Annotated in this window: 418 protein-coding genes, 11 tRNA genes, 6 rRNA genes, 2 pseudogenes and 1 riboswitch (2 of these 438 cut by a window edge); of the genes and pseudogenes, 214 read left to right on the top strand and 223 right to left on the bottom strand. The window is 54.8% G+C overall.

Annotation, left to right across the window (positions count from 1 at the left end; genetic code table 11):
* From argF to ridA, 7 genes are all read left to right on the top strand, one after another.
* Positions 1–799 carry the 3' portion of an ornithine carbamoyltransferase gene (gene argF, locus HV340_RS02460; protein WP_047356909.1) on the top strand. Its footprint begins 206 nt before the window's first position, so the window shows 799 of its 1,005 coding nt (coding positions 207–1,005); its start codon lies beyond the left edge, outside the window; the stop codon is at positions 797–799.
* A 46-nt stretch (positions 800–845) separates the two neighbouring features.
* Positions 846–2,249, top strand: coding sequence for a YfcC family protein (locus HV340_RS02455; RefSeq protein WP_181216279.1), 1,404 nt, complete (start codon positions 846–848; stop codon positions 2,247–2,249).
* Between the two features lie 80 nt (positions 2,250–2,329).
* On the top strand, positions 2,330–2,809 hold the full coding sequence (locus HV340_RS02450) for an ArgR family transcriptional regulator (protein WP_025205741.1): 480 nt from the start codon (positions 2,330–2,332) through the stop codon (positions 2,807–2,809).
* 100 nt (positions 2,810–2,909) lie between these two features.
* A complete protein-coding gene (locus HV340_RS02445) occupies positions 2,910–3,014 on the top strand; it encodes a pyrBI operon leader peptide (protein WP_168769597.1) in 105 nt (34 codons plus the stop codon).
* A 34-nt stretch (positions 3,015–3,048) separates the two neighbouring features.
* On the top strand, positions 3,049–3,981 hold the full coding sequence (pyrB, locus tag HV340_RS02440; RefSeq protein ID WP_014168402.1) for an aspartate carbamoyltransferase: 933 nt from the start codon (positions 3,049–3,051) through the stop codon (positions 3,979–3,981).
* 12 nt (positions 3,982–3,993) lie between these two features.
* Positions 3,994–4,455, top strand: a complete 462-nt coding sequence (pyrI, locus tag HV340_RS02435) for an aspartate carbamoyltransferase regulatory subunit (protein WP_025205744.1) — start codon at positions 3,994–3,996, stop codon at positions 4,453–4,455.
* A gap of 74 nt (positions 4,456–4,529) precedes the next feature.
* Positions 4,530–4,916 (top strand): 2-iminobutanoate/2-iminopropanoate deaminase, encoded by a 387-nt coding sequence (ridA, locus tag HV340_RS02430; RefSeq protein ID WP_014168399.1) that lies wholly within the window; start codon positions 4,530–4,532, stop codon positions 4,914–4,916.
* A gap of 66 nt (positions 4,917–4,982) precedes the next feature.
* Here the strand turns inward: ridA and HV340_RS02425 are convergent, their stop codons facing one another.
* Together HV340_RS02425 and mgtA are read right to left on the bottom strand one after the other, a co-directional pair.
* Positions 4,983–7,367 carry a family 20 glycosylhydrolase gene (locus HV340_RS02425; protein WP_181216278.1) on the bottom strand — a complete coding sequence of 795 codons (2,385 nt, stop codon included), beginning with the start codon at positions 7,365–7,367 and terminating at the stop codon, positions 4,983–4,985.
* Between the two features lie 152 nt (positions 7,368–7,519).
* On the bottom strand, positions 7,520–10,228 hold the full coding sequence (gene mgtA / locus HV340_RS02420; protein WP_020885394.1) for a magnesium-translocating P-type ATPase: 2,709 nt from the start codon (positions 10,226–10,228) through the stop codon (positions 7,520–7,522).
* Positions 10,229–10,620: 392 nt separating this feature from the next.
* Here mgtA and treR point away from each other — a divergent pair, with 392 nt between their 5' ends.
* The 4 genes from treR (at position 10,621) to HV340_RS02400 (ending at position 15,703) form a co-directional block, all read left to right on the top strand.
* Positions 10,621–11,568: a trehalose operon repressor TreR gene (gene treR / locus HV340_RS02415; RefSeq protein WP_014168396.1), complete on the top strand. Its 948-nt coding sequence runs from the start codon at positions 10,621–10,623 to the stop codon at positions 11,566–11,568.
* Between the two features lie 128 nt (positions 11,569–11,696).
* The gene (gene treB / locus HV340_RS02410; protein ID WP_025205752.1) at positions 11,697–13,115 is read left to right on the top strand and encodes a PTS trehalose transporter subunit IIBC; all 1,419 of its coding nucleotides are present in this window, start codon (positions 11,697–11,699) and stop codon (positions 13,113–13,115) included.
* A 51-nt stretch (positions 13,116–13,166) separates the two neighbouring features.
* On the top strand, positions 13,167–14,822 hold the full coding sequence (gene treC / locus HV340_RS02405; protein WP_032679523.1) for an alpha,alpha-phosphotrehalase: 1,656 nt from the start codon (positions 13,167–13,169) through the stop codon (positions 14,820–14,822).
* 134 nt (positions 14,823–14,956) lie between these two features.
* Entirely contained in the window at positions 14,957–15,703 is a 747-nt protein-coding gene (locus HV340_RS02400; RefSeq protein ID WP_032679522.1) for an oligogalacturonate-specific porin KdgM family protein, read from the top strand.
* Between the two features lie 8 nt (positions 15,704–15,711).
* Here HV340_RS02400 and HV340_RS02395 read toward each other — a convergent pair whose 3' ends face one another.
* A complete protein-coding gene (locus HV340_RS02395; protein ID WP_181216277.1) occupies positions 15,712–16,371 on the bottom strand; it encodes a MurR/RpiR family transcriptional regulator in 660 nt (219 codons plus the stop codon).
* 179 nt (positions 16,372–16,550) lie between these two features.
* Here HV340_RS02395 and HV340_RS02390 point away from each other — a divergent pair, with 179 nt between their 5' ends.
* The 5 genes from HV340_RS02390 (at position 16,551) to nrdG (ending at position 24,239) form a co-directional block, all read left to right on the top strand.
* Positions 16,551–17,948 (top strand): fructose-specific PTS transporter subunit EIIC, encoded by a 1,398-nt coding sequence (locus HV340_RS02390; protein ID WP_071993116.1) that lies wholly within the window; start codon positions 16,551–16,553, stop codon positions 17,946–17,948.
* A gap of 10 nt (positions 17,949–17,958) precedes the next feature.
* A complete protein-coding gene (locus HV340_RS02385; RefSeq protein ID WP_181216276.1) occupies positions 17,959–20,556 on the top strand; it encodes a glycoside hydrolase family 38 C-terminal domain-containing protein in 2,598 nt (865 codons plus the stop codon).
* A gap of 1 nt (position 20,557) precedes the next feature.
* Positions 20,558–21,130, top strand: a complete 573-nt coding sequence (locus tag HV340_RS02380; RefSeq protein ID WP_032681842.1) for a PTS sugar transporter subunit IIA — start codon at positions 20,558–20,560, stop codon at positions 21,128–21,130.
* 367 nt (positions 21,131–21,497) lie between these two features.
* Complete coding sequence (gene nrdD, locus HV340_RS02375; RefSeq protein ID WP_181216275.1) at positions 21,498–23,636, top strand: anaerobic ribonucleoside-triphosphate reductase; 2,139 nt, start codon at positions 21,498–21,500, stop codon at positions 23,634–23,636.
* 138 nt (positions 23,637–23,774) lie between these two features.
* Positions 23,775–24,239 (top strand): anaerobic ribonucleoside-triphosphate reductase-activating protein, encoded by a 465-nt coding sequence (gene nrdG, locus HV340_RS02370; RefSeq protein WP_025205767.1) that lies wholly within the window; start codon positions 23,775–23,777, stop codon positions 24,237–24,239.
* 3 nt (positions 24,240–24,242) lie between these two features.
* Here nrdG and HV340_RS02365 read toward each other — a convergent pair whose 3' ends face one another.
* From HV340_RS02365 to pmbA, 14 genes are all read right to left on the bottom strand, one after another.
* Positions 24,243–24,527 (bottom strand): type II toxin-antitoxin system RelE/ParE family toxin, encoded by a 285-nt coding sequence (locus tag HV340_RS02365; protein ID WP_047355610.1) that lies wholly within the window; start codon positions 24,525–24,527, stop codon positions 24,243–24,245.
* Positions 24,517–24,759 carry a type II toxin-antitoxin system RelB/DinJ family antitoxin gene (locus tag HV340_RS02360; RefSeq protein ID WP_020885404.1) on the bottom strand — a complete coding sequence of 81 codons (243 nt, stop codon included), beginning with the start codon at positions 24,757–24,759 and terminating at the stop codon, positions 24,517–24,519. The genes HV340_RS02365 and HV340_RS02360 overlap by 11 nt, the downstream gene beginning before the upstream one ends.
* Positions 24,760–24,836: 77 nt before the next feature.
* Positions 24,837–26,747 (bottom strand): PRD domain-containing protein, encoded by a 1,911-nt coding sequence (locus HV340_RS02355; protein ID WP_014168384.1) that lies wholly within the window; start codon positions 26,745–26,747, stop codon positions 24,837–24,839.
* Between the two features lie 19 nt (positions 26,748–26,766).
* Entirely contained in the window at positions 26,767–27,903 is a 1,137-nt protein-coding gene (locus HV340_RS02350; RefSeq protein WP_181216274.1) for a lactonase family protein, read from the bottom strand.
* A gap of 118 nt (positions 27,904–28,021) precedes the next feature.
* Positions 28,022–28,762 (bottom strand): KDGP aldolase family protein, encoded by a 741-nt coding sequence (locus tag HV340_RS02345; RefSeq protein WP_014168382.1) that lies wholly within the window; start codon positions 28,760–28,762, stop codon positions 28,022–28,024.
* On the bottom strand, positions 28,759–29,877 hold the full coding sequence (locus HV340_RS02340; protein WP_181216273.1) for a DgaE family pyridoxal phosphate-dependent ammonia lyase: 1,119 nt from the start codon (positions 29,875–29,877) through the stop codon (positions 28,759–28,761). The genes HV340_RS02345 and HV340_RS02340 overlap by 4 nt, the downstream gene beginning before the upstream one ends.
* A complete protein-coding gene (locus HV340_RS02335; protein WP_032679511.1) occupies positions 29,861–30,994 on the bottom strand; it encodes an amidohydrolase/deacetylase family metallohydrolase in 1,134 nt (377 codons plus the stop codon). The genes HV340_RS02340 and HV340_RS02335 overlap by 17 nt, the downstream gene beginning before the upstream one ends.
* A 42-nt stretch (positions 30,995–31,036) precedes the next feature.
* Positions 31,037–31,678: a DUF4310 family protein gene (locus tag HV340_RS02330; protein WP_014882285.1), complete on the bottom strand. Its 642-nt coding sequence runs from the start codon at positions 31,676–31,678 to the stop codon at positions 31,037–31,039.
* A 13-nt stretch (positions 31,679–31,691) separates the two neighbouring features.
* Positions 31,692–32,468, bottom strand: coding sequence for a DUF4311 domain-containing protein (locus tag HV340_RS02325; RefSeq protein ID WP_014168378.1), 777 nt, complete (start codon positions 32,466–32,468; stop codon positions 31,692–31,694).
* 22 nt (positions 32,469–32,490) lie between these two features.
* On the bottom strand, positions 32,491–32,790 hold the full coding sequence (locus HV340_RS02320) for a DUF4312 family protein (RefSeq protein ID WP_006810338.1): 300 nt from the start codon (positions 32,788–32,790) through the stop codon (positions 32,491–32,493).
* Positions 32,791–32,792: 2 nt separating this feature from the next.
* Positions 32,793–33,155: an SFCGS family glycine-rich protein gene (locus HV340_RS02315; protein WP_003830384.1), complete on the bottom strand. Its 363-nt coding sequence runs from the start codon at positions 33,153–33,155 to the stop codon at positions 32,793–32,795.
* Between the two features lie 10 nt (positions 33,156–33,165).
* A complete protein-coding gene (locus HV340_RS02310) occupies positions 33,166–33,504 on the bottom strand; it encodes a glycine dehydrogenase (protein ID WP_014168376.1) in 339 nt (112 codons plus the stop codon).
* A gap of 318 nt (positions 33,505–33,822) precedes the next feature.
* Positions 33,823–34,209 (bottom strand): cytochrome b562, encoded by a 387-nt coding sequence (gene cybC / locus HV340_RS02305; RefSeq protein ID WP_014168375.1) that lies wholly within the window; start codon positions 34,207–34,209, stop codon positions 33,823–33,825.
* 41 nt (positions 34,210–34,250) lie between these two features.
* Positions 34,251–35,603 (bottom strand): metalloprotease PmbA, encoded by a 1,353-nt coding sequence (gene pmbA, locus HV340_RS02300; RefSeq protein ID WP_020882904.1) that lies wholly within the window; start codon positions 35,601–35,603, stop codon positions 34,251–34,253.
* 95 nt (positions 35,604–35,698) lie between these two features.
* On the opposite strand from pmbA, the gene yjgA reads away from it, so the two are divergent.
* A complete protein-coding gene (gene yjgA / locus HV340_RS02295; protein WP_014168373.1) occupies positions 35,699–36,250 on the top strand; it encodes a ribosome biogenesis factor YjgA in 552 nt (183 codons plus the stop codon).
* Between the two features lie 92 nt (positions 36,251–36,342).
* Here yjgA and mpl read toward each other — a convergent pair whose 3' ends face one another.
* Positions 36,343–37,719 (bottom strand): UDP-N-acetylmuramate:L-alanyl-gamma-D-glutamyl-meso-diaminopimelate ligase, encoded by a 1,377-nt coding sequence (mpl, locus tag HV340_RS02290; RefSeq protein ID WP_181216272.1) that lies wholly within the window; start codon positions 37,717–37,719, stop codon positions 36,343–36,345.
* A 197-nt stretch (positions 37,720–37,916) separates the two neighbouring features.
* Here mpl and fbp point away from each other — a divergent pair, with 197 nt between their 5' ends.
* Entirely contained in the window at positions 37,917–38,915 is a 999-nt protein-coding gene (gene fbp, locus HV340_RS02285; RefSeq protein ID WP_020882906.1) for a class 1 fructose-bisphosphatase, read from the top strand.
* Positions 38,916–39,063: 148 nt separating this feature from the next.
* Positions 39,064–39,420 (top strand): LysR family transcriptional regulator, encoded by a 357-nt coding sequence (locus tag HV340_RS02280; protein ID WP_025205788.1) that lies wholly within the window; start codon positions 39,064–39,066, stop codon positions 39,418–39,420.
* Here the strand turns inward: HV340_RS02280 and HV340_RS02275 are convergent.
* The 5 genes from HV340_RS02275 to ytfQ all read right to left on the bottom strand — a co-directional run bounded on the left by HV340_RS02275 (position 39,392) and on the right by ytfQ (position 45,664).
* Entirely contained in the window at positions 39,392–40,963 is a 1,572-nt protein-coding gene (locus tag HV340_RS02275; protein WP_025205790.1) for a methyl-accepting chemotaxis protein, read from the bottom strand. The genes HV340_RS02280 and HV340_RS02275 overlap by 29 nt on opposite strands.
* A gap of 93 nt (positions 40,964–41,056) precedes the next feature.
* On the bottom strand, positions 41,057–42,058 hold the full coding sequence (gene yjfF, locus HV340_RS02270; protein WP_020882909.1) for a galactofuranose ABC transporter, permease protein YjfF: 1,002 nt from the start codon (positions 42,056–42,058) through the stop codon (positions 41,057–41,059).
* Positions 42,045–43,070, bottom strand: coding sequence for a galactofuranose ABC transporter, ATP-binding protein YtfT (gene ytfT / locus HV340_RS02265; protein WP_025205793.1), 1,026 nt, complete (start codon positions 43,068–43,070; stop codon positions 42,045–42,047). Before ytfT ends, yjfF begins: the two co-directional genes overlap by 14 nt.
* A 10-nt stretch (positions 43,071–43,080) precedes the next feature.
* A complete protein-coding gene (ytfR, locus tag HV340_RS02260) occupies positions 43,081–44,583 on the bottom strand; it encodes a galactofuranose ABC transporter, ATP-binding protein YtfR (protein ID WP_020882911.1) in 1,503 nt (500 codons plus the stop codon).
* Positions 44,584–44,707: 124 nt separating this feature from the next.
* Positions 44,708–45,664: a galactofuranose ABC transporter substrate-binding protein YtfQ gene (ytfQ, locus tag HV340_RS02255; protein ID WP_020882912.1), complete on the bottom strand. Its 957-nt coding sequence runs from the start codon at positions 45,662–45,664 to the stop codon at positions 44,708–44,710.
* 309 nt (positions 45,665–45,973) lie between these two features.
* Between ytfQ and ppa the strand changes: the two genes are divergently transcribed.
* Positions 45,974–46,504 carry an inorganic diphosphatase gene (gene ppa, locus HV340_RS02250; RefSeq protein ID WP_020882913.1) on the top strand — a complete coding sequence of 177 codons (531 nt, stop codon included), beginning with the start codon at positions 45,974–45,976 and terminating at the stop codon, positions 46,502–46,504.
* Positions 46,505–47,005: 501 nt separating this feature from the next.
* Positions 47,006–47,299 carry a hypothetical protein gene (locus HV340_RS02245; protein WP_181216271.1) on the top strand — a complete coding sequence of 98 codons (294 nt, stop codon included), beginning with the start codon at positions 47,006–47,008 and terminating at the stop codon, positions 47,297–47,299.
* A 42-nt stretch (positions 47,300–47,341) separates the two neighbouring features.
* On the opposite strand, the gene HV340_RS02240 is transcribed toward HV340_RS02245, so the two are convergent.
* The 3 genes from HV340_RS02240 to tamA are packed head-to-tail and all read right to left on the bottom strand — an operon-like array spanning position 47,342 to position 53,195.
* Positions 47,342–47,686, bottom strand: coding sequence for a gamma-glutamylcyclotransferase (locus tag HV340_RS02240; RefSeq protein ID WP_014168360.1), 345 nt, complete (start codon positions 47,684–47,686; stop codon positions 47,342–47,344).
* A gap of 2 nt (positions 47,687–47,688) precedes the next feature.
* A complete protein-coding gene (gene tamB, locus HV340_RS02235) occupies positions 47,689–51,465 on the bottom strand; it encodes an autotransporter assembly complex protein TamB (protein WP_047355604.1) in 3,777 nt (1,258 codons plus the stop codon).
* The gene (gene tamA / locus HV340_RS02230; protein ID WP_181216270.1) at positions 51,462–53,195 is read right to left on the bottom strand and encodes an autotransporter assembly complex protein TamA; all 1,734 of its coding nucleotides are present in this window, start codon (positions 53,193–53,195) and stop codon (positions 51,462–51,464) included. Before tamA ends, tamB begins: the two co-directional genes overlap by 4 nt.
* A 225-nt stretch (positions 53,196–53,420) precedes the next feature.
* Here tamA and msrA point away from each other — a divergent pair, with 225 nt between their 5' ends.
* Complete coding sequence (gene msrA / locus HV340_RS02225; protein WP_050737587.1) at positions 53,421–54,062, top strand: peptide-methionine (S)-S-oxide reductase MsrA; 642 nt, start codon at positions 53,421–53,423, stop codon at positions 54,060–54,062.
* On the opposite strand, the gene HV340_RS02220 is transcribed toward msrA, so the two are convergent.
* Positions 54,063–55,121 (bottom strand): LacI family DNA-binding transcriptional regulator, encoded by a 1,059-nt coding sequence (locus HV340_RS02220; protein WP_014168356.1) that lies wholly within the window; start codon positions 55,119–55,121, stop codon positions 54,063–54,065.
* Positions 55,122–55,314: 193 nt separating this feature from the next.
* Between HV340_RS02220 and HV340_RS02215 the strand changes: the two genes are divergently transcribed.
* From HV340_RS02215 to HV340_RS02190, 6 genes are all read left to right on the top strand, one after another.
* On the top strand, positions 55,315–56,466 hold the full coding sequence (locus HV340_RS02215; RefSeq protein ID WP_181216269.1) for a Gfo/Idh/MocA family oxidoreductase: 1,152 nt from the start codon (positions 55,315–55,317) through the stop codon (positions 56,464–56,466).
* 16 nt (positions 56,467–56,482) lie between these two features.
* Entirely contained in the window at positions 56,483–57,661 is a 1,179-nt protein-coding gene (locus HV340_RS02210; protein ID WP_181216268.1) for a Gfo/Idh/MocA family oxidoreductase, read from the top strand.
* Between the two features lie 2 nt (positions 57,662–57,663).
* Positions 57,664–58,731 carry a Gfo/Idh/MocA family oxidoreductase gene (locus HV340_RS02205; RefSeq protein WP_032679504.1) on the top strand — a complete coding sequence of 356 codons (1,068 nt, stop codon included), beginning with the start codon at positions 57,664–57,666 and terminating at the stop codon, positions 58,729–58,731.
* A gap of 12 nt (positions 58,732–58,743) precedes the next feature.
* Entirely contained in the window at positions 58,744–59,778 is a 1,035-nt protein-coding gene (locus tag HV340_RS02200) for a Gfo/Idh/MocA family oxidoreductase (RefSeq protein WP_181216267.1), read from the top strand.
* 67 nt (positions 59,779–59,845) lie between these two features.
* Complete coding sequence (locus HV340_RS02195; RefSeq protein WP_181216266.1) at positions 59,846–61,393, top strand: MFS transporter; 1,548 nt, start codon at positions 59,846–59,848, stop codon at positions 61,391–61,393.
* Positions 61,394–61,586: 193 nt separating this feature from the next.
* Positions 61,587–62,924 (top strand): hemolysin family protein, encoded by a 1,338-nt coding sequence (locus tag HV340_RS02190; RefSeq protein WP_014168349.1) that lies wholly within the window; start codon positions 61,587–61,589, stop codon positions 62,922–62,924.
* Positions 62,925–63,002: 78 nt separating this feature from the next.
* Here HV340_RS02190 and HV340_RS02185 read toward each other — a convergent pair whose 3' ends face one another.
* Positions 63,003–63,209, bottom strand: coding sequence for a DUF1107 domain-containing protein (locus HV340_RS02185; protein ID WP_003856054.1), 207 nt, complete (start codon positions 63,207–63,209; stop codon positions 63,003–63,005).
* 324 nt (positions 63,210–63,533) lie between these two features.
* Here HV340_RS02185 and HV340_RS02180 point away from each other — a divergent pair, with 324 nt between their 5' ends.
* On the top strand, positions 63,534–64,091 hold the full coding sequence (locus HV340_RS02180) for a YtfJ family protein (protein WP_014168347.1): 558 nt from the start codon (positions 63,534–63,536) through the stop codon (positions 64,089–64,091).
* Here the strand turns inward: HV340_RS02180 and cysQ are convergent.
* Positions 64,085–64,825, bottom strand: a complete 741-nt coding sequence (gene cysQ / locus HV340_RS02175; protein WP_014168346.1) for a 3'(2'),5'-bisphosphate nucleotidase CysQ — start codon at positions 64,823–64,825, stop codon at positions 64,085–64,087. The genes HV340_RS02180 and cysQ overlap by 7 nt on opposite strands.
* A gap of 190 nt (positions 64,826–65,015) precedes the next feature.
* On the opposite strand from cysQ, the gene HV340_RS02170 reads away from it, so the two are divergent.
* On the top strand, positions 65,016–66,959 hold the full coding sequence (locus tag HV340_RS02170) for a bifunctional 2',3'-cyclic-nucleotide 2'-phosphodiesterase/3'-nucleotidase (protein WP_181216265.1): 1,944 nt from the start codon (positions 65,016–65,018) through the stop codon (positions 66,957–66,959).
* Between the two features lie 44 nt (positions 66,960–67,003).
* Here the strand turns inward: HV340_RS02170 and HV340_RS02165 are convergent, their stop codons facing one another.
* Positions 67,004–67,390: a helix-turn-helix domain-containing protein gene (locus tag HV340_RS02165; protein ID WP_014168344.1), complete on the bottom strand. Its 387-nt coding sequence runs from the start codon at positions 67,388–67,390 to the stop codon at positions 67,004–67,006.
* A gap of 84 nt (positions 67,391–67,474) precedes the next feature.
* Here HV340_RS02165 and HV340_RS02160 point away from each other — a divergent pair, with 84 nt between their 5' ends.
* From HV340_RS02160 to HV340_RS02150, 3 genes are all read left to right on the top strand, one after another.
* Positions 67,475–68,323, top strand: coding sequence for an SDR family oxidoreductase (locus HV340_RS02160; protein ID WP_181216264.1), 849 nt, complete (start codon positions 67,475–67,477; stop codon positions 68,321–68,323).
* A gap of 81 nt (positions 68,324–68,404) precedes the next feature.
* Positions 68,405–69,229 (top strand): AraC family transcriptional regulator, encoded by an 825-nt coding sequence (locus HV340_RS02155; protein ID WP_025205813.1) that lies wholly within the window; start codon positions 68,405–68,407, stop codon positions 69,227–69,229.
* Between the two features lie 75 nt (positions 69,230–69,304).
* Positions 69,305–70,270: a DMT family transporter gene (locus tag HV340_RS02150; RefSeq protein ID WP_063925735.1), complete on the top strand. Its 966-nt coding sequence runs from the start codon at positions 69,305–69,307 to the stop codon at positions 70,268–70,270.
* On the opposite strand, the gene HV340_RS02145 is transcribed toward HV340_RS02150, so the two are convergent.
* A complete protein-coding gene (locus HV340_RS02145; RefSeq protein ID WP_025205815.1) occupies positions 70,267–71,916 on the bottom strand; it encodes a methyl-accepting chemotaxis protein in 1,650 nt (549 codons plus the stop codon). The genes HV340_RS02150 and HV340_RS02145 overlap by 4 nt on opposite strands.
* Positions 71,917–72,160: 244 nt before the next feature.
* On the opposite strand from HV340_RS02145, the gene ytfE reads away from it, so the two are divergent.
* Positions 72,161–72,823, top strand: coding sequence for an iron-sulfur cluster repair protein YtfE (gene ytfE, locus HV340_RS02140; RefSeq protein WP_014168339.1), 663 nt, complete (start codon positions 72,161–72,163; stop codon positions 72,821–72,823).
* A 65-nt stretch (positions 72,824–72,888) separates the two neighbouring features.
* Here ytfE and cycA read toward each other — a convergent pair whose 3' ends face one another.
* Positions 72,889–74,298 carry a D-serine/D-alanine/glycine transporter gene (gene cycA / locus HV340_RS02135; protein ID WP_014168338.1) on the bottom strand — a complete coding sequence of 470 codons (1,410 nt, stop codon included), beginning with the start codon at positions 74,296–74,298 and terminating at the stop codon, positions 72,889–72,891.
* 313 nt (positions 74,299–74,611) lie between these two features.
* On the bottom strand, positions 74,612–75,232 hold the full coding sequence (gene fklB / locus HV340_RS02130) for an FKBP-type peptidyl-prolyl cis-trans isomerase (RefSeq protein WP_025205816.1): 621 nt from the start codon (positions 75,230–75,232) through the stop codon (positions 74,612–74,614).
* Between the two features lie 233 nt (positions 75,233–75,465).
* Between fklB and HV340_RS02125 the strand changes: the two genes are divergently transcribed.
* Positions 75,466–76,113: an OapA family protein gene (locus tag HV340_RS02125; protein WP_063925736.1), complete on the top strand. Its 648-nt coding sequence runs from the start codon at positions 75,466–75,468 to the stop codon at positions 76,111–76,113.
* Positions 76,114–76,158: 45 nt separating this feature from the next.
* On the opposite strand, the gene HV340_RS02120 is transcribed toward HV340_RS02125, so the two are convergent.
* The 5 genes from HV340_RS02120 to rpsF form a co-directional block, all read right to left on the bottom strand.
* Positions 76,159–77,088: a DMT family transporter gene (locus tag HV340_RS02120; RefSeq protein ID WP_025205818.1), complete on the bottom strand. Its 930-nt coding sequence runs from the start codon at positions 77,086–77,088 to the stop codon at positions 76,159–76,161.
* Between the two features lie 150 nt (positions 77,089–77,238).
* A complete protein-coding gene (rplI, locus tag HV340_RS02115; protein WP_014168334.1) occupies positions 77,239–77,688 on the bottom strand; it encodes a 50S ribosomal protein L9 in 450 nt (149 codons plus the stop codon).
* A 41-nt stretch (positions 77,689–77,729) separates the two neighbouring features.
* Positions 77,730–77,957 (bottom strand): 30S ribosomal protein S18, encoded by a 228-nt coding sequence (gene rpsR, locus HV340_RS02110; RefSeq protein WP_000135199.1) that lies wholly within the window; start codon positions 77,955–77,957, stop codon positions 77,730–77,732.
* Positions 77,958–77,961: 4 nt separating this feature from the next.
* A complete protein-coding gene (gene priB, locus HV340_RS02105; RefSeq protein WP_014068638.1) occupies positions 77,962–78,276 on the bottom strand; it encodes a primosomal replication protein N in 315 nt (104 codons plus the stop codon).
* Between the two features lie 6 nt (positions 78,277–78,282).
* Positions 78,283–78,678: a 30S ribosomal protein S6 gene (rpsF, locus tag HV340_RS02100; RefSeq protein WP_014068637.1), complete on the bottom strand. Its 396-nt coding sequence runs from the start codon at positions 78,676–78,678 to the stop codon at positions 78,283–78,285.
* Positions 78,679–79,019: 341 nt separating this feature from the next.
* Between rpsF and yjfY the strand changes: the two genes are divergently transcribed.
* A complete protein-coding gene (gene yjfY, locus HV340_RS02095) occupies positions 79,020–79,295 on the top strand; it encodes a DUF1471 family protein YjfY (RefSeq protein WP_025206244.1) in 276 nt (91 codons plus the stop codon).
* Between the two features lie 141 nt (positions 79,296–79,436).
* Here yjfY and HV340_RS02090 read toward each other — a convergent pair whose 3' ends face one another.
* The 6 genes from HV340_RS02090 to ulaA are packed head-to-tail and all read right to left on the bottom strand — an operon-like array spanning position 79,437 to position 83,845.
* Entirely contained in the window at positions 79,437–80,123 is a 687-nt protein-coding gene (locus tag HV340_RS02090; protein WP_059306495.1) for an L-ribulose-5-phosphate 4-epimerase, read from the bottom strand.
* Positions 80,116–80,976 (bottom strand): L-ribulose-5-phosphate 3-epimerase, encoded by an 861-nt coding sequence (locus tag HV340_RS02085; protein WP_032681871.1) that lies wholly within the window; start codon positions 80,974–80,976, stop codon positions 80,116–80,118. The genes HV340_RS02090 and HV340_RS02085 overlap by 8 nt, the downstream gene beginning before the upstream one ends.
* A 9-nt stretch (positions 80,977–80,985) precedes the next feature.
* Entirely contained in the window at positions 80,986–81,636 is a 651-nt protein-coding gene (gene ulaD, locus HV340_RS02080) for a 3-keto-L-gulonate-6-phosphate decarboxylase UlaD (protein ID WP_008502901.1), read from the bottom strand.
* Between the two features lie 13 nt (positions 81,637–81,649).
* Positions 81,650–82,117, bottom strand: a complete 468-nt coding sequence (gene ulaC, locus HV340_RS02075) for a PTS ascorbate transporter subunit IIA (RefSeq protein WP_032681872.1) — start codon at positions 82,115–82,117, stop codon at positions 81,650–81,652.
* Positions 82,118–82,126: 9 nt separating this feature from the next.
* Positions 82,127–82,432 carry a PTS ascorbate transporter subunit IIB gene (gene ulaB / locus HV340_RS02070; protein WP_014168329.1) on the bottom strand — a complete coding sequence of 102 codons (306 nt, stop codon included), beginning with the start codon at positions 82,430–82,432 and terminating at the stop codon, positions 82,127–82,129.
* Between the two features lie 12 nt (positions 82,433–82,444).
* On the bottom strand, positions 82,445–83,845 hold the full coding sequence (gene ulaA, locus HV340_RS02065; protein ID WP_025206247.1) for a PTS ascorbate transporter subunit IIC: 1,401 nt from the start codon (positions 83,843–83,845) through the stop codon (positions 82,445–82,447).
* Positions 83,846–84,203: 358 nt separating this feature from the next.
* Here ulaA and ulaG point away from each other — a divergent pair, with 358 nt between their 5' ends.
* Positions 84,204–85,268 carry an L-ascorbate 6-phosphate lactonase gene (gene ulaG, locus HV340_RS02060; protein WP_059306494.1) on the top strand — a complete coding sequence of 355 codons (1,065 nt, stop codon included), beginning with the start codon at positions 84,204–84,206 and terminating at the stop codon, positions 85,266–85,268.
* 111 nt (positions 85,269–85,379) lie between these two features.
* Positions 85,380–86,135: an HTH-type transcriptional regulator UlaR gene (gene ulaR, locus HV340_RS02055; RefSeq protein ID WP_014168326.1), complete on the top strand. Its 756-nt coding sequence runs from the start codon at positions 85,380–85,382 to the stop codon at positions 86,133–86,135.
* Here the strand turns inward: ulaR and yjfP are convergent.
* Complete coding sequence (gene yjfP, locus HV340_RS02050; RefSeq protein WP_025206248.1) at positions 86,132–86,854, bottom strand: esterase; 723 nt, start codon at positions 86,852–86,854, stop codon at positions 86,132–86,134. The two genes, ulaR and yjfP, sit on opposite strands and share 4 nt — an antisense overlap.
* 137 nt (positions 86,855–86,991) lie before the next feature.
* Here yjfP and bsmA point away from each other — a divergent pair, with 137 nt between their 5' ends.
* The 3 genes from bsmA (at position 86,992) to HV340_RS02035 (ending at position 89,848) form a co-directional block, all read left to right on the top strand.
* Positions 86,992–87,321, top strand: a complete 330-nt coding sequence (gene bsmA / locus HV340_RS02045) for a biofilm peroxide resistance protein BsmA (RefSeq protein ID WP_025206249.1) — start codon at positions 86,992–86,994, stop codon at positions 87,319–87,321.
* 148 nt (positions 87,322–87,469) lie between these two features.
* Positions 87,470–87,745: a DUF1471 family protease activator YjfN gene (yjfN, locus tag HV340_RS02040; protein WP_025206250.1), complete on the top strand. Its 276-nt coding sequence runs from the start codon at positions 87,470–87,472 to the stop codon at positions 87,743–87,745.
* A gap of 171 nt (positions 87,746–87,916) precedes the next feature.
* Positions 87,917–89,848: a methyl-accepting chemotaxis protein gene (locus HV340_RS02035; protein ID WP_032681873.1), complete on the top strand. Its 1,932-nt coding sequence runs from the start codon at positions 87,917–87,919 to the stop codon at positions 89,846–89,848.
* Here HV340_RS02035 and HV340_RS02030 read toward each other — a convergent pair.
* Positions 89,845–91,467 carry an isovaleryl-CoA dehydrogenase gene (locus HV340_RS02030; RefSeq protein WP_059306493.1) on the bottom strand — a complete coding sequence of 541 codons (1,623 nt, stop codon included), beginning with the start codon at positions 91,465–91,467 and terminating at the stop codon, positions 89,845–89,847. The genes HV340_RS02035 and HV340_RS02030 overlap by 4 nt on opposite strands.
* A 194-nt stretch (positions 91,468–91,661) precedes the next feature.
* On the opposite strand from HV340_RS02030, the gene HV340_RS02025 reads away from it, so the two are divergent.
* On the top strand, positions 91,662–92,936 hold the full coding sequence (locus HV340_RS02025) for an MFS transporter (protein WP_059306492.1): 1,275 nt from the start codon (positions 91,662–91,664) through the stop codon (positions 92,934–92,936).
* Between the two features lie 67 nt (positions 92,937–93,003).
* Here the strand turns inward: HV340_RS02025 and rlmB are convergent, their stop codons facing one another.
* The 14 genes from rlmB to nnr all read right to left on the bottom strand — a co-directional run bounded on the left by rlmB (position 93,004) and on the right by nnr (position 108,784).
* Entirely contained in the window at positions 93,004–93,738 is a 735-nt protein-coding gene (gene rlmB / locus HV340_RS02020; RefSeq protein WP_014168319.1) for a 23S rRNA (guanosine(2251)-2'-O)-methyltransferase RlmB, read from the bottom strand.
* Positions 93,739–93,807: 69 nt separating this feature from the next.
* Positions 93,808–96,249 (bottom strand): ribonuclease R, encoded by a 2,442-nt coding sequence (rnr, locus tag HV340_RS02015; RefSeq protein WP_025206255.1) that lies wholly within the window; start codon positions 96,247–96,249, stop codon positions 93,808–93,810.
* A gap of 38 nt (positions 96,250–96,287) precedes the next feature.
* Positions 96,288–96,713, bottom strand: a complete 426-nt coding sequence (gene nsrR, locus HV340_RS02010; protein WP_014168317.1) for a nitric oxide-sensing transcriptional repressor NsrR — start codon at positions 96,711–96,713, stop codon at positions 96,288–96,290.
* Between the two features lie 192 nt (positions 96,714–96,905).
* Positions 96,906–98,204: an adenylosuccinate synthase gene (locus HV340_RS02005; protein WP_025206256.1), complete on the bottom strand. Its 1,299-nt coding sequence runs from the start codon at positions 98,202–98,204 to the stop codon at positions 96,906–96,908.
* Between the two features lie 104 nt (positions 98,205–98,308).
* On the bottom strand, positions 98,309–98,506 hold the full coding sequence (locus tag HV340_RS02000; RefSeq protein WP_014168315.1) for a DUF2065 domain-containing protein: 198 nt from the start codon (positions 98,504–98,506) through the stop codon (positions 98,309–98,311).
* A gap of 71 nt (positions 98,507–98,577) precedes the next feature.
* Positions 98,578–99,582 (bottom strand): protease modulator HflC, encoded by a 1,005-nt coding sequence (gene hflC, locus HV340_RS01995; RefSeq protein ID WP_014168314.1) that lies wholly within the window; start codon positions 99,580–99,582, stop codon positions 98,578–98,580.
* Between the two features lie 2 nt (positions 99,583–99,584).
* Entirely contained in the window at positions 99,585–100,847 is a 1,263-nt protein-coding gene (hflK, locus tag HV340_RS01990; RefSeq protein ID WP_014168313.1) for an FtsH protease activity modulator HflK, read from the bottom strand.
* A 56-nt stretch (positions 100,848–100,903) separates the two neighbouring features.
* Complete coding sequence (gene hflX, locus HV340_RS01985) at positions 100,904–102,184, bottom strand: ribosome rescue GTPase HflX (RefSeq protein ID WP_020882944.1); 1,281 nt, start codon at positions 102,182–102,184, stop codon at positions 100,904–100,906.
* A gap of 74 nt (positions 102,185–102,258) precedes the next feature.
* The gene (hfq, locus tag HV340_RS01980) at positions 102,259–102,570 is read right to left on the bottom strand and encodes an RNA chaperone Hfq (protein ID WP_014168311.1); all 312 of its coding nucleotides are present in this window, start codon (positions 102,568–102,570) and stop codon (positions 102,259–102,261) included.
* Positions 102,571–102,655: 85 nt separating this feature from the next.
* Entirely contained in the window at positions 102,656–103,606 is a 951-nt protein-coding gene (miaA, locus tag HV340_RS01975; protein WP_014168310.1) for a tRNA (adenosine(37)-N6)-dimethylallyltransferase MiaA, read from the bottom strand.
* Positions 103,599–105,443, bottom strand: coding sequence for a DNA mismatch repair endonuclease MutL (mutL, locus tag HV340_RS01970; protein WP_059306491.1), 1,845 nt, complete (start codon positions 105,441–105,443; stop codon positions 103,599–103,601). The genes miaA and mutL overlap by 8 nt, the downstream gene beginning before the upstream one ends.
* A gap of 9 nt (positions 105,444–105,452) precedes the next feature.
* Positions 105,453–106,790: an N-acetylmuramoyl-L-alanine amidase AmiB gene (gene amiB, locus HV340_RS01965; RefSeq protein ID WP_014168308.1), complete on the bottom strand. Its 1,338-nt coding sequence runs from the start codon at positions 106,788–106,790 to the stop codon at positions 105,453–105,455.
* A 16-nt stretch (positions 106,791–106,806) separates the two neighbouring features.
* The gene (gene tsaE / locus HV340_RS01960) at positions 106,807–107,268 is read right to left on the bottom strand and encodes a tRNA (adenosine(37)-N6)-threonylcarbamoyltransferase complex ATPase subunit type 1 TsaE (protein WP_020882947.1); all 462 of its coding nucleotides are present in this window, start codon (positions 107,266–107,268) and stop codon (positions 106,807–106,809) included.
* A complete protein-coding gene (nnr, locus tag HV340_RS01955) occupies positions 107,261–108,784 on the bottom strand; it encodes a bifunctional ADP-dependent NAD(P)H-hydrate dehydratase/NAD(P)H-hydrate epimerase (RefSeq protein WP_047355588.1) in 1,524 nt (507 codons plus the stop codon). The genes tsaE and nnr overlap by 8 nt, the downstream gene beginning before the upstream one ends.
* Here nnr and queG point away from each other — a divergent pair.
* Positions 108,783–109,922, top strand: a complete 1,140-nt coding sequence (queG, locus tag HV340_RS01950) for a tRNA epoxyqueuosine(34) reductase QueG (protein ID WP_181216263.1) — start codon at positions 108,783–108,785, stop codon at positions 109,920–109,922. The genes nnr and queG overlap by 2 nt on opposite strands.
* A 269-nt stretch (positions 109,923–110,191) precedes the next feature.
* Here queG and HV340_RS01945 read toward each other — a convergent pair.
* From HV340_RS01945 to orn, 4 genes are all read right to left on the bottom strand, one after another.
* Positions 110,192–110,267, bottom strand: a tRNA-Gly gene (locus HV340_RS01945).
* Between the two features lie 36 nt (positions 110,268–110,303).
* A tRNA-Gly gene (locus tag HV340_RS01940) sits at positions 110,304–110,379 on the bottom strand.
* 36 nt (positions 110,380–110,415) lie between these two features.
* Positions 110,416–110,491, bottom strand: a tRNA-Gly gene (locus HV340_RS01935).
* A 215-nt stretch (positions 110,492–110,706) separates the two neighbouring features.
* Positions 110,707–111,252, bottom strand: coding sequence for an oligoribonuclease (gene orn, locus HV340_RS01930; RefSeq protein ID WP_013095280.1), 546 nt, complete (start codon positions 111,250–111,252; stop codon positions 110,707–110,709).
* 107 nt (positions 111,253–111,359) lie between these two features.
* Between orn and rsgA the strand changes: the two genes are divergently transcribed.
* From rsgA to mscM, 3 genes are all read left to right on the top strand, one after another.
* On the top strand, positions 111,360–112,412 hold the full coding sequence (gene rsgA / locus HV340_RS01925) for a small ribosomal subunit biogenesis GTPase RsgA (protein ID WP_020882951.1): 1,053 nt from the start codon (positions 111,360–111,362) through the stop codon (positions 112,410–112,412).
* A 97-nt stretch (positions 112,413–112,509) separates the two neighbouring features.
* Positions 112,510–113,478, top strand: a complete 969-nt coding sequence (gene asd / locus HV340_RS01920) for an archaetidylserine decarboxylase (protein ID WP_020882952.1) — start codon at positions 112,510–112,512, stop codon at positions 113,476–113,478.
* A gap of 19 nt (positions 113,479–113,497) precedes the next feature.
* Complete coding sequence (mscM, locus tag HV340_RS01915; protein ID WP_025206261.1) at positions 113,498–116,821, top strand: miniconductance mechanosensitive channel MscM; 3,324 nt, start codon at positions 113,498–113,500, stop codon at positions 116,819–116,821.
* Positions 116,822–116,860: 39 nt separating this feature from the next.
* Here mscM and yjeM read toward each other — a convergent pair whose 3' ends face one another.
* Both yjeM and epmA read right to left on the bottom strand, forming a co-directional pair.
* The gene (gene yjeM, locus HV340_RS01910; protein WP_063925742.1) at positions 116,861–118,360 is read right to left on the bottom strand and encodes a glutamate/gamma-aminobutyrate family transporter YjeM; all 1,500 of its coding nucleotides are present in this window, start codon (positions 118,358–118,360) and stop codon (positions 116,861–116,863) included.
* A 200-nt stretch (positions 118,361–118,560) separates the two neighbouring features.
* Positions 118,561–119,538: an elongation factor P--(R)-beta-lysine ligase gene (epmA, locus tag HV340_RS01905; protein WP_020882955.1), complete on the bottom strand. Its 978-nt coding sequence runs from the start codon at positions 119,536–119,538 to the stop codon at positions 118,561–118,563.
* A 310-nt stretch (positions 119,539–119,848) separates the two neighbouring features.
* On the opposite strand from epmA, the gene frdA reads away from it, so the two are divergent.
* The 4 genes from frdA to frdD are packed head-to-tail and all read left to right on the top strand — an operon-like array spanning position 119,849 to position 123,142.
* Positions 119,849–121,639: a fumarate reductase (quinol) flavoprotein subunit gene (frdA, locus tag HV340_RS01900; protein ID WP_063925743.1), complete on the top strand. Its 1,791-nt coding sequence runs from the start codon at positions 119,849–119,851 to the stop codon at positions 121,637–121,639.
* Positions 121,632–122,366 carry a fumarate reductase iron-sulfur protein gene (gene frdB / locus HV340_RS01895; RefSeq protein WP_020882957.1) on the top strand — a complete coding sequence of 245 codons (735 nt, stop codon included), beginning with the start codon at positions 121,632–121,634 and terminating at the stop codon, positions 122,364–122,366. Before frdA ends, frdB begins: the two co-directional genes overlap by 8 nt.
* Positions 122,367–122,376: 10 nt before the next feature.
* A complete protein-coding gene (gene frdC / locus HV340_RS01890; protein WP_014168296.1) occupies positions 122,377–122,772 on the top strand; it encodes a fumarate reductase subunit FrdC in 396 nt (131 codons plus the stop codon).
* A 10-nt stretch (positions 122,773–122,782) separates the two neighbouring features.
* Complete coding sequence (gene frdD, locus HV340_RS01885; protein WP_020882959.1) at positions 122,783–123,142, top strand: fumarate reductase subunit FrdD; 360 nt, start codon at positions 122,783–122,785, stop codon at positions 123,140–123,142.
* Positions 123,143–123,171: 29 nt separating this feature from the next.
* Here the strand turns inward: frdD and ampR are convergent, their stop codons facing one another.
* Positions 123,172–124,047: a LysR family transcriptional regulator AmpR gene (gene ampR, locus HV340_RS01880; protein ID WP_020882960.1), complete on the bottom strand. Its 876-nt coding sequence runs from the start codon at positions 124,045–124,047 to the stop codon at positions 123,172–123,174.
* Positions 124,048–124,179: 132 nt separating this feature from the next.
* Between ampR and HV340_RS01875 the strand changes: the two genes are divergently transcribed.
* Both HV340_RS01875 and HV340_RS01870 read left to right on the top strand, forming a co-directional pair.
* A complete protein-coding gene (locus HV340_RS01875) occupies positions 124,180–125,325 on the top strand; it encodes a cephalosporin-hydrolyzing class C beta-lactamase ACT-131 (protein WP_059306485.1) in 1,146 nt (381 codons plus the stop codon).
* Positions 125,326–125,423: 98 nt separating this feature from the next.
* Positions 125,424–125,954, top strand: coding sequence for a lipocalin family protein (locus HV340_RS01870; protein ID WP_014168292.1), 531 nt, complete (start codon positions 125,424–125,426; stop codon positions 125,952–125,954).
* On the opposite strand, the gene sugE is transcribed toward HV340_RS01870, so the two are convergent.
* Positions 125,951–126,268 carry a quaternary ammonium compound efflux SMR transporter SugE gene (gene sugE / locus HV340_RS01865; protein ID WP_032681885.1) on the bottom strand — a complete coding sequence of 106 codons (318 nt, stop codon included), beginning with the start codon at positions 126,266–126,268 and terminating at the stop codon, positions 125,951–125,953. The genes HV340_RS01870 and sugE overlap by 4 nt on opposite strands.
* A gap of 262 nt (positions 126,269–126,530) precedes the next feature.
* Here sugE and HV340_RS01860 point away from each other — a divergent pair, with 262 nt between their 5' ends.
* On the top strand, positions 126,531–127,130 hold the full coding sequence (locus HV340_RS01860; RefSeq protein WP_047743133.1) for a LuxR C-terminal-related transcriptional regulator: 600 nt from the start codon (positions 126,531–126,533) through the stop codon (positions 127,128–127,130).
* Positions 127,131–127,168: 38 nt separating this feature from the next.
* Here the strand turns inward: HV340_RS01860 and ecnB are convergent, their stop codons facing one another.
* The 3 genes from ecnB to efp form a co-directional block, all read right to left on the bottom strand.
* Positions 127,169–127,315, bottom strand: a complete 147-nt coding sequence (gene ecnB / locus HV340_RS01855; protein ID WP_014168289.1) for a lipoprotein toxin entericidin B — start codon at positions 127,313–127,315, stop codon at positions 127,169–127,171.
* A gap of 108 nt (positions 127,316–127,423) precedes the next feature.
* Positions 127,424–127,555 carry an entericidin A/B family lipoprotein gene (locus tag HV340_RS01850; RefSeq protein ID WP_025206267.1) on the bottom strand — a complete coding sequence of 44 codons (132 nt, stop codon included), beginning with the start codon at positions 127,553–127,555 and terminating at the stop codon, positions 127,424–127,426.
* A 58-nt stretch (positions 127,556–127,613) separates the two neighbouring features.
* The gene (gene efp / locus HV340_RS01845) at positions 127,614–128,180 is read right to left on the bottom strand and encodes an elongation factor P (RefSeq protein ID WP_014882207.1); all 567 of its coding nucleotides are present in this window, start codon (positions 128,178–128,180) and stop codon (positions 127,614–127,616) included.
* Positions 128,181–128,220: 40 nt separating this feature from the next.
* Between efp and epmB the strand changes: the two genes are divergently transcribed.
* Positions 128,221–129,249: an EF-P beta-lysylation protein EpmB gene (epmB, locus tag HV340_RS01840; protein ID WP_063925744.1), complete on the top strand. Its 1,029-nt coding sequence runs from the start codon at positions 128,221–128,223 to the stop codon at positions 129,247–129,249.
* 63 nt (positions 129,250–129,312) lie between these two features.
* On the opposite strand, the gene HV340_RS01835 is transcribed toward epmB, so the two are convergent.
* The 3 genes from HV340_RS01835 to HV340_RS01825 all read right to left on the bottom strand — a co-directional run bounded on the left by HV340_RS01835 (position 129,313) and on the right by HV340_RS01825 (position 131,773).
* On the bottom strand, positions 129,313–129,666 hold the full coding sequence (locus HV340_RS01835; protein WP_020882965.1) for a DUF4156 domain-containing protein: 354 nt from the start codon (positions 129,664–129,666) through the stop codon (positions 129,313–129,315).
* A 137-nt stretch (positions 129,667–129,803) separates the two neighbouring features.
* Positions 129,804–131,447, bottom strand: coding sequence for a chaperonin GroEL (groL, locus tag HV340_RS01830; protein ID WP_014168284.1), 1,644 nt, complete (start codon positions 131,445–131,447; stop codon positions 129,804–129,806).
* Between the two features lie 32 nt (positions 131,448–131,479).
* On the bottom strand, positions 131,480–131,773 hold the full coding sequence (locus HV340_RS01825) for a co-chaperone GroES (protein WP_003855929.1): 294 nt from the start codon (positions 131,771–131,773) through the stop codon (positions 131,480–131,482).
* 178 nt (positions 131,774–131,951) lie between these two features.
* On the opposite strand from HV340_RS01825, the gene yjeH reads away from it, so the two are divergent.
* Positions 131,952–133,190, top strand: coding sequence for an L-methionine/branched-chain amino acid transporter (gene yjeH / locus HV340_RS01820; protein WP_063925745.1), 1,239 nt, complete (start codon positions 131,952–131,954; stop codon positions 133,188–133,190).
* Between the two features lie 42 nt (positions 133,191–133,232).
* On the opposite strand, the gene HV340_RS01815 is transcribed toward yjeH, so the two are convergent.
* The gene (locus tag HV340_RS01815) at positions 133,233–133,697 is read right to left on the bottom strand and encodes an FxsA family protein (RefSeq protein WP_020882967.1); all 465 of its coding nucleotides are present in this window, start codon (positions 133,695–133,697) and stop codon (positions 133,233–133,235) included.
* Between the two features lie 335 nt (positions 133,698–134,032).
* Here HV340_RS01815 and aspA point away from each other — a divergent pair, with 335 nt between their 5' ends.
* From aspA to HV340_RS01785, 6 genes are all read left to right on the top strand, one after another.
* Complete coding sequence (gene aspA, locus HV340_RS01810) at positions 134,033–135,469, top strand: aspartate ammonia-lyase (RefSeq protein ID WP_020882968.1); 1,437 nt, start codon at positions 134,033–134,035, stop codon at positions 135,467–135,469.
* A 116-nt stretch (positions 135,470–135,585) separates the two neighbouring features.
* Entirely contained in the window at positions 135,586–136,887 is a 1,302-nt protein-coding gene (locus tag HV340_RS01805) for an anaerobic C4-dicarboxylate transporter (RefSeq protein WP_006178930.1), read from the top strand.
* A gap of 113 nt (positions 136,888–137,000) precedes the next feature.
* Positions 137,001–137,324: a divalent cation tolerance protein CutA gene (gene cutA, locus HV340_RS01800; protein ID WP_014168278.1), complete on the top strand. Its 324-nt coding sequence runs from the start codon at positions 137,001–137,003 to the stop codon at positions 137,322–137,324.
* Entirely contained in the window at positions 137,300–139,003 is a 1,704-nt protein-coding gene (locus HV340_RS01795) for a protein-disulfide reductase DsbD (protein WP_063925746.1), read from the top strand. The genes cutA and HV340_RS01795 overlap by 25 nt, the downstream gene beginning before the upstream one ends.
* Positions 139,004–139,052: 49 nt before the next feature.
* Positions 139,053–139,628 carry a transcriptional regulator gene (locus tag HV340_RS01790; RefSeq protein ID WP_020882970.1) on the top strand — a complete coding sequence of 192 codons (576 nt, stop codon included), beginning with the start codon at positions 139,053–139,055 and terminating at the stop codon, positions 139,626–139,628.
* Between the two features lie 126 nt (positions 139,629–139,754).
* Positions 139,755–139,830: transfer RNA gene (locus HV340_RS01785), tRNA-Phe, on the top strand.
* A gap of 315 nt (positions 139,831–140,145) precedes the next feature.
* Here HV340_RS01785 and rrf (HV340_RS01780) read toward each other — a convergent pair.
* From rrf (HV340_RS01780) to HV340_RS01765, 4 genes are all read right to left on the bottom strand, one after another.
* Positions 140,146–140,261: ribosomal RNA gene (gene rrf / locus HV340_RS01780) — 5S ribosomal RNA — on the bottom strand.
* Positions 140,262–140,324: 63 nt separating this feature from the next.
* Positions 140,325–143,231 (bottom strand): 23S ribosomal RNA (locus HV340_RS01775).
* A 192-nt stretch (positions 143,232–143,423) separates the two neighbouring features.
* Positions 143,424–143,499, bottom strand: a tRNA-Glu gene (locus tag HV340_RS01770).
* 85 nt (positions 143,500–143,584) lie between these two features.
* Positions 143,585–145,124: ribosomal RNA gene (locus HV340_RS01765) — 16S ribosomal RNA — on the bottom strand.
* Together the 16S, 23S and 5S rRNA genes with 1 tRNA gene alongside form the textbook arrangement of a ribosomal RNA operon.
* 493 nt (positions 145,125–145,617) lie before the next feature.
* Between HV340_RS01765 and HV340_RS01760 the strand changes: the two genes are divergently transcribed.
* On the top strand, positions 145,618–146,571 hold the full coding sequence (locus HV340_RS01760; protein WP_047355931.1) for a nickel/cobalt transporter: 954 nt from the start codon (positions 145,618–145,620) through the stop codon (positions 146,569–146,571).
* Positions 146,572–146,604: 33 nt separating this feature from the next.
* Here HV340_RS01760 and proP read toward each other — a convergent pair whose 3' ends face one another.
* Entirely contained in the window at positions 146,605–148,107 is a 1,503-nt protein-coding gene (proP, locus tag HV340_RS01755) for a glycine betaine/L-proline transporter ProP (protein ID WP_020882807.1), read from the bottom strand.
* 650 nt (positions 148,108–148,757) lie between these two features.
* Here proP and kdgT point away from each other — a divergent pair.
* Complete coding sequence (gene kdgT, locus HV340_RS01750; protein ID WP_181216262.1) at positions 148,758–149,750, top strand: 2-keto-3-deoxygluconate transporter; 993 nt, start codon at positions 148,758–148,760, stop codon at positions 149,748–149,750.
* 31 nt (positions 149,751–149,781) lie between these two features.
* Here kdgT and HV340_RS01745 read toward each other — a convergent pair whose 3' ends face one another.
* Together HV340_RS01745 and crfC are read right to left on the bottom strand one after the other, a co-directional pair.
* Positions 149,782–150,660, bottom strand: coding sequence for a diguanylate cyclase regulator RdcB family protein (locus tag HV340_RS01745; protein WP_181216261.1), 879 nt, complete (start codon positions 150,658–150,660; stop codon positions 149,782–149,784).
* A complete protein-coding gene (gene crfC / locus HV340_RS01740) occupies positions 150,657–153,011 on the bottom strand; it encodes a clamp-binding protein CrfC (RefSeq protein ID WP_047355930.1) in 2,355 nt (784 codons plus the stop codon). The genes HV340_RS01745 and crfC overlap by 4 nt, the downstream gene beginning before the upstream one ends.
* A 597-nt stretch (positions 153,012–153,608) precedes the next feature.
* On the opposite strand from crfC, the gene HV340_RS01735 reads away from it, so the two are divergent.
* The 16 genes from HV340_RS01735 to phnP all read left to right on the top strand — a co-directional run bounded on the left by HV340_RS01735 (position 153,609) and on the right by phnP (position 165,260).
* On the top strand, positions 153,609–153,944 hold the full coding sequence (locus HV340_RS01735) for a zinc ribbon domain-containing protein YjdM (RefSeq protein ID WP_020882810.1): 336 nt from the start codon (positions 153,609–153,611) through the stop codon (positions 153,942–153,944).
* Positions 153,945–154,024: 80 nt separating this feature from the next.
* Positions 154,025–154,462, top strand: coding sequence for a VOC family metalloprotein YjdN (yjdN, locus tag HV340_RS01730; RefSeq protein WP_014168269.1), 438 nt, complete (start codon positions 154,025–154,027; stop codon positions 154,460–154,462).
* Between the two features lie 136 nt (positions 154,463–154,598).
* Positions 154,599–155,387, top strand: coding sequence for a phosphonate ABC transporter ATP-binding protein (gene phnC / locus HV340_RS01725; protein ID WP_014168268.1), 789 nt, complete (start codon positions 154,599–154,601; stop codon positions 155,385–155,387).
* A gap of 24 nt (positions 155,388–155,411) precedes the next feature.
* Positions 155,412–156,428: a phosphonate ABC transporter substrate-binding protein gene (gene phnD, locus HV340_RS01720; RefSeq protein WP_014168267.1), complete on the top strand. Its 1,017-nt coding sequence runs from the start codon at positions 155,412–155,414 to the stop codon at positions 156,426–156,428.
* Positions 156,429–156,480: 52 nt separating this feature from the next.
* Positions 156,481–157,260 carry a phosphonate ABC transporter, permease protein PhnE gene (gene phnE / locus HV340_RS01715; RefSeq protein ID WP_025206369.1) on the top strand — a complete coding sequence of 260 codons (780 nt, stop codon included), beginning with the start codon at positions 156,481–156,483 and terminating at the stop codon, positions 157,258–157,260.
* Positions 157,261–157,280: 20 nt separating this feature from the next.
* The gene (phnF, locus tag HV340_RS01710) at positions 157,281–158,006 is read left to right on the top strand and encodes a phosphonate metabolism transcriptional regulator PhnF (protein ID WP_032679404.1); all 726 of its coding nucleotides are present in this window, start codon (positions 157,281–157,283) and stop codon (positions 158,004–158,006) included.
* The gene (phnG, locus tag HV340_RS01705; protein WP_163326999.1) at positions 158,007–158,459 is read left to right on the top strand and encodes a phosphonate C-P lyase system protein PhnG; all 453 of its coding nucleotides are present in this window, start codon (positions 158,007–158,009) and stop codon (positions 158,457–158,459) included.
* Complete coding sequence (gene phnH, locus HV340_RS01700) at positions 158,456–159,040, top strand: phosphonate C-P lyase system protein PhnH (RefSeq protein ID WP_014168263.1); 585 nt, start codon at positions 158,456–158,458, stop codon at positions 159,038–159,040. Before phnG ends, phnH begins: the two co-directional genes overlap by 4 nt.
* Positions 159,040–160,104 (top strand): carbon-phosphorus lyase complex subunit PhnI, encoded by a 1,065-nt coding sequence (locus HV340_RS01695; RefSeq protein ID WP_032679402.1) that lies wholly within the window; start codon positions 159,040–159,042, stop codon positions 160,102–160,104. The genes phnH and HV340_RS01695 overlap by 1 nt, the downstream gene beginning before the upstream one ends.
* Positions 160,097–160,942 carry an alpha-D-ribose 1-methylphosphonate 5-phosphate C-P-lyase PhnJ gene (phnJ, locus tag HV340_RS01690; protein WP_014168261.1) on the top strand — a complete coding sequence of 282 codons (846 nt, stop codon included), beginning with the start codon at positions 160,097–160,099 and terminating at the stop codon, positions 160,940–160,942. The genes HV340_RS01695 and phnJ overlap by 8 nt, the downstream gene beginning before the upstream one ends.
* Positions 160,939–161,694 carry a phosphonate C-P lyase system protein PhnK gene (gene phnK, locus HV340_RS01685; protein WP_014168260.1) on the top strand — a complete coding sequence of 252 codons (756 nt, stop codon included), beginning with the start codon at positions 160,939–160,941 and terminating at the stop codon, positions 161,692–161,694. The genes phnJ and phnK overlap by 4 nt, the downstream gene beginning before the upstream one ends.
* A 9-nt stretch (positions 161,695–161,703) precedes the next feature.
* Positions 161,704–162,384, top strand: coding sequence for a phosphonate C-P lyase system protein PhnL (phnL, locus tag HV340_RS01680; RefSeq protein WP_020882817.1), 681 nt, complete (start codon positions 161,704–161,706; stop codon positions 162,382–162,384).
* Positions 162,381–163,517 (top strand): alpha-D-ribose 1-methylphosphonate 5-triphosphate diphosphatase, encoded by a 1,137-nt coding sequence (gene phnM, locus HV340_RS01675; protein WP_078774716.1) that lies wholly within the window; start codon positions 162,381–162,383, stop codon positions 163,515–163,517. The genes phnL and phnM overlap by 4 nt, the downstream gene beginning before the upstream one ends.
* Positions 163,514–164,065: a ribose 1,5-bisphosphokinase gene (gene phnN / locus HV340_RS01670; protein ID WP_086533145.1), complete on the top strand. Its 552-nt coding sequence runs from the start codon at positions 163,514–163,516 to the stop codon at positions 164,063–164,065. The genes phnM and phnN overlap by 4 nt, the downstream gene beginning before the upstream one ends.
* Complete coding sequence (gene phnO, locus HV340_RS01665; RefSeq protein ID WP_014168256.1) at positions 164,058–164,492, top strand: aminoalkylphosphonate N-acetyltransferase; 435 nt, start codon at positions 164,058–164,060, stop codon at positions 164,490–164,492. The genes phnN and phnO overlap by 8 nt, the downstream gene beginning before the upstream one ends.
* A 9-nt stretch (positions 164,493–164,501) precedes the next feature.
* Positions 164,502–165,260 carry a phosphonate metabolism protein PhnP gene (gene phnP / locus HV340_RS01660; RefSeq protein WP_181216260.1) on the top strand — a complete coding sequence of 253 codons (759 nt, stop codon included), beginning with the start codon at positions 164,502–164,504 and terminating at the stop codon, positions 165,258–165,260.
* 54 nt (positions 165,261–165,314) lie between these two features.
* Here phnP and yjdP read toward each other — a convergent pair whose 3' ends face one another.
* Together yjdP and rpiB are read right to left on the bottom strand one after the other, a co-directional pair.
* A complete protein-coding gene (gene yjdP / locus HV340_RS01655) occupies positions 165,315–165,638 on the bottom strand; it encodes a DDRRRQL repeat protein YjdP (RefSeq protein WP_014168254.1) in 324 nt (107 codons plus the stop codon).
* A gap of 69 nt (positions 165,639–165,707) precedes the next feature.
* Positions 165,708–166,157 carry a bifunctional allose-6-phosphate isomerase/ribose-5-phosphate isomerase RpiB gene (gene rpiB / locus HV340_RS01650; RefSeq protein WP_032681899.1) on the bottom strand — a complete coding sequence of 150 codons (450 nt, stop codon included), beginning with the start codon at positions 166,155–166,157 and terminating at the stop codon, positions 165,708–165,710.
* A gap of 351 nt (positions 166,158–166,508) precedes the next feature.
* Here rpiB and alsR point away from each other — a divergent pair, with 351 nt between their 5' ends.
* The 6 genes and pseudogenes from alsR (at position 166,509) to alsK (ending at position 172,601) form a co-directional block, all read left to right on the top strand.
* On the top strand, positions 166,509–167,399 hold the full coding sequence (gene alsR / locus HV340_RS01645) for a D-allose utilization transcriptional regulator AlsR (RefSeq protein WP_014168252.1): 891 nt from the start codon (positions 166,509–166,511) through the stop codon (positions 167,397–167,399).
* 65 nt (positions 167,400–167,464) lie between these two features.
* The gene (alsB, locus tag HV340_RS01640) at positions 167,465–168,400 is read left to right on the top strand and encodes a D-allose transporter substrate-binding protein (protein ID WP_025206373.1); all 936 of its coding nucleotides are present in this window, start codon (positions 167,465–167,467) and stop codon (positions 168,398–168,400) included.
* A gap of 76 nt (positions 168,401–168,476) precedes the next feature.
* A complete protein-coding gene (gene alsA, locus HV340_RS01635; protein WP_014168250.1) occupies positions 168,477–170,009 on the top strand; it encodes a D-allose ABC transporter ATP-binding protein AlsA in 1,533 nt (510 codons plus the stop codon).
* A complete protein-coding gene (alsC, locus tag HV340_RS01630; RefSeq protein ID WP_014168249.1) occupies positions 169,988–170,968 on the top strand; it encodes a D-allose ABC transporter permease in 981 nt (326 codons plus the stop codon). Before alsA ends, alsC begins: the two co-directional genes overlap by 22 nt.
* 10 nt (positions 170,969–170,978) lie before the next feature.
* Positions 170,979–171,674 carry a D-allulose 6-phosphate 3-epimerase gene (gene alsE / locus HV340_RS01625; protein WP_181216259.1) on the top strand — a complete coding sequence of 232 codons (696 nt, stop codon included), beginning with the start codon at positions 170,979–170,981 and terminating at the stop codon, positions 171,672–171,674.
* A pseudogene (gene alsK, locus HV340_RS01620) lies at positions 171,658–172,601 on the top strand (allose kinase). Before alsE ends, alsK begins: the two are co-directional and overlap by 17 nt.
* Here alsK and HV340_RS01615 read toward each other — a convergent pair.
* Positions 172,546–174,834, bottom strand: coding sequence for an ATP-binding protein (locus HV340_RS01615; RefSeq protein ID WP_044857667.1), 2,289 nt, complete (start codon positions 174,832–174,834; stop codon positions 172,546–172,548). The pseudogene alsK and the gene HV340_RS01615 overlap by 56 nt on opposite strands.
* Before the next feature lie 181 nt (positions 174,835–175,015).
* On the opposite strand from HV340_RS01615, the gene HV340_RS01610 reads away from it, so the two are divergent.
* From HV340_RS01610 to HV340_RS01585, 6 genes are all read left to right on the top strand, one after another.
* Complete coding sequence (locus HV340_RS01610) at positions 175,016–176,536, top strand: sugar ABC transporter ATP-binding protein (protein ID WP_032681903.1); 1,521 nt, start codon at positions 175,016–175,018, stop codon at positions 176,534–176,536.
* Positions 176,533–177,528, top strand: coding sequence for a ribose ABC transporter permease (locus HV340_RS01605; protein WP_014168244.1), 996 nt, complete (start codon positions 176,533–176,535; stop codon positions 177,526–177,528). Before HV340_RS01610 ends, HV340_RS01605 begins: the two co-directional genes overlap by 4 nt.
* Before the next feature lie 30 nt (positions 177,529–177,558).
* Positions 177,559–178,500: an ABC transporter substrate-binding protein gene (locus tag HV340_RS01600; RefSeq protein WP_014168243.1), complete on the top strand. Its 942-nt coding sequence runs from the start codon at positions 177,559–177,561 to the stop codon at positions 178,498–178,500.
* Positions 178,501–178,586: 86 nt separating this feature from the next.
* A complete protein-coding gene (locus tag HV340_RS01595) occupies positions 178,587–179,273 on the top strand; it encodes a D-lyxose/D-mannose family sugar isomerase (RefSeq protein WP_014168242.1) in 687 nt (228 codons plus the stop codon).
* Positions 179,274–179,283: 10 nt separating this feature from the next.
* Positions 179,284–180,144: a ketose 1,6-bisphosphate aldolase gene (locus HV340_RS01590; protein WP_025206378.1), complete on the top strand. Its 861-nt coding sequence runs from the start codon at positions 179,284–179,286 to the stop codon at positions 180,142–180,144.
* On the top strand, positions 180,141–181,148 hold the full coding sequence (locus HV340_RS01585) for a carbohydrate kinase family protein (protein ID WP_086462941.1): 1,008 nt from the start codon (positions 180,141–180,143) through the stop codon (positions 181,146–181,148). The genes HV340_RS01590 and HV340_RS01585 overlap by 4 nt, the downstream gene beginning before the upstream one ends.
* Here the strand turns inward: HV340_RS01585 and HV340_RS01580 are convergent.
* The gene (locus HV340_RS01580; protein WP_014168239.1) at positions 181,145–181,876 is read right to left on the bottom strand and encodes a response regulator transcription factor; all 732 of its coding nucleotides are present in this window, start codon (positions 181,874–181,876) and stop codon (positions 181,145–181,147) included. The genes HV340_RS01585 and HV340_RS01580 overlap by 4 nt on opposite strands.
* Positions 181,877–182,131: 255 nt before the next feature.
* Between HV340_RS01580 and fdhF the strand changes: the two genes are divergently transcribed.
* Positions 182,132–184,279: a formate dehydrogenase subunit alpha gene (gene fdhF, locus HV340_RS01575; RefSeq protein ID WP_078774721.1), complete on the top strand. Its 2,148-nt coding sequence runs from the start codon at positions 182,132–182,134 to the stop codon at positions 184,277–184,279.
* Between the two features lie 322 nt (positions 184,280–184,601).
* A complete protein-coding gene (locus HV340_RS01570; protein ID WP_014168236.1) occupies positions 184,602–185,276 on the top strand; it encodes a tetratricopeptide repeat protein in 675 nt (224 codons plus the stop codon).
* A 73-nt stretch (positions 185,277–185,349) separates the two neighbouring features.
* On the opposite strand, the gene gltP is transcribed toward HV340_RS01570, so the two are convergent.
* Positions 185,350–186,663 carry a glutamate/aspartate:proton symporter GltP gene (gene gltP, locus HV340_RS01565; RefSeq protein ID WP_025206382.1) on the bottom strand — a complete coding sequence of 438 codons (1,314 nt, stop codon included), beginning with the start codon at positions 186,661–186,663 and terminating at the stop codon, positions 185,350–185,352.
* 423 nt (positions 186,664–187,086) lie between these two features.
* Here gltP and acs point away from each other — a divergent pair, with 423 nt between their 5' ends.
* The 3 genes from acs to actP all read left to right on the top strand — a co-directional run bounded on the left by acs (position 187,087) and on the right by actP (position 191,078).
* On the top strand, positions 187,087–189,045 hold the full coding sequence (acs, locus tag HV340_RS01560; RefSeq protein WP_020882831.1) for an acetate--CoA ligase: 1,959 nt from the start codon (positions 187,087–187,089) through the stop codon (positions 189,043–189,045).
* Between the two features lie 72 nt (positions 189,046–189,117).
* Positions 189,118–189,432: a DUF485 domain-containing protein gene (locus tag HV340_RS01555; RefSeq protein WP_014168233.1), complete on the top strand. Its 315-nt coding sequence runs from the start codon at positions 189,118–189,120 to the stop codon at positions 189,430–189,432.
* Positions 189,429–191,078, top strand: a complete 1,650-nt coding sequence (actP, locus tag HV340_RS01550; RefSeq protein ID WP_014168232.1) for a cation/acetate symporter ActP — start codon at positions 189,429–189,431, stop codon at positions 191,076–191,078. Before HV340_RS01555 ends, actP begins: the two co-directional genes overlap by 4 nt.
* A 32-nt stretch (positions 191,079–191,110) precedes the next feature.
* Here actP and HV340_RS01545 read toward each other — a convergent pair whose 3' ends face one another.
* Positions 191,111–191,800, bottom strand: coding sequence for an LrgB family protein (locus HV340_RS01545; protein WP_023310063.1), 690 nt, complete (start codon positions 191,798–191,800; stop codon positions 191,111–191,113).
* Positions 191,793–192,203, bottom strand: coding sequence for a CidA/LrgA family protein (locus HV340_RS01540; RefSeq protein ID WP_032679393.1), 411 nt, complete (start codon positions 192,201–192,203; stop codon positions 191,793–191,795). Before HV340_RS01540 ends, HV340_RS01545 begins: the two co-directional genes overlap by 8 nt.
* 102 nt (positions 192,204–192,305) lie before the next feature.
* Here HV340_RS01540 and HV340_RS01535 point away from each other — a divergent pair, with 102 nt between their 5' ends.
* Positions 192,306–193,187 carry a LysR family transcriptional regulator gene (locus HV340_RS01535; RefSeq protein ID WP_025206385.1) on the top strand — a complete coding sequence of 294 codons (882 nt, stop codon included), beginning with the start codon at positions 192,306–192,308 and terminating at the stop codon, positions 193,185–193,187.
* A 48-nt stretch (positions 193,188–193,235) separates the two neighbouring features.
* On the opposite strand, the gene HV340_RS01530 is transcribed toward HV340_RS01535, so the two are convergent.
* From HV340_RS01530 to soxR, 4 genes are all read right to left on the bottom strand, one after another.
* Complete coding sequence (locus tag HV340_RS01530) at positions 193,236–194,882, bottom strand: Na+/H+ antiporter (RefSeq protein WP_014168228.1); 1,647 nt, start codon at positions 194,880–194,882, stop codon at positions 193,236–193,238.
* Positions 194,883–195,034: 152 nt separating this feature from the next.
* A complete protein-coding gene (gene ghxP, locus HV340_RS01525) occupies positions 195,035–196,384 on the bottom strand; it encodes a guanine/hypoxanthine transporter GhxP (RefSeq protein WP_020882835.1) in 1,350 nt (449 codons plus the stop codon).
* Positions 196,385–196,680: 296 nt separating this feature from the next.
* Entirely contained in the window at positions 196,681–197,352 is a 672-nt protein-coding gene (locus HV340_RS01520) for a glutathione S-transferase (RefSeq protein ID WP_020882836.1), read from the bottom strand.
* Between the two features lie 302 nt (positions 197,353–197,654).
* Entirely contained in the window at positions 197,655–198,113 is a 459-nt protein-coding gene (soxR, locus tag HV340_RS01515) for a redox-sensitive transcriptional activator SoxR (protein WP_014168225.1), read from the bottom strand.
* A gap of 98 nt (positions 198,114–198,211) precedes the next feature.
* On the opposite strand from soxR, the gene soxS reads away from it, so the two are divergent.
* The gene (gene soxS, locus HV340_RS01510; RefSeq protein WP_013095071.1) at positions 198,212–198,538 is read left to right on the top strand and encodes a superoxide response transcriptional regulator SoxS; all 327 of its coding nucleotides are present in this window, start codon (positions 198,212–198,214) and stop codon (positions 198,536–198,538) included.
* Positions 198,539–198,544: 6 nt separating this feature from the next.
* Here soxS and HV340_RS01505 read toward each other — a convergent pair whose 3' ends face one another.
* Both HV340_RS01505 and HV340_RS01500 read right to left on the bottom strand, forming a co-directional pair.
* Positions 198,545–200,110, bottom strand: a complete 1,566-nt coding sequence (locus tag HV340_RS01505; protein WP_063925905.1) for an EAL domain-containing protein — start codon at positions 200,108–200,110, stop codon at positions 198,545–198,547.
* A gap of 339 nt (positions 200,111–200,449) precedes the next feature.
* Positions 200,450–201,850, bottom strand: coding sequence for a sensor domain-containing diguanylate cyclase (locus HV340_RS01500; RefSeq protein WP_032681915.1), 1,401 nt, complete (start codon positions 201,848–201,850; stop codon positions 200,450–200,452).
* 489 nt (positions 201,851–202,339) lie between these two features.
* Between HV340_RS01500 and HV340_RS01495 the strand changes: the two genes are divergently transcribed.
* Positions 202,340–202,621: a YjcB family protein gene (locus HV340_RS01495; protein ID WP_020882839.1), complete on the top strand. Its 282-nt coding sequence runs from the start codon at positions 202,340–202,342 to the stop codon at positions 202,619–202,621.
* Between the two features lie 63 nt (positions 202,622–202,684).
* Here HV340_RS01495 and ssb1 read toward each other — a convergent pair whose 3' ends face one another.
* Entirely contained in the window at positions 202,685–203,212 is a 528-nt protein-coding gene (ssb1, locus tag HV340_RS01490) for a single-stranded DNA-binding protein SSB1 (protein WP_020882840.1), read from the bottom strand.
* 251 nt (positions 203,213–203,463) lie between these two features.
* Here ssb1 and uvrA point away from each other — a divergent pair, with 251 nt between their 5' ends.
* Positions 203,464–206,286, top strand: coding sequence for an excinuclease ABC subunit UvrA (gene uvrA / locus HV340_RS01485; protein WP_014168220.1), 2,823 nt, complete (start codon positions 203,464–203,466; stop codon positions 206,284–206,286).
* A gap of 3 nt (positions 206,287–206,289) precedes the next feature.
* Here the strand turns inward: uvrA and HV340_RS01480 are convergent, their stop codons facing one another.
* The 8 genes from HV340_RS01480 to dnaB all read right to left on the bottom strand — a co-directional run bounded on the left by HV340_RS01480 (position 206,290) and on the right by dnaB (position 213,507).
* Positions 206,290–206,643, bottom strand: a complete 354-nt coding sequence (locus tag HV340_RS01480; protein WP_014168219.1) for an MmcQ/YjbR family DNA-binding protein — start codon at positions 206,641–206,643, stop codon at positions 206,290–206,292.
* Between the two features lie 2 nt (positions 206,644–206,645).
* Positions 206,646–207,062 (bottom strand): secondary thiamine-phosphate synthase enzyme YjbQ, encoded by a 417-nt coding sequence (locus HV340_RS01475; RefSeq protein ID WP_014168218.1) that lies wholly within the window; start codon positions 207,060–207,062, stop codon positions 206,646–206,648.
* A gap of 113 nt (positions 207,063–207,175) precedes the next feature.
* Positions 207,176–207,889 carry an acid phosphatase AphA gene (gene aphA / locus HV340_RS01470; protein ID WP_014168217.1) on the bottom strand — a complete coding sequence of 238 codons (714 nt, stop codon included), beginning with the start codon at positions 207,887–207,889 and terminating at the stop codon, positions 207,176–207,178.
* Positions 207,890–208,142: 253 nt separating this feature from the next.
* The gene (tyrB, locus tag HV340_RS01465) at positions 208,143–209,336 is read right to left on the bottom strand and encodes an aromatic amino acid transaminase (RefSeq protein WP_138613135.1); all 1,194 of its coding nucleotides are present in this window, start codon (positions 209,334–209,336) and stop codon (positions 208,143–208,145) included.
* 75 nt (positions 209,337–209,411) lie between these two features.
* On the bottom strand, positions 209,412–210,422 hold the full coding sequence (locus tag HV340_RS01460) for an AAA family ATPase (RefSeq protein WP_079231501.1): 1,011 nt from the start codon (positions 210,420–210,422) through the stop codon (positions 209,412–209,414).
* Entirely contained in the window at positions 210,419–210,976 is a 558-nt protein-coding gene (gene pnuC, locus HV340_RS01455) for a nicotinamide riboside transporter PnuC (protein WP_025206391.1), read from the bottom strand. Before pnuC ends, HV340_RS01460 begins: the two co-directional genes overlap by 4 nt.
* Before the next feature lie 22 nt (positions 210,977–210,998).
* Positions 210,999–212,078, bottom strand: coding sequence for an alanine racemase (gene alr, locus HV340_RS01450; protein ID WP_014168212.1), 1,080 nt, complete (start codon positions 212,076–212,078; stop codon positions 210,999–211,001).
* Between the two features lie 16 nt (positions 212,079–212,094).
* A complete protein-coding gene (dnaB, locus tag HV340_RS01445) occupies positions 212,095–213,507 on the bottom strand; it encodes a replicative DNA helicase (protein WP_008503375.1) in 1,413 nt (470 codons plus the stop codon).
* A gap of 66 nt (positions 213,508–213,573) precedes the next feature.
* Between dnaB and HV340_RS01440 the strand changes: the two genes are divergently transcribed.
* The gene (locus HV340_RS01440; protein WP_181216258.1) at positions 213,574–214,557 is read left to right on the top strand and encodes a quinone oxidoreductase; all 984 of its coding nucleotides are present in this window, start codon (positions 213,574–213,576) and stop codon (positions 214,555–214,557) included.
* A 185-nt stretch (positions 214,558–214,742) separates the two neighbouring features.
* Here HV340_RS01440 and pspG read toward each other — a convergent pair whose 3' ends face one another.
* The 4 genes from pspG to HV340_RS01420 all read right to left on the bottom strand — a co-directional run bounded on the left by pspG (position 214,743) and on the right by HV340_RS01420 (position 218,169).
* Positions 214,743–214,985, bottom strand: a complete 243-nt coding sequence (gene pspG, locus HV340_RS01435; RefSeq protein WP_020882842.1) for an envelope stress response protein PspG — start codon at positions 214,983–214,985, stop codon at positions 214,743–214,745.
* A 136-nt stretch (positions 214,986–215,121) separates the two neighbouring features.
* Positions 215,122–216,117, bottom strand: a complete 996-nt coding sequence (gene dusA / locus HV340_RS01430; protein ID WP_181216257.1) for a tRNA dihydrouridine(20/20a) synthase DusA — start codon at positions 216,115–216,117, stop codon at positions 215,122–215,124.
* An 82-nt stretch (positions 216,118–216,199) separates the two neighbouring features.
* On the bottom strand, positions 216,200–217,510 hold the full coding sequence (gene traF, locus HV340_RS01425; RefSeq protein ID WP_014168208.1) for a conjugal transfer protein TraF: 1,311 nt from the start codon (positions 217,508–217,510) through the stop codon (positions 216,200–216,202).
* Between the two features lie 170 nt (positions 217,511–217,680).
* Positions 217,681–218,169, bottom strand: a complete 489-nt coding sequence (locus tag HV340_RS01420; protein ID WP_149377033.1) for a cupin domain-containing protein — start codon at positions 218,167–218,169, stop codon at positions 217,681–217,683.
* 115 nt (positions 218,170–218,284) lie between these two features.
* Between HV340_RS01420 and zur the strand changes: the two genes are divergently transcribed.
* Entirely contained in the window at positions 218,285–218,797 is a 513-nt protein-coding gene (gene zur, locus HV340_RS01415; RefSeq protein WP_014168206.1) for a zinc uptake transcriptional repressor Zur, read from the top strand.
* A gap of 48 nt (positions 218,798–218,845) precedes the next feature.
* Here the strand turns inward: zur and HV340_RS01410 are convergent, their stop codons facing one another.
* The 4 genes from HV340_RS01410 to HV340_RS01395 form a co-directional block, all read right to left on the bottom strand.
* Positions 218,846–219,055 carry a CsbD family protein gene (locus tag HV340_RS01410; protein WP_014168205.1) on the bottom strand — a complete coding sequence of 70 codons (210 nt, stop codon included), beginning with the start codon at positions 219,053–219,055 and terminating at the stop codon, positions 218,846–218,848.
* Positions 219,056–219,174: 119 nt separating this feature from the next.
* Complete coding sequence (dinF, locus tag HV340_RS01405) at positions 219,175–220,512, bottom strand: MATE family efflux transporter DinF (protein ID WP_063925901.1); 1,338 nt, start codon at positions 220,510–220,512, stop codon at positions 219,175–219,177.
* A 63-nt stretch (positions 220,513–220,575) separates the two neighbouring features.
* Complete coding sequence (gene lexA, locus HV340_RS01400) at positions 220,576–221,184, bottom strand: transcriptional repressor LexA (protein WP_014168203.1); 609 nt, start codon at positions 221,182–221,184, stop codon at positions 220,576–220,578.
* A 108-nt stretch (positions 221,185–221,292) separates the two neighbouring features.
* Positions 221,293–221,661, bottom strand: a complete 369-nt coding sequence (locus tag HV340_RS01395) for a diacylglycerol kinase (RefSeq protein WP_014168202.1) — start codon at positions 221,659–221,661, stop codon at positions 221,293–221,295.
* A 154-nt stretch (positions 221,662–221,815) separates the two neighbouring features.
* Here HV340_RS01395 and plsB point away from each other — a divergent pair, with 154 nt between their 5' ends.
* Positions 221,816–224,236: a glycerol-3-phosphate 1-O-acyltransferase PlsB gene (plsB, locus tag HV340_RS01390; RefSeq protein WP_020882845.1), complete on the top strand. Its 2,421-nt coding sequence runs from the start codon at positions 221,816–221,818 to the stop codon at positions 224,234–224,236.
* Positions 224,237–224,300: 64 nt separating this feature from the next.
* Here the strand turns inward: plsB and ubiA are convergent, their stop codons facing one another.
* From ubiA to malK, 5 genes are all read right to left on the bottom strand, one after another.
* Complete coding sequence (gene ubiA / locus HV340_RS01385) at positions 224,301–225,170, bottom strand: 4-hydroxybenzoate octaprenyltransferase (protein WP_025206398.1); 870 nt, start codon at positions 225,168–225,170, stop codon at positions 224,301–224,303.
* Between the two features lie 12 nt (positions 225,171–225,182).
* A complete protein-coding gene (gene ubiC, locus HV340_RS01380) occupies positions 225,183–225,680 on the bottom strand; it encodes a chorismate lyase (RefSeq protein ID WP_014168199.1) in 498 nt (165 codons plus the stop codon).
* A 180-nt stretch (positions 225,681–225,860) separates the two neighbouring features.
* Positions 225,861–226,808, bottom strand: a complete 948-nt coding sequence (gene malM, locus HV340_RS01375) for a maltose operon protein MalM (RefSeq protein ID WP_181216256.1) — start codon at positions 226,806–226,808, stop codon at positions 225,861–225,863.
* Positions 226,809–226,922: 114 nt separating this feature from the next.
* Positions 226,923–228,233 (bottom strand): maltoporin, encoded by a 1,311-nt coding sequence (locus tag HV340_RS01370; RefSeq protein WP_020882848.1) that lies wholly within the window; start codon positions 228,231–228,233, stop codon positions 226,923–226,925.
* Between the two features lie 42 nt (positions 228,234–228,275).
* On the bottom strand, positions 228,276–229,385 hold the full coding sequence (malK, locus tag HV340_RS01365) for a maltose/maltodextrin ABC transporter ATP-binding protein MalK (protein WP_014168196.1): 1,110 nt from the start codon (positions 229,383–229,385) through the stop codon (positions 228,276–228,278).
* Between the two features lie 372 nt (positions 229,386–229,757).
* Here malK and malE point away from each other — a divergent pair, with 372 nt between their 5' ends.
* The 3 genes from malE to malG all read left to right on the top strand — a co-directional run bounded on the left by malE (position 229,758) and on the right by malG (position 233,464).
* Positions 229,758–230,948 carry a maltose/maltodextrin ABC transporter substrate-binding protein MalE gene (gene malE, locus HV340_RS01360; protein ID WP_020882849.1) on the top strand — a complete coding sequence of 397 codons (1,191 nt, stop codon included), beginning with the start codon at positions 229,758–229,760 and terminating at the stop codon, positions 230,946–230,948.
* 66 nt (positions 230,949–231,014) lie between these two features.
* Complete coding sequence (gene malF / locus HV340_RS01355; RefSeq protein WP_181216255.1) at positions 231,015–232,559, top strand: maltose ABC transporter permease MalF; 1,545 nt, start codon at positions 231,015–231,017, stop codon at positions 232,557–232,559.
* Between the two features lie 14 nt (positions 232,560–232,573).
* Positions 232,574–233,464, top strand: a complete 891-nt coding sequence (malG, locus tag HV340_RS01350) for a maltose ABC transporter permease MalG (protein ID WP_014168193.1) — start codon at positions 232,574–232,576, stop codon at positions 233,462–233,464.
* Positions 233,465–233,560: 96 nt separating this feature from the next.
* Here malG and psiE read toward each other — a convergent pair whose 3' ends face one another.
* Complete coding sequence (gene psiE, locus HV340_RS01345) at positions 233,561–233,971, bottom strand: phosphate-starvation-inducible protein PsiE (RefSeq protein ID WP_020882851.1); 411 nt, start codon at positions 233,969–233,971, stop codon at positions 233,561–233,563.
* A 129-nt stretch (positions 233,972–234,100) separates the two neighbouring features.
* Between psiE and HV340_RS01340 the strand changes: the two genes are divergently transcribed.
* The gene (locus tag HV340_RS01340) at positions 234,101–234,616 is read left to right on the top strand and encodes a GNAT family N-acetyltransferase (protein ID WP_059306185.1); all 516 of its coding nucleotides are present in this window, start codon (positions 234,101–234,103) and stop codon (positions 234,614–234,616) included.
* Positions 234,617–234,624: 8 nt separating this feature from the next.
* Positions 234,625–235,080: an acyltransferase gene (locus tag HV340_RS01335; protein WP_020882853.1), complete on the top strand. Its 456-nt coding sequence runs from the start codon at positions 234,625–234,627 to the stop codon at positions 235,078–235,080.
* Positions 235,081–235,118: 38 nt separating this feature from the next.
* Here the strand turns inward: HV340_RS01335 and HV340_RS01330 are convergent, their stop codons facing one another.
* The 5 genes from HV340_RS01330 to pgi form a co-directional block, all read right to left on the bottom strand.
* Complete coding sequence (locus HV340_RS01330) at positions 235,119–237,215, bottom strand: YjbH domain-containing protein (protein WP_014168189.1); 2,097 nt, start codon at positions 237,213–237,215, stop codon at positions 235,119–235,121.
* Positions 237,215–237,952 carry a capsule biosynthesis GfcC D2 domain-containing protein gene (locus HV340_RS01325; protein WP_032679376.1) on the bottom strand — a complete coding sequence of 246 codons (738 nt, stop codon included), beginning with the start codon at positions 237,950–237,952 and terminating at the stop codon, positions 237,215–237,217. Before HV340_RS01325 ends, HV340_RS01330 begins: the two co-directional genes overlap by 1 nt.
* Positions 237,949–238,587, bottom strand: a complete 639-nt coding sequence (locus HV340_RS01320) for a YjbF family lipoprotein (RefSeq protein ID WP_020882855.1) — start codon at positions 238,585–238,587, stop codon at positions 237,949–237,951. The genes HV340_RS01325 and HV340_RS01320 overlap by 4 nt, the downstream gene beginning before the upstream one ends.
* 118 nt (positions 238,588–238,705) lie before the next feature.
* Positions 238,706–238,948, bottom strand: a complete 243-nt coding sequence (gene yjbE / locus HV340_RS01315; RefSeq protein ID WP_014168186.1) for an exopolysaccharide production protein YjbE — start codon at positions 238,946–238,948, stop codon at positions 238,706–238,708.
* Positions 238,949–239,315: 367 nt separating this feature from the next.
* Positions 239,316–240,965, bottom strand: a complete 1,650-nt coding sequence (gene pgi, locus HV340_RS01310) for a glucose-6-phosphate isomerase (protein ID WP_025206404.1) — start codon at positions 240,963–240,965, stop codon at positions 239,316–239,318.
* A gap of 375 nt (positions 240,966–241,340) precedes the next feature.
* Between pgi and lysC the strand changes: the two genes are divergently transcribed.
* The 3 genes from lysC (at position 241,341) to HV340_RS01295 (ending at position 244,050) form a co-directional block, all read left to right on the top strand.
* Positions 241,341–242,690 carry a lysine-sensitive aspartokinase 3 gene (gene lysC, locus HV340_RS01305; RefSeq protein WP_014168184.1) on the top strand — a complete coding sequence of 450 codons (1,350 nt, stop codon included), beginning with the start codon at positions 241,341–241,343 and terminating at the stop codon, positions 242,688–242,690.
* 92 nt (positions 242,691–242,782) lie between these two features.
* The gene (panS, locus tag HV340_RS01300) at positions 242,783–243,727 is read left to right on the top strand and encodes a ketopantoate/pantoate/pantothenate transporter PanS (RefSeq protein WP_059305647.1); all 945 of its coding nucleotides are present in this window, start codon (positions 242,783–242,785) and stop codon (positions 243,725–243,727) included.
* A 50-nt stretch (positions 243,728–243,777) separates the two neighbouring features.
* Positions 243,778–244,050 (top strand): DUF3811 domain-containing protein, encoded by a 273-nt coding sequence (locus HV340_RS01295; RefSeq protein WP_014168182.1) that lies wholly within the window; start codon positions 243,778–243,780, stop codon positions 244,048–244,050.
* Here the strand turns inward: HV340_RS01295 and rluF are convergent, their stop codons facing one another.
* The 3 genes from rluF to metH all read right to left on the bottom strand — a co-directional run bounded on the left by rluF (position 244,051) and on the right by metH (position 250,484).
* The gene (gene rluF, locus HV340_RS01290) at positions 244,051–244,920 is read right to left on the bottom strand and encodes a 23S rRNA pseudouridine(2604) synthase RluF (protein ID WP_025206405.1); all 870 of its coding nucleotides are present in this window, start codon (positions 244,918–244,920) and stop codon (positions 244,051–244,053) included.
* A gap of 134 nt (positions 244,921–245,054) precedes the next feature.
* Entirely contained in the window at positions 245,055–246,686 is a 1,632-nt protein-coding gene (locus HV340_RS01285) for a Na/Pi cotransporter family protein (RefSeq protein WP_020882860.1), read from the bottom strand.
* A gap of 114 nt (positions 246,687–246,800) precedes the next feature.
* Positions 246,801–250,484 (bottom strand): methionine synthase, encoded by a 3,684-nt coding sequence (gene metH / locus HV340_RS01280; RefSeq protein ID WP_032681927.1) that lies wholly within the window; start codon positions 250,482–250,484, stop codon positions 246,801–246,803.
* 194 nt (positions 250,485–250,678) lie between these two features.
* Between metH and iclR the strand changes: the two genes are divergently transcribed.
* On the top strand, positions 250,679–251,506 hold the full coding sequence (gene iclR / locus HV340_RS01275) for a glyoxylate bypass operon transcriptional repressor IclR (protein ID WP_020882862.1): 828 nt from the start codon (positions 250,679–250,681) through the stop codon (positions 251,504–251,506).
* Positions 251,507–251,549: 43 nt separating this feature from the next.
* Here iclR and aceK read toward each other — a convergent pair whose 3' ends face one another.
* From aceK to HV340_RS01240, 7 genes are all read right to left on the bottom strand, one after another.
* Positions 251,550–253,277, bottom strand: coding sequence for a bifunctional isocitrate dehydrogenase kinase/phosphatase (aceK, locus tag HV340_RS01270; RefSeq protein ID WP_020882863.1), 1,728 nt, complete (start codon positions 253,275–253,277; stop codon positions 251,550–251,552).
* Positions 253,278–253,365: 88 nt separating this feature from the next.
* Entirely contained in the window at positions 253,366–254,670 is a 1,305-nt protein-coding gene (aceA, locus tag HV340_RS01265) for an isocitrate lyase (RefSeq protein WP_040018675.1), read from the bottom strand.
* Positions 254,671–254,701: 31 nt separating this feature from the next.
* Positions 254,702–256,303: a malate synthase A gene (aceB, locus tag HV340_RS01260; RefSeq protein WP_059305707.1), complete on the bottom strand. Its 1,602-nt coding sequence runs from the start codon at positions 256,301–256,303 to the stop codon at positions 254,702–254,704.
* A gap of 269 nt (positions 256,304–256,572) precedes the next feature.
* Entirely contained in the window at positions 256,573–257,502 is a 930-nt protein-coding gene (gene metA, locus HV340_RS01255; protein WP_014168174.1) for a homoserine O-succinyltransferase, read from the bottom strand.
* Between the two features lie 178 nt (positions 257,503–257,680).
* Positions 257,681–257,796: ribosomal RNA gene (gene rrf, locus HV340_RS01250) — 5S ribosomal RNA — on the bottom strand.
* A gap of 63 nt (positions 257,797–257,859) precedes the next feature.
* Positions 257,860–260,766 (bottom strand): 23S ribosomal RNA (locus tag HV340_RS01245).
* A 208-nt stretch (positions 260,767–260,974) separates the two neighbouring features.
* Positions 260,975–262,514: ribosomal RNA gene (locus tag HV340_RS01240) — 16S ribosomal RNA — on the bottom strand.
* Between the two features lie 563 nt (positions 262,515–263,077).
* On the opposite strand from HV340_RS01240, the gene purH reads away from it, so the two are divergent.
* Both purH and purD read left to right on the top strand, forming a co-directional pair.
* Positions 263,078–264,667, top strand: a complete 1,590-nt coding sequence (gene purH / locus HV340_RS01235) for a bifunctional phosphoribosylaminoimidazolecarboxamide formyltransferase/IMP cyclohydrolase (protein ID WP_032679371.1) — start codon at positions 263,078–263,080, stop codon at positions 264,665–264,667.
* A gap of 15 nt (positions 264,668–264,682) precedes the next feature.
* A complete protein-coding gene (gene purD / locus HV340_RS01230; RefSeq protein WP_032679369.1) occupies positions 264,683–265,975 on the top strand; it encodes a phosphoribosylamine--glycine ligase in 1,293 nt (430 codons plus the stop codon).
* A 43-nt stretch (positions 265,976–266,018) separates the two neighbouring features.
* On the opposite strand, the gene HV340_RS01225 is transcribed toward purD, so the two are convergent.
* The 6 genes from HV340_RS01225 to nudC all read right to left on the bottom strand — a co-directional run bounded on the left by HV340_RS01225 (position 266,019) and on the right by nudC (position 270,371).
* On the bottom strand, positions 266,019–266,711 hold the full coding sequence (locus tag HV340_RS01225) for a DUF1481 domain-containing protein (protein WP_020882988.1): 693 nt from the start codon (positions 266,709–266,711) through the stop codon (positions 266,019–266,021).
* An 11-nt stretch (positions 266,712–266,722) separates the two neighbouring features.
* Positions 266,723–266,995, bottom strand: coding sequence for a nucleoid-associated protein HU-alpha (gene hupA, locus HV340_RS01220; RefSeq protein WP_002445246.1), 273 nt, complete (start codon positions 266,993–266,995; stop codon positions 266,723–266,725).
* Positions 266,996–267,181: 186 nt separating this feature from the next.
* The gene (locus HV340_RS01215; RefSeq protein ID WP_014168169.1) at positions 267,182–267,772 is read right to left on the bottom strand and encodes a YjaG family protein; all 591 of its coding nucleotides are present in this window, start codon (positions 267,770–267,772) and stop codon (positions 267,182–267,184) included.
* 44 nt (positions 267,773–267,816) lie between these two features.
* Complete coding sequence (gene nfi / locus HV340_RS01210; protein ID WP_049022677.1) at positions 267,817–268,485, bottom strand: deoxyribonuclease V; 669 nt, start codon at positions 268,483–268,485, stop codon at positions 267,817–267,819.
* 9 nt (positions 268,486–268,494) lie between these two features.
* On the bottom strand, positions 268,495–269,559 hold the full coding sequence (gene hemE, locus HV340_RS01205) for a uroporphyrinogen decarboxylase (RefSeq protein ID WP_049022678.1): 1,065 nt from the start codon (positions 269,557–269,559) through the stop codon (positions 268,495–268,497).
* Between the two features lie 38 nt (positions 269,560–269,597).
* Complete coding sequence (nudC, locus tag HV340_RS01200; RefSeq protein WP_014168166.1) at positions 269,598–270,371, bottom strand: NAD(+) diphosphatase; 774 nt, start codon at positions 270,369–270,371, stop codon at positions 269,598–269,600.
* Between the two features lie 95 nt (positions 270,372–270,466).
* On the opposite strand from nudC, the gene HV340_RS01195 reads away from it, so the two are divergent.
* The 10 genes from HV340_RS01195 to HV340_RS01150 all read left to right on the top strand — a co-directional run bounded on the left by HV340_RS01195 (position 270,467) and on the right by HV340_RS01150 (position 279,293).
* Entirely contained in the window at positions 270,467–270,964 is a 498-nt protein-coding gene (locus HV340_RS01195; RefSeq protein ID WP_014168165.1) for an Rsd/AlgQ family anti-sigma factor, read from the top strand.
* Between the two features lie 98 nt (positions 270,965–271,062).
* Positions 271,063–271,172, top strand: a riboswitch (TPP riboswitch).
* A gap of 78 nt (positions 271,173–271,250) precedes the next feature.
* Entirely contained in the window at positions 271,251–273,146 is a 1,896-nt protein-coding gene (thiC, locus tag HV340_RS01190; protein WP_059306457.1) for a phosphomethylpyrimidine synthase ThiC, read from the top strand.
* Entirely contained in the window at positions 273,146–273,781 is a 636-nt protein-coding gene (gene thiE, locus HV340_RS01185) for a thiamine phosphate synthase (RefSeq protein ID WP_032679970.1), read from the top strand. The genes thiC and thiE overlap by 1 nt, the downstream gene beginning before the upstream one ends.
* On the top strand, positions 273,774–274,529 hold the full coding sequence (thiF, locus tag HV340_RS01180; protein WP_059306458.1) for a thiazole biosynthesis adenylyltransferase ThiF: 756 nt from the start codon (positions 273,774–273,776) through the stop codon (positions 274,527–274,529). Before thiE ends, thiF begins: the two co-directional genes overlap by 8 nt.
* Positions 274,513–274,713 (top strand): sulfur carrier protein ThiS, encoded by a 201-nt coding sequence (gene thiS / locus HV340_RS01175; protein ID WP_014168161.1) that lies wholly within the window; start codon positions 274,513–274,515, stop codon positions 274,711–274,713. The genes thiF and thiS overlap by 17 nt, the downstream gene beginning before the upstream one ends.
* 1 nt (position 274,714) lies before the next feature.
* Positions 274,715–275,485 (top strand): thiazole synthase, encoded by a 771-nt coding sequence (gene thiG, locus HV340_RS01170; protein WP_059306459.1) that lies wholly within the window; start codon positions 274,715–274,717, stop codon positions 275,483–275,485.
* The gene (gene thiH / locus HV340_RS01165) at positions 275,482–276,615 is read left to right on the top strand and encodes a 2-iminoacetate synthase ThiH (protein ID WP_059306460.1); all 1,134 of its coding nucleotides are present in this window, start codon (positions 275,482–275,484) and stop codon (positions 276,613–276,615) included. The genes thiG and thiH overlap by 4 nt, the downstream gene beginning before the upstream one ends.
* 329 nt (positions 276,616–276,944) lie before the next feature.
* Positions 276,945–278,486, top strand: coding sequence for a sensor domain-containing diguanylate cyclase (locus tag HV340_RS01160; protein ID WP_044866216.1), 1,542 nt, complete (start codon positions 276,945–276,947; stop codon positions 278,484–278,486).
* 180 nt (positions 278,487–278,666) lie between these two features.
* A complete protein-coding gene (locus HV340_RS01155) occupies positions 278,667–278,972 on the top strand; it encodes a PTS sugar transporter subunit IIB (RefSeq protein WP_014068453.1) in 306 nt (101 codons plus the stop codon).
* Between the two features lie 3 nt (positions 278,973–278,975).
* Entirely contained in the window at positions 278,976–279,293 is a 318-nt protein-coding gene (locus HV340_RS01150; RefSeq protein WP_014168157.1) for a PTS lactose/cellobiose transporter subunit IIA, read from the top strand.
* A gap of 60 nt (positions 279,294–279,353) precedes the next feature.
* Here the strand turns inward: HV340_RS01150 and rpoC are convergent, their stop codons facing one another.
* The 13 genes from rpoC to HV340_RS01085 all read right to left on the bottom strand — a co-directional run bounded on the left by rpoC (position 279,354) and on the right by HV340_RS01085 (position 293,419).
* Positions 279,354–283,577: a DNA-directed RNA polymerase subunit beta' gene (gene rpoC, locus HV340_RS01145; RefSeq protein WP_014168156.1), complete on the bottom strand. Its 4,224-nt coding sequence runs from the start codon at positions 283,575–283,577 to the stop codon at positions 279,354–279,356.
* 76 nt (positions 283,578–283,653) lie between these two features.
* Positions 283,654–287,682 (bottom strand): DNA-directed RNA polymerase subunit beta, encoded by a 4,029-nt coding sequence (rpoB, locus tag HV340_RS01140; RefSeq protein ID WP_020882980.1) that lies wholly within the window; start codon positions 287,680–287,682, stop codon positions 283,654–283,656.
* 319 nt (positions 287,683–288,001) lie between these two features.
* Positions 288,002–288,367, bottom strand: coding sequence for a 50S ribosomal protein L7/L12 (gene rplL, locus HV340_RS01135; RefSeq protein ID WP_014168154.1), 366 nt, complete (start codon positions 288,365–288,367; stop codon positions 288,002–288,004).
* A gap of 66 nt (positions 288,368–288,433) precedes the next feature.
* Entirely contained in the window at positions 288,434–288,931 is a 498-nt protein-coding gene (rplJ, locus tag HV340_RS01130) for a 50S ribosomal protein L10 (RefSeq protein WP_004097644.1), read from the bottom strand.
* A gap of 291 nt (positions 288,932–289,222) precedes the next feature.
* Positions 289,223–289,927 (bottom strand): 50S ribosomal protein L1, encoded by a 705-nt coding sequence (gene rplA / locus HV340_RS01125; RefSeq protein WP_006810530.1) that lies wholly within the window; start codon positions 289,925–289,927, stop codon positions 289,223–289,225.
* 3 nt (positions 289,928–289,930) lie between these two features.
* The gene (gene rplK, locus HV340_RS01120) at positions 289,931–290,359 is read right to left on the bottom strand and encodes a 50S ribosomal protein L11 (protein ID WP_008808007.1); all 429 of its coding nucleotides are present in this window, start codon (positions 290,357–290,359) and stop codon (positions 289,931–289,933) included.
* Positions 290,360–290,514: 155 nt separating this feature from the next.
* Positions 290,515–291,060, bottom strand: a complete 546-nt coding sequence (nusG, locus tag HV340_RS01115) for a transcription termination/antitermination protein NusG (RefSeq protein WP_003862341.1) — start codon at positions 291,058–291,060, stop codon at positions 290,515–290,517.
* Position 291,061: 1 nt separating this feature from the next.
* Entirely contained in the window at positions 291,062–291,445 is a 384-nt protein-coding gene (gene secE, locus HV340_RS01110; protein ID WP_003862342.1) for a preprotein translocase subunit SecE, read from the bottom strand.
* 229 nt (positions 291,446–291,674) lie between these two features.
* Positions 291,675–292,859: an elongation factor Tu gene (gene tuf, locus HV340_RS01105; RefSeq protein ID WP_014830236.1), complete on the bottom strand. Its 1,185-nt coding sequence runs from the start codon at positions 292,857–292,859 to the stop codon at positions 291,675–291,677.
* 118 nt (positions 292,860–292,977) lie between these two features.
* Positions 292,978–293,053, bottom strand: a tRNA-Thr gene (locus HV340_RS01100).
* Between the two features lie 6 nt (positions 293,054–293,059).
* A tRNA-Gly gene (locus HV340_RS01095) sits at positions 293,060–293,134 on the bottom strand.
* 116 nt (positions 293,135–293,250) lie between these two features.
* Positions 293,251–293,335: transfer RNA gene (locus HV340_RS01090), tRNA-Tyr, on the bottom strand.
* An 8-nt stretch (positions 293,336–293,343) separates the two neighbouring features.
* Positions 293,344–293,419 (bottom strand) — tRNA-Thr (locus HV340_RS01085).
* Between the two features lie 315 nt (positions 293,420–293,734).
* On the opposite strand from HV340_RS01085, the gene coaA reads away from it, so the two are divergent.
* Entirely contained in the window at positions 293,735–294,685 is a 951-nt protein-coding gene (coaA, locus tag HV340_RS01080; RefSeq protein WP_025206418.1) for a type I pantothenate kinase, read from the top strand.
* Positions 294,686–294,735: 50 nt separating this feature from the next.
* Here the strand turns inward: coaA and dppF are convergent, their stop codons facing one another.
* The 9 genes from dppF to HV340_RS01035 form a co-directional block, all read right to left on the bottom strand.
* Complete coding sequence (gene dppF / locus HV340_RS01075; protein WP_020882631.1) at positions 294,736–295,749, bottom strand: dipeptide ABC transporter ATP-binding subunit DppF; 1,014 nt, start codon at positions 295,747–295,749, stop codon at positions 294,736–294,738.
* Positions 295,746–296,729, bottom strand: coding sequence for a dipeptide ABC transporter ATP-binding protein (gene dppD, locus HV340_RS01070; protein WP_014168148.1), 984 nt, complete (start codon positions 296,727–296,729; stop codon positions 295,746–295,748). Before dppD ends, dppF begins: the two co-directional genes overlap by 4 nt.
* A 10-nt stretch (positions 296,730–296,739) precedes the next feature.
* Positions 296,740–297,642, bottom strand: coding sequence for a dipeptide ABC transporter permease DppC (dppC, locus tag HV340_RS01065; protein ID WP_040018429.1), 903 nt, complete (start codon positions 297,640–297,642; stop codon positions 296,740–296,742).
* Between the two features lie 9 nt (positions 297,643–297,651).
* Entirely contained in the window at positions 297,652–298,671 is a 1,020-nt protein-coding gene (dppB, locus tag HV340_RS01060) for a dipeptide ABC transporter permease DppB (protein WP_020882632.1), read from the bottom strand.
* 161 nt (positions 298,672–298,832) lie between these two features.
* Positions 298,833–300,440 carry a dipeptide ABC transporter periplasmic-binding protein DppA gene (dppA, locus tag HV340_RS01055; RefSeq protein ID WP_014168145.1) on the bottom strand — a complete coding sequence of 536 codons (1,608 nt, stop codon included), beginning with the start codon at positions 300,438–300,440 and terminating at the stop codon, positions 298,833–298,835.
* 620 nt (positions 300,441–301,060) lie between these two features.
* A tRNA-Pro gene (locus HV340_RS01050) sits at positions 301,061–301,137 on the bottom strand.
* Positions 301,138–301,228: 91 nt separating this feature from the next.
* Positions 301,229–302,920 (bottom strand): kdo(2)-lipid A phosphoethanolamine 7''-transferase, encoded by a 1,692-nt coding sequence (gene eptB, locus HV340_RS01045; protein WP_063925752.1) that lies wholly within the window; start codon positions 302,918–302,920, stop codon positions 301,229–301,231.
* Positions 302,921–303,181: 261 nt separating this feature from the next.
* Positions 303,182–304,384 (bottom strand): MFS transporter, encoded by a 1,203-nt coding sequence (locus HV340_RS01040; protein WP_025206420.1) that lies wholly within the window; start codon positions 304,382–304,384, stop codon positions 303,182–303,184.
* 238 nt (positions 304,385–304,622) lie between these two features.
* Positions 304,623–305,321 carry an autotransporter domain-containing protein gene (locus HV340_RS01035; protein ID WP_063925753.1) on the bottom strand — a complete coding sequence of 233 codons (699 nt, stop codon included), beginning with the start codon at positions 305,319–305,321 and terminating at the stop codon, positions 304,623–304,625.
* 162 nt (positions 305,322–305,483) lie between these two features.
* Here HV340_RS01035 and tag point away from each other — a divergent pair, with 162 nt between their 5' ends.
* On the top strand, positions 305,484–306,065 hold the full coding sequence (gene tag, locus HV340_RS01030; RefSeq protein WP_014168140.1) for a DNA-3-methyladenine glycosylase I: 582 nt from the start codon (positions 305,484–305,486) through the stop codon (positions 306,063–306,065).
* Entirely contained in the window at positions 306,043–306,483 is a 441-nt protein-coding gene (locus tag HV340_RS01025) for an N-acetyltransferase (RefSeq protein WP_032679358.1), read from the top strand. The genes tag and HV340_RS01025 overlap by 23 nt, the downstream gene beginning before the upstream one ends.
* On the opposite strand, the gene HV340_RS01020 is transcribed toward HV340_RS01025, so the two are convergent.
* Complete coding sequence (locus tag HV340_RS01020) at positions 306,452–308,731, bottom strand: molybdopterin guanine dinucleotide-containing S/N-oxide reductase (protein ID WP_047742831.1); 2,280 nt, start codon at positions 308,729–308,731, stop codon at positions 306,452–306,454. The genes HV340_RS01025 and HV340_RS01020 overlap by 32 nt on opposite strands.
* 212 nt (positions 308,732–308,943) lie before the next feature.
* Here HV340_RS01020 and HV340_RS01015 point away from each other — a divergent pair, with 212 nt between their 5' ends.
* The 6 genes from HV340_RS01015 to ghrB all read left to right on the top strand — a co-directional run bounded on the left by HV340_RS01015 (position 308,944) and on the right by ghrB (position 314,932).
* Entirely contained in the window at positions 308,944–309,606 is a 663-nt protein-coding gene (locus tag HV340_RS01015) for an OmpA family lipoprotein (RefSeq protein WP_014168137.1), read from the top strand.
* Between the two features lie 124 nt (positions 309,607–309,730).
* Positions 309,731–310,747, top strand: coding sequence for a LacI family DNA-binding transcriptional regulator (locus HV340_RS01010; RefSeq protein WP_032679356.1), 1,017 nt, complete (start codon positions 309,731–309,733; stop codon positions 310,745–310,747).
* 103 nt (positions 310,748–310,850) lie between these two features.
* Positions 310,851–311,600 (top strand): xylose isomerase, encoded by a 750-nt coding sequence (locus HV340_RS01005; RefSeq protein ID WP_032679355.1) that lies wholly within the window; start codon positions 310,851–310,853, stop codon positions 311,598–311,600.
* Positions 311,601–311,603: 3 nt separating this feature from the next.
* On the top strand, positions 311,604–312,542 hold the full coding sequence (locus HV340_RS01000; RefSeq protein WP_181216254.1) for a sugar kinase: 939 nt from the start codon (positions 311,604–311,606) through the stop codon (positions 312,540–312,542).
* Between the two features lie 108 nt (positions 312,543–312,650).
* Positions 312,651–313,931: an MFS transporter gene (locus HV340_RS00995; RefSeq protein ID WP_020882640.1), complete on the top strand. Its 1,281-nt coding sequence runs from the start codon at positions 312,651–312,653 to the stop codon at positions 313,929–313,931.
* A gap of 26 nt (positions 313,932–313,957) precedes the next feature.
* Entirely contained in the window at positions 313,958–314,932 is a 975-nt protein-coding gene (gene ghrB / locus HV340_RS00990; protein ID WP_014168132.1) for a glyoxylate/hydroxypyruvate reductase GhrB, read from the top strand.
* Between the two features lie 58 nt (positions 314,933–314,990).
* On the opposite strand, the gene cspA is transcribed toward ghrB, so the two are convergent.
* Together cspA and HV340_RS00980 are read right to left on the bottom strand one after the other, a co-directional pair.
* Positions 314,991–315,203: an RNA chaperone/antiterminator CspA gene (gene cspA / locus HV340_RS00985; protein WP_014168131.1), complete on the bottom strand. Its 213-nt coding sequence runs from the start codon at positions 315,201–315,203 to the stop codon at positions 314,991–314,993.
* Positions 315,204–315,448: 245 nt separating this feature from the next.
* Positions 315,449–316,159: a DUF3053 domain-containing protein gene (locus tag HV340_RS00980; protein ID WP_020882641.1), complete on the bottom strand. Its 711-nt coding sequence runs from the start codon at positions 316,157–316,159 to the stop codon at positions 315,449–315,451.
* Positions 316,160–316,490: 331 nt separating this feature from the next.
* On the opposite strand from HV340_RS00980, the gene HV340_RS00975 reads away from it, so the two are divergent.
* Complete coding sequence (locus HV340_RS00975; RefSeq protein ID WP_014168128.1) at positions 316,491–316,778, top strand: HTH-type transcriptional regulator; 288 nt, start codon at positions 316,491–316,493, stop codon at positions 316,776–316,778.
* 46 nt (positions 316,779–316,824) lie between these two features.
* On the opposite strand, the gene HV340_RS00970 is transcribed toward HV340_RS00975, so the two are convergent.
* The 4 genes from HV340_RS00970 to HV340_RS00955 form a co-directional block, all read right to left on the bottom strand.
* Entirely contained in the window at positions 316,825–318,444 is a 1,620-nt protein-coding gene (locus tag HV340_RS00970; protein ID WP_181216253.1) for an ABC-F family ATP-binding cassette domain-containing protein, read from the bottom strand.
* Between the two features lie 273 nt (positions 318,445–318,717).
* Positions 318,718–320,787 carry a glycine--tRNA ligase subunit beta gene (glyS, locus tag HV340_RS00965; protein WP_014168126.1) on the bottom strand — a complete coding sequence of 690 codons (2,070 nt, stop codon included), beginning with the start codon at positions 320,785–320,787 and terminating at the stop codon, positions 318,718–318,720.
* Between the two features lie 9 nt (positions 320,788–320,796).
* Positions 320,797–321,708: a glycine--tRNA ligase subunit alpha gene (gene glyQ, locus HV340_RS00960; RefSeq protein WP_014168125.1), complete on the bottom strand. Its 912-nt coding sequence runs from the start codon at positions 321,706–321,708 to the stop codon at positions 320,797–320,799.
* A gap of 161 nt (positions 321,709–321,869) precedes the next feature.
* The gene (locus tag HV340_RS00955) at positions 321,870–322,175 is read right to left on the bottom strand and encodes a YsaB family lipoprotein (protein ID WP_014168124.1); all 306 of its coding nucleotides are present in this window, start codon (positions 322,173–322,175) and stop codon (positions 321,870–321,872) included.
* A gap of 184 nt (positions 322,176–322,359) precedes the next feature.
* Here HV340_RS00955 and HV340_RS00950 point away from each other — a divergent pair, with 184 nt between their 5' ends.
* Positions 322,360–323,355, top strand: coding sequence for an acyltransferase (locus tag HV340_RS00950; RefSeq protein WP_181216252.1), 996 nt, complete (start codon positions 322,360–322,362; stop codon positions 323,353–323,355).
* Here HV340_RS00950 and HV340_RS00945 read toward each other — a convergent pair.
* The 4 genes from HV340_RS00945 to xylA form a co-directional block, all read right to left on the bottom strand.
* Entirely contained in the window at positions 323,348–324,268 is a 921-nt protein-coding gene (locus HV340_RS00945) for a helix-turn-helix domain-containing protein (protein ID WP_014168122.1), read from the bottom strand. The genes HV340_RS00950 and HV340_RS00945 overlap by 8 nt on opposite strands.
* On the bottom strand, positions 324,268–324,807 hold the full coding sequence (locus HV340_RS00940) for an isochorismatase family protein (RefSeq protein WP_020882645.1): 540 nt from the start codon (positions 324,805–324,807) through the stop codon (positions 324,268–324,270). Before HV340_RS00940 ends, HV340_RS00945 begins: the two co-directional genes overlap by 1 nt.
* A 103-nt stretch (positions 324,808–324,910) precedes the next feature.
* Positions 324,911–326,365 (bottom strand): xylulokinase, encoded by a 1,455-nt coding sequence (gene xylB / locus HV340_RS00935; protein WP_181216251.1) that lies wholly within the window; start codon positions 326,363–326,365, stop codon positions 324,911–324,913.
* A gap of 71 nt (positions 326,366–326,436) precedes the next feature.
* Positions 326,437–327,759 (bottom strand): xylose isomerase, encoded by a 1,323-nt coding sequence (xylA, locus tag HV340_RS00930; protein WP_086462926.1) that lies wholly within the window; start codon positions 327,757–327,759, stop codon positions 326,437–326,439.
* Positions 327,760–328,130: 371 nt separating this feature from the next.
* On the opposite strand from xylA, the gene xylF reads away from it, so the two are divergent.
* From xylF to xylR, 4 genes are all read left to right on the top strand, one after another.
* A complete protein-coding gene (gene xylF / locus HV340_RS00925; RefSeq protein ID WP_020882647.1) occupies positions 328,131–329,123 on the top strand; it encodes a D-xylose ABC transporter substrate-binding protein in 993 nt (330 codons plus the stop codon).
* Positions 329,124–329,194: 71 nt separating this feature from the next.
* Complete coding sequence (locus HV340_RS00920) at positions 329,195–330,736, top strand: xylose ABC transporter ATP-binding protein (RefSeq protein ID WP_181216250.1); 1,542 nt, start codon at positions 329,195–329,197, stop codon at positions 330,734–330,736.
* Positions 330,714–331,895 carry a xylose ABC transporter permease XylH gene (gene xylH / locus HV340_RS00915; protein ID WP_181216249.1) on the top strand — a complete coding sequence of 394 codons (1,182 nt, stop codon included), beginning with the start codon at positions 330,714–330,716 and terminating at the stop codon, positions 331,893–331,895. The genes HV340_RS00920 and xylH overlap by 23 nt, the downstream gene beginning before the upstream one ends.
* Before the next feature lie 33 nt (positions 331,896–331,928).
* Positions 331,929–333,107, top strand: a complete 1,179-nt coding sequence (gene xylR / locus HV340_RS00910; RefSeq protein ID WP_020882649.1) for a D-xylose utilization transcriptional activator XylR — start codon at positions 331,929–331,931, stop codon at positions 333,105–333,107.
* A 47-nt stretch (positions 333,108–333,154) separates the two neighbouring features.
* Here xylR and HV340_RS00905 read toward each other — a convergent pair whose 3' ends face one another.
* The gene (locus tag HV340_RS00905) at positions 333,155–333,979 is read right to left on the bottom strand and encodes a protein bax (protein ID WP_020882650.1); all 825 of its coding nucleotides are present in this window, start codon (positions 333,977–333,979) and stop codon (positions 333,155–333,157) included.
* A gap of 314 nt (positions 333,980–334,293) precedes the next feature.
* Between HV340_RS00905 and HV340_RS00900 the strand changes: the two genes are divergently transcribed.
* Both HV340_RS00900 and avtA read left to right on the top strand, forming a co-directional pair.
* Positions 334,294–336,324 carry an alpha-amylase gene (locus tag HV340_RS00900; RefSeq protein WP_063925758.1) on the top strand — a complete coding sequence of 677 codons (2,031 nt, stop codon included), beginning with the start codon at positions 334,294–334,296 and terminating at the stop codon, positions 336,322–336,324.
* A gap of 180 nt (positions 336,325–336,504) precedes the next feature.
* Positions 336,505–337,761 (top strand): valine--pyruvate transaminase, encoded by a 1,257-nt coding sequence (avtA, locus tag HV340_RS00895; protein WP_063925759.1) that lies wholly within the window; start codon positions 336,505–336,507, stop codon positions 337,759–337,761.
* Between the two features lie 4 nt (positions 337,762–337,765).
* Here avtA and HV340_RS00890 read toward each other — a convergent pair whose 3' ends face one another.
* Together HV340_RS00890 and yiaJ are read right to left on the bottom strand one after the other, a co-directional pair.
* On the bottom strand, positions 337,766–338,221 hold the full coding sequence (locus HV340_RS00890; RefSeq protein WP_032679348.1) for a 4Fe-4S binding protein: 456 nt from the start codon (positions 338,219–338,221) through the stop codon (positions 337,766–337,768).
* Between the two features lie 3 nt (positions 338,222–338,224).
* The gene (gene yiaJ, locus HV340_RS00885) at positions 338,225–339,043 is read right to left on the bottom strand and encodes an IclR family transcriptional regulator YiaJ (RefSeq protein ID WP_020882654.1); all 819 of its coding nucleotides are present in this window, start codon (positions 339,041–339,043) and stop codon (positions 338,225–338,227) included.
* Between the two features lie 224 nt (positions 339,044–339,267).
* On the opposite strand from yiaJ, the gene yiaK reads away from it, so the two are divergent.
* Genes yiaK through araD form a run of 8 tightly spaced genes read left to right on the top strand, consistent with a single transcriptional unit; the run spans position 339,268 to position 346,817 of the window.
* Positions 339,268–340,266 (top strand): 3-dehydro-L-gulonate 2-dehydrogenase, encoded by a 999-nt coding sequence (gene yiaK / locus HV340_RS00880; RefSeq protein WP_014168108.1) that lies wholly within the window; start codon positions 339,268–339,270, stop codon positions 340,264–340,266.
* Positions 340,267–340,276: 10 nt separating this feature from the next.
* A complete protein-coding gene (locus HV340_RS00875) occupies positions 340,277–340,744 on the top strand; it encodes a YhcH/YjgK/YiaL family protein (RefSeq protein WP_063925760.1) in 468 nt (155 codons plus the stop codon).
* A 27-nt stretch (positions 340,745–340,771) separates the two neighbouring features.
* Positions 340,772–341,698 carry a DUF4862 family protein gene (locus tag HV340_RS00870; protein ID WP_086533111.1) on the top strand — a complete coding sequence of 309 codons (927 nt, stop codon included), beginning with the start codon at positions 340,772–340,774 and terminating at the stop codon, positions 341,696–341,698.
* Positions 341,699–341,741: 43 nt separating this feature from the next.
* On the top strand, positions 341,742–343,061 hold the full coding sequence (locus tag HV340_RS00865) for an MFS transporter (protein WP_047742797.1): 1,320 nt from the start codon (positions 341,742–341,744) through the stop codon (positions 343,059–343,061).
* 48 nt (positions 343,062–343,109) lie between these two features.
* Positions 343,110–344,615, top strand: coding sequence for an FGGY-family carbohydrate kinase (locus HV340_RS00860; RefSeq protein WP_181216248.1), 1,506 nt, complete (start codon positions 343,110–343,112; stop codon positions 344,613–344,615).
* On the top strand, positions 344,612–345,286 hold the full coding sequence (ulaD, locus tag HV340_RS00855) for a 3-keto-L-gulonate-6-phosphate decarboxylase UlaD (RefSeq protein ID WP_181216247.1): 675 nt from the start codon (positions 344,612–344,614) through the stop codon (positions 345,284–345,286). The genes HV340_RS00860 and ulaD (HV340_RS00855) overlap by 4 nt, the downstream gene beginning before the upstream one ends.
* A complete protein-coding gene (locus HV340_RS00850) occupies positions 345,268–346,128 on the top strand; it encodes an L-ribulose-5-phosphate 3-epimerase (RefSeq protein ID WP_181216246.1) in 861 nt (286 codons plus the stop codon). Before ulaD (HV340_RS00855) ends, HV340_RS00850 begins: the two co-directional genes overlap by 19 nt.
* Complete coding sequence (araD, locus tag HV340_RS00845) at positions 346,122–346,817, top strand: L-ribulose-5-phosphate 4-epimerase (RefSeq protein WP_014168101.1); 696 nt, start codon at positions 346,122–346,124, stop codon at positions 346,815–346,817. The genes HV340_RS00850 and araD overlap by 7 nt, the downstream gene beginning before the upstream one ends.
* Here the strand turns inward: araD and HV340_RS00840 are convergent, their stop codons facing one another.
* A complete protein-coding gene (locus HV340_RS00840) occupies positions 346,818–347,636 on the bottom strand; it encodes a helix-turn-helix domain-containing protein (protein ID WP_025206441.1) in 819 nt (272 codons plus the stop codon). It abuts the gene before it with no gap.
* Between the two features lie 224 nt (positions 347,637–347,860).
* Between HV340_RS00840 and HV340_RS00835 the strand changes: the two genes are divergently transcribed.
* Together HV340_RS00835 and HV340_RS00830 are read left to right on the top strand one after the other, a co-directional pair.
* On the top strand, positions 347,861–349,261 hold the full coding sequence (locus HV340_RS00835) for an MFS transporter (protein WP_020882660.1): 1,401 nt from the start codon (positions 347,861–347,863) through the stop codon (positions 349,259–349,261).
* A 10-nt stretch (positions 349,262–349,271) separates the two neighbouring features.
* Entirely contained in the window at positions 349,272–351,227 is a 1,956-nt protein-coding gene (locus tag HV340_RS00830; RefSeq protein WP_181216245.1) for a glycoside hydrolase family 127 protein, read from the top strand.
* A 95-nt stretch (positions 351,228–351,322) separates the two neighbouring features.
* Here HV340_RS00830 and HV340_RS00825 read toward each other — a convergent pair whose 3' ends face one another.
* Positions 351,323–352,063: a MipA/OmpV family protein gene (locus HV340_RS00825; protein ID WP_014168097.1), complete on the bottom strand. Its 741-nt coding sequence runs from the start codon at positions 352,061–352,063 to the stop codon at positions 351,323–351,325.
* A gap of 117 nt (positions 352,064–352,180) precedes the next feature.
* On the opposite strand from HV340_RS00825, the gene HV340_RS00820 reads away from it, so the two are divergent.
* Complete coding sequence (locus tag HV340_RS00820) at positions 352,181–353,146, top strand: LysR family transcriptional regulator (protein ID WP_059305611.1); 966 nt, start codon at positions 352,181–352,183, stop codon at positions 353,144–353,146.
* Here HV340_RS00820 and HV340_RS00815 read toward each other — a convergent pair.
* The 6 genes from HV340_RS00815 to HV340_RS00790 form a co-directional block, all read right to left on the bottom strand.
* Positions 353,143–354,681, bottom strand: coding sequence for an aldehyde dehydrogenase family protein (locus HV340_RS00815; protein ID WP_059305610.1), 1,539 nt, complete (start codon positions 354,679–354,681; stop codon positions 353,143–353,145). The genes HV340_RS00820 and HV340_RS00815 overlap by 4 nt on opposite strands.
* An 86-nt stretch (positions 354,682–354,767) precedes the next feature.
* On the bottom strand, positions 354,768–356,615 hold the full coding sequence (selB, locus tag HV340_RS00810; RefSeq protein ID WP_134179785.1) for a selenocysteine-specific translation elongation factor: 1,848 nt from the start codon (positions 356,613–356,615) through the stop codon (positions 354,768–354,770).
* The gene (selA, locus tag HV340_RS00805; protein WP_063925766.1) at positions 356,612–357,997 is read right to left on the bottom strand and encodes an L-seryl-tRNA(Sec) selenium transferase; all 1,386 of its coding nucleotides are present in this window, start codon (positions 357,995–357,997) and stop codon (positions 356,612–356,614) included. Before selA ends, selB begins: the two co-directional genes overlap by 4 nt.
* A gap of 103 nt (positions 357,998–358,100) precedes the next feature.
* Positions 358,101–358,709 (bottom strand): glutathione S-transferase, encoded by a 609-nt coding sequence (locus HV340_RS00800; RefSeq protein ID WP_014168092.1) that lies wholly within the window; start codon positions 358,707–358,709, stop codon positions 358,101–358,103.
* A gap of 89 nt (positions 358,710–358,798) precedes the next feature.
* Positions 358,799–359,935 carry an HlyD family secretion protein gene (locus HV340_RS00795; protein WP_014168091.1) on the bottom strand — a complete coding sequence of 379 codons (1,137 nt, stop codon included), beginning with the start codon at positions 359,933–359,935 and terminating at the stop codon, positions 358,799–358,801.
* 2 nt (positions 359,936–359,937) lie between these two features.
* Positions 359,938–360,294: a DUF3302 domain-containing protein gene (locus HV340_RS00790; RefSeq protein WP_014168090.1), complete on the bottom strand. Its 357-nt coding sequence runs from the start codon at positions 360,292–360,294 to the stop codon at positions 359,938–359,940.
* Between the two features lie 655 nt (positions 360,295–360,949).
* Between HV340_RS00790 and HV340_RS00785 the strand changes: the two genes are divergently transcribed.
* From HV340_RS00785 to trmL, 9 genes are all read left to right on the top strand, one after another.
* Complete coding sequence (locus HV340_RS00785; protein ID WP_014168089.1) at positions 360,950–362,857, top strand: PTS mannitol transporter subunit IICBA; 1,908 nt, start codon at positions 360,950–360,952, stop codon at positions 362,855–362,857.
* 99 nt (positions 362,858–362,956) lie between these two features.
* The gene (gene mtlD, locus HV340_RS00780) at positions 362,957–364,105 is read left to right on the top strand and encodes a mannitol-1-phosphate 5-dehydrogenase (RefSeq protein ID WP_025206445.1); all 1,149 of its coding nucleotides are present in this window, start codon (positions 362,957–362,959) and stop codon (positions 364,103–364,105) included.
* A complete protein-coding gene (gene mtlR / locus HV340_RS00775; RefSeq protein ID WP_025206446.1) occupies positions 364,105–364,692 on the top strand; it encodes a mannitol operon repressor MtlR in 588 nt (195 codons plus the stop codon). The genes mtlD and mtlR overlap by 1 nt, the downstream gene beginning before the upstream one ends.
* A gap of 58 nt (positions 364,693–364,750) precedes the next feature.
* Positions 364,751–365,113 carry a YibL family ribosome-associated protein gene (locus HV340_RS00770; RefSeq protein WP_014168086.1) on the top strand — a complete coding sequence of 121 codons (363 nt, stop codon included), beginning with the start codon at positions 364,751–364,753 and terminating at the stop codon, positions 365,111–365,113.
* Positions 365,114–365,398: 285 nt separating this feature from the next.
* Positions 365,399–367,054, top strand: a complete 1,656-nt coding sequence (lldP, locus tag HV340_RS00765) for an L-lactate permease (RefSeq protein WP_032680001.1) — start codon at positions 365,399–365,401, stop codon at positions 367,052–367,054.
* The gene (gene lldR / locus HV340_RS00760; protein WP_014168084.1) at positions 367,051–367,824 is read left to right on the top strand and encodes a transcriptional regulator LldR; all 774 of its coding nucleotides are present in this window, start codon (positions 367,051–367,053) and stop codon (positions 367,822–367,824) included. The genes lldP and lldR overlap by 4 nt, the downstream gene beginning before the upstream one ends.
* A complete protein-coding gene (lldD, locus tag HV340_RS00755; protein ID WP_025206447.1) occupies positions 367,821–369,008 on the top strand; it encodes an FMN-dependent L-lactate dehydrogenase LldD in 1,188 nt (395 codons plus the stop codon). Before lldR ends, lldD begins: the two co-directional genes overlap by 4 nt.
* A 182-nt stretch (positions 369,009–369,190) precedes the next feature.
* Complete coding sequence (locus HV340_RS00750; RefSeq protein WP_025206448.1) at positions 369,191–370,531, top strand: aromatic acid/H+ symport family MFS transporter; 1,341 nt, start codon at positions 369,191–369,193, stop codon at positions 370,529–370,531.
* A gap of 45 nt (positions 370,532–370,576) precedes the next feature.
* A complete protein-coding gene (trmL, locus tag HV340_RS00745; RefSeq protein WP_014168081.1) occupies positions 370,577–371,050 on the top strand; it encodes a tRNA (uridine(34)/cytosine(34)/5-carboxymethylaminomethyluridine(34)-2'-O)-methyltransferase TrmL in 474 nt (157 codons plus the stop codon).
* On the opposite strand, the gene cysE is transcribed toward trmL, so the two are convergent.
* The 5 genes from cysE to HV340_RS00720 form a co-directional block, all read right to left on the bottom strand.
* Complete coding sequence (gene cysE / locus HV340_RS00740) at positions 371,047–371,868, bottom strand: serine O-acetyltransferase (protein ID WP_008502718.1); 822 nt, start codon at positions 371,866–371,868, stop codon at positions 371,047–371,049. The genes trmL and cysE overlap by 4 nt on opposite strands.
* Before the next feature lie 78 nt (positions 371,869–371,946).
* Entirely contained in the window at positions 371,947–372,966 is a 1,020-nt protein-coding gene (gene gpsA / locus HV340_RS00735) for an NAD(P)H-dependent glycerol-3-phosphate dehydrogenase (protein WP_014168080.1), read from the bottom strand.
* On the bottom strand, positions 372,966–373,433 hold the full coding sequence (gene secB, locus HV340_RS00730; RefSeq protein WP_014168079.1) for a protein-export chaperone SecB: 468 nt from the start codon (positions 373,431–373,433) through the stop codon (positions 372,966–372,968). Before secB ends, gpsA begins: the two co-directional genes overlap by 1 nt.
* 32 nt (positions 373,434–373,465) lie before the next feature.
* The gene (gene grxC, locus HV340_RS00725; protein WP_014168078.1) at positions 373,466–373,717 is read right to left on the bottom strand and encodes a glutaredoxin 3; all 252 of its coding nucleotides are present in this window, start codon (positions 373,715–373,717) and stop codon (positions 373,466–373,468) included.
* Positions 373,718–373,728: 11 nt separating this feature from the next.
* Positions 373,729–374,160 (bottom strand): rhodanese-like domain-containing protein, encoded by a 432-nt coding sequence (locus tag HV340_RS00720; protein WP_014168077.1) that lies wholly within the window; start codon positions 374,158–374,160, stop codon positions 373,729–373,731.
* Positions 374,161–374,405: 245 nt separating this feature from the next.
* Here HV340_RS00720 and gpmM point away from each other — a divergent pair, with 245 nt between their 5' ends.
* Genes gpmM through HV340_RS00705 form a run of 3 tightly spaced genes read left to right on the top strand, consistent with a single transcriptional unit; the run spans position 374,406 to position 378,179 of the window.
* The gene (gene gpmM, locus HV340_RS00715; RefSeq protein ID WP_059305572.1) at positions 374,406–375,950 is read left to right on the top strand and encodes a 2,3-bisphosphoglycerate-independent phosphoglycerate mutase; all 1,545 of its coding nucleotides are present in this window, start codon (positions 374,406–374,408) and stop codon (positions 375,948–375,950) included.
* Positions 375,951–375,983: 33 nt separating this feature from the next.
* Positions 375,984–377,243, top strand: coding sequence for a murein hydrolase activator EnvC (gene envC / locus HV340_RS00710; protein WP_025206449.1), 1,260 nt, complete (start codon positions 375,984–375,986; stop codon positions 377,241–377,243).
* Between the two features lie 3 nt (positions 377,244–377,246).
* Positions 377,247–378,179: a divergent polysaccharide deacetylase family protein gene (locus HV340_RS00705; RefSeq protein ID WP_044866024.1), complete on the top strand. Its 933-nt coding sequence runs from the start codon at positions 377,247–377,249 to the stop codon at positions 378,177–378,179.
* Between the two features lie 69 nt (positions 378,180–378,248).
* Here the strand turns inward: HV340_RS00705 and HV340_RS00700 are convergent, their stop codons facing one another.
* On the bottom strand, positions 378,249–379,007 hold the full coding sequence (locus HV340_RS00700; RefSeq protein WP_044866025.1) for a glycosyltransferase family 2 protein: 759 nt from the start codon (positions 379,005–379,007) through the stop codon (positions 378,249–378,251).
* Between the two features lie 324 nt (positions 379,008–379,331).
* Between HV340_RS00700 and HV340_RS00695 the strand changes: the two genes are divergently transcribed.
* Positions 379,332–380,465 carry a glycosyltransferase family 9 protein gene (locus tag HV340_RS00695; protein WP_223398579.1) on the top strand — a complete coding sequence of 378 codons (1,134 nt, stop codon included), beginning with the start codon at positions 379,332–379,334 and terminating at the stop codon, positions 380,463–380,465.
* A 39-nt stretch (positions 380,466–380,504) separates the two neighbouring features.
* On the opposite strand, the gene tdh is transcribed toward HV340_RS00695, so the two are convergent.
* Both tdh and kbl read right to left on the bottom strand, forming a co-directional pair.
* Positions 380,505–381,530, bottom strand: a complete 1,026-nt coding sequence (gene tdh, locus HV340_RS00690) for an L-threonine 3-dehydrogenase (protein WP_020882675.1) — start codon at positions 381,528–381,530, stop codon at positions 380,505–380,507.
* 9 nt (positions 381,531–381,539) lie between these two features.
* Positions 381,540–382,736: a glycine C-acetyltransferase gene (kbl, locus tag HV340_RS00685; protein WP_063925767.1), complete on the bottom strand. Its 1,197-nt coding sequence runs from the start codon at positions 382,734–382,736 to the stop codon at positions 381,540–381,542.
* Positions 382,737–382,951: 215 nt separating this feature from the next.
* Here kbl and rfaD point away from each other — a divergent pair, with 215 nt between their 5' ends.
* Genes rfaD through HV340_RS00655 form a run of 6 tightly spaced genes read left to right on the top strand, consistent with a single transcriptional unit; the run spans position 382,952 to position 389,146 of the window.
* Positions 382,952–383,884 carry an ADP-glyceromanno-heptose 6-epimerase gene (gene rfaD / locus HV340_RS00680; RefSeq protein ID WP_008502707.1) on the top strand — a complete coding sequence of 311 codons (933 nt, stop codon included), beginning with the start codon at positions 382,952–382,954 and terminating at the stop codon, positions 383,882–383,884.
* 2 nt (positions 383,885–383,886) lie between these two features.
* Positions 383,887–384,933, top strand: coding sequence for an ADP-heptose--LPS heptosyltransferase RfaF (gene rfaF / locus HV340_RS00675; protein WP_020882677.1), 1,047 nt, complete (start codon positions 383,887–383,889; stop codon positions 384,931–384,933).
* Positions 384,934–384,936: 3 nt separating this feature from the next.
* A complete protein-coding gene (gene rfaC, locus HV340_RS00670; protein WP_059305852.1) occupies positions 384,937–385,920 on the top strand; it encodes a lipopolysaccharide heptosyltransferase RfaC in 984 nt (327 codons plus the stop codon).
* 3 nt (positions 385,921–385,923) lie between these two features.
* Positions 385,924–387,033: a glycosyltransferase family 9 protein gene (locus HV340_RS00665; RefSeq protein WP_063925768.1), complete on the top strand. Its 1,110-nt coding sequence runs from the start codon at positions 385,924–385,926 to the stop codon at positions 387,031–387,033.
* Positions 387,034–387,038: 5 nt separating this feature from the next.
* A complete protein-coding gene (locus HV340_RS00660; RefSeq protein WP_059305850.1) occupies positions 387,039–387,947 on the top strand; it encodes a glycosyltransferase family 2 protein in 909 nt (302 codons plus the stop codon).
* Positions 387,935–389,146 carry an O-antigen ligase family protein gene (locus HV340_RS00655; RefSeq protein WP_059305849.1) on the top strand — a complete coding sequence of 404 codons (1,212 nt, stop codon included), beginning with the start codon at positions 387,935–387,937 and terminating at the stop codon, positions 389,144–389,146. Before HV340_RS00660 ends, HV340_RS00655 begins: the two co-directional genes overlap by 13 nt.
* Before the next feature lie 27 nt (positions 389,147–389,173).
* Here the strand turns inward: HV340_RS00655 and HV340_RS00650 are convergent, their stop codons facing one another.
* A complete protein-coding gene (locus tag HV340_RS00650) occupies positions 389,174–390,127 on the bottom strand; it encodes a polysaccharide deacetylase family protein (protein WP_059305848.1) in 954 nt (317 codons plus the stop codon).
* 150 nt (positions 390,128–390,277) lie between these two features.
* Between HV340_RS00650 and rfaQ the strand changes: the two genes are divergently transcribed.
* From rfaQ to coaD, 7 genes are all read left to right on the top strand, one after another.
* Positions 390,278–391,345 (top strand): putative lipopolysaccharide heptosyltransferase III, encoded by a 1,068-nt coding sequence (gene rfaQ, locus HV340_RS00645; RefSeq protein WP_181216244.1) that lies wholly within the window; start codon positions 390,278–390,280, stop codon positions 391,343–391,345.
* The gene (locus tag HV340_RS00640; RefSeq protein WP_059305847.1) at positions 391,345–392,472 is read left to right on the top strand and encodes a glycosyltransferase family 4 protein; all 1,128 of its coding nucleotides are present in this window, start codon (positions 391,345–391,347) and stop codon (positions 392,470–392,472) included. Before rfaQ ends, HV340_RS00640 begins: the two co-directional genes overlap by 1 nt.
* A 2-nt stretch (positions 392,473–392,474) precedes the next feature.
* The gene (locus HV340_RS00635; protein ID WP_032679322.1) at positions 392,475–393,572 is read left to right on the top strand and encodes a glycosyltransferase; all 1,098 of its coding nucleotides are present in this window, start codon (positions 392,475–392,477) and stop codon (positions 393,570–393,572) included.
* A 14-nt stretch (positions 393,573–393,586) separates the two neighbouring features.
* Positions 393,587–394,576, top strand: coding sequence for a glycosyltransferase (locus HV340_RS00630; protein ID WP_020882686.1), 990 nt, complete (start codon positions 393,587–393,589; stop codon positions 394,574–394,576).
* 65 nt (positions 394,577–394,641) lie between these two features.
* Complete coding sequence (waaA, locus tag HV340_RS00625) at positions 394,642–395,916, top strand: lipid IV(A) 3-deoxy-D-manno-octulosonic acid transferase (protein WP_014168058.1); 1,275 nt, start codon at positions 394,642–394,644, stop codon at positions 395,914–395,916.
* Entirely contained in the window at positions 395,916–396,686 is a 771-nt protein-coding gene (locus tag HV340_RS00620; protein ID WP_059305846.1) for a glycosyltransferase family 2 protein, read from the top strand. The genes waaA and HV340_RS00620 overlap by 1 nt, the downstream gene beginning before the upstream one ends.
* Before the next feature lie 3 nt (positions 396,687–396,689).
* Entirely contained in the window at positions 396,690–397,169 is a 480-nt protein-coding gene (gene coaD, locus HV340_RS00615; RefSeq protein WP_014168056.1) for a pantetheine-phosphate adenylyltransferase, read from the top strand.
* Between the two features lie 2 nt (positions 397,170–397,171).
* On the opposite strand, the gene mutM is transcribed toward coaD, so the two are convergent.
* The 4 genes from mutM to radC (HV340_RS00595) all read right to left on the bottom strand — a co-directional run bounded on the left by mutM (position 397,172) and on the right by radC (HV340_RS00595) (position 399,365).
* The gene (gene mutM, locus HV340_RS00610; protein ID WP_032679319.1) at positions 397,172–397,981 is read right to left on the bottom strand and encodes a bifunctional DNA-formamidopyrimidine glycosylase/DNA-(apurinic or apyrimidinic site) lyase; all 810 of its coding nucleotides are present in this window, start codon (positions 397,979–397,981) and stop codon (positions 397,172–397,174) included.
* A gap of 74 nt (positions 397,982–398,055) precedes the next feature.
* A complete protein-coding gene (gene rpmG / locus HV340_RS00605; RefSeq protein WP_003024094.1) occupies positions 398,056–398,223 on the bottom strand; it encodes a 50S ribosomal protein L33 in 168 nt (55 codons plus the stop codon).
* Positions 398,224–398,245: 22 nt separating this feature from the next.
* Positions 398,246–398,482 carry a 50S ribosomal protein L28 gene (rpmB, locus tag HV340_RS00600; protein ID WP_002436699.1) on the bottom strand — a complete coding sequence of 79 codons (237 nt, stop codon included), beginning with the start codon at positions 398,480–398,482 and terminating at the stop codon, positions 398,246–398,248.
* Positions 398,483–398,699: 217 nt separating this feature from the next.
* Entirely contained in the window at positions 398,700–399,365 is a 666-nt protein-coding gene (radC, locus tag HV340_RS00595) for a DNA repair protein RadC (protein ID WP_020882690.1), read from the bottom strand.
* 172 nt (positions 399,366–399,537) lie between these two features.
* Between radC (HV340_RS00595) and coaBC the strand changes: the two genes are divergently transcribed.
* From coaBC to slmA, 3 genes are all read left to right on the top strand, one after another.
* Entirely contained in the window at positions 399,538–400,749 is a 1,212-nt protein-coding gene (gene coaBC, locus HV340_RS00590) for a bifunctional phosphopantothenoylcysteine decarboxylase/phosphopantothenate--cysteine ligase CoaBC (protein WP_086462925.1), read from the top strand.
* Positions 400,727–401,185, top strand: a complete 459-nt coding sequence (dut, locus tag HV340_RS00585; protein ID WP_014168052.1) for a dUTP diphosphatase — start codon at positions 400,727–400,729, stop codon at positions 401,183–401,185. Before coaBC ends, dut begins: the two co-directional genes overlap by 23 nt.
* A gap of 120 nt (positions 401,186–401,305) precedes the next feature.
* Entirely contained in the window at positions 401,306–401,902 is a 597-nt protein-coding gene (slmA, locus tag HV340_RS00580; RefSeq protein ID WP_020882692.1) for a nucleoid occlusion factor SlmA, read from the top strand.
* Positions 401,903–401,941: 39 nt separating this feature from the next.
* Here the strand turns inward: slmA and pyrE are convergent, their stop codons facing one another.
* Both pyrE and rph read right to left on the bottom strand, forming a co-directional pair.
* Positions 401,942–402,583 (bottom strand): orotate phosphoribosyltransferase, encoded by a 642-nt coding sequence (gene pyrE, locus HV340_RS00575; protein ID WP_014168048.1) that lies wholly within the window; start codon positions 402,581–402,583, stop codon positions 401,942–401,944.
* 68 nt (positions 402,584–402,651) lie between these two features.
* Positions 402,652–403,368, bottom strand: coding sequence for a ribonuclease PH (rph, locus tag HV340_RS00570; protein ID WP_013094888.1), 717 nt, complete (start codon positions 403,366–403,368; stop codon positions 402,652–402,654).
* Positions 403,369–403,493: 125 nt separating this feature from the next.
* On the opposite strand from rph, the gene HV340_RS00565 reads away from it, so the two are divergent.
* Both HV340_RS00565 and HV340_RS00560 read left to right on the top strand, forming a co-directional pair.
* Positions 403,494–404,357, top strand: a complete 864-nt coding sequence (locus HV340_RS00565; RefSeq protein ID WP_020882693.1) for a YicC/YloC family endoribonuclease — start codon at positions 403,494–403,496, stop codon at positions 404,355–404,357.
* A 251-nt stretch (positions 404,358–404,608) separates the two neighbouring features.
* Positions 404,609–405,226, top strand: a complete 618-nt coding sequence (locus HV340_RS00560; RefSeq protein ID WP_020882694.1) for a trimeric intracellular cation channel family protein — start codon at positions 404,609–404,611, stop codon at positions 405,224–405,226.
* 68 nt (positions 405,227–405,294) lie between these two features.
* Here the strand turns inward: HV340_RS00560 and ligB are convergent.
* Positions 405,295–406,965: pseudogene (gene ligB, locus HV340_RS00555) on the bottom strand (NAD-dependent DNA ligase LigB).
* Between the two features lie 251 nt (positions 406,966–407,216).
* Here ligB and gmk point away from each other — a divergent pair.
* Genes gmk through recG form a run of 5 tightly spaced genes read left to right on the top strand, consistent with a single transcriptional unit; the run spans position 407,217 to position 413,083 of the window.
* Complete coding sequence (gmk, locus tag HV340_RS00550; protein ID WP_014168044.1) at positions 407,217–407,840, top strand: guanylate kinase; 624 nt, start codon at positions 407,217–407,219, stop codon at positions 407,838–407,840.
* A 54-nt stretch (positions 407,841–407,894) separates the two neighbouring features.
* Positions 407,895–408,170 carry a DNA-directed RNA polymerase subunit omega gene (rpoZ, locus tag HV340_RS00545; RefSeq protein WP_000135058.1) on the top strand — a complete coding sequence of 92 codons (276 nt, stop codon included), beginning with the start codon at positions 407,895–407,897 and terminating at the stop codon, positions 408,168–408,170.
* 19 nt (positions 408,171–408,189) lie between these two features.
* Entirely contained in the window at positions 408,190–410,304 is a 2,115-nt protein-coding gene (gene spoT / locus HV340_RS00540) for a bifunctional GTP diphosphokinase/guanosine-3',5'-bis pyrophosphate 3'-pyrophosphohydrolase (protein WP_014168043.1), read from the top strand.
* Positions 410,305–410,308: 4 nt separating this feature from the next.
* On the top strand, positions 410,309–410,998 hold the full coding sequence (gene trmH, locus HV340_RS00535) for a tRNA (guanosine(18)-2'-O)-methyltransferase TrmH (protein WP_063925782.1): 690 nt from the start codon (positions 410,309–410,311) through the stop codon (positions 410,996–410,998).
* Between the two features lie 3 nt (positions 410,999–411,001).
* Positions 411,002–413,083: an ATP-dependent DNA helicase RecG gene (gene recG, locus HV340_RS00530; RefSeq protein ID WP_020882696.1), complete on the top strand. Its 2,082-nt coding sequence runs from the start codon at positions 411,002–411,004 to the stop codon at positions 413,081–413,083.
* A 2-nt stretch (positions 413,084–413,085) separates the two neighbouring features.
* Here the strand turns inward: recG and gltS are convergent, their stop codons facing one another.
* Positions 413,086–414,288, bottom strand: a complete 1,203-nt coding sequence (gene gltS, locus HV340_RS00525; protein WP_014168040.1) for a sodium/glutamate symporter — start codon at positions 414,286–414,288, stop codon at positions 413,086–413,088.
* A gap of 225 nt (positions 414,289–414,513) precedes the next feature.
* Between gltS and HV340_RS00520 the strand changes: the two genes are divergently transcribed.
* Positions 414,514–415,905 (top strand): NCS2 family protein, encoded by a 1,392-nt coding sequence (locus HV340_RS00520; RefSeq protein ID WP_059305843.1) that lies wholly within the window; start codon positions 414,514–414,516, stop codon positions 415,903–415,905.
* A gap of 119 nt (positions 415,906–416,024) precedes the next feature.
* Positions 416,025–417,728, top strand: coding sequence for an AsmA family protein (locus HV340_RS00515; RefSeq protein ID WP_181216243.1), 1,704 nt, complete (start codon positions 416,025–416,027; stop codon positions 417,726–417,728).
* A gap of 52 nt (positions 417,729–417,780) precedes the next feature.
* Here HV340_RS00515 and yicI read toward each other — a convergent pair whose 3' ends face one another.
* Positions 417,781–420,099: an alpha-xylosidase gene (gene yicI / locus HV340_RS00510; protein WP_059305841.1), complete on the bottom strand. Its 2,319-nt coding sequence runs from the start codon at positions 420,097–420,099 to the stop codon at positions 417,781–417,783.
* A gap of 12 nt (positions 420,100–420,111) precedes the next feature.
* Positions 420,112–421,503 carry a glycoside-pentoside-hexuronide family transporter gene (locus HV340_RS00505; RefSeq protein ID WP_020882700.1) on the bottom strand — a complete coding sequence of 464 codons (1,392 nt, stop codon included), beginning with the start codon at positions 421,501–421,503 and terminating at the stop codon, positions 420,112–420,114.
* A gap of 287 nt (positions 421,504–421,790) precedes the next feature.
* On the opposite strand from HV340_RS00505, the gene HV340_RS00500 reads away from it, so the two are divergent.
* Both HV340_RS00500 and HV340_RS00495 read left to right on the top strand, forming a co-directional pair.
* Positions 421,791–421,885, top strand: a tRNA-Sec gene (locus tag HV340_RS00500).
* A 162-nt stretch (positions 421,886–422,047) separates the two neighbouring features.
* Positions 422,048–423,253, top strand: coding sequence for an integrase arm-type DNA-binding domain-containing protein (locus HV340_RS00495; RefSeq protein WP_023336541.1), 1,206 nt, complete (start codon positions 422,048–422,050; stop codon positions 423,251–423,253).
* A gap of 37 nt (positions 423,254–423,290) precedes the next feature.
* On the opposite strand, the gene HV340_RS00490 is transcribed toward HV340_RS00495, so the two are convergent.
* From HV340_RS00490 to HV340_RS00470, 5 genes are all read right to left on the bottom strand, one after another.
* Positions 423,291–424,379, bottom strand: a complete 1,089-nt coding sequence (locus HV340_RS00490; RefSeq protein WP_023336540.1) for an XRE family transcriptional regulator — start codon at positions 424,377–424,379, stop codon at positions 423,291–423,293.
* On the bottom strand, positions 424,363–424,992 hold the full coding sequence (locus HV340_RS00485; protein ID WP_023336539.1) for a hypothetical protein: 630 nt from the start codon (positions 424,990–424,992) through the stop codon (positions 424,363–424,365). Before HV340_RS00485 ends, HV340_RS00490 begins: the two co-directional genes overlap by 17 nt.
* 460 nt (positions 424,993–425,452) lie before the next feature.
* The gene (locus HV340_RS00480) at positions 425,453–426,586 is read right to left on the bottom strand and encodes a nickel/cobalt efflux protein RcnA (protein ID WP_023336538.1); all 1,134 of its coding nucleotides are present in this window, start codon (positions 426,584–426,586) and stop codon (positions 425,453–425,455) included.
* Positions 426,587–426,598: 12 nt separating this feature from the next.
* Positions 426,599–426,868 (bottom strand): metal-sensing transcriptional repressor, encoded by a 270-nt coding sequence (locus HV340_RS00475; RefSeq protein WP_023336537.1) that lies wholly within the window; start codon positions 426,866–426,868, stop codon positions 426,599–426,601.
* A gap of 101 nt (positions 426,869–426,969) precedes the next feature.
* On the bottom strand, positions 426,970–428,268 hold the full coding sequence (locus HV340_RS00470; RefSeq protein ID WP_023336536.1) for an MFS transporter: 1,299 nt from the start codon (positions 428,266–428,268) through the stop codon (positions 426,970–426,972).
* Positions 428,269–428,449: 181 nt separating this feature from the next.
* On the opposite strand from HV340_RS00470, the gene HV340_RS00465 reads away from it, so the two are divergent.
* Both HV340_RS00465 and chrA read left to right on the top strand, forming a co-directional pair.
* The gene (locus HV340_RS00465; RefSeq protein ID WP_174334997.1) at positions 428,450–429,427 is read left to right on the top strand and encodes a chromate resistance protein ChrB domain-containing protein; all 978 of its coding nucleotides are present in this window, start codon (positions 428,450–428,452) and stop codon (positions 429,425–429,427) included.
* On the top strand, positions 429,381–430,760 hold the full coding sequence (gene chrA, locus HV340_RS00460) for a chromate efflux transporter (RefSeq protein ID WP_023336534.1): 1,380 nt from the start codon (positions 429,381–429,383) through the stop codon (positions 430,758–430,760). Before HV340_RS00465 ends, chrA begins: the two co-directional genes overlap by 47 nt.
* Before the next feature lie 30 nt (positions 430,761–430,790).
* Here chrA and HV340_RS00455 read toward each other — a convergent pair whose 3' ends face one another.
* From HV340_RS00455 to HV340_RS00430, 6 genes are all read right to left on the bottom strand, one after another.
* Positions 430,791–431,480 (bottom strand): hypothetical protein, encoded by a 690-nt coding sequence (locus HV340_RS00455; RefSeq protein WP_023336533.1) that lies wholly within the window; start codon positions 431,478–431,480, stop codon positions 430,791–430,793.
* 13 nt (positions 431,481–431,493) lie between these two features.
* Positions 431,494–432,231: a HupE/UreJ family protein gene (locus tag HV340_RS00450; RefSeq protein ID WP_038859448.1), complete on the bottom strand. Its 738-nt coding sequence runs from the start codon at positions 432,229–432,231 to the stop codon at positions 431,494–431,496.
* A gap of 43 nt (positions 432,232–432,274) precedes the next feature.
* Positions 432,275–432,640, bottom strand: a complete 366-nt coding sequence (locus tag HV340_RS00445) for a hypothetical protein (protein WP_074398708.1) — start codon at positions 432,638–432,640, stop codon at positions 432,275–432,277.
* 278 nt (positions 432,641–432,918) lie between these two features.
* Positions 432,919–433,152, bottom strand: a complete 234-nt coding sequence (locus HV340_RS00440) for a hypothetical protein (RefSeq protein WP_023336531.1) — start codon at positions 433,150–433,152, stop codon at positions 432,919–432,921.
* Between the two features lie 83 nt (positions 433,153–433,235).
* On the bottom strand, positions 433,236–434,261 hold the full coding sequence (locus tag HV340_RS00435; protein WP_070558810.1) for an inovirus-type Gp2 protein: 1,026 nt from the start codon (positions 434,259–434,261) through the stop codon (positions 433,236–433,238).
* A gap of 274 nt (positions 434,262–434,535) precedes the next feature.
* Positions 434,536–434,739: an AlpA family phage regulatory protein gene (locus HV340_RS00430; protein ID WP_023336529.1), complete on the bottom strand. Its 204-nt coding sequence runs from the start codon at positions 434,737–434,739 to the stop codon at positions 434,536–434,538.
* Positions 434,740–435,124: 385 nt separating this feature from the next.
* Between HV340_RS00430 and HV340_RS00425 the strand changes: the two genes are divergently transcribed.
* The 9 genes from HV340_RS00425 to HV340_RS00385 all read left to right on the top strand — a co-directional run bounded on the left by HV340_RS00425 (position 435,125) and on the right by HV340_RS00385 (position 441,090).
* Positions 435,125–436,426 carry a hypothetical protein gene (locus HV340_RS00425; protein WP_038859443.1) on the top strand — a complete coding sequence of 434 codons (1,302 nt, stop codon included), beginning with the start codon at positions 435,125–435,127 and terminating at the stop codon, positions 436,424–436,426.
* 308 nt (positions 436,427–436,734) lie between these two features.
* Complete coding sequence (locus HV340_RS00420) at positions 436,735–437,169, top strand: hypothetical protein (protein ID WP_023336527.1); 435 nt, start codon at positions 436,735–436,737, stop codon at positions 437,167–437,169.
* Positions 437,123–437,992, top strand: a complete 870-nt coding sequence (locus HV340_RS00415) for a hypothetical protein (RefSeq protein WP_225385418.1) — start codon at positions 437,123–437,125, stop codon at positions 437,990–437,992. Before HV340_RS00420 ends, HV340_RS00415 begins: the two co-directional genes overlap by 47 nt.
* Before the next feature lie 244 nt (positions 437,993–438,236).
* Positions 438,237–438,677, top strand: coding sequence for a hypothetical protein (locus tag HV340_RS00410; RefSeq protein ID WP_032645121.1), 441 nt, complete (start codon positions 438,237–438,239; stop codon positions 438,675–438,677).
* A 71-nt stretch (positions 438,678–438,748) separates the two neighbouring features.
* The gene (locus HV340_RS00405) at positions 438,749–439,570 is read left to right on the top strand and encodes a DUF932 domain-containing protein (protein WP_181216242.1); all 822 of its coding nucleotides are present in this window, start codon (positions 438,749–438,751) and stop codon (positions 439,568–439,570) included.
* A 68-nt stretch (positions 439,571–439,638) separates the two neighbouring features.
* The gene (gene radC, locus HV340_RS00400) at positions 439,639–440,109 is read left to right on the top strand and encodes a DNA repair protein RadC (protein WP_023336522.1); all 471 of its coding nucleotides are present in this window, start codon (positions 439,639–439,641) and stop codon (positions 440,107–440,109) included.
* Positions 440,110–440,117: 8 nt separating this feature from the next.
* Complete coding sequence (locus tag HV340_RS00395) at positions 440,118–440,339, top strand: DUF987 domain-containing protein (RefSeq protein WP_023336521.1); 222 nt, start codon at positions 440,118–440,120, stop codon at positions 440,337–440,339.
* A gap of 31 nt (positions 440,340–440,370) precedes the next feature.
* Positions 440,371–440,736: a type IV toxin-antitoxin system YeeU family antitoxin gene (locus HV340_RS00390; RefSeq protein ID WP_023336520.1), complete on the top strand. Its 366-nt coding sequence runs from the start codon at positions 440,371–440,373 to the stop codon at positions 440,734–440,736.
* A gap of 33 nt (positions 440,737–440,769) precedes the next feature.
* Positions 440,770–441,090, top strand: a complete 321-nt coding sequence (locus HV340_RS00385; protein WP_023336519.1) for a TA system toxin CbtA family protein — start codon at positions 440,770–440,772, stop codon at positions 441,088–441,090.
* Positions 441,091–441,502: 412 nt separating this feature from the next.
* On the opposite strand, the gene HV340_RS24385 is transcribed toward HV340_RS00385, so the two are convergent.
* Together HV340_RS24385 and HV340_RS00380 are read right to left on the bottom strand one after the other, a co-directional pair.
* Positions 441,503–441,640 (bottom strand): toxin-antitoxin system HicB family antitoxin, encoded by a 138-nt coding sequence (locus HV340_RS24385; RefSeq protein ID WP_126547736.1) that lies wholly within the window; start codon positions 441,638–441,640, stop codon positions 441,503–441,505.
* Between the two features lie 35 nt (positions 441,641–441,675).
* Positions 441,676–442,113: a GNAT family N-acetyltransferase gene (locus HV340_RS00380; protein ID WP_059305840.1), complete on the bottom strand. Its 438-nt coding sequence runs from the start codon at positions 442,111–442,113 to the stop codon at positions 441,676–441,678.
* A 62-nt stretch (positions 442,114–442,175) separates the two neighbouring features.
* Here HV340_RS00380 and HV340_RS00375 point away from each other — a divergent pair, with 62 nt between their 5' ends.
* Complete coding sequence (locus HV340_RS00375; RefSeq protein WP_153852750.1) at positions 442,176–442,331, top strand: hypothetical protein; 156 nt, start codon at positions 442,176–442,178, stop codon at positions 442,329–442,331.
* Between the two features lie 85 nt (positions 442,332–442,416).
* Here the strand turns inward: HV340_RS00375 and HV340_RS00370 are convergent, their stop codons facing one another.
* Both HV340_RS00370 and HV340_RS00365 read right to left on the bottom strand, forming a co-directional pair.
* On the bottom strand, positions 442,417–443,454 hold the full coding sequence (locus HV340_RS00370; RefSeq protein WP_059305839.1) for a class I SAM-dependent methyltransferase: 1,038 nt from the start codon (positions 443,452–443,454) through the stop codon (positions 442,417–442,419).
* Between the two features lie 77 nt (positions 443,455–443,531).
* Positions 443,532–444,056 (bottom strand): lipocalin family protein, encoded by a 525-nt coding sequence (locus HV340_RS00365; RefSeq protein ID WP_020882704.1) that lies wholly within the window; start codon positions 444,054–444,056, stop codon positions 443,532–443,534.
* A 117-nt stretch (positions 444,057–444,173) separates the two neighbouring features.
* Between HV340_RS00365 and HV340_RS00360 the strand changes: the two genes are divergently transcribed.
* The 4 genes from HV340_RS00360 (at position 444,174) to HV340_RS00345 (ending at position 447,708) form a co-directional block, all read left to right on the top strand.
* Positions 444,174–444,899: a MerR family transcriptional regulator gene (locus tag HV340_RS00360; RefSeq protein WP_014168030.1), complete on the top strand. Its 726-nt coding sequence runs from the start codon at positions 444,174–444,176 to the stop codon at positions 444,897–444,899.
* 99 nt (positions 444,900–444,998) lie between these two features.
* On the top strand, positions 444,999–445,409 hold the full coding sequence (uraH, locus tag HV340_RS00355; protein ID WP_014168029.1) for a hydroxyisourate hydrolase: 411 nt from the start codon (positions 444,999–445,001) through the stop codon (positions 445,407–445,409).
* 102 nt (positions 445,410–445,511) lie between these two features.
* Positions 445,512–446,471, top strand: coding sequence for a DUF523 and DUF1722 domain-containing protein (locus HV340_RS00350; RefSeq protein ID WP_059305838.1), 960 nt, complete (start codon positions 445,512–445,514; stop codon positions 446,469–446,471).
* Positions 446,472–446,619: 148 nt separating this feature from the next.
* Positions 446,620–447,708: an AAA family ATPase gene (locus tag HV340_RS00345; RefSeq protein ID WP_059305837.1), complete on the top strand. Its 1,089-nt coding sequence runs from the start codon at positions 446,620–446,622 to the stop codon at positions 447,706–447,708.
* A 106-nt stretch (positions 447,709–447,814) separates the two neighbouring features.
* Here the strand turns inward: HV340_RS00345 and HV340_RS00340 are convergent, their stop codons facing one another.
* The 3 genes from HV340_RS00340 to HV340_RS00330 form a co-directional block, all read right to left on the bottom strand.
* Entirely contained in the window at positions 447,815–448,768 is a 954-nt protein-coding gene (locus HV340_RS00340; protein ID WP_059305836.1) for a helix-turn-helix domain-containing protein, read from the bottom strand.
* A gap of 26 nt (positions 448,769–448,794) precedes the next feature.
* Complete coding sequence (locus tag HV340_RS00335; RefSeq protein ID WP_032679308.1) at positions 448,795–449,574, bottom strand: MBL fold metallo-hydrolase; 780 nt, start codon at positions 449,572–449,574, stop codon at positions 448,795–448,797.
* A gap of 94 nt (positions 449,575–449,668) precedes the next feature.
* Positions 449,669–450,556 (bottom strand): LysR family transcriptional regulator, encoded by an 888-nt coding sequence (locus tag HV340_RS00330; protein WP_020882709.1) that lies wholly within the window; start codon positions 450,554–450,556, stop codon positions 449,669–449,671.
* A gap of 198 nt (positions 450,557–450,754) precedes the next feature.
* On the opposite strand from HV340_RS00330, the gene HV340_RS00325 reads away from it, so the two are divergent.
* Positions 450,755–451,951: an MFS transporter gene (locus HV340_RS00325; RefSeq protein ID WP_059305835.1), complete on the top strand. Its 1,197-nt coding sequence runs from the start codon at positions 450,755–450,757 to the stop codon at positions 451,949–451,951.
* Between the two features lie 2 nt (positions 451,952–451,953).
* The gene (locus HV340_RS00320) at positions 451,954–452,982 is read left to right on the top strand and encodes an alpha/beta hydrolase (protein WP_032679306.1); all 1,029 of its coding nucleotides are present in this window, start codon (positions 451,954–451,956) and stop codon (positions 452,980–452,982) included.
* Positions 452,983–453,025: 43 nt separating this feature from the next.
* On the opposite strand, the gene nlpA is transcribed toward HV340_RS00320, so the two are convergent.
* Both nlpA and HV340_RS00310 read right to left on the bottom strand, forming a co-directional pair.
* Positions 453,026–453,826 (bottom strand): lipoprotein NlpA, encoded by an 801-nt coding sequence (nlpA, locus tag HV340_RS00315; protein ID WP_020882712.1) that lies wholly within the window; start codon positions 453,824–453,826, stop codon positions 453,026–453,028.
* 108 nt (positions 453,827–453,934) lie between these two features.
* Positions 453,935–455,452: an MDR family MFS transporter gene (locus HV340_RS00310; protein ID WP_059305834.1), complete on the bottom strand. Its 1,518-nt coding sequence runs from the start codon at positions 455,450–455,452 to the stop codon at positions 453,935–453,937.
* Positions 455,453–455,530: 78 nt separating this feature from the next.
* Here HV340_RS00310 and HV340_RS00305 point away from each other — a divergent pair, with 78 nt between their 5' ends.
* Positions 455,531–456,178 carry a TetR/AcrR family transcriptional regulator gene (locus tag HV340_RS00305; RefSeq protein ID WP_059305833.1) on the top strand — a complete coding sequence of 216 codons (648 nt, stop codon included), beginning with the start codon at positions 455,531–455,533 and terminating at the stop codon, positions 456,176–456,178.
* Here HV340_RS00305 and HV340_RS00300 read toward each other — a convergent pair.
* A complete protein-coding gene (locus tag HV340_RS00300; protein WP_059305832.1) occupies positions 456,175–456,594 on the bottom strand; it encodes a GNAT family N-acetyltransferase in 420 nt (139 codons plus the stop codon). The two genes, HV340_RS00305 and HV340_RS00300, sit on opposite strands and share 4 nt — an antisense overlap.
* Positions 456,595–456,780: 186 nt before the next feature.
* Here HV340_RS00300 and HV340_RS00295 point away from each other — a divergent pair, with 186 nt between their 5' ends.
* From HV340_RS00295 to HV340_RS00285, 3 genes are all read left to right on the top strand, one after another.
* Positions 456,781–457,350: a TetR/AcrR family transcriptional regulator gene (locus HV340_RS00295; protein WP_014168015.1), complete on the top strand. Its 570-nt coding sequence runs from the start codon at positions 456,781–456,783 to the stop codon at positions 457,348–457,350.
* Positions 457,351–457,496: 146 nt separating this feature from the next.
* Positions 457,497–458,618 (top strand): efflux RND transporter periplasmic adaptor subunit, encoded by a 1,122-nt coding sequence (locus HV340_RS00290; protein ID WP_059305831.1) that lies wholly within the window; start codon positions 457,497–457,499, stop codon positions 458,616–458,618.
* Positions 458,618–461,373: the 5' portion of an efflux RND transporter permease subunit gene (locus HV340_RS00285; protein ID WP_047954863.1), read on the top strand. Its footprint extends 355 nt past the window's final position; only the first 2,756 of its 3,111 coding nucleotides appear in the window; the start codon lies at positions 458,618–458,620; its stop codon lies off the right edge, out of view. Before HV340_RS00290 ends, HV340_RS00285 begins: the two co-directional genes overlap by 1 nt.

The following is a 461,373-nucleotide window of genomic DNA, read 5'->3' as shown; positions in this document are numbered from 1 at the left end:
CGACCAGGGCGCACAGGTGACCTACCTCGGCCCAAGCGGCTCGCAGATTGGCCACAAGGAGTCGATGAAAGACACCGCCCGCGTGCTGGGGCGGATGTACGACGGCATCGAGTATCGCGGCTACGGCCAGGCCATCGTGGAAGAGCTGGGCCAGTACGCGGGCGTGCCGGTGTGGAACGGCCTGACCGACGAGTTTCACCCTACGCAGATCCTCGCCGACCTGATGACTATGCTGGAGCATGCTCCGGGCAAAACCCTGCCGGACCTGAGCTTTGCCTACCTTGGCGACGCGCGGAACAACATGGGCAACTCCCTGATGGTCGGTGCCGCCAAAATGGGGATGGATATCCGCCTCGTCGCACCGAAATCGTTCTGGCCGGAAGCCGGGCTGGTTGAGCAGTGCCGCGCCATCGCCAAAGAGACCGGCGCACGCATCACGCTCACCGACGACGTGGAAGAAGGCGTACACGGTGCCGATTTCCTCTACACCGACGTGTGGGTCTCGATGGGCGAGCCGAAAGAGGCATGGGCCGAGCGCGTCAGCCTGATGAAGCCTTACCAGATTAATGCCCAGGTGATGAAAGCCACCGGCAACCCGAACGTCAAGTTCATGCACTGCCTGCCGGCGTTCCACAACGAACACACCAAAGTCGGCCGTGAAATCGAGATGGCCTACGGCCTGAAAGGGCTGGAGGTGACGGAAGAGGTCTTCGAATCACCGAACTCAATCGTCTTTGACGAAGCAGAGAACCGCATGCACACCATTAAAGCGGTCATGGTGGCGACACTCGGCGACTAATCACCGCCCGGCGCGCCACGGGGTGCGCCGGGTACAGGAGAACATCATGGGCAAGTTCAAGTTTCCCTCCGCTTACACCATTCTCTTTTTTCTGATTGCCGTTGTAGCGGCACTGAGCTGGGTCGTACCTGCCGGTCAGTATCAGATGGCAATGAATGAAACCCTCGGTAAAGAAGTGCCGATTGCCGGAACGTACGCGCACGTGGCGGCGCATCCGCAGGGGCTGGTTTCCGTACTGATGGCCCCCATTGCCGGGCTGTACGATCCCATTTCCGGCCAGGCCGGAGCGATCGACGTCGCGCTGTTTATCCTGATCATCGGGGGATTTCTCGGGATCGTCACCAAAACCGGGGCGATCGACGCCGGGATCGAACGCGTAACCACCCGCCTTCGCGGACGTGAAGAGTGGATGATCCCGATCCTGATGGCGCTGTTCGCGGCTGGCGGCACCATTTACGGCATGGCCGAAGAGTCCCTGCCCTTTTATACCCTGCTGGTCCCGGTGATGCTGGCCGCCCGTTTCGATCCGGTTGTCGCCGCATCCACCGTGCTGCTCGGGGCGGGGATCGGCACGCTCGGCTCCACCATCAATCCGTTTGCCACGGTGATCGCCGCTAACGCCGCCGGGATCCCGTTCACCAACGGTATCGCCCTGCGCGTGGCGCTGCTGGTGATCGGCTGGATCATTTGCGTGGCATGGGTGATGCGCTATGCCCGTAAAGTGCGGCTGGATCCGTCATGCTCCATCGTCGCAGACAAGCAGGAAGAGAACCTCGCCCACTTCCTCGGCAATAAAGGCGAGCAGTCGCTGGAATTTACCCCGGTGCGCAAAATCATTCTGCTGATCTTCGCCCTCGCCTTCGCGGTGATGATCTACGGCGTAGCGGTGCTGGGCTGGTGGATGGCGGAGATCTCGGCGGTATTTTTGGCCAGCGCCATTATCGTCGGGCTGATTGCCCGCATGAGCGAAGAGGAGCTGACCTCGACGTTTATCAACGGCGCGCGAGATTTGCTGGGCGTCGCGCTGATTATCGGCATTGCGCGCGGTATCGTAGTCATTATGGATAAGGGCATGATTACCCACACCATTTTGCACAGCGCGGAAGGGCTGGTCAGCGGGTTGTCCACGGTGGCGTTTATCAACGTGATGTACTGGCTTGAGGTCGTGCTGTCGTTTCTTGTGCCTTCTTCGTCCGGCCTGGCCGTTCTGACGATGCCGATCATGGCACCCCTTGCTGATTTCGCTAACGTCAACCGCGACCTGGTGGTTACGGCTTACCAGTCGGCCTCCGGCATCGTTAACCTGGTCACGCCGACCTCAGCGGTTGTGATGGGCGGTCTGGCGATTGCCCGTGTGCCTTACGTGCGTTACCTGAAATGGGTTGCGCCGCTGCTGGCGATCCTGACGGTGGTGATTATGGTGGCGTTAAGCCTGGGTGCCTTGTTGTAATTTGCCGGCTGGCACTGCGCCTGTCCGGCCTACGGACCGGTGCGGTGTCACCGGTTATGTCGGGAACTGATATGGGAAATATGATGGATTACGAAGACTGCTCTCCCAGAGAACAACTGCAGCTAACGGTGTGCCAGCAGCTGATCGCCGAAAAGAGTTATCTCTCCCAGGAAGAAATCCGCCGCGATTTGCAGGAGAGAGGGTTTGACAGCATCAGCCAGTCGACCGTTTCGCGTCTGCTGAAATTGCTCGGTGTCATAAAAATTCGAAATGCCAAAGGGCTAAAGATTTATTCGTTGAATCCTCAGTTGCGCCCTGCCCCCGATGCCGCGCGTACCGTTTCCGAAATGGTGGTGAGCGTGGAGCATAATAGCGAATTTATCCTTGTTCATACCGTGGCCGGATATGGCCGTGCGGTGGCGCGAATTCTGGATTATCACCAGTTACCGGAAATTTTAGGTGTGGTTGCCGGAAGCAGTATCGTCTGGGTCGCTCCCCGGGTGGTGAAGCGTACTGCGCTGGTGCATAAACAAATTAATTATTTACTCAGAACGAATTAATATTCATAAAGAACCGTTTGCATTGAGTAAAGTGTGCATTAAACCCCTTGATCCGAAAATCGAGCTGCGTATAATGCCCGACAATTTGCCGGGAGGAAGCATGGTCAAGCGTGTACGACATAATGTCTTACCGCGTCTGAAATCAGACGCTGGCCTGCCGTTTTTCTTCCCGTTGCACAATCTATTCCCAGAGCCCCTCATTTGAGGGGCTTTTTTTTGCCCGGCGTCAGGAGATAAACATGAATCCGCTTTATCAAAAACACATCATTTCCATAAACGACCTCAGCCGCGAAGAGCTGGAACTGGTTCTGGAAACCGCGGCAAAACTGAAGGCAAATCCGCAACCGGAACTGCTGAAGCACAAGGTGATTGCGAGCTGCTTCTTCGAAGCGTCGACCCGCACCCGCCTCTCCTTCGAAACCTCCATGCACCGCCTCGGCGCGAGCGTGGTGGGGTTTTCAGACAGCAGCAACACCTCGCTGGGTAAAAAAGGCGAAACGCTGGCGGATACCATTTCAGTTATCAGTACTTACGTTGATGCGATTGTGATGCGCCACCCGCAGGAAGGCGCGGCGCGTCTGGCGACCGAATTTTCCGGCGGTATTCCGGTGCTGAACGCCGGAGACGGGGCCAACCAGCATCCGACACAGACCCTGCTGGATCTGTTCACCATTCAGGAAACGCAGGGCCGTCTGGAAAACCTGAACATCGCCATGGTGGGTGACCTGAAATATGGACGCACCGTTCACTCGCTGACCCAGGCGCTGGCGAAATTTAACGGCAACCACTTCTTCTTCATCGCGCCGGACGCGCTGGCGATGCCGCAGTACATCCTCGACATGCTGGACGAAAAAGGGATCCCGTGGAGTCTGCATGCCAGCATCGAAGAGGTGATGGGCAACGTTGATATTCTGTATATGACCCGCGTGCAAAAAGAGCGTCTGGATCCGTCTGAATACGCCAACGTGAAGGCACAGTTTGTGCTGCGCGCCAGCGATCTCGACGGCGCACGCGAGAATATGAAGGTGCTGCACCCGCTGCCGCGTATCGATGAGATCACCACCGACGTGGATAAAACGCCGCACGCCTGGTACTTCCAGCAGGCCGGAAACGGCATCTTCGCCCGCCAGGCGTTACTGGCACTGGTTCTGAATCGCGAATTGGCTCTGTAAGGGGAAATGACAATGACACACGATAACAAACTCCAGGTTGAAGCCATCAAACGTGGCACCGTGATTGACCACATCCCTGCCCAGATCGGCTTTAAGCTGCTGACGCTGTTCAAGCTGACCGAAACCGACCAGCGCATCACCATCGGCCTGAACCTGCCGTCGGGTGAAATGGGCCGCAAAGACCTGATTAAGATTGAAAACACTTTCCTGACCGACGAGCAGGTTAACCAGCTCTCTCTGTACGCGCCGGATGCCACCGTGAACCGCATCGACGAGTACGAAGTGGTCGGTAAATCCCGTCCTAATCTGCCGGATCGCATTGAAAATGTGCTGGTCTGCCCGAACAGCAACTGCATCAGTCATGCTGAGCCGGTTTCGTCCAGTTTTGCAGTGAAAAAACGTGCCGATGACATCGCACTCAAATGCAAATACTGCGAAAAAGAGTTTTCTCATTATGTGGTGCTGGCCAACTAATTGAGGTTGGTAAAGGATCCCGGCCTCCCTATAATGGCCGGGAACATTTAATCAGCTGTTATTCTGGAGAAATCATGACCAAAGTACTCGCGACGGAAAATGCACCAGCGGCTATCGGCCCATACGTTCAGGGCGTTGATCTGGGTAGCATGATTATTACCTCTGGCCAGATCCCGGTGAACCCAAAAACGGGTGAAGTGCCAGAAGACGTGGCGGCGCAGGCGCGCCAGTCGCTGGAAAACGTACAGGCTATCGTGGAGTCTGCGGGTCTGAAAGTGGGCGACATCGTGAAAACCACCGTGTTCGTGAAAGATCTGAACGATTTCGCGACCGTTAACGCCACGTACGAAGCGTTCTTCACTGAGCACAACGCCACTTTCCCTGCACGCTCCTGTGTGGAAGTTGCGCGTCTGCCTAAAGACGTGAAAATTGAAATCGAAGCGATCGCCGTACGTCGCTAAGTTTCAGTCAGGGGGCAGCCGGGGCTGCCTTTGCGCCCGGCAGGCAACGCGCTACCGGGCGTTTTGCTACTGATTCCGCGTCGCCCGTAGCAGCGTTTCCAGCGGATACACCGCCGCAATCACCACTTCATCCTGTATTTTCGCCGCGTTATCCAGCTCGCCCTGAATAGAGGCAATCTCGTTGTCATCCAGCGTCCCCTGGCGCGCCACCAGATCCGTCAGCCGCAGGCCAATCGAGGCCAGCTTATCCACCTCCTGAATAACCGGTTTAATCGCCTTCAGTGCGTAGCTGTTTTCACTTAATGCCAGCGCATCGCTGGTGTTGCTTTGCCAGCGGTTGAAGACGTGGCGCAGCGCGTCGGCGCTTTCCGTGTCTTCCGCGTCGCTGACCAGGCGGTCAGCCCATTTGTTCATCTGGCGCACCGTGGCACTTTCGGCGTTGAGCGCATCAGCAAACCGGTTAAGCGGTTCGAACTGATGGTAATTTCCGGCCTGGAACTTAAGGTGCTGACGGGTGTAATACTGCGCCGGCTCGATTGCCTGCGCGAGGATTTGCAGCGGAAGGGTATCGGCGTTATTCGCCAGACGCGTGAACTGCACCTGCTGCTGAGTATGCTGCTGCAGCCCGACCGAGACCGTCGACCAGCTGTCCATCGCCTGCAGGCGGGTGTACATGTTGTCGACATCGGTAACGTCCTGCGCGGACCATAACCGCTCCGCCACCGCAAAGGTGCGCGGCCACAGGCGGATATCCAGCACCGGTGCGACCACGTTTTCCGCCCACAGCGCGGCTTCCCCGCCGAGCAGGTTGACCTGATGAGCGGCGTCCGGTACCACCGTCGGGATGCCTTTGGGGATATCGTCCAGGCGCTTGCCGCTAATGGGATAGCGGGCATTGCCCACCAGGAAATAGCCGCTCAGCTTATCGTTGTCCACCGACACCACCGGGCGCGTTTCGCCCATCCAGGTATCGAGGGTAAACGTCACCTGATTGTCGTCGCGCCACGCAATATCCTGTACCGCACGACGGGATTTCCCGGCGAAATCAATAAATCCACGCCAGCCGGAATCCCCTTTCACCAGGGTGAAACTCCCCTCCACCGGCTTGCCTTTCAGACGCGGCATGGTGAATGACCAGCTTTGAGCGCTGTCGGTGTCGCCAATCACATCCTCGCCGTTTAACCCCTGCGGCACAATTTCATTGCGGTAGTGATAGGCGGTGGACTGGGGCTGATCGAGGTAAAAGCCGGTCGAGAGAATGCCTTTATAGCCATTCTGCGCCACCTGCCCCAGCGCGTCCTGGCCCTGCCAGGACTGGATCAAGATGCTTTTTGGCAGATCAGGATGAGCAATTTCATCCCAGCCCACCATCTGCCGGTGGTGTTTTTCGAGGATATTTTCCAGCTTGCGGTTGAAATAGGCCTGCAGGGCGTGGCTGTCTGCCAGTGTGTTGTCGCGCATAAACTGCTGAATGGCGGCGTTCGCTTTCCACTGGGTGTCATCCACCTCATCGCCGCCGATATGCAGATACGGATCGGGGAAGATCGCCGCCAGTTCACTGACTATCGCCTCCGCAAACTGATAGGTCGCCGCTTTTGTCGGATCCAGGACCGGTTTCAGCACGCCCCAGTGGCGTTCCATCACATACGGTCCCGGGGCGCTCATCAGTTCCGGGTAGGCCACGGCAATCGCCGAGGCGTGGCCCGGCATGTCGATCTCCGGCACCACGCGGATGCCGCGTTCGGTGGCATAGCGCACAACGTCGCGCATCTGTTCCGGCGTGTAAAACAGCCCGTCGCTGGCGAGCTGCGTGAGCTTTGGATAGCGTGTCGAGCTGAAGCGCCAGCCCTGATCGTCGGTCAAATGCCAGTGCAGCACGTTGAGTTTTGCCGCCGCCATGCCGTCAATCTGCCGTTTGATATCCGGCAGCGGGATAAAGTGTCGTGCCGAGTCAAGCAGCAGCCCACGCCACGGGAAACGGGGGGAATCCTCAATAATGACCCACGGCAGAGAGGTGTTTTCCGCCCCGTTTTGTATCAGCTGGAGCAGGGTTTCCATGGCGCGCAGCGCGCCAAAACGGGTGTTGGCGGTGATATCCACGCCACTGGCATCGACCATGAGCGTATAGCGCTCATCGCTGTCCGGCAGCGGCTGCGGCTTCACTTTTTTGGTAATGGCAATGCGGATGGTGGGCTTGTCCGGTTTAACGGCCTGCGGCTGTAGCGTCCAGCCGGTTTGCAGGGCGATGCGCTGGCGCAGACGGTTGACCGCGTCGCCGAGGTCATCTCCGGTAACGCTGACGGAAAGGGTGTTGTTGAGTACCAGTGCGCCCTGCGTCGCGGGACGTTCAACCTTCGCAGGCCAGGGCATCAGGGGAAGGTCGCCTGCCGGAGCGGCAAACGCTGACGCGCCGAGCATCAGCCCGGCGGTTAAGAGACTGTACCGTAACATGAATGTTCCTTATCTGACGGGCCAAATAAAGGCAAAACATTCAGTTAACATGCGCTCATTTTGTCGTCAAGCGAATGCGCTGACGGAGATCACAGGTTGTTGAATTTGGGAGGAAACGTACCCCCTCTCCCGTGCCGGGAGAGGGGGGGAAATCACTGCCACCCATACCGACGGCTATAGAAGCCTTTGACCATCTGCGTCAGCACCATGTAGCCCGCGAGGATCGCCACCAGCCACGGGAAGTAGCTCAGCGGCAGCGCCTGCAGCTGGAGGTAGCTGGCCAGCGGCGAGAACGGCAGTGCAATGCCGAGCGCCATCACGATACCGGTCATGACAATCAGCGGCCACGCGGCCCGGCTCTGGATGAACGGGATGCGACGCGTACGGATCATATGCACAATCAGCGTTTGCGACAGCAGCCCTACCACGAACCAGCCGGACTGGAACAGCGTCTGGTGTTCCGGCGTGTTGGCATGGAACACAAACCACATCAGGCAGAAGGTCAGAATGTCGAAGATGGAGCTGATCGGGCCAAAGAACAGCATAAAGCGCCCCAGGTCGGACGGATTCCAGCGCTGCGGCTTCTGGATCTGCTCGTCGTCCACGTTATCAAACGGGATGGCGACCTGAGAGACATCGTACATCAGGTTCTGGATCAGCAGGTGCAGCGGCAGCATCGGCAGGAACGGCAGAAACGCACTCGCCACCAGCACGCTGAAAACGTTACCGAAGTTGGAACTGGCGGTCATCTTGATGTACTTCAGCATGTTGGCGAAGGTACGACGTCCCTCGATAACGCCCTCCTCCAGCACCATCAGGCTCTTTTCCAGCAGAATGATATCCGCCGCTTCACGGGCAATGTCCACCGCACCGTCTACGGAGATACCAATATCCGCCGCACGCAGGGCGGGCGCATCGTTAATGCCGTCGCCCATAAAGCCCACCACATGCCCTTCGCGGCGCAGCAGGGTGACAATGCGCTCCTTGTGCATGGGTGTCAGCCGGGCGAACAGCGTGGTGCGCTGCGCAAGCGTAGCCAGCGCATCATCGGAGAGGGGCTCAATATCACTTCCCACAACGACGTCACCCGCATCCAGCCCCACTTCATGACACACTTTGGCGGCCACCAGCTCGCTGTCGCCGGTAAGGATTTTCACGGTGATGCCGCTGGCCTTTAACGCTTTCAGCGCAGGCGCGGTGGTCTCTTTCGGCGGATCGAGGAATGCGATATAACCCTCGAGGATCAGATCGGATTCGTCGATACGCTGATAGTCGCCTTCGCGTGCAGGCAGGAATTTGCTCGCCACCGCCACCACGCGCAGCCCCTGACGGTTCAGGTTATCGGTGACGCGCTTGATACGGCGCAGCATGGTTTCATCCAGCGGCACAATGTCGCCGTTATAGCGCACCTGGGTTGAGACATTGAGGATCTCCTGCAATGCGCCTTTGCAGATCAGCTGATGCACGTCCGGATGCTCGCTCACCACCACCGACATGCGGCGGCGCTCGAAGTCGAACGGGATCTCATCCACTTTCTGCCAGCGCCCGGAAAGCGTGCGGGCAGATTCTTCATCCACGCCTTCGAGCACGGCGACGTCGAGCAGGTTTTTCAGCCCGGTCTGGTAGTGGCTGTTCAGCCAGGCACTGTGCAGCACGCGATCGCTGGTTTTGCCGGCGATATCGGTGTGGTTCTCCAGCACAATTTTGTCCTGGGTCAGCGTGCCGGTTTTATCGGTGCAGAGAATGTCCATCGCACCAAAGTTTTGAATGGCATCCAGGTGTTTGACGATCACTTTCTGTTTTGACAGTTTGACCGCCCCGCGCGCCAGCGTGGAGGTGACAATCATCGGCAGCATTTCAGGCGTTAACCCCACGGCGACGGAGAGTGCAAACAGCGCCGCTTCCCACCAGTCGCCCTTGGTATAGCCGTTGATCAGCAGCACAATCGGCGTCATCACCATCATAAAGCGGATCAGCAGCATGCTGACGCGGCCAATCCCCTTCTGGAAGGCATTCGGTTCGCTCTCCTGCTCGCTCACGCGCCCGGCCAGCTGTCCAAACCAGGTGTTGCCGCCGGTAGCGATGACCATTGCCTGCGCCGTGCCGCTGACCACCGTAGTGCCCATAAAGCAGAGGGTGTCACACTCGAGCGGGTTCATCTGCTGCGGGTCGCGGGTGCGCGCCACTTTTTCCACCGGCAGAGATTCGCCGGTCAGCGAGGCCTGCGCCACGAACAGATCCCGCGCCTGAAGAATACGTAAATCCGCGGGGATCATGTCGCCGGCCGCCAGCTTCACCAGATCGCCCGGCACCAGCTGGTCGATGGGCAGCTCAACCCAGGCGTTCTCCCCGAGATCGTTAATGACGCGCGAGACGGTTGCGGTGTTGCTTACCATCGCTTTCAGGGCGTCTGCCGCGCGGGTAGAGCGGGCCTCCTGAATAAAGTTCAGCAGCGTGGAGATCCCCACCATCAGGGCGATAACCCCGGCGGCAAACAGATCTTCAGTGGCATAGGAGATAATGCCAAGCACGGTCAGCAGCAGGTTGAACGGGTTACGGTAGCAGGTCCACAGATGCACCCACCACGGCGCCGGTTTTTGCGCCGGAATTTGGTTATCGCCATGCACGGCACGGATTTTTTCCACTTCCGCCGCGTTCAGCCCCTCCGGATGCCCGCCAAAGGCACGCCAGACTTCGTTTTCATCCATCGCCGCCACGTTCAGGCAGCGTTGGCTCAGGGAAGCAGGGATCGCTGCAGAGGCCATATTTTTGGCATTTGGCAGCGGGTCGCGCTGAACAAGACGATGTGGCAGGTGGCGGCTCAGCATCGCCTGCAGCTGCCGGGTGATATTTTTAAACATAGTCATTCCCCCGCGCCCGCAAACGCGGACACAGTATTTCCTGCAGGCGTGGCAAGGCCGTACCTGACAGGCACTTAATATTTTAAGCAGGAACGTGCAGGACGTTGCTGCCTCACATACCGGTGAGACAGCACAAAGGCTGGCTTACCGGAAAGAAAGAACGCTCCCGTTCAGGAGAAGCGTGGGATCGGGATCCATGTCACCTCCGGTAAGTAAAAAAGTAAGGTGCCGCCGCGCAGTATAAGGATTTAACCGTACCGTTTGCGGCGATTCGGGCGGTATTATACTCCCCCGCAAATAAACCGAACGTAAACCAGACTTTGCCCATAGCGAAAACACGCTATAGCATTAGGCTCTACTGACCACGTTGTCATTGTTACAGGGAATACAGCATGCAGAACCGCCTTACGATAAAAGACATCGCGCGTTTAAGCGGCGTGGGGAAATCCACCGTATCGCGCGTGCTCAACAATGAGAGCGGTGTCAGCGAACGCACCCGCGAGCGCGTCGAGGCGGTAATGAATCAGCACGGTTTTTCCCCTTCCCGCTCTGCGCGCGCCATGCGCGGGCAAAGTGACAAAGTGGTTGCCATTATCGTCTCGCGTCTGGATTCCCTGTCCGAAAACCTCGCCGTTCAGACCATGCTGCCCGCCTTTTATGAGCAGGGCTACGACCCAATCATGATGGAGAGCCAGTTCTCCACGCAGCTGGTTGAAGAGCATCTGGGTATGCTCCAGCGGCGCAACATTGACGGCGTGGTGCTGTTCGGTTTTACCGGCATCAAAGAGGAGATGCTGAAGCCCTGGCAGGCGTCGATGGTGATGCTGGCGCGCGATGCCCACGGTTTTGCCTCCGTCTGTTACGACGATGAGGGGGCGATTATTACCCTGATGCAGCGTCTGTACGATAAAGGCCATCGCCATATCAGCTACCTCGGCGTACCGCATGCGGACGTTACCACCGGCAAGCGGCGTCACGAGGCCTACCTGACCTTCTGTAAACAGCACAACCTTTCCGCCGTCGCGTCTCTGCCGGGGCTGGGAATGAAACAGGGCTACGAGCAGGTCGCCAGCGTGCTGACCCCGCAGACCACGGCGCTGGTGTGCGCCACCGATACCCTGGCGCTGGGCGCGAGTAAATATCTTCAGGAGCAACGCATAGAAGGGCTGCAGATCGCGAGCGTAGGCAGTACGCCGCTGATGAAGTTTCTGCACCCGGAGATTATCACCGTCGATCCAGGCTACGCCGAGTCAGGCAGGCAGGCCGCTGCACAGCTGATCGAGCAAATTAACGGACGTGCTGAGCCGCGTCAGATCGTGATTCCCGCCCACCTTTCATAACCCTCGTTTATCAGTTTATTGTGATCTTCGCCCGATTTCGGGAACGTTCCCATTTTCGCCGTCACGCTGAAGGAGTAGGCTTGTGCTCAGGTCATTACCCCCCTCACCATCGGTCATGAGGTTTCATGATGAGTAAAGTCAAACAAGAAGATATCGACCAGTTGATTGTCCTGGTAGGCGGCCGTGAAAACATCGCGACCGTCAGCCATTGCATTACCCGCCTGCGCTTCGTGCTGAACGATCCGGCCAAAGCCGATCCGAAAGCCATTGAAGCGCTTTCCATGGTCAAAGGCTGCTTTACCAACGCCGGTCAGTTCCAGGTCGTCATCGGTACCGAAGTGGGCGATTACTATCAGGCTCTGCTGGCGACAACCGGGCACAGTTCAGCCGATAAAGAGCAAGCCAAGAAAGCTGCACGCCAGAATATGAAATGGCACGAGCAGTTAATTTCCCACTTCGCGGAGATTTTCTTCCCGCTGCTCCCGGCGCTGATCAGCGGCGGTCTGATTCTGGGCTTCCGCAACGTTATCGGTGATGTGCCGATGAGCGACGGCAAAACCCTGGCGCAGATGTACCCGGCGCTGAAAACCGTTTACGACTTCCTGTGGCTGATTGGCGAAGCGATCTTCTTCTATCTGCCGGTCGGGATTTGCTGGTCAGCGGTGCGCAAAATGGGCGGCACGCCGATTCTGGGTATCGTGCTGGGCGTCACGCTGGTCTCTCCACAGTTAATGAACGCTTACTTGCTTGGTCAGCAGGTGCCTGAGGTGTGGAACTTCGGTCTGTTCACCATCGCGAAAGTGGGCTATCAGGCACAGGTGATCCCAGCCTTGCTGGCCGGTCTGACGCTGGGCTTTATTGAAACGCGCCTGAAACGCATCGTACCGGATTACCTCTATCTGGTGGTGGTGCCGGTCTGCTCCCTTATTCTGGCCGTCTTCCTCGCCCATGCGTTTATCGGTCCGTTTGGCCGCATGATTGGCGACGGCGTTGCCTTCGCGGTACGTCACCTGATGACCGGCAGCTTCGCGCCGATTGGTGCCATGCTGTTTGGCTTCCTGTACGCCCCGCTGGTGATCACCGGCGTGCACCAGACCACGCTGGCAATTGATATGCAGATGATTCAGAGCCTGGGCGGTACGCCGGTCTGGCCTATCATCGCGCTGTCTAACATTGCGCAGGCCTCGGCGGTCACAGGCATTATCCTGGTCAGCCGCAAGCATAACGAGCGTGAGATTTCTGTTCCGGCGGCCATCTCCGCCTACCTCGGCGTCACCGAACCGGCGATGTACGGTATCAACCTGAAATACCGCTTCCCGATGCTGTGCGCGATGATCGGCTCCGGTCTGGCAGGCCTGGTATGCGGTCTGTACGGTGTGATGGCGAACGGGATCGGTGTCGGCGGTCTGCCTGGTATTCTCTCCATCCAGCCCGCTTTCTGGCAGGTGTTTTCCCTGGCGATGGTCATCGCGATTGTCGTTCCAATGGCTCTCACCACCGTGGTTTACCAGCGTAAGTACCGTCAGGGCGCGCTGCAGATTGTTTAACTTCATCTTTCGGGGCGCAGTTGCGCCCCTTCGCATTTGCAGGAACGCATTATGAATACCCTTCCTCACTGGTGGCAGAACGGCGTTATCTACCAGATCTATCCAAAGAGTTTTCAGGACACGACGGGCAGCGGTACCGGCGATTTACGCGGCGTCACGCAGCGGCTGGACTACCTGCAAACCCTCGGCATCGACGCCATCTGGCTGACGCCGTTTTATATTTCCCCGCAGGTAGATAACGGGTACGACGTGGCGAATTACACCGCCATCGACCCGGCCTACGGCACGCTGGATGATTTTGACGAGCTGGTCGCGCAGGCCCATCAACGCGGCATTCGTATCGTGCTGGATATGGTGTTCAATCACACCTCAACGCAGCACGCCTGGTTCCGGGAATCGCTGAATAAAGAGAGCCCGTATCGCCAGTTCTACATCTGGCGCGACGGTACGCCGGAACAACTGCCCAATAACTGGCGCTCCAAATTTGGCGGCAACGCCTGGCGCTGGCACGCCGAGAGCGAGCAGTACTATCTGCACCTGTTCGCCCCCGAGCAGGCGGACCTCAACTGGGAAAACCCGCAGGTGCGCGCCGAGCTGAAAAAGGTATGCGAGTTCTGGGCCGACCGTGGCGTGGACGGTTTACGCCTCGATGTGATTAACCTGATTTCCAAAGACCAGGATTTCCCGGATGACGCCGTGGGCGATGGCCGTCGCTTCTATACCGACGGACCGCGCATTCATGAGTATCTTCAGGAGATGAGCCGCGACGTCTTTACCCCGCGAAACCTGATGACGGTAGGCGAGATGTCGTCGACCTCGCTGGAAAACTGTCAGCAATACGCCTCTCTCGATGGGCGCGAGCTGTCGATGACCTTCAACTTCCACCACCTGAAAGTGGATTACCCCGGCGGCGAAAAGTGGACCCTGGCCAGGCCGGACTTCGTGGCGCTGAAAACCCTCTTCCGCCACTGGCAGCAGGGCATGCACAACAAGGCCTGGAACGCGCTGTTCTGGTGTAACCACGATCAGCCGCGCATTGTGTCGCGCTTTGGCGATGAAGGGGAGTACCGTCCCCACGCCGCGAAAATGCTCGGCATGGTGCTGCATGGAATGCAGGGCACCCCGTATATTTACCAGGGCGAAGAGCTGGGTATGACCAACCCGCACTTTAGCCGTATTACCGATTACCGTGACGTTGAAAGCCTTAATATGTTCGCTGAACTGCGGGCCAACGGTCGCGCCCCTGAAGAATTGCTGGCTATTCTGGCGAGTAAATCCCGCGATAATGGCCGCACGCCAATGCAGTGGGATGCCACACACAGTGCGGGCTTTACCGAGGGTGAGCCGTGGATTGGCGTTTGCGACAACTACGAGACGGTCAATGCCCGTGCGGCGCTGGACGATACTGATTCGGTGTTTTACACCTACCAGACGCTGATTCGCCTGCGCAAAACCCTGCCGGTGCTGACGTGGGGAGATTATGAAGATCTGCTGCCTGACCACCCTTCCCTGTGGTGCTATCGCCGGCGGTCGCAGGGCCAGACGCTGATGGTGGTGGCAAACCTGAGCCGTGAGCGCCAGCAATGGGTTCCCGCGTCAGTACAGGGAGCCTGGCGGGTCGCACTGAGCAACTATGCGGATGCTCCCCCTCAGCCCGACAACCTGCTGTTGCGCCCGTTTGAAGCCATCTGGTGGATACAGGAATAACCCTCAAGAGATACAGCCTGCTGTATCTCTTTTTTTATGTTTAGCGATACGCTAAATGTACGACGATAACTTTTACTTCACGGTGTGCCAAAATAAGAATAGCCCTGCCATTTAAATAACCTCGGCAGGACATTATGAAAAAGACAATTATTAAAGCAACATGTATTAGCGCATTATTATTAAGTACCCAGGGATGGTGCGGAAATACCTCCGTCGATCTTCGCTTTGGTCATAATACGCGCTCAGACGTAAATGATTCACGTATTAAAGTGATGCATCAGGCTGATAACGGTTTTTACTTCTCCGTCGAAGCGGCGCAAAACCATAACGATACGTTCTTTGGTGATACCGACCGATATAATCCGGACGAAAAAGGGTTAACGGAGGCAGCACAGGAAATCGAAACGCGCTGGCGTTTTGATCTGGGAAATGGGTTCGCCATCGCGCCAGGGATGGTGACCGTCTTTACCGCCAGCAATACGCATTACCGCCCCTTCATCCAGGGCTGGAAAACGTTCGATAACGGCCTGAACCTGTCTGCCCGCTACCGCTATAACACCGTTAACGATGCGCACAGCGACAAACGCCTGGACGGCAGCGGCTACACCCGCCGCGAGTCACACCAGTTCGACCTGTGGTTCGCGTACAACATCGGGAAATTCGGCATGTCCTATAACCCGCGCTTCCGCTGGCAGGATAATGTCGATCAGGGAACCGGGGATGATACCTACTGGGAGCACACCGTAGCGTTCAACTACAAGCTCGACGACGGCTGGACGCCTTACGTCGAACTGGTGTCGCTGGATAAAACCTACCTCACTCAGGATGGCAATCATGAAAATGATTACGCCATTCGTCTGGGTATCGTGAAACAGCTCTGACGGCCTGCCTACTCCGTATCGTGCTGCAGAAGCCTGCAGCCGATACGATCGACGGCGCTTAACAGGTCCAGCTGTCCCTCTCGCTGATATAAAGAGACGGCATTTATATCAATCGACAACGGCCAGCACAGCGTAGAAAGCCCGGCCAGCGTCGAACCCTGACGGGTAATCGCAATAATCTTTAGCCCCTTACGCAGCGCGTTACGCGCCATTTCTATCAGCGACTGCGTCTCCCCGGATTTACTGATCAACACCAGCGTGCCCTTCGATACCCGGGTCAACTGGTGCATATCATTCAGAATCAGGTGTGGCAGGCTCGCCAGTGACAAAAAACGCGACAGGTAGTTGAGGCTGGTGAGAGATGCCCCGCGTGCATATAAATAGATATGGCTGGAATGGGTCAGTAACCGGGACACGTCCACCACGATATCGTCTGCCTGTGGCTCCATCGCAGGCTCGGCAGGGACAGACGTAAAATGGTCGCGTAAAAACCGATAGCGAAGCTCGGTATAACTTTTATAGCCCATTTTCTTACAGACGCGATTCACCGAGGTGGTTGTCGTAAAAGTATCACGCGCAATCTCTTTTGCCGATATATCAGAAATATTGCGTGCGTGGTGCTGAATGTATTCAAATATCAACCGTTCACTTCCCTGAAATGAATTCATTTATTACGTCCTGTTAAAACCTAACAGGATATTAGCAGAATAGCGAAATAGTCTCTGGAAGGCGCTTCACATATTGCAACATAGCGTATGACGATACGTAATTAGTATTAGCAAACCTTAAACACTGTTTTAAGTTCTCTTTATACTTTCGCTATTTTCACACCCAGGGAATTATTACAATGATGAATCAAAAAATTATCGCTGTAACGGCTTGTCCTACAGGGATCGCGCACACGTTTATGGCGGCAAGTAAAATTATTGCATGGGCAAAAGAGCATAATATTGAGGTCAAGGTCGAAACGCAGGGCAGCGACGGCGTAAAAAACAGATTAACGAAACAGGATATTGCCTCCGCCACGGCCATTATTCTTGCAACCGACGTTCCCATTCAGGACGCAGAACGTTTTGAACACGTTCCTCACCTTCAGACCCGCACGCAGGAGCTGATTAAAAATACCGACCGCTACCTGCGTCAGGCGCTGGCCATGCAGAAAAACGTCACCACTGTGGCGGACGAAGACGCCATTCAGCGTTCGGCTTACCAGATTTTTATCGGCCATATCATGGCGGCCATCAGCTATATGTTACCGGTCGTGGTGATGGGCGGCCTGATGATGGCGACGGCCAAAATTACCGGGCAGTTTATTAACATTGAGCATTCGCCGTTCAGCGTGCTGGATAAAATGGGCTTTATGACCATCAAGTTCATGTACCCGGTCTTTGCGATGTATCTGGCCTTTTCCATTGCCGGTAAACCGGCGCTGATCCCCGGACTGATCGGCGGCATCATGTCAGATGAGGTCTACAAACGCTTTTTTGATATTGAAGGCTTTATGCCCTCCGGCTTTTTCGGCGCAATTGGCATCGGCTTTTTTGTCGGCTATCTGGTGCGCTGGCTGAATGATGCCATTCACGTCCGACAGCAGCTTACCACCCTAAAAACCATGCTGGTCGTTCCGCTGATCACCGGTATTACGCTGGTGATGGTAATGGAATATCTGATCAACCCGATTTTTGGTTCGCTTAACCAGTTGATGGTGGTCTTTTTTACCTCGGCGGGTGATACCGGACGCGGCTTCTATTCGGCCATGATCGCCGCGGGTACCGCGTTCGATCTCGGCGGCCCGGTTAACAAGGCGGCAGGATCGGTCGCGCTCGGCCTGAACGGCATGAGCGAGACATTTGATTTAACCGCCCGCGAGCTCTCCATCGTGATTCCTTCTATTGGGGTAGGCCTCGCCGCGTTCCTCAATGGGCGTTTTGGCCTGCCGGATGTGTTCAGCCGTGAAGAGAAAACCGTTGGCAGCACTTCGTTATTGCTGGGCTTTATCGGTATTTCAGAAGGCGCTATCCCGTTCATTCTGAAAAACCCACGCCTGATCCCCGTGTTCATGACAGGAGCCGTCGCAGGTGCGCTGGTGGCGATTGCCCTCGGCGTGAAGCAGACGTTGCCCCTGCCGGCTATCTGGGGCTGGCCGCTGGCGACCAATGTGGTCGGGTACCTGGCAAGCGTCTTTATTGGCGCACTGATTTGCGCCCTGGGCGTGCTTTATCTCAGCCCAAAGAACGCCAGATAAGGAGAGCGCAATGAGCCAGATCCACGTTATAGCCCATACCCACTGGGATCAGGAGTGGTATTTCACCCGCCAGGACAGCATGGTGCTGGCGTCATACAACTTTGCGGAGGTCATCGAGACGCTGGAGCAGGATCCGGCCTGGCAGTGCTATCACCTTGACGGGCAGATGGCGGTGGTGGATGACTTTCTCGCCATCAATCCCGATTACCGGCCCCGGCTGGAAAAACTGGTCAGGGAGAAAAGCGTGTTTGTCGGGCCGTGGTTCACCCAGACGGATACCTACAACGTTCACGGCGAATCGATTATCCGCAACCTCAAGTACGGTATCTTCGCCGCTCGGGCGCTGGGGCATGCCATGCAGGTCGGTTATCTGCCGGATACCTTTGGGCATAACGCGCAGATGCCCACGATTTTGCAGGGCTGCAATATCGATAATATCGTTTTCTGGCGCGGTGTCGACCACGACACTCAGGCCAAAAACAGCCAGTTTCTCTGGCGCGCGCCGTCAGGTGCAACCATCATCGCCTGTGCAATGGCGCTGGGGTATGGTGCGGCCAAGAATATGCGCGCGGAGGCCAGCCATCTGCACGGCAAGATCTACCCGATGGTGGATCTGCTGCGTTCACGGTCGCAGATTGACGACCTCCTCCTTCCTTGCGGCGGCGATCAGGTCAGCATCGACCCGGCGCTGCCGCATATCCTGCAGGCTGCCAGCACGCACTCTCCCACGAAGGACCGTTACGTTCTCAGCTCGCTGGAGCAGTACGTCGATCTGCTGCGCACAAAACGGGAACAGCTGGCGTTATGGGAAGGTGAGCTGAAATCGCCGCGCTACACCCGCATTCACAAAACGATCGGGTCTGTGCGTTACGATATCAAAAAGAAAAATGCCGACATCGAGCAGTTCATCCTGCGACAGCTGGAGCCCACCATCGCCATGGCGCGTCATCAGGGCATTCCGGTCACGCTCCCGATTGTGGACACCCTCTGGAAGAAGCTTCTGCGAAGCCATGCCCACGACTCCATGGGCGGCTGCAACAGCGATGCCACTAACCGCGACATTCTTCATCGGCTCGAGCAGACAGAGCAGCTTTGTCACAGCCTGTGGAATCTGGTGGTGAAGTCACTGGCCGCCGCATGCTGTCAGGAGGGTGACCTGCTCATTTTCAACCCGCTGGCCACCCCGACCCGCTGCGTGATCCACACCACCCTGTACAGTCGGGCCGACAATATCACCCTGACGTATCAGGGCCAGCCGCTGCCCTTCGACGTTCTGGAACGCGAGACGTTACCCGGAGGAACGGCCATCTCCCTCACCTGTGAGGGCGAACGCGAAACGCACCTTCCGCCTTATTTCCGCTGGCATGTTGTTCTGCAGACGCCTCTCCTGCCGCCGGTGGGCTATATCACCGTCAACCTAAAAGACACGCCGGCTCCATTTGCCAGGACCTGCGCCGCGAAAGGAGAGGCGATAGAGAATACGGTTTATCGACTGACGCTGGAGGCCGGTACGCTGGTGCTTGAAGACAAGCGCAACGCCAGGCGCATCACGTCGTTATTCAGTCTTGAAGACTGCGCGGATGCCGGAGACAGCTATGATTTCTCGCCGCTCGCGGGCGATGAACCGACGCGCTGCGCGCATTTCACGCTGATCGACTGCAGCAAAACCCCTCTTTGCCAAACGATGGTGCTTGAGGCGGTCATGTCGCTGCCACCGGATCTCGCTGGACGCCGGGAAAATACCCGCACCCCGTTATCGATGCGCATAGTGTGCGAATTACGTCACGACGATCCGAACCTGCATGTTGATAGCTCGCTGGTAAACAGCCACTGCGATCACCGGCTGCGTTTACTGATCAACAGCGATATTTGCACCCGTCACTCCCTCGCCTCGCAGCCGTTCTCGATAATCGAGCGTAAAACGGGGTACGACGATACTCACTGGCAGGAGCGCTATCGCGAGAAGCCCGTGGATATTGAAACCAGCGAGGGCATTATCGCTATCGCGCAAGCGGGCAAAGCGCTGGTCGTGAATAGCCGCGGCATGAAAGAGTTTCAGGTTATTGGACGCGATCCGGCAGTCATTGCCCTGACCTTATTCAAATCAACCGGCGTACTGGGGCGCAGCGATCTTGACTGGCGACCCGGCCGGGCGTCTGGCATTAACAATACGGTGGTCGATACGCCCGATGCGCAGCTGCTCAAACCGCTGCACTTTTCCTTCACCGTGGCGCTGGCCGATAACGCAGACCATCTGACGCTGCGCCAGCTGGAGAATCAGGCGACGGGTCACCCCTTCACCTATCAACGGCAAACGCTGCATACCCTCGATAACCGGCTTGAGCGTTTTTCGCTGCGCCTGCCCGAACGCACGCTGCCGGCAGAATTTTCGTTATTCGCCTTACCGGAACCGCTCGTTCTTTCTGCCCTGCCTCATGCGCAACGATCGCCTGGCACGATCGCCCGCGTGTTCAACGCCGGGACGCAGCCTGTCCCTGTTCCGGCTGGCCTGGCAGAGCGTCCCCAGCTCAATTATCTGGAAGAACACGTGCCATCGGTGACGACGATCCCCCCTTCTGCGACCTGTGATTTTTTGATTGAGGCTTAACATGAACTTGCTTGAACTCACGCACCCCGAACTGGTGTTTATTAACCCACCCTGCCGCACGCCTGAAGCGCTGATCCGCTGGCTCTCCGAACCGCTTGTCGGGCGAAACGTCATCACCGATAAAGACGCCTTTATCCAGAGCGTCTTACACCGCGAAAGTGAAGGTCCCACCGCGCTGGGCGAAGCGCTGGCCGTTCCGCACGGTAAATCAGACGCGGTGCAGCAGGCGGCGTTTTGCCTGGCGCTTTTTGATGAGCCGGTTATCTGGCCGGGGCTGGAAGGCGATGAAGCGGTCAGGATGGTTTTTCTGCTCGCCATCCCACACGCCGAGGCCGGCAGTACGCATATGCAGCTGCTGACGACGCTGACCAGTTCGCTGGCGGAAGAGCGGGTTCGTAACGCGCTTCTGGCGGCGCGCACCGGCGAAGAAGCGCTGTCCGCGTTGCGCAGAGAAATGCCACAAAACGCGGACGCCGAACCCGGGCGCTCACTTGTTATCCCGCTGATACTGGGGGGTATTGCGGCGGCAGCCTTTCTCCAGGCCGGACTGAACTGGGCATGCGGGGTGAGTTAACCGACTGGCGCTCGGCACATGCTGCTGAGCGCTTGTTTTTGTTGAATAATTAATCAGAATTTTCCCTCTCGTCTTTACAAACGCTGGAGTGCCCGTCGTTTGTACTCTCGTCTTTTTACTTTGTTCTGAATCAAATAAATCGCAAACATGTTTGATGCAAATCACTATATGTAGCACTTAAAATGCACGCCGACCCAACATATTGTATTTATCGTCTACTATTCCAACAACAAGACGGCGACTCAGCTCTCCGGAATTGTGGATAACACGCGTTGGGAACGTGGGAAGTCTCTGGCCTGGCTGACAATACGCCCGGTGAACACTTCTCCACCTCTGTGGATAACCTGTTTTTAAAAATGGAGTGATCATGACACCGCATGTGATGAAACGTGATGGCTGTAAAGTGCCATTTAAATCAGAGCGCATCCAGGAAGCCATTCTGCGTGCAGCTAAAGCAGCGGGTGTCGATGACGCAGATTACTGCGCCACCGTCGCAGAAGTCGTTAGCAGCCAGATGAACGAACGCAGCCAGGTCGATATCAATGAGATCCAGACCGCGGTTGAAAACCAACTGATGGCGGGCCCCTACAAGCAGTTAGCCCGCGCCTATATCGAATACCGCCACGATCGGGACGTACAGCGCGAGAAACGCGGTCGTCTTAATCAGGAGATTCGTGGCCTGGTGGAGCAGACCAACTCCGCCCTGCTGAATGAAAATGCCAACAAAGACAGCAAAGTGATCCCCACCCAGCGCGACCTGCTGGCCGGTATTGTTGCCAAACACTATGCCCGTCAGCACCTGCTGCCGCGCGACGTGGTCTCGGCGCATGAGCGCGGTGAGATCCACTACCACGATCTCGATTATTCGCCCTTCTTCCCGATGTTCAACTGCATGCTCATCGACCTGAAAGGCATGCTGACCCATGGTTTTAAAATGGGTAATGCCGAGATTGAGCCGCCAAAATCCATCTCCACGGCCACTGCGGTCACGGCGCAGATTATCGCTCAGGTCGCCAGCCATATTTACGGCGGCACCACCATTAACCGCATTGATGAAGTACTGGCACCGTTTGTCACGGCAAGCTTCAACAAACACCGGAAAACCGCTGAAGAGTGGCAAATCCCGGACGCCGATGGCTACGCGCACGCCCGTACCGAAAAAGAGTGCTACGACGCGTTCCAGTCGCTGGAATACGAGGTGAACACCCTGCATACCGCCAACGGTCAGACGCCGTTTGTGACCTTCGGTTTTGGTCTGGGTACCAGTTGGGAATCACGCCTGATTCAGCAATCTATCCTGCGCAACCGTATCTCCGGGCTTGGTAAAAACCGTAAGACAGCTGTGTTCCCGAAACTGGTGTTCGCTATCCGCGACGGCCTGAACCACAAGTTTGGCGATCCTAACTACGACATCAAACAGCTGGCGCTGGAGTGTGCGAGCAAGCGCATGTACCCGGACATCCTGAACTACGACCAGGTGGTCAAAGTGACCGGCTCGTTTAAAACGCCGATGGGCTGCCGCAGCTTCCTCGGCGTGTATGAAGACGAAAACGGCGAACAGGTTCACGACGGCCGTAACAACCTCGGTGTGATCAGCCTCAACCTGCCGCGTATCGCTCTCGAAGCCAAAGGCGACGAAGCGGCCTTCTGGGCGCTACTGGACGAACGTCTGCAGCTCGCACGAAAGGCCCTCATGACCCGTATCGCGCGTCTGGAAGGGGTGAAAGCCCGCGTTGCGCCCATCCTGTATATGGAAGGGGCCTGCGGCGTGCGCCTGAAGGCGGACGATGACGTGTCGGAGATCTTCAAAAATGGTCGCGCGTCGATTTCTCTGGGCTACATCGGTATTCACGAAACGATTAACGCGCTGTTCGGCAACCAGCACATGTATGACAGCGACGCCCTGCGTGAAAAAGGTGTTGCCATTGTTCAGCGCCTGCGCGATGCGGTTGACCAGTGGAAAGACGAAACCGGCTACGGCTTCAGCCTGTACAGCACCCCGAGTGAAAACCTGTGTGACCGTTTCTGCCGCCTGGATACCGCTGAATTTGGCATTGTCGAAGGGGTAACCGACAAAGGGTACTACACCAACAGCTTCCACCTCGACGTGGAGAAGAAGGTGAACCCTTACGACAAGATCGACTTTGAAGCCGCGTATCCGCCCGTCGCGAACGGTGGCTTCATCTGCTACGGCGAGTATCCGAACATTCAGCACAACCTGAAGGCGCTGGAAGATGTCTGGGATTACAGCTATCAGCACGTGCCGTATTACGGGACCAACACCCCGATTGACGAGTGCTACGAGTGTGGCTTTACCGGTGAGTTTGAGTGCACCAGCAAAGGGTTCACCTGCCCGAAATGCGGTAACCACGATGCGGCTCGCGTCTCGGTGACCCGCCGCGTGTGTGGCTATCTCGGAAGTCCCGATGCGCGTCCGTTTAATGCCGGTAAGCAGGAAGAGGTTAAGCGACGCGTGAAGCATTTGGGGAATGGGCAGATCGGTTAAGGCGTCGGGGGTTTCCCCTCACCCTACCCCTCTCCCTCAGGGAGAGGGAACCGAACGCGCACCTACGTTTCCCCCCTCTCCCGGTGGGAGAGGGCTGGGGTGAGGGCACCCGCGCACACACACTCTGGACATCTTCTTATGCGATATCATCAATACTACCCCGTCGACATCGTCAATGGTCCCGGTACACGTTGCACCCTGTTTGTCTCAGGCTGCGTCCATGAATGCCCCGGCTGTTACAACAAAAGCACCTGGCGCCTGAATTCAGGCCTACCGTTCACCGCAGAAATGGAACAGCGGATCATCCACGATCTCAACGACACGCGCATTCATCGCCAGGGGATTTCACTCTCCGGTGGCGACCCGCTTCACCCGCAAAACGTGCCGGACATTCTGAAGCTGATAAAACGCATTCGCCGCGAATGTGCAGGCAAGGATATCTGGGTCTGGACGGGTTATAAGCTTGAAGAACTGAATGCTGAACAGAGGGAAGTGGTGGATTTGATTAACGTGCTGGTTGACGGCAAGTTTGTGCAGGATTTAAAAGACCCTGCGCTGATCTGGCGCGGCAGCAGCAACCAGGTTGTGCATCATTTGCGTTGATCGCTAAAGCCGTTTGTTTGCGTCATGATAAGCGGCTGATTTCTCTCTCTTACCGATAGCAATAACACATACCGTCACAACGTTGTCCTGAACCTGATAGACCAAACGATAACCCTGGGATCTGAGTTTTATCTTGTCGCAATCAGGCAGGCCATGCAGGCGAGCCGATTCAACCCAGGGGTTCACCAACACGTTCGCAAGCTTCTTCTTAAACTGATTTTTTACGGTATCACCCAGCCTGGTCCACTCCTTGAACGCCCTCGGATCAAATACGAGTTCATAAGTCATCCAGCCTAACCTTAATTCCTTTTTGCGGATTAGCCAGCCGCTCCCGGACTGTCTGTATGAGTTCATCTTCACTGTCGCTAACAGTGACCGTTTTCACCGGCATACGCCCCGTCTCCGCAACGTACTGAAACAGTAACCGAACGGCTTCCGTTGGCGTGATATTGAGTTTTTCAAGCACGGCATAAGCCTCGTTTTTGAGTTTGTCATCCAGACGGACGTTCAGCGTGGCCATTATGCCTCCAGTGAAATCGAATGTGTAATGCATTTTAGCATTACATTTGCATTACATCGAATTCTGGATAACGTCTCTCAAAACCGGCTCACACTCTCCATCGCCACCGCTTTAAACCCGGCGAAATCATTGCAACTGCACAGCCGTGACATGGCGCGCTCACGCAGGAAAGTCACGAAAATATCGTAAATCGCCATCGCCTCTTCGTACTCGCGCTTGCTGATGGCGAGCAGGAAAATCACGTGGGCGGTTTCATCCCCCCAGGCAATACCCTGCGGTGCCAGCACGGTGTAAACCACCGTTTTTTGTGCCAGTAGCCCAAGTGAGTGCGGCAGCGCAATGCCGTCGCCCAGCATGGTGCTGACGATGGCCTCTCGCTCCACGACCGAATCCAGAAACTCCGCGCCAACAAACCCCTCTTCTTCGAGCTGCTCGCACAGCTCCCGGAACAGCGTTTGCTGGTCAATCGGCCTGTCGATAATGCGGAAATGGGCGGCATCGAAGTATTTATCCAGCATCCACGGGCGGGTTCGGTCCACCAGCACCAGCTTACCTATCTGCTCAAGCTGGTAGTCCGTCGGGAACGGGGCGATCATCACCACCGGTTTAGACTTTTCGCTCACGCGGGCGGTCGAGATAACAAAGTCTTCGCCGATCGGTTCCGCCAGCTCATACTCGCGCAGCGTGAGCGTGCGGGTCACCTCAATTTGCGGATATTTGCGCTGCAGCACCGCTTCAATCATCCGGACCATCGCATTCCCGGCATCGCAAACTAACAGCACGCGCGGCTGACGCTGGTAGCCGATGTTGTAGTGGCGCTCCAGCCCGACACCGATATGCAGCACCAGGAAACCGATCTCGTTTTCGCTGATCACATACGGCGTGTATTTCCCCCAGCTCGACACTGCCGCGAGGGTCATATCCCACGCCATCGGGTAGTGCTGCTTGATGTTATCCAGAAGCGGATTCGGGATCATGATTTGATAGCGCACGCGGGTGATCATGGTTTTGATGTGGGTGAGCAGATCCGCATGCAGTTGCTCGTCGCTGAGCAGGTTGTAGTTATAGTGGGTATTGATGTAGCGCAGGATGTAATTGACCAGCGCTTCGTCGTCATCGGCATTGATGGCACTGGGGGCAATCTCCTGGATCTGACGTGCCGCGATGTGAACGCAGAGCCAGCTCTCTTCTGAAGGCGAAAGCGCTTTATCCGCCAGCTGTTGAATGGTCACAGCGATGTCTTTCGCCGCCTCACGGACATTCTCGGCCACATCTTCTGCGTGAAATTCCGGCAGCGGATAGCCCTCGCTGATACGACGCACCGACACCGCACAGTACAGGCGCAGGAACAGCTCGCCCTCGTCAGTCAGACGAATGTGATGTCGCGTCAGCGCATCGTGCAGCACGGGAACCATCTGCTCCGCCACCCCCGCATTGAGCGCAACGTCGGTCACCAGCGGGTTCAGGCTATCCTGCTGTGCCAGCTCCCAGAGCAGATCGGTGAGACAGGCGCGGGTCGCCATCTCGCTGCCAAACAGCTTCATGCCGTGGCGCGGTCGAGTTTCCAGCGTCAGGTTGTAACGGTGGAACCACTCGCGCACTTCCACCATGTCACTTTGCAGCGTCGCACGGCTGACAAACCACTCATCTGCCAGATCCTCCAGCTTGAGCGAAAACGCGGAGGTAAGAAAACGGACCACCAGATAGTGCACGCGCTCCGGCCCGGTGCGGGGAATGCGCAGCGCGCGCGGGTGTGAGGACTGAAGCTGCTGATAGCGTTCTGCATCGTCAATTTTGAGCTGATAGCCATTGCCGCGGCTGAGAATAAACTGCGCACCGTGGCTCGCCAGCAGCGCGTTCAGGGCGGTGATATCAGCGCGGACGGTTCGCGTGGAGACCGACAGCCGCTGCGCCAGTTCGTCCTGCGGCAGCGTCTCGTTTTGCAACAGATCGAAAAGTTGCGCTAAACGTTGGTTCGGAAATCGCACGGGGTTGTCCTCTTACGGCTTAGGGTGAAATGACCATCTGGGATGGACTGCCGACCGGGGTATAGTCCGGCTCGGCGCTGAGCTTGCCGTCCTGCGCCACGCGAAAACGGGTAATGTTGTCGCTGCGCTGATTCATGACGTACAGCCAGCGCCCCTGTTTGTCGAGCGTCAGGGTGCGCGGGTAATCACCACGCGTCCACACATCGTCCTGATGCGTCAGCGTGCCATCCGCTGTTACGGTAAAGTGCCCGATGCTGTTATGCAAACGGTTAGCCACATACAGCTGCTTGCCATCGGCACTGAGCGCCAGCCCGGCGGCAAAGCTGGTGCCTTTATAGCCGTGTGGCAGGGCGGAGAGGGTTTTCCCCTCCTGCAGCCTGCCCCGGGCATCCAGCGTATAGTGCGTGAGCGTGGATGCCTCTTCGTTAATCAGCCATAACGCATCGCCTTTCGGCGTAAAGACGAAATGCCGCGGACCGGCCCCTTTCGAGGAGGCACTGATAAACGGCGGATCGTTCGGGGTCAGCTTGCCTGTTTGATCGTCAAAACGGTACTGGTAGATACGATCCAGCCCCAGATCGGTAGAAAAAACGTATTTCCCGCGCGGATCGGCGGCGATCATGTGCGCATGGGGGCCATTGTGATCGCTAATGGCAAAACTGCCTTCCACCGCCGCCGCCGGTTTCGCCGCGCCCGGCTCTCCCCGATCCTGATGCGTGTCCGTCGCCTCCCCCAGACTGCCGTCTGCATTAACGGGCAGAACAGCAATCGAGCCGCTGACGTAGTTCGCCACCAGCAGGTGTTGACCCTTTGGCGTCAGGGAGAGATAGACCGGCCCCGCCCCGCCGGACGCCACCTGATTAAGCTCGCTCAGTTCACCGTTATCGCTCACACGCAGCGCCTGCACCACGCCCTGCTCCACTTCGCTCGCCAGATAGAGCGTCTTACCATCCTGCGAGACGGTGAGCTGCGCGGCGTTTGGCAGCGTGCTGACCAGCGTTTTATTCGACAGCGCACCGGTTTGCGGGTCGAGGGTAAAGCGGTACAGCCCCTCGCCGTTGGGGTTGTACGTCCCGACCCAGGCGTACTGCGTCTGGGCGATGGCGGTGGTAGCGAGTAACGAGAGTGAAGCGACGAGCAGATTGCGGGTGTGCATGGTGGCTCCTTTGGTTTTGTGCGGTTTGTGCCCCTCACCCTAACCCTCTCCCCAAAGGGGAGAGGGGACGATTACACCCTCTCCCCTTTGGGGAGAGGGCCGGGGTGAGGGGTAAAGACTACTTAGCCAGCTTCTTCGTCATCTCCAGCAGCGTACGCACATCTTCCGGACGCGTGTCGCCGCTGGCTTTGTCGATAATCGAGCTGTAGATATGCGGAATGATTTTACTCACGCCCGCATCAAGGGCGATCTGCAGGATCGCTTCATAGTTCTCCAGATCGATCCCACCGGTCGGCTCCAGCCAGAAATCGTGACGGGCGCAGGCTTCCGCCACTGCCTGGTATTCGTCCCGACACGCCAGGCCTCCCATCGGGAAGTATTTGATGGAACTGCCGCCAAAATCTTTCAGCAGGGCAATCGCGGTTTCAACCGGCACAATGCCGTCCGGCGCCGTGCTGCTCAGCGGACCGGTGGAGATTTTCACCTTGCCAACGGTGCCGGTCGGAGAGACCAGGCCGTTGACCACGGATTCACTCTGCCCCAGCAGCGCACGGCTGGTTGCCACACCGGTGAACACCTGGTTAACGTGCTGCGGCTGCACCTGACGGGCGATCTCACTGACCATCGCGGACTGGTTCGGATCCCCCGCGCCGAGGCCCACAGAGAGCGCATTATCGATAAGCTGAGCGTAGTCGCGCATATCGGCAACCGCACTGGCGACATCCGGGTAATTTTTGGAGAGCACGCCCACCAGCACGTGGCCTTCCGCCGCCTCGTAAATGGCGCTGGCGTTGGCTTTCGATCCTGCCAGCACGTTCAGGCAGACGCGGTCACGGTAAAAGTTGGGGGTCAGTTTCATGCCTTTTTCTCCTGTCCTAACACTTCACTCATGCGGCGATAAACAATGTTCAGCTGATCGGCATTCACGCTGCGCACGTCCGCTTCGATAATCCCTTCGTTGGCCTTGTAGCCACGGAAGTAAATGGCGTACTCACCTTGCTTCAGCGCGGTCACCAGGTCGCCGGTGCCAACACCGGTGGTGGCTTCATCAAACTTAATTTCGGTACGGGCAATATCGCGACCGGCGCTATCCCAGACCACGCGTGCCGTCACGCCGTTAAGGGTATTAAGCGCGTCAATAAAGGGCGTCATCTTCGCCACCATCTCTTCGCCGCTCTCTTTGGTCGCCGTCAGGTAGTGTTCGATGGCACAGGTGAGGCCGAGGATCCCCTCTTTACCCACTTTCATTGCGCGGCCAATCCCCGCCGTCTGGCGTTTCACCCACTCAACATACTGCGTTTTGCCGATCACCAGCCCGCTGGTTGGCCCTTCAATCGCTTTCGCACCGCTGTAGATAACCAGATCGGCACCGGAGCGGTAGTAAACGTGAAGATCTTCTTCCGCGGCCGCATCCACGATCAGCGGCAGATCGTGCTTACGCGCCACCACCGCCGCCTGCTCTACGCTGAGCATGCTTTTCTGCACGCAGTGGTGAGACTTGATGTAAAGGATGGCCGCGGTACGCGGCGTGATGGCCGCCGCCAGCTGATCGGCGGAGCATTCGTTCGCGTAGCCCGCTTCCACCAGCTTGCCGCCGCCCAGCGCCACCATGGTGCCTACCGGTGCGCCAAAGTTAACGTTATGGCCTTTCGGCAGCACGATTTCGTTGCTCTCAATCGGGGTGACGTGCAGGTTCTCCAGCAGCCAGTCGCTGTCTTTGACCAGCACCGCCGCCACGGACTGGGCGATGCCTGCTGACGCGCAGGAGACCACCGTCGCCCCTTCCACATCCAGCAGCTTCGCGATGTATTCACCGGTTTTGTTGACCAGATCTTTCATCTCGAAATAGTGATTCATGCCATCCATCGCCGCCTGCACCACGTCCGGCCGCGGCGTGGAGACACCCAGCGCCGTCATACGGCCTGAGGTGTTGATGACTTGCTTTAAGTGATACTTCTCATAAATCGAAGGCATGTTCCGTGCTCCCTTGTTCGGTCATGTAGCCCTTGCCTGCGCGGATGGCGGCAAGCGGCACCAGAATGTGTTCAGCCTGCAGGCTGTCATTTTCAGCATCCACCAGTAGCGTTGGCTGGCGTTTTATCGTGAACAGCGTCAGGTCGGCATCAAGACCTGGCTGAATACGGCCTTTGTGCGTCAGACGCAGCCCGTCGGCGGCGTTCGCGGTGACGCACTCAATCACCTGCGGCAGCGACATGCCGATGGCGAGAAACTTCGACATCACGCTTGCCAGCGACCCTACCGGGCCGTTAATGCGGTTGCGGCAGTAAATATCCGAGCTGATGGTGTGTGGCAGAATGCCCATCGCAATGGCGCGTCTCGCCACCTCAAAGCTAAAGCTCGCCGTACCGTGTCCGACGTCCAGGCGTACACCGCGTTTCAGGGCGGAGGTGATGGACGCACGCAGTTCACCGGATGGCGTCAGAATGCGGTTCGGCTTGCCGTTGTAGCAGTGGGTGATGATGTCGCCTGAGCTGAGCAGGTCGGCAATTTCATCGAGGTTGGGCGGGTTGTTGCCGATGTGCACCATCAGCGGCAGGTCGCCGTTCTCTGCCTGGATGGCTTTCGCGCGCTCAAGCGGCGTTATGCCGTTTTCGCCGACCACGCTGCTGCTCATGCGCGCTTTCAGGCCAACGATAAAATCCGGGTAGCGCGTAACGGCCTGCTTCACGGCCTTCGCATCAATATTGGCCATATTGGCCAGTTCGTTCTGGGCAATCAGCCCCACGCGGGAGATGTTCAGTAAGGCATAAACGTCGGTTGAGGCTTTACGGGTGATTTCATAAAAATCGTCCACGTCATCCGCGCCGGTACTGCCGGCATCCACCACCGAGGTCACGCCGGTGGCGATGCCCACGCTGTCCGGTTCGTCGTGATAAATAGGGGAGTTCGGGTAGCAGTGAACGTGGGAGTCAATCCAGCCTGCGCTGACGAACACTTCACCGTTCAACTCAACCGTTTTGCGGGCGGGCGCGGTAATGTCGCCCAGCGCCGCGATTTTTCCGTCCTGAATGGCGATATCAGTCAGGGTATCGTCGGTGAGGCGCGCACGGCGCAGGAGTAAATCAAACATGAGGATCTCCTGATAAGGCGGGCGCCGGGGCGCCCGCGGGCATTAAAGGGCGACCGGGAACAGCCAGCCCAGAATCATTGCACCGAGAATGGCGCCACCGGTAATCGGCTTCTGCCAGATATAGAACAACAGCGCACCCACCAGAGAGCCGACGCCAATAGGAATGGAGGCGGTCATGGCGCTGAGGATAATCAACGGCCCGAGGAAACGACCGGAGGCGTTACCGGCACCCATCATCACGTCCGCCCCGTAGGTGGAGTTGCTCTGATTGATGGTGAACTTACGCGCCAGGATGATGACGTAGCCAATTGCCAGGCCAATCACCAGGCCGGTGATCAGCGCGGCGATAAAGTTGGTCACCGGGAACATGATGCCCGCGCCCAGCAGCAGCGCCGGAACCCCGAGGCCCACCCCGGTCTGGATCGCCCCGCCGATATCAAGGATACCGACCAGCGACCCTTCGATAATACGGGCGAACAGGAAGCTCGCACCGAACGCCGCCACCGCGCCGTAAACGCCGGTATCCATCCCCGCTTTCAGCATCGCCACGAAGGCCACTTCGTTGAACGCGCCGATGCCGTAGAGGTAGTACATATGCGTCCCGGCGAAAACACCGGAAGAGAGCAGGCCAACGAAGATCGGGAACGACCAGTCGGCATACCAAAAACCTTTATTCTGTTCCATGTCGAGGCTCCTGTTATTTACCGCTGAGCGCGTTGTGGATCATGTCGAGCCAGTTCGGCACGGTCAGATGGAAGGATTCGATCATCTTCATGTCGAAGCCACGGAAGAAACCGCTCAGCACGAACAGCGCCACGATGGCCGCCATCATCACTTTGGTGACGTGGTTCCATCCGCTCTCTTCAACGCCCTTACCAATCAGGATACCCAGCACCAGACCCGGTACGGCGTTACCCATGATCAGCTGCGCCGCGCCGCCAAAAATGGTGGCCCAGAAGCCCGATTTTTTACCCGCATCGATGGCGGCCAGCCAGAAGATCACCGGCATCACGGTGTTGACCAGCAGGTTTGCTGCAGGTACCAGCACCTTCACGGCGGTCACCTGAAGCGCAGCCGGAACAGAAGAGGCGGTGAGGTTAAGGAAGGTGACGACAATCATGCCGATCACGCCGCAGGCAATCGCCATTTTGCGCGGATCGTGCAGCGTTTCGCCGACGTTACGGTTTTTAATCATCAGTGCTGCAGCACCCCAGTTCGGGATGATGCGGTGGTCAACGTCCTGTGTGAATGCCCCTGCGGCCACGGAAGAGGCCCAGGCGTTAAAGAAGAAGCCTAACCCGAAGGAGAAGTGAGAAGCCGGATCCCCTTCACAGGAGTTCAGTTCCCCCAACGTACGAAACGCGCCCATACCCTGAGTGGTAGGCGCATGAAACATGCGTGCAGCCCCGGCCCCCACACCGACGCCAACCAGGCCGCCAATGATGAGCGATTTTATTAATATAATTAAGAACATCAGTCTGCCCTTTTATGAATAATCAGCGTTGCGTGACGAAATCCACCTGGTCGAGATTGATGGCAGTCACGTTGACGGTCACATCCAGCTCCACGCTGTAGGTGCGTCTTTCCCGGCGCAAAAAGAAGAACAGAAAAGCTTCTTTACGCACCGCTTCTTGCGCCTGAACGACCTGCACATCCTGTGGCTCAATACGCAGTAAGATATGCGGTGAGGCTTTCATCACCGCGGCCTGAACGTGGTTGAGCGCATCAGCAAAGGCGCGCGCTTTAGCGTCGCCTTTGCCCTTCACTCTCACCGTGGTTGTGAACTGTTCTTTCATGCTTATGCGCCGTGTTTCTTCTGCCACGCCTGAACCAGACGCTCGCCCAGCTCTTCTTTATCCATAAAGCCAAAGCCCAGCACATTGCAGCCTTCATTGATGGCGGTGACGCCTTCATCCACTGAACGCATGCCGTATTTGGCTTTGTAGCCATATTTGGTTTGTGCGGTGATGGCACCCGCGCCGCCGCTGCCGCAGAAAGAGATGCCGAAGGTGGCATTTTCCGCTTTCATCACGTCACCGAGCTTCATGTCTGCCGCCACACCCGGCACGACAACCGCGCGTCCACCGGCTTTTTCAACGCCTGCCGCCACTTTCTGACCTTTACCCAGGCGATCGCCAATCACGACTGTAATCTGTTCCATGTGTTGCTCCTTAAAGGTTGTCTTTCGCGACTTCGAAGTGAACGGAGAGCAGCCAGGCCTCTTCATCAGGAAGGTTGCCAAACTGCGCGACCACTTCACGGGCAAGCCGCATTGAATCGGGAGAAATTTCGTCGAACAGCTCGGCTTCAACCTCCGGCAGCGGCTCGCCGGTCACGGACCGGTGCGCCATCGCGCGAACGTGGGAGGTGAGCATCTGTTCCTGTACTGCGTTGGGGATGATGTTGTGCCGGGCCAGCAGGGCATACACCTGCGCCAGCATAGTGTTAGCGAGCTGCTCTGTTTGCACCGCCTGATCTCCAACGTCGTTCATTACCGCTCCGTTAATCACTCGTCTTACCCCGTTAATGGCTCTGGAATAAAACTAACGTTGGGGGGGAATTGTTTGTAGCGAGTTGTTTTCCACTTCGAAGTGGAAAGGCGAGCACCGGCAGTGATCTGTGCCACATAAATATGCTGAATATAGATAAATCACTGTATTTACGTGATGAATATCACGCTATCTGACGGCAATTAAGGGGGCGTGGGAGCGAAAAAGATTATGGGCAGACGTGCAAATATGTGAGGTGGATAAGGTTTTCTTATGCCCGGAAAGCAAACATGCGGGGGCGATTAACCGCCCCCGCACGGGGAAAGCGCGTACCGAGAATTAACGATACTTTTTGTGATAGGTATTACGCGTAGTCACAAACTGGTCAGCTGCCGCCTGGGCTTCCTTCACTTTGCCTTCGTTGGCAAGCTTCAGTGCACCGTCAATCTGACCGACCAGCACGTCAAAGCCGTGGCGGTAGTCTTTCATCTCAGCGCTGTCTGCCGCTTTATTTTCCAGCTTTGGCGGCGTGGATTTCTGCGCGTCCAGTGCCGCTTCACGCATTTTGGTCAATGCGCCTTTCATTTCCGCCGCATTGTCCGTTTTCTGCACCACCTTCAGGTTTTCACTGAGGATGCCCATGTCGTCTTCAAGATCGGCAGCAAACGCAGAAGAACCAAGAACCAGCGTTGACGCTGCGACGATCGCTAACAGGTGTTTACGCATTGCTCACTTCCTTTTTTATTATTAAAACGCCTTTACGGGTATTACTGCCCGGCGATTTTCATCTCCGGTAAGAGGACTGAACCACACTGTATATTGCTACGTGTTTCAATATCGTTACCGACAGTAACAATATTGCGCCACATGTCTTTCAGGTTGCCGGCGATGGTAATTTCGCTAACCGGATACTGAATTTCACCGTTCTCAACCCAGAAGCCCGCCGCGCCGCGCGAATAATCGCCGGTAATGCCGCTTACGCCCTGGCCCATTAACTCGGTGACGACCAGACCGGTACCCATCTCTTTAAGCATCTGCTCAAAGCTCAGGCCCTGACCCGCGATTCGCCAGTTGTGAATGCCGCCCGCGTGACCGGTGCTTTTCAGCCCCAGCTTGCGCGCGGAGTAGTTGGTCAGCAGCCACTGCGTCAGAATGCCGTCTTTGATGATATCGCGGCGCTCGGTGCGCACACCTTCACTGTCGAACGGCGTCGAGGCCAGCCCTTTCAGCAGGTGCGGATGCTCTTCAATGGTCAGCCATTCCGGCAGGATCTGCTTGCCCAGCGAGTCGAGCAGGAACGTCGATTTACGGTAAACGGAGCCCCCGGCAATCGCCCCCACCAGGTGGCCAAACAGGCCGGTCGCCACTTCATTGGCAAAAATGACCGGGGCTTTCATGGTGGAGAGTTTACGTGGCGACAGACGGGACAGTGTGCGCTGCGCGCATTCTGCGCCAACCCACTCAGGTGACTGCAAATCGCCCAGCGCGCGACCGATGGTGTAGGCGTAATCACGCTCCATATCCCCGTTCTCTTCAGCGATAACGCAGCTGGAGAGCGAATGGCGCGTTGAGCAGTAGCCCTGCAGCATCCCGTGGCTGTTACCAAACACTTTGATACCGTAGTGGCTGTTAAAACTTCCGCCTTCGGTATTGGTGATGCGTTTATCGGCCTTCAGAGACGCCTGCTCGGCACGGGCAGCCAGTTCGATCGCTTCGTCCGGCGTCACTTCCGCCGGGTGGAAAAGATCGAGATCCGGGGCATCGAATGCCAGCAGCTCTTTGTCGGCAACGCCGGCGTAAGGATCGGGCGAGGTGTAACGCGCAATATCCAGCGCAGCCTGCACCGTACGGGCAATGGCATCCGGGCTGAGATCGGTCGATGACGCGCTGCCTTTGCGATTCTGGTGATAAACCGTGATCCCCAGGGCGCCATCGCTGTTGAATTCTACATTTTCCACTTCGCCGTAGCGGGTGCTGACGCTGATGCCGGTGGTTTTGCTTACCGCCACTTCGGCGCCATCTGATTTACCTGAAGCGAGCGTCAGCGCGGTGGAGACAGCTTCTTCCAGAATCTTACGCTGCGCTTCAACTTGTGAGGTTACTTTCATCGCAAATGCCATACTGTAAGAGAGAGTTAATTGAAGTCTAACAGAGAACCGTTTTTCAGTGCGCGTCTTAACTGGTAACATTAGCCTCTTTTTTTAAGGAGCCTGACATGACTAAGCAGCCCGAAGACTGGCTCGACGACGTTCCCGGTGATGACATCGAAGACGAAGATGATGAGATCATCTGGGTCAGTAAAAGTGAAATTAAACGTGACGCCGAAGAGTTAAAACAGCTTGGCGCGGAAATGGTAGAACTGGGTAAAAACGCGCTGGATAAACTCCCGCTCGACCAGGATCTGCGCGATGCCATTGAACTGGCACAGAAAATCAAGAAAGAAGGCCGTCGCCGTCAGCTTCAGCTTATCGGTAAAATGCTGCGTCAGCGTGACGTTGAACCGATCCGCCAGGCGCTGGACAAACTGAAAAACCGCCACAACCAGCAGGTTGCGCTGTTCCATAAGCTTGAGCAGATCCGCGATCGTCTGATTGAACAAGGTGATGATGCGGTACCGGAAGTACTGAACCTGTGGCCGGATGCCGATCGCCAGCAGCTGCGTTCGTTGATCCGCAATGCCCAGAAAGAGAAAGAGGCGAACAAGCCGCCGAAGTCTGCACGCCTGATTTTCCAGTATCTGCGTGAGCTGTCTGAAAACGAAGAGTAAGCACAGCATCGTTGAGTGTCCTCAACCCCGCCCCTCTCCCTGTGGGCGAGGGAGAAAAAGCCCGGTAAGCGTGAGCGCTACCGGGCTTTTTTTTACTCTACGACCGCCTGCGCTTTCTTCGCCAGACCGTCCAGCAGCTTCTGATGGATCCCACCAAAACCGCCGTTGCTCATCACCAGAATGTGATCGCCAGGCTGTGCGGCTTTCACCACCATATCCGCCAGCGCATCCACATCCGCACTCCAGTGCGCAGGCTGAATGCAGGCATCGGCCACTTCGGCCACCTGCCACGGAATATGCTGCGGCTGCAGCAGGAAGACTTCATCGGCACGCCCTAAGGATGGCGCAAGATCGTCTTTGCAGATGCCCATTTTCATGGTGTTCGAACGCGGTTCCAGCACGGCCAGAATGCGGGCGGTCCCGCCGACTTTGCCGCGTAAAGCTGCAAGCGTCGCCAGAATGGCGGTCGGGTGATGCGCAAAATCGTCATACACCGTGACGCCGTGGGCTTCACCGCGCAGCTCCAGACGACGACGGGCGTTAATGAACGAGCCTAACGCATCCGCCGCATCCGCAGGCTGAACGCCCACATGACGTGCCGCGGCAATCGCCATCAGGCCGTTGTGCATGTTGTGCTCGCCCACCAGGCCCCACTTCACCTCACCCACTTTCTCACCGTCGAGCAGCACTTCCCACTCGGAGGCATCCGCGTTAAGTTTTTTCGCCTGCCAGTGTCCCTGCTCGCCCACCAGCTCCTGCTCGCTCCAGCATCCCATCGCCAGGGTTTGCTTCAGGTTGATGTCGTTTTCCGGCAGGATGATGCGGCCCTGACCCGGAACGATGCGCACCAGATGGTGGAACTGTTTCTGAATCGCTTTCAGGTCGTCAAAAATATCGGCGTGATCGAACTCAAGGTTGTTGAGGATCAGCGTCCGCGGGCAGTAGTGCACGAACTTGGAGCGCTTGTCGAAGAACGCGCAGTCATACTCGTCGGCTTCGATCACGAAGAACGGGCTGTCACCCAGACGCGCAGAAACATCGAAATTACCCGGTACACCCCCGATTACAAAACCTGGCTTATAACCACAGGCTTCGAGGATCCAGGTCGCCATTCCGGCGGTCGTGGTTTTGCCATGCGTTCCGGCTACGGCAACGACCCAACGGTCGCGCAGCACGAAATCATGCAGCCACTGCGGGCCAGACATGAACGGAATGTTGCGTTCCAGAACCGCCTCAACGCACGGATTACCGCGGGTCATGGCGTTGCCAATGATCACCAGATCCGGCTCAGGATCCAGCTGGCTGGCATCGTATCCCTGAATCAGAGAGATGCCCTGTTTCTCCAGAAGCGTGCTCATCGGCGGATACACATTGGCGTCCGAACCTGTCACTTCATGGCCCGGAGAGCGCGCCAGCATTGCCAGTCCACCCATGAAAGTGCCACAAATCCCCAATATATGAATGCGCATACGTCACTATCCTTCTTCAATGTGGCGCACATTTTACTCACATGTCAGCGACAGCGAAACGCATTTCAGGTAAATCCGTATATTGCTGGCGCGATTCACCTCTGCGCTAATATTTGAATGTTTGTTAAGATTGTTGGGCTTTAGTCGTTTTAGTGAACATACAATCGCTCTACTCACAAAGATGCAGGGAAAGTGTTATGAAAACGTTAGGTGAATTTATTGTCGAAAAGCAGCACGAGTTTTCTCATGCTACGGGTGAACTCACTGCTTTGCTGTCGGCAATAAAGCTGGGCGCTAAGATCATCCACCGTGATATCAACAAGGCCGGTCTGGTCGATATCCTGGGTGCCAGCGGTGCCGAGAACGTTCAGGGCGAGGTTCAACAGAAACTCGATCTGTTCGCAAATGAAAAACTGAAAGCTGCACTGCGCGCGCGCGACATCGTGGCGGGTATCGCCTCCGAAGAAGAAGATGAAATTGTCGTTTTCGAAGGGTGTGAACACGCTAAATACGTTGTGCTGATGGATCCGCTGGACGGTTCCTCTAACATCGACGTTAACGTTTCTGTCGGTACCATTTTCTCCATCTACCGCCGCGTCACGCCTGTTGGCACGCCGGTGACAGAGGAAGATTTCCTGCAGCCGGGCAGTAACCAGGTGGCGGCCGGTTACGTCGTTTATGGCTCCTCCACCATGCTGGTGTACACCACGGGCTGCGGCGTTCACGCCTTTACTTACGATCCCTCGCTGGGCGTTTTCTGCCTGAGCCAGGAACGTATGCGCTTCCCGGAGAAGGGCAACACCTACTCCATCAACGAAGGCAACTACATCCGATTCCCGAACGGCGTGAAGAAATACATCAAGTTCTGCCAGGAAGAAGATAAAGCCACTCAGCGCCCGTACACGTCCCGCTATATCGGCTCGCTGGTTGCTGACTTCCACCGCAACCTGCTGAAAGGCGGTATCTACCTCTACCCAAGCACGGCAAGCCACCCTGACGGCAAGCTGCGTCTGCTGTATGAATGCAACCCAATGGCGTTCCTGGCCGAACAGGCTGGCGGCAAGGCGAGCGACGGTAAAGAGCGTATTCTGGACATCGTGCCGGAAAGCCTGCACCAGCGTCGTTCGTTCTTTGTCGGCAACACCCATATGGTTGATGACGTTGAACGTTTTATCCGTGAGTATCCGGACGCATAACCCATAACACGGGGAGCCCTTCAGGCTCCCCGCTTCATTTATATATTTTACCGTATAAGTGTTTATAAAAAACACGCTTTAATATTCGGTTTTGCTCCTGCATTATTTCCATAACAGTTTGACAAATATTTCCTGGAGCCTAATCGTCATGAAAAATTATTCCCGTGCTAATACCGGCATTGATTTAAATCTTATCCCTGTTTTTATTGAAGTGGTCCGCTGCGGCAGTATGGCAAAAGCCTCTGTACGTCTGGAGATGTCGCGCCCCGCGGTGAGTCTGGCATTAAAACGCTTTAATCAGCTGTTTGACGAGCCGCTATTTTTCCGCAAAGGGTTATATCTTGAGCCGACTGAAAATGCATTAGCATTAACCCAGTCTCTGGAAATATTAATGGGCGACATTCACGATAATATTGGCGCATTAAATTCAGCGACACATAAAACCCCGACACAGAATGCGCCGGGGCGGGAAAATATTATGCCGCTGTCTGAGCCGTCAGTTTAAATGATGCCATGGCGTCCATCAGCTGACGCGATTGCTCTTCCAGCGAGCGCGTCGCGGCAGAAGATTGCTGGACCAGCGCCGCATTCTGCTGCGCGGTTTCGTCCATCTGATTCACGGCAATATTCACCTGCTCAATGCCGCGACTCTGCTCCTGGGACGCGGTCGCAATCTCGCGCATCAGTTTGGTCATGCGCAGTACTTCTGTTGCGATCTCATCCATCGTTTCGCCAGCCTGCTGCGCCAGCTCGCTGCCTTCGTTTACATGGGTCTGAGAATCACTGATAAGCGAACGGATCTCTTTTGCTGCGTCAGCGCTGCGGCTGGCGAGGTTTCGCACTTCACCGGCGACAACGGCAAACCCGCGCCCCTGCTCACCCGCGCGCGCCGCTTCCACCGAGGCGTTCAGCGCCAGAATATTGGTCTGGAAGGCAATGCCGTCAATGACGCTCAGAATATCGGCGATGCGTGCCGAACTGCCGGCGATATCACGCATTTTTTCAATGACGTAGCAGACCATTTCGCTGCCGTGATCGGCGGTGTCAGACACGGATTTCGCCAGCTGGTGCGCCTGCTCGGCGTTGTCTGCATTGAGTTTCACCGTGGCGGTGATCTCTTCCATGCTGGCGGCCGTCTGCTCAAGCGATGTCGCGGTGGATTCCGTGCGCTGGGCAAGATCCATGTTCCCCGCCGTCAGCTCGCGGCTGCCGGTATCAATTTGCGAGCTGGCATCACGTACCCGTAAAACCGAGTTCATCAGAGACTGCCGCATCCCCTCAATGGCCGCGTTCAGGCGGTTAAACTCCTGGCTCGCCGGGTCATTCAACGTATGGGTTAAATCGCCCGCCGCCACGTTCTCCAGCTGAGCAATGGAGGCCGAAAGCGGTTTGAGCAGCATGTGACGCAGTACCAGCCACGCCAGCACAATAATGCCAGCCGTCAGCAGCGCGGCCACCACGATCAGGATCAGTACCCGGTTTTTGCTCGACTGCACGGCCTTCACTTCCGCTTTCCCGCGCGCTTCGCTCCATTTCTGAAAGACCTGCATATCATTATCAAACTGCGCCGCCACCGGGATCAGCGTGTTCTCCAGCAGATCGTAATAGCTGTCTGCGCTCTGATCGTTCAGGGCTTTCAGCATCGGGTCGATCCCCTGCTGGTTATAGGTCGCCAGGCTCGCGGCCACCTTATCCAGCAGTTTTTGTCCCTGCTCATCCGCCACCCCGCCGTCGATCACGCCTTTCAGCGTTTTACGGGCCTGGGCAATCTCCTGATTGATGTTTTTCACCGATTTGGCCGCGTCATCCAGCATGCCGATTTCCATCATCCGGACCGCCTGACCTGCTTCATTACGCGCGCGCAGGATCAGGGTATAGCCAGAATTAAGCTGCACCATCTGCTCACCCTGAAGGTGGTTGATGCGCTGGAGTGAAGAAGAACTCTGTGTGAGGGCATAAATGCCAATGCCGCTGACAATCAGCAGCAGAAGGGTCATAACGGCCAGTAAAGAGAGCAAGCCGGTACGAATCGATAGCGTTTTAAGCATGATATTATTTCCGGTAGCGAGATATTTCTGGGCATAAAAAAAGAGTATCGGCCGCTACCGGAAAATGTTTAGACTTTAAGCAAATTCAGCGTGTTATGGCTCTGTTACTGAAGTGTTTACACGGGTAACAGGCGAGCTTTGTCGGTTCTCCCAGAGCACCGTCAGGCCGCGCTGCAGAGCGATAAAAATAAACAACAGAATGCCAATGGCGATCTTGGTCCACCATGAACTGAGCGTGCCGTCAAAGTTGATATAGGTCTGGATCAGTCCCTGGATCGCCACGCCGAACAGCGTCCCCAGCACCGTGCCAACGCCGCCGCTGAGCAACGTGCCGCCAATCACCACCGAGGCGATGGCATCAAGCTCCACCCCGACGCCTGCCAGGGCATAACCCGCCTGGGTATAAATCGAGAAGACGATCCCCGCCAGCGTCGCCAGTCCGGTCGAGAGCATATAGATGCGGATTGTGGTGCTGCGGGTGGAGATCCCCATCAGGTTTGCCGAGGTGGCGCTGCCGCCAATGGCATAGACCTGATTACCAAACCGGGTACGGTGGGCAAGGAAGATCCCCACCACCACCACGCCCAGCATCAGCAACCCCATCGCGCTCAGACGACCGCCACCGGGGATTTTCCACGCCAGGCTGGAGAGCGTGTCGTAGACAGGATGGTTAATCGGAATCGATTCTTCCGAGACCAGGTAGCTCACGCCGCGCAGGAAGAACATGCCGGCAAGGGTGATAATAAAAGCCGGAATTTTCAGCGCGTCGATCAAAAGCCCCATAAAGGCGCCAAACGCGCAGCCCATCACCAGCACCAGCGGGAAGGCCAGCAGCGGTGAGATCCCCCAGAAACCGATCGCTTTTGCGAGGAATACGCCCGTGAAAGCGATCACCGACCCAACCGAGAGATCGATCCCACCGGAGAGGATCACAAAGGTCATTCCAACGGCGATAATGCCTAAAAAGGCGTTATCTGTCAGAATGTTGCAAATCACCCGGGTAGAGGCAAAGCCCGGGAATTGCGTCAGGCAGTAGAGATAACCCAGCACAAACACGCCCAGGGTGATCATTAACGGTAAATTACGTTTTATCATGGCCACGGATCCCTTTAATGATGCTGACAAAGCGCGGCGACTGGACGATCAGCACGCAGAGCACTACCACCGCTTTCACCACCTGGTTGAGTTCCGGCTGAAAACCGGAGAGCAGGATCCCGGTATTCATACCCTGAATAATCAGCGCACCAATCACCGAGAGCAGCAGATTAAACCGCCCGCCCATCAGCGATCCGCCACCGATAACCACCGCCAGGATCGCATCCAGCTCCAGCCATAACCCGGCGTTGTTGGCATCCGCACCACGGATGTCCGCCGCGACGATCACCCCGGCAATGGCGGCGCAAATGCCGCTCAGCACGTAGGTCAGCATGACCATCAGCCGTGTATTAACCCCGGCGTTTCGCGCCGCACGGATGTTAATTCCGACCGCTTCAATGAACATGCCCAGCGCCGTTTTACGGGTAAAGAGCCAGAACACGACTAATGTGACCAGCGCAATAACGATCGGCGTCGGGAAGAAGAACAGTTTACCGCTGCCAAGCCATGCCAGCCCGGGGGAGTTGAAGGTCACAATCTGACCCGAGGTGATAAGCTGTGCCACACCGCGTCCGGCCACCATCAGGATGAGAGTGGCAACAAACGGCTGAATTTTCAGGACCGCCACCAGAATGCCGTTCCACAGTCCGGCCAGCACCCCAGTACCTAATGCAGCCAGCAGCACCACCGGCAGGCTGTGCCCGGCGACGGTCATGGACGCTGCCGTGGCGCCGGCGATGGCCATCACCGCACCGACGGAGAGGTCAATCCCGCCGGTGGCGATCACCAGCGTCATACCAATGGCCAGAAGCGCCACCGGGGCGGCACGGTTTAAAATGTCTATCGGACTGCCAAACAGCCGGCCATCCTGCACGATAATCTGAAAGAAATGCGGGGCGACCAGGCTATCGATCAGCAACACCAGCAGCAACGCGATAATTTGCGGCGTGCCGGTAGGCCAGGTGAAGCGGCGCCTGGTTGCACCGGTTTGCGGAAGCGAACGGGGCATCACGATTAACTCCTTACGCCGCGATGGCATTCATGATTGCCGGAACGGACAGTTTATCCAGCGGGATCTCTGCCACCTGCTTACGATCGCGCATGATGATGACGCGATCGGCATACCCCACCAGCTCTTCCAGCTCGGATGAGATAACCAGCAGCGCCAGACCGTCTGCACACAGCGTTTCGATAAGCCGGATAATTTCGGCATGCGCCCCGACGTCGATACCGCGCGTCGGTTCATCGAGGATCAGGAACTGGGGTTTAGTCAGCAGCCAGCGTGACAGCAATACCTTCTGCTGGTTGCCACCGGAGAGAAATTCAATGGGCTGTTCAGCGCTCGGCGTACGAATACCGAGCTGACGGATAAATCGCTCGGCAATGGCGTTTTGTTCTTTCCGCGGGATGGGGCGTAGCCATCCGCGCTGCGCCTGCAGAGCCAGAATGATATTTTCCCGCACCGAGGCGGCGGCAATTATGCCATCGGTTTTCCTGTCTTCCGGGCAGAAGCCCACGCCCAGGCAGGAGGCCTGATGCGGCGATCGCAGGGTCTGCGGTTTACCTTTGATCAGCGCGCTGCCGCTGTCCGCAGGTTTGATCCCGAAGATCACCTCAGCGGTTTCGGTGCGCCCGGAACCCAGCAGGCCCGCCAGCCCGACAATTTCACCGGGCCGCACGTCCAGATTAAAGGGTGAGATCACCCCTTTTTTGCCAAAATCGCTGAAGGCTGCGACCGGTTTATCGCTGAGCAGCGTGCGGCCTGCGCGCTGAAGCGCGTTGGTTTCCAGCTCGCGGCCCAGCATCATTTTGACCAGTTCTATCTGCGGCAGCTCGCGGGTTTCGCGGCAGCCGACAAAGCTGCCGTTGCGCAGCACCGTGATGCGATCGCTGACCTCATACACCTGATCGAGGAAGTGGGTGACGAAGATCAGGCTTACCCCCTGATCGCGCAGCTGGCGCATCAGGGTAAAGAGCATTTCGACTTCCTGGGTATCAAGGCTCGCGGTAGGCTCATCAAGGATCAGCACTTTCGCGGAGAGATCGATCGCCCGGCAAATCGCGACAATTTGCTGCATCGCGACGGAAAAACGGTTCAGCGGTTCGCGAACGTCCAGGGAGAAGCCATAGGATTCCATCAGCCTGGTGGCCCGTGCTTCCATCTCTTTGCGTCGCAGCAGGCCGAAGCGTCTTGGCTCACGGCCGATAAACAGGTTATCCGCCACCGACATATTCGGCAGCAGGTTCACTTCCTGGTAAACCGTCCCAATCCCCAGCTGTTGTGCATGGGCGGTGTTTTTTGGCGAAATGGCATTGCCTTCTAGCCAGATTGTGCCGCGATCGGCGTGGTAAACGCCGGTAAGTGCCTTAATCAGCGTCGATTTTCCCGCACCGTTCTCTCCCAGCAGCGCCATAATCTCACCGCGTCGCAGGCTAAAATCAACGTTATCCAGCGCTTTCACACCGGGGAAAAACTTGCTTAAGCCCTCTGTGCGGAGGATTTCCTGGTGTTGTGTGTCGGTCATGTTTCCCCCTCACCCTCGCCCTCTCCCGGTTGGGGAGAGGGAAATTTTCATGCCAGTCTACCCGCCCTTGTACACCCTCTCCCCTCAGGGGAGAGGAGTGGGGTAAGGGGCGAGGGAAAAGGCCTTAGTAGCCCATATTTTTCTTCTTCTCTAACTCTTCTTTCGCGGTGTCAGGCAGGTAGAGCGTCGATTTGGTGATCGTCACTTTTTCAGGCAGGGTGCCGTCTTTCTTGAATTTCTCCAGCGCATCGAATGCCGGGCCAGCCATGTTTGGCGTCAGCTCCACGCTGGCGTTCGCTTCGCCGTCCATCATCGCTTTATAGATATCCGGCACGCCATCGATAGAGCCAGTGAGGATATCTTTGCCCGGCTTCAGCCCCGCTTCTTTGATGGCCTGGATAGCCCCGATCACCATGTCATCGTTGTGGGCGTAAACCATGCAAATGTTCTTGCCGTTGTTTTCAGCCTTGATAAAGCTCTCCATGACCTCTTTACCTTTACTGCGGGTAAAGTCGCCGGACTGAGAACGGATAATCTTAATGTTTGGCGCTTTGGCGATGGCCTCCGCGAAGCCTTTCTTACGATCGATGGCCACGCTCGCCCCGACGGTACCCTGCAACTCAACGACGTTACACGGCTTGCCATCCACCTGTTTCACCAGCCAGTCACCAATTAATTGGCCCTCGAGAACGTTGTTGGCGGTGACGGTGGTCATATAGAGAGATTTGTCTTTTACATCAATGGAACGATCGAGCAAAACAACCGGGATCTCAGCGTCTTTCGCTTCCTTCAGGACCGGCTCCCAGCCTGTGGCCACGACCGGCGCAATAAAGATGGCATCAACGCCCTGGGCGATAAATGACCGCACGGCTTTGATCTGGTTTTCCTGTTTTTGCTGCGCATCGGCGATTTTCAGGGTGATACCGCGTTTCTGGGCCTCGCTTTTCGCAACGTTGGTTTCTGCCGCTCGCCAGCCGGATTCAGAGCCGACCTGGGAAAAACCTACGGTTAAAGGGGCGGCCATCGCCATAGACGACATGGCTGCCGAAACTGCTGTGACAAGAAGTAAGCGCTTCCACATATGAACGTCCTCGTAGGGGTGTTTATTGTTGGTTAAAAGATGTTCTGCGAAATGACTATAGCCAATGAAATATGTAACGAATTGCGTTACATCACACTTCAGAAAAGTGAATAAAACGTTAATCACAAGTTTGTAATCGCTTTCATTTCACCATTAAAAAAGCGGCTGAGTTTATGGATTTTCCTGTCATGGAATCGGTCTGAAAAGTGGGGAGAACGTGGAGAGAAGACGAAAACAGGCGGAGACATTCAGCGCCAGTTGGCTATAATACCTGCCACTTGTTTACCATCCATTTTAAAGGACACAGACATGAGCTTACTCAACGTCCCTGCGGGTAAAGAACTGCCAGAAGACATCTACGTAGTTATCGAAATCCCGGCTAACGCAGATCCTATCAAATACGAAGTGGACAAAGAGAGCGGTGCGCTGTTTGTAGACCGTTTCATGTCTACCGCCATGTTCTACCCATGCAACTACGGTTACATCAACCACACCCTGTCTCTGGACGGTGACCCGGTTGACGTACTGGTCCCAACGCCATACCCGCTGCAGCCAGGCGCAGTCATTCGCTGCCGTCCTGTTGGCGTGCTGAAAATGACCGACGAATCTGGTGAAGATGCGAAACTGGTTGCTGTTCCGCACACCAAACTGAGCAAAGAGTACGATCACATCAAAGATGTGAACGACCTGCCAGAACTGCTGAAAGCGCAGATCACTCACTTCTTCGAGCACTACAAAGACCTCGAAAAAGGCAAGTGGGTTAAAGTTGACGGCTGGGAAAACGCAGAAGCAGCGAAAGCGGAAATCATCTCCTCTTTCGAACGCGCTGCGAAGAAGTAATTCTTACCGCTGAATAATAAGGCCCCGCGAGTCGGGGCTTTTTTGTGCCTTGCGTCTGACGCGACACTGGCACGCTAAATACGGTATAGCGGGTAACATTTCAAGGAACCAGCAGAATATATGAGCTTGTGACCCCAGGTTTTGTCCCCGGCAGAGCCGACCTGTTTGAAGAGCTTGCAGGGTATTATGAGAGTGATGGCCTGATATTTACCGAGATAGGTCTTTGATATCATCTAACGCTATTAATAGCCTGCTTTTGCCCTACTCGCTGCGTTAAAACAATTACGCCCGTTTCGTGTCTGCTTCAGGGCTTTATGAAGACAGGTGTGTCTACACTTTTTGTTGCAATGCACAGCGGGTAGAGTAAACGGCATACCCTGAGCTCATGTGCTACTAACATCACCCATAGCTATTTTTTAATCGAGTTGCTGGCCAGCACACTCCTGACCGTCGCGATTGTGGGCGTTTTACATGCTACGTTTCTTTCTTCACAGCATAAAGATGAGCTACATAAAGGCGTTTGACTGTTACGGCAAAGACAGCAAATGGCAGTATCTCTGCATCATGACATTCCAGCTCGCCTGGTTTTTGTTTTATTTATGGATCCCCTACCGTAGCGATTATGCCATTTTGCTGTTTTTACTGTTTTTTATTCCTGTCATTTCAAGCAATACGCGGTGCATCAACTACTACGGCTTTTCACGCGCCCTGTGCCTGATATGGCTGGTTGCTCCGTACATCATGCTTTTTGTTCCGCTGTTTTTGACCCGACGCCGAAGCACAGAAGAGAGCTAAGCCCATAAAAAACAACGCCACCTGACGGTGGCGTTGTTTTTTTCAGTACTGGTCTCTGTCTAACCAGTTACCGCTTACAATCCGCTTTAACCCCTCGACCGGACGCTGGTAGACGTACATCCACGCACTTCCATACGGCGTCTGGATCAACTGGCGAGCGTATTCACCGCCCCTGGTGCGCAAGGCATCAAGTTCGGCAAGTGTAGCATTATCAATACGATAAACTTCACCCTGTACTGTTCCTTCCCCAGGAACCGCGCCTGGATAGTGGCCCAGGCTATACAACTGGTAGTTCTCGATATTGTAATTCCCCAGCAGCAGGGCATTGGTCATCCAGTGACTGTTGCCTTGCTTGGTTCGTAAACTGCCGTAGACAAATATTCGCATTGCTAAAACTCAAACTGATAGAGCAGATCAAGTGCCTGGTCTACGCCGGACACTGCTTCCAGATATAGCTTAGGCATAAGGCGATAGCGTAACGTGAGTGTTGCCAGTGAGTCAAAGATCCCCACGCCATATTTTACCTGCAGACCCGGCAGTACATAGCCACTGACCACCACTTGCGAGGAGTCACCCACGCCCTGGGTGTCCAGTGCCAGATTGCTTACGCCGAACGTCTCGCCGATTTTACCCACAACCTGCCCACTTTGTGCAACCCCCAGACCCACTAACATCGAGGTCATCGCTGCACTGTCGCTCTGGCCGCTCTCCAGTCCTTGCCCACGCAGCAGGTAAGACAGGGCTTCCTGTTGCGACATTGCCGGGTCGGAGAAGATCTCCGCCTTCGGCTCATCAGCAGAGCCGGTAACGCGAACACCCGCAATAACGTCGTTTTCGGTGGCTTCCGGGTTACGAATCGCTTCGATATTGAGCAGTGGCTGATCCGGTGGGCCGGAGAACAGCAGCTCACCTTTACGCACAATCAGATCCTGACCATAGGCATGGAAGCGCCCTTCAGGAATATTGATCTGGCCGTTCAGACCCAGACCCTGCTTGTCCTGCGCGACTTTCAGATCCCCCGTCAGTCTCGCCTTCAGCCCAAACGCATCCAGACGCACGTTATTGCCGACGTGAACGGTGAGGTTACTGTTGATCGGAATACCGGCGCTCTTCTGCTCAACGGGTTTGAGATTTTCATTGAGCATGACTTCGTCACTGGAGACGCCCACCGCGCTCTCAGGCACCTCGTGCACCACGATGCGTGCCCACGGTACGTCCACGTTGCCGTCCAGCGTGAAGAGGCTTGGGGTGGCTTCAAAGACAATATCCGGGGATACGTCCAGACGTACCATCGGCGGTACGGTGATCCGCACCTTGCTGCCTTTGGCCGCAACACGGGCCCGCCAGTTATCAAGCTGGCTCCAGTCGGCGTCGCCGCTGAGGTTGATTTGCCCCTGCTGGGTACGCACCACCCCGGCGAGGGTCGAGCTCATGCCGTTGAAGTTCATCGCAATCTGGCTTGGCTGCATATCAAACGGCATAAAGTTGCCGTCGATATCCACGCCGTTAAGCTGCATCTGGCCAAACAGCTGCGGGCTTTGCGCATTGCCCGCCAGGCGCAGGTTCGCGCTGAGCATCCCCTCCGCTTTTTCTCCGCGTGAGAAAATCGGGTTGGCCATCGCCAGGTTGAAGTTGCGGATATTAACGTTACCGGCGAGATTACGGCGTCCTTGCGGATCGGTAATCTGCACCTGCCCGTCAAACTGACCGTTGTTGGTCAGACGGATAAGCCACCCCAGCTCCGCGCGGTTGTTATGCAGATCGGCACTCAGGTTGAGGGTATCAAACGCCACCGGCAGCGGTGCGTCGTTCACCTCCTGTATCACCTTCACGTTACGACCAGAGAGCGTCACGCTACCCTGCGGCAGCCCCTCTTTGGTTGTGTCCCACGCGACATCGGCTTTCCCGCTAAAGACGCCGCTGGCCTGAGTCGTCTCCGGCATAAACGGTTTTAGCATCGCCAGGTCGAAGCGATTAAGGTTGATCTGCGCACGCCCTTCCGCCCCCGCATCAATGGTCTGCGGCACGCACAGTTCCGCATTCGGGTTGGTCCAGCAGTGCGGTCCGATACTGATCTTTTGTTCGGCGTTGCGGTAGTCCAGCGCGATAGAGCGGGACAGCGCCAGCGGCCCTACCGGGGTGTTGAAGCGGGTATTGTCCAGCGTCCCTTTCCAGCGCGCCTGTTTGCGATCAAAGCTTCCGGTCAGATGAAGCTGACCGGATACCGGCTCGCCCTGCACCTTAAGCTGGAGATCGTGCTGTTTTTCGTTACCTTTGGCATCCAGAGTGACCAGATTAATGTTCACGTCGGGCTGAGAAATGCGCTCCACGCGCAGGTTCAGATTACCGCCAATCTGATCGGTGGATTTCACATCCCCTTCGACGCGAACCCGCGCAACGGTCAGCGCCTGCCAGCGCAGGTTGCTGGCGGTGATATCGGCCAGCAGCTGCGGAGCCTCTACCGTGCCGCGCACCTTCACTAACCCTTTCGCCGTGCCGCCCAGCCCTGGCAGGGCGTTATCCAGATTTGGTGCATCAATGGTGGCATCCAGATTAAGATCTTTCACCCCCAGCTCGCCTTTGATATCCGCCGTGTTACGGCCCAGCGCCACGTGCAGACCCGGGATCACCCACTGCAGATAGCTGTTGCCCTTCAGCGAGCCTTCAACGTTGACCTTATTCTGCTTCACGTTACCGGTAAGCTTGATTTCCGGCACGTCCATCTGCCACGTACCGCCATACAGGCTGCCGCGGGTTTTGATCAGGCCGTCCAGTTTTGATGGCCAGTCCGGCACCTCTTTGGCCGTGTTGATCCCCGTCAGCTTCAGCTCGCCACGCCAGCTGATCGCCTGCTGCCAGTCGAGCAGCGCGGTGAGTTCCGTTTTGCCTTCCAGCGCCGCGACGGTCAGTTTGTCGAGATTCACCTGCTGCTCGTTGCCTTTAGCATCCAGCGTAATCGTCGCAGGCGGAACACCTTGCCCCTTCACCGCCGTGCGGAATGACAGGGTGTAATCCGTCATTTTGCCGCTCAGCTTCAGCTTCAGGTCATCGGCCTGGAACTGTTTTTCGCCGGTGAACGGCCAGTAGAGCTGCTTACTGACAACCTCAAGGTTGAGCGGCAGCCCCGCTTCCGCCAGCTGCGTTTGCGCGCGCAGATCCATATCCACCGGGCCGGAGAGGTTAACGCCGACATCCAGTTTATCGCGCAGCGCCCCGCCCACTTTGACCTTCACTTTTTCGCCTTTCAGCGGGTCGATGTTGAGCGAACTGTTCAGGGTGATATCCACCGGCCAGTTGTCGCGCAGCAGGGCATTCCCTGACGCGTTAACCGAGCCCTGGTTGGTGTCGATATCCAGCGCGTCGAGCTTCATGTTGCCGTCGATGCTGCTGACTTTAAGCAGCATGTTGAAGACCGTCAGATCGGTATCGCCAGTGAGACGCAGCTGCTCGCCTTTGAACGCTTCGATATTCAGGTTCAGCGGCAAATGAACGTCCGTCATCTCCGGCAGCACAGGTTTAGAGAAGAGATCTTTCAGCGTTTCGCCCAGCGGTTTCTCTTCCGGCTGCGGGTTCTGGATCTTCGGCTCGACAATTTCTTCCTGCGCCACGTCCGCCACTTTCGGCAGCGCAATCAGCAGCCCCTGAAGGGAGGTTGGCGTCAGGGTGAGGTTTTTCTCCTGCCAGCGCAGGCCGGAGGTGAAATCCATGACGGAGACGGTGGTGTCGTCGATTTTAACATTGACGTTATCCAGCGCTACCCGATAGAGGGCAATCGGATACGGTGTGGAGAGATTCAGCGGGCCGCTATCCTCTTCCTCAACGGGGGCCGATTTCGGCATTTTCTTCGAATCTATCGCCACGTTCACGTCTTTCAGCGACAGATCGTTAACGCACAGCTTGCTGTCCCGCAGGCAGCCCAGCTTCACCGCGAGGTGAAATTCCCCCGCGTTTACCGCCACGCCAGGCTGCTCATAGCGGATGTTTTTCAGACGCAGATCGCGCCAGCCGCCTGTCACCTGGCCAATTTCCAGCCCGGGAACCCAGCGGTTAGCCGCGTTAAACAGCAGATGCAGGCCAGACGTCGTTCCGACCAGAAACGCCACCGTACCGAGCAGCAGTACGATAAAAATCAGCACCCCGAGGCTTATCTTCTTCCATAAACTCATAATTCAGGCCCCAGACCGATGTAAAACTGTAAACCGTGTTCTTCTTTATCACCCACCGGCACGGCGAAATCGAGCTTGATTGGCCCGACGGGAGACTGCCAGCGTACGCCCACGCCCGCGCCGGTTTTAAAGTCGCTGCGGCGGATATCGCTTACCGCTTCACCGCCGTCGACAAACATCGCGCCCCACCATTTTCCGCTGACGTTGTACTGGTACTCCAGCGAGCCAGTAGCCAGCTTGGAGGCACCAATCAGCTTGCCGTCATCATCTTTCGGCGCGATGGATTTGTATTTGTAACCGCGAATACTGCGGTCGCCACCGGCGAAGAAGCGCAGATCCGGCGGAACTTTGTCGAAGTCGCCGGTTTCAATCCAGCCGAGGTTGCCGCGCATCACGAAGCGGTGTTTGTCATACAGCGTGCGGATCCAGACGTTTTGCGCCTGAATTACCGAGAAATCCACATCGGAGCCCCACATGGTGTTGGAGTAATCGATGGAATAACGCTGGGAATCGCCCCAGGTTGGCATCAGGCCGCCGCGCGAGCGGGTACGGCTGATCATCACCCCCGGGTAGAGCAGCATGGTGGTGTTGGTGACGTTGGCCTGGGTAAAGTGGTCCAGACTCCAGCGCAGGTTAATGGCGCGCTGCCAGCCGCTGGGGAGGTCCCAGTATCGCGATACCGCAAGCGTGGTGGAATCTGCCTCGGTATCGTTCAGGTCGGTACGCTTAAAACCGCCCTGAACAAGGTAATACTGTTCAAGCGGGTTTTTCAGCAGCGGCATTTTGTAGCTGAAATCGAGCTGCTGTTCCGGCGCTGAGATACTGGCGCTGGTGGTCAGGCTGTGGCCGTATGAGTTCATCCACGGCTTTTTCCACGTGGCTTTCACGCGCGGACCGACGTCGGTCGAATAACCAACACCGGTCTCAATGGTGTTCTCGGTGCGCGGCGAAACAACGCCATGCAGCGGCAACACCTTGGTTTTGCGCGATTTATCAAACTCCGGCGCGACAACCACCGAGTTAAACCACCCGGTGGCGGAGAGGCGGCGGTTCAGCTCCGCCAGATCACGCGACTGGTAGTAATCGCCTTTTTTGAAAGGCACGAGGTTTTGCAGATACTCTTCACGAATTTGTGAGCCTTCGAAGGTCACATCGCCGAAACGATAACGTTCGCCGCTGTCATAATCGATATCCCAGAAGGCCTGGTGCCTGTCGAGCGCAATGCCCAGCTGGCTTTTGTCGAACTGGCTGTCAAAGTAACCCTTACGCAGGGAGACGCTCGTCAGCTCTTTTTTGAAATGGTCGTAGTCACCGTGGTTCAGCACGGTACCGTTTTTCGGCCGCGTGCTGAGCAGATCCAGGTAATCCCGGTCCGTACGCGCGCCGCCGCGCAGAATGACGTTAGTGCCGCCGATCAACACCGGCTCACCCGGTGAAACGCGGGCAATAAGCACCTGTCGCCCCTTCTTTGGCGGCGGACGGAGATCGAAATCAATGGTGGGTTCGTAATAACCCAGCGCTTTCAGCCCTTCGCGGATCGCATCATCCACGCGCGCGCGAAAACGCCGGTCCGGCGTCACTTCGTCGCTCTCGATGGTCGACAGCTGCGCACGCACGTTTTTTTCCAGCGCCCCGGATAACCCCTCAACCTGCAAACGGACATTCGCCGCGCTGGCAACCCCGCTTGTCAGCAATAAACTGACCAAACATAACTGGCGGATTTTTGTCACGTTTTCTCCTGAATATCCCTTTTTCCACCCTGGAAGCAAATGAAGTGCCGCTCCGCGGCAAAATACGGCCTGTTAGCCAAAAACCCACATCACGGGTTGAAAACGGGTGTAACACCCAAATATTTCTTATGATTAAATCTAGACTCATTCAGCGCATTTATTGTGTTCAATTAAACGCTTCGTGACAACCTTAACCGAAACATCGCAGCCCGGGAGGCCCCCATCGTGAGTTTATTCGACAAAAAGCATCTTGTTTCACAAGCTGATGCATTACCGGGACGCAACACCCCTATGCCTGTGGCGACCTTACACGCCGTGAATGGCCATTCAATGACAAACGTTCCTGATGGAATGGAAATCGCCCTGTTCGCCATGGGCTGCTTCTGGGGCGTAGAACGTCTCTTCTGGCAACTCCCCGGCGTTTACAGCACCGCGGCGGGCTACACGGGGGGGTATACGCCAAACCCAACCTACCGCGAAGTGTGCTCTGGCGAGACCGGTCATGCCGAAGCCGTACGCGTGGTGTATGATCCTGCCGTCATTAGCTATGAGCAACTTCTGCAGGTGTTCTGGGAAAACCACGACCCGGCCCAGGGCATGCGTCAGGGTAACGACCACGGCACCCAGTACCGCTCGGCTATCTACCCTCTCACTCCTGAGCAGGAGACGGCCGCCCGCGCAAGTCTGGCGCGCTTCCAGAAAGCGATGCACGATGCCGGTGACAACCGCGAGGTCACCACGGAAATCGCCTCCGCCAAACCGTTCTACTATGCGGAAGACGACCACCAGCAGTACCTGCATAAAAACCCGTACGGCTACTGCGGTATCGGGGGTATCGGCGTCTGCCTGCCGCCACAGCTGGCCTGATTACTGGTCTAGCGCCACGCGAGCCGCGTGGCGCGTGGCATTACTGACCGACCCATAATTCATGACTTTTCCCTGCAACAGCAGGTTAAAAACCGGTGCCTGCGGCCTGTTAAGGCGGGTCTGCAGCAGGTGCACGGCCTCAATCCCCAGTTCGCGGCAGGGCACCGTGACCCCCGTGACCGGTTTTTCCAGCCGGTGCGCTAAATTCCAGGCAAAATCGGTGGTAATCAGAGAGATGTCTTCCGGAACGCGCAGCCCGTGGCGGGTTAATGCCCTCACCACACCTTCGGTCATGCTGGTGCTGTTTGGGAAAATCACCTCTGGCCACTGCGCTCTGTCATGACTCAGCAGCCACTCATCCAGCGCCCGCTCGGCTTCGTCTGCGGTAAACCACTCCGTCACGAGTAAATCACGCTGCGGCTCAAAGGCGACGTGAAAATGGCGATACGCCTCTTTAATGCCATCCAGACGAGCGTAAAGCGTATCTCGCCGAAGGCAGGTCAGCGTCAGGACCCGCCGATGCCCCTGTTCAAAGAGATACTGCATGGCGGTGAAGCCAATCGCCCGGTGATCGGGTGATACCGAATCCAGTACCCGCTCCCGGTCCACGGAATTAATTAAGACGCAGGGTTTATTGAGCGTGCTGGCCAGTTTAAATATGGTGGCATCATCAGTACCAATAATAATTATCGCGTTGATGTTCTTCTGGCTGGCCTTTTCCATAAATAATTTTACATCGGCGTGCTGTTCTTCTAATCCGCAACAGCTGACCCACACATTGTGTGGCGAGCAGGCCTCAGCAATCCCTTTGGTCACCTCAAGATAAAAAATATCGCCGCGCCCCTGAAAGGTTCTTTCCGGAGCAAAAACGGCAATACCGTTAATCAACAGCCGTCCACTGGCCATGGACTCCAGCACGCCCAGCTCTCGTGCGGTGCGAACGATCGCATCCCGGGCTTTATCGCTGGTATATGACTTGCCGCTTAATACCCTCGACACCGTGCTAACGGAATATCCCGTGAGGGCCGCGATCTCCTCCATTTTTAACCTGCCCGGCATAGTGTGACCTCGCTCTCAATCAGTTTTTGCAAATATTTGCAGAAACAGCCTTTTGATTTTAAAACCAAATTTCAGAAAGCCTGGAGATTACTTATTCACCTTGCGAGTATTCTCACAAAAACACATTGTCGCTACGCCTCGCCTTTCCTATTTTCCGGTCATCACTTCTTTTCAACTGAAATTAAGGTGTGACATGGAGAAGGTACGTTTTGGCATTATTGGTATAGGTAATATCGGTACGGTCCACGCACGTTATTTACTCGCGGGTACGGTCAATGACGCCTGCCTGACGGCGGTTTGTGACAATGCACCGGAAAAACACCCGGCCATTCGCCAGCTGGTGGGGGCCATTCCCCTGTTCAGTGATGCCCAGGAGATGATCCAGAGCGGGCTTATCGACGCGGTGATTGTCGCCACGCCCCATTACGAACATCCGCGCCTGTCGATGCTGGCGATGCGTAACGGCATTCATACCCTGTGTGAAAAACCGGCAGGCGTTTATACGGCGCAGGTGCAGGAGATGAACGCCTGCGCGCGCGAGTGCGACGTGGTGTTTGGCATCATGTACAACCAGCGACCAAACCCGCTCTACCGGAAGGTTAAAGATCTTATCGACAGCGGCGAGCTGGGCGAGATCCGCCGCTCTAACTGGATAATCACCAACTGGTACCGCTCGCAGAGCTACTACAACTCCGGCGGCTGGCGCGCGACCTGGAAAGGAGAAGGCGGCGGCGTGTTGCTCAACCAGGATCCGCATCAGCTCGATCTCTGGCAGTGGCTGGTGGGCATGCCGGTCCGCCTGCGCGCGTTTTGCCAGTTCGGCAAACATCGTGACATTGAAGTGGAAGACGAGGTCACCGCCTATGCCGAGTATGCCAATGGGGCTACCGGTGTATTTATCACTACCGTGGCAGAAACGCCGGGGACAAATCGCCTGGAGATCGTCGGGGATCGCGGCAAAGTGGTCGTCGAAGAGGGGCGGCTTCGCTACTGGCGGCTACGTGAGTCCGAAACCGACTTTAACGCCCGCTGGCAAAACGGTTTTGGGGAGCCTGAATGCTGGGAGGTCGGCATTGCTGTCGCCGCCGAATGCAGCGAACATCATGTCATTACCGCAAACTTCTGCGCCGCCATCCTGCGCGGTGAACCGCTGATTGCGCCGGGCCTGGACGGAATCCACGGCCTGACGCTCTCCAATGCCATGCATCTTTCCACCTGGACTGACGACTGGGTCGAACTGCCGATCAACGAGAAACACTACTTGCGCCTGCTCCAGCAACGCATCAGCACCTCAGTTGCTAAAGAGGCCATAAACGTGACGCTTGATGCCTCAGGCACCTGGTAACTCCGGAGACGACACGATGCTAAATATCGCCATTGTAGGTACAGGCAATATCTCACATAACCATATTCAGGGTTATTTGCAGTTTGGTCAGCGCTGCCGGATTGTCGCGCTGGTGGATATCTACCCGGAAAAAGCGCACGAGAAAAAAACGCGCTACGGCCTGACGCAGGCCCGCGTGTATGAAAGCCATCAGCAGATGCTGGCATCCGAACCAGACGTCGATATCGTCGATGTCTGCACCCCGCCGTATGTCCACGCACAGATCAGCATTGATGCACTGGAGGCCGGGTGCCATGTGCTGTGTGAAAAGCCGATGGCCGCCTCGCTTGAGGAGTGCGACGCGATGATTGCGGCTCAGCAGGCCAGCGGCAAAACGCTCTCCATCATTGCGCAAAATCGCTTTACCGATGCCTTCTGGCGCTTAAAAGCAGCACTGGATTCCGGCCTCGCGGGCAAAATCTGCCATGCGCAGGTGGATTCGTTCTGGTGGCGCGGCCACTGCTATTACGATCTGTGGTGGCGTGGCACCTGGGAAAAAGAGGGGGGCGGCTGCACGCTCAATCACGCGGTTCACCATATCGACGCTATTCAGTGGATGCTCGGGTTTCCATCCGAGGTGGTGGCGATGATGACCAACGTGGCGCATGACAATGCCGAAGTGGAAGACCTCAGCGCCGCAATATTCAAATATCCCAATGGCGCACTCACGCAGCTTACCGCCTCGGTGGTGCATCACGGCGAAGATCAGAAGATCGTCATCCAGGGCGAGCGCGCACGCATCTCTGCCCCCTGGCAAGCCTGTGCCAGCGTGAGTGCCGATAACGGTTTTCCTCAGGAAACTCACGACCAGCAGCGGGAAGCACAGCTCAACGCTGTTTTTGCGCAGACACCGGCACTCGCGTGGACGCTGCATACCGGGCAGATTAACGACCTGCTGCTGAGTATTGAACGCGGCACGGCCCCGCTGGTGGATGGATTACAGGGAAAACGCTCGCTGGAGTTGATTACCGCAATTTATAAATCTGCCATCACCCGCACCGTGGTCTCGCTCCCCATTCCACGTGACGATCCGTTTTACCGTACCGGCGGGATTAACACCCTCGCCCCCCGTTTTCATGAGAAATCCGCAAGCGTGGCCAACTTCAGCGAAGTGGGCGCTATCCCCCTGGGTAAAGATCTGGATCGAGGAATCTGAAGATGAATAAACATGACGGAATGAACTACGCGCCAGTCGGCAAACCTCAGCCCGTTGTCCGGGAAGGTGAATTTGTCTTTGCCGCTGCCGCGCTCGACCACGGGCATATTTATGGAATGTGTAACGGGCTGATTGAAGCCGGCGCCACGCTGAAATGGGTTTACGATCCCGATCCGTCCAGAGTGGATAAATTTATCCAGCAGTATCCGCAGGCCAGAGTGGCAGATTCGCTGGAGGCGATCCTCGCCGATAACGAGGTGCGTCTGGTGGCAGGCGCCGCCATCCCCTCTGAACGCTGTGCGCTGGGGCTGAAATCGATGGCGGCGGGGAAGGATTACTTTACCGACAAAGCGCCGCTCACCACCCTTGAACAGCTGGCAGATGCCAAAGCGATGGTTGAAAAAACCGGTAAGAAATATGCGGTTTACTACAGCGAACGTCTGCATGTTGAGAGTGCTGTCTTTGCCGGTCAACTGGTAAAGCAAGGTGCCATCGGCGACGTGGTACAAACGCTGGGGACAGGCCCACACCGTGAAGGCGAAGGAAGGCCGGACTGGTTTTACGATCGGCGATACTTCGGCGGCATCCTGTGTGACATCGGCAGCCATCAGATTGAGCAGTTCCTTTTTTACACCGGCAACCGCGATGCCACCGTGATAGCAAGCCAGGTCCGGAACGTTAAACACCCGCAGTACCCCGCCTTTGAAGATTTTGGCGATGCAATGCTCAAAGGCGAAAACGGCGCCAGCGGCTACTTCCGCTGCGACTGGTTTACCCCGGACGGGCTGTCCACATGGGGTGACGGGCGACTGACGCTGCTCGGCACCGAGGGCTACATCGAAATCCGCAAATACGTCGATTTAACCCGCGGCGAGCAGGATGTGGTTTATCTCGTCAATAAAGAGGGGGAGTTCCGTTATCCGGTAGCAGGCCAGGTCGGATTCCCGTTCTTTGGCGAACTGATCCTCGACTGTCTCCATCGGACTGAAAATGCCATGACGCAGGCGCACGCTTTCAAGGCTGCGGAGCTGTGCGTGAAGGCTCAAATGCTCGCCAACGCGGCGGGTTAAGGGGAGCCGGAGATGACTATCCTGAATACCGCTATCATTGGCGGCGGGGCGATTCATGGCTGCCATGTCAATGCCCTGCGCCAGATACCCAACGTCGCGCTGCGTGCGCTGGTCGACATCGACAGCGTTAAAGGACTGGCGCTGGCGAAAGACTATCAATGCCGTTTTTATCAGGATTACCGGGAAATGCTGCTGGATGATGCCATCGACGTGGTACACATCTGTACGCCCCATTTCGAGCATAAAGAGATGATTCTGGCGGCACTGGCCGCCGGGAAGCATGTTTTCTGCGAAAAGCCGGTGGGCATGAACACCCGTGAACTCATTGATATCACCCGTGCCGCCGATCGGGCTCAGAGCCTGCTCGGCGTGTGCTATCAGAACCGGCTCAACCCCACCAGCCAGCGTATTCGGCAGGAGTTAGGCCATGGACAGCTGGGGAAAATGCTCAGCATCAGGGCAGTACTCACATGGTCACGCGCGGGCGCTTACTACACGCAAAGCCCCTGGCGCGGTCGGCTGGCAACAGAAGGCGGGAGTCTGCTGATCAACCAGGCAATCCATACGCTCGACCTGATGCAGTGGTTCGGTGAAGGCGTGACGCGAGTGAAAGGCGTGGTGGATAGCGGTGAGCTGGCAGACGTGACCGAAGGCGAAGACAACGCAATGGCCACGCTACACTTCGCCAACGGCGCCCGCGGCCTGTTTTATGCCAGCAATTGCCACACCACGGACGCCCCTCTCCTGCTGGAGATCCACTGTGAACGCGGCTCGCTGCTGCTGAATGACAACACTCTCTGGCGCGTCACGCCGGGTGAGCGATTAAAACTGGCAAGCGATGATTCCCCCGACGGCGCGGTAAAAAGCTACTGGGGGCTGGGTCATCAGCAGGCGATCCGCCGGTTTTATACTGCCGTTCATCATCCGGACAACAGAGACTATATCGATATCCGTACCGCCGGCAAATCACTCACCCTTGTGGAGGCTATTTATCGGTCATCTCAAACAAGACAATGGATAAATATCAACAACCAGAACGTAATTTGAATTCCAGACGTTAATAAAAATACGCCCCGTAAAACGGGTTAATCATTACCCTACACTGGATATTATTATGGTCAAACCAACTGAACGTAGAGTTGGTTATGGCGTGGCGCTTGGCTACGGCATAACCGATCTGTTTGGCGGAGGCGCTTTCGCCATTATCGGCACCTGGCTGTTATTTTTTTACACGACCTATTGCGGGCTGTCTGTTATTGAAGCGGGCTCTATATTTGCTATCGCCCGCGTCATTGATGCACTGTTAAGCCCGATCATGGGTTATATCACTGATAATTTTGCGGGTACCTGGCTCGGCCGTAAATTTGGCCGTCGCCGTTTCTTTTTATTACTGAGTTCCCCGTTAATGTTTTTGTATGCCCTGTTGTGGCTGACGGATATGGGGTACTGGTATTACCTGGGAACCTATCTCTCGATTGAACTGCTGTCGGCGATGGTGCTGGTGCCATGGGAGACGCTGGCCGCAGAAATGACGAACCGCTATGAAGAGCGCAGCCGACTTTCAGGGGTGCGCATGATCTGCTCTCAGCTTGGGGGGTTCCTTGCCGTTTCCGTCCCCGGCGTCATTATGCAGTTCACCGGGAAAGACAATCCGTTTACCTATACGCTCACCGGCCTGATATTTTCCTGCGTTTTTTGCCTTGCGGTGTTTATTACGTGGTACACCACATGGGAAGCGAAAGATGTGCATCAGGAGTCCGATTTTAAGATAGATAACCAGCGCAGCAGCGGGGTAGCCAATCATCTGAAATATCTGGTACTGGACCTCTTTTCGTCCTTTCGCATCCGCGCATTCCGCCTGCATATCATTATTTATATCTTCTCGTTTACTGCGATGGACGTCTTCGGCTCGGTCTTTACCTATTATGTCGTTTATTGTCTGAGCCAGGATGCGGCGGCCGTGTCGGGCTGGCTGAGCATTGCCGCCTTTGCCTCGGTACCAGGCACGTACGGATTTATGCTGCTTTTGAACCGGCTGAATATCACGCCGTCCGCTGCGCTGCGCCTCTCTTATGGCTGTATCTTCGCCGTGCTGGTATTCCTGTTTACGGTCTACCTCACCAAAACGCAGGTGCCAACGCTGCTGTTCTCGGGGGTCTTTATCCTGCTCGGTGCCGCCCGCTCTGGTCTTTATTACATCCCGTGGAATATCTACAGTTTCATCCCTGATATCGATGAGATTGTAACGCAGCAGCGCCGCGAAGGGATTTTTGCCGGCGTGATGGTATTGACCCGCAAAAGCACCGTGGCGATTGCCATCATGATCATCGGCCTGGTGCTGCAGGAGTCAGGGTTTGTGAAGGGCAGCGGCGCACAGCCTGAAAGCGCGCTGGTGGCCATTATCGGCCTGCTGATTTTCGCGACGGCGGCCCTTCTGGCCGTGAGCTTCTTCACGACCTATAAATTTAAACTGACCCGCGAGACGCACAAGCTGCTGCTGAAGGAGATTGCGCGCCGCAAGCTGGGCGGAGATTATCGCGACTGCGACGCCAACACCCGTGTGGTGATCAAACAGCTCACCGGCTATGAGTATGACCAGGTGTGGGGAGGGGATGCCACGCGCCGGGCGGCAGGAAACGCCAGTTTATCCGCAGTAAAATAGCCGTACGTACCGGACAGCGCTTCGCTGTCCGGCCGATTTTATGCCAAAATGTGACCTCTGGCAGATTTACACGCCTTTACGCTATACTACCCGCTGAAATAATCAGCTCAACGCTACGAGCTGACGTTCTATGTGTCTTCACACAAATGTAATTAACTTCCCTTCCGAGGATCTGGCTGAAGCCGGATAAACTATGTTAAACAGTATTTTAGTGATACTTTGTCTCATTGCCGTCAGTGCATTTTTCTCGATATCCGAGATCTCGCTGGCCGCCTCCCGTAAAATCAAACTGAAACTGCTTGCTGACGAAGGCAACGTTAACGCATCACGCATACTCAAAATGCAGGAAAACCCGGGAATGTTTTTCACCGTGGTGCAGATTGGCCTGAACGCGGTCGCCATCCTGGGCGGTATCGTGGGGGATGCAGCATTTTCACCGGTGTTTCATGGCCTCTTCGCACGCTACTTTTCACCTGAACTCTCCGAGCAACTGAGTTTTATTCTCTCCTTCTCGCTGGTGACTGGCCTGTTCATCCTCTTCGCTGATCTGACCCCGAAACGCATCGGTATGATTGCGCCAGAAGCTGTGGCTTTGCGCATCATCAACCCGATGCGCTTCTGCCTGTTCCTGTTCCGTCCGCTGGTGTGGTTCTTCAACGGCCTGGCCAACAGCATTTTCCGCCTGTTTAAAATTCCGATGGTGCGAAAAGACGATATCACCTCTGATGATATCTATGCGGTCTTCGAAGCGGGTGCCCTGGCGGGCGTGCTGCGCAAGCAGGAGCACGAGTTGATTGAGAACGTGTTTGAGCTGGAATCCCGTACCGTACCGTCATCCATGACCGGACGCGAAAACGTGATTTGGTTCGACCTGCACGAAGACGAGCAGAGCCTGAAGCAAAAGGTGGCCGAGCACCCGCACTCCAAGTTCTTGGTCTGTAATGAAGATATCGACCACATCATCGGTTATGTGGACTCGAAAGACCTGCTGAACCGCGTGCTGGCCAACCAGAGCCTGGCGCTCAACAGCGGCGTTCAGATCCGCAATACCCTGATTGTTCCGGATACCCTCACCCTCTCTGAAGCGCTGGAAAGTTTCAAAACGGCCGGTGAAGATTTTGCCGTTATCATGAACGAATACGCGCTGGTGGTGGGCATCATCACCCTCAACGATGTGATGACCACGCTGATGGGCGACCTGGTTGGCCAGGGTCTGGAAGAGCAGATTGTTCAGCGTGACGAGAACTCATGGCTTATCGACGGCGGTACGCCGATTGACGATGTCATGCGCGTGCTGGATATCGACGAGTTCCCGCAGTCAGGTAATTACGAGACCATTGGCGGCTTTATGATGTTTATGCTGCGAAAAATCCCGAAACGTACCGACTCGGTGAAGTTCTCTGGCTACAAGTTTGAAGTGGTGGATATTGATAACTACCGCATCGACCAGCTGCTGGTGACGCGTATCGATAATAAACCGACCGTGCTGGTGCCGCGGATGCCTGACGCAGAAGAGAAAGTGTCGGCGTAAGGCCCATAAACATCAACGGCTCCCATCGGGAGCCGTTTTTTTATCAACTGCGTTTTTTACTACTGCATAGCACGTTGGTTAAGCCATCTCAGTTTGCAGACGCATAACCTGACGGTTGACTTCAGACATCACAGACAGGTGCTGCTTGTCCTTCACTTTTGGGATAAGGATCTTGCCCTTATCAAACTCAAAAGCGCCAACATCCTTGATATACAACCGTCCACGGAACAGGATCTTCACGTACTTCGCCACCTGAAGCGGGTTGTAGCGTTGGAAAATTTTCATTCTTGTATCTCCTGCGAATCATACGCTCTTGCGGTGCCACAATCGGCCCGACTGTCCTGAGCGCAAATTTTGTTGCCCAAAGACTATAGACCAGAACTACGGTGTTACCCAGTATGCATAAGTTTATTTACCGTTTGATTACAATTATTCAGAATAATCTTTGCAAAGCTTCACTCAGGGCAGTATAAGCCGTCGTTTTTTCATGGATATGTGCGTTCACCCGCAAACTGGCATCGGGATTGCGGGAAAACCACATTGATCGCACTTATGATTAAAAGCGTATGACCAAGTGGTCGGATCACCTGCAAACAATAAGGAAACACCATGACCCTACGTACTATCCTTGCAGCAGCCTGCCTGCTTCTGCCCCTGTGGGCTAGCGCTCACGCGATTGAAAAAGGACAACGAGTACCACCAGTCGGCATTGCTGACCGGGGAGAATTGATTCTCGACAATGATAAGTTTAGCTACAAAGCGTGGAATAGCGCGCAGCTCGCAGGCAAAGTGAGAGTTGTACAACATATTGCCGGTCGTACATCCGCAAAAGAGAAAAATGCCAACCTGGTGGAAGCGATCAAGGCCGCAAAATTCCCACACGACCGCTACCAGACCACCACGATTGTTAATACTGACGATGCCATTCCTGGCTCCGGAATGTTTGTGCGTTCAAGCCTTGAGAGCAATAAAAAACTCTATCCGTGGTCGCAGTTTATTGTCGACAGCAACGGCGTGACGCGTAAGGCGTGGCAACTGGAGGAAGAGAGCTCTGCAATCATCGTGCTGGATAAAGACGGCCGCGTGCAGTGGGTGAAAGACGGGGCATTAACCCAGGAAGAGGTGCAGCAGGTTGTCGCCCTGCTGCACAAACTGCTGGCTCAATAAATAGAGACGCGGAAGCCGGGGTTAAGGAAGGATTCGCGCGGGGTGTAGTCCAGCGGCTTACCCTGCCAGTCATGAACATGTGCCCCGGCGGCCGTGGCGACCGCATGCCCTGCCGCGGTATCCCAGACGTTCGTTGGCCCAAAGCGAGGGTAGAGCTGGGCATGACCTTCCGCCACCAGACAGAATTTCAGTGATGAACCAATCGAGGTCGTCTGGTGTTCACCCAGCTGTTGCAGATATTCCTGCAGTTCGCTGTCGCTGTGTGACCGGCTGATCACCACCAGCGGTGGACGCGCATCGCGCACCTGAATCTGCTTACGCACGCCGCACTCTTCCTTCCACGCCTTACCGTCTGCAGCGCTGTACATGACCTTCATCACCGGCGCGTATACCACCCCAAGCACCGCTTTGCCTTTTTCAATCAGCGCGATGTTGACGGTGAACTCACCGTTACGCTTGATAAACTCTTTGGTGCCGTCGAGGGGGTCCACCAGCCAGTAACGCTGCCAGTGCTGACGCTCGTCCCAGCTCTGCGGCGCTTCTTCTGACAGGACCGGGATATCCGGCGTTAAGGCCTGCAGTCCTTGCAGGATCACCTTGTGAGCCGCGATATCTGCCGCGGTGACCGGAGAGTCATCTGCCTTGCTGACGACCTCCATCGGTTTTGCACCGTCATACACCTGCATGATGGCATCTCCCGCATCCCGTGCGAGCTGACAAATCTTATCTAACATTCTCCACCTCTTTGTTAACGCAGTGGGGTTAACTCTTTGTTTTAGTTATATCGTAATGGGAACAATTCCGCTATCTGTGAAGCAATTCTGGTTTCATGGCGCTTTTTTCTGTCAGGATTCACATTTCTGTAAGCAACACGCTATAGATACATACTCTTTTGTGGCCTGGATCGAAAAAAGGACTCCTCTGATGATTAAGTTTAGCGCAACGCTCCTGGCGACGCTGATTGCAGTGAGCGTACAGGCGGCGACGGTAGACCTGCGAATTCTGGAAACTACCGACCTGCACAGCAACATGATGGACTTCGATTACTACAAAGATACCCCGACGGAAAAATTCGGACTGGTACGCACGGCAAGTTTGATCGCTGCCGCCCGCAATGAAGTTAAAAACAGCGTGCTGGTCGACAACGGCGATCTCATTCAGGGTAGCCCGCTCGGGGACTACATGGCGGCGAAGGGGCTGAAGAAAGGCGAGATCCATCCCGTTTATAAGGCGATGAATACGCTGGATTATGCCGTCGGCAACCTGGGCAACCACGAATTTAACTACGGCCTGAAGTACCTGCACGATGCGCTGGCTGGCGCGAAATTCCCGTACGTTAACGCCAATATCATCGACGTTAAGACGCAGAAGCCGCTCTTTACCCCCTATCTGATTAAAGAGACCGAGGTTGTCGATCAGGACGGTAAAAAACAGACGCTTAAAATCGGCTATATCGGCTTTGTGCCGCCGCAAATCATGACCTGGGATAAAGCCAACCTCGACGGTAAAGTGACCGTTAACGATATTACCGAAACTGCGCGCAAATACGTGCCGGAAATGCGCGAAAAAGGCGCAGATCTGGTGGTGGTGGTTGCGCACTCGGGACTCTCCGCCGATCCGTATCAGGCCATGGCGGAAAACTCCGTTTATTATCTGAGTGAAGTCCCGGGCGTCGATGCGATTCTGTTCGGCCACGCCCACGCGGTCTTCCCGGGTAAGGACTTTGCCAACATTAAGAGTGCAGACATCGAGAAAGGGACGCTCAATGGCGTGCCGTCGGTGATGCCGGGTATGTGGGGCGACCACCTTGGTGTGGTGGATCTGGTCCTCAATAACGACGGCGGCAACTGGAAGGTCACTCAGTCAAAAGCAGAGGCGCGCCCGATTTACGACGCTGCGGCTAAAAAATCACTCGCCGCCGAAGATAAAAAACTGGTCGACGTGCTGAAGCATGACCACGACGCCACCCGCGACTTCGTCAGCAAGCCGATCGGTAAATCCGCCGATAACATGTACAGCTACCTGGCGCTGGTGCAGGATGACCCGACTGTCCAGGTGGTTAACATGGCACAAAAAGCCTATGTCGAACACGTTATTCAGGGCGACCCGGACCTGGCAAAACTGCCGGTGCTGTCGGCCGCGGCACCGTTCAAAGTGGGCGGGCGTAAGAATGACCCGGCAAGCTACGTTGAAGTCGAAAAGGGCCAGCTGACCTTCCGTAACGCCGCCGATCTCTACCTCTATCCGAACACCCTGGTGGTGGTCAAAGCGACGGGCAAAGAGGTGAAAGCGTGGCTGGAGTGCTCCGCCGGGCAGTTTAACCAGATTGATCCGCACAGCAGCAAGCCGCAGTCGCTGATTAACTGGGACGGGTTCCGGACCTATAACTTTGACGTGATTGACGGCGTGGAGTATCAGATTGATGTTACCCAGCCTGCAAAATATGACGGCGAATGCCAGGTCATTAACCCGCAGGCCGAGCGCATCAAAAACCTGACCTTTAAGGGCAAAGCCATCGACCCGAATGCCACCTTCCTGGTGGTAACCAATAACTACCGCGCCTACGGCGGCAAGTTTGCCGGCACGGGAGATAGCCATATTGCCTTTGCCTCACCGGACGAGAATCGCTCAGTGCTGGCGGCGTGGATCAGCGCGGAGTCCAAAAAAGCGGGGGGCATTCATCCGGCAGTGGACAACAACTGGCGCCTGGCCCCCATTCACAGCGACACGCCGCTAGACATCCGTTTTGAAACTTCACCGTCCGATAAAGCGGCGGCGTTTATTAACGATAAAGCCCACTATCCGATGAAGAAAGTTGCAACGGATGATATTGGCTTCGCCATTTATCAGGTGGATTTAAGCAAGTAACGCGGTGTGTGCCGGGTAGCGGCTTCGCCTTACCCGGCCTGCCTTTACGCCGCGCGTTCTTCCCGGTTCGCCATCACCTGCGGCGTATGCACTTCTATCCAGTCCGCCAGCGCGGCCACTTTCTCACTCACCTCTGTCCCTAACGGCGTCAGGCTATACTCAACGTGCGGTGGTACAACCGGATACGAGACGCGATTAACAAACCCGTCCTGTTCCAGCGCCTGTAGCGACTGGGCCAGCATCTTTTCGCTGACGCCTCCCATTTTTCGGCGCAGGTCGCTGAAACGGTGGGTTCCCTGCCGCAGGGCCACCAGAATCAGCACGCCCCAGCGGCTGGTGACATGTTTGAGAACCTCTCTGGAAGGACACTGTTCCGCGAAGAGGTTGCCATCGCGCATTTGTTCGCTAAGTGTCGGTATCGTTGTTTTCATACTTACCTTTATGTACGTACTTACTAAAAGTTAGCTATGGTGCTAGTGTGCCACAACACCAGACAAACACGAAGAGGATTCATCATGATCGCAATTACCGGCGCAACCGGCCAGCTTGGCCAGCTCGTTATCGAACAGCTGTTAAACACCGTACCGGCAAACCAGATTGTGGCGATTGTCCGCAATCCGGCAAAAGCTGAAGCCCTGAGCCAGCAGGGAATTACCGTTCGTCAGGGGGATTACGCTGACGAAAGCACAATGACCTCCGCGCTTAAGGGCATAGATAAGCTGCTGCTGATCTCCTCCAGCGAAGTGGGTCAGCGCGCCACCCAACATCAGAACGTCATTAATGCTGCCAAAGCCGCTGGCGTGAAATTCATCGCCTATACCAGCCTGCTGCATGCGGATAAATCGCCGCTGGGTCTGCACGTTGAACACGTCGCGACGGAGAAGGCGCTGGCAGAGTCCGGCATCCCTTACGCCCTGCTGCGTAACGGCTGGTACACCGAAAACTATCTGGCGAGCGCACCGCCCGCGCTGGAGCACGGCGTATTTATTGGCGCGGCCGGTGAAGGCAAAATCGCCTCGGCCACCCGTGCGGATTACGCGGCTGCCGCGGCAAAAGTCATCTCCGGGGACGGCCATGCAGGCAACGTATACGAGCTGGCCGGCGACCACGCCTGGACGCTGAGCGAACTGGCGGCCGAACTCAGCAAACAGAGCGGCAAAAACGTGGCGAATCAGAACATGAGCGAAGCGGATTTTGCCGCTGCGCTGAAGGGCGTTGGCCTGCCTGCCGGGCTGGCAGATATGCTGGCGGACTCCGATGTGGGCGCGTCTAAAGGCGGTCTGTTTGACGACAGCCATACGCTGAGCAAACTGATCGGGCGTCCAACCACACCGCTTTCAGAGAGCATTAAAGCCATCCTGTAAATGTTGCAAAATGGTTATTTTTTGTAGCATCCCCTCGGGTCATCTCTGATAATGGAGAGATGATCCATGAGGAGGTTCACCGTGCAGGGCGTACCGGAACAGTTCATTGATGAGAGAGACAGCGCGCGCTTTCGCCATCTGGCGCATTTGCCGGGCCTGGAGCTTTATCACGCGCATATTTCTGACTACGCCTTTGAGCCTCATACGCATGAAGCCTTCGGCATCGGCACCATTGAAACCGGTGCCGAACGCTTTCGCTATCGCGGTACTCAGCATCTCGCGGCGGAAAAATCCGTCGTGACCATGAACCCGGACGAGATCCACACCGGGGAATCGGCGACGGATGGCGGCTGGCGCTACCGGATGGTTTACATTGAACCCGATCTGCTGGAAGAGGTGACCGGCCTTCGCCACTGGTGGTTTAGCGACGTAACCCGCCATGACCCGCTGCGCTCACAGCAAATCGGCAGGCTTATCTATGGCCTGTGGCATACGGACGACCCGCTGGCGCAAAAAGGCTTGCTGCTGGATCTGATCGAGACCTTCCAGCCGTTAGCCCGCCACGCACCGGTTACCCGGGAAGGTGCACACCGGTTCGAACGGGTTCGCGAGTATATGCACGACAACTACATGCACGCCCTGACGCTGGACGAGCTGGCCAACGTGGTCTCACTGAGCCCCTACCATTTTCAGCGCCAGTTCAAGGCGCATTTCCATGTCACTCCGCATCAGATGCTGATGGCTATCCGCCTGTGGCGCGCCAAAGCGTTTCTCACGCACGGCATGCCCGCCGCCGAAGTCGCCGCCGCGACCGGGCTGACCGATCAGTCCCATTTGACTCGCGCCTTTACCCGCCGCTATGGCATTACCCCCGTGCGCTACCAGAAGCAGGTCGTTAAGCGCTGATGCGCAACCTCATACAATACGCGCGCCCTTCCCCCTCCTACACTGAACGCAGAATAAACCGATGTGGATGGAAAAATGATTAGTGGTGTGTTGTATGCCCTGCTTGCGGGTCTGATGTGGGGACTGATTTTTGTCGGCCCGCTGATCGTGCCGGAGTACCCGGCAATACTGCAGTCGACCGGACGTTATCTGGCACTGGGGCTGATTGCTCTCCCGCTGGCGTGGCTCGGTCGTGCACGTTTGCGTCAGCTCGGCTGGCAGGACTGGTTCACCGCGCTGGCGCTGACCATGATGGGCAACCTTATCTATTATGTTTGCCTGGCGAGCGCCATTCAGCGAACCGGGGCACCGGTATCTACCATGATTATCGGCACGCTGCCCGTGGTGATCCCGGTCTTCGCTAACCTGCTTTACAGCCACCGCGACGGGAAACTGGCGTGGTCAAAAATGGTACCAGCCTTGGTGTGTACCGCCGTGGGGCTGGTCTGCGTCAACATTGCCGAGCTGCAGCATGGGCTGGAGGACTTCTCGCTGTTGCGTTACGGTTCTGGCATCCTGCTGGCATTCGTTTCCGTGGTGTGCTGGGCGTGGTATGCCCTGCGTAACGCGCGCTGGCTGCGGGAAAACCCGGATAAACACCCGATGATGTGGGCGACGGCTCAGGCGTTGGTCACGCTCCCGGTTTCGCTTATGGGCTATGTGGGAGCCTGTCTCTGGTTAGGCCACCAGCAACCGGATTTCGCTCAACCGTTCGGACCGAGACCGTGGGGCTTTGTCGGGCTGATGCTGGCGATTGCGGTGCTCTGCTCGTGGGTGGGCGCGCTGTGCTGGAATATCGCCAGCCAGAAGCTGCCGACGGTAATTTTAGGGCCGTTGATTGTGTTCGAAACGCTGGCCGGGCTGCTTTACACCTTCCTGATGCGCCAGAGCGTACCGCCGCTGTTAACCGCCTGCGGGATTATATTGCTGGTCGTTGGGGTCGTGATGGCGGTGAGAGCAAAGCCGGAAAAACCGATGGTCGTTCCGGCTTCAGAGAGTTAAAACGTTTCCCAGTTCGCTTCAGACGTCGCCGCGACAGGTTTAGCCGCTGGAGTGTAGCTTTTCACCGGCGCGGCGTTGACCACCTGATTGCGGGTAATTTTAAACACCGCTACCGCTTCGTTCAGGCGTGCCGCCTGATCTTCCAGCGCGGCCGCCGCTGCCGCAGACTCCTCTACCAGCGAGGCGTTCTGCTGGGTCACGCGATCCATCTCGGCCACCGCCTGACCTACCTGATCGATACCGCGGCTCTGCTCGTCAGAGGCAGAGGCAATCTCGCCCATGATGTCGGTCACGCGGGTGACCGCATTCACGATCTCTGCCATCGTCGCCCCGGCTTCGTTTACCAGCTGTGAGCCGGCATTCACGCGCTCGCCGGAATCGTCGATCAGCGCTTTAATCTCTTTTGCCGCCTGAGCGCTACGCTGGGCAAGGGTACGCACCTCACCTGCGACCACCGCAAAGCCACGGCCCTGCTCGCCTGCACGCGCGGCTTCCACCGCCGCGTTCAGCGCCAGGATGTTGGTCTGGAAGGCAATGCCGTCGATTACGTTGGTAATTTGCGCAATTTTGCTGGAACTGGTCGCAATGTCGTCCATGGTGCGCACCACACCCTCCACCACGTTACCGCCCTTCTTCGCGGTTGAGGAGGCATCAAGCGCCAGACGGGAAGCCTGACGTGCGTTATCGGCGTTTTGTTTTACCGTGGCGGTCAGTTGTTCCATGCTGGCAGCCGTCTCTTCCAGAGAGGCAGCCTGCTGCTCGGTACGGGAAGAGAGGTCGTTGCTGCCCGCAGAGATTTCCCCTGCACCGGTGTAAATGGTGTCTGCGCCTTCACGCACCACGCCCACCGTGTTTGCCAGCGAAGTTTGCATCTCCTGAACGTTGCGCGCCAGGATAGCCATTTCATTCTTACCCTCTGCCTGAATCGGCTGGGTCAAATCCCCTGCGGCAATGGCGCGGATATGGCCGATCACATCCTGCAGCGGCAGCAGCAGAACGCGGCGCATTGCAATCCAGCTGGAGACGATCACGGCAATCACCAGCAGCATGACCGCAGAGAGGATCCACAGGATACGTTTATAATCGTTTTCGTTGTCTTTAATCCCTCTGTCCGTGAGGACGGCCTGCGCTTCACGCCATTCACGGTACACGTTCTGCATCGCGGTCTGTTTCTGCTCCGCATTCTGCTTGAACATATCTTCCAGATTGCCCTGGCCCAGCAGGACGTTCATTTGCGTCAGCGTGGCGGAGTAAATACGGTACTGCTCTTCCAGACGGTTAGCCAGATTCTCGTCCAGACCTGGAGTATTAGGCAAAGCGTAGTATTTATCGTAATGGGACTGCGCATCCGCAAGCAGGTTCTTCGCCGTGTTCACCAGTTCATTCAACTGGCCGCCGTTAATCTGAGACGCCATGCTGCTTTGCAGACGCAGCATGCCGCGGTTCAGGGTCACGCGGGCCTGGTTGAGGCTGATCCATGCATCGGTAAACTCGGCGACATTCTGGCTTGAGAGCTGCGAGACGGTGAAGTTATCTTTGTCGTTATTCAGCGCGTTGATAAAAATGCCGGCGGAAATGACTTGCATGATGCCGAGCACAAGCAGCACCGAAATAAGAAGGGTAATGACTTTTATACGTTTAAACATGCGTTGCCTTTTTTATATGCAGGTTTGTCTGACGTGGATATATCGGCAGGCACGGCGAGTTGTTTACTGTTTCCCCACGTTAAAAAACTTTCTAAAGTAATTTCCTGCATTCATTCAGCAAGTTAAAAGTCATTATTTTTTGTGATCTGGTTCTCACTTTTCCCCTTCCCTCTAAAGGGTTATAGCATCGCCTTAAAGATGCATTTAAAATGCACTTTATATTATTGATGACGAGGTAACTGCTATGGCCTTCCGCGACCAACCCCTTGGCGAGCTGGCGCTCTCCATCCCGCGCGCGTCCGCGCTGTTTCGTAAATACGATATGGATTACTGCTGTGGCGGTAAGCAAACCCTGGCACGTGCCGCCTCGCGTAAAGAGCTGGATGTGGGGCTCATTGAAGCGGAGCTGGCGCAACTGGCTGAGCAGCCTATTGAGAAAGACTGGCGCACTGCAGCCCTTGCCGACATCATCGACCATATCATCGTGCGTTTTCACGACCGTCACCGTGAACAGCTGCCTGAACTGATCCTGCAGGCGACAAAAGTGGAGCGCGTTCACGCCGACAAACCTTCCGTACCGCGCGGTCTGGCGAAATACCTGACCCTGCTTCACGAAGAGCTTTCCAGCCACATGATGAAAGAGGAGCAAATCCTCTTCCCGATGATCAAACAGGGTATGGGCAGCCAGGCGATGGGGCCCATCAGCGTCATGGAAAGCGAACATGATGATGCAGGCGAACTGCTGGAAGTGATTAAACACACTACCCATAACGTTACACCGCCACCAGAGGCGTGCACCACGTGGAAAGCGATGTACAACGGCATTAACGAGATGATCGACGACCTGATGGAGCACATCAGTCTTGAGAATAACGTCCTGTTCCCGCGTGCCCTCGCAGGTGAATAAAAAAAGGCGCCCGAGAGCGCCTTCCTGAGGTTATCATTCGGCCACAGCATCTGTGGCCTTTTTTATTAACGCATGCCTGCCATACGTTTCTTACCGATAAATAACCATCCCAGCCCCAGCGCGATGAACCACAGCGGCGTGACGATTAACGCCTGACGGGTATCGTCTTCCAGCGTCAGCAGAACCAGCACGAAGACGAAGAACGCCATGCACACCCAGCACATCAGCTTGCCCAGCGGCATTTTGTAGATTGATTTTTCATGCAGGTGCGGACGCTGTTTGCGGTACACCAGGTAAGAACACAGGATGATGGTCCAGACGAACATGAACAGGATCGCAGAGACCGTGGTGATCATGGTAAACGCACCGATCACACTCGGGTTCACGTAGAGCATCACCACACCGCCCAGCAGGCAGATACAGGAGAAGGTCAGCCCTTTCGCCGGCACCGCACGCTTAGACAGTTTGGCAAACGCGCGTGGCGCAACCCCTTCCTGTGCCAGACCAAACAGCATACGGCTGGTAGAGAACACCCCACTGTTGGCCGAAGAGGCCGCGGAGGTCAGCACCACGAAGTTAATCAGGCTTGCGGCCGCAGGCAGTCCAACCAGTACAAACAACTCAACGAACGGGCTCTTGGTCGGTACAACGGAGCTCCACGGTGTCACGGACATGATGATAATCAGCGCGAACACGTAGAACATAATGATACGAATCGGGATGGAGTTAATCGCGCGCGGCAGGGATTTCTCCGGATCTTTAGTTTCCGCCGCCGTGGTACCGACCAGCTCAATCCCCACAAAGGCAAACACCGCAATCTGGAAACCGGCAAAGAAGCCGCTGATGCCTTTCGGGAACCAGCCGCCGTCATTCCACAGATGCGCGAACGAAGCCTGAACGCCGGTTGGAGACTGGAAGTGCGTCAGTACCATCACCAGGCCGACAACAATCAGGGCGATAATCGCCACGATTTTGATCATCGCAAACCAGAACTCCATCTCACCGAACATTTTAACGGTGGCGAGGTTAAGGCTCAGCAGCAGAACAATCACCGCCAGCGAGGCCACCCAGTCCGATAACCCCGGGAACCAGAACTGCGCGTAGGCCGTGATGGCGACCACATCCGCCATGCCGGTCACCACCCAGCAGAACCAGTAGGTCCAGCCGGTGAAGTAGCCCGCCCAGGGGCCAAGCAGGTCGGAAGCGAAATCGCTAAAGGACTTGTATTCGAGGTTCGAGAGCAGCAATTCACCCATTGCACGCATCACGAAGAAGAGCATAAAACCGATGATCATATAAACGAAAATGATCGACGGCCCGGCAAGACTGATGGTTTTACCTGACCCCATAAACAGCCCGGTACCGATGGCACCCCCGATGGCAATGAGCTGAATATGACGGTTTGTGAGATTGCGCCGTAGCGACTGTTCAGACGACGCCTCTTCGTCGGCGACGACTTTAACCTGATCTACCATGTGATATTTTCCTGTTTATGCCTGTCTGTGTTGTTAAGGCTCTTCTGGCCTTTAAATACGTCAAAAAAATAACGGTCCCCATGAAAGGACTCATCGATATTAGGTAAGAATCGGCGGGATGAATACTATGATTTGGATATTATGTTAATAATATGTTTAAAGTGAGTGTCATATCACTCATACAACGCGAAACAGCTCACAAAAATACACGCAACAGTTTCGTTTGCAAGATAAAATGTTGATTCCGTCGTAACTATAGGTTTTATCACTATATTCCTCTCCCCCGAAGGAGAGAGGAAATAAGAAAAGCTGATTACAGAATTTCCAGCAGCTCGACTTCAAACACCAGGGTGCTGAATGGCGGGATGGACGCACCAGCGCCACGCTCGCCGTACGCCAGGTTGTGCGGGATAGTCAGTTCCCATTTGGAACCCACTGGCATCAGGGTCAGCGCTTCGATCCAGCCCGCGATAACGCCGTTAACCGGGAATTCAGCCGGTTCGCCACGTGCTACAGAGCTGTCGAACACCGTACCGTCGATCAGTTTACCGGTGTAGTGCACGCGAACGTGGTCAGTACGCGCCGGGATTGCACCGTCGCCCTGGTTGATCACGCGGAACTGCAGACCAGACTCGGTGCTGTTCACGCCTTCACGCTCACGGTTCTCTTCCAGATATTTCACGCCTTCTGCAGCCATCTCTTCGAAACGCGCGCGACGCACGGCGTCAGCACGTTCGTGGATTTCACGCAGCGCACGGTGCACAACATCAACCGGAACTGCCGGGTTGTTGCCTTCCAGCGCATCAGCGATACCCGCCACCAGCGCTTCGGGTAACAGACCTTCCAGGCCGGATTCGCTCAGCTGCTGTCCTACCTGCAAGCCGATACCGTAACTTGCCTGCGCTTCGATAGTGTCAAAAGTCGGGGTGGTCATGGGTTTTCCTTCCATCACATTTAAAGTAGCGGGCAGCATATCAGCCATGCCCTTATGGGTAAAACTTTGTCTGAAGTTAAGGTGACAAACCGCGACGAAACAGAAACAATAGAGAGAACCAGGATTAATCCCGAACGAATGTCACGGATGTCGGGTTTGCTACGCCGTTCAGGCAGTTAGCAAACTATACTTCGGAGCACAGGATAAAAAAGACGCGGAGCAGGAGGAGAGCCATGCCCGGGCGATTTGAACTGAAACCTACCCTGGCGAAAATCTGGCAGGCGCCGGACAATTTTCGCATCATGGACCCGCTGCCGCCTCTGCATCGCAGAGGGATCATCATTGGCGCGCTGATGGTGATCGTGGGTTTCCTGCTTCCTTCCGGTGGCGATGACGCCGACACCGCGACGGTGACCCGCAATGCCCAGCTGGATATTCAGTCGCAAACGCGACCGCAGCCGGACACACAGCCTGTGCAGACGCAACTGGTCACCCCGTCGAACGATCCGGGACAGGTTGCGCCTGTTGAACCGGAACCCATTCAGGATGAACAGCCACAGGAACAGGCAGCGGCCCCGACAGCAGAGCCACAGGCTCAGCAGCCAACCGGCATTGAGCAGCAGTGGCGTTCCTATCGCGTAGAGCCGGGTAAAACCCTTGCGCAGCTGTTCCGCGACCACAATCTGCCGCCAACCGATGTGTATGCCATGGCGCAGGTGGAAGGCGCGGGCAAGCCGCTCAGTAATTTGCAGAACGGCCAGCTGGTGCAGATACGTCAGAATGCCAGCGGCGTCGTCACCGGGCTCACGATTGATACGGGAAATGGCCAGCAGGTGCTGTTTACCCGCCAGCCTGACGGCAGTTTTATCAGAGCACGTTAATGTTCCGGCCGGGTAAGGCGAGTCAGCCTCCCGGCAATGCCCTTCTTAGTGACTCCGCTTATTGACCCACCAGATTCCCGAGCAGACCAGCACCAGCGCAATCGCATATTTGATGTCCAGAATGTTTTCACCGAGGAAAATGGCGGACAGCACCGTCCCGGCAACGGGGATCACAAAGTTGAACGGGGCAATCATACTTACGCGGTTCACTTTCAACAGCGCGCTCCAGAGGGCGAACGCTACCGAAGAGAGTAACGTCAGATACCCCAGCACCGCGACGGCCGTCATGCTATGCACTTCCAGCGTCCCTCCCGTGAGATAGCCACCCGCCACCAGCGCCGCGCCGCCGATAGCCAGCTGCCAGCCGGTCATCACCGTCGGGTCGACGGTCTGGGAGATGCGTTTTCCGTAAAGCGTGGCGGCAGAAAGGATAAAGGCTGCCAGCACCACAAACCCGTCCCCCTTCCAGACGAAGCTGAATTCGCTTAACCCGCCGTGGAAGTTAACCAGCATCACTCCGGCAAAGCCCAGAATACAGCCAAGCGTTTTGTTATAGCTGAGCTTGTCGTTGTGGTAGATGAAGTGCGCCAGCAGCACGCTGAAGAAAGTGCCGGTGGCGTTCATGATTGAGCCGTTCACGCCTGTCGTGTAGGCCAATCCGATATAAAAGAAGGTGTACTGAATGCTCGTCTGCGTCAGTCCCAGGACGGTCAATTGGCCAAACTGCCCGGGCGTGAACCTGCCGATGGGCTTGCGCTGTGCTAATGCAAAGAGAAGCAGCAGCACACCCGCAAACAGAAAACGGTAACCGGCGAACACGACCTTTGAGGGAATATCATCGGTGGCAATCTGGAAGAGTTCATAGCCGCTTTTTATGGCCGGGTAAGAGCTACCCCAAAGCAGACAGCAGAGCGTGGCGCAGGCATAGGCCACCTTTCGACGGGCAAATACGGGCGTGGGCAGAGCGGTTTCCATGTCGAATCTCATAAATAAAATTGCGTTTCATTTTATTATCAGAGAATGCGCCAGGAATAGCGACCCTACAAGCACTAAAGCGCGAGTCTGGTCCCTTAAAAAAGCAAAACGCCGGCACAAGGCCGGCGCTTCGACGTGAGCAGAGTAAAATTACTCAGCTACAACGTTAACAACCAGTTTAGCGAACACTTCGCTGTGAACCTGGAAGTCCACTTCGTGCTCACCAGTGGTACGCAGAACACCGTTCGGCAGACGAACTTCGCTCTTAGCCACTTTAACGCCAGCTGCAGTTACTGCATCAGCGATATCGCGGGTACCGATGGAACCGAACAGTTTACCTTCGTCGCCAGCTTTGGAAACGATGGTAACAGTGCCCAGTGCGTTGATTGACTCAGCGCGAGCATTAGCAGCCGCCAGAACGTCAGCCAATTTGGCTTCCAGTTCAGCGCGACGTGCTTCGAAAAACTCTACGTTTTTCTTGGTAGCTGGAACAGCTTTACCCTGTGGAACCAGGAAGTTACGAGCGTAGCCCGCTTTAACGTTTACCTGATCACCCAGGCTGCCCAGGTTTGCTACTTTATCAAGCAGAATAACTTGCATTACCTTATCCTCTTAAAGTCGTATTAATGGACCGTGCCCGATTACTGATGACGATCAGTGTACGGCAGCAGGGACAGGTAGCGAGCGCGTTTGATAGCGCGAGCCAGCTGACGCTGGTATTTTGCACGAGTACCGGTGATACGGCTTGGGACAATCTTACCGCTTTCGGTGATGTAGTTTTTCAGCGTTGCGATATCTTTATAGTCGATCTCTTGAACGCCTTCCGCGGTGAAACGGCAGAACTTGCGACGACGGAAATAACGTGCCATATGGCTAGTCTCCAGAATCTATCAAATCAATCTGCTCGGCATGCAGAACCATTTTGCTCAGGCCGTTCTTTGCCTTGTGGCAAGAAATGAACCCCTGAACGATTACTGCGCTACCGACCGTTATACTGTGAGTAATGGCCTGGTTTTCGTGTCCGCTAATAATAACGGGCATTTGGCACCACGCCTGCCGGTGAAAGCCGGCTTCCTCTTGCACAGAACGATGCTCAAGCACGAACTGGCAATGCGGAATTCCTGATGGACTGACCTTACGAAGGGGGGTCCTGCACACGGTACCGGACAACACCAGACGGTTGGTCATCAGAAATTACTCTTCAGAATCCCCAGCATCAGAATCATCTGCGGTTTCGTTTGCGAAATCATCGCGACGCTCACGGCGCTCGTCTTTCGCTTTAACCATCGGAGATGCTTCGGTCACTGCGTTTTTGGTACGCATAACCATGCTGCGGATAACGGCATCGTTGAAGCGGAAGGTAGTTTCCAGCTCATCGATCACTTCCTGCGGCGCTTCAACGTTCATCAGAACGTAGTGTGCTTTGTGCAGTTTGTTGATCGGGTAAGCCAGCTGACGGCGGCCCCAGTCTTCCAGACGGTGGATCGTACCTTCTGCACCAGTGATGGCAGCAGAGTAGCGCTCGATCATGCCCGGAACCTGTTCGCTCTGGTCAGGATGGACCATAAAAACGATTTCGTAATGACGCATCGAATTGCTCCTTACGGATTATTCAGCCTCCTGTCTGGGTCAGCCGAGGCCCGGGGAGGCAAGGAACGTGTTAAAGGTCGGCTGAAAAATTGACGCGTCATAATACTTGCGCGCCCCTGGAAACTCAAGCTGATTGCACAAATAATTCGCACAAAGCGTAAAGCTGGTCTAAGTGGGTGATTTAAAATTAATCACATCAGGAAGCGTTGTTTTTTTGAACAACAGCATCAGAAATGGTCACGCATCCCCGCCGGATAAGTGATTACACTTTAATCAGAGACCTTATTTATAAAAGGAGAGCAACACCCCCTTTCACAGCACGCAGTCGTGGAGCGCATATCATGAAAAAAATCGCATTTGCCGTAATGGCTGCACTTTTGCTCAGTGCAAACGCGATGGCAGCCATCAAGATAGACGGCCGGCAGGCCCAAAACATGGATGATGTGCAGAGCTTAGGCGTAATCTACATCAATCATAATTTCGCCACTGAAAGTGAAGCAGATCAGGCACTCAATCAAGAGACCGATGCTCAGGGTGCACAATATTATCACGTCATACTGATGCGTGAGCCCGGCAGCAACGGCAATATGCACGCCAGTGCAGATATCTACCGATAACGCTTTAACGCTAGCACCAGGAAAGCCAACAAAGAGAACATAGCCATAGTTTAACTTGCCCCCTGCCCGGGGGCTTTTTTTTGCTAATGGCTCTGAAATACCACCGGTTACAACTGTTTTTCGGTATTCCAGAGCACTTATTCACTTCTGCCCGTAATAGGCGTTGGGCCCATGTTTACGCATGAAATGTTTATTCATAAGGTAATCATCAATGCCCTGAAGCTGCGGATTGATGCCGCGGGCGATCCACGCCATTCGCGCCACTTCCTCCATCACCACCGCGTTATGCACGGCATCGTGAGCGTCTTTTCCCCACGAGAATGGACCGTGCTGATACACCACAATACCCGGCGTATGCAGCGGCTCACGCTCAGCCAGCGTGTCGATAATGACGCGACCGGTGTTGAGTTCATACTCCCCTTCCACTTCGGCCTGCATTAATGCCCGCGTGCAGGGAATATCGCCAAAGAAGTAGTCTGCATGCGTGGTGCCAAGAGCCGGAATGGGCAGCCCTGCCTGCGCCCAGGCCGTGGCATGAGTCGAGTGTGTATGCACAACGCCGCCCAGGGAGGGATAACGCTGATACAGTGCCAGATGGGTGGCGGTATCAGAAGAAGGACGCCACTTTCCGTCAACCACGTTGCCATGGAGATCCACAACCACCATGTCGTCGGCGGTCATGGACTCATAGGGCACACCGCTGGGCTTAATCACGACCCGCCCCTGCTCACGGTCGATGGCGCTGACGTTACCCCAGGTAAACGTCACCAGACCGTAGCGAGGTAGATCCATATTGGCCTCAAAGACCTGCTGCTTAAGCTTATGCATGCTCAGCCTCCATCAACCCAGCCCGCGCCATACGTTCACGGACCCAGTCCCGCGCCTTCGCCACTTCGGCTGCCGGGTCGTCCGACGTTTCACTCCACATCTCAATCAGGTAAGGCCCGCAATACCCTGTCTGTTTGAGCGTCTGGAAGCACCGTTCGAAATCCACCACCCCGGTGCCGAACGGAACATTTTTGAATACACCAGGCCGGGTATCTTTGACATGAACCGCCACGATATGACCAATACCCGCCTGCAGTTCCATCTGCACGTCGTTATCCCAGGCTGACAGATTGCCGATATCAGGGTAGAGCTGGAACCACGGATTATTCAGGTAGTGCGCGTAACCCAGCGCCTTGCTGATGGAGTTCATTAACGGATAATCCATGATCTCCATCGCCAGCGTCACCTGAGCACGGCTGGCCATGTCGACGCTCTCTTTCAGGCCGTCACGAAAACGACGGCGCGTTTCATTATTGGCGTCCTGATAGTAAACGTCATACCCCGCCAGCTGGATCACACGGATGCCGACATCCTGGGCAAAGCGAATGGCTTTACGCATGATCTCCAGCCCCTGAGCACGCACAGCATCATCTTCACTGCCAAGCGGAAAACGACGATGGGCGCTGAGGCACAGGGAAGGCACACGTACCCCCGTTTCAGCAATGGCGCTAACCAGTGCCAGACGCTGTTCGCGGCTCCAGTCCAGGCGAGACAGGCGTTCGCCCGTCTCATCCACTGACATTTCAACAAAATCGAAGCCGAGTTGTTTCGCCAGTTGCAGCCGCTCCAGCCAGCACTCCCCCGCAGGGAGTGCCTTTTCATAGATGCCGAGCGGGACTTGTTTAGACAACATACCCGCTCCTTAGCCCCAAAGCTGAGCGATTGAGCGTTTGAACTGACGCGCGGCTTCTACCGGAGAGGCGGCATCACGGATGCTACGGCCTGCGATAAAGACATGAATTGGGATACCTTTGAACAGCGGCAGATCTTCCAGCGCCAGGCCTCCGGTCACGGTCACTTTGAAGCCCATATCGGCCAGACGCTTAATCGCGCTGATATCCGCTTCCCCCCACGCTACCCCAGCGGCCTGCGCATCACGGCTGCGGTGATAAACCACCTGTTGAATGCCCGCGTCACGCCACTCCTGCGCCTGCTCCCAGGTCCAGAACCCGGTCAGCTCAATCTGCACATCACCGTTGAACTCTTTTGCCACATCCAGCGCACCTTTAGCCGTGTTGATATCCGCACAGCAAATAACGGTGACCCAGTCGGCATTGGCTTCAAAACACATACGGGAAAGAATTTTGCCCGCATCGGCAATCTTGGCATCCGCCAGCACGATTTTATGCGGATACAGCGCCTTCAGGTCGCGGACGGCGCGAACGCCTTCGCCCACGCATAGAATGGTACCGACTTCAATGATGTCCACTTCTTCCGCAATCAGGCGGGTGGTTTCGTAAGCGTGAGACAGCGTCTGGTTATCCAGCGCGACCTGCAACATTGGTAATGACATTTTCAATTCCCTCTTAAACTGCCGCCGCAGTGGCGTTATCAATTAAATCCAGCACGTCCTGCTCGGTGCGGCAGGCGCGTAAACGGTCGAAGTTGGCCTCATCATCAAACAGATTCACGATCTGCATAATGCCCACCTCCTGGTGGGTGTTGGCATCAACAGCAGCCATGGTGATGAGGATGTCGACCGGGTCGTTATCTTCGTGGTTGAAAGCCAGTGGTGTTTTCAGCGTAACCAGCGCAAAGCCGGTTTTTTTAACGCCCTCTTCCGGGCGGCCATGCGGCATCGCCAGCCCTGGTGCAATCACGAAGTAAGGGCCGTGCTCTGCAACACTATCCAGAATGGCCTGGTAATAACGCGGCTCGACAACATCTGCTTTTACCAGCAGATCTACGCTAAGTTTCACCGCTTCCTGCCAGGTGCTGGCGTCGGCCTGTAAAAGGATGGAGCTATTCTCTGCCAGCGAATCACGTAGTTTCATGTTGCGTCCTTACTTCACATCTTGTGGGAAATGCGCGTTGATCACTTCCAGCAGCTTTGGCCCAAAGTCGGCTGGCGACAGCATGTTGCGCACGCCTACCACATATTTGTTGCCTGTCACGGTGATCTCACCGGCGATGTGGGTAGAGGCGATGATGATGTCCGCGCCGTTCAGTTCACTTTTGTATTCGCCCACTGCGCAGCTGTTCACCGTGTGGTCGATGTTTGACTGGGTTAAAAACTGGTCCACTTTCATCTTCATGATCATGGAACTCCCTTGCCCATTGCCACACACAGCCAGGATACGTACGGTCATAATCGAAACTCCTTAATGAGCAGAAACTTCTGCTGTTTGTTTTTCTGCATCTTCTTCAGCCCGCAGAGAGCGACCAGCGAAGAACATATAAGCCAGAGCAATGAGGATGATGACGGCCATAAAGATCAGACCAACGGAGGCGAAGCCCTGCATCATCGGTGGTGCCAGAATTGACCAGTCGGCCATGCCCATCCAGGCGCTCATACCGGTGAGCTTGACCGCCCACACACACCCGAAGATTTCCACCATCCCCATCACCAGGCAGATCTTGAGCGCCGCGCGCCAGCCACCAAAGTGGTTCGCAAAGACGCCAATGGTGGCGTTGGAGAAGAACATCGGGATAAAGCCAGGAATGATCAGAATGGAAGAGCCGCAGCCCACCAGGATACCCACCGCAATCAGCTGGCCGATGGTGCCCCACATAAAGCCCCAGACCACCGCGTTTGGCGCGAAGCTGTAGATAGCCGCGCAGTCAATCGCCAGTACCGCACCTGGAATCAGACGCTGAGAGATACCGTTGAAGGCTTCGGACAGCTCGGCAACGAACATACGCACGCCCTGGGTGATAATGAAAATCGCCACCGCGAAGGAGAAACCGGTCTGCAGGATATAGACAGTCCAGTGGGTTTTACCCGCCATCGCCTGTACGACGTCAATGCCAAAGGAGAGCAGAATGGCACCGAAGAAGAGGGTCATCACAATCGCCGTAGAAACGATATTGTCGTGGAAAATATTCAGCCAGCCCGGCAGTTTAAGATCTTCGACGCTCTCTTCTTTTTTGCCCAGATACGGCGCGACTTTATAGGCAATCCAGGAGGCAAACTGCTGCTGGTGGCCGATGGAGAAGCCGCAACCGTCGGTGACGTCCTGCGTGGGCTTGTACATCATATTGGAGGTGATACCCCAGTAGAGCGAGACCAGCACCGCGGTGCAGATAATGGTCGTCCACATTGGGTAGCCAAAGATAAAGAAGGAAACCGCAATCAGCCCTGCCTGCTGGAACATGATATGGCCAGTCAGCATGATGGTGCGAATACCGGTAATGCGGCGCAACAGAACGTAAATGATGTTCAGCGCCAGCGCGAGCAGAACCGCATACCCTACCCAACTGTAGGCATCGCCCATGCGATCGATGGTGGCCATCATCGAGGCGTAGGTGTCAGAGATGGCGCCGTTGATGCCATAGACTTCCGACATTTTGGCCACTACCGGCTTGAAGGTGCCGGTCAAAATGCCTGAACCCGCCTGCAACAGCATGAAACCGATGATGGTTTTAATGGTGCCTTTAATAATAACGCTGACGCTTTTACGCAGCAGGATATAGCCAAGGCACGTCACGATGCCCAACAACAGCGGGGCATTAGTCATTACCTGATTAAAGAACACGGTAAAGACGTTGTAGAGGATCTCCATAACTCTCTCCAGAAATGAGAACACGAGGGGCAATCCCTGTGCGGTTGGTGACAACACTCTATTAATCACAAATAATCATCACAAGATTAAATCTGATTATTTGTGACGCATCATGCAAATTATTTCCCTGGTGTTAGTAATGATTTTCACTTCGGCATGCCACATAGAATTATTTCCATATAATTCATGCAATTAATGATTAATACGGTAAAAGATAACAAGAAGCGAGAAGAGCGTCCGTGACGTCATGCAGATAAAATTACACATTTTGATCGTTGCAATACGCGTGAAATGGTGCCAGAATTAATCACAACAAATCACCAGTTGATTACTTTTGATTAAACCAGGAGTCAAAACGATGAGTAAAGTTAACACCATTACCCGTGAATCATGGATTCTGAGCACTTTCCCGGAATGGGGTAGCTGGCTGAATGAAGAGATTGAGCAGGAACAGGTTGCTCCTGGTACCTTTGCAATGTGGTGGCTGGGGTGTACGGGGATCTGGCTGAAATCAGAAGGTGGCGCGAATATTTGTGTCGATTTCTGGTGCGGCACCGGCAAACAGAGTCACGGTAACCCGCTGATGAAAAAAGGCCATCAGATGCAACGCATGGCGGGCGTGGAAAAACTTCAGCCAAACCTGCGTACCACACCGGTTGTTCTTGATCCGTTCGCCATTCGCCAGATCGATGCCGTTCTCTCTACGCACGATCATAACGATCATATTGATGTCAACGTGGCGGCAGCGGTCATGCAAAACTGTGCCGATGACGTACCGTTCATCGGGCCGCAAACCTGCGTGGATTTATGGATCGGCTGGGGCGTACCGAAAGAGCGCTGCATCGTCATGAAACCGGGCGATGTGGTCAAAATTAAAGACGTTGAGATCCACGCGCTGGATGCCTTTGACCGCACTGCACTGATTACCCTTCCGGCCGATCAGAAAGCCGCAGGCGTACTGCCAGACGGTATGGACGAACGTGCGGTGAACTACCTGTTTAAAACGCCCGGCGGTTCCCTGTACCACAGCGGTGACTCTCACTACTCAAACTACTATGCAAAGCACGGCAATGAGCATCAGATTGATGTGGCGCTCGGCTCATACGGGGAGAACCCACGCGGCATTACAGACAAAATGACCAGCGCCGATATGCTGCGCATGGCGGAAGCGCTGAACACCAAAGTAGTGATCCCTTTCCACCACGATATCTGGTCGAACTTCCAGGCCGACCCGCAGGAGATACGCGTACTGTGGGAAATGAAAAAAGACCGCCTGAAGTATGGCTTTAAGCCGTTCATCTGGCAGGTAGGAGGCAAGTTCACCTGGCCGCTGGACAAAGACAATCTCGAGTATCACTACCCACGTGGCTTTGATGATTGCTTTACTCTTGAGCCAGACCTGCCGTTCAAGTCATTCCTCTGATTATTAAGGCCCATCGCCAGACCCGAGTGTCTGGCGGTTTCATATTTCTTTTAGTAATTTCACGCTATTTCAAATATCATCTTTTAAAATCAATTCTTATCGGAATAGCTCATGACGGAAGCGCAACGGCATCAAATATTACTGGAACTCCTGGCGCAAACAGGGTTTGTCACCGTTGAGAAAGTGATCGAACGTTTAGGGATTTCTCCGGCAACAGCGCGGCGGGATATTAATAAGCTGGATGAAAGCGGTAAGCTGAAAAAAGTCCGCAATGGTGCGGAAGCGATTAGCCAGCAGCGTCCACGCTGGACGCCGATGAACATTCATCAGGCGCAAAATCATGATGAAAAAGTCCGTATTGCCAGAGCGGCATCGCAGCTGGTGAACCCCGGCGAGAGCGTGGTGATCAACTGCGGCTCCACGGCGTTTCTGTTAGGTCGGGAGATGTGCGGAAAGCCGGTACAAATCATCACGAACTATTTGCCGCTCGCCAACTATCTTATCGATCAGGAGCATGAGAGCGTGGTGATCATGGGCGGCCAGTATAACAAGAGCCAGTCCATCACACTCAGCCCGCAGGACAGCGAAAACAGTCTTTATGCCGGACACTGGATGTTTACCAGTGGCAAAGGCCTGACCGCGGATGGCCTCTACAAAACCGATATGTTAACCGCCATGGCAGAACAAAACATGCTTAACGTGGTGGGCAAGCTCGTTGTGCTGGTCGACAGCAGTAAAGTGGGCGAACGCGCAGGAATGCTGTTCAGCCGTGCTGAACAGATAGACATGGTGATCACCGGCAAAGGTGCCAACCCTGAGATCCTCCAGAAACTGAAAGATCAGGGTGTCAACGTCCTGTGCGTTTAAAGGTGCTGGCGGAAGAAGTCCACCGTAGCGTCCAGCGCCGTTGGCGTAATGCGGTGGCGAACGCCCGCTTCCCACAGGCAGGTCAGGTTGCCATCCAGCCCCTCGTGCTGCAGCGCCTGCTGAAGCCGGAACGTTTCTCCGGGTGGGACCACATCGTCCGCATCACCATGCCACAACAGCAAAGGACGATCGGCCAGACGCGGTAACGCCCGGGTAACCTCCCACTCTGCAAGCGCCGCCTCAACCTCTGTGAGTGCCTGAGGTGGAAAAAGCGTCTTCGCCAGTGAGGTGAAGTAGCCTGAGCCCATCAGACAAGCCACTGACTTCACTTCTGGATGGTGCGTCATGATCCCCAGCGCCGCCATCCCGCCCATCGATGCCCCAGCCACGGCCAGCCGATTATCAGCCACCAGCCCTGCCTGGTAAAGCGCATCGCGCAGCCCGGCAAACTCGGTCAGGCTACCGTGCAAAATGTGCCAGAACTGCCCAAGTCGCGCCTGTTCGTTGCCGGTAAAACGTGCTCCGTGATCGGGTGCATCCGGCATGACCACACGAAAACCGGCCTGCGCGAGTGCCACCGCAAAATAGCTGTAGACCAGCTTCGATGAGGTAAATCCATGATAAAACACTATAACAGGCAGTGGTTCCTCACGTTTTCCGGCGGGTGTTGCGTGTAATATTTCACGATCACCCAGATGGCGTATTTCAATTTCAATCATTGTCGACCCTGTAATGATGAATGATTCATAATGTTGAGAACTGGGTTACGATTTCACGCTATTTTCATTCGAAAATTACGCCCCAGCTAACACTTCGGGAACATTCCCCCAAAACTAAATTCACAGACAACTACACTATGGCTATCAGGAAACGAGATATGGTTATGCGCAGGTTTGCTGCTTTATTGCTGATGTTACTGCTCAGTGGCTGTAGCGCGCTGCAGGGAACGCCACAACCCGCTCCCCCGGTGGCCGATCACCCGCAGGAAATCCGTCGTAATCAGACGGAAGGATTACAGCGTATGGGTACCGTCTCTGCGCTGGTTCGCGGCTCCCCGGATGACGCGGAAGAAGCAATAAAGGCACAAGCCGTCGCCGCCAAAGCAGATTATTACGTCATCATTATGATCGACGAAACCATCATTACGGGACAGTGGTACTCACAGGCCATTCTGTATCGTCAATGATCGTCTTCATTTGAACGACATTTACACTGCTTTGCGTCCATAGACACTTTCCTGTCCACAATAAACTCCATGCCCGCAACAATGGAAGTGAGTTTATTCGCGAAGGATTGCCCGGCGGATACCGGAGACATGTGAAATGGAGCTGACGATGAAACGAACTCTTGCTTTGACCACACTGTTGCTCTCAGCAGGTCTTGTGAGCACAACCGCGCAGTCAGCTGAATTTGCCAGTGCTGATTGTGTGACTGGCCTGAATGAAATTGGCCAGATCTCCGTGAATAATATTTCGGGGAGCCCGCAGGACGTTGAACGTGTCGTTGCATTAAAGGCCGATGAGCAGGGTGCTTCATGGTATCGCATTATCCAGATGCAGGAAGATCAGTACATCGATCACTGGCGGGTACAGGCCATTCTCTACGCGTAATCCCCCTCCGATAAAAGCCACTTACTTTTAGTGGCTTTTCGTTTTTGCAAATTTTTTATCTTTTAGCAAACCAATTAAAAACAATTAAATAACATTTTGTTACACTAAAACAGTAAACGTTATCTCTGCTCTGCCGTTGAAAAGCCATACCTTTTCAATGATGAGCAATTTATGATCAACTTTTTCCGTCGTGCAGGTCTGGGTGCAAAGCTGTCGCTGCTTACCGGTGCCAGTGTCGCCATCCTGTTTCTGTTTTTCACTTTTCTGCTCAGCCAAAAAGCCAGCCAGCAGCTTGAAGCCCTCGCGATAGAAGACCTGCATAATCAGTCCACCGGCATGGTCGATATGGTGCAGATGTTTAACACCAGCCTGAGTGAAGAGGTCGAGAGTTATACCCGGCTGTTTACCACCTTTTTGCCCCAGCCACTGAGCGTTGATAACACTCAAACCCAGACGATTAACGGGATTAACGTTCCGCTCCTGAAAGGAGGGGAAACCGGGCTACATGAAAACAATTCCCTTTCAGACGATTTTCTGAGCCGGACAGGGGCAATCTCGACCCTGTTTGTGCGTAGCGGTAACGACTTTGTGCGCGTCGCCACATCGCTGCGTAAAGAGAACGGCGGGCGGGCAATGGGCACCGTTCTGGATACCACCAGCCCGGCCTTTGCCGCCGTCACCCGGGGCGAGGTTTATCGCGGTCTGGCGCTGCTGTTCGGCAAGCGCTACATCACCCAATACCAGCCGGTTAAAAACGCGGACGGCCAGGTCATTGCAATCATCTTTGTCGGTGTGGACATCACTCACTCCTGGAAAGTCATGCGCGAGAAAATCCTCAACCGTCGACTGGGCGAGAGCGGTCACTTCTATGTTCTGGATCGCAGCCACGGCAAAACGCGCGGGCAGTATCTGTTCCACACCAGCGCGGAAGGAAAAGTACCGGAGTGGGATAGCGCTATCCAGCAACAGCTGTTGAGTGATAAATCCGGCACGCTGGAGCGCGTCAGTGCCGATGGCCGCACGCTGACCATGGCGTATACGCCGCTGCCAGGCTGGAACTGGGCCATTGTCGGCGAAGTGGATAAATCGGTACTGCTCTCAAGCGTGACCGCCATGCGCGACCGCTTCCTGCTGGCAGGGGTGGTGCTGTCAGTACTCTTCGCGGGTCTGTTTGTGGTCATTATACGACGCATACTGACGCACCCATTGCGCAATGTGATCCACCTGGCCCGACAGTATGCCGCAGGCGATCTGCGCTCCAGCCTGCCCGTGACCCGCCAGGATGAGGTCGGTCAGCTCATCGATGCCATTAACGGTATCGGAGGGGGACTGCAGAAAATTGTTCTTCAGGTGCGCGAGGCCGCAGCGGAGATCCATATGGGCACCAACGCGCTGGCATCCGATAGCGAAGAAATCTCCGGGCAGATTAACAAGCAGGCCAGCAGTGTAGAAGAGACGTCTGCCAGCATGGAGCAACTGGCCGCGACCGTGCAGCAAAATGCCGCCAACATGGAACAAACGCAGCAGCTGGTAGGCGAAACGTCGCGCGCGGTACACCAGGGCGGTGAGACGGTCACCCACGCTGTCGCTACCATGGATGATATTCGCGAAGCATCAAAGCGAATCGAAGACATCACGCGCGTGATTGAATCCATCGCTTTTCAGACCAACATTCTGGCGCTTAACGCAGCGGTTGAAGCAGCCCGCGCAGGCGAGCACGGAAAAGGTTTTGCGGTGGTGGCGCAGGAAGTACGCGCGCTGGCAGGACGCAGTGCCAACGCGGTGAAGGAAATTGAACAGCTCATCGGTGATACGCTCAGAAAAGTCAGCGAAGGCCATGCGCTGTCTGAACAAACGCGTCTGGCGATGGATTCCATCATCGTGCACATCGATAACATCAACAAGCTGGTCACGGAGATTAACCATGCGTCCCGCGAGCAATCCGCGGGAATAGGCCAGGTTAATCTGGCCATGACCCACATTGGCGAAGCGTCGCACATCAACGCCGACCGCGTCTTACGCAGCGAACAAACCGCACACACGCTGCGTGAGAAAGGCTCACACCTCACCCAACTGGTGAGCCTGTTCCAGCTAAAGAGTTAGCCAACCCTGCCCGTGGCACGCAACAGCAGGTCAATTTGCACCTGCTCGCTCATCAGCGTACCGCCGCGGGTATCAAGCATCATGCGGCACCACGCCTGCGCCACGGGTGGCGATGCGTACCGCAGCATCTGACTTCCGGCCCCCAGCAGGAAAAGCTGTTGCGTAATCTCCCGCCCCTGCGCCTCATGCGGTTTTCGCAGTTTTTGCTGAAGCTGACGCCAGCTGCGATCGAAGTGCCTGTCCTGCCCTTTTACCTGGGCAAAATCATCCACCAGCAGGTCGAGGATGCCGGATTGCTTCGTCAGAACACGCAGAACGTCCAGGCACATAATATTGCCGGACCCTTCCCAGATGCTGTTCACGGGCATCTCACGGTACAAACGGGGAAGCTCACTCTCCTCGCAGTAGCCTGTGCCGCCGAGCACTTCCATGGCTTCCGCCACAAACGGGATACCCGCTTTGCAGACGCTGTATTTCGCCGCGGGGGTGAAAAGCCGCGCCCAGGCGGCCTCCTGAGGATCGGCACGCTTGTCCCACGCCCGGGCCAGACGAAACAACAGTGCCGTCTGGCCCTCCAGCATCAGCGCCATGCGGCTCAGCACATCGCGCATGAGCGGCTGGTCGATAAGGTTTTTACCAAACGTCTGGCGTTGATGCGCATGGTAAAGCGCCACGGATAAAGCCCGACGCATCAGCCCATGGCTGCCCAGCGCACAGTCAAACCGCGTCAGCCCGCCCATTCGGAGGATCTGGCGTACCCCTTCTCCTTCCTCCCCCAGCAGCCAGCCGGACGCATCCAGGAACTCCGCTTCGCTGCTGGCGTTAGAGCGGTTGCCGAGCTTCTCTTTTAGCCGCTCCAGACGTACGGCATTGCGTTGCCCGTCAGGCAAAAAGCGTGGAACAAAAAAGCAGGACAGCCCCCCTTTCGCCTGGGCCAGCACCAGATGCGCATCGCTTTGCGGCACAGAGAAAAACCATTTATGCCCGATAAGCCGGTAGCTGCCGTCACTGCACTTTTCCGCTTTGGTGGTATTGCTGAGTACGTCCGAGCCGCCCTGTTTTTCTGTCATCCCCATGCCAATCAGCAGGCCACGCTTTTGCGCCCCCGGCGCAAGATGAGGATCGTAACGATCGCTCATTAACGGCGTGATCCAGTCACGGAACGGCTCGGGCAGCGCCTGTTGCAGCAGCGGTGTAGCAGCAAAGGTCATGGTGACAGGGCAAAGCGTGCCCGCTTCTACCTGAGCGTGCAGGACAAAACGTGCAGCTCTGGCGACAAACGCGCCTTTGCGCGCCTCCTCTTCCCACGCCAGGTTATGGACACGGTTGGCGCAAAGTCCCTGCATTAAGAGGTGCCATGCGGGATGAAAGCGAACGTCATCCAGTCGCTCCCCGGTGGCGTCATAGCGTAATAACTCCGGCGGATTAACGTTCGCCAGCCTGCCCAGTTCCAGCGATTCCGCGGTTCCTAACTGCTGGCCGATGCTGGCAAGAAGCTCGATATCCCACTCGGCGCCTTCGCGAACAACCGCGTCACGCAGAGCGCAATCAGAGAGGAAAAGGTTGCTGTTTGAGAGCGGTGCAGGTTGATTAAAAACGGTATGGGTCTGCCAGTGCATGCTGTCTCCCTCCTTCAGTGGCAATGAAGATAAGTATGGACAGGCCACGTGCACGCTGCATGGGAGTGAGGTCACACGATGACGATCCCGCTGATATCATTCGTGAAATAGCTCACAGAACATAAGAATAAACTATTTCGCGCATTCACTTTTGTTGAATAATTTATTCTTACCCCCTTTCAGTGAGGAACGTTATGCAACCGGACGCGCACAAGCGTGCATTAATTGCAGGCTCCATTGGTAACTTTATCGAGTGGTATGAGTTTGCGGTCTATGGTTTTCTGGCGACCGTAATTGCGAAGAACTTCTTCCAGCTTGAGGGGGACGCGGGGCTGACCAGCCTGATCCTCACCTACGCTTCTTTTGCCATCGCCTTCTTCTTCCGCCCACTGGGCGCGGTGGTGTTTGGCAGAATAGGTGACCGGATAGGCCGAAAACCGACGCTGATTATTGTACTGGTGCTGATGACGCTGGCTACAGCCGCAATCGGTATTGTGCCGGTCTATGCCAGCATAGGTATTGCCGCCCCGCTGATTATCACGCTGCTGCGCATCCTGCAGGGATTGTTCGCCGGTGGTGAGTATGGTGGCGCCGTCTCGCTGATGACCGAGTTTGCCCCACGCGGCAAGCGGGGCCTCTACGGTGCATGGCAGTCATTTACCGTCGCGCTGGGCCTGTTAGCAGGCGCTGGCATTGTCGCATTGCTCTCCGCCCTTCTGACACCGGAAGCCCTGCATGACTGGGGCTGGCGCATCCCGTTCTTCCTGGCATTACCGATGGGCGTGGTGGCGCTGTGGCTGCGGGTGAGTATGGAAGAGACGCCAAGCTTTGTGCAGCAGCAGGAAAAGCCGGTTGCCACTCAGGCTGATACCGTCACCACGCTCAACGCCATTGTGATGGGCATCGGTCGGGTGATGGTCTGGTCAGCGGCGGGTTATACCTATCTGGTGATTATGCCCACCTATCTGCAGTCGGCGCTGCATACCGGGTTTAACCAGGCGCTGTTGATTGCGGTGATTTCGAATATCGGTTTTGCGCTGACGATTATTCCGTCCGGGATCCTGAGCGACAAAATCGGACGCCGCACGGTGATGATCGTCGCCACCACGTTGCTGCTGCTCCTTGCCCTGCCGCTGCTGAAGGTTTTACAGGCGGAGTCCAGCACGCTGGCCATCAAAGCGCTGGTGGTGCTGATTGCGGGTGGTCTGGTGGGGATGCTGGCAGGGCCCGGGCCGGCGATGCTCTCAGAGATGTTCCCGACGCGCGTACGGTATACCGGGCTTGGGCTGGCTTATTCCCTGTCGAACGCCCTTTTCTCGGGCTGCGCGGGGCTGATTATTACCGGGCTGATTAAAGAGACGGGCAACCTGGATATTCCAGCTTATTACGTCATGGCGACGGCGGTAGTGAGTATCTTCGCGCTGATGACGCTCAGGAAGGATGACCATTTGCGGTCACTGGAGGAGTGAGTTTTTCACCGTCTGGTGACCCTCCCACAGAAAATACGAAAGGCCGTCCTCAGGACGGCCTTGCTGTTTATTCCCCGCGCTGACGTACCGCTTCAAACAGGCAGATACCTGTTGCCACGGAGACGTTCAGAGACGACACGCTGCCCGCCATTGGAATGCTGATCAGCTCATCGCAATGCTCACGGGTCAGACGGCGCATACCTTCGCCCTCGGCACCCATCACCAGGGCCAGACGGCCGGTCATCTTGCTCTGATACAGAGTATGATCCGCTTCACCCGCGGTACCGACGATCCAGATATTCTCTTCCTGCAGCATACGCATGGTGCGCGCCAGATTGGTGACGCGGATCAGCGGTACGTTTTCCGCTGCGCCACAGGCCACTTTCTTCGCCGTCGCGTTAAGCTGTGCAGAGCGATCCCTCGGCACGATAACGGCATGAACACCTGCCGCATCTGCGCTTCGCAGACATGCGCCAAGGTTGTGCGGGTCGGTCACGCCGTCAAGGATCAGGAAGAATGGATTTTCCAGCCCGGCGATAAGATCCGGCAGATCGTTTTCCTGATACTGACGACCTGGCTTAACGCGGGCAATAATGCCCTGGTGAACGGCACCTTCACTTTTCTCATCCAGGAACTGGCGGTTCGCCAGCTGGATCACAACACCTTGTGCTTCCAGGGCGTGGATCAGCGGCATCAGACGTTTGTCTTCACGCCCTTTCAGAATAAACACTTCCTGAAAACGCTCCGGTGCGCGCTCCAGCAGGGCCTGCACCGCGTGGATGCCGTAAATCATTTCACTCATTGATGGTTCTCGTTCTGTCTTTTCTTTTCCCTCTCTCCGCAGGAGAGAGGGTCAGGTTAAGGGGGAGAATTACTCCGCCTGCTGTTTCTTCGCTGCGCGCTTTGCCCTGGTGGCAGCCGCGATTTTCTGCGTTTTGGTGGACGGCTTTTTCGCCTTCCGGGCCTCTTTCTTTGCGGCCTTCGGCTTCTGTTTCTTCTCACCGCGGAACGCGCTGTCTGGCTCGAAGTTTACCTTCTTACCCGCCTGACGACGTTTGCCACCGGTGTTGCCGTTGCCCCCTTTTTTCGTCTTTTCACGCGCCGTTTTACCTACATTACGCGGGGCACGCTCGCTGGAGATCAGGCTAAAGTCGATTTTACGGTCGTCCATATTAACGGCTTCGACCTTCACTTCCACGCGATCGCCAAGACGATAGGTCTGGCCGCCAGATTCACCAATCAGGCGCTGCCCGACCTGGTCGAAACGGTAATAGTCGTTATCCAGGCTGGAGACATGCACCAGACCGTCGATAAACAGTTCATCCAGACGGACGAAGAAACCAAAGCCGGTGACGCTGGCAATCACGCCTTTAAAGACGTTACCCACCTGGTCCAGCATAAAGTCACACTTCAGCCAGTCTGCCACGTCGCGCGTCGCTTCATCTGCACGACGTTCGGCCATGGAACAGTGCTGACCGAGTTGCAGCATCTCTTCCATTGAATAATGGTAGCCACCGGTTTCGGTCGTATTACCTTTATGACCCTGCTCCTGCGCCAGCAAATACTTGATCGCGCGGTGCAGGGAAAGGTCCGGATAACGACGGATCGGCGAGGTAAAGTGGGCATAAGACTGCAGCGCCAGGCCGAAGTGACCGCGGTTTTCCGGATCGTAAATCGCCTGCTTCATGGAACGCAGCAGCATGGTCTGCAGCATTTCCGCATCCGGGCGATCGCCAATCGACTCCAGCAATTCAGCGTAATCACGCGGCTCTGGCTTGTTACCGCCAGGCAGTTCCAGACCCAGTTCAGCCAGCACGGAGCGGAACGCAGTGATGGCTTCGGTCGACGGTTTATCGTGAATACGGAACAGCGCAGGTTCTTTGGCTTTCTCAACGAAACGTGCCGCCGAGATGTTTGCCAGAATCATACACTCTTCAATCAGCTTATGGGCATCGTTACGCTGGGTCTGCTCAATACGTTCAATGCGGCGTTCAGCGTTAAAGATGAACTTCGCCTCTTCGCTCTCAAACGAGATCCCGCCGCGCTCTTCACGCGCCTGATCCAGCGTTTTGTAGAGGTTATGCAGCTCTTCGATGTGTTTCACCAGCGGCGCATACTGCTCACGCAGATCCTGATCGCCCTGCAGCATATGCCAGACCTTGGTGTAGGTCAGGCGCGCATGGGAGCTCATTACCGCTTCGTAGAATTTGTAACCCGTTAAGCGCCCTTTGGTGGAGATGGTCATCTCGCAGACCATACACAGGCGGTCAACCTGCGGGTTCAGGGAGCACAGGCCGTTAGACAAGACTTCCGGCAGCATCGGAATTACCTGCGACGGGAAGTAGACCGACGTTCCGCGGCTGCGCGCTTCGTTATCCAGCGGAGTATGCGGGCGAACGTAATAGCTTACGTCAGCGATGGCAACCCACAGACGCCAGCCGCCGCCGCGTTTTTTCTCGCAATAAACGGCATCATCGAAGTCGCGGGCATCTTCACCATCAATAGTCACCAGCGGCAGATCGCGCAGATCCACTCGGCCCACTTTGGACTCTTCCGGCACGTCTTCTTTCAAGCCGACAACCTGCTCTTCAACCGCTTTCGGCCAGACGTAAGGAATTTCATGAGTACGCAGCGCCATATCAACGGCCATGCCGGTGCCCATGTTATCGCCTAACACTTCGACGATTTTCCCGACCGCCTTGGTGCGGCGGGTAGGACGCTGGGTGAGTTCAACCACCACCACAAAGCCCATACGGGCGCCCATCACCTCTTCAGGCGGGATCAGGATATCGAAGCTCAGGCGGCTGTCGTCCGGCACCACAAAGCCCACGCCAGCGTCGGTAAAGTAGCGGCCAACAATCTGGCTGGTTTTAGGGACCAGGACACGCACCACGCGCGCTTCGCGGCGACCTTTACGGTCCGCGCCCAGCGGCTGCGCCAGGATCTGGTCACCGTGAATGCACATCTTCATCTGCTCAGAGGAAAGATAAAGATCGTCTTTACGGCCTTCTACGCGCAGGAAGCCATAGCCATCACGGTGGCCGATGACGGTGCCTTTCAGCAGGTCAAGACGTTCGGGAAGCGCATAGCACTGACGGCGGGTAAAGACCAGTTGCCCGTCGCGCTCCATCGCGCGCAGGCGGCGGCGAAGGGCTTCAATTTGCTCTTCACCTTCAATGTTTAATTCAACGGCAAGTTCTTCACGATTGGCGGGTTTTTCGCGTTTTGTTAAGTGTTCAATGATGAACTCGCGGCTGGGGATAGGATTCGCGTATTTTTCGGCTTCGCGTTCCTGGAAAGGATCATGTGACATATCGGTTCCTCCGTTGTCAGCTCCGGTGGAAATTTTCTTCATTCCACCAGCAATAATTTATAAAGTGGTTGATTCTCTTCAACCAAATCGGCCAGCGTGTAGTTATCCAGTTCCTTGAGAAAACTTTGCACGGCCAGAGAAAGTGCCTGTTTAAGGCGACAAGCGGGCGTAATGTGGCAGAACGCGCTGCTGCAGTTCACCAGAGACAACGGCTCCAGTTCACGTACCACATCCCCAACACGAATACTCTGCGCCGGTTTACCGAGACGGATCCCACCATTCTTCCCGCGGACGGCAGCAACGTATCCGGCACGACTAAGTTGATTGATTATTTTGACCATATGATTACGGGACACACCGTATACCTCTGTAACCTCAGAGATACTGGTCATTTTCCCATCGGGTAACGACGCCATGTAAATCAGCGCGCGTAAGCCGTAATCGGTGAAACTTGTTAACTGCACATCAACCTCAGGAAAAAGGGAAAACGCGGATAAACCGCACAGATATTCATTAATGATGATAAACCAGCCAGATAGTAAGCGGCTAATTTATTTGACAGACGGGGCGAAAAAGCGGAGATCGAGGAGCGTTCGCCGGATGGCGCGACGCGTATCCAGCCTGCGGGTTGTCCCGCAGGCCAGCAGTCACGAAGATTATGCGTCGAACGGGTCGCGCAGGATCATCGTTTCAGTACGATCAGGGCCGGTAGAGATAATGTCGATCGGCACTTCGGTCAGTTCTTCAATACGCTTGATGTAATTCAGTGCTGCCTGCGGCAGACCGCTACGCTCTTTCACACCGAACGTCGTTTCAGACCAGCCTGGCATGGTTTCGTAGATTGGCTCGATGCCTTTCCAGTCATCCGCAGCCAGCGGAGTGGTGGTCACTTCGCGACCATCAGGCATACGGTAGCCTACGCAGAGTTTCACCTCTTTCAGACCGTCCAGCACGTCCAGTTTGGTCAGGCAGAAGCCAGACAGGGAGTTAATCTGTACTGCGCGACGCACGGCTACCACGTCCAGCCAGCCGGTACGACGACGACGACCGGTGGTCGCGCCAAACTCGTTACCCTGCTTGCACAGGAACTCGCCGGTTTCATCAAACAGCTCAGTCGGGAATGGACCCGCACCCACGCGAGTGGAGTAAGCTTTGATGATGCCCAGAACGTAATCCACATAACGTGGACCCAGACCAGAACCGGTCGCAACGCCACCTGCGGTGGTGTTAGAGGAGGTAACGTACGGATAGGTACCGTGGTCGATGTCCAGCAGTGTACCCTGCGCACCTTCGAACATGACGAAATCGCCACGCTTGCGCGCCTGGTCCAGCAGATCGGACACATCAACAACCATACCGGTCAGAATGTCAGCAATCGCCATGACGTCATCCAGCACTTTCTGGTAGTCAACAGCGTCAGCTTTATAGAAGTTCACCAGCTGGAAGTTGTGATATTCCATCACTTCTTTCAGTTTTTCAGCGAACGTCTCTTTATCAAACAGATCGCCCACGCGCAGACCGCGACGAGCAACTTTGTCTTCATAAGCCGGGCCGATACCACGACCGGTCGTGCCGATCGCTTTCGCGCCACGCGCTTTTTCACGCGCTACGTCCAGCGCCACGTGATAATCAAGGATCAGCGGGCAGGCTTCGGAGAGCAGCAGACGCTCGCGAACGGGGATACCACGGTCTTCCAGACCTTTCATCTCTTTCATCAGAGCAGCCGGAGACAGCACAACGCCGTTACCGATGATGCTGGTGACGTTTTCGCGAAGAATGCCTGATGGAATAAGATGGAGGACGGTTTTTTCACCGTTGATTACGAGAGTATGGCCTGCGTTGTGACCGCCCTGGTAGCGTACAACATATTTAGCCCGTTCAGTCAGAAGATCAACAATCTTCCCTTTACCTTCGTCACCCCATTGGGTGCCCAGTACGACGACGTTGTTACCCATTTTTTTCAAAATCACCGTTTGCTTAAAAATGGATTCTACCATCGCTTTTTCAGATATACAGCACTTTTTGACCTCAAAATACGCCAAACCAGATTACTTTTTGATCAGCCAATCGTTTTCCTCAACATGTAGTAGATAACGATGCCGGCAACCACAAGTCCGCCCCCAAATCGACGCAAAATATTATCCGGCAACTGGCTCAGAGAGGCTATCATCCGACGCCATGCACGCGGATAAAGCATCGGTCCAAGGCCTTCCAGCACCAGAACCAGGGCCAGCGCAAGCCAAATCGTTGAATTCATTTTTCATCCTTATAAAAGAAAACCACCGCTCCGTTGAGAGCGGTGGTTTGAATACTCAAACTGGCCTGAGTTTATCGCGTTGCGTTAGCCGGCGTCTTCATGTAACGGAAGAAATCGCTGTCCGGGCTGAGCACCATCACATCCTGGTTGCTCTGGAAGCTGTTCTCGTAAGCTCGCAGGCTACGGATAAAGGCGTAGAAGTCGGGATCCTGGCTGAAGGCATCGGCAAACAGTTTTGCCGCTTCGGCATCCCCTTCACCGCGCAGAATACGGCCCTGACGCTCAGATTCTGCCAGCGTCTTGGTCACTTCGTAATCCGCTGCCGCACGCAGTTTCTCCGCCTCTTCCTGACCTTGTGAACGATGACGACGGGCTACCGCTTCACGCTCGGCGCGCATACGGTTGTAAATCGCCTCGGACACTTCCGCTGGGAGGTTGATCTGCTTGATACGGACATCGACCACTTCGATACCCAGAGCAGCCATACTGTTCGGGTTGATCACCGGCACTTTGCCGTTGGTTTCAGCCTGAACGCGTTCTGCCGCTTTGGCAATGGCATCATCCGCTGCCGGGGTGGTGACTTCGTCTTCGGTTCCTGCAGAACCGGAGTTCAACGCATCACGCACTTCCAGCGTCAGACGACCACGGGAGTCGGTGACGATGTCTTTCACATCCAGACGACCAATCTCAGAGCGCAGACGGTCAGAGAACTTACGTTTCAACAGCACTTCCGCCTGAGAAACGTCGCCACCGCCCGTTGCCAGGTAGTAGCGGCTGAAATCACTGATACGCCATTTGATGTAGGAATCAACGATCAGGTCTTTCTTCTCTTTGGTCACGAAACGGTCGGCCTGGTTATCCATGGTCTGGATACGGGCGTCGAGCGTTTTCACCGATTCAATCAGTGGCATTTTAAAGTGCAGGCCCGGCTCAAACACCAGCGGCTTGTTCTCGCTGTCGCGCAGAACTTTACCAAAACGCAGGGTAATTCCACGCTCGCCCTCTTTCACCACAAAGATAGAGGTATAAAGCACGACCAATACGATGATGATGATCGCAATAACTGACTTACGCATCCTTATTCCCCCTGACGCTGGTAGTCGTTACGCTGCGCGTTAGCACGGCGTTGGTCCATAATGTCACCATCGTTCGAAGAAGGCGTGGTTGTGGCGCTTGAGCTACCGGATGCCGCAGGTGGCAGACGCAGCAGGTTGTTGGCACCACTGGTATCCGCCTTTGCCGCCGGCGCCGAACCGCCTTTCAGCATCTGATCCAACGGCAGTACCATCAGGTTTCCACCTTTGCTGTCGTTAACCAGTACCTTACGCGTATGGCTCAGCACTTTTTCCATGGTCTCAATATAAAGACGTTCACGGGTAATCTCCGGAGCCGCTTTATATTCTGGCAAAATCTTCGCGAAACGCGCCACTTCACCCTGAGCTTCCAGGACGGTCTGAGTTTTATACGCACGCGCTTCTTCAAGAATACGCTGCGCCTGACCGTTAGCACGCGGCTGAACTTCGTTGGTGTACGCTTCCGCTTCACGGATGTACTGTTGTTCGTTTTCACGGGCGGCAATCGCGTCATCAAACGCGGCCTTCACCTCTTCCGGTGGACGAGCAGCCTGGAAGTTGACGTCCAGCAGGGTGATACCCATGTTGTACGGGCGAATGGTCTCTTCCAGCTCACGCTGGGTATCGCTACGAATAACGGTACGACCTTCGGTCAGAATGCGGTCCATGGTGTATTTACCGATCACACCGCGCAGCGCACTGTCTGTGGCCTGGCGCAGACTGTCATCCGCACTGGTCACGCTAAACAGGTAGTGCTGCGGATCGGTGACGCGGTACTGGACGTTCATCTCAACGCGCACAACGTTCTCGTCGGAGGTCAGCATCACGCCGGACGCCGCCAGTTCACGGACAGACTCCACGTTCACCGCGGTCACGTCGTCAATGAAAGTCGGTTTCCAGTTCAGACCTGGCTCAACCAGATGGCTGAACTTCCCGAAACGGGTGACCACACCGCGTTCCGCTTCTTTAATGGTGTAGAACCCGCTGGCAGCCCAGATGATCACCACGGCAGCGGCAACAATGCCCACCACGCGGCCCCCTAACTGCGGGCGCGGTCCCTGAGTGGAACCTCCACCAGAGCCAGAACCTTTACCTCCGCCAAGGCCACCAAGCTTCTTGCTTAGCTTGCGGAAGATATCATCCAGATCCGGCGGCCCCTGCTCGCGACCACCTTTGTTGCCATTTCCCCCAGAGTTGCCGCCTTGATTATTGCTGCTTCCCCACGGGTCGCGGTCTTGTCCGTTATTACCGGGCTGATTCCACGCCATGTATATGCTCCATATTTGTTATGCAAGGGCGAATTATTCAGGCATCCCCTTTCTGATCAGACGATATAGTCGACCAGCGCAGGTTCTTGTTTACAGAGGCGACGCCAGTCAACGATCGGCAAACGCACCTGCATCCCCACGCTGCCGTCATCCTCCATCCACTCTTTTTCTATCGCCTGAAGCTGATAAAACCGGCTGCGCAGCCTGCCTTCCTGTGGCGGCAATCGCAGCGTGTGCTGGGCTACCTCACCGGAAAGACGTTCTGTCAAAGCCTGGAAAAGCAGTGGCACACCAATACCGGTCTGAGCGGAAAGCCAGACCCGAATCGGTTTGTTCTCTTCATCTCGGTCGATACGCGGCTCAAAATCCTCCAGCATATCGATCTTATTCATCACCAACAGCGTTGGGATGTCGTCGGCGTCGATCTCGTCGAGCACCACGTTTACCGCGTCGATGTTCTCCTGCAAGCGAACGTCTGCAGCATCAATGACGTGCAGCAGCAGGGTCGCCTGACGCGTCTCCTGCAGGGTGGCTTTAAACGCAGCCACCAGGTCATGCGGCAGGTGACGGATAAACCCTACGGTATCCGCCAGCACCGTTTCACCGACGTCGGCGACGTCAATACGACGCAATGTGGGGTCCAGGGTCGCAAACAGCTGGTCTGCGGCATAAACCTGGGCCTCAGTAATCTGGTTAAACAGGGTGGATTTACCGGCGTTGGTATACCCCACCAGCGACACCGTCGGGATGTCAGCTTTCGATCGCGCCCGACGTCCTTGCTCACGCTGTTTTTCAACGCGTTCCAGACGTGAAAGGATCTGGGTAATACGGCCACGCAACAGACGGCGGTCGGTTTCAAGCTGGGTCTCACCCGGACCGCGCAAACCAATCCCGCCCTTTTGTCTTTCAAGGTGGGTCCAGCCACGCACAAGCCGCGTTGCCAGATGGCGCAACTGCGCCAGCTCAACCTGCAGCTTACCTTCGTGAGTACGCGCACGTTGAGCGAAAATATCTAAAATCAAACCCGTGCGATCGATAACACGGCATTCGCAAAGACGTTCCAGGTTACGTTCCTGAGCCGGAGACAGCGCATGATCAAACAACACGACTGACGCGCCGGTTGCTTTTACGGCATCCGCAATTTCAACTGCTTTACCTTCACCAACAAAATACTTTGGGTGCGGCGCTTTACGGCTACCGGTAATCACCTGCATTGCTTCGACACCGGCGGAAGAGACCAGAGATTCAAACTCCTGGAGGTCTTCCATATCTTTGTCTTGCGTAAAATAGATGTGTACCAGCACCGCCTGCTCACCGGCATCATAACGGTCAAACAAGCGTAAATTCCTCAAAAAAGATCAGCGGGGAACGCAGGATCCCTGGCTCCCCGTGTGGATAACAGCCCGAAACCTTATTCGGTATCTTCGCTGTCCTGCGCAGGAGAAGAAGAACCCTGCGCGCTGCTGCCATGATGGTAGTTACTACCCGTGCCGCCGCCAGTGTTATTGCTGTGATGGGATACCGGACGAGACGGAACAACTGTAGAAATAGCGTGCTTATAGACCATCTGACTGACCGTGTTTTTCAACAGGATCACGAACTGATCGAAAGATTCAATCTGACCTTGCAGCTTAATACCATTCACCAAATAAATAGAAACTGGAACACGTTCCCGACGCAATGCGTTCAGGAACGGATCTTGTAAAGATTGCCCCTTAGCCATTCTATCTTTTCCTTATATGCTTGTTTTGTACTTAGAACCTTGCGATTCTGAAAAATTGCGCACGATACGACTCAATTGTACACATTCAGTGAGCGATATCACCAACAACCTCAATCACTTCGTTTAACGCCTGTTGCGGTTTTTCACTGTCTAACCAGTGAACACCGTCCCAACCGCGCAACCAGGTGATCTGGCGCTTCGCTAACTGTCTCGTGGCGCAAACACCTCGATAAACCATTTCATCATATGAAATCTCGCCTTCAAGATATGACCACATCTGGCGGTATCCCACACAACGAACGGAAGGCATATCCGTATGCAAATCTCCACGGGCAAATAGCGCCCGCACTTCTGCTTCAAAATCTGAAGCTAACATCTGATGAAAACGCTGCTCAATTCGTTGATGGAGCAGTTCACGGCTCGCCGGGGCGATGGCGAACTGATGCACCTGATACGGCAGAGCGTCTCCTGACGTTTGCGTCAGTTCCGTTAAAGTTTTACCCGAAATGAAAAAAACTTCCAGTGCCCGGGAAAGCCTTTGCGGATCATTTGGATGGATCCGTGCTGCGGCAACCGGGTCAATCTCGGCCAGTTGCTTATGCAAAACGTCCCATCCCTGCTCTGCCGCCTGCTGCTCAATTTTTGCTCTTACTTCCGGATCCGCTGATGGCAGAGGTGAAAGCCCCTCCAGCAACGCCTTGAAATAAAGCATGGTTCCGCCAACCAACAGCGGTATACGTCCCGCCGCCGTTATCTCGGCCATCTCGGCTAACGCATCGCGGCGGAAATCCGCTGCGGAGTATGCCTGAGCCGGGTCGAGAATATCCAGCAAACGATGCGGTGCCGCACGCAGTTCGTCTGCGTCAGGCTTCGCCGTGCCGATGTCCATCCCTCGGTAGATAAGGGCAGAATCGACACTAATCAACTCTACAGGCAAAACTTTACGCAACTCAATGGCCAGTGCCGTTTTGCCGGAGGCCGTGGGACCCATTAAAAAAATCGCCTTTGGCAGGCTCGCCTTGCTTACGTCAATCATGTTTCAGGGCATTCATCGCCGTTTGTAAATCAACAGGTTGTAATAACCCACCTGGCGGTGTCTTCACCAGATGCGGACAAAGGCGTTCAACCTCCGCCAGCACGCTAATGGCCTGCGCCATACTCCACGGCGCATGTTCGCTTGCCAGATGGCGGGCGATCCACTGCGCGGTGTTGGCGGCATCAAACGACGTTTGCTGCGCCAGGTAGCCTATCAGTTCAGGAATCAAGTTTTGTAAATTTTGTTGGCGTAAGGGTAAAGGCACTGCGCGAATGGTCACATGTTGTGGTTCGAGCACCATTTCAATACCCATCTGCGCCAACAGGGCCTCTGCGCGACGCAGTACCCCTGTTTCTTCAGGGGATATTTTTAGCCGAACGGGGATCAGCAACGGTTGTGCACAGGCCGCGTTTTCACCCGGAGTAAGCTGCACTTGTTTAAGCCAGCGTTCCGCCACCGGCAATGCCAGAAGCATCAAGTGGCCTTCGCGCTCCAGCAACGCCATATCCGGGGCGATAATCGTCAGAACCCGGCCAAAACTCTGGCTGTGGCCGTCCAGCGAAGGCGCTGGCACCGCGACAGGCGCTTTGCGCTCCACCGCGGGGGTTTCCAGCAATTTGCGGTACAACGCTCCCTGCTGTTTTTGATAGCCAGGTTGGGCGTTTGGATAGTTCGTTCCCGTTGGGCGCGGTGTGCTACCCGCAGCAGAGAAACGCGGGGCATCCGGCTCACGCGCCACGGCAGGTTCAGCAAAATGGTTCCGGCCCGCTGCAACACGGTTTTCCGGAAACGCGCGCGGGGCGGGTTCTTCTTTTTCCAGCGGCAGCGTCGGTTCAGCCTGCTGTTGCAATACGCTCAGCACGCCCTGATAGATAAAATCATGCACCAGACGTGACTGGTGGAACCGCACTTCATGCTTGGCAGGATGGACGTTAACGTCCACCTGGTGAGGATCGATTTCTAGATAGAGCACAAACGCGGGTTGCTGATCTGCGCCCAGTTTATCTTCACAGGCCTGACGAATGGCGTGGTTAATGAGGCGGTCACGCATCATGCGGCCGTTCACGTAGCAATACTGGATCTCAGCGAAGGCCGCGCTGCTCGCGTTGGGGTCAGCCACCCAGCCGCGCATGGCCAGATCGCCATGCTGCCACTCAATGGCCAGCGCGTGCTCGAGGAACGGTACGCCGCAGATAGCGCCCAAGCGGCGCTCTTTCTGCCCACCTTCCACCACGGCGCGGTACTGGCGCATGACTTTGCCGTTATGGCTAAGGTTAATGGTCACGTCAAACCGCGCCAGGGCAATGCGACGAATGATCTCATCGATATGCCCAAACTCGGTTTTTTCGGTACGCATAAACTTGCGTCGGGCGGGGGTGTTATAAAACAGATCCAGCACTTCCAGCGTAGTACCGACCGGGTGCGCCGCTGGTTTAATCGTCACGTCCATATCACGCCCTTCGGCGTACGCCTGCCAGGCTTCCTGCTGTTCAGCGGTACGGGAGGTGAGCGTGAGACGGGAAACGGAGCTGATACTGGCCAGCGCTTCCCCGCGAAAACCGAGGCTGATGATCGCTTCCAGGTCATCAAGAGAGGCAATTTTACTGGTGGCATGGCGCGCCAGCGCTAACGCCAGCTCGTCTTTTTTAATTCCACAGCCGTTGTCACGAATGCGAATCAGCTTTGCGCCGCCGCGTTCGATATCAATATCAATGCGGGTGGCCCCCGCATCAAGGCTGTTTTCTACCAGCTCCTTCACCACCGATGCAGGGCGCTCCACCACCTCACCGGCGGCGATTTGGTTCGCGAGCTGCGGCGGTAGAACCTGAATCGGCATGAATTCTCCTTAGTTGGTCGCGGTCATCTCACCTGGCTGCGCTGCGCTGGCCGTCTGGGCGGCACCGCCCTGTGGCGCGGACTGCAGCGGATGCGCATCAAAGTATTTACGCAGACCGTTATAGATCGCTTCGGCAATTTGCTGCTGATAGCTGTCGCTGCCCAGCAGTCGTTCTTCAGCGTTATTACTGATAAAGCCTGTTTCCACCAGAATCGATGGAATATCCGGCGATCGCAGAACGCCCAGGCTCGCATGCTCCGGACGGCGCTTGTGCAATGACCCGATGCCCTGCAGCTGGTTCAATACATTTGTGGCGACATCATACCCGACGCGCTGGGAATGACCGAATTGTAAATCCAGCACCGCCTGGCTGAGATAGGGATCGGCCTGGCTGTTTGCCAGCACATCACCCGCGCCACCTAACAGTTCGGACTGTTTCTCGTGCTCTTCAAGCCAGTTTGCCATTTCACTGTTCGCCCGACGGTTTGACAGCACCCACACTGAGGCTCCCGTGGCGTTACGGTTCGGCGCGGCATCCGCATGAATGGACACCAGGAAATTGGCATTTTGCTTACGTGCCACATCCGAGCGGCCCATCACCGAGATAAAGTAATCGCCGTCGCGCGTCAGCACGCCTTTAAACATAGGATCGTCGTTTAGCAGCGTCCGCAGCTTACGGGCAACCGCGATGGTGACATTTTTCTCCCGCGTACCGCCCGGGCCAATTGCGCCGGGATCCTGACCGCCGTGCCCCGCATCAATGGCGATAATCACTTTATCACCGCTGACCGCGCGACGTGCACTGGCCGCCGGCCGCGTCACGGTATTGCTGCTGGTAACGCTGGTAATGCGGTCGCTGTCCGTTTTAAACGGATTACGTGCCGGTTCAGATGGGCGCGGGGTATAAACCGGCTCTTCCACGCGTTTCGCCACCACCGGTGGAGGCGGAGGCGGCGGAGGGGCGTCAGCGTTGATGGTAAAGACCACCGTATAATTCGCACCGTTTTGCTGCTTAACCGCTCTGGTTTTACCCTTTTCGGTTAGGTCGACCACCAGACGCAATGACTGGCTATCTTTTGGCGAGCCGGAACGAATGCTTTTAACCAGATTATTGCCGCTGAACTGGAGCGGTAACCCCTGGATAACCCCGGTTTGTTTGATATCCAGCGCCACGCTGTGGCTGTCTGGCTGTGAAAAAGCATATTCCGGATCGCCCATAAAGCTGAACGTGATCCTGGCCTGGCTTTCGCCGTTCGACACCTGAATATCCGACAGGCTTGCCGCCCCGGCCTGCGCGCACAGCAGCACCGTGGCAGCCAATAACCAACCTTTAACGCGACTAATCATCCCGTCATCCCTACGCTTAACCGGCCAGACGCGCCAGTAAGGAACTACCTGATGAGGAAACAGCACTGATGCGTGCCTCACGCCCTTGTGCCTGGTAATCTAAGTGAATTTCGACATCCGGGTCAGGCAACACACCCGCACCTTGTTGCGGCCACTCCACCAGGCAGATGGCATCATTGGCAAAATAATCACGGATCCCCATAAATTCCAGCTCCTCGGGATCCGCAAGGCGGTATAAATCAAAGTGGTACACCATGAGGTTTTCAAGGGTGTACGGTTCTACCAGCGTGTAGGTTGGGCTTTTCACATTGCCTTTATGGCCTAACGCCTGCAGAAAACCCCGGCTGAAGGTGGTTTTACCCGCACCTAAATCACCATACAGATAAATGACGGTTGCCCCCTGACAGGCCTGTGCCACGCGTTTGCCAAGATCTAAAGTGGCTTGTTCATCAGGTAAAGAAATCGCTCGATTAGTCATTTTCTACGTCAATCACATCCGGGTTAACAACACGCCGTAGCGTGCAAAAAAGATCGGTGGCCAGCATTCCGCGTGTGCCGTAACGTGCCGCCAGCTTATCCGCCGCGACACCATGGGCCACGCAGCCAGCGCAGGCTGCATCATAAAGGGGAAGTTTCTGTCCAAGCAATGCGCCAATGATGCCTGAAAGCACATCGCCCATTCCGCCGCTCGCCATACCCGCATTTCCGGCATCGACAATGCCCATCGCCTCGTCGCTGGCGACAACGGTTCCTGCCCCTTTCAGAACGGCAACACCTCCGTAACGTTTTACCAGACGCCGGGCAGAAAGTAAGCGATCGCTTTCAATTTCTGCCACGCTGCAGTTAAGCAGGCGCGCGGCTTCGCCGGGGTGCGGCGTCAGAATGCGATTGTGACGCTTATCAGGATTGATTGCCAGAAGGTTCAGCGCGTCGGCATCCCACAGCATCGGTTTACGAAAATTCTCGACCTTCTGCAGGGCCTGTTTCCCCCAGGCCTGCTGCCCAAGCCCCGGGCCAATGACCACGACATCCGCCCATTCGAGACTCTCTTCAAGCGACTGCGGCGTCAATTCATGCACCATCAGCTCCGGGCGGGCCGTAATAATTGGCGCACTATTTTCGATGCGCGTCAGTACCCGCACTAAGCCGGCACCGCAACGCAATGCCGCTTCCCCCGTCATGCGGATAGCCCCCGCCGTGCCGTGGTCACCTCCAATGATCACCAGCCTGCCGTGATCGCCTTTATGGGACGTCGGGCGGCGCGGCGGTAGCCACTGTGCCAGCAGCGAAGCATCAACGCGCGAAACGTGAGTTTCCTGCCCGGCAAGCCAGCTCTCCAGCCCCAGTGCGTTATGGTGCAACGTTCCCGTGACATCCCGTGCTTTACCGGTAAGCAGCCCCGGTTTCAGGGCGATAAAGGCAACGGTGTGCGCGGCCTGAATCACCGCGCCAGGCGTCGTGCCGGTTTGCGCCATCAGTCCAGAAGGTATATCCAGGGCCACCACCGGCGCGCTGTGGGCATTGGCACGTGCAATCAGGGTGGCAACCGGGTCGCGCGGCGCACTGCGAAGCCCGGTGCCCAGCAGGCCATCAATAATCACATCAATCTCTTCCGGCCAGACGATATCGGTGGCATGAATAACACCGCCCGCGTTCAGCCAGGCTTCCCGCGCCGCACTGGCCTCTTCTGGCAGCGGTTTATCGCTCTCCAGCGCCAGCAACGTCACGTGGATCCCGGCGGCAACCGCCAGGCGGGCAACGACATAACCGTCACCGCCGTTATTGCCGTGTCCGCATAAAATCAGCCAGTGCGACGATTCAGGGTAAGCCGTGCGGGCAACGTTAAACGCCGCTTCACCCGCGCGTTGCATCAGTTCATACAGGGTAATGCCGAGGCTATCTGCGGCCTCTTTTTCGGCGTGCCGGAGGTCATCCGCATGCCAGATGGAATGTGGTATACTTTCGGGGTTTTTCTTCACAGTATGGTCCGTCATGTCACAGCCCCTCGATCTCAATGAATTAGCGCAAAAAATTAAACAGTGGGGTGCTGAGCTTGGCTTCCAGAAGGTGGGTATCACCGATACCGACCTTTCCGCCAGCGAGCCGAAACTGCAGGCATGGCTGGATAAACAATACCATGGCGAAATGGAGTGGATGGCGCGTCATGGCATGATGCGTGCCCGCCCACACGAGCTGTTACCCGGTACATTACGCGTCATCAGCGTACGCATGAACTACCTGCCCGCCAACGCGGCGTTTGCTCGCACGTTAAAAAATCCCGCTCTCGGTTACGTCAGCCGGTACGCCCTGGGTCGTGATTACCATAAGCTTCTGCGTAACCGTTTAAAAAAACTTGGGGAAACTATTCAGCAGCACTGTGTGTCGCTGAATTTTAGACCGTTTGTAGACTCTGCGCCTGTTCTTGAACGCCCGATAGCAGAAAAAGCCGGGCTTGGCTGGACAGGTAAGCACTCACTTATCCTTAGCCGCGACGCCGGATCGTTCTTTTTCCTCGGTGAACTGCTCATAGATTTGCCGCTGCCGGTAGATGGTCCGGTAGAGGAAGGTTGCGGGCGCTGCGTGGCCTGCATGACCATCTGCCCGACGGGTGCCATCGTTGAGCCTTATACGGTGGATGCGCGCCGCTGCATCTCCTATCTCACCATTGAACTCGAAGGGGCGATACCGGAAGAATTCCGTCCGCTTATCGGGAACCGTATCTACGGCTGCGATGACTGCCAGCTGATCTGCCCCTGGAATCGTTACTCGCAGCTTACGGATGAAGACGATTTCAGTCCTCGTAAAGCGCTTCATGCGCCTCAGCTTATCGAGCTCTTCGCCTGGAGTGAGGCCTGGTTCCTGAAAGTCACCGAAGGATCCGCCATTCGGCGTATTGGGCATCTGCGCTGGCTACGAAATGTCGCCGTTGCGCTGGGCAATGCGCCCTGGGATGAAGCCAATATTCAGGCGCTCGAAAGTCGCAGAGGTGAGCACCCACTTCTTGATGAACACATAGAATGGGCGATTGCGCAGCAAATCGAGAAGCGCAATACCTGCGTTGTCGAGGTGCAGCTGCCGAAGAAACAACGGCTGGTGAGAGTGATTGAAAAAGGGCTTGTACGGGATGCTTGATATATTCACAGCCTGTGAATAAAAATAAAAACTCAAGCGCCATCGGGGCTGGCAATGAGGTCAAGTGATCTAAATAACATTTTGAAATGAAATTTACTTCATTAAATTCAGTATGTTATGAAGATATTATTCACCCTGCTAATTTTCTTCTGGTCTGTAACTGAGTAGGGCTTCTGTGGATAACTCTGTTCACAAGAGTATTTCAGATGCAATAGAAAATGTCCCCAACGAAGCATTCCGCTGTGGATAATCTGGAGATGATAAGAATTTGGAGCGGGAAACGAGACTCGAACTCGCGACCCCGACCTTGGCAAGGTCGTGCTCTACCAACTGAGCTATTCCCGCTTGGGTGGTCCGTGCTGTGGAAGCACTTTCAAATTTTGGAGCGGGAAACGAGACTCGAACTCGCGACCCCGACCTTGGCAAGGTCGTGCTCTACCAACTGAGCTATTCCCGCTTGGGTGGTCTGTGCTTTAGAAGCACCTTCAAATTTTGGAGCGGGAAACGAGACTCGAACTCGCGACCCCGACCTTGGCAAGGTCGTGCTCTACCAACTGAGCTATTCCCGCAAATTTGCACTGCTTTTGTTGCTGTCGTAACGTGTATTTCTCTGTCGTTACGGGAGGCGCATTATACGAGAAATCCGTTTAGCTGCAACCCCCCTAAAAGCGTTTTTTGTGAAATTCAGTTCAAGTGATGGAATATTCATCGCTTTGCACGTTTTTACACCATTCATGGGTTCTGTAGGCCGGGTAACGCGCAACGCCCCCGGCAACCGCCTGAATTACAGCTTAATAAAGTTCTCGCGATAATACGCCAGTTCGGCCACGGACTCACGGATATCGTCCATGGCCTGATGCGTTCCCTGCTTTTTAAAGCCATCCAGGATTTCCGGTTTCCAGCGACGCGCCAGCTCTTTCAGGGTGCTCACATCCAGATAGCGGTAATGGAAGTAAGATTCCAGCTCCGGCATGTACTTAAACAGAAAACGGCGATCCTGACCGATGCTGTTACCACAGATAGGTGATTTGCCCGCCGGAACCCACTGTTTCAGAAACTCAAGCGTTGCCAGCTCTGCCTCGCGATCGCCCATGGTGCTGGCCTTAACGCGCTCCACCAGCCCGCTCCCCGTATGGGTGCGCACGTTCCACTCATCCATTAACGCAAGCTGGTCGTCGGACTGATGAACCGCAATAGTCGGCCCTTCCGCCAGAATATTCAGGTTGGCATCGGTCACCAGGGTTGCAATCTCAATAATGCGATCGCGCTCGGGATCCAGCCCGGTCATTTCAAGATCGATCCAAATCAGGTTGTTTTCATCCGCGCTCATGTTATTTTCCACCCTTCTCGCATAACCGGCTGTAGCAGGTTAACTAGTATTAATTAGAGTGTATCATAGAGGTTTTGCCCCTTACGGGCGACCAGGAGCCAGCGCGATTGAGTAAAAATAAACTCTCCAAAGGGCAGCAGCGCCGTGTGAATGCCAATCACCAGCGCCGTCTTAAAACCACTTCGGAGAAGGTCGATTACGACGACAACCTGTTTGGCGAACCGATGGAAGGCATCGTCATCAGCCGTTTCGGTATGCACGCCGACGTGGAATCCGCCAACGGTGAGATTCACCGCTGCAACATCCGCCGGACGATTCGTTCTCTGGTAACCGGCGATCGCGTGGTCTGGCGCCCGGGTAAAGAAGCGGCGGAAGGCGTCACGGTAAAAGGCATCGTTGAGGCGGTCCACGCGCGTACGTCGGTACTGACCCGTCCCGATTTCTACGACGGGGTTAAACCTATCGCAGCCAACATTAACCAGATCGTTATCGTCTCGGCGATTTTGCCCGAACTTTCGCTCAATATTATCGACCGATACCTTGTCGCCTGTGAAACGCTGCAGGTTGAACCGATCATCGTACTCAACAAAATCGATCTGCTCGATGAAGACGGTATGAACTTCGTCAACGAGCAGATGGATATCTACCGTAACATCGGGTATCGCGTTCTGATGGTTTCCAGCTATACCAAAGATGGTCTGAAACCGCTTGAAGAGGCGCTTACCGATCGCATCAGCATCTTTGCGGGACAGTCCGGTGTGGGCAAATCGAGCCTGCTGAACAACCTTCTCGGCCTCCAGCAAGAGATCGTGACCAACGATGTGTCTGATGTTTCTGGCCTGGGCCAGCACACTACCACCGCGTCACGCCTGTATCACTTCCCGCACGGCGGTGATGTCATTGACTCCCCGGGCGTGCGTGAATTCGGTTTGTGGCACCTTGAGCCGGAACAAATCTTCAACGGATTTGTCGAATTCCATGATTATTTAGGTGCTTGCAAATACCGCGACTGTAAACATGACAATGACCCGGGCTGCGCTATCCGTGAAGCGGTCGAGAAAGGCGAAATAGCAGAGACCCGCTTTGAAAACTACCACCGCATTCTCGAGAGCATGGATCAGGTAAAAACGCGTAAAAACTTTTCTGATTCTGATAACTGACAACTAAGCTAAGCATCGCTAAAATCGTCCCCTTTTTTCAGGTTCCGGCGCTTTGCGGCCGGATCAGGAACGACAAAACAATGGCCTGGAGGCTACCTTGTTAAACTCATTTAAACTTTCGCTTCAATACATTCTGCCGAAACTGTGGCTCACTCGCCTGGCGGGCTGGGGCGCGAGCAAACGAGCGGGCTGGCTGACCAAACTGGTCATCGACCTTTTCGTAAAATATTACAAGGTCGACATGAAAGAGGCGCAGAAGCCGGATACCGCCAGCTACCGCACCTTCAACGAGTTTTTCGTCCGCCCACTGCGCGACGACGTGCGCCCGCTGAATACGGACCCTAACGTGCTGGTGATGCCTGCAGATGGCGTGATTAGCCAACTGGGTCACATCGAAGACGACAAAATCCTGCAGGCGAAAGGCCATAACTACAGCCTGGAAGCGTTGCTGGCAGGTAACTACCTGATGGCGGATCTGTTCCGTAACGGGACCTTCGCGACCACCTATCTCTCACCGCGCGACTATCACCGCGTGCACATGCCGTGCAACGGCATCCTGCGTGAAATGATCTACGTTCCGGGCGATCTGTTCTCCGTGAACCACCTCACGGCGCAGAACGTACCTAACCTGTTCGCCCGTAACGAACGCGTCATTTGCCTGTTTGATACTGAATTCGGCCCTATGGCGCAGATTCTCGTGGGCGCGACCATTGTCGGCAGCATTGAAACCGTCTGGGCTGGCACCATCACCCCACCACGTGAAGGCGTGATCAAGCGCTGGACCTGGCCTGCCGGTGAAGAAGAAGGCTCTGTCGCCCTGCTGAAAGGTCAGGAGATGGGTCGCTTCAAGCTGGGATCAACCGTTATCAACCTGTTTGCACCGGGTAAAGTTAAGCTGGCCGAACAGCTTGAAAGCCTGTCGGTCACCAAACTGGGTCAGCCGCTGGCCGTCTCTACCGAAACCTTCGTAACGCCGGTGGCAGAACCTGCACCGTTGTCCCAAGAAGAGATCGACGCCGAGCACGACGCCAGCCCGCTGGTTGACGACAAAAAAGACGAAGGCTAATAACAGAAGGATCGCTGACGTGCGCCCGATTATCGTTCTACTGATGGCCTGGTGCCTCAGCATGGGGGCGTACGCAGCGACAGCCCCCGACGCAAAACAGATAACCCAGGAACTGGAGCAGGCAAAAGCGGCAAAACCCGCTCAGCCAGAGACCGTTGAGTCGCTCCAGTCCGCCCTGAACGCGCTTGCGGAGCGAAAAGGCTCCCTTGAGCGCGCGCAGCAATATCAGCAGGTTATCGACAACTTCCCCAAACTCTCGCAAACGCTGCGCTCGCAGCTCAGTAATCTGCGTGATGAACCGCGCGATATACCGGCGGACATGTCTTCTGATGCGCTGAATCAGGAGATCCTCCAGGTCAGCAGCCAGCTTCTGGAAAAGAGCCGTCTGGCTCAGCAGGAGCAGGAGCGGGCGCGTGAAATTGCCGACTCGCTCAGCCAGCTTCCCCAGCAGCAAACCGATGCCCGCCGCCAGCTTAATGAAGTTGAGCGTCGCGTTGGCACGCAAAGCGGCAACACGCCGCAAGCGCAGGCGCAGAATCTGGGGCTGCAGGCCGAATCTGCTCGCCTCAAAGCCCTTGTCGATGAACTGGAGCTGGCGCAGCTGTCCGCCAATAACCGCCAGGAGCTGTCGCGGATGCGCTCTGAGCTGGCGCAGAAGCAGAGCGAACAGTTGGATGCATATCTGCAGGCCCTGCGTAATCAGCTTAACAGCCAGCGGCAGCGCGAAGCCGAGCGTGCGCTTGAAAGCACCGAACTGCTGGCGGAAAACAGCGCGAACCTGCCCAGCGGCATCGTTGAGCAGTTTAAGGTCAACCGCGAGCTCTCTGCGGCGCTGAACCAACAGGCGCAGCGTATGGATCTGGTAGCCTCGCAACAGCGCCAGGCTACCAATCAAACCCTACAGGTCCGCCAGGCGCTTAACACGTTGCGTGAGCAGTCCCAGTGGCTAGGGTCATCAAACCTGCTGGGTGAAGCGTTACGCGCGCAGGTCTCACGCCTGCCGGAAATGCCCAAACCGCAGCAGCTGGATACCGAAATGGCTCAGTTGCGCGTGCAGCGACTGCACTTTGAGGATCTGCTCAACAAACAGCCGCAAATCCGCCAGATCCGTCAGGCTGACGGACAGCCGCTGACCAGCGAGCAGAACCGCATTCTGGAAGCCCAGTTGCGTACCCAGCGTGAACTGCTGAACTCTCTGCTCCAGGGCGGGGATACGCTGATTCTGGAACTGACCAAGCTGAAGGTCTCTAATAGCCAACTGGAAGATGCGCTGAAAGAGGTGAATGAGGCAACGCACCGTTATCTCTTCTGGACCTCCGACGTACGGCCGATGACCTTCTCGTGGCCGATTGAGATTGTTCAGGACCTGCGCCGCCTTATTTCGCTGGATACCTTCAGCCAGCTGGGCCAGGCCAGCGTGATGATGCTCACCAGTAAAGAGACCATTTTCCCGCTGCTGGCCGCGCTGATTCTGGTGGGCTTCAGCATTTACTCGCGCCGGTATTTCACCCGATTCCTGGAGCGCTCCAGCGCCCGGGTGGGGAAAGTTACGCAGGATCACTTCTGGCTGACGTTACGTACCGTCTTCTGGTCGATTCTCGTCGCCTCACCGCTACCGGTGCTGTGGATGACGCTTGGATATGGCCTGCGGGAAGCCTGGCCCTACCCGCTCGCGGTGGCCATTGGCGATGGCGTCACTGCCACGGTGCCACTGTTGTGGGTGGTAATGATTTGCGCCACGTTCGCGCGGCCCAACGGTTTGTTCATCGCTCACTTCGGCTGGCCGCGTAATCGCGTTGCACGCGCCATGCGTTACTACCTGATGAGCATCGGACTGATTGTGCCGCTGATTATGGCGCTGATCATGTTCGATAAACTCAACGACCGGGAATTCTCAGGGTCGCTGGGCCGCCTCTGCTTTATGCTGATATGCGGGGCGCTGGCAATTGTCACGCTCAGCCTGAAACGCGCCGGTATCCCGCTCTATCTGGATAAATCCGGTAACGGCGACAACATGTTCAACCGGCTGCTCTGGAACCTGCTGCTGAGCGCACCGCTGATTGCCATGCTGGCAGCGACGGTGGGTTACCTGGCGACCGCCAAGGCGCTGCTGGCGAGGCTTGAAACCTCGGTGGCGATTTGGTTCCTGCTTCTGGTGGTGTATCACGTGATACGCCGCTGGATGCTGATCCAGCGCCGCCGCCTGGCGTTCGACCGTGCCAAGCACCGGCGGGCAGAGATCCTCGCCCAGCGTGCGCGTGGCGAGGAAGAGCCAAACCATGTCAACAGCACAGAAGGCACGACGGAAGCTGACGAAGTCGAGCTGGATCTGGATGCCATCAGTACTCAATCCCTGCGACTGGTACGCTCCATCCTGATGCTGATTGCCCTGCTGTCGGTGATCTTCCTGTGGTCGGAAATTCACTCCGCATTTGGCTTCCTGGAAAACATCTCCCTGTGGGACGTAACGTCCACGGTACAAGGTGTGGAGAGCCTGGAGCCGATTACCTTAGGCGCGGTGTTGATTGCCATTCTGGTGTTGATCATCACCACCCAGCTGGTGCGTAACTTCCCGGCGCTGCTGGAGCTGGCCCTGCTGCAGCATCTCGATTTAACCCCAGGGACGGGATACGCAATTACCACCATCACCAAATATCTGATCATGCTGTTTGGCGGGCTGGTCGGCTTCTCAATGATTGGTATTGAATGGTCGAAACTGCAGTGGCTGGTGGCGGCACTTGGTGTGGGGTTAGGGTTTGGCTTACAGGAGATCTTCGCTAACTTTATCTCTGGCCTGATTATTCTGTTCGAAAAACCGATTCGTATTGGCGATACGGTAACGATCCGCGATTTGACCGGCAGCATCACCAGGATCAACACGCGCGCCACCACGATCAGCGACTGGGACCGTAAAGAGATCATCGTGCCGAACAAGGCGTTTATTACCGAGCAGTTTATCAACTGGTCGCTGTCAGACTCCGTCACGCGTGTGGTGCTGACGGTACCTGCGCCGTCGGATGCCAACAGCGAAGAGGTCACTCAGATCCTCTACACCGCCGCGGAGCGCTGTTCATTCGTGATCGATAACCCGGCGCCGGAAGTGTTCCTGGTGGATTTACAACAGGGGATCCAGATTTTCGAACTGCGTATTTACGCCGCCGAAATGGGACACCGTATGCCACTGCGTCATGAGATCCACCAGCTGATTCTGGCAGGGTTCCGTGAGCACGGCATTGATATGCCGTTCCCACCGTTCCAGATGCGTCTGGAAAGCCTGGACGGGCGCAAAACGGGAAGAACGTTAACGTCAGCGGCGCGCACACGCCCGGCAGGAAGTCTGTAACCCTTCTCCCCTCCCTTCCGGGAGGGGAATGTTTGACCGCTACGCCACTTCCGTCAGCAACGCCACAGAACGTCGGCGGTAATTCTCATAAATCCCCATCGCCAGAAGTGAGAAGAAGACTGGGCCGCCCACCATCCACAGTGCGCTACTCCAGTCACTCGCCTCAATCACCGGCTGAATAACGGTAAAGATGTTGGCGAATGCCACTACCAGCACCACCACCGTGGTTGCCAGCAGCGTGGCGGCGCGCGTTTTGAAAATCACAAACGGACGCTCAAGATCCTGCTTCGCCTTAAAGAACGGGAAGGCCAGGCTCAGAAAGAGATAAGGCAGCGTCATCGACACGTTCGCCATCAGGGTCAGCTTGTTATAAAACGCTGACGCGGTATCCCCACCAAACGACACCAGCAAAATGAACACGCTGACTAGCAGGCACTGCATCCACATGGCGTTGGCGGGCATACCTGCGGTATTCAGTTGCGTCATGCGTGCAGGCCACAGCGCTTTTGGCGTGCCCTGAATTATCGCTTTCAACGGAGAGTAAATCAGCGTGAAAAACGCGCCGGTATAGGCAAGGAACATGGACAAGCCGGTGATGCGTGCAAACCAGACGCCCATCGTTGCCGCCGCTTCCGGTGTCAGATTCATCGCTTGTCCCAGCGTCATCCCCAGGCTTTTCATCAGCACATAGGTAATGTTGCCCAGGTTAGTGGTGTTGTTGCTGAGTACCTGCTGCCAGTTGGTGCTGACGCCCCAGAGGAAAATTGCCAGTGAATAACCAATGGAGATAACTATCGCGGCAAAAATAATGCCTTTCGCAAAGTTCTTTTCCGGGTTCTCGGTCTTGTCGACCAGGCCGCCCACCGCCTCAATACCGCCGTACGCAAAAATGGCAAACACCACAAAGGAGAGCATAGCGAGCCCGGACTGATAGCTCGGGTTGGGCGAGGAAACGAAGTTCACCTCCTGAGCGAAATGCCCGCCGTTCAGGCACAGAATGGCAATGCTGACCACCAGCAGCACCAGGTTCAGGCACATCACTGAGATCCCGCCCACGGCGGTAATGCGGGCAATTTTGTTGATGCCCTTAGACGCCATCAGCGTTACAACCACCATCCAGCAAACGGCCAGAATCCCGACCACCTGCGTGGAGCTCAGACCGGCCAAAGACCAGACCTGAGTGTGATCGCTGCCGAAAACAAACGTCGAAAACGGTACCCAGACCTTGGCCGCCGTACTGACCATCCAGACCACATACGAGGAGAACCACATAAACGTGCCGATAAACGCGTAGCGCGGGCCGATGCTGTTGTTCATCCAGGAATAGATCCCGCCCTCTTCTTTGCGGTAGGCCGCCCCCATTTCCGCCATCATCAGCGCAAACGGTATGAAGAAAAACAAAGCCGAGACGATATAGAACGGCGTTGCGCTGTAGCCCATCAGATAGAAAGCCGACGGGCTGTTGGCAAAGCCAAAGACGGAGGTAAAAATCATCAGGATGAGCCCGGTGAGGGTCATCTTTTTAAGTGACTGGGACATAGCGCCATCCAAAGGAAGTTAAACTGCGCGGATGGTAGCAGAAGACCAGACTAATATTGTGGCTATTAGGGGCAAATTAAGAAAAAGACCTGCGTACAGAGAATGTGGCAGTTTTTAATGTTGTCGTGCGGAAATGGAAAGGTTAATTGACATCAGAGGTGAGCCGGGTAAGCGACAGCGCTACCCGGCAATACGGTGCGTTATGCGCGATCGACTGTAAACGCGATCACTTCGCCCAGCTGTTCTGCACCCAGCGCCAGCATCACCAGACGATCAACGCCCAGCGCCACGCCGGAGCAGTCCGGCAGACCCGCTTTCAATGCTTCCAGCAGATGGGTATCAATAGGCTGCTGCGGCAGACCACGTGCCGCGCGCTTGCGGTTATCCTGCTCAAAACGCTGCTGCTGTTCGCGTGCGTCGGTCAGTTCGTGGAAGCCGTTCGCCAGCTCGATACCTTTGTAATAGACCTCAAAACGCTCCGCCACGCGGTGATCTTCGGTGCTGATCTGCGCCAGCGAAGCCTGGCTTGCCGGGAAGTGATATACAAACGTCGGCCGGTCTTTGCCAATTTGCGGCTCAACGCCAAAGGTGAAGAGCAGTTGCAGCAGCGTGTCGCGGTCTTCTTCGGTATCTGCCACGTTGCTCAGATCCAGTTTTGCCGCCACTTCGCGCAGCTGCGCTTTATCCGCAGAGAGCGGATCAATTTCCAGGTAACGCTGGAAAACCTGCTGATAAGAGAGCGTTTCCGCTTCTGAGCACTCCAGCACCTGCTGCAGCAGATCGTCCACCTCGTTCATCAGGCGGTACATATCATAATGCGGACGGTACCACTCCAGCATGGTGAATTCCGGATTGTGGTGACGCCCCATCTCTTCATTACGGAAACTGCGGCACAGCTGATAGACCGGGCCACACCCTGCCGCCAGCAGGCGTTTCATGTGGTATTCCGGGCTGGTCATCAGATACAAATTCATGCCCTGTGAGTGGCCAGGACCAACAAAACGGGTTTCAAACGGGACCAGATGAATATCCGTTACCGTTGCCTGACTCATGCACGGGGTTTCCACCTCAAGGACGCCGCGGTCGGCAAAGAAGCGGCGGATCTCCGCCATAATTGCAGCGCGTTTTAGCAGGTTGGGGATGGATGCGCTCGGCTGCCAGGTGGCCGTTTCGCTCATGAGTTTTTCTCCGATTTCAGACAAGGGCACGAAGTCTACTCGTTACCAGGGACGGAGACAAATTTTGCGCAGTAAAAAAGCGCATTTCATTTAGGTGAACAATTGCGCGACGAAATTCATTACTCACCGCGATAAATCGCCGCACAGAACAGCAAAAAAATCGAACACGTCAAATTTCCCTGACATCCACGCGGTTATACTGCTTTACCCATAAAGGAGCAGTGGAAACGCTTTCGCAATCGTCCTTTTGGACGGGTGAACTACCTTTAGTTTATCGCGTTGCGAAATAACAAAAATCTGGAGGAATGTCGTGCAAACTTTTCAAGCCGATCTTGCCGTTATAGGCGCTGGCGGGGCTGGATTACGTGCTGCGATTGCTGCAGCACAAGCTAATCCCAACGCTAAAATCGCATTGATTTCAAAAGTCTATCCGATGCGCAGCCATACGGTTGCCGCAGAAGGAGGATCCGCCGCCGTTGCGCAGGATCATGACAGCTTCGAATACCATTTCCACGACACGGTTGCAGGGGGCGACTGGCTTTGCGAGCAGGATGTCGTTGACTACTTTGTACACCATTGTCCTACGGAGATGACCCAGCTTGAACAGTGGGGATGTCCGTGGAGCCGTCGTCCGGACGGCAGCGTCAACGTTCGCCGCTTCGGCGGGATGAAGATCGAACGCACCTGGTTCGCCGCCGATAAAACCGGCTTCCACATGTTGCACACCCTGTTCCAGACCTCCCTTCAGTTCCCACAGATTCAGCGCTTTGACGAACATTTCGTCCTCGACATTCTGGTTGATGACGGTCAGGCGCGCGGTCTGGTGGCGATGAACATGATGGAAGGCACCCTCGTCCAGATCCGCGCCAACGCGGTGGTCATGGCTACCGGCGGTGCGGGGCGTGTTTACCGCTACAACACCAACGGCGGTATCGTCACCGGTGACGGCATGGGCATGGCGCTCAGCCACGGCGTGCCGCTGCGGGATATGGAGTTCGTGCAGTATCACCCTACTGGGCTGCCCGGCTCCGGCATTCTGATGACGGAAGGCTGCCGTGGTGAAGGCGGTATCCTGGTCAATAAAAATGGCTACCGCTATCTGCAGGATTACGGCATGGGCCCGGAAACCCCGCTCGGCGAGCCGAAAAACAAATACATGGAACTGGGCCCGCGCGACAAAGTATCTCAGGCCTTCTGGCACGAGTGGCGCAAAGGCAACACCATCGCCACGCCACGCGGCGATGTGGTCTACCTCGACCTGCGTCATCTTGGCGAGAAGAAACTGCTGGAACGTCTGCCGTTCATTTGCGAACTGGCAAAAGCCTACGTTGGCGTCGATCCGGTGAAAGAGCCGATTCCGGTACGTCCAACGGCCCACTACACCATGGGCGGTATCGAAACCGATCAGCAGTGCGAAACCCGCATTAAAGGGCTGTTTGCCGTGGGCGAGTGCTCCTCTGTCGGCCTGCACGGTGCTAACCGTCTGGGGTCAAACTCACTGGCGGAGCTGGTGGTCTTTGGCCGCATGGCGGGCGAACGCGCGATGGAGCGTGCTGCCACCGCCGGCGAGGCGAACAGCGCGGCGCTGGATGCCCAGGTCGTTGACGTCGAAAAACGGCTGAAGAGCCTGGTGAACCAGGAAGGAAATGAAAACTGGTCGAAAATCCGCGACGAGATGGGCCTGTCGATGGAAGAAGGCTGCGGTATCTACCGTACCCCTGAACTGATGCAAAAAACCGTGGATAAGCTGGCAGAGCTGCAGGAGCGCTTCAAGCGCGTGCGCATTACCGATACCTCCAGCGTGTTCAACACAGACCTGCTCTATACCATCGAGTTGGGTCACGGCCTGAACGTGGCGGAATGTATGGCGCACTCTGCGCTGGCACGTAAAGAGTCACGCGGCGCGCATCAGCGTCTTGATGAAGGCTGTACCGAACGTGATGACGTCAATTTCCTGAAACACACTCTCGCCTGGCGCGATGCGGATGGCACCACCCGTCTGGACTACAGCGACGTGAAAATCACGACGTTGCCACCGGCTAAACGCGTGTATGGCGCAGAAGCAGAAGCCGCCGAGAAGAAGGAGAAGGCGAATGGCTGAGATGCAGAAACTGAAAATTGAAGTGGTGCGCTACAATCCGGAAGTGGACACCGCACCGCACAGCGCATTCTATGAAGTCCCTTATGACGAGCAAACCTCTCTGCTGGATGCGCTCGGCTATATCAAAGATAACCTTGCGCCGGACCTGAGCTACCGCTGGTCGTGCCGTATGGCAATCTGCGGCTCCTGCGGCATGATGGTCAACAAGGTGCCAAAACTGGCCTGTAAAACTTTCCTGCGTGAATACACCAAAGGCATCAAAGTAGAAGCGCTGGGTAACTTCCCGATTGAACGCGATCTGGTGGTCGATATGACCCACTTTATCGAAAGTCTGGAAGCGATTAAGCCGTACATCATCGGCAATCCACGTACGCCGGATCAGGGGACGAACACCCAGACGCCAGCTCAGATGGCGAAATACCATCAGTTCTCCGGCTGCATCAACTGTGGTCTGTGCTACGCCGCGTGTCCACAGTTTGGCCTGAATCCAGAGTTTATTGGCCCGGCGGCCATTACCCTGGCGCACCGCTATAACGAGGACAGCCGCGACCACGGTAAAAAAGAACGTATGGCGCAGCTTAACAGCCAGAACGGCGTCTGGAGCTGTACTTTTGTGGGCTACTGCTCCGAAGTCTGTCCGAAGCACGTCGACCCGGCCGCCGCTATTCAGCAGGGTAAAGTGGAAAGCTCGAAAGACTTTCTTATCGCCACCCTGAAACCACGCTAAGGAGTGCATAATGACGACTAAACGCAAAGCCTACGTGCGGCCAATGCCGTCCACCTGGTGGAAGAAACTGCCGTTTTATCGCTTCTATATGCTGCGTGAAGGCACCGCGGTGCCGGCGGTCTGGTTCAGCCTGGAGCTGATGTACGGTGTTTATGCCCTCAAACATGGCCCTGAAACCTGGGCCAGCTTTGTCGGCTTCCTGCAAAACCCCATCATCGTGATCCTGAACCTGATTGTGCTCGCGGCAGCGCTGCTTCATACCAAAACCTGGTTTGAACTGGCGCCAAAAGCGGCGAACATCATCATTAAAGACGAGAAAATGGGGCCAGAGCCTGTCATTAAAGGGCTATGGGGAGTGACGATCCTCGTCACTGTGGTCATTCTGTTTGTCGCACTGTTCTGGTAAGGAGACTACTGTGATTAATCCAAATCCAAAACGTTCTGACGAGCCGGTCTTCTGGGGACTGTTTGGCGCAGGGGGGATGTGGAGCGCCATCATCGCGCCGGTCATCATCCTGCTGGTCGGTATTATGCTGCCACTGGGGCTGTTTCCGGGCGATGCGCTGGGTTACGAGCGAGTACTGGCCTTTGCCAGCAGCTTTATTGGCCGTGTGTTCATCTTCCTGATGATCGTCCTGCCGCTGTGGTGTGGCCTGCACCGTATTCACCATGCGATGCATGACCTGAAAATCCATGTCCCGAGCGGGAAATGGGTGTTCTACGGTCTGGCAACCATCCTGACGGTGGTTACGCTGATTGCCGTGGTTACTATCTGATACATCAGGCCCGCCTCCCGGCGGGCCTGTCATTTCTGCATTTTCCCCACCAGCCACTGTGCAAACTCACGCATTGCAGGGGTTTCTGTCCGTGACTGCAATCGGGTTAACCAGTAACTGCCCAGCTCAATCTGTGTCGCAAACGGCTGAATGATACGTTCGCTGTTCAGCAGATGAGTGAACATACCCACAGGTGCGATAGCAATTCCCACGCCGGCCTGCGCGGCTTCCAGCATGGTAACGGATGAATCAAACACCATCACCCGATGCGTTGGTGACGGCGGGAGTTCGCCCGCGGCCTGCATCCACGCCGACCATTCATCGCGTCGGTAGGAGCGCAGCAGCGTAAACTTCAGCATGTCCGCCGGTGCTTGTAGCCCGACGGCAATTTCAGGCGTGCACAGCGGAGCCAGCGGCGCAGAACACAGAAATGTCGCTTCAGTGCCATGCCACGCCCCTCCACCGTAGCGGATCGTGTAATCCAGCCCTTCGGCGGCCGGATCGACGCGGTTATTATGGGTCGAAAGATGCAGATCGATATGCGGATAGCGGCGACGGAAATCATCCAGCTGCGCGAATAACACCCCGGTCGCAAAAGTCCCCACCACGCCAATTTTAAGCTTCTCCAGCGCGCGATGACTGGCAAAGCGATCCAGCATGCCGGCGATACGATCAAACGAATCGTTCAGCACCGGCAGCAGATTCTCGCCCTCTGTCGTCAGCATCAATCCGCGCGAAACCCGGACAAACAGCTGACAGTTCAGATGTTGTTCCAGCGTCTTAACGTGCTGACTGATGGCTGAATGGGTGACATTCAGCTCAATGGCAGCATTAGTAAAACTGAGGTGCCTTGCGGCGGCTTCGAAGGCACGAAGCGAATTAAGCGGTAAATAGCTGCGTGTCATCGACCCATCCGTTAGAAAAATTAACAGCTAATGCTAAATTTAACCGTTTGTCAGCCACAGTCAAATCCAACAGACTGGGTATGTCTGACGGGCCCGGACACTCCCTTGACTCGCTATTACGGAAGATAACTGATGATGAAAAAATCCCTGTGCTGCGCCCTGCTGCTCAGCACCTCCTGCGCTGCATTAGCCGCACCTCTGTCAGAAACACAGCTGGCGAAGGTCGTGGAACGTACCGTTACGCCCCTGATGAAAGCGCAGTCTATTCCGGGTATGGCGGTCGCCGTGATCTATCAGGGCCAGCCGCACTACTTCACCTTCGGCAAGGCCGATGTCGCCGCGAACACACCCGTCACTGCACAAACGCTGTTTGAGCTGGGCTCAATCAGCAAAACCTTCACCGGCGTTCTGGGTGGCGATGCTATTGCTCGCGGTGAAATTTCGCTGGGCGATCCGGTGACCAAATACTGGCCTGAGCTGACCGGCAAACAGTGGCAGGGCGTTCGCATGCTGGACCTGGCAACCTATACTGCCGGTGGCCTGCCGTTACAGGTGCCCGATGAGGTTACCGATAATGCCTCGCTGCTGCGTTTTTACCAGTCCTGGCAACCACAGTGGGCGCCAGGCACCACGCGTCTTTATGCAAATGCCAGCATCGGTCTGTTTGGGGCTCTGGCGGTGAAACCTTCTGGCATGCGCTTTGAGCAGGCGATGACGGAGCGGGTCCTGAAGCCGCTTAACCTGAACCATACGTGGATTAACGTTCCGAAGTCAGAAGAACCGCATTACGCCTGGGGTTATCGTGACGGTAAAGCGGTTCACGTTTCGCCCGGCATGCTCGACGCCGAAGCGTATGGCGTGAAAACCAACGTGAAGGATATGGCGAGCTGGGTGGTGGCTAACATGGCCCCCGATGGCGTACAGGATGCCTCACTGAAGCAGGGCATGGTGCTTGCACAGTCTCGCTACTGGCGCACAGGCTCGATGTACCAGGGCCTGGGCTGGGAGATGCTCAACTGGCCGGTAGAAGCCAAAACCGTGGTGGAGGGCAGCGACAACAAAGTAGCGCTTGCACCGTTGCCCGTGGCAGAAGTGAACCCTCCTGCTCCACCGGTAAAAGCGTCATGGGTACATAAAACAGGCTCGACGGGCGGATTTGGCAGCTACGTGGCATTTATCCCTGAGAAGGAACTCGGCATTGTTATGCTGGCGAACAAGAGCTACCCGAACCCGGCGCGCGTGGAAGCGGCATACCGTATTCTGAGCGCTCTACAGTAAAATCTTGCCGGGTGATGCTGATGCCCACCCGGCCTGCAAAATTCCCGCATTTTCCTTGCTGTCATCTACACTTAACAAAAAACAGTAAGGAAACTCCTATGCGCATTTTGCCTGTTATCGCCGCAGTGACAGCCGCGTTTTTAGTGGTTGCCTGCAGCTCCCCGACTCCCCCTCCCGGCGTTACCGTTGTCAGCAATTTCGACGCACAACGTTTTCTTGGAACATGGTATGAAATCGCGCGCCTTGACCACCGTTTTGAACGGGGTTTAGAGAAGGTCACGGCAAATTACAGCCCGATGGATGACGGCGGTATTCAGGTTATCAACCGGGGTTATAATCCGGACCGGGAAATGTGGCAGCAGTCGATTGGACAAGCGTACTTTACCGGCGACCCGCGACGGGCCGCGCTCAAAGTCTCCTTCTTCGGCCCGTTCTATGGCGGATATAACGTGATCGCGCTCGACAGAGAGTACCGTCACGCGCTGGTCTGCGGGCCGGATCGCAACTATCTGTGGATCCTCTCTCGCACCCCAACCCTTTCACCTGAGATGAAACAGCAGATGCTGGACGTCGCGACCCGGCAAGGGTTTGATGTGTCGAAACTCATCTGGGTAGAACAACCCCATTAATGGGTGCTGAGCTTCAACCCAATAATACCGGCCACAATCAGGGCGAGGCTGGCGATACGCGCCAGACTCGCTGACTCACCCAACAGCAGGATCCCCGTGATGGCCGCCCCCACGGCGCCAATTCCCGTCCAGACGGCATACGCTGTCCCCACCGGTAAAGAACGCATCGCCCACGAGAGCAAAACGATACTCACAATCATCGCGGTAAGGGTAATGACGCTGGGTGTCAGGCGGGTAAAACCGTGGGTGTACTTCAGACCTATCGCCCATACCACTTCGAGCAGGCCAGCAATAACAAGAATGATCCAGGACATTTCAGGCTCCTTAACTTAAATGCAAGTTGGGGCCGTCCCCGATGAAGGAAGCGCTTACGGGTCGTCCCGCAAGGCAAAGATTACGCCTCATATTTTGGTTAGCGTGCGATTTTTTTTCAATCCTTTTGTGCTGAACATGTTAAGGCAAGAAATAGCCGCAGTATGCCGCGCAGTTCAGGCATTTATCACTCATCCGACTTCTCTATGATGATGTGCTTTCTGATGGCAGGAAGCCAAACCACTAGCCGACTGCGAATATAATATGTTCAAAATTCTTTTGATTGACCGTTGTCACTTCACCCGCACCGGGTTTGAAGCATGGCTCAATCATTCCGGTTTATTTCCGGAAAACGTCGTTGTGACCGGCCTGAATAATCTTTTCCTCGCCAGAGAGCACATTCTGCAATGGAAACCGACGCTGGTTATTGCTGACCTGCATGGGTTCAGACAGGATGTCCATCCCTTTCAGTCCCTCTCATCTTTGCTGAACGCCAGCGAAAGAGTGCCCTTTATTTTGCTGCAATCGGGTGAGGATAGTGAAATGACCACCTGGCTGAAGCAATTCCCGGTCTGGTCATCGCTGTTGAAAAATGCCCGTCTTGAACAACTGGGGACAGTTATCCACGACGCACTCATTTCGCACGCGAACAGTGAAAAGCCAAAGGTAACCGCGCCTTTGCTGACGCGCCAGGAGGAGAAAGTGCTGACGTTGTGGATGGAGGGTGCCAGCAATCAGAAAATTGCGGCTCACCTGAGTATTAACGGTAAAACGGTCTATACCTATAAACGGAATATCCGCATGAAATTGCATATGGATACGCGTTATTCACCGTTTTTATCCCTGCAGGAATCAGAAAGCTGACGGTACGAAACCCGTCTGGTTCCGTACCGTTTATTCAATTACTGCTGTGCTTTACTTGCCGCACCAGAGATTGCGCTACCACCTTCAGAAATATCCTGACCAACGCCACGCGTGGTATTACAGGCTGTTAATACTGAAGAAAGTACCAGGACTGAAAAGATCGCTGCAATTGTCTTCTTAACCATAATATCGTCCTTTTATAGCCAAAGTTGTTTTGTGTATAGCAATTTAAGAATAGACAATATCCCGTCGTTTGACGGAAAAGGACGCATTTTTAGGAAAATTAGACGGGGTTAGCTGGCCGCGTGAGAAATGATATGGCCGAGATCCTGGATATCTTCCCCCATTCCACGCGTGGTGTTACAGCCGGAAAGCAACGCGCTGGACAGCGCTAACAGAAGCAGAATTTTAACGGTACGGTTCATCATCCCTGCCTGCAAAAAACAGGCGCAGCGGGCGCTGCGCCTTCAGTCTTGACGTAAATTACTTCACGCGAGATACGTATTCGCCGGAGCGGGTATCTACTTTGATCACTTCACCAGTCTGTACGAACAGTGGAACTTTAACCACTGCACCGGTGGACAGGGTAGCTGGCTTGCCGCCAGTACCTGCGGTATCACCTTTCAGACCTGGGTCGGTTTCAACGATTTCCAGCTCTACGAAGTTTGGTGGGGTAACAGCGATAGGCTGGCCGTTCCACAGGGTCACGATGCACTCAGCCTGGTCCAGCAGCCATTTTTCGCTATCGCCAATCGCTTTAGCATCCGCAGACAGCTGCTCGAACGTTTCGTTGTTCATGAAGTGCCAGAACTCACCGTCGTTGTACAGGTAAGTCAGGTTCATATCGACAACATCAGCGCCTTCAGCGGAGTCAGTAGACTTGAAGGTTTTCTCAACACGGGTACCGGTCAGCAGGCGACGCAGCTTAACGCGCGCGAATGCCTGGCCTTTACCTGGTTTAACGAATTCGCTGGCTTCAACCGCGTACGGTTCGCCGTCCATCATGATTTTAAGACCAGCACGAAAATCGTTGCTATAGTACGTTGCCATAAGGCCCTCTAAATTTGTTAACTGGTAGCTAAGCCACAAAATGGCGCATATTGTAACCCTAAACACCCCGTCCAGAGAAGATTGGTTATCGCAACTTGCCGATGTAATCACCAGTCCTGATGAATTGCTGCGTCTGTTAGACCTCGATCAGCACCCAGAGTTGCTTGCAGGCCGCGAGGCTAAGCGACTTTTTGCCCTGCGGGTTCCCCGCGCGTTTGTTGCCCGTATGGAGAAAGGAAACCCTGACGATCCATTATTAAAACAAACGCTTACTGCGCAGGAAGAGTTTATATCAGCGCCAGGATACAGCACCGATCCTCTGGAAGAGCAGAACAGTGTGGTACCGGGTTTACTGCACAAATATCTCAACCGTGCTCTTCTGCTGGTGAAAGGCGGCTGCGCGGTAAACTGCCGTTATTGTTTCCGTCGCCACTTCCCGTATGCCGAAAATCAGGGCAATAAACGCAACTGGCAGGTCGCCCTGGACTATATCGCCGCCCATCCGGAACTGGATGAGATCATTTTTTCGGGTGGCGATCCGCTGATGGCAAAAGATCATGAACTGGACTGGCTGTTGACCCAGCTTGAAGCCATTCCACACATCAAGCGTTTGCGCATCCACAGCCGTTTACCGATTGTTATTCCGGCACGCATCACGGACGGTCTGGTCGCTCGCCTTGAGCAGTCTCGTTTACAGGTTCTGCTGGTGAACCATATCAACCATGCGAATGAAATCGATGAGGCATTCCGTGCGGCGATGGCGCGTCTGCGTAAAGCGGGTGTGACGCTGTTGAACCAGAGCGTGTTGCTGCGCGGTGTGAATGATAATGCCCGGGTTCTGGCGAAGCTCAGTAATGCGTTATTCGATGCGGGCGTGATGCCCTACTACCTGCACGTACTGGATCGTGTGCAAGGCGCGGCGCATTTCATGGTCACGGATGAAGAGGCCCGGCAGATTATGCGCGAACTGTTAACGCTGGTTTCAGGCTATATGGTGCCGAAGCTGGCGCGAGAGATTGGCGGTGAGCCGAGTAAGACGCCGCTGGATTTGCAACTGCGGCAACAATAACGGCAGGTGGCGCTACGCTTATCCGCCCGGTGGGGTTGGGCGCAGCGCCATCAGCAATGTAGATCAGTTAGGGCACTTATAGACCTGGCCATTCATCTGGCTGGCCGTTGGCACGAAGCTGGACAACATCCCTTGCGACGGGCTGCTCACACCGTAAATCACGTTGCCACCCATCTCTGCAGCCTGGTTACGCAGCGCGTTAGCGGCACCGCGCATAGATCCACCTTCTTCACCGTGCTGACCCGACATCCAGTTGCTTTGCTCACCGGTTGCCGTGCCTAAAAACTGGCACTCGTTACCCGGCTTATCTTCAACAAAGCGAACGCCCTGACCTGCAGCAGACAGCTCATTGCTGGAGCTACAACCCGCCAGCAGCAATGCTGCTCCTACGATCCCTGCACAGACTTTTACGCGCATGTTATTCCTCGTTTTCAATAAGCTGGACAGCAGATGTTGTCCGTGTGTAAACCTTATACTAAAAAGATGACCAAAAGAAAAACCCCCGAGCATTTCTGCCCGGGGGTTTTTCTCATTCTAAGCGGTAAAGCGCACGATTACATCATGCCGCCCATACCACCCATGCCGCCCATACCCGCAGCACCTAAGTCAGGTGCGTCGCCTTTAGGCATGTCGGTCACCATGCACTCGGTAGTGATCATCAGACCCGCTACGGAGGCCGCGTACTGCAGTGCAGAACGGGTCACTTTGGTTGGATCCAGGATACCGAAGTCGATCATGTTGCCGTATTCTTCAGTTGCAGCGTTGTAACCGTAGTTACCTTCGCCCGCTTTCACCATGTTCGCAACCACGGATGGCTCTTCACCGGCGTTGGAAACGATCTGACGCAGTGGAGCTTCCATTGCGCGCAGCGCAACTTTGATACCCACGTTCTGATCTTCGTTCTGAGCAGTCAGGCCAGCCAGTTTAGCGGCAACACGCACCAGCGCGACACCACCACCAGCTACCACGCCTTCTTCTACTGCTGCACGGGTCGCGTGCAGAGCATCGTCAACGCGTGCTTTCTTCTCTTTCATTTCAACTTCAGTTGCCGCGCCCACTTTGATTACTGCCACGCCGCCTGCCAGTTTCGCTACGCGCTCCTGCAGTTTTTCACGGTCGTAATCAGAGGTTGCTTCTTCAATCTGCTTACGGATCTGAGCAACACGGCCCTGAATAGCCGCTTCTTCACCCACGCCATCGATGATGGTGGTGGTGTCTTTGTTGATCACAACGCGTTTAGCCTGGCCCAGGTCTTCCAGGGTCGCTTTTTCCAGCTCCATACCGATCTCTTCAGAGATTACGGTACCGCCAGTCAGGGTAGCGATATCCTGCAGCATCGCTTTACGGCGGTCGCCGAAGCCAGGTGCTTTAACCGCAGCCACTTTCACGATGCCACGCATGGTGTTAACCACCAGGGTCGCCAGTGCTTCACCTTCAACGTCTTCAGCAATGATAACCAGCGGCTTGCCTGCTTTCGCAACGGCTTCCAGCACTGGCAGCATTTCACGGATGTTGGAGATTTTCTTGTCAGCCAGCAGGATGAATGGGCTTTCCAGCTCAACAGCGCCCGTTTCTGGCTTGTTGATGAAGTATGGGGACAGGTAACCGCGGTCGAACTGCATACCTTCAACCACGTCCAGTTCGTCTTCCAGACCGGTACCGTCTTCAACGGTGATCACGCCTTCTTTACCGACTTTGTCCATCGCTTCCGCGATCAGTTTACCTACGGTTTCGTCGGAGTTAGCGGAGATAGTACCAACCTGAGCAATCGCTTTAGAGTCGGAGCATGGAACGGACAGCGCTTTCAGCTCTTCAACCGCCGCAGTAACCGCTTTGTCGATACCGCGCTTCAGATCCATTGGGTTCATACCCGCAGCAACGGCTTTCAGACCTTCGGTGATGATAGCCTGTGCCAGTACGGTTGCGGTGGTGGTACCGTCGCCTGCAGCGTCGTTCGCTTTAGAGGCAACTTCTTTCACCATCTGCGCGCCCATGTTTTCGAACTTGTCTTCCAGCTCGATTTCACGTGCTACAGAAACACCGTCTTTAGTGATGGTTGGCGCGCCGAAGGATTTATCCAGCACTACGTTACGGCCTTTCGGGCCCAGGGTCACTTTAACTGCATCTGCCAGTACGTTTACGCCGCGGAGCATTTTTACACGAGCGTCGTTACCGAATTTTACGTCTTTAGCTGCCATGTTCTTATTTCCTCAAATTCTCGTGCGTAAAATTACGCTTCAACAATTGCCAGAATGTCGCTTTCGGACATGATCAACACTTCTTCATTGTCGATCTTCTCGGATTTCACGCCGTAGCCATCGTTGAAAATTACGATGTCACCAACTTTAACGTCCAGTGGCTGCACAGTTCCGTTTTCCAGAATGCGGCCCTTACCGACAGCGATGATTTCGCCACGCGTTGATTTTGCTGCTGCAGAACCAGTCAGAACGATGCCGCCAGCAGACTTGGTTTCAACTTCTTTACGTTTGACGATCACACGATCATGTAACGGACGAATACTCATTGATAGCTCTCCTTTGAGAAAGTCATTATCAGTTATGGATGACGCCGGTCCGCACGCGGTTTTCCGACTAGTGCCCTGAGAGATGGGGATAGCTTTTTCCCCCTTCAAGGGGCAGACGAAAAAAAATTTGCGAAAGTGTTACCATCGCCTCTCTTTTGATCGTGGCAGGGCGATGTCAATGAGTGGACTAAAACAGGAGTTGGGACTGGCGCAGGGCGTGGGTCTGCTGTCGACCTCCTTGTTAGGTACGGGTGTGTTTGCGGTACCCGCGCTGGCAGCTCTGGTGGCCGGCAATAATAGCCTGTGGGCGTGGCCGGTGCTGATTGTGCTGGTGTTTCCGGTCGCGGTCGTGTTTGCCATCCTCGGACGGCATTTCCCCAGCTCGGGCGGCGTAGCGCACTTTGTCGGTATGGCGTTTGGTCCGCGACTGGAGCGGGTCACCGGCTGGCTGTTTCTTTCTGTTATTCCCGTCGGTCTACCGGCAGCGTTGCATATCGCGACCGGTTTTGGCCAGGCGCTGTTTGGCTGGCATAACGAGCAACTGCTGCTGGCCGAGCTGGGTACGCTGGCCATCGTCTGGTGGGTCGGCTCACGGGGTGCCAGCTCGAGTGCCAACCTGCAAACCGTCGTTGCAATACTGATTGTGGCCCTCATTGTCGCCATCTGGTGGAAAGGGGATATTACGCTGAAGGAGATCCCCTTCCCCGCGGTAAGTGAGGTCAACCATTCGCAGCTGTTCGCTGCGCTGTCGGTGATGTTCTGGTGTTTTGTCGGGCTGGAGGCGTTCGCCCATCTGGCCTCTGAGTTTAAACAACCGGAACGGGATTTCCCGCGCGCCCTGATGATTGGCCTGCTGTTAGCAGGTACCGTTTACTGGGCCTGTACCGTGCTGGTACTGCATTTCAACGCGTTCGCCGCGGATAAAGCGGCCGCTGCCTCGCTGCCGGGCATTGTGGTGCAACTGTTTGGTCTGAAAGCGCTGTGGGTCGCCTGTGTTATTGGCTATCTGGCCTGTTTTGCCAGCCTCAATATCTACATCCAGAGCTTTGCGCGTCTGGTATGGTCGCAGGCGCTTGATAGACCAGAGAGCCGCCTTGCGCGCCTGTCTAAACGTCAGCTGCCGTTGAATGCGCTTAATACCGTGCTGGGCTGCTGCGTCTTGAGTTCGCTATGTATTTACGGGCTGAATATCAATCTTGATGCCCTGATCGTGTACGCCAACGGGATTTTCATCATGATCTACCTGCTGTGCATGCTGGCGGGTTGTCGTCTGCTGAAAGGTCGCTATAAAGCGCTGGCAGTGGTTGGTGGCGTGCTTTGCCTGCTGTTGATGGCGATGGTGGGGTGGAAAAGCCTGTATGCGATTAGCATGCTGGCGGGGCTGTGGCTGTTTTTACCGAAACGCGGCACCCTGTAAAACAAAGCCCGGTAGCGATTCGCTTACCGGGCCTGGCCTCTTTTACCGATCGTCTTTATGGTCTAAACGGTCGCGCTGTTCATCTTTACGCTGATACTCCCCTTCGAAAGTATCACCCGGTCCTGTGCTGAATCCACCACCCGGCATACGGCTAAAACGCAGATGCGGCAGTAGCTTCATGGTCAGGTGTTTTTGCACCGGTGGCAGAAGCAGCAGCAGGCCGAGGAAGTCAGTGAAGAACCCCGGCAGGATCAGCAGCAGGCCAGCAATAATCAGCGAGACGCTTTTGATCATCTCTGCGGCCGGGCTTTCGCCTGCGGCCATCTTCTGCTGCATTATCAGGAAATTTTTGAAACCCTGATTACGCACCAGCGACATGCCGATCACCGAAGTGAAAATCACCAGAATCAGCGTTAACAAGACACCCAGTACATGGGCGACCTGGATAAAAATTGAAATCTCGATGTAAACATAGAGAAAGAAAGCAATAAATGGTACCCAGCGCACTGGCATCTCCTGTGTGGCAGGTGCCCTCAGGCCCCTGTCTGAATGTGTTCGCGAAACGCGTCTGTAAGAAATGGTGACGGTTAGCCAAAATTCAATCGGTTTGCACGGATATTTTTTCTGGAAATTTTAAAGCGGTGACTCATTTCACAGATTAATAATTATCATGGAATCGGGTCGATAATAAGTGATCCAGATTACGGCAATTCGCTATCATCAGCATATGATCTCGAACATCTGGCTGATTGAGGGAATAATCGTCGGTCAGAAAATATTCAAAACCACATAAATACTGTGTGTTTAGTACAATCCATCGGCAGCTTGAAAAGAAGGTTCACATGTTAAACAACATTCGTATCGAAGAAGACTTGTTGGGTACCAGGGAAGTTCCAGCGGATGCCTACTATGGTGTTCACACTCTGAGAGCGATTGAAAACTTCTACATCAGCAACAACAAAATCAGCGACATCCCTGAATTTGTACGTGGCATGGTGATGGTGAAAAAAGCCGCAGCACTGGCCAATAAAGAGCTGCAAACCATTCCAAAAAGCGCGGCAAATGCGATTATCGCTGCCTGCGATGAAGTGCTGAACAACGGCAAATGCATGGATCAGTTCCCGGTCGATGTCTATCAGGGCGGCGCGGGCACCTCCGTCAACATGAACACCAACGAAGTACTGGCAAACATCGGCCTGGAGCTGATGGGTCATCAGAAAGGTGAATACCAGTATCTGAATCCGAACGACCACGTTAATAAATGTCAGTCCACTAACGACGCCTACCCAACCGGCTTCCGTATCGCGGTGTATGCCTCCGTGGTGAAACTGGTGGACGCCATTAATCAGCTGGGTGATGGCTTCCAGCGCAAAGCCGTTGAGTTCCAGGACATCCTGAAAATGGGTCGTACCCAGTTGCAGGACGCGGTTCCGATGACCCTCGGTCAGGAATTCCACGCGTTTAACGTGCTGCTTAACGAAGAAACTAAAAACCTGCTGCGCACCTCCGAGCTGCTGCTGGAAGTGAACCTGGGCGCAACCGCCATCGGCACGCGTCTGAATACGCCGGACGGTTACCAGCAGCTGGCGGTACAGAAGCTGGCTGAAGTCTCTAACCTGCCGGTTGTGCCTGCAGAAGATCTGATTGAAGCCACCTCCGACTGCGGCGCGTACGTTATGGTTCACAGCGCCCTGAAACGTCTGGCGGTGAAACTCTCCAAAATCTGTAATGACCTGCGCCTGCTCTCTTCCGGCCCACGCGCTGGCCTGAATGAAATCAACCTGCCAGAGCTGCAGGCCGGTTCGTCCATCATGCCGGCGAAAGTGAACCCGGTAGTGCCAGAAGTGGTGAACCAGGTCTGCTTTAAAGTCATCGGTAACGATACAACCGTGACCATGGCCTCTGAAGCCGGTCAGCTGCAGCTGAACGTCATGGAGCCGGTCATCGGCCAGGCAATGTTTGAATCCATCCACATTCTGACCAACGCCTGCTACAACCTGCTGGAGAAATGCGTTAACGGCATCACCGCAAACAAAGAAGTTTGTGAAGGGTATGTCTACAACTCCATCGGCATCGTCACCTACCTCAACCCGTTCATCGGCCACCATAACGGCGACATCGTCGGTAAGATTTGCGCCGAAACAGGTAAGAGCGTGCGTGAAGTCGTTCTGGAGCGTGGACTGTTGACCGAAGCCGAGCTGGACGATATCTTCTCGGCCCAGAACCTGATGCACCCGGCATACAAAGCGAAACGATATACCGATGAAAGCGAACAGTAGCAGTTCAGGCTAGGCTTCCTTAAGGCACGTCACTTGTGACGTGCCTTTTTTCTTTATAGGCGTTACCAAAATACAACAATTCAATATCAACTTGTTAATAAGCAAGGCAGGTCCTTATGTTTGGAGCAGAACTCGTCATCGTCCTGTTGGCGATTTATTTGGGAGCAAGACTCGGGGGTATCGGCATTGGTTTTGCCGGCGGTCTCGGGGTGCTCGTACTTACCCTTATCTTTCAGATTAAACCCGGCGCAATCCCTTTTGACGTTATCGAAATCATCATGGCGGTTATTGCCGCTATCGCAGCCATGCAGGTGGCAGGCGGTATGGACTACCTGGTGAGCCTGGCGGAGCGTATGTTACGCCGCCATCCAAAATACATTACCTTCCTTGCCCCGCTGGTGACGTGGTTTATGACCATTCTCGCCGGTACTGGCCACACCGCCTTCTCCACGCTGCCGGTCATTACCGAAGTGGCGAAAGAGCAGGGCATCCGTCCGTCTCGTCCACTCTCGATTGCCGTGGTCGCGTCCCAGATTGCGATTACCGCATCACCTATCTCCGCTGCGGTGGTCTTCTTCGCCGGTATCCTTGAGCCTATGGGCGTGAGTTACCTGACGCTGCTGGCCATCTGTATTCCGGTGACGCTGATTGCAGTGATGATCACCGCCGTGCTGTGTAACTTCCTCGGCGCCGAACTGAAAGACGATCCGGTTTATCAGGAGCGTCTGGCAAAAGGTGAAGTGAAACTGCGTGGTAGCCAGGTCTTCGAACTGAAGCCGCATGCAAAACGCTCCGTCTTGCTGTTCCTGATCGGTATCGTTGCGGTCATGTTCTACGCAACCGCCATCAGTGACACCGTGGGTCTGATCCAGAACCCGGTCCTGCCGCGTAACGAAGCGATTGTGGTATTTATGCTGACTATCGCTACGCTGATCAGCATCACCTGTAAAATCGACACCAGCGAAGTGCTCAACGCCAGCACCTTTAAATCCGGTATGAGCGCCTGTGTGTGTGTACTGGGTGTGGCCTGGCTTGGTGATACCTTCGTGAAAGCTCACATCAGCGATATCCAGACCGTTGCGGGCGACCTGCTGCACAACTATCCGTGGCTCCTGGCTGTGGTGTTGTTCTTTGCCGCAACCCTGCTTTACTCTCAGGCGGCCACCACCAAAGCCCTGATGCCTGCGGCGCTGATGCTGGGTGTTACCCCGCTGACGGCTATTGCCTCGTTTGCTGCCGTTTCTGCACTGTTCGTTTTACCCACCTACCCAACCCTGCTGGCGGCGGTTGAGATGGATGACACTGGCTCGACTCGCATCGGTAAGTACGTGTTTAACCATGCGTTCCTGATCCCGGGCGTGGTGGCTATCTCGCTGTGCGTGATCCTCGGCTTTATCATTGGCGGCATCGTGCTGTAAACAATGATGGGTTGTAAAAATAGTTAAAAACGGGCCGCTCTGCGGCCCGTTTCATTAATGACCAATAGCCTTGCGTGATATAGTGAAGACTTTCGTGATGAGGAGGTCGACTTGTGAACACGCCTGATGCTGTTGTTGTCCTTTGTACCGCCCCTGATGAAGCCTCTGCCCAGGATCTCGCCGCCAAAGTGCTGGCCGAAAAACTGGCAGCCTGCGTGACGCTCCTTCCTGGCGCCACCTCCCTTTACTACTGGGAAGGTAAACTGGAGCAGGAGTACGAAGTCCAGATGTTGCTCAAAACCAATCTGGCGAACCAGCAGGCACTCCTGGACTGCCTCAAATCTCATCATCCTTATCAAACCCCCGAACTGCTGGTATTGCCAGTGGTCCACGGCGACAACGATTATCTCTCATGGCTCAACGCTTCCTTACGCTGATCCTGCTGCTGTGCAGCACATCAGTTTTTGCCGGGTTATTTGACGCTCCCGGCCGTTCGAACGTTATTTCTGCCGACCAGGCATTTGTTTTCGATTTTCAACAAGACCAGCATGACCTGAATCTTACCTGGCAGATAAAAGAGGGGTATTACCTCTATCGCAAGCAGGTCAGCATCACGCCTGCTCAGGCAAAGGTAGGCCCACTTCAGATGCCTGCGGGCGAGTGGCATGAAGACGAGTTTTTCGGTAAAAGTGAAATCTATCGCCAGCGGTTAAGCGTGCCCGTGGCGGTCAATCAGGTCGATAAAGGCGCCACCGTGACCGTCACGTATCAGGGCTGTGCCGACGCGGGCTTCTGCTATCCGCCGGAAACCAAAGTCATTCCGCTGAGCGAAGTTAAAGCGGCCGACAGTATGCCTGCGCCTCCCGCAGATGAGAGCGCCGGAATGAAGGACGACGGTCACACAGCGCTGCCCTTCTCCGCCTTGTGGGCTTTACTGATTGGTATCGGCATCGCCTTCACGCCGTGCGTGCTGCCCATGTATCCGCTTATCTCCGGGATTGTCCTCGGCGGCAAGCAACGTCTTTCAACCGCACGCGCCCTGCTGCTGGCCTTTATCTACGTGCAGGGTATGGCGTTAACCTACACCGCACTTGGCCTCGTGGTTGCTGCTGCCGGACTGCAGTTCCAGGCTGCACTTCAGCACCCTTATGTGCTGGCTGGCCTGTCGATCGTATTTATTGTGCTGGCGCTGTCGATGTTTGGTTTGTTCAGCTTACAGCTGCCGTCCGCGTTGCAGACTCGCTTAACGCTGATGAGTAACCGTCAGCAGGGTGGTTCCCCGGGCGGCGTGTTCGTGATGGGTGCCATCGCCGGGTTGATTTGCTCACCGTGCACTACCGCGCCACTGAGCGCGATACTGCTGTATATTGCCCAGAGCGGTAACCTGTGGCTCGGCGGTGGTACGTTGTATCTCTACGCGCTGGGAATGGGTCTGCCATTGATTCTGGTAACGGTATTTGGCAACCGTCTGCTGCCCAAGAGCGGCCCGTGGATGGAGACGGTGAAAACCGCGTTTGGTTTTGTCATTCTGGCGCTGCCGGTGTTCTTGCTCGAGCGTATTATCGGCGACGTCTGGGGGATGCGCCTGTGGGCAATGCTCGGCGTTGCCTTCTTCTGTTGGGCGTTTATCACAAGCCTGGCAGCGAAAAAGCCGTGGATGCGTCTGGTGCAAATCCTCCTGCTCGCCGCCGCGCTGGTGAGCGTACGGCCACTGCAGGACTGGGCATTTGGCACACCCGCGGGACAAACGCAGGCGCATTTGAACTTCATCCAGATAAAGAACGTGGATGAACTCAACAGCGCGCTGGCACAGGCGAAAGGCAAACCGGTCATGCTGGATCTGTATGCTGACTGGTGTGTCGCCTGTAAAGAATTCGAAAAGTACACGTTTAGCGATCCGCAGGTGCAAAGTGCACTGAAAGAGACGGTTCTGCTCCAGGCGAACGTCACCGCCAACAGTACAGCGGATAAGGCACTGCTGAAGCAACTTAACGTGCTGGGTCTGCCAACCATTCTGTTCTTCAATGAACAGGGCCAGGAGCAGCCCGCACAGCGTGTAACCGGGTTTATGGACGCGACGGCATTCAGCGCGCATTTGCGCAATCGCCAACCGTAAACAACACTTGAAACGGGACAAACCGTTGGGAATAACGGAGGAGATAACCGTGCAACGCGAAGACGTACTGGGACAAGCCCTGCAATTACTTGAGATTCAAGGGATCGCCAGCACCACGCTTGAGATGGTAGCCGACCGTATTGATTATCCTCTGGATGAACTCATGCGCTTCTGGCCGGATAAAGAGGCGCTGCTTTACGATGCCCTGCGTTATCTCAGCCAGCAGGTTGATGTCTGGCGCAGGCAGCTGATGTTAAATGAAGAACTGACTGCGGAGCAAAAGTTGCTGGCGCGTTATACCGCCCTGAGCGAATGCGTAAGCAACAACCGTTATCCGGGTTGCCTGTTTATTGCCGCCTGCACCTTCTACCCTGACCCCGGTCATCCTATCCATCAACTGGCGGATCAGCAAAAGCGGGCGGCGCATGATTTCACGCATGAACTGCTGACCACGCTCGAAGTGGATGACCCAGCGATGGTCGCTAAGCAGATGGAGCTGGTACTGGAAGGTTGCCTGAGCCGCATGCTGGTAAACCGTAGCCAGGCCGATGTGGATACAGCACACCGTCTGGCCGAAGATATCCTGCGTTTTGCGCAGTGTCGTATGGGTGGTGCGCTGACGTAATCTGTCTGAAGAATTTGACCTGTTCGGCGCGTAAACCGTCAGATTGACGCAAAGTTAAGCAGTTGAACGGCTTTTCCCGAAATAGTGTTGACGATCAGGCGCGATTGCGGTTTAATGCGCTCCGTTGCCCGGATAGCTCAGTCGGTAGAGCAGGGGATTGAAAATCCCCGTGTCCTTGGTTCGATTCCGAGTCCGGGCACCACTATTTAAAGAACCCAGCCTATGGCTGGGTTTTTGCTTTTCTGCGTCTGATAAACTCTCCTGTAACCACTCTCTGGTCACATCCTCGTAAACCTGTTCCTGCAGTATTTCATGGCGCTTAAAGTGGTCCTGTGCACGCTAAATTCCGTACTGATCTGAAGTGTTTGGGGGATCCTGAAGGGAGATGATGAGGTTTGGGGTTACCATATCGTGGCTTCGCCTTGTCTGGCGGCACTCTTTGGGGTATTCAGATGTGTATTTCGCGCCCCAAAGCAAAAAACCCCGCACCATACGGTGCGGGGTTCTTTTAATTGATGCCTGGCAGTTCCCTACTCTCGCATGGGGAGACCCCACACTACCATCGGCGCTACGGCGTTTCACTTCTGAGTTCGGCATGGGGTCAGGTGGGACCACCGCGCTAAAGCCGCCAGGCAAATTCTGTTATCTGTATCAGCTGAAAATCGTCTCTCACCGCCAAAACATCTTCGGCGTTGTAAGGTTAAGCCTCACGGTTCATTAGTATCGGTTAGCTCAACGCATCGCTGCGCTTACACACCCGACCTATCAACGTCGTAGTCTTCAACGTTCCTTCAGGAGACTTAAAGTCTCAGGGAGAACTCATCTCGGGGCAAGTTTCGTGCTTAGATGCTTTCAGCACTTATCTCTTCCGCATTTAGCTACCGGGCAGTGCCATTGGCATGACAACCCGAACACCAGTGATGCGTCCACTCCGGTCCTCTCGTACTAGGAGCAGCCCCCCTCAATTCTCCAGCGCCCACGGCAGATAGGGACCGAACTGTCTCACGACGTTCTAAACCCAGCTCGCGTACCACTTTAAATGGCGAACAGCCATACCCTTGGGACCTACTTCAGCCCCAGGATGTGATGAGCCGACATCGAGGTGCCAAACACCGCCGTCGATATGAACTCTTGGGCGGTATCAGCCTGTTATCCCCGGAGTACCTTTTATCCGTTGAGCGATGGCCCTTCCATTCAGAACCACCGGATCACTATGACCTGCTTTCGCACCTGCTCGAGCCGTCACTCTCGCAGTCAAGCTAGCTTATGCCATTGCACTAACCTCCTGATGTCCGACCAGGATTAGCTAACCTTCGTGCTCCTCCGTTACTCTTTGGGAGGAGACCGCCCCAGTCAAACTACCCACCAGACACTGTCCGCAACCCGGATTACGGGTCTACGTTAGAACACCAGCCATTAAAGGGTGGTATTTCAAGGTTGGCTCCACGCAGACTGGCGTCCACGCTTCAAAGCCTCCCACCTATCCTACACATCAAGGACCAGTGTTCAGTGTCAAGCTATAGTAAAGGTTCACGGGGTCTTTCCGTCTTGCCGCGGGTACACTGCATCTTCACAGCGAGTTCAATTTCACTGAGTCTCGGGTGGAGACAGCCTGGCCATCATTACGCCATTCGTGCAGGTCGGAACTTACCCGACAAGGAATTTCGCTACCTTAGGACCGTTATAGTTACGGCCGCCGTTTACCGGGGCTTCGATCAAGAGCTTCGCGTTACCGCTAACCCCATCAATTAACCTTCCGGCACCGGGCAGGCGTCACACCGTATACGTCCACTTTCGTGTTTGCACAGTGCTGTGTTTTTAATAAACAGTTGCAGCCAGCTGGTATCTTCGACTGATTTCAGCTCCACCCGCAGGGGCTTCACCTACATATCAGCGTGCCTTCTCCCGAAGTTACGGCACCATTTTGCCTAGTTCCTTCACCCGAGTTCTCTCAAGCGCCTTGGTATTCTCTACCTGACCACCTGTGTCGGTTTGGGGTACGATTTCGTGTTACCTGATGCTTAGAGGCTTTTCCTGGAAGCAGGGCATTTGTTACTTCAGCACCGTAGTGCCTCGTCATCACACCTCAGCGTTAATAAACGACCGGATTTACCTAATCGTTCCGCCTACATGCTTAAACCGGGACAACCGTCGCCCGGCTAACATAGCCTTCTCCGTCCCCCCTTCGCAGTAACACCAAGTACAGGAATATTAACCTGTTTCCCATCGACTACGCCTTTCGGCCTCGCCTTAGGGGTCGACTCACCCTGCCCCGATTAACGTTGGACAGGAACCCTTGGTCTTCCGGCGAGCGGGCTTTTCACCCGCTTTATCGTTACTTATGTCAGCATTCGCACTTCTGATACCTCCAGCACCCCTCACAGGACACCTTCAACGGCTTACAGAACGCTCCCCTACCCAACAACGCATAAGCGTCGCTGCCGCAGCTTCGGTGCATGGTTTAGCCCCGTTACATCTTCCGCGCAGGCCGACTCGACCAGTGAGCTATTACGCTTTCTTTAAATGATGGCTGCTTCTAAGCCAACATCCTGGCTGTCTGTGCCTTCCCACATCGTTTCCCACTTAACCATGACTTTGGGACCTTAGCTGGCGGTCTGGGTTGTTTCCCTCTTCACGACGGACGTTAGCACCCGCCGTGTGTCTCCCGTGATAACATTCTTCGGTATTCGTAGTTTGCATCGGGTTGGTAAGCCGGGATGGCCCCCTAGCCGAAACAGTGCTCTACCCCCGAAGATGAGTTCACGAGGCGCTACCTAAATAGCTTTCGGGGAGAACCAGCTATCTCCCGGTTTGATTGGCCTTTCACCCCCAGCCACAAGTCATCCGCTAATTTTTCAACATTAGTCGGTTCGGTCCTCCAGTTAGTGTTACCCAACCTTCAACCTGCCCATGGCTAGATCACCGGGTTTCGGGTCTATACCCTGCAACTTAACGCCCAGTTAAGACTCGGTTTCCCTTCGGCTCCCCTATACGGTTAACCTTGCTACAGAATATAAGTCGCTGACCCATTATACAAAAGGTACGCAGTCACCCCATAAAAGAGGCTCCCACTGCTTGTACGTACACGGTTTCAGGTTCTTTTTCACTCCCCTCGCCGGGGTTCTTTTCGCCTTTCCCTCACGGTACTGGTTCACTATCGGTCAGTCAGGAGTATTTAGCCTTGGAGGATGGTCCCCCCATATTCAGACAGGATACCACGTGTCCCGCCCTACTCTTCGAGTTCACAACCTGTGTGCTTTCGTGTACGGGACTGTCACCCTGTACCGTGCGACTTTCCAGACGCTTCCACTAACACACAAGCTGATTCAGACTCTGGGCTGCTCCCCGTTCGCTCGCCGCTACTGGGGGAATCTCGGTTGATTTCTTTTCCTCGGGGTACTTAGATGTTTCAGTTCCCCCGGTTCGCCTCGTTAACCTATGTATTCAGTTAACGATAGTGTGTCGGAACACACTGGGTTTCCCCATTCGGACATCGCCGGGTCAAAGGTTCATATCACCTCGCCGGCGCTTTTCGCAGATTAGCACGTCCTTCATCGCCTCTGACTGCCAGGGCATCCACCGTGTACGCTTAGTCGCTTAACCTCACAACCCGAAGATGTTTCTTTCGATTCATCACCGGCTTGCGAAAATTTGAGAGACTCGAACACACATTAACTGTGTGTCGTTTCAATTTTCAGCTTGATCCAGATTTTTAAAGAGCAAATATCTCAAACGTCACCCGAAGATGAGTTTTGAGATATGTCGGCAGGTGACTTTCACTCACGAACCAGCAAGTGGCGTCCCCTAGGGGATTCGAACCCCTGTTACCGCCGTGAAAGGGCGGTGTCCTGGGCCTCTAGACGAAGGGGACACTGAAGTCTCAATCGCAAGACGCCTTGCTATTTACTTTTCATCAGACAATCTGTGTGAGCACTACAAAGGCAGGTTCTTTAAGGTAAGGAGGTGATCCAACCGCAGGTTCCCCTACGGTTACCTTGTTACGACTTCACCCCAGTCATGAATCACAAAGTGGTAAGCGCCCTCCCGAAGGTTAAGCTACCTACTTCTTTTGCAACCCACTCCCATGGTGTGACGGGCGGTGTGTACAAGGCCCGGGAACGTATTCACCGTAGCATTCTGATCTACGATTACTAGCGATTCCGACTTCATGGAGTCGAGTTGCAGACTCCAATCCGGACTACGACGCACTTTATGAGGTCCGCTTGCTCTCGCGAGTTCGCTTCTCTTTGTATGCGCCATTGTAGCACGTGTGTAGCCCTACTCGTAAGGGCCATGATGACTTGACGTCATCCCCACCTTCCTCCAGTTTATCACTGGCAGTCTCCTTTGAGTTCCCGGCCGGACCGCTGGCAACAAAGGATAAGGGTTGCGCTCGTTGCGGGACTTAACCCAACATTTCACAACACGAGCTGACGACAGCCATGCAGCACCTGTCTCAGAGTTCCCGAAGGCACCAATCCATCTCTGGAAAGTTCTCTGGATGTCAAGAGTAGGTAAGGTTCTTCGCGTTGCATCGAATTAAACCACATGCTCCACCGCTTGTGCGGGCCCCCGTCAATTCATTTGAGTTTTAACCTTGCGGCCGTACTCCCCAGGCGGTCGACTTAACGCGTTAGCTCCGGAAGCCACGCCTCAAGGGCACAACCTCCAAGTCGACATCGTTTACGGCGTGGACTACCAGGGTATCTAATCCTGTTTGCTCCCCACGCTTTCGCACCTGAGCGTCAGTCTTTGTCCAGGGGGCCGCCTTCGCCACCGGTATTCCTCCAGATCTCTACGCATTTCACCGCTACACCTGGAATTCTACCCCCCTCTACAAGACTCTAGCCTGCCAGTTTCGAATGCAGTTCCCAGGTTGAGCCCGGGGATTTCACATCCGACTTGACAGACCGCCTGCGTGCGCTTTACGCCCAGTAATTCCGATTAACGCTTGCACCCTCCGTATTACCGCGGCTGCTGGCACGGAGTTAGCCGGTGCTTCTTCTGCGGGTAACGTCAATTGCTGCGGTTATTAACCGCAACACCTTCCTCCCCGCTGAAAGTACTTTACAACCCGAAGGCCTTCTTCATACACGCGGCATGGCTGCATCAGGCTTGCGCCCATTGTGCAATATTCCCCACTGCTGCCTCCCGTAGGAGTCTGGACCGTGTCTCAGTTCCAGTGTGGCTGGTCATCCTCTCAGACCAGCTAGGGATCGTCGCCTAGGTGAGCCGTTACCCCACCTACTAGCTAATCCCATCTGGGCACATCTGATGGCAAGAGGCCCGAAGGTCCCCCTCTTTGGTCTTGCGACGTTATGCGGTATTAGCTACCGTTTCCAGTAGTTATCCCCCTCCATCAGGCAGTTTCCCAGACATTACTCACCCGTCCGCCACTCGTCACCCGAGAGCAAGCTCTCTGTGCTACCGTTCGACTTGCATGTGTTAGGCCTGCCGCCAGCGTTCAATCTGAGCCATGATCAAACTCTTCAATTTAAGTTTGATGCTCGTGAATTAAACTTCGTAATGAATTACGTATGTTCACTCAGAGACTTGGTATTCATTTTTTGTCCGAAGACATTAAGAATCCATGTCACTTTGAGTGCCCACACAGATTGTCTGATAAATTGTTAAAGAGCAGTTGCGACGCGGCTTACAGCTCACCGTCGCGAGGTGGCGTATATTACGCTTTCCTCTTTCAGAGTCAACCCTGAAATTCAGGATTTTTTCTCTTCAACCGACCGGGTTATCTGTGAAGTGATTCACATCCGCCGTGTCGATGGAGGCGCATTATAGGGAGTTCTCAGCAGGCCGCAACCTAAAAGTTGCAAAAAGATGACTGACTGCTGTATTCCCCAGCAAAACCCCGCTTTATACCCTTTTACGCACAGACTTATCCACAATTGAGGCGGGATCTCTGTGCGATCCTACGGATTAACAGGCAAGATCAACTATACTAGCGACAAATATTCCCCCACCAGGCCACCCCATGACCACACAACAACTGACGCGTGACTGGCGCCTTCCTACAGCAGGCATCATGTTGCTGGCGATCCTCTTAGCCGGGTTTACCCTGCATACGCACTGGAACACCTTTCTTCAGTGGTGCCTTGCCACGCAAATTACCCTGCACCGTTATCTGGTGATGTACCTGCTCCAGCTTAACAACCACCAGTACAGCGGCGGGTTATGGCTATTAACCGGCGCCTTCTTCTATGGCGTGTTGCACGCCATCGGGCCGGGGCATGGGAAATTCATTGTGACGACCTACCTCACGACAAATAAAGAAAGCGAACGGGCCGCCCGGGTCGTTCCTTTTCTTGGCAGCCTGATGCAGGGCGTCAGCGCCATTCTCTTTGTCTTTATTCTGGCGGTAGGGTTTAACCTCGCATCGGGGGATATCAGTACCAGCCGCTGGTACGTCGAGAAGATCAGCGCGGTGCTCATCGGTGCATTTGGTGTATTTGTCATTTACCAGGCGCTGAAAAGCCTGCGACCTCGCCGGATGGTTATCTCAGCCATCACGCCCCTTCATCAACATAATGAACACTGTGGTTGTGGTCATCACGGTGTAGGTGCAGATCTGGCGCAAGGCGACTGGAAAACCCGGTTGGGCGTCATACTGGCGATTGGTGCGCGCCCGTGCAGCGGGGCGATCATGATCCTGATGTTTTCAAATGCGCTGGGTATTGTTACCTGGGGGATGGCCGCGGTCATGACCATGTCGCTGGGAACGGCGTTGTCGATTATGGGCCTGTCCCTGGCGGTACGTTATGCCCGAGAGCGGACGGTGGCCTGGTTTGGCGGCGGGGCTTCACTCAGCTGGCTGGTTCCGGTCTTTAAAATAGCCGGCGGGATAGTCCTGATCCTGTTCGCAACCGTGCTGTTCCTGACGGTACTCCCCATCAGCGCCAATGGCGATTACATCGCCGCAGGCTGCTAATAAAAGAAAACCCGCCAGCGGCGGGTTTTTTTATTACTCGTTGATTCGTGGATGCTGGTCCACCAGGCGGGAGCGTTTTTGCTGCAGCTCTTCAATCTCTGCATCAATGTCTTCAATCTTCTGCTCTACATTATCGTAGTGTTCGCGCAGGATCTCTTTCGCTTCCTGGATATCAGACGCCGCAGGCGTGGCCCCTTTAAGAGGACGATTCGCCGTCTCCTTCATGGTAATACCGGTAATCAAACCAATCACCGCGATAACCATCAGGTAATAAGCCGGCATCATCAGGTTCTGCGTACTTTCCACCAGCGAGGCGGCAAGCGTCGGGGTCAGACCGGCAATCAGCACCGAGATGTTAAAGGCAGCCGCCAGCGCACTGTACCGAATGTGTGTCGGGAACATCGCAGGCAGCGTCGACGCCATCACCCCGATAAAGCAGTTAAGGATCACCGCCAGCATCAGCAGACCGGCAAAAATCAGACCCAGCACATTACTGTTAATCAGAATAAAGGCCGGGATTGCCAGGGCAAACAGCGCGACACTCCCCAGAATAATGAACGGTCGACGGCCAAAGCGGTCACTCAACAGCCCCATAATCGGCTGCACAAACAGCATACCCACCATGATGGCGATAATAATCAGCACACCGTGGTCTTCTGAATAGTGCAGGTTATGCGACAGATAGCTCGGCATGTAGGTCAACAGCATGTAGTAGGTCACGTTCGTGGAGATGACCAGACCAATACAGGTCAGCAGACTGCGCCAGTGCTTCGTCGCAATCTCTTTAAAGGAGACTTTCGGGCCATCCTGCAGCCCTTCTCGGTCGCCCTGCTCCAGCTTCTCAACGTGCTGCTGGAACGCCGGCGTTTCTTCAAGAGCATGACGCAGGTAAAGACCGATAATCCCTAACGGCAGCGCCAGGAAGAACGGAATACGCCAGCCCCAGGAGAGGAAGTTCTCTTCACCGACGACGGTAGAAATCAGCACCACTACGCCCGCACCCAGGACAAACCCGGCAATCGAGCCGAAGTCCAGCCAGCTTCCCATAAAGCCGCGCTTACGGTCCGGGGAATACTCTGCGACAAAGATAGAGGCACCCGTATACTCACCGCCTACGGAGAAGCCCTGGGCCATCTTACAAAGCAGCAGCAGAATCGGAGCCCAAATGCCGATGCTGGCATAGGACGGTATCAGGCCGATACAGAACGTACTGATCGACATAATGACAATGGTGATAGCAAGGATCTTCTGGCGACCATATTTATCGCCAAGCATACCGAAGAACAGACCACCCAGCGGGCGAATCAGGAAGGGGACGGAGAACGTACCCAGCGCGGCAATCATCTGCAGACTGGGGTCGGCGCCGGGGAAGAACACTTTACCTAACGCATAGGCCACAAAGCCGTAAACACCAAAATCGAACCATTCCATCGCATTACCCAGCGAGGCGGCGGTGATCGCTTTGCGCAGTTTGGCATCATCAATAATGGTGACGTCGCGAAGCGTGATGGGTTTGATTTTTTTCCTTCTGAGCATAGCTATCCTCGTAGACTCGGCCCTGTCCGTTTCACAGTCCCGTATGCGATCTGTGAACCATGGGATCCGCTCCATGCGAATCGCCTTATTCAAGCGTAGCAGGTTTACTTACATTGACGTTTTACGTCGATACAACCGAACCTGTTGACGCCTGCCTGGGCAGTTAATGACCTTTTTACCCTACCAGCGTTTATATTTGTGATCAACTTCACACATATATTTATGTTACGTCAGCTGGCTGCAGTTTTTGTCAATTAGCGCAAATCTGCACGTTCTCAATCGCCATAAAAACACATCCTCACACACGTCATTATTTCCCGGACAAGGGAAAATGAAACCCCATTACTTCACATCAGATTTACATAAATTCTAACCCTCCGACGCGCGTTTAAAACGTTTACGTCAATATGTGATGTAGATAACTAAAACACTGTTTTATTTTCATTGAATCATCATTCCAATGATCGCATGATAATTCCGAATACCACGTTCCCGGTGCTGTGGCACCGCGTTTACCAGGATCGCTTTTTTAGTTTTATTGCATGGGTAATGACACCATCGAACCCAAATACATTCAATTCATTGAATTTATTGATTTATTTTTTAGTTTTTTGCCGCCCGCCATGCGGGATACGATTTGAGGGTTATCTATGAAGATTAAAGCCACGATTGAACGCATACCGGGCGGTATGATGCTGGTTCCGCTTGTACTGGGCGCTATCCTGAATACCCTGGCTCCTGAAACCGGCGCTTATTTTGGCGGGTTCACAAAAGGGATGATTACGGGCACCGTTCCCATTCTGGCCGTCTGGTTCTTTTGTATCGGCGCCTCAATTAATTTACGGGCAACAGGCACCGTATTACGGAAATCCGGCACGCTGGTGATTACGAAAATTGCCGTGGCCTGGGTAGTGGCAATGATCTGTGCGATGTTCATTCCGGAGAATGGAATTCAGACCGGATTCTTCGCCGGATTATCGGTTCTGGCAATTGTCTCTGCGATGGATATGACCAACGGCGGTTTGTATGCCAGCCTGATGAACCAGTACGGCACCAAAGAAGAGTCAGGTGCATTTGTCCTGATGTCTCTGGAGTCCGGCCCGCTGATGACCATGCTGATTCTGGGCTCTGCTGGCCTGGCGTCCTTTGAACCCCACCACTTTATTGGCGCGATCCTGCCCTTCCTGATCGGTTTTGCTCTGGGTAACCTGGATCACGATCTGCGTGATTTCTTCAGCAAAGCCACGCCGGTGCTGATCCCGTTCTTCGGTTTTGCGCTGGGTAACACCATCAACCTGAATGTCATCCTCGATACGGGTCTGCTGGGTATCGTGCTGGGCGTGGCGGTTATCATCATCACCGGTATTCCGCTGATTATTGCCGACCGGATCATTGGGGGAGGAAACGGAACGGCGGGGATCGCCGCCTCTTCAGCCGCAGGTGCAGCCGTGGCCAACCCGGTAATCATTGCGCAGATTAACCCGGCTTTTGAACCGGTGGCCGCGTCCGCGACGGCACTGGTTGCAGCCAGCGTGATTGTAACTGCGATTCTGGTTCCCATCATCACCGCTCTGTACGCAAAACGCGTCGGACATGTTGCTGAGGTTCAGACAGAGCCTAATCCTGTTGAAACACACCATTAACCGGTGCCCCCCTCCCGGTGAGAGGGGGATTTCAGCCACCAAAAATCTCTTCCACCATCCCATCCACAAGCCGTTTTGCCGAGCACAGCCTCGGCATACCCAGCGCGACAGTGTGCCAGCTTTGCGTCACCGACCAGCTCACCGGATGGTTATCCGCCTGACACCAGTCGCCCAGCCAGCCGAGCATGTCTTTATGATCTATCAGTCCCGGCGATGCGGGCGTTGTCAGCCACTGATGGTAGAAATGGCGGGTGGAAGGAGAAGCGTTGATGCCCTGCGCAAGATAGTTTGCCGCCATACTGCGTAAGTTATCCTTGAGCATCGCCGCCATGTCTTCATTCGCCAGGCGACAGGCATCACCAAATGCACCCCAGCGCAGCTCTTCCAGGACGACATAGCAACGCCCGGCCAGCGACCAGCCATCGTAGTGACCGGCTCGCCAGCGGGTAAAAATTTGTTCGCTGTGCTCACCCGCCTGCACCGTCAGCCCTCGCTGGGAGAGCGCCTTCTCTTTATAGGCGGCTCGTTGCGTAAAATGAGCGGAAAGCTCAGCGTACTGCTGAATCAGGCCGGGCGATTGCTGGGCCCGCGGGTTAGTCTGCTGACGCAGCGCAATCAATTTGTCTGCCATCAGCGTCAGCGCAAGGTGCCCGGGGTCAAGCATACCGGCCAGCTTTTCCGCCAGCCCCAGGCGCAGCGCCGCATTTTCATTAAGCATACCCGCCATCGCCCAGGGCCGTAGCCGGGTATGCGTCATGATCTCCTGGGTCAAACGCTCACGAAACTGCAGCTGTTGTGGTCCCGGGTGGGGATGACGCGCCGCGTCTACCCCCTGAACCAGATCGACCATAAATTTTGGATGAATACACTCCAGCGTTCGCCCGGGGCCGTCCAGTAGTTGTGTTGTCATGGTTGTTCTGCCGCGAATAGGGTTTGAATATCATCGCGTAACAGTCGGGTATCTTCCTGTATCCACGTCGCAGTCGTGATACTTTGCTTTAACAGCTGGCTGAGCGCTCGGGTCGAATGCTCATTTTGCTGACGTACTGCGAGGCTATCACGCAAACTTTCCTGTAACCCGGTCAGGCATAACGAAAATTCCGCAAAGAACGTTGCCATCCCCGCCGTAACAGAGACATCGACCTGGGCGGTCAAAGCTTTACGGATTTGTTCACAGAACTGATCGATATGCTGCTTGAATTTTTCATGCAGCTGTTCAATATCAATGACATAGCGTGTGCGTGCAACAACATAATCTTCCCAGCCCCAGCCCGGGTTATTCAGCCAGCGAGAGACGGTTTCACGCATGCTCGCCGCGCCCGCTGGCTGGCCTGCCGGGCGGTGATCCTGCGCAATCGCATCGTTAAACAGCGCCCGGGTGTTGAAGTTAAGTTGATGCGCCTGAAACGCCGGGAAGCTTATCCGCGCGCGAAAACCCGCATGGCTGAGTTGTTCTTTAATACGCGTTTCGATTGGCCGCATGGCTTCATTCAGCGAGCGCGCCAGCGTCGACTCCAGTTGATCGAAGCGTAACGCCAGCTCCCGACCGATCTTCGTCTGCGCATCCAGCATGATCAGCTCGCAGGAGGAGCGGATTTTACTCAGCGCAATTTGCGCCTGCCCTTCATCATCCAGTACCAGCTGTTTCAGCGCCTGCGGCTCGTCACGGCGAAGATCCCGCGGTTCGATGCCAGCCAGGTCGAGAACAGAGCGGGCGCTAAACACATGGCTAATTGCCTGCTGGAGTGAAGTATTCTGCGACATCATAAAGTCAGCGGTGGCGTTAAGCGCCTGCTCCACTTCATGCTTCACTTCGTCGCTCACCACGCGCTGACGCGTATGCAGCAGCGCCATGTCCTCTTCCAGGCGCGCGATATTCAATTCCAGCGCCTCAAAAGCGACCGTCAGCCCCTGGTAGCGGAAGTCCAGGTACTCCCGGGCATTTTGGGCGTAGTTAAGCAGCTTATGCGACGCCGAACGCAGAGCGAAGAGCGATGCATTGGCATAGGCGGCATAAATAAGCTTGCGGATCGGCTGTTCAAATAACGAATCTTCCCACAGCAAATCGGCAGCATGACGAATATGGTCGATGTCGTCCAAATCCTCCGTACGCCAGCGGCGTCCCAGCGCGGCTTCGGCAAAATCCTGAACCCAGCGCTGCTCCTTGTGATCCGGTAGCTGACCGTGGGTAGTCATCTCATAACGGGCGCGGTTCGCCAGATACGCCCACATCGACGAAACGGGATAAATTTGCCCCGGCGAAATATTCCCTTTCATTAAGGTGCCGGAGATCATCGCTTTAACCTGTTCTTCATCGTCGCTGTTACGATCTTTCTGATCGAATTTATTGACCAGCGCATACAGCGGCACCGATTTACCGGCGACTGAAATGGCCTGCCGGACCTCGTGATCGGAAATCGATTTGAGCTGGGTGTAATCCATCACCGCCAGCACCGCCGACGCGCGGGATAACTGCTCGCTCAGCATTTTTTGCAGATGCGGTTGCCCGGCCTCATTCGGCCCGGGGGTATCAAGCAGCGTCAGTTGCCCAAGGTGGGCATCCAGACCCGCGAGATGCACGAACTCCACTTCGATCACCGGAATGTGTTCGATGGCCGCATATTCAGAGAACGGAAACTCGACGCCTAACGCCTGTGAGAGCCTCACCAGGTCGTTAAGGCTTTTCAGACAATGAAATATCGGCTGCGCACCCAGGTGATGCTTCTCGAAAGCCTCACCTTTTTCAATTCTTTCCAGCAGCGTAATCATGTCCTTATCAATTTCCAGACGTTGCGCCAGCTTCCCGCGATCGTAATCGCAGAGCTTTTTCTGTAACAGGAGGATTAATTCATCGATAGGAGAGACGTGAGCAAAATGGAGCACCGGCTCTTTCTGACCCGGCGTATGACGGATCAATGTCGGAAGCGCCGTCATCGGGCGGTTGCGGTTCGGTAACACTTCGGTTCCGACAATGGCATTAATGGTGGTCGATTTCCCCGCTTTCATGGTGCCCACAATTGCCAGCACCATTTCCAGACGGGTTATTTTCCGTAATTCATTATTCAGCATAGCCTGCTGGGCTTCGACACCCCGCGCACTAAAATGCAAAGGTAAGACGTTGTTCTTTTCACCCGTAATGGCTGCGGCGGTGCTTTCCAGCTTCGCCGTCGGCATTGATTTCAACGTATCAAGATTTTGCAGGGCGAGCTGTAACAAACGCTCTGCTTCCTGGCTTAATTCAAAAATGGTCTGTGTGTGCATGATAAAAGCCTTTCCTTAACGCAAATTTATTACTTTTATTAAGCCACTGGTTTTAATTATGTTGTTCAGGCTTATATGATCACGTGTGGAAAACATGTTCACCGAAATATAACTGATTGAAGATAATCAGAAATAAATCGCTATCCTTGCATGGCGTGTAAAGCTTCCCCTCTGGCATGACAGCCAAAAGATAAAAGCCTGGCCCATTTTTAAGAAACTTCAGGATATATCATCATTATTTACCCACCTAAAAAGAGAGGTAATGCGTCACCGCCATAAGATATGAATGACGGGGAAGTCAGGAGATAAATAACAATGTGTCGCTTCACCTTATCCGAAATGGAGGTGCGTAGCAATTTGCTGCAATAAAATATTCGATATATTTACTGCCATTTCTTTCCACCGTGTTAATGCCGTCAGCATCGCTTAACTGACTGACAGGAAATGTCACTGGCGACACGCTTTTTGCTTTTTTTTTTAAATAGAATATCACCGACAACGGTGTGGATTTGCGTTATACTTGCCCCCTTTTTCGGCACCCAGCCGTCATTTTGCTGGCACTTTCCAGCGTGTTACGCACTTTTTGAGGATAACCTTATGCAACTCCCACACTGCCCGAAATGCAATTCTGAATACACCTATGAAGATAATGGCATGTTCATCTGCCCGGAATGCGCTCACGAATGGAATGACGCCGAGCCGTCGCACGATACTGATACGCTTGTTGTAAAAGATGCGAACGGTAATCTGCTGGCTGATGGCGACAGCGTCACCGTGATTAAAGATTTGAAGGTTAAAGGCAGCTCTTCCATGCTGAAGATCGGCACTAAAGTGAAGAATATCCGTCTGGTAGAAGGCGACCATAATATTGACTGCAAAATTGACGGCTTTGGCCCGATGAAACTGAAATCAGAGTTTGTGAAAAAGAACTGATTTACCCGCCCGGTGGCGCTTCGCTTACCGGGCTGGCGAGAACTACACTTAACGGGCTCTTCTTACGTGAGGTATAGATTATGCCGTTAAGTCCCTACATCTCTTTCGCCGGTAACTGTGCCGAGGCCTCCGCCTTTTATCAGCACGCCGTCGGCGCAGAGCTCCTCTATAAAATCACCTTCGGTGAAATGCCAAAAGGCGACAGCAGCGAAGAAGGCTGTCCGTCTGGCATGCAGTTTCCGGATTCGGCGATCGCCCACTCGAATGTTCGCATTGCGGGCAGCGATATCATGATGAGTGATGGGCAGCCGCCCGGCAGCAAAGCGCAGTATGCCGGGTTCACGCTGGTGCTGGACACCCAGGACGTGGCGGAAGGCAAACGCTGGTTCGACAATCTGGCCGCGGAAGGCCATATCGAAATGGCCTGGCAGGAGACCTTCTGGGCGCACGGTTTCGGTAAAGTCACCGACAAATACGGCGTGCCGTGGATGATTAACGTCGTTAAGCAACAGCAGTGATCTTCTGGCGGTGGGCAGTCTGCCCCCGCCTGTCATCAAACTCCCCTCAACTCTTCAAACTCCCGCAACCGAGACTTAACCCAAATGTCATATTGATGCGCCAGCATGAGGCCACATTTATTGTGAGGCCCAGCATATGCAAACTGTTATCCGCGTCGAGAAACTGAGCAAGACCTTTCATCACAACAAGGCCCTGCATGCCGTTGATCTGACCGTCCAGCAGGGCGAAATGGTGGCGCTCCTGGGGCCATCCGGCTCTGGTAAATCCACCCTTATGCGTCATTTAAGCGGCCTTATCACCTGTGATAAGACCTCAGAAAGCCACGTCGAGCTGCTGGGCAACACCGTGCAGCGTGCAGGACGCCTGGCGCGGGATATCCGCAAAAGCCGCGCCCAGACGGGCTATATCTTCCAGCAGTTCAACCTGGTCAATCGCCTGACGGTACTGGAGAACGTGCTGATTGGCGCGCTCGGCAGCACCCCGTTCTGGCGTACCTGTCTGCGCTGGTTCTCCCCCTCTCAAAAGCAGGAAGCGTTGCAGGCGCTGACCCGCGTCGGAATGGCGCATTTCGCCCACCAGCGCGTCTCCACACTTTCCGGTGGACAGCAGCAGCGCGTGGCGATCGCCCGTGCCCTGATGCAAAAAGCGCAAATCATTCTTGCCGATGAACCCATCGCCTCGCTGGACCCGGAATCGGCTCGCATCGTGATGGAAACCCTGCGCGACATCAACCTCAACGACGGCATCACCGTAGTGGTGACGCTGCACCAGGTGGACTACGCCCTGCGCTATTGCGAGCGCATCGTCGCGTTGCGTCAGGGGCATGTGTTCTTTGATGGCCCAAGCCATCAGTTTGATAACGACCGTTTCGACCATCTCTACCGCAGCATTAACCGCGTCGAAGAGAACGCGCAGGCTGCTTAATTAAAACCGATCCGAGGAAAGTACATGAGCTACAAAGCCGTTGCCGCGCTGGCGTTTACCAGCATGTTCAGCATAAGCACTCTGTTAAGCCCTGCGTACGCCCAGGAGCAGGAAAAAGCGCTGAACTTTGGCATTATTTCGACGGAATCACAGCAGAACCTGAAACCTCAGTGGGAACCGTTCCTGAAAGATATGGAAACCAAACTGGGGATCAAAGTGAACGCCTTCTTCGCCCCGGACTATGCGGGCATCATCCAGGGGATGCGCTTTAACAAAGTCGACATCGCCTGGTACGGTAACCTCTCCGCCATGGAAGCGGTGGATCGCGCGAACGGCCAGGTCTTTGCCCAGACCGTTGCCGCGGATGGCTCTCCGGGTTACTGGAGCGTGCTGATCGTCAATAAAGACAGCCCCATCAACAACCTGAACGACATGCTCGCCAAACGTAAAGAGCTGACGTTTGGTAACGGCGATCCCAACTCCACCTCTGGTTTCCTTGTGCCGGGCTATTACGTCTTTGCTAAAAACAACGCCTCTGCCAGCGAGTTTAAGCGCACCGTGAACGCCAGCCATGAAACCAACGCGCTGGCCGTGGCCAATAAGCAGGTGGATGTCGCCACGAATAACACCGAGAACCTCGACAAGCTGAAAACCTCGGCACCGGACAAGCTGAAAGCGCTGAAGGTTATCTGGAAATCCCCTCTGATCCCGGGCGACCCCATCGTCTGGCGCAAAAACCTGTCTGAGACCACCAAAGACAAGGTGTACGACTTCTTTATGAATTACGGCAAAACGCCGGAAGAAAAAACGGTTCTGGAACGCCTGGGCTGGGCACCTTTCCGCCCGTCAAGCGACCTGCAACTGGTCCCGATTCGCCAGCTGGCGCTGTTTAAAGAGATGCAGGGCGTGAAGGACAACAAGGGCCTGAAGGAGGAGGAGAAGAGCAGCAAAGTGGCTGCGATTCAGGCTCAGCTCGAAGACCTTGACCGCCTGACCGCGGCGCTCGGCGCCATGAGCAGCGTGAATAAAGCGGTGCAATAACGCTTACCGCCCTCTCCCGGTGGGAGAGGGCATTCAGACCAAAGGGGCACACATGCAGACCATCACTCTCCCACCGCCGAAACGCAGCTGGTTCTCGCTTTTTAGCTGGGCCATTTTGCTTGCGGTGCTCGTTATCTCCTGGCAGGGCGCAGAAATGGATCCGCTGCTGCTGTTTAAAGATGCCGGCAATATGGCCACTTTTGCCGCCGACTTCTTCCCGCCTGATTTCAGCCAGTGGCAGGATTACCTCAGCGAAATGGCGGTCACTCTGCAAATTGCCGTCTGGGGCACCGCCCTGGCCGTCATCCTTTCTGTTCCGTTCGGCCTGATGAGCGCCGAGAACATCGTACCGTGGTGGATTTACCAACCGATGCGTCGCCTGATGGACGCCTGCCGCGCCATCAACGAAATGGTCTTTGCCATGCTGTTCGTGGTGGCCGTCGGCCTGGGTCCGTTCGCCGGGGTGATGGCGCTGTTTATTCATACCACCGGCGTGCTCTCCAAGCTGCTCTCCGAAGCGGTGGAAGCTATCGAGCCGGGCCCGGTCGAAGGGATCCGCGCAACGGGCGCCAACAAAATTGAAGAGATTCTCTTCGGCGTACTGCCCCAGGTAATGCCGCTGCTGATCTCCTACTCCCTGTACCGTTTCGAATCCAACGTTCGTTCCGCCACCGTCGTCGGCATGGTGGGCGCAGGCGGTATTGGCGTCACGCTGTGGGAAGCGATTCGCGGGTTCCAGTTCCAGCAAACCTGCGCCCTGATGGTGCTCATTATCATCACCGTCAGCCTGCTGGATTTTATGTCTCAACGTTTGCGTAAGCACTTCATCTGAGAAGCGAGGCTTTGATTTGTATGCACTTATCCAGACATCCGACCAGTTACCCCACCCGCTGGCAAGAGATAGCGGCAAAACTCGAGGTGGAACTTCGCACCCACTACCGCTGCGGAGACTACCTGCCTGCCGAGCAGCAGCTTGCCGACCGCTATGAAGTGAACCGACACACGCTGCGCCGCGCCATTGATCAGCTGGTCGAGCGCGGCTGGGTGCAGCGCCGTCAGGGTGTCGGCGTGCTGGTGTTGATGCGTCCGTTTGACTATCCGCTCAATGCGCAGGCGCGTTTTAGCCAGAACCTGCTGGATCAGGGCAGCCACCCGACCAGCGAAAAACTGCTGTCGGTGCTGCGCCCGGCCTCAAGCCACGTCGCGGACGCGCTGGGCATTCAGGAGGGCGACAATGTCATCCACCTGCGTACCCTGCGTCGGGTCAACGGCGTGGCGGTGTGCCAGATAGACCACTACTTCGCCGACCTGGCGCTGTGGCCGGTGCTGCAAAATTTCTCCAGCGGCTCGCTGCATGATTTTCTTCAGGATGCCACGGGCATCGCGCTTAAACGTACCCAGACGCGCATCAGCGCCCGCCGCGCGCAGGCCAAAGAGAGCAACGTGCTGGAGATCCCCAACATGGCTCCGCTGCTCTGCGTTCGCACCCTCAACCACCGTGACGGCGAAATAGACGCGACGGAATACTCCGTCAGCCTGACCCGCGCCGACATGATCGAATTCACCATGGAGCACTGAATGCATTTCGATACCTCCACCCGCCAGCGCTGGATGGGCGTCCTGGCGCACAGCCAGCCCGCAGCGCTTTCGGACCGCATGCAGGCGCTGAATCTGACGCCGGAATATGACCTCATCCGCGCGCCGGAAATCGGTCTGGTGCAGATCCAGGCGCGTATGGGCGGTACCGGTGAGCGCTTCTTCGCCGGCGATGCCACCCTCACCCGCGCAGTGATCCGCCTGAACAGCGGCTCGCTGGGCTACAGCTACGTGCTCGGGCGCGACAAACCACACGCCGAACGCTGCGCGGTGATTGACGCCCTGTTACAGGAACAACCTCATTTCCAGACCCTGATGGAAACCCTTATTGCCCCGCTGGAAGCCGACCGTGCTGCACTGATTGCCGCCCGCCAGGCCCAGATAAACACCAGCCGGGTCGACTTCTTTACGCTCGTTCGCGGAGATAACGCATGACGCTTCAACCCGCTTTTACCCTGGCCGTCCAGGATGCCCAACAAAGTTTTCGTCGCCTGCTGAAAGCCATGAGCGAGCCGGGCGTCATCGTCTCGCTGCATCAGCTCTCTCAGGGCTGGCTGCCGCTGAATCTGGCGACCACCAGCGTACTGCTGACGCTCGCCGACAACGACACCCCGGTGTGGCTCTCTGGCGCGTTATCGAATGATATCGCCAGCCAGAACCTGCGCTTTCACACCAACGCCCCGCTGGTTGAACAACCCCGGCAGGCGGTGTTTGCCGTGGCCGACGAGCAAATCAGCCACGAGCAGCTTAATGCCCTGAGCGAAGGAAGCGCGGTGGCACCGGAGACCAGCGCCACGCTGATTTTGCAGGTATCAAGCCTGAGCGGTGGCCGCATGCTGCGCCTCACGGGGGCGGGTATTGCCGAAGAGCGCATGGTCGCGCCACAGCTGCCGGAGTGCATCATTCATGAACTGACCGAACGCCCGCACCCGTTCCCGCTCGGTATTGACCTGATCCTCACCTGCGGAGAACGCCTGCTGGCCATCCCTCGTACCACTCATGTGGAGGTGTGCTGATGTACGTTGCCGTCAAAGGGGGCGAGAAGGCTATCGCCGCCGCCCATGCCTTGCAGGCGCACAGACGACGGGGTGATGACGCGCTTCCCGAGCTCAGCGTCACCCAGATTGAGCAGCAGCTCAATCTGGCCGTCGACCGGGTAATGACTGAAGGCGGCGTCGCTGATCGCGAACTGGCGGCGCTGGCGCTGAAACAGGCCAGCGGCGACAACGTCGAAGCCATCTTCCTGCTGCGTGCTTATCGCACCACACTGGCGAAACTGGCGGTGAGCGAACCGATCAATACGGCAGAAATGCGTCTGGAACGTCGTATTTCGGCGGTCTATAAAGACATCCCCGGTGGCCAGCTGCTTGGGCCCACCTATGACTACACCCACCGTCTGCTGGATTTCACCCTGCTGGCGAACGGCGAAACGCCCCAGTTGAGCACCTCGGATGCAGAGCAGGTTCCCTCCCCGCACGTTTTTAGCCTGCTGGCGAAACAGGGTCTGGCGAAGGCCGAAGACGATACTGGCGCGCAACCTGACGACATCACCCGCACGCCGCCGGTTTACCCCTGTTCACGCTCGTCGCGCCTGCAGCAGCTGATGCGCGGCGATGAGGGGTATTTACTGGCGCTGGCCTACTCCACCCAGCGTGGCTACGGCCGCAACCATCCGTTCGCGGCGGAAATTCGTAGCGGCTACCTTAACGTCGAGATCGTGCCCGAAGAGCTGGGTTTTGCAGTGAACGTCGGTGAACTGCTCATGACCGAATGCGAAATGGTGAATGGATTTGTCGCCCCCGAGAACGAGGCCCCGCATTTTACCCGCGGTTACGGGCTGGTGTTCGGCATGAGTGAGCGCAAGGCGATGGCGATGGCGCTGGTCGACCGTGCCCTGCAGGCACCGGACTACGGCGAAGCGGTCTCCGGCCCGGCGCAGGACGAGGAGTTCGTGCTGGCCCATGCGGATAACGTCGAGGCCGCGGGCTTCGTTTCCCACCTCAAGCTGCCGCACTACGTCGATTTCCAGGCCGAACTGGAACTGCTGAAACGCCTGCAACGGGAGCGCGCACATGACTAACTTAAGCGGCTACAACTTTGCTTATCTGGATGAACAAACCAAACGCATGATCCGACGCGCCATTTTGAAAGCGGTGGCTATCCCCGGTTATCAGGTGCCGTTCGGCGGCCGCGAAATGCCCATGCCTTACGGCTGGGGTACCGGCGGCATTCAGCTGACCGCCAGCGTCATCGGCGAGTCGGACGTGCTGAAGGTCATCGACCAGGGGGCTGATGACACCACCAACGCCGTGTCGATTCGCCAGTTCTTTCAACGCGTGACGGGCGTCAATACCACCGAAAAAACCGAAGATGCGACGCTGATCCAGACCCGTCACCGCATTCCGGAAACGCCGCTGACGGAAGATCAGATTTTGATTTTTCAGGTGCCTATTCCGGAGCCCCTGCGCTTTATCGAGCCGCGTGAAACGGAAACCCGCACCATGCACGCCCTGGAAGAGTACGGCGTCATGCAGGTAAAGTTGTATGAGGATATCGCCCGCTTCGGCCATATCGCCACAACCTACGCCTATCCGGTCAAGGTCAATGGACGCTACGTGATGGACCCGTCCCCCATCCCCAAATTCGACAACCCGAAGATGGACATGATGCCTGCCCTGCAGCTGTTTGGTGCCGGGCGTGAAAAACGCATCTACGCCGTACCGCCTTACACCCGCGTGGAGAGTCTCGATTTCGACGACCACCCGTTTACGGTGCAGGAGTGGGACGAGCCGTGCGCCATTTGCGGCTCAAAACACAGCTATCTGGACGAAGTGGTGCTGGATGACACGGGCAAACGGATGTTTGTCTGCTCCGACACCGACTTCTGCCGCCAACAGAGCGAGGCGAAAAGCCAATGAAACCGCTGCTTTCGGTTAACAACCTGACCCACCTTTACGCGCCGGGCAAAGGCTTCAGCGGCGTCTCGTTTGAGCTGTGGCCGGGCGAGGTGCTGGGCATTGTCGGCGAGTCCGGCTCGGGCAAAACCACCCTGCTGAAATCTATCTCTGCACGACTGACGCCGCAAAAGGGCGACATTTTATATGAGGGCCGGTCGCTGTACGGCATGAGCGAGGCCGAACGCCGTCGCCTGCTGCGCACCGAATGGGGCGTGGTGCATCAACATCCCATGGACGGCCTGCGCCGGCAGGTCTCGGCCGGAGGCAATATCGGTGAAAGGCTGATGGCCACCGGCGCACGCCATTACGGCAACATCCGCGCCACGGCACAGCAATGGCTGAGCGATGTGGAGATCCCCACCTCGCGCATTGATGACCTGCCCACCACCTTCTCCGGCGGTATGCAGCAGCGCCTGCAGATTGCCCGCAATCTCGTCACTCACCCTAAGCTGGTGTTTATGGATGAACCCACCGGTGGGCTGGACGTCTCCGTTCAGGCGCGTCTGCTCGACCTGCTGCGCGGCCTGGTGGTGGAACTGAACCTGGCCGTGGTGATTGTCACCCATGATTTAGGCGTTGCCCGCCTGCTGGCGGACCGTCTTCTGGTGATGAAGCAGGGTCAGGTGGTGGAAAGTGGGCTGACCGACCGCGTACTCGACGATCCCCACCATCCGTACACCCAGCTGCTGGTGTCATCGGTATTGCAGAATTAAGAGGCCCCCATGATCCGCGTAGAAAATGTCAGTAAGACCTTTGTGCTCCACCAGCAAAACGGCGTGCGCCTGCCGGTCCTGCACAGCGCCTCTCTGGAGGTTAGCAAGGGTGAATGCGTGGTGTTGCACGGCCATTCCGGCAGCGGCAAATCGACGCTGCTGCGCTCCCTGTACGCCAACTATCTGCCGGACGAAGGCCACATCTATATTCGTCATGGCAATGAATGGGTCGATCTGGTGCAGGCGCCGGCGCGTAAGGTGCTGGACGTGCGCCGCTCGACGATCGGCTGGGTCAGCCAGTTTTTGCGGGTGATCCCACGGATCTCCGCCCTGGACGTGGTCATGCAGCCGTTGCTGGACCTGGGCGTTCCGCGCGAAACCTGCGCCGCGAAAGCCGCCGGCCTGCTCACGCGCCTGAACGTGCCGGAACACCTCTGGCACCTTGCCCCGTCGACCTTTTCCGGTGGCGAGCAGCAGCGGGTGAATATCGCCCGCGGGTTTATCGTCGACTACCCGATTTTACTGCTTGATGAACCCACTGCCTCGCTCGACAGCAAGAACAGCGCGGCGGTGGTTGAACTGATCGAACAGGCCAAAGCACGCGGCGCGGCGATCGTGGGGATCTTCCACGACGACACCGTTCGCTCCCGCGTCGCAGACAGGCTGCATCCGATGGGGACGCTCGCATGATCGTGAATAACGTAAAGCTGGTGCTGGAAAATGAAGTCGTTGATGGCTCGATTGAGATCCAGGCCGGAGAGATCCGCGCCTTTGCGGAAACCCAGAGCCGCGCCCCGGAAGCGATGGACGGTGAAGGAGGCTGGCTGCTGCCGGGCCTTATCGAACTGCACACCGATAATCTGGATAAATTCTTTACCCCGCGTCCGAAAGTCGACTGGCCAGCTCATTCCGCAATGAGCAGCCATGACGCGCTGATGGTCGCCAGCGGCATCACTACCGTGCTGGACGCCGTAGCGATTGGCGACGTGCGCGACGGCGGCGACCGTCTGGAAAACCTTGAGAAGATGATCAACGCCGTAGAAGAGACGCAAAAACGCGGCCTTAACCGCGCCGAGCATCGTTTGCACCTGCGGTGTGAACTCCCGCATCACACTACTCTGCCGCTGTTTGAAAAGCTGGTGGACCGCGAACCGGTCTCACTGGTCTCGTTGATGGACCACTCGCCGGGGCAGCGTCAGTTCGCCAGAATAGAGAAATACCGCGAGTACTATCAGGGAAAATACGCGCTGACCAATGAAGAAATGGTGCGTTATGAAGAGGAACAGCGACAGCTTGCGGCCCAGTGGTCTCAACCAAACCGGCTCTCCATTGCCGCCATGTGTCGGGATCGCAACATTGCCTTAGCCAGCCATGATGATGCGACGCATGAACATGTGCGCGAATCACACCAGCTTGGCAGCGTAATCGCTGAATTTCCCACCACGTTTGAGGCAGCAGAAGCCTCCCGCACTCACGGCATGAACGTCCTGATGGGGGCGCCGAATATCGTGCGCGGCGGCTCACACTCCGGCAACGTGGCGGCAAGCGCGCTCGCGTCGCTAGGTCTGCTGGATATCCTCTCGTCCGACTACTACCCCGCCAGCCTGCTGGACGCCGCCTTCCGGGTCGCGGCTGACGAAAACAATCGCTTTACGCTGCCGCAGGCGATTCGTCTGGTAACGAAAAACCCGGCAACGGCACTTAATCTTCACGATCGTGGAGAGATAGCTGAAGGTAAACGGGCGGATCTGGTGCTGGTTCACCGTAAGGGCGAGCACATCCATATCGACCACGTCTGGCGTCAGGGAAAACGGGTGTTCTGATGGGAAAACTAATCTGGCTAATGGGGCCGTCAGGCTCCGGTAAGGACAGCCTGCTGTCCGCGTTACGGCAGCGGGAACATCCCCAGCTTCTGGTTGCGCACCGCTATATCACCCGTGCAGCGAATGCCGGGAGTGAGAACCATATCGCCCTGAGCGAGCCGGAATTTTTCACGCGCGCCGGGCAAAATCTGCTGGCGCTCAGCTGGCACGCCAACGGTTATTACTACGGGATAGGCATCGAGACAGACCTGTGGCTGCACGCCGGGTTCGACGTGCTGGTCAACGGCTCACGCGCGCACCTTCAACAAGCGCGCGCCCGCTATGAAGCAGCGCTGTTGCCGGTCTGTCTGCAGGTCTCGCCTGATGTGCTGCGCAGCCGGTTGCAGAGCCGGGGTCGCGAAAACGCCAAAGAGATCGAGCAGCGGCTTGAACGTGCGGCGCGCTATACCCCATCGAACTGTCATATCCTCAATAACGACGGAAGCTTGCTACAGTCAGTCGATAACTTTTTAACGCTTATCCGTCAGAAGGAGAAACAGCATGCCTGACTGCCAGCTTCGCCCCGCCACTGCCGACGATGCGCAGATTGTTTACGCGCTGATTTGCGAACTCAAGCAGAGTGAGTTTGATCATCAGGCGTTCCACGCCGGGTATCTTGCCAATCTGCAGGACCACAATATGCGTTACCAGCTGGCTGAATTAAACGGCCAGGTGGTGGGCATGATTGGCCTGCATATGCAGTTTCACCTGCACCACGCCAGATGGATTGGCGAGATCCAGGAGCTGGTGGTCATGCCGCAGGCGCGCGGTCTCAGGGTGGGCAGCCAGCTGTTGGCCTGGGCGGAGAACGTGGCGCGGCAGGCGGGCGCTGAACTGACAGAACTATCCACCAGCGTGAAGCGCCTGGACGCTCACCGTTTTTATGCGCGTGAAGGGTATACGCAGAGCCATTTTCGTTTCACCAAACTGTTGTAGAGGCGCACGATGAGTCTGACGATTACGTTAACGGGAACCGGTAGCGCTCAGCTGGTGCCGGCGTTTGGCTGCGACTGCGCGGCGTGTCGCCGGGCGCGTCTGCAGGATAACCATCGCCGTCGCCCCTGTAGCGCGGTAGTCAAATTCAACGATGCGGTAACGCTGCTGGACGCCGGTATCCCGCACCTGATGGACGACTGGCCGGCAGGCAGCTTTCAGCAGTTTTTACTGACCCATTACCATATGGATCACGTCCAGGGGCTGTTCCCCCTGCGCTGGGGCGTCGGTGCCCCTGTTCCGGTGTACGGCCCACCAGACGAGGCGGGGTGTGACGACCTGTTTAAACACCCGGGGATTCTGGATTTCAGCCATACGGTAGAGCCGTTTGTGGTGTTTGAACTGCAGGGCCTGCGGGTCACGCCGCTGCCGCTGAATCACTCGAAAATCACCTTTGGCTACCTGCTGGAGTCCGCCCACAGCCGTGTGGCCTGGCTCTCCGACACCGCCGGATTACCTGATAAAACGGTAAAATTCCTGCTCAATAACCGGCCGCAGGCGATGATCATCGACTGCAGCCACGAACCGCGTGACGAAACGCCGCGCAACCATTGCGATCTGAATACGGTTATTGCCTTAAATGAGATCATCGGCTGTCCGCAGGTGATCCTGACCCATATCAGTCATCAGTTCGACGTATGGATGATGGATAACCCGCTACCCGACGGGTTCGAGGCGGGATATGACGGAATGACGTTGTTGCTGGATTAGGTCACTCCCTCTCTGGATGAGAGGGCGAGGCGTATGGATGCTAAACCGCGCGTATCAGCGATCGTAATCGTCTTCTAACCGGCGTTCATCTTCTTCTAACTGACGTCTGTCATCATCCAACTGGCGTTGACGCTCATCCAGACGGCGACGGCGATCCTCCAGTTGCCTGCGGCGATCGTCATACTGACGGCTGTCGGTCTGGCGGCTGCGATCGTAGCGATCGTCGTCATCATCGCTACTGCGACTGCTGCTGGGGTTATAGGCATCGTTGATCGCCTGCTGAATATTGCCAATGGCTTCATCAATAACATCGGCGTGAGCCAGTTGGCTGGTAAGTGACAGCAGACCAAATAACAGAGCGGTAGAGTAACGTTTCATAAGACCAGACTCGCAGGTGGACTGGCCTTACGGTAATGAACAACAGCTGGCTGGGGTAGCGGAGGAATCTCATTTCTGCGCCTGTTCAATCACCCCTATCGCTTCCACTCTCACCTGATGTCTCCCGCCCTCAAATTCTGCATTGAGCCAGGCATCGACAATCATTTTTGCCAGCTCAAGGCCAACAACACGTGAGCCAAATGCCAGGATATTGGTGTTGTTATGCTGCCTTGAAAGCTGCGCAGAATAAGGCTCACTACATACCACTGCACGAATGCCGGGGTATTTGTTGGCCGTAATAGAGATCCCAACGCCGGTACCACAAATTAAGATGCCGCCATCAACCTCACCGTCGAGCAGGGACGTCGCAACAGCGCTGGCATAATGCGGGTAATCGGTGCGTTCGGGCGACCAGGTGCCCTTATCCACCACCTCTACGCCACGCCCACGCAGATGGGCCAGTATGTCCTCTTTCAGTATGAAGCCAACGTGATCGCAACCAAACGCAATCCTTTTCATGATTTTCCTCTCAGTGAGTAAACTTTACGAACGCGATGTATTTTGTGATTTAAGACCGGTTAGTTGTGCAATAAAACCACAAAAACATCGCGTTCTGAGCGTGTTCTACACCCCTGAGGATCGCATTTCAACCCTGACCTGATGGTTAAGTTTGCTTGTAAGTCTTAGGCCATTAAATGCAGAAGAAATTAAATGATTGATTTATAACGAATGAAGCAACAACACACAGCCCAAAACTTCACAAGCAATAAAACTTTATGAATTTATAAATATTGTGAAGTTGGCAGCATATTTCCCGGGAAGGTTGTGATGATATAGTGTCGTCTTCATTTTTAAGGACAACAGAGAGCGATGAGTCAGTCAGAATTTGAAAAAGAGCTGCCTAATGGCATCGGTCTGGCACCTTACCTGCGTATGAAACAGGAAGGGATGACCGACAACGAGAGCCGTATCGTCGACTGGCTGCTTCAGCCAGGTAACCTGAGCGGTGCGCCGGCAATTAAAGATGTTGCCGAAACACTGCTGGTCTCGGAAGCGATGATCGTCAAAGTAGCCAAGCTGCTCGGGTTTAGCGGTTTTCGTACTCTGCGCGCAGCGCTTGTGGACTACTTCTCTCAATCCGAGCAGGTGCTCCCCGCTGAACTCGCCTTTGATGAAGCACCACAGGATGTGGTTAATAAAGTGTTCAACATTACGCTTCGCACCATTATGGAAGGCCAGTCGATTGTTAATGTGGATGAAATTCATCGCGCAGCACGTTTCTTCGCTCAGGCTAACCAGCGCGATCTGTACGGCGTCGGTGGCTCTAACGCCATTTGTGCCGACATCCAGCACAAGTTTTTACGTATCGGCGTGCGCTGCCAGTCTTATCAGGACGCCCATATCATGATGATGTCAGCATCGCTGCTGAAAGAGGGAGACGTAGTGCTGGTGGTAACACACTCAGGACGCACCAGCGATGTGAAAGCCGCAGTAGAGTTAGCGAAAAAGAACGGTGCGAAGATTATCTGCATTACCCATAGCTATCATTCGCCCATTGCCAAACTCGCTGATTATATTATTTGTTCGCCAGCACCAGAGACCCCTTTATTAGGGCGTAACGCCTCCGCGCGTATATTACAACTCACACTATTAGATGCTTTATTTGTATCCGTTGCACAACAGAATATTCAACAGGCCACACTCAACATGCAAAAAACCGGTGCTATTGTGGATTTCTTCTCCCCTGGCGCCCTGAAGTAACGATAAAAGGTTGATCCCGTATTAGCGGGATCAACAAAAATATACCCTACATTGAGAACACTGCTATGAATAAATATCTGAAATATTTCAGCGGCGCCGCTATGGGCTTAATGTTATCTACCAGCGCATTTGCTGCCGCAGAATATGCGGTAGTATTAAAAACATTGAACAATCCATTCTGGGTGGATATGAAGAAAGGGATCGAAGATGAAGCAAAAACCCTGGGGGTAAGTGTTGATATTTTTGCTTCGCCGTCAGAGGGTGATTTTCAGTCTCAACTGCAGCTTTTTGAAGACTTGAGTAATAAGAAATACAAAGGCATTGCCTTTGCCCCACTCTCCTCGGTCAACCTGGTGATGCCCGTCTCACGCGCCTGGCAAAAAGGCATTTATCTGGTCAATCTCGATGAAAAAATCGATATGGATAACCTGAAAAAAGCCGGCGGTAACGTTGAAGGTTTTGTCACGACGGATAACGTAGCCGTCGGGGCAAAAGGCGCAGGCTTTATCATTGATAAACTCGGTGTGCAGGGCGGTGAAGTCGCGATTATTGAAGGGAAAGCCGGAAATGCATCGGGAGAGGCACGCCGCAATGGCGCGACAGAAACCTTCAAAAAAGCAAGTCAAATCAAGCTCGTTGCCAGCCAACCTGCCGACTGGGATCGCATTAAAGCCCTGGATGTCGCCACCAACGTTTTGCAACGAAATCCAAATTTGAAAGCCTTCTACTGTGCAAACGATACCATGGCAATGGGCGTGGCACAGGCGGTGGCAAACGCCGGTAAAACAGGAAAAGTACTGGTCGTTGGCACGGATGGCATTCCTGAAGCACGTAAGATGGTCGATGCCGGACAAATGACCGCCACCGTCGCGCAGAACCCAGCGGATATTGGTGCCACGGGCCTGAAGTTGATGGTGGATGCGGCGAAAACCGGCAACGTGATCCCCCTAGAAAAAACGCCTGAATTCAAACTGGTTGATTCGGTTCTGGTGACGAAATAACTGATATCCGGTGCGGTCAGAAGCCCACACCCCAGCTCTCTCCCACAGGATGAGAGGGAAAACATAAGGAGTAAACATGGTCACGCCATATATCTCAATGGCGGGGATCGGCAAATCCTTTGGTCCGGTTCACGCATTAACGTCGGTTGATTTAACTATTTATCCCCACGAGATTCATGCGTTATTAGGGGAGAATGGCGCCGGTAAATCAACCTTAATGAAAGTATTGTCGGGAATACATGAACCGACCAAAGGAACTATTACTATCAACGAGGTAAATTACGACAAGCTCGATCATAAACTGGCAGCACAGTTGGGCATTGGCATAATTTACCAGGAACTTAGCGTTATCGATGAATTAACTGTTCTGGAGAATTTATATATTGGCCGTCATCTGACGAAAAAAGTCTGTGGCGTCAATATCATCGACTGGAAAGAGATGCGTATTCGCGGCGCAATGATGCTTTTACGCGTGGGATTGAAAGTCGATTTAGATGAAAAGGTGGCGAATTTATCCATCAGCCACAAGCAAATGCTGGAAATTGCAAAAACATTAATGCTCAACGCTAAAGCGATCATTATGGATGAGCCCACATCGTCTTTAACCAATAAAGAGGTGGATTATCTTTTCCTGATCATGAATCAATTACGTAAAGAGGGCACAGCAATTGTGTATATCTCGCATAAGCTCGCAGAAATCCGCCGCATTTGCGACCGCTTTACCGTGATGAAAGATGGAAGCAGCGTCTGCACGGGCATGGTGAGTGATGTCACAAACGACGATATTGTGCGCCTGATGGTGGGCCGCGAGTTGCAAAACCGCTTTAACGCGATGAAAGAAAGTACCGGCAACCTCGAACGCGATACCGTGTTCGAAGTGAAAAACGTCACCAGCCGGGACAAGAAAAAAGTACGTGATATCTCGTTCAGCGTGAACCGCGGTGAAATCTTTGGCTTTGCAGGGCTCGTCGGCTCAGGCCGCACCGAGCTGATGGACTGCCTCTTCGGGGTGGATAAACGCGCTAGCGGTGAAATCCGTCTCAACGGTAAAACCATCTCCCCACACTCGCCGTTAGATGCGTTGAAAAAAGGGATGGCCTACATCACTGAAAGCCGTCGGGAAAACGGCTTCTTCCCCAACTTCTCTATTGCTCAGAACATGGCGGTCAGCCAAAGCCTGAAAAATGGCGGCTACAAAGGCGCCATGGGCCTGTTTCGCGAACATGAAGAGCGCAAAACTGCTGAAACGCAGCGCCAGCTGCTGGCGTTAAAGTGCCATAGCGTGGAGCAAAACATCACTGAGCTCTCCGGCGGAAACCAGCAGAAGGTGCTGATTTCCAAATGGCTGTGCTGCAACCCGGACGTCATCATTTTTGATGAACCTACCCGCGGCATCGACGTCGGCGCAAAGGCCGAAATCTACAAGGTGATGCGCCAGTTGGCTGACGAGGGCAAGGTCATCCTGATGGTGTCATCCGAGCTACCCGAAATTATTGCCGTCTGCGACCGCATCGCCGTGTTCTGCGAAGGGCGACTGACGCAAATCCTGACCAATCGCGACGACATGGGCGAAGAGGAGATTATGGCATGGGCATTACCACAAGAGTGAAACGCGATATGGACGAAAAAAAACCGTTTAATTTCGCGCTGTTCTGGGACAAGTACGGCACCTTTTTCATCCTCGCGATCATCGTTGCCATCTTTGGCACGCTGTCGTCGGAATACTTCCTGACCACCAATAACATCACTCAAATTTTTGTCCAGAGTTCGGTGACGGTCCTGATCGGGATGGGCGAGTTCTTTGCCATTCTGGTGGCAGGTATCGATCTGTCCGTCGGGGCGATTCTGGCGCTGTCCGGGATGGTGACCGCCAAGCTCATGCTGGCCGGCGTCGACCCGTTCCTGGCAGCGCTCATTGGCGGCGTGCTGGTTGGCGGTGCGTTAGGCGCGATCAACGGCTGTCTGGTCAACTGGACCGGGCTGCATCCGTTCATTATCACCCTGGGCACTAACGCCATTTTTCGCGGCATTACGCTGGTGATTTCGGATGCCAACTCGGTATACGGCTTCTCGTTCGACTTTGTAAACTTTTTTGCCGCCAATCTCTTAGGTATTCCCGTGCCGGTGATCTTCTCGCTGGTAGTGGCGGTTATCCTCTGGTTCCTCACCACCCGTATGCGGCTGGGACGCAACATCTACGCGCTGGGCGGTAACAAGAACTCGGCGTTCTACTCCGGTATTGACGTGAAGTTTCATATCCTGGTGGTTTTCATTATCTCCGGTGTGTGTGCAGGGCTGGCAGGCGTGGTGTCAACGGCACGACTGGGGGCAGCAGAGCCGCTGGCTGGGATGGGCTTTGAAACCTACGCCATTGCCAGCGCCATTATCGGCGGAACCAGCTTCTTTGGCGGTAAAGGGCGCATCTTCTCTGTCGTGATTGGGGGGCTCATCATCGGCACCATCAATAACGGACTCAATATTTTACAAGTACAAACCTACTACCAGCTGGTGGTGATGGGCGGGTTGATTATCGCCGCTGTCGCCCTCGATAGATTGATCAGTAAGTAAGGAATTGACGATGAAAATTTCCCCCTCCCTGATGTGTATGGACCTGCTGAAATTCAAAGAGCAGATCGAATTCATAGACCAGCACGCGGACTACTTCCATATCGACATCATGGACGGTCACTTTGTGCCCAATTTGACGCTGTCACCGTTCTTTGTCAGCCAGGTGAAGAAGCTCGCCACCAAACCGCTGGACTGCCATCTGATGGTGACGCGCCCCCAGGACTACATTAGTCAACTGGCACAGGCCGGAGCGGATTTCATCACCCTGCATCCGGAAACGATTAACGGTCAGGCCTTCCGTCTGATTGACGAAATTCGCCGTCATGGCATGAGAGTCGGTCTGATCCTCAACCCTGAAACGCCCGTTGAAACGATGAAATATTACATTCACAAGGCGGACAAAATTACGGTCATGACCGTCGATCCTGGCTTTGCCGGGCAGCCTTTCATTCCGGAAATGCTGGAAAAAATTGCCGAGCTGAAAGCCTGGCGCGAACGTGAAGGGCTGCGCTATGAGATTGAGATCGATGGCTCCTGCAATCAGTCCACCTACAAAAAACTGATGGCCGCCGGGGCTGATGTCTTTATCGTCGGGACGTCAGGGCTGTTCAACCACGCAGAGAATATCGACGACGCATGGCAACTGATGGCCGGACAGATTCTGTCGGCAAAGAACGAGGCCCTTCCTCATGCAAAAACAGCCTGATGTCGTCGCCGGAGTGGATATGGGCGCTACCCATATCCGTTTTTGCCTGCTTACAGCCGAGGGGGCCGTGCTGCACTGTGAAAAACACCGTACGGCAGACATTATCCGTTCAGGCGTCATGTGCGGCGTCGCAGAAATGATCGTTGCAAGGCTTCGCCCTATCAGGTTCGCTGTCGGGGTCTGGTGATGGGTTTTCCTGCGCTGGTCGGCAAAGACAAACGCACCATAATCTCAACACCAAACCTGCCATTACAGGCAACAGACCGACAGGACCTGGCGGGCAAACTGGCGGACGCGCTGGGATGCCCAGTCGAATTCTACCGTGACGTTAACCTCCAGCTCTCTTTTGATGTTATGCAGCACAACTTGCAGCAACAGCAGGTTCTGGCAGCCTATCTCGGTACCGGCATGGGGTTCGCCATCTGGCTGAACGGCGCGCCCTGGACAGGTGCACACGGGGTCGCGGGCGAGCTTGGACATATTCCGCAGGGCGATATGTCACGCCATTGCGGTTGTGGTAACACAGGATGTCTGGAAACCGTCTGTTCCGGTATTGCCCTGAAACAGTGGTATGAACAACAGCCCCGTGATTACGCGATTGGCGAGATTTTTACCTCAGCGTGTCATGACCCCTTTGTCATACAGCTCTTAAATCATGCAGCCCGAGCCATTGCCACCAGCGTAAATCTCTTCGACCCGGATGCGGTGATCCTCGGCGGCGGCGTGATGGATATGGTCGATTTTCCACGCGACGCGCTGATTGCCAGAATTAAACAGCATCTGCGCCGTCCGCTGCCGTATGAGGCAGTCCGTTTCATTACAGCATCATCGTCATCCTTTAACGGTGCTCAGGGGGCGGCGACCCTGGCTCTCAGCCAGTTCCTGTCATCACCTTGCGCAACGCCTGCGCCAGCTGTACACGGGTAAAAGGCTTACGCAGTAACGCCACGTCCGGCAGTTGCGGGTTATGCGTCGGACGCAGATCCTGGCCGCTGATCAGCAACACCGGAAGCTGCGGATAATGGCTGCGCACATGGTTGATCACCTCGGCGCCGCTGAGGTTGCCGGGCAGCATTAAATCGCTAATAAACATGCCAATATCCGGTGACGCGTCCAGCATCTTCAGGGCCTGTTCGCCGTTGTCCGCTTCAATCGTCAGATAGCCCAGCTGATGCAGCTGCTCGCACAGGGTCTGGCGGACATCGGCTTCATCTTCCAGCACCAGTACCAGGCGTTCATTTTCAACGGCAGCCGCGGCGGCCTGGGTCTCATCAGCAGAACGAACAGGCAGCGTCGAGCGTGGCAGATGCAGCCGCACGGTGGTCCCCTGCCCCGGCGCGCTTTCAATCTCCACGCGCCCACCGGACTGGCGCACAAAACCGTAGACCATCGACAGGCCTAATCCGCTACCGCTCCCGGTTTGCTTGGTCGTGAAGAACGGTTCGAAGACCCGGGATTTGACCTCCTGCGACATTCCACTTCCCCGGTCAATAACCTCCAGCGCCACCATATCCTGCCTGCGTCCGTCACTGCGGGTCACGCGCTGATTCCACGTGCGGATCTTAATAACCCCCGTCTGTCCCTCCATCGCATCGCGGGCGTTCATCACCAGGTTAATAATGGCGTTTTCCAGCTGGCTGACGTCTATCCACGCCGGCCACGCCGGTGATTGCGCTTCAATTTCCAGCGTCAGGGTGGCCGGCAGCGAGTGGTACATCAACTCCCGCAGGTTCTCGAGCAGCGGTTTCATCTCTACCGCGTGCGGGGTCAGGGATTGCTTGCGGGAAAACGCCAGCAGGCGCTGGGTCAGCACCGCACCACGCTCGGCGGCCTTGAGTGCCCGGGTGATACGCGGGGCGTCATGTGAGTCAGGATCGGTGAGTTCCAGACTGCCAATGATCACCGCCAGCAGGTTGTTAAAGTCATGCGCCAGACCGCCCGTCAGCTGCCCGACGGCCTTCATCTTCTGGCTGTGCACCAACGCCTCTTCCAGCCCCTGACGCTCGATGCGGTCGATCTCCATCTGCGTGGTTTTTTCTTTCAGCAGGCGGGTGGTGTGGACAAGCGAGGCGGTGTTGCGGGCAAAAACGTTAAACGCTCGCGCCAGCTCACCCAGTTCATCACGGCGCTGCAGTCCGGGGACGGAAACATCCTGCTCGCCGTGGGCAAGGCGCGACATCGCCCGGGAGATGGCCGTCAGGTTGGAGGCCAGATTACGGTAGATATACCAACAGGCGCACCCGGTGATGATCAGCGCCAGCACGGCGAACACGCTGATAAATACACTGATGGAGCGCAGCTCCTGGTGACTCTGGGCAGTGCGCAGCCGGGAGGCCTGCGCCACCTGTTCAACGTACTGATTGATGTCGCTGTTTAATATCGCCACCAGCGCCTTGATGTGGAACATATACCAGCTGATCGCCAGATCGCTCTCCTCCAGCTGCGTCGAGAGCGGAACAAGCTTGTGAAGCTCGGCATTAAAATCGGGCAGGATAGCGTTCACCACGGGCTGCGTCACGCTCCGGGGCAGCGTTGCGGTCACGGCATCCAGCTGCTGAACCGTGGCGCGCGGCGAGGGCGTTTCAATAGCGGCGATGATTAGCCTGTCCATTTCCATAAGCTGTTGCGCATCCGGGACGTTGCTGGCGTAACGGCGGTTGATGTCCTGCAGATGGCGCAAATAGCTCTGGCTTTGATAGAGCGCGCTGAGAAGCGCATTACGCTCCAGATGACGCCGCTGCCCGCGCTCCAGCATGCCCGTCACGCTCTGCTGTAACTCATTACTTCTCTGAATAATTCGCGCCACCAGCGCGGGCTCCTGTTGCGCCAGTGGCGCATCGGCAAGCTGTTCCAGCGAGTGACGCAGCGCCATCTGCGTCTGCTTCAGGCGCTCGGCTTCGCCCTTGTATTCCAGCGCGCCTACAACTTGCGAGAGCCGCACCGCCGCCGTTGCCACATTGGCGGTATCGCGGGCGAGGTTCATGCTGCCGGTCATGTCATCCAGCGTCTGCTGCTGCACCTGTTCCTGGATCTGGCTGGCATGACGAAAGCCGAGCACCGCCACGCCGCTGACCATCAGCGTCACCGCCACCACCAGCAGATTAAAAATCAGCAGGCGACCACGGGCGCTGGCAAAGAAGGGCGGACGGTGTGATGGCATACGGTAAGCTCCGGTGCAATGTGATGCCCTCACCCTGGCCCTCTCCTGCTGAGAGGGAAAAAGCGGGGAATTGTGATGTAAGTTAACTATTCATAACTATGACAAATATGAACGGCTTCTGACATTTTGCATTTACCAACCTGTGATGAAGTGCGGATATCGACATTCAAGGAGATCCGCCATGAGCAGAACCCCGGTACTGGAGATGCGCAACATTGCCAAAACATTTGGCCATTTCCACGCGCTCAAGGGTGTGGATTTGACGGTGTACCCCGGTGAGATCCACGCGCTGATGGGGGAAAACGGCGCAGGAAAGAGTACCCTGATGAAGATCCTCGCGGGGGCCTATACCGCCACCAGCGGCGAGATCCTGATTGACGGACAGCCGTTTCACATCAAAGGGCCAAAGGATGCGCTGGCCGCGGGTATCACCCTCATTTATCAGGAGATGCAGCTTGCCCCCAATCTGACCGTCGCTGAAAACATTTTCCTGGGCAGCGAGCTGTCGCGCGCGGGGCTGGTACAGCGCAAAGAGATGGCCGCACAGGCGCAGGCGGTGATTGACCGTCTGGGCGCGCACTTCAAGGCGACCGACCTGGTAATGAGGCTGACCATCGCCGAGCAGCAGCAGGTTGAAATTGCCCGCGCGCTACACCGCAACAGCCGCATTCTGGTGATGGATGAACCCACCGCCGCCCTCTCCTCACGTGAAACCCATCGCCTGTTCGAGCTGATACTGCGCCTGCGAGAGGAAGGAATGGCGATTATCTATATCAGCCACCGCATGGCGGAAGTGTATGAACTCTCCGATCGCGTCAGCGTTCTGCGTGACGGGCAGTACGTCGGTAGCCTGACGCGCGACAAACTGAACGCCTCTGAGCTGGTGAAGATGATGGTCGGCCGTCCGCTAAGCGATCTGTTTAACAAAGAGCGCGATATCCCGCTCGGCAGCTCGCGTCTTAACGTGCATCACCTTACCGACGGCAAGAAAGTGCTCCCCTGCAGTCTGCAGGTGCGTTCCGGAGAAATTGTCGGGCTGGCAGGTCTGGTGGGCGCCGGACGTTCCGAACTGGCGCAGCTGATCTTCGGCGCGCGCAAAGCCACGGGCGGCATGATTGAGGTCGACGGCGAACCGGTGGTGATCCACTCCCCGCGTGCCGCCATCGACAACGGGATCGGTTTTCTCACCGAGAACCGCAAAGAACAAGGGCTGTTCCTCGAGCTGGCCGCACAGGAGAACATCACCATGGCGACGCTGGAGCGCGACGCCACCTTCGGCATGCTGAACCGCAAAAAAGCGCAGACCATTTCTGACGATGCGATCGCCCTGCTTAACATCCGCGTGCCGCATTCACAGGTCCGCGCGGGTGGCCTGTCCGGGGGCAACCAGCAAAAGCTGCTTATCTCCCGCTGGGTGGCCATCGGCCCACGCATTCTGATTCTGGATGAACCGACGCGCGGCGTCGACGTCGGGGCGAAAAGTGAAATCTACCGCATCATGAACCAGATGGCGCGCAAGGGCGTGGCGATCCTGATGATCTCCAGCGAGCTGCCGGAAATCGTCGGCATGAGCGACCGCGTCTATGTCATGCGTGAAGGCAGCATTGCAGGTGAACTTCACGGAGCAGAAATTTCACAGGAAAACATCATGACGCTGGCGACCGGCGTGAACGACTCTCATCATCAGGCGGTGCAACTATGACAAATTCAACCCATCCGCAGCAGGTGGCGAAGTCCGCCTCTGCCAAAAAAATGCTGATGAGCGATCTGATGCAGACGGTCGGCATTTTGCCCATCTTGATCCTGATTGTGGCGGTATTTGGTTTTATCGCGCCTAACTTCTTTACCGAAAGTAATCTGCTCAATATCACCCGCCAGGCGTCGATCAACATCGTACTGGCCGCAGGGATGACCTTCATCATTCTGACCGGCGGGATCGACCTCTCCGTCGGCTCCATTCTGGGCACCACGGCCGTGGCGGCGATGGTGGTGTCGTTAATACCTGAGTTCGCCATGCTTTCTATTCCGGCAGCGCTCATGCTCGGCCTGGTGCTGGGTTTGTTCAACGGCGCGCTGGTGGCTTTTGCCGGGCTGCCGCCGTTTATCGTGACGCTCGGTACCTATACGGCACTGCGCGGTGCGGCTTACCTGCTGGCGGACGGTACGACCGTCATTAACTCCAACATTAACTTTGAGTGGATCGGCAATAACTACCTCGGCCCCATTCCGTGGCTGGTGGTGATCGCGCTGGCGGTCATTGTGCTGTGCTGGTTTATTCTGCGCCGCACCACGCTTGGCGTTCACATTTATGCGGTTGGCGGCAACATGCAGGCGGCGCGTCTGACAGGCATTAAGGTCTGGCTGGTGCTGTTGTTTGTGTACGGCATGAGCGGACTGCTCTCGGGCCTGGGCGGCGTGATGAGTGCCTCGCGTCTCTACAGCGCCAACGGCAACCTGGGCATGGGCTACGAGCTGGATGCGATTGCGGCGGTGATCCTCGGCGGCACCAGCTTTGTCGGCGGGATCGGCACGATCACCGGCACGCTGGTGGGGGCGCTGATCATCGCCACGCTTAACAACGGCATGACGCTGATGGGCGTCTCCTACTTCTGGCAACTGGTGATCAAAGGGGCGGTGATCATCATAGCGGTGCTGATCGACAAATACCGTACCCGACACCATCAAAGTGCATAACAACAATACCCTACAAGCGAGGAAGAGAAGATGCGTTTGAAACCGTTAGTGACCGCGCTCTGTGCTGGCGCGCTGCTTGCCGCAACGCCGTTTGCGCAGGCGAAAGATCTGAAGTCCATCGGCGTGACGGTGGGCGACCTGGCCAACCCATTCTTCGTGCAGATCACCAAAGGTGCCGAGCTGGAAGCGCGCAAACTGGCGGGGGATAACGTCAAAGTGACGCTGGTCTCCAGCGGTTACGATCTCGGCCAGCAGGTGGCGCAGATCGACAACTTTATTGCGGCCAAAGTGGACATGATCATCCTTAACGCCGCGGATTCCAAAGGGATCGGCCCGGCGGTTAAACGCGCGAAAGAGGCCGGGATCGTGGTTGTCGCGGTTGACGTCGCGGCGGAAGGGGCGGATGCCACCATCACCTCCGATAACACCCAGGCGGGGGAAATGGCCTGTAAATACATTACTGACCGCCTGAAAGGCAAAGGCAACGTGGTCATCATCAACGGGCCGCCAGTGTCCGCGGTGCAAAACCGCGTCGAAGGCTGCCAGACCGAGTTCAAAAAACATCCGGATATCAAGGTGCTCTCTGATAACCAGAACGCCAAAGGTAGCCGTGAAGGCGGTCTGGAAGTGATGACCTCACTGCTGGCGGCCAATCCGAAGATCGACGGCGTGTTCGCGATTAACGATCCGACGGCGATCGGTGCCGATCTGGCGGCAAAACAGGCCCAACGCAATGAATTCTTTATCGTTGGCGTAGACGGTAGTCCGGACGGCGAGGAAGCGCTTAAGCGTGAAAACTCCCTGTTTGTCGCGACGCCGGCTCAGGATCCGCAGGTAATGGCGGCAAAAGCGGTTGAGATCGGCTATGACATTCTGCAGGGCAAACCTGCGCCTAAAGAGCCTGTGCTGATCCCGGTGACGATGATCGATAAAAAGAACGTCGGATCCTATAAGGGGTGGACAGTGAAGTGATGTAGTGCGGTTTGATGCCCTCACCCTGATCTTCTCTTCGCGCGAGAGAGTTGGGGTGAGGCCTGACATAGCGTCCAGGGGGCCCCATGAAACGCTCCGAAATCAATGAAATCCTTGGCCACACGCGGCAGTTCTTCTCCATGCACGACGTGCATCTCCCTCCCTTTGCCAGTTTTCCGCCGACGAAATGGCAGCAGCTTGATCCGGCCGCCTGGCAGGAAGTGTTTGATCTCAGGCTTGGCTGGGACGTAACGGCATTCGGCGGCGACCATTTTGCCGCACAGGGGCTAACGCTCTTTACCCTGCGCAATGGCTCACCGAACGGCGTGCCCTATGAAAAGTGCTATGCCGAAAAAATCATGCACGTCCGGGATGGTCAGGTGACGCCCATGCATTTTCACTGGCGTAAACGGGAAGACATCATCAACCGTGGCGGCGGAAACCTGATCGTCGAGTTATGGAATGCCGGCGCACATCAAGAACCTGAAAATACCGACGTGACCGTTACCCTCGACGGCTGTCTGCAGACCCACGCGCCCGGCAGTCAGTTACGCCTGCAACCCGGGGACAGCATCTGCCTCACCCCCGGCCTGTACCACAGTTTCTGGGGCGAACGCGGTTTTGGCGACGTACTGGTGGGGGAAGTGTCATCGGTGAATGACGATGAACACGATAACCATTTTTTACAGCCCATTGCCCGCTATAACAATATCGAAGAAGACGAACCGGCGGTGCTGGTGTTGTGCAACGAGTACAACCTGTTTCGGAAATAAGGAGTAAATGATGCCATTGATTTCTCTTGCCGACGGTCTTGAGCACGCCAGGAAACACCGCTACGCGCTCGGCGCGTTTAACGTTCTCGACTCCCATTTTTTGCGCGCGCTGTTTGCTGCCGCGAAACAGGAACGCTCGCCGTTTATCATTAATATTGCGGAAGTCCACTTTAAGTATGTCTCCCTGGAGTCGCTGGTCGAAGCGGTCAGGTTTGAAGCCGCCCGTCATGATATTCCGGTGGTGCTCAACCTCGATCACGGCCTGCATTTCGAGGCGGTGGTACGTGCGCTGCGCGTAGGCTTCAGCTCCGTGATGTTTGATGGCTCCACCCTGAGCTATGAAGAAAACATTCGTCAGACGCGGGAGGTGGTGAAGATGTGCCACGCGGTTGGCGTATCGGTAGAAGCGGAGCTGGGTGCGGTAGGCGGTGACGAAGGTGGCGCGTTGTATGGCCATGCGGATGAAGCGTTGTTTACGGACCCGCTGCGGGCGCGCGAGTTTGTCGATGCCACCGGCATTGATGCGCTAGCGGTCGCCATTGGCAACGCGCACGGTAAATACAAAGGCGAGCCAAAACTCGATTTCCCTCGTCTGGACGCCATTCGCCAGCAGACCGGCCTGCCGTTGGTCTTACACGGCGGCTCCGGCATCAGCGATGCCGATTTTCGTCGCGCCATCGAACTGGGGATCCATAAAATCAACTTTTATACTGGCATGTCACAGGCCGCGCTCTCCGCCGTTGAGCAACGGATGGCAAAACGTCAGCCTCTGTACGATGAATTTGCAGAACTGCTGCTGGGTATAGAAGAGGCGATTACCGATACGGTCGCCGCGCAAATGCGCATCTTTGGCAGCGCGGGGCAGGCATAATGGAACGTAAAGGGATTATCGCAGCCGGCAATATGCTGGTGGATCACGTCCACCAGATTGTGCAATGGCCGGAGCGCGGCTGGCTGGCGGAAATTACCCACAGCGAACGTTCAACCGGCGGCGCGCCGCTGAACGTCCTGCTGACGCTGGCCAAAATGCACGTTGGCCTGCCGCTGCAGGCCGTCGGCCTGATTGGCGAAGATAGCGACGGCGATTACATCCTGGCGATGCTCGACCAGTATCACGTCAACCGCCAGCGGGTGCAGCGCACGACCTTTGCGCCAACCTCTATGTCGCAGGTTATGACCGACCCAAGCGGGCAGCGCACTTTTTTCCACTCCCCGGGCGCCAACCGTCTTCTGGATCTGCCCGCCTTCGACCGCCTCGACGGCGCGATGAAGATTTTCCATCTCGGCTACCTGTTACTGCTCGACAGCCTGGATATGCCCGATGACGAGTACGGCACCCGCAGCGCACGGCTGCTGGCCCAGATGCGCGATCAGGGGTATGAAACCTCGCTCGATCTGGTCTCGCGAAAGGGTGACCCGCGCTATCAGCCGCTGGTCCTCCCTGCCCTGCGCCATCTTGATTATCTGGTCATCAACGAACTGGAAGCCGGCGAGTTTAGCGGGCTGGAAATGCGCGACGAGAACGATGCCCCGCACATTGCCCATATCGCGGAAGCCGCCTCACAGCTTCTGGCGGCTGGCGTGCGTCAGCGGGTGGTGATCCACTGTCCGGAAGGGGCGTGGGGGTTAACACCGGACGATGAAGGGCGCTGGATCCCCTCCTGGTTGCTGGAGCGGGAAGAGATTATCGGCAGCGTCGGGGCGGGTGATGCCTTCTGCGCAGGCTTCTTATACGGCTGCCATGAAGCGTTGCCGCTGGTCGAGAGTATTTATCTGGCCCATGCCTGCGCGCGGGCAAGCCTGCTGGCTGCGAACGCCATTGATGGGGCAAAAACGCTGGCCGAGTTGCAGCTGTTTATCAAAGAGAATATTTAAGCCGCTTTCTCGCTGTGAGACACATCGGCAGCAAAGACGTAGCCCAGCCCCCGGACGGTTTTAATGAGTGCGGGCTGATGCGGGTTGGCTTCTATTTTACGGCGCAGGCGCATGATCAACACATCGATTGTGCGGTCGAACACCTCGGCACTTTCGCTGTGCGTCAGCTCGAGCAGTTGTTCCCGGCTGAGCACCCGCCGGGCGTTCTGGGTGAGCGCCAGCAGCAGACCATATTCTCCCTGGGTCAACGGTACGGGGTTACGCTGCGGATCGCTGAGTTCACAGCGGGAGGTATCCAGCGTCCAGCCATTGAACGTCACGCCCGCCACGCGTGGCACCGGGGTGTCTGCGGCCAGCGCCCCGGTACGGCGAAGCACGGCTTTAACCCGGGCAACCACCACGCGCGGGTTAAACGGTTTGCCAATATAATCGTCGGCCCCCATCTCCAGCCCCACCACCACGTCTGACTCACTGCCCAGCCCGGTCAGCATCACCACCGGCAGCTCCGGACGTTGCTTTTGCAGGTGCAGTAATACCTGCAGGCCGTTGATATCCGGCAGCATCATATCCAGCAGGACAAGGGCGATGTGTGGCTCATGCTGAACCAGACTCAGCGCGTCCTGGCCGTTATGGCAGACAAGCACGCTAAAGACGTGCTCACTCAGCACATCCTGCAGCAGCTCGCAGACTGCGGTATCGTCATCAACCACCAGAATCGCCGGTTTCATCGCATGCTTCCATCAGGGGATTATGTTAAGTCTGAACTATTCTGCCGTCGGCTCCAGCCAATTTGACTTTTACATGACGGAATTACAACCCATGTCACATCCACTGCCCATTCGACACGTCAATTTTGACGATTGGCTGTTTTTCGTCAGGGTTTTGCCCCTCTGTTGGCCGTAAAGTCTGCTGATACCCACAATAAAAACATGGCATAGAAGCTGCATAGTGGGGCGTAAGCATTGATTAACTGGAGCAGACTGATGAAAAAAGTCGTCACGGTTTGCCCTTATTGTGCCTCGGGTTGCAAGATCAACCTGGTGGTCGATAACGGCAAAATCGTCCGGGCGGAGGCCGCCCAGGGGAAAACCAACCAGGGCACGCTGTGCCTGAAAGGCTACTACGGCTGGGATTTTATTAACGATACCCAAATCCTTACCCCACGCCTGAAAACCCCTATGATTCGCCGCGAGCGCGGTGGCAAGCTGGAAGCCGTCTCCTGGAGCGAGGCGCTGGATTATGTCGCCACGCGCCTGAGCGCCATCAAAGCCAAGTATGGCCCGGATGCGATCCAGACTACCGGCTCTTCACGCGGTACCGGTAATGAAACCAACTATGTAATGCAAAAATTCGCGCGCGCCGTTATTGGTACCAATAACGTCGACTGCTGCGCTCGCGTCTGACACGGCCCATCGGTTGCAGGTCTGCACCAGTCGGTCGGTAACGGCGCTATGAGTAACGCGATCAACGAGATAGATAACACCGATCTCGTGTTTATTTTTGGCTATAACCCGGCGGATTCTCACCCTATCGTCGCGAACCACGTGATTCGCGCCAAACAGAATGGGGCGAAAATCATCGTCTGCGATCCGCGCAAAATTGAAACGGCACGTATTGCGGATATGCACATTGCACTGAAAAACGGCTCGAATATCGCGCTGTTGAATGCGATGGGCCACGTCATTATCGAGGAGAATCTGTACGACCAGGCGTTCGTCGCGACCCGTACGGAAGGGTTTGACGAGTATCGGAAAATTGTCGAAGGCTACACGCCGGAGTCCGTCGAAGCGATAACCGGCGTAAGCGCGCAAGAGATCCGCCAGGCAGCGCGGATGTACGCCGGGGCGAAAACCGCGGCCATTTTGTGGGGCATGGGCGTAACCCAGTTCTATCAGGGCGTGGAAACCGTACGCTCCCTGACAAGCCTCGCGATGCTGACCGGAAATCTGGGCAAACCGCATGTGGGCGTGAACCCGGTACGTGGTCAGAATAACGTGCAGGGTGCGTGTGACATGGGCGCACTGCCGGATACCTATCCGGGCTATCAGTACGTTAAGTTCCCGGAAAATCGTGAGAAATTCGCGAAGGCCTGGGGCGTGGAGAGCCTGCCGGAACATACCGGGTATCGCATCAGCGAGCTGCCGCACCGTGCGGCGCACGGTGAAGTGCGTGCCGCCTACATTATGGGTGAAGATCCGCTGCAGACCGACGCCGAGCTGTCAGCGGTGCGTAAAGGCTTTGAGGATCTCGAACTGGTGATTGTCCAGGACATCTTTATGACCAAAACCGCGGCGGCGGCGGATGTGATTTTACCGTCAACGTCATGGGGCGAGCATGAAGGTGTTTACACGGCGGCAGACCGCGGCTTCCAGCGCTTCTTCAAAGCGGTGGAGCCGAAGTGGGATCTGAAAACCGACTGGCAGATCATCAGCGAAATCGCTACCCGCATGGGTTATCCGATGCACTACAACAACACCCAGGAAATCTGGGACGAGTTGCGCAAACTGTGTCCGGACTTCACCGGTGCCACCTATGAGAAAATGGGTGAGCTGGGGTATATTCAGTGGCCGTGCCGCGATGAGTCAGAGGCCGATCAGGGCACGTCGTATCTCTTTAAAGAGAAGTTCGACACCCCGAACGGACTGGCGCAGTTCTTCACCTGCGACTGGGTCGCGCCAATCGATAAACTCACCGATGAGTATCCGATGGTGCTCTCTACCGTGCGTGAAGTGGGCCACTACTCCTGTCGTTCGATGACCGGTAACTGCGCTGCGCTGGCGGCACTGGCGGATGAACCGGGCTATGCGCAGATCAACACCGCTGACGCAGAGCGTCTGGGTATTGAAGATGAAGCCCTGATCTGGGTGCACTCGCGTAAAGGACGCATCATTACCCGTGCGCAGGTCAGCGACCGACCTAACAAAGGGGCGGTCTATATGACCTACCAGTGGTGGATTGGTGCCTGCAACGAACTGGTGACGGAGAACTTAAGCCCGATAACCAAAACGCCGGAGTATAAGTACTGCGCCGTACGCGTGGAGCCGATTGCTGACCAGCACGCCGCGGAACAGTATGTGATTGACGAATATAGCAAGCTGAAAGCCAGACTGCGTGAAAGCGCGTTGGGTTAATGGTTAATTAATCGATGAATAAAAGGGGGTGACTTATTCACCCCTTTTTTATTTCTTAATAAGCTATTTATATTATCAATATATATTGTGCACGCTGCCCCGCAGCAATAATGTCATTAGCACCGAAATAAATACCCGGCTTTGTATTTTAATTCAGTGAGAGAATCTCCCCTGCGAGCGTCTAATGCCCTCTTTCACAAGCATTATTGTGAGACGAAACGCGGCGGACACCGGGAAATGTTCATTCACCTTTACCGCGCCCGTTTTTTTCTTCTGCGACGACGATTATACTGCGCGGCGTGTACCCAGATGATAAGAATCCATGAAATCAATTTTTCTGATGTTGTTATTTTTTACGTCACTCGTCCACGCGGATGAGATTGGCAGCCAGTACAAGCAACAGGCGGAAGCGGGTGACGCCCGCGCCCAGTATTACCTTGCCGATACCTACTTCAGTTCCGGCGACAGCAAGCAGGCCGCGCAGTGGGCAGAGAAAGCAGCAAAAGGGGGCGATGTCGACGCCATGGCGTTGTTATCGCAAATCCAGTTTACACAGGGCGATTACGCGCAGGCCAAAGCGCTGGCGCAGCAGGCCACTATCGCCGGCAGTAAACGTGGCGCAATTATGCTGGCACGCGTGCTGGTCAACACCCAGGCAGGGAAAACCGACTACCCACAGGCCATCGCACTGCTGCAAACGGCAACCGAAGATATCGACAACGACTCCGCGGTGGATGCGCAAATGCTGCTGGGGATGATTTATGCCAACGGCGTTGAGGTGGCGCAGGACGACGTCAAAGCCGCGTCGTGGTTCAAACGCAGCTCCTCCCTTTCGCGTACGGGTTACGCGGAGTACTGGGCCGGAATGCTGTTCCAGCAGGGCGAGAAAGGCTTTATAACGCCGAATAAGCAGAAAGCGCTCTACTGGCTGAACCTGAGCTGTACCGAAGGGTTTGATACGGGATGTGAAGAATTTGACGCGTTGAGTGGGGAGTAAAGTCTCTTACACGGCCCTCTCTTTTGGCAGAGAGGGAATGCGAAAAGGCCGGGTTAACCCCGGCCTTTTTATTTTACTGGTCTGCGGTCTTATCAAAACGACCCAGCACTTCGCGTTCATACGCCAGCGCTTTTTTACGGTCGAATTTGTGCTCCCACTTAGCGATAACCAGCACCGCCAGGGCGTTACCCACCACGTTCAGCGCCGTACGCGCCATGTCGAGGATACGGTCGACACCGGCGATAAACGCCAGACCTTCCAGCGGGATCCCTACGCTGCCCAGGGTTGCCAGCAGGACGACAAAGGAGACGCCAGGTACGCCTGCGATGCCTTTTGAGGTCACCATCAGGGTCAGCACCAGCACGATCTCCTGCCACAGAGACAGGTCAATGCCGTACAGCTGAGCAATAAAGATAGCCGCAATACTCTGGTACAGCGTTGAGCCGTCCAGGTTAAAGGAGTAGCCGGTTGGCACCACAAAGCTGGTAATCGACGCCGGCGCGCCGTAGGCCTCCATCTTCTCGATAATACGCGGCAGTACGCTTTCAGAGCTTGCCGTGGAGTACGCGAGAATCAACTCATCTTTGAGAATACGGATCAGGATCCAGATGCTCAGCCCACACAGGCGCGCCACAATTCCCAGCACCACCAGCGCGAAGAACAGGATGGCGAAGTGAACCAGAATCACCAGCTTCGCCAGCGGCCACAGGGAGGCGAAACCGAAGTTCGCCACGGTTACCGCGATAAGCGCAAACACCCCAACCGGCGCGTAGCGCATCACCATGTGAGTCACTTTGAACATGGTTTCAGAAATTGAGCGGAACACGGTGACCAGCGGTTCACGGTGCGTGGCAGGCAGGGAGGAGAGGCCCAGACCAAACAACACCGAGAAGAAGATGATCGGCAGCATCTCGCCCTTCGCCATGGAAGCCACGATGTTGGTCGGCACCAGCGAAAGGATGGTTCCCATCAGGCCATGCGCGTGGCTCTGTACTTCAGCGGTAGTGCTTTGATATTTCGAAATATCCACCGTCGCCAGCTGCGACATATCGATCCCGGCCCCTGGCTGGAACACGTTCGCCAGTGTGATGCCCAGAATGATGGCAATCGTCGTGATCACTTCGAAATAAAGAATTGTCTTCGCGCCGATACGGCCTAACTGTTTTGCATCCCCCACACCGGCAATGCCGACGACCAGCGTTGAGATAACAATCGGTACGACAATCATCTTGATCAGATGAATAAAGATATCCCCTGCCGGCGAGAGCAGGTTCGCAATCAGCCACTCGCGGCTGTCGCTGTGATAATGCAGGTAGCTACCCAGCAGGATACCCAGCACAAGGGCTAGCAAGATTTGCCAGGCCAGGCTGACTTTAACGTTTTTCATAGAAACTGACTTCCTCAATGAAGCGCCCTATTCACATAAACTGCATGAATATGGATACATACTGAAAGGGTATGAATTGTGTTGCGTTGGTTTATGGGATTTTTTAACGCGGCGTATGAGTATCATTTGCGCGGCATGTTGCGCAAGCCTTAAAGAACGGCACATTTCGCTGCAAAAAGCGGTCATGACGTGAGTTTGTCACAATTCCAATCAATAACTTTTTGTTATAAAAAGGCTTTTTTAATGGAAATTGTGAATAATCGGCACGGTGAATTATTTTCCTTCAAAGTTTCATTCGCTCATTTTTCATACTCTTCAAACAATGCGTGATCTGTAGCCCAAATAATAAACAAAGCTTGTAAAGCCCCTACTATTAACGTTTTTGCGACATATTATTAACATCTTACAAGGAGAAAAAAAGCCATGAGCCAAGTACATAAACACGACATTCCCGCAAACATTGCGGACCGTTGCCTGATAAACCCGGAGCAGTACCACGAGAAGTATCAGCAATCCGTCTCCAGCCCGGACGTCTTCTGGGGTGAGCAGGGCCATATTCTTGACTGGATTAAACCTTATCAGAAGGTGAAGAACACCTCCTTTGCGCCCGGCAACGTCTCCATTAAATGGTACGAAGACGGCACGCTGAACCTGGCAGCAAACTGTCTTGACCGCCACCTTGCCGAACGCGGTAATGAAACGGCCATTATCTGGGAGGGTGACGATGCCTCTCAAAGCAAACACATTACTTATAAAGAACTGCACCGCGACGTGTGCCGCTTTGCCAACGTTCTGCTGGAAAGGGGCATTAAAAAAGGCGACGTGGTGGCTATCTATATGCCAATGGTGCCTGAAGCGGCGGTAGCCATGCTGGCCTGCGCGCGCATCGGTGCGATTCACTCGGTGATTTTTGGCGGCTTCTCACCGGAAGCGGTAGCCGGACGTATTGTCGATTCCAGCTCGAAACTGGTGATCACGGCCGATGAAGGCGTGCGCGCTGGCCGTGGCATTCCCCTGAAGAAAAACGTCGATGAAGCGCTGAAAAATCCGAACGTGAAAACCGTCAGCAACGTCATCGTCCTCAAGCGTACCGGCGGCAAGATCGACTGGAACGAAGGACGCGACCTGTGGTGGAGCGATCTGATTGAAAAAGCCAGCGATCAGCATCAGCCGGAAGAGATGAACGCGGAAGACCCGCTGTTTATTCTTTACACCTCCGGCTCAACCGGCAAACCGAAAGGCGTGTTGCACACCACCGGCGGCTATCTGGTCTATGCCGCTACCACCTTCAAGTACGTATTCGACTACCATCCGGGCGACATTTACTGGTGTACTGCCGACGTAGGCTGGGTCACCGGTCACAGCTACCTGCTTTACGGCCCGCTGGCCTGTGGTGCCACTACGCTGATGTTTGAAGGCGTACCGAACTGGCCAACGCCGGCGCGCATGTGTCAGGTGGTCGACAAACACAAGGTCAATATTCTCTATACCGCCCCAACGGCGATCCGCGCATTAATGGCGGAAGGCGATAAGGCCATTGAAGGCACTGACCGCTCTTCGCTGCGCATCCTCGGTTCCGTTGGCGAGCCCATCAACCCGGAAGCCTGGGAGTGGTACTGGAAGAAAATCGGCAACGAAAAATGCCCGGTGATGGACACCTGGTGGCAGACCGAAACCGGTGGCTTTATGATCACCCCTATGCCGGGTGCGACGCAGTTAAAAGCCGGTTCAGCAACTCAACCGTTCTTCGGCGTACAACCTGCGCTGGTGGATAACGAAGGCAATCCGCTGGACGGAGCCACCGAAGGCAATCTGGTGATCACCGATTCCTGGCCGGGCCAGGCGCGTACCCTGTTCGGCGACCACGAGCGCTTTGAGCAGACCTACTTCTCGACCTTTAAAAACATGTACTTTAGCGGTGACGGTGCCCGGCGTGACGAGGACGGTTATTACTGGATAACCGGGCGCGTGGACGACGTGCTGAACGTCTCCGGCCACCGTCTGGGTACCGCGGAGATTGAATCCGCGCTGGTATCTCATCCGAAGATCGCCGAAGCCGCCGTCGTCGGGATCCCACACAACATTAAAGGCCAGGCGATTTACGCCTACGTCACGCTGAATCATGGCGAAGAGCCGTCACCAGAGCTGTATGCCGAGGTGCGCAACTGGGTACGTAAAGAGATTGGCCCGCTTGCCACGCCGGACGTGCTGCACTGGACCGACTCTCTGCCGAAAACCCGCTCAGGCAAAATTATGCGCCGCATATTGCGCAAAATCGCAGCCGGTGACACCAGCAACCTCGGTGATACCTCAACGCTTGCCGATCCTGGCGTGGTGGAAAAACTGCTCGAAGAGAAGCAGTCCATCGCAATGCCATCGTAACGCGATCTCCCCTCTCCCCCCCGGGAGAGGGAATAAAAAAACCTCCCCTATAAATACTTCTGGAGACCTCTGATGAATAACGATATTTGTCAGCAGATAGAGAATAGTGCGCACTACAGGGAGCTCGTGGATAAACGGCAACGGTTTGCCTTCTTACTTTCCATCATCATGCTGATTATTTACGTCGGCTTTATTCTGCTGATTGCCTTTGCCCCACACTGGCTCGGTACGCCGCTGCACGCGGGCACCAGCGTCACGCGCGGAATTCCGATTGGGATTGGCGTGATAATCATTTCGTTTGTGCTGACCGGCGTGTACGTCTGGCGCGCCAATGGCGAATTCGATCGTCTTAACAGAGCAGTCCTGGCAGAGGTAAAAGCATCATGAAGAGAGTCCTGACGGCGCTTGCCGCCACACTTCCCTTTGCCGCCAACGCCGCTGATGCCATCACCGGCGAGGTGCAGCGCCAGCCAACCAACTGGCAGGCGATTATCATGTTCCTGATTTTCGTGCTGCTGACGCTGTACATCACGTACTGGGCCTCGAAACGCGTGCGCTCCCGTAATGATTACTACACCGCAGGCGGCAACATTACCGGTTTTCAGAACGGACTGGCAATTGCAGGCGACTTTATGTCCGCCGCCTCCTTCCTCGGTATCTCCGCGCTGGTGTACACCTCCGGCTACGATGGTCTGATTTACTCCCTCGGCTTCCTCGTGGGCTGGCCAATTATTTTGTTCCTGATCGCAGAACGCTTGCGCAACCTGGGCCGCTATACCTTCGCAGACGTGGCCTCCTACCGGCTGAAGCAGGGGCCGATTCGTACCCTCTCCGCCTGCGGCTCGCTGGTGGTGGTCGCGCTGTATCTGATTGCGCAGATGGTCGGCGCGGGTAAATTGATCGAACTGTTGTTCGGCCTGAACTACCACATCGCGGTGGTGCTGGTGGGTGTGCTGATGGTGATGTACGTCCTGTTCGGCGGCATGCTGGCCACGACCTGGGTGCAAATCATCAAAGCGGTCCTGCTGCTGTTCGGCGCCAGCTTTATGGCCTTTATGGTCATGAAGCACGTCGGGTTCAGCTTCAATAATCTGTTCACTGAAGCGATGGCGGTACATCCGAAAGGGGAAGCGATCATGAGCCCTGGCGGGCTGGTGAAAGACCCTATTTCTGCGCTTTCGCTCGGTCTGGGCCTGATGTTTGGTACGGCCGGCTTGCCACACATCCTGATGCGTTTCTTCACCGTGAGCGATGCGCGTGAAGCGCGCAAAAGCGTCTTCTACGCCACGGGCTTTATGGGTTACTTCTACATCCTGACCTTTATCATTGGTTTTGGCGCCATCATGCTGGTGGGGGCGAATCCGGCGTTTAAAGACGCGGCGGGCGGGCTGATTGGCGGTAACAACATGGCGGCAGTGCATCTGGCCGACGCGGTAGGCGGTAACCTGTTCCTTGGCTTTATCTCGGCCGTGGCCTTCGCCACCATCCTCGCGGTGGTTGCCGGGCTGACGCTGGCGGGCGCGTCTGCGGTATCGCACGACCTCTATGCCAACGTTATCCGCAAAGGGGCAAGCGAACGTGATGAGCTGAAAGTCTCGAAAATCACCGTGCTGGTGCTGGGCGTGGTCGCTATTCTGCTGGGGATCTTGTTCGAGAAGCAGAACATCGCCTTTATGGTGGGGCTGGCCTTCTCCATTGCGGCAAGCTGTAACTTCCCTATCATCCTGCTCTCCATGTACTGGTCAAAACTGACCACCCGTGGGGCGATGATTGGCGGCTGGCTGGGGCTTTTGACGGCCGTGATTCTGATGGTCCTTGGCCCGACGATTTGGGTACAGATCCTCGGTCACGAAAGCGCTATCTTCCCGTATGAATACCCGGCGCTGTTCTCCATTGCCGTGGCGTTTATTGGTATCTGGGTCTTCTCCGCGACCGATAACTCGCCGGAAGGTAACCTGGAGCGTGAGAAATTCCGCGCCCAGTTTATCCGCTCACAAACGGGTCTGGGCGTCGAGCAAGGCCGCGCGCACTAACCTCGTCTCCCCGGCCTTACTGGCCGGGGAAATCAGAACATCACCCACGCCACCAGCGGTGCAATCAATACCATCACCACGCCCGAGAGCATCATCACCAGGCTTGCCACCACCCCTTCCTGCTGCCCGAGTTCATACGAACGTGCCGTTCCCGCACCGTGCGATGCCGCGCCAAATCCCGCCCCTTTCGCCATTCCTTCACGGATCGACAGCCGCAAAAAAAGCATGTCGCCAACCGCCATCCCGAAGACACCCGTCACGACCACAAATAACGCGACCAGATCCGGCTGTCCACCGAGCGGCTTGGCCGCGGCCAGCGCAAACGGGGTGGTGACCGAACGGACGGCCAGACTGCGCTGAATTTCATCGGGCAGCGTAAACAGCCGGGCCAGCCAGACGGAACTGCAGACCGCCACCACCGTGGCCGTGATCACGCCAGCGCTGAGCGACATCCAGTGGCGTTTGATGATCGCCAGGTTGTCATACACCGGTACCGCAAAGGCAATGGTCGCAGGCCCCAGTAGCCACAGCAGCCAGTGGGATTCCCCAATGTAGTTCTGCCAGGAGATATGCCCGAAGACCAGCATCAGGACCAGCAGGATCGGCGTAAAGACCAGCGGCATCAGCGGCAGCGCGTGAAAACGGCGATACAGCCGTTTATTGGCAAAGTAGATCGCCAGGGTGGCAATCAGGCACAACACGCTTATCTGGAAGTTAGTCATGCTTTTGCCTGCTGATTTCAAACCGATACACTTTATCAACCACCCAGGCGGTGGCCCCCAGCACCATCAGCGTGCTCAGCGCAATGACCGCGAAAATGCGCCAGCCATCTACCCTCAGCAGTTGCGCATAGTTCACCACCGCGACCACGGCAGGCACAAAGAACAGCAGCATCTCCGCCAGCAGCCAGCGCGCGCCGGCGCGTACCCAGTTGAGGGGGATAACGCGGCAGAGGATAAGCGTCAGCATCAGCACCATTCCGACCAGGTTGGCAGGCAGCGGCAGATGCAACCAGTTGACAAGATATTCCGCGAAAACAAACAGTCCCGCATAAAGCAGTACCTGAACCGGTACCTGAAGTCGTTGCACAACGGCAGGCGTAACACGGCTTAACGCCACGGCCATGGGGGTTTTCCTCAAAAATGAGACGAGGCGCCAGTATAGTGAGCGCACGTAATGGACTGAAATGAATTAAAATCATCAAAGGTATAGTTCCGAGGAATAATCATGGACATAAGAACGCTGCGCTATTTTGTCGAAGTGGTTCGTCAGCAAAGTTTTACCCGCGCAGCGGAGAAGTTGTTTGTCACCCAACCCACCATCAGCAAGATGCTGAAAAACCTCGAAGATGAACTGAACTGCACCCTGCTTATCCGCGACGGACGCAAGCTGCTGCTGACCGATACCGGGCGGGTCGTCTTTGAACGCGGGCTGGCGATCCTGGCGGAGTTCCGCCAGCTGGAAGCGGAGCTTGGCGATATCAATCACCTGACAAAAGGGCTGCTGCGCCTCGGCATCCCGCCGATGGTTGGGATGATGATGGCCGGCCCCATCAGCCTGTTTCGCCAGCGTTATCCCGGCGTTGAGCTGAAAATTTCCGAGTTTGGCGGCTTAACGGTTCAACAGGCGGTCACCAACGGCGAGCTGGATGTCGCCATGACCGCCCTCCCCGTGGAGGAAGAGAGCGGTCTGGCGACGCTGCCGCTCTTTAGCCACCCGCTGTGCGTGCTGGTACCCCGCTCTGGTGACTGGCTGAAGGTCGACACGGTGAAACCCGAACGGCTCGGAGAACACCCGCTGCTGATTTACAACGAAGATTTCGCCCTCAGCCGCCAGCTGATGGCGCTGTTTAATCAACACAACGTGAAGCCGCGCATTGCGGTGCGCAGCGGGCAGTGGGATTTCCTGGCCGCGATGGTGCAGGCTGGCGTCGGCATTGCGATATTGCCGCAGCCGATTTGCGAACGGCTCGATAAAAACACCCTGCGCTGGATCCCGCTGGAAAGCGATTTGCACTGGCAGTTAGGGATGATTTGGCGCGAAGGGGTTTATTTATCGCACAGCGCGCAGGCGTGGCTGAAATGCTGTGAAGGGTTTTGGGTTCCCTGACCCTCTCCGGGCGGAGAGGGTCAGGGTGAGGGCATCAGCCCGCACGGGCTACTGATTCTCTATCAGCAAGGCTTCCAGCAAATCCAGATCGTGCAGCAGTTTTTGCAGCGTCTCATTGCTGATTTGCCGCGTGGCGCGCAGGTGGTACAGCTCCGCACGCTCTGAGCGCAGCGCCGCCAGACGGAACCGGCGCTCCAGGTTCTCCTCCTGCAGCGAACTTTCCACATCGTTGCGGCCATCGGCACGACGACGCAGGTTACCAATCACGCGCGAGCTCACTTCAGTCAGCAGCTGGTTGTCGATGTTCTCTTCCGTGTCCGCCGCAAGACGTTCTTCCATCTTCTGAATGGCCACAATCGCCACTTCGGCGGTCGCCGCGCGGGCAATACGCTCCTCTTTATGCTGCTGAGTCGAGTCACCCGTCTCAATATGCTGCAGCAGAAGAGGCAGCATTATCACGCCGACAAACAGTGAGAACAGAATCACCCCTGCCGCCAGGAACACCAGTTCATAGCGCGCCGGGAAGACATCGCCCGTGGGCAGCAGCAGCGGAATGGACAGCACACCGGCAAGCGTAATCGCCCCGCGAACGCCAGCAAAAGAAGCAATCAGCAGCTCCCGCGTGGTCCACGAGCCGAACTCCATCGGTTTTTTCGTCAGGAAGCGCATGCTGAATTTTTTCATCGTCCACAGCCAGCCGAAACGCACCAGCATCAGCGCCATGTAGATCAGCACGATATCGGTGAACAACATCCACGTTTCGACGTTCGGGTCGGCCTCGGCCGCCACCAGCGAGGATTCCATGATGCCCGGCAACTGCAGGCCCAGGAGCAGGAACACCATCCCGTTAAAGACAAATTCCAGCATTGCCCAGGTGCTGTTTGCACGCAGGCGCATGGCCAGCGGCGCACGGCGCATTACGCCGGAGCGGGTGATGGTCATCCCTGCCGCCACCGCCGCCAGAATGCCCGACACGCCGATATGTTCGGCAATCAGGTAAGAGGCAAACGGCAGAAGGAACAGCAGCACAATCTGTGTCGCCGGTTCATCGCCGCCCCAGCGGCTGAGGAAGCGCAGCGAACGACCATACAGCCAGCTCACCACAAACCCGGCCAGGATACCGCCAATCGCCACCTTGAAGAATTCCAGGGTCGCGCCGCCTACGGTAAAGATCATCGTGCCCATCGCGACGGCCACGGCAAATTTCAGGGCAACCAGGCCAGAGGCGTCATTCATCAGCGCCTCACCCTGTAAAATCCCCATGATTTTCTTCGGAATACGGCCTTCACCGACAATGCCGGACAACGCCACGGCATCGGTTGGTGACAGCACCGCGGCCAGCGCAAAGGCCGGAATTAACGGAATGCCCGGTACCGCCCAGTAGATCAGGAAGCCAATCCCGACCACCGTGACCACCACGAGCGCCAGCGCCAGACCTAATATCTCTCGCCCGTGCTCAAGGAATTCACGCGTGGGCGTTTTCCAGCCATCGGCAAACAGCAGCGGCGGAATAAACAGCACGAGGAACAGTTCGGGGTCGAACTCCACGTGCAGGCCAAACGTCGGCCACGCCAGCAGCGCGCCGATGGCAATTTGCATTAATGGCAGGGGGACCTGAAAGGGCAGTACGCGTGTGACTACCCCGGATAGCGAGACCACAAGAGTCATGATGAGTATTGTGAAGAAGATTTCCATGCGTTCCCTGTTTGCTGTGTTTCTTAAAAGCCAAACCTAAGGCGTCGTGCCTGTTATTCTATCTTCCCCAGAGTAACGCAAAAGACAACGGGATGAGTCCTGAAAATAAAAACGGGCGGCCTGAGCCACCCGTTTTCGCATCAATGGACAACTTAGATTGCCCAGCCGCCCGCGTAGAACGCCACCAGCGCGACGGCAATCACAACGGTGCCGATGTTCAGCTTGCGCCACTCGCCGGAGACCAGACGCCCAATCACCAGCGACGCGAAACCGATCATGATGCCGGTCACGATATTACAGGTCAGCACGATAAAGACCGCCGTGATAAGGCCTGACATCGCATCCACAAAATCAGCAAAATCGATTTTCGCCACGTTGCTCAGCATCAGCAGACCAACGTACATCAGCGCAGGTGCGGTCGCGTAGGCCGGCACCAGGTAGGAGAGCGGAGAGAGGAACAGGATCAGCAGGAACAGCACGCCAACGGTAATGGCCGTCAGGCCAGTTTTACCGCCTGCCGCCGTACCCGCAGCGGACTCGATATACACCGCAGCCGGAGCCGCGCCCACCAGACCCGAGAAGACGCTGCTCAGGGAGTCGGTGGTCAGCGCTTTGCCGCCATCGATAATCTGACCGTCTTTATCCAGCAGGTTCGCCTGACCCGCGACGGCACGGATGGTACCCGTTGCATCAAACACCGCGGTCATCACCAGCGCCAGCACGCTTGGCAGGATCACCGGGTTCAATGCCCCCATGATATCCAGACTGCCAATCAGAGAGTTGCCTTTGTCATCGCTCAGCGACGGCATGGCGAAAATCCCGGAGAAGTGAACGTTAGGATCGAAAATCAGGCCAACAATGGACACCCCGATAATGGTCAGCAAAATGCCGCCCGGGACTTTCAGTTTTTCCAGACCAATAATTACCGCCAGACCGATCAGGGACATAATGACCGGGAAGCTCGCGAAATGACCCAACGCCACCGGCAGACCGTCCAGCGGATTCTTGATCACCAGGCCGACGCCGTTTGCGGCAATCAGCAGCAGGAACAGCCCGATACCAATGCCGGTGCCATGCGCCACGCCCTGAGGCAGGTTGCGCAAAATCCAGCTACGGATGCCGGTGGCGGAGATAACGGTAAACAGTACCCCCATCAGGAACACGGCGCCGAGCGCAACCGGTACGCTGATGTGCTGACCCAGAACCAGGCTGAAAGCGGTAAAGGCGGTCAACGAGATTGCACAACCGATTGCCAGCGGCAGGTTCGCCCACAGGCCCATCACGATGGAGCCAACGCCCGCCACGAGACAGGTAGCAACAAAGACGGCCGCCGGTGGGAAGCCCGCTTTACCCAGCATACCCGGAACGACAATGACGGAGTAAACCATCGCCAGAAACGTGGTCAGACCGGCAACGATTTCCTGACGCACGGTGCTGCCGCGAGCCGAAATTTTAAAGATGGCGTCAAGCGAACCGCCAGTACGCGCAGATGGCGTAGACATAGAAAACATCCCCTGAGAGTTTTTATAGAAAGTCCGTAAGCATGGTGGAGACGCCACTGCCAGCTAAACGTCAAATCCGTGTTTTGCATTTGCGACGAAAGGGGCGTCACAGAAAAAGCAAACGTTTAGCTCCGCGCTTACAAACGGGTGGTCAAATTAAGGCAAACGATTATCTAGCCTAATCCCCGCCCTTTTCAACTGAACTTTATCGTTTTTCGCTAAAATTCCCTTATGACGCTGAAGAAATAAACAGAGGATGCGCAAACGTTATCGTCTGTGCGCAATTTGTTTACATTTCACTCCCCACCCGGAATCGATAACGGGCCACCTTGCTCCAGCGTTTTTTGCCAGCCAGGGCTGCTCTCCACTTTTTTCTTCCAGGCCTGGGTATGCGGGAGGTTATCGATGCCACCGCGCGCCAGCAGGGCAAAAATCGGGAAGCTCATCTGAATATCCGCCATGCTGAGCGTATCGCCGGCAAACCAGCTGTTATGGGCAAGATGCGACTCAATAAAGCGTGCATGGGTTTCAAGCTGGCGGTTGAGATACGCTTTTTGCACTCCCTGCCCCAGCGCTTTACCCAACGTGCGGATACCAAACGGCACGGGCGGCTTACCGAGGCTACTGAAAACCAGCTTCATCAACAGCAGCGGCATTAGCGAACCTTCGGCATAGTGCAACCAGAAGCGGTACTGCACCTTATGCGCAGGATCCAGAGGCTTAAGCCGCGACTCCGGATCGTAGGTTTCCTGAAGATATTCGAGGATGGCCCCCGACTCGGCGAGGATCAGGCCGTTATCTTCAATAACCGGCGATTTGCCCAACGGGTGCACTTTTTTGAGCGACTCAGGCGCCAGCATGCTCTTTTCGCGCTGGTAACGAACAATCTCATAGGGCAGGGAAAGTTCTTCCAGCGCCCAGATCACACGGTGTGAGCGGGACTGGTTCAGGTGGTGTACCGTGAGCATTGTGTTCTCCTTTTATTCATACTTTTTAACTATAGAAAATCGAACAACACCGCGAAAAAAATTCGCCTAAAAAACGGCCTGACCGACTGGCGAAAAGACGGGTCTTGCATAGAATTAAAGTGTCAGCACAATCCGGAACCTCCCCAACACGCTCGACATGAGGGGTGCTGATGTCGGGGGAAACCCTCCCGTGAACCAGCGGGATAGAGTGAAAGACAAAGACCGGGAAAAACTAAAGCGCCCTTTTGTGGCGCTTTAGTTCTTTATGAGGTGCGGTATGAGGTGCGGTTTTCCGCCGGATCTCAGTCTTCCTCCAGCAATCGCGCCCCTGTCCCCTGCTCACCCAGCCTGTCGCCCGGGTTACGCAACGGACAATCACTGCGCGACAAACAGCCGCAGCCAATACATCCGTCCAGTTCATCACGCAGCGCTACCAGCGTGTGAATGCGTCGATCCAGCTCTTCACGCCACTGAGAGGAAAGCTCTTTCCACTCTTTCGGGCTGAGAGAGTGCCCTTCCGGCAGCACGCCGAACGCATCGCCGATGGTGGCCAGGGGGATTCCGATTCGTTGGGCAATTTTGATAATTGCGACATAACGGAGCACGTCACGCGTGTAGCGTCGCTGGTTTCCGGCGTTTCGGATGCTTTTAATTAACCCTTTGCTTTCATAGAAGTGGAGCGCCGACACCGCAACGCCGCTTCGCTTCGCCACTTCGCCGGGGGTTAACAACGCTTTAATTCGCGGCAATCTCTTTTCCATAAAACCTCTTTACCTCAAGTTAACTTGAGGAATTATACTCGCCCGCAGAGAAAACGACGAATCAACCAGGGCAGTTGTATCTACAGAGGGGCAACCTTATGTCGCATCAGCAAATTATTCAGACACTTATTGAATGGATTGATGAACATATCGACCAACCGTTGAACATTGATGTGGTCGCTAAAAAATCCGGCTATTCGAAATGGTATTTACAGAGAATGTTCCGTACCGTTATGCACCAGACGCTGGGTGAGTACATTCGTCAGCGCAGACTGCTGCTGGCGGCGCAGGCCTTACGCTCAACGCAGCGGCCCATTTTTGATATCGCGATGGATCTGGGATATGTGTCGCAACAAACCTTTTCCCGCGTGTTTCGCCGCGAGTTTGACCGCACACCGAGCGACTATCGCCACCAGTTGAATTAATGGCTCTCAATGCAAAGGTTGCTGCTGCCAGGTCATAAACTCCTGGGGCGGCATCGCTTTCGCGAAGTGCCATCCCTGACAGAACTGAACGCCACGCTTCAACAACCAGCTCACCTGCTCTGCCGTTTCCACCCCTTCCGCAATGGTTTTAAGCCGCAGGCTTTGTGCCATCTCAATAATATGCTCGGCGATAAGGTGGCTGGTGCTGTTGGTTGTTAGGGTGTCGATAAAGGATTTGTCGATTTTCAGAATATCGACATTCAGCGAATAAAGGTTGTGCAGGTTAGAGTAACCCGTTCCAAAATCATCAATCGCCACTTCGTAACCCGCCTGACGGAACGCCTGAATAACCGGAGTGGTTTTAGGGACATCAATAAAACCGCGCTCCGTGACTTCGATTTTAATTTGCTGCGCACGCACGGCGTAGTGTCGGGCCTTGTCCGAAATCATGGCGATCAGCCGTGAAGAGTGGAAATCCGTGGCCGACAGGTTAATCGAAATATAGAGATGCGGATGTGTTGCCAGGAATGTGCCCAGATCGCTGAATACCTCTTCGACAACATAATCCGTAATTCGCTCGCTCATGCCCTCTTTTTCCGCCAGCGGAATAAATTCAGCCGGGCTCATGACCGGTCCGTTAAAGCCAGGCCAGCGTAATAACGCCTCGGCTCCCACGCACTGGTTGTTCTTGATATCAATAATCGGCTGATAGTGGACACAAAGCTGGCGTTTATTGAGCGCTCGCTGCAGTAACCGCCCGGGAGAATTAAGTTCACGATGGGTGCGAGACCACACCAGCAAAATAATTATGCTGCAGATCATCCCCAGCGGTAGCGTCAACGTCGCCTGGTGATAAAGCATTTCATAAAAACGTTTATTCGACGTCGACACGATAGCGGCAATAGGCCGTTTTGGGGATTTGACGACCGTATAAAAACGGTTATCTTTTTGAAATACCGATTCCTTATCCCGAATCATCGAACTTAATAAAGTAACATTCGCGCGCTGACTGACGGAAAAGAATGCATTCGTTACCGTGTCGTATACCCCCCACGAAAGGGAATGATCTGTCGACATTACTTCGCTGTAGGAAAGCGGATTGACCACCACAACATAATTTCCGCGCTGCATATATGTCATTTTATAGCCAGTGAAAAATGGCGTATCGCGATAATAATAGATAGCAACGTCAGGTTTACGTGTGTAATTAGCAGTGGATATCAGATAAGGATTGGCGGGTGTAAAAACGGTCGAACAAAGAAAATTCTGACCTTCAGCATAAATTAAATCCGCAACAAACAGACGACCGCGAACAACGTTCAACATATATTGACGATGTTCTGGTGTACAACGTTCACCCTGATATTTTTCAGCCTCGTCGCGGGCCAGATCAACCTGTTGAATTACCAGCTCTGTTTTGTCTAACGCCAGTTCAGCAAAGGTGCGTAGCTGAGCGCTTGTTTCCGACACGGCTCTTATCTGGGCAAACCATAGCGCAAGCATCACCGGCAGCATAACTACCATGATGATCCCTACCACCCTGAGCATCTTGCGCCGCGCGCTACGATTCATTTCCCGCCCTATATCCCTGCATGTTGTACGCCTGTAGTAATGAAGGCCGGATGCTTTGTTTAACAGGTGATTACGTTGCATGAATCATGCGAAGTTAGCAACTGACTTTTAGTATTAAAAATCTTAATTTTCGTTATGACGATAATATTTTCCCGTAAGCTAAACTGTAAGTATTCGTTCCGTTTCAATTAAGGAAAATAATTATCCAGCGGGTACGGGAGATTTGAAGATAACACAACAGAGGATCGTTGATTAAGCCAAACTTCTGGCAGTGTGAAAAAACAACAACGGCAACATGACATTTTATGCTATTTACTCGCGCGTATTTTGTTTTTTGATTTATAAATAATCAGCAGCCACCACCGTTTTCCCCCGACCCGTACGCTTGGCGTCATATAATGCTTTATCGGCACGCATCAGTAATCCTGAAGTATCGCGTTGGCCCTGGCAGACCTCCACCGCCCCGGCGCTGAATGACAGCACCAGCTTTTTCTCTCCCACCACGAGCGGGTTGGTTTTGAGGGCAGTACGTAGCCTCGCAGAAAAAAGTGCGCCCGCGTTGCCGTCGGTTCGCGCCAGCAGGAGTAAAAACTCCTCGCCGCCCACACGGCCAAGCGCAGCGTTCTCGGGGCTTAACTCACGGATAGCCTGGCAAAAGTGGATAAGCGCCCGATCGCCCACCTGATGCCCCCACCGATCGTTGATCTGTTTGAAAAAATCCAGGTCAAACATGAGCACGCAAAAATGGCTGTCAGCATCCTGCCTGGCATTTGCCGCCAGCGCGGATTCCAGCTGCTGTAAAATGGTTGAACGGTTAAAACACCCGGTAAGATCGTCCGTGGTCGCTTTCACTTCCAGCTGCTGTTCGGCTTTTTTACGTTCGGTAATATCAAGCCCGATATTCAGGACTGAGCTGTCCGGCAGCAGAATGTTTGACCACAAAACCGTCAACGGCGTACCGTCTTTACGCAGTGGATGCCACTCGTACATATCCTTTAGCGGCGAGACATTTACCGACTCCCTGACCCGTCGCCGCTCTTCCGGGTCGGGGTAAAACAGTGAGAGCGGATCGGCATGGGCGCTGATCTCCGCCATTGTCCAGCCAAACACTTTTTCACACTCAGCATTCCACAGCACGCAGCGGTTAAATTTATCGAATGAGTTCATTAAAACAGGCGCTCGTTCAAACAGGGTTTTATATTGGGTCACCACACGCTGCATTTCCTGCGCTGTTTTTTCACGAACGATAATTTCTGAAAAATAGTCTTTTAATTTTTCGACCAGCACCGCAACAATACTTTTCAGGATGGCCAGAGAATATAACGGCTCAGCAAACGCCAGAAAGAAATAGCCGCTGCCTTGTCCGTTATGGGTTGAAAGCTTGCATAACACCCCGCTTTGCAATTGCAAATAGCCAGGATGATGAGCGGAGAATAATGCGCGGCCGATATTCTCTTTCCAGTAGACGACCCGCCACGCACGGTGATGCTTCTCCAGCAGGGTACCGGCAAGAAAATCGGCCACCTCAAATGAGTGACAGGTCACTTCACCGGCACAGACCACGCGCTGCAGCCCGTCAGTATCAACGCTAATCCAGGCCAGGCTTGCCCCGAAGGCCCGGTTGATCGTCTCAAGCATCTCGCCCAGCGAACAATGGGCGTGAAGCTGGGGCATCAGATCTGCCAGCGCATGCAACGCCTGCAGGCTGTCATTAACAATCTCACGTCGTTTTTCTTTCATTTTTTTCGCAGATTATTAAGCGTTAAACCGGACGCAACTTTCTTCAGATTCAAAAATCGGCGAGCCAGAGCAGGATGCTGAATATCAGCACAGCTGGAGTGCGAGACGTTGTGTGTAATTAAAAACGTACAAAGAGAAAAAAACCAATAAAATTCAAAAACCTGAATTATAGAATGCGAGTAAATTTATTTATCCACTCAAGCATAATCCAAAGGGTTGTTGCTGTAAACGTTCTACAGCACACCTCAATTTGCAGAGGATTTGTTATCTCAATGAATTTATTACCTGGAAGCGATAAAAGGGGGTCATTAGCGTGCAAAGATATATTTTCCCCTCAATCCTCGTGCGACGCCTGGCTGTGATAATTCCTGCTTTTTTCACCCGTCTGAGGCTGGCGAATAAATCAACAAATGTGATATAGTTCACACATATTGTGTAACGAGAAACACTGTTTCATTCAGTTCGTCTGCTTTGTTGAGGATGGGTTTTATGGCAACCATTACTACCAGCATGGTTCTCCTGCGCTGGCCTTTGTTAAGTGCGGTGCTGATGTTCCTGGCCAGCACGCTAAATATTCAGTTTCGTAAATCTGACTATGCTGGCCTTGCTGTCATCAGCACCCTGTTGGGGTTGGGCGCAGCATGCTGGTTCGCAACGGGCCTGCTTGGCATCACCCTGCTGGATCTCGCTGCCGTCTGGGAAAATATTAAAGTGGTCATGGTGGAAGCCATGAGCCATACCCCGCCAGACTGGCCGATGGTGATTACCTGATCCCTGAGATGAATAAAAAAACCCAGACCGAGGTCTGGGTTTTTTGTTTTAAACAGTCGGATATCAGAACGGAATATCGTCGTCGAAGTCCATTGGGGGTTCGTTAGACGGTGCTGGCGCGGACTGCTGCTGTGGGCGAGACTGCGCGCCACCGCTGAACTGGTTGCCGCCCTGTGGCTGCTGAGGCTGACCCCAACCGCCCTGCTGCTGCTGACCGCCACCTGCTGGTGCGCCACCGCCCTGACGGCCACCGAGCATCTGCATGGTGCCACCCACGTTGACCACAACTTCCGTGGTGTACTTCTCAGCGCCGGCTTGATCGGTCCATTTGCGGGTACGCAGCTGGCCTTCAATATAAACCTGAGAACCTTTACGCAGATACTCACCAGCCACTTCCGCCAGTTTGCCAAACAGCACAACGCGGTGCCATTCGGTCTGCTCTTTCATCTCACCGGTCGCTTTATCACGCCAGGATTCGGAAGTAGCCAGCGTAATGTTGGCAACTGCGCCACCACTCGGCATGTAGCGTACTTCCGGGTCCTGGCCCAGATTACCGACGAGAATCACCTTGTTTACGCCTCTGCTGGCCATGTTCGTGTCTCCTGAATACGTTTCTTAATAGTGTAAACGCGCGAGTGTACCATTTCCACGCTGCAATTTGCATAGTTGCGTAGTCGGTTCCGAAATCTCTCGCGAACTCGACATTGTTACACAGTGAATCAGAAAATGCATTCCAATACTGTATATTCAAACAGGTCATTTTGTGTCATAATTAGCCGTTTCTGACAGCCGTTTGTCCTTCAAACAAACCAGGCAATCCGTGTTCCAACCGGGAAAGGTGAATGGATAAGATCGAAGTTCGGGGCGCCCGCACCCACAATCTCAAGAATATCAACCTCATAATCCCTCGCGACAAACTCATCGTCGTGACCGGGCTTTCGGGGTCTGGCAAATCCTCACTGGCTTTCGACACTTTATATGCCGAAGGACAGCGTCGTTACGTGGAGTCACTCTCTGCATACGCACGTCAGTTCCTGTCACTGATGGAAAAACCGGATGTAGACCATATTGAAGGGTTATCACCTGCTATCTCCATTGAGCAGAAATCCACCTCGCATAACCCGCGTTCAACGGTTGGTACGATTACCGAAATTCATGACTACCTGCGTCTGCTGTATGCACGCGTGGGTGAGCCGCGCTGCCCGGATCACGACGTCCCGCTGGCCGCGCAGACCGTAAGCCAGATGGTGGATAACGTGCTGTCGCAGCCGGAAGGTAAACGCCTGATGCTGCTGGCGCCCATCATTAAAGAGCGTAAGGGCGAGCACACCAAAACGCTGGAGAACCTGGCAAGCCAGGGCTATATCCGCGCCCGTATCGACGGCGAAGTGTGTGACCTGTCGGATCCGCCTAAGCTGGAGCTGCAGAAAAAGCACACCATCGAAGTGGTGATTGACCGTTTCAAAGTCCGTGACGATCTGGCGACCCGCCTGGCCGAATCCTTCGAAACCGCGCTGGAACTCTCTGGCGGTACGGCCGTGGTCTCCGATATGGACAACCCGAAAGCGGAAGAGCTGCTCTTCTCCGCCAACTTTGCCTGTCCGATTTGTGGTTACAGCATGCGCGAGCTGGAGCCGCGTCTGTTCTCGTTCAACAACCCGGCGGGCGCCTGTCCGACGTGTGACGGACTGGGCGTACAGCAATATTTTGACCCGGACCGCGTGATCCAAAACCCGGAGCTGTCGCTGGCTGGCGGTGCGATCCGCGGATGGGATCGCCGCAACTTCTACTATTTCCAGATGCTGAAGTCGCTGGCAGAGCACTATAAATTCGACGTCGAAGCCCCGTGGGCCAGCCTGAACCCGAACGTGCACAAAGTGGTGCTGTTCGGTTCCGGCAAAGAGAACATCGAGTTCAAGTACATGAACGATCGCGGTGATACCTCCGTGCGCCGTCACCCGTTTGAAGGGGTGCTGCACAATATGGAGCGCCGCTACAAAGAGACCGAATCCAGCGCGGTTCGCGAGGAGCTGGCGAAGTTTATCAGCAACCGTTCCTGTGCGACCTGTGAAGGTACGCGTCTGCGCCGTGAAGCTCGCCATGTGTTTGTTGAAAACACGGCGCTGCCGACCATCTCAGACATGAGCATCGGTCACGCGATGGACTTCTTCAACAACCTGAAGCTCTCCGGCCAGCGCGCGAAAATCGCGGAAAAAGTCCTGAAAGAGATCGGCGATCGTCTGAAGTTCCTGGTGAACGTCGGCCTGAATTACCTGACGCTTTCCCGCTCCGCAGAGACCCTCTCCGGTGGCGAAGCTCAGCGTATCCGCCTCGCGAGCCAGATTGGCGCAGGCCTCGTCGGCGTGATGTATGTGCTGGATGAACCCTCAATCGGCCTGCACCAGCGTGACAACGAGCGTCTGCTCGGCACGCTTGTCCACCTGCGTAATCTCGGTAACACGGTGATTGTGGTTGAGCATGATGAAGACGCGATCCGCGCCGCTGACCACGTTATCGATATCGGCCCGGGCGCTGGCGTACACGGCGGTCAGGTGGTCGCGGAAGGAACGTTGAAAGATATTATGGCGGTGCCGGAGTCATTGACCGGCCAGTACATGAGCGGCAAGCGCAAGATTGAAGTGCCGAAACAGCGTGTACCGGCGAACCCGGAAAAAGTGCTGAAGCTGACCGGCGCCCGCGGCAATAACCTGAAAGATGTGACGCTGACGCTGCCGGTTGGGCTGTTTACCTGTATCACCGGCGTATCCGGTTCCGGTAAGTCGACGCTGATCAACGATACGCTGTTCCCGATTGCGCAGACGCAGCTGAACGGCGCGACGCTGGCCGAACCGGCGCCGTACCGTGACATCCAGGGGCTGGAGCATTTCGATAAAGTGATCGATATCGATCAGAGTCCAATCGGGCGGACTCCGCGTTCCAACCCTGCCACCTATACGGGCGTGTTCACACCCGTACGTGAACTGTTTGCAGGTGTGCCGGAAGCGCGTTCACGCGGGTATACGCCAGGACGTTTCAGCTTTAACGTGCGCGGCGGACGCTGTGAAGCGTGCCAGGGCGACGGGGTTATCAAGGTTGAGATGCACTTCCTGCCGGATATTTACGTGCCGTGCGACCAGTGCAAAGGCAAACGCTATAACCGCGAAACGCTGGAGATTAAGTACAAAGGCAAAACCATCCACGAAGTGCTGGATATGACCATCGAAGAGGCGCGTGAGTTCTTTGACGCGGTTCCTGCGCTGGCGCGTAAGCTGCAGACGCTGATGGATGTGGGCCTGACCTATATTCGTCTGGGGCAGTCTGCCACCACGCTGTCTGGCGGTGAAGCACAGCGCGTGAAGCTGGCGCGTGAGCTCTCCAAACGCGGTACCGGCCAGACGCTGTACATTCTCGATGAGCCGACCACCGGTCTGCACTTTGCCGATATCCAGCAGCTGCTTGATGTTCTGCATCAGCTTCGCGATCAGGGCAACACGATTGTGGTCATTGAACACAACCTGGACGTGATTAAAACCGCGGACTGGATTGTCGATCTCGGCCCGGAAGGCGGCAGCGGCGGCGGTGAAATCCTCGTCTCCGGTACGCCAGAGACCGTTGCAGAGTGCGAAGCCTCGCACACCGCGCGCTTCCTCAAACCGTTGCTGTAATTGTCACACGGAGAGTTGCTGTCGGGTCGCTTCCGGCAGCAGCTCTACCGCCTGCTGATAAGACGCGTCCACCAGATAGTAAATTTGCGAACCCGGCAGTGAACCGTCGAGATAAACGGTGCTCCAGTGCGCTTTGTTGAGATGCTTGCTTGGCCGGACGTCATGGTGCTGCTGGCGTAACAGCTCCGCCAGTTCCGGGCTGGTTTTCAGTGACGCCGCCGGGCGACCCTCAACCTCTTTCACCATCGCAAACAGAATATCCCCCACTTTAATCTGCGTGGCTTTCCAGTCGCTGTGAACGCTTTGCTCAGCGCCAGGTTTACTCATGCAGTACTGAAGTAGCTCCGAAATTGTCATCTTTATTCCCCTTGTAGCGTTGCGATAATTTTACGCGAACCACCGTGAATACGATGTTCTCCCAGCCAGATCCCTTGCCACGTTCCCAGCAGTAACCGACCATTGTGCACCGGCAGCATCAGCGATACGCCCAGCAGAGAGGATTTGATATGCGACGGCATGTCATCTGCTCCCTCATAGTCATGTTCATAAGGGGCGTTGTCCGGAACGGTTTTGAGAAAATGCTGCTCCATGTCAGACCGGACGGTGGGATCGCAATTTTCATTAAGCGTGAGAGAGGCTGACGTGTGCTGAAGCAGCAGATGCAGTAACCCCGTCCTGATGCGCGAGAGGTCGCGAATTTGCCCAATGACTTCATCAGTCACCAGATGAAATCCACGAGGTTTCGCGCTTAAGGTCAGGGTCTGTTGATACCACATGTGCTGCTCCGTTATGAAAGATGAATCTTTCTAAGTGTGCAGCAAGAAAGCGAAAGGTAAAACCCACAGCGGCGAGATTTGATTAAAAAAGAGGCAGCCTCGCCGCCCGGCGGTTAATACTCAGAATTAACAATTACTTCTTCGCCAAACTTTCCGGCCATTGGCAACGGTCGATACGTAGAGTTTGAGGCGCGTAACACCCTGATCCCTCTGGCTCCGACGTCATGCGCGGCGGTGATATCGTTATCTGAATCGCCATAGAAGACTTTGATGTTCTTCTGTTCCAGCCATTGGGTTTTGGTGTTTTGGCCGGGTTTGTCGCCGGCAAAAATAACCGGATTCATGCTGGAAGCCGGGATCTGAAAATCATCCTGCAGCGTTTTAGAGACGGTTTCGGTTTTGGTCTGGCTGCGTCCGGTCACAAAGTAAATGCTGTCACCGCGTTTAACGTGCATGGCGATAAGCGCGCGCGCCACCTCTTTAGGAATGCTGAACTCGTCCCAGCCGTTATTCATCTTTTCCCAGAACTCGGGGTTCTTCAGATACGCTTCGCTGTCCGGTGAGTAGGTTTTTTTGCCCCGCCAGAATCCCGGGCTGGAAAACAGGACCGTATCGTCGATATCAAAGCCTACAGCCATTGGAGGGCGCCCTAACAGGCTATTTTCGATTTGGGCTACGGATACCCAGTGAACAGGTGCTTGCTCGGCAAGCATGGCGGCTGTTGTGCCGGTGTAAAGTGGCGTCGGTGCGGAAGCGCGCGCCACGACGGCACTATTTAGCGAGAATAATAAGCAGGCGGCGCTGAGCGCCAGTGTGATCTTGCGCATGTTTTCCCCTGAATATTCAGTTTGTTATCGTTTTATTTTGAGTGAATGGTCAAAAAACTATCCGACCATAACCCCGGGGGGAGATGAAGGGAAGGAGTTTTTACTTATGAAGCTGAATAAAAAGAAGAAGATCACAAAGCGCGGATGGGGTCTGAAAGCCCGGTAGACGCAGCGCCACCGGGCAAGATTTTTGTGCGTCCTGATGCTCTCATTCGGCCCTCTCCCGCAGGGAGAGAGCGATGATAGTGAGTGCTTACATCACTGCAGCAAACGCCTGCGCAACACGATGAACGTTGCTGGCATTAAGCCCCGCCACGCACATACGGCCGCTGGAAATCAGGTAGACGCCGAACTCTTCACGCAGGCGATCGACCTGAGCCGCGCTGAGGCCGGTGTAGCTGAACATCCCGCGCTGCTTAAGCAGATAGTCAAAATTATGCCCTGGGACGGCCTCTTTCAGCACGTCGACCAGCTCCTGACGCATTGTCAGGATGCGCTTGCGCATAGATTCCACTTCAGCGAGCCACGACGCTTTCAGCCGATCGTCACCCAGTACCGTGGCGACTACCTGCGCACCAAAGTTTGGCGGGCTGGAGTAAATGCGGCGCACGGTCGCCTTCAGCTGACCGAGCACTCGCCCGGCCGCTTCAGCGTCCTCACAGACCACTGACAGGCCGCCGACGCGCTCACCATACAGGGAGAAGATTTTTGAGAACGAGTTGCTGACCAGCGCAGGCAGTCCGGCGCTGGCAACGGCGCGGATAGCGTAGGCATCTTCTTCCATGCCCGCGCCAAAGCCCTGATAGGCGATGTCGAGGAAAGGGATCAGGTTACGCGTCTTCAGCACGTCGATTACCGCATCCCACTGGGCATTAGTCAGGTCTGCACCGGTCGGGTTATGGCAGCACGGATGCAGCAGAACAATACTGCGCTCCGGCAGCGTATTCAGTTTTTCCAGCAGCGCGTCAAAACGCACGCCATTGGTTTCGCTGTCAAACCACGGATAGGTCTGCACCGTAAAGCCCGCGCCCTCAAAAATCGCCACGTGGTTTTCCCACGTCGGGTCACTGACCCACACGCCAGAATCCGGGAAGTATTTTTTCAGAAAGTCAGCGCCAACTTTTAATGCGCCCGAGCCACCCAGCGTCTGGATGGTCGCCACCCGTTTTTGTGTCAGCACGGCGTGATCGGCACCAAACAGCAGCGGCGCAATGGTGTTGCGGTAGCTGTTTAACCCTTCCATTGGCAGATAGAGCGAGGCCCCGTGCGGGACGGCGTTAAGACGCGCTTCCGCTTCTGCCACGGCTTGCAGCTGAGGAATAATGCCCTCCTCGTTGTAATACAAACCAATACTGAGGTTAACTTTGTCGCTGCGAGGATCTTCTTTGAAACGCTCCATTAAGGAGAGAATGGGGTCGCCGGCATAGGCGTCAACTTTCTGAAACACGCGATGATTCTCCGGAATTCGATGAGGCAGGGATTTCAACAATAAACCGGATATGACAGAAGATCGAGAGCGATATCAGATCCGTTCCTGCAGATGTCGTCGAATCTGTTCGATGCGTTCAGCGAGCGAACCAGAAACAGGCAGATAGGGGATATTTCTGTCTGTTAACGCGCGGATGTACCATGCCTGCTGTCGCTGGCGGAATGCAGCCCCCTGACGGGTACCATCCTGAACAAAAGGAAACTCATCGCCACAGAGCACCACCAGAGAATATGCGCGCCCGGCTAATTCCTCTAGCTCGCGTGGCGCGCTGCCAAACTGGTCGAGCATATAAAACAGCGTGGTTAAGGGCGAGGTATCGCAAACCAGGAAGGGAGCCGTGCTGGCCATCGCTTCACGACGCACCTGCTCGCGGGCAATATGCAGCAGATCGTCGCATCCCAGCACGCCATTCTTCTCTTCCCAGTATTCTCGGCCAAACTCGGCGACAAACGGGGCGTTGAGCGTCGTCGCCAGCGCGCGGGAAAGCGTGCTTTTCCCTGTCGATTCGCCCCCCAATAAACAAATCCGAAAGACAAAGCTACGGTAGACCTCCGGGGACATCATCGTGCGGTAGCGATGGACATCGGAACGTATCAGGGTTCCCGAGGGCGCCTCAGGCCCCTTCGGACGCTGGAGGCGGACATGGGTAACCTGCTTGCCAAAACGCTGGCTTAACACCGCCGCAAATCCGTCGCCGTAGTCTTCGGCGGTAAATACGGCCTGTGGCTGGCAGTGAAGTATTTTTTCACACAGCGTTGCCACGTAATGCCGGTGAAGATCGGCATCCGCATCATTATGCGGAAGTGGTTCAAGCGCATGGGTCGCGATGACCTCCGGTGTCAGCACAAGGTGATGACATTGCGGGAAGCGCGCGCTTAACCAGTGAAGGCGCTTGTCGGGGTCATAACCCGGGATTTCCGGACGCGAATAACTGATGATATAGACCGTCTCACACTGGGCCAGCGCAGCATTTATCAGCGCTTCATGCCCCACGTGTAATGGCGCAAATTTGCCCACAACCAGACCGTCGCGATAAGGCTTCACTGGGTGCGAATCTCCTTACGCCACTGATATAAACCGTGCCAGGCATTAAACCAAAACACCAGATATAAACCCGCGGTCAAATGCAGATCTCTCATCGCATATAACGGTACCGCCAGCGTGTTTACAGCCAGCCAGACGTACCAGTTCTCCAGGCGTCGCCCCATTAACATAAACTGTGCAAGCACGCTAAATGTCAAAATAACGGAGTCCACCCAGGGGGCCCAGGCGTTAGTGTAGCGATGCAAGATCAGGCCATAACCCGCGGCCACCAGCAGGGCGCAGGCGAGCAGGATGAAGAAATGTCTGGGCGGGGTACGCCGAACGGGCAATACCTCCCCGCGATGACCTTTGAGCCAGTGCACCCAGCCGGTGATGCTGGTGATGATGAAAAAGAGCTGCAGGGTAACGTCAGCGTAAAGCTGAACCGAATAAAAGACCCAGCCATAAAGCCCACTGCCGATGATGCCTATCCACCACGTGTGAATACTGTTTCTGGCAGCCAGCCAGACCGAGAGGGCATAAGCCAGACAAGCGGCCATTTCGGATGGTGACATTACCCCTCCCTGGAAAGGTCTGTTAATCGATGTACTTCATCGCAACCCTTGATGTCAGGCGCGTGATAAGTTCGTAAGCACTCACTTTTGTGATTTCAGCGATGCGTTCAACAGGCAAACCCTCACCCCACATCACCACGTCATCACCCGGTTTGTCCTGGGCATCTGGCCCGAGGTCAATACAGATCATGTCCATCGCCACGCGGCCCACGATGTTCGCTTCACGGCCATTGACCAGTACCGGCGTGCCAGACGGCGCGGCGCGGGGATAACCGTCGCCATAGCCCATCGCCACCACGCCAAGGCGTGTGTCGCGCTCGCTGGTCCACGTTCCGCCGTAGCCCACGGGCTCACCCGCTTTGTGATCGCGCACGGCAATCAGGTTAGACACAAGGGACATCACCGGCTGGAAACCAAAATCCGGCCCCCAGGGTCTGTTCTCCAGCGGAGAGACGCCGTAAAGAATAATGCCTGGACGCGCCCAGTCGAAGTGCGACTGCGGCCACAGCAAAATACCGCCAGACGCGGCAATGGAGCGCATTCCTGGCTTGCCTTCGCAGAAAGTATTAAAAATATCCAGCTGCTGCTCGGTCGCGCCACACTCGGGCTCATCGGCACGGGCAAAGTGGCTCACGATATTCACCGGCTGACGGACGTTTTTGCACTGACACAGACGCTGATAAAACGCGTCCGCCTTTTCCGGGCGCACGCCCAGACGGTGCATGCCGGTATCGAGCTTCATCCAGACGGTGACAGGCTCACTCAGCTCGGCGGTTTCCAGCGCCGCGAGTTGTTCTTCGTTATGTACCGCGGTGTGCAGATGCTGGTCAGCAATGGTCGGCAGATCTGCCGCTTCAAAAAAGCCTTCCAGCAGCAAAATCGGTTGAGTGATCCCACCCGCGCGCAGGCGGATGGCTTCTTCAAGACGGGCGACGCCAAAGGCGTCGGCATCGGGGAGCGTTCGCGCGGTCTCAATAAGACCGTGTCCGTAAGCGTTCGCTTTCACGACTGCAACGAGTTTACTGGCGGGGGCCAGTTCACGCAGACGTTGCAGGTTGTGTCGCAGAGCGCGGCGGTTAATGACTACAGTTGCCGCTTGCATTTGAATTCCTTAGAAATTACTCATCATCATATTGAGGACCGGCGTAGTTGTCGAAACGCGACCACTGTCCGTTAAAGGTCAGACGTACCGTACCGATAGGGCCATTACGTTGTTTACCAATAATAATTTCGGCGATCCCTTTCAGGTCGCTGTTCTCGTGATAAACCTCATCACGGTAGATGAACATGATTAAGTCGGCATCCTGCTCGATGGAGCCCGATTCACGCAGGTCGGAGTTGACCGGGCGCTTATCAGCACGTTGTTCCAGGGAGCGGTTAAGCTGCGACAGCGCCACCACGGGCACATGCAACTCTTTGGCTAACGCCTTGAGCGAGCGGGAAATCTCTGCGATTTCCAGCGTACGGTTGTCGGACAGCGACGGCACACGCATCAGCTGAAGGTAGTCAATCATGATAAGGCCAATGCCGCCATGTTCACGGGCGATACGGCGCGCACGGGAGCGCACTTCCGTCGGCGTCAGGCCGGAGGAGTCATCGATATAAATATTCCGTTTTTCCAGCAGGATACCCATGGTGCCGGAGATACGCGCCCAGTCCTCATCGTCGAGCTGGCCGGTACGGATACGGGTCTGATCCACGCGCGACAGCGACGCCAGAGAACGCATCATGATCTGTTCTGATGGCATCTCAAGACTGAAGATAAGAACCGGCTTGTCCTGCAACATCGCCGCATTTTCGACGAGGTTCATCGCAAATGTCGTTTTACCCATGGAGGGACGCGCCGCGACGATAATCAAATCCGACGGCTGCAGACCCGCGGTTTTCTTATTGAGATCGTCATAGCCGGTGTTCACGCCGGTGACACCGTCGTGCGGCTGCTGGAACAGTTGTTCAATACGCGCGACGGTAGCATCAAGCACATCAGCGATATTTTTCGGGCCTTCGTCTTTATTTGCCCGGCTTTCCGCGATTTTAAAGACGCGGGACTCGGCGAGATCAAGCAGGTCTTCGCTGGTACGCCCCTGCGGATCAAAACCGGCTTCGGCGATCTCATTCGCCACCGAGATCATCTCACGAACAACTGCACGTTCGCGCACAATATCGGCATAAGCGCTGATGTTCGCCGCACTTGGCGTGTTTTTTGACAGTTCCGCCAGGTAAGCAAACCCACCCACGCTGTCCAGTTGCCCCTGACGCTCCAGCGATTCCGCGAGCGTGATAAGGTCAATCGGGCTGCCCGACTCCTGCAGACGTGCCATTTCGGTAAAGATATGACGGTGCGGACGGGTATAGAAATCCTCGGACACCACGCGCTCGGCGACGTCGTCCCAGCGTTCGTTATCCAGCATTAAACCGCCCAACACCGACTGTTCCGCTTCAATCGAGTGCGGCGGGACTTTTAATCCTGCGACCTGGAAATCACGCTCGCGAGGTTCAGTCTGTTTGTTGAAGGGTTTGTTTCCTGCCATAGTGAATGGAGTTACCGAGATAAAGAGTGGGTCGAAAGATTACCATATTTTTCTGACGGAGGGAGCATGGCAACGCGCATTGAATTCCAGAAACATGGTGGGCCAGAAGTGTTAAACGCGGTGGAGTTTACCCTCGCAGCGCCTGGTGAAAACGAAGTTCAGGTTGAAAACAAAGCCATCGGCATTAACTACATCGACACCTATATTCGCGGCGGTCTCTATCCGCCTCCCTCCATGCCAAGCGGACTGGGAACGGAAGCGGCAGGCGTCGTGCTCAAAGTGGGCAGTGCCGTTAAGCATATTAAAGAGGGCGATCGCGTGGTGTACGCGCAATCCGCGCTGGGTGCCTACAGTTCCGTGCACAACGTGCCGGCCGATAAAGCCGCCCTTCTGCCAAATGCCATCTCGTTTGAACAAGCGGCCGCCTCATTCCTGAAAGGGCTCACGGTCTATTATCTGCTGCGCAAAACCTATGAGATCAAACCTGACGAGCAGTTCCTGTTTCATGCCGCGGCGGGCGGCGTGGGGCTGATCGCCTGTCAGTGGGCCAAAGCGCTCGGTGCAAAACTTATCGGCACGGTGGGCAGCGCGCAAAAAGCCCAGCGCGCGCTTCAGGCTGGCGCCTGGCAGGTGATTAACTACCGTGAAGAGAGCATTGCTGAGCGCCTCAAAGAGATAACCAACGGCAAAAAGGTGCGCGTGGTTTATGACTCGGTGGGTAAAGATACCTGGGAGGCGTCGCTGGATTGTCTGCAGCGTCGCGGGCTGATGGTGAGCTTCGGCAACGCCTCGGGCGCTGTGACCGGCATTAATCTTGGCATTCTCAACCAGAAAGGGTCGCTGTATGTGACTCGCCCTTCCCTGCAGGGGTATATCACTAACCGGGAAGAGCTGATCGAGGCCAGCAACGAGCTCTTTTCGCTGATCGCCAGCGGCGTGATTAAAGTGGATGTGGCGGAGGCGCAGAAATACGCGCTAACCGATGCCAGGCGTGCACATGAGGTGCTGGAGAGCAGAGCGACACAGGGTTCAAGTCTGTTAATTCCCTGACCCCTAAAAAGAAATTGGGCTTCCCGTGGGAAGCCCTTTCTTTTTTTTAGTTCGGCTGTATGTAGGGTACAGCTCGATGAATTCTTTAGCGGCAGTCATAGTGACAGATTCGATAAGTAAATCCTATTCTGTTCTAAGCAATGCTGCCGGAAAAGTTGCAGGTATGTGACGAACACCTCAATACCTTAGTAACGAAAACGGTTATTGCGCTGATAAGTGGGCAGTTTTGGTGATTTAATCGCCCGTATCACCCACACCACGGCAATGGCCAGCAGCAGCCACGGCAGGAGCTTCAGCGTCAGGGCAAATAATCCCCCGATAAACATGACCACCGTCGCCACGACGATAGCCGCCAGAATCCCGAGCAGGGAAATCCCCGTCATCATCAGCATGACAAAAAAGCCAATCACAAAAAGTAGTTCTAACATGGTGCTCTCCCACGCGTTCCCGAATGATACCGCGATCACTACAAGAATCATGCCAACCATAACCCGCTGTTCTTAAAGCAAAACGCCCCGCACGGGTGTGCGAGGCGTGGTGAATTTGACGATCTTTTAGCGAAAATTATCGCTTATCAGCGACAAGACGTAGCGCGTGTTCCAGCACCTCGATATCTGCACCGGCTTTATGCGCGTTCTCGCTAAGGTAACGACGCCACTGGCGTGCTCCCGGGATCCCCTGGAACAGGCCCAGCATATGACGGGTGATATGACCAAGATACGTCCCGTTACTCAGCTCACGCTCAATGTAGGAATACATGGCGCGTACCACGGCCACCGGGTCGGTATCTGCGCCTTCAACGCCAAAGATTTCCCTGTCGACCGTCGCCAGAATGCCTGGATTTTGATACGCCTCGCGCCCGACCATTACGCCATCCATATGCTCCAGGTGTGTTTTGGCCTCTTCCAGCGATTTAATGCCGCCGTTGATCGACATCGTGAGCTGCGGGAAGTCACGTTTTAGCTGGTACACGCGCGGGTAGTCCAGCGGCGGGATTTCACGGTTCTCTTTCGGGCTAAGTCCTGAGAGCCAGGCTTTACGCGCATGGATGATAAACATCTCGCACTCGCCTTTGCCGGAGACCGTATTGATAAAATCGCAGAGAAATTCGTAGCTGTCCTGGTCGTCAATGCCGATACGGGTCTTGACCGTCACCGGAATGGAAACCACATCGCGCATCGCCTTGATGCAGTCTGCCACCAGCGATGCATTGCCCATCAGACACGCGCCGAACATGCCGTTCTGCACACGATCAGACGGACAGCCAACGTTAAGGTTAATCTCGTCATAGCCGCGCGCTTCTGCAAGCTTCGCACACTGCGCCAGCGCAGCGGGATCGCTACCGCCAAGCTGCAGCGCAACCGGATGCTCTTCTTCGCTGTAGGCCAGATAGTCGCCCTTTCCGTGAATAATTGCTCCGGTGGTCACCATTTCGGTGTACAGCAGCGTATGGCGGGAGAGCTGACGCAGGAAGTAGCGACAGTGTCTGTCCGTCCAGTCGAGCATCGGCGCAATGGAGAAACGGTGTGCAGGGAAAGCAGTCTGTAATTCTGACGACATGGCGAAGTTTTAAGCATCTGGTGAAAAGGGGGCGCTACTATAGCACAAAGAAAAGCCGGAGGCGCAGCGCCTCCGGTGCACTTTAGAAGGTCATGCTCAGCTGGGCGCCTGCGCCCCAGGTCTCGTCTTCACCGTACAGGCCCATCAGGTCGACATGGACCGTGTTAAACGGTGCAAAACCGACACCGCCAGTAAAGACATTGCTGTCGTTACCTTTCATGTCAGCACGGAAACCCGCACGCACCGCCAGCCAGTTCAGCGGCGTCACTTCGGCGCCTACGCCAACATACTGAGAAGTGTCTTCGCTTTTGAAGCCTTTGGTTTCCGTCAGATCGCCATCGGCGGTTAACGTCACCAGATCGTTATGCCAGGCGGCACCCGCGGTAACCAGAGGGCGGATCTGGTAGGTGTCTTTATAGCTCACCACCTCACCCGTGCGCCCGTTGCGGATGCGAATGTCTTTGGTGTCGATATCGCGTGACATCAGGTTTTGTCCGCTCACGCCGACCGTCCAGTGCTCACCAAAATCGGCCGCGATACCGGCATCAACGTTAAAGCCGGTGTCGTCAGTACGGTAGCGGCTGTCATTCCACTTGTTGCTGTCATAATCGTAAATGGAGGTGGTGTAGTTATAGACCCAGGTCTTTTGCAGTTTTGGAGTGACGCCAACAGACACCGGAACACCGCCAAGCTCGAACTGACGCGCCACCGCGATACCATAGTCGGAGACAATTGCCGCCCGGCCAGACGCCGTTGAGTTGAGGTTTTTCGTGATTTGATCGGTGCCGTTCAGCGCAGCGTCCAGTGCAACGCCGGCAGCCACCGCATCGCTGCGTTGAATACCGCGCAGGTAATCAATATCTTGCTGATCAATAGAAGAACTGACGCGTCCGTGGGCATAGCCTTTAGCCATAAAGGCCACGGAAAGGACATCGTTAGGAATACTGACGGCTATCCCCGCACCCGCCGTGGCGCGTGCCGTTTTGCCCTTAAGATAGTCCAGCTCATCGGCGAGATCTTTCGCCGCGCCCTGGAACTGGTTGATGGAACCTAACGGGTTGGTAATGATTTCAATCGGTGTAAGGTTATCAACCACGTCTTTGTAATGGTTGATTTTATCATTGATGGTATCAATCTCATCCTGAAGATTGTCTTCATCGGTCACCTGCACGCCAGCGGACGGTAAAATGACCGTCACATCGTCGTCCGGTTTCGCCTTCGCCAGTAGCGCAGGGTTGATTAACGCCCCGCTGCCATAGTTTCCGGCCGCGACACCCGTGCCCCCCATGGCGTCGCTACGTGATTCTGTCCAGGTATTGGCTGCTCCCGCCTGATTTGCCATAAACAAGGAGACAGCGATGCTAACCACCGAAAATTTAAAATGTTTTTTCACAGTATGCTCGTCTTATAGTCTGTTATTAAATAACCCCTGTCTGTTATCTCCCAAACAGGAACGAACTATTGCTGTGAATAAGTGCAAAAAGACCCGCTATTTCCTTAAGTTAAATTCCCGCCAGGCCTGTTGTTATTTGTGACGGCCCTCAATATTTATAGAAGAGGAAATTATTTTTTCCCAGGTTTTCCATCGTGCGGTCCGAAAAACTGAGGAGGGTGGTCTACCCAGCGATCGTCGCGCGTGGCGGCGTACTCCGGATTAAGCGGATAATAGATACGGTTATGCTTCTTGTTGGCCTCACCCACCACCAGGAGCCGTACCTCTTCGCCGGTGTTGTTGATGAAGGTATGACAGACCCCGGTTCCGGCGGGAAAGCCCACGCTGTCGCCAGGTTCAAGTTTCCATAAATATCCGTTAATCCAGGCTTCAGGGTAGCCTTCAAGCACGTAGATAAACTCTTCTTCGTCGCTTTCAGCATGTGGATAAGAGGTCCGTCGGCCTGGCGGTAAACGCTCATGGTGTATGCCAATGCGTCCAAGGCCGAGCTTACGCGCCAGCGGTGCGCCAATGGAAAAACGTTCACTACTGTCGGGATAGGTTGAGTCATCTGCGCCTTCTATGTCGCGCCAGTGTCGAATACAGTCAGGTCTTTTCATCGTTTATTCCCCGGATTGCGTTGCGTCAGGTATAGCACAGCCTGGCGGATCTCGGTGTTTTTAGCAGAACATGATAAAGTGGGGGTTTTCCAGCCTATAACATCCGGGGTGCTAAATGGATAAGTCCACAAAAGAGCTGTTAGCGCAGGCAGAAAAGCTGTGCGTGCAACGCAATGTGCGCCTGACTCCGCAGCGCCTTGAAGTATTACGTTTGATGAGCCTGCAGCAGGGCGCGATCAGCGCGTACGATCTGCTTGATCTGCTGCGCGAAAGCGAGCCACAGGCTAAACCGCCAACGGTGTACCGCGCGCTGGATTTCCTGCTGGAACAGGGCTTTGTGCATAAAGTTGAATCGACAAACAGCTATGTGCTGTGCCATCTGTTCGATCAGCCAACCCATACGTCGGCCATGTTTATCTGCGATCGCTGCGGCAGCGTGAAGGAAGAAGGTGCGGAAGGCGTTGAAGATATTATGCATACGCTGGCAGCCAAAATGGGCTTTGCGTTGCGTCATAACGTGATTGAAGCGCACGGCCTGTGCTCAGCCTGCGTAGAGGTAGAAGCCTGTCGACACCAGGATGAGTGCCAGCACGACCATTCGGTACTGGTGAAGAAAAAGCCGCGTTAACGGCAAAAGAAAAGGCGGCCCGAAGCCGCCCTCAGGGGGAGTAAAGGATTACCAGCGATAATCGTTACGGGTTTCCCAGTCTTTCACTTCGTTTTCAGCACGATCTTTCTCGTAGCCGTAACGTTCCTGAATTTTACCCACCAGCTGATCGCGTTTACCTTCGATGATGGTCATATCATCATCCGTCAGCTTACCCCACTGTTCTTTCGCTTTACCTTTGAACTGCTTCCAGTTGCCGCCGATTTCGTCTTTATTCATAATCGTGTCCTCGTGTTAAGCGTCTGTAAGTTTCGTCCGCTTCGTTCTTTTCTGCTGGACGTGATTATTATTGTAGTTAAGGATCCGGCAGTTGTTTTTATATTCGGAATCTTTAACCGTCACGATATATCGTGGCGGGAAGGCAACCAGGTGTTATTTCGCCAGTGACGATGCCAGATAAAGGCCAGCGACAGGCCACGTAACGCGAGGAAAACCGCCAGAGCCAGCCACAAACCGTGGTTGCCCAGATACGGCAGCGTCAGCAACGTCAGACCAAATCCCGCCGCAGCGACCGCCATGCTATTGCGCATCTCCGCACCTCGCGTCGCGCCAATAAACATGCCGTCCAGCAGATAACACCACACGCCCACCACCGGTAAGATTGCCTGCCAGAAGAGATAGTGACTCGCCAGTTCGCGCAGCGATGGGAGGGAGGTGAGTAAAGCAACGATCTGTTCACCCAGACAGGCGTAAATGAGTGCAAACACCAGCGCCACCAGGCCTGACTGACGACAGGCGGCCCGCCACACCTCGCGGAGCTGGCCGCTTTCGCGTGCGCCATACGCTTGCCCGGAATGGGCTTCAACGGCATAGGCAAAGCCATCCAGCGCATACGCGGTAAAGGTGAGCAGCGTCATCAGGACCGCATTAACCGCGACGATCTCCGGCCCAAGTCGCGCCCCAAAGACCGTCAGCGCGCCAAAGCAGAGCTGAAGCAGTAATGAGCGCAGCATAATGTCGCGGTTAAGCGCCAGCAGCGTGCGGATATTACCGCGCCACGCGGTTTTGAGCATCGCAAGCGAGATACCGCGCAGGGCCAGCACGCGCCAGACCATCCACAGGCCGATGAAAAAGGTACCGTATTCTGCAATTGCCGTCGCCAGCGCGGCGCCCTGCACGTTCATATGCAGACCCATCACCAGCCAGACATCAAGCACGATGTTGAGAAGATTGCCTGCCACCAGCAGAATGACTGGCGCACGGGCATACTGCACGCCGAGTAACCAGCCAAGCAGAACCAGGTTCGCCAGTGATGCAGGCGCGCTGAGCCAGCGAATTTCAAGGAAGCGCCGCGCCTGCTCAAGTACCGCCTCGCTACCGCCAACGACATGCAGCGCCAGATCAATCAGTGGCGTGCGCAACACCACGATCAGCGCACCCGCGCCCAGGGCAAGGATCAAGGGTTGTACCAGCGCTCGCGCCAGACGCAACGGATCTTTTGCGCCGTACGCCTGAGCCGTAAGCCCGGTGGTACTCATACGCAAAAAGAGCAGCAGCATAAAAAGGAAGCTGGTTGCCGTCGCGCCGATCGCGACGCCGCCCAGATAAACGGGGGAATCCAGATGACCAATAACAGCCGTGTCTACCAGTCCCAGCAGAGGGACGGTGATATTGGAAAAAATCATTGGCAGTGCAAGACGCCACAATGCCTTATCTGATGTCGTCAGCAGTGACATGAAAAATACCGGCAGTGGAGATTGAATCAGGCTACGGCAGGTCCGTAGCCTGTTATGACATGATTACAGCCATTCACCGTTGCGGATAACCCCAACAGCCAGCCCTTCAATAGAGAAGTTATGTTCGCGGAGATCCACAACAATCGGGGAGAACTCGTTGTTTTCAGGCAGTAACTGGACGGTGTTACCCTGCTTTTTCAGACGCTTAACGGTAACTTCATCGTCAATACGCGCGACCACAACTTGCCCGTTGCGCACGTCCTGGGTTTTATGAACTGCGAGCAGATCGCCGTCCAGAATACCGATATCTTTCATCGACATGCCGCTGACGCGCAGCAGGAAATCTGCGCTCGGTTTAAACATGCCCGGGTCAACCTGATAGTGACCTTCAATATGCTGTTGTGCCAGCAAAGGTTCACCTGCCGCGACACGGCCCACCAGCGGAATGCCTGTCTCTTCTTCCACCAGTAGACGGATGCCACGTGAAGCGCCCGATACAATCTCAATGACGCCTTTACGCGCCAGCGCTTTCAGGTGTTCTTCGGCAGCATTCGGAGAACGGAAACCCAGACGCTGAGCGATCTCCGCACGCGTGGGTGGCATACCCGTCTGGCCGATATGATCCCGGATGAGATCAAACACCTCTTGCTGCCTGGTCGTTAACGCTTTCATTCCGCCCCCTGGGTGTATATACAGTTATGCTGTGAGTATATACAGTCAAAGGCGATTTTGGAACCAAAAACTGCACAAAAAACCAGGGACTTAATTATTTCTCGAGGCTTATCGGAAATGTGACCAAAGCAGCGTGACCCAGGTGATGACCGCAGTGATAATCGCCAGCAATACGGCAGCAGACCCCATGTCTTTCGCCCGGCCGGAGAGCTCATGGAAATCAGAGCCGATACGGTCCACCACGGCCTCAATAGCGCTATTGAGAATTTCCACTATCATCACCAACAGCACGGAGCCGATCAACAAAACGCGGGTAATCGCATCAACATCAAGGAAACAGGCGATAATCACCGCGATGATAGCGGCGACGCCCTCCTGGCGAAACGCGGCTTCATTGACCCACGCGGCACGGAAACCTTTCCATGAATAGCCGGCGGCTTTGATGATTCGGGTTAACCCAGTGGTATTATTGGCCATTAAAAGAACCTTTTAATTAAAATAGCGTCAGTAACAGTAGGCGCAGCGTGTTTCGCTGCTGCCTGAAGTATGACGGGTAACAACAGAAATTTTGCGCGCTTTCTGTTATCCTTGCGCCGCAATTGCATTATTAACCAGAGGCTTTACATCGTTTATGTCCGGCTGGCCACGAATTTACTACAAATTACTTAATTTACCATTAAGCGTCCTGGTAAAAAGCAAGTCTATCCCAGCGGAACCCGCGCTGGAATTGGGGCTCGATACGTCACGCCCAATTATGTACGTTTTGCCTTATAACTCGAAGGCAGACCTACTGACGCTTCGCGCCCAGTGTCTGGCGCATGATTTACCTGACCCGCTTGAACCCCTCGAAGTCGACGGCACTCTGCTGCCGCGCTATGTGTTCATTCACGGCGGGCCGCGCGTGTTTACCTATTACACGCCAAAGGAAGAGTCCATCAAGCTTTTCCACGACTATCTCGACCTGCACCGCAGCAATCCGGGTCTGGATGTGCAGATGGTGCCGGTATCGGTGATGTTTGGTCGCCGCCCGGGCAGAGAGAAAGGTGAAGAGAACCCACCGCTGCGCATGCTTAACGGCATTCAGAAATTCTTCGCGGTCTCCTGGCTGGGACGTGACAGCTTCGTGCGTTTCTCCCCGTCCGTTTCGCTGCGCCGTATGGCGGACGAACACGGCACCGACAAAATTATCGCGCAAAAACTGGCGCGCGTGGCGCGTATGCACTTCGCCCGTCAGCGTCTGGCTGCCGTCGGCCCGCGTCTTCCTGCACGTCAGGACCTGTTCAACAAGCTGCTGGCCTCCAAAGCGATTGCCAGGGCCGTTGAAGACGAAGCGCGCAGCAAAAAGATTTCCCATGAGAAAGCACAGCAGAACGCTATTGCGCTGATGGAAGAGATTGCCGCGAACTTCTCTTACGAGATGATTCGTCTTTCCGATCGTATCCTGGGCTTTACGTGGAACCGCCTCTATCAGGGCATCAACGTTCATAACGCCGAGCGCGTACGCCAGCTGGCCCATGATGGCCATGAGATTGTCTATGTCCCCTGCCACCGCAGCCACATGGACTATCTGCTCCTCTCCTATGTGCTCTATCACCAGGGTCTGGTACCGCCGCACATCGCTGCCGGCATTAACCTGAACTTCTGGCCAGCCGGCCCGATTTTCCGCCGCCTGGGGGCGTTCTTTATCCGTCGTACCTTTAAGGGCAACAAGCTCTACTCCACCGTATTCCGTGAATATCTTGGCGAGCTGTTCAGCCGCGGTTATTCCGTTGAATACTTCGTGGAAGGGGGTCGCTCCCGTACCGGTCGTCTGCTCGATCCTAAAACCGGCACGCTGTCGATGACCATTCAGGCGATGCTGCGCGGGGGAACCCGCCCGATCACCCTGGTACCCATCTACATTGGCTACGAACACGTGATGGAAGTGGGCACCTACGCCAAAGAGCTGCGCGGTGCGACCAAAGAGAAAGAGAGCCTGCCGCAGATGCTGCGCGGCCTGAGCAAGTTACGCAACCTTGGCCAGGGCTACGTCAACTTTGGCGAGCCGATGCCGCTGATGACCTACCTGAACAACCATGTTCCGGAGTGGCGCGAGTCTATCGATCCTATCGAAGCGATTCGCCCGGCCTGGCTGACGCCTACGGTCAACAGCATCGCCTCTGAACTGATGGTGCGTATTAACAACGCCGGTGCGGCAAACGCCATGAACCTGTGCTGTACGGCGCTTCTGGCCTCTCGTCAGCGTTCACTGACCCGTGAACAGCTTACGGAGCAGCTGGATTGCTATCTCGACATGATGCGCAACGTGCCGTACTCGGTGGATTCGACCGTACCGGTAAGCACGGCAAGCGAGCTTATCGAGCATGCCCTGCAGATGAACAAGTTTGAAGTCGAAAAGGACACCATCGGCGACATCATCATTCTCCCGCGCGAGCAGGCGGTGCTGATGACTTACTATCGCAACAACATCGCGCATATGCTGATGCTGCCCTCGCTCATGGCGGCCATCATCACCCAGCATCGTCGCATCTCGCGTCAGGAGCTGTTGCGTCATGTTGAAACGCTCTATCCAATGCTGAAAGCGGAGCTGTTCCTGCGCTGGGACAAGGACGAACTGGCGACTGAGCTGGATAAACTGACCGAAGAGCTGCGTCGTCAGGGGCTGATTACCGTCACGAATGACGAGCTGCATATCAATCCGTCACGGTCCCGTACCCTGCAACTGCTGGCGGCGGGCGCACGCGAAACCCTGCAGCGCTACGCCATTACCTTCTGGTTGCTGAGCGCGAATCCGTCCATTAACCGCGGTACGCTCGAGAAAGAGAGCCGGACGCTGGCACAGCGCCTGTCTGTTCTGCACGGGATTAACGCCCCGGAATTCTTCGACAAAGCGGTCTTCAGCTCTCTGGTGCTGACGCTGCGTGATGAAGGGTTTATCAGTGATACGGGTGATGCAGAGCCGGAAGAGACGCTGAAGGTGTACCAGATGCTGGCCGAACTGATCACGTCTGATGTGCGTTTAACGATTGAAAGTGCGACGCAAGGCGAGTGAAGCGTGCAGCGGTCTGATGACCTGCGATGAAAACAAAAACGGCAGCCTTCTGGCTGCCGTTTTTTTACGAAAAGTAGCTCATCGCCAGCCCTAAAAACAGCACCAGACCGACATAGTTGTTATTCATAAACGCCTTGAAGCAGGCTTCACGCTCACGTTTCGCAATCAGCTTCTGCTGGTAGACAAACAGCATTCCCGCCACCAGCACGGCCCAGTAAAACGCCCAGTTGAGCCCGTTCAGGTAACCCATCGTCACCATTAACGCCAGCACCGCAACCTGCAGGATACCGATGATCAGCTTGTCATGACGTCCGAAGAGGATCGCCGTCGATTTAATGCCAATCTTCAGGTCATCGTCGCGGTCAACCATCGCGTATTGCGTGTCGTATGCCACGGCCCAGAGAATGTTCGCCAGGAACATCAGCCAGCAGCTTAACGGGACGGACTCACTCACCGCCGCAAACGCCATCGGGATCGACCAGCCAAACGCCGCGCCCAGCACCACCTGAGGCAGGTGGGTGTAGCGCTTCATGAACGGATAAACCCAGGCCAGAGCCAGGGCCGCAACTGAAAGCAGAATGGTCATGGTGTTCAGGGTTAACACCAGCAGGAAAGAGAGCAGCACCAGTACGATAAACAGCGTACGGGCCTCTTTTTCGGTCACTTGCCCGCTGGGCAACGGACGATGGGCCGTACGTTTTACGTGCCCGTCGAATTTACGATCCGCATAGTCATTGACCACGCAGCCCGCCGCACGCATCAGCCAGACGCCTGCAATGAACACCCCCAGGATCCACAGCGGCGGTACCCCTGGTGTTGCTACCCATAGCGCCCATAGGGTCGGCCACAGCAGCAACAGCGCGCCGATGGGTTTATCTGTACGCATCAAGCGGTGATAAGCCAACAGCTTATTCTGCGTCAGGCTCCACTCCATTTTTTCTTCCTCTTAGTACAACGGCGATGCCGGTAAAAAAAGCTCCGTCAGTATTAACGGTTTACCGCTCAGGCGAAGGCGGGAACGACGCCCCCACAGTTCGGCATCGCGACCAATCTCAATAAAATCCCGGGTAAGCTCGGACGACGTGAAAAGATAACGCCCCAGCGGCGTATTCCCCAGCCGTTGTAGCGCCAGCTCTGGCCCGGAAAGGGTGGACTCGGGAACGACCGTTCGTCCGGCAAGCCATGGCTCACCGTCTGCACAGAGTAAAATTTCGCGCAGCCAGTAGCGTTCTTCCTGCGGCAACAGGGGCAGCTCAGAGGCGATCTCAGCGCAAGAGACAAACCCTTCCTGAACCAGGGTCACCGTAACGGTTTTGCCCTGCTGCTCGAAACGTTTAGTCATGGAATCTTCCAGCAGCAGCCAGTCCAGTTGCTCCGGGTCAAGCGCAGGTATTTGGTCGAAATAGCGCAGCGCACGCAGTTGCGTTAGCGCGGGGTGTGACATGCCAGACTCTCCGATACATAACGTAATGGCATTGTATCGCAGAAAAGCGGATTGAGGGGGGCCAAACGTTATTTAACGATCACGATCGCAACAAGAGCGCAACAGCCCGTGTGACACCAAAAAAAGTGCGCCCACTCAGGCGCACTAAACTACTAACAAATCAGCACTGTGGGGAAACGGTTACCCCTTGCCTTTTACACTGCTGATAAAGGTGGAACGGGCAGTGGTTGAACCTAAACGTTCGGCTTCATCAAGCAGTTTCAGCGCTTTGTCGACATCGCCGCGCTTCACCGCCTGCTTAATGGCGTTATTGAAGTATTCTTCGGTGTCGTTCAGTACCGGCTCGGCTTTCTTCGCCGGAGCTGGGGCTGCGGTTGCAGCCGGAGCCGTAGCAACGGGTGCGGCATACACAGGCGCAGCAGTGTTCCCCACCGTGACCGGGCCTGTACCGGATGAACCAAACAGAGGGCCAACCAGTACGCTGGAAGCACTGTTTGTTGAGACTTTCAGCTTCAGCAACCCGTCGGTGACATGACGCGCTAACGGATCCGGGATATCCGGAACAGAGTTACCGGTTCCTTTGGCATAGGCTTTTGCCGGGTCGGTGAGCTTAGTGGTCTGCTGCAAATCTTTGTCCGTGGTGAAGACCAGGACATAAATCTTCTGCTGTCCCAGAGCAGGCGTCAGGCGCATTTTGCCTTCGAGGCGGTCAGCGCTCATGACGCCAGGTTCCTGGTAACCAAAATAGTCGCTCGGGAAGAAGGCAGATGGCGTCAGGTTTTGATCCAGAATCAGGACGTTAGGCGCAAATACGCTGGTCTGCTTGCTTACTTCGCTGGTCAGCGTCAGGGTCAGCTCACCAATATTGGCCGGGACGCTGAAAGCGGCAACCGGACCGGCAATCCCCGGCACGTTAAGCTGTTGGCCTGCCGCAGAAAGTTGGGTTGACTGGGTTTTGGATTGGTCAACCGGCGTCCAGGTCAGTTGCTGGAGTGCCGCCGCCGGAATGGCAGGCGCAGCGCTGGTATTTTGTGGCACGAAATTGACATCTGCGAAGGTGATCGCCGGAACACAGGCCAGCAGCCCCGCAGAGAGGCACAGCGCGACGAGACTTTTCTTCATTTTCATTGTTATTACCTCTGATAGCGTGAGCACTGCGGTGGCCAGGCAATAGCGCGCAGCACCCTAAGGATAGAGGGGCTTGCGCCCCTCTTTTTAGGTCATTACGTCAGGTCTATCGAATTACCACCAGATTTCCATCTGGGCACCGAAGGTCCACTCGTCGGAGTCGCCACGGCTGAAGGTTTTCGCGGAAGTGTCGCTATACGCTACGCCAGAGGTATAACCTGCGCCTGAGTCGTTGTTCGCATAGCCCCATTTCTCATCCCACTTCGCGTAGGTTGCGAAGACACGGATAGCCGGGCGAGACCAGATGCTGTCGCCTGCCTGCCATTGCTGTGCCAGGGTGATTTTGTATTGGCTGTTTTTCTCGTCAGTTTTCTGAGACTTAACGTTGTCGTAGCCCACTTCAAGCAGGGTGCTCATGATTGGCGTCCATTTGAACATTGGACGAACGCCGACAGTCCACCACTCTGTACCATTGTTGTTGTCACGATCGATATTCTGGTACATACCGACGTACATCAGGTCCCAACGGTCTGCCAGGGTGATTGCACCGTGGTCCAGCACACGCCACATGGAACCGTCGTTATCAATGCTACCGCCCTGCGGAATACCTTTGCCGTTAGAGGTCATGGAGTCCGTACCGTACTGCAGCACGAACTTGTTGAAGCCTTTCAACATGCTCTGGGTGTGTTCAGCGGTGAACAGCCAGCCATCTTTAGAGGCGCCAGGCTGCAGATAGTAGTCGTCAGGAATGTTGGTGTGACCATAGTCAACACCCAGTTCCAGTGTACCACCCGGGTTGGTTTCCAGGCCGGCCAGACGGACGTCGAAGACATCGTTTGGTACTACGTTGTCATAAATACGGTCGCCGTTCGCATCACGATCGGCGAAGGTTGCAGAACCGCCGGACTCAGAAGAACGGGTCGCGGCCAGAGACAGTTTACCGAAGCCCAGATCGATGTTTTCGATACCCGCACCAGGACCAGAGATATCCCAGTAGTAGAAGTCGATCATGTGGACGTCATGACGCTGATAGAAACGCTTACCGGCCCAGATGGTGGAGCCTGGCAGCCATTCAATCAGGTTTTTACCCTGCACGTTTGCTTCACGGAAGGCCGGGCTGGTGGATTCCCAGTCATTCTGCTGAGAAACGGAATACGCAACGTTAGTGTCGAAATAGAAGCTCTTATCGCCCTCTTTCCACACTTCCTGACCCAGTTTCAGTTCGGCGTAGGTTTCACATTCGTTACCAAGACGGTATTTACTTTGTGCACCGGTTGCCTGGAAACATTGTTGTTCACCGCCACTCCCGGTCCAGCCAATGCCAGAACGAGCATAACCTTTAAAGTCCACGGCACCCGCGTGTGCAGACAAAATGCCTGCCGTCACGGCGATTGCCAGAGGAAGTTTGCGCAGAGTAATCATCATTCTATCTCCTGAGATCATTGCTTTTCTTTGTAATTGGAATGCTTAAACGCCTGGCTCTTTGTGCAACCGACGACATGCGGTGCCATCCTCACGGAACAGATGGCAACGCTCTGGCGGCAAACCGATAGCGAATGTGGCACCCTCTTCTACCAACACCACGTCATTCTGGCGGTAGACCAGGTTCTGACGGATGGCGGGGATCTGGATATGAATCTGTGTTTCGTGACCAAGTTGTTCGACGACCTGAACGTCACCTTCCAGCGTCACATCGGCGATGTGGCTCGGCAGTAAATGCTCAGGACGAATACCGAGGGACATATTGGCCCCCACCTGTACGTTGGCGCTGTCGACCGGCAGCCACACTTGCTGACGGTTTGGCAGCTCCACCTGTACCTGTTCAATGGCTGTCGCGGTCACTTTGACGGGCAGGAAGTTCATCTTTGGCGAGCCAATAAAGCCCGCAACAAAGCGGTCTGCCGGGTAGTGATAAAGCTCCAGCGGTTTACCCACCTGCGCCACGCGACCGGCGTCCAGCACCACAATTTTGTCGGCCAGCGTCATCGCTTCGACCTGATCGTGGGTGACGTAAATCATCGTGCGGCCAAGACGTTTGTGCAGACGGGAGATTTCGATACGCATCTGGACGCGCAGGGCGGCATCCAGGTTAGAAAGCGGTTCATCGAGCAGGAACACACGCGGTTCGGCGACCAGCGTACGGCCAATTGCCACACGCTGACGCTGACCACCAGAAAGGGCTTTTGGTTTACGCTCAAGCAGGTGTGCCAGCTGTAACACTTCCGCCACCTGCGTGACGCGCTGGTTAATCACCTCTTTTTTCGCGCCCGCCAGCTTCAGACCGAAGGACATGTTCTCGGCTACGGAAAGGTGGGGATAGAGTGCATAAGACTGGAAAACCATGCCGACGCCACGTTCGGCAGGCGGAATGTCATTCATTCGGGTATCACCAATCAGCAAATCGCCGCTGGTGATGGTTTCAAGACCGGCAATCATACGCAGCAGAGTTGATTTACCGCAGCCAGATGGGCCGACAAATACCACGAATTCACCTTCGTGGATGTCCAGATTGATGTCTTTCGACACCACAACGTCACCCCAGGCTTTCGTTACATTACGCAGCTGTACGCTCGCCATGCCCTTCTCCCTTCGTTACAACCTGTCACCGACAGAAACATTCAAGATAAGTTCACTATGGGGTATCCATTACTTTCGTGAATCCTCCACCCCCCGGCTTTTTTATGGGGGAGGAGGCGGGAGGATGAGAGAGCAGGCTCTGCGACCGCCGCTGGAGGGCTGAGGCGAAATTCGTGAAGCCACCTGCAAAATTCACTGTGTTTTTATGTGCGCCAGCACTCATAACTTAAATTTATGTAACAGAGATCACACAAACGGGGGGTGGGGCGTAGGGGTTGGGAGGATGGAAAGAGGATGTCAAATAAGGAGACTGAGTCACGTTGAACCACCTCAGTGTATCCACGAGCACATCACCAAAAAAGGATGGCAGATATGAAGATCAAGACTGGCGCACGCGTTTTCGCATTGTCCGCCCTTGCAGCAATGATGATTTCCGCACCGGCTCTCGCCAAAATTGAAGAAGGTAAGCTGGTTATCTGGATTAACGGCGATAAAGGCTATAACGGCCTGGCCGAAGTGGGCAAGAAATTCGAGAAAGACACCGGTATCAAAGTTACCATTGAACACCCGGACAAACTGGAAGAGAAATTCCCGCAGGTTGCTGCAACGGGTGACGGTCCGGACATCATCTTCTGGGCACATGACCGTTTCGGTGGCTACGCCCAGTCGGGTCTGCTGGCTGAAGTGACGCCAGACAAAGCTTTCCAGGACAAACTGTACCCGTTCACCTGGGATGCCGTTCGCTATAACGGCAAGATCATCGCTTACCCAATCGCGGTAGAAGCGCTGTCTCTGATTTACAACAAAGACCTGGTACCCAACCCACCGAAAACCTGGGAAGAGATCCCGAAACTGGATAAAGAGCTGAAGGCGAAAGGTAAGAGCGCGCTGATGTTCAACCTGCAGGAACCGTACTTCACCTGGCCGCTGATTGCTGCCGACGGCGGTTACGCGTTCAAATTTGAAAACGGCAAATATGACGTGAAAGACGTGGGCGTGGACAACGCTGGCGCGAAAGCAGGCCTGACCTTCCTGGTTGACCTCATCAAGAACAAACACATGAACGCGGATACCGACTACTCCATCGCAGAAGCGGCGTTCAACAAAGGCGAAACCGCGATGACCATCAACGGTCCGTGGGCCTGGACCAACATCGACAAGAGCAAAATCAACTACGGCGTAACCCTGCTGCCAACCTTTAAAGGCAAGCCGTCTAAACCGTTTGTTGGCGTGCTGAGCGCAGGTATTAACGCTGCCAGCCCGAACAAAGAGCTGGCGAAAGAGTTCCTGGAAAACTACCTGCTGACCGACCAGGGTCTGGATGAAGTGAACAAGGACAAACCGCTGGGCGCGGTTGCGCTGAAATCCTTCCAGGATCAGCTGGCGAAAGACCCACGTATCGCGGCAACCATGGATAACGCCCAGAAAGGCGAAATCATGCCGAACATCCCACAAATGGCAGCGTTCTGGTACGCCACCCGTACCGCCGTCATCAACGCAGCAAGCGGTCGTCAGACGGTTGATGCTGCGCTGAAAGATGCTCAGGGTCGTATCACGAAGTAAGGCTTTTATCCCCTCTCTCCCCTGCGGAGAGAGGGAGAACAAAATGTGTTGTAGAGGAAGAACCCCATGGATGTCATTAAAAAGAAACACTGGTGGCAAAGCTCTGCCCTGAAGTGGTCTGTAATGGGTCTGCTGTGTCTGCTGGTGGGTTACCTTGTTGTTTTAATGTACGTACAAGGGGAATATCTGTTCGCCATCATGACGCTGATTTTAAGCTCTGCTGGCCTGTATATTTTCGCCAACCGTAAAGCCTATGCCTGGCGATATGTTTACCCGGGCGTGGCCGGGATGGGTCTGTTTGTCCTGTTCCCACTGATTTGTACCATTGCTATCGCGTTCACCAACTACAGCAGCACCAACCAGCTTGCTCAGGAGCGCGCCCAACAGGTGCTGATGGACCGCTCTTATCAGGCGGGCAAAACCTTTAACTTCGGCCTGTATCCTGCGGGCAGCGAGTGGAAGTTAGCACTCACTGACGAAGAAACCGGCAAAAATTATGTCTCCGACGCTTTCAAATTTGGCGGCGAGCAGAAGCTGGCCTTAAAAGAGGCTGCGGCCCTGCCGGAAGGCGAACGCGCTAACCTGCGCATCATTACGCAGAACCGTCAGGCACTGACGCAGCTTACCGCCCAACTGCCGGACGAAAGCAAAGTGACCATGAGTTCACTGCGCCAGTTCTCCGGAACACAACCGCTTTATACGCTGGCGGACGACGGCACGCTGACCAACAACCAGAGCGGCGTAAAGTACCGTCCAAACAACGACATTGGTTTCTACCAGTCCATTACGGCTGATGGCAAATGGGGTGATGACAAGCTCAGCCCGGGCTACACCGTGACGATAGGCTGGGACAACTTCACCCGCGTCTTCACCGATGAAGGGATCCAGAAACCGTTCTTAGCCATCTTTGTCTGGACCGTAGTGTTCTCCATACTGACGGTGATCCTGACCGTTGCCGTGGGCATGGTGCTGGCGTGTCTGGTGCAGTGGGAATCTCTGAAAGGGAAAGCCATTTACCGCGTGCTGCTCATTCTGCCGTATGCCGTCCCGTCGTTTATCTCGATTCTGATTTTCAAAGGGCTGTTTAACCAGAGCTTCGGTGAAATCAACATGATGCTGAGCGCGCTGTTCGGCATCAAACCGGCCTGGTTCAGCGACCCCATCACCGCCCGCTCGATGATTATCATCGTGAACACCTGGCTCGGTTATCCGTACATGATGATCCTGTGCATGGGCCTGCTGAAGGCGATTCCGGACGATTTGTACGAAGCCTCGGCAATGGATGGCGCGGGTCCGTTCCAGAATTTCTTTAAGATTACGCTGCCGCTGCTCATTAAGCCGCTGACGCCGCTGATGATTGCCAGCTTTGCCTTCAACTTTAACAACTTCGTGCTGATTCAGCTGTTGACCAACGGTGGGCCTGACCGTCTTGGCACCACCACGCCGGCAGGCTATACCGACCTGCTCGTCAGCTACACCTACCGTATCGCCTTCGAAGGCGGCGGCGGTCAGGACTTCGGTCTGGCGGCAGCGATTGCCACCCTGATCTTCCTGCTGGTTGGCGCTCTGGCGATTGTGAACCTGAAAGCAACACGCATGAAATTCGACTAAGGAGGGCACAGAATATGTCTATGGTCCAACCCAAATCTCAGAAACTGCGCCTCTTCGCGACGCATTTAGGGCTGCTGATTTTTATCGCGGCCATCATGTTCCCGCTGCTGATGGTCATCGCCATCTCCCTGCGTGCCGGTAACTTCGCGACCGGGAGCCTGATCCCGGATGAAATCTCCTGGGAGCACTGGAAGTTAGCGCTGGGCTTCAGCGTTGAACACGCGGATGGCCGCGTTACGCCACCGCCGTTCCCGGTGCTGTTATGGCTGTGGAACTCGGTGAAAATTGCCGGGATTACCGCGATTGGGATTGTCGCACTCTCCACGACCTGTGCTTACGCCTTTGCCCGTATGCGTTTCCCGGGTAAAGCCACGCTGCTGAAAGGGATGCTGATTTTCCAGATGTTCCCGGCGGTACTGTCACTGGTGGCGTTGTATGCCTTGTTTGACCGACTGGGCCAGTACGTGCCGTTTATCGGCCTGAACACCCACGGTGGCGTCATCTTCGCCTATCTTGGCGGTATCGCGCTGCATGTGTGGACCATCAAAGGGTATTTCGAGACCATCGACGGCTCGCTGGAAGAAGCGGCGGCGCTGGATGGCGCGACCCCGTGGCAGGCATTCCGTCTGGTGCTTCTGCCGCTGTCGGTGCCGATCCTGGCGGTGGTCTTTATCCTGTCGTTTATCGCAGCCATCACCGAAGTGCCGGTCGCTTCCCTGTTACTGCGTGATGTCAACAGCTATACGCTGGCCGTCGGTATGCAGCAATACCTCAATCCGCAGAACTATTTGTGGGGCGACTTTGCTGCGGCGGCTGTACTCTCCGCCATCCCTATCACTGTCGTGTTCCTGCTGGCGCAGCGCTGGCTGGTGAATGGCCTGACGGCGGGCGGTGTGAAAGGTTAAGTTTCATTTGTTATGCCACTGCAACCCTCAACTTTAGACGTATTGTATTGACCCAACTTGTGACTGTTGTTAGGCGGCCTCCGGGCCGCCATTTTTTTATTCCCGTTTCAGCCGTTTCGAATTGCACAGCCAGAGCGTGATCACCAGCAGCAGGATCGCCGCCGAATAGATCAGTACGTCGAGCGGGGAGGTATGATCCACGATGATCAGCCGCACAATCGCGGTGATCCCGATGTAAACAAAATAGCGTAGCGGGAAGTGAAAGCCCGACTGGAAATACTTCACAATCAGCGCGATAAATTCAAAGTAGAGAAAGTAGACCACCAGGCCTTCCACCAGCTCATATTTGCTGGTTTGTTCAGGGGCGAACAGCACATCCGCCAGATGCACCGTCTCTTTTCCCAAAAAGACGACCAGTATCAGGCCAAGGCTCAGCAGACCGAGGTTCAGCACGGTCTGGAGGATTGTTGAGATAAACTCAACGCGCGGGCGAGTCAGGGATGTCATAGAGCACCTCATTCTCCAGGGCGAGGTTCCTGTATAACGCAAAAATGTGACGGTGATCTATATTTTTTGTTTATATTATGTTCAGCGCTGTGGCATGTTGCACTGTGACACACTTATTTCGACGAAGGGATGATGAAAGTAACCATTCAACGCGCCACCGTGGATGATGCAAAACAGCTGAGTGAAATGGGGTATGCCAGCTACCGGCATCACTTTGGGCATCTATGGGAAAACCAGACGGAGCTTGCCGCCTTTCTTGAGCAGGAATACGCGCCGCAGGCGATAGCAGACAGCCTGCTGCAGCCGGGCACTTACTGGCTCATTGCCAGCGCACAGACACCAGTCGGTTTCGCAAAATTCTCAACCCAGCAGACCATCGAGCCCGAGGGGCTGTCGGGTACGCTCCTGCATAAACTCTATTTATTGCCGGATGCCACGGGACACCGCTACGGCGAGCAACTCCTTGCGGAAGTGATTCGCCAGGCAAAAGCCTGTTCGGAAAATCTGCTGTGGCTGGAAGTCCTCGAAAAGAACCCTCGCGCACGCCGGTTTTACGAAGCGCAGGGGCTGAAACATGTCAAAGACACCCTCTTCGTCACTGCGGCGCAAACCAGCACCCTCCATATTATGTCGATGCCAGTCTAAGGAGATGTATGCCAGAGCAACGCCAGGCGGCTATTCGTCATGTTGTCTGCGGCGAAAATGTCGTCATTTACGAACCCGCGAATCTTTATGAATGTTCGCTGGGCGATAACGTCTTTATCGGCCCGTTTGTTGAAATCCAGGCTAACTCGCACATCGGTGCTGATAGCAAAATTCAGTCCCATACCTTCATCTGCGAGTATGTCACCGTCGGCGAGCGCTGTTTCATTGGCCATGGGGTGATGTTCGCCAACGATATGTTCCGCGACGGTAAACCCAATGCCGACCGGCGCAGCTGGGGACACATTCGCGTGGGCAACGACGTTTCAATCGGCAGCGGGGCCACCATTCTGGCTGTCTCAATTTGCGATGGGGCGGTGATTGGGGCGGGAAGCGTGGTGACAAAGTCCATCACCGAGAAAGGGGTTTACGCCGGGAACCCGGCGAGACTGTTGCGGCGTTTGTAAGGTGCCCGGCAGGCGTAACGCTACCGGGCACTCACGCATCATCTGAAGTTGATGTTCTTATCGCTGGTCATGTCGTACAGCTGGAATTTACGCCCCAGCTGCTGACCACCGTCACGCGTCAGCGGCGTCCAGCCAATTGCCGCACGGCTGCGGGTTGGGCCTGACGAGAACAGATCCAGCGGAATGGAGACGTACACGCCTTTGGTGAAGTCCCCTTCCCCGTACTCGTCCGGCGAGACGTTAGTGATCGTGGCATAGCCACCGACCACCACACCGCTGTCGAAGTGTTTAGAGATATCCAGCGTGCCGCCTTTATCCCCCGCCAGATACTGACCAACGCTGGCTTTCACCAGTACGTCGGGGGCAAACGACGGCGTCCAGTAGGCCGTCAGATGGCCGGTTTTAACGCTGTAGTCGGTGAACTTCATCATGTCCTGCGCGCTGCGCCAGTCACGCTGTTTCACGTAGTTGGCATCAAGACCAAACGCCCAGTTGCTGTCTACCGGACGGTAGAGCACTTCAGCCCCCGCGCCGCCAAACATCGTTTCCAGATAACCGCCGTAAACCTGGCCGTAGAAACCGTTACCAAAGTACTGGAAGTAGTTGGCCTGCAGGTTGTTTACGTAAGCGTCGTTCTGCACATATTCACGTACGCGAGTACGCACGCGCGGCAGCTTCGAGTCGTTCGGCGGGTTGGTATAGTTGAACTTGTCGTAGTTGTTGGCAAGGTTACCGAACAGGCTGCCGGTGGTCAGCAGGTGGTCGGTGACCCACAGATCCGCCGTCGCCATGACGCCCAACTGATACATGTAGAAGTTTTCTGGCCCACCAACAGACTGGTTCAGTACCGGATCGATATGGAAATCAAAGCGCGACTTATCGATATACCAGCCCTGCTCGGTGGTGTCTGGCACCACTGGCTCAACGCGTTTTTGCACCAGCTCGGTTTCATGCCCAAGCGGTTCGCCTTCCAGATGGCGCTTAAGACTGGCGACATCCGTTTCCGTCGTAACCTGCGGCATGTTCAGACGGTTTTCAGTCACGCGGATCGTGCTGATCCCGTCCGGCAGATCGTTCATGATGATCCGGTTGGCGCGTTCGATCCCTTCCCGCGAGTCACGGTATTTCACCTGCTCGCCGGTCACGTACAGCGTATCGCCTTTCACCTGAATCTTCGGATCCGCCAGACCGGCGTTGTATTTCAGCAGGGTCAGCTGGTTCGCCACGACGGAGTGCTGCAGAATGGCATCCTGCGGCTCCGGCTGGTAGGCAGGGCGCGCGTTGTCGTTGTAGTGTGGCCGCATATCGTTAAAGTTGGTACGCAGCGTCACGCCAAACATCACGGTATTGCCACGCTCATAGCTGAGGTTAACGTCAGCCCAGTCAGCCACACGGTAAATGGCACCGACGTTAAATTTGCTCTTCTGCTCAATCTTGCCGGCGAAATCCTGTGAATAGTCATTCCCTTCGTATTCCAGCTTCAGGCGCAGCGGCTGCCAGGGCGTCTGGTACTCTACGCCGCCAAACAGCGAGGCCGGGCCGTGGAACATCTGGTCGCCGTTGATGGAGCCTGCTTTCTGATAGCTGTTATCGCGATAGCAATATTTGTCGCTGTAGGAGCAGAACGGGTTTTTCACGTTGCCGCTGGTCCCCAGATACCCCCAGCCGAGACCGAGTGAGAAATCAAACGGTCCCCAGGCTTTGCTGGCCACCACGTATTCCGCATCAAACAGACCGGTACCGCCGATATCCCGCGCGCCAACGGAGACCTGCGGCATCCAGTAACTCTCTTCCCACAGACGCAGCTTCACGTCGAACGCTTTATCTTTGTAGGTCTGATCGCCGGAGAAGGACTCGACGCTGCTGTACCGTTTGGTGCGCACGTCAGTGTAGCGCAGCGTGGTTTCGAGCCACGGAAACAGCTGTACAGCGGCGGAGTAGTAGCGATACTGATCGTTATCACGGTAGTTGAGGCTGATTTCCCCTTCCCGCGCCATGCGCGCGGTAGGCGTTTGCAGTAAACCGACGCCGCCGAAGTCTGACTGAGACGGGCCAATGGGTGCCGGATACGTTTCTGCATGGCAGGCGGCACTCACGCACAACGCCAGCATGCTATAGAGATAGGTTCTTTTCATTATTCCGGTATCCGCTGTTTCAGGGAGTGAAGGATATCGGCGTTCAGCCCGTCATATGCCTTCGTCCAGAAATGGTCGGCAAAACCGACAAAAATGACGCTGCCTGGCATCGGTTCGATATGGCGTTTATTCCAGTAGGCTACCGGTGCTTTTTGCGTTTGGCCGTCCGGGTACACCACCCATGCGTAGCTCTTATCCGCACCGCTCAGCAAATTTTGTTCATCGAGATAGCTCGCCACATCGCGACCCGGCATAAACGGCTTGTCACCCGGACTGCTGACAAGCCCGAACACGGTAATGGTAGAAGGCTGAACAGGTAGCCAGAGCGTGTACTCGCCTTCCAGTGACGGGTTAGCCGTCTCCGCGACGCGAACGTGGTCCGGATCGAGATTGACCGGCAACCGTCCGGTGACCTTTAGCGCCTTAAGCTGCTGGCGAAGGCTGTTAATGGCCGCCGCGTCGTCACCCTCTTCCTGCTCCGCCAGCCCTGTTAGCCTGGCGAGCAGCGCGTTATGTTGTTGCTCCGCCACCACCGTCGCCTGTCGTTCACTGATGACCGCACCCGGCCACCAGCTGTTCGCCAGCCTTGGCTGGCCGACGAGATCGATCAAGTGTCCGGCGTTGGTCAATGTTTTAGGCTTCGTATTGTCCTGCGTATAGACTTTTACCGTCCCGGCAGACCATGCGAGCGGCGTAGCAAAGCTTGCGATCAGCGCAACGCGAATAAGTGTTTTCATGATTTCGCGGCCTTGATCAGCGTGGTTTTGACCGGGAAGAATCCGGCACCAAGATACTGTAACGACTGGCGTATCTGGCCGTCATCGTCCACCCAGAAGCGGTTATGCCAGGTTGCCTGATCGGTAGTGACCTCTTCATCCAGCACGCGAACCCGAGTTTCGTCGCTGCCCACATTGACGCTGTCCGTGCCATCCCAGCGGAAGGTGGAGCGGGCGGTGGCATAGCGAACCTGCTTGTGTTCGGTCCAGCCCATCGTGCGGGTCCAGCTTGCCCCGTCGGTTATCTGGTTCGGCGTGTTCAGCGGATCGGCGGCGAGATTGTTGACTTCAAGCAGGTTGTCGCCCCCGAGCAGGGTTTTCACGATACGGCTATGCTGCGTTACGATGGTGGCCTGATCCTGCGTCACCCATTTCTGCTGCCCGTTTTCATCGAAAGCGAGCACCACAAACAGCTGTGGGCCATCGTTGAGCTGCATGTACTGACTGGCATAGGGCATGTTCTGAAGTTCGTCATCGGTCAGATGCACGCCCGGCGTACCGAACATGCTTTCCCACAGTGAATGGCCCAGCCCTTTGGTGGTGGCCGAGCACGCCTGCAAAAGCAGACAAATCAGGATGATCCCAGGTCGCTTCACGACTCTTCTCCGCATTATTGCCGGGTGATGCTGCGCTTACCCGGTCTACAGGTCCCGAAGGCTACTGAAAAGCCAGAATAACCACACCGAAGTGTGGTTATGATTAAAACACCCGTTATTACTGGGTGCTGGTGGTCGTGGTGGTCGTGGTTCCGGTATTGGAGCCATCACCGCCACCGGTTGCCGCCAGGGCGACACCCACGGCTGAACTTACGGTGCTGGCGCTGGACGCGGTAGAAATCCCCGCAGACGCAGACGTCGCAGCCGAACCTGCCGCTTCTCCGACCTGAACCGGAGCCGCATTAACAGATGTCGCCGCAAGCGCAGATATGGCGAAAATGCCATACAGTACTTTCTTCATAAGAATTTCCCTTCATTTAATGAATGGAGATTTGCCCAAAAAGAATTTCAGGCGGATTCGAGTATACACAACTAAAGGTGAGGGTTTGCCGTAGGGGTAAATAGAAGAAGGGTTTTCGGACAATTGGATAAAATGGAAACAAAAGGACGATTAGATAATAATATAACATATATAAATCAATGAAATAGAATTAGATCCCGTGACGGTAATTATCCGTATTTTCCTAAAATAAACCGCAGCAATTAACAGGTTAACGACTATTTTCAGATTAAACTCACTACAGGAATTTGAGTTTAATAACAGACATCAGGAATTATCCGATAAAAAAATGCCGGCATTTCGCCGGCACTTTTTCATGACACTTTAATTACGCGCGCCATGCTTTATAACGGTTGATCAGACCATTTGTGGAGCTGTCGTGGCTGTTAATCGCGTTATCGTCACCCAGTTCAGGCAGGATACGGTTTGCCAGCTGTTTACCCAGCTCAACGCCCCACTGGTCAAAGGTGAAGATGTTCAGGATAGCGCCCTGAGTGAAGATCTTATGCTCGTACAGGGCAATCAGCGCACCCAGGCTGAACGGCGTAATTTCGCGCAGCAGGATGGAGTTGGTTGGACGGTTGCCTTCGAACACTTTGAACGGCACAACGTGATCCAGCGTGGCCGGATCTTTACCCTGGTCGCGGTATTCCTGCTCAACCACGTCACGAGACTTACCGAACGCCAGCGCTTCAGTCTGTGCGAAGAAGTTAGACAGCAGCTTCGGATGGTGGTCTGACAGCGGGTTATGGGTAATGGCCGGGGCGATGAAATCGCACGGGACCATTTTGGTGCCCTGGTGGATCAGCTGATAGAACGCATGCTGGCCGTTAGTGCCTGGCTCGCCCCAGATGATTGGGCCAGTCTGGTAATCCACTGCGTTACCGTTACGGTCAACGTATTTACCGTTGGATTCCATGTTGCCCTGCTGGAAGTAGGCCGCAAAACGGTGCATGTACTGGTCGTATGGCAGAATCGCTTCGGTTTCAGCCCCGAAGAAGTTGTTGTACCAGATACCAATCAGCGCAAGCAGCACAGGCAGGTTTTTCTCAGGTGCGGTGGTGGAGAAGTGTTTATCCATCGCATGCGCGCCGGAGAGCAGCTCAACAAAGTTGTCGAAGCCGACGGAGAGGATGATCGACAGGCCGATAGCGGACCACAGAGAGTAACGCCCCCCCACCCAGTCCCAGAACTCGAACATGTTCGCAGTGTCGATACCGAACTCGCTAACGGCTTTCCCGTTGGTCGACAGCGCGGCGAAGTGTTTCGCCACGTGCTTGTTGTCGCCTGCGGTTTTCAGGAACCAGTCGCGCGCGCTGTGGGCGTTGGTCATGGTTTCCTGAGTGGTGAAGGTTTTAGACGCGACCAGGAACAGGGTCGTTTCCGGATTCACGTTCTTCAGCACCTCGGCGATGTGGGTACCATCGACGTTAGAAACAAAGTGCATGTTGAGGTGGTTTTTGTATGGGCGCAGCGCTTCGGTGACCATGAATGGGCCAAGGTCAGACCCGCCGATACCGATGTTAACAACATCTGTAATCGGTTTGCCGGTGTAGCCTTTCCAGCTTCCGGAGATGATCGCTTCAGAGAAAGCTTTCATCTTTTCCAGCACCGCGTTCACTTCCGGCATCACATCTTTGCCGTCAACGACAATCGGAGTATTGCTACGGTTACGCAGCGCCACGTGCAGCACGGCACGGTCTTCGGTGCGGTTGATCTTCTCACCGGAGAACATGGATTTGATGGCGTCGGCCAGCTCAGTCTCTTTCGCCAGATCCTGCAGCTTCGCCAGCGTTTCTTCGGTAATGCGGTTTTTGGAGAAATCCACCAGCATCAGGTCATCGAAGGTCGCGGAGAACTTATTGAAACGATCGGCATCTTTCGCGAACAGGTCCGCGATGGTGACGTCTTTCATTTCATCATAATGTTTCTGTAGTGCCTGCCAGGCAGCGGTCTGCGTTGGGTTGATGTTTTTCATTAGCAATACTCTTCTGATTTGAGAATTGTGACTGCGGTCGATTGTAGCGCCTGCAAATAAAAATTGTGATGGTTTTTATGCCATTGCCCTGGCCTGCATCAAACACAGGTGAAAAGACCCGAAAAGTATAGCTGCTGAAACGCCCTTCAGGGGCGGCGAAATGTCGGTCAAAAGGCGGTAAAAAGGAGCATAAAATATGGCCCTGTTATAAGTCCTGTTACTGAGGGGTACCCCCCCATAAAAAATCCGCATAATCCCAGCATTGACAGGACCTCCCCCACATTTTATTTATAGGGCCGTATTTTGCGCCTGCACCTGTTCTCGTTTCATTCTTGTGCCAAGGTCGCTTTATTCATTCCCTGACACGAGGTTGTTATGACGAGTTTTGTGGTCGCCAAATTTGGCGGCACCAGTGTGGCCGATTACGATGCCATGAACCGCAGCGCCGATGTGGTGCTGGCCGATCCGAATACCCGCCTGGTGGTGCTTTCCGCCTCTGCTGGCGTGACGAACCTGCTGGTTTCTCTGTCTGAAGGACTGGAAGCAACCGAACGTTTCGTTAAGCTGGACGCACTGCGCAAAATTCAGTTCAACATCCTTGAACGTCTGCAGAATCCGAACGTGATCCGTGAGGAAGTGGAACGCCTGCTGGAAAATATCACTACCCTGGCTGAAGCCGCCTCTCTGGCGACCTCCACCGCGCTGACCGATGAACTGGTCAGCCACGGCGAGCTGATGTCCACGCTGCTGTTCGTGGAGATCCTCCGCGAGCGTAACGTCCATGCTCAATGGTTTGACGTGCGTAAAGTCATGCGCACCAGCGATCGCTTTGGCCGTGCCGAGCCGGATGTTGAAATGCTGGCCGAGCTGACCCAGCAGCAGCTGGCTCCGCGCCTGGCAGAAGGAATGGTGATTACTCAGGGCTTTATCGGTAGCGAAGCCAAAGGCCGTACAACAACGCTTGGCCGCGGCGGCAGTGACTATACGGCAGCCCTGCTCGGCGAAGCGCTGCATGCCACCCGTGTGGATATCTGGACTGACGTGCCGGGTATTTACACCACCGACCCGCGCGTGGTCTCTGCGGCGAAACGCATTGATGTGATCGCGTTTGAAGAGGCGGCAGAAATGGCCACCTTCGGCGCGAAAGTATTGCACCCGGCGACGCTGTTGCCGGCCGTGCGCAGCGATATCCCGGTCTTCGTTGGCTCCAGTAAGGATCCCAAAGCAGGCGGTACGCTGGTGTGCAAGAAAACCGAAAACCCGCCATTGTTCCGAGCGCTGGCCCTGCGCCGCCGCCAGACGCTGGTGACGCTGCACAGCCACAATATGCTGCATTCTCGCGGTTTCCTGGCGGAAGTGTTTGGCATCCTCGCGCGCCATAATATCTCCGTGGATTTGATCACCACATCCGAAGTGAGCATCGCGCTGACGCTGGACACCACTGGCTCCACGTCAACCGGCGACACCCTGCTGACGCAGTCGTTACTGATCGAACTCTCTGAGTTGTGCCGCGTAGAAGTGGAAGAAGATCTGGCGCTGGTTGCCATCATCGGCAACAAGCTGTCGCGTGCCTGCGGCGTGGGCAAAGAGGTCTTCGGCGTACTCGACCCGTTCAGCATTCGTATGATTTGCTACGGCGCCTCAAGCTACAACCTCTGCTTCCTGGTGCCAGCCGATCAGGCCGAGCAGGTCGTGCAAAAACTTCATCAGAATTTGTTTGAATAAAATTCGTTAGCACGATAAACAATACCTATAAGCCGGGCACAGACCCGGCTTTTTTATAACTAAACAACACGACAATACTGCAAGGACTATCTATGTTATCCGCCATCACCCGGCTGTTCCCGTTGTGGGCACTGCTGCTTTCCGTACTCGCGTATTACACTCCCACCCACTTTACGGGCATTGGCCCGTGGGTCACGACGCTGCTAATGCTGATTATGCTCGGCATGGGCGTACACCTGAAAATTGACGACTTCAAACGCGTTCTGTCGCGCCCGGCCCCCGTAGCGGCAGGGATTTTCCTGCACTATCTGGTCATGCCGCTTGCGGCCTGGCTGCTGGCCATGGCCTTTAAAATGCCGCCAGATTTATCCGCCGGTATGGTGCTGGTCGGCAGCGTGGCCAGCGGCACGGCATCCAATGTGATGATTTATCTGGCAAAAGGTGATGTGGCGCTCTCGGTGACCATCTCTTCCGTTTCAACGCTGGTGGGCGTGATTGCCACGCCGCTGTTAACGCGTCTGTATGTGGATGCGCAGATTCAGGTAGACGTCATGGGGATGCTGCTCAGTATTCTGCAGATTGTGGTGATCCCGATTGCGCTGGGCCTGGTGATTCACCATCTGTTCCCGCGCGTGGTCAAAGCCGTTGAACCGTACCTGCCTGCCTTCTCGATGGTCTGTATTCTGGCCATCATCAGCGCCGTGGTTGCCGGCTCTGCATCGCACATTGCCTCAGTGGGCTTTGTGGTGATCATCGCGGTGGTGTTGCATAACACCCTTGGTCTTTTGGGCGGTTACTGGGGCGGGAAGCTGTTTGGTTTCGACGAATCCACCTGTCGTACGCTGGCAATCGAAGTGGGGATGCAAAACTCGGGGCTGGCCGCAGCTCTGGGCAAGATCTACTTCTCACCGCTGGCGGCCCTGCCGGGTGCGCTGTTCTCCGTCTGGCATAATCTATCCGGCTCGCTGCTGGCAGGCTACTGGTCAGGCAAACCCATTAATGCGCCCGCGAAAAAAGATGCAGTGAAACAGGGTTAATTTCCTTCGCTTGCTTTACACTGGAGCCTCCCCTTCAGGAGGCTTCAGCAATGGCTACACCACGTTTGACCCAGAAAGACATGACGGAAGCTGAGCAGCGCGAACTGAAAACGCTCCTCGACCGCGCTCGTATCGCCCATGGCCGCACGCTGACTAACGCCGAAACCAATCAGGTTAAAAAAGAGTACATTGATAAATTGATGGCTCAGCGTGAAACTGAGGCGAAACAAGCCCGCAAGCTGAAAAAAGAGCAGGCTTATAAACCCGATAAAGAAGCGACCTTTTCCTGGTCAGCCAATACCTCACCTCGTGGAAGGCGCTAATTAGCGCCCTTTCTTTTTACGGCCCGGCTGGACGAAGCGTTTGCCCGCAGGCTTGCCGCGGCTTTTCTCTTCTGATGGCGGCGCTTTCACCACCGGGCGCTTAATGGCCTGGGTTTTCGGTTTGGCTTTCGTTTTTGGCTTCGCTTCAGACGATGAATTCTCGATGAGCCTGAACAGCTCAATCAGTTCGTCATCCGTTAAATCACGCCACTCGCCCAGTGGAATACCGGACAGACTCACGTTCATAATGCGCGTACGTTCGAGCTTCACCACGTCATAACCGAAGTGCTCGCACATCCGGCGGATCTGACGATTTAAGCCCTGCACAAGGGTAATGCGGAAAGCAAACGGCGCCTCTTTCTTCACCTTGCACTTCTTCGTGACGGTCCCCAGAATCGGCACACCTGCGCCCATACCGCGGATAAAGTCGTCCGTGACCGGCTTATTGACCGTGACGATGTACTCTTTCTCGTGGTCGTTACCGGCACGCAGAATTTTGTTCACCAGATCGCCGTGGTTGGTCAGGAAAATCAGCCCCTGTGAGTCTTTATCAAGGCGGCCAATCGGGAAGATACGGCTGCTGTGATTAACGAAATCAACAATGTTGTCCCGCTCGCCGTCTTCCGTGGTACTGACGATGCCAACCGGTTTATTCAACGCGATAAATACCAGGTCTTCCGCATCACGCGGTTCAATGAGCTGACCATTCACTTTGACCACGTCACCGGGCACGACCTGGTCACCGATGGTGGCGCGTTTGCCGTTGAGGAACACGTTACCCTGTTCAATGTAACGGTCCGCCTCGCGACGTGAGCAGATCCCGCTCTCGCTAATGTATTTGTTTAATCGTGTTGATTGAGTTGGCAGCATAGTTTCTCCTGTAAAGGCGAAATATACCTTAGGTTTGGGCTGGTAAAAAGACTAGCCGACGGTTACCGGGCATCATGCCCGGCGTAAACCTGCTGGTTTTGAGGTTAACCACCTTATCAAGGCGCTTTCAGAGATTAATATTCATCTCGATCGTCGTCTTCATCCGGCTGCTCCATGACGCTATAAGCGACCGCGCAGAATAACGAGTTGAGACGCTTCATGTCCCCCAGCAACCCCAGGTGCAGGGAGCTGGTTTCAATGCTCTGGACGTTCTGCTGGTGCAGTCGTTCAACGTGGGCGTGCGAGTAGCGCCGGTTGAGGATACGGAAGCGATGTTTGTTACGACGCAAGCGGCGTGCGCTCGGTACGTCGCTGGAGAAGAAGACCAGCATCGCCAGCTTCAGGTTGCTCAGCAACTGCTCGTGCAGCGCCTCCAGCTCCTTCAGGCCTTCAACCGAGAAGGCGCGGCGCGCGGCAAGGGATTTGTCAGCAATTTCACTTCCCATACGCTCAACGATATCCGAGGCCTGCTCGAGGTTAAGCGACATTTCGATGATTTCCGCCCAGCGGCGGGACTCTTCCTCTGCCAGTTCATCCTGCGGAATACGCGCCAGGTAGAGCTTGATGGCGGTATAGAGCACGTTGATATCGTCCGCCAGCCTGCGCAGCTCTTTCTCTTCTCGCGGCTCTCCGTGCATGACCTTTTGCAGCCCTTCAAGCATCGTTTCCATGGCATCGCCCATGCGCAGCGTCTCGCGCGCGGCATTAGCCAGCGCCAGCGCCGGGGTATCCAGCGCGGAGGTGTCGAGATGCTTAGGTTTCAGACGCGCATCCAGCTCCGGTTCATCCCGGATAAGCCGTTCGCAGAAGCGGGCCATGGGTTCAGCAAAAGGCACCATCGCCAGGCAACGCACCAGGTTGTAAAACACGTGGAAATAGATAACCAGCTCAGCCTTCGGTAACGGGAGATTGTCCATCAGGTTAGCCAGCGGATAGACAAACGGCAGAATAATCAGGCTGCCCACCAGCTTAAACAGCAGGCTTCCGAGCGCCACGCGCCGGGCAGCAGCGTTTGCGGCGCTGTTATTGAGCATCGCCAGCAGGCCAGAGCCAAGGTTGGCCCCGATCACCAGACACAGCGCGACCGGGAAAGAGATCGCCCCCGCGGCGGTTAACGTCGCCGTCAGCAGCACAGCGGCCAGGCTGGAGTAACTGACGATGGCAAATACCGCGCCGATCAACGCATCCAGCATGATGTCCCCGGTCAGCGAGGCAAAGATGACCTGAACGCCGTTGGCCTCGGTGATGGGGGTCACCGCCTGCACAATCAGCTCCAGCGCCAGCAGGATCAACCCAAGGCCAATCCCCACGCGGCCAAGCTGTCCGGCACGCGTCTGCTTACGGCCAAGGAAGAAGATGACACCGATAAAAATCAGCAGCGGCGACAGCCAGGAGAGATCGAAGGTCAGGATACGCGCCATCAGCGCGGTCCCCACGTCAGCGCCCAGCACAATGACCAGCGCGGGTGCCAGCGCCACCAGATCCTGCGCCACAAACGAGGTCACGAGCAGGGTCGTCGCATTACTGCTCTGCACCAGTGCCGTCACGCCGATGCCCGCGCAGAAGGCGAGCGGCTTCTTCTCAACGCTGCTGCTGAGAACGGTGCGTAAGCGCGCGCCAAAGACGCGCATAACGCCGGTACGGACAATATGCGTGCCCCATACCAGCAGTGCTACTGCGGAAAGCAAGTGTAACAGGGTCAGCACGGAAGGTTCTCCTCCTTATCGTTCTACGTTTTTATGATTCAGTATAAGGGTTTAAACGTAAGAAAGAGACAGGGCGCCCAATGAGCGCCCTGTTTGTTGTAAGGAAAAGTGACGTTAGTCAGCGTCGTAGCCTAAATTGGGTGCCAGCCAGCGTTCAACCTCTGAGACACTCATGCCTTTGCGCAGGGCGTAATCTTCGATCTGATCGCGCTGCAGCTGCGCGACGGCGAAGTATTTGCTGTCGGGATGACTGAAATACCAGCCGGACACCGATGCCCCAGGCCACATGGCGAAAGACTCGGTAAGCTTCATGCCGGTATGGGCTTCTACATCCAGCAATGTCCAGATAGTGCCCTTTTCGGTGTGTTCCGGGCAGGCTGGATAGCCCGGAGCCGGACGAATCCCCTGGTAGTTTTCGCGGATCAGCTCCTCGTTGCTGAGGTTCTCATTGGCCGCGTAGCCCCAGTGTACCTTGCGCACGCGCTCGTGGAGGTACTCTGCGAAGGCTTCCGCCAGACGATCGGCAATCGCTTTCACCATGATTTTATTGTAATCATCGTGCTGCGCGTCGAACGCCTCCGCCAGCGCATCTTCTTCAAGACCCCCGGTCACGGCAAACGCCCCGATATAATCCGCTTTCCCGGAAAGCTTCGGTGCAACGAAATCGGCCAGGCAGTAGTTAGCAAAGCCCACTTTCTCGGTTTGCTGGCGCAGATGGCGACTTACTGCCAGCACGTGCGTGCGGGTCTCGTCGCGATAAATTTCGATGTCGTCGCCCACACGGTTCGCCGGGAACAGGCCCACCACGCCGCGCGGGTTGAGGCTTTTTTGCGCACTCAACTGGTCAAGCATTTCGTTGGCGTCGTTGAACAGGCGTTTGGCTTCTTCCCCGACCACCTCATCTTCAAGGATGCGGGGATATTTGCCCGCCAGTGACCAGGTCATGAAGAACGGTGTCCAGTCGATGTAGTTACGCAGCGTCTCGATGCTGGCAGTGACGTCCTGAACGCCCAGACGATGCGCCACAGGGGGCGTATAGCTGGCCCAGTCAAACGCCAGATCGTTATCGCGCGCGGCCTGGAGTGTCACCGGCGGCGTCCGCGGTTTCTTACGGCCATGCTGAATACGCACGGTCTCGTACTCTTTGCGGGTACGCGCGACAAAATCATCACGCTGGGTGGCAGACAACAATGCCGACACGACACCCACGGTACGCGAGGCGTTTTGCACATAAACCGTCGGGCCACTGTAGTTCTGCTCGATTTTCACCGCCGTGTGCGCTTTGGACGTTGTCGCCCCGCCAATCAGCAATGGAATGGTAAAGCCCTGACGCTCCATCTCTTTCGCCACGTTGACCATCTCGTCCAGCGACGGGGTAATCAGCCCGGAGAGTCCAATCAGGTCAGCATTCACTTCGCGCGCAGTTTTGAGGATTTTATCCGCCGGCACCATCACGCCAAGATCGATAATCTCGTAGTTATTACACTGCAGTACGACGCCCACAATGTTCTTACCGATGTCATGCACGTCGCCCTTCACGGTGGCGATCACCATTTTACCGTTGCTGGAGCCTTTCTCTTTGCTGGCTTCGATAAAGGGTTCGAGATAGGCCACCGCCTGCTTCATGACGCGTGCGGATTTCACCACCTGCGGCAGGAACATTTTGCCTTCGCCAAACAGATCGCCGACCACGTTCATGCCGTCCATCAGCGGCCCTTCGATCACTTCAATCGGGCGCGTGGATTGCTGACGTGCTTCTTCGGTGTCCTGTTCAATAAACTCGGTAATTCCTTTGACGAGTGAGTATTCCAGACGTTTTTTCACGTCCCAGGCACGCCACTCCGCCTGCTGAATGTTTACCGATGCATCGGATTTACTGCCGCGGTATTTCTCGGCCAGATCCAGCATGCGCTCGGTGGCGTCATCACGCCGGTTGAGGATCACGTCTTCTACGGCGTCGCGCAGTTCCGCCGGCAGGTCGTCGTAAATGGCCAGCTGTCCGGCGTTAACGATCCCCATGTCCATACCGTTACGGATAGCGTAATAGAGGAACACGGCGTGGATAGCTTCACGCACCGGATCGTTACCGCGGAAGGAGAATGACACGTTCGATACGCCGCCGGAGATCAGCGCATGCGGCAGCTCGCGTTTGATGTCTTCACACGCGCCAATAAAGTCCTGCGCGTAGTTATTGTGCTCTTCAATACCGGTGGCAACCGCGAAAATGTTCGGATCGAAGATGATGTCTTCCGGCGGGAAGCCCACCTCTTCGGTCAGAATTTTGTATGCGCGGCGACAAATCTCGATTTTGCGCGCGCGGGTATCGGCCTGGCCCATTTCATCGAAGGCCATCACCACCACGGCGGCACCATAACGGCGCACCATCTTCGCATGGTGGATAAAGGTATCAACGCCTTCTTTCATCGAGATGGAGTTAACAATGCCTTTACCCTGAATACACTTCAGCCCTTTCTCGATGACTTCCCACTTAGAGGAGTCAATCATGATCGGCACCCGGGCAATGTCCGGCTCGCCGGCAATCAGGTTGAGGAAGCGCACCATCGCCGCTTCGGCGTCGAGCATCCCCTCATCCATATTGATGTCGATGATCTGGGCGCCGCTCTCAACCTGCTGGCGGGCCACGTCCAGCGCTTCACTGTACTTCTCTTCTTTAATCAGCCGTTTGAATTTCGCCGAACCGGTCACGTTAGTCCGCTCCCCGACGTTCACAAACAGGCTATCGTCACCGATGGTCAACGGCTCAAGGCCGGCCAAACGGCAGGCAACCGGCAGCGTAGGCAGTTGACGCGGCGGCAGACCCGCCACCGCATTGCTCATCGCGGCAATATGCTCTGGCGTGGTACCGCAGCAACCACCGACGATATTCAGAAAACCGGATTCGGCCCACTCGCGGATTTGCGCCGCCATGGTGTCTGCATCCAGATCGTATTCACCAAAGGCGTTCGGCAGGCCGGCGTTCGGGTGTGCGGTGACATAGCATTCAGCGATGCGCGAAAGTTCCTGCACATACTGGCGCAGCTCATCGGGACCCAGCGCGCAGTTCAGGCCGAAGGAGAGCGCTTCAGCGTGACGCAGGGAGTTGTAAAAAGCTTCTGTGGTCTGGCCGGAGAGGGTACGACCAGAGGCGTCGGTGATGGTACCGGAAATCATGATCGGCAGGTCGACGCCCAGCGCCTCGAACTCCTCTTTCACCGCGTAAATCGCGGCTTTGGCATTGAGGGTGTCGAATACCGTTTCAATCAGGATCAGATCGGAACCGCCTTCCACCAGCGCTTTGGTCGATTCACGATATGCCGCCACCAGCTGATCAAAGCTGATGTTACGAAAGGCCGGGTCGTTCACATCGGGTGAAATCGACGCGGTGCGGTTGGTCGGGCCAAGCACCCCGGCCACGTAGCGCGGTTTGTCCGGCGTACGGGCTGTCCATTCATCAGCGCAGGCGCGGGCCAGCTTTGCCGCAGCAAGGTTTATCTCCGCCGAGAGGGATTCCATCTGGTAATCCGCCATGGCGATGGTTGTCGAGTTAAAGGTGTTGGTTTCGACGATATCCGCACCCGCCTCGAAATACGCGTTGTGGATCGCCGAAATGACCTGCGGTTTACTGAGCACCAGAAGGTCGTTGTTACCTTTGAGGTCGCATGGCCAGTCGGCGAAACGCTCGCCGCGGAAATCGTCTTCACTCAGACGATAGCTCTGGATCATGGTACCCATGCCGCCGTCCAGCACCAGAATTCGTTTATTTAACTGCGCACGCAGTTGCTCTACTTTGCTGCTCACACTTGCTCCCGACAACGCTCAACCAGGCCAAAAGGCCAGCAGTCCATACTGGCACAATCTCGCAGGGTGTAAAAGTCACACAGCGGTAACATGAGACATGTTCACTATCACTCATCCGATCAGTCAGGATAACGGTTGCAAAATCACCAAATAAAACGAAAATGATTTCCACGATACAGAAAAAGGAGTTCGTCATGGTCACGACCGTTCCCGCTAAACGCGGCAGAAAACCTGCTGCCACCACCGCCGCCTCTCAGGGCGGACAGGTTCAATCGCTCACGCGCGGTTTGAAGCTGCTGGAATGGATAGCCGAGTCGCACAGCAGCGTGGCCCTGACAGAGCTGGCACAGCAGGCTGGCCTGCCGAACTCAACGACCCATCGACTGTTGACCACGATGCAGCAGCTGGGCTTTGTGCGCCAGGTGGGTGAGCTGGGACACTGGGCGGTGGGCGCACATGCGTTTATCGTCGGCAGCAGCTTCCTGCAGAGCCGCAACCTGCTGGCGATTGTGCACCCTATTCTGCGTAAACTGATGGAAGATTCCGGCGAGACGGTAAACCTGGCCGTGCTCGACCAGAGCGACCATCAGGCCATTATCATCGACCAGGTACAGTGCACTCAGCTAATGCGTATGTCGGCACCAATTGGCGGCAAGCTGCCGATGCATGCCTCCGGGGCGGGGAAAGCGTTTCTGTCGCAGCTCAGCGAAGAGCAGGTCACCGGGCTGCTGCACCGGAAAGGGCTGCACGCCTACACCCACGCCACGCTGGTCTCACCGGTACATCTGAAAGAAGATCTGGCCCTGACCCGCAAGCGCGGCTATTCGTTTGATGACGAGGAGCATGCGTTAGGCCTGCGCTGCATTGCGGCCTGCATCTTTGACGAGCACCGCGAGCCGTTTGCCGCCATTTCGATCTCCGGACCGATTTCCCGTATGACCGATGACCGCGTCACGGAGTTAGGTGCGCTGGTGATTAAGGCGGCGAAAGAGGTCACGCTGGCATATGGCGGGATTCGATAACATCGGGTGCACCTGAATCCCTCTCCCGTCGGGAGAGGGGGCATTACACCGCATATCGGATGCAAAACCGTTGTTTGCGGCGATAGGCATACACATCTTCCACATGCCCATTCTTGATGCGCGTCTGCAGGCCCCGCCAGTAGCTGGCGCGGAACAGGTCATCATGCATCTCTTCAAACAGTGGCCTGATGCGCGGGTCAGCGCACAGCCAGTGGCGAAACTCCTCAGGAAAGACATCTCCCGGTGAGATGCTGTACCACGGCTCGCCGGACAGTTCATCTTCCGGATAGCGGGGCTGCGGTATATCGCGGAAATTCACCTCAGTCATATAGCAAATTTCATCGTAATCGTAGAACACCACCCGCCCGTGACGGGTGACACCGAAGTTTTTAAACAGCATGTCGCCCGGGAAGATATTCGCGGCGGCAAGCTGACGGATAGCGTTGCCGTATTCTTCTATGGCATCCCGCAGTGCCTGACCTTCGGACTGCTCCAGCCAGATATTGAGTGGGATCATGCGGCGTTCGATATAGAGATGGCTGATGGCAATTTTGTCACCCAGATCGGTGATTTTCGCCGGCGCTTCCTGCAGTAATAACGCCATTAATGCCGGATCGATCTGCTGCTTATCCAGCACAAAGTTCTCGAACTCCTGGGTGTCCGCCATTCGCCCGACGCGATCGTGCTCTTTAACCAGCTGGTAGCAGGCGCGGACGTGAGCAGCGGTCATCTCCTTCTGCGGCGCGAACGTATCTTTGATGACCTTAAACACCCGATCAAAACCCGGCAGGGTAAAGACCAGCATCACCATGCCGCGAATACCGGGGGCTTCGATAAATTGCTCATCTGCCGTGGTGACATAGCGCAGATATTCCCGATAGCTTTCCGTCTTGGCGTGTTTCTGACAGCCAATGGCCATGTACAGCTCGGCGGTGGTTTTCCCCGGCAGGATCTCGCGCAACCACTCCACCAGAGCAGCAGGCAGCGGGGCATACACCATAAAGTAGGAGCGGGCGAAACCAAAGACAATGCTGGCCTCGGCGCTGGTCGTCAGGCAGGTATCAACAAACAGTTCACCGTCATCGGTACGATGGATGGGTAACAGAAACGGCACAATGGCCGACGGTGTCATCAGTTTACCGACCAGCCAGGCGGCCTTATTACGGTAAAAAAGCTCATTGGCAACCTGCAAATGGCTTTGCCCGAGCACCTCTTCGCCAAAGGTCTCCTTGAGATGCGCAGAGATATAGCCGATATCACGGGTTTTATTCTCCCAGGGCAAACGCAGCGGCAAATCCGTTAATACGCGATGCAGGAGCTTTTCCCAGCCGCGATCGGGAAAGAAATCCTTCGCCAGCGGACGCGGAATAGTGCGAAAGCGGCGCTCCGGCTGGGAGCTGAAGATAAATAACCGCTCAGGAGATAATGAGCGGTGGTCAAATAACCGGCAATAGACGGAGTTGAAAAAGCTCTCCGCAATCTCGAAGCGCGGGTAATCAGGTAACAGATGGGTGTAATGCTCCTTCACGCGCAGTAAAAACTCCGCGTCAGGGATTTTGCCGTCGGTAATGCAGCGCAACTGCTCCACCACCAGACCCACATGGTGATCGTAAAGGTGGATTCGCTGCTTCATGGCCTGCTGAACCGCATGCCAGTCGGCGTGCTCAAAACGCTGCTGCGCGCCGGATGTGACTTCCAGGAAACGTCCGTACTGGGCATCGAAGCCCTGCAGAATAGTTTGGGCAATCAGTAATTCCAGACCACGCGACATTGTTCATGCTCCCTCACCCCGGCCCCCTCCCGACGGGAGAGGGAGTATGTTCACAGGCCCGGTAGCGTGCCACCGGGCGTTACACGGCTCAGAACTGGGCTTCTTCCGTCGATCCCGTTAAGGCGGTGACGGAGGAGGTGCCCCCCTGGATGATAGTGGTCACGTTATCGAAGTAACCGGTCCCGACCTCCTGCTGATGCGAAACGAAGGTATAGCCCTCTTTACCGGCAGCAAATTCCGGCTGCTGCACCTTCTCAACGTAATGCTTCATGCCTTCACCCTGCGCGTAGGCATGCGCCAGGTCGAACATGTTGAACCACATGCTGTGAATGCCAGCCAGCGTGATGAACTGATACTTGTAGCCCATGTCGGACAGCTGCTGCTGGAAGCTGGCGATGGTTTTATCATCCAGTTTCTTCTGCCAGTTGAAGGACGGCGAGCAGTTATAGGCCAGCAGTTTGCCCGGATATTTGGCGTGGATAGCATCGGCAAAGCGTTTTGCCAGCGCCAGGTCCGGCGTGGAGGTTTCGCACCAGACCAGGTCCGCATACGGTGCATATGCCAGCCCACGGCTGATCGCCTGTTCAATGCCAGCATGGGTACGATAAAACCCTTCGCTGGTGCGTTCACCGGTAATGAACTCGCTGTCGTAAGGATCGCAGTCAGAGGTGATCAGGTCAGCCGCATCCGCATCGGTACGGGCAATCACCAGCGTGGGTACGCCGAGCACGTCAGCCGCCAGACGCGCCGCAACCAGCTTCTGAATCGCTTCCTGGGTTGGGACAAGGACTTTCCCGCCCATGTGTCCGCATTTCTTCACTGACGCCAGCTGGTCTTCGAAGTGAACGGCCGCTGCACCGGCCTCAATCATCGATTTCATCAGCTCAAAGGCGTTCAGCACGCCGCCGAATCCCGCTTCCGCATCCGCGACGATTGGCAGGAAATAGTCAATAAAACGCGGATCGTTTGGCTCAATGCCTGCCGCCCACTGGATCTGATCCGCACGGCGGAAGGTGTTGTTGATCCGATCCACCACGGTTGGTACCGAGTTTGCCGGATAGAGCGACTGATCCGGATACATGCTGGAGGCCAGGTTGGCGTCCGCCGCAACCTGCCAGCCGGAAAGATAGATGGCTTCGATGCCGGCTTTCGCCTGCTGCAGGGCCTGGCCGCCAGTCAGCGCGCCGAGGCTATTGATGTAACCTTTTTTGGCACCGCCGTGCAGCAGCTCCCACATTTTCGCCGCGCCGCGCTGCGCCAGGGTACATTCCGGATTGACCGAGCCACGCAATTTCACCACCTCTTCCGCGCTATACGGGCGGCGGATGCCTTCCCAGCGAGGTTGGGTCCACTCTTTCTTCAATTCTTCGATTTGTTGGGTACGGGTTTTCATGTGCAGATGCTCCATATTGTTGTGGGGTGAATTACGCCAGGAAGCGGTAGCCCGGCAGGGTCAGGAAGTCGATTAAGTCATCGGATGTGGTGATTTGCTCCATCAGGCGTGCGGTGTCATCAAAACGTCCGCTGCTGAAGCGGTGTTCACCCAGTTCGTCCTGGATCACCCGCATCTCTTCGGCCAGCATCTGACGGAACAGGGATTTGGTCACCGGCTTGCCGTTGCTGAGCGTTTTTTGATGGTGGATCCACTGCCAGATTGAGGTGCGAGAGATTTCGGCGGTAGCGGCATCTTCCATCAGGCCGTAGATCGGCACGCAGCCGTTACCGGAGATCCACGCTTCAATGTACTGGACGGCTACGCGGATATTGGCGCGCATGCCCTCTTCCGTACGCTCGCCCGCACACGGTGCCAGCAGGTGTTCTTCAGCCGTTGGGGCATCCTCATCACGCGTCACAAACAGCTGGTTTTTGTTCTCACCGAGTACGCGGTTGAAGACGTCCATTGCCGTATCCGCCAGACCCGGATGCGCGATCCACGTTCCGTCATGGCCATTTCGTGCTTCAAGCTCTTTATCGGCTTTCACCTTGTTGAGCACCTGATTGTTACGTTCAGCATCTTTGCTTGGGATAAATGCTGCCATTCCCCCCATCGCAAAGGCCCCACGCTTGTGGCAGGTCTTAATCAACAGGCGTGAGTAGGCACTCAGGAACGGTTTATCCATGGTGACCACCTGGCGATCCGGCAGCACACGATCGGGATGATTTTTCAGGGTTTTGATGTAGCTGAAGATGTAATCCCAGCGTCCACAGTTCAGCCCAACAATATGGTCGCGCAGCGCATGCAGAATTTCGTTCATCTGGAACACGGCAGGCAGCGTTTCAATCAGCAGGGTGGCTTTAATGGTGCCGCGCGGCAGGTTGAAACGATCTTCCGTGAAGCTAAATACTTCACTCCACCAGGCCGCTTCCTGCCAGGCCTGTGTTTTCGGCAGATAGAAATAGGGGCCGCTGCCTTTTGCCAGCAGATTCTTGTGGTTGTGGAAGAAATAGAGGGCGAAGTCAAACAGACTGCCCGGAATGGCTTCGCCACGCCAGGTGACATGCTTTTCAGGCAGATGCAGTCCACGTACGCGACAGATCAGAACCGCCGGATTGGGTTTCAGTTGATAGATTTTGCCGGCTTCGTTGGTATAGCTGATGGTGCCATTCACGGCATCGCGCAGATTGATTTGCCCGTCGATGACCTTATGCCAGTCCGGCGCCAGTGAGTCCTCAAAATCCGCCATAAAGACTTTTACGTTCGCGTTCATGGCGTTGATCACCATTTTGCGCTCCACCGGGCCGGTGATTTCGACGCGCCGATCCTGTAAATCATCCGGAATGCCGCGGATTTTCCACTCACCACGGCGAATGGAAGCGGTTTCCGAAATAAACCCAGGCAACTTGCCATCATCAATTTCCTGCTGCTGATGAATGCGTGCCGCCAGCAGCTTATTGCGCGTTGGCGTAAAGCGGGTCACCAGTTCGGTCAGAAATTCGACAGCGTCTGCTGTCAAAATTTGCTGTTCTTGCTCGCCATGCGGCTGGGTAAAGGCCAGTTCATCGACTGTCGTTGCCTGTTGAGTCATTACTCTGCTCCTCATCAAAGATCCAAAATCACGCCCCGATGCGAACGAAAGATCGTTGTGTAGTTTTCGCTCAGCAGAATTAAGACTATCTATATTTTTTACAAAATCAAAAACAATTTCCATTTTAATTATAAAATGCATTTAACACATTGATTAATATGAAATTAAACTTTTATTGTTTGTTGAGTGGTATTTCGGAAATAAAAAAGGCACCCGAAGGTGCCTGATGTGAATAGCTGAAACGCTTTAGGATCGTTTAGTGCAGAAGATTACTCCAGCGTTGGATTCATGTGGCGCAGATCGTATGGCGTGATCTGGTAGACGTAATAGTTGAGCCAGTTAGTAAACAGCAAATTCCCGTGGCTACGCCAGGTGGCTCTCGGTTTGTTCTGTGGATCGTTTTTGGGGAAATAGTTGTACGGAACGTCCGGATTCAGACCGGCTTCAACGTCACGGAAATACTCCGACGCGAGGGTGTTCGGATCGTATTCAGGATGGCCGGTAACAAAGGCAATTCGCTTGTCTTTACTGGCAAACAGGTAAGCATCCCCGTCTTCGGTTTCGGCCAGGATATCGAGATCGGTGTAATCACGAATCAGCTGTGCCGGGAAATCGGCGTAGCGCGAGTGTGGGGCCAGGAAGGAGTCATCGAACCCGCGCGTCAACAGGGCGTGAGGTTGGACAAGGTGGTGCTCGTAAACACCTGAAAGCTTCTCAGTGCGGGTTTGTTTGGGGATCCCATAGAGGATATTCAGGGCGGCTTGCACCGCCCAACAAACAAACAGCGTGGACGTGACGTGATCTTTAGCCCACTCCAGTACCTGTTTGATCTGCGGCCAGTAGGCAACATCATTAAATTCGACCAGGCCCAGCGGTGCACCGGTCACAATCAGCCCGTCGAAGTTTTCGTCGCGAATGTCGTCGAAGTTACAGTAAAAATTATTCAGATGCTCCGAAGGCGTATTTCGCGACTCACGGGCATCGATTCGCAGCAGCTGGATATCAACCTGCAGCGGCGAGTTCGAAAGCAAACGCAGGAACTGGTTCTCTGTTTCGATCTTTTTCGGCATCAGATTGAGAATAAGCACCTTCAGTGGGCGAATTTCCTGACCTGTAGCGCGTGAAGTCGTCATCACAAAGACGTTTTCATCACGTAAGAAATTGACGGCTGGTAGCTCGTCCTGCACCCGAATCGGCATAACCTCATATCCTCACAGCATACGTATAAACGTTTAGACATCCAGACAGCTAACGATACCCAGAAACAGGCTGAATGTCGAGTCTGCAAGCGGAAGGTGAGAAAGTTTCAAGGAGGAAGTAAGAAGCCCAAAAAGCAAAAAACCCCGCACCATACGGTACGGGGTTCTTTTAATTGATGCCTGGCAGTTCCCTACTCTCACATGGGGAGACCCCACACTACCATCGGCGCTACGGCGTTTCACTTCTGAGTTCGGCATGGGGTCAGGTGGGACCACCGCGCTAAAGCCGCCAGGCAAATTCTGTTATCTGTATCAGCTGAAAATCGTCTCTCACCGCCAAAACATCTTCGGCGTTGTAAGGTTAAGCCTCACGGTTCATTAGTATCGGTTAGCTCAACGCATCGCTGCGCTTACACACCCGACCTATCAACGTCGTAGTCTTCAACGTTCCTTCAGGAGACTTAAAGTCTCAGGGAGAACTCATCTCGGGGCAAGTTTCGTGCTTAGATGCTTTCAGCACTTATCTCTTCCGCATTTAGCTACCGGGCAGTGCCATTGGCATGACAACCCGAACACCAGTGATGCGTCCACTCCGGTCCTCTCGTACTAGGAGCAGCCCCCCTCAATTCTCCAGCGCCCACGGCAGATAGGGACCGAACTGTCTCACGACGTTCTAAACCCAGCTCGCGTACCACTTTAAATGGCGAACAGCCATACCCTTGGGACCTACTTCAGCCCCAGGATGTGATGAGCCGACATCGAGGTGCCAAACACCGCCGTCGATATGAACTCTTGGGCGGTATCAGCCTGTTATCCCCGGAGTACCTTTTATCCGTTGAGCGATGGCCCTTCCATTCAGAACCACCGGATCACTATGACCTGCTTTCGCACCTGCTCGAGCCGTCACTCTCGCAGTCAAGCTAGCTTATGCCATTGCACTAACCTCCTGATGTCCGACCAGGATTAGCTAACCTTCGTGCTCCTCCGTTACTCTTTGGGAGGAGACCGCCCCAGTCAAACTACCCACCAGACACTGTCCGCAACCCGGATTACGGGTCTACGTTAGAACACCAGCCATTAAAGGGTGGTATTTCAAGGTTGGCTCCACGCAGACTGGCGTCCACGCTTCAAAGCCTCCCACCTATCCTACACATCAAGGACCAGTGTTCAGTGTCAAGCTATAGTAAAGGTTCACGGGGTCTTTCCGTCTTGCCGCGGGTACACTGCATCTTCACAGCGAGTTCAATTTCACTGAGTCTCGGGTGGAGACAGCCTGGCCATCATTACGCCATTCGTGCAGGTCGGAACTTACCCGACAAGGAATTTCGCTACCTTAGGACCGTTATAGTTACGGCCGCCGTTTACCGGGGCTTCGATCAAGAGCTTCGCGTTACCGCTAACCCCATCAATTAACCTTCCGGCACCGGGCAGGCGTCACACCGTATACGTCCACTTTCGTGTTTGCACAGTGCTGTGTTTTTAATAAACAGTTGCAGCCAGCTGGTATCTTCGACTGATTTCAGCTCCACCCGCAGGGGCTTCACCTACATATCAGCGTGCCTTCTCCCGAAGTTACGGCACCATTTTGCCTAGTTCCTTCACCCGAGTTCTCTCAAGCGCCTTGGTATTCTCTACCTGACCACCTGTGTCGGTTTGGGGTACGATTTCGTGTTACCTGATGCTTAGAGGCTTTTCCTGGAAGCAGGGCATTTGTTACTTCAGCACCGTAGTGCCTCGTCATCACACCTCAGCGTTAATAAACGACCGGATTTACCTAATCGTTCCGCCTACATGCTTAAACCGGGACAACCGTCGCCCGGCTAACATAGCCTTCTCCGTCCCCCCTTCGCAGTAACACCAAGTACAGGAATATTAACCTGTTTCCCATCGACTACGCCTTTCGGCCTCGCCTTAGGGGTCGACTCACCCTGCCCCGATTAACGTTGGACAGGAACCCTTGGTCTTCCGGCGAGCGGGCTTTTCACCCGCTTTATCGTTACTTATGTCAGCATTCGCACTTCTGATACCTCCAGCACCCCTCACAGGACACCTTCAACGGCTTACAGAACGCTCCCCTACCCAACAACGCATAAGCGTCGCTGCCGCAGCTTCGGTGCATGGTTTAGCCCCGTTACATCTTCCGCGCAGGCCGACTCGACCAGTGAGCTATTACGCTTTCTTTAAATGATGGCTGCTTCTAAGCCAACATCCTGGCTGTCTGTGCCTTCCCACATCGTTTCCCACTTAACCATGACTTTGGGACCTTAGCTGGCGGTCTGGGTTGTTTCCCTCTTCACGACGGACGTTAGCACCCGCCGTGTGTCTCCCGTGATAACATTCTTCGGTATTCGTAGTTTGCATCGGGTTGGTAAGCCGGGATGGCCCCCTAGCCGAAACAGTGCTCTACCCCCGAAGATGAGTTCACGAGGCGCTACCTAAATAGCTTTCGGGGAGAACCAGCTATCTCCCGGTTTGATTGGCCTTTCACCCCCAGCCACAAGTCATCCGCTAATTTTTCAACATTAGTCGGTTCGGTCCTCCAGTTAGTGTTACCCAACCTTCAACCTGCCCATGGCTAGATCACCGGGTTTCGGGTCTATACCCTGCAACTTAACGCCCAGTTAAGACTCGGTTTCCCTTCGGCTCCCCTATACGGTTAACCTTGCTACAGAATATAAGTCGCTGACCCATTATACAAAAGGTACGCAGTCACCCCATAAAAGAGGCTCCCACTGCTTGTACGTACACGGTTTCAGGTTCTTTTTCACTCCCCTCGCCGGGGTTCTTTTCGCCTTTCCCTCACGGTACTGGTTCACTATCGGTCAGTCAGGAGTATTTAGCCTTGGAGGATGGTCCCCCCATATTCAGACAGGATACCACGTGTCCCGCCCTACTCTTCGAGTTCACAACCTGTGTGCTTTCGTGTACGGGACTGTCACCCTGTACCGTGCGACTTTCCAGACGCTTCCACTAACACACAAGCTGATTCAGACTCTGGGCTGCTCCCCGTTCGCTCGCCGCTACTGGGGGAATCTCGGTTGATTTCTTTTCCTCGGGGTACTTAGATGTTTCAGTTCCCCCGGTTCGCCTCGTTAACCTATGTATTCAGTTAACGATAGTGTGTCGGAACACACTGGGTTTCCCCATTCGGACATCGCCGGGTCAAAGGTTCATATCACCTCGCCGGCGCTTTTCGCAGATTAGCACGTCCTTCATCGCCTCTGACTGCCAGGGCATCCACCGTGTACGCTTAGTCGCTTAACCTCACAACCCGAAGATGTTTCTTTCGATTCATCACCGGTTTGCGAAAATTTGAGAGACTCGAACACACATAACATGTGTGTCGTTTCAATTTTCAGCTTGATCCAGATTTTTAAAGAGCAAAATTTCACAATGCACTTCGCAGTACATTTTGAAATTTATCATTCATCAGACAATCTGTGTGAGCACTACAAAGGCAGGTTCTTTAAGGTAAGGAGGTGATCCAACCGCAGGTTCCCCTACGGTTACCTTGTTACGACTTCACCCCAGTCATGAATCACAAAGTGGTAAGCGCCCTCCCGAAGGTTAAGCTACCTACTTCTTTTGCAACCCACTCCCATGGTGTGACGGGCGGTGTGTACAAGGCCCGGGAACGTATTCACCGTAGCATTCTGATCTACGATTACTAGCGATTCCGACTTCATGGAGTCGAGTTGCAGACTCCAATCCGGACTACGACGCACTTTATGAGGTCCGCTTGCTCTCGCGAGTTCGCTTCTCTTTGTATGCGCCATTGTAGCACGTGTGTAGCCCTACTCGTAAGGGCCATGATGACTTGACGTCATCCCCACCTTCCTCCAGTTTATCACTGGCAGTCTCCTTTGAGTTCCCGGCCGGACCGCTGGCAACAAAGGATAAGGGTTGCGCTCGTTGCGGGACTTAACCCAACATTTCACAACACGAGCTGACGACAGCCATGCAGCACCTGTCTCAGAGTTCCCGAAGGCACCAATCCATCTCTGGAAAGTTCTCTGGATGTCAAGAGTAGGTAAGGTTCTTCGCGTTGCATCGAATTAAACCACATGCTCCACCGCTTGTGCGGGCCCCCGTCAATTCATTTGAGTTTTAACCTTGCGGCCGTACTCCCCAGGCGGTCGACTTAACGCGTTAGCTCCGGAAGCCACGCCTCAAGGGCACAACCTCCAAGTCGACATCGTTTACGGCGTGGACTACCAGGGTATCTAATCCTGTTTGCTCCCCACGCTTTCGCACCTGAGCGTCAGTCTTTGTCCAGGGGGCCGCCTTCGCCACCGGTATTCCTCCAGATCTCTACGCATTTCACCGCTACACCTGGAATTCTACCCCCCTCTACAAGACTCTAGCCTGCCAGTTTCGAATGCAGTTCCCAGGTTGAGCCCGGGGATTTCACATCCGACTTGACAGACCGCCTGCGTGCGCTTTACGCCCAGTAATTCCGATTAACGCTTGCACCCTCCGTATTACCGCGGCTGCTGGCACGGAGTTAGCCGGTGCTTCTTCTGCGGGTAACGTCAATTGCTGCGGTTATTAACCGCAACACCTTCCTCCCCGCTGAAAGTACTTTACAACCCGAAGGCCTTCTTCATACACGCGGCATGGCTGCATCAGGCTTGCGCCCATTGTGCAATATTCCCCACTGCTGCCTCCCGTAGGAGTCTGGACCGTGTCTCAGTTCCAGTGTGGCTGGTCATCCTCTCAGACCAGCTAGGGATCGTCGCCTAGGTGAGCCGTTACCCCACCTACTAGCTAATCCCATCTGGGCACATCTGATGGCAAGAGGCCCGAAGGTCCCCCTCTTTGGTCTTGCGACGTTATGCGGTATTAGCTACCGTTTCCAGTAGTTATCCCCCTCCATCAGGCAGTTTCCCAGACATTACTCACCCGTCCGCCACTCGTCACCCGAGAGCAAGCTCTCTGTGCTACCGTTCGACTTGCATGTGTTAGGCCTGCCGCCAGCGTTCAATCTGAGCCATGATCAAACTCTTCAATTTAAGTTTGATGCTCGTGAATTAAACTTCGTAATGAATTACGTATGTTCACTCAGAGACTTTGGTATTCATTTAGTGTCCGAAGACATTAAGAATCCATGTCACTTTGAGTGCCCACACAGATTGTCTGATAAATTGTTAAAGAGCAGTTGCGACGCGGCTTACAGCTCACCGTCGCGAGGTGGCGTATATTACGCTTTCCTCTTTCAGAGTCAACCCTGAAGTTCAGGATTTTTTCTCTTCAACCGACCGGGTTAACTGTGAAGTGATTCACATCCGCCGTGTCGATGGAGGCGCATTATAGGGAGTTCTCTGCAGGCCGCAACCGCTAAATGACAGAAAAATGACTGACTGCTGCATTCCCCAGCAAAACCCCGCCTTATACCCTTTTACACACAGACTTATCCACAGAGATACGAAAAAGTGAAAATTCGCGAGCGTTGCGCAAACGTTTTCGTTAAAATGCTCGCGCTTAACAAGGATGCCTCGTCAGGTGTGTTAGATGAGTTTTTCGCTGGAAAATTCATCTAACGCTCTCTGTAATCGTGAAATCCAGGGGATTTACCATGCAACAACGTCGTCCAGTCCGCCGCGCTCTGCTCAGTGTTTCTGATAAAGCCGGTATCGTCGAATTCGCTCAGGCACTTTCTGCACGCGGTGTGGAGCTGCTTTCTACAGGTGGTACCGCTCGCCTGTTAGCAGAGAAAGGTCTGCCGGTAACCGAAGTGTCCGATTACACCGGTTTTCCGGAAATGATGGATGGACGCGTCAAGACCCTGCACCCGAAGGTCCACGGCGGTATTCTTGGCCGTCGCGGCCAGGACGACGGCATTATGGAAAAGCATGATATCGCGCCAATCGACATGGTCGTCGTTAACCTCTACCCGTTCGCTCAGACCGTTGCCCGCGAAGGCTGCTCTCTGGAAGACGCCGTCGAAAATATTGATATCGGCGGCCCAACCATGGTGCGCTCAGCGGCTAAGAACCATAAAGATGTTGCCATCGTGGTGAAGAGCAGCGACTACAACACCATTATTAATGAGATGGATGCCAACGAAGGGTCGCTGACGCTGGAGACGCGTTTCGACCTCGCCATCAAAGCATTCGAGCACACCGCCGCGTACGACAGCATGATCGCCAACTACTTCGGTAGCCTGGTGCCTGCTTATCATGGCGAAAGCACTGAACCTTCCGGCCGCTTCCCGCGTACGCTGAACCTGAACTTCATTAAGAAGCAGGATATGCGTTACGGAGAGAACAGCCACCAGCAGGCTGCCTTCTATATAGAAGAAGAGGTAAAAGAAGCCTCTGTTGCGACCGCACAGCAAGTTCAGGGCAAGGCACTCTCCTATAACAACATCGCTGACACCGATGCAGCGCTCGAGTGCGTGAAAGCGTTCAGTGAACCCGCCTGCGTAATCGTGAAGCACGCGAACCCATGTGGCGTAGCGGTAAGCACCTCCATTCTCGACGCCTATGATCGCGCGTATAAAACCGACCCAACCTCCGCATTCGGCGGCATTATCGCCTTCAACCGCGAGCTGGACGCTGACACAGCACAGGCCATCATCTCCCGTCAGTTTGTCGAAGTGATCATCGCTCCTTCTGCATCCGACGAAGCCCTGAAAATCACCGCGGCAAAACAGAACGTGCGCGTACTGGTGTGTGGCCAGTGGGCTGAGCGCGTACCGGGTCTGGACTTCAAACGCGTGAACGGCGGTCTGCTGGTTCAGGATCGCGATCTGGGCATGGTTACCGCGGGCGATCTGCGCGTCGTGACGAAACGCCAGCCTACCGAGCAGGAACTGCGTGACGCGCTGTTCTGCTGGAAGGTCGCGAAGTTCGTGAAATCCAACGCGATTGTCTATGCAAAAGAGAACATGACCATCGGAATAGGCGCAGGCCAGATGAGCCGCGTTTACTCCGCGAAAATTGCCGGTATCAAAGCGGCCGATGAAGGTCTGGAAGTGAAAGGCTCGGCAATGGCCTCTGACGCCTTCTTCCCGTTCCGTGACGGTATCGACGCTGCTGCTGCAGTGGGCATTACCTGTGTTATCCAGCCTGGCGGCTCAATCCGTGACGACGAAGTCATTGCCGCTGCTGACGAACACGGCATTGCGATGATCTTCACCGACATGCGTCACTTCCGCCATTAATCCACGGAGCAGAAAATGAAAGTATTAGTCATTGGTAATGGCGGGCGCGAGCACGCTCTGGCGTGGAAAGCGGCCCAGTCGCCGCAAGTGAAAACCGTCTTTGTGGCACCGGGTAATGCCGGTACTGCGCTGGAACCCACGTTACAGAACGTCGCTATCGGCGTGACCGATATCCCGGCCCTGTTGAGCTTTGCTCAGCAGGAGAAAATCGATTTGACCATCGTGGGTCCGGAAGCGCCGCTGGTGATTGGCGTCGTTGACGCCTTCCGGGCTGCTGGCCTGCAAATCTTCGGCCCAACGGAAGGGGCTGCACAGCTGGAAGGCTCGAAAGCCTTCACCAAAGATTTCCTCGCACGTCATAACATCCCGACGGCGGAATATCAGAATTTCACCGAAGTAGAGCCAGCCCTGGCTTACTTACGTGAAAAAGGTGCGCCTATCGTTATCAAAGCCGACGGTCTGGCCGCCGGTAAAGGCGTTATCGTGGCGATGACGCTCGAGGAAGCCGAAGCCGCGGTTCAGGATATGCTGGCAGGCAACGCCTTTGGCGACGCGGGCCATCGCATCGTGATTGAAGAGTTCCTTGACGGTGAAGAGGCGAGCTTTATCGTGATGGTCGACGGCGAGCATGTTCTGCCGATGGCCACCAGCCAAGATCATAAACGCGTTGGCAATGCAGATACCGGGCCGAACACCGGCGGTATGGGCGCTTACTCCCCTGCCCCTGTGGTCACTGACGAAGTGCATCAGCGCACCATGGACCGCATTATCTGGCCAACCGTCAAAGGCATGGCTGCTGAAGGTAATACTTACACCGGTTTCCTCTATGCAGGCCTGATGATCGACAAACAGGGCAATCCGAAGGTGATTGAGTTCAACTGCCGCTTCGGCGATCCGGAAACACAGCCAATCATGCTGCGCATGAAATCTGACCTGGTGGAACTGTGTCTTGCCGCCTGTGAAGGTAAGCTGGATGAGAAAACGTCTGAGTGGGATGAACGTGCTTCTCTGGGCGTGGTGATTGCTGCGGGGGGTTATCCGGGCAATTACAATACCGGTGATGAGATCCACGGTTTACCGCTGGAAGAATTGGAAGGCGCGAAGGTATTCCACGCCGGCACAAAGCTGTCTGACGACGATCGCGTGCTTACTAATGGCGGCCGTGTACTGTGTGCGACCGCGCTGGGTCACACCGTTGCAGAAGCACAGAAGCGTGCCTATGCGCTGATGGCAGATATTCACTGGAACGGTAGCTTTAGCCGCCAGGATATCGGTTATCGCGCAATTGCGCGTGAGCAGGGCGAGTAATTCTTCCGCCAGCCCCTCTCCCGTCAGGGAGAGGGGACGTCACTCAAAAACTCTTTTCTGTCGGCTGCCAGGTGCAGAAGTCTTCGTTCGCGACCAGCAGCAGTTGAGAACCTTCCGGCGCTTCCAGCCACGCCACACTCACTTCCATGGATGAATGCCGCTGACGGCGCTCAATATGTTCGGTTGCCCAGGCTTCAAGCTCAGGCTTAACGGTTTGCCCTTCGCAGGTTGTTACCGTGCCATCGGCATGCCAGCGCCCCTGGCGCAGCACAACGCGTCCCTGACGCAGCGCATCGCTGGTCTGGCGGATTTGTTCGGCACGATAACGATAGAGTGCGACTTGATCGCTGGAAAGCTGCTGTTTTTGACCGCTGACTTCCCGTTGCATAAAGCTCAGCTCGCCATGGTCATCAAAACGCACTTTCACATGTTCGGGGGTCTTGCTGTAGACATTCAGTTCTATCAGCGACAGGTCATCGCCCTGCCAGCGATACTCCGCGGTCGACGTATTGCCGTTATGCCACGGACTGAAAGCAGAAAGCAGATGCACTTCGCCGCCAGAATCTTTGCGCCAGATCCTCACCGCACCCTGGTTGTCAGCGTAGCCGCTGGCGGTAAACGGTGGCAGAGAGGTGTCGTGGCTACAGGCGGACAGAAACATCACGCCCGCCAGCGCGAAAAGACCGCGCCAGACAGACAAAAGGGGCGTTGCCGCCCCTTCGTTAAAACTGTTCACTGCCACGCGTCTTACTTAACAGCGTCTTTCAGTGCTTTACCAGAAACAAATGCCGGCACGTTAGCTGCGGCGATTTTGATTTCTTTACCGGTCTGCGGGTTGCGGCCAGTACGCTCAGCGCGGTGGTTCACTTTGAAGGTACCGAAACCAACCAGTTGTACAGCATCACCTTCTTTCAGAGACTCAGTAATAGCAGCCAGGGTAGATTCCAGAGCAGCTTTAGCCTGCACTTTAGACAGATCAGCCTTGTCCGCAATTACATCAATCAGTTGAGTCTTGTTCATAAGTTATCCTTTCAATGTGTTTATCGCTTGCTAAGCATCGAGTGCGACGAAAATGCCAAAAAAGCACTCTCCTGCATACACGCACCGATAGCCACTTTTTTTCGCCCCCCAAATGTAGACCAGACAAGGGGCGAAAGGGAAGAGTCGAGGAGCGACAAAACGAGCGTTATATCAAGTTTTGTTGTCTCATTGGTTAAAAATTATACCAATATTACTCTCACCAGCCTCACGTAAGTCCGCACGGAGCCCTTTTATCAGCTCAATATCGCGTTCTTCACACTCTGCCAGCAGGCGGAAAATCTCCCACTGGATATCCCATTCCTGCTCAACCGCGGGGTTCACTCGCAGCTCTTCGTCGGTCATTTCCCGACCTTCCTGGGTCATTTCCAGCATCGCGACGGTCGTAATGGATGCCTTGCTGACTTCGATAGCATGCTCCAGCGTTTCACCGCTCAGACGGGAATGAATCAGTTCACTTAATGCCACGCAGGCATCAATGGCCGGATAGACACCATACAGGTCGTAGTCATCCGCCGCCGGGATCGCCTCTTCAAGCTTTTCAAGCTGAGAGTCGAAGTTCACCTTAGCGTCTTTGACCGTCAGCGTCTCCCAGATTAAATCCAGGATGCGGCGATAAATCTGCCCTTCACCAAAGCCTGTCTGCTTGCAGAACGCGGCATAGTTGGGATACATGCGCTCGCACAGGCAAGCCATAAAAGTCACGTGCTGCCAGCTTTCCAGCTTCTCAAGGCGCAGATGAATCGGGTTTTGTAGCATGATGAGGTCTCGAATCGAAAATTAGCCGCAGTTTACCTGAATCATCACTGAATTTCTTGCCAACGCGTAAAAGCCGAACGCCCTGACGCTACCGCATCAGCCCAGCGGGTGGGCTCCGGTAAGCGATACCCTTTCATGCAGCGCTGCACCCACGCCAGCGCACTGTCCGTGCTCACCCGATGCCCGGTGGCGATAAACAGGGGGTTACAACGCGCTTTACTGCGCCAGACCCACGCCAGTTGCTCACCCTTATCGATGAGAGGTGCCAGCGCGCCTGGCTCGGCGGAGAGCGGCTCAAACGCACCGCACAGACGTTTTTTAGCCACACCGATGGTGGGGACATCCACCAGCAGCCCAAAATGGCTGGCGACGCCTAAGCGGCGCGGATGAGAGATACCATGGCCGTCGACAAACAGCAGGTCGGGTTTTTGCGAGAGTTGCTCCCACGCTGCCAGCAGCGCGGGATATTCACGGAATGAGAGAAAGCCAGGAATGTACGGCATGGTGGTGGCGATACGCGCCACCTTGTACTCCACCAGTTCCAGCGAGGGATATTTCAGCAGCACCATTGCCGCCCGCGTCACTTCACCTCCCTGCTCAAACCCCACATCTGCTCCGCCAATGTACTGCGGCGGGTCTGTGTCCAGACGATCCTCGCGGATCACGGATGAGGCCAGTTCTATCTGTTGAGCGCGTAATGACGCGAGATCCATAACCACTCCTTACTGATGATAATGTGCAGAAAGTCGGTGCACCGCCTCCACAAACGCGCCAGCGTGTTCTGGCGGTACATCCTGATGAATACCGTGCCCGAGGTTGAACACGTGTCCTTCGCCCTGGCCGAAACCAGCAAGAATGGAGGCCACCTCTTCCTCAATACGGGCAGGCTGAGCATAGAGCATAGACGGGTCCATGTTGCCCTGCAGCGCCACTTTGTCACCCACGCGACGGCGCGCATCGGCAATATCGGTTGTCCAGTCGAGACCCAGCGCGTCACAGCCGGTGGCGGCCATGGCTTCCAGCCACTGCCCACCGCCTTTAGTGAACAGCGTCACCGGCACCCGGCGACCTTCGTTTTCACGCAGCAGGCCATCGACGATTTTATGCATGTAATACAGCGAGAACTGCTGGTAATCGCGCCCGGTCAGCACGCCGCCCCAGGTATCGAAAATCATCACCGATTGCGCGCCTGCTTTAATCTGCGCGTTAAGATAGAGTGTGACGCTCTTCGCCAGCTTGTCGAGCAGCGTATGCAGCGCCTGTGGCTCCGCGTACATCATCTTTTTAATGACGGTAAAGACTTTGCTGCTGCCACCTTCCACCATATAGGTCGCCAGCGTCCACGGGCTGCCTGAGAAGCCAATCAGCGGCACTTCGCCTTTCAGTTCACGGCGAATTGTGCGCACGGCGTTCATCACATACCCCAGCTCCTGCTCAGGATCCGGTACCGGCAGCTTATCAACGTCGGCTTTGCTTTTGATCGGGGAGGTGAAACGCGGACCTTCACCGGTTTCGAAATAGAGCCCAAGGCCCATGGCATCCGGAATGGTCAGAATGTCCGAAAAGAGAATAGCGGCATCCAGCGGGTAGCGGCGCAGCGGCTGGAGCGTCACTTCGCAGGCCAGCTCGGCATTTTTGCACAGCGACATAAAATCACCCGCCTGCGCACGCGTGGCTTTGTACTCTGGCAGATAGCGCCCCGCCTGGCGCATCATCCACACCGGGGTGACATCAACGGGCTGGCGCAGCAGCGCACGCAGATAACGATCGTTCTTCAGTTCGGTCATTTTGCAGTTCCTTATTGCGTCAGTCCGTGAGTGTAACACTACTCATACTCGGCCCGACACATCGCCACGGTATCTTCTATCAGCCGACGGGCTACCGTTCCCGGCGGGGGTAACAGTGGCAAATCGTCATAACGGTACCAGTTCGCGTCCAGCAGCTCTTTCTGGTCGATAACAATCTCACCGCTATCGTATTCGGCCATAAACGCCGTCATCAGCGACTGTGGGAACGGCCACGGCTGAGACGTTACGTAACGCAGGTTCTTCACCCGGATCCCGCTCTCTTCCATCACTTCACGCGCCACCGCCTGCTCCAGCGTTTCGCCCACTTCAACGAACCCGGCAAGAACAGTATGAATGCCGTTGCGATGGCGGGTATGTTGCGCCAGCAGGATGGAATCGTCACGCCGGATAGCGACGATAATGCACGGTGCAATCTGCGGATAATAGCGTTCACGGCAGTGGCTGCAGAGCATGGCCCACTCGGTTTTACTCGGGTGCATGGTATGCCCGCAGTAGCCGCAGTATTTATGCGATCGGTAAAACTCGGCCAGCTGCACGCCACGGCCTGCCAGCTGGAACAGGCCCACATCAAGATCCAGCACCTGACGAACGGATCCCATGTCCTGGCGGCGAGGCTGCTGGATCAACCACACCGGCTCCCCTTGCCACTCGCCGATCTTCAGTGCAGGCTGACCAACGAGATCGAAACGATCGGCAGTGCCATAGGGTATTTCCCCACCGGGCAGCCATAATTTTTGTTCGTGACTGACAATCCACCAACCCAGATCTGATTTTTCAATAATACGATCCATATCTATTGCACTACCTTCGCTTCACTGACATGTTGTTAGCATTGTGGTTACATTTTGGATAAGCAGAATCAATTCTAAACCTTGCGGAGTCGAACATGTTAAACCAGCTAGAAAGCCTGACTGAGCGCGTTAGAGGAAGTAACAAACTGGTGGATCGCTGGCTACATGTGCGCAAGCATCTACTCGTGGCTTATTACAATCTGGTCGGTATTAAGCCTGGCAAAGAATCGTTTATGCGGCTGAATGAAAAAGCGCTGGATGATTTTTGTCAGAGCCTGGTCGACTACCTGTCCGACGGCCATTTCAATATTTATGAACGCATTATCCGCGAAATGGAAGGCACTAGCCCGTATTTAACGGCATCCAAACTCTACCCGCTGCTGGAAGCCAATACCCAGCAGATCATGAATTACTACGATTCCACCCTCGAGAACGCCATCGATCACGACAACTACCTTGAGTTTCAACAGGCGCTGTCCGATCTCGGCGAAGCGCTGGAAGAGCGATTCTCGCTGGAGGATAAGCTGATCGCTCTCGTGCTGGATAACGATTCTAAGGCCAGCAACGAAGATAACATCGCGCGACCTGCTTGAGTTCTTAATCGTTAACGAGTAGTTTACAAACATTCGCCCCTTTCAGGAGGGGGTATTACACGAAATCATTCATGCGATAGCGCGAACGATGGCGTGTAAATTTCTTGTCGGAGTGCCCAGTGTGAAAGCACGGGCTGAGACCGTTAATTCGGGATCCGCGGAACCTGATCAGGCTAATACCTGCGAAGGGAACAAGAGTAAAACTGCTGTAGTATCGCCCCCGGGCGATCTCCTCTTGCTTCATCCGTCGTCTGACAAGCCATGTCCTTCATTTTTGGAATGAGCTATGTCTACTACTAAACTGACCCGCCGCGAACAGCGCGCACACGCCCAACACTTCATCGACACCCTGGAAGGCACCGCTTTCCCGAACTCTAAGCGTATTTACATCACCGGCTCTCAGGCGGATATCCGCGTTCCGATGCGCGAAATCCAGCTTAGCCCGACGCTTCTTGGCGGCAGCAAAGAAAACCCGCAGTATGAAGACAACGAAGCCGTGCCGGTCTACGACACGTCTGGCCCGTACGGCGATCCTGATGTGGCCATTAACGTGCAGCAGGGTCTGGCAAAACTGCGCCAGCGCTGGATTGACGCGCGTAACGACTGCGAAGAACTGACGGTTCGCAGCTCTGCCTACACCAAAGAGCGTCTGGCCGACGACGGCCTGGACGAACTGCGCTTCGCGGGCCTGCTGACGCCGAAACGTGCGAAAGCGGGCAAATGCGTCACCCAGCTGCACTATGCGCGTCAGGGGATCGTCACCCCGGAGATGGAGTTTATCGCCATCCGTGAAAATATGGGCCGTGAGCGCATCCGTAGCGAAGTGCTGCGCCACCAGCATCCGGGCGAAGGTTTCGGTGCCCGCCTGCCGGAAAGCATCACCCCGGAGTTTGTGCGCGATGAAGTGGCCGCTGGCCGCGCGATTATCCCCGCCAACATCAATCACCCGGAATCCGAACCGATGATTATCGGCCGCAACTTCCTGGTGAAGGTCAACGCCAATATCGGTAATTCCGCGGTCACCTCCTCCATCGAAGAAGAGGTCGAGAAGCTGGTCTGGTCAACGCGCTGGGGCGCGGACACGGTAATGGATCTCTCCACCGGGCGTTATATCCACGAAACCCGCGAGTGGATCCTGCGTAACAGCCCGGTGCCTATCGGAACGGTGCCGGTCTATCAGGCGCTGGAGAAAGTGAACGGTATCGCTGAAAACCTCACCTGGGAAGCGTTCCGCGACACGCTGCTGGAGCAGGCTGAACAGGGTGTAGACTACTTCACCATCCACGCGGGGGTGCTGCTGCGCTACGTGCCGATGACCGCGAAGCGTCTGACCGGCATTGTCTCGCGCGGGGGCTCAATCATGGCGAAGTGGTGTCTGTCTCATCATCAGGAAAACTTCCTCTACGAACACTTCCGCGAGATCTGCGAAATCTGTGCCGCTTACGACGTCTCGCTGTCGCTGGGCGACGGCCTGCGCCCTGGTTCCATTCGTGATGCCAACGACGAAGCGCAGTTTGCCGAACTGCACACGCTGGGCGAGCTGACCAAAATCGCCTGGGAGTATGACGTGCAGGTGATGATTGAAGGCCCGGGCCATGTCCCCATGCAGATGATCCGCCGCAATATGACGGAAGAACTGGAGCACTGCCATGAAGCACCATTCTATACCCTGGGGCCGTTGACCACCGATATTGCCCCGGGTTACGACCACTTCACCTCCGGAATTGGTGCGGCGATGATCGGCTGGTTCGGTTGCGCCATGCTCTGCTATGTGACGCCAAAAGAGCACCTCGGTCTGCCCAACAAAGAGGACGTGAAGCAGGGGCTTATCACCTACAAAATTGCCGCCCACGCTGCGGACCTGGCGAAAGGCCATCCGGGCGCGCAAATTCGCGATAACGCGATGTCGAAGGCCCGCTTTGAATTCCGCTGGGAAGATCAGTTTAACCTCGCGCTCGACCCGTTTACCGCCCGCGCCTATCACGACGAAACCCTGCCGCAGGAGTCCGGCAAAGTGGCCCATTTCTGCTCCATGTGTGGGCCAAAATTCTGCTCAATGAAGATCAGCCAGGAAGTGCGTGACTACGCCGCCGCGCAAACCATTGAAGTGGGCATGGCGGATATGTCAGAAACCTTCCGCGCGAAAGGCGGCGAAATCTACCTCAAAAAAGAGGAGGCGTAATGTACCAGCCCGATTTCCCACCCGTGCCCTTTCGTTTGGGGCTCTACCCGGTGGTGGACAGCGTGGAGTGGATTGCCCGCCTGCTGGAGGCAGGTGTACGCACGCTGCAGCTACGCATCAAAGATAAACGCGATGAGGAGGTGGAGAACGATGTCGCTGCCGCCATCGCGCTGGGGCGTCGGTATAACGCCCGCCTGTTTATCAACGACTACTGGCGACTGGCGATAAAGCACCAGGCCTACGGCGTGCATCTGGGTCAGGAGGACCTGGAGACCACAGACCTGAATGCCATCCGGGAAGCCGGTTTGCGCCTGGGTGTCTCGACCCATGACGATATGGAGATTGACGTGGCGCTGGCGGCTCGCCCTTCGTACATTGCGCTTGGACACGTCTTCCCGACGCAAACTAAACAAATGCCCTCCGCGCCACAAGGGCTGGCACAGCTGGCGGCTCACGTGAAGCGTCTTGCGCAGTACCCGACCGTGGCCATCGGCGGGATTAGCCTTGAACGCGCTCCGGCCGTGCTGGATACCGGTGTCGGCAGTATCGCCGTCGTCAGTGCCATCACCCAGGCCGCAGACTGGCAGGCCGCCACCCGGCAGCTCTTACAACTGGCAGGAGCAGGCGATGAATGATCGTGACTTTATGCGCTATAGCCGCCAGATCCTGCTGGAGGATATCGCCATCGACGGGCAGCAAAAGCTACTCGCCAGCCGGGTTTTGATTGTCGGGCTGGGCGGATTAGGCGCGCCTGCCGCGCTCTATCTGGCCGGTGCAGGCGTGGGCACGCTGGTACTGGCCGATGACGACGAGGTGCATCTTAGCAACCTGCAGCGTCAAATCCTCTTCACCACCGAGGATATCAACCAGCCCAAAGTACACATTACCCGCCAGCGTCTGAACCAGCTGAACCCGGATATTGAGCTCATTGCGTGTCAGGAGCGGCTCAGCGGCGACAATCTGCGCCGAGAAGTCGCCCTGGCCGACGTGGTGCTGGACTGCACCGACAATATGGCAACCCGCCAGGCGATCAACGCCGCCTGTGTCGCAAAAAATACGCCGCTTATCACCGCCAGCGCGGTGGGATTCGGCGGGCAGATGATGGTCCTGACACCGCCGTGGGCGCAGGGCTGCTATCGCTGTTTGTGGCCAGACGATGCTGAGCCAGAGCGTAACTGTCGCACCGCGGGCATTCTTGGCCCGGTTGTGGGGGTGATGGGTACCCTGCAGGCGCTCGAGGCCATCAAGCTGCTCAGCGGAATGGAGACCGAGCGCAACACGTTGCGGTTATTTGACGCTCGTTCCAGCGGCTGGCGTCATCTGGCGTTACACCGCGCCAGCCACTGCCCGGTATGTGGAGGCGGCAATGCGCATTCTGTTTAACGATGAGCCGATGAAATGCGAGGACGGGCTCACCGTTGCCGTGCTGCTCGATAAGCTTCGCCAGCTCAAGCCGGGAACGGCGCTGGCGCTCAATCAACAGATCCTGCCGCGCGAGCAGTGGGAACATCAGCAGGTCAGTGAAGGCGACCAGATCCTGCTGTTTCAGGTTATCGCAGGGGGCTGAGATGTTACGTATTGCCGATAAAGTCTTTGATTCACATCTGTTTACCGGAACCGGGAAATTCGCATCACCCCAGCTGATGGTCGATGCCATCCGTGAAAGCGGCAGCCAGCTGGTCACGCTGGCGTTAAAGCGCGTAGATCTGCGCCATCACAGTGATGCCATTCTGGCACCTTTACTGGAAACTGGCGTCACGCTACTGCCAAATACTTCCGGCGCGAAAACGGCCGAAGAGGCCATTTTCGCCGCCCAACTGGCGCGTGAAGCGCTCGGCACACGCTGGCTGAAGCTGGAAATTCACCCGGATGCTCGCTGGCTGTTGCCCGACCCGATCGAGACGCTGAAAGCGGCAGAAAAGCTGGTACAACAAGGGTTCATCGTTCTGCCTTACTGCGGTGCCGATCCGGTACTCTGCAAACGTCTGGAAGATGTTGGCTGCGCCGCCATTATGCCGCTGGGCGCGCCTATTGGCTCTAACCAGGGGCTGGAAACCCGTGCAATGCTGGAGATCATCATTGAGCAGGCCACCGTGCCGGTGGTGGTGGATGCGGGTATTGGCGTACCAAGCCATGCCGCGCAGGCGCTGGAGATGGGGGCAGACGCGGTGCTGGTTAACACGGCCATCGCGGTTGCCGACGATCCGGTCATGATGGCGCGCGCGTTTCGCATGGCGGTGGAGGCTGGCCTGCTGGCACGGCAATCAGGCCCTGGCTCGCGCAGTTTTCAGGCGCAGGCCACCAGCCCGCTGACCGGTTTTCTGGAGGCAATCTCATGACCACCTTTACCGACCGCTGGCGGCAGCTTAACTGGGACGACATTGCCCTGCGCATCAACAGCAAAACGCCGGTCGACGTCGAGCGCGCACTGAATGCGCGCCATCTGACCCGCGACGATTTAATGGCCCTGCTCTCCCCTGCGGCCAGCGCTTATCTGGAGCCGATGGCCCAGCGCGCCCAGCGTCTCACCCGACAGCGCTTTGGCAACACGGTGAGCTTTTACGTCCCGCTCTATCTCTCAAACCTGTGCGCCAATGACTGTACCTACTGCGGCTTCTCCATGAGCAACCGCATTAAGCGTAAGACGCTTGATGCGGAGGAGATCGCGCGCGAGTGTGCGGCCATCCGGGAAATGGGCTTCGAGCATCTCCTGCTGGTCACCGGTGAGCACCAGGGCAAAGTCGGAATGGACTATTTCCGCCAGCACCTTCCTGCCATTCGTCGTCAGTTCGCCTCGTTGCAGATGGAAGTGCAGCCCCTGTCGCAGGATGAGTATGCGGAGCTCAAAACGCTCGGACTGGATGGAGTGATGGTCTATCAGGAAACGTACCACGAAGCGACCTACGCCCGGCATCACCTGAAGGGCAAGAAACAGGACTTCTTCTTCCGCCTTGAAACACCGGACAGGCTCGGTCGTGCCGGGATCGACAAAATTGGTCTTGGTGCGCTGATTGGGCTTTCCGATAGCTGGCGCGTGGATTGTTACATGGTGGCGGAACATCTGTTGTGGCTCCAGCAGCACTACTGGCAGAGCCGCTACTCCATCTCCTTCCCCCGGCTGCGCCCGTGTGCTGGCGGGATTGAACCGGCCTCACTCATGGACGAGCGCCAGCTGGTACAAACGATCTGCGCGTTTCGCCTGCTTGCCCCGGAGGTTGAATTATCGCTCTCAACACGTGAATCACCGGCGTTCCGCGACCGCGTGATCCCGCTTGCGATAAACAACGTGAGCGCATTTTCCAAAACTCAGCCGGGCGGTTACGCCGATGATCACCCTGAACTGGAGCAGTTTGCCCCACATGATGGACGACGTCCGGAAGCGGTCGCCGCGGCCCTGAGCGCGCAGGGACTGCAGCCGGTCTGGAAAGACTGGGACAGCTGGCTGGGAAGAGCCTCGCAATTACGCTGAAACATACTGCAACTCCGCAGAAATAAAACGAGGCGGCACGGAGAGTCACAACCGGATGATTGTCAGCTATCGTCCGGTTTTTTATTGTCATGTGGTCAGCAACGGACGCTGACCAGGGCGAAAAGCTTCTTCCTCGTTTCGCCCTGCCTCTGACTTATCGTGCATACTGAATTTCTGCTTTTATGAGTAATTTCTTAGCCATTCTTAAGATAAATCATCTCGTCTGAAATCGTGTTCCGTATAATTAACAGCTAACCGCAGGACTGCGACTATGCTGAGAGGATATCGGCAGACGAAAAGCATTCACCCTCAGGAATGATGTACAACTCATGGCACTTCACAGCAAAAAACTCTCTTTTACCCGGCCAATAATGGCCAGCTTCGCGGGGATACTGTGCAGTTTTGCACTGATCGCTGTCGTGGTTACGCTTTCGCAACGAAAGGATTTTCTTGAGGATTATCATAAAATTAATGGTAATTTCACGCATAATCTGGCGGTTAACTATACCGAATCAATGTTGCGTGAAAACGACTATATTCTTGGTCGTTCTGCGATGTACTTTTCCCGCAACGAAATACTGAATGAGACGCTGAACGTCAACCCGACGCAAGGGTTGCAGATGTTGATGCATTTGCAAAACCTGATGCCGACCGTGTCATCCATCTCGCTGGCCGACACGGAAGGGCATTATTTGCACGTTCCAGAAGCGCCTCCCACGGAAAAGAGTAAAAACGTCGATCCGCGGACGCGCCCGTGGTTTGTCGCCCACGCGGAAGCCAGTATTTTCAGCCATTATACCCACCCTTATATGGACTACTTTACCGGGCATCCAACGGTCACGCTTTATAAGCCATTGATTTCAACAGAAGGCAGACTCAAGGGAACCCTCGCCTTTCATCTTGATTTGGCGTCGATGGGGTATACCCTTCGACAGATGGTGGCCCCTGTACAAGGGGAATTCTTCGTCGTCGAGCGCGACGGAACCGTGGTGCTTCATCCTGACACGGGCGCGCTGTTCAAAAAATACGTGAGCGAAGCGCTGATGGACAAAATGACCAGCGGCGAGGGGCATTTATACGACCGGAAAAGTAAAACCTGGTATTACTACTACTCCTTCACTAACCCGGATTGGTTTGTCATCTACCGGGTCTCTGGCGCGACCCTGACGGATATTACCCGCCACGAAACCACTATCGTTGGCTGGGGATTTGCACTGGCGGCGATTATTATCATTCTCTTCGGTTTGTACCTTCGCCATGCCTCGCGTACCGTGCTGATGCATATTATCAACGCCATCAAAACTGGCGACGTCAGCCAGGCTCCGCGTCTGGAAGCGATGCTGAGTCATACCATCCAGTCGAATAAAGAGCGTGAAATGGCATATGTCCGCCAGGCAACCCACGATGCGCTAACAGGCTGCAAAAACCGCCGCGCGTTCGATACCGATGTGGAAGAGTTAATGGCGGCTCAACAGCCTTTCGCACTGGCGCTGGTGGACATCGATAACTTCAAATCAATCAACGATACCTGGGGCCACCTTAGCGGCGATATTGTCCTGCGTAACGTGGCGCGTGAAGGGATCCAGATCATGCAACCGCACCACATCTCGGTGTACCGGTACGGTGGAGAAGAGTTTGCGGTGGTCTTCCAGGCTGCGCAAATTGCTGATGCAATCTCGTTGCTGGAAGCGTGGCGTACCACCATTGAAAAACGCGTCTGGCGCGAAGAAAACCTGCAGGTCACGTTCAGTGCAGGCCTGGGGGAATGGCATTTCGAACCGCTGGAGCAATTTGTCGGGAGCGTGGATAACGCACTTTACAGCGCAAAACAGCAGGGTAAAAACCGCATCCTTCGGACCTCCATCCGTTAATTTCTCCCCTCCCACGCTGTCCGTTTCGACGGGCAGCGTGCACTTTCATGCAAAATTGTAACCGGTTTCAGAAAATCACCCATTTCTTTGTGATGCCTGACACACAATCGCGGTAAAGCGGTTGTTGAAGCGGTCTGCACGGGATAATTATCAATAAACACATGTAGATCGAGGCTGATTATGAAGAACATCGTTTTATGCTGTGCAGCGGGAATGTCAACCAGCATGCTGGTTCAACGTATGAAAGACGCCGCGCAGAAAAAAGGGGTTGAAGTCACCATTAAAGCCGTTCCGGTTGCGGAGTTTAAAGATAATATCGCGACGGCTGACATCGTATTGCTGGGGCCACAGGTTAAATACGAGCAGGCTAAACTTCAGGCGCAGGCCGATCCGCTGGGTAAAAAGGTCGCGGTGATCGACATGATGGATTACGGCATGATGAAAGGTGATGTCGTCCTGGAAAAAGCGCTTAAATTACTGGAGTGACCCGTGGAAGATTTAGAAACAACGATCATGGAACTGCTGGTCAACGCGGGAGCAGCGCGCAGTGCTGCCCTTACGGCGTTGCAGATGGCCCGTAAAGGTGACTTTGACGAAGCCGAAAAGGCGATGGAAGAGTCGCGTGAATACGTGAAACATGCCCACACCATCCAGACGCAGCTGATTGGTCTTGATGAAGGGACCGGAAAGCTGCCGGTTAACCTGATCACCGTCCACTCTCAGGATCACCTGATGAACGCGATGGTCATTCAGGACCTGGCGGGCGATATGATTGAGCTGTATCGTCGGCTACCGCTGATAAACTGAAAAATATGCAGACATAAAAAAACCCGCCGAAGCGGGTTTTTTTATTTGCTGAATCAACGATTACTCGTTGTCAGAACCACCCAGACCTGCGTTCAGCAGCTCTGCCAGGCTCGCGGATGCATCTTCAGCAGTTACCTGCGGTGCAGCTGGCAGTTCGCCTGCAGCACGACGACGCATACGATCCTGATGGTACGCATAACCGGTACCCGCCGGGATCAGACGACCCACGATAACGTTCTCTTTCAGACCGCGCAGTTCATCACGCTTACCTGCTACAGCGGCTTCGGTCAGGACACGCGTGGTCTCCTGGAACGATGCTGCAGAGATGAAGGACTCGGTTGCCAGAGACGCTTTGGTGATACCCAGCAGATCGCGCGAGAAGGTCGCAGCGATTTTGCCGTTCGCTTCCAGATCGCGGTTAGCGATCTTGACACGTGAGTATTCAACCTGCTCGCCTTCCAGGAACTCAGAGCTGCCCGCGCTATCGATGGTTGCTTTACGCAGCATCTGACGAACGATAACTTCAATGTGTTTATCGTTAATCTTAACGCCCTGCAGACGGTATACGTCCTGTACTTCGTTAACGATGTAACGAGTAACAGCATGCACACCACGCAGACGCAGGATGTCGTGCGGCGCTTCTGGACCGTCGGAAACCACGTCACCACGTTCTACACGTTCACCTTCGAACACGTTGAGCTGACGCCACTTAGGAATCATCTCTTCGTACGGCTCGCTGCCATCTACTGGGGTGATAACCAGACGGCGTTTACCTTTGGTCTCTTTACCGAAGGAGATGATACCGCTGATTTCAGCCAGGATTGCAGGCTCTTTCGGACGACGTGCTTCGAACAGATCCGCAACGCGTGGCAGACCACCGGTAATGTCCTTGGTACCGCCGGATTCCTGAGGAATACGCGCCAGGGTGTCACCAGAACTGATCTGTACGCCATCTTCCAGCTGTACAATCGCTTTACCCGGCAGGAAGTACTGCGCAGGCATATCGGTACCAGGGATCAGAACGTCGTTACCCTGAGCATCAACGATTTTCAGTGCAGGACGCAGATCTTTACCACCGGCAGTACGCTCAGCAGAGTCCAGAACGACCAGAGAAGACAGACCGGTCAGCTCGTCGGTCTGACGAGTAATGGTCTGGCCGTCGATCATGTCAGTGAAGCGGATGAAACCACTTACTTCGGTGATAACCGGCATGGTGTGTGGATCCCAGTTTGCAACGGTTTCACCGCCGGCAACCTGCTCGCCATCACCTTTCGCCATAACAGCACCGTAAGGCACTTTATAGCTCTCTTTGGTACGACCGAATTCGTCGATCAGCTTCAGCTCGGTGTTACGAGAGGTCACAACCAGCTTGCCTGCGGAGTTAACAACAGACTTCGCGTTGCTGAGCTTGATGCTACCTTTGTTTTTCACCTGGATGCTGGATTCAGCAGCCGCACGAGATGCCGCACCACCGATGTGGAACGTACGCATCGTCAGCTGTGTACCCGGTTCACCGATGGACTGTGCCGCGATAACACCGATTGCTTCACCTTTGTTGATGATGTGGCCACGCGCCAGGTCACGACCATAGCAGTGCGCACATACACCGAAATCGGTGTCACAAGATACAACGGAACGAACTTTCACAGAGTCAACAGAGTTCGCTTCCAGCAGGTCACACCACTGTTCGTGCAGCAGCGTGTTGCGTGGAACCAGAATGTCTGCGGTACCCGGCTTCAGAATGTCTTCCGCGGTTACACGACCCAGTACGCGATCGCGCAGCGGCTCTTTAACATCACCGCCCTCGATAACCGGGGTCATGGTGATACCTTCGAGGGTGCCACAATCGTCTTCGGTCACAACCAGGTCCTGCGCAACGTCAACCAGACGACGCGTCAGATAACCGGAGTTCGCTGTTTTCAGTGCGGTATCCGCCAGACCTTTACGCGCACCGTGAGTAGAGATGAAGTACTGGAGTACGTTCAGACCTTCACGGAAGTTCGCGGTGATTGGCGTTTCGATGATGGAGCCATCTGGCTTCGCCATCAGACCACGCATACCTGCCAGCTGACGAATCTGTGCTGCAGAACCACGCGCACCGGAGTCGGCCATCATGTAAATGCTGTTGAAGGAAACCTGCTGCTCTTCTACGCCGTCACGGTTAATCACGGTTTCGGTTTGCAGGTTATCCATCATCGCTTTGGATACACGATCGTTCGCCGCAGCCCAGATATCGATAACTTTGTTATAGCGTTCGCCCGCGGTAACCAGACCAGACTGGAACTGCTCCTGGATCTCAGCAACTTCGGCTTCCGCTTCAGAGATGATCTCGTGTTTCTTCTCTGGGATAACCATGTCATCGATACCAACAGATGCACCTGAACGCGCTGCATATGCAAAGCCGGTGTACATTGTCTGGTCAGCGAAGATAACCGTCGGCTTCAGACCCAGAATGCGGTAACAGGTGTTCAGCATTTTGGAGATCGCTTTCTTACCCAGCGCCTGGTTGACGATGGAGAAAGGCAGACCTTTCGGTACGATCATCCACAGAATGGCACGGCCAACGGTCGTGTCTTTCAGGCTGGTTTTCGCAACGAATTCGCCGTTAGCATCTTTTTCATATTCAGTGATACGCACTTTGACACGCGCATGCAGAGAGGCCAGGCCAGCGCGATAGATACGCTCAGCTTCTTTAGGGCCAGTCAGCACCATGCCTTCGCCTTTGGCGTTAACACAGTCACGGGTCATGTAGTACAGACCCAATACAACGTCCTGAGAAGGAACGATGATTGGTTCACCGTTCGCTGGAGACAGGATGTTGTTAGTAGACATCATCAGCGCACGCGCTTCGAGCTGGGCTTCCAGCGTCAGCGGTACGTGAACAGCCATCTGGTCACCATCGAAGTCGGCGTTATATGCCGCACAAACCAGCGGGTGCAGCTGGATAGCTTTACCTTCGATCAGTACCGGTTCAAATGCCTGGATACCCAGACGGTGCAGTGTTGGTGCACGGTTCAGCAGTACCGGGTGTTCGCGGATAACTTCGTCCAGGATATCCCAAACGACAGCTTCTTCACGCTCAACCATTTTCTTAGCGGCTTTGATGGTGGTGGCCAGGCCACGCAGTTCCAGCTTGCCGTAGATGAACGGTTTGAACAGCTCCAGTGCCATTTTCTTCGGCAGACCGCACTGATGCAGACGCAGGTATGGACCTACGGTGATAACAGAACGACCGGAGTAGTCAACACGCTTACCGAGCAGGTTCTGACGGAAACGACCCTGTTTACCTTTGATCATATCGGCCAAAGATTTCAGAGGACGTTTGTTAGAACCGGTGATCGCACGACCGCGACGACCGTTATCCAGCAGGGCATCTACCGCTTCCTGCAGCATACGTTTTTCGTTACGTACGATGATGTCCGGCGCAGCCAGATCCAGCAGACGTTTCAGACGGTTGTTACGGTTGATAACGCGACGATACAGATCGTTCAGATCCGACGTTGCGAAACGACCACCATCCAGCGGAACCAGCGGACGCAGATCTGGCGGCAGAACCGGCAGAACGGTCAGGATCATCCACTCTGGTTTGTTACCAGACTGAACGAATGCTTCCAGCAGTTTGATACGCTTGGTCAGCTTTTTACGCTTGGTTTCGGAGTTGGTTTCGTTCAGCTCTTCACGCAGCTGCTCGCACTCTTGCTCCAGGTCCATGCTTTTCAGCAGGGCCTGAATAGCTTCCGCACCCATCTTCGCGTCGAATTCGTCACCGAACTCTTCCAGCGCGTCCAGATACTGTTCTTCGGTCAGAATCTGGTGGCGTTCCAGGTTCGTCATACCGCCTTCGATAACCACATAAGATTCGAAGTACAGAACACGTTCGATATCGCGCAGCGGCATATCCAGCAGCAGGCCGATACGGGACGGCAGAGATTTCAGGAACCAGATGTGCGCAGTTGGAGATGCCAGTTCGATGTGGCCCATGCGCTCACGGCGCACTTTGGTCTGGGTCACTTCAACGCCGCACTTCTCACAGATCACACCACGGTGTTTCAGGCGCTTGTACTTACCGCACAGGCACTCGTAGTCTTTTACTGGCCCGAAAATTCGTGCACAGAAAAGGCCGTCACGCTCAGGCTTGAACGTACGGTAGTTGATGGTTTCCGGCTTTTTAACTTCACCGAAAGACCATGAACGGATCATGTCTGGCGAAGCCAGAGCAATTTTGATCGCATCAAACTCTTCGGTTTTAGTCTGCGCTTTCAGAAACTTTAATAAATCTTTCACGGATTTGCTCCCGTCGGAGTTAGCACAATCTGGTGTCGGGGGTTAGCCCGACACCAGTGACCTGTTTGAGCGAGAATTACTCGTCTTCCAGTTCGATGTTGATACCCAGCGAACGAATCTCTTTCAACAGTACGTTGAAGGACTCTGGCATGCCTGGTTCCATCTGATGATTGCCGTCCACGATGTTTTTATACATCTTGGTACGACCGTTCACGTCATCAGACTTAACGGTGAGCATTTCCTGCAGGGTGTATGCTGCGCCGTATGCTTCCAGCGCCCACACTTCCATCTCCCCGAAGCGCTGACCACCGAACTGCGCCTTACCACCCAGCGGCTGCTGAGTAACCAGGCTGTAAGAACCGGTAGAACGAGCGTGCATCTTGTCGTCGACCAGGTGGTTCAGTTTCAGCATGTACATGTAACCTACGGTTACCGGACGCTCGAACTGTTCACCGGTACGGCCATCAAACAGCGTAATCTGACCAGACGTTGGCAGACCACCCAGTTGCAGCAGCTCTTTGATTTCAGCTTCTTTTGCACCGTCGAATACCGGCGTTGCAATCGGCATACCTTTGCGCAGGTTCTCTGCCAGACGCAGCACTTCTTCATCGCTGAAGGTGCTCAGGTCGACTTTCTGACGAACGTCGGTACCCAGATCGTAGGCACGCTGGATGAATTCGCGCAGTTTCGCGACTTCTTCCTGCTGTTTCAGCATGGCGTTGATCTTATCGCCGATACCTTTCGCAGCCATACCCAGGTGGGTTTCCAGAATCTGACCGATGTTCATACGAGACGGTACGCCCAGTGGGTTCAGTACGATATCTACCGGCGTACCGTTAGCATCGTGCGGCATATCTTCGATCGGGTTGATCTTAGAGATAACACCCTTGTTACCGTGACGACCTGCCATCTTATCACCAGGCTGGATCTGACGTTTAACAGCCAGATACACCTTAACAATCTTCAGCACGCCTGGTGCCAGATCGTCGCCCTGAGTGATTTTACGGCGTTTCGCTTCGAGTTTTTTCTCGAACTCGTGTTTCAGTTCGTCATACTGCTCAGCCAGCTGTTCCAGCTGATTTTGTTTCTCTTCGTCGGTCAGGCCCAGTTCCAGCCAGCGATCGCGTGGCAGTTTGTCGAGCTTCTCAGCTTCAACGCCACCGGCAACCAGCACCGCATAGATACGGCTGAACAGACCCGCTTCGAGGATCTGCAGTTCTTCAGACAGGTCTTTCTTAGCCTGCTTGAGCTGCATCTCTTCGATTTCCAGCGCACGCTTATCTTTCTCAACGCCGTCACGGGTGAAGACCTGAACATCGATAACCGTACCGGAAACACCGTTTGGTACGCGCAGAGAAGAGTCTTTAACGTCAGACGCTTTCTCACCGAAGATAGCACGCAGCAGTTTCTCTTCTGGCGTCAGCTGGGTTTCACCTTTCGGCGTTACCTTACCAACCAGAATGTCGCCGCCGGTCACTTCTGCACCGATGTAAACGATACCGGATTCATCCAGTTTGGAGAGCGCAGCTTCACCCACGTTAGGGATGTCAGCGGTGATCTCTTCTGGCCCCAGCTTGGTGTCACGGGACACACATGCCAGTTCCTGAATGTGGATGGTAGTGAAACGATCTTCCTGAACCACACGCTCGGAGACGAGGATGGAGTCTTCGAAGTTGTAACCGTTCCACGGCATGAACGCTACACGCATGTTCTGACCGAGCGCCAGTTCACCGAGGTCGGTGGACGGACCGTCTGCCAGCACGTCGCCGCGCTCAACGGGCTCACCCAGAGACACACAAGGCATCTGGTTGATACAGGTGTTCTGGTTAGAACGGGTGTATTTGGTCAGGTTATAAATGTCGATACCTGCTTCGCCCGGGTACATCTCGTCTTCGTTAACTTTGATAACGATACGGGAAGCATCCACGTACTGAACAGTACCGCCACGTTTAGCCACCGCAGTAACACCGGAGTCAACGGCAACAGCACGTTCCATACCGGTACCAACCAGCGGCTTATCAGCACGCAGAGTTGGAACGGCCTGACGTTGCATGTTCGCACCCATCAATGCACGGTTGGCGTCATCGTGTTCCAGGAACGGGATCAGGGACGCACCGACGGATACCACCTGCTGGGTGGATACGTCCATGTAGTCAACCTGGTCGCGGCTGAACAAGCTGGATTCGCCTTTGCTACGGCAGGTAACCAGATCTTCTACAAAGTGGCCTTCGTCATCCAGGTTGGAGTTCGCCTGAGCGATAACGTAGTTGCCTTCTTCGATAGCAGACAGGTAGTGAATTTCGTCAGTTACAACACCGTCGGTCACTTTACGGTACGGCGTCTCAAGGAAACCGTATTCGTTAGTCTGTGCGTACACGGACAGGGAGTTGATCAGACCGATGTTTGGACCTTCAGGCGTTTCGATTGGACATACGCGACCGTAGTGAGTCGGGTGTACGTCTCGAACTTCGAAGCCTGCACGTTCACGGGTCAGACCGCCTGGGCCGAGTGCAGAGATACGACGTTTGTGCGTGATCTCAGACAGCGGGTTGTTCTGGTCCATGAACTGAGACAGCTGGCTGGAACCGAAGAACTCTTTCACTGCTGCAGAAATCGGCTTGGCGTTGATCATATCCTGAGGCATCAGGGTATCCAGATCGCCCAGAGACAGACGCTCTTTCACCGCACGCTCAACACGTACCAGGCCAACGCGGAACTGGTTTTCCGCCATTTCGCCTACGGAACGGATACGACGGTTGCCGAGGTGGTCGATATCGTCCACTTCGCCTTTGCCGTTACGGATATCGATGAGCTTCTTCATCACTTCGATGATGTCGTCTTTGCTCAGGATACCGGAACCTTCGATCTCATCACGCAGCAGAGAACGGTTGAACTTCATACGACCAACCGCGGACAGATCGTAGCGGTCTTCGGAGAAGAACAGGTTCTCGAACAGGCTTTCAGCCGCTTCGCGAGTTGGTGGTTCACCAGGGCGCATCATGCGGTAGATTTCTACCAGCGCGCTCAGACGATCGGTCGTTGGATCGACGCGGATAGTCTCAGAGATATAAGGACCGTGGTCCAGATCGTTGGTGAACAGCGTTTCTATGCGTTTGTGGCCAGACTGGCTCAGCTTAGCCAGCAGATCCAGGCTCAGCTCCATGTTCGCCGGGCAGATCAGCTCGCCAGTTGATTCATCAACGTAATCTTTCGCGGCTACTTTTCCAGCAATGTATTCAACCGGAACTTCGATGAGTTTGATATCATCTTTTTCCAGCTGACGGATGTGGCGCGCGGTAATACGGCGGCCTTTTTCCACATACACTTTGCCGTCGGCTTCGATGTCGAACGACGCGGTCTCACCACGCAGACGCTCTGGCACCAGCTCCATCTGCAACTTGTTGTCGCGGATTTCAAAGATTACTTTCTCAAAGAACAGGTCCAGGATCTGTTCAGTGGTGTATTGCAGCGCACGCAAAATGATGGTCGCAGGCAGTTTACGACGACGGTCGATACGGACAAACAGGTTGTCTTTAGGATCGAACTCGAAGTCCAGCCAGGAACCACGGTAAGGAATGATACGCGCGTTATACAGTACTTTACCGGATGAGTGTGTTTTACCTTTATCGCTGTCGAAGAAGACACCCGGGCTACGATGCAGCTGGGAAACGATAACACGCTCAGTACCGTTGATGACGAAAGTACCGTTGTCTGTCATGAGTGGAATTTCACCCATGTAGACTTCTTGTTCTTTAATGTCTTTTACGGTGCCTTCTGGCGCTTCGCGCTCATAGATCACCAGACGCAGTTTTACGCGCAGCGGTGCGGAATAGGTCACGCCACGGATCTGACATTCCTGAACGTCAAACACCGGTTCGCCAAGGCGGTAGCTGACGTACTGCAGCTCGGAGTTACCGCTGTAGCTCTGAATCGGGAACACGGAACGGAAGGCTGCTTCCAGGCCGTACTGCCCTTCAGGATCTTGCTCGATAAACTTCTGGAACGAGTCAAGCTGGATAGAAAGGAGATATGGAATGTCCAGAACTTGTGGACGTTTACCAAAATCCTTACGAATACGTTTTTTCTCGGTATAGGAGTAAACCATAGGGTTCCTCAGCTCGCTGACAAGTCGACCCATCTGTCCGACGAAGGGACAGTTTGTGCAACACCATTTTGTGGACCGGAAAATTGAATACTTTCCGCAATACCTGTTGCTATCACGCTTAAATCATTTCGTCGCGATTTACACAGAGCGCGCACCCTGTCGCAATATATTAAGTCGTCGATAGAAACATGCATTGTCAGGACAACCAGTAGTCAAACAGTGTGAAATGCTACTGATGCCTTACAGCGCAAAAAGGCTGGTGACTAAAAAGTCACCAGCCATCAGCCTAATGACTTAGGCTGCAACCAGAAAAGTTGGCTTATTTAACTTCAACTTCAGCGCCAGCTTCTTCCAGAGATTTTTTCAGTGCTTCTGCGTCGTCTTTGCTCACGCCTTCTTTCAGCGCAGCTGGAGCAGCTTCTACCAGGTCTTTAGCTTCTTTCAGACCCAGGCCAGTTGCGCCACGTACTGCTTTGATAACAGCAACTTTGTTAGCGCCAGCAGCTTTCAGAATTACGTCGAATTCAGTTTTTTCTTCAGCAGCTTCAACCGGGCCAGCAGCTACAGCTACAGCAGCAGCAGCGGAAACACCGAATTTTTCTTCCATTGCAGAGATCAGTTCTACAACGTCCATTACGGACATAGCTGCAACTGCTTCAATGATTTGATCTTTAGTGATAGACATTTAAATTGTTCCTGAAAATCAGAATAAGTTTATACGTAAGCAAATGCTTTATAAAGATAACTGCGATTAAGCAGCTTCTTTCGCATCGCGAACAGCAGCCAGAGTGCGAACCAGTTTGCCAGCCGAAGCTTCTTTCATGGTTGCCATCAGGCGTGCAATTGCTTCTTCGTAGGTCGGCAGGGTTGCCAGGCGATCGATTTGCGATGCCGGGATCAACTCACCTTCAAAGGCTGCAGCTTTGACCTCAAATTTTGCATTCGCTTTCGCGAACTCTTTGAACAGACGAGCAGCAGCGCCCGGGTGTTCCATAGAGTATGCAATAAGGGTCGGACCAACAAACGTGTCTTTCAGGCACTCGAAAGGAGTACCTTCAACTACGCGACGCAGCAGGGTGTTACGAACAACACGCATGTATACGCCAGCTTCACGACCTGCTTTACGCAGTTCAGTCATTTTGTCTACAGTAACGCCACGGGAATCCGCAACTACTGCAGACAGCGCGCCTTTGGCTACTTCGCTGACTTCAGCAACAATCGCTTGTTTGTCTTGAAGATTTAAAGCCATTAGCTTTGCTCCTGGATGTTTGCCGGAACTCATGTTCCGGAACTCACTTCACTCTCCCCAACGGAAAGAGCGTCTTAATACGGTGAGCAGAAACAAGCCAGAGTATCCAAAAATAATCTTAGCGTTCTGTCACCGTCTACGCAGGGCATTAAGTTTCTTGCGAAACACCTGCGGTCTTCGACGGAGGCCTGGATTAGGCCAGGCTCCAACGAACAAATCTTTTAGCCGCTAACTTTTGTTAGCGAACGTGGGGGTAAGATTGTAGACAAAATCACCGCCCACGTAAAGGCATTAGTTTGCAGCAGCGCTCAGGCCAGCCTGGTCAACTGCAACACCTGCACCCATGGTGGTGGAGATGCTAACTTTCTTGATGTACACGCCTTTCGCCTGAGTTGGTTTTGCTTTTTTCAGCGCAACCAGCAGAGCTTCCAGGTTTTCTTTCAGTTTGTCAGCGTCAAAGTCCACTTTACCGATGGTGGTGTGGATGATGCCGTTTTTGTCGTTACGATAACGAACCTGACCTGCTTTAGCGTTCTTAACAGCTTCAGCAACGTTAGGGGTTACAGTACCCACTTTCGGGTTTGGCATCAGGCCGCGTGGACCCAGAACCTGGCCCAGCTGGCCAACAACGCGCATTGCATCTGGAGAAGCAATAACAACGTCAAAGTTCATTTCGCCTTTCTTGATCTGGTCAGCCAGATCTTCCATACCTACCAGTTCAGCGCCGGCAGCTTTAGCCGCTTCAGCGTTTGCACCCTGAGCAAATACAGCTACGCGTACGGAACGGCCAGTACCGTGTGGCAGTACAGTTGCACCACGAACGTTCTGATCAGATTTACGAGCATCGATGCCCAGATTAACAGCAACGTCAACGCTTTCAACGAACTTAGCGGTAGCCAGTTCTTTCAGCAGAGCGATAGCTTCGTTGATGTCGTACTGTTTGGTCGCATCAACTTTGTCACGGATCACGGACATGCGCTTGGTCAGTTTAGCCATTTCTTAGTCCTCCACTACCAGGCCCATGGAACGTGCAGTACCTTCGATTGAGCGAGTCATCGCTTCAATGTCGGCACCAGTCATGTCGGCAGCTTTGGTCTGCGCGATTTCCTGCAGCTGAGCGCGGGAAATTTTACCCACTTTGTCTTTGTTCGGTTTACCGGAACCAGACTTAATGCCCGCCGCTTTCTTCAGCAGAACTGCTGCTGGAGGGGTTTTGGTAACGAAAGTGAAAGAACGGTCAGCGTATACAGTGATAACAACTGGGATTGGCAGACCTTTTTCCATGGATTCGGTTTTGGCGTTGAACGCTTTACAGAATTCCATGATGTTCACACCCTGCTGACCCAGAGCTGGACCAACTGGTGGACTTGGGTTCGCCATACCTGCTGCAACCTGCAGCTTGACGTAGGCTTGTACTTTCTTAGCCATTCTAAAATCCTCTGATTGGGTGATAACGCCTCAAGGAGGCTCCCCGTGAATAAAATCGTTTTACAGGCCGCAGCCCATAAAAACAAAAGGCGCGAAATTGTATTCCAATCTCGCGCCTTGTGCAACGATTAAATCGTCGCTTTTTTGATCGCTGCTTAGGCTTTTTCGACCTGGGCAAAGTCCAGTTCTACCGGGGTCGCACGACCGAAGATAGAAACGGACACTTTCAGGCGGGACTTTTCGTAGTCCACTTCTTCAACCACGCCATTAAAGTCAGCAAACGGACCGTCATTAACACGAACCATTTCACCCGGTTCAAACAGCGTTTTCGGACGCGGCTTATCCCCCACCTGCTGCAGGCGGTTCATAATCGCATCAACTTCTTTGTCGCTGATTGGCGCCGGACGGTCAGACGTGCCGCCGATAAAGCCCATCACGCGCGGTACGCTACGCACCAGGTGCCAGCTCGCGTCGTTCATAACCATCTGAACCAGCACGTAACCCGGGAAGAATTTACGCTCGCTTTTGCGACGTTGGCCGCCACGGATCTCGACCACTTCTTCGGTCGGAACCATAACTTCGCCAAATAACTCTTCCATGTTGTGTAATTTGATATGCTCACGCAGCGACGTTGCTACGCGGCCTTCAAAACCGGAAAACGCCTGAACGACGTACCAGCGCTTTTTAGGGGCTTCAGACATCTCAGAACCTCAGGCCAGTGATAAAGGATACCAGGCGAACCAGAATACCATCCAGTCCCCACAGGATCAGTGACATTACAGCGGTAACCGCCGCTACGATCAGCGTGGTGTGCAATGTTTCCTGGCGAGTCGGCCAAATTACCTTGCGGACTTCGGTACGCGCTTCGCGAGCAAAAGCGACAGTCGCTTTGCCTTTTGTCGTCAACAGCGCGACACCACCCGCTGCAGCAATCAGAATTACCACTGCAAGCGCGCGTAGCGGCAGCATCATGTCACGATAAAGGTAGTTGCCGACAATCGCTACGATCAGCAGCACGGCTACGACTACCCATTTCATCGCTTCCAGGCCGCGCCCGCTCCCTTGAGCTTCGGTATTCGCACTCATAAACCAACCTGTCAGAAGTATTCTACAAACATTTTCACCCCGCGATTGCGAGGCAAACCAAATCGAAATGCTAATTCGCTTTTCGGATTATACGCTCTCTGCAGAGCCTGTCTCAGCAATGATTATGACAAATTTAATCACTGATGAGCCAGGTTCTGATCTGAAAGCGTGCAAAAAGGGCATCAAATGATGCCCTTTTATTGCGCATTGCGTCAAATGTTATCAGCAATTAGCCGAGAACTTTAGCAACCACGCCCGCGCCAACGGTACGGCCACCTTCACGGATTGCGAAACGCAGACCGTCGTCCATCGCGATTGGGTGGATCAGCGTCACAACCATCTTGATGTTGTCGCCTGGCATTACCATCTCAACGCCTTCTGGCAGTTCGATGGTACCGGTCACGTCAGTTGTACGGAAGTAGAACTGTGGACGGTAGCCTTTGAAGAACGGAGTATGACGGCCGCCTTCGTCTTTGGACAGGATATACACTTCAGATTCGAACTTGGTGTGTGGCTTGATTGAGCCTGGCTTAGCCAGTACCTGACCACGTTCGATTTCTTCACGTTTGATACCACGCAGCAGAACACCTACGTTCTCACCAGCACGGCCTTCGTCCAGCAGTTTGCGGAACATTTCAACGCCAGTACAGGTAGACTTAGCAGTCTCTTTGATACCAACGATTTCAACTTCTTCGCCAACTTTGATGATACCGCGCTCAACACGACCGGTAACAACGGTACCACGACCGGAGATGGAGAATACGTCTTCGATTGGCAGCAGGAACGGCTTGTCGATCGCACGCTCTGGTTCTGGGATGTAAGAATCCAGGAAGCCAGCCAGTTCGATGATTTTCGCTTCCCACTCAGCGTCGCCTTCCAGCGCTTTCAGCGCGGAACCACGAACGATTGGAGTGTCGTCGCCTGGGAAATCGTACTGAGACAGCAGTTCACGAACTTCCATCTCTACCAGTTCCAGCAGCTCTTCGTCATCAACCATGTCACATTTGTTCAGGAACACGATGATGTAAGGAACGCCTACCTGACGACCCAGCAGGATGTGCTCACGGGTCTGAGGCATTGGGCCGTCAGTCGCAGCAACAACCAGGATCGCGCCGTCCATCTGCGCAGCACCGGTGATCATGTTTTTAACATAGTCGGCGTGGCCTGGGCAGTCTACGTGTGCGTAGTGGCGAGTCGGGGTGTCGTACTCAACGTGAGAGGTGTTGATGGTGATACCACGAGCTTTTTCTTCTGGCGCGTTATCGATCTGGTCGAATGCACGAGCAGAACCACCGTAGGTTTTAGCCAGAACGGTAGTGATTGCAGCGGTCAGCGTTGTTTTACCATGGTCAACGTGGCCGATAGTACCGACGTTAACGTGCGGTTTTGTACGTTCAAACTTTTCTTTAGACATCGATTGTCCCTCTAAGACACGGATAAATCGGTGATATCACCACATCAACCAGGCGAAATGCCTGAATTGTTGAATACAGTAAAATTGAAACAGAGAGAAACGGGAAGGAGAAGTGAAGTGGTGCTGATACCCAGAGTCGAACTGGGGACCTCACCCTTACCAAGGGTGCGCTCTACCAACTGAGCCATATCAGCACGTATTGGAGCGGGCAGCGGGAATCGAACCCGCATCATCAGCTTGGAAGGCTGAGGTAATAGCCATTATACGATGCCCGCATCCTGAAACTCGGCTACCCAGTTCTTTCTGTAACAAAAAAAGAGATTTCTCTCTTTTTAGGTTCGAGCTGATTCAATTTTCAAACCAGCTCCGGCGGCTTAACGCTGCCAGAAAGTGGTGGTGGGGGAAGGATTCGAACCTTCGAAGTCTGTGACGGCAGATTTACAGTCTGCTCCCTTTGGCCGCTCGGGAACCCCACCGGACTTGATGGTGCCGACTACCGGAATCGAACTGGTGACCTACTGATTACAAGTCAGTTGCTCTACCTACTGAGCTAAGTCGGCATCAAGTAGCGCGCATTCTATGGAGACATGCGCAGTCATGCAACTAAAAAATTGCATAAAACGTTCTTTCGCTCACATTTTATTCGAAACCAGGGTTAACCGCTGTAAATTCATCCACTCAAGGTCAAAAATTCAACATCGGCGCCCGATTTACACCACTTATACCGTATCGTGATGGCTCCCGCGTAAAGCATCGCTTCCCCATATTTTTTCTTATTATTCCTGTCATCTGGTGTTAACCTCCTGCCCATTGTCCAAAATTAACTATGTTGAGCCCGGACGCGCTGTGTTGTGCTGGCTCACTGAAGCATGCTTATGAGCAAAAAAGAGCAAACGTTAATGACACCTTATCTTCAGTTTAACCGTAGCCAGTGGGCTGCACTGCGTGACTCCGTCCCGATGACGCTGACGGAAGGCGAAATCGCACGGTTAAAGGGGATAAACGAAGATCTGTCGCTGGAAGAAGTGGCAGAAATCTATTTACCACTCTCGCGCTTGCTTAACTTCTATATCAGCTCCAACCTGCGCCGTCAGGCGGTGCTGGAGCAGTTCCTCGGGACGAACGGCCAACGCATTCCTTATATCATCAGCATTGCAGGCAGCGTGGCCGTCGGTAAAAGCACCACCGCACGTGTATTGCAGGCGTTACTGAGCCGCTGGCCAGAACACCGCAGCGTGGAGCTCATCACCACTGACGGTTTCCTGCACCCGAATGAGGTGTTAAAGGAACGCGGGCTAATGAAGAAGAAGGGCTTCCCGCTCTCTTATGATATGCACCGTCTGGTGAAATTTGTCTCTGACCTGAAATCGGGCGCGCCTAACGTGACGGCTCCGGTCTATTCGCACCTGATCTACGATCGCATCCCGGGTGGAGACAAAACGGTGGTTCAGCCGGATATCCTGATCCTCGAAGGGTTAAACGTCCTGCAAAGCGGGATGGATTATCCTCACGATCCCCATCATGTGTTTGTCTCTGACTTCGTCGATTTCTCTATTTATGTCGATGCGCCGGAAGACCTGCTGCAGAACTGGTATATCAACCGCTTCCTGAAGTTCCGTGAAGGGGCGTTCACCGACCCTGACTCCTATTTCCACCACTATGCCCAGCTTTCTGAAGAAGAAGCCATTAATGTGGCGAGAGGGCTGTGGAATGAGATCAACTACGTGAACCTGAAAGAGAACATCCTGCCCACACGTGAGCGCGCCAGCCTGATCCTCACCAAGAGTGAGAAACACGCTGTCGACCAGATCCGTCTGCGCAAGTAATCACGCAGACATAAAAAAACCGGCTTAGCGCCGGTTTTTTTATTGATGGATTACGCCATCGGCTTTTCGCCATTCTCATCCTGATCGACCGCGAAGCAGGCAACCAGCTGACCGCCATAATCCTTGAGCTGTGGCTGCAACTGAGTGCACGGGCCAAAGCGGCGACTGCAGCGGGCGTTGAATGCACAGCCCGGAGGCGGATTCAGCGGGCTGGGCAATTCACCCGTCAGCTTGATACGCTCACGACGATCGTCAGGGTTCAGGCGCGGGGTCGCAGACAGCAGCGCCTGGGTGTACGGGTGACGAGGATGAGTAAAGATTTGCTCTTTTGTCCCCTTCTCCACGCAGCGCCCCAGATACATCACCATCACTTCGTCGGCAATGTGCTCCACAACCGACAGGTCGTGCGAAATAAACACGTACGACAGCCCCATGTCCTGCTGCAGATCCATCATCAGGTTCAACACCTGCGCACGCACAGAAACGTCGAGGGCTGATACCGGCTCATCGGCGATGACCACGTCAGGGTCGAGCATCAAACCACGCGCAATCGCGATACGCTGGCGCTGGCCGCCAGAGAACATATGCGGATAACGATCGTAATGCTCGGTCTTCAGGCCCACTTTCGCCATCATCGCCAGCGCTTTTTCACGACGCTGCTCTTTGTTCAGATTGCTGTTAATCAGCAGGGGCTCTTCCAGAATCTGTCCCACTTTTTTACGCGGGTTCAACGATCCGTACGGGTTCTGGAACACAATCTGGATTTTCTGACGGCGCAGTTTCTGCGCCTGCGGATCGTGCTTGAGCAGGTCCTGTCCCTGATAATAGAGCTCACCGCCAGTGGGGACTTCAATCATCGTCAGCAAACGACCCAACGTCGATTTGCCACAGCCTGACTCACCGACCACCGCCAGCGTTTTGCCGCGTTCAAGGGTAAAGGAGACGCCATCCAGCGCTTTCACCAGGCGTTCAGGCGCAAACAGCCCCTTCTTCACCGGATAGTATTTTTTCAGGTCGATAGCCTGCAACAGCGGTTGTTGCGTGGTGGCCTGTTGCGTACTCATAGTGTTGGCCTCCCGGCATCATCGAGTGGGTAGTGGCATTTCGACTGACGACCGTCAGCAAGCAGGTTGAGCTCTGGCTCTTCTGCACGACATTTGTCTGTGGCATACGGACAACGCGGATTAAGCAGGCAGCCCTGCGGTCGGTCATATTTACCCGGTACGACGCCCGGAAGTGATGCCAGGCGCGCTTTGTCCTGGGCAAACTCCGGCAGCGCACGCAAAAGCGCCTGCGTATACGGGTGACGCGGCGCGCGGAAAATATCGTGCGAATGTCCAGTCTCGACCACCTGACCTGCATACATCACGATAATTTTGTGCGCCGCTTCGGCCACCAGCGCCAGGTCATGCGTAATCAGCACCAGCGCCATGTTCTCTTTCTGCTGCAGTTCCAGCAGCAGCTCGATGATCTGCGCCTGGATAGTCACGTCCAGCGCCGTTGTCGGTTCATCCGCAATCAGCAGTTTTGGCCGACAGGCAATCGCCATGGCGATCATCACACGCTGGCTCATCCCACCGGAGAGCTGGTGCGGGTAAACGTCCAGACGCGATGCCGGGTCAGGGATACCGACCTGATTTAGCAGATCGATCGCACGCTGACGCCGGGTCTTCTTATTCCCGCCCTGGTGCACCTTGATGGCTTCCATAATCTGGAATCCCACGGTGTAACAAGGGTTCAGGCTGGTCATTGGGTCCTGGAAGATCATCGCCACTTCCGCACCGACCAGCTGGCGGCGCTGCTTTTCGGAGATACGCTGCAGGTCCTGACCGTTAAACTCCAGACTTTCGGCCATCACACGGCCGGGATAATCAATCAGCCCCATGATGGCCAGTGAACTGACCGACTTACCGGAACCCGACTCACCCACAATGCCGACCACTTCGCCCTGATTTACGCTGTAGCTAATGCGGTCCACGGCGCGAAACGGAGTGCCTTCGTCACCGAAGTGCACCGATAATTTATCTACATTTAATAACGCCATCTCGTGCCTCTTACTGCTTCAGTTTGGGATCAAGTGCATCACGCAGGCCATCACCCATCAGGTTAAATGCCAGCACCGTCAGCAGGATTGCCAGACCCGGGAAGGTCACAACCCACCAGGCGCTTTGGGCGAACTGCAACACATCGGAGAGCATGGTGCCCCACTCCGGTGTTGGCGGCTGCGCACCCATGCCCAGGAAGCCAAGAGCGGCCATATCAAGAATGGCGTTAGAGAAACCGAGCGACGCCTGAACAATCAGCGGCGCCAGGCAGTTCGGGAAGATGTTGACGAACATTTGACGCATCGCGCCAGCACCCGCCACGCGGGAGGCCGTTACGTAGTCGCGGTTTACTTCCACCAGCACCGCCGCACGCGTGAGTCGCACATAGTGGGGAAGCGCCACGAAGGTTAATGCCAGCGCGGCGTTACTGATCGACGGACCAAAAATCGCCACCAGTACCAGCGCCAACAGCAAGCTGGGCAGCGCCAGCATGATATCGACGATACGCATGATGATGTTATCGATAATGCCGCCGAAGTAGCCAGCAACCAGACCGAGTACGATCCCCATAACCAGCGACAACACGACCACCAGGCAGCCGACCAGCAGCGACAGACGCGCACCGTACATCAGACGCGACAGCACATCGCGGCCCACGTCATCGGTACCCAGCAGGTGCGACAGGCTACCGCCGTCCTGCCATGCTGGCGGTGCCAGCAACGCATCACGGAACTGATCCGCCGGGTTATACGGTGCAAGCACGTTGGCAAACACCGCAATCAGGATCATGACAGAGACATAAACCAGCCCCACCACCGCGCCTTTGTTGCGCTTGAAGTAGTGCCAGAATTCCTGCAGCGGCGTCATGGGAACCGGTGCAGTAACCACTTTATTTTCAGAAATGTGTGACATGATGGCCCCTTACTTCTTATGACGAATACGCGGGTTCACCACGCCGTAGAGCAAATCGACCAGCAGGTTGACGAGAATAATCATCGTCGCGACCAGCAATACCCCGCCCTGCACTACCGGATAATCACGGCGTTGCAGTGCGTCAATCAGCCAGCGTCCGAGGCCCGGCCAGGAGAAGATGGTTTCGGTCAGGATCGCCCCCGCCAGCAACGTCCCCACCTGCAGACCAATAACAGTCACCACCGGCAGCATGGCGTTACGCAGGGCGTGAACGATAATGACGCGCATACGCGTCAGACCTTTGGCGCGTGCGGTGCGAATGTAATCCTCACCCAACACTTCCAGCATTGAAGAACGGGTCATACGCACGATAACCGCCAGAGGAATGGTGCCGAGCACCATCGCAGGCAGGATCATATGTGCCACCGCATCAATGAAGTTACCCTCTTCGCCCCAGATAGCCGTATCGATCAGCATGAAACCGGTCAGAGGATTCGTATCATCCAGGAAGACCATATCGCTGACGCGTCCGGAGACCGGCGTCAGGTTTAGCTGCACCGAGACCAGCATGATCAGCATCATGCCCCACCAGAAGATAGGCATGGAGTAACCCGTCAGCGCCAGGCCAACAGCCGTATGGTCGAAAATAGAGCCACGTTTCACGGCAGCCAGGACCCCAACAGGGATACCCACCGCAGTGGCGAAAATCATGGCGCAGACACCAAGCTCCAGTGTCGCTTTAAAACGCGGCACGAACTCGTCCCACACCGGAAGACGGCTTTTCAGCGAAATCCCTAAATCACCGTGCAACACGCCCCAGATATAGTTGAGGTATTGCTGCCACAGTGGTTTGTTCAGGCCAAGCTCAGCCAGCAGCTGTGCATGGCGTTCAGGTGAAATACCACGCTCGCCCGCCATAATCATTACCGGGTCGCCGGGGATCATATGGACGAAGGCAAAAGTGAGAAGGGTGATACCGATAAACGTGGGGATAACAAGTCCCAGACGTCGGAGGATGAACTGCAACATAACCCGGATTCTCTCTGATGACGTACAACCAGTTGGCGTGACGTCTGTATTGCTCACAAATGTAAATTCCCTCTCTCTTCAGGAGAGGATTAGGGTGAGGGAATGCATGCACGCCCTCACCCCTGCCCTCTCCGTGAAGGAGAGGGAGAACACCCTACTTATTATTCAACAGAGACGTTTTCGAAGTGGTGTTTGCCCAGTGGATCAACCACGTAGCCCTTCACTTCTTTACGCACTGGTTCGTACACGGTGGAGTGAGCCACAATCAGAGCCGGAGCCTGATCGTGCATCACAACCTGAGCCTGTTTGTACAGCTCGATACGTTTGTTGTGATCGTCGGTCGCACGCGCCGGCTGGATCAGGTCTTCAAACGGCTTGTAGCACCAGCGAGAGTAGTTAGAACCGTCTTTCGCAGCTGCACAGCTGAACAGGGTAGCGAAGAAGTTGTCCGGATCCCCATTGTCACCGGTCCAGCCCATCATCACCGCCTGATGCTCACCCGCTTTGGCACGCTTCAGATACTCGCCCCACTCGTAGGTCACAATCTTGGCCTGAACGCCCACTTTAGCCCAGTCAGCCTGAACCATTTCAGCCATACGGCGTGCGTTCGGGTTATACGGACGCTGTACTGGCATCGCCCACAGCTCAACGGTAAAGCCTTTCTCCTGGCCTGCTTCTTTCAGCAGCGCTTTCGCTTTCTCAGGATCGTAGGTGTAGTCTTTAACGTCGTCGTTATAGCCCCACATGGTTGGTGGGATCAGGTTCTTGGCGGCAACACCCGCGCCCTGATAGACCGCTTTAATGATCGCTTCTTTATTCACTGCATAGGTCAGCGCCTGACGGACTTTCACGTCATCAAACGGTTTCTTCTCGGTGTTGAAGGAGAGGTAACCCACGTTCAGACCAGCCTGCTCCAGCAGGTTGATGTTTTTATCCTGCTTCATGCGCGCGATGTCAGCCGGGTTCGGGTATGGCATGACCTGGCATTCATTTTTTTGCAGTTTTGCGTAACGCACAGAAGCATCAGGCGTGATGGAGAAGACCAGACGGTCGATCTGCGGCTTGGTGCCCCAGAAGCCCGGGAAGGCTTTATACAGAATACGGGAATCTTTCTGGTACTGCAGAAGCTGGAACGGACCGGTACCGATTGGATTCAGGTCCACTTTCTCCGGGGTGCCGGCTTTCAGCATGTTGTCCGCGTACTCTTTAGACAGAATAGAGGCGAAGTCCATAGCCAGGTCAGCCAGGAATGGTGCTTCCGGACGCGTCAGCACGAACTGAACGGTTTTATCGTCCACTTTTTTCACTTCAGCGATCAGGTCCTGCAGGCCCATCCCTTCGAAGTATTCATAGCTGCCGCCAGACACTTTGTGATACGGGTTCTGAGCGTTTTTCTGACGGTCGAAGGAGAACACAACGTCATCGGCGTTAAAATCGCGCGTTGGTTTGAATTCTTTATTGTCCTGCCACTTCACGCCCTGGCGCAGGTGGAAGGTATAGGTCTTACCGTCTTCGCTGACGTCCCACTTCTCCGCCAGACCTGGGATCACTTCCGTGGTACCGGTTTTGAATTCAACCAGACGGTTATAGATAGGCACAGAGCTTGCGTCGTAAGTCGTACCAGAGGTAAAGAGCTGTGGGTTAAAGCCTTCCGGCGAGCCTTCAGAACAGTAAACCAGGGTTTTTGCCTGTACGCTTGCTGCCACGGTCATAGCCACCAGGCTCAGACCAAGCTTCAGCATCCCTGACTTCTTCAAGGAAATACTCATTATTCTGCTCCAATGTGATGTTTTGCTTTGTTGTGTTACGCCGCCAGACCTTTATTTATTTTTTACCCGGTCCGGTCGGTGATGCCCGAAGGCGTTTAAGGGATGGAGAATCCTTTCAGAAGAGCGTTTGAGTTGCAGCGCAGATCGTCCCTGAAATGCCCCTCATGCCCTACAATCTGTCAACAGAATGTGAAAACGTCAATACAGGTGACGGGGATTTACGCTGAGTGTGAGAAACCGCAAACAAAGATTAAAAAAACTATGTATGCCAGTTTTCAGCAGGGAAATTTATGCTACTCGCTATGTTGCAGCACAATTATCTTCATATTTCGCAACAATCAGTGATTAACTTTTATTCAGATCGGGTAAATTTTCTTGCAGAACGGTGATTATCTGAGCACTAAATACCGCGAACGTTAAAACGCACAGCGAAAAATGCTGAGGTTATCCATAAGCAACGCGAAAAAAGATCAATCTATATATAAAAAAATACAATGGATTATGTCACAAAATCGTTAACAGACAGGAAGAAGGCGGGATAAGGGGCGTTTTGGTGAATCAGGATGAGTAAGCTGCTAATGCAAAAAGGGCTAACCTTGCGGTTAGCCCTTCTTTAAATGTGGTCGGCGAGAGAGGATTCGAACCTCCGACCCACTGGTCCCAAACCAGTTGCGCTACCAAGCTGCGCTACTCGCCGAATGCGGAGCGCATCTTACTGCTGAGGTGCGCCCCCGTCAATCCCTTAAATTAAAAAAGCCCTTCAACTGGCGATATTCTCGCCAGACGCGTTACTGCGCGGCTTTCGCCTTGCTATCAGGGAGTTTGCACCAGTTGTTATTTTCGTTGATACCGCCGTCAGGAGAGGTGTAACCCAGGCAACCCAAAATGGTGTCGTACAGCTCAACGTGACGACGCGGCACCTTCATGTCTGCCTCTTTTTTCAGGTGGGCAAACATCTTCGCTTTCTCCGGGTCTTCGAGGTACTTGTCCGACATCCACACCATCATGGGCACGCGGAACTGTTCCGGAGGAGCCATATTACGTGGCGTACCATGCAGGTGCTCAAATTCATTAATTGACTCACCGTGATCCGCTGCATAGAACACAATCGCTTTCTTATCGCGTACATGGTCAATCACCGAATCGATAAAGTGATCCACATACAACACTGAATTATCGAAAGAGTTAATCAACTGGTCTTTGGTACAGTCTTTATCCACACCAATACATTCCGGCGTCCACCTGGCAAAGCTACGCGGATAACGTTGGGTGTAATTAAAGTGCGATCCTTTGGTATGCAGAATAATCATATGCTTACCATCAGGATTTCCATTAAGAGAGAGCTTCATCTCATCAATCAGCAACATATCATCGACAGACTTGCCACGGTTACGTGGCTCCGCACCGATTTGCTCACGATAGGCAATGTTCTGCGCCATGGTGTTACTGTAGAACCACATCTCGCTTTGCATTGCATACAGGGCGGAAGTAAAGCCGAGTTGGTGAAGCACCGAGAAGACATTTTGCTCTTTCAGTGTTCGCTGCGGGTTATCGCTCGCTCCACCCTCGCGCACAAACATGCAGCGTAAGGAGAGCTTGGTGGCGGTATCACAGGAGTAACCGCGATAGGCAACCAGGTTTTTCTCCTGAGCCAGTTTAGGCGTGGTATCACGGTCATAACCCAGAATGCCCATATGATCCCAGCGTGTCGTTTCACCAATGATAAAGACGACATAGGTATCATCGATATCTTTTGGCGCGTCATAGGTAAATTTCTTTGCCGGGTTCAACAACGATTTGTTATCAGAGGATTCGTCCACCTGTGCCCAGGCATACAGCCCCAGAGCGGAAATCCAGTTTGACGGCAAATAAGAATTTGCAACCACACCACCGTAGCTTGGCATGTCCACGCCAGACGTACGCTCATAATTTTTCTGCTTCACTTCCAGCAGGCGAATCGGCCCCCAGACCATCAACCCAGCGAGCAGCACAATCGCGACACTTCTGAAACGTTTCCCCGGCGTGCGAATCTGGTGTACCAGCGTGTACCGGCAGCGGTTGCTCCAGATGAGCAGCAGAGGCAAGGTACTGACTGCCACCAGCCAGAGAATAAAGTGCAGACCAACGACCTCTTTAGAGAGATCTATATCCGTCGTCATCACCGAAGCAATAATGCCGTAGCCAATGACAACGTTCATAAAAGTCATGTAATAACTGGCACCAGCGGAGCACAGCACAATAAACGTTGCCAGTACTCGCCATACGCGGCGGCCAAACAGGGTGAGAACCCGGAATAAAAAGAAGGTGACCAGTACAGCAGCGACCAATTCGACAACCGCTGCAACTCCTTTCCAGACGGTAAAATCGTGCGCGTATCCGTCAAACCGACGGAAAAAAACTGCGCCATTCATAAACAGGCCGATGTACAACGCCAGCAAAAAGCAGAGCTTTTGTTGCGCCATCGATTTAATGTATTTCATGCAAGCTACCCGGAAAAAGGGACGGTACCACCGCCCACTCGGTATTAAAAGTAGGCAGATTAGATATACGCTCAGGGGATCGTTAATCAGAAACGTCTACAAGCGTGGTAAGTAGACCACAGGGATGGGAAAAAGTGGCAACAGAGAATGTGATCGGTGCAGTTATTTACAAAAAAGCAAATCCTGAAACCGACGTTTTCATCTAAGTCTCAGTTTTTAAGATAATAAAAAGGCCGGATAACCGGCCTTTTTTTGTTGTTGTCAGGCATGCGCTTCGTTAAAGACTTCACGCTGCGGCTGGCGAATGGTGGTCGACAAGGCCAGCGAGATTATCAGCAAAGCAAATATCACGCAGAAGGTCACATAGAACCCACCGAACAGCGAGGCGATTAACGAGCCGCAGATACTGCCGATGCCAAAGCCCAGATAGATAACACCGTAGTTTTTCGCCAGATTGTTCAGGCCGAAGAACTCACTGACCAGCGACGGGAAGACTGTAATCGTGCCGCCGAAATTAAAGGCCACACAGGCAATTGCGGCGAAGAACGTGGCTTCGTTCAGTGGGGCAAACAGCAGCGCCGCCATCCCCACCAGCGAGACAACCTGCCCGATGGTAATCACGCGGATACGGGCAATTTTGTCAGACAGAATCCCGAGCACCAGACGGCCAGAGAGGTTGGCAATGGAGATGACGGTGACCGCATTCGCTGCTGTTGCCGCATCCAGTTTCACCATTCCCTGAGCAATATCTTTCGCCACCCCAATCACATACAGACCGCTCATGCAGGCTGTCAGGAACATGACCGCCAGCATCCAGTACTGTGGTTGACGCATAGACTGCGCAAGGGTGAAATCATTCTCCACCACACCGTTAACGGTTTTCACTTCCTGCTGCGGCGCATCTTTCATCAGCGTGGCGCCGAACAGGATCATGACCAGAACGATAGCGCCCCAGATCATGAACGTTTTTTCGAGCCCCACGGAAGCAAGCAGGTGGGAATCGATAAATTTAAAACCGAGGCTCCCCAGGCCATAGGACCCGATGGCAAATGCAGAGATTAAACCTTTACGTTCCGGGAACCACTTCACACAGTTTGACAGGGTCAGCAGATAACCTGCACCGTCGGCAAGTCCCACCAGCACCCCGGCGCTCAGCCACAGCATCATCAGGTTGCTGGAATGCGCCGTCAGGAAAAAGCCCACGCCCAACAAGATACCGGATGCCATCGTCACCCGCTTCACGCCGAATCGCTCCTGCAATTTTCCCGCGACGGAAGATGAAAGCGCCAGCCCGAGGCTCAGCAAGCCGAAGGAGAACGCCACCTGGCTGACCGGTGCACCAAGCTTATCGGAAAGCGCACTGTTAAACAGGCTCCAGGTATAGACCGACCCCAGCGCAAACTGGGTCACGATGGTGCCAAAAAGCGTTAGCCAGCGCGTACGGTTGTAAGTTGATGTGTTCATGGCAGTTGTCCTGCAAGAGAAAGTAAGGGAATTCGCTGAGGGCAACGATAAACAAAACCTTAATATGCTTGGGGTAAAACGGCATGAAATGCAGGAGGAATGGAATGAAATGCCATAAATCGGGAATGAATGACCTTGCCAGGGAATGAAGCGACAGCGTGTTAGTGACTGCTATCGCTACAACCCCCACGGCTATTGTATTCAGGATGTTATCGGCACGTTTAAAAAAGTAACAACCTTAAAAATTAGCGCTCACGCCCAGGGTGTACATAAACTCCTCACCCGTGGTGGTGTATTCCCCTTGTGCTAACGACGCATAGGCCGCCATATGCGTGTTAAACGGAATATCCGTTCCGACGGTTACATCCATCCAGTTGCCGCTTTGTGTTGGTGCCGGCGTCTGTGGCATCCCAAACTGGGATTTCCACTGGTTTTCGCCAAACTGCTGGTTATAGCTTATCTGCGCCCACGGGCGAAGCTCGCCGTACTGTGTATCCACGCGCCAGCCGAGCGTGCTGACGCTGGCATGCCAGAGTAGGTCGGTAAGCCCCTGCGTCGTCGCGCTGTCACCAAATTCGTTGATCATCATCGGTGCCGTGCCGTCATAACGCCACGCCATCACCGGACCGGTCGTGATACGCCCTGACACCGGAATGTTCCAGCCCACGCTCATGGCCCCTGCCGGCGTGGAACCCGACGGTAAACTCAGGGCAAGCCCGGGGGCATTTTGTGATGACTGAATCCGCTCGGCGAGAATATCCTCATAACGCGGTTGGTGATCCGCATCCCATGTATAGCGTTCCGCCGTATTACTTTGGGCGTCTGAAACGATATATTCCTGTTGCCAGGCAAATGCTGTATTACAAAAAAACAGACAGGCTGAAATCCCCGCCAGGCCAGAAACAGCATGGCGACCACTGATTTTTTTTATCATCATCAAAGCGACTCCAGAGAGAGCCGAATTCGGCGATATTTGTCATTGTTTAGGAAGAGTTTTGCGGGCATATGGCCCTGTATTAACTATTGTCTTTATAGTAGACACGTCAAGCCTGACAGAATGAAAATTTTGCGATAACCGTTTCATTAAGGGAGATAACCGATGCAGCGTTGCGGTTGGGTAAGCCAGGATCAGCTTTATATCGACTATCACGATCGGGAATGGGGCGTACCGGAGACAGAAGGGAAAAAGCTTTTTGAAATGATCTGCCTGGAAGGTCAACAGGCGGGCTTGTCATGGATTACGGTGCTTAAGAAACGGGAAAACTATCGTAATGCCTTCCATCAGTTCGATCCGGTCGCCGTCGCTGCCATGACCGAGGACGATGTGGAACGGCTGGTCCAGGATGCAGGCATCATCCGCCATCGCGGTAAGATCCAGGCCATCATTGGTAACGCGCGCGCTTATCTGGCGATGGAGCAAAACGGAGAACCGTTCTCAGAATTTGTCTGGACGTTTGTGAACAATACGCCGCAAATTACCCAGGCCGCCACGCTCGCGGAGATCCCGGCCTCCACCCCGGCGTCGGATGCGCTCTCTAAAGCACTGAAAAAACGCGGCTTTAAATTTGTCGGCTCCACTATCTGTTACGCCTTTATGCAGGCCTGTGGCCTGGTCAACGACCACGTTACCGGCTGCGTCTGTCATCCAGGGAGGCACCATGATCCGCAAATGGGAAAGTGATAATGCCGGGCCACTCCTGAGTCTGTGGCTTGAAAGCACCACGGAGGCGCACCCGTTTATCAGCGCGAGCTACTGGAAAGAGAACGAAGGTATGGTGCGGGATGTTTACCTGCCCGCCGCCGAAACCTGGGTATGGGAAGAGGATGGAATGCTGCGCGGCTTTATCAGCGTCATGCAGTCCCAGTTTGTAGGCGCGCTGTTTGTTTCAACTGACTTTATTGGTCGGGGGATTGGGCGTGCGCTGCTGAACCATGTTCAACAGCGCTTCCCGTATTTAAGCCTGGAGGTCTACCAGAAAAATGTCCGGGCGGTGAATTTCTATCATGCACAGGGTTTTCGCATTGAAGACAGCGCCTGGCAGGATGACACTCAGCACCCAACGTGGATCATGAGCTGGCAGGCGGATCAAACGCCGTGAGCGTAAGCTCGGGTCCCTGATATTTCTCGACCCAGGCCAGCGCCGTGTTCCCCGCGCAGCCATTCCCCAGCTTCGAGCTGGGGAGATCTTTGGTCAGAACGTTTACTGCACCGTTTTTACAAATACCGCCTTCGCTCGGCTCCAGGTCTGGCCATGCCCCCTGGTGAATGCAGATAACGCCAGGTTTAATCCCGTCGCTCACTACCGCCCCTGCCAGCACCTGGCCACGCTGATTCCAGACGCGAACCACGTCACCGTCAACGATCCCACGCGCGCGCGCATCTGCGCTGTTCAGGGTGACGGGCTCTCGCCCGGCAACCGCATACCGCTCGCGCAGTGATGAATAGTTAAGCTGGCTGTGCAGGCGATGGGCTGGATGGGCCGATAACACCTGCAGCTGTTCCGGCTGGGCATTACCGTGCCACTCGTCCGGCTCAAGCCACGTTGGATGCGCCGGACAGTCGGCATACTTAAATTGGGCGATACGCTCGCTGTAGATCACAATCTTCCCGCTCTCGGTTTTCAGCGGATGGTTCTCCGGGTCGCGGCGGAAATCGGCGAAGCGAACAAACTGCGCATTCTGTTCGCTCTCCGGCATCTCAATAATCTGGTTCGCTTCCCAGAACTGCGCAAATGGCGGCAGCGTCACGCCCTGCGGGGCCCCGCGCTGACCGGCAATCTGGTAGAACGTCTCCAGCCACTGCAAATCCGTTTTGCCCTCGGTAAAACGCTCGCGCCCCCCCGTTTCCCACAACTCGCTCAGCTCAGCAAACACCTCAAAATCATCACGCGCCTCATCACGCGGCGCCACGACGCGCTTCATCGGTACCATATGCTGATTGCTGTAGTCACCGGTCATGGTGAGGTCGTTACGCTCAAACGAGGTGGTCGCCGGCAGCACAATATCGGCATGTTTGGCTGAGGCGGTCCAGAAGCATTCTGAGATAACCACCAGTTCTGGCTTCTGCCAGGCGCGGATCAGGCGATTCGTGTCCTGGTGATGAGTAAAGTTCGCGCCGCCGGCCCACCAGACAAACCGGATATCCGGGAAGTGGCGATCCAGACCGTTATGCTGATAAAACCCGCCCGGGTTTTCCAGGGCTTCAACAATGCGCGCCACCGGGATTTTATCCACGGCATCCACACCGCCCTGAACCGAGCCCTGCAGAGAAGCCAGCACTGCCGCTTTGCGGGTTGGGTTGCCGCCATTGGCGAAGTGATAAGAGAGACCAAACCCACCGCCCGGCGTACCGATTTGCCCGAGCATGGCGGCCAGCGTCACGAGCATCCAGTGTTTCTGCTCACCGAACTGCTGGCGCTGCATCCCCCATCCGGACATTAACATCGTGGTGTTTTGGTGGAATAACGCTGCCAGTTCACGCAGTTTGGCCGCAGGAACCCCACAAATCTCTGCCGCCCACTCTGCCGTTTTGGCCATACCGTCTGTATTGCCCGTCAGATAGTCGGCGAAGTTGTCAAAACCGGTGGTACAGCGTGCGAGGAACCCGGTATCGTGCCAGCCGTTCTCCACCAGCGTATGGGCAATGCCCAGCATCATCGCCACGTCGGTGCCCATATGCGGGGCAATCCACTCGGCGCTGTCGCCGAAGAAGTCCATGGTTTCCGAGCGCATCGGGTCAATGCAGATGATGCGCTTGCCGCTTTTACGCAGCGCATCAAAATACGGGATCCCCTGCTCGTCACTGGCATTCCACGCGATTTTCAGGGTGTTGAGCGGGTTGGCGCTCCACAGCACCACCACATCGGTGTGCTCCAGCACCAGCGGCCAGCTGGTCTGCTGCTGATACACTTCGTTACCGCCCACCACGTAGGGCATGATCGCCTGCGCTGCGCCGGTGGAGTAATCCCCAAGATGGCCGGTATACCCCCCGGCCAGACTCATATAGCGCTGCAGTAACGTCGAGGCCTTATGCAGCACGCCGTTTGACCGCCAGCCGTAAGAACCGGCAAAAATGGACGACGGGCCATACGTGTCGCGGATACGTTTGTGCTGCGCATGGATCAGCGCCAGCGCGTCATCCCAGCTCACCCGGACAAACTCATCCTGACCACGAATACCCTGCGGCTTGTCTGGCGACGCCAGAAATCCTTTACGCACCATCGGCCAGCGCACGCGCGTTTTGCTGTGCACCTGATCGCGAACGACGGTCTGTAAAGAGTTGGGATGTTGCGTTGGCAATGCCCCGCGAGACGACAGAACATTTTCGCCATCGGTTTCGACCAGCATCGGCCCCCAGTGGGCGGCGGTCAGAATCGTTTTTGTTGAGGTGCTCAAGCGTGCGCTCCTGGTTGCGTGCAGGTTTTACGGCCTTCTTAGTGAGGCAGTTTATGGTTTGTCACAAATTTCAGAGTTATACCCGGAATTTTCTCCGTATCTGGACGTCATAATCAACTGCCACGCGCGTCGTGGCAAAGAATAAAAAGGATTAAGGAAATAAGATGAAAAAACGCGTATTCGTTATTGCCGCTCTGGTGAGCGGTGCACTGGCTGTTTCTGGCTGCACAACAAACCCTTACACCGGTGAAAGCGAAGCTGGTAAATCCGGTATCGGCGCGGGTCTCGGCTCGCTGGTAGGGGCTGGTGTGGGCGCACTCTCCTCCTCCAAGAAAGACCGCGGCAAAGGCGCGTTAATTGGCGCAGCGGCAGGTGCAGCCCTGGGCGGCGGCGTGGGTTATTACATGGATGTGCAGGAAGCAAAACTGCGCGACAAAATGAAAGGCACCGGCGTGAGCGTGACGCGCAGCGGCGATAACATCATCCTGAATATGCCAAACAACGTCACCTTCGACAGCAGCAGCGCAACGCTGAAACCAGCAGGGGCGAACACCCTGACCGGCGTGGCAATGGTGCTGAAAGAGTACAACAAGACTGCGGTGAATGTGATCGGTTATACCGACAGCACCGGCAGCCAGGATCTGAATATGCGTCTGTCTCAGCAGCGTGCCGATTCTGTGGCCAGCTCGCTGATCACGCAGGGCGTTGCAGCAAACCGCATCCGCACCAGCGGCATGGGCCCTGCAAACCCTATCGCCAGCAACAGCACGGCGGAAGGCAAAGCGCAGAACCGTCGCGTTGAGATTACCTTAAGCCCAATTCAGTAAGGGCTGCCCCCCTCTTCCAGGGGGAGAGGGGGATAAGGGCATCATGCCGCCACGTCAGCATGAACCGCTTGCCATCGCTAATTTTCCCGCTAAGGTGTTCTCACTCACTTCAGGGAATTCAGCGATGAGCAAACCAACACGGGCCACAATCAGCGACGTGGCGAAAGCCGCCAAAACCGGTAAAACCAGCATTTCACGCTACCTCAACGGCGAGAAACACCTGCTGTCCGATGCGCTGCTCGCTCGTATTGAACAGGCTATTGCCGATCTCGACTACCGCCCGAGCCTTATGGCGCGCGGGCTCAAACGGGGCCGTACCCGTCTTATCGGGCTTATCATCGCCGATATCACCAATCCCTACTCCGTCAACGTATTGAGCGGAATTGAAGCCGCCTGTCGCGAAAAGGGCTTTACGCCGCTGGTCTGTAACACCAACAACGAAGTCGATCAGGAGCTGCATTACCTGGATTTGCTGCGCAGCTATCAGGTCGAAGGGATTGTGGTGAATGCCGTGGGCATGCGTGAAGAGGGCTTAAACCGCCTGCAGCAATCCTCCCTGCCGATGGTTCTTATCGACCGCAAAATCCCGGAATTCGCCTGCGATGTCGTCGGGCTGGATAACACTCAGGCGGCGACAACCGCCACTGAGCATCTGATTGAACAGGGCTTTGAAGCCATCCTGTTTCTGAGCGAACCTCTGGGCATGGTCAATACCCGTCGTGAGCGACTGAGCGCGTTTCGTGCCACGCTGGAGCGTTACCCCGGCGTGATTGCCGAGAATGCCGAAACGCCCCTCCACGAAGCCGATCAGCTCGACAATACCCTGCGGCAGTTCCACACCCGCCATCGCGGAATGCGTAAAGCCGTTATCTCTGCCAACGGGGCGCTGACCCTGCAGGTCGCCCGCTCGCTTAAGCGCATTGGCCTGCACTGGGGAAGCGATATCGGTCTGCTGGGGTTCGACGAGCTCGAGTGGGCAGAACTGGCTGGCGTCGGGATCACGACCCTCAAACAACCCACCTGGCAGATTGGCTATGCCGCTGTTGAACAAGTGGTTCGTCGTATTGAAGGCACCAGCGATGCCGTTCGCGAGCAGGTATTTTCCGGCGAGTTGATTGTTCGCGGCTCCACCGCCCGTTAATTTTCCCTTGTGATACCGATCATAAATTCAACATCCTGACCTTTTCTTTGGAACCGGTTCCATCTAGCGTAATAGTATTGATGTATTGCGATGGAGTCCGACGATGGGCAGAAAAATCATGGTGGTCACCGCCGCGTATGGCGCGGAACAGGTGCGACAGGCAGGTGGTCAACGGGCAATGCTGCCCGTCATTGCGGGCGCGGGTGCCGACGGCGTCGAGATCCGCCGCGAGCTGTTCAACAGCGAAGAGCTGCTGGCGCTGCCCGCGCTGGGTGAATCCATTGAGCTGCTGGGCCTGCTGGCATGCTACTCCGCCCCTGCGGCCCTGTTTATGCCCGATGGCACCCTCAACCCTGACCTGCCCCGTTATCTCAGCGAAGCCAGTACCCTGAATGCGCTGTGGCTCAAGGTCTCACTGGGTCATTTCAGCGACACCCAGCCGCTTCACGCCCTGCGTGCCCTGCTCGATGAAAGCGGTATGGCCCTGGTGGTGGAAAACGACCAGACCGACTGCGGCCAGCTTGCGCCGATGCAGCGCTTCAAAGCCGCCTGCCGGGACATGGCGCTGCCCGTCACGCTGACGTTCGACATGGGCAACTGGCTGTGGGTGGGCGACTCCCCGGAAGAAGCCGCGCGCCATCTGGCCTCCGCAGTGAGCTATATCCACGTTAAAGCCGCCGTGCCGCATAAAGAAAATTTCCGCGCCGTGGCGCCGGATCGGGCCGATGCGCGCTGGCTGGATCTGCTTTGTCAGCTGCCCGCCGATGCCCCGCGTGGTATCGAGTTCCCGCTGGAAGGGGCGGATTTAACCGCCGTCACCCGTCATTACGTAAACCTGCTGCGTGAGGAGTAAACCATGCACAAGACGCTGGATGTGATCACTATCGGCGAAGCCATGGCGATGTTTGTCGCCACCGAAACGGGTGACCTGAGTACGGTGGAGCACTTTATCAAACGCGTGGCGGGGGCTGAGCTGAACGTCGCGACCGGCCTGGCGCGCCTGGGTCTGAATGTCGGCTGGGTCAGCCGCGTGGGTGATGACAGCTTTGGCCATTTCGTTCTCGATTCGCTGAAAAAAGAGGGCATTGATGCTTCCGGCGTCACCCTTGATGGACGCTTCCCGACCGGTTTCCAGCTTAAATCGAAAGTCGAAAATGGAACCGATCCCATTGTGGAGTATTTCCGTAAAGGGTCTGCGGCGAGCCACCTCTCAGTCGAGGATTACCACACCCACTATTTCGCCTCCGCACGCCATCTGCATCTGAGCGGCGTGGCGGCTGCGCTTTCAGCCAGCTCGTATGCATTACTGGATCATGCCGCAACCACCATGAAGGCTCAGGGGAAAACGATCTCATTCGATCCTAACCTGCGCCCGGTACTGTGGAAAAGCGAAGCGGAAATGGTCGAGAAGCTGAATCGTCTGGCGTTTCAGGCTGACTGGGTTCTGCCGGGCGTGAAAGAAGGCATGATCCTGACCGGTAAAAACACCCCTGAAGGGATTGCCGATTTTTACCTCAACAAAGGGGTAAAAGCGGTGGTGCTGAAAACCGGCGCCGATGGCGCCTGGTTTAAAACGGCTAACGGCGAGCAAGGCGCAGTCGCGGCCGTGAAGGTCGATAACGTGGTTGATACCGTCGGCGCTGGCGATGGTTTTGCCGTGGGAGTCATTAGTGCCCTGCTGGAAGGCAAACCGCTGCAGCAGGCCGTCGCCCGGGGCAATAAAATTGGCTCGCTGGCAATCCAGGTGCAGGGCGACAGTGAAGGATTACCGACCCGCGCGCAGCTGAACAAATAAATTCCGTTTCCCTCCCCCTCTCCTCAGGTAGGTCAGGGGGAAACAAAACAAACCACCGTGTACCCTACATACAACGGCGGTACAAACCTCAACAACAGAGGCAAGCCTATGAACAGTTCGACCAATGCAGTAAAACGCTGGTGGTACATCATGCCAATCGTGTTTATCACGTACAGCCTGGCGTACCTTGATCGTGCCAACTTCAGTTTCGCGTCCGCGGCAGGGATCACCGAAGACCTGGGGATCACCAAAGGTATCTCTTCGTTGCTGGGTGCCCTTTTCTTCCTGGGCTACTTCTTCTTCCAGATCCCCGGCGCTATCTATGCGGAGCGTCGCAGCGTCCGCAAATTGATTTTCGTTTGCCTGATCCTGTGGGGTGCCTGCGCCTCACTGACCGGCGTGGTGAATAATATTCCTGCTCTGGCAGCCATTCGCTTTATTCTTGGGGTCGTTGAGGCAGCGGTAATGCCCGCGATGCTGATTTATATCAGCAACTGGTTTACCAAATCCGAACGCTCACGAGCCAATACTTTCCTGATCCTCGGTAACCCGGTCACCGTGCTGTGGATGTCGGTGGTTTCTGGCTACCTGATCCAGTCCTTCGGCTGGCGTGAAATGTTCATTATCGAAGGGGTGCCGGCGGTTATCTGGGCATTCTGCTGGTGGATGCTGGTAAAAGATAAACCTGCGCAGGCGAAATGGCTCTCCGAAGATGAAAAAGCCGCACTGCAGGCGCAGCTGGATAAAGAACAGCAAGGACTGAAAGCGGTGCGTAACTACGGTGAAGCATTCCGCTCGCGTAACGTGATTCTGCTCTGCGCCCAGTATTTCACCTGGAGCATTGGCGTGTACGGTTTCGTACTGTGGCTGCCATCGATTCTCCGCAATGCCGGTGAAAACCTTGGCATGGTGGAAGTGGGCTGGCTGTCATCCGTGCCTTACCTCGCAGCAACAATCGCCATGATCATTGCGTCATGGGCATCGGACAAAATGCAGAACCGTAAGCTGTTTGTCTGGCCGCTGCTGCTGATCGCTGCCTTTGCCTTCATTGGTTCCTGGGCCGTCGGCGCGAACCATTTCTGGGTCTCTTACACCCTGCTGGTGATTGCGGGTGCGGCAATGTACGCCCCTTATGGACCGTTCTTTGCGATCATCCCGGAGATGCTGCCGCGTAACGTGGCAGGCGGCGCGATGGCACTGATTAACAGTATGGGGGCGCTGGGCTCGTTCTGCGGCTCCTGGTTTGTGGGTTACCTGAACGGAGCAACCGGCAGCCCGTCCGCATCGTACATATTTATGGGGGTAGCGCTTTTCGCCTCCGTGTGGCTTACTCTGATTGTTAAGCCTGCTAATAATCAACAATTACCTGTCGGCGCACGCCACGCCTGAATCCTTAAAAATCAACGGAGATTAGCATGAAGCCGTCCGTCATTTTGTATAAAGCACTGCCGGAAGATCTGCAGAAACGCCTTGAGGAACACTTCACCGTTACCCAGGTGAAGAACCTCAGCCCGGAAACCGTGGCACAGCACGCCGATGCGTTCGCCAGCGCCGAAGGTTTGCTGGGTTCAAGCGAAAAAGTGGATGTCGCCCTGCTGGAGAAAATGCCGAAGCTTCGTGCTACCTCTACCGTTTCCGTGGGCTATGACAACTTCGACGTGGATGCCCTTAACGCCCGCAAGATCCTGTTGATGCATACGCCACATGCGCTGACGGAGACCGTGGCCGACACGCTGATGGCGCTGGTCCTCAGCACGGCGCGTCGTGTGGTCGAAGTGGCCGATCGCGTCAAAGCTGGCGAATGGACAAAAAGCATTGGTCCGGACTGGTTTGGGGTGGATGTTCATGGCAAAACGCTGGGCATCGTTGGCATGGGCCGTATTGGCCTGGCCCTGGCACAGCGCGCACATTTTGGTTTTAACATGCCGATTCTGTATAACGCGCGTCGTCATCACAGTGAAGCCGAAGAACGTTTTAACGCCCGCTACTGCGAGCTGGATACGCTGCTGCAGGAAGCCGATTTTGTCTGTCTGATCCTGCCGCTGACGGACGAAACCCGTCATCTTATCGGTAAAGAGGCGTTTGAAAAAATGAAGAAAACGGCCATTTTCATCAACGCGGGTCGTGGCCCGGTGGTGGATGAGAAGGCGTTAATTGAGGCTCTGCAACAGGGTGAGATCCACGCTGCCGGTCTTGACGTGTTTGAACAGGAACCGCTGCCGGTGGACTCCCCGTTGCTTTCATTGCCCAACGTGGTGGCCCTGCCCCACATCGGCTCAGCAACCCATGAAACACGCTACAACATGGCCGCGACCGCGGTAGACAACCTGATCGCTGCCCTTAGCGGAAAGGTGGAAATCAACTGCGTTAACCCGCAGGTTCAGCGATAGAAATGAAAAAACCCGCCAGAAGGCGGGTTTTTAAAATTTGTGCTACTGGGTTGGAAGCTTACAGGCTTACAACGTTACCAGCTGCTGGGCCTTTAGCGCCGCTTTCGATGGTGAAGGAAACTTTCTGACCTTCATCCAGAGATTTGTAGCCTTCGTTCTGGATAGCAGAGAAGTGTACGAACACGTCTTTAGAGCCATCGTCAGGAGTGATGAAGCCGAAACCTTTATCAGCGTTGAACCATTTTACCAGACCAGTCATTTTAGCAGACATAGAATTACCTTAATTAACAAATATATTGTGCCTTCCGGCTTGATGGATTGTGTTACAGATTTTTAAGCGATGAAGGAAGGGTCACTACGAAGGGTATCTATGGATAACAATCTGGACTGCTTTACTAAACTGCTTTAGGTCTGTGTAACAAACCGACCTGTATAGTTATACCGATGTGGTAGAAGAATAACAAGCGTTATTTTCGCCCGGAATAAAAAACCCCGCCTGAGGCGGGGTTTTCCGATTTATTCTGTGGCAGCGACCGCTGCACTCCACGCCTGACTAAAGGCCTGGTGCTGGGAGGCCAGTGGCCCAATCAGCGCATTATACTGGCTTGCCTGCTGCGAGGTCGGGAACTGAATACCGTTGGCCACAAAGCTCACCTGAGTGCCCTGCTGGGAGATGAAGTCCCCCACCTGAACCAGCTGCTGCGTGAAAATTTGCGCGGCTGGGATCAGCGGTTGCATCGCTTCAGAAGGTTTCGACACCACTTTCTCATACACTTTGTCGAAGACCGGTTTGAGATCGTCGCCCTGCTTCAGCGCGGAACGTGACGCGTCCGCCTGCATTTTCGCATTCTGCAGCTGTTGGCTCAGCACGCCGAGCGCACCGTTGGACTGGCGCAGCGGTTCACGTTGCGTCATGTAATCCTGCGGGACGCGAATAGCGTTCACGCTATCCACAACCGGACGGATACCGGAATCCATCGCCTGGCTCACCTGCTGTGAATAACCATAAAGAATGGCGTAATCAGACACGAAGGGGCCAAACTGTTTTTTCTGATCCGCAGTCAGCGTCGGCAACCGTTCACCGCTGCGCATCACCGTATTCTGTAGAAAATCGATAAACGCTTTGCGCTGATCGCCTTCTTTATCAAAACACCCACTCAGGCTAACAACCATCAACAACGCCGCAATAGGCGCAAACCAGCGAGAGCAGGACTTTCCTGTCGCCATTTCATTACTCCTTTCACCCAAAAAAGCGCACACCGGCACATGCGTGCCCGACGCTGACAAGGATAGTCCAGGTCAGCCCTGCAAGATACTCTTTTCATGCAAAACGGCTATTGCCGTTTTATTTCTTACTATTTACAAAAAAATACCTGGCGAAGCCGACATAAGCGTAATCAGGTAATTAGTCTCACCCTGGCAACGGCTGAAACGCATAAAGCGATCGTTACCGCACGATTAATCACATCCGTGACGATCCGTCGTTTGTATTAGGGACTATTCTTAACAGGCTCTCTGATGTTCTTGATCCCGGTATGTGATTTAAGAGGAGTCCTCAATGGAATATAAAGATCCTGAGCTTGAGCTGCTGAGCAGCCTGGAACAGATTATTTTTAAAGATGTACCGCAGACGTTAACCCTGCAACAAAGATCCAATCCCTTTAAAGAATATGAGCAATTGCGCAAAGGGACTGGATTAAAAACTGAAGAATTCGCCAGAGCGATGGGTGTCAGCGTGGCTATGGTGCAGGAGTGGGAGTCAAAACGCGAAAAACCCACCCCAACCGAGCTAAAGCTGATGCGCCTGATTCAGGCCAACCCTGCACTCAGCAAGCATATAGCATGATGCAGTAAAGTGAGTTACCGCCCCCGCCTTTGCGGGGGCTTGTGTTTTAAAGGGGGGCACACCGCCAACCCGCCTCTTCCCAGACCAGTTCATGCGTCAATGCTAACCCCCGCAAAAAAGCCTCATCGTGAGAAACCACCAGCAATGCCCCGGGGAAACCGGCCAGTGCGGCTTCAATCGCCTCGACCGAGGCCAGATCCAGATGGTTGGTCGGTTCATCCAGCAGTAAAAGCTGCGTAGCGTCTTCACGCCACAAGACACAGGCCAGAGCAGCCTTGAGACGTTCCCCGCCGCTCAGCTCAGCCAGCGGAAGCGCCACTTTGTCAGCGCCCAGCTGAAGCTGCGCTAAACGGGTTCGCAGCACACCCTTTTCCAGAGGTGTATGACTCAGATTGAGATGCGCCATCACCGACTGCGAAAGATTGAGCTGCGACAGATGTTGATCGAGATAAGCGCAGTTTACCGATACCTTACACGTTCCTGAGAGCGGAGCCACTTCGCCGAGAATGGCTTTTAAAAGCGTCGATTTACCGCAGCCGTTTGGTCCTTTTAGCGCCACGCGCATCGGTCCGTCCATTCGCCAGTTGGTCGGCGGGAGAGTGACGTACGGCAGCACCAGCCCCTCCATCACCAGCACCTGTTTCCCCTCAGCAATCTGGCTTCCAGGCAACGTGAACATCACCGGATTCTCCTCTTCAACTCGCTCCCGGGCCTTGTTCACCGCGGCATTCAGCGCTTCATGTTGATCGCCATGCTGTTTTTTCCAGGTGCCAATGCGCTCTTTGGCGGCCATTTTGTATTTGACCCGCTCGAACGAGGCGATATTAAGGTTATCGACCGTACGTAACGTCTTCGCCGAACGCCGCTGGCTTTCGTCATGCTCTTTTTGCATCCGCGCGCGGGTGCGTTTGCGTTCTGTTGCCGCATGTTCCAGTGCCGCACGGGCTGCCTGCTGTTCGGCGTCCCGCTGATGCGTATAGTCGTCGTAACTGCCACCGTAGTGGCGAAGACCCGAGGCGCTCAGTTCAAGAATACGCGGTACCTTCGCCAGCAGTTCACGGTCGTGGGAGGCCACCAGCACGCCCCCCTGATAACGGGCGAGCTGGTCGTAGAACCACTCACGTCCCTGCCGGTCGAGATGGTTGGTGGGTTCGTCCAGCAGCAGATAATCCGCATCAGCCGTAAACGCGCCACAGAGCAACGCGCGAATGCGCTCGCCGCCACTGAGTTCCATGGCTGATTTATCCGGGTCAAATGGTGGAAGTTTTGCGTGGAAAAACGCCTCGCTCAGACGTTCCGCTACATCCCAGTGTCCGTCGAGTAGCGCCAAATCATCGGGCTGGTAGTCACCGCTGTCGATGCGCTTACGCGCCGCAAAAATCGCCTCATACCCCAGCAGCTCAGCAAGCGTGGTTCGCGGGGAGATATCGGGCTGTTGTGCCACATAAGCGTGCGTTGCAAAACGTTCGATATGACCGCTGGCAGGTTCATCACACCCTGCCAGCAAACGTAGCAGACGTGTTTTACCGCTGCCGTTGCGGCCAACCAGCGCGCACAGTGACGGTGCCAGAGAAAGATTCAGCGGACCAAAAAGGGTATCGCCCGTCGCAAACTGACAGGTCACCTGATGCAAAATAAAAGAAGGGGATTGCGCAAAATGAGCCATAAGCACTCCTGAATGAAATCAAAACATCCCCCTGCCGACGCGGTCGCGTTTAGCAAGGATCGAAATTCATCAGTCGTGTTTGTTCATTTTCGGGATGCGCTCCTGAGGGAGAAATATAACGAGAAACAGGATAACGGTAATTTGCTGACCATTTCAAGGTGAATTTTTAGGCGATTGCACTGCGCTTACCTGGCTCACAAAAAACGAGACATAAAAAAACCCGCCGAAGCGGGTTTTTTCTCATCTGCTGGCCCGTCACCGGGCACATGCACGTTACTGCAGCAGCGAAATATCCGCCACGCGCAGGAACAGCTCACGCAGTTTTTCGAGCATAGAGAGACGGTTGATACGCAGCTCTTTATCTTCCACGTTCACCATCACTTTCTCGAAGAAGGCATCGATGACATCACGCAGTTCCGCCAGCTCCACCAGGGCTTCCTGGTAGCGGCCTTCGGCGAAATACGGCTCCAGCTTGTCACGCAGTACCACAACCTGCATCGCCAGGGCGATCTCTTCTGGCTCTTTCAGCGTCGCAGCGTTCACACGCTCGTTCAGCGTTTCGTCGGATTTCGCCAGAATGTTAGAGACACGCTTGTTAGCCGCGGCCAGTGCAGATGCCGCTTCCAGCGTACGGAAGTGGGAAACCGCCTTCATACGCGCATCGAAATCTGCCGGACGGGTTGGACGACGAGCCAGTACCGCCTGAATGGTATCGACGGTGTAACCTTCGTCCTGATACCACGCACGGAAGCGACCAAGCATAAAGTCGATCACATCGTCGACCACGTTGGCGTTGGTCAGCTTATCACCGTACAGACGTACCGCTTCTTCAGTCAGGGTCTGCAGATCCAGGTTCAGGTTCTTTTCAACGATGATACGCAGCACGCCCAGGGCAGCACGACGCAGCGCAAACGGGTCTTTGTCGCCTTTTGGATGCTGGCCGATGCCAAAGATACCTGCAAGGGTGTCCATCTTATCGGCAATCGCGACCGCACAAGCCACCGGATTAGACGGCAGCGCGTCACCCGCGAAACGCGGCTGATACTGCTCGTTCAGGGCCACGGCCACATCTTCCGCTTCACCGTCGTGACGCGCGTAGTGCATCCCCATCACACCCTGGGTGTCAGTAAATTCGAACACCATGTTGGTCATCAGGTCACACTTGGACAGTAAACCCGCACGCGTTGCGTGGTTCACATCCGCACCGATTTCACGTGCGATCCAGCCAGACAGCTCCGCAATACGGTCAGTCTTGTCGCGCAGCGTACCCAGCTGTTGCTGGAACAGCACGGTCTGCAGACGTGGCAGGTGATCTTCCAGACGCTTTTTACGGTCGGTGTTGAAGAAGAACTCGGCATCCGCCAGACGTGGACGCACCACTTTCTCGTTACCGGAGATAATCTGGATCGGATCTTTTGATTCAATGTTCGCCACGAAGATGAAGTTTGGCAGCAGCTTGCCGTCGTTGGCGTAAACCGGGAAGTACTTCTGGTCACCCTTCATGGTGTACACCAGCGCTTCAGCCGGCACGGCCAGGAATTTCTCTTCAAACTTCGCGGTCAGTACCACTGGCCATTCAACCAGAGAGGTCACTTCTTCCAGCAGGCTGTCGCTCAGATCCGCTTTACCGCCAATCTTACGCGCCGCGTCTTCCGCATCCGCCTTGATTTTGGCTTTACGCTGTTCGTAGTCAGCAATAACTTTACCGCGCTCCAGCAGGATCTGCGGATACTGGTCAGCATTGTCGATGGTGAACTCAGGCTCGCCCATGAAGCGGTGCCCACGGATCACGCGATCGGACGCCACACCCAGGATGGTGGCCGGAATAACGGTATCGCCCAGCAGCAGCGTCACGGTGTGCACAGGACGCACGAAGTGCACGTCGCTTGCGCCCCAGCGCATCAGTTTTGGAATCGGCAGCCTGGCCAGCGACGTGGCGATCATGTCAGGCAGCAGCGCTTGCGCACTTTCACCTTTCACATGTGCACGGTACAGCAGCCACTCGCCTTTATCGGTGGTCAGACGCTCAGCCTGATCGACGGTGATACCACAACCACGCGCCCAGCCTTCAGCCGCTTTGCTTGGCTTGCCTTCAGCATCAAACGCCTGAGCAATCGCCGGGCCACGTTTTTCAACTTCACGATCCGGCTGAGACGCCGCCAGGTTCGCCACTTTCAGCGCCAGACGACGCGGAGCAGCAAACCATTCAATTTTACCGTGTGCCAGGCCAGCGTTATCCAGCTCAGCAGTCACGTTCGCAGCAAAAGATTCAGCCAGGCTGCGCAGGGCTTTTGGTGGCAGCTCTTCGGTGCCAATTTCCACCAGGAAAGTTTTCTCAGACATGGCCGCCTCTTATTTGTTTCGGTTGCACATCGGGAAGCCAAGGGCTTCACGGGACGCATAGTACGCTTCTGCAACGGCTTTGGTCAGGGTACGAATACGCAGAATGTAGCGCTGACGTTCAGTCACGGAGATGGCTTTGCGGGCGTCCAGCAGGTTGAAGCTGTGGGCGGCCTTCAGAATACGCTCGTAAGCAGGCAGCGGCAGCGGAGACTCCAGCGCCAGCAACTGCTGCGCTTCTTTCTCGTACTGCTCGAAGCAGGTGAACAGGAAGTCCACATCCGCGTATTCGAAGTTATAAGTGGATTGCTCCACTTCGTTCTGATGGAACACGTCGCCGTAGGTGGTTTTACCCAGCGGGCCGTCGCTCCAGACCAGGTCGTAAACGCTGTCTACGCCCTGAATATACATGGCCAGACGTTCCAGACCGTAGGTGATTTCGCCGGTAATCGGTTTACATTCCAGACCGCCAACCTGCTGGAAGTAAGTGAACTGCGTCACTTCCATACCGTTCAGCCACACTTCCCAACCCAGACCCCAGGCACCCAGCGTTGGGTTCTCCCAGTTATCTTCCACGAAACGGATATCGTGAATGGTTGGATCCATACCCAGCTCTTTCAGTGACCCGAGGTACAGTTCCTGAATGTTGTCTGGCGATGGCTTAATCACCACCTGGAACTGATAGTAATGCTGCAGACGGTTCGGGTTTTCGCCGTAACGGCCATCGGTCGGACGACGTGAAGGTTGCACATAAGCAGTCGCCATTGGCTCCGGCCCCAACGCGCGTAAGCTGGTCATTGGGTGTGAAGTGCCTGCGCCTACTTCCATGTCCAAAGGTTGAACAATGGTACAGCCCTGACGAGCCCAGTAATCCTGTAAGGTCAGGATCAGGCCCTGGAAGGTCTTGGTATCAAACTTTTGCATAGTATGTCGTGCTGGATACGTGTGGTTTTAAATGGAAGGGACCAGTATACCCGCTGCCTGCAAGATATACAGTACGAAACGGGTTTGTTTAGGGAAAATTGGGGAAATAAGCCACCACGCCAGGCAGCTGCCGGCGTCTGGCTATTGATTATGCGAGCGGCTTAGCGCATGGAGAGATGTAAAAACTGACCGTCTGCGTCAAACGAACAGACAAAGCCCTCTTTACGGGACGTATGGCCTTTCAGCTCATAACTCCCCTGGAATCGCTCAAATCCGGTGACATCAATGTTCTGCGCATCCGAGTTATAGCGGCGCGCAGCCTGATCCTTACAGAACTGCTCCATATTCAGGGAGCGTTCCGGGCTGATTTTTCCCTGCTGTGCTTTTTGCACGGGTGCAGAGGGTGGCGTACTGCATCCTGCCAGGATGAACAGCAGAAAGAGTGACGCCGCACGCTTCATCATCATTTTTATTACCGCCCTGTTCAGTGGCTGTTATTTTTAGTAGCAAAGCTTTTATAGATTATGCCCTGGCATTCTGCGAACCTCGCGGCTTTCAAACAAGGCTGCTCAATAAAACTCAGAATTTTCCAGAGAGAGGCTTCAATACAATCGCAGTCACACTGAATTTACAAGGGATGATGAGGAACTGATGTCGTCAAAAATTAGCTGGATTGATAATCTGCGAGGAATAGCGTGTCTGATGGTGGTCATGATCCACACGACGACCTGGTATGTCACCAATGCGCACAGTATCAGCCCTGTTAACTGGGATATAGCCAATATTCTTAACTCCGCGTCGCGGGTCAGTGTGCCGTTGTTCTTTATGATTTCCGGCTTTCTCTTTTTTGGCGAGCGTAGCGCGCAACCGCGGCATTTTATCCGCATCGCCGCCTGCCTGGGCTTCTACAGCGCCGTGGCCTTGCTCTATATCACCCTGTTCACCTCGATTAACGCCGGGCTATCTCTCAAATACCTTCTGCAAAAACCCGTCTTCTACCATCTGTGGTTTTTCTTCGCCATTATCGTTATCTATCTGGTTTCCCCACTGATTCAGGTGAAAACCGTGAGCGGGAAAATGCTGCTGGCGCTGATGGTGGTCATTGGCATCATAGCCAACCCGAATACGGTGTCGCAGAAAATTGATGGTTTTGAATGGTTACCGGTCAATCTCTATATCAACGGCGATACCTTTTACTACGTACTCTACGGCATGCTGGGGCGAGCTATCGGGATAATGGACACCCAAAAACGCGGCATGAACGGGCTGTGTGCAGCGCTGTTTATCATCGGCGTGATCGTGATTTCGCGTGGAACGCTGCATGAACTGCAATGGCGCGGCAATTTTGCCGATACCTGGTACCTGTATTGCGGCCCGATGGTCTTCATCTGTGCCGTATCCCTGCTTACGCTCGTCAAAAACACCCTGAACGCACGCCCCCTTCCGGTGCTGAGCGTTATCTCCCGGCACTCGCTCGGAATATACGGTTTTCACGCGCTGGTGATCCACGCCCTGAGAACGAGAGGGGTCGAGTTCAAAAGCTGGCCGGTGCTGGATATCCTCTGGATTTTCACCGTCACGCTGATGGCGAGCCTGCTGCTGTCAATGCTGCTGCAGAAGGTCGACACCCGCCGCTTCGTCAGTTAACGCTGCGCTGCCGGGCACGATGATACTGGCGCGGGGAGGAAAACCCCGCGGCCAGTGAGGCCTGTTCCACGCCACGCCCTTGCAACAGCCACTGTTCAGCCACCGCCAGACGCAACTGCTCCAGATAGTCGCGAACGCTTATCCCTAAATGCGTCTGAAAAAGCCGCGTTAAATGGCGCGGGCTGACATGCGCCAGAGCGGCAATCTCGGGTAAAGCCCAGGCTTTGTGCGGCTCGGTGGTAAGCGCATCCTGCGCACGATGGATGGCCGGGTGAAGATGATTGCGGTAGCGTAACCATGGCGACAGCTGGGGATCGTCCCCGGAGCGACGAAACCAGACCACCATTTCGCGCGCCACGGCCAGCGCTTTTTCTGCGCCACACAGACGGTTAATCATATGCAGCGCCAGGTCGATGCCCGAGGTGATGCCGGCGCTGGTCCAGATATTCTCATCCTGCACGAAGATCCGGTTTTCTTTGATGATTGCCGTCGGAGCCGCCGTACGCAAACGGCTTATAACGTCATGATGCGTTGTGCACTGCCGGTGGTTTAGCAAGCCCGATTTTGCCGCCAGCAACGCCCCTGAACAGACACACATGACGGTGATATCCTGACGATGAATGTGCGGCTGCAGGCGCATTAACCAGTGCTGGATCAGCTGCGCCTGCGGCGTTGAGAACTGAAAGCGGGAGTCGCTTACCCCCGGCAGCACCAGCAAACTGCCCTCAGGCAAGCTTTCCGGCAGCGGCTGAATACCGCCCATCATCAGACCAATCGACGTCGGAACCTCTGCCTGCGGACCAATGTAATGCAGGCGAAACGCGTCCCCTGCCAGCACAAAGGTCTCTGCCGGGCCCGTCATGTCTAATGACAGCACCCCAGGCAACATCACAAACCAGACGTCGATGCTCATTACAGTGACTCCAGCGTCTCCGCAACCGTTTTAATGTCGGCAAACCGCCCGGCCAGAACCGTCTCGGTACGATGGCGCAGTTCCTCTGCGCTCAGGGTTATCCCCTTGTGCGTCATTGGAAACGTGAGCGTTGCCTCGCTAACAAAGGTCACAGCATAGCCCAGATCGGATGCCACCCGCGCAGTGGTTTCACAGCATTGTTCCGTGCGAATGCCGCACACGATGAGCTGATTAATGTCTCGCTCACGCAGCCAGCGGTCAAGCCCGGTATCCGTGAACGCATTATGGACGTGTTTCTGGAAGACCACGTCCGGCTGATGACGTAAAAAGGCCATCGGTTTGACATAGCCGCTTTGCAGTGTGAACGGACCGTCTTCATCTACATGGAAAATATCAACGACAGGAATGCCACGCGCCTGACAGCCCTCAATCAGCCCCAGCATCGCCTGCTGAAAGGCAGGAATCTCGTCCTCCTGCCAGTAATGACGATGATGAAAAGACTGCTGAGTATCGATGTTGATTAATGCAGTACGTGACATGTTGAATCTCCTCGCCAGTGGGTATGACACTATACTGGCAAGGAAATGAAGGCCCGCACAGACCAAAAAAGGACAACCTCGTGCCTCTGACAGACAACCGTATTTACGACATTAGCGGCAGCAGTTGTTGGTAGATTTTGCGAAAGACCTCGCGTCTTTGCGCATAACGCGCATGACGTGCCGCATCAGGCAGATGCGCCTGTTCCAGTTGAAGCTGCGGTAACAGCTGAGAAAGCGGCGTTTCCGGGTTCATGGCAATCTGTGCCAGTCGCGCTGCACCGAGCGCAGGCCCCACATCACCACCGGTACGAAAATCGAGCTGCAGTCCGCTGATATCAGACAGCATCTGGCGCCAGTAGCTGCTACGCGCACCGCCGCCAATCAGGGTGATACTCGCCGGCGTCACACCGCAGTCATGTACCACGTCCATTCCGTCCGCCAGGGCATATCCCACGCCTTCCAGAACGGCACGAGCCAGTTCCGCCGGGCCATGCTGATGGGTTAACCCAAAGAATACCCCTTTCGCTTCCGGGTTGTTATGCGGCGTGCGCTCGCCGGAAAGATAGGGTAAAAACCAGACGGTACCCGCATTTTCATCCGCCTGCTGTGCAGCAGCAATCAGTGCCGGAACATCAGCCATCCCGGTCAGTTTCGCGGCCCAGTCAAGGCAAGAGGCGGCGCTCAACATAACCGACATCAGATGCCATTTTCCCGGCAGCGCATGGCAGAAACTGTGAACGGCACTTTCAGGATTACTGCGATAACCCTCGCTGACCGCAAAATAGACGCCAGACGTTCCCAGCGAAAGCATCGCCTGTCCGGCTTCCACCATCCCGACCCCCACGGCACCCGCCGCATTGTCACCGCCACCGGCCACCACCGGGACAGCGGGCATATTCCAGCGTTCTGCGACGGCAGGCTGTAAGGTACCCGTTATCTCACTGCCCTCATAGAGCGCTGGCATATGTTCGCGAGTCAGGTGGCAGGCATCGAGCATGGCCTCACTCCAGTCACGCTTGGCCACGTCGAGCCACATCGTGCCGGCAGCGTCGGACATGTCGCTGGCGAAATCACCCGTCATGCGAAAACGCAGATAATCTTTTGGCAGTAAAACTTTCGCCACCTGACGGAAAATTTCCGGCTCATGGCGGTGTACCCACAGTAACTTTGGTGCGGTAAAACCGGGCATCATCAGGTTGCCGGTAATACTGCGGGAGGTGGGTACTCGCTCTTCAAGGAGTGCGCACTCTTCCGCACAGCGACCATCGTTCCAGAGAATGGCCGGTCGCAGGACGTGATGCTGACTGTCCAGTAACGTCGCGCCGTGCATTTGCCCGGCAATGCCGAGGGCTTTGACGTCACGCAGACTGTGCTGTTCACCTAGCGCTTTGATTGCACGATCCGTTGCCAGCCACCACTGCTCCGGATCCTGCTCCGACCATAGCGGATGCGGACGTGAGACCTGCAGCTTTTCTGTCTGCGTTGCTAACACGTCGCCCTGCTCGCTTAACAGGATGGCTTTCACACCCGATGTGCCAAGATCAATCCCGATATACATTCGGTGACTCCTTTAACAGAAATGCCCGGTGGCGCGACGCTTACCGGGCTTACGTTATTATCTACTCGCTGTTATTTATCGAACAGGTAGTGATTAACCAGGTTTTCCAGCAGCTCCTGATGCCCGCTCTGATGCTGCGGTGCCAGTTGATGTTGTTCAGCGTACTTCGCGACGTCCGCAAGCGATAACTGGCCTTTCAAAATTTGCTGACCCAGCTCACTGTTCCAGCCGCTATAACGCTTCGCGACACGTTTATCCAGTTCACCGTCTTCAATCATACGGGCGGCGACTTTGAGCGCCAGCGCCATGGTATCCATTGCGCCAATATGGCCATAGAACAGGTCGTATTTGTCGGTGCTCTGACGGCGCACTTTGGCATCGAAGTTCAGCCCGCCGGTGGTGAAACCACCCGCTTTGATAATTTCATACATCACCAGCGCATTCTCTTCCACGCTGTTCGGGAATTGGTCGGTATCCCAACCCAGTTGCGCATCGCCGCGGTTAGCATCAACAGAACCGAAGATACCCAGCGCGATAGCAGACGCGATCTCGTGATGGAAAGAGTGGCCGGCCAGCGTGGCATGGTTGGCTTCAATGTTAACTTTGATCTCTTTTTCCAGGCCGAACTGTTTCAGGAAGCCGTACACGGTAGCAACGTCGTAGTCGTACTGGTGCTTCGTAGGTTCCTGAGGCTTCGGTTCGATCAGCAGCGTACCGCGGAAACCGATTTTGTGTTTATGGTCGACCACCATCTGCATAAAGCGGCCAATCTGCTCGCGCTCCTGACGCAGATCGGTGTTGAGCAGGGTTTCATAGCCTTCACGACCGCCCCACAGCACATAGTTTTCGCCGCCCAGCTGATGCGTGGCGTTCATTGCGGTAACCACCTGCGTTGCCGCCCAGCTAAACACTTCCGGATCCGGATTGGTTGCCGCACCCGCGCCATAGCGTGGGTTGGTAAAGCAGTTGGCCGTGCCCCACAGCAGCTTCACGCCGCTTTGCTGCTGTTTAGCCGCCAGCACATCCACCATCTGCGCGAAATTGTTCAGATACTCTTTCAGTGAGGCGCCTTCCGGCGACACATCCACATCATGGAAGCAGTAGTACGGCACGTTCAGTTTGTGGAAGAATTCAAAGGCGACATCGGCTTTACGCTTCGCCAGCTCGATGGCCTCACCCGGCTGCTGCCATGGACGGTCAAAGGAACCCACGCCGAACATATCGGCTCCGTTCCAGCAGAAGGTATGCCAGTAACAGGCGGCAAAGCGCAAATGATCTTCCATGCGCTTACCCAGCACCAGCTCATCCGGGTTGTAGTGACGAAATGCTAAAGGATTGGTTGTTTTCGGGCCTTCGTAACGAACACGATCGAGTTGGTCGAAATAAGCTTGCATATTGAGCTCCATAATCAGGGTATGCGGCGAGTCGTTGATACAGGAGTAATAGTGAATAGACATTTTGGCTTGCTCAATTACGTTATTTCACACTGCTATTGAGAGAATGCACAACTGTGCGCTGGCTCGCAAAATAATGTGCAGGCAAACTATTTTTCGGCCCCTCTTCCATAATCAAATGTAATTAAGACGTTACGTATTTTAAAATTCGATCGCGGTCATAAATTCAGAAATAAACCAAATATCATAATGCGAAGATAAAAATCTGTAATTGCCAGCCCGCCTTTCCCCGTTAAAAATTTGCTGCGTCCCAGCAGTGAATGTTTCTTTTATCTCAGCAACACATACCCCTACAAAAAGGCCCTATAATTATGAAGATAAAGAACCTGTCCCTTACTCTCTGCACTACGCTCCTCCTTGCAAGCTTTGCCGGACATGCCAAGGAAGTCAAAATTGGCATGGCGATTGACGATCTGCGTCTTGAACGCTGGCAGAAAGATCGCGATATTTTTGTGAAAAAAGCGGAATCACTTGGCGCGAATGTGTTTGTGCAATCCGCGAACGGCAACGAAGAAACGCAAATGTCGCAAATTGAGAATATGATCAACCGCGGCGTCGATGTGCTGGTCATTATCCCTTATAACGGCCAGGTATTAAGTAACGTCGTTAAAGAAGCCAAACAAGAAGGCATAAAAGTCTTAGCCTATGACCGCATGATTAATAATGCGGATATCGATTATTATATTTCGTTCGACAATGAAAAAGTGGGTGAATTACAGGCTAAAAGCCTGATCGACAAAGTACCTCAGGGCAATTATTTCCTGATGGGCGGCTCGCCGGTTGATAACAACGCCAAGCTGTTCCGCGAAGGGCAAATGAAAGTCCTGAAGCCGTATATCGACAGCGGTAAGATTAAAGTGGTCGGCGATCAGTGGGCGGATGGCTGGCTGCCAGAAAACGCGCTGAAAATCATGGAAAACGCCTTAACCGCCAACAACAACAAAATCGATGCTGTCGTCGCATCCAACGATGCCACCGCAGGGGGCGCAATCCAGGCACTCAGCGCCCAGGGGCTGGCAGGAAAAGTGGCTATTTCGGGTCAGGATGCCGACCTCGCGGGCGTCAAACGCATCATGGCAGGTACACAAACCATGACCGTCTACAAACCGATTACCCAGCTTGCGAATACGGCGGCGGAAATTGCCGTGGAGCTGGGAAATGGTAAGCAACCTAAGGCAGACGCGACGCTGAATAACGGGCTTAAAGATGTTCCGGCTCGTCTGCTCACCCCCATTGAAGTCAATAAAGAGAACATTGACGCCACCGTCATTAAAGACGGTTTCCACAAGAAGAGTGAACTGTAATCCAGCGTGCCCCTGCTCTGCGGGGGCGCATCGAGTTGTACTGTTCTTCCCTCGGGTCATGTGGAGCAGTTATGCCTTATTTACTTGAAATGAAAAGCATCACCAAGCGCTTTGGCGCGGTGAAAGCGGTCGACAACGTCAGTCTGCGGCTCAATCCCGGCGAAGTGGTCTCGCTGTGTGGCGAAAACGGATCGGGCAAATCGACGTTGATGAAAGTGTTGTGTGGGATCTACCCGCACGGCAGTTACGAAGGCGAAATTGTCTTTGCCGGTGAAGTGATTCAGGCGACACACATTCGCGATACCGAACGCAAAGGCATCGCTATCATTCACCAGGAGCTGGCGCTGGTGAAGCACCTCACCGTGCTGGAGAACATTTTTCTGGGGGCCGAAATTTCACGTCATGGCGTAATGGATTACGACACCATGACGCTACGCTGTGAAAAACTGCTGGCCCAGGTAAGTCTCGCGATCTCCCCGGATACGCGCGTCGGTGATCTTGGCCTCGGGCAACAACAGCTGGTTGAAATCGCCAAGGCGCTGAACAAACAGGTAAGGCTGCTGATCCTCGATGAGCCAACGGCCTCCCTCACCGAGCAGGAAACGGCCGTCCTGCTCAATATCATTCGCGATCTGCAAAACCACGGCATTGCGTGCATCTACATTTCGCACAAGCTCAATGAGGTAAAAGCCATTTCGGACACCATCTGTGTGATCCGCGACGGTCAGCACATCGGCACACGTGAAGCTGCCGGCATGAGTGAAGATGACATTATCACCATGATGGTGGGGCGCGAGCTCACGGCGCTCTATCCAAACGAACCGCACACCACGGGTGACGAAGTGTTACGCGTGGAAAACCTCACCGCGTGGCATCCCGTTAACCGCCACATCAAGCGCGTGAATAACGTCTCATTTTCCCTTCACAGCGGCGAAATCCTCGGTATCGCGGGGTTAGTCGGGGCCGGGCGCACTGAAGCCGTCCAGTGCCTGTTTGGCGTATGGCCGGGTCGCTGGGAAGGCCGTATTTTTATCGACGGACAGCCGGTAAAAATCGAGAACTGCCAGCAGGCGATTGCCCACGGTATCGCCATGGTGCCGGAAGATCGCAAGAAAGATGGCATCGTCCCGGTCATGGCGGTGGGTAAAAACATCACGCTTGCCGCGCTCGATAGGTTCTCCGGTGCGCTGAGCAGCCTCGATGATGCTGCTGAGCAGCAGTGCATTCTCCAGTCGCTCGCCAGACTCAAGGTCAAAACATCCTCCCCGGAACTGGCCATTGGACGCCTGAGCGGGGGCAACCAGCAGAAGGCAATCCTGGCGCGCTGCCTGCTCCTCAACCCACGCATATTGATCCTGGACGAGCCGACGCGTGGGATCGATATCGGCGCCAAGTACGAAATCTACAAACTGATTAATCAGCTTGTACAGCAAGGGATTGCCGTCATTGTCATCTCGTCTGAGTTACCCGAAGTGCTCGGCCTGAGCGATCGCGTGCTGGTCATGCACGAGGGAAAACTGAAAGCCAATCTGATTAACCAGAACCTGACGCAGGAGCAGGTGATGGAAGCCGCTTTAAGGAGCGAACGTCATGTCGAAAAGCAATCCGTCTGATATTAAAGTCGCTGTTCCGACGCCCGGCGCGTTTGCCGGGCTAAAAGCGCTGAACCTGCAGGTTTTCGTGATGATCGCGGCGATTATTGCCATCATGTTGTTCTTTACCTGGATGACCGATGGCTCGTACTTAAGCGCGCGTAACGTCTCTAACCTGCTGCGTCAGACTGCCATTACCGGCATCCTCGCGGTGGGTATGGTATTCGTGATTATCTCGGCGGAAATCGACCTGTCGGTGGGGTCGATGATGGGTCTGCTTGGTGGCGTGGCGGCCATTTTTGACGTCTGGCTTGGCTGGCCACTGCCGCTGACCATTGCGGTTACGCTGGTGCTGGGTCTGCTGCTGGGCGCCTGGAACGGCTGGTGGGTTGCCTACCGTAAAGTCCCGTCGTTCATTGTCACGCTGGCGGGGATGCTGGCCTTCCGCGGGATCCTAATTGGCATCACCAACGGCACCACCGTCTCCCCTACCAGCGCAGCCATGTCACAAATTGGTCAGAGCTACCTCGCCGATAGCATCGGCTTTACGTTCGGTGTGATTGGGTTGCTGGCGTTTGTGGCCTGGCAGTGGCGTGGGCGAATGCGCCGTCAGGCGTTGGGTCTGGCATCGCCAGCGTCAACGTCCACAGTCGGTCGTCAGGCACTCACTGCGGTCATTGTACTGGGCGCAATCTGGCTTCTGAACGACTATCGCGGTGTCCCGACGCCGGTATTGCTGCTGGCACTGTTGCTGCTGGCCGGGATGTTTATGGCCACGCGTACCGCGTTTGGTCGCCGTATTTATGCCATCGGCGGCAACCTTGAGGCTGCTCGCCTTTCAGGGATCAACGTCGAGCGCACCAAACTCGCCGTCTTCGCCATTAACGGCCTGATGGTTGCTATCGCCGGGTTGATCCTCAGCTCGCGTCTGGGGGCGGGTTCTCCCTCGGCCGGGAACATCGCCGAGCTGGATGCTATCGCCGCCTGTGTCATTGGCGGCACCAGCCTCGCAGGCGGTGTCGGCAGCGTGGCAGGCGCGGTGATGGGGGCATTTATTATGGCTTCGTTGGATAACGGGATGAGTATGATGGACGTCCCGACGTTTTGGCAGTATATCGTCAAGGGGGCCATTCTTTTGCTGGCAGTCTGGATGGACTCTGCAACCAAGCGACTAGCCTGATAACAATATTGTGACTTATTTGGGAAGTTAGCCATGTTTGAAAAGCGTCACCGCATCACGTTGTTATTCAATGCCAACAAAGCCTACGACCGTCAGGTGGTGGAGGGCGTTGGTGAATATTTGCAGGCGTCGCAATCCGAGTGGGATATTTTTATCGAAGAAGATTTCCGAACCCGTCTCGAAAACATCAAAGAGTGGCTGGGCGATGGGGTCATCGCTGACTACGACGACCCCGTCATTGAGCAATTGCTGACTGACGTCGACGTTCCGATTGTCGGCGTCGGCGGCTCTTACCATGCGCCCGAGCACTATCCGCCGGTCCACTATATCGCCACCGATAACCATGCGCTGGTTGAGACCGCCTTCCTGCATTTGAAAGAGAAAGGCGTCCATCGCTTCGCGTTTTATGGTCTACCGTCAACCAGCGGCAAGCGCTGGGCAGTTGAGCGCGAACATGCTTTCTGCCAGCTTGTCGCGCAGGAGAAGTACCGCGGCGTGGTTTATCAGGGGCTGGAGACCGCGCCGGAAAACTGGCAGCACGCGCAAAACCGACTGGCGGACTGGCTGCAAACCCTGCCGCCGCAAACCGGCATCATTGCCGTTACGGATGCTCGTGCCCGCCACGTCTTGCAGGTCTGCGAACATTTACACATTCCGGTGCCGGAAAAACTGTGCGTCATTGGCATCGATAACGAGGAGCTGACGCGTTACCTCTCTCGCGTGGCGCTCTCGTCCGTGGCACAGGGTACGCGGCAGATGGGCTATCAGGCGGCGAAGTTACTGCATCGTCTGCTGGATAAAGAAGCGTTGCCGCTTCAGCGCTTACTGGTTCCCCCAGTTCGCGTAGTCGAACGCCGTTCAACGGATTACCGCTCCTTAAGCGACCCGGCAGTTATTCAGGCCATGCACTACATTCGCAACAACGCCTGCAAAGGGATTAAGGTCGATCAGGTGCTGGACTCGGTGGGTATTTCCCGTTCGAATCTGGAGAAGCGGTTTAAAGAGGAAGTGGGCGAAACCATTCATGCGGTCATCCACGCCGAGAAACTGGAGAAAGCACGCAGCCTGCTGATCTCCACCTCATTGTCGATCAACGAAATCTCACAGATGTGCGGTTACCCGTCGCTGCAATATTTTTATTCGGTGTTCCGAAAGGAGTATGAAAGTACGCCAAAAGAGTACCGGGAGCGTCACAGCGAAGTGATGATGTAGAAAAAAGACAAAAGAAAACGCCTTCCGATGGAAGGCGTTTTTTTGAATTACATATGTGCGGCGATTAAGCGCTGGTTATCCTGGTACATCGCGAACAGATAGTTGTTATAGCTCTGTCCCTTGGTCGAATAACCTTTCAGCTTGTGGATCATCGTGCTGGCCGTCACTTCCTGATCCGCTTTACGCAGCTGAGCGCGCGATTTACGGAACGATGAGTAGGCCGGATGCGTGTTCAGATTCACCACGTAGGCATTCACGGAATCTTTCACCGATTCAAATTGAGAATAGCCTTTCACCTTACCTGGTGCATTGTTACAACGCCCCTTGATACATTTCATACCAAACAGGTTGTTGTTATTACGCGCCAGTTTCGAGGTACCCCAGCCACTTTCGGCTGCAGCCATTGTCGCAACCATGCTCCCCGGGATAATGTCGACACGCTCTAAGAGAGAGTTCCACGGCACACGGCGCGTGTTACCGTTCCAGCTCACCTTGTAGCGTTTGGTGATATCTTTCAGACGCGCGCGTTCTGATGGCGACCAACGGCTATCGTACTGTTTGGCAATCAACCAGTTACGATCCGCAGTAATCGCGGCGTTTTGACTTGTGATGTAAGGCATTACCGTCCGGAGAAACGCTTTTTTCCTTGGTGTTCCGGAAGGGTATTTTCGCAAATCAGGAAGTGAACTACTCTTTGCACTATTGCGAGAATACTCTTGTTTACTGCTAACCTTACTACTTGTCGTCTTTATTACGTGGGCTTTCTTACTCGTTGTATCCGTGTGCGTCTTCGCAAGCACCTCACCCGAAAATGCCATGGTGAGTAACATGAGTATCGCGGCCCCATATCGTCGAATGGGAGTCGATATCATTAGGTCTCCTGGTCGGATATAAACATTCCAACACCTTATTTTTTTCACAAATTTGAGAGCGGAATCTCAAATCATAACAAAAATAGACTGCAAGAGCACGTATAGAAATAGTCCAATTCCGAAACTATGTCACCTGAAACCTGCTCACATAAGCATCAATTCTGAAAAATTGTGCGCGAACTCGCAGATAACTTCCTAATTTTGCGCGGGATCACTCATCCTCACGCGTCATCCTTGCAGAAAGCCCCGGGGGATGAGTTTTTACCCAACACCTGATGGCACACTGGTCAAAAATGCCGCGACAGGAAAATGGAATGAAACGCACCGCATTAGCTTTTCTGATGTTACCCGCACTGGCTCATGCTGACTGGTCATCACCGGGTTTCAACGCCTTTAGCGCCGAAGGCACCGGGATATTCACCAGCCAGGCAAAGCTTGCGAAGGGTACTCGCCCTCTTACGCTGAGTTTTGACAACACGTGCTGGCAGCCAACGGATGCAATAAAACTCAATGAGATGCTGTCGCTTAAAAAATGTGACGGCACGCCGCCGCAGTGGCGACTGTTCCGCGACGGCGAGTATCAGATGCGTGTCGATACCCGCTCCGGTACGCCCACACTGATGCTGACTATTCAGAGCGCAGCGGAACCGTCGGTTGCAAACGTTACCCGCCAGTGTCCGAAGTGGGACGGTAAACCCCTGACGCTTGAAGTTGGCAACGATTTCCCGGAAGGATCGGTGGTCCGTGATTTCTACAGCAAACAGACTGCAACAGTGCAGAATGGAAAAATCACCCTGCAACCCGCCGCCAACAGCAACGGCCTGCTGCTGCTTGAACGCGCCGAGACCGACAAACCCGCGCCGTTTAGCTGGCAAAACGCCACCGTCTATTTCGTGCTAACTGACCGCTTTGTCAACGGAGATCCCTCTAACGATAACAGCTATGGACGCCACAAAGATGGTATGCAGGAGATCGGCACCTTCCACGGTGGCGATCTCAAGGGGCTTACAACCCGGCTCGATTATTTACAGCAGCTGGGCGTGAATGCGCTCTGGATAAGCTCCCCGCTGGAGCAGATCCACGGCTGGGTTGGCGGTGGCACCAAAGGTGACTTCCCCCACTACGCCTATCATGGCTACTACACCCAGGACTGGACCACGCTTGATGCCAACATGGGCACCGAAGATGATTTACGCCACCTTGTCGATGAAGCGCATAAACGCGGTATCCGCATCCTGTTTGATATCGTCATGAACCACACGGGTTACGCGACGCTCGCAGACATGCAGGCGTTCCAGTTTGGGGCCCTTTATCTGCAGGGTGATGAACTGAAAAAAACGCTGGGCGAGCACTGGACGGACTGGAAGCCGGGAGCAGGCCAAAGCTGGCACAGCTTCAACGATTACATCAACTTCAGCGACAAAGCCGCCTGGGAAAAATGGTGGGGTAAAAAGTGGATCCGCACCGACATTGGTGATTATGACAATCCCGGCTTCGACGATTTAACCCTGTCGCTGGCGTTCCTGCCGGACCTGAAAACGGAGTCGACGACCCCTTCCGGTTTACCCAACTTCTACCAACATAAACCTGATACCCACGCGAAGGCCATTTCGGGCTACACCCCACGTGATTACCTGACCCACTGGCTCAGCCAGTGGGTACGTGACTATGGCATTGATGGTTTCCGTGTGGATACGGCAAAACACGTGGAACTCGAGGCCTGGCAGCAGTTGAAAGATCAGGCAAGCCAGGCGCTGGCAGCCTGGAAAGGCGCGAACCCCGACAAAAAACTCGACAATACCCCGTTCTGGATGACCGGCGAGTCATGGGGCCACGGCGTGATGCAAAGCGATTATTACCGCCACGGGTTTGACGCGATGATCAACTTTGATTATCAGGAGCAGGCAGCAAAAGCGGTAGATTGTCTGGCGGACATCGACCTGACCTGGCAGCAGATGGCGGAAAAACTGCAAAGCTTCAATGTCCTGAGCTATCTCTCGTCGCATGACACACGCCTTTTCCGTGAAGGCGGCCAGCGTGCCGCAGAGCTGCTCCTGCTCGCACCGGGCAGCGTACAAATTTACTACGGCGATGAATCCGAGCGGCCATTCGGACCGACAGGGTCCGATCCATTACAGGGCACCCGCTCGGATATGAACTGGCAGGACGTGACGGGCAAGCAGGCCTTAACCGTCGCCCACTGGCAGGTTCTGGGCCAGTTCCGCGCCCGGCATCCCGCAATAGGTGAAGGCAAACAAACCACGCTGTCGCTGAAAGAAGGCTACGGCTTCGTTCGCGAGCACAATGGCGATAAGGTCATGGTGGTGTGGGCGGGTAATCAATAACGACGCAAACCGGTTCCCTCTCCCCCTCCGGGAGAGGGATATTTCACCAGAACAATCCACTACCTAAATACCTTCCCACCACATAAAACAACAATCCCGACCGCATCTCTCGATTTGCACCAGCACGGTGCTAGCGTTATGGTTACCCACTTTCAAAATAAGCTCGACAGATCACCTGCTATGACGTTTTCACTTTTCGGCGACAAATTCACCCGCCATTCAGGCATTACTCGCCTGATGGAGGACCTCAACGACGGGCTGCGCACACCAGGCGCCATCATGCTCGGCGGCGGAAACCCGGCTCAAATCCCGGAGATGAACACCTATTTTCAGACGCTGCTGGCTCAGATGCTGGAAAGCGGGAAAGCAACCGATGCGCTTTGCAACTACGACGGCCCACAAGGTAAAACCGAACTGCTGACACTGCTTGCTGAAATGCTGCGCAAAGAGCTGGGTTGGGATATCGAACCACAGAATATTGCACTAACAAACGGCAGTCAGAGCGCATTTTTCTACTTGTTTAATCTTTTCGCAGGCCGTCGCGCCGACGGCACCACCAAAAAAGTGCTGTTCCCGCTGGCGCCAGAGTACATCGGCTATGCCGATTCCGGCCTCGAAGAGGATCTGTTCGTCTCGGCGCGCCCGAACATTGAGCTGCTGCCAGAAGGCCAGTTCAAATATCATGTCGACTTTGAACATCTGCATATTGGTGAAGAGACGGGCATGATATGCGTATCACGTCCAACCAACCCAACGGGCAACGTCATCACCGACGACGAACTGATGAAGCTGGATGCGCTGGCGAATCAGCACGACATCCCGCTGGTGATTGATAATGCTTATGGCGTGCCGTTCCCGGGGATCATCTTCAGCGAAGCACGTCCGCTGTGGAACCCGAACATCGTCCTGTGTATGAGCCTTTCCAAGCTGGGTCTGCCGGGCAGCCGTTGCGGGATCATCATCGCCAATGAAAAAATCATCACCGCCATTACCAACATGAACGGCATTATCAGCCTTTCCCCGGGGGGAATCGGCCCGGCGATGATGTGTGAAATGATCAAACGTAATGACCTGCTGCGCCTGTCGAACGAGGTTATCAAGCCGTTCTATTTCCAGCGGGTACAGGAAACGATCGCCATTCTTCGCCGCTACTTACCGGAAGAACGCTGCCTGATCCACAAACCTGAAGGGGCAATTTTCCTGTGGCTGTGGTTTAAGGATCTGCCGATCACCACCGAACTTCTCTACCAGCGCCTGAAAAAGCGCGGCGTGTTGATGGTGCCGGGTGATTACTTCTTCCCGGGTCTGGATAAGCCGTGGCCGCATACGCATCAGTGCATGCGCATGAACTACGTACCCGATCCGGAAAAAATCGAAGCGGGCGTGAAAATTCTCGCCGAAGAGATTGAGTACGCCTGGCGCGAAGATAGCCAGTAACGCGTTACGCCAGATTATGCAGCCGTTCGGTGCGTAATCTGGCGGGGTCAACGCAGCGCAGCGCGTGGGTTGGGCACGCCTCCACACAGGCAGGTCCAGCCTCGCGATCTGCGCACAAATCACATTTCACCGCCTGAACGCGGTTCCCCACTCGCTGAACCTGCATTGCCCCAAACGGGCACGCTACCACACAACTTTTACAGCCAATACAGCGCGCCGGCTCCACCCGCCAGGCACCCGCGGTGTGGCGAATCGCCTGTGTCGGACAAACAGCGGCACAAGGGGCATCTTCACACTGATGACAGCCCACAGCCGTAGTGAATGCACCGCCTTTGACCACCCGAATGCGGGGCGTAAACGCGCCTGCAGAAAGCATTCCCTGATGCGACACCACGCAGGCCACTTCGCAGGTACGGCAGCCAATGCATCTTTCCGTATCAGCCAGGATAAATCGGTTCATCTGTCACGCTCCGCGCACGTTAAAACCCAGCTCTTTTGAGATAGCCTCTGCCGTTTCCCGCAGCGGTTTCAGCAGGTTTTTTTCACCAATTTGCTTCATGCGGGACGTCGAGAGCGAAATGGAGATCGCGTACGGCACGCGGCCATGAATATCAAACACCGGTACGGCAAGACAGGAGACGCCCAGCTCGTTCTCTTCTTTATCCATCGCCATGCTATGCTCGCGGATTTCCGCCAGCTCGTCATACATCGCGCTCAGCTCGGTAATCGTGTTGCGGGTGAGCGGCTGGATCTGCTCCTGATGGCTCTGCCAGTAGCTCGCCACATAGTCCTGATGACCAAACGCCATGTAGATTTTGCCCATCGCCGAACAATAGAGCGGCATATGCTGACCGATGTAAGCGCGCGTGCGCAGCATACCGGTTGTGGGCTCCAGCTTATAAATCAGAATGGCGTGATCGTCCTCGCGGCTTGAGAAGTTCACCGTCTCACCGGTGGCGATATTCAGCGTCTCAAGGTGCGGGGCCGCCACGTGAATGATATTCAGCGACGACAGCGCCTTTTGCCCGACGGCGATAAATTTGGTGGTCAGGCGGTAGCTGCCCGCCGCAGGCGCCGGGGTAACGTACCCGCACGACTGTAACCCCTGCAGTAAGCGGTGCACGGTGCTTTTATTCAGCCCTGCCAGTTCCGATAAATGGGCCAACGGACACCCGTTCGGGTAGTTGCTGAGGATCTCAATCAGCATCAGGCCGCGAAACAAGCTCTGGCTACCTGCTGGCCTCTCTTTCTCTTGCGTCATTTCGCTCTCTTTCGTGCTCATCCAATGGCTCCTTTTTATCGCGTCCTGATGGTAGCGCAAAGTGTGGTTCAGTTCACGATCTCAACAGAAAAAACACAACCAGTTGATTTTAATCGATTTTGAAAATCATGAATGTCGTTGATCTGGCAAAATTTGATCGCTATATTTGAAATCAGATTTCGCATAGTGAAATTTAGCGATAAAAAAGCACTCGCACTTGCCCCGACAAAAACAGGAGAACAGGGATGAAAGTGACCTTTGAAGAGTTAAAAGCGGCGTTCAGGCGGGTCCTGGTCGATCGCGGCGTAAAAGCGGACACCGCCGACGCCTGCGCGGAGATGTTTGCCCGCACCACGGAATCGGGCGTCTATTCACACGGGGTTAACCGCTTCCCTCGTTTCATTCAGCAGCTTGATGCCGGCGACATCATTCCTGATGCCCAGCCAACACGGGTGACCTCGCTAGGTGCCATCGAACAGTGGGATGCCCGACGTTCGATTGGCAACCTGACGGCGAAAAAGATGATGGATCGCGCCACCGAACTGGCCGCCGACCACGGTATCGGCCTGGTGGCACTGCGAAACGCCAACCACTGGATGCGCGGCGGCAGCTACGGCTGGCAGGCCGCAGAGAAGGGGTACATCGGGATCTGCTGGACTAACTCCATTGCCGTCATGCCAGCCTGGGGCTCAAAAGCGTGCTGCATCGGCACTAACCCTCTGATCGTGGCGATTCCGTCTACGCCGATCACAATGGTCGATATGTCGATGTCAATGTTCTCCTACGGCATGCTGGAAGTGAATCGCCTGGCCGGACGCACGTTGCCGGTGGATGGGGGGTTTGACGATGAAGGGCACCTCACCAGAGAACCTGGTGTGATCGAGAAAAACCGCCGCATTCTGCCGATGGGCTACTGGAAAGGTTCGGGCTTATCCATCGTCCTCGACATGATCGCAACCCTGCTCTCCAACGGATCCTCCGTTGCGGAAGTGACCCAGGACAACAGCGACGAATATGGCGTGTCACAAATCTTTATCGCCATCGAGGTCGATCGTTTGATCGACGGACCCACCCGCGATGCCAAACTGCAGCGCATCATGGACTTTATCATCAACGCCGAGCGGGCTGATGACAACGTCGCGGTTCGACTGCCGGGTCATGAATTCACACGTCTGCTCGAAGAGAACCGCCGCAACGGCATCACCATTGACGACAGCGTGTGGGCGAAAATCCAGTCTCTGTAAGGAGTGGGCCATGATTTTAGGACATATATCGCAGCCAAATCCGTGTCGCCTGCCGCGGGCGATAGAGAAAGCGCTCGATTTTCTGCGCACCACGGATTTCACGGCGCTGGCACCTGGCGTGGTGGACATTGACGGACGTAACATCTTTGCTCAGGTGCTCGACCTCACCACTCAAACGTGGGATGAGAACCGTCCCGAAGTGCACCGTCGCTATCTGGACATTCAGTTTCTGGCATGGGGTGAAGAGAAAATCGGTGTCGCCATTGATACCGGCAATAACGAAATAAGCGAATCACTGCTGGAACAGCGGGATATTATTTTTTATCACGGCAGCGAAAATGAATCATTTATAGAAATGACGCCCGGCAGTTACGCCATATTTTTTCCGCAGGATGTTCACCGTCCTGCCTGCATTAAAAATAAGGTATCGGCAATTCGTAAAATTGTGGTGAAAGTAGCAATCAGCGAAATAGATTAATTTTCTGAACTCTATTGGGAATGCGAAATGACTAATACCGGTTTTATAATTGGTGCGTACCCCTGCGCACCCTCGTTTCACCAGCAAGGGGAACAAGAAGAGCAGGACTTCTGGCGAGCGCTTTCCGATACGCCAGATATTCGCGGGCTGGAGCAACCGTATCTTGAGGATCTCCATCCGTTGGGTGACGAATGGCTGTTCCGCCATACGCCGGGAGACTGGCAAATGGTGGTTACCGCGGTGATGGAAACCATGCGCCGCCGCGGCACAAATGGCGCGTTTGGCCTGGCCTCTGCCGATGAAGAACAGCGCAAAGCCTGCGTTGACTATTACCGCCATCTGCTGCGAAAGATTGATGCCATCAATACTCGCTTTCCAGGCAAAATTATCGCTCTGGAGATGCAGGCCGCGCCGCAGGCGGGAAACCCGTCTGTTGAACAAGCTACCGCTGCGTTTTCCCGTTCTATACGTGAAATCACCTCATGGGACTGGTCATGCGACCTGGTGCTTGAACACTGCGATGCCATGACCGGCCCCGCGCCACGCAAGGGGTTTTTGCCCTTAGCGCAGGTGCTTGAGGTGGTGAAAGAAACGGATATCAGCGTATGCATCAACTGGGCGCGGTCGGCTATCGAAGGACGCAGTGCCTTGCTGCCGCCTGAACATGTTAAAGCCGCACTGGAGGCCGGGAAGCTGGGCGCACTGATGTTCTCCGGGACCTCCGTTCGCGGAGCGTACGGCGAATGGCAGGATCTGCACGCGCCATTTTCCCCGTTCTGCGCCGACAGTTTAATGACCACCGAACAGGTAAAAGCACTTTTTACTGCGGCGAGCGCCGCAACATTGAAATTCTCCGGTATTAAATTACTGGAAATAAATGCTAATGCTAACGTCAGCCATCGTATCGCTATTTTGCGCGACGGCATTAGTGAAATGAAAAAAGCAACGCAATAACAATAAAAATCTTATTCCGGTTACATTCACTGAGATATTAAATATGAATATTTCTACTCATGCTCTACAAGCGGATATTCCGCGTCAGCGCTGGTTAAGAATCATTCCGCCTATTCTTATCGCCTGTATTATTTCATATATGGACCGCGTGAATATCGCATTTGCGATGCCAGGCGGTATGGATGAAGAGTTAGGTATCTCTGCCACCATGGCAGGCCTGGCGGGTGGGATCTTCTTTATCGGTTATCTGTTCCTGCAGGTGCCCGGCGGCAAGATTGCCGTGCATGGCAGCGGTAAGAAGTTTATTGGCTGGTCACTGGTTGCCTGGGCGGTGATTTCGGTCCTGACCGGCGTTGTGACCAACCAGTATCAACTGCTGGCACTGCGCTTCTTACTCGGTGTGGCAGAAGGCGGGATGCTGCCTGTGGTGCTCACGATGATCAGTAACTGGTTCCCGGACGCCGAACGCGGCCGCGCCAATGCGATTGTCATCATGTTTGTTCCCATTGCGGGGATCATCACCGCACCCCTGTCGGGCTGGATTATCACCGCACTCGACTGGCGCTGGCTGTTCATCATTGAAGGGCTGATGTCCATTGTGGTGCTGGTGCTCTGGGTGTTCACCGTCTACGACCGCCCGCAGGAGGCTCGCTGGATCTCCGAGGCCGAGAAAAATTATCTGATACAAACGCTGGCCGCAGAACAGCAGGCTATTGCCGGAAAAGCGGTGAAAAATGCCTCGCTGAGGGCGGTTCTGTCCGACAAAACCATGTGGCAGCTGATTGCCCTGAACTTCTTCTACCAGACCGGGATTTACGGTTACACCCTCTGGCTGCCAACCATTCTCAAAGAGCTGACGCATACCAGCATCGGCCAGGTGGGAATGCTCGCCATCCTGCCTTATGTCGGCGCCATTGCGGGCATGTTCCTGTTCTCCTCACTGTCTGACCGTACCGGCAAGCGCAAGCTGTTCGTCTCCCTGCCGCTGATTGGCTTCGCGCTCTGCATGTTCCTCTCCGTGGCGTTGAAAGAGAACATCTGGCTGGCCTATGCCGCGCTGGTGGGCTGTGGCTTCTTCCTGCAGTCCGCTGCGGGTGTGTTCTGGACGATTCCGGCGCGCCTGTTCAGCGCAGAGATGGCCGGTGGCGCTCGCGGCGTGATTAACGCCCTGGGTAACCTCGGTGGGTTCTGCGGCCCTTACGCGGTGGGCGTGCTGATCACCCTCTACAGCAAAGATGCCGGGGTGTACTGCCTCGCGGTTTCGCTGGCGCTGGCCTCGCTGCTCGCCCTGATGCTACCGGCGAAATGCGATGCCGGAGCGGAACCCAACCCCGGCGTGAACCCGCATAAGCACGCAGCCTGATCCCCCCGCCCTCTCCTGAAGAGAGGGCGTAAGACAAGAGAGTCAACGATGAGTGAAAAAGAGCCCTTCTGGCTGGGTATCGATTGTGGCGGAACGTATCTGAAAGCCGGTCTGTACACCAGCCAGGGCCAGGAAGTCTGTATTGAGCGCCGCTCGGTTGCCACACTCAGCCCACACGCAGGCCACGCTGAGCGGGATATGCACCAACTCTGGCAGCAGTGCCACACCACCGTCGCCCTGCTGCTTAAAAATGCCGACATTGGCGGCGCACAAATCAAAGGCGTCGGGATATCGGCACAGGGTAAAGGACTGTTTTTACTGGACAAGCATGACCAGCCGCTCGGCAACGCCATCCTCTCCTCTGACCGCCGGGCGCTGGAGATTGTACAGCGCTGGCAGCAGGACGGTATTCCTGAAAAGCTTTATCCGCATACGCGCCAGACGCTATGGACGGGGCATCCCGCCTCCCTCCTGCGCTGGGTGAAAGAGAATGAACCGCACCGTTATCAGCAGATTGGCTGTGTGATGATGGCGCACGACTACCTGCGCTGGTGCCTCACCGGCGTTAAAGGGTGTGAAGAGAGCAACATCTCTGAATCCAATCTCTACAACATGAACACCGGGCAGTACGACCCGCAGCTCACACGCTGGCTCGGCATCGATGAAATTGACGGCGCACTGCCGCCGATCGTCGGTTCAGCAGAAATGTGCGGGGAAATCACCGCTCAGGCCGCCGCCCTGACCGGTCTCGCAGCGGGCACCCCCGTTGTGGGGGGGCTGTTTGATGTGGTTTCCACCGCGATCTGCGCCGGGTTACATGACGACAGCACGCTCAACGCCGTGATGGGCACCTGGGCTGTCACCAGCGGGATCGCCAACGGTATAGGCCATAACGAGCCGTATCCCTATGTGTATGGGCGCTACGTTCATCCGCAGCACTACATCGTTCACGAAGCCAGCCCCACCTCGTCCGGTAACCTCGAAGGGCTAACCACACAGTGGGGCGACATGTCATTCGATGCGATCAACCAGGCCGTGGCCAGCCTGCCGAAAGCCGGAAGCGATCTGCTCTTCCTGCCGTTCCTCTATGGCAGCAACGCCGGGCTGGAGATGACCTGCGGGTTTTACGGCATGCAGGCCCTGCACACCCGCGCGCATCTGTTGCAGGCGGTCTATGAAGGTGTGGTCTTCAGCCACATGACCCATCTTAACCGCATGCTACAGCGCTTTACGCACGTGCAGGCATTGCGCGTAACCGGCGGCCCTGCCCATTCAGATGTGTGGATGCAAATGCTCGCGGACGTCAGCGGTCTGGCAATAGAACTGCCGCAGGTCGAAGAGACCGGCTGTTCCGGCGCGGCGCTGGCCGCGCTGGTGGGTACCGGCGTTTATCCCGATTTCCGCACCGCGCAGCAGGCTGTCAGACATCACATTCGCGTCATCACACCCGACAAGCATGCCCATGCGGCCTACCAGCGCAAGTATCAGCGCTACCAGCTACTGATTTCAGCACTACAGGGCTATCACGCCCATGTTAAGGAGCACGACCTATGAGCCGACCATTACTGCAGCTGGCGCTCGACCATACCTCACTTCAGGCCGCACAGCGCGACGTCGAGCGGCTTGCGGATCACGTCGATATTATCGAAGCAGGCACCATTTTGTGTCTCACCGAAGGGCTTAATGCCGTGCGCGCACTGCGCCAGCAGTGCCCGGAAAAAACGATCGTGGCTGACTGGAAAGTGGCCGATGCCGGAGAAACGCTGGCTGAACAGGCGTTTGGCGCAGGCGCGAACTGGATGACCATCATCTGCGCCGCGCCGCTGGCAACCGTCGAGAAGGGTCACGAGGTGGCTCTGCGCTGCGGCGGGGAAATTCAGATGGAGCTGTTTGGTCACTGGACGCTGGATGATGCGCGAGAATGGCACCGTATCGGGGTCACACAGGCCATTTATCACCGTGGGCGCGACGCACAGGCCAGCGGCCAGCAGTGGGGCGAGGCGGATCTCACCAGCATGAAAGCCCTCTCGGATATCGGCCTGCAGCTCTCGATCACCGGCGGCATTACCCCCGCCGACCTGCCGCTGTTTAAGCAGATCAATGTGAAAGCGTTTATTGCCGGACGGGCACTGACAGGCGCTGCTAACCCACCGCAGGTGGCCCATGCATTCCATTCACACATCCGTGACATCTGGGGGGAGTCACCATGCGTCAGCATCCGTTAGGTATCTACGAAAAAGCGCTGCCGAAAGCGCTCACCTGGCCAGAGCGCCTGGTGCTGGCAAAAAGCTGCGGATTTGATTTTGTCGAGATGTCGATTGATGAAACCGATGAGCGTTTGTCCCGCCTTGAGTGGAACACCGCGCAGCGCGCCTCTCTGGTTGAGGCGATGCTGGAAACCGGGGTCGCGATCCCGTCGATGTGTCTGTCTGCCCACCGCCGTTTCCCGTTTGGTAGCCGGGACGAGACCGTCCGCGAGCGCGCACGCGCCATCATGACCAAAGCCATCCGTCTGGCGCGCGATCTCGGTATTCGCACCATCCAGCTTGCCGGGTATGACGTCTATTACGAAGAACATGACGAAGGCACCCGGCAACGCTTTGCCGAAGGGCTGGCATGGGCCGTGGAGCAGGCCGCCGCCGCGCAGGTCATGCTGGCAGTGGAGATCATGGATACCGCGTTTATGAACTCCATCAGCAAATGGAAAAAGTGGGACGAAATGCTCGCTTCACCATGGTTCAGCGTTTATCCGGACGTCGGCAACCTGAGCGCGTGGGGTAACGATGTGGCCGCCGAGCTGACGCTGGGCATCGATCGCATCGCCGCCATCCACCTGAAAGATACCCAGCCCGTGACTGAACAAAGCCCCGGACAGTTTCGTGACGTACCGTTCGGTGAGGGGTGCGTCGATTTCGTGGGCATATTTAACACGCTGAATCAGCTCAATTATCGCGGCGTATTTCTGATTGAAATGTGGACTGAAAAAGCCAAAGAGCCGGTACTGGAAATCATTCAGGCACGCCGCTGGATTGAAGCCCGGATGCAGGAAGGAGGGATGACATGTTAGAACAACTCAAAGCCGAGGTCCTGGCGGCAAACCTGGCGCTGCCCGCCCACCAGCTGGTGACTTTCACCTGGGGCAACGTCAGTGCGGTGGATCGTGAACGCGGCCTGATGGTGATTAAACCCTCCGGCGTGGAGTATGACGTGATGTCCGCAGAGGATATGGTGGTGGTGGACATTGCCACGGGCCAGGTGGTCGAGGGGGTTAAAAAACCCTCTTCCGACACGCCAACCCACCTGGCGCTGTATCGCCGTTACCCTGAAATTGGCGGCATTGTGCATACCCATTCCCGCCACGCCACTGTCTGGGCGCAGGCAGGGCAGGATTTACCGGCATGGGGTACCACGCACGCTGACTATTTTTATGGTGCGATCCCCTGCACGCGGTTGATGACCCCGGCTGAAATTGCGGGTGAATACGAATACCAGACCGGTGAAGTGATCATCAAAACCTTTGAGGAGCGCGACGTAAACCCGATGCAGATCCCGGCGGTGCTGGTCCATTCTCACGGCCCGTTCACCTGGGGAAAAAATGCGGCCGATGCGGTACATAACGCTGTGGTGCTGGAAGAGTGCGCCTTTATGGGGCTGTTTTCACGCCAGCTTGCGCCACAGCTACCGACGATGCAGCAGGAATTGCTCGATAAACATTACCTGCGCAAGCATGGAGCAAATGCCTACTACGGGCAGTGATCACCCGGAATTAATATGCTCCTTACAGTACCGCCGTTTCCAGACGGCGGGCGTTAAGCCGGTATGCTTTGAAAATATCTGCCGGAAATACCCGACATCATTAAAACCGCAGCGGGTTGCCACTTCGGTCAGGGACGCGGAGTCGTTCAGCAACAGCTTTTCTGCCGCCCTGACGCGCTGGCGATGGATCGCTTCCGTCAGGGTTAAGTGAAAGGTCCGGCGAAATACGCGTCCCAGATAATCGGCATTGCAGTGCAAGGCTTTTGCCAGTTGCGATGTGGAAAGCGGCAGATGAAACTGCGTGCGAATAAGCTGTTTTGCCTTCCATGCCATGGCCGCGCCGGCTTCATCGGCTCTGTCTTCATAACCTGAGGAGATCGACACTTGCTGTAAAATCAGCAGCAAAATCATTTCCAGCGCCACGCTTCGCTGTAATTTTTCCTGCTCACTCAGGAATTGCCGGAATAGCGCAATCACATATTGAGCATCGCGCACGCAGCAATGTTGTTCAATGGCCACCGGAAAAGCATGTGGCAAAGGCGACGATTGCGCTTCGACCTCAAAATGCAGCCAGTAGAACCGCAGGTCCGCCGGGAAATCTTCTGTCCCCACGTGTCGACGCGCCGGCCAGAGCAGTAAGCTCTCTCCCGCTTTCACCTCAAAGAGCGTGTTTTCTTCCTGGATCGTTAATGTCCCTTTTTCGACGAAGATAATCTCCCACGAGGTTAATTTGCGCGCCGGATGCCGGCCCACGCCCCGGGAAATAAAGAGCCCACCATTTTGCACTTTAATCGGAAGCGCTATGGATAATTCAAGCATGGATATTCACCATTCCGCTCTGATTGCCATTAATATTCATCTTATGCTTTGATTATTAATGAATATCTTCCTGCCTTCCCGATCGAAATCACAAATTTATCATCAGGTCGGAATCGTCACCTTTTTATACTTTTCCCTTCCCTTGTTGGCCTGAGCGTTCGGTGCAGAATGAATGGGGTACCTTGCATAAATACGATAAAAATCGATTACCGAGGAGTTACCTCATGACTTCCACACCGATTACAGAATCACAGGTCGTACAAGGGGCAATGGATGACCGCCTGTCAGTCCGCGAAAAAATTGGCTACGGCCTGGGTGACGCGGGTGGCACGGTCATTACCTGCCTGATCATGAATTTTCTTACCTTCTTCTACACCGACGTTTTTGGTCTGACGCCTGCGCTCGTTGGCACGCTGTTTATTGCCCTGCGCGTGTTTGATGCCATTTCCGATCCGGTGATGGGGGTGATTGCCGACCGAACACAAAGCCGTTGGGGGCGTTTTCGCCCGTGGCAGCTGTGGGTGGCGCTTCCTGTCGGGGTTATCGGTGTACTGACCTTCACCGTGCCTGACGCCAGCATGGGGGTGAAAATCGCCTGGGCGTTTGGTACCTATCTGCTGTTGTCAGTGGGCTATACCGCCATCAACGTGCCCTACTGCGCGCTGATCAACACCATGACCACCCGCCACAGCGAGGTCATCTCCTGCCAGTCATGGCGCTTTGTGCTGTGCGGTGTGGCGGGCTTTTTGGTCTCTGTTGGCCTGCCGTGGCTGGTCGCAGCGCTGGGCGAGGGCAACGCCGCGCGAGGCTATCAGCTCGGCGTTGGGGTGTTGTGCGCCATCGCCGTGGTGATGTTCCTCTGCTGCTTCTTCTGGGTGCGTGAGCGCGTCCCGCTGGCGCTGATGGGCAAATTCACCTTACGCGAGCATCTGGCCGGCCTGCGCAACAACGATCAGCTCCTGCTGATGCTGGTGATGTCATTCCTGCTGATCAACGTCTTCAACATCCGTGGCGGCGGCTACATGTACTTCATCACCTACGTGCTCCAGGGCAGTACCGCTTATACCTCGCTGTTCTTCACGATGGTGACCTTTGCCGCCATTCTCGGCGCGGTGATCGTGAATCCCCTTTCTCGCCGGATTGATACCGTCAAACTCTATTACTACACCAACCTCGTGCTGGCCGCGCTCGCGGCGGGAATGTGGTTTCTGCCAGGCGGTCCGGCTCATCAGATGCTCTGGCTGATCGTTATTCTGAGTAACGGCGTCATTCTCGGTTTTACCCTGCCCCTGCACTTCTCGCTGATGGCATTTGCAGATGACTATGGTGAGTGGAAAAACGGGGTACGTTCATCTGGCATGAACTTCGCTTTCAATCTGTTTTTCATCAAGCTCGCCTGGGCGTCCAGCGCCGGGATCATCAGCCTGGTGTTTATCGCCGTCGCCTACCAGCCGGGCGCGGGCAACCAGACGCCAGCCTCGTTACAGGGAATTACTGCGATGGAGACACTGCTCCCCGCCCTTTTCCACCTGCTGCTGGCGGTCTCAATCCGCTGGTGCAGACTCAACAATCCCATGATGTCGCGCATTGCCACCGATCTGCGCCAGCGTCACGTATCGTCCTGAGGAGAATGACATGTCCATAATGGAAGCCGACCTGCACACACTGAACATCAACGACCCGTTTCTCGGTCAGTATCAGCGGCTGGTGCGTGATGTGGTGATCCCCTACCAGTGGGATGCGCTAAACGATCGCGTTACCGAAGCCGAACCGAGTCACGCCATCACCAACTTCCGCATTGCGGCAGGGCTGGAACAGGGGGAGTTCTATGGGATGGTGTTTCAGGACAGCGACGTGGCGAAATGGCTGGAAGCCGTCGCGTGGTCGTTGTGCCAGAAGCCCGACCCGGAACATGAAAAAACCGCCGATGAGGTGATTGAGCTGATTGCGGCGGCGCAGTGTGACGATGGCTATCTCAACACCTACTTCACGGTGAAAGCACCCGGTGAGCGCTGGACGAATCTCGCCGAATGCCACGAATTGTACTGCGCCGGACATATGATTGAAGCTGGCGTGGCCTATTTTCAGGGGACCGGAAAACGCCGTCTGCTGGAGGTGGTATGCAAACTGGCGGACCATATCGACCGGGTCTTTGGCCCCGGCGAGGAGCAGCTTCACGGTTATCCGGGCCATCCGGAAATTGAGCTGGCGCTTATGCGGCTTTACGACGTCACTCAGGAACCGCGTTACCTGGCCCTTGTGAAATATTTTATCGACACGCGCGGCACGCAGCCTCATTTCTACGATATCGAATATGAGAAACGGGGCCGGACATCGTACTGGAACACGTACGGCCCGGCGTGGATGGTCAAGGACAAAGCCTATAGCCAGGCGCATCAACCGCTTGCCGAACAACACACCGCCATCGGCCACGCGGTTCGATTTGTCTATCTGATGGCGGGTATGGCGCATCTTGCTCGCCTGAGTCATGACGAGGGTAAACGCCAGGACTGCCTGCGGCTGTGGAATAACATGGCCCAGCGACAGCTCTATATTACCGGCGGGATCGGCTCGCAAAGCAGTGGCGAAGCCTTCAGCAGCGATTACGATTTGCCTAACGATACGGTATATGCCGAAAGCTGCGCCTCCATTGGCCTGATGATGTTTGCCCGCCGGATGCTGGAGATGGAAGCGGACAGCCAGTACGCCGACGTGATGGAGCGTGCCTTATACAACACGGTACTGGGCGGCATGGCGCTGGACGGTAAACATTTCTTCTATGTGAACCCGCTGGAGGTACACCCTAAAACGCTGGCATTTAATCATGTTTACGACCACGTTAAGCCGGTTCGCCAGCGCTGGTTCGGCTGCGCCTGTTGCCCGCCCAATATCGCCCGCGTGCTCACTTCGCTGGGCCACTATCTCTATACCGTTCGTCAGGACGCGCTCTTTATCAACCTCTATGTGGGGAACGACGTCGCCATACCGGTAGATGAGGGCACCTTACAGCTACGGATTAGCGGTAATTATCCGTGGCAGGAAGAGGTCAACATCGAGGTCACCTCACCTGCCCCGGTGACCCACACGCTGGCACTACGTTTACCGGACTGGTGCGCAAGCCCGGCTGTGTCACTGAACGGCGAAAGTGTCACGGGTGATGTCTCCCGGGGGTATCTGTACCTCACCCGCCGCTGGCAGGAGGGAGATACCCTTACGCTGACCTTACCCATGCCGGTCCGCCGCGTGTACGGTAACCCGCTGGTACGCCAGCAGGCCGGTAAAGTCGCGCTGCAGCGTGGCCCGCTGGTCTACTGCCTGGAAGAGGCCGACAATGGCGCGAACCTGCATAACCTCTCCCTGCCTGAGCAGAGCGAATTTCGGGTCTTTGAAGGAAAAGGGATCTTTGCGCACAAGATACTGATTCAGGCGGAGGGTATCGCGCGTCACGCTGATGAGGAAGGCACGCAGGCACTGTGGCAGTACGATCGCGCCCCGGTGCAGCGCCAGCCCCGGACGTTGACCTTTATTCCGTGGTTCAGCTGGGCAAACCGGGGAGAAGGCGAAATGCGGATTTGGGTGGATGAGGCCTGAAGGCATCTGTCCTGTCAGCCTCACCCCAACCCTCTCCCACAGGCGCGGGAGATAAAAACCGAGGCCGGGTAAGGCAAGCGCCACCCGGCTTTAGATCAGAAACGCCAGGACATGCCGGTCATCAGCGCGAAACTGTCTTCGCGGTCGATCATCGGACTGTTCTTCACGTCGTCAGGTAACACGGTATAGACCGCGCTGGCGTTGATAAACAGATTCTGGGTTAACTGATATTTAGCCGCGAGACCCACATACGGCGTCCAGCTATCACCTGCGGTGTATTCATTGAGGCCTGAGCGGCGAGACTCATTGCCGGATACGCCGTAGTAGTAATCGTTATAGCTTTCGTCGCTGTAGAAAATACCTACCGATGGCGTCAGCGTCAGACGTTCCATCCGAACCGGACGGAAGTATGAGATTTCACCGATCACGCCGCCGCTCTCATCCATCGCATCACCCGAGACCGCCACTTTCAGCGAGCCCCAGTGTTCATGGCGGTAGTACGCCCCGCCGAGAAACGCTGATGCTTTACGCTCATCGAGGTGTTTCATCTGAGCGTCGTCGTTATCTTCAGGATCAAATCGCAGTGGCATCCACGATGCGGTCATGCTGAATTCATTTTTTTCGTCTTTCCACAGGATCCATCCGCCAGTGGTCTGGCGAATATAAAACCGGTCGCCTTCATAGCTAATTAACGGTACCGCCGTGGTATTTTCGTTATATCCTTTATAAGGCGACTCATTAAATACAGCCCCCGCCCCAAGTGAAAAGTCACCAGCCATTGCAGATGATGTTGCAAATAACGTGGCTGCGATGAGTAAATTGTATTTAATAGTCATTACATGTAATCCATTTAGACGCCAAACAAGCGAGGCGAATAATAATGGTTACAAATTTGCCAATGCAACGCTGCAGTTTATATAATATTATATATAAAAACATATAGATGGGTGCGCATGATGAATAAGTTCCAGCTAAAACCACGCGAGTTAAAAATTATTTCCGTCATCGCAGCCACCCACAGTATTGGCGATGCCGCGGCCCTGCTGGGCATGGCACAGGCTAACGTCAGTAAATACCTTTCTGATTTTGAAACGCGTGTCGGTCTTAAGGTATTTGAGCGCACGACCCGTCAACTGGCGCTAACCCAGTTTGGCGAAGCGTTACTCCCCTACATTGACGCCACGCTGGATAAAAATAGCCAGCTCATTAATTTCATTGCTGATTATAAGCATGAGAAGCGCGGAAAAGTGACCATTTACGCCCCAACGGGTATCGTGATGTATCTGGCGCGACACGTGATCCATCAGATTGAGGACATCGGTGATATCCGTATCTCGTTAAAAACGTACAACCTGGATCGTAATGAATATTCCGAAGGGGTCTCGTTCCCCGATGATTGCGATATTCTCATTACCTATGCTCAGCCGAAAGATGAAAGTCTGGTCGCCAGTGTGTTAACGAAATATTCCGTCACGGCATTTGCCACTGAAGAATATTTGAAAAACCACCCCTTAACCGGACCTGAAGATTTAATGAATCACTCCTGTATTTTAATAGACTCGATGCTGGTGGATGAGGCGAACATCTGGCGTTTTCGCGTCCACGGCAGTGAGACCGTATATGATTACAGAGTGACCGGAAATTATATTTGCGACAATACGCAGACGGCGCTGGAACTGGCACGAAATAATCTCGGTATTGTTTTTGCGCCGAAAGAAAGCCTGAAAAAAGAGCTTAAGAGTGGTTCTCTGGTTCCCTGCTTCCCGCATCAGGAAGAGTGGTGGCTCGACCTGACGGCGATATTCCGCAAACGTGAATACCAGCCCTGGCGCGTGCAGTACATTCTGGACGGCGTACTGAACTGCCTGCGTCAGCAAATTGCTCAGGCTGCCCAGGGGCAACCTGAGCTGGAGGGTTAGAACAGCCCCAGTGGTTTATCGGAATAACTCACCAGCAGGCATTTCGTCTGCTGATAATGCTCCAGCATCATCTTGTGGGTTTCACGCCCGATGCCCGACTGCTTATAGCCCCCAAAAGCCGCGTGCGCCGGGTAAGCGTGGTAGCAGTTGGTCCACACGCGCCCGGCCTGAATGCCCCGCCCCATTTTATAAGCCAGATTACCGTTGCGGCTCCAGACGCCAGCCCCGAGGCCATACGGCGTATCGTTAGCAATCTCCAGCGCCTCTTCCATCGTTTTGAAGGTGGTGACGGCCAGCACCGGTCCGAAAATTTCCTCCTGGAAGACGCGCATGTTGTTTTTGCCGAACAGGATCGTCGGCTCCAGGTAATACCCGTCCTGCAGATCGCCGCCCAGCATTTTACGCCGACCGCCGGTCAGGACATCCGCCCCTTCTTTCTTGCCGATATCAATGTAGTTGAGGATAGTGTCCATCTGCCCGTGCGAGACCTGCGCGCCCATCTGAGTCACGTTATCAAGCGGGTTACCGCTGCGGATAGACTCGACGCGGCGAATGGCTCGCTCCATAAAGCGCTCATAGATAGACTCCTGCACCAGCGCGCGGCTTGGGCAGGTACAGACTTCACCCTGGTTAAAAGCAAACAGCGCAAAGCCTTCCAGGGCTTTATCGAAGAAGGCATCCTCTTCCTCCATGACGTCGGCGAAGAAAATGTTCGGCGATTTACCGCCCAGCTCCAGGGTCACTGGAATGATGTTCTGGGTCGCGTACTGCATGATCTGCTGACCCACTTCCGTCGACCCGGTAAACGCGACTTTGGCGATCCGTTTTGAGGTCGCCAGATATTCCCCTATCTCACCCCCCGCCCCGTTCACCACGTTAATCACGCCTGGCGGGAGAAGGTCGCCAATGACTTCCATCAGCAGCAGGACTGACAGCGGGGTCAGGCGGGCCGGTTTGAGCACAATGCAGTTACCCGCCGCCAGCGCGGGCGCCATTTTCCAGCTCGCCATCAGCAACGGGAAGTTCCACGGAATGATCTGCCCCACCACGCCCAGCGGTTCGTGGAAGTGGTACGCCACGGTGTCGCTGTCTACCTCGCTAATTCCGCCCTCCTGAGCGCGAATACAGGAGGCAAAATAGCGGAAGTGGTCAATGGCCAGCGGCACGTCTGCCGCCATCGTTTCACGGATTGGCTTGCCGTTATCCCAGGTTTCCGCCGTTGCCAGTAGCTCCAGATTCTGTTCCATCCGGTCAGCGATTTTGAACAATATCGCCGCTCTGTCCTGAACAGAGGTATGCCCCCATTTGTCTTTGGCTTTGTGCGCGGCGTCCAGCGCCAGGTCGATATCCCCCTTGCCGGAGCTGGCTATCTCACACAGCGGCTGGCCGGTAACGGGCGTCAGATTGGAATAGTATTCGCCGTCGACGGGTGCAACCCAGTCGCCGCCGATAAAGTTTTCATAACGGGGCTTCAGCTTGAGGGGAAAACCATACTCGCCAGGCTGGATACGCGATGAGGGAGGATTGTTTGTCATGACCGTCTCCTTGCTGTTGGTGTACAACAAGGGTAGTTCCGGCTGGCGATTTTCTCGCCAGCCGGTAACGGTGTTTACGACGGGGGTCACGGAGTTTCAGGAAATAATAACGAATCCCGCAATAAATGATCGTTGCCACGACGACGGGTAAAGCCGATGCGGTTGAAATATTCCAGGATCTGGATCGCCAGCTTGCGCCCGACGTTCAGCCGATCGCGGAAATCTGCTGCGCAGGTCGTGCCTCGCGCCTGATCCAGCTCGCGGATCAGGTTTGCAAACGCCACAATACGATCGTTACGGTAATAACGATCTTTTACGATCGCGACGATTAATCCCTGCTGCGCCGCATGGCGCAACACCTGGCGCATCACCTGTTCGTCGGTATTCGTTTCACGTGCGAGATCACGAACCCACCACGGCTCGTCGCCAAACAGCGGTGCCACTTTCTGCCATATCGCCTCTTGCCCGGCGTTGAACCCGGCTTTGTGATCCGGCAGATGCAGCCAGCCGTGGTGGCTTTTTATCAGCCCACTTTCGCGCATGTTTTCAATCAGCAGCAGCACCAGCGCATCGTTTTCCATCGGCAACGCCATGCGTCGCAGGCGTTCACGTCCCGGGCCGGGTTCATCCTGATGTTGTTCATGGTAAGTGGCGAGCGTGGTCAGTACCTTGCGCTGCCAGCATGCTGCAACCGGGGCATTCAGTAAATTGTTACCCGCCTGAATAAAACCAGGCTCCTGGGTCAGCAGGCGTAATCCTTCCGCGCTGAGCTGACGAGCCCATGCGAAATCGTTCAGATTGACGGCACCGCGCTCAAGATGAACAAGCAACGCGGCTTTATCATCCGCGGCCTGCGCCAGCGCTCCCAGCCATTGCAGATACTCCGGCTTGCGCTTGCCGCGACGCGGTGGGTTGAGCGTGACCACCCGCGCCCCGGCCAGCGTCTCCCGGGCCGAAATGTCACGCAGTACCAGACGGTCATTATCCGCGAGCCACAGTGGCGAATCGAAAACCAGTTCGGCAAGGTCATTTTCCAGCAGTGACACGCGCCCGGTGATATGGCTGGCCGCGTGGTGGATATGCAGCGGCTGCCATTGGGTCAGCGGCACATGCGTCTGCAGGGCGACGATCGCCCGCTCAGAAGGCTCTGGCGGTACACCGGCCAGCAGCCAGTCGCCACGGTTAAGCTTCTCTTTTTCCGCATCGCCCGCAATATTGAGCGCGATCCGCTGCCCGGCATGGGCATGCTCTACGGGCTGGTTCTGCGCATGCAAACCGCGCACACGCATCGGGGCGTTGGCACCCGTGAGCCATAAGGTATCGCCCACGTTCACTTCACCGCTCAGCGCGGTACCGGTGACCACCAGCCCCGCGCCTTTAACGGTAAAGGCCCGGTCGATCGCCAGACGGAAACGATGATGGCTGGCATGCTCGCGTGAAGTAAGCTGCTGCAAATGGTGGCGAAGTTCGTCAATACCGCGACCTTCTGTCGCCACGGTGACGAATAATGGCGCATCGGCAAATCCATACTCCCGCAAGGTCGCCTGCACGGTTTCGCGCACCGCGTTGAGTCGCGCCTCATCGACGCGGTCAGCTTTGGTCAGCGCAACGGTCAGCTGCGGGTTGCCCGTCAGCTGTAAAATTGCCAGATGTTCACGCGTTTGCGCCATCACGCCGTCATCACAGGCCACCACCAGCAGGGCATGATCGATACCACCGACGCCCGCCAGCATGTTAGAAAGAAACTTCTCGTGTCCCGGTACATCAATAAAACCCAGCACCCGGCCATCAGGCTGAGGCCAGTAGGCATAGCCCAGATCGATGGTCATGCCGCGTTTTTTCTCTTCCGGCAGACGATCGGCATTCACCCCGGTCAGGGCCTGTAATAAGGTGGTTTTTCCGTGGTCGACGTGACCGGCGGTGGCAATAATCATTTCAACAGCATCTCCAGAAATCGCGCTTCATCTTCAAGACAGCGTAGATCCAGCCACATTCGGCCATCGTAAATGCGCCCGATAACCGGTGCTGGCAAGGCACGCCAGCGCGCCGACAAAGCGTCAAGCTGGCTGCCGCGCCCGTCACGGGGTGTAAACGTGAGCGCCGCGCTGGGCAGCCTGTCCACCGGCAGTGAACCGCTGCCGATCTGCGACTGACAAGCTTCAAGGCGCACGTCAAAATCGGGGTAGTGCGGCGCAACGTGTGGCAAGAGCAGTTCACCCTGGGCGCGAATTGAGGCGGCATCACGGGCCAGCAGGCGCAGCGTGGGCAGACGTTCAGCCAGTTTTTCCGGGTGGAGATAAAGGCGCAGCGTCGCTTCCAGCGCAGCAAGCGTCATTTTATCGGCTCGCAGTGCACGCTTGAGCGGGTGCTGCTGCAGCTTCGCAATAAGCGCACGTTTACCCACGATAATCCCCGCCTGCGGTCCGCCAAGCAGTTTGTCGCCGGAGAAACTCACGAGACTGACGCCCGCCGCAATCATCTCCTGCGGCATGGGCTCTTTTGGCAGACCGTACTGGCTCAGATCGACCAGCGAACCGCTACCGAGGTCGGCCACCACCGGCACACCCAGCTCACGGCCCAGCTCCGCCAGCTCCGCCTCTTCAACGGTTTTGGTGAATCCGGCTATCTGATAATTACTGGTGTGAACCTTCATCAGCAGCCCGGTATTTTCATTCACTGCCGCGCGATAATCTTTTGCATGCGTGCGGTTGGTGGTGCCCACTTCATGCAGGGTACAGCCCGCCTGGCGCATAACATCCGGAATGCGAAACGCACCGCCAATCTCGACCAGCTCGCCACGGGAAACCACCACCTCTTTACCGCTGGCGGTCGCTGCCAGCATTAACAGTACCGCCGCCGCGTTGTTATTCACGATGCAGGCATCTTCCGCGCCGGTCAGCTCGCAGAGCAGGTCTGCCAGCGCCCGATCGCGATGTCCGCGCCCTGCGCCGTCCAGATCGTACTCAAGCGTCACGGGGGAACGCATGGCCTGCACGACCGCAGCGACGGCCTCTTCTGCCTGTTGAGCGCGACCAAGGTTGGTGTGCAGCACGGTTCCCGTCAGGTTGATGACCGGGCGTAACGCGCTTTGTGCTTTCTCCTCGAGCCTCAGTTCCACTTCCAGCCCCCACGCCGCACACCAGTCCGGCAATGCATTTTCTGTCTGAATATGGCTGCGGGCTTCGTCCTGAAGCAGACGTAATATTTCAACCGTCGCAGTATGGCCGAACCGCGCAACGGCAGCATGCACGCGCGGCTCGCGAAGAATACGGTCGGTTGCAGGGATCTGGCTGTACAGGGAGTGATGAGTTGTCATGAAAGCGCCTGGCGAGTAAATATCATCCCCCCTCCCGACGGGAGAGGGAGTCAACATAAGAAGGGATTGTACCGCCTCCTGCTGCGAAGTGTTATAACCCGCATCAAGCCTTTGGCGGTTCGGTACGGGCAAAGCTCTCGCGCTGAAAGAGCGTTTCTGCAAGCTTCACCAGCAATGGACGGTCGACGCACCAGCCGGGGGAAACGTGCCGGAAATTGAGATAACCGATGGCGCAGGCAATGGCTATCGTTGCCAGGTTCAGGCTATCGGGTTGAATTTTTCCCTCCCGGATAAGCTGTTCGCACCAGTCCAGGCTGCGGCTGATTTTTTCACGCTGGCGTAACAGTTCCGTTTCAGACTGCTGGGCGGCGGGTCTTGCCTGCTCGCGTACGGACGTTAACGCCGCATCCATAATACCGTCGGCCAGCGCTTCAATTTGCTTCATTGCCAGCGCCGCGTTTGGATCGGCCGGTAACATCGCCGGGGCCACGCCGAGCAGCTCGATGTACTCCGCAATAATGGGGGAATCAAACCAGTACTGGCCTTCGTCTGTTACCAGCGCCGGCACTTTTCCCAGCGGGTTGTACTGCGCCACACCGTTTTCAGCGTGATAAGGCTGTTCATTGACGAACTCGAATTCAATCCCTTTCTCCAGCAGGAGAATCGAGATTTTTCGCACGAAGGGACTGGTGTAGCTGCCGATAAGTTTCATTGCCTGATCCTTGATGCCGAAAAAAGTCAGTATGGATCAAGCGATGAAAAAAGGGCAGGTATGCGTGTCGCATTCCTGCCCTGAAGGGGTTAGTGATCGAGATAGAGGTAGTGCATCCAGCTGGTCATACGCAGCAGCACCTTACGCATTACCGAGACGTGAGCAAAGTGATCCGAATAGACCGCCACCTGAGCATAAATGCCGTCGGGCAGCGCATCGACATCAGCATTCGGCTCCAGCTCGATAGTGCCTAATACGCCATCGGTACCAGGGATCACGGTCAGCGACTGCAACGCACCCTGCGCCTGGTATGACCCCCCCGGCACCACCGGCAGAATACTGGTGAGCTTGCCGGAGAAGACCTGGCCCGGCAGCGCGTTGAAGACCACTTCCGCTTCGTCGCCCGGCTTCAGACGCAGCAGCGAGTTCTGACGGAACTGGGCCACAATCTGGCGTTTCTGTTCAGGAATAAAGACCATGACCGGGCGCAGCGGCAGCGCGGCAGCATAGGTCCCCGGACGAATCAGCACCTGCGTGATATAGCCATTGCTCGGCGCACGCACCACGGTCTGATCCAGGTTGTATTTCGCTTCAGCAAGCTGAGCACGCAGGGAAGCAACCTGGGATTGCTCACCGTTGACCATACTGTCTAACTGACTTTGTATTTGCGTCTGTTCAGCCACCGAGCCTTTTACCAGCGCATCCTGCGCCAGATAGTTTTGCCGTGCGTTGTCGATATCGCTTTCAGAGAACGGGTTAACCTTTGCGCGGCTGCCTTTCAGGTAGCGCTGGTAATCTTTATACAGGCGATCACGTTCAGCAGACACGCGCGTGGTATTGGCGACCGCTTCCGCAAGCTGCGCTTTGAGATTGTCGATGTTGTGCGTGGCGGTGACCAGGTCGGCCTGCAGTCTGTCGACGCGCGCCTGATAGCGGCCCGGATCAAGTTTAAATAACACTTCGCCTTTTTTAATTAGCTGGTTATTTTTATCGGTAACTTCACTCACTACCCCAGTAACCTGCGGCGTAATCGGAATGGAAATAACCGCTTTTTGCGCCGTAAAGGTATAGGGATGGTTATAGTTCATCAACAGGATAAGCCCGGCGACAATAAACACCCCACCTAATGTTGCGGTCGCGAGGGTCCACTGGTTTACCGGAATACGGAATATTTTAAAAATGGCCCAGGCAAAGGCTACATAGGTCAAAATAATCAGCAGATCCATGATTAGTGCTCCAGCGTATTCTTGTCAGCCGTGGGAGGTACCGCTGCCAGTTTTTGTTCTAATTCGGCCACACGTTTAGTCAGAGCATCCATACCCGGGACCTCATCAGGTTTTGAGATGTGGTTCTGCATCCCCCAGCCGCGATCTTCGCGGTACAACGTGGCCCAAATCCACAGGAACGGCCAAATCGCATGGAGCGTAAACAGGCTAATCCATCCCGCCGTATGAATGGCATCCGCATGGGGATGATTCCGTTTTTTGGCCATATTATAAGGAATATCATGGATGGCGATGATTCCGTAAAAAAGAACCAGAAATACAAAAATCAATACGCCCAGCGCAAAATAGTTGAGAAACATATTCTCCTCACTTAAACAACGTCAACTCATTAAATTAATAAAACGGTACGCAACCTAATTAATTTTTTATAAATACGAGGTGCACTTATATTTCAGAGCCGGGGAGTATCGTTTTTTATAATATCTCCATGCAAGTTTATAAGCGTGTCAAAATATATCCTGAATAATAATAGACTTAACCTTACAATATGAGCGTAACGTACCTTATTGCTTTTCGCCATACCACACATGAAAAGTCATTTTTTAGCTTTATGTGTGACTTCATGACATCCTGGCGTTGAATCGCCAGGCAGAATTTGTCGCCGATCACATCCGGAGAATTCTGCATAAAAATTTTTTGTGAAATTAGTCACAATCCAGAAACAAACTCACGACAACCAAATGTGATTTACATCACAGAAGTGGGTGGTTTTTGCTTTATTTATCGCCATCGTATTTTTTTTATCCACCATTTTTGTGACGAAGATCACCTCATTAATGTCTGCACCCCCTACATTTACGTGATTCATATCACACAAATTTCCGTCGTCTGGACAGTTGAACGATTCAGTGCCAGATTTCACAGCATCAGAACAGGGCCCGGCTACCTCTGCCGCCTCATTAACAATAAACCTCGGGCCGCAAGCCTAAGCGTAAACAGAAGAAGGGGTGTTTTATGTCATCCGATTTCAAGATCAAAGTTCAAAGCTTTGGTCGTTTCCTCAGCAATATGGTGATGCCAAATATCGGCGCGTTTATCGCGTGGGGTATCATCACTGCGTTGTTCATTCCGACAGGGTGGTTGCCTAACGAAACGCTGGCGAAACTTGTTGGCCCAATGATTACCTATCTGCTGCCGCTGCTTATCGGGTTTACCGGGGGTCGTCTGGTGGGTGGAGACCGTGGTGGCGTTGTGGGTGCCATCACGACGATGGGGGTTATCGTCGGTGCGGATATGCCGATGTTCCTCGGTGCAATGATTGCGGGCCCTCTGGGCGGCTGGGCAATTAAGAAATTCGACGTCTGGGTTGATGGCAAGATCAAATCCGGCTTCGAAATGCTGGTGAACAACTTCTCTGCGGGCATCATCGGTATGATCCTCGCGATTCTGGCGTTCCTCGGTATTGGCCCTGCGGTTGAAGTGCTGTCCAAAGTTCTGGCGGCAGGCGTTAACTTCATGGTTGCGCACGACATGCTGCCGCTGGCGTCTATCTTTGTTGAACCGGCGAAAATCCTGTTCCTCAACAACGCCATTAACCACGGTATCTTCTCACCGCTGGGTATTCAGCAGTCTCATGACCTCGGCAAGTCCATCTTCTTCCTGATTGAAGCCAACCCGGGCCCGGGCATGGGTGTTCTGCTGGCGTACATGTTCTTTGGTCGCGGCAGTGCGAAACAGTCTGCGGGCGGCGCGGCTATCATCCACTTCCTGGGCGGTATCCACGAAATTTACTTCCCTTACGTGCTGATGAACCCACGTCTGATTCTGGCCGTTATCCTCGGCGGTATGACGGGCGTGTTCACCCTGAGCGTGCTGGGCGGTGGTCTGGTTTCTCCGGCCTCTCCAGGCTCCATCCTGGCGGTCCTGGCGATGACCCCGAAAGGTGCCTATTTCGCTAACATCGCAGCCATCTGTGCGGCAATGGCCGTCTCCTTCGTGGTCTCTTCTATCCTGCTGAAAACCAGCAAAGTGAAAGAAGATGACGATATCGAAGCGGCAACCCGTCGTATGCATGACATGAAAGCCGAATCAAAAGGCGCCACGCCGCTGGCGGCGGGCGATGTCTCTAACGACCTGAGCCACGTACGTAAAATCATCGTGGCCTGTGACGCGGGTATGGGTTCCAGCGCCATGGGTGCCGGCGTGCTGCGTAAGAAAGTGCAGGATGCGGGTCTGACCAACATCTCCGTCACCAACAGCGCCATCAACAGCCTGCCTGCCGATGTTGACCTGGTGATTACGCACCGCGATCTGACCGAACGTGCGATGCGTCAGGTTCCTCAGGCACAGCACATTTCGCTGACCAACTTCCTGGACAGCGGCCTGTACACCAACCTGACCGAACGTCTGGTGGCGGCACAGCGTCATGAAGATAACGAAGTCAAAGTCCGCGATAGCCTGAAAGACAGCTTTGACGCGAACGACAGCCACCTGTTCCGCCTGGGCGCAGAAAACATCTTCCTGGGCCGCACGGCGTCCCACAAGGAAGAGGCGATTCGCTTTGCCGGTGAACAGCTGGTGAAAGGCGGCTACGTGCAGCCTGAATACGTTGACGCGATGCTGGAGCGTGAAAAGCTGACCCCAACCTATCTGGGTGAATCCATTGCGGTTCCACACGGTACGGTTGAAGCGAAAGATCGCGTACTGAAAACCGGCGTGGTGTTCTGCCAGTATCCGGATGGTGTACGCTTCGGTGAAGAAGAAGACGACATCGCCCGCCTGGTGATTGGTATCGCCGCTCGCAACAACGAGCACATCCAGGTGATTACCAGCCTGACCAACGCGCTGGATGACGACTCTGTCATTGAACGTCTGGCCAACACCACCAGCGTGGAAGAAGTGCTGGCGCTGTTGAACAAGTAACGGAACCTCTTCCCTCTCCCCCTGTGGGGAGAGGGTTAGGGTGAGGGCAAAGCCTCACCCCAGCCCTCTCGGGTAAAAACATTGATTAAGGTTAATACTATGAAAGCATTACATTTTGGCGCAGGTAATATCGGTCGTGGCTTTATCGGTAAACTGCTGGCAGACGCAGGCATTACGCTGACATTCGCCGATGTGAATCAGGTAGTCCTGGATGCCCTGAATGCCCGTCATAGCTATCAGGTACACGTGGTAGGCGAAAACGAGCAGGTTGAGACGGTGTCTGGCGTTAATGCGGTAAGCAGCATTGGCGAAGACGTTATCGACCTCATCGCCAGTGTCGATCTGGTGACCACGGCCGTTGGCCCGGTGGTGCTTGAGCGCATTGCCCCTGCGGTGGCGAAAGGCCTGGCAAAACGTAAAGCGCAGGGCATCGACACACCGCTGAACATCATCGCCTGTGAAAACATGGTGCGCGGCACCACGCAGCTGAAAGGCCATGTGCTCGCCGCCGTCGCGGACGAAGATAAAGCCTGGGTGGAAGCGCACATCGGCTTTGTGGATTCCGCCGTTGACCGTATCGTTCCGCCATCAGAATCCGCCACCCACGATCCGCTGGAAGTGACCGTGGAAACCTTCAGCGAGTGGATCGTCGATAAAACCCAGTTTAAAGGCGCGCTGCCAACCATTCCGGGGATGGAATTAACCGATAACCTGATGGCCTTTGTCGAACGTAAACTCTTCACGCTGAACACCGGGCATGCTATAACCGCGTACCTCGGAAAATTGGCCGGTCATCAGACCATTCGTGACGCGATCCTCGATGAGAGCATCCGTGCGGTGGTTAAAGGGGCAATGGAAGAGAGCGGCGCGGTGCTGATCAAACGCTACGGTTTTGATGCTGAGAAACATGCAGCATACATCCAGAAAATCCTCGGTCGTTTTGAAAACCCGTATCTGAAAGATGACGTTGAGCGCGTAGGCCGTCAGCCACTGCGTAAACTGAGCGCGGGCGATCGCCTGATTAAACCGCTGCTGGGCACGCTGGAGTATGGTCTTGCGCACGCCAACCTGGTGAAAGGGATTGCCGCCGCGATGCATTACCGCAGCGAACAGGATCCACAGGCGCAGGAGCTGGCTCAGCTGATTAACGATAAAGGCCCGCAGGGTGCGCTGGCGCAGATCTCTGGTCTGGATGCCAACAGCGACGTGGTTGTGGAGGCGGTGAACGCTTACAACGCAATCAAATGATGCAGAGTGCGGCGCAGGATAGCCTGCGCCCAAATAACAGATTGTCAGATATGCAGGCAATAATGGAACAAACCCAGGCCTTTGAAAATCGTGTGCTTGAGCGTCTGAATGCTGGCAAAACCGTACGAAGTTTCCTGATTGCCGCCGTCGAGTTGCTAACCGAGGCGGTGAATATTCTGGTACTTCAGGTGTTTCGCAAAGACGACTACGCGGTAAAATATGCTGTAGAACCGTTACTGGACGGAGACGGACCGCTGGGCGATTTATCGGTACGTCTGAAGCTGATTTATGGTCTTGGCGTGTTGAACCGACAAGAGTATGAAGATGCCGAGCTGCTGATGGCGCTGCGCGAAGAGTTAAATCATGACGGTAATGAGTACACCTTTACCGATGATGAGATCCTTGGCCCCTTCGGCGAACTACACTGCGTCACCGCGCTTCCCCCTGCTCCCCATTTTGATAACAGTGACCCTGAGCTGTACGCGATGCAAAAGCTGCGTTATCAACAGGTTGTCCGTTCCACAATGGTCCTTTCCCTGACTGAGCTGATTTCCCGAATCAGCTTAAAAAAAGCGTTTCAGAAGTAAGCCTGCTCACATTGGTGTATCCTTCCCTGTAAATTCCCCGTTTTCAGAGTTATTTGTTATGAAAGAAGTCGAAAAGAACGAAATTAAACGCCTGAGCGACCGCCTGGATCTGATCCGCCACCAGATGGCTGGTCTCTCGCTGGTTGAGTCCGCCGAGAAGTATGCCGAGCTGGAGAAAGAGAGTGAGAAGCTTGAAGCGGAAATCGAGCGTCTGCGCGAAGTCAAAGGCCAGAAGCTGAGCAACGAAGCCCAAAAGCTGTTGAGCATGCCGCACCGTCGCGCCATCACTAAAAAAGAGCAGGCCGACATGGGCAAGCTGAAGAAAAGCGTCCGTGGCCTGGTGGTGGTTCATCCCATGACCGAGCTTGGTCGCGAAATGGGTCTGAAAGAGATGACGGGTTTTTGTAAGACCGCGTTTTGATCGTCCCCCGCCCTCTCTCCCAGGCGAGAGGGCGAAAACCACACCGCGACGCCCCCCTCACCGCTTAAAATTGGCCCAACCAATCTCCCGATAATCACTTTCCTGGTTCACAATTCCACTAATTCCCCTCACAAAATCATTGCCGATTCATAACAACTGGTTAACCATTTATTGTCATTCACCCTACAACACAATATTGGCAGGACCACTTTTACACAGTTTGTGACGCAGAGATGAGCGGAGACTCACCCGCTGCGCAAACTGTCTGGTCCTCAGGAGACCTGCATGAGCCTCTGGCAACAAAACTACGATCCGGCTGGCAATATCTGGCTGTCGAGCCTGATCGCATCGCTTCCGATCCTGTTCTTCTTCTTTGCGCTGATTAAGCTCAAGCTGAAGGGATACCTGGCCGCGACGTACACCGTTGCCATTGCGCTAATGGTGGCACTGTTCTTCTATAAAATGCCGGTCGATCGCGCGCTGGCCTCCGTCGTCTATGGTTTCTTCTACGGCCTGTGGCCGATTGCGTGGATCATCATCGCGGCGGTCTTTGTCTACAAAATCTCGGTGAAAACCGGGCAGTTCGACATTATCCGCTCATCGATACTTTCCATTACCCCGGACCAGCGTCTGCAGATGCTGATTGTCGGTTTCTCCTTCGGGGCCTTTCTGGAAGGGGCGGCCGGGTTTGGCGCACCGGTTGCCATCACCGCGGCGCTGTTAGTCGGGCTGGGGTTCAACCCGCTTTACGCCGCAGGTCTTTGTCTGATCGTTAACACCGCGCCGGTGGCGTTTGGTGCGATGGGGATCCCGATTCTGGTCGCCGGGCAGGTCACCGGTCTGGACAGCTTTGAAATTGGCCAGATGGTTGGCCGTCAGCTGCCGTTCCTGACCATCATCGTGCTGTTCTGGATCATGGCGATTATGGATGGCTGGCGCGGCGTGAAAGAGACATGGCCTGCGGTGGTCGTCGCTGGCGGCTCGTTTGCCATTGCCCAGTATCTCAGCTCGAATTTCCTCGGCCCCGAATTGCCGGACATTATCTCTTCACTGGTGTCGCTGGTCTGCCTGACGCTGTTCCTGAAACGCTGGCAGCCAGTACGCATCTTCCGTTTCGCCGATATGGGTGCTTCACACGTCGATCAAACCCTGGCACGTACCGGTTATACCGCGGGACAAATCATTCGCGCATGGTCTCCGTTCCTGTTCCTGACCGCCACGGTTACGCTCTGGAGTATTCCACCGTTTAAGGCCCTGTTCGCACCGGGTGGCGCACTGTATGAGATGGTCATTAACATCTCCGTGCCGTTCCTCGACAAGATGGTCGCCCGTATGCCGCCCGTGGTGCACGCTGCCACGCCGTATGCCGCGGTGTATAAATTTGACTGGTTCTCAGCAACCGGCACCGCAATCCTGTTTGCCGCTATCCTGTCTGTGGTGTGGTTACGCATGAAGCCAGCGGCTGCAGTACAGACTTTTGCGGCTACCATTAAGGAGCTGATGCTGCCGATCTACTCCATCGGCATGGTGCTGGCGTTCGCGTTTATCTCGAACTATTCCGGCCTGTCATCGACACTGGCGCTTGCGCTGGCGCATACCGGCCACGCCTTCACGTTCTTCTCGCCGTTCCTCGGCTGGCTGGGGGTGTTCCTGACCGGTTCAGATACCTCATCTAACGCCCTGTTTGCGGCCCTGCAGGCGACGGCAGCCCAGCAGATTGGCGTATCGGACATCCTTCTGGTGGCCGCCAATACTACCGGCGGCGTGACCGGCAAGATGATCTCACCGCAATCCATCGCCATTGCCTGTGCGGCGGTGGGACTGGTCGGTAAAGAGTCGGACCTGTTCCGCTTTACCGTGAAACACAGCCTGATATTCACCTGCATGGTCGGGGTGATCACGACCCTGCAGGCCTATGTCTTAACCTGGATGATCCCATGATAGTCATGCCCAGACGCCTGTCCGACGAGATTGCCTCTCGCGTACGGGCGCTGATTGAAGAACAACAGCTGGAAGCGGGCATGAAATTGCCCGCCGAGCGCCAGCTCGCCGCCCAACTGGGTGTATCTCGTAACTCACTGCGTGAGGCGCTGGCGACGCTGGTCAGCGAAGGGGTACTGGTAAGCCGTCGGGGCGGCGGCACCTTTGTCCGCTGGCAGCACGATGACTGGTCCGAACAAAACATCGTGCAGCCGCTTAAAACACTGATGGAAAACGACCCGGACTACAGCTTCGACATCATTGAAGCGCGGCACGCCATCGAAACCAGTACCGCCTGGCATGCGGCCATGCGGGCCACTGAAGCCGACAAAGAGAAGCTCAAAGCCTGCTTTGACGCCACCCAAAGCAGCGATCCGGACATCGCCTCGCAGGCGGACGTGCGGTTTCATCTGGCGATTGCCGAAGCATCGCACAACGTCGTTCTGCTCCAGACCATGCGCGGTTTCTTCGACCTGCTGCAATCCTCCGTGAAGCAGAGCCGCCAGCGTATGTATCTGGTCCCGCCGGTATTTGCCCAACTGACCGAACAGCACGAGGCGGTACTCAACGCCATTCTGGCCGGGGATGCAGAGGCCGCGCGCAAAGCGATGATGGCGCATCTGGGGTTCGTGCACACCACCATTAAACGATTCGATGAAGATCAGGCCCGACAGGCGCGTATTACCCGTCTGCCTGGCGACAGTGATATTTCCAGGGAGAACAAAGCATGATTATTTCAGCAGCCAGTGACTATCGCGCCGCGGCGCAGCGCATTTTGCCACCGTTCCTGTTCCACTATATCGACGGTGGGGCATATGCCGAATACACCCTGCGCCGCAACGTGGAAGATCTGTCGGAAGTAGCGCTGCGCCAGCGCGTGCTGAAAGATATGTCTGAGCTGAGCCTTGAGACAACGCTGTTTAACGAAACGCTTTCCATGCCGGTGGCCCTTGCGCCAGTCGGTTTGTGCGGCATGTACGCCCGCCGGGGAGAAGTCCAGGCGGCAGCGGCGGCGGATGCCAAAGGTATTCCGTTTACCCTCTCCACCGTCTCCGTCTGCCCGATTGAAGAAGTGGCCCCGACCCTCCAGCGTCCGATGTGGTTCCAGCTGTACGTCCTGCGCGATCGCGGCTTTATGCGCAATGCGCTGGAGCGTGCCAAAGCCGCGGGCTGTTCAACGCTGGTCTTTACCGTTGATATGCCGACGCCTGGCGCCCGTTACCGTGATGCCCACTCCGGGATGAGCGGCCCAAATGCTGCCCTGCGTCGCTACTGGCAGGCGGTAACGCACCCGCAATGGGCCTGGGATGTCGGTGTGAATGGTCGCCCGCACGATCTGGGGAATATCTCGGCCTATCTCGGTAAACCCACCGGGCTGGAAGATTACATCGGCTGGCTGGCGAATAATTTCGATCCGTCCATCTCGTGGAAAGACCTGGAGTGGATCCGCGAATTCTGGGACGGCCCGATGGTGATCAAAGGGATCCTCGACCCGGAAGATGCCCGCGATGCCGTGCGCTTTGGCGCTGACGGTATTGTGGTCTCTAACCACGGCGGACGTCAGCTTGATGGGGTACTCTCTTCCGCACGCGCACTGCCGGCGATTGCCGATGCGGTGAAAGGTGATATCGCTATCCTCGCCGACAGCGGTATCCGCAACGGGCTTGACGTGGTGCGTATGATTGCCCTTGGCGCAGACAGCGTATTGCTCGGACGCGCATATCTTTATGCACTGGCTACGGCTGGTCAGGCAGGGGTGGCGAATCTGCTCAATCTGATCGAAAAAGAGATGAAAGTGGCGATGACGTTGACCGGCGCAAAAACGATTCGCGAAATCAGCAAGGACTCCCTGGTGCAGGAGTTGGGTAAATTACCCGCAGCACTGGCACCGCTTGCCCAGGGTGACGCAGCCTGACGCCCGTCTGATACCCCTTCCCCCTCTCCTCGCGTCCGAACTCCCCTCGGGCGCTTTTTTTTTCAAAAATAACATCCAGGTAACATATTGGATAAGAAAATTTGACATACCTGTGCCGCACGCAATTGTATAGACAAGCAAATACAAGAACACAAAAACACCATCACATCAGAGGGGAGCGTATGAGATATTCAGGTCAGGTGGATATTCAGCAGGTGATCGACGACAGTCCCTTTTCCGGGTTTCACTGGGTGCTCATCGTGCTGGGCTTTCTGGTGCTGGCGATCGATGGTTTCGATACCGCAGCAATGGGCTACATTGCGCCCACGCTGTCGGCGGAATGGGGCATACACAAACAGGATCTGGGACCGGTACTGAGCGCAGCACTGCTCGGGCTGTCGCTGGGAGCGCTGGTCGCAGGCCCGGTATCGGACCGGATAGGCCGCAAGCGCGTACTGGTCTTTTCTTGTCTGTTCTTCGGCCTTTCAAGCCTGGGGACGGCCTGGGCACAAAGCCTTAACACCCTGACGCTATGGCGGTTTCTGACGGGCCTGGGGCTGGGTGCCGCCATGCCGAACGCCATCACCCTCATCTCAGAGTTTGCCCCTCAGCGCTGTCGCGCCATGGCGATTAATACCATGTACTGCGGCTTCCCGCTGGGCGCGGCCGGCGGTGGGGCGATATCGTCCTGGCTTATCCCGCATCATGGCTGGCGAAGCGTACTGCTGACCGGCGCGATAGCACCGCTGATATTAACGCTGCTGCTGATGCTGTTTTTACCGGAATCGGTGAAATACCTGGTGCAGCGCGGGAAAGACATGATGCAGATCCGCCGTATCGCCAGCCGTTTCGCCCGCACGACCCTCGATGGCGTCACCGGTTTCTTCCTCGCAGAGGATCGGGTCGCCGCCAAAAAAGGGAGCGTAGCACAGCTGTTTTCACAGCCCTGGCTGCCCGGCACCCTGATGCTATGGGTAACCTATTTTATGGGGCTGGTGATTTATTACGTCCTGCTTAGCTGGATGCCGACGCTGATGCTGGGGATGGGCTATCCCCTCGCGGAATCCGCATGGCTCACCTCGCTGTTCACCTTCGGCGGTACCGCAGGCATCCTTCTCGCGGGCTGGATGATGGATCGCTGGGAGGCACACAAAGTGGTCGCAGGTGGCTTTGTCCTGACCATGCTGCTCATTCTGGCGCTCGGCATTGAACATAACCATATCGCCCTGTTTGGCGGCCTGATTTTCCTGATGGGGATCGCGATGAACGGCGCGCAATCGGGAATGCAGACGCTGGCAGCCACCTTTTATCCTACCGAGTGTCGCGCAACGGGCATTGCCTGGATGCAGGGCATTGGCCGCTTTGGTGGCGTGGCGGGCACCATGACCAGCGCGCAGCTTCTCTCCATGCAGTGGCAGGCAGACAGCATTTTGATGATCCTTAGCCTGCCCGCCCTGCTGGCGGCCGCGGCAACCTTCTACAAAATGCTCCGTTGCCGCTCGCAGGATCTCGGCGTCGCATAAGCGGCCCGGTTTCTGCTATTCTGCCCCCGCAATTAAGGGGGCAGCATGCTTAACATCGTTTTATTCGAACCAGAAATTCCGCCGAATACCGGCAATATTATCCGCCTGTGCGCCAACACCGGTTTTCGTCTGCATATCATCGAGCCGATGGGTTTTACGTGGGACGACAAACGTCTGCGCCGCGCGGGGCTGGATTATCATGAATTTACGGCCGTGGTTCGCCATCATGATTACGCCGCGTTTCTGGAAAGCGAAAACCCACAGCGCATGTTCGCCCTGACCACCAAAGGCACGCCGGCACATAGCGCCGTGCGCTATCAGGACGGTGATTATCTGATGTTTGGCCCGGAAACGCGCGGCCTGCCGGCCACCATTCTTGATGCCCTGCCCGCTGAGCAGAAGATTCGTATTCCGATGATGCCGGACAGCCGCAGCATGAACCTGTCAAATGCGGTGTCGGTGGTGGTGTATGAAGCATGGCGCCAGCTGGGATACCCGGGCGCCATTCTCAGGAGTTAAATACCGTCACCATACTCAAACGTATGGTGAATACCGTTGAAGTGCTGATCCATATCCATCGACGGTTTGTCGCTGTCTGGTTTACCGACAATACGAGCCGGTACGCCAGCGGCGGTCGTGTGCGGCGGAACAGGCTGCAGAACAACCGAACCGGCGCCAATCTTCGCACCACGACCCACTTCGATGTTGCCGAGGATCTTGGCGCCCGCGCCAATCATCACCCCTTCACGGATTTTCGGATGGCGATCGCCGCTGGTTTTACCGGTACCGCCTAACGTGACCGACTGCAGAATCGAAACGTCATCTTCAATCACCGCGGTTTCACCGACGACAATGCCGGTGGCGTGGTCAAGCATGATCCCGCGGCCAATTTTCGCGGCCGGGTGAATATCCACCTGGAAGGTCACGGAAACCTGGTTTTGCAGGAAGATAGCCAGCGCGCGGCGGCCTTCATTCCACAGCCAGTGGCCGATGCGATACGCCTGCAAGGCATGAAAGCCCTTCAGATACAGCAACGGCGTAGAGTATTTGTCCACCGCCGGGTCACGCGTGCGCACGGCCTGGATATCACAGGCGGCAGAAGCGATCATTTCAGGGTCAGCGGCATAGGCCTCTTCCACCACTTCACGAATGGCGATAGCGGGCATAATCGAGGAAGCCAGTTTATTGGCGAGCATATAGCTCAGGGCGCTGCCGAGGTTTTCGTGCTTGAGTAGCGTCGCATGATAGAAACTGGCCAGCATTGGCTCGCAGTCAGCCAAAGCCCGGGCTTCAGCTTTAATATTGTTCCAGACGATATCCAGTTCTTCACACGGCATTGCTTACTCCAGACGACATGTTAATGACCGGCCAGTTCTGTGCTGGCCGGGTCATAGTGCTAACAAGAATCCCTGCGACTAGTTACTGCTGCGCTCATCCTTGCGCGAACGACCTAATAAGGTCAATGCTGCCTCGCGCGCATTTTTTCCGCAATACAATACCTGATAAATTTCCTCGGTTATTGGCATTTCGACACCAAAACGGTGCGCCAATTCGCGAACTTCTTTGGTATTGCGATAGCCTTCAACCACCTGACCAATCTTCTCCTGCGCGCCTTTCACATCCATGCCCTCACCGAGCATCATGCCAAAGCGGCGGTTACGGGACTGGTTGTCGGTACAGGTCAGCACCAGATCGCCCAGGCCCGCCATGCCCATGAAGGTGGTCGGATCGGCACCCAGTGCTGCGCCAAGGCGGGACATCTCGGTTAAGCCGCGCGTAATCAGTGCGGTACGTGCGTTGGCACCAAAACCAATCCCGTCGGACATTCCGGCGCCGATCGCAATCACGTTCTTCACCGCACCGCCCAGCTGTACACCGATAAAATCGGGGTTGCTGTAAACGCGGAAGCTTTTACCGCAGTGCAGCAGATGCTGAAGATCGTCGGAGAAGGCCTGATCGGTTGATGCCAGCGAGATCGCCGTCGGCAGGCCAGCGGCCAGCTCTTTAGCAAACGTCGGCCCCGAGATAACCGCCAGCGGGATGTCATCACCCAGCGCTTCGCGGGCGACATCCTGCAACAGGCGTCCGGTTTCGGCTTCCAGCCCTTTGGTGGCCCATACAATGCGCGCATCAGGGCGCATCAGCGGCTTGATCTGACGCAGCACTTCGCCAAATACATGGCTCGGCACCACAATCAGAATGTTGCGGCTGGCCGCCAGCGCGGTCGCAAGGTCACTTTCAAGGTGCAGGGAGTCTGGGAACGGAACGTCCGGGAGGAACGCCACGTTGCAACGGTCGCGTTGCAGCGTCGCGATATGTTTTGGGTCGTGGCCCCAGAGAACCACTTCGTGACCATTTCTTGCCAGCGTGATGGCAAGAGCGGTGCCGTATGAGCCGGCACCGATCACAGTCATTGACGCATTAAGAGTGCTCATCAGGCATCCTGATGTTGTTCAGTACCTTCGCCAGCTTGCTGCTGCAGATAGTTCATGAACAGCGCATCAAAGTTAACTGGCGCAAGGTTCAGTTGCGGGAATGTACCGCGAGAAACCAGGCTGGTGATGCATTCGCGAGCATACGGGAACAGAATGTTCGGGCAGTATGCACCCAGGCAGTGCGCCATCTGGTTGCCTTCGATGCCGCCGATGGAGAAGATGCCGCCCTGCTGAACTTCACACAGGAATGCAGTCTCTTCGCCCAGAGAGGCAGTAACAGTCACACGCAGTACGACTTCATACACGTCATCCGCCAGTTGGGTAGATGCGGTATCGAGATCAAGTTTAACCTCTGGCTGCCAATCTTTCTGGAAAACGTGTGGCGCATTTGGCGCTTCGAAAGAGACATCCTTGGTGTAGATACGCTGGATCTGGAAAGTCATTTCGGTGTTGTTTTGTTCTGACATGGAAAAACCCTTTTTAATTGTCCTAAAGTCTCTTAGCTCAGCAGCGGATCGAGTCCACCACGGGCATCGAGCGCATACAAGTCATCACAGCCGCCAATGTGCTGCGCATCAATAAAAATCTGCGGAACTGTCGTACGACCACTACGTTGGATCATCTCTTCGCGTTTAATCGCGTCACCGTCAATCGGCAGTTCTTTGAACGCTACGCCTTTGCTGTTCAGAAGCGCTTTTGCACGGTGGCAGAACGGGCACGTTGCTTTGGTGTAGATCTCGATATTGGCCATTACTGAACTCCTTATTTACCGCGAACCAAAGGAAGATTTTCCCCGCTCCAGCCGGAAATACCTTCTTTCAGAACCGTTACGTTTTCGAAGCCTGCTTTATGCAGCGCGCTGGCAGATTCCTGCGCCTGCATACCGGTCGCGTCAACAACGATAATCGGCTGGGCTTTATGTTTCTCAAGCTCACCAACGTTGTTTGCTTTGATTTCAGCAGGTAACAGGTTGATAGCACCAGCAATGTGACCTTTACGGAAATCGTCACGCTGACGCAGATCGACCACGACGGCATCTTCTTTGTTAATCAGACGCGTCGCTTCACCACGGGTGATAACCTTAATCTTAGACGTCAGGCCTTTAAATGTGGTGAACAGCACAGCAGCCAGCAGGCCAATCCACGCGATGCTCAGAACCGGATGGCGGCTAACGAATTGCATAATTTCTTGCATGGAGGGTAACTACTCCGACTTAGTGATTAAAAAAACCAGGACAGGAGTATACCTGTGCGTTGTGGCAAATACAGCCAGCGACCATAACCTAATCCATTTTCTGAGGCCTGCCACCAAAAAATTGCCTCAAAAGCGTCCGCTAAGCACCTTGCCCCTGCGCTTTCTTTGATCTTCTGCGGCTATTTGATCGATTCAGCTGTAGTAAAATTACGCAAATTTTGACTCTTGAGCATGAGGTTGTCGCAATGTCGGTTTCTAAAAAACCTATGGTACTGGTGATTCTGGATGGCTATGGCTACCGTGAAGATCAACAGGATAACGCCATTTTCAACGCCAAAACGCCGGTGATGGACGCGCTGTGGGCAAAACGTCCCCACACCCTGATTGATGCGTCCGGGCTGGAAGTGGGTCTGCCAGATCGTCAGATGGGCAACTCCGAAGTGGGCCACGTAAACCTGGGTGCAGGTCGTATCGTGTATCAGGACCTGACGCGTCTGGACGTTGAAATCAAAGAACGTACCTTCTTCAACAACCCAGTACTTTGCGGCGCGGTGGACAGAGCCGTGGCGGCCGGTAAAGCAGTTCATATCATGGGTCTGCTCTCAGCCGGTGGCGTACACAGCCACGAAGATCACATCATGGCGATGGTTGAACTGGCGGCTGAGCGCGGCGCAGAAAAAATCTATCTGCACGCTTTCCTGGACGGTCGTGATACGCCACCACGCAGCGCAAAAGGTTCACTGGCCTCCTTCGAAAACAAATTCGCCGCGCTTGGCAAAGGACGTGTGGCCTCTATCATCGGGCGCTACTACGCAATGGACCGCGACAACCGTTGGGATCGCGTTGAACAGGCCTATGACCTGATGACGCTGGCAAAAGGTGAATTCCAGTTCGCGACCGCGGTGGAAGGTCTGGAAGCCGCTTACGCGCGTGATGAAAACGATGAATTCGTGAAAGCAACCGTCATTCGTGCTGAAGGCCAGGCTGATGCCGCCATGGAAGACAGCGATGCGCTGATCTTCATGAACTTCCGTGCTGACCGCGCGCGTGAAATCACCCGTGCGTTCGTGAACAGTGATTTCGACGGTTTCACCCGTAAGAAAGTGGTGAAGATCGACTTTATTCAGCTGACCGAATACGCCGCTGACATCAATGCGCCATGCGCTTATCCACCCGCATCACTGGCCAATACCTTCGGCGAGTGGATGGCGAAGAACGACAAGACACAGCTGCGTATCTCCGAAACCGAGAAATATGCCCACGTCACCTTCTTCTTTAACGGCGGTGTTGAAGAGCCGTTCAAAGGCGAAGATCGCATTCTGATTAACTCACCCAAAGTAGCTACCTACGACCTGCAGCCAGAAATGAGCTCTGCCGAGCTGACTGAAAAACTGGTTGCGGCAATCGAAAGCGGCAAATACGACACCATCATCTGTAACTACCCGAACGGCGACATGGTGGGTCATACCGGCGTGATGGAAGCCGCCGTAAAAGCGGTTGAAGCGCTGGATCACTGTGTTGAGCAGGTCGCGAAAGCGGTTGAATCCGTTGGCGGCCAGCTGCTGATCACCGCTGACCACGGTAACGCAGAACAGATGCGCGACCCGGCAACCGGCCAGGCGCACACCGCTCACACCAACCTGCCTGTTCCGCTGATTTATGTGGGTGATAAATCACTGAAAGCTGTGGAAGGCGGCAAGCTTTCCGACATCGCGCCAACCATGTTGTCGCTGATGGGCATGGAGATCCCTGAAGAGATGACTGGTAAGCCGCTGTTCATCGTGGAATAATCGCTCCCCATGAGGGGAAAGGCGATTTTTTCAATCACATGGGTCGTGAAGCCGCTTAGGTTATCAGTCAGACCTCTGCTTTGCGCCAGCGCACTCAGCGCTGGCGTATTGCTGTGCGCCGCATCCGCCCACGCGGATGACCGTGACCAGCTGAAATCCATTCAGGCCGATATCGCCGCGAAAGAGCGTGCGGTACGCCAGCAACAGCAGCAACGCTCTGCTCTGCTCGCTCAGCTTAAGCAGCAGGAAGAAGCCATCTCCGCTGCTGCACGTAAATTACGTGAAACGCAAAACACCCTCGCCCAGTTGAATAAACAGATCGACGAAATGAACGCGTCGATTGCCAAACTGGAACGCCAGCGTGATGCCCAGGAACGCAACCTTGCCGCACAGCTTGATGCTGCTTTCCGCCAGGGTGAGCACACGGGCCTTCAGTTGATCCTCAGCGGTGAAGAGAGCCAGCGCGGTCAGCGTCTGCAGGCCTACTTTGGTTATCTGAACCAGGCGCGTCAGGAGACTATCGCGCAGCTGAAACAGACGCGCGAAGAGGTCACCACGCAAAAAGCCGAGCTCGAAGAGAAGCAGAGCCAGCAACAGACGCTGCTCTACGAACAGCAGGCGCAACAAGCGAAGCTCGAGCAGGCCCGCAACGAGCGCAAGAAAACCCTTTCCGGTCTCGAATCCTCTATTCAGCAAGGCCAAAGCCAGCTGAGCGAAATGCGCGCCAACGAATCGAAACTGCGTAACAGCATCGCCCGCGCGGAAGCGGCGGCGAAAGCGCGCGCCGAAAAAGAGGCCCGCGAAGCGCAGGCCGTACGCGACAAGCAGCAGGAAGCCTCACGCAAAGGTACGACCTACAAGCCAAGCGAAAGCGAACGCTCCCTGATGTCACGTACCGGCGGTTTAGGCTCCCCTCGTGGTCAGGCTTACTGGCCCGTGCGCGGTACAATTCTGCATCGCTATGGCGAACAGCTGCAGGGTGAACTACGTTGGAAAGGGATAGTTATCGGTGCGTCTGAAGGTAGCGAAGTAAAAGCCATCGCCGATGGCCGTGTGATTCTGGCCGACTGGCTGCAGGGTTACGGGCTTGTGGTAGTGGTGGAACACGGTAAAGGCGATATGAGCCTTTACGGCTACAACCAGAGCGCACTGGTCAGCGTTGGTACTCAGGTGCGCGCCGGCCAACCCATCGCCCTCGTGGGCAGCAGTGGCGGTCAGGGCCGCCCGTCACTCTATTTCGAAATTCGTCGCCAGGGTCAGGCGGTCAATCCACAGCCGTGGTTGGGAAGATAAGTTTTGCTTCAATTTCGTCGAATTGTTCTCTCCTTCGCCAGTGCACTGGCGCTGGCAGCACCGGTCTACGCTGGCAAACTCGCGATAGTGATTGATGACTTCGGTTATCGTCCGCACACCGAGAATCAGGTGCTGGCTATGCCGGCCGCCATCTCTGTCGCCGTCCTCCCGAATGCGCCGCACGCGCGTGAAATGGCGATCAAAGCGCATAACAGCGGCCATCAGGTTCTCATCCATCTGCCGATGGCACCGCTCAGCAAGCAGCCGCTGGAAAAAGATACTTTGCGCCCTGATATGAGCAGCGATGAGATCGATCGCATCATTCGCGATGCTTACAATAAAGTGCCGTACGCCGTCGGGCTGAACAACCACATGGGCAGCGCGATGACCTCCAGCCTGTACGGGATGCTCAAAGTGATGCAGTCGCTGGAGCGCTATAACCTCTATTTCCTCGACAGCATGACCATCGGCAACAGCCAGGCGATGCGTGCCGCGCAGGGTACAGGCGTGAAGGTAATAAAGCGCAAGGTGTTCCTCGATGACACCCAGAACGACGCGGATATCCGCGGGCAGTTCAATCGCGCCGTACAGCTAGCCCGACGCAATGGCTCGGCTATTGCTATCGGCCACCCGCACCCGTCTACCGTTCGCGTTCTGCAGCAGATGCTGCCGACATTGCCCTCTGATATTACGCTGGTTCGTCCAGGCGATCTGCTGAATGAGCCACAGGTTGATACGTCGCGTCCTGGCAATGCACAGCCACCGGTAACGCAGCCGCGCAATCCATTCAGGGGTGTAAAAATTTGCAAGCCTAAGCAGTCACCAGAGCCTGTATATGCTACTCGATTCTTTACCGTGATAGGGGAAAGTATCAGCCAGAGTTCCTTAGTGAAATATATGCAGCATCAATGGCAAGGCTGGGGTAAAAAAGCATAATTGGCCCGCCAACGCAGGCGGGCAGAGCATGGCAACGAGATGAGTGCCCATATACTTCCTGCATGCGGGCTATTTTTTATCCTCAAACTGATACCAGGCTTTGAAATATTTGAGAAAACTGTATAGCGTTGCATAGAGTCCCGTCACGACGCCCACTTTCCCCTGCCGCCAGGCACCACTGAAAAGATACCATTTAAAAAACGCCCCAATGGCACTAATTAGGCCTCGTCCAATTGAAGGGCGGATCTTCTGATATTTGACCAACCTTGTTGTATAGCTATTGAGCTTATTAAACACTTCATTCAGGTCATAAAAGGTATCATGGCGTACTTGCCCAGCCATGATGAAAGCATTAAGTTCACCTTCCACCTTGTCATCTACTGGTCGGAGATTAAATCTTGCACAGGTGCGATTAAAAAGTCGTACAGGGAAATCTGGCGACGATACTGGATAGATAGTACGAACTTCTTTTCCGAGTACGTACCAGTGTCGAGCAATACGCCAGGCATGATCTGGTGGAGGCTCAGCCCCACTCTTCAGATTCAGAATAAAGGATACAGTCAGGTCATCCAGGATTTCATCGCTATCCATGCATAACACCCAATCATGAGATGCAAGACTCACCGCATAGTTCATTTGGTCCCCATGCATCGTATATTGTCTATAGATAGGGCTTAAATTATAACTTTCACAAATGGATAGCGTGTTATCTTTACTTCCGGAATCAACAACAATCATTTCATCTGCAATTTTAAGAAGAGGAGGCAGAACATGGTTAAGAACCCTGGCTGAATTGCAGGTGAGTAAACAAACAGTTAACTTGAACATTCCCTTACTCTTTTCGAAAATGACCTACACAATTGTAGCAGGGAAAGTGTATTTAAGTGAATATCGAAACAATCAGCAAATAATAAATAAAATCGTCTTTTGTGACATCCATTCCATACTCTTCATTCCTTAAAGTAGGCCTGTAAACATACTTTTGCCTTTATCCAGGCACTAAAAAGTACTGTTTGACCAGTAGAGAGTGACCTGCACAGCGCGCCAAGCATTCTAACCCATTGAAATTATTAAACAAAAAATTAATTCCTCATTAAAATAGATGTTCACATTACTTATCATTATGCTTATACTGTTAGCAGAATGTTTAAAATGTGGTTTGTCAAACAAATGAAAAAAATCATCCTTTATTTTAAAGCACTTAATCGTCAACGAAATCATAAGACTCATGAATTAAAACGTCGGCTTAAACTCTATAAATTATCTAAAAACATTCCCGATAAAAGAGGCAAACCTTTCGATAGTTCCTCAGTAAAGCGGATCCTCTTTCCTTTTTTAGATTTAGGGATTGGTGATGCCGTTTGTCATACCGGAATGTGGAGAGAACTGAAAAAGGCTGGGTATATTGTCCAGATCGCGGCAGAAGAAAGAAACAGGGCTTTATTTGAAAAAATCGTTGATATTGATGAGATTTTTATCATTGATATCAATGAGTTAAACTCCATCTCACAAATAGAGACTGACCTGATCATTAATCCTTATGCATGGATGAAAAGAAAAGAGCTCTTTAGTGTACAACTGCTGCAGAAAACGCAATATAAATATGCGATGAGTTTTGGTGGCTGGCTTAATAAGCCCTACAATTTACAACTGCCAGCGGAGGGAGACTTTCACATTACTGATCCACAGAAAAAGATGCTTACTGCATTAAATATTCACACAAAACACTTATCTTACTCTTTACCAGCTTTACCGAGCCACGAAGAGACTATTAATGAGTATCTTCTTCCTTTTAAAGGAAAAAAGTGGATCGTAATCAACCCCTTTGCCAGTGTAGATGAGCGAAGTCTTAGTCGCGAGCAATTAGTAAGCCTGATTTCAAAAATTTCAGAACCAAAAAATAATCATATTTTCATTGTTGGTGAAAGAAAAAAGATTGAAAAATTAAACATTCAGGATCCTGCAGTTTCCGTATCTATTTTCCCGTCATTATGGGACACCGTTGCGCTAATCAAGCAGGCAGACCTTGTCATTTCAGTGGATACCGCTATTGTCCATATTGCCTGCGCTTTAGATAAAAAGCTCGTAGCTATATATTACTCAATGCTTCTTGATCATAATAAGAATTACGAAGGCAATAAAATATTCGGCCCGATAGGCGAAAATGCAAAACAACTTATTTTCAATAAATACGATAGAAAAATCGACATAAATTTAATTGCCACTGAAGCCAAGAATATTTTAGATGGCAAATGCGTTATAGAAGAAAAAGATAAATACCTGTGATGAAAGCCGGCCGGATTTAAATCCGGCCGACTTTTACTCTCAATCCCAGCTCAGGATAACCTTCCCGGACTGGCCAGAGCGCATCGCGTCAAAGCCTTCCTGGAACTCATCAATGGAGAAGCGATGGGTGATAATCGGAGACAGATCCAGACCAGACTGGATCAGTGCCGCCATCTTGTACCAGGTTTCGAACATCTCGCGGCCGTAGATACCTTTGATGAACAGCCCCTTGAAGATAACCTTGTTCCAGTCGATAGACATATCAGACGGTGGAATGCCCAGCATCGCAATACGTCCGCCGTGGTTCATGGTGTCCAGCATGGTGCGAAACGCCGGTGGTGCGCCGGACATCTCAAGACCCACGTCAAAACCTTCGGTCATGCCCAGCTCTTCCATCACGTCGCTCAGGCTCTCTTTAGAGACATCCACCGCGCGGGTCACACCCATTTTGCGCGCCAGCGACAGGCGATACTCGTTCACATCGGTAATCACCACATTGCGGGCACCAACGTGCTTCGCCACCGCGGCCGCCATAATCCCGATGGGACCCGCGCCGGAAACCAGCACATCTTCGCCGACCAGGTCGAAAGAGAGCGCCGTGTGTACCGCGTTGCCGAAGGGATCAAAGATAGAGGCCAGATCGTCAGAAATGTTGTCCGGGATTTTGAACGCGTTAAACGCCGGGATCACCAGGTATTCTGCGAAGCAGCCCGGACGGTTCACGCCCACGCCGATTGTGTTACGGCACAGGTGCGTGCGTCCACCGCGGCAGTTACGGCAGTGACCACAGGTAATATGACCTTCACCCGAGACGCGGTCGCCAATGTTGAAGCCTTTTACTTCCTGACCCATGCCCACCACTTCGCCGACATATTCGTGGCCCACGACCATCGGTACCGGAATGGTTTTCTGCGACCACTGGTCCCAGTTGTAGATATGAACGTCAGTGCCGCAAATGGCGGTTTTACGAATTTTGATCAGCAGATCGTTATGACCGACTTCCGGCTCCGGCACGTCGGTCATCCAAATCCCTTCTTCCGCTTTCAGTTTGGATAACGCTTTCATCACACGTCCTCAGGCAATTACGCCCAGCTGTTTGCCGATGCGGGTAAAGGCTTCCACCGCACGTTCAATTTGTTCAGGCGAATGCGCCGCAGACATCTGGGTGCGGATACGCGCCTGGCCTTTTGGTACCACCGGGAAGAAGAACCCGGTAACGTAAATTCCTTCTTTCTGCAGCTCGCGGGCAAAATTCTGCGCCACAACCGCATCGCCCAGCATCACCGGGATAATGGCGTGATCGGCACCGGCGAGCGTAAACCCTGCGGCACCCATTTTTTCACGGAACAGGCGGGCGTTTGACCACAGACGGTCGCGCAGCTCAGCGCCAGACTCCACCATTTCCAGGACTTTAATGGATGCGGCAACGATCGCCGGCGCCAGCGAGTTGGAGAACAGGTACGGACGGGAACGCTGGCGCAGCCACTCAACCACCTCTTTACGCGCAGCAGTATAACCACCTGACGCACCGCCGAGCGCTTTACCCAGCGTACCGGTGATAATGTCCACGCGACCCATTACGTCACAGTATTCGTGAGATCCACAGCCGTTCTCACCAACAAAACCGACGGCGTGTGAATCATCAACCATCACCAGCGCATCGTATTTATCTGCCAGGTCGCACACGCCCTTCAGGTTGGCAATCACGCCATCCATAGAGAACACGCCGTCGGTGGCGATCAGCACATGGCGGGCACCTGCTTCACGCGCTTCTTTCAGGCGCGCTTCCAGTTCAACCATGTCGTTGTTGGCGTAGCGGAAGCGCTTCGCTTTACACAGGCGCACACCGTCAATGATAGAAGCGTGGTTCAGGGCGTCGGAGATAATCGCATCTTCTGCGCCGAGCAGCGTCTCAAACAGACCACCGTTGGCGTCGAAGCACGAGGAGTACAGGATCGCATCTTCCATCCCCAGGAAGTCCGCCAGCTTTTTCTCAAGCTGCTTATGGCTGTCCTGCGTACCGCAGATAAAGCGTACGGAGGCCATACCGAAACCGTGGGTGTCCATGCCTTGTTTTGCCGCGGCAATCAGCTCAGGGTGATTCGCAAGACCTAAGTAGTTGTTCGCACAAAAGTTGATCACATGGCTGCCATCGGCAACGGTGATGTCCGCCTGCTGAGCAGACGTGATAATACGCTCTTCTTTGAACAACCCTTCCGCACGTGCGGTGTCGAGGTCGCTGTTTAACTGTTTGTAAAAATCACCACGCATTGCAATTCTCCAGACTCGGCAAATTTTGGCACATATTACCCAACCCTGGCCGCCATGACGAGATGACACATTATCTCTTCTCGTTTTTGCAGCATAAATCACGTGTACCCTTGCGCTATGTCGGTGAATGGCTGAAGGGCAGCCATACTAATGATATGATAAGAACATTAGCGTCCGGGATTGTCCCCGGACTCCACACTTCAAAGGTTACAGTTATGATCATCGTTACCGGCGGCGCGGGCTTTATCGGCAGCAACATTGTTAAGGCCCTCAATGACAAAGGCATCACCGACATTCTGGTGGTGGACAACCTGAAAGACGGCACCAAGTTTGTAAACCTGGTGGATCTGAACATCGCTGACTATATGGATAAAGAAGACTTCCTTATCCAGATTATGGCAGGTGAAGAGTTCGGCGAGATCGAAGCCATCTTCCACGAAGGTGCATGCTCTTCCACCACCGAGTGGGATGGCAAGTACATGATGGACAATAACTATCAGTACTCCAAAGAGATCCTGCATTACTGCCTGGAGCGTGAAATTCCGTTCCTGTACGCCTCTTCTGCAGCAACCTACGGTGGCCGTACGTCAGACTTCATCGAATCCCGCGAATATGAGCAGCCGCTGAACGTCTATGGCTACTCCAAATTCCTGTTCGATGAATACGTGCGTCAGGTTCTGCCTGAAGCCAATTCCCAGATTGTGGGTTTCCGTTACTTCAACGTGTACGGACCGCGCGAAGGCCACAAAGGGAGCATGGCGAGCGTCGCGTTCCACCTGAACACGCAGCTGAACAATGGCGAAAGCCCGAAACTGTTTGAAGGCAGTGACGGCTTCAAGCGTGATTTCGTCTACGTAGGCGACGTGGCGGCAGTGAACCTGTGGTTCTGGGAAAACGGCGTCTCCGGTATCTTTAACCTGGGGACAGGCCGTGCGGAATCCTTCCAGGCCGTGGCAGACGCCACCCTGGCGTACCACAAAAAAGGCAGCATTGAATACATTCCGTTCCCGGACAAACTGAAAGGTCGTTACCAGGCCTTCACGCAGGCGGATTTGACCAACCTGCGTGCGGCGGGTTACGACAAACCGTTCAAGACCGTTGCCGAAGGCGTAACGGAATATATGGCCTGGCTGAACCGCGACGCGTAAGTATGAAAATTCTGGTGATCGGCCCGTCATGGGTGGGCGACATGATGATGTCGCAAAGTCTCTATCGCACGCTCAAGGCGCGTTATCCCCAGGCGATAATTGATGTGATGGCACCTGCCTGGTGCCGTCCGTTGTTATCGCGTATGCCGGAAGTTAACGAGGCGATCCCAATGCCGCTCGGCCACGGCGCGCTGGAAATTGGTGAACGTCGCAAGCTCGGCCATAGCCTGCGCGAAAAGCGCTATGACCGCGCCTATGTCCTGCCTAACTCCTTTAAATCAGCCCTTGTACCCTTCTTTGCGGGCGTCCCCCATCGCACCGGCTGGCGTGGAGAAATGCGCTACGGTCTGCTGAACGACGCGCGCGTGCTCGATAAAGACGCCTGGCCACTTATGGTCGAGCGCTACGTCGCGCTGGCCTATGACAAAGGCGTGATGCGCAGCGCAAAAGATCTGCCGCAACCGCTGCTCTGGCCCCAGCTCCAGGTCAACGACGGTGAGAAATCCCACACCTGCAACGCGTTTGGAATTTCATCAGAACGCCCCATGATCGGTTTCTGCCCGGGAGCAGAGTTCGGCCCGGCAAAACGCTGGCCGCATTATCATTACGCTGAGCTGGCAAAACAGTTGATCGATGAAGGTAATCAGGTCGTGTTGTTTGGCTCGGCGAAAGACCACGAGGCGGGTAACGAAATTCTGGCTTCGCTGAATACAGAACAGCAGGCATGGTGCCGTAATCTGGCAGGGGAAACCCAGCTGGAACAGGCGGTAGTTTTACTTGCCGCCTGTAAAGCCGTCGTCACCAACGACTCAGGCCTGATGCACGTCGCCGCTGCGCTCAACCGGCCGCTGGTTGCTCTGTATGGCCCAAGCAGCCCTGACTTTACGCCACCGCTTTCTCATAAAGCGCGCGTCATACGTCTGATCAGCGGTTATCACAAGGTGCGAAAAGGCGATGCGGCTGAAGGCTATCACCAGAGCCTGATCGACATCACGCCCGAGCGTGTCCTTGAAGAGCTCAACGAGCTGCTGTTGAGTGAAGAAGGATAACGGATGCGGGTATTGATCGTTAAAACCTCTTCCATGGGCGATGTGCTGCATACTCTGCCGTCGCTCACCGACGCCATGCAGGCCATTCCCGGCATTCGTTTTGACTGGGTGGTGGAGGAGGGCTTCGCACAGATCCCCACCTGGCATGAAGCAGTAGACCGCGTGATCCCGGTTGCTATCCGCCGCTGGCGTAAAGCGTGGTTCTCGGCACCGATTAAGGCTGAACGTCAAGCCTTCCGTGATGCGGTGCAAGCGCAGCGTTACGATGCCATTATTGACGCACAGGGTCTGGTCAAAAGCGCCGCGCTGGTCACGCGTCTGGCGCACGGCGTAAAGCACGGTATGGACTGGCAAACCGCCCGCGAGCCGCTGGCGAGCCTGTTCTATAATCGCCGCCACCATATCGCGAAACAGCAGCACGCCGTGGAGCGCACCCGCGAGCTGTTTGCGAAAAGCCTCGGCTATGCAAAACCGGACACGCAGGGTGATTACGCTATTGCGCAGCATTTTTTGCGCGATGCGAAGACGCATACGCCGCCCTATCTGGTCTTTCTGCATGCCACAACGCGCGATGATAAGCACTGGCCGGAATCACACTGGCGAAGACTCATTGAGCTAATGCAACCGACCGGCATCCATATTAAACTCCCGTGGGGCGCAGAACACGAAAGGCAACGCGCAGAGCGTTTGGCCGCGGGTTTTTCAAATGTGGAAGTGTTACCTAAACTCACGCTGGCTCAGGTTGCCGCGCAACTGGCAGGCGCCAGCGCCGTCGTATCCGTGGATACCGGATTAAGCCATTTAACCGCAGCGCTGGACCGCCCCAATATCACCCTTTTCGGTCCGACCGACCCGGGACTGATTGGTGGATACGGTAAAAACCAGCATCAAATGGTGAGTCCGACGCAGCAGATGAGAGACATTACCGCAGATGCGATTTTTTCGTTTTTACAGGGCAGCCATCGGCTTTCTAACAGGGATATTTAACCCATGAGTTATGTATTTCTGCTGATTTTACTTTTTCCGGTGAAACTCATCCGGAAGCTGTTTCGCAAAGACACGGGCAGAAACCTTGTCATTCAGACAGCCAAAATCGGTGACTTTATCAATGCAACGCCTCTACTGGCGTATCTGCAAAAAAGCGATGTGCTGATCAGCCGCAGCGTTAACGCATTGGCTCAGCATGACGACAGTATCGAAGAGATCTTTTTTGTGGAGCAGCAAAAGCGCAACCTGTGGCGTAAGCTCTGCTTCGCCTGCCGGATCATGAATCGCTACGACAATGTCTATCTGCTGCAGCCCAACAGTGTGAATCTCTTTTTCGCCTCAGCCTGTAATGCAAAAAACAAACAATTTTTAAGCACTTATACGCGCAGGTGGTATCACGGAATTTTTTATGCCACGGCTGATGGTACCGTTGAGCATGGCAAAAAGACGCTGTCCGTCACTAACTATCTCAAGCTCGCCGATCGCGCGCTCACCTGGCAGGACTCACCCAAGCACGCCACAAAGCCGCTGTTCAAGCCTGCGGTTTACCCGCAAATTCTCGATAAACCCGGGGTTATCCGAATTGGTATCAGCATTTCTGCAGGCAATAAAGCAAAGACGGTTCCCCCGGTTATCTGGAAGCGTATTGTCGATCACCTTGCCGACCTGCCCTGCGAGTTTTATGTTTTTGGCGCACCGAACGAACAGCCGTGGATGGATGACATCATCCGCGCTTACGGTGAAATTCCCAATCTTATCAACCTCATTGGCAAAATATCGCTCGAAGAACTGCCGTGGGCGATATCCAAAATGGATTGTTATATTGCGTCAGATTCAGGGAATATCTACATTGCCGATGCGGTGGGCGTCCCGGTGGTGTTGCTGTTTGGCCCTTGCTGCCATTATGAACAACGTCCGCTTGGTAAGGTATTGCTGATTGGGAATGATGCGCATATTTGCTCGTATGTATTTGAAACACGCTACTATTTCTCCCAAGATCGGGAAGAACTTTTCGCTGTGACAGACGAATCACTACGTGAGCTTAAAGATTTTATTCGCGAATTACCAAAAGCTAACACAATCACATCTCTCACTGATGCCCAGGGAAACTAATTTTTATGGCTTTTCTAAGCATCATTATTGCCGCGCATAATGCCGAAGATACCCTTCATGCCACTTTAGAAAGCCTTCAGAATGCGATTGGTAGTGCAGGCGATGCTGTTGAGATCATCATCTTTAATGACAGCTCAGATGATGGCACACAGGATATTATTGAAGCGTGGTTACCAAAATTACCTCATGCAACAACGCGATGTGTGGATTACCGTAACGTGGGTCGGGTCCGAAACAGTGCTGTTACGCTGGCATCAGGGGACTATATTACGATGCTGGACAGCGATGACCGGCTAAAACCGGGCAGCATTCAGGATGCCGTGGATTTTCTGCAAGCACAGCGTCCAGATATGCTACTGACGCGCTTACGTGAAATTCGTGATATTCAAAAGATCACCTCAACCTGGCAGGGTTTCGACCCTGTGGCAATCTCACAACAAGACGCGATCTCCCGTTTTTTGCGACATAAAGACTTTCAGGCACATCTGATCGGCCAATTTATTCACAAAGACCTGTATAAAGCTAACCCTATACCTTCGATGGTCTGTTACGAAGATTTCGCTGTGTTCCCCGGAATGATTATGCAAGCGCATAAAATATTTTATCAGCGTCAGGGGCATTATTATTACATCAAACGTCATGGAAGCTTATCCAGCGAACTTGACGCCAGTAAAGTCTCTTCACTTGTTGATTGCACGCTTCGCATGGAAGAAACCTTCCCGCGCAGTTTTAAACATCTCATCAATTGTCACTGGTTTGATATATACAGTAACCATAAAAAGTATCTCTCGACGCCACACTTAAGTTTGGTAAAAGATCGGGTGAGCCAGCTTTATTCGCTTTCGTTCTTTATGGACACTCATATTCGGTTTAGTTATAAGAAAAGGGTTATTGAGGCATTATGGAAAAAATAAAATTACGACTTTATCAGCTAACACTCATATTAAGTCTTATCTCTTTGGCTTTAGTGCTGGTTAGCTCTGGTAAACAAAGAGAGTTTTTCTATATAGCTATATATACTGGTATTCTTGGTTTAGCCCTGGAATATAAGAATATTAAATGGCGACCTTTCACCATTGCATTCCCTATCTTATTGATAGGTTTATTAAATTTAATATGGTATCTCGTTTATGAGTACCACAATGTAGGGCTGAATGCATACAGTGATTACCTTGGCTCTTGTAAAAAACTAATCTTGGCAAGTTTTTTGGTTTTTTATCTCGACCGTTTTAAATATTATATTGCTAATGAAAAGTTTAAGACATATTTTTTGATTGCGTCAGGGTTAGGGTTTTTATTAGCCACAGGTTACGGTCTGGTGCAAGCTTCGCAAGGAATAAACCGTGTTGAGATGGCAATCAATCGCCCAACTATAGCCGCCTATGTCTACTCAGTATTGTCCTTATCCTTTGTATATAGTCTTTATCTGCTTAATAATACAAAAATTTATATTTTTGCTGGCTTTGTCATTTTAACTTCATTCTTTGTCATTCTTTTAACAGCTACTCGTGCTGCAATGGGGCTTTATCTCGTCCTCGCTATTTTTCTCACCCTTTATCAATTCAGAAAAATTCATCTCAAATCATTATTAATATTTTTATGCATTGTTGCTGGCATAGTCATTGTTAGCTATAAGCCATTGATTTTACCTAAAATTAAGCAGACTGAGATAGAAATAGCAAAATATCAGGAAGGGCAAGATGCTACTTCTCTGGGCGCTCGTTTTTCTATGTGGGAAGTGGGTATCCATAATGGCTTTGAGCATCCATTAGGTCAGTCGATCGAAAGTAGAGAATCTTGGTCAAGAAACTATGTTAAAGATGGCCACCCAAATGTTGCTGCAGCACTAGGGTATATTAGAATTCATCTACACAATGAATTCATTGAAAAATATTCCTTACAAGGAATACCTGGCCTGGCAATACTGCTCTTTTTCTTCGTGTCGATGATGGGCTACGCCATCAGAAACAAAAATGGTCTGCTATTGACTGCCATGCTTCTATTATTGCTCTATGGCCTGACAGACGTCATATTGTTGAGTTCAGAGGCATTGATATTCTTTATGATCCTGTTTGCTCTGAGTACACCTTTCTCTCAGACAAAACAACGATGATAAATAATGCCCGCCTGGCGGGCATTATTATTTCTGGTGTTGATAAAACTCCGCCAGCGTCATCCCCACCGTCTTGTCCGACAGCCATGTAAACAACTGTTCCAAATCCTGGTACAACCCTTCAATGGCCGCATCATCTTTGAACGTAGGACTTCCGCCGGGCATAAATTCTGAAGAATGGAGCATAAACTCCACATAATCATTGCCCTGCGACAAGCACTGTTGTGCGACCTTAATCATCTCAGACGCATTTCCACCGGACGGACGCAGCCAGTTAACTGACGGGGAACGATATTTCCCACGCAGCCGATCGTAGCCCTGTTTAACGGTGTTCAGCCAGGCCGGGTGTTTATACTGAATACTCATCGGCACTTCGAGCAGAGGGCTCTTTCCCGGGCGGGAAATATCCTCTGTATCGATAAAGTAGGCATGGTCAGGGAAATGCTGATAATTCGTTCCTCCGTGACCCTGCGGCGCCCCTTTGGCATTTCGCCAGTTCACCCGTGGGGTGACGGAACAGTCAACCTGATAACCCAGCTCTATCAGCAAGTTTGCATAGCGACGATCAAACGCCCAACGCCCGGCACGGTGGCTCAGCATTTTGGTCTGGAAGGTCTCTTCCAGTAAGTGCGTCATAAAAAGCACTTTCTCGCGCATAATTTCATCTGAAAACTCAATCAGATAAGGTTGCCAGCGCCAGTCATCACCGGTGAGGTCATGTTCAGGTGGGCTGTTCCACGCATGAAGATGCATGCCAACCTCGCCCTGGCCGCGGGCAATCACATCTTTTGCGAACTCAATGAAAACCGGTTCGATCGCCATCTCATAGTTGGTCAGCCAGACCGGCTTAAAACCAAAACGCTCGCATAGCGCCTGAAATCGTGCCAGGTAACGTGCGTTTTCCGTTTTGATAACACGGTGGTTTTGCCAGAGATTATCGCCTTCTGTATCAATGGTGATGATAAACGCTGGTTTTTTCATAATGAGTCCGTAAGACGTAAGAGTGAGGGTTATGTTACGCACTCTGCGAAGCAGGAGTAAACCCTTCCAGGGAAATTCCTGACATTATGGAGAAAGAGTGCAAGTCGCCATCAGGTCTATTAGAATTGCTGACAGTATACCGCTGATAAGATGATGATGATTAACCTACTCGACACGCCTGATTTACGTATTTTACTTATCAAACTTCGACATCATGGCGACATGTTACTCACAACTCCGGTCATTCATTCGTTACGTCAAAAATGGCCCACGGCGCAAATCGATGTTCTTCTTTATGAAGAGACACGCGATATGCTCGCCGCGCACCCGGCGATCGGCACCATCTACGGTATAGATCGTAAATGGAAGCAGCTCGGCACCCTGAAACATCTGCAAAAAGAGTGGCAGTTACTCTGTGCCTTAAGAGCGCAACGTTATCATCTGGTGATTAACCTTGCCGATCAGTGGCGCAGCGCCATTGTCACCCGTTTCACCGGCGCGCCAGTACGCCTCGGGTTCGCGTTTAACAAGCGAAAAAACGCGTTCTGGCGTTTTTGCCATACCGATTTGGTTTCCGTCGCCAATCACCCGTCGCTCCATACCGTTGAGCAAAATCTTTCTATTCTTTCACCGTTGCCCGTCCCGGCTCAGCCAGACGTCACTATGGCCTACCGCGCAGAGGACTGGGATCGCGCGCGCCAGCTACTGACACAACAGGGTGTGGCTGATAACTACGTGGTGATCCAGCCAACGTCACGCTGGTTCTTTAAATGCTGGGACGAAGGCAAGATGGCGCAAACCATCACGGCACTCCAGCAGGATGGCCACACTGTAGTTCTCACCTCAGGCCCGGATAAAAAAGAGCTGGCGATGATAGACCGCATTCTCGCCGCGGCGCCAAAAACCGGCGTAGTCTCACTGGCCGGTCAACTCACGTTGCGCCAGCTGGCATCACTTATCGATCATGCGCGCCTCTTTATTGGCGTCGATTCCGTTCCGATGCACATGGCCGCCGCGCTTCAGACGCCGTGCATTGCTCTCTTCGGCCCGTCAAAACGGGTGTTCTGGTCGCCATGGCAGGTCAACGGTGAAGTCATCTGGGCTGGCGATTTTGGCCCACTTCCCGACCCGGACGCCATTGATACCAAAACAACTGAACGCTATCTCGACGCCATTCCCGTTGATGTCGTGGTCTCCGCCGCCAGGAGATACCTGTAATGAAACACCATCGTCTGGCGATTGTTCGCCAAAAATATCGTCCTGATGGCGGGGCGGAACGCTTCGTTTCCCGGGCACTTACCGCACTGAGCAACCAAAACCTGGAGCTCAACGTCATCACGCGTGAGTGGCAGGGGGAGAAGCAGGACGACTGGCATATCCATATTTGCGACCCACGTAAATGGGGCCGAATCAGTCGCGAACGTGGGTTTGCACATGCTGCGCGTGCACTGTGGGAACAGCAGCAGTTTGACATTGTGCAGAGCCACGAGCGTATTCCTGGCTGCGATATTTACCGCGCAGGGGATGGCGTGCACCGGCGTTGGCTGCTGCAGCGTGCGCGCATTCTGCCTGCCTGGCGTGCACAACTTCTGATGCACGATCGCTACCATCGCTACGTCATGCACGCCGAACGTGAAATGTATCAGGCTCCTGAATTGAAAGCCGTTATCTGCAACGCGGAGATGATCAAACGCGAAATCATCGAAGACTTTGATATTGACGCAAAAAAGATACATGTGATTTATAATTCAATTGATTCCAGCCGCTTCGTTCCGGCAACCGAAGGACAGCGCGCTGCACTGCGTCAGCAGCTCGGATTGCCTGTCGATGCCGTGGTGTTGTGTTTCGTCGGGTCAGGTTTTGAACGTAAGGGACTGGCCAGCGCTATCCGCGCTATTGCGGGCACACCCGCGTGGCTGATTGTGGTTGGACAGGATAAAGCAGAAAGTCGTTACCGTGACCTCGCCCGTTCATTGGGCTGTGAGGGGCAAATTCGCTTCCTGGGGATGCAAAAAGAGACACTACCATTTTACCAGGTATCCGATGGATTACTGCTGCCAACGCTGTATGATCCTTTTCCAAACGTCATTCTTGAAGCGATGGCCTGCGGTTTGCCCGTCATTACTTCAGTGAGTTGCGGTGGTGCAGAGTTTATTGAGCAAGGTCAGAATGGCTTTTACTGTGATGCACTTGATATCAGCAGATTGAAGGAGGCAGTCATGACCCTTCCATCTTTGGATAAGAATAACGATATGGGGCGGACAGCGCGTGAGCGCGTAAAAGAAGCGACCCCAGAAAAATTATCAAGTCAGCTTATTTCGCTTTATCAAAAATTACTGGATTAAAAATGCGCATCCTAATGATTATTGATGGTTTGCCCGGTGGAGGAGCCGAAAAAACGGTTCTCACCCTCTCCAGCGGATTGATAGAAATGGGGCATCAGGTCTCCCTTTTCTCCCTGCGAAAGGTGTGCGACTACGCCATCCCGGCAGGCATTGATTATCAGGTCATTCAGGATACGTGTAAAAAGCCCTGGAGAAAGCTCACCGAGATCCCGCGCCGGGCGCAACTGCTGGACAATGCCATTGAGCAGGCTGAGCGCAGCGGGAAGTTCGACGTCATATTCTCGCACCTGCATAAAACCGATCGTATTGTGGCGCACAGTCGTGCGCTGGATCGCGATAAGGTCTGGTTCTGCGTGCATGGCATGTTCTCATTCTCCTACCTGCGTCATCGCCACGGCCTTTCACGCTGGTTTAAGCATTACAAAATTCGTCATACCTACGAAAACCGAAACGTTGTCGCCGTCTCCGCCGCCGTGCTGAAAGATCTCTCAGAGACGCTGTCCATCGACCTTCGTCGCAAAGCGGTTATCCATAATCCCTTTGATATTCCTGAAATCCAGCGTCTGGCGGATGCGCCTTTTGAGATGCAGGGGCAGGATTACATTATTCACGTGGGTCGTTTTCATGAACATAAACGCCACGACCGCCTTCTGCGTGCCTATGCGCAGAGCAAAATAGACGCATCGCTGGTGATGATGGGCAACGGTTCTGACACCAAAATTCAACAGCTTAAACAGTTAGCGAAAGAACTCGGGATCGAAGACAAGGTTATTTTCCGCCCCTTCGAGTCCAACCCTTATCCGTGGATTAAAGGCGCACGGCTTTTAGTGTTAAGTTCTGACTGTGAAGGTTTTGGTAACGTACTGGTAGAATCCATCATCTGCCAGACGCCGCCTGTCAGTACGAACTGTCCTGGCGGGCCCGCTGAAATCCTCACGGGTACGCTGGCGCGCGGGCTGTCGGAGATGAATGACGAATCACTGGCGAAAACACTGGCCGATCTCTATACCTCCCCGCCTGTCGTTGATAGCGCAACGATCGCGTCGTTCGGGATAAATGCCATTTGCCAGCAATATGTTGCGTTGGTAGACAATCAATAATAATCAGGTTTCTTATGCAAAATTCAGCGCCATTATTAAGCGTGGTGGTTGCCGTTTATAACGGCGAAGCTTTCCTGGATCAGTTCTTTACCTGCCTTGCGAATCAACAGATCGACAGTATGGAAGTCATCATCGTCAATGATGGCTCCACGGACAGTTCGATGCAGATAGTCGAAACCTGGCGTGAAAAACTGCCGCAAATGCAGGTTATCGAACAGGAAAATCAGGGTGTATCCATTGCGCGCAATACCGGTCTGGCCGTCGCTACCGGCCAATATCTCTCTTTCCCGGATATTGATGATGTCTTTAAGCCGGGCATGTATCAGCGCTTGCTTGATATGGCCGTCACGCAGAATCTGGATGTCGCCACCTGCAACGGAAACTACGTCTGGGAAAACAATAAGAAGCCTTCACGGCCGATTTTCCCGGAAGACAAGCTGGCCTCGACAGGCGTCATGACCGGTGCGGCCTGGTTAAAAAAAGCGCTCGACTCACGCAAGTTTCTGCATGTGACCTGGCTGAATATCTATCGCCACGACTTTATTCGTCAGAACGGTTTTCGTTTTGAGCCCGGCCTGCGCCATCAGGATATCCCGTGGACTACCGAAGTCTTGCTCGCAGCTGACCGCGTGCAGTACACCAGTGAACGTTTTTACGACTATTACATTCACTCCGCATCGGTTTCCCATATGCCGGACAATGATGACACGCTGATTCGCTCGGCGCGCCATTACATGAAAATTCTGCAAATGCTGGATGCCATCAACCAGCGTTACCCGGAAAAAGTGAAAGATATCCCCGCCTGCCACTGGCAAATCGCCAAAGAGGGGCTTGGGATCATTCATACCTTCGACAATATGAAGGATGTGCAGAAGAAGTCGATGATAATAAAAGAGTTCTTCGACACGGGTATCTGGAGGCTTATCTGGAAAAGTGCCAAAAGCCCCCGTTTGCGCTGGCGCCTGGGCCGACGCTACTTCCGTTTAAAACGGTATCTGGCATAAGAGATAGCTTTACCCGGCTTAAATGCTTAGAATTTCCCCGCCGAAACTAAAAAACGGATAATCGCTTGGAATTGTTGTATACCGCCCTGCTCTACATCATCCAGCCACTGGTGTGGCTGCGACTGTTGCTTCGTAGCCGTAAAGCGCCTGCGTATCGTAAACGCTGGGCTGAACGCTATGGTTACTGCCGCAATAAAGTCGTGCCGGACGGTATTTTGCTGCATTCCGTTTCTGTGGGCGAAACGCTGGCGGCGATCCCGCTGGTTCGCGCCCTTCGTCACCGCTATCCGTCACTGCCGATCACGGTCACGACCATGACGCCGACGGGGTCTGAACGCGCATTATCGGCGTTCGGTAAAGACGTTCAACACGTCTATTTGCCTTACGACCTGCCTTGCGCCATGAACCGCTTCCTGAATACCGTTCGCCCGAAACTGGTGATCGTCATGGAAACCGAGCTGTGGCCAAATATGATTTCCGCCCTGCATGCCCGTAAAATTCCGCTGGTGATTGCCAACGCGCGCCTTTCAGAGCGCTCGGCGAAAGGTTACGGCAAATTAGGTAAATTTATGCGCCGCCTGCTCAGCCGAATTACGCTGATTGCCGCGCAGAATGAAGAAGACGCGGCGCGCTTTCTCGCTCTGGGTCTGAAGCGCAACCAGCTTGCGGTGACGGGTAGCCTGAAGTTCGATATCTCCGTCACGCCTGAACTCGCCGCCCGTGCGATTACGCTACGTCGCCAGTGGGCACCGCGTCGGCAGGTGTGGATTGCAACCAGCACCCATGACGGCGAAGAAGCCATTATCCTGCAGGCCCATCGTAAGCTGCTGGAAAAATTCCCCGATTTGCTGCTGATTCTGGTCCCCCGTCACCCCGAACGTTTTAAAGATGCGCGTGAGATGGTGCAGAAAGGCGGCTTCAGCTTTACCCTGCGCAGCAGCGGTGAGATCCCCTCCGGCAGCACTCAGGTGGTGATTGGCGATACAATGGGCGAGCTGATGCTGCTTTACGGCATTGCCGATCTGGCTTTTGTCGGCGGCAGCCTTGTGGAGCGCGGCGGCCATAATCCGCTTGAGCCGGCCGCACACGCCATTCCGGTGCTGATGGGTCCACACACGTTTAACTTCAAAGATATCTGCGCTAAATTGCAGCAAGCCGACGGGTTAATTACCGTGACCGACGCGGACTCGGTGGTCAAAGAGGTCTCAACCCTTCTGACCGACGAAGATTACCGCCTCTGGTATGGTCGCCATGCTGTCGAAGTGCTGCATCAGAACCAGGGCGCACTCACTCGTCTGCTGCAACTTCTGCAACCTTATCTGCCTCAGCGGAGCCACTAATGTCAACGCGTCTGTCGGTCGTGATGATCGCCAAAAACGCCGCCGACCTGCTTCCGGACTGCCTGGCCTCCGTCGCCTGGGCTGACGAAATTGTCCTTCTCGACTCCGGCAGCGAGGACAACACGGTGGATGACGCCCGTGCCGCGGGTGCAAAGGTCTTTATCGATACCGACTGGCAAGGCTACGGCATCCAGCGCCAGCGCGCGCAGCGCTATGCTACTGGCGATTACGTGCTGATGCTGGACACTGACGAGCGCATCACACCAGAGCTCCGCCAGGCCATTCAGGCGGTGCTGGCAGCACCTCAGCCTGGCGCGGTATACAGCATTGCACGTCGCAACTATTTCCTTGGCCGTTTTATGCGCCACAGCGGCTGGTATCCAGACCGCGTAATGCGCCTCTACGAGCGTGAGCGATATCAGTACAACGATAATCTGGTCCATGAATCCCTGGCATGCGACAGTGCCCCCGTCATTCCTCTGACAGGCGATCTGCTGCATCTGACCTGCCGGGATTTCGCCAGCTTCCAGCGCAAACAGCTTAACTATGCCACCGCATGGGCACAGGAGCGCCACCTGCGCGGCAAGAAGGCCACGCTGACCGGAATTTTTACCCACACGCTGGGGGCATTTCTGAAAACACTGCTGCTGCGAGGCGGCGTGCTGGACGGTAAACAGGGGTGGTTACTGGCGGTGGTGAATGCCCAGTATACTTTCAACAAATACACCGAGCTGTGGGCGCTTTGCCGCGGCTACTCAGAGAAAACGTGAGCCATGAGCACAAAAGCGATTTATCCGGGTACCTTTGATCCCATCACCAACGGTCATCTTGACATCATCACCCGTGCGGCATGCATGTTTGATAAGGTGATTCTGGCGATCGCCGCCAGCCCCAGTAAGAAACCCATGTTCGATCTCAATGAGCGCGTTGCACTTGCCACTGACGCTATCTCACATCTGCCAAACGTCGAGGTGGTGGGATTCAGCGATCTGATGGCCAACTTCGCCCGTGCCCGGCAGGCTAACATTTTGATCCGCGGGTTACGCGCGGTGGCTGACTTCGAATACGAAATGCAGCTGGCGCACATGAACCGCCACCTGATGCCAGAGCTGGAGAGCGTGTTCCTGATGCCCTCAAAAGAGTGGTCGTTTATCTCTTCTTCGCTGGTCAAAGAGGTGGCGCGTCATCACGGTGACGTGACCCATTTCCTGCCGGCTAACGTCCATCAGGCGTTGATGGAAAAATTAAAGTAGCCCTATTTCTGGCACTGACGGCAATAGAACGTGGCGCGCTGGGCGTGCTTCGTTGCAATTATCGGTGTCCCACAGACCCTGCACGGCTCACCCTTACGGCCATATACCTGCAGCTCCTGAGCAAAATAGCCGGGTTTACCGTCGCTCTGCAGGAAGTCCTTCAGGGTGGTCCCCCCCTGCTCAATAGAACGCAACAGCACCGCTTTAATCACCCGGACCAGCAGTTCACACTCCTGGGATGACAGCGACGAGGCCAGCCGATCGGGATGGATCCCGGCGGCAAACAGCGATTCGCTGGCATAAATATTCCCTACTCCCACCACCAGCTTATTGTCCATCAGCCACGGTTTGATCGGGGTTTTCTTCTTTGCACACTTCGCTTTCAGGTATTCCGCGTTAAATGCCTCTGAGAGCGGCTCTGGCCCCAGATGCGCCAGAACGCTGTGTCCTTCAAGCTCTTTGGTCCACAGCCATGCGCCAAAGCGTCGTGGGTCGGTGTAACGCAGCACTTTACCGTTGCTCATCACCAGATCGACATGGTCATGCTTTTCCGCGGGCAGTTCTTCGGTAAGGATGCGCAGACTACCAGACATACCGAGATGGATGATAATCCAGCCGTCGGGCAGCTCCAGCAGCAGATATTTGGCGCGACGCTGGACGCTGAGAATCGGTTTATCGCTTAACGCATGGATTTCATCGGATACCGGCCAACGCAGGCGACCGTTGCGAACGATAGCATGAAGAATAGTCGCGCCGACCAGATGCGGCTCAATACCGCGGCGGCTGGTCTCTACCTCAGGTAATTCAGGCATGGTTCCTCCGGAGTAAGATGCAGAATGCAAAAAACCCCGCAGTTGCGGGGTTTTTCAATACAAGGAGGCTAAAATTATTTGATTTTAGCTTCTTTGTACAGTACGTGCTGGCGTACAACTGGATCGAATTTTTTCAGTTCCAGTTTTTCCGGCTTAGTACGTTTGTTCTTCGTGGTGGTGTAGAAGTGACCTGTACCAGCAGAAGAAACCAGCTTGATTTTCTCGCGAATACCTTTAGCCATGATTTATTTCCTCTTTAAGTACTTAGTACTTTTCGCCACGGGCACGCAGTTCGGACAGAACTGTATCAATGCCTTTCTTATCGATTACACGCATACCTTTAGCAGATACGCGCAGGGTGACAAAACGCTTCTCGCTCTCAACCCAGAAACGGTGAGAGTGCAGGTTCGGCAGGAAACGGCGTTTAGTCGCGTTCAGTGCGTGGGAACGGTTGTTACCGGTCACCGGACGCTTGCCAGTAACTTGGCAGACTCGGGACATGTCTATTCTCCAAAAATCAAATTAGCTCGAGCTTCGTATGGGGTATCGGCGCCTCGTCAGGCTTTACAGCCCGGTCATCGCATAGTTCTATGGAACTCTCGATTGCCAGGCCCAAATGCCAAACCCGAGATTCTCAAAGGTGGCGTAGTATACGCTGACTCGGCGGTGTGCTCAAGTCCCGAACAGACAAAGATCCCGATGGATCGCGAGAAATAGCCTAAATCCAGCCATGTTCTGCAAAAGAAATGTACTCGCCGCGACCAATTATCAGATGGTCGAGCACACGAATGTCCATGAATTGACAGCATTTGATAATGCGTTCGGTCATCTCTTTGTCAGCTCTGCTTGGTTCTGCACAGCCAGAGGGGTGATTATGCGCGAGTATCACGCCGGCTGCATTCACTTTTATCGCTTCCCGCACAATTTCTCGCGGATGAACCTCAACGTGGCTCAGTGTTCCGGAAAAAAGACGGCTATGTTTTAGTACCCGGTTCCTGTTATCAAGAAAGATCACCATAAAGATCTCGCGCTCCAAATCTGATAGCTGGCTCTGGAGAAATACGCGTGTCATATCCGGGGTGAGTATGGGATCTTCCTCTTCCATACGGACGTCGTAAAAACGGCGGGCCAGCTCAGCAATCCCCCTCAGTTGGGCGAACTTCGCTACGCCAATCCCTTCGACGTGCCTAAATTCCGTCAGATCCGCCGTCAATAAGCCATACAGCGAACCAAAATGGTCGATGAGCTCTTTTGCCAGCGTAAATACCGTTTTGCCGGGCGTTCCGGTGCGTAAAAAGAGTGCCAGCAACTCGTCGTCCTTTAACAACGTGACGCCATAGCGCAGCATTTTTTCACGCGGTAGCAGCAGTTCAGTCTCTTCCATGCCTGTCTCCTTCGGTTTGCCATCATGCTGCCACAGCCACCCCTGGCGCTCGACGCCCACTTTTCATTCCTGCGTAACGCCTCGCAAACTGGCCGAAGGACAAAATCACCCCCTTTTTGGGATTGTGATAAAATGCCCGCTCTCTGGTGAAACCCAACAGGAAAGAATCATGATGAGCCTGGCCGGTAAAAAAATCGTTCTTGGCGTGAGCGGCGGTATCGCTGCCTATAAAGCGCCGGAACTGGTGCGTCGTTTGCGCGAGCGCGGGGCGGATGTGCGGGTCGCGATAACGGAAGGCGGCAAAGCCTTTATCACGCCTCTGAGCCTGCAGGCCGTTTCAGGGTACCCCGTCTCTGACAGCCTCCTTGATCCGGCCGCCGAAGCCGCGATGGGTCATATTGAGCTGGGAAAATGGGCAGACCTGGTTATCCTTGCCCCCGCCACAGCAGATTTAATTGCCCGCGTAGCAGCCGGCATGGCAAACGATCTGGTCTCGACCATTTGCCTGGCCACGCCCGCACCTGTTGCCGTCGTCCCCGCGATGAACCAGCAGATGTACCGCAACGCCGCCACCCAGCATAATCTGACGACGCTGGCCTCACGCGGCCTGCTCATCTGGGGGCCGGACAGCGGTAGCCAGGCGTGTGGTGATGTGGGTCCTGGTCGTATGCTTGACCCGCTGACCATCGTTGAGCTGGCCGCCGGCCATTTTTCGCCTGTCAACGATCTGCAACATCTCAACATCATGATTACCGCGGGTCCAACGCGCGAGCCGCTGGACCCGGTGCGTTACATTACCAACCATAGCTCCGGTAAAATGGGCTTTGCCATTGCTGCCGCGGCGGCAAAACGCGGTGCAAAGGTCACGCTGGTGAGCGGCCCGGTCTCGTTACCGACACCGCCATTTGTGCAGCGTATTGATGTCACCACCGCCCTGGAGATGGACGCTGCCGTACAGGCGCATGCGCAGAACCAGCAGATTTTTATCGGCTGTGCGGCTGTTGCAGATTACCGTGCCGAAACCATTTCCGGGTCAAAAATTAAAAAGCAAGGCGATGAATTAACACTAAAAATGGTGAAAAATCCGGACATTGTTGCGGGTGTCGCCGCCCTGAAAAACCATCGTCCTTACGTTGTTGGGTTTGCCGCAGAAACAAATAATGTGGAAGAATATGCCCGGCAAAAACGTACCCGCAAAAACCTCGATTTGATTTGCGCGAACGACGTATCGCTGGCCACGCAAGGATTTAACAGCGACAGCAACGCACTGCACCTTTTCTGGCAGGATGGAGATAAAGTCTTACCGCTTGAGCGCAAGGAACTCCTGGGCCAACAATTACTGGACGAGATCGTTACCCGTTATGATGAAAAAAATCGACGTTAAGATTCTGGACCCGCGTGTTGGTAAGCAATTTGCGCTGCCAACCTATGCCACCTCCGGCTCTGCCGGTCTTGACCTGCGCGCCTGTCTCGATGACGCCGTAGAGCTGGCTCCGGGTGCAACCACCCTGATCCCAACCGGCCTGGCAATCCACATTGCTGACCCGTCGCTGGCAGCGGTGATCCTGCCGCGTTCTGGTCTGGGTCATAAGCATGGAGTGGTACTGGGTAACCTGGTCGGCCTGATCGACTCTGACTACCAGGGTCAACTGATGGTTTCCGTCTGGAACCGTGGTCAGGACAGCTTCACCATTGAACCGGGCGAGCGTATCGCACAGATGGTCTTTGTACCGGTGGTTCAGGCAGAATTTAACCTGGTGGAAGACTTTGACGCCACCGACCGTGGCGAAGGCGGCTTCGGCCATTCCGGGCGCAAATAACCGCCCGACCGACACGTATCTCACAGCGCCATAATGCAATAACAAACCGCAAACGTCAGTTTGCGGTCGCTGTGTGGATGCCAGCCTGGCAAGTGCTTATTTTCAGGGGTATTTTGTAACATGGCAGAAAAACAAACCGCGAAAAGGAACCGTCGCGAAGAAATACTTCAATCTCTGGCGCTGATGCTTGAATCCAGCGATGGTAGTCAACGCATCACCACCGCAAAACTGGCCGCCTCCGTGGGCGTGTCTGAAGCGGCGTTGTATCGTCATTTTCCGAGCAAAACCCGGATGTTTGACAGTCTGATCGAATTTATCGAAGACAGTCTGATCACTCGCATCAACCTGATTCTGAAAGACGAAAAAGACACGACTGCGCGTTTGCGTCTGATTGTGCAGCTCATTCTGGGCTTTGGTGAACGCAATCCGGGCTTAACCCGTATCCTGACTGGCCACGCGCTGATGTTCGAGCAGGACCGATTGCAGGGCCGTATTAACCAGCTCTTCGAGCGTATTGAAGCACAACTGCGCCAGGTACTGCGCGAGAAAAAAATGCGTGAGGGTGAAGGTTACAGCACCGATGAAACGCTGCTGGCAAGTCAAATCCTGTCGTTTTGCGAAGGCATGCTCTCCCGCTTTGTTCGCAGCGAGTTTAAATACCGTCCAACGGACGATTTTGACGCCCGTTGGCCGTTAGTGGCGGCACAACTGCAATAATCTTCAGGCCCGGTAAGCAGAACGCCACCGGGCTTGATATTACACGCCGAAAGCTTCGCGATACCCACGTACCGCAGCCAGATGATCCGCCATCTCAGGCTTCTCTTCCAGATACGCAATCAGGTCTTTCAGGGTGATGATCGACGTCACTTTACAGCCATAATCGCGCTCAACTTCCTGAATAGCAGAGATTTCGCCACGCCCGCGTTCCTGACGATCCAAAGAGATCAGCACGCCAGCAAGCGTAGCGCCGTTGGCCTGAATAATCTCCATCGATTCGCGAATAGCGGTACCAGCGGTGATCACATCGTCCACCAGCATCACGCGACCCTGCAGCGCGCTGCCTACCAGATTACCGCCTTCACCGTGGGTTTTAGCCTCTTTACGGTTAAAGCAGTACGGTACGTCGCGGTCGTGGTGTTCCGCCAGCGCAACCGCGGTGGTAGTGGCAATCGGAATGCCTTTATAGGCCGGGCCAAACAGCAGGTCAAAATCAATGCCGGAGTCCACCAGCGCTTCGGCATAGAAACGGCCTAACAATGCCAGATCGCGCCCGGTATTAAACAGTCCGGCGTTGAAGAAATAGGGGCTCTTACGCCCGGATTTCAGCGTAAACTCGCCAAATTTCAGGACCTGCTTGTTAAGCGCAAACTCAATAAACTCACGCTGCCAGGATTTCATGGGCTTACTCCTCCGACTTTTGCTTTTGTACGAACAAAAAAAAGGCGACTCATCAGTCGCCTTTAAAATCAATTTTCTAACGCCGCCTTCTGCGTCGTTACGATAGATTCAATTCCCCCTCGGGCCAACGCCAGCAAGGTAAGAAGTTCTTCATGGGTAAACGGCTCACCTTCTGCCGTGCCCTGCACCTCAATGATGCGACCGTCTTCAGTCATCACCACGTTCATGTCAGTCTCAGCAGCGGAATCTTCGACGTATTCCAGATCGCAAAGCGCTTCACCGTTAACGATACCCACGGAAACAGCCGCGACCATCCCTTTCATCGGATTCGTTTTCAGCTTACCGGCTGCAACCAGCTTATTCAGGGCATCAGCCAGCGCCACACATGCACCGGTAATCGACGCCGTACGCGTACCACCGTCTGCCTGAATGACGTCGCAGTCCAGAGTAATGGTAAATTCACCCAGTGTTTTCAGATCAACGGCGGCGCGCAGCGCACGTGCGATCAGACGCTGGATTTCCATGGTACGGCCGCCCTGCTTGCCTTTTGCCGCTTCGCGGGCGTTACGGGTATGGGTTGCACGCGGCAACATGCCATATTCCGCAGTGATCCAGCCCTGGCCCTGACCTTTCAGGAAGCGTGGAACGCCCTCTTCGATGGACGCGGTGCACAGCACTTTGGTGTCACCAAACTCAACCAGTACGGAGCCTTCTGCGTGTTTTGTATAGTTACGGGTCAGGGTGACGGGACGCACCTGATTGGCGCTACGACCTGCTGGACGCATGATGAAATCTCCGGCTTGAAACGAATGTGGCTGCGCATTATACGGATAAAGGACGCTTATTCCTATCCTGAGAAGCCCCCGAAAGCTATAATCCCCCCATCTCTCCTTTAAAAACGGGAATGTCTATGATCCGCAGTATGACCGCCTACGCCCGGCGTGAAATCAAGGGTAGCTGGGGTAGCGCCACATGGGAAATGCGCTCGGTAAACCAGCGCTACCTGGAAACGTATTTCCGTATGCCGGAGCAGTTCCGCAGCCTTGAACCTGTTGTGCGCGAGCGTATCCGTGCTCGTCTGACGCGCGGTAAAGTGGAATGTAACCTGCGTTTTGAGCCTGATGCCAGCGCCCAGGGTGAGCTGATCCTCAACGAAAAACTGGCGAAACAGCTCGTCACTGCAGCGAACTGGGTCAAGATGCAAAGCGATGAAGGGGAAATCAACCCGGTCGATATTCTGCGCTGGCCTGGCGTCATGGCCGCCGGTGAGCAGGATCTGGACACGATTGCCGCTGAAATTCTCAGCGCCCTCGACAGCACGCTGGATGACTTTATCATTGCCCGCGAAACTGAAGGCCAGGCCCTCAAAGCGATGATTGAGCAGCGTCTGGAAGGTGTGACCACCGAAGTGGCTAAAGTCCGTACCCATATGCCTGCGGTCCTGCAATGGCAGCGTGAGCGCCTGGTGGCCAAACTGGAAGAAGCGGAAGTTCAGCTGGAAAATACCCGACTGGAACAAGAGCTTGTGCTGATGGCACAGCGCATTGACGTTGCCGAAGAGCTGGATCGTCTGGAAGCGCACGTTAAAGAGACTTACAACATCCTGAAGAAGAAAGAAGCCGTAGGGCGTCGTCTCGACTTTATGATGCAGGAGTTCAACCGCGAGTCGAACACCCTGGCCTCTAAGTCGATCAATGCTGAAGTGACCAACTCCGCCATTGAACTGAAAGTGCTGATTGAGCAGATGCGCGAGCAGATCCAGAATATCGAGTAACGCTTTATTCAAGCCGCTTTCTCATCATGGCCCCGTTCAGGGGCCATTTTTTTATCGGAACAGGCTATCGGCGGCAAACGCCTATAACATGAATAATTGTAATGTGAAAATTAATGTTTAACGCCATAACACCCAGTCAAACAACGTTCAGTCATTACCAAAAATAAGGCTAATGTCCTCACACAAGAAAAACTAAATCGTGACAGACCGCACAAAACGCTACCCTGTTGCCCTCAATATCGGGGGAACGCATGCTGCTACATATCCTTTATCTCGTCGGGATCACTGCCGAAGCCATGACCGGTGCACTCGCTGCCGGACGCCGTCGTATGGATACGTTTGGGGTCATCATTATTGCTACCGCCACCGCGCTGGGAGGCGGATCGGTACGCGATATCCTGCTGGGGCATTACCCTCTCGGCTGGGTTAAGCACCCCGAGTACATCATCATTGTGGCTGTCGCCGCAGTGCTGACCACTATCCTTGCTCCTGTAATGCCCCATCTTCGACGTCTGTTTTTAGTGCTTGATGCTCTGGGCCTGGTCGTGTTCTCCATCATCGGGGCACAAATTGCGCTGGATATGGGCGAAAGCCCGGTGATTGCCACTATTGCCGCAGTCGTGACGGGCGTATTTGGCGGCGTACTGCGCGATATGTTCTGCAAACGCATACCCCTGGTCTTTCAAAAAGAGCTCTACGCCGGGATATCCTTTGCATCAGCCGTTCTGTATATCGCTTTACAGCATTATGTTTCCAGCCATGACGTCGTGGTCATCGCCACCTTGTTATTTGGCTTCACGGCTCGCTTGCTTGCGCTGCGCTTAAAACTGGGACTGCCCGTGTTTCATTACACTCAGGACACCCACTGACTGGCCGCTATCTATTCTCCCCAATAAGATAGCGGCGTTTATCCGCGATAAGCGACAGCAAGCTCACGTCAGAATCCTTGCACTCCCTGCTTGCCGAGCCAGGCAACCAGGCCGGCAATGCCAGGATCATGAATAAACGTAACGAGCTGCCGGGCTTTCTCCTTTCCTGTGCCGGGAAGTGCCTGCCAGTCTGCTGCGTTACGCTCACGCATTTTCTGCCACGTCAGGTCTCCCATAGCGTTTAGCGAGGCCTGCGTCAGCGGAACACCTAATGCCATGATCCAACGAATAAAGGGTCGCTCCCGTACCAGATTAAAGCGATGCCAGAGCGCCTGCCCGCGTGCTGCGGAAAACCCCGGGGTAGACTGCAGCTGCGCCTGCGTTAATGTCAGCCATGAGAAGATATGTTCAAAATGATGCGCCTGATGCAGCGCCCGCCAGCCTGACTCACCGACTCCTTCAATATTCAGCACGTGCTTTGAACCAAGCCACGTCAGGCGGGCAAAGAACTGCTCCATACACGCCGGCGAGGCGTAAAAACAGCTCTGCGCATGATAATGCGAGGCCGGGGGGGTGGGCTTTTGTCTCTCTTCCCTCCGCCAGACCACCTTATCGAACCGCGGGATACCCTGCCCGGCCAGACTGACCTGTATCTGATCACCCGTCGCAATATCCAGCCTTTGCCAGCGTTCAACGGACCCAAGACTGACCCGTTGTACCTGCTTATCATCCAGCAGGACAGGGACCAGCGCCGCCACGACTGAGATTTTTCCCGTGCGCCCCACGGCAAAATGAATATCTCTTACTTCGGCGATCTGTGCGACCGGGGGGTATTTCCATGCGACGACCCAGCTGCCTTCTCCGGGCAACCAGTTTTCGCCGGGAGGAGCATCCGCGGACCGCACCACAATGCCGTCCGTGGCAAAGGGTAATGCCGTGTTGTGCCACGTCGAGCGCTGTTTCTCGACTGCATCAACAGTCTGTACAGGCAGGGTATAACGGGCCGTCAGGGAAAAGCCGGCTTGAGATAACTCAGACAGCGCACTCGACATCACTTTCGGCCCATCCGGCCAGGCCCAGATAAATATCCCTGTCTGGCTCAGAAGCGGACTGTCCTTTTGCCGCATCATCGCGCCCGCCACTTTTGCCCGTGCGTTCATTCCCCCCATCTGTCGCTGAAGATGGTTGTCGCGTAACCAAAAAAGCTCCCCCTGTAAGACGCTGTTGGCCAGCGCTCCGGTCACTTTTTTGGGCACTGCGGGAATTAAATACACTTGTGCAGTCCAGTCTTCACCTTTAAGCCCATCACCACGACTGATAGCCTGGGTTAACTTTCCGTCGCGATACACCAGCGTCACGGCTACCCCGTCGACTTTTGGCTGCATCCAGAGAGTGTCACGACCACGCATCCACTGGCGTAGCTCTTCTTAACTGGCCGCTTTATGCACTCCCGTATGGGCAACAGGATGTCTTACGCTCCCCGTTAGAACCGGTAAGGCCTCCTCAGAAGGTATATCGCCGAAGCAGCGCTGCCACTGCTTTAAACGGCCATTAAGCTGGTCATAGACGTCGTCATTCACCTCGCTCACGCCCTGCTTCCAGTAGGCATCATCCCAGCGTTTGACTTGCGCACTCAATGTCGCAATCTCTTTCTCTGCTTTTGCCTGAGACCACACGGGACACACCGCTGCACCGTAGCCGCACCACAACAGCATTAATCCGCTCATCCATCGCCACATCGCCACCCCTCCTTTGCGTTGGTGGAGGTATAACCCGACGCGGAAAACCGTGCTAATGGCCATCTTTCACTCTGCGAGGCGTTGTCAGAGGTTTATTTTTATTGCTGCAAAACCGCTGTAAAACCTGAAAACGGCGCGCAAAATTCAATAATGCAGGGGAAAAAGTGTGACAAAGGCTACGTCACACAGCGGCGACGTGTATAATAAGCCCGTATGTAGGACTTCTTCGTTAACACATACAAAAGACTCTCATGGCTCAAGGCACGCTTTATATTGTTTCTGCCCCTAGTGGCGCGGGTAAATCCAGCCTTATTCAGGCACTGTTAAAAACCCAACCGTTGTACGACACACAGGTTTCTGTTTCTCACACCACGCGTAAACCGCGTCCGGGTGAAGTGCACGGTGAACACTATTTCTTTGTTGATCACGATGAATTCAGAGCGATGATTGGCAGAGACGCGTTTCTTGAACACGCAGAAGTTTTCGGTAACTACTACGGCACTTCGCGTGAAACCATTGAGCAGGTTCTGGCCACGGGCGTAAATGTGTTCCTGGATATCGACTGGCAGGGCGCACAACAGATTCGCAAGAAAATGCCTGATTCACGCAGTATCTTTATTTTACCGCCATCGAAAGATGAGCTGGATCGCCGACTGCGTGGCCGCGGTCAGGACAGCGAGGAAGTGATCGCCCGGCGTATGGAGCAGGCAGTTGCAGAAATGAGCCATTACGCGGAATATGATTACCTTATTGTGAATGATGATTTTGATGCCGCGCTGAGCGATCTCAAAACCATTCTTCGCGCAGAACGCTTGCGTATGAGCCGCCAGAAGCAGCGACATGACGCATTAATCACCAAACTGTTGGCAGACTGAACCCACTTTCAGTATCATGCCCAGTCATTTCTTCACCTGTGGAGCATTTTAAGTATGGCACGCGTAACTGTTCAGGACGCTGTAGAGAAAATTGGTAACCGTTTTGACCTGGTGCTGGTCGCCGCGCGTCGCGCTCGTCAGATGCAGGTAGGCGGTAAAGATCCGCTGGTACCGGAAGAAAACGATAAAACTACCGTTATTGCACTTCGCGAAATCGAAGAAGGTCTGATCAACAATCAGATCCTCGACGTACGTGAGCGCCAGGAGCAGCAAGAGCAGGAAGCCGCAGAACTGCAGGCCGTAACCGCCATTGCTGAAGGTCGTCGTTAATTAAACCTGCGGGTCGCCCTTGTATCTGTTTGAAAGCCTGAATCAACTGATTCAAACTTACCTGCCTGAAGACCAGATTAAGCGTCTTCAGCAGGCGTATCTCGTTGCACGTGACGCTCACGAGGGCCAGGCACGTTCAAGCGGTGAACCCTATATCACGCACCCGGTAGCGGTGGCCTGTATTCTGGCCGAGATGAAACTCGACTACGAAACGCTGATGGCCGCCCTGCTGCATGATGTGATCGAAGATACCCCTGCCACCTACCAGGATATGGAACAGCTGTTTGGCAAAAGCGTTGCCGAGCTGGTGGAAGGGGTCTCTAAGCTTGATAAGCTGAAATTCCGCGACAAGAAAGAGGCGCAAGCCGAAAACTTTCGCAAGATGATTATGGCGATGGTGCAGGATATCCGCGTCATTCTTATCAAACTTGCTGACCGTACCCACAATATGCGCACGCTGGGCTCACTTCGCCCGGACAAACGTCGCCGCATTGCCCGTGAAACCCTCGAAATCTACAGTCCGCTGGCGCACCGTTTAGGTATCCACCACATTAAAACCGAGCTGGAAGAGCTGGGTTTTGAAGCGTTATACCCGAACCGCTATCGCGTGATTAAAGAGGTGGTGAAAGCCGCACGCGGCAACCGTAAAGAGATGATTCAAAAGATCCTCTCTGAAATTGAAGGACGTTTACAGGAAGCGGGAATTCCGTGCCGCGTCAGCGGTCGCGAAAAACATCTGTACTCCATCTACTGCAAAATGGTGCTCAAAGAGCAGCGTTTTCATTCGATCATGGATATCTACGCGTTCCGCGTGATCGTCCACGACTCTGATACCTGCTACCGCGTGCTGGGCCAGATGCACAGCCTGTACAAACCGCGTCCAGGGCGCATGAAAGATTACATCGCCATTCCAAAAGCGAACGGCTATCAATCTTTGCACACCTCGATGATCGGTCCACACGGCGTGCCTGTTGAAGTGCAGATCCGCACCGAAGACATGGACCAGATGGCGGAGATGGGTGTGGCTGCACACTGGGCTTATAAAGAGCACGGTGGCGAAAGCAGTACGACCGCACAAATCCGCGCCCAGCGCTGGATGCAAAGCCTGCTGGAACTGCAGCAGAGTGCGGGTAGCTCGTTTGAATTTATCGAGAGCGTTAAATCCGATCTCTTCCCGGATGAGATTTACGTTTTCACCCCAGAAGGCCGCATTGTCGAACTGCCTGCAGGCGCTACGCCGGTCGACTTTGCTTACGCCGTGCATACCGATATCGGCCACGCCTGCGTGGGCGCGCGTGTCGACAGGCAGCCTTATCCGCTCTCTCAGCCGCTTTCCAGCGGCCAGACGGTGGAAATTATTACCGCACCGGGCGCACGTCCGAACGCGGCCTGGCTGAACTTTGTCGTGAGTTCCAAAGCACGCGCCAAAATCCGCCAGTTGCTGAAAAACCTCAAGCGCGATGATTCTGTCAGCCTGGGGCGTCGTCTGCTCAACCATGCGTTGGGTGGTAGCCGTAAGCTGGCTGAGATCCCGAAAGAGAACATTCAGCGTGAGCTGGAGCGCATGAAGCTCGCCTCGCTTGATGACCTGCTGGCAGAAATCGGTCTCGGCAACGCCATGAGCGTGGTCGTGGCGAAGAACCTGCAGCAGGGTGATACCACGGCGATCCCGACGACGACGCAAAGCCACGGTCATCTGCCGATCAAAGGCGCGGACGGCGTACTAATCACTTTCGCGAAATGTTGCCGTCCTATCCCGGGTGACCCGATTATTGCGCACGTCAGTCCGGGTAAAGGGCTGGTTATCCACCACGAATCCTGTCGTAACATCCGCGGCTATCAAAAAGAGGCGGAGAAGTTCATGGCAGTCGAGTGGGATAAAGAGACGGCACAGGAATTTATCACCGAAATTAAGGTGGATATGTTCAACCACCAGGGTGCCCTGGCGAACCTGACGGCAGCAATCAATACGGCCTCTTCCAACATTCAGAGCCTGAACACGGAAGAGAAAGATGGCCGCGTCTACAGCGCCTTTATTCGTCTGACCGCCCGTGACCGCGTGCATCTGGCGAACATTATGCGCAAGATCCGCGTGATGCCGGACGTGATTAAAGTCACCCGTAACCGAAACTAGACTTATGAATTCAAAACGTTACGAGCGTATCTGCGAAATGCTCGCCAGGCGTCAGCCTGACCTGACGGTCTGCATGGAGCAGGTCCACAAACCTCATAACGTCTCTGCAATTGTCCGTACCGCAGACGCCGTAGGCGTGCATGAAGTGCACGCCGTCTGGCCGGGTGCTCGCATGCGAACCATGGCTTCAACTGCCGCAGGCAGTAACAGCTGGGTGTCCGTCAAAACCCACCAGACTATTGGCGAAGCCGTATCGCACCTGAAAGGTCGCGGTATGCAGGTCCTGGCCACTAACCTGTCCGCAAAAGCCGTCGATTTTCGTGAGATCGACTACACCCGTCCGACCTGTATTTTGATGGGTCAGGAGAAAACCGGGATCACCCAGGAAGCGCTGGATCTGGCGGATCAGGATATCATCATCCCCATGATCGGCATGGTGCAGTCTCTCAATGTCTCCGTGGCCTCTGCGCTCATTCTCTATGAAGCGCAGCGCCAGCGTCAGAACGCGGGCATGTACAAGCGCAGCAACAGTATGCTGCCGGAAGAGGAGCAGCAGCGCCTGCTGTTCGAAGGTGGTTACCCGGTGCTGGCTCGCGTCGCGAAACAGAAAAAACTGCCTTACCCCCACGTCAACGCGCAGGGCGAAATTGAAGCCGATGCCCAGTGGTGGGCCACCATGCAGTACGCAGGATAACTGATGAAAGGCCGTCTGCTGGATGCCATACCGCTCAATAGCCTGACGGGCGTAGGTGCGGCGCAAAGCAGTAAACTGGCCAAAATTGGCCTGCACACCGTGCAGGATCTCCTGCTCCATCTCCCCCTGCGTTATGAAGACCGCACCCAACTCTATAAGATTGGCGATCTGCTGCCTGCCATTTACGCCACCGTTGAAGGCGAAGTACTGAACTGCAATATCACCTTTGGCGGACGCCGGATGATGACCTGTCAGATCAGCGACGGCACCGGCATTCTCACCATGCGCTTTTTCAACTTCAATGCGGCCATGAAAAACAGCCTTGCGACCGGTCGCAGGGTGCTGGCCTATGGTGAAGCCAAACGCGGGAAATACGGCGCAGAGATGATCCACCCGGAGTATCGCGTTCAGGGAGATCTGAGCACGCCGGAGCTGCAGGAGACCCTGACCCCGGTTTATCCGACGACCGAAGGCATCAAGCAGGCAACGCTGCGTAAACTCACCGACCAGGCACTGGAACTGCTGGATACCTGCGCCATTACCGAGCTACTGCCGCCTGAGCTGGCTCAGGGCATGATGAGTCTGCCCGAGGCGCTGCGCACCCTGCACCGCCCGCCGCCAACCCTGCAGCTTAGCGACCTGGAAAGCGGCAAACACCCCGCTCAACGGCGTCTTATCCTTGAGGAATTACTGGCTCATAACCTGAGCATGCTGGCGGTACGGGCGGGCGCGCAGCGTTTTCATGCCCAGCCCTTAAGCCCGCGAGATGAACTCAAAGATAAGCTGCTGGCCTCCCTGCCGTTTAAACCCACCGGTGCACAGGCACGCGTCACGGCCGAGATTGAACGCGATATGGCGCTTGATGTGCCCATGATGCGCCTGGTTCAGGGGGATGTGGGTTCCGGTAAAACGCTGGTTGCAGCCCTGGCAGCCCTGCGCGCGATTGCCCATGGCAGGCAGGTGGCGCTAATGGCCCCCACCGAACTGCTGGCTGAACAGCACGCTAATAACTTCCGCGCGTGGTTTGCCCCGCTTGGGATTGAAGTGGGCTGGCTTGCCGGGAAGCAAAAAGGTAAAGCGCGTCAGGCACAACAGGACGCCATTGCCAGCGGTCAGGTACAGATGATTGTCGGCACGCACGCGATTTTCCAGGAGCAGGTGCAGTTTAATGGTCTTGCGCTGGTGATTATCGACGAACAACACCGCTTCGGTGTACACCAGCGTCTGGCGCTGTGGGAGAAAGGGCTGCAGCAGGGCTTCCACCCGCATCAGCTGATCATGACTGCCACACCTATCCCGCGCACCCTGGCAATGACCGCTTACGCCGATCTCGATACATCGACCATCGACGAACTGCCGCCGGGCCGTACACCGGTCACCACGGTCGCCATTCCGGACACACGCCGCAGCGATATCATCGACCGCGTGCGCAACGCCTGCACTCACGAAGGCCGTCAGGCCTACTGGGTCTGCACGTTAATTGAAGAGTCTGAACTGCTTGAAGCGCAGGCTGCGGAAGCGACGTGGGAAGAGCTGAAGCTGGCGCTGCCCGAGCTGAACGTGGGTCTGGTTCACGGGCGGATGAAGCCTACTGAGAAACAGGCGGTGATGCAGTCGTTCAAACAGGGTGAACTGCATTTGCTGGTTGCCACAACGGTGATTGAAGTCGGCGTAGATGTCCCCAATTCCAGCCTGATGATCATCGAAAACCCGGAACGTCTTGGTCTTGCGCAACTCCATCAGTTGCGCGGCCGCGTTGGCCGCGGTGCTGTCGCCTCTCACTGCGTGCTGCTCTACAAAGCACCGCTCTCGAAAACCGCACAGATGCGTTTGCAGGTGCTGCGCGACAGTAACGACGGTTTTGTGATTGCACAAAAAGACCTGGAGATCCGCGGCCCAGGCGAACTGCTGGGCACGCGTCAGACGGGTAACGCCGAATTCAAAGTGGCGGATTTACTGCGCGATCAGGCCATGATCCCCGAAGTTCAGCGCCTCGCACGCCATATTCATGAGCGCTACCCCGAACAGGCGGCAGCGTTAATTGAGCGCTGGATGCCGGAAACCGAACGCTATTCCAACGCCTGATCTCAGGCAAACATCGGCAGCATCAGGTAAAGCTTGATCACCAGCGCGTTGACGATATCAATGAAGAACGCCCCGACCATCGGGACCACCAGAAACGCCATATGCGAAGGCCCAAAACGTTCTGTGATCGCCTGCATGTTGGCGATAGCCGTCGGCGTTGCCCCCAGACCAAACCCACAATGCCCGGCCGCCAGCACTGCTGCATCGTAGTTTTTGCCCATCATGCGCCAGGTCACAAACATGGCGTAGAACGCCATAAACAGCGCCTGAACGGCCAGAATAGCCACCATCGGCAGCGCCAGTGAGGCCAGCTCCCAGAGCTTGAGGCTCATCAGGGCCATCGCCAGGAACAGCGACAGGCAGACGTTGCCAAGCACCGATACGGCACGTTCAAATACGCGGTAGAAGCCCATCAGCGCCAGACCGTTACTCAGCAGCACCCCAACAAACAGCACGCACACAAACGTCGGGAGCTCGAACGCTGAACCTGCCAGCCATTGCGCAACCACTTTGCCCACCGTCAGGCAGATGGCAATCATCGCGATAGTTTCAATCAACACCAGCGAAGTGATGGTGCGTCCGACGTCGGGTTTTTCAAAGGCAGTGGGCACCAGCTCATCGTCCGGTCTTCCGTCTGGCGTACCAGAGTGCTTCACCAGATACCGCGCCACCGGCCCGCCGATCAGGCCGCCCAGCACCAGACCGAAGGTGGCGCAGGCCATCGCCACTTCGGTGGCATTTTCAAAGCCGTAGCGCTCAGTAAACAGCTTGCTCCACGCCGCCCCGGTACCGTGGCCACCAGAGAGGGTGATTGATCCGGCCAGCAGCCCCATCAGCGGATCCAGCCCCAGCAGCGTGGCCATCCCGATACCAATGGCGTTTTGCATCACTAGCAGCCCTACCACCACGATCAGAAATACGCCAAGCACTTTGCCACCCGTCCGCAGGCTCGCCAGGTTGGCATTCAGGCCAATGGTGGCAAAGAAGGCCAGCATCAGCGGATCTTTCAGGGACATATCAAAATCAATTTCCCAGCCCATGCTTTTCTTCAGCACCAGCAGGGCCAGCGCCACCAGCAGTCCGCCGGCAACAGGTTCAGGAATGGTGTATTTCTTCAGAAGGGAAACGCTGTGTACGAGCTTACGGCCAAGCAGTAAGACCAGCGTTGCGGCAACAAGGGTCGACAACGTATCGAGATGAATCATAAAAGGCTCCTGTTATGCGCGTGTTCCATACACACGCGGCGTTATCCTGGGCCGGCTTGCGCTCGTCATGAGCCGCCGGCGCAAAAAGTGTAATTTTTTTTCCCCATGGGTTGTAGAAAACCTGCTCACAGCGGCAGATTTTCTTGTCTTTTTTTGTTGGCAATCGTTTGCTTTTACCAGGTGGTCAGATAAAATGCCCGCTTTTCCACCGTGGGATTGCCGCCGATGTCCGTTAACACCCTTGAGTCTCCCGATGCGCAACCGATTGCGCAGAAGCAAAATAGCGAACTGATTTACCGCCTTGAAGACCGTCCGCCTCTTCCTCAGACGCTCTTTGCCGCCTGCCAACACCTGCTGGCTATGTTCGTTGCGGTGATCACCCCGGCGCTGCTGATCTGCCAGGCGCTTGGTTTACCGGCTCAGGATACACAGCACATCATCAGTATGTCCCTCTTTGCCTCCGGCGTGGCGTCCATTATTCAAATTAAAGCGTGGGGGCCGGTGGGGTCTGGATTGTTGTCGATCCAGGGCACCAGTTTTAACTTCGTCGCACCGCTGATCATGGGCGGTACAGCCCTCAAAACCGGCGGCGCGGATGTTCCGACCATGATGGCGGCGCTGTTTGGCACGCTGATGCTGGCCAGCTGCACCGAGATGGTGATCTCCCGGGTACTGCACCTGGCGCGTCGCGTGATCACGCCGCTGGTATCCGGCGTGGTGGTGATGATCATTGGCCTGTCGCTGATTCAGGTTGGCCTGACCTCCATCGGTGGCGGTTATGCGGCAATGAGCGACCACACTTTTGGTGCACCGAAAAACCTGCTGCTGGCCGGCGTGGTGCTGGCAATCATTATTCTGCTAAACCGTCAGCGTAACCCGTATCTGCGTGTGGCATCGCTGGTGATCGCCATGGCGGCCGGTTATCTGCTGGCCTGGGCGCTGGGTATACTGCCGGAGAACACCCCGCAGACCAACAGTGCGCTGATCACCATTCCAACGCCGCTGTACTACGGCCTGGGCATTGACTGGGGTCTGCTGCTGCCGCTGATGCTGGTCTTTATGATCACCTCGCTGGAGACGATTGGCGATATCACCGCCACGTCTGATGTCTCCGAGCAGCCGGTCTCCGGCCCGCTGTATATGAAACGCCTGAAAGGCGGCGTGCTGGCGAACGGCCTGAACTCGTTTGTCTCTGCGGTCTTCAACACCTTCCCGAACTCCTGCTTCGGCCAGAACAACGGCGTGATCCAGCTGACTGGCGTTGCCAGCCGCTACGTCGGTTTTGTGGTGGCACTGATGCTGATCGTCCTCGGCCTGTTCCCGGCGGTAAGCGGTTTTGTGCAGCATATACCTGAACCGGTACTGGGCGGCGCAACGCTGGTGATGTTCGGGACCATCGCGGCTTCTGGTGTACGTATCGTCTCCCGCGAACCGCTGAACCGCCGCGCCATCATGATCATTGCCCTGTCGCTGGCCGTGGGTCTGGGTGTTTCACAGCAACCGCTGATCCTGCAGTTTGCCCCGGACTGGGTGAAAAACCTGCTCTCTTCCGGCATTGCGGCAGGCGGTATCACCGCGATTGTTCTGAACCTCGTTTTCCCGCCTGAGAAAAATTGATCGCCCTCACGGCAGGCTGTCAACGCCTGCCGTGACATCTCTTTACACCATTCCCGCCTTGAGCATTGCGCATAAATCGTGCATAACTCCCTTATGTGCGTTTCGCGGGATGGAAGACCATGAAATTTATTGGAAAGGTACTCGTCTATCTTCTGGTAGCCCTGCTCATTGTGGTGCTGGCGCTCTATATTCTGCTCCAGACCCGCTGGGGAGCATCTCAGGCCAGCAACTGGATAACGGTGAATACCGATTACGAACTCAATTTCGACCTGATGGATCACCGCTTTTCGTCACCTTCCCACATCATTCTGGAAAACGTCACGTTTGGCCGCGACGGTAAACCCGCCACGCTGGTGGCCAGGAAAGTCGATATTGGTCTGAGTAGCCGACAGGTCACCGATCCGCTGCACATGGACACCATTACCCTGTTCGATGGCACGCTTAATCTTTCTCCTCAGACGGCACCGCTCCCGTTCCAGGCGGACCGTTTGCAGTTGAACAACATGGCCTTTAACAGCCCCAATACGGAATGGGATCTCAGCGCACAGAAAGTAACGGGCGGCGTCAGCCCGTGGCAGCCAGAAGCAGGCAATGTGCTGGGTAAAAACGCACAGATCCAGGTGAGCGCAGGCTCGCTTACCCTGAACGGCGTGCCGGCCACCAACGTGCTGATCCAGGGGCAGCTCAACGGCAAAGAGGTGGTGCTGAACACCATTGGTGCCGATATGGCGCGCGGTTCGCTCACCGGGTCCGCCCTGCGCAACGCTGACGGCAGCTGGATTATCGACACCATGCGTCTGAATGAGATCCGCCTGCAAAGCGATAAGTCGCTGGTGGATTTCTTCGCGCCTCTGACCACCATTCCCTCGCTGCAGATTGGCCGTCTGGAAGTGACTGACGCACGCCTGCAGGGGCCGGACTGGGCGGTGACCGATCTCGATTTAAGCCTGCGCAACCTGACACTCAGCAAAGGCGACTGGCAAAGTCAGGAGGGGCGTTTGTCCATGAACGCCAGCGAGTTTATTTATGGCTCTCTGCATCTGTTCGACCCGATCATGAATGCGGAGTTCTCCCCGCAAGGCGTGGCGCTGCGCCAGTTTACCTCCCGCTGGGAGGGCGGCATGGTTCGCGCTTCCGGCAACTGGCTGCGCGAAGGTAACGCGCTGGTGCTGGACGATGTCGACATCGCCGGGCTGGAATACACCCTGCCGCAGAACTGGAAAACGCTGTGGATGGAGCCGTTACCGGAATGGCTGAACAGCCTGACGCTGAAAAAATTCGGCCTGAGCCGCAACCTGGTTATCGATATCGACCCGGCCTTCCCGTGGCAAATCACCTCTCTTGATGGCTATGGTGCGAACCTGCAGCTGGCGAAAGATCGCCAGTGGGGCGTATGGGGTGGCAGCGCAACGCTGAACGGCGCGGCGGCGACCTTTAACCGCGTGGACGTGCGTCGTCCGTCGCTGGCGCTGAACGCTAACGCCTCAACGGTAAACATTACCGACCTGAGCGCTTTCACCGAAAAAGGCATTCTGGAAGCCACGGCGACGGTATCACAGCTTCCGCCACGGCAGACCACAATCAGCCTGAACGGACGCGGCGTGCCGCTCAACGTGCTGCAGGCGTGGGGCTGGCCGGCGCTGCCCATTGGCGGTGATGGCAATATCCAGCTAACCGCCAGCGGCAGCGTGCAGGCCAACGCACCGCTGAAGCCGACGGTTAACGGGAAACTGAACGCGGTAAATATGGATAAACAGCAGGTGCAACAGACGATGAGGGGGGGAGAGGTGTCGACACTATCCTCGCCCCTGCCCTCTCCCTGAAGAAGCAAACCCTTCCCTCCCCCCGTTGGGGAGAGGGTCAGGGTGAGGAAAATTAAAGGTGTACCACCACCTCATTACCCTCCGCTTTCACCACCACGCCCCACTCGCTTCCGGCCTCTGAGCCGCCTTTTACGCCACTCAGTTTCTGCACGTTGCGCAAGCAGACCGACCAGTTTCGCGCGTCACCTGTGCCGGTAATGGTCACGGTGTCGCCGCTGCGTGTGGCTTTCAGCGTAAATGCCACAGAACCGTCCGCCGCGGGCACTTCGCTCACCGCCATCGCGCCATCGCCCAGGTTAAACAGCTGGAAAGCTGTCCCCTCGTTCCAGGCGTAGTCCGGTTTCTGTTGATTGTTGCCCAACGCCAGCAGGGTGTTATCGCGCACATAGACCGGCAGGCTGCGGAAATCATGCTGCTGTTTATGCCAGCGGCTGCCCTCGATTTCATTGTTATGCCAGAGATGGGTCCAGCGCCCTTCCGGCAGGTAAAACTGCACGTCACCGGCCTCAGAAAACACCGGTGCTACCATCACCGACTCCCCCAGCATGTACTGACGGTCGAGGTAATCGCATGCCGGATCATCCGGGAACTCCAGCATCATCGCCCGCAGCATCGGTGTGCCATACTCGCGAGCCAGGGCAGCCTGGCGATAGAGATACGGCATCATCTGACATTTCAGCTGAGTGAAGTGACGCACCACATCACAGGACTCATCATCGTATGCCCACGGTACGCGGTAAGATTTGCTGCCATGCAGGCGGCTGTGGCTGGATAACAGCCCAAACGCGCACCAACGTTTGTAGACGTGTGCCGGCGCGGTGTTCTCAAATCCACCGATGTCATGGCTCCAGAAGCCAAAGCCGGACAGACCAATCGACAGCCCGCCGCGCAGGCTTTCCGCCATCGACTCGTAGTTGGCGTAACAGTCGCCACCCCAGTGCACCGGGAACTGTTGCGCACCTACCGACGCCGAGCGGGCAAACAGCACCGCCTCATCCGCGCCCACCGTTTCTTTCAGTACGTTCCACACCAGTTCGTTATAAAGGTATGCGTAGTGGTTGTGCATCTTCTGCGGATCGGAACCGTCAAACCACTGGACGTCCGTCGGGATGCGCTCGCCAAAGTCGGTTTTAAAGCAGTCGACGCCACTATCCACCAGGCCTTTCAGCTTGTCGGCATACCACCGGCACGCGTCCGGGTTAGTGAAGTCGTAAATCGCCAGCCCCGGCTGCCACTTGTCCCACTGCCACAGGGAGCCGTCCGGGCGCTTGAGCAGGTAGCCCTTCTCTTTCAGTTCGCGAAATACCGGCGACTTCTGGCCGATGTACGGGTTAATCCACACGCAAACCTTCAGCCCTTTCTCCTTCAGGCGGCGGATCATCCCTTCCGGATCCGGGAAGGTCACCGGGTCCCACTCAAAATCACACCACTGGAAGGCCTTCATCCAGAAGCAGTCGAAGTGGAATACATGCAGCGGCAGATCGCGCTCGGCCATGCCGTCGATAAAGCTGTTCACCGTGGCTTCATCGTAGTTGGTGGTGAACGACGTGGTCAGCCACAGGCCGAATGACCACGCGGGCGGCAGCGCCGGGCGTCCGGTGAATCGCGTATAACGGTTGAGCACCTCTTTTGGCGTCGGGCCGTCGATCACGAAGTACTCCAGATACTCCCCTTCGACGCTGAACTGCACTTTGGAGACTTTCTCCGAACCCACTTCGAACGAGACGTTTTCCGGGTGGTTCACCAGCACCCCGTAGCCGCGGTTGGTCAGATAGAACGGGATATTTTTGTATGACTGCTCGGTACTGGTGCCGCCGTCGCGGTTCCAGGTCTCGACCGTCTGGCCGTTACGCACCAGCGCGGTAAAGCGCTCGCCGAGGCCGTAGACCGTTTCACCTACGCCCAGATCCAGACGCTCAAAAACATAATGACGATCGGTACGGGTATCCTGCACGTAACCGTTGTTTTTCAGCTGACTGCCGGTAATACGCTGTCCGTTGCGCAGAAAATCCAGCGCCCAGCACTCGCCTTTGGTGACGCGCACGCTGAGGTGACCGCTTTTCAGCTCAGCAAATTCGGCATTGTTTTCAATCTCAACGTTCATCTCTTTGATGACATTCAGAGGATAGTGCGGACCGTTGTTCAGCGCGCCCTGGAAGTGCTCGATACGCACGCCGACAATCCCTTCCTGCGGGGAGAAAAGACGGACGGTGAACATCAGGGTATCAAGCTGCCAGGTACGTTCTCGTACATCACGCGGCGCCACGTACACCACAAGGTCATTGCCCTGCTGCTCTACATCGAACACCTGAACCGGGCAGGTGACGTTCAGGCCCGGTTGAATGAGCCAGTTTCCATCACTGATTTTCATACTCTCGTCCTCTTAGTTCTGTAATTCTTTACTGACCGGCAGGTTGTCAAACTCCTGCTGATTGCGGCGCGCGCCGTGTGCCAGCTCGCTCATGATTTTGGTCAGGAAGGGCGTTTTCAGGGTGTAGTAGCGTTTGGCGATGATGGCGCTCAGCACGTAACAGACTGCCGGGGCCAGGGTGAACAGGCCGATAATGATACTGATGGTCGCGCTGTTCTGGGTTTTAGCTGCGGCGTCATAACCCCCCCCTGCCAGCATCCAGCCGATCATTGCCCCGCCCAGCGCCAGGCCGAGTTTCAGCACAAACAGCGTGCCCGCGAAGCTGATGCCGGTAAGGCGCTTGCCGTTGGTCCATTCGCCGTAGTCGACGGTATCGGACATCATGACCCACTGGATCGGCGTCACCAGCTGATGCAACACCCCAATCACAAAGATGAAGGTGAACATCACCACCGTGGCATGCATGGGAACGAAGAACATCGCCACGCTGACCACCGCCAGGGCGGCGTTGGTCCACCAGAAGATGCTGACCTTGCATTTCCAGTCGGTGAGCGGTTTCGCCAGCGCAGAGCCAATCAGGTTGCCGACACAGTAGGTGGTGAGGAACGCGACAAAGATTTCCGGCGAGCCCATGATCCAGGTGCAGTAGTACATCATCGCGCCGCCACGCACGCAGACGGCGAGGATATTGAGAATGGTCAGTACACCAACAATACGCCACTGGTCGTTGTGCCAGATATCTCGCAGGTCTTCGCGCATGGAGGTGGTGCTCGGCGGCACCTGGATGCGCTCTTTGGTGGTGAAGAAGCAGAACGCCAGCATCAGAAACGCGACCACCGACAGCACGGCGATCCCGCCCTGGAAACCGAACGCTTTGTCATCGCCACCAATCAGGTTAACCAGCGGCATCATCAGTACCGTCGAGAGCATGCCGCCCGCGGTCGCCAGCACAAAGCGCCAGGACTGCAGGGAGATACGCTGCGTCGGATCGTTGGTGATCACACCGCCCAGCGCGCAATAAGGGATGTTAACCACGGTATAGAGCAGCGTCAGCAGCGTGTAGGTAATGGCGGCATAGATCATTTTGCCGTTGAGGCTGAGGTCCGGCGTGGTGTAGGCCAGCACGCAGACAATGCCGAACGGGATAGCACCGAACAGTATCCACGGCCGGAATTTACCCCAGCGGCTGCGGGTGCGGTCAGCGATCAGGCCCATGCACGGGTCCGAAATCGCATCCAGCGCACGTGCCAGCAGGAACATCGTGCCGACAAACCCGGCAGGAATGCCGAAGATATCGGTATAGAAAAACATCATGTACAACATAACGTTATCGAAAATGATGTGGCTGGCGGCGTCACCCATGCCGTAGCCAATCTTCTCTTTTACTGACAATACGTCGCTCATTTTTTTATCCTTCACGCTGTAGGGGGCGCTGAGACCGGTTACAGATTTTTAAACCATTGTTTCAGGAGCGGGTATTGCGTTTTCTTGTTAGTTGGTTACGTTTCTTGTTTTTTGTGATCGCGGTAAATATTGGCGAGCACGAAATGCTAACCTGAGGATTTTCTTAGGAATTAACTGAAACAGGGGTGTTAAGGTCAAAAGAGAGGTGAAAAAAGTGTGCCGGGGTATGTGGTAAATGCCTGAAAGTAGCTATAATGCGCCCCGCCTCCATGTAGCAATGCAGGCGCGGAAGATCGTCATCTCCGGTGAGGTGGCTGGACTTCAAATCCAGTTGGGGACGCCAGCGTTCCCGGGCAGGTTCGACTCCTGTGATCTTCCGCCAATTAGCCTCTACTGAACTCCACTGTCTCAAGTAAATCCCCTATAATACCCGCAATTACTGCTGATTATGTTCTCCCGAGGTCAACTGTCTCTACCGGAATCAAGTGCGTTCTGGGGGCATAATGGGGGGCATGATTTATAGCCCCATTTTGAGATGCCCCCAATGAAGCTAACAGTCAGACAAATCGACACAGCCAAGCCCAAAGAGAAGCCGTACAAGCTATCTGATGGTGGAGGCCTCTACCTTGAAGTAACCACCAACGGCTCACGCTACTGGCGTTTAAAGTATCGTTATGCGGGTAAAGAAAAGCGCCTTGCTTTCGGCGTTTATCCTGAGGTTTCTCTCGCTCAAGCCCGTGAAAAGCGTGATGCTGCGAAAAAGCTGCTGTCTGCTGGAAGCGATCCCGGTGAAGTAAAGAAAGCAGAGAAAATTGCCCAAAAGCTTAACTATGAAAATACCTTCGAAGCTATTGCCCGTGAATGGCATCAGCTGAGAGCGGATCGTTGGTCATTACGTTATCGCGATGAAATTATTGATACCTTTGAAAAGGATATTTTTCCCTACATCGGTAAGCGTCCCATAGCTGAAATTAAGCCCATGGAATTGCTGGAAACCCTTCGTCGTATGGAAAAGCGTGGTGCATTAGAAAAGATGCGCAAAGTCAGACAGCGCTGCGGTGAAGTATTCCGTCATGCAATCGTGACCGGACGCGCTGAATACAACCCTGCACCCGATCTCGCTACAGCCCTCGCTACACCAAAGAAAACGCATTTTCCTTTCCTGACTGCTGAAGAACTCCCCCACTTTCTTAGAGATCTTGCAGGCTATACCGGGAGTGTTATTACCAAGACTGCAACTCAAATCATCATGCTTACAGGAGTTCGAACTCAGGAATTACGTTTTGCTCGTTGGGAGGATATTAATTTTGAAAAGCGGCTCTGGGAGATCCCTGCTGAAGTGATGAAGATGAAACGACCACACATTGTTCCGATGTCGGATCAGGTTGTCGAGCTCTTTGAGTCACTTAAGCCTATTACCGGGCTATACCCCCTAGTATTCGTCGGACGGAATGATCGAACGAAGCCCATCTCAAAGGAAAGTGTCAATCAAGTGATTGAGTTGTTGGGATATAAAGGAAGGCTGACGGGGCACGGTTTCCGCCACACCATGAGTACCATCCTGCATGAAGAAGGTTTTAACTCGGCGTGGATTGAAACGCAGCTTGCGCATGTGGATAAGAATGCGATACGTGGGACTTACAACCATGCTCAGTATTTGGAGGGACGTAGGGAGATGATGCAGTGGTATGCCGACAACATTAGCTCTCTGGCAGAAGTTTCATTTTTACATATTAAAACAGCGGGTTAGACCATAAGGCTGAGCGTTATTGCTCAGCCCTAAATGATTAATTTACCAACCGTAGATGTTGGTTTTGAGCTCCCAAAGCATACAGACGCATAACCTCGGGAAGGAATAAATTGAAGATAGATGCAAGTTCGCTTTGGTCATACCCTAGCTCGTCTTTCGTATGATCAATTATTGCGTTCAGTAATGTTGGTGTTTCCCCGTTTACATCGAGTTTGACAGGCTCATCTATTTTGTAACGTTTAATGGACATTTGCCGCCAAATCCAATCGCTTTGACCTGCCGTAATCGCTTTTAGCGTTTTTGCTCTATAGAACAACGCAGCCATTGAAGTCCGCCAAAATGGTTTAAGGGCAGCGGCTTTTTCGATACTGATATTTCGTAAATCGTTATAAATATCAGAGGCGGGCATAAGCAATTCTGCAGCAAAAGCGTTGGCTTCATCCTCCATCGTTGGAGTGGGAGCCCGATGCATCACTAAATGACCCAGCTCATGGGCTAGAGTAAATCTGTACCTATCAACTGGCTGATTTTTATTTATAAAGATTAATGGTGGCAATCCCGCCACTTTGTAACTTAGCCCTGAAAGTCCAGTATCTTCCATATCGCAATCAATGATAATGATGCCTGCTCTTTCCAGTACCTCAACAAGGTTTTTTATCGGCCCACGTGGGATATGCCACGCAGTACGGACATTACGAGCAATTTGTTCGATATTTTCTTCGTAGTCTTCAGGATCGTAGTAAGGGAGCTCATATTCGGGCTCGAACTCAACGAACTGCAACAGCTTTCTGAGATGAGCAATACGTACATTCACTTCAGCAACAAGTTTATCCAGCACTTTCATGCTGACAGATGCTTTTTTACGGTACATCGGGTTTGCACTGATTGGTCCACCATAAAGCCTTTCTGACATCATGAAAAACTCGACGGGACAGTTAAGCGCTTCCGCAATACTGCGGATTTGGTCTTCAGTTGCAGATTTAAGCCCTTGTTCAATTTTGGACAACGTACCTTGAGACAGGGCTACACGATGAGCCAAATCCTTTTGGCTCATACCCAACATTTTCCGACGCAACTCAATCATCTCTGGGCGTACGGTGGCTGCTGACTTAATCTCCACGACCATTTTCTACCTTCGGTTCTGTCTTTCTAACCCGTTTCGGTTTCACAACACTTTTCGCAGGTGAAACACTTTTTGTAACAGGCTGAGGTTGGGGTATGTTCACTTCAAGCTCGTGTACAGGCAAGTCGTACAGATTTTCATCTGTTATATCAATTGCCCATGCAACAAATTTCCCGTTGCGCTGAGTAAGGACGATTTTATCAATTCCTACACAGTCGTCACTAAGTATGTAAAGTAACTCTAATCGAATCAGACCACCAAACATGTCAACTTCAGGGTTGTGGAAATCCAATGCTCTTTGCGTCGGATAGTTAGAAGAGCGAAGGCTCTTGTCCCCTTTTTTGATTCTCACAAAATAGCGATCTTGAATCAAAAATCCCACTTGATGAGGCATCTTTACGTACTTAATACCTTCAATTTCTGCAGCTTCAATCTGATCCTTCAAAAAAAATAAGGCATCGTTTCGGAGCACTGCCGAGCGCACTCGTTTGTCGACCAGGCGACGGGCAATATCGTTTTGAATCCAGTTTTTCCAAGCATTATCGAAAACAGAAGTTAAGGTGTTGTAGTAAGGACGGCATACTAAATGGGCTTCTTCTTTATTGATTAAAGACATAGAGGATCTCTAAAAATTTGTTGTGAAATGTCACCATGAAGGATAGAACGCAACCACATTTTTTACAACAAATTATTCCAACTTATATTCCAAACAACGACAAGTTATTGTTATTTAATAAAATTTATATTAATACCTAGTATGTGAAAATTTTTATTGCTGGTTTTTTAAACAGGGCTGCCACAGGTACAAGCAGAGATGCGTATGCGAGCTTCATATGGTGGCAAAAGCATCATAGTTTGTGATTAATCACTATCAGACAATATTCCGGAAGAGTGCTTTACTGCTAAGGGAAAGGACAGCGTACTAGTGCAATACACAGCCAAAACGTGTAATGAGCTTAAAGCTGACATGGACTCTTTGCATGAGTGTAAAGGCATGAATACTTAAGAAGACTCAACCTGAACCTCAATGTTCAGGTCGAATTACAACGTATTGTGAATATCGGCGCTTCAAAAAATTATTGCATAATGCCTGTCATGCCGTGATAGCCCATATATATCCCCACAAGAGCTATCAGCACGCTTGAGAAGTACGGAGCACGACGCGCCAGCGTATCAAATCCGCTCCAGCGTTTGGTTGCCTGACGAACGCTAAACGCCGCAGCCGCACCTACCGAAACCAGCGTAATGGCTAAGCCAATACTGAAGCACAGCACCAGGGCAGCACCAAGCGTAAACTCTTTCACCTGAATGCAGAGCAGCAAAACGGTAATGGCTGCCGGGCAAGGGATTAACCCGCCGGTCAGGCCAAACAGGACTATCTGCCCGGTTGTGACCTTACGATTGGCAAAACGCTTTTTGATATCGTTCGCATGCGCCTTTTCGTGCGCATCCTGATATTCCTGAGAATTCACGTCCAGACCTTCCAGAGCCGAGTGGTCATGCTCGTGATCGTGGTCGTGCTCATGAAACGCTACGTCGTAGTCATGCACATGGCCGCGATGACCCAGGGTTAAGCGGACATCGAAGCTGTGCGGTTCGGGGATCGGCTGGGTGGATTCCATAAAACCGTCTTTTTCAACGAAGTCGAATACCTGTGAAAAAGTATCCGGCCCACGGTTGGTCACCAGCGAAATATCCCGCGCTTCCCATTTTTTGCCGCTAAGCATGCGTAAACGCCAGTGAGGCGGCTGGCCTTCCTCAAAGATAGAGAGTTCAACGCTGCCGTGACCGGTGTCGATGACGCGTGTTTCATCGTGATGGTGGCCGTGAGAATGCTCCTGTTCCTGCTCCATCTTCCATAGCTTTTCGCCGCGCCAGGTGCGCCAGAACATCCATGCGGCAGTAGCGAGAATAATGATCGCAGAAATCAACTGGAACCAGGGCTCTGCAGATTCAGCGGTAAACTTGCGGCTGATATACATTCCACCCAGAGCAATTAACCAGACAACTGAAGTGTGGGAAAGGGTGGCAGCGAGCCCCAGCAGAACAGCCTGCTTAACGGTTCCCCGGACAGCCACGATAAAAGCGGCCATCATCGTTTTGGAATGGCCCGGTTCGAGCCCGTGGAGCGCACCCAGCAAAATAGCGCTGGGAATAAACAGCCAGGCGTTAGCCACGCCTTGCTGTAACAGAGCGGAAAAATCAGTCATGTTTCTCTTGCCTTAAAGATATTTGGTGATCTCTTTAAATTCGTTAAGCGTTGTGTCAGACCCGGCATGATCGGCGTGAAGGGCATCCTCCAGACAGTGATCGAGATGGTCATGAATGAGCGTACGCTTGGCGTTTGTTATCGCCTTTTCCACAGCATAAAGTTGCTGGGCGATATCCAGACAGGCTTTTTCATCTTCAAGCATCTGGATGGTGCTTTTCAGGTGCCCGGCGGCACGTTTAAGTCTTTTTATAATGTCGGGGTGTGAAGCGTGAACAGTCATTTTTATCCTCTCCGGGTGGAGGGGATAAGATAATGTGTATCAACGTAAGGGTCACACTGTTTATCGGTTTATCCTCTCCTGATAGTACGAACGTTGGGTAATTATTTTTTTCTCTTCGGCCATGAGGGATGTTCGTCATCAATAACGAAATCATGCTCATGGGTTATTTCCGTTTTCGCGTCAGCATCCTGATGGCTGTGCAACTGCGAATAAACCTCGTGTTCCGGACGCCAGATCAGCACGGCGGTTAACAGAGAGAACGCCGCCACAATGGTAAGCGCAATAAAAGAGGCCTGAGTTCCCCAGGTTGCCCCTACCCATCCGGCCAGCGGATAGGTAAGCAGCCAGCAGGAATGTGACAGGGCAAACTGAGCGGCAAACAGTGCAGGCCGGTCTTCCGGTGTTGATGAGCGGCGTAATAAACGCCCGGATGGCGTCTGGGAAAGCGAGTAGCCAACGCCCAGCAAAGCCCAGAGCACGACCAGCGTAAAATAATCCTTAAGGAAAATACCCAGCCCAAGGCCAACAACCAGTAAACCGGTTCCGACCATCATTGGCATCCGGTCACTTATTTTGTCGAGAAGACGCGGAAGTATCAGCGCCGATATCATCGACCCCACGCCAAAGAACGCCAGCGCAATCGCGGTGGAGCGCTGTGAGAAACCAAAGTCGGCCTGCACCAGAACCACGGTGTTGACGATCACCATCGCGCTGGCCGCTGCAACGGCCATATTCAGCGCCAGCAACCCCCGCAGCCTTGGCGTTTTCAGGAAGATGCGCATCCCGCGCGTGGTTTTATCGTAAATGGTGCGATGAACAGTCAGCGCCTGCATTCTGGGCAAGGTGACTGAGACAACCAGAATGGCGGAAGCGAGAAAACCGACGGCGGTGCCTGCAAAAAGATTGTGGAAACTCATCACCGTCAGCAGTGCGGCTGCCAGCATGGGGCTGATGACGCTTTCAAGATCGTAGGCCAGCCGGGAGAGCGAGAGCGCCCGGGTGTAGTCACGCTCGTCCGGGAGGATATCAGGAATCGTGGCCTGGAACGTTGGCGTAAACGCGGCTGACGCCGATTGCAGAATGAAAATAAGGATATAAATTTCCCAGATTTGGGTCACGAAAGGCAGTGCAAAAGCCACCATAGCCCGCACCAGATCCAACGTAACCAGCATCGTGCGGCGGGGAAATTTATCAGCGAAGGCGGCGGCAACCGGGGCGACCAGAATATAAGCACTCATTTTAATCGCCAGCGCCGTTCCCAGAACGGCCCCGGCCCTGTCGCCCGCCAGATCGTAGGCCAGAAGGCCCAGCGCAACGGTCGCCAGACCGGTACCGATAAGGGCAATTATTTGCGCCATAAACAGGTGGCGGTATGAACGATCAGAAAGAATGCTTAGCATCAGAAACTCTCCTGGCTTTCCATATCCCCCCCGGGGGGATGTGGAAAGAGTAGAGAATAGCGGTGTGCCTGGCAAGCGGTATTACATTTTAGTGGCTCTCTTTTTGGATGGCCCCCCATTGTTATATGCATATAAAAAATTATGCGTAGCAAATTCTACATGATGTATTAATCTCTACATCATGAAACTACATATTCTTATCCTGACGCTGCCCACTCAGCAGGCCACGTTGCGTATGCGTGTCTGGCGGGCATTAAAAAACACCGGTGCCGCCATGCTGCGCGACGGCGTTTATCTGTTGCCTGAAGCGCAACAGGGCCAAGAGATCTTTAACGATATAAGTCGTGAAATCCGCGATGAGGGGGGTGCGGCTTTTGTTTTTAACGCTACAACGCCCGAAGAAGAGGAAATCCGCCCGTTATTTGATCGCTCTCAGCAGTACATGGCCCTGCTGGAAAGGCTACAGGTGTGTAAAAACGACCTGGATGAGGAAACCGCCGTCAGCCAGCTGAAGGTGGTGAGAAAACTTCGGCGCGAGCTGGATCGGATTGTGGCGATTGATTTCTTTCCTGGTGAAGCGCAGGCGCAGGCCGTCTTTAGCCTGACGGAACTGGAAGCAGGCATTAACAGGTTCATCTCTCCCGGCGAGCCCCACGCCGTCAGCGGCGAGCTGACACAACTGATGCCTGAGGATTTCCACAACCGGATCTGGGCAACCCGACGCAGACCCTGGATTGACAGGCTTGCCAGCGCCTGGCTTATACGGCGTTTTATCGATCCTGATGCGCAGTTTCTCTGGCTTGAGGATGGCAATGATTGCCCGACAGCGGCGGTGGGGTTTGATTTTGATGGGGCGACCTTCAGCCACATCGACAATCGGGTGACCTTTGAAGTACTGATGGTCCGCTTCGGGCTGACGGGGGATGCCCTGAATGGTCTGGCAATGCTGGTGCATTACCTTGATGTTGGCGGGGTTCAGCCTCCCGAAGCGGCTGGCGTTGAAAGTGTACTGGCAGGATTGCGTGAAAGCATTACGGATGATGACACATTACTCGCAGCGGCCTGTTCGCTGTTTGATGGTCTGTTAACGACGTTTGAAATGAGGTCCGGCCATGATGAACAAAACGGAGTCGCTGACGCTGGCAGAGGAAAACGTTAAGCCCTCGCCGATCCCCCTGAAGGAGGCGTTCTGGTTCTGGCTCAAGCTGGGGTTTATCAGCTTTGGCGGGCCCGCCGGACAGATAGCTATCATGCACCAGGAGCTGGTCGAGAACCGGCGCTGGATATCCGAGTCGCGTTTCCTTCACGCACTCAACTTCTGTATGGTGCTGCCCGGTCCGGAAGCGCAGCAGCTTGCGACCTACATCGGCTGGCTGATGCACAGAACGTGGGGTGGCGTGATCGCCGGGCTGTTATTTATCCTTCCTTCGCTTTTTATTCTTATCGCGTTGTCGTGGATCTATATCGCCTGGGGAGACGTTGCCATTATTGCCGGTATCTTTTACGGCATTAAACCCGCCGTGGCGGCAATCGTGCTGCAGGCGGCGCATCGCATCGGGTCCCGTGCGCTGAAGCACGGTGCCCACTGGGCTATAGCTGCTGCGGCATTTGTGGCCGTTTTCGCCCTGAACGTACCTTTCCCTGTCATCGTTATTTCAGCAGCGATAACTGGCTATATCGGCGGACGCATCGCGCCGGAAAAATTTCACAGCGGCAGCGGACATAACAAACAGGAGAAAGCCGCTGGTGGAGCTGCGGTTATTGACGATCATACGCCCGTACCGGCGCATGCCCTGTTCAGCTGGGCGAAACTGTTAAGGATTGTGGCGGCGGGCGCACTGCTCTGGCTTATTCCCATGACGGTGCTGACGCTGGGGCTGGGCTGGGCGCATCCGGTGACGCAGATGAGCTGGTTCTTTACCAAGGCTGCGCTCCTTACCTTCGGTGGGGCCTACGCCGTCCTGCCATACGTTTATCAGGGTGCTGTCGCCAATTTTGGCTGGCTGACTGCCGGGCAGATGATGGACGGGCTGGCGCTGGGAGAAACCACGCCCGGCCCGCTGATTATGGTGGTGACCTTTGTCGGATTTGTTGGTGGGTATACCCATGCTGTTTTTGGCGCGGATATGCTGTTTGTCGGCGGAGCCGTTGCCGCCTGCATGGTGACGTGGTTTACCTTTCTCCCGTCCTTCATTTTCGTGCTGGCAGGCGGGCCGTTTATCGAAACGACCCACAACAAGGCCGGTTTCACGGCACCGTTAACCGCCATCACTGCGGCCGTAGTGGGCGTCATTGTTAATCTGGGGCTGTTTTTTATCTGGCATACCGTATGGCCGGAAGGCGCAAAGGGAGGGATCGATATCCCTGCAGCCCTGATTGCCGTCGCCGCTGCGTTTGCGCTTTTCCGATTAAAATGGAAGGTTACGCACGTTATTGCCCTGGCGGCTCTTGCCGGGCTGATACTCCGCCTGACCGGGCTGACGGCAGCGTGAAAAGGGGCAGGATAACCTGCCCCTGATTTATCAGATAACCCGTTTGATGTTCAGGTAGTCGCCGGTTGTATCAAGCTGTATCGTGATGGTCTCAGACCCACGATTTCGCCAGAACCAGCCATGTTTACCCTCGAACGCGGCCTGTAAAACGCCGTCTCCGGATGTGATCTGCCGGGCTTTACCATAGCCATGGTAGAAGCCTTTCGGGGCGTTGACCGGATCGCCGTGTGCATCCACGTTTACCGGCCCGGAACTGGTCCACTGATAGGTCACGCGGGCATCTTTACGCATTTCCAGTTTAACTTCAGCAGCTTCGTTGGGCTTCAGGGTGATGAGCATCTGATGACGTTGCGAGCCAGCCGCTGGTACTTCCGGCGCGCGCGTGGTCGCCGGAACGCTCAGCTCCGGGTAGGTGTTCTGCGTTATTGCCGGAGGATTATCCGGGATCGGTCGCTCATTAACCGGCGCAGCCAGCTGTCCTTGCTGAACAGCGCTGGCCTGATTATCGGCATCAGCCTCTTCGGCAAGCTGCGTTTTGATTTCTCCCATCTGCTTAAGCCCCAGTAAACGACCCACGCCAGTAGGATCAATGCCGTATTCCGAAGGCATGACGACGGTGATCAGCAGCGTCAGCGCCACGATGGCGGCGAGGATAGTGGACTGCATCAGTTTGATGGCAGAAGGTAATTCTGCGCGTGTTGGTAAATCAGTGTTGTACATTGTTTTGTCTCCCTCAGGCTAAAATGTAGCCACAAAGCTGGTAACTCATTAACAGAAATCCCGCGCTCATCATCACCACATTGGCGGTATAAGCGTGTCGGAAAAAGCTCGCCGTTTGCCGCCAGTAACTCATGACGATCAGGATGGCGCTCAGCGCGAGCAACTGGCCGATTTCAACGCCAATGTTGAAGGCAATCAGGTTGACGAACAGGCCATCGGGAGAGATTTCGAATTCCTGGATTTTGGTTGCCAGACCAAAACCGTGGAAGAATCCAAAGATGAGCGTCGCAAGCTTCGTGTTGGGCTGAACGCCAAACCAGCGCTGGAATGCCCCAAGGTTATCAAGCGCCTTATAGACCACGGACAGCCCGATAATGGCGTCGATGAGGTAAGCACTGACGCTGATATCAAAGAAGGTGCCGATGAGCAGCGTCGTCGAGTGCCCGATAGCGAACAGGCTGACGTACAGCCCGATATCGCGCATTTTGTAGAGGAAGAAAATCACCCCGAACAGAAACAGCAGGTGATCGTAACCGGTCACCATGTGCTTCGCGCCAAGGTAGATAAACGGGATGATGTTAATCCCAGTGATCTCCTGGATGTACCCTTTATCGCCTTCCGCCACGCCGTGGGCATATGCGCCCTGGCTGTAGAAAAGCAGTAACAACAGGAAAAACAGACAAGCCGAACGCGCCTGAGCTGAAAGCAGGCGAGCGCTCAACCGGCCCTGTGTATCAAGGCTGGTATACATAAAAATCCTTACATGTTGAATAATAACGAATTAACAGAAGTTATTACGCAGACAGGATTCTCGGAGGGCGTTCGGGGGTGGACTGCGGCATTTGCAGTATTTGTTCTGAACTCAACGCATATATCACCCGCATGCCCGGATTCCAGGCGTGCAGAGTAGGCAGAGTAAAGAGTTTATTCAGATCGTGGGAATGATCGGCATTGAGGTGATGCACGCTACCGTGGGAGTGAAACAACAATGGATCGTGCTCATTCAGTGGTTCATCGCTGTCGTGTTGATGGTCACTGATGGACGTTGTTTCCTGAACGCTGTATGCAGCCTGTGGTTTTGCCATAAACGAACTGCTCAGCACGGCAACAGCCATGATGATAAGCACGATTCTGGAAATGACTTCACGGCGAATAAACACAGTCAACGGCATCCTGATGATACAAAGTAACAACGTGCGTAATGTATCCGCACTGTGGGCCTGATTTCAATAGCTTCTTTCGGATTTGGTCTGGACTGAAAGTACTACCAGTTTTGTAATGCCCATCCTGGCACCTAGCAAAAAACTGCGAGGTGCAATAAGAGACATCGGAGCATAAGGGCATTCTTTTGAGCCACCCCAATAGTGAACACCGCCAGTTTGTACTACAAAGGGATGATAAAGCTAAGGAGAGAAGCAAGATGGAGCTCCGATGTTTTCTAAATTTCTGATTTACTCCTGTGCTCACAGGTTTTCATTTTCATCACATTATGAATACTGCCTGGCAAGTGAATAAAACTCCTAACCCCGGTCAAAGGGTCAATATGAACGCCTAGCTTTAACTTACAACTAAGGCAGAACAGCGAATCGTAATCTGCCTGTTCAATGGTTAGCGGGGTTACCCACTCACCGTGACCTGTGACAGCATTAGGGACAAAAATAACGTTGTGCATAATGGGCTCCTTGAGATTAGAAAAGCCAGCGTGAAATACTGGCTTTATAGGGTTGAAGAGAAGTAAGGAAAAGATGGGCGTTACTACCTACGCCGTTTATTTTTCGTTTTCAGTGCCTTGATTTCACCTCGACCAAATGTTCGGGCATTGCCCGGTAAGACCAGACGGGCACAGGCATCAATCTTGGTCATATAGCTCACCGCTTTAAGCAGACCTTTTTCCATTGATGAGTTCCCTCGTTCAAGCTTACCTAAACCACAGTCTTCATAATCGTCTTTGTGGGCGTTGCAGTTGTAGTAATGCCCTTTACTTTCGGTGATGTGTTTTTTCCAGTACTCACCGAATGCCCGGGCTAGGTTGACATCCTGACGTGCCTTGTGACCATTAACTAAAAACAGCATGTGGTAATGAAACTTACGGGCAGGTGCGTACTCTAGTTTCCAAACGGTTCCTAGTACATTACGGAACAGTGGGTTCTTTTTCATATTGCGGAATAAATGCTGGCGGCACTGGCGGGCTATGTCCGCAGTAACGTCAGACTTATGTTCATCATTCCAGGATAAATCTACTCTCAATATTAACAACCGGGAATAACGAGACTGCATATGACGAAGATAATTCAACACCCCTTTCAAGTTTTTTATCGATGCCCGTTTATATTTAAGATATTCCTTCTTAAATCCGGCCTGACTGATAGCTGTGCGATAATCCAGAATAAGTTTATTCAGGCTTTCCGCAGTCGTTATTTGATCTACTCCGACTATTTTCCCTTCATGTATCCGTGCGCACAAATCAGCATTATTTAATAAACGCTGGAAAGCTGCTATACGCGGATTGACTAACCTAGTCCGTAGATAGTCTTTCTGTAACCTTTCCAGACAGCAAATAGCATCGCGGAGTAATGAAGCGCTTGTATGAGGTTTGTAACCTTTACGGTCATACGAAACAGTAAAGGGTAATGACTTCCCTTTACCCAAAACTTTAAGATATTTATCTAACTGTTCTGCTTTATCTCTGAGCATATTGTCATCAGAAATGATTGAATACGATTGCACACCATCGTCATGATATTCCACATGCGATAATAAATACTCTTCTGGTAAGTTCATGCTTGTATATTCTCGGTTATATCAGCTTGTATGGGTATAAGGCAGTTTGCAGCTAGTCTCTTATCATCGACCATTAATTGCATTTGTATCTTTTAGAGTGTTAGCTAGGGAATAATTAATTTAATAACAATAAAATAAAATTAATAAGTTCAAGATACAATAAAATAAGAAGCGGCGATGAAATAAGCATTAACGCCTTAAGCTGCCTGTAATTAACGTATAAAAGTATGGTGTAAAGTTAGTGACCATTTTTTATAATGGCTACCATCGATTTTTACGCTCTGGATTCTTTAATTCGCTCTTCCAGCCATGCTTTAACCTCACGTTCAATCCAGCGAGAACTACGGCCAAATTTAACAGGTTTCGGAAACTTCCCCTCCTGTGCCATTTTGTAAAACCACTTGTCAGACTGACCGGTCAGTTCCGTAATAAAACGCATATTTACGAATTTATCGCTGTGAATATCAATCATGCTCATGAAAGTCTCCGGAGATGTAACAGGAGGACACCGGGCGGCATCCTTTCATGTGATAGTCCGCATATGTATGGTTTTACATTTTCCTGTCCGTATTTTTCTCTGCATATACGACAATATTTTTAATTGATGCATCTGGTCTATAACCTGCAGTCAAACCAACATTCTGTACACTATCCATTGAGTTCCACTTTGATAGTGCATACTGGTGTGATTTGATGGTGGTTTTCAGCAGTGAAATACCTGGTTAACGCCAGCTGCAGCACTGGTTTTGCGTTGTTTCAACACTACATTTTTATCTATTATTTTTCTACTTTTTTGACTACATTCAACACTGCTCGTACAATAGCCGGAATCTAAAATTTAGTATTTTTACAGGAATGTATTTGTGGGAAACTCACTACACTATGTCAATATAAAGAACAAAAGAGATCTCAGGCTTTTTCTTTGGTATCTCTCAGCTAGGGATATTGCAATTCTTATTAACACGCTGGCATCAGTAAAGAGTACTTATAGTGAAGATGATATATTTGGAAATAATGTTGAAATCGCATCAGGTGCTATTAATCAAGCCCTGTTACTGATAAAGGACAAAGCTGTTAAGGGGATTTACTCCGCATCATTTAACTTCTTTAAATCTCTTCAGTTACCCTCTTCTGAGTTTTCGTGGATAAAGAAATCTCCTGATGCCTGCTATTTCTCATGGCTGTATATAAAAACTATGGTTCATGATTTAAACGGTGAGTTACAACTTATTCCTGAGATTGTAGGAAAGATAAGAAATGCCGATTACATTTATGTCGGGCATGACTTTTTGTATAAAAGGTTACTGATAAATCCCTATCCTGTGGATAATAAAGAAAGAATAGTTGCAATTGAGGATTTTTTTGACCGTGCCCCCACAACTCTGAGACATAAACTCAACCTGATGCATCGTATTCGAAAACAATGGAACGATCTTTATTATTTAAGTGCTAATTTTCCACTCTCTCCAAAAGAGAAGAAGAAATGTGAGTGGGCTTGGGAATACATACAAAAAGACAGGAGCAAAATGCGTGGTAAAAGAAAAAATCCGGATGGCACGTATTCGGATTACTTAAATGCTCCATCTGCAACTGACAGTATCATACTTTCTGCATTAAGACCCTCAGGTGCTTATGAGAAATACATGGCTGTAAAATTTTCATATATTTTTAAATTTGTAAAAGATGATTTATTTATTCAGCGGTTCAAAAAAGCATGGGAACTGCATAAGTATAGGCTTTCAGCTGCTTCTAAAAAGAATAAATCATCAAGACGCTGTGGAACTGACAACAAAGAAGTTGTAGCAACACCTATGCCTACGGTCTCAAAGCCGGAAAGTTATAAGGATTTCTCGTCTGAGAGAAGTACTCGTGAATTCAATACTGGTTTATCGCAGCCTCTGCACATTGCGCATAATACAGAGGTCGTTTTGGAACCAAGAGAAGCATATCAAAATAATAAAGATGAGAATATTGAAGTTATGAAGCCAACTCATTCAGGAAGCAACCAAAAAGGTATAAATCCCCCTGGGACAGTAATTAAATATTTGCAATCCTCATCCCTGAAAAGTACTTTACCGTACCAGCTTATAAGCATGGCGAGTGACGGACTTGATGCAATTGCTAAAACAGCGAGTAAAATAAAAGAGAAGAAAAACATCAAGTAAGAATATTTTATTTGTCAGCATTCTATTATTTTTCAAACCTATATAACCTTAATGAGGCACAGCAGCTAAGTATGCTGATGTGACTCAACACACTGATCTGTAGTGCCGATCGATATAAAATTAACGATAGGCTAAAACTATTGATAAGCATATATCGATCGTTTTAATCATAGAAAATAACGATCAATTTCTTAAAACCGATCTGTATTAACGATTATCACATCCCCTCTCAAATGCATACGATCAGATGGCCTTTTGTACAGCAAAAGGCCATTTTTCATTTATAAAACACACAGTAAGGAGCAACTATGCTGAAGTCTCCCTCAGCCTTGCTTTTCAGTGCAGCATTGTTCTCAACCTCTGCACATGCAGTCATTCAGGAACAGCAATGGCACCACTGGTTTGGCAATATCAGTGTTATGGAGTTTGAAATTAACTCTCAGAATTCTGCAGGCGAAGTGCTCACTTTGACCTGTACAGGCGGAACGTTAGCTCTAGCTTATAGCGTACCTGCAGAGGACTACCGCGTTTCTTCCCTCACAGGCCTTGCTGAGCCTGGTATCAGTATTAACGGTACAAACTATTCTCTAGATGAAACGGCTTTTACAGCACTCAAATCTGCAGGAAATAACGGTGTAATAAAAATCACCTCTTCGAATACAGCAATTTCTAAAAAATTCAGTACTAAAGGGCTGAATGAAGCGCTGGGTGATTTTACCTGGCAGGACTGTATTCATCACTAATAATCAAAAAGGAAATATGATGCATAAATTAATAGCTTTATCGTTCAGCTCAGCAGTTCTGCTTATCCCATCTATCTCTTCTGCATTGACAGTTCACGGAGATATACATCCCGAACGCTATACCTTTTTCCTGACCCAAGAAGGAAGCAACCAATTAAAACAGGCGAATGAGCGACTAGCCAAGAATCCACAGGCCTACACGCTTGATGTGAACCATACGGGCATTCAGCCCTTTGAGGCAGTCCGCTGGGATGGTAAGCCTGTAAAGGCCGTCACCTGTGTGTTGGTAGATGGCGTTATGATGGGTAAAAAAGCTACTTGGTCACAATGCAAAGATGAAAGTGGTGCAGAATATTTTGGCAATGCCGGGTGGCCGGTACGTGATTACGTGGCAAAGGCGTGTGAAGTAGGTAAATCAGATTGTCCAGTTTACCTCGTCTTTCAGACAGACCCACCGACTATGCGGAACGATATGGCTAAATTTACACCTGCGCCTAAGAACTTCAATGCTTCAACAAACCTGACGGATGAAATTAAAAACGACGGATGTCAGATGGCTAACAATTCCTTTGAATATGCAAAAAGCAGTATTCGTTGTTCTGCAATTAACGCCGTACGTTTTATTCGTAAACAAAATACCGAAGCCACATATGAAGCTGATCTCATCACTACTTCAGGCGAAAAGATGACAATGACTATCGGGTACACCTATGGGAATGCATCCAGTAAAGAACCGGGCTGGCGCACCATTTCTGTCAAGCAGGGGGGCATTATTACTGATATCCGCAAACAGGGCCAATGGCTCCCTAATGGCTATAAGTAGAGGTATTTTCCATGCACAGCCAAAGCGAATTGATTACAAACCAGCCAGATCATGAATCCCCATGGCCCGACTGTACGTGGCAACTTGTCCTGTGCGTAACAGGGATAACGTTGATGCGAAGCCATTCGATCACGGTAAAAGCTCTGGGTGCAGGTTTGACCACCTTTAGCCTGATAAAGGCAATAAAAAAACTCGCTGCACTTGCCTGATGGCAGGAGGCGGAAGTTCAAAGGATAAAAAGACTATGGTCGAAAATGGAACAGGGAAACTCCGTAGCCTTAAAGAAAGGCTGAGTTTTTCACGCGAGAAAACACCTGCAGAAAATCTGGATGCATCATTAAGTGAGCTCCTACCGGAAAACACGGTCAAATCTTCGATAAATGGATCTGATAAATACAGGCTATTACTGGAGAATATTGTAATTAATGGTTTGTTAAATATCGCTGAAGATAAGCTTAATGATGATGCTTTTGTTGAAGTTGTTTTCAGCAAAGCATATGAGCTTTTGCCTGCCCCAGTCAGGATTGTACTGAAGCGGGAATGGTGTTTGAGCTACCTGCAGTCACAAAAAGCTCCAATTCTGAAGAAATTACAACTTTACCGTGCAGATAAGCTCAGTCCTGCCGAACTATCTGCGTTGCCCCAGTCAGATTCAGAAAAGGCTGCATCGCAGGTTTCACCTTAAATAATCCCCACTTTCAATCCAGGCCATCCTCAGGGATGGCCTTTTTTATACCCATTTTAAAGGAGCCAGCCATGACCCGTTTAGCCAGCCGCTTTGGTGCAGCCAACCTTGTTCGTCGTGACCGCCCGTTAACTCGCGACGAACTGGCCCATTATGTGCCCAGTGTCTTCAGCGAAGAAAAGCATGAATCCCGGAGTGATCGCTATACCTACATCCCGACAATTACCCTTCTCGATAACTTGCAACGCGAAGGCTTCCAGCCATTCTTCGCCTGCCAGACCAGAGTCCGCGACCAGAGCAAACGAGAGCATACGAAGCACATGCTGCGCCTGCGTCGTGAAGGCCAGATTACTGGCAAACAGGTTCCCGAAATTATTCTACTGAATAGCCACGACGGCTCCAGCTCATATCAGATGCTACCGGGGTTATTCAGAGCAGTTTGCCAAAATGGGCTGATTTGCGGTGAGAGTTTTGGCGAAGTGCGCGTGCCGCATAAAGGCAATGTAGTAGAGAAAGTCATCGAAGGGGCCTACGAAGTATTGGGAATATTTGACCGCGTAGAAGAGAAACGCGATGCCATGCAGTCGCTTTTGTTACCGCCGCCCGCTCAGCAGGTGATGGCGAAAGCGGCGCTGACATATCGCTTCGGTGAGGAGCACCAACCGGTGACAGAGTCGCAGATACTTTCCCCACGCCGCTGGCAGGATGAGAGTAACGACCTGTGGACCACTTATCAGCGCATTCAGGAAAATCTGATTAAAGGCGGGCTATCGGGGAGAACAACCAAAGGAAAGCGCGCCCATACCCGAGCAGTGAAAGGTATTGACGGTGATGTGAAGCTCAACCGTGCCCTCTGGGTGATGGCTGAGAATATGCTGCAGCTTGCTTCATGACCATTCCACCATTTTCCCTTAACGCCTTTCCGAAGATTCGGAAGGGCTTTTTCTTCTGAGGAGTTGTCATGCCTACGATCAATTTGTCCCCGATATTTCCTGCAAACGAGCAGCGAGTCATCCAGCGAGCATTACGTCTGCTGGAGAAATACCAGCGTCAACCGAGTGAGTCATTTACCTCAACCAGCCTCACAAAAACCTGGCTGCAACTGCAAATGGCTCACCTGGAGCGGGAAGTTTTCATCGTAATGTATCTCGACAATCAACATTGCCTGCTGGAGCGAGAAACACTGTTTACCGGCACGCTCAGCCATACCGAAGTGCATCCCCGCGAAGTGGTTAAATCAGCCCTGAAACATAACGCCGCTGCGGTCATTTTGGCGCATAACCACCCGTCCGGCACGACAGAAATCAGCCAGCAGGATAAACATGTCACTCTGCGAATTGCTAAAGCCTTGGCTCTGGTGGAAGTGCGTGTGTTGGATCATCTTGTGGTCGGGAACGAAGTGGTGTCTTTTGCTGAATGTGGCTTGTTATGAGGTGCAGAATGAAAATCATCAGTAAGCGTCAGGCGATGCATATTTATCGTCAGCATCCCGAATCCAGGCTATCTGCCTTCTGTACAGGTCACTACCAGTGGCATGGCAGTGTCTGCCATTACTACGGACGTGAAGTTCAGGATATCAGCGGCGTACTCGCTGTTTTTATTGAACGTCGTCAGGACCGGGCAGGCCCGTACGCCATTCTTCGCAGCGTGACAGTGAACTAATCAACCCACTCAGTCATTAAGGAATATATTAATGCAGTCGACCACCTTATCCGGCACATCGGCGGAGAACGCATCCTGCTTTCAGTGGGGATTAAAACGTAATATCACGCCATGCTTCGGCGCTCGCCTGGTACAGGAAGGCAACCGCTTATACTTTCTGGCTGACCGGGCAGGATTTAATGGCTCATTCAGTGACGAAGAAGCTTTGCGTCTGGACCAGGCATTTCCACTGATGATGAAACAGCTTGAGCAGATGCTGACCACTGGCGAGCTTGATCCCAGCAGCCAGCACTGCGTCACACGGCATCACAACGGACTTACTTGTGAAGCTGACACTCTCGGCTCTCATGGCTACGTTTACATCGCCATATATCCCTGGTCAGCTCTAACCAGGTAATACCTTCCTCTTCTTTTATCAGGGACTCAACTCATGCATATTCCAACTGTACCGGCAACGGTGACGGTTTCGTCACGCCTATCTCCTGTCCAGATTTGGCAAAAACTATTAACGTATCTTTTAGAGCATCATTACGGCCTCACGATCAACGACACACCGTTCAGTAACGATACGGCGATTCTGGAACATATAGAGGCGGGAGTGAATCTTACTGATGCTGTTAATTTCCTTGTAGAACGATTCGAGCTTGTGCGCATTGACCAGAAGGGTTTCTCCTGGCAGGATCAAGAACCCTGGCTAACACCTTTGGATGTTCATCGGGCACAGTTCACCCTTGGCTTGAAACGCTCATAAATCAGCCAGCTGATCATTAAGGAAAAACATGTGGGGGCATAATTGGGGGCATGTCAGAAAATCGAATAGAAAAATAATCAATAAATTCAATATAATTATCTATCAAATGCGATTCCTGTGATCTCCGCCAAAATTTTTGAATGGATTATTCTCATATTTGTTCCACCATTAAACCCAAATAATAATTAAATCTATTCACTAAAATTTTTCATGTGACTCTTCTGCTTTTCAGTAATTTTTAAGTCATCCTTTTTCGTTTTTTCACCCACAAATATTCAGGCATTAAACTTTACCCATGTGTTTCAACTAATTAATTACGTTGATATTTATCTGTTCGATTCTATTACGGATATCATAATAGCTAAACTTTAATCGTAAGGTATAATTCCTGAACGGCAACATGCTTTCCTGGCTAAGTTTTTAGCCAATATGCCAAACTCAACTTCTCATCTTTCGCTGCGGCTTCAAATTGCGCCTTTAACTTTATTTTAATGCAGATCTGCAATGTAGGAGTTTTTCCGGATTTTGGGTAAGTTGGGTCGCATTTCATATCTAATGAGTAGGATATCTGCGTTAAGTTAGCATTCACTCACCCAACCGCATATGCAACAACGGAAATGCATTCCCTTGTCCGTCCCGTTCTGAGCGCCCCACCTGCACAAACCCCATATGCTGATAAAACGCAACGCCCTGCGGGTTTTGCTCGTTTACATCCACTTCATTCGCACCAAAATGCGCAATGGCATAGTTCAGCAGCAATTTCCCTACGCCTTTTCCCCGGCTCGCATCATCCACAAACAGCATTTCAATGCGGTTTTCATCCACGCCTAAAAATCCATAAATAACACCCGCTTCATCGCGGGCAATCATAACCTTGAGATTGGGCAGATAGGCATTGAGCAATAACGGGCGCAGGGTCGCAATATCGCTTTCCTGTAAAAAGTGATGGGTGGCACGAACGGAAGACTCCCAGATCGCGACCAGGCGTTCGAAGTGTGAGGGGTGTGCGGTTTCGATTTTCATGAGGGGGATCATTATAGAGCGCAGCGATTAAATCAAGTATCCAGAAGCATAGAGGCAATAAAATGAAGACCTTAAATGAAGTAATAAACTCTCGAACCTGTGAAAGTCGAGAGCGTATCAAGGAAATGGCCCGGAAGTTGGTTCAGGAGACTGGTCAGCAGATAGAGCATGAAAAGCAAGAATCCCCAACAGACATTGAGAATAAAGAAACCAGCTAACCCTTCATGGTAGTTGTTCGGGTAAACTGAACAACTGAGGAACGGTAAATATTGTAGCGCCCTGTCCCCCCTCACCCTAGCTCTCTCACTCAGGGAGAGGGAACTGACCGTGCGGTTTGTCATCCCCCACCTTAATCTCCATCACCGCATACACCCCGTCTTTCGGGATCACCACGGTGACATTTTCCACCGGCACGCCTGCCGCGATATGAATATCCTGCAACTGCCGGAGCGTCCGCGGGTAAATATCCTCCCAGCCGATACAGCGCAAAATAAAATCGATTTGTGGGCTGCTGGCCAGCATATTCGAGACAATCACCGCCCCGCCGGGCTTTATCAGCCGCAGCGCACGCTGGAGAAAAATCACCGCATCGGCATCGTTGAAATAGTCGAAAATCCCGAGTGCATCCACCAGTTCGGCCTGATGCTCGCCCAGCTCATGCAGTAAATCTTCGTTACGCACCAGCGTATGGAGCAAGTTGCGCCTGAGCAGGGTCAGCTGTTCACCCACGATAATGCCTTCCTGCGCCGCCATGGTTTCGGCCCAACTGAGCGCCACAGGGTCTTTATCCACCAGCGTCAGATACACCTGCTGGCCGTCGAGCTTCGCCTCGCGCAGCGCCTCCAGCACGGGGATTGCAGCCCCGCTTGCCAGGCTCACCCAATTGTTATCGTTCCCGTTGCGGATGTATTTATCCACCATCGCAGCCAGTACTTTTGCACGGGAGCGCACACCAATGGCATCGTTCGCATGGATAAACCACTGGCGACTGTCGCTGTCCATTCGGGTTCCGTCTGGCAGGCGCTCCTCCAGCGGGTTTTGCACCACAAAAAGCGCCAGCGCAGAGGGAACCAGCCGGGTACGCCACGCGGTGAGCGCCGGACGATTGCGGTAGGCTTGCCCGGAATAACGGTTCTGTGGGACAAGCACGGCCTGTCCCCCCTCTTCGTATTCAATCAGCGGAGGACGAAGCGCCGGATCGGCTTTCAGCGCCCGGTTAATCGAATTGATCTCACGGGCAGTGTCGTCCTTCATCGGCCACTGGTCGCTAATATCCGGAAATGACGCACTGAAAATGGTCATATTTTCCGGTGCGTCGCCGCGAAAAGGCTGCCAGTTCATGTCGTCGTCTCCCGTTGAGCTTTTAACGGAAGTCTATCCAGGCGAGCCAGTAAAACCCTACGAAGAAAGCACGATCTTCACTGCTTAACCCACACCAGTTGATCAACCTTGAAGCCCAGACTGCGTGCGGTATTCAGGTAGTCCTGTTTCACGGCATCCGGAATCGTCGGCGTACGAGACAGGATCCACAGATAGTCGCGGTTCGGCCCGCTCACCAGCGCATACTGGTACTTATCGTCCAGCTTGATCACGTTATAGCCGCCGTAGAAGGGGCCGAAGAACGACACCTTCAGCGCTGCCGTCGTCGGTTCGCCGGTAAAGTACGCTTTGCCTTCACTCTCATTCCACTTGTTTTTAACCGGGTCGAAACCCCGGTTAAGCACGCTGATGCCACCGTCGCTGCGCTCGCCGTAGGTGGCGGTCACCTGCTCCAGCCCGCGTTCGAAGCGGTTTTCCAGGCGGGCAACTTCATACCACTTGCCGAGATAGCGGCTGGCTTCAAAATTTGAAATGGGCTTTACGCCTTTCGGTGGCGTAGGGGATTTGCAGGCCACCAGAGTCAGGGCAATGGCGACACCCGTCACAACAGGCCATAGTTTCATGAGAATTCCTTTCATTTGCACGGTTGGAAGTAAAGTGTAGTGCACCGTTACGGCGCTTCATCCCGTGAGGGAAAATTCGTAGTATATTGAGAGTATTCCTCCACTCTGGACACGGACATGGCTTACTCCATCGGCGAATTCGCCAGACTCAGCGGGATCACCGCCACGACGCTGCGGGCATGGCAGCGTCGCTATGGTTTACTCAAGCCACAGCGCACGGAGGGCGGCCATCGCCAGTACAGTGATGAGGACGTCCAGCAGGCACTGAAAATCCTCGACTGGGTGAAAAAAGGCGTGCCTATCGGCCAGGTCAAACCGCTACTGGAACGCCCCGTCCCGCGCCGGACCAACAACTGGCAAACGTTGCTTGAGACCATGCTGCAACGCCTGCAGGACGGGAAAATTGAGTCCCTGCGCCAGATGATTTACGACGCCGGCCGCGAATACCCCAGGCCAGAGCTGGTTGCAAATGTGCTGCGTCCTTTGCGCAGCCAGATGTCAGCCAACATCCCTGCCGCCATGACCCTGCGCGAGATCCTCGACGGCATTATCATCGCCTATGCCTCGTTCTGCCTTGAAGGCGACAAAAAAGCGCCGGGTGATAACATCCTGCTTAGTGGCTGGTACCTGAATGACCCGTGTGAAATCTGGCTCGAGGCCCTGACGCGTACCGGACAAGGGCACCGTATCGATATTTTGCCTACCCCCTCCACGTCACTGGCGCCTGAGATTTTCCCCGAGCGCAAATGGCTTCTGGTGACCAGCGGTAAACTGACCGCCGCACGGAAAAAGCAGGTGGCGCAGTGGCAGCAGCAGGTATCCCTTGAAGTGATTATCCTCTGATTATTTTCTCCTGCGGTAAACTTCACGAAAAGTTGAATATTTTTCCGTCCCGCAAATGCTAACGTTTTCCTGTGACTGACAACCCCACAGGAAAACACAATGAAAAAAACAACCCCTCTGCTGATGCTGGCCGCCATGGCCTTTACTCCTGCCGCGTTTAGCGCCCCTGCCGGCACCCTGAGCGTACATATTCTCGACCAGCAAACCGGGATGCCGCCATCTGACGTTACCGTCACGCTGGAGAAGCAGCAGCAGAACACATGGACCCAGATTGCCAGCGGCAAAACCGACCACGACGGACGTATCAAATCACTCTATCCGCAGGATCAGGACATGCAGCCAGGCGTGTATAAAGTGACCTTTAAAACCGCTGATTACTTCCACGGCAAAAAGCTGGACACCTTCTTCCCGGAGATCCCAGTGCTATTTACCGTGACCCGAACCAACGAGAAACTTCACATCCCGCTTCTGCTGAGCCAGTATGGCTACTCGACCTACAAGGGCAGTTAAGAAACATTGATTTTAAAGGATAATAAAAAATAACTCCGCCAATACTTGGACAAATTACTCATGTTGTGTAAGTTTTAGATATACGAACTGGAGACACACACCATGACAATGAAACCTGTAATCGGTATTAGCGGATGTTTGACCGGTTCCGCCGTTCGCTTCGACGGCGGACATAAGCGTATGGGCTTTGTCATGGACGAACTGGCCCAGTGGGTGAATTTCAGGCCCGTCTGCCCTGAGATGGCCATCGGCTTGCCGACGCCACGCCCTGCACTGCGTCTTATCGTGACGGACAGCGGTGAAACCCAGATGCGTTTTAGCCACGCCCTGCACGAAGACGTTACGCAAAAGATGGCTGACTTTACGGCAGATTATCTGCCTAAAATCGGCGATCTGGCGGGATTTATCGTCTGTGCAAAATCCCCCAGCTGCGGCATGGAACGCGTGCGGCTGTATGATGAAAACGGCAACCGGGGCCGCAAGGAGGGTGTCGGGCTGTTCACTGCCACCCTCCTTGAAACCCTGCCGTGGTTACCCGTGGAAGAAGATGGTCGCCTGCACGATCCGGTGTTGCGGGAAAACTTTGTTGAGCGTGTTTTCGCGCTTCATGAACTGAACACACTGCGCGCCCAGGGTCTGACGCGCCGTGCGCTATTGGACTTCCACAGCCGCTACAAACTTCAGCTGCTGGCGCACCATCAGGCGGGTTATCGTGAAATCGGCCCGTTCGTAGCCACGCTGCACGAGTGGGAAGATCTGGACGCCTTCTTTGTGGCGTACCGCGAAAAGCTGATGACCATCCTGAAGAAACCTGCCTCGCGGAAAAATCACACCAACGTGCTTATGCATATTCAGGGGTATTTCCGTAACCAGCTCAACAGCCGCCAGCGCGGCGAACTTCGCGACGTGATCCTGCACTACCGTAACGGGCAGTTGCCCATCCTCGCGCCGATCACGCTGCTGAAGCACTACCTGGCCGAATACCCTGACCGGTATCTGATGACGCAAAACTACTTTGATCCCTATCCTGATGATTTGGGTCTGCGTCTGGCAGTCAAGTGATCATAAAAATGCGAAGGCCCCATTGACCCTCAGAGGCCCAAAGCAGTACCCCGTTTAGACGACACCCTCACTGTCGTCTCTTTTTTTGCATTTAACCTTAAAGACTGTAATTATATACAGGCCTACAGTGCAAAAAAGGAGCCTGCCTGTGATCAAAAGCCTGCACATCCAAAACTACCGCTCGATTCGCGACATGTCGCTGGAGCTGGAAGCGCTCAATATCGTCTTCGGCCCCAACGGTACCGGGAAATCGAATATCTACAAGGCGATACACCTGATGCACAGCGCGGCGCAGGGGCAGTTCTCCCAGGCGCTGGCAAATGAAGGCGGTATTCTGAAGGTGTTCTGGGCAGGTAAGACCCGTAGCGACCAGCTCCGGCGGATGAGCCTCGCGGTGGAAACGGACACTTACGAGTACGAGCTGCAGGTGGGCTTTGTCGAGCAACTGCCCTATCCCTCCCAGTTTCAGCTCGATCCGGTCATTAAAGAAGAGTCCATCTGGCTTACCGGTCAGCGCCGTCGCCCTTCATCACAGCTGATGAAGCGCAGGAATCAGGCGGTATTTCTCAACAACGTGCACCACGAAAAAGTGACTCACAGCGGCACGCTGTATGAAAACGAATCGGTGTTCGGGCAGCTCGGTGAACCGCATCTCTACCCGGAAGTGTCGCAGATGCGCGAGTCCCTGCGTAACTGGCGCTTTTATCATGAATTTTCCGTCTCGTCCGGCTCGGCGATGCGTGCCCCGCAGGTCGGTTTCCGCTCCCCGGTACTGGCCAGCGACGGCGCCAACCTGGCGGCCGCATTTCAGACCATTGTCGAGATTGGCGATGAAATGTTGCTGATGCGCATTCTTGATCAGGCCTTCCCCGGCTGCGAATTTTACAGCGACAACACCGGCGGCCGCTTTCGCATGATGATGCAGCGCGAGGGGCTGAGCAGGCCGCTGGAACCGGCGGAGTTTTCCGACGGGACGCTGCGCTTCCTGTGCCTGGCGGTAGCGCTGTTAAGCCCACGCCCACCGGCCTTTATCGCGTTGAACGAACCGGAAAACAGCCTGCACCCGCAGATGCTGCCCGCGCTGGCGAGCTTAATCGCCGAGGCCAGCCGCTACTCACAAATTTGGCTCACCAGCCACTCGCCGGAACTGGCGAAGTTGATTGAGAAGCAGCGGTCGTTTTCATTGTATGAGCTGTCGATGGCGGAGGGAGAGACGAGGGTGGAGAGGCTGGGGTAAGCCCGGTGCGAAAGCATGCGCTGCCACCGCCTGCGTGATACCTTCCGTTAAGATAAAATTTAAAGGCCTTTATTTGCCCCTTAACTCTTGAGTTAGCCGTAATAAATTAATGACGAAGCCGAAAAGTCTTACGCCACTCTGCCGGACTCACGCCAAAACGCGTCTTAAATTGCTGGCGCCAGGTCACCGCAGAGTTAAACCCTACCAGCTCTGCCACGCTTTCAATGGGCATATTCCCGGCTTCTAACAATATCTGGCTGCGCCGCAGGCGCTCGGTGGTCAGCCAGTCGGCCACGCTCATCCCGGTGGCTTTTACAAAATGGCGGGTAAGCGTGCGGCGGCTCATCGATACCACCTCTGCCAGCGAGTCCAGATTATGCGGTTCGGCAATGTGCTGCTGGAGATAGTCAATCAGATAATTGATTCGTCCGTCACGGGTATCTTTCGGTACCGGCTGGGCAATAAACTGTGCCTGCCCCCCCTCGCGGTGTGGCGGTACGATCATACGGCGGGCAATCTGGTTGGCGACCACGCTGCCAAAGCGCTGGCGGATGATGTACAGGCAGCAGTCAAGCGCGGCAGCGGTACCCGCAGAGGTGATGATATTGCCGTCATCGACGTAGAGCGCATTGATATCCAGCTTTACGTCCGGGAAAAGCGTCTGAAACTGATGTTCAAATTCCCAGTGCGTGGCCGCGCGTTTACCGTCGAGAATGCCCGCATAACCCAGCACAAACGACCCCAGACAAAGCCCGACGATCTCCGCCCCGTTGTCTCTGGCCTGGACCAGGCTGTCGAGAAGCGTCTGGGGCGGGCGTTGCTGGACATGCTGCCAGTAAGGCACCACGACGATATCTGCCTGGCCGATGGCGGAGAAATCGTGAGTCGCGTTAAGCGCAAACCCGTCTGTGGATGTCAGTAATCCCGGTTTTTCGGCGCAGATCAACACACTAAAGCGCTTTTCGCCGGATACCGTATCACCAAACAAAATGCAGGGAACAGAGTAGTGGAACGGGCTGAACCCGTCTACCGCAACAATCGCGACGTTGATTAGCGCCATGTATCTCTCCTTTCCCCTGGTGATGCTCAGAATATAACGGTTTCACCATCCTCGGGAATGCTCACCGCATCCCCAATCAGGTTCGCGTCAACGTACTCACGCAGCGCATGGCGGGTCAACAGACAGTGGTTGATGGCCTCCATATGGGTCGCCACAATTTTCGCCTGCGGCAGCAGGAAGTGGACGTTGAGCACATCTTCCTGGCCCATGATAATCGGCCCAAATCCGATGACGTGAGCATAGCCCGCGTTAAGCACCACCACATCCGGCTGATGTTTTTGCAGATCGGCTGCCACTTCATCACGCCAGATGGTATCCCCGACAATGTAGAGCGTCTTCTCATCAGGATGACGTAAAACCACGCCACAGGCTTCACCCAGCCGTTCCGCCAGCTCCGGCACGGCGTAAGCACGATCGGTACCGTGCTGGCCGCCGCGGGTTTTCGCGATCCGGATATCGCCAAACGCCGTCTCCTCGGTCATCACCGTCAGGTGGGTAAATCCCTGGCTGCGCAGCAGCGCGGCGTCGCTGTCGTTCTGCACAAAGACAGGTTTATCTTTGCCGATCAGTTCGACAGCGGCGCGATCCCAGTGATCGTCATGGGTATGGGTGACGATCACCGCATCCGCCTCCAGCAACGTGTTGACGTCAACGGGTAGCTCGACCATCGGGTTGCGGATCTCCGCATGCGCCGTGCCGGGGAAGCCCGGATAAGCGCCCTTCGGGGCCAGCATTGGGTCGATTAAAAAGCGTTTCCCGGCGTAGGTAATCAGCTGAGTGGCATTACGAATCTGGGTGATGTTCATGGATATTCTCCTCATAGTGTGAAGAGGAGAATAGCCCGATGTCGCGCGTAACGATGTGGGCCACAGGGCGATGATCGATGAAATCGGGTCAACGTTATCGCATTCGCAGCGCATCCACCACCAGCGAAAAGGCCGGCGACGGCTGCTTTCGGCTCGGGTAGTAGAGATAATACCCCGGGAAGGGCAGACACCATGGTTCCAGCACGCGGATTAACCGGCCTTCAGCAATATGATCGCCAAACTCGTCTTCGGGTAGGAAAGCAATCCCGAATCCCGCCAGGGCAGCTTCGACAATATGCCAGGAAGTATTAAAGGTCAGTTGGCCATTCACGCGCACGTTCAGATCTCCACCGTCCTGATCAAAATCCCAGACGTAAATCCCGCCGGATTTAATCATCCTCTGGTTAATACACTGGTGCTGCGTCAGCTCATGCGGCGTTTGCGGAACAGGATGACGGGCGAAGTAGTCCGGCGAGGCGACCGCGGCCATACGCAACTGCGGGCCTATCGGCAACGCGATCATGTCTTTATCGATGGTATCTCCCATACGAACGCCCGCATCGAAGCGGTCGGCAACGATATCGCGAAAACCGTGATTGGCGTCGAACTCGATGTGAATGTCGGGGTATTGCCGCAAAAGTGGCGTCAACTTAGGCAGCAGAGTGCGCGATAACACATCGGGTCCACAGGTGATCCTCACCGTGCCGGCGGGCTTGTCGCGAAGCTCCGTCAACATGTCCAGCTCCGCTTCGATTTCATCGAAACGGTTGCCAATGGCGTTAAGCAAGCGTTCGCCGGCTGCGGTGGGAGAAACGCTGCGGGTGGTGCGGGTCAGCAGGCGGATCTGCATCCGGTTCTCCAGCCCGGTTATGGCCTGGCTTAACGCGGGCTGGGTCACGCCCAACTGTGCCGCGGCACGGGTAAAACTGCCCTCACGCGCCACGGTGACAAAAGCAAAAAGATCGTTCAGGTTACGCTTCATCACACCCTCATTTATAAGCCAAACTTATAAGCTCATTAAGCATTGATTAGCTAGTCAGAATACACCCGCCGTGTAAAATTTTCACTGTGACCTGACGTCAACCACATTCCAACCTTTCATCTGCATGCGTTATTCCCGTGAATAGCGCCCGGCCCCGGCTTGTCCGAATCTGGCCGAACGAATAACAAGGTAAACACGATGTCCGCTATGGTGAACGAAACATCAGCGCGCCAGTCCCGTGCCTGCTGGAGCGGCGTGCTGGCAATGACCCTCTGCGCTTTTACGCTGGTCGCCTCAGAATTTATGCCTGTAAGTCTGCTGACGCCCGTTTCGCGGGATCTCGCCGTCAGTGAAGGCCTGGCGGGCCTCGGGATCGCGATATCCGGCGCGCTGGCCGTATTGACCAGCCTGTTTCTCTCTTCTCTTGCGGGAGGCATTAACCGCAAATCGCTGCTGCTGGGCCTGACGGCATTGATGGCCGTCTCCGGTCTGATTATCGCCGTGGCTGAGAGCTATCCCCTTTATATGCTGGGACGCGCACTGCTTGGCGTGGCCATTGGCGGCTTCTGGTCGCTCTCCGCGGCGACCGCAATTCGCCTTGTGCCACCGCATCAGGTTCAACGTGCGCTGGCCATTTTTAACGGTGGCAACGCCCTGGCGACCGTCGTTGCGGCTCCGCTCGGCAGCTGGCTGGGGGCGACAATCGGCTGGCGCGGTGCCTTTTACTGCCTGGTGCCCGTGAGCCTGCTCGCGTTTATCTGGCAGTGGTTCAGCCTGCCTTCCATGTCCGTGGAAAAGCGCACCGCGTCGTCCACCAGCGCCTTCGGCCTGCTGAAAAACCCTCTGGTGGCAAAAGGAATGGTCGCGTGCGGCGTCTTTTTCATGGGGCAGTTCGCGCTGTTTACCTACGTGCGTCCGTTCCTTGAAACCGTGACTTTCGCCAGCGCGACGCAGTTATCGTTAATCCTGCTGGTGATTGGCGTGGCGGGTTTTATCGGCACCCTGCTGATCGGCACGTTTCTGAGCCGCGGATTTTACACCACGCTGGTCGCCATTCCCGTGGTGATGGCGCTGATTGCCGCAGCACTGATGGCCTTCGGCCATCACCTTGCCGCCGTCACCGCCCTGCTCGGCCTCTGGGGACTGGTCGCGACGGCCGCCCCCGTCGGCTGGTGGACCTGGGTTGCCAGAACGCTTCCTGAAAATGCCGAAGCGGGTGGCGGACTGATGGTGGCAATGGTGCAGCTCTCCATTGCGCTCGGCTCCACGCTCGGTGGCCTGGCCTTTGACCACAGCGGCTGGCAAAGCACCTTTGCACTCAGCGGTGTACTGCTTATCGCCGCTGCCATGTTCACGTTTTACACCTCACACAACGACACACTTCACAGGAGTTAATCATGAGAAGATTCACCATGGCGCTCGGGCTGTTAGTCAGCGCCTTCGCCGCCAGCGCTGCCGATATGTCCCGGGGCGCAGATAATTTCTACAAAAGCGATAAGGTTACGCAGCAGAAGGTGACCTTTAAAAACCAGTATCAGATGAACGTCGTCGGCAATCTGTATCGGCCAAAAGAGGCGGATAAAAACGCCAGACTGCCGGCGATCGTGGTCGGCCATCCGATGGGCGCGGTGAAAGAGCAAAGCGCCAGTCTCTATGCGCAAAAGCTCGCGGAACAGGGCTTTGTCACCCTGGCGATTGATCTCTCATTCTGGGGGGAAAGCGAAGGTAAACCGGGGCATCTGATCTCACCAGAAATCTATTCCGATGATTTCAGCGCGGCCGTGGATTATCTGAGCACTCAGTCCTTTGTCGATCCGCAGCGCATCGGGGTGCTGGGCATTTGCGGCAGCGGCAGCTTCGTTATTAGCGCGGCGAAAATTGACCCGCGCATGAAAGCGATCGCCACCGTCAGCATGTATGACATGGGCTCCGCCTTCCGCAACGGTCTCAACCATTCCGTGACGGTTGAACAGCGTAAAGCGATGATTGCCTCTGCCGCTGAGCAGCGTCTGAAAGAGTATCAGGGTGCAGAGACAGCCTACATTCCCGGGACGGTAAATAAGCTGGATGATTCTACGCCGGCTATCCAGCGTGAGTTCTTCGATTTCTATCGCACCGAACGCGGCGGGTACACGCCACAGGGCGAGAAAGAGGCGCTGACGACGAAACCGATGATGAGCAGCATCGGTAAGTTTATGAACTTCTATCCGTTCAACGATATCGAAACCATTTCACCGCGTCCGATGCTGTTTATCACGGGTGATAAAGCGCATTCGAAAGAGTTTAGCGAAGACGCCTATAAACGCGCCGGTGAACCGAAAGAGCTGTATATCGTGCCGAATGCAGGCCACGTTGACCTGTATGACCGCACGGATCTGATCCCGTTTGCAAAACTGGCCTCGTTCTTTAAAGCCAACCTGAAATAACCCGGTAAGGCGTATAACACCCTGTTATACGCCTTTGTCCTGACTACCAGCCCGGCACCGCGCCACCGTTAAAGAGGGTCTCTGCGGCCTTCGCCACTTCCGGCGACTGATACGACTGAATAAATTCCTTCACGTTTTCCGCGTCTTTGTTGTCTTCCCGCGTCACCACGATGTTCACATACGGCGAGTTTTTATCTTCAATAAACACGCTGTCATGCACCGGCGACAGCCCGGTTTGCTGGAGATAGGTGGTGCTGATAATGGCAACATCCACTTTCGGATCATCCAGCACGCGCGGCAGTTGCGCCCCTTCCAGCTCCATGATGTTCAAATGCTTCGGATTGGCGGTGATATCCAGCGCCGTCGGCAGCAGGCCAACGTCCGGCTTCAGGGTAATCAGCTTCTCTTTTTGCAACAGCAGCAATGCGCGACCAAGGTTGGTCGGATCGTTTGGAATGGCGATGGTCGCGCCGTCCTTCAGCTCAGACACGGATTTTATCTTGCGGGAGTAGCCGGCCATCGGGAAAACAAAGGTATTCGCTACAGCAACCAGCTTGTAGTGATGCGCCTTGTTATCTTCTGCCAGGAACGGGCGATGCTGGAAGACATTGGCATCAAGATCGCCCTGACTGGTGGCATCATTGGGCAACAGCGAGCCGCTGAACCCCACCAGTTCCACATCCAGACCGTATTTCTCTTTCGCCACTTTTTTAGCGACTTCCGCCACGTCCTGCTCAGCGCCGTTAATCACGCCGACTTTGATGTGTTTGGCATCGCTGCCGCCTTGATCGCAACCTGCCAGCAGCAGGCCCGCGAGAACCAGAGCACCCAATCGAAGTTTCACGAGACATATCCTTTTGATAAACGTTTCAGTGACTATATCGACAACGGTACGGCTGGCTAAAAAACGAAAAAGCATCAATAAGACGGATAAGTTATATGTGCGGGGGCGTTATTGATCCGACCTGAGCATGCCCGCACGGCGTAACGGCGTTTCACGTAAAAACCACGACAGTACAAACGCCAGCACCATAATGCTTGCCGCCAGCAGGAACACCGCGTGAATGGCTGAGCCAAACGCATCAAGGTAATCGAGCCGCAGGGCCTCTGGCAGCCGGTGAATGGCCGCTGGATTGAGCTCATGCGGTAACTCCGCCCCTTGCGGTAAACGGTCCATCAGACCCGATTGCAAAACGTGGGTGAAGACCGCGCCAAACAGCGCGACGCCGATGGCCCCGCCAATGGAACGAAACAGCGTGACCCCGGAAGTCGCTACCCCGTATTGATCGGCAGAGACGCTGTTCTGCACGGCCAGCACCAGTACCTGCATGACCAGCCCCAGACCCATCCCCAGCACGCCGGTAAAAATGTACAGCTGCCAGGTCGGCGAGTGGATCGAGATACGCGTCAGCAGCACCATGCCCACCACGCCAAGCAGCGTACCGGCGATCGGAAACAGACGGTATTTTCCGGTACGGCTGATAATCCGCCCGCTGATGATCGAGGTCAGCAGCAGTCCGCCCATCAGCGGGATCAGCTGCAGACCGGCCTGAGTCGGCGTGGCGTCTTTCACAACCTGCAGATAGAGCGGCAGGAAGGTGACCGAGCCAAAGAGCGACATCCCGATAATAAAACCAATCAGGCTGCAGAGCAGAAAGCTGCGATCGCGGAACAGCGAGAGCGGAATGATTGGCTCCCAGGCCAGACGCTCCTCATAGATAAACCCGGCGATACCCGTCAGGCCAAAGGCCAGAATGCACCACAGCTGCGGGTCGTTCCACTGGCGTATCGTCCCGCCTTCAGTGGTAAACAGGATGATACACAGCAGCGCCATACTGAGGTAAATCGCCCCCAGATAATCAATTTCGTGCTTGTTGCGCCGTGCGCTGCCGTGGAACACCGCGCCTATCACCATCAGGGCAAAGAGACCGAGCGGCAGATTGATATAAAAAATCCAGCGCCAGGAGGCATGCTGCACGATAAACCCGCCGATAAGCGGCCCGATCACCGTCGCCAGACCAAACACGCCGCCAAACAGCCCCTGATAGCGGCCACGCTCCGCAGGCGGAATAACGTCCGCCACGGCGGCCATACTGATGACCATCAGACCGCCGCCGCCCAGCCCCTGCAGGCCGCGCATCAGCACCAGTTGGGTCATGTTTTGCGCCAGACCGCAGAGCACCGACCCCGCCAGAAACAGCACAATAGCGATTTGAAGGACGATTTTACGCCCAAACAGATCGCCGAATTTTCCGTACAGCGGCACCACAATGGTCGAGCTGAGGATATAGGCCGTCACCACCCAGGAGAGCTTATCCAGGCCACCCAGTTCCCCAACGATGGTGGGCAACGCCGTGGAAACAATCGTCTGGTCCAGCGCCGAAAGCAGCATCACCAGCAGCAACGCGCTGAACAACAGCTTTATCGACGGCACGTTTTGCGCAGGTTGAGTCATTACGTCGGACTCCATAAGAGATCGCTTGAAATTAATTAACTGGATAATTAATATTTAAGTAAGTGATGAATAAGATCAAGAGATCCTGCGACTATGCCAGCACATAGGGACAATTCTGAACCGCGCCGCCCCGGTCGACCACGCGGCGGAAAGCGGGCAACCGCCAGCCGCGAACAGCTGCTGGATATTGCGTTGAGCCTCTTTTCTCGCCAGGGGATCGCTCAAACCTCGCTGAACGCCATCGCCAAAGAAGCGGGCGTAACGCCAGCGATGCTGCATTACTACTTCAATTCACGAGAACAATTGCTCGACGCGATGATTGAGGAGCGCTTCCTGCCCTTACGTAACCGGATCGGCGCAATTTTCGCCGAAAACCCCGACTCGCCGGTCAACGCATTAACGCAAATGGTGAAGGTACTGGCCGAGCTGGCGGAGCAGCACCGCTGGTTTGCCCCGCTGTGGATGCAGGAGGTCATCGGGGAGATGCCTGTACTGCGCACGCATCTGCACGCGCGGTTCGGTGACGACAAATACCAGGCAACACTCGCCACCCTTAAACGCTGGCAGCAGGAAGGACAACTGAACCGGGCACTCGCGCCAGAACTGCTGTTCACCACGCTGCTAAGCCTGGTGCTGGTGCCGTTCTCAAGAATGCGCAACGACGAGAGGCTACACGCCCTCTCGCCAGAGATCATTGTGCGTCACGCGCTGGCCGTGATGGGTAACGGCATCGGCGGTTAAAGGGATTTGGTCAGATAATGCCTTTGCATACCCGGGTACGGGTAATCCGGCAACGACATCTGCAGTTGATAGCCCTGCTTTTCATAGAATGGGCGTGCCTGGAAGCTGACCGTATCCACCAGCGCATGGGTGCAGCCTTTGCGTCGGGCTTCGTCTTCTGCCGTTTTGATAAGCTGGCTGCCGACGCCCGATCCCCGCACGGTGTCGCTGACCCACAGAAAATCGATGTTTAGCCAGTCGCCTTTGCGCACGCCAATTAACCCACCCAGCATCGCGCCCTTTTCGTCTCGCACATAAACGCCAATGTCGCCGCTAAAGTTTGAGAGATCTAAAAATTGTCCGTTGTAGGCGCGAAGCCCTGTTAATAATTCTTCTTTTTCATCGTGTGTGACGTTATCCGTCGTGCTCAGATGCATATTTTTCTCCTTATTTTCTGTGCAATCTTAATATTGCACAGCCTTTCCTTCATCAAAACTCCTTTTTTTCTCCATTCTTTAAACATTGAAATATTCATTCAATAAGTACTTAAAAAAAGTCTTTCCAATACGCACCTGAAACGTATAATGAGAACGATCATTCTCACTTTTATAGGGTAACCGACGATGAGCACAAAACTGGAAGAACGCCAAAAGCAGCGTCAGGACGACATCATCGCTGCCGCGCGTCAGTGCTTTCGCGCCAGCGGTTTTCATGCGGCCAGCATGTCGCAGATCGCCAGTGAGGCAAAGCTCAGCGTCGGGCAAATCTACCGTTATTTCAGTAACAAAGATGCGATTATTGAAGAGATGATTCGCCGTATCATCGACTCACGCATCGAAGAGATTCAGGGTAAAACGCTGGTCGAGGGGATGCCTCAGGCGCTCGCCTGGCGACAGACCCTGAATGAAGATGACGATGCGCTGATGCTTGAGATGTCGGCTGAAGCCACGCGCAATCCCCAGGTGGCGGCCATGCTGGTCGAAGCGGAAAAGCGGATGTTTGCTAATGCCTGCGCACACCTGAAAAAACAGTTTCCCCACCTGAGTGATGATCATATTCGCTGCTGCGTGGAGATTACCGCGGTAATGATTGAGGGGTCTATTTACCGTCGACTCACCCCCTTAAACGTACCCTCTGAACAATTAGAGCCTCTTTATCAAAATATTTTAAATATGCTTTTCTCTGCGAAGTAATCGCATGTGAATAATTAGCGGGAAGACGTTATTCCCTTATTAACATTTCCGGCTCTGCCGGAGATGCGGTATCGCTGTGCCTTTAAATAGCCCCCTTCCTTGTTAAGCCATTAACAGGGCAGGCATCGTTCACCCTGGAAAAAATTATGAAAACCATAACAACCTCCATCGCAGCATTATTCCTCCTGACGGGGTGCGATAATGCACAAACAACTGCTCCTCAACATCCCCTCCCGCAAGTGGGGATTGTTACGCTCCTGAGCCAACCCGTTTCCGTGGTCAGTGAACTGACCGGACGCACCACGGCCGCCATGAGCGCGGAAGTGCGTCCTCAGGTGGGCGGCATTATTCAGAAACGGCTCTTTACCGAAGGCGATACCGTACAAGCCGGACAGGCGCTGTATCAAATTGACCCTTCCAGCTACCGCGCCGCCTACGATGAGGCCGCCGCAGCCCTGAAACAGGCGCAGGCGCTGGTGCAGGCCGATTGCCAAAAAGCTCAACGCTATACACAACTGGTGAAAGACGACGGCGTATCGCGTCAGGATGCCGAAGATGCAAAGTCCACCTGCGCGCAGGACAAGGCCAGCGTGGAGTCGAAAAAAGCAGCCCAGGAAAGCGCGCGCATTAACCTCAACTGGACCACGGTGACCGCCCCGATTGCCGGACGTATTGGCATCTCTTCGGTCACCCCCGGCGCACTGGTCACTGCCCAGCAAGAGACCGCACTCGCCACCATTCGCGGCCTGGACAATATGTACGTCGATTTAACCCGCTCCAGCGCCGATCTTCTGCGATTACGCAAACAAACGCTTGCCAGCAACAGCGAGACATTGAGCGTGTCGTTGATCCTTGAAGATGGCAGCACCTATCAGGAAAAAGGCCGTCTGGCCCTGACTGAAGTGGCAGTGGACGAATCCACCGGATCGGTCACATTGCGCGCCGTCTTCCCCAACCCGCAGCATCAGCTTCTGCCCGGGATGTTTGTTCGCGCCAGAGTGGATGAAGGGGTAATGAGCGAGGCCATCCTCGCCCCGCAGCAGGGAATTACCCGAGATGCCAAAGGCAACGCCACCGCGCTGGTGGTGGGGGCCGGCAATAAGGTGGAACAACGTCAGCTGGAAACGGGTGACACCTACGGCGACAAATGGCTGGTGCTGAGTGGGCTGAAGGCTGGCGATAAGCTGATTGTGGAAGGCACCGATAAAGTGACCGCCGGTCAGCAAGTTAACGCCGAAGAGATGAAAACCGCGGGAGGAAACGCCTGATGTTTTCCCGCTTCTTCGTGCGTCGCCCGGTTTTTGCCTGGGTGATTGCCATTCTGATTATGCTCGCCGGGGTACTGGCAATCCGTACCCTGCCCGTCGCGCAGTATCCCGACGTCGCCCCGCCGTCGATAAAAATCTCTGCCACCTACACTGGCGCGTCGGCACAGACTCTGGAAAACAGCGTCACCCAGGTCATTGAGCAACAGCTGACCGGGCTGGATAACCTGCTCTATTTTACCTCCACCAGCAGTTCGGACGGCTCGGTAAGCATCACCGTCACATTCGAACAGGGAACCGACCCGGATACCGCGCAGGTTCAGGTGCAGAACAAAGTTCAGCAGGCCGAGTCGCGCTTGCCGACCGAGGTACAGCAGGCCGGCATTACGGTGCAAAAATCGCAGAGTAACTTCCTGCTGATCATGGGCGTGTACGATAAAACCGACCACGCCAGCAGTTCGGATATCGCCGACTGGCTGGTGAGTAATATGCAGGATCCGCTGGCACGCGTAGAGGGCGTCGGCAGCCTGCAGGTGTTTGGTGCGGAATACGCCATGCGCATCTGGCTTGACCCGGCAAAGCTGGCGTCGTACTCGCTGATGCCATCCGACGTTCAGAGCGCCATTGAAGCGCAGAACGTGCAGGTTTCCGCCGGTAAAATCGGCGCTTTACCCGCGTCCGGTACCCAGCAGTTGACCGCCACCGTGCGTGCCCAGTCGCGCCTGCAGACGGTCGATCAGTTTAAAAATATCATCGTTAAGAGCCAGTCCAGCGGCGCAGTGGTGCGTATCGGCGACGTGGCGCGCGTGGAGATGGGCAGCGAGGATTACACGGCTACCGCCAGGCTGAATGGCCACCCGGCAGCCGGTATGGCGGTAATGCTCTCGCCGGGCGCGAATGCGCTCAATACCGCCACCGCGGTGAAAGATAAAATTGCCGAATTCAAACGGGCTATGCCGGAAGGCTATGACGTGGCCTATCCGAAAGACAGCACCGAGTTCATTAAGATCTCGGTGGAAGATGTGATTCAGACGCTGTTTGAGGCGATTATCCTCGTGGTGGTGGTGATGTATCTGTTTCTGCAGAACATTCGCGCCACGCTCATCCCCGCGCTGGCGGTGCCGGTAGTTCTGTTGGGCACCTTTGGCGTGCTGGCGCTGTTCGGTTATTCCATTAATACCCTGACGCTGTTTGCGATGGTGCTGGCGATAGGTCTGCTGGTCGATGACGCCATCGTGGTAGTGGAAAACGTCGAGCGCATTATGCGCGATGAAGGTCTGCCCGCCCGCGAAGCCACCGAAAAATCGATGGGCGAAATTTCCGGTGCGCTGGTCGCCATTGCGCTGGTGCTTTCCGCCGTGTTTCTGCCGATGGCCTTCTTCGGCGGCTCAACCGGCGTCATCTACCGCCAGTTTTCGGTCACCATTATCTCAGCTATGATCCTCTCGGTGGTGGTGGCGCTGACCCTGACACCCGCGCTCTGCGGCTCGGTACTGCGCCATACGCCTCCTCACAAAAAAGGGTTCTTCGGCGCCTTTAACCGCTTCTACAGTAAGACCGAGCATGGCTACCAGAATAAAGTCCTCCGCGCGCTGCGCCGCTCCGCGGGCATGCTGGTGGTCTACGCCCTGCTCTGTGGCGCGATGGCCGTGGCAATGCTGAAGCTGCCCGGCAGCTTCCTGCCCACGGAGGACCAGGGTGAAATCATGGTGCAGTACACCCTGCCCGCCGGTGCGACAGCAGTACGTACCGCGGAGATCAGTCGTCAGGTTCGCGAGTGGTTCCTCACTAAAGAAAAAGCCAACACCGATGTGATTTTTACGGTCGAGGGCTTTAGCTTTAGCGGCAGCGGCCAGAATGCCGGGATGGCGTTTGTCTCCCTGAAAAACTGGTCCGAGCGTAAAGGCGATGAGAACACCGCTCAGGCGATTGCCCTGCGCGCCACTCAGGAACTCGGCTCCCTTCGCGATGCCACCGTCTTTGCCATGACGCCCCCGGCCGTAGACGGCCTCGGCCAGAGCAACGGTTTTACCTTCGAGCTCATGGCCAGCGGTAGCACCGATCGCGACACGTTGCTGAAGATGCGTAATCAGCTGATCGGCCAGGCGAATCAGGACACCTCCCTGCATGCCGTTCGCGCCAATGATTTGCCGCAGATGCCGCAGCTGCAGGTGGATATCGACAACAACAAAGCCGTATCGCTGGGGCTTTCCCTGAGCGACGTCACCGATACCCTCTCCAGCGCCTGGGGCGGAACCTACGTGAATGACTTTATCGATCGGGGCCGCGTGAAAAAGGTCTACATCCAGGGAGACAGCGATTACCGCGCCGTGCCTTCCGATCTCAACAAATGGTACGTACGCGGCAGCGACAGCACCATGACACCGTTCTCCGCTTTCGCCACCACGCGCTGGGAATATGGCCCGGAGAGTCTGGTGCGCTACAACGGCTCGGCGGCCTATGAAATTCAGGGCGAGAACGCCAGTGGTGCCAGCTCCGGTACGGCGATGACCCGGATGGAACAGCTGGCGAACAACCTGCCGGCCGGCACAACCTGGGCGTGGAGCGGGTTGTCGTTACAGGAGAAACTGGCGAGTGGTCAGGCGATGAGCTTGTATGCCCTCTCCATCCTGGTGGTATTCCTGTGCCTGGCCGCGCTGTATGAGAGCTGGTCGGTGCCGATTTCAGTCATTCTGGTGATCCCGCTTGGGGTGCTGGGTGCGGCGCTGGCCGCCTCGCTGCGTGGGCTGAGCAACGA

Origin of the sequence: Enterobacter sp. RHBSTW-00975 (assembly GCF_013615235.1) — a bacterium.
GTDB classification, from domain to species: Bacteria; Pseudomonadota; Gammaproteobacteria; order Enterobacterales; family Enterobacteriaceae; genus Enterobacter; species Enterobacter ludwigii.
This window is presented reverse-complemented; position numbering and strand designations above follow the sequence as displayed.

Excerpts from the sequence above, each read along its gene's own strand:
- HV340_RS02335 (WP_032679511.1), bottom strand. The coding sequence starts at position 30,994 with ATGTTTGATTTACTCCTGCGCCGTGCGCGCCTCACCGACGATACCCTG.
- zur (WP_014168206.1), top strand. The coding sequence starts at position 218,285 with ATGGATAAGTCCACAAAAGAGCTGTTAGCGCAGGCAGAAAAGCTGTGC.
- HV340_RS00750 (WP_025206448.1), top strand. The coding sequence starts at position 369,191 with ATGAGATATTCAGGTCAGGTGGATATTCAGCAGGTGATCGACGACAGT.
- HV340_RS00800 (WP_014168092.1), bottom strand. The coding sequence starts at position 358,709 with ATGAAACTTATCGGCAGCTACACCAGTCCCTTCGTGCGAAAAATCTCG.
- HV340_RS00450 (WP_038859448.1), bottom strand. The coding sequence starts at position 432,231 with ATGTATACCAGCCTTGATACACAGGGCCGGTTGAGCGCTCGCCTGCTT.
- psiE (WP_020882851.1), bottom strand. The coding sequence starts at position 233,971 with ATGACATCCCTGACTCGCCCGCGCGTTGAGTTTATCTCAACAATCCTC.
- HV340_RS02380 (WP_032681842.1), top strand. The coding sequence starts at position 20,558 with ATGAACTTGCTTGAACTCACGCACCCCGAACTGGTGTTTATTAACCCA.
- kbl (WP_063925767.1), bottom strand. The coding sequence starts at position 382,736 with ATGCGTGGTGATTTTTACAAACAGTTAAACAGCGACCTCGACACCGCA.
- HV340_RS01020 (WP_047742831.1), bottom strand. The coding sequence starts at position 308,731 with ATGCTGGTCGAAACCGATGGCGAAAATGTTCTGTCGTCTCGCGGGGCA.
- avtA (WP_063925759.1), top strand. The coding sequence starts at position 336,505 with ATGACGTTTTCACTTTTCGGCGACAAATTCACCCGCCATTCAGGCATT.
- thiS (WP_014168161.1), top strand. The coding sequence starts at position 274,513 with ATGCGCATTCTGTTTAACGATGAGCCGATGAAATGCGAGGACGGGCTC.
- HV340_RS00405 (WP_181216242.1), top strand. The coding sequence starts at position 438,749 with ATGACCCGTTTAGCCAGCCGCTTTGGTGCAGCCAACCTTGTTCGTCGT.
- selB (WP_134179785.1), bottom strand. The coding sequence starts at position 356,615 with ATGATTATTGCCACCGCCGGTCACGTCGACCACGGAAAAACCACCTTA.
- yiaK (WP_014168108.1), top strand. The coding sequence starts at position 339,268 with ATGAAAGTGACCTTTGAAGAGTTAAAAGCGGCGTTCAGGCGGGTCCTG.
- HV340_RS00560 (WP_020882694.1), top strand. The coding sequence starts at position 404,609 with ATGCTGCTACATATCCTTTATCTCGTCGGGATCACTGCCGAAGCCATG.
- HV340_RS00825 (WP_014168097.1), bottom strand. The coding sequence starts at position 352,063 with ATGACTATTAAATACAATTTACTCATCGCAGCCACGTTATTTGCAACA.
- ulaD (WP_181216247.1), top strand. The coding sequence starts at position 344,612 with ATGAGCCGACCATTACTGCAGCTGGCGCTCGACCATACCTCACTTCAG.
- glyQ (WP_014168125.1), bottom strand. The coding sequence starts at position 321,708 with ATGCAAAAGTTTGATACCAAGACCTTCCAGGGCCTGATCCTGACCTTA.
- ulaR (WP_014168326.1), top strand. The coding sequence starts at position 85,380 with ATGACGGAAGCGCAACGGCATCAAATATTACTGGAACTCCTGGCGCAA.
- yjfP (WP_025206248.1), bottom strand. The coding sequence starts at position 86,854 with ATGATTGAAATTGAAATACGCCATCTGGGTGATCGTGAAATATTACAC.
- HV340_RS02125 (WP_063925736.1), top strand. The coding sequence starts at position 75,466 with ATGCCCGGGCGATTTGAACTGAAACCTACCCTGGCGAAAATCTGGCAG.
- HV340_RS00920 (WP_181216250.1), top strand. The coding sequence starts at position 329,195 with ATGCCTTATTTACTTGAAATGAAAAGCATCACCAAGCGCTTTGGCGCG.
- thiF (WP_059306458.1), top strand. The coding sequence starts at position 273,774 with ATGAATGATCGTGACTTTATGCGCTATAGCCGCCAGATCCTGCTGGAG.
- aceA (WP_040018675.1), bottom strand. The coding sequence starts at position 254,670 with ATGAAAACCCGTACCCAACAAATCGAAGAATTGAAGAAAGAGTGGACC.
- HV340_RS00840 (WP_025206441.1), bottom strand. The coding sequence starts at position 347,636 with ATGCTTGAATTATCCATAGCGCTTCCGATTAAAGTGCAAAATGGTGGG.
- rluF (WP_025206405.1), bottom strand. The coding sequence starts at position 244,920 with ATGCTGCCAACTCAATCAACACGATTAAACAAATACATTAGCGAGAGC.
- HV340_RS00360 (WP_014168030.1), top strand. The coding sequence starts at position 444,174 with ATGGCTTACTCCATCGGCGAATTCGCCAGACTCAGCGGGATCACCGCC.
- HV340_RS00815 (WP_059305610.1), bottom strand. The coding sequence starts at position 354,681 with ATGACAAACAATCCTCCCTCATCGCGTATCCAGCCTGGCGAGTATGGT.
- nudC (WP_014168166.1), bottom strand. The coding sequence starts at position 270,371 with ATGGATCGTATTATTGAAAAATCAGATCTGGGTTGGTGGATTGTCAGT.
- HV340_RS00295 (WP_014168015.1), top strand. The coding sequence starts at position 456,781 with ATGAGCACAAAACTGGAAGAACGCCAAAAGCAGCGTCAGGACGACATC.
- coaD (WP_014168056.1), top strand. The coding sequence starts at position 396,690 with ATGAGCACAAAAGCGATTTATCCGGGTACCTTTGATCCCATCACCAAC.
- HV340_RS02245 (WP_181216271.1), top strand. The coding sequence starts at position 47,006 with ATGAGCTACATAAAGGCGTTTGACTGTTACGGCAAAGACAGCAAATGG.
- glyS (WP_014168126.1), bottom strand. The coding sequence starts at position 320,787 with ATGTCTGAGAAAACTTTCCTGGTGGAAATTGGCACCGAAGAGCTGCCA.
- phnE (WP_025206369.1), top strand. The coding sequence starts at position 156,481 with ATGCAGACCATCACTCTCCCACCGCCGAAACGCAGCTGGTTCTCGCTT.
- HV340_RS00455 (WP_023336533.1), bottom strand. The coding sequence starts at position 431,480 with ATGTACAACACTGATTTACCAACACGCGCAGAATTACCTTCTGCCATC.
- tamB (WP_047355604.1), bottom strand. The coding sequence starts at position 51,465 with ATGAGTTTATGGAAGAAGATAAGCCTCGGGGTGCTGATTTTTATCGTA.
- HV340_RS02215 (WP_181216269.1), top strand. The coding sequence starts at position 55,315 with ATGGAGAAGGTACGTTTTGGCATTATTGGTATAGGTAATATCGGTACG.
- dppC (WP_040018429.1), bottom strand. The coding sequence starts at position 297,642 with ATGTCACACATTTCTGAAAATAAAGTGGTTACTGCACCGGTTCCCATG.
- HV340_RS00695 (WP_223398579.1), top strand. The coding sequence starts at position 379,332 with ATGTGGTTTGTCAAACAAATGAAAAAAATCATCCTTTATTTTAAAGCA.
- lldP (WP_032680001.1), top strand. The coding sequence starts at position 365,399 with ATGAGCCTCTGGCAACAAAACTACGATCCGGCTGGCAATATCTGGCTG.
- treC (WP_032679523.1), top strand. The coding sequence starts at position 13,167 with ATGAATACCCTTCCTCACTGGTGGCAGAACGGCGTTATCTACCAGATC.
- rplI (WP_014168334.1), bottom strand. The coding sequence starts at position 77,688 with ATGCAAGTTATTCTGCTTGATAAAGTAGCAAACCTGGGCAGCCTGGGT.
- ulaD (WP_008502901.1), bottom strand. The coding sequence starts at position 81,636 with ATGTCATTACCAATGTTGCAGGTCGCGCTGGATAACCAGACGCTGTCT.
- ytfR (WP_020882911.1), bottom strand. The coding sequence starts at position 44,583 with ATGACCGACACACAACACCAGGAAATCCTCCGCACAGAGGGCTTAAGC.
- HV340_RS02085 (WP_032681871.1), bottom strand. The coding sequence starts at position 80,976 with ATGTTGTCTAAACAAGTCCCGCTCGGCATCTATGAAAAGGCACTCCCT.
- HV340_RS24385 (WP_126547736.1), bottom strand. The coding sequence starts at position 441,640 with ATGAAATGCGACCCAACTTACCCAAAATCCGGAAAAACTCCTACATTG.
- HV340_RS00905 (WP_020882650.1), bottom strand. The coding sequence starts at position 333,979 with ATGATATCGACTCCCATTCGACGATATGGGGCCGCGATACTCATGTTA.
- HV340_RS02150 (WP_063925735.1), top strand. The coding sequence starts at position 69,305 with ATGATTAGTGGTGTGTTGTATGCCCTGCTTGCGGGTCTGATGTGGGGA.
- rplJ (WP_004097644.1), bottom strand. The coding sequence starts at position 288,931 with ATGGCTTTAAATCTTCAAGACAAACAAGCGATTGTTGCTGAAGTCAGC.
- HV340_RS02275 (WP_025205790.1), bottom strand. The coding sequence starts at position 40,963 with ATGCTTAAAACGCTATCGATTCGTACCGGCTTGCTCTCTTTACTGGCC.
- HV340_RS01795 (WP_063925746.1), top strand. The coding sequence starts at position 137,300 with ATGGCTCAACGCTTCCTTACGCTGATCCTGCTGCTGTGCAGCACATCA.
- soxS (WP_013095071.1), top strand. The coding sequence starts at position 198,212 with ATGTCGCATCAGCAAATTATTCAGACACTTATTGAATGGATTGATGAA.
- treB (WP_025205752.1), top strand. The coding sequence starts at position 11,697 with ATGAGTAAAGTCAAACAAGAAGATATCGACCAGTTGATTGTCCTGGTA.
- HV340_RS00655 (WP_059305849.1), top strand. The coding sequence starts at position 387,935 with ATGGAAAAAATAAAATTACGACTTTATCAGCTAACACTCATATTAAGT.
- HV340_RS00335 (WP_032679308.1), bottom strand. The coding sequence starts at position 449,574 with ATGAACATCACCCAGATTCGTAATGCCACTCAGCTGATTACCTACGCC.
- mgtA (WP_020885394.1), bottom strand. The coding sequence starts at position 10,228 with ATGTTTAAAAATATCACCCGGCAGCTGCAGGCGATGCTGAGCCGCCAC.
- HV340_RS02315 (WP_003830384.1), bottom strand. The coding sequence starts at position 33,155 with ATGGAACAGATTACAGTCGTGATTGGCGATCGCCTGGGTAAAGGTCAG.
- eptB (WP_063925752.1), bottom strand. The coding sequence starts at position 302,920 with ATGAAATACATTAAATCGATGGCGCAACAAAAGCTCTGCTTTTTGCTG.
- cycA (WP_014168338.1), bottom strand. The coding sequence starts at position 74,298 with ATGGTAGATCAGGTTAAAGTCGTCGCCGACGAAGAGGCGTCGTCTGAA.
- dnaB (WP_008503375.1), bottom strand. The coding sequence starts at position 213,507 with ATGGCAGGAAACAAACCCTTCAACAAACAGACTGAACCTCGCGAGCGT.
- crfC (WP_047355930.1), bottom strand. The coding sequence starts at position 153,011 with ATGCACACACAGACCATTTTTGAATTAAGCCAGGAAGCAGAGCGTTTG.
- malE (WP_020882849.1), top strand. The coding sequence starts at position 229,758 with ATGAAGATCAAGACTGGCGCACGCGTTTTCGCATTGTCCGCCCTTGCA.
- HV340_RS00330 (WP_020882709.1), bottom strand. The coding sequence starts at position 450,556 with ATGAAGCGTAACCTGAACGATCTTTTTGCTTTTGTCACCGTGGCGCGT.
- HV340_RS02195 (WP_181216266.1), top strand. The coding sequence starts at position 59,846 with ATGGTCAAACCAACTGAACGTAGAGTTGGTTATGGCGTGGCGCTTGGC.
- rpiB (WP_032681899.1), bottom strand. The coding sequence starts at position 166,157 with ATGAAAAGGATTGCGTTTGGTTGCGATCACGTTGGCTTCATACTGAAA.
- HV340_RS01015 (WP_014168137.1), top strand. The coding sequence starts at position 308,944 with ATGAAAAAACGCGTATTCGTTATTGCCGCTCTGGTGAGCGGTGCACTG.
- ampR (WP_020882960.1), bottom strand. The coding sequence starts at position 124,047 with ATGACACGCAGCTATTTACCGCTTAATTCGCTTCGTGCCTTCGAAGCC.
- malF (WP_181216255.1), top strand. The coding sequence starts at position 231,015 with ATGGATGTCATTAAAAAGAAACACTGGTGGCAAAGCTCTGCCCTGAAG.
- dppD (WP_014168148.1), bottom strand. The coding sequence starts at position 296,729 with ATGGCGTTATTAAATGTAGATAAATTATCGGTGCACTTCGGTGACGAA.
- HV340_RS01160 (WP_044866216.1), top strand. The coding sequence starts at position 276,945 with ATGGCACTTCACAGCAAAAAACTCTCTTTTACCCGGCCAATAATGGCC.
- phnO (WP_014168256.1), top strand. The coding sequence starts at position 164,058 with ATGCCTGACTGCCAGCTTCGCCCCGCCACTGCCGACGATGCGCAGATT.
- proP (WP_020882807.1), bottom strand. The coding sequence starts at position 148,107 with ATGCTCAGAAGGAAAAAAATCAAACCCATCACGCTTCGCGACGTCACC.
- yjeH (WP_063925745.1), top strand. The coding sequence starts at position 131,952 with ATGAGTGGACTAAAACAGGAGTTGGGACTGGCGCAGGGCGTGGGTCTG.
- actP (WP_014168232.1), top strand. The coding sequence starts at position 189,429 with ATGAAGAGAGTCCTGACGGCGCTTGCCGCCACACTTCCCTTTGCCGCC.
- HV340_RS01325 (WP_032679376.1), bottom strand. The coding sequence starts at position 237,952 with ATGAAAACACTTATTCGCGTTGCGCTGATCGCAAGCTTTGCTACGCCG.
- HV340_RS02025 (WP_059306492.1), top strand. The coding sequence starts at position 91,662 with ATGCAACCGGACGCGCACAAGCGTGCATTAATTGCAGGCTCCATTGGT.
- rfaF (WP_020882677.1), top strand. The coding sequence starts at position 383,887 with ATGAAAATTCTGGTGATCGGCCCGTCATGGGTGGGCGACATGATGATG.
- HV340_RS01570 (WP_014168236.1), top strand. The coding sequence starts at position 184,602 with ATGAAATCAATTTTTCTGATGTTGTTATTTTTTACGTCACTCGTCCAC.
- hupA (WP_002445246.1), bottom strand. The coding sequence starts at position 266,995 with ATGAACAAGACTCAACTGATTGATGTAATTGCGGACAAGGCTGATCTG.
- HV340_RS01215 (WP_014168169.1), bottom strand. The coding sequence starts at position 267,772 with ATGCTACAAAACCCGATTCATCTGCGCCTTGAGAAGCTGGAAAGCTGG.
- HV340_RS00375 (WP_153852750.1), top strand. The coding sequence starts at position 442,176 with ATGAAGACCTTAAATGAAGTAATAAACTCTCGAACCTGTGAAAGTCGA.
- HV340_RS01420 (WP_149377033.1), bottom strand. The coding sequence starts at position 218,169 with ATGAAAAGACCTGACTGTATTCGACACTGGCGCGACATAGAAGGCGCA.
- rfaQ (WP_181216244.1), top strand. The coding sequence starts at position 390,278 with ATGATGATGATTAACCTACTCGACACGCCTGATTTACGTATTTTACTT.
- HV340_RS00700 (WP_044866025.1), bottom strand. The coding sequence starts at position 379,007 with ATGTTCAAGTTAACTGTTTGTTTACTCACCTGCAATTCAGCCAGGGTT.
- HV340_RS02340 (WP_181216273.1), bottom strand. The coding sequence starts at position 29,877 with ATGCCTTCGATTTATGAGAAGTATCACTTAAAGCAAGTCATCAACACC.
- HV340_RS00475 (WP_023336537.1), bottom strand. The coding sequence starts at position 426,868 with ATGACTGTTCACGCTTCACACCCCGACATTATAAAAAGACTTAAACGT.
- HV340_RS00640 (WP_059305847.1), top strand. The coding sequence starts at position 391,345 with ATGAAACACCATCGTCTGGCGATTGTTCGCCAAAAATATCGTCCTGAT.
- phnG (WP_163326999.1), top strand. The coding sequence starts at position 158,007 with ATGCATTTCGATACCTCCACCCGCCAGCGCTGGATGGGCGTCCTGGCG.
- HV340_RS01875 (WP_059306485.1), top strand. The coding sequence starts at position 124,180 with ATGATGAAAAAATCCCTGTGCTGCGCCCTGCTGCTCAGCACCTCCTGC.
- bsmA (WP_025206249.1), top strand. The coding sequence starts at position 86,992 with ATGGCTATCAGGAAACGAGATATGGTTATGCGCAGGTTTGCTGCTTTA.
- HV340_RS00485 (WP_023336539.1), bottom strand. The coding sequence starts at position 424,992 with ATGTCTTTAATCAATAAAGAAGAAGCCCATTTAGTATGCCGTCCTTAC.
- HV340_RS00785 (WP_014168089.1), top strand. The coding sequence starts at position 360,950 with ATGTCATCCGATTTCAAGATCAAAGTTCAAAGCTTTGGTCGTTTCCTC.
- hfq (WP_014168311.1), bottom strand. The coding sequence starts at position 102,570 with ATGGCTAAGGGGCAATCTTTACAAGATCCGTTCCTGAACGCATTGCGT.
- xylA (WP_086462926.1), bottom strand. The coding sequence starts at position 327,759 with ATGCAAGCTTATTTCGACCAACTCGATCGTGTTCGTTACGAAGGCCCG.
- yicI (WP_059305841.1), bottom strand. The coding sequence starts at position 420,099 with ATGAAAATCAGTGATGGAAACTGGCTCATTCAACCGGGCCTGAACGTC.
- HV340_RS01540 (WP_032679393.1), bottom strand. The coding sequence starts at position 192,203 with ATGGCCGTGGCGTTAAGCCGTGTTACGCCTGCCGTTGTGCAACGACTT.
- yjfN (WP_025206250.1), top strand. The coding sequence starts at position 87,470 with ATGAAACGAACTCTTGCTTTGACCACACTGTTGCTCTCAGCAGGTCTT.
- HV340_RS00305 (WP_059305833.1), top strand. The coding sequence starts at position 455,531 with ATGCCAGCACATAGGGACAATTCTGAACCGCGCCGCCCCGGTCGACCA.
- uvrA (WP_014168220.1), top strand. The coding sequence starts at position 203,464 with ATGGATAAGATCGAAGTTCGGGGCGCCCGCACCCACAATCTCAAGAAT.
- phnC (WP_014168268.1), top strand. The coding sequence starts at position 154,599 with ATGCAAACTGTTATCCGCGTCGAGAAACTGAGCAAGACCTTTCATCAC.
- phnD (WP_014168267.1), top strand. The coding sequence starts at position 155,412 with ATGAGCTACAAAGCCGTTGCCGCGCTGGCGTTTACCAGCATGTTCAGC.
- HV340_RS00350 (WP_059305838.1), top strand. The coding sequence starts at position 445,512 with ATGACAATGAAACCTGTAATCGGTATTAGCGGATGTTTGACCGGTTCC.
- HV340_RS00945 (WP_014168122.1), bottom strand. The coding sequence starts at position 324,268 with ATGAGCATCGACGTCTGGTTTGTGATGTTGCCTGGGGTGCTGTCATTA.
- HV340_RS01850 (WP_025206267.1), bottom strand. The coding sequence starts at position 127,555 with ATGAACCGTACCGTTAAAATTCTGCTTCTGTTAGCGCTGTCCAGCGCG.
- HV340_RS02030 (WP_059306493.1), bottom strand. The coding sequence starts at position 91,467 with ATGCACTGGCAGACCCATACCGTTTTTAATCAACCTGCACCGCTCTCA.
- alsA (WP_014168250.1), top strand. The coding sequence starts at position 168,477 with ATGGTCACGCCATATATCTCAATGGCGGGGATCGGCAAATCCTTTGGT.
- HV340_RS00395 (WP_023336521.1), top strand. The coding sequence starts at position 440,118 with ATGAAAATCATCAGTAAGCGTCAGGCGATGCATATTTATCGTCAGCAT.
- HV340_RS02000 (WP_014168315.1), bottom strand. The coding sequence starts at position 98,506 with ATGAATTCAACGATTTGGCTTGCGCTGGCCCTGGTTCTGGTGCTGGAA.
- coaBC (WP_086462925.1), top strand. The coding sequence starts at position 399,538 with ATGAGCCTGGCCGGTAAAAAAATCGTTCTTGGCGTGAGCGGCGGTATC.
- HV340_RS00835 (WP_020882660.1), top strand. The coding sequence starts at position 347,861 with ATGACTTCCACACCGATTACAGAATCACAGGTCGTACAAGGGGCAATG.
- HV340_RS00325 (WP_059305835.1), top strand. The coding sequence starts at position 450,755 with ATGTCCGCTATGGTGAACGAAACATCAGCGCGCCAGTCCCGTGCCTGC.
- HV340_RS00875 (WP_063925760.1), top strand. The coding sequence starts at position 340,277 with ATGATTTTAGGACATATATCGCAGCCAAATCCGTGTCGCCTGCCGCGG.
- HV340_RS00310 (WP_059305834.1), bottom strand. The coding sequence starts at position 455,452 with ATGGAGTCCGACGTAATGACTCAACCTGCGCAAAACGTGCCGTCGATA.
- malG (WP_014168193.1), top strand. The coding sequence starts at position 232,574 with ATGTCTATGGTCCAACCCAAATCTCAGAAACTGCGCCTCTTCGCGACG.
- slmA (WP_020882692.1), top strand. The coding sequence starts at position 401,306 with ATGGCAGAAAAACAAACCGCGAAAAGGAACCGTCGCGAAGAAATACTT.
- phnP (WP_181216260.1), top strand. The coding sequence starts at position 164,502 with ATGAGTCTGACGATTACGTTAACGGGAACCGGTAGCGCTCAGCTGGTG.
- HV340_RS00830 (WP_181216245.1), top strand. The coding sequence starts at position 349,272 with ATGTCCATAATGGAAGCCGACCTGCACACACTGAACATCAACGACCCG.
- kdgT (WP_181216262.1), top strand. The coding sequence starts at position 148,758 with ATGAAGATTAAAGCCACGATTGAACGCATACCGGGCGGTATGATGCTG.
- yjbE (WP_014168186.1), bottom strand. The coding sequence starts at position 238,948 with ATGAAGAAAGTACTGTATGGCATTTTCGCCATATCTGCGCTTGCGGCG.
- HV340_RS00970 (WP_181216253.1), bottom strand. The coding sequence starts at position 318,444 with ATGGCTCATTTTGCGCAATCCCCTTCTTTTATTTTGCATCAGGTGACC.
- HV340_RS01340 (WP_059306185.1), top strand. The coding sequence starts at position 234,101 with ATGATGAAAGTAACCATTCAACGCGCCACCGTGGATGATGCAAAACAG.
- rpoB (WP_020882980.1), bottom strand. The coding sequence starts at position 287,682 with ATGGTTTACTCCTATACCGAGAAAAAACGTATTCGTAAGGATTTTGGT.
- xylH (WP_181216249.1), top strand. The coding sequence starts at position 330,714 with ATGTCGAAAAGCAATCCGTCTGATATTAAAGTCGCTGTTCCGACGCCC.
- lysC (WP_014168184.1), top strand. The coding sequence starts at position 241,341 with ATGACGAGTTTTGTGGTCGCCAAATTTGGCGGCACCAGTGTGGCCGAT.
- HV340_RS00440 (WP_023336531.1), bottom strand. The coding sequence starts at position 433,152 with ATGCACAACGTTATTTTTGTCCCTAATGCTGTCACAGGTCACGGTGAG.
- phnK (WP_014168260.1), top strand. The coding sequence starts at position 160,939 with ATGAAACCGCTGCTTTCGGTTAACAACCTGACCCACCTTTACGCGCCG.
- HV340_RS02220 (WP_014168356.1), bottom strand. The coding sequence starts at position 55,121 with ATGCCGGGCAGGTTAAAAATGGAGGAGATCGCGGCCCTCACGGGATAT.
- HV340_RS00515 (WP_181216243.1), top strand. The coding sequence starts at position 416,025 with ATGAAATTTATTGGAAAGGTACTCGTCTATCTTCTGGTAGCCCTGCTC.
- HV340_RS02185 (WP_003856054.1), bottom strand. The coding sequence starts at position 63,209 with ATGAAAATTTTCCAACGCTACAACCCGCTTCAGGTGGCGAAGTACGTG.
- alr (WP_014168212.1), bottom strand. The coding sequence starts at position 212,078 with ATGCAAGCGGCAACTGTAGTCATTAACCGCCGCGCTCTGCGACACAAC.
- HV340_RS00860 (WP_181216248.1), top strand. The coding sequence starts at position 343,110 with ATGAGTGAAAAAGAGCCCTTCTGGCTGGGTATCGATTGTGGCGGAACG.
- HV340_RS02165 (WP_014168344.1), bottom strand. The coding sequence starts at position 67,390 with ATGAAAACAACGATACCGACACTTAGCGAACAAATGCGCGATGGCAAC.
- alsR (WP_014168252.1), top strand. The coding sequence starts at position 166,509 with ATGAGTCAGTCAGAATTTGAAAAAGAGCTGCCTAATGGCATCGGTCTG.
- gpsA (WP_014168080.1), bottom strand. The coding sequence starts at position 372,966 with ATGAGCACTCTTAATGCGTCAATGACTGTGATCGGTGCCGGCTCATAC.
- HV340_RS00290 (WP_059305831.1), top strand. The coding sequence starts at position 457,497 with ATGAAAACCATAACAACCTCCATCGCAGCATTATTCCTCCTGACGGGG.
- HV340_RS00720 (WP_014168077.1), bottom strand. The coding sequence starts at position 374,160 with ATGCAAGAAATTATGCAATTCGTTAGCCGCCATCCGGTTCTGAGCATC.
- efp (WP_014882207.1), bottom strand. The coding sequence starts at position 128,180 with ATGGCAACGTACTATAGCAACGATTTTCGTGCTGGTCTTAAAATCATG.
- yjdN (WP_014168269.1), top strand. The coding sequence starts at position 154,025 with ATGCCGTTAAGTCCCTACATCTCTTTCGCCGGTAACTGTGCCGAGGCC.
- HV340_RS01330 (WP_014168189.1), bottom strand. The coding sequence starts at position 237,215 with ATGAAAAGAACCTATCTCTATAGCATGCTGGCGTTGTGCGTGAGTGCC.
- HV340_RS02160 (WP_181216264.1), top strand. The coding sequence starts at position 67,475 with ATGATCGCAATTACCGGCGCAACCGGCCAGCTTGGCCAGCTCGTTATC.
- HV340_RS01025 (WP_032679358.1), top strand. The coding sequence starts at position 306,043 with ATGATCCGCAAATGGGAAAGTGATAATGCCGGGCCACTCCTGAGTCTG.
- HV340_RS02395 (WP_181216277.1), bottom strand. The coding sequence starts at position 16,371 with ATGAATTCATTTCAGGGAAGTGAACGGTTGATATTTGAATACATTCAG.
- sugE (WP_032681885.1), bottom strand. The coding sequence starts at position 126,268 with ATGTCCTGGATCATTCTTGTTATTGCTGGCCTGCTCGAAGTGGTATGG.
- pyrI (WP_025205744.1), top strand. The coding sequence starts at position 3,994 with ATGACACACGATAACAAACTCCAGGTTGAAGCCATCAAACGTGGCACC.
- HV340_RS01545 (WP_023310063.1), bottom strand. The coding sequence starts at position 191,800 with ATGACTAACTTCCAGATAAGCGTGTTGTGCCTGATTGCCACCCTGGCG.
- yjfY (WP_025206244.1), top strand. The coding sequence starts at position 79,020 with ATGAAAAAAATCGCATTTGCCGTAATGGCTGCACTTTTGCTCAGTGCA.
- HV340_RS00870 (WP_086533111.1), top strand. The coding sequence starts at position 340,772 with ATGACTAATACCGGTTTTATAATTGGTGCGTACCCCTGCGCACCCTCG.
- xylB (WP_181216251.1), bottom strand. The coding sequence starts at position 326,365 with ATGTATATCGGGATTGATCTTGGCACATCGGGTGTGAAAGCCATCCTG.
- miaA (WP_014168310.1), bottom strand. The coding sequence starts at position 103,606 with ATGATTGACGTAAGCAAGGCGAGCCTGCCAAAGGCGATTTTTTTAATG.
- dppA (WP_014168145.1), bottom strand. The coding sequence starts at position 300,440 with ATGAGTATTTCCTTGAAGAAGTCAGGGATGCTGAAGCTTGGTCTGAGC.
- HV340_RS02390 (WP_071993116.1), top strand. The coding sequence starts at position 16,551 with ATGATGAATCAAAAAATTATCGCTGTAACGGCTTGTCCTACAGGGATC.
- HV340_RS00955 (WP_014168124.1), bottom strand. The coding sequence starts at position 322,175 with ATGATGATGAAGCGTGCGGCGTCACTCTTTCTGCTGTTCATCCTGGCA.
- HV340_RS00430 (WP_023336529.1), bottom strand. The coding sequence starts at position 434,739 with ATGAGCATGATTGATATTCACAGCGATAAATTCGTAAATATGCGTTTT.
- rnr (WP_025206255.1), bottom strand. The coding sequence starts at position 96,249 with ATGTCACATGATCCTTTCCAGGAACGCGAAGCCGAAAAATACGCGAAT.
- aceB (WP_059305707.1), bottom strand. The coding sequence starts at position 256,303 with ATGACTCAACAGGCAACGACAGTCGATGAACTGGCCTTTACCCAGCCG.
- HV340_RS01835 (WP_020882965.1), bottom strand. The coding sequence starts at position 129,666 with ATGCGCGTAAAAGTCTGTGCAGGGATCGTAGGAGCAGCATTGCTGCTG.
- acs (WP_020882831.1), top strand. The coding sequence starts at position 187,087 with ATGAGCCAAGTACATAAACACGACATTCCCGCAAACATTGCGGACCGT.
- mtlD (WP_025206445.1), top strand. The coding sequence starts at position 362,957 with ATGAAAGCATTACATTTTGGCGCAGGTAATATCGGTCGTGGCTTTATC.
- thiE (WP_032679970.1), top strand. The coding sequence starts at position 273,146 with ATGTACCAGCCCGATTTCCCACCCGTGCCCTTTCGTTTGGGGCTCTAC.
- secE (WP_003862342.1), bottom strand. The coding sequence starts at position 291,445 with ATGAGTGCGAATACCGAAGCTCAAGGGAGCGGGCGCGGCCTGGAAGCG.
- thiG (WP_059306459.1), top strand. The coding sequence starts at position 274,715 with ATGTTACGTATTGCCGATAAAGTCTTTGATTCACATCTGTTTACCGGA.
- uraH (WP_014168029.1), top strand. The coding sequence starts at position 444,999 with ATGAAAAAAACAACCCCTCTGCTGATGCTGGCCGCCATGGCCTTTACT.
- gltP (WP_025206382.1), bottom strand. The coding sequence starts at position 186,663 with ATGAAAAACGTTAAAGTCAGCCTGGCCTGGCAAATCTTGCTAGCCCTT.
- radC (WP_020882690.1), bottom strand. The coding sequence starts at position 399,365 with ATGGAAGAGACTGAACTGCTGCTACCGCGTGAAAAAATGCTGCGCTAT.
- purH (WP_032679371.1), top strand. The coding sequence starts at position 263,078 with ATGCAACAACGTCGTCCAGTCCGCCGCGCTCTGCTCAGTGTTTCTGAT.
- ubiA (WP_025206398.1), bottom strand. The coding sequence starts at position 225,170 with ATGGAGTGGAGCCTGACGCAGAATAAGCTGTTGGCTTATCACCGCTTG.
- ubiC (WP_014168199.1), bottom strand. The coding sequence starts at position 225,680 with ATGTCACACCCCGCGCTAACGCAACTGCGTGCGCTGCGCTATTTCGAC.
- gmk (WP_014168044.1), top strand. The coding sequence starts at position 407,217 with ATGGCTCAAGGCACGCTTTATATTGTTTCTGCCCCTAGTGGCGCGGGT.
- HV340_RS01475 (WP_014168218.1), bottom strand. The coding sequence starts at position 207,062 with ATGTGGTATCAACAGACCCTGACCTTAAGCGCGAAACCTCGTGGATTT.
- grxC (WP_014168078.1), bottom strand. The coding sequence starts at position 373,717 with ATGGCCAATATCGAGATCTACACCAAAGCAACGTGCCCGTTCTGCCAC.
- pspG (WP_020882842.1), bottom strand. The coding sequence starts at position 214,985 with ATGTTAGAACTACTTTTTGTGATTGGCTTTTTTGTCATGCTGATGATG.
- rfaC (WP_059305852.1), top strand. The coding sequence starts at position 384,937 with ATGCGGGTATTGATCGTTAAAACCTCTTCCATGGGCGATGTGCTGCAT.
- HV340_RS00300 (WP_059305832.1), bottom strand. The coding sequence starts at position 456,594 with ATGCATCTGAGCACGACGGATAACGTCACACACGATGAAAAAGAAGAA.
- lldR (WP_014168084.1), top strand. The coding sequence starts at position 367,051 with ATGATAGTCATGCCCAGACGCCTGTCCGACGAGATTGCCTCTCGCGTA.
- rplA (WP_006810530.1), bottom strand. The coding sequence starts at position 289,927 with ATGGCTAAACTGACCAAGCGCATGTCCGTGATCCGTGACAAAGTTGAT.
- HV340_RS02450 (WP_025205741.1), top strand. The coding sequence starts at position 2,330 with ATGATGGATTACGAAGACTGCTCTCCCAGAGAACAACTGCAGCTAACG.
- hflC (WP_014168314.1), bottom strand. The coding sequence starts at position 99,582 with ATGCGTAAGTCAGTTATTGCGATCATCATCATCGTATTGGTCGTGCTT.
- HV340_RS02385 (WP_181216276.1), top strand. The coding sequence starts at position 17,959 with ATGAGCCAGATCCACGTTATAGCCCATACCCACTGGGATCAGGAGTGG.
- radC (WP_023336522.1), top strand. The coding sequence starts at position 439,639 with ATGCCTACGATCAATTTGTCCCCGATATTTCCTGCAAACGAGCAGCGA.
- phnM (WP_078774716.1), top strand. The coding sequence starts at position 162,381 with ATGATCGTGAATAACGTAAAGCTGGTGCTGGAAAATGAAGTCGTTGAT.
- phnF (WP_032679404.1), top strand. The coding sequence starts at position 157,281 with ATGCACTTATCCAGACATCCGACCAGTTACCCCACCCGCTGGCAAGAG.
- tag (WP_014168140.1), top strand. The coding sequence starts at position 305,484 with ATGCAGCGTTGCGGTTGGGTAAGCCAGGATCAGCTTTATATCGACTAT.
- cybC (WP_014168375.1), bottom strand. The coding sequence starts at position 34,209 with ATGCGTAAACACCTGTTAGCGATCGTCGCAGCGTCAACGCTGGTTCTT.
- gltS (WP_014168040.1), bottom strand. The coding sequence starts at position 414,288 with ATGATTCATCTCGATACGTTGTCGACCCTTGTTGCCGCAACGCTGGTC.
- HV340_RS02455 (WP_181216279.1), top strand. The coding sequence starts at position 846 with ATGGGCAAGTTCAAGTTTCCCTCCGCTTACACCATTCTCTTTTTTCTG.
- alsB (WP_025206373.1), top strand. The coding sequence starts at position 167,465 with ATGAATAAATATCTGAAATATTTCAGCGGCGCCGCTATGGGCTTAATG.
- HV340_RS02145 (WP_025205815.1), bottom strand. The coding sequence starts at position 71,916 with ATGTTTAAACGTATAAAAGTCATTACCCTTCTTATTTCGGTGCTGCTT.
- HV340_RS00410 (WP_032645121.1), top strand. The coding sequence starts at position 438,237 with ATGGTCGAAAATGGAACAGGGAAACTCCGTAGCCTTAAAGAAAGGCTG.
- HV340_RS01295 (WP_014168182.1), top strand. The coding sequence starts at position 243,778 with ATGGCTACACCACGTTTGACCCAGAAAGACATGACGGAAGCTGAGCAG.
- cspA (WP_014168131.1), bottom strand. The coding sequence starts at position 315,203 with ATGTCTGCTAAAATGACTGGTCTGGTAAAATGGTTCAACGCTGATAAA.
- ridA (WP_014168399.1), top strand. The coding sequence starts at position 4,530 with ATGACCAAAGTACTCGCGACGGAAAATGCACCAGCGGCTATCGGCCCA.
- HV340_RS00465 (WP_174334997.1), top strand. The coding sequence starts at position 428,450 with ATGAAACTACATATTCTTATCCTGACGCTGCCCACTCAGCAGGCCACG.
- HV340_RS00900 (WP_063925758.1), top strand. The coding sequence starts at position 334,294 with ATGAAACGCACCGCATTAGCTTTTCTGATGTTACCCGCACTGGCTCAT.
- nrdG (WP_025205767.1), top strand. The coding sequence starts at position 23,775 with ATGCGATATCATCAATACTACCCCGTCGACATCGTCAATGGTCCCGGT.
- cysQ (WP_014168346.1), bottom strand. The coding sequence starts at position 64,825 with ATGTTAGATAAGATTTGTCAGCTCGCACGGGATGCGGGAGATGCCATC.
- ulaB (WP_014168329.1), bottom strand. The coding sequence starts at position 82,432 with ATGACCGTACGTATCCTGGCTGTGTGTGGCAATGGGCAAGGGAGTTCC.
- HV340_RS02005 (WP_025206256.1), bottom strand. The coding sequence starts at position 98,204 with ATGGGTAACAACGTCGTCGTACTGGGCACCCAATGGGGTGACGAAGGT.
- epmB (WP_063925744.1), top strand. The coding sequence starts at position 128,221 with ATGGCGCATATTGTAACCCTAAACACCCCGTCCAGAGAAGATTGGTTA.
- yjgA (WP_014168373.1), top strand. The coding sequence starts at position 35,699 with ATGACTAAGCAGCCCGAAGACTGGCTCGACGACGTTCCCGGTGATGAC.
- HV340_RS01480 (WP_014168219.1), bottom strand. The coding sequence starts at position 206,643 with ATGACAATTTCGGAGCTACTTCAGTACTGCATGAGTAAACCTGGCGCT.
- HV340_RS00495 (WP_023336541.1), top strand. The coding sequence starts at position 422,048 with ATGAAGCTAACAGTCAGACAAATCGACACAGCCAAGCCCAAAGAGAAG.
- HV340_RS00980 (WP_020882641.1), bottom strand. The coding sequence starts at position 316,159 with ATGGCGACAGGAAAGTCCTGCTCTCGCTGGTTTGCGCCTATTGCGGCG.
- ppa (WP_020882913.1), top strand. The coding sequence starts at position 45,974 with ATGAGCTTACTCAACGTCCCTGCGGGTAAAGAACTGCCAGAAGACATC.
- dut (WP_014168052.1), top strand. The coding sequence starts at position 400,727 with ATGATGAAAAAAATCGACGTTAAGATTCTGGACCCGCGTGTTGGTAAG.
- pmbA (WP_020882904.1), bottom strand. The coding sequence starts at position 35,603 with ATGGCATTTGCGATGAAAGTAACCTCACAAGTTGAAGCGCAGCGTAAG.
- HV340_RS01500 (WP_032681915.1), bottom strand. The coding sequence starts at position 201,850 with ATGAAAGAAAAACGACGTGAGATTGTTAATGACAGCCTGCAGGCGTTG.
- HV340_RS00865 (WP_047742797.1), top strand. The coding sequence starts at position 341,742 with ATGAATATTTCTACTCATGCTCTACAAGCGGATATTCCGCGTCAGCGC.
- purD (WP_032679369.1), top strand. The coding sequence starts at position 264,683 with ATGAAAGTATTAGTCATTGGTAATGGCGGGCGCGAGCACGCTCTGGCG.
- HV340_RS01580 (WP_014168239.1), bottom strand. The coding sequence starts at position 181,876 with ATGAAACCGGCGATTCTGGTGGTTGATGACGATACCGCAGTCTGCGAG.
- HV340_RS02205 (WP_032679504.1), top strand. The coding sequence starts at position 57,664 with ATGAATAAACATGACGGAATGAACTACGCGCCAGTCGGCAAACCTCAG.
- alsC (WP_014168249.1), top strand. The coding sequence starts at position 169,988 with ATGGGCATTACCACAAGAGTGAAACGCGATATGGACGAAAAAAAACCG.
- dinF (WP_063925901.1), bottom strand. The coding sequence starts at position 220,512 with ATGTCACTGCTGACGACATCAGATAAGGCATTGTGGCGTCTTGCACTG.
- ulaG (WP_059306494.1), top strand. The coding sequence starts at position 84,204 with ATGAGTAAAGTTAACACCATTACCCGTGAATCATGGATTCTGAGCACT.
- HV340_RS00385 (WP_023336519.1), top strand. The coding sequence starts at position 440,770 with ATGCATATTCCAACTGTACCGGCAACGGTGACGGTTTCGTCACGCCTA.
- epmA (WP_020882955.1), bottom strand. The coding sequence starts at position 119,538 with ATGAGCGAAACGGCCACCTGGCAGCCGAGCGCATCCATCCCCAACCTG.
- secB (WP_014168079.1), bottom strand. The coding sequence starts at position 373,433 with ATGTCAGAACAAAACAACACCGAAATGACTTTCCAGATCCAGCGTATC.
- HV340_RS00565 (WP_020882693.1), top strand. The coding sequence starts at position 403,494 with ATGATCCGCAGTATGACCGCCTACGCCCGGCGTGAAATCAAGGGTAGC.
- rpsF (WP_014068637.1), bottom strand. The coding sequence starts at position 78,678 with ATGCGTCATTACGAAATCGTTTTTATGGTCCATCCTGACCAGAGCGAA.
- trmL (WP_014168081.1), top strand. The coding sequence starts at position 370,577 with ATGCTTAACATCGTTTTATTCGAACCAGAAATTCCGCCGAATACCGGC.
- rplL (WP_014168154.1), bottom strand. The coding sequence starts at position 288,367 with ATGTCTATCACTAAAGATCAAATCATTGAAGCAGTTGCAGCTATGTCC.
- HV340_RS00635 (WP_032679322.1), top strand. The coding sequence starts at position 392,475 with ATGCGCATCCTAATGATTATTGATGGTTTGCCCGGTGGAGGAGCCGAA.
- HV340_RS00890 (WP_032679348.1), bottom strand. The coding sequence starts at position 338,221 with ATGAACCGATTTATCCTGGCTGATACGGAAAGATGCATTGGCTGCCGT.
- mpl (WP_181216272.1), bottom strand. The coding sequence starts at position 37,719 with ATGCGCATTCATATATTGGGGATTTGTGGCACTTTCATGGGTGGACTG.
- HV340_RS01195 (WP_014168165.1), top strand. The coding sequence starts at position 270,467 with ATGTTAAACCAGCTAGAAAGCCTGACTGAGCGCGTTAGAGGAAGTAAC.
- ssb1 (WP_020882840.1), bottom strand. The coding sequence starts at position 203,212 with ATGGCCAGCAGAGGCGTAAACAAGGTGATTCTCGTCGGTAATCTGGGC.
- lexA (WP_014168203.1), bottom strand. The coding sequence starts at position 221,184 with ATGAAAGCGTTAACGACCAGGCAGCAAGAGGTGTTTGATCTCATCCGG.
- rfaD (WP_008502707.1), top strand. The coding sequence starts at position 382,952 with ATGATCATCGTTACCGGCGGCGCGGGCTTTATCGGCAGCAACATTGTT.
- HV340_RS01825 (WP_003855929.1), bottom strand. The coding sequence starts at position 131,773 with ATGAGTATTCGTCCGTTACATGATCGTGTGATCGTCAAACGTAAAGAA.
- HV340_RS02180 (WP_014168347.1), top strand. The coding sequence starts at position 63,534 with ATGACCCTACGTACTATCCTTGCAGCAGCCTGCCTGCTTCTGCCCCTG.
- HV340_RS00380 (WP_059305840.1), bottom strand. The coding sequence starts at position 442,113 with ATGAAAATCGAAACCGCACACCCCTCACACTTCGAACGCCTGGTCGCG.
- lldD (WP_025206447.1), top strand. The coding sequence starts at position 367,821 with ATGATTATTTCAGCAGCCAGTGACTATCGCGCCGCGGCGCAGCGCATT.
- HV340_RS01530 (WP_014168228.1), bottom strand. The coding sequence starts at position 194,882 with ATGGAAATCTTCTTCACAATACTCATCATGACTCTTGTGGTCTCGCTA.
- HV340_RS00770 (WP_014168086.1), top strand. The coding sequence starts at position 364,751 with ATGAAAGAAGTCGAAAAGAACGAAATTAAACGCCTGAGCGACCGCCTG.
- HV340_RS01555 (WP_014168233.1), top strand. The coding sequence starts at position 189,118 with ATGAATAACGATATTTGTCAGCAGATAGAGAATAGTGCGCACTACAGG.
- HV340_RS01000 (WP_181216254.1), top strand. The coding sequence starts at position 311,604 with ATGCACAAGACGCTGGATGTGATCACTATCGGCGAAGCCATGGCGATG.
- HV340_RS01590 (WP_025206378.1), top strand. The coding sequence starts at position 179,284 with ATGCCATTGATTTCTCTTGCCGACGGTCTTGAGCACGCCAGGAAACAC.
- HV340_RS02320 (WP_006810338.1), bottom strand. The coding sequence starts at position 32,790 with ATGAAAGAACAGTTCACAACCACGGTGAGAGTGAAGGGCAAAGGCGAC.
- HV340_RS01040 (WP_025206420.1), bottom strand. The coding sequence starts at position 304,384 with ATGAACACATCAACTTACAACCGTACGCGCTGGCTAACGCTTTTTGGC.
- HV340_RS00660 (WP_059305850.1), top strand. The coding sequence starts at position 387,039 with ATGGCTTTTCTAAGCATCATTATTGCCGCGCATAATGCCGAAGATACC.
- xylR (WP_020882649.1), top strand. The coding sequence starts at position 331,929 with ATGTTTGAAAAGCGTCACCGCATCACGTTGTTATTCAATGCCAACAAA.
- ecnB (WP_014168289.1), bottom strand. The coding sequence starts at position 127,315 with ATGGTTAAGAAGACAATTGCAGCGATCTTTTCAGTCCTGGTACTTTCT.
- coaA (WP_025206418.1), top strand. The coding sequence starts at position 293,735 with ATGAGCAAAAAAGAGCAAACGTTAATGACACCTTATCTTCAGTTTAAC.
- ytfE (WP_014168339.1), top strand. The coding sequence starts at position 72,161 with ATGGCCTTCCGCGACCAACCCCTTGGCGAGCTGGCGCTCTCCATCCCG.
- HV340_RS00505 (WP_020882700.1), bottom strand. The coding sequence starts at position 421,503 with ATGAGCGACGTATTGTCAGTAAAAGAGAAGATTGGCTACGGCATGGGT.
- HV340_RS01860 (WP_047743133.1), top strand. The coding sequence starts at position 126,531 with ATGTTCAAAATTCTTTTGATTGACCGTTGTCACTTCACCCGCACCGGG.
- rpmB (WP_002436699.1), bottom strand. The coding sequence starts at position 398,482 with ATGTCCCGAGTCTGCCAAGTTACTGGCAAGCGTCCGGTGACCGGTAAC.
- HV340_RS00320 (WP_032679306.1), top strand. The coding sequence starts at position 451,954 with ATGAGAAGATTCACCATGGCGCTCGGGCTGTTAGTCAGCGCCTTCGCC.
- phnH (WP_014168263.1), top strand. The coding sequence starts at position 158,456 with ATGACGCTTCAACCCGCTTTTACCCTGGCCGTCCAGGATGCCCAACAA.
- HV340_RS00975 (WP_014168128.1), top strand. The coding sequence starts at position 316,491 with ATGGAATATAAAGATCCTGAGCTTGAGCTGCTGAGCAGCCTGGAACAG.
- HV340_RS01595 (WP_014168242.1), top strand. The coding sequence starts at position 178,587 with ATGAAACGCTCCGAAATCAATGAAATCCTTGGCCACACGCGGCAGTTC.
- HV340_RS00665 (WP_063925768.1), top strand. The coding sequence starts at position 385,924 with ATGAGTTATGTATTTCTGCTGATTTTACTTTTTCCGGTGAAACTCATC.
- mutL (WP_059306491.1), bottom strand. The coding sequence starts at position 105,443 with ATGCCGATTCAGGTTCTACCGCCGCAGCTCGCGAACCAAATCGCCGCC.
- soxR (WP_014168225.1), bottom strand. The coding sequence starts at position 198,113 with ATGGAAAAGAGATTGCCGCGAATTAAAGCGTTGTTAACCCCCGGCGAA.
- priB (WP_014068638.1), bottom strand. The coding sequence starts at position 78,276 with ATGACCAACCGTCTGGTGTTGTCCGGTACCGTGTGCAGGACCCCCCTT.
- HV340_RS01535 (WP_025206385.1), top strand. The coding sequence starts at position 192,306 with ATGGACATAAGAACGCTGCGCTATTTTGTCGAAGTGGTTCGTCAGCAA.
- HV340_RS02120 (WP_025205818.1), bottom strand. The coding sequence starts at position 77,088 with ATGGAAACCGCTCTGCCCACGCCCGTATTTGCCCGTCGAAAGGTGGCC.
- hflK (WP_014168313.1), bottom strand. The coding sequence starts at position 100,847 with ATGGCGTGGAATCAGCCCGGTAATAACGGACAAGACCGCGACCCGTGG.
- HV340_RS01005 (WP_032679355.1), top strand. The coding sequence starts at position 310,851 with ATGGGCAGAAAAATCATGGTGGTCACCGCCGCGTATGGCGCGGAACAG.
- HV340_RS01870 (WP_014168292.1), top strand. The coding sequence starts at position 125,424 with ATGCGCATTTTGCCTGTTATCGCCGCAGTGACAGCCGCGTTTTTAGTG.
- HV340_RS01600 (WP_014168243.1), top strand. The coding sequence starts at position 177,559 with ATGCGTTTGAAACCGTTAGTGACCGCGCTCTGTGCTGGCGCGCTGCTT.
- araD (WP_014168101.1), top strand. The coding sequence starts at position 346,122 with ATGTTAGAACAACTCAAAGCCGAGGTCCTGGCGGCAAACCTGGCGCTG.
- panS (WP_059305647.1), top strand. The coding sequence starts at position 242,783 with ATGTTATCCGCCATCACCCGGCTGTTCCCGTTGTGGGCACTGCTGCTT.
- HV340_RS00490 (WP_023336540.1), bottom strand. The coding sequence starts at position 424,379 with ATGGTCGTGGAGATTAAGTCAGCAGCCACCGTACGCCCAGAGATGATT.
- HV340_RS02425 (WP_181216278.1), bottom strand. The coding sequence starts at position 7,367 with ATGTTACGGTACAGTCTCTTAACCGCCGGGCTGATGCTCGGCGCGTCA.
- HV340_RS02325 (WP_014168378.1), bottom strand. The coding sequence starts at position 32,468 with ATGTTCTTAATTATATTAATAAAATCGCTCATCATTGGCGGCCTGGTT.
- yjeM (WP_063925742.1), bottom strand. The coding sequence starts at position 118,360 with ATGTCCCAGTCACTTAAAAAGATGACCCTCACCGGGCTCATCCTGATG.
- malK (WP_014168196.1), bottom strand. The coding sequence starts at position 229,385 with ATGGCGAGCGTACAGCTGCGTAATGTAACGAAAGCCTGGGGTGACGTT.
- phnJ (WP_014168261.1), top strand. The coding sequence starts at position 160,097 with ATGACTAACTTAAGCGGCTACAACTTTGCTTATCTGGATGAACAAACC.
- HV340_RS00940 (WP_020882645.1), bottom strand. The coding sequence starts at position 324,807 with ATGTCACGTACTGCATTAATCAACATCGATACTCAGCAGTCTTTTCAT.
- mutM (WP_032679319.1), bottom strand. The coding sequence starts at position 397,981 with ATGCCTGAATTACCTGAGGTAGAGACCAGCCGCCGCGGTATTGAGCCG.
- HV340_RS02190 (WP_014168349.1), top strand. The coding sequence starts at position 61,587 with ATGTTAAACAGTATTTTAGTGATACTTTGTCTCATTGCCGTCAGTGCA.
- rpoZ (WP_000135058.1), top strand. The coding sequence starts at position 407,895 with ATGGCACGCGTAACTGTTCAGGACGCTGTAGAGAAAATTGGTAACCGT.
- HV340_RS00630 (WP_020882686.1), top strand. The coding sequence starts at position 393,587 with ATGCAAAATTCAGCGCCATTATTAAGCGTGGTGGTTGCCGTTTATAAC.
- HV340_RS02400 (WP_032679522.1), top strand. The coding sequence starts at position 14,957 with ATGAAAAAGACAATTATTAAAGCAACATGTATTAGCGCATTATTATTA.
- ulaA (WP_025206247.1), bottom strand. The coding sequence starts at position 83,845 with ATGGAGATCCTCTACAACGTCTTTACCGTGTTCTTTAATCAGGTAATG.
- HV340_RS02210 (WP_181216268.1), top strand. The coding sequence starts at position 56,483 with ATGCTAAATATCGCCATTGTAGGTACAGGCAATATCTCACATAACCAT.
- ulaC (WP_032681872.1), bottom strand. The coding sequence starts at position 82,117 with ATGAAACTACGTGATTCGCTGGCAGAGAATAGCTCCATCCTTTTACAG.
- HV340_RS00365 (WP_020882704.1), bottom strand. The coding sequence starts at position 444,056 with ATGAAACTATGGCCTGTTGTGACGGGTGTCGCCATTGCCCTGACTCTG.
- HV340_RS00950 (WP_181216252.1), top strand. The coding sequence starts at position 322,360 with ATGTCGTCAAAAATTAGCTGGATTGATAATCTGCGAGGAATAGCGTGT.
- HV340_RS01410 (WP_014168205.1), bottom strand. The coding sequence starts at position 219,055 with ATGAATAAAGACGAAATCGGCGGCAACTGGAAGCAGTTCAAAGGTAAA.
- aceK (WP_020882863.1), bottom strand. The coding sequence starts at position 253,277 with ATGTCGCGTGGTCTGGAATTACTGATTGCCCAAACTATTCTGCAGGGC.
- selA (WP_063925766.1), bottom strand. The coding sequence starts at position 357,997 with ATGACAACTCATCACTCCCTGTACAGCCAGATCCCTGCAACCGACCGT.
- aphA (WP_014168217.1), bottom strand. The coding sequence starts at position 207,889 with ATGCGCAAGATCACACTGGCGCTCAGCGCCGCCTGCTTATTATTCTCG.
- HV340_RS02345 (WP_014168382.1), bottom strand. The coding sequence starts at position 28,762 with ATGAAACTGACCCCCAACTTTTACCGTGACCGCGTCTGCCTGAACGTG.
- HV340_RS01745 (WP_181216261.1), bottom strand. The coding sequence starts at position 150,660 with ATGACAACACAACTACTGGACGGCCCCGGGCGAACGCTGGAGTGTATT.
- xylF (WP_020882647.1), top strand. The coding sequence starts at position 328,131 with ATGAAGATAAAGAACCTGTCCCTTACTCTCTGCACTACGCTCCTCCTT.
- HV340_RS01370 (WP_020882848.1), bottom strand. The coding sequence starts at position 228,233 with ATGATGATTACTCTGCGCAAACTTCCTCTGGCAATCGCCGTGACGGCA.
- frdB (WP_020882957.1), top strand. The coding sequence starts at position 121,632 with ATGGCTGAGATGCAGAAACTGAAAATTGAAGTGGTGCGCTACAATCCG.
- HV340_RS01605 (WP_014168244.1), top strand. The coding sequence starts at position 176,533 with ATGACAAATTCAACCCATCCGCAGCAGGTGGCGAAGTCCGCCTCTGCC.
- pyrB (WP_014168402.1), top strand. The coding sequence starts at position 3,049 with ATGAATCCGCTTTATCAAAAACACATCATTTCCATAAACGACCTCAGC.
- queG (WP_181216263.1), top strand. The coding sequence starts at position 108,783 with ATGTCACAGCCCCTCGATCTCAATGAATTAGCGCAAAAAATTAAACAG.
- HV340_RS01695 (WP_032679402.1), top strand. The coding sequence starts at position 159,040 with ATGTACGTTGCCGTCAAAGGGGGCGAGAAGGCTATCGCCGCCGCCCAT.
- HV340_RS00340 (WP_059305836.1), bottom strand. The coding sequence starts at position 448,768 with ATGGCGCTAATCAACGTCGCGATTGTTGCGGTAGACGGGTTCAGCCCG.
- tsaE (WP_020882947.1), bottom strand. The coding sequence starts at position 107,268 with ATGACTAATCGAGCGATTTCTTTACCTGATGAACAAGCCACTTTAGAT.
- HV340_RS00650 (WP_059305848.1), bottom strand. The coding sequence starts at position 390,127 with ATGAAAAAACCAGCGTTTATCATCACCATTGATACAGAAGGCGATAAT.
- HV340_RS02350 (WP_181216274.1), bottom strand. The coding sequence starts at position 27,903 with ATGCACACCCGCAATCTGCTCGTCGCTTCACTCTCGTTACTCGCTACC.
- HV340_RS00370 (WP_059305839.1), bottom strand. The coding sequence starts at position 443,454 with ATGAACTGGCAGCCTTTTCGCGGCGACGCACCGGAAAATATGACCATT.
- treR (WP_014168396.1), top strand. The coding sequence starts at position 10,621 with ATGCAGAACCGCCTTACGATAAAAGACATCGCGCGTTTAAGCGGCGTG.
- phnL (WP_020882817.1), top strand. The coding sequence starts at position 161,704 with ATGATCCGCGTAGAAAATGTCAGTAAGACCTTTGTGCTCCACCAGCAA.
- HV340_RS00790 (WP_014168090.1), bottom strand. The coding sequence starts at position 360,294 with ATGTTTCTCAACTATTTTGCGCTGGGCGTATTGATTTTTGTATTTCTG.
- malM (WP_181216256.1), bottom strand. The coding sequence starts at position 226,808 with ATGAAAATGAAGAAAAGTCTCGTCGCGCTGTGCCTCTCTGCGGGGCTG.
- fbp (WP_020882906.1), top strand. The coding sequence starts at position 37,917 with ATGAAAACGTTAGGTGAATTTATTGTCGAAAAGCAGCACGAGTTTTCT.
- HV340_RS02170 (WP_181216265.1), top strand. The coding sequence starts at position 65,016 with ATGATTAAGTTTAGCGCAACGCTCCTGGCGACGCTGATTGCAGTGAGC.
- HV340_RS00435 (WP_070558810.1), bottom strand. The coding sequence starts at position 434,261 with ATGAACTTACCAGAAGAGTATTTATTATCGCATGTGGAATATCATGAC.
- HV340_RS01395 (WP_014168202.1), bottom strand. The coding sequence starts at position 221,661 with ATGGCCAATAATACCACTGGGTTAACCCGAATCATCAAAGCCGCCGGC.
- iclR (WP_020882862.1), top strand. The coding sequence starts at position 250,679 with ATGGTCACGACCGTTCCCGCTAAACGCGGCAGAAAACCTGCTGCCACC.
- HV340_RS02280 (WP_025205788.1), top strand. The coding sequence starts at position 39,064 with ATGAAAAATTATTCCCGTGCTAATACCGGCATTGATTTAAATCTTATC.
- tuf (WP_014830236.1), bottom strand. The coding sequence starts at position 292,859 with ATGTCTAAAGAAAAGTTTGAACGTACAAAACCGCACGTTAACGTCGGT.
- amiB (WP_014168308.1), bottom strand. The coding sequence starts at position 106,790 with ATGATTAGTCGCGTTAAAGGTTGGTTATTGGCTGCCACGGTGCTGCTG.
- rplK (WP_008808007.1), bottom strand. The coding sequence starts at position 290,359 with ATGGCTAAGAAAGTACAAGCCTACGTCAAGCTGCAGGTTGCAGCAGGT.
- dppB (WP_020882632.1), bottom strand. The coding sequence starts at position 298,671 with ATGTTGCAGTTCATCCTCCGACGTCTGGGACTTGTTATCCCCACGTTT.
- trmH (WP_063925782.1), top strand. The coding sequence starts at position 410,309 with ATGAATTCAAAACGTTACGAGCGTATCTGCGAAATGCTCGCCAGGCGT.
- pgi (WP_025206404.1), bottom strand. The coding sequence starts at position 240,965 with ATGAAAAACATCAACCCAACGCAGACCGCTGCCTGGCAGGCACTACAG.
- HV340_RS01610 (WP_032681903.1), top strand. The coding sequence starts at position 175,016 with ATGAGCAGAACCCCGGTACTGGAGATGCGCAACATTGCCAAAACATTT.
- aspA (WP_020882968.1), top strand. The coding sequence starts at position 134,033 with ATGTTAAACAACATTCGTATCGAAGAAGACTTGTTGGGTACCAGGGAA.
- HV340_RS02360 (WP_020885404.1), bottom strand. The coding sequence starts at position 24,759 with ATGGCCACGCTGAACGTCCGTCTGGATGACAAACTCAAAAACGAGGCT.
- thiH (WP_059306460.1), top strand. The coding sequence starts at position 275,482 with ATGACCACCTTTACCGACCGCTGGCGGCAGCTTAACTGGGACGACATT.
- rpsR (WP_000135199.1), bottom strand. The coding sequence starts at position 77,957 with ATGGCACGTTATTTCCGTCGTCGCAAGTTCTGCCGTTTCACCGCGGAA.
- frdC (WP_014168296.1), top strand. The coding sequence starts at position 122,377 with ATGACGACTAAACGCAAAGCCTACGTGCGGCCAATGCCGTCCACCTGG.
- HV340_RS01760 (WP_047355931.1), top strand. The coding sequence starts at position 145,618 with ATGACCACACAACAACTGACGCGTGACTGGCGCCTTCCTACAGCAGGC.
- hemE (WP_049022678.1), bottom strand. The coding sequence starts at position 269,559 with ATGACCGAACTGAAGAACGATCGTTATCTGCGTGCGCTGCTGCGCCAG.
- rph (WP_013094888.1), bottom strand. The coding sequence starts at position 403,368 with ATGCGTCCAGCAGGTCGTAGCGCCAATCAGGTGCGTCCCGTCACCCTG.
- HV340_RS00820 (WP_059305611.1), top strand. The coding sequence starts at position 352,181 with ATGATGAATAAGTTCCAGCTAAAACCACGCGAGTTAAAAATTATTTCC.
- thiC (WP_059306457.1), top strand. The coding sequence starts at position 271,251 with ATGTCTACTACTAAACTGACCCGCCGCGAACAGCGCGCACACGCCCAA.
- metA (WP_014168174.1), bottom strand. The coding sequence starts at position 257,502 with ATGCCGATTCGGGTGCAGGACGAGCTACCAGCCGTCAATTTCTTACGT.
- pnuC (WP_025206391.1), bottom strand. The coding sequence starts at position 210,976 with ATGTCACCATCCGAAATGGCCGCTTGTCTGGCTTATGCCCTCTCGGTC.
- groL (WP_014168284.1), bottom strand. The coding sequence starts at position 131,447 with ATGGCAGCTAAAGACGTAAAATTCGGTAACGACGCTCGTGTAAAAATG.
- HV340_RS01035 (WP_063925753.1), bottom strand. The coding sequence starts at position 305,321 with ATGATGATAAAAAAAATCAGTGGTCGCCATGCTGTTTCTGGCCTGGCG.
- rpmG (WP_003024094.1), bottom strand. The coding sequence starts at position 398,223 with ATGGCTAAAGGTATTCGCGAGAAAATCAAGCTGGTTTCTTCTGCTGGT.
- HV340_RS02090 (WP_059306495.1), bottom strand. The coding sequence starts at position 80,123 with ATGCATAAGCTTAAGCAGCAGGTCTTTGAGGCCAATATGGATCTACCT.
- ytfQ (WP_020882912.1), bottom strand. The coding sequence starts at position 45,664 with ATGTGGAAGCGCTTACTTCTTGTCACAGCAGTTTCGGCAGCCATGTCG.
- chrA (WP_023336534.1), top strand. The coding sequence starts at position 429,381 with ATGATGAACAAAACGGAGTCGCTGACGCTGGCAGAGGAAAACGTTAAG.
- HV340_RS02330 (WP_014882285.1), bottom strand. The coding sequence starts at position 31,678 with ATGGAACAGAATAAAGGTTTTTGGTATGCCGACTGGTCGTTCCCGATC.
- HV340_RS00415 (WP_225385418.1), top strand. The coding sequence starts at position 437,123 with ATGAAGCGCTGGGTGATTTTACCTGGCAGGACTGTATTCATCACTAAT.
- yjfF (WP_020882909.1), bottom strand. The coding sequence starts at position 42,058 with ATGATAAAACGTAATTTACCGTTAATGATCACCCTGGGCGTGTTTGTG.
- recG (WP_020882696.1), top strand. The coding sequence starts at position 411,002 with ATGAAAGGCCGTCTGCTGGATGCCATACCGCTCAATAGCCTGACGGGC.
- HV340_RS00470 (WP_023336536.1), bottom strand. The coding sequence starts at position 428,268 with ATGCTAAGCATTCTTTCTGATCGTTCATACCGCCACCTGTTTATGGCG.
- HV340_RS00620 (WP_059305846.1), top strand. The coding sequence starts at position 395,916 with ATGTCAACGCGTCTGTCGGTCGTGATGATCGCCAAAAACGCCGCCGAC.
- HV340_RS00390 (WP_023336520.1), top strand. The coding sequence starts at position 440,371 with ATGCAGTCGACCACCTTATCCGGCACATCGGCGGAGAACGCATCCTGC.
- HV340_RS00995 (WP_020882640.1), top strand. The coding sequence starts at position 312,651 with ATGAACAGTTCGACCAATGCAGTAAAACGCTGGTGGTACATCATGCCA.
- HV340_RS00850 (WP_181216246.1), top strand. The coding sequence starts at position 345,268 with ATGCGTCAGCATCCGTTAGGTATCTACGAAAAAGCGCTGCCGAAAGCG.
- HV340_RS00795 (WP_014168091.1), bottom strand. The coding sequence starts at position 359,935 with ATGGATCTGCTGATTATTTTGACCTATGTAGCCTTTGCCTGGGCCATT.
- HV340_RS01505 (WP_063925905.1), bottom strand. The coding sequence starts at position 200,110 with ATGAATCGTAGCGCGCGGCGCAAGATGCTCAGGGTGGTAGGGATCATC.
- HV340_RS00420 (WP_023336527.1), top strand. The coding sequence starts at position 436,735 with ATGCTGAAGTCTCCCTCAGCCTTGCTTTTCAGTGCAGCATTGTTCTCA.
- yiaJ (WP_020882654.1), bottom strand. The coding sequence starts at position 339,043 with ATGAGCACGAAAGAGAGCGAAATGACGCAAGAGAAAGAGAGGCCAGCA.
- plsB (WP_020882845.1), top strand. The coding sequence starts at position 221,816 with ATGTCCGGCTGGCCACGAATTTACTACAAATTACTTAATTTACCATTA.
- cysE (WP_008502718.1), bottom strand. The coding sequence starts at position 371,868 with ATGCCGTGTGAAGAACTGGATATCGTCTGGAACAATATTAAAGCTGAA.
- nrdD (WP_181216275.1), top strand. The coding sequence starts at position 21,498 with ATGACACCGCATGTGATGAAACGTGATGGCTGTAAAGTGCCATTTAAA.
- HV340_RS02445 (WP_168769597.1), top strand. The coding sequence starts at position 2,910 with ATGGTCAAGCGTGTACGACATAATGTCTTACCGCGTCTGAAATCAGAC.
- rlmB (WP_014168319.1), bottom strand. The coding sequence starts at position 93,738 with ATGAGTGAAATGATTTACGGCATCCACGCGGTGCAGGCCCTGCTGGAG.
- pyrE (WP_014168048.1), bottom strand. The coding sequence starts at position 402,583 with ATGAAATCCTGGCAGCGTGAGTTTATTGAGTTTGCGCTTAACAAGCAG.
- tdh (WP_020882675.1), bottom strand. The coding sequence starts at position 381,530 with ATGAAAGCGTTATCCAAACTGAAAGCGGAAGAAGGGATTTGGATGACC.
- dppF (WP_020882631.1), bottom strand. The coding sequence starts at position 295,749 with ATGAGTACGCAACAGGCCACCACGCAACAACCGCTGTTGCAGGCTATC.
- HV340_RS01440 (WP_181216258.1), top strand. The coding sequence starts at position 213,574 with ATGGCAACGCGCATTGAATTCCAGAAACATGGTGGGCCAGAAGTGTTA.
- nnr (WP_047355588.1), bottom strand. The coding sequence starts at position 108,784 with ATGACGGACCATACTGTGAAGAAAAACCCCGAAAGTATACCACATTCC.
- HV340_RS01010 (WP_032679356.1), top strand. The coding sequence starts at position 309,731 with ATGAGCAAACCAACACGGGCCACAATCAGCGACGTGGCGAAAGCCGCC.
- dusA (WP_181216257.1), bottom strand. The coding sequence starts at position 216,117 with ATGTCGTCAGAATTACAGACTGCTTTCCCTGCACACCGTTTCTCCATT.
- HV340_RS01335 (WP_020882853.1), top strand. The coding sequence starts at position 234,625 with ATGCCAGAGCAACGCCAGGCGGCTATTCGTCATGTTGTCTGCGGCGAA.
- HV340_RS02035 (WP_032681873.1), top strand. The coding sequence starts at position 87,917 with ATGATCAACTTTTTCCGTCGTGCAGGTCTGGGTGCAAAGCTGTCGCTG.
- HV340_RS02365 (WP_047355610.1), bottom strand. The coding sequence starts at position 24,527 with ATGACTTATGAACTCGTATTTGATCCGAGGGCGTTCAAGGAGTGGACC.
- yjdP (WP_014168254.1), bottom strand. The coding sequence starts at position 165,638 with ATGAAACGTTACTCTACCGCTCTGTTATTTGGTCTGCTGTCACTTACC.
- alsE (WP_181216259.1), top strand. The coding sequence starts at position 170,979 with ATGAAAATTTCCCCCTCCCTGATGTGTATGGACCTGCTGAAATTCAAA.
- HV340_RS01805 (WP_006178930.1), top strand. The coding sequence starts at position 135,586 with ATGTTTGGAGCAGAACTCGTCATCGTCCTGTTGGCGATTTATTTGGGA.
- fklB (WP_025205816.1), bottom strand. The coding sequence starts at position 75,232 with ATGACCACCCCGACTTTTGACACTATCGAAGCGCAGGCAAGTTACGGT.
- HV340_RS02200 (WP_181216267.1), top strand. The coding sequence starts at position 58,744 with ATGACTATCCTGAATACCGCTATCATTGGCGGCGGGGCGATTCATGGC.
- nusG (WP_003862341.1), bottom strand. The coding sequence starts at position 291,060 with ATGTCTGAAGCCCCTAAAAAGCGCTGGTACGTCGTTCAGGCGTTTTCC.
- nfi (WP_049022677.1), bottom strand. The coding sequence starts at position 268,485 with ATGGATCTCGCGTCATTACGCGCTCAACAGATAGAACTGGCCTCATCC.
- HV340_RS01520 (WP_020882836.1), bottom strand. The coding sequence starts at position 197,352 with ATGCTCACGGTACACCACCTGAACCAGTCCCGCTCACACCGTGTGATC.
- HV340_RS02240 (WP_014168360.1), bottom strand. The coding sequence starts at position 47,686 with ATGCGAATATTTGTCTACGGCAGTTTACGAACCAAGCAAGGCAACAGT.
- orn (WP_013095280.1), bottom strand. The coding sequence starts at position 111,252 with ATGAGCGCGGATGAAAACAACCTGATTTGGATCGATCTTGAAATGACC.
- HV340_RS00520 (WP_059305843.1), top strand. The coding sequence starts at position 414,514 with ATGTCCGTTAACACCCTTGAGTCTCCCGATGCGCAACCGATTGCGCAG.
- HV340_RS01735 (WP_020882810.1), top strand. The coding sequence starts at position 153,609 with ATGCAACTCCCACACTGCCCGAAATGCAATTCTGAATACACCTATGAA.
- HV340_RS01155 (WP_014068453.1), top strand. The coding sequence starts at position 278,667 with ATGAAGAACATCGTTTTATGCTGTGCAGCGGGAATGTCAACCAGCATG.
- mtlR (WP_025206446.1), top strand. The coding sequence starts at position 364,105 with ATGCAGAGTGCGGCGCAGGATAGCCTGCGCCCAAATAACAGATTGTCA.
- HV340_RS00480 (WP_023336538.1), bottom strand. The coding sequence starts at position 426,586 with ATGACTGATTTTTCCGCTCTGTTACAGCAAGGCGTGGCTAACGCCTGG.
- HV340_RS01615 (WP_044857667.1), bottom strand. The coding sequence starts at position 174,834 with ATGCCATCACACCGTCCGCCCTTCTTTGCCAGCGCCCGTGGTCGCCTG.
- ghrB (WP_014168132.1), top strand. The coding sequence starts at position 313,958 with ATGAAGCCGTCCGTCATTTTGTATAAAGCACTGCCGGAAGATCTGCAG.
- ghxP (WP_020882835.1), bottom strand. The coding sequence starts at position 196,384 with ATGTCTACGCCATCTGCGCGTACTGGCGGTTCGCTTGACGCCATCTTT.
- gpmM (WP_059305572.1), top strand. The coding sequence starts at position 374,406 with ATGTCGGTTTCTAAAAAACCTATGGTACTGGTGATTCTGGATGGCTAT.
- HV340_RS01495 (WP_020882839.1), top strand. The coding sequence starts at position 202,340 with ATGGCAACCATTACTACCAGCATGGTTCTCCTGCGCTGGCCTTTGTTA.